General features: G+C 37.0%; 402 protein-coding genes, 3 tRNA genes, 1 pseudogene and 2 riboswitches (2 of these 408 cut by a window edge). Of the genes and pseudogenes, 238 read left to right on the forward strand and 168 right to left on the reverse strand.

Annotated elements, in window-relative coordinates; all coding sequences use genetic code 11:
• The 6 genes from PZ898_RS01025 to PZ898_RS01050 all read right to left on the reverse strand — a co-directional run.
• On the reverse strand, nt 1–203 hold the beginning of the coding sequence (locus PZ898_RS01025) for a TonB-dependent receptor (protein ID WP_277694565.1). The gene continues 2,608 nt to the left of window position 1, outside the view; 203 of the gene's 2,811 nt are visible here — the first part of the coding sequence; its start codon is at nt 201–203; its stop codon lies off the left edge, out of view.
• Nucleotides 204–336: 133 nt separating this feature from the next.
• A complete protein-coding gene (locus PZ898_RS01030; RefSeq protein ID WP_277694566.1) occupies nt 337–720 on the reverse strand; it encodes a hypothetical protein in 384 nt (127 codons plus the stop codon).
• 67 nt (nt 721–787) lie between these two features.
• Nucleotides 788–1,321 carry a Crp/Fnr family transcriptional regulator gene (locus PZ898_RS01035; RefSeq protein ID WP_277694567.1) on the reverse strand — a complete coding sequence of 178 codons (534 nt, stop codon included), beginning with the start codon at nt 1,319–1,321 and terminating at the stop codon, nt 788–790.
• Nucleotides 1,322–1,331: 10 nt separating this feature from the next.
• Nucleotides 1,332–1,868, reverse strand: a complete 537-nt coding sequence (locus PZ898_RS01040) for a TetR/AcrR family transcriptional regulator (RefSeq protein ID WP_062670429.1) — start codon at nt 1,866–1,868, stop codon at nt 1,332–1,334.
• Nucleotides 1,869–1,925: 57 nt separating this feature from the next.
• Nucleotides 1,926–2,639, reverse strand: coding sequence for a hypothetical protein (locus PZ898_RS01045; RefSeq protein ID WP_062670427.1), 714 nt, complete (start codon nt 2,637–2,639; stop codon nt 1,926–1,928).
• 124 nt (nt 2,640–2,763) lie between these two features.
• A complete protein-coding gene (locus tag PZ898_RS01050; RefSeq protein WP_062670425.1) occupies nt 2,764–3,645 on the reverse strand; it encodes a cupin-like domain-containing protein in 882 nt (293 codons plus the stop codon).
• 236 nt (nt 3,646–3,881) lie between these two features.
• Between PZ898_RS01050 and PZ898_RS01055 the strand changes: the two genes are divergently transcribed.
• Nucleotides 3,882–5,177 carry an Ig-like domain-containing protein gene (locus PZ898_RS01055; RefSeq protein ID WP_277694568.1) on the forward strand — a complete coding sequence of 432 codons (1,296 nt, stop codon included), beginning with the start codon at nt 3,882–3,884 and terminating at the stop codon, nt 5,175–5,177.
• Nucleotides 5,178–5,431: 254 nt separating this feature from the next.
• On the forward strand, nt 5,432–6,928 hold the full coding sequence (gene putP, locus PZ898_RS01060) for a sodium/proline symporter PutP (RefSeq protein ID WP_277694569.1): 1,497 nt from the start codon (nt 5,432–5,434) through the stop codon (nt 6,926–6,928).
• 127 nt (nt 6,929–7,055) lie between these two features.
• Here putP and PZ898_RS01065 read toward each other — a convergent pair whose 3' ends face one another.
• Nucleotides 7,056–8,189: an MFS transporter gene (locus PZ898_RS01065; RefSeq protein ID WP_228436607.1), complete on the reverse strand. Its 1,134-nt coding sequence runs from the start codon at nt 8,187–8,189 to the stop codon at nt 7,056–7,058.
• Nucleotides 8,190–8,296: 107 nt separating this feature from the next.
• Here PZ898_RS01065 and PZ898_RS01070 point away from each other — a divergent pair, with 107 nt between their 5' ends.
• The 4 genes from PZ898_RS01070 (at nt 8,297) to PZ898_RS01085 (ending at nt 10,927) form a co-directional block, all read left to right on the forward strand.
• The gene (locus tag PZ898_RS01070) at nt 8,297–8,653 is read left to right on the forward strand and encodes a helix-turn-helix domain-containing protein (RefSeq protein ID WP_277694570.1); all 357 of its coding nucleotides are present in this window, start codon (nt 8,297–8,299) and stop codon (nt 8,651–8,653) included.
• A gap of 65 nt (nt 8,654–8,718) precedes the next feature.
• Nucleotides 8,719–9,714 carry an MsnO8 family LLM class oxidoreductase gene (locus PZ898_RS01075; protein WP_277694571.1) on the forward strand — a complete coding sequence of 332 codons (996 nt, stop codon included), beginning with the start codon at nt 8,719–8,721 and terminating at the stop codon, nt 9,712–9,714.
• Between the two features lie 61 nt (nt 9,715–9,775).
• Nucleotides 9,776–10,327, forward strand: a complete 552-nt coding sequence (locus tag PZ898_RS01080; protein ID WP_277694572.1) for an AAA family ATPase — start codon at nt 9,776–9,778, stop codon at nt 10,325–10,327.
• 36 nt (nt 10,328–10,363) lie between these two features.
• On the forward strand, nt 10,364–10,927 hold the full coding sequence (locus PZ898_RS01085) for a DUF6624 domain-containing protein (protein WP_120230801.1): 564 nt from the start codon (nt 10,364–10,366) through the stop codon (nt 10,925–10,927).
• Here the strand turns inward: PZ898_RS01085 and PZ898_RS01090 are convergent.
• The gene (locus tag PZ898_RS01090; protein ID WP_062670411.1) at nt 10,924–11,262 is read right to left on the reverse strand and encodes a nuclear transport factor 2 family protein; all 339 of its coding nucleotides are present in this window, start codon (nt 11,260–11,262) and stop codon (nt 10,924–10,926) included. The genes PZ898_RS01085 and PZ898_RS01090 overlap by 4 nt on opposite strands.
• A gap of 93 nt (nt 11,263–11,355) precedes the next feature.
• On the reverse strand, nt 11,356–12,492 hold the full coding sequence (locus PZ898_RS01095) for a tetratricopeptide repeat protein (protein ID WP_082798689.1): 1,137 nt from the start codon (nt 12,490–12,492) through the stop codon (nt 11,356–11,358).
• A gap of 158 nt (nt 12,493–12,650) precedes the next feature.
• Between PZ898_RS01095 and PZ898_RS01100 the strand changes: the two genes are divergently transcribed.
• The 7 genes from PZ898_RS01100 to PZ898_RS01130 all read left to right on the forward strand — a co-directional run bounded on the left by PZ898_RS01100 (nt 12,651) and on the right by PZ898_RS01130 (nt 23,489).
• Entirely contained in the window at nt 12,651–13,154 is a 504-nt protein-coding gene (locus tag PZ898_RS01100; RefSeq protein WP_123277826.1) for a DinB family protein, read from the forward strand.
• 544 nt (nt 13,155–13,698) lie between these two features.
• Nucleotides 13,699–15,861 (forward strand): phage baseplate assembly protein V, encoded by a 2,163-nt coding sequence (locus tag PZ898_RS01105; protein WP_241279389.1) that lies wholly within the window; start codon nt 13,699–13,701, stop codon nt 15,859–15,861.
• Nucleotides 15,861–17,120, forward strand: coding sequence for a hypothetical protein (locus tag PZ898_RS01110; protein ID WP_277694573.1), 1,260 nt, complete (start codon nt 15,861–15,863; stop codon nt 17,118–17,120). Before PZ898_RS01105 ends, PZ898_RS01110 begins: the two co-directional genes overlap by 1 nt.
• Before the next feature lie 19 nt (nt 17,121–17,139).
• On the forward strand, nt 17,140–21,942 hold the full coding sequence (locus PZ898_RS01115) for an RHS repeat-associated core domain-containing protein (protein WP_277694574.1): 4,803 nt from the start codon (nt 17,140–17,142) through the stop codon (nt 21,940–21,942).
• Nucleotides 21,943–21,944: 2 nt separating this feature from the next.
• The gene (locus PZ898_RS01120) at nt 21,945–22,610 is read left to right on the forward strand and encodes a hypothetical protein (protein WP_277694575.1); all 666 of its coding nucleotides are present in this window, start codon (nt 21,945–21,947) and stop codon (nt 22,608–22,610) included.
• Nucleotides 22,611–22,696: 86 nt separating this feature from the next.
• Entirely contained in the window at nt 22,697–23,191 is a 495-nt protein-coding gene (locus PZ898_RS01125) for a hypothetical protein (RefSeq protein WP_277694576.1), read from the forward strand.
• A 213-nt stretch (nt 23,192–23,404) separates the two neighbouring features.
• A tRNA-Ser gene (locus PZ898_RS01130) sits at nt 23,405–23,489 on the forward strand.
• Between the two features lie 153 nt (nt 23,490–23,642).
• Here the strand turns inward: PZ898_RS01130 and PZ898_RS01135 are convergent.
• Nucleotides 23,643–23,789 carry a hypothetical protein gene (locus PZ898_RS01135; RefSeq protein WP_165835290.1) on the reverse strand — a complete coding sequence of 49 codons (147 nt, stop codon included), beginning with the start codon at nt 23,787–23,789 and terminating at the stop codon, nt 23,643–23,645.
• 26 nt (nt 23,790–23,815) lie between these two features.
• Nucleotides 23,816–23,959, reverse strand: coding sequence for a hypothetical protein (locus PZ898_RS01140; RefSeq protein WP_002980068.1), 144 nt, complete (start codon nt 23,957–23,959; stop codon nt 23,816–23,818).
• Nucleotides 23,960–24,233: 274 nt separating this feature from the next.
• Here PZ898_RS01140 and PZ898_RS01145 point away from each other — a divergent pair, with 274 nt between their 5' ends.
• The 3 genes from PZ898_RS01145 to PZ898_RS01155 all read left to right on the forward strand — a co-directional run bounded on the left by PZ898_RS01145 (nt 24,234) and on the right by PZ898_RS01155 (nt 26,118).
• Nucleotides 24,234–25,094, forward strand: a complete 861-nt coding sequence (locus PZ898_RS01145; RefSeq protein ID WP_277694577.1) for an alpha/beta hydrolase — start codon at nt 24,234–24,236, stop codon at nt 25,092–25,094.
• Between the two features lie 7 nt (nt 25,095–25,101).
• A complete protein-coding gene (locus PZ898_RS01150; RefSeq protein ID WP_277694578.1) occupies nt 25,102–25,470 on the forward strand; it encodes a VOC family protein in 369 nt (122 codons plus the stop codon).
• A gap of 105 nt (nt 25,471–25,575) precedes the next feature.
• A complete protein-coding gene (locus PZ898_RS01155; protein ID WP_277694579.1) occupies nt 25,576–26,118 on the forward strand; it encodes a hypothetical protein in 543 nt (180 codons plus the stop codon).
• Between the two features lie 84 nt (nt 26,119–26,202).
• On the opposite strand, the gene PZ898_RS01160 is transcribed toward PZ898_RS01155, so the two are convergent.
• Nucleotides 26,203–26,664, reverse strand: a complete 462-nt coding sequence (locus PZ898_RS01160; protein WP_079241360.1) for an Lrp/AsnC family transcriptional regulator — start codon at nt 26,662–26,664, stop codon at nt 26,203–26,205.
• A 195-nt stretch (nt 26,665–26,859) separates the two neighbouring features.
• A riboswitch (cobalamin riboswitch) is annotated at nt 26,860–27,046 on the forward strand.
• A gap of 178 nt (nt 27,047–27,224) precedes the next feature.
• Here PZ898_RS01160 and metE point away from each other — a divergent pair.
• Nucleotides 27,225–29,528 (forward strand): 5-methyltetrahydropteroyltriglutamate--homocysteine S-methyltransferase, encoded by a 2,304-nt coding sequence (metE, locus tag PZ898_RS01165; protein ID WP_277694580.1) that lies wholly within the window; start codon nt 27,225–27,227, stop codon nt 29,526–29,528.
• A 138-nt stretch (nt 29,529–29,666) separates the two neighbouring features.
• On the opposite strand, the gene PZ898_RS01170 is transcribed toward metE, so the two are convergent.
• Complete coding sequence (locus PZ898_RS01170) at nt 29,667–30,464, reverse strand: AraC family transcriptional regulator (protein ID WP_277694581.1); 798 nt, start codon at nt 30,462–30,464, stop codon at nt 29,667–29,669.
• Between the two features lie 116 nt (nt 30,465–30,580).
• Nucleotides 30,581–31,996: an aldehyde dehydrogenase family protein gene (locus PZ898_RS01175; protein ID WP_277694582.1), complete on the reverse strand. Its 1,416-nt coding sequence runs from the start codon at nt 31,994–31,996 to the stop codon at nt 30,581–30,583.
• Between the two features lie 498 nt (nt 31,997–32,494).
• Between PZ898_RS01175 and PZ898_RS01180 the strand changes: the two genes are divergently transcribed.
• Nucleotides 32,495–33,130 (forward strand): DUF1062 domain-containing protein, encoded by a 636-nt coding sequence (locus PZ898_RS01180; protein WP_277694583.1) that lies wholly within the window; start codon nt 32,495–32,497, stop codon nt 33,128–33,130.
• A 79-nt stretch (nt 33,131–33,209) separates the two neighbouring features.
• Here PZ898_RS01180 and PZ898_RS01185 read toward each other — a convergent pair whose 3' ends face one another.
• From PZ898_RS01185 to PZ898_RS01210, 6 genes are all read right to left on the reverse strand, one after another.
• Nucleotides 33,210–33,611: a DoxX family protein gene (locus PZ898_RS01185; RefSeq protein ID WP_062670394.1), complete on the reverse strand. Its 402-nt coding sequence runs from the start codon at nt 33,609–33,611 to the stop codon at nt 33,210–33,212.
• A gap of 13 nt (nt 33,612–33,624) precedes the next feature.
• Nucleotides 33,625–34,245: a hypothetical protein gene (locus tag PZ898_RS01190; RefSeq protein WP_277694584.1), complete on the reverse strand. Its 621-nt coding sequence runs from the start codon at nt 34,243–34,245 to the stop codon at nt 33,625–33,627.
• 65 nt (nt 34,246–34,310) lie between these two features.
• Nucleotides 34,311–34,913, reverse strand: a complete 603-nt coding sequence (locus PZ898_RS01195) for a Crp/Fnr family transcriptional regulator (protein WP_277694585.1) — start codon at nt 34,911–34,913, stop codon at nt 34,311–34,313.
• A 129-nt stretch (nt 34,914–35,042) separates the two neighbouring features.
• Complete coding sequence (locus tag PZ898_RS01200; RefSeq protein ID WP_062670388.1) at nt 35,043–35,456, reverse strand: hypothetical protein; 414 nt, start codon at nt 35,454–35,456, stop codon at nt 35,043–35,045.
• 196 nt (nt 35,457–35,652) lie between these two features.
• Nucleotides 35,653–36,855: an MFS transporter gene (locus PZ898_RS01205; RefSeq protein WP_062670386.1), complete on the reverse strand. Its 1,203-nt coding sequence runs from the start codon at nt 36,853–36,855 to the stop codon at nt 35,653–35,655.
• 115 nt (nt 36,856–36,970) lie between these two features.
• Nucleotides 36,971–37,927: a helix-turn-helix domain-containing protein gene (locus tag PZ898_RS01210; RefSeq protein WP_277694586.1), complete on the reverse strand. Its 957-nt coding sequence runs from the start codon at nt 37,925–37,927 to the stop codon at nt 36,971–36,973.
• A gap of 271 nt (nt 37,928–38,198) precedes the next feature.
• Here PZ898_RS01210 and PZ898_RS01215 point away from each other — a divergent pair, with 271 nt between their 5' ends.
• Nucleotides 38,199–39,044 (forward strand): hypothetical protein, encoded by an 846-nt coding sequence (locus tag PZ898_RS01215; protein WP_062670381.1) that lies wholly within the window; start codon nt 38,199–38,201, stop codon nt 39,042–39,044.
• Between the two features lie 131 nt (nt 39,045–39,175).
• Here PZ898_RS01215 and PZ898_RS01220 read toward each other — a convergent pair whose 3' ends face one another.
• The 3 genes from PZ898_RS01220 to PZ898_RS01230 all read right to left on the reverse strand — a co-directional run bounded on the left by PZ898_RS01220 (nt 39,176) and on the right by PZ898_RS01230 (nt 44,173).
• Nucleotides 39,176–39,787: a response regulator transcription factor gene (locus tag PZ898_RS01220; RefSeq protein WP_062670379.1), complete on the reverse strand. Its 612-nt coding sequence runs from the start codon at nt 39,785–39,787 to the stop codon at nt 39,176–39,178.
• A 5-nt stretch (nt 39,788–39,792) separates the two neighbouring features.
• On the reverse strand, nt 39,793–42,783 hold the full coding sequence (locus tag PZ898_RS01225; RefSeq protein WP_277694587.1) for a sensor histidine kinase: 2,991 nt from the start codon (nt 42,781–42,783) through the stop codon (nt 39,793–39,795).
• Nucleotides 42,784–43,525: 742 nt separating this feature from the next.
• A complete protein-coding gene (locus tag PZ898_RS01230) occupies nt 43,526–44,173 on the reverse strand; it encodes a DUF1349 domain-containing protein (protein WP_123278459.1) in 648 nt (215 codons plus the stop codon).
• A gap of 89 nt (nt 44,174–44,262) precedes the next feature.
• On the opposite strand from PZ898_RS01230, the gene PZ898_RS01235 reads away from it, so the two are divergent.
• The 9 genes from PZ898_RS01235 to PZ898_RS01275 all read left to right on the forward strand — a co-directional run bounded on the left by PZ898_RS01235 (nt 44,263) and on the right by PZ898_RS01275 (nt 53,202).
• Nucleotides 44,263–45,000, forward strand: a complete 738-nt coding sequence (locus PZ898_RS01235; RefSeq protein WP_062670372.1) for a LuxR C-terminal-related transcriptional regulator — start codon at nt 44,263–44,265, stop codon at nt 44,998–45,000.
• Nucleotides 45,001–45,097: 97 nt separating this feature from the next.
• Nucleotides 45,098–45,451 (forward strand): AraC family transcriptional regulator, encoded by a 354-nt coding sequence (locus tag PZ898_RS01240; protein ID WP_062670370.1) that lies wholly within the window; start codon nt 45,098–45,100, stop codon nt 45,449–45,451.
• Between the two features lie 428 nt (nt 45,452–45,879).
• Nucleotides 45,880–47,136 (forward strand): aminotransferase class I/II-fold pyridoxal phosphate-dependent enzyme, encoded by a 1,257-nt coding sequence (locus PZ898_RS01245; protein WP_062670368.1) that lies wholly within the window; start codon nt 45,880–45,882, stop codon nt 47,134–47,136.
• A 5-nt stretch (nt 47,137–47,141) separates the two neighbouring features.
• A complete protein-coding gene (locus tag PZ898_RS01250) occupies nt 47,142–47,774 on the forward strand; it encodes a TetR/AcrR family transcriptional regulator (RefSeq protein ID WP_034698548.1) in 633 nt (210 codons plus the stop codon).
• 98 nt (nt 47,775–47,872) lie between these two features.
• On the forward strand, nt 47,873–48,958 hold the full coding sequence (gene dnaX / locus PZ898_RS01255; protein ID WP_120230828.1) for a DNA polymerase III subunit gamma/tau: 1,086 nt from the start codon (nt 47,873–47,875) through the stop codon (nt 48,956–48,958).
• 38 nt (nt 48,959–48,996) lie between these two features.
• A complete protein-coding gene (locus tag PZ898_RS01260; protein WP_228432311.1) occupies nt 48,997–49,572 on the forward strand; it encodes a hypothetical protein in 576 nt (191 codons plus the stop codon).
• Between the two features lie 400 nt (nt 49,573–49,972).
• Nucleotides 49,973–51,052, forward strand: coding sequence for a chorismate mutase (locus tag PZ898_RS01265; protein ID WP_047431451.1), 1,080 nt, complete (start codon nt 49,973–49,975; stop codon nt 51,050–51,052).
• 161 nt (nt 51,053–51,213) lie between these two features.
• Nucleotides 51,214–52,140 carry a ribosome small subunit-dependent GTPase A gene (rsgA, locus tag PZ898_RS01270; protein WP_277694588.1) on the forward strand — a complete coding sequence of 309 codons (927 nt, stop codon included), beginning with the start codon at nt 51,214–51,216 and terminating at the stop codon, nt 52,138–52,140.
• Nucleotides 52,141–52,785: 645 nt separating this feature from the next.
• On the forward strand, nt 52,786–53,202 hold the full coding sequence (locus PZ898_RS01275) for a nucleoside-diphosphate kinase (protein WP_034687444.1): 417 nt from the start codon (nt 52,786–52,788) through the stop codon (nt 53,200–53,202).
• 76 nt (nt 53,203–53,278) lie between these two features.
• Here the strand turns inward: PZ898_RS01275 and PZ898_RS01280 are convergent, their stop codons facing one another.
• A complete protein-coding gene (locus tag PZ898_RS01280; protein WP_277694589.1) occupies nt 53,279–55,126 on the reverse strand; it encodes an alpha-L-fucosidase in 1,848 nt (615 codons plus the stop codon).
• 145 nt (nt 55,127–55,271) lie between these two features.
• On the opposite strand from PZ898_RS01280, the gene PZ898_RS01285 reads away from it, so the two are divergent.
• The 3 genes from PZ898_RS01285 to PZ898_RS01295 are packed head-to-tail and all read left to right on the forward strand — an operon-like array spanning nt 55,272 to nt 57,117.
• Entirely contained in the window at nt 55,272–55,493 is a 222-nt protein-coding gene (locus PZ898_RS01285; protein ID WP_277694590.1) for a hypothetical protein, read from the forward strand.
• Nucleotides 55,494–55,496: 3 nt separating this feature from the next.
• A complete protein-coding gene (locus PZ898_RS01290; RefSeq protein ID WP_277694591.1) occupies nt 55,497–56,594 on the forward strand; it encodes a DUF692 family multinuclear iron-containing protein in 1,098 nt (365 codons plus the stop codon).
• A gap of 37 nt (nt 56,595–56,631) precedes the next feature.
• Nucleotides 56,632–57,117: an anthrone oxygenase family protein gene (locus PZ898_RS01295; RefSeq protein ID WP_277694592.1), complete on the forward strand. Its 486-nt coding sequence runs from the start codon at nt 56,632–56,634 to the stop codon at nt 57,115–57,117.
• Nucleotides 57,118–57,322: 205 nt separating this feature from the next.
• Here the strand turns inward: PZ898_RS01295 and rpe are convergent, their stop codons facing one another.
• Together rpe and PZ898_RS01305 are read right to left on the reverse strand one after the other, a co-directional pair.
• Entirely contained in the window at nt 57,323–57,973 is a 651-nt protein-coding gene (gene rpe, locus PZ898_RS01300; protein WP_034698534.1) for a ribulose-phosphate 3-epimerase, read from the reverse strand.
• Nucleotides 57,974–58,313: 340 nt separating this feature from the next.
• A complete protein-coding gene (locus PZ898_RS01305) occupies nt 58,314–59,387 on the reverse strand; it encodes a M42 family peptidase (RefSeq protein ID WP_062670358.1) in 1,074 nt (357 codons plus the stop codon).
• 51 nt (nt 59,388–59,438) lie between these two features.
• Here PZ898_RS01305 and PZ898_RS01310 point away from each other — a divergent pair, with 51 nt between their 5' ends.
• Entirely contained in the window at nt 59,439–60,143 is a 705-nt protein-coding gene (locus PZ898_RS01310) for a DUF4294 domain-containing protein (protein ID WP_062670356.1), read from the forward strand.
• Between the two features lie 19 nt (nt 60,144–60,162).
• Here PZ898_RS01310 and PZ898_RS01315 read toward each other — a convergent pair whose 3' ends face one another.
• Entirely contained in the window at nt 60,163–60,579 is a 417-nt protein-coding gene (locus PZ898_RS01315) for an NUDIX hydrolase (protein ID WP_110011642.1), read from the reverse strand.
• Between the two features lie 203 nt (nt 60,580–60,782).
• On the reverse strand, nt 60,783–61,457 hold the full coding sequence (gene mnmD / locus PZ898_RS01320) for a tRNA (5-methylaminomethyl-2-thiouridine)(34)-methyltransferase MnmD (RefSeq protein WP_062670352.1): 675 nt from the start codon (nt 61,455–61,457) through the stop codon (nt 60,783–60,785).
• Between the two features lie 85 nt (nt 61,458–61,542).
• Here mnmD and PZ898_RS01325 point away from each other — a divergent pair, with 85 nt between their 5' ends.
• The 5 genes from PZ898_RS01325 (at nt 61,543) to PZ898_RS01345 (ending at nt 65,530) form a co-directional block, all read left to right on the forward strand.
• Nucleotides 61,543–62,613 carry a branched-chain amino acid aminotransferase gene (locus tag PZ898_RS01325; RefSeq protein WP_277694593.1) on the forward strand — a complete coding sequence of 357 codons (1,071 nt, stop codon included), beginning with the start codon at nt 61,543–61,545 and terminating at the stop codon, nt 62,611–62,613.
• A gap of 172 nt (nt 62,614–62,785) precedes the next feature.
• On the forward strand, nt 62,786–63,298 hold the full coding sequence (locus tag PZ898_RS01330; protein WP_062670348.1) for an FKBP-type peptidyl-prolyl cis-trans isomerase: 513 nt from the start codon (nt 62,786–62,788) through the stop codon (nt 63,296–63,298).
• An 82-nt stretch (nt 63,299–63,380) separates the two neighbouring features.
• Entirely contained in the window at nt 63,381–64,418 is a 1,038-nt protein-coding gene (locus tag PZ898_RS01335) for a peptidylprolyl isomerase (protein ID WP_228436759.1), read from the forward strand.
• A 168-nt stretch (nt 64,419–64,586) separates the two neighbouring features.
• A complete protein-coding gene (locus tag PZ898_RS01340; protein WP_110011646.1) occupies nt 64,587–65,162 on the forward strand; it encodes a hypothetical protein in 576 nt (191 codons plus the stop codon).
• A gap of 146 nt (nt 65,163–65,308) precedes the next feature.
• Complete coding sequence (locus PZ898_RS01345; protein ID WP_123278453.1) at nt 65,309–65,530, forward strand: hypothetical protein; 222 nt, start codon at nt 65,309–65,311, stop codon at nt 65,528–65,530.
• Nucleotides 65,531–65,698: 168 nt separating this feature from the next.
• On the opposite strand, the gene PZ898_RS01350 is transcribed toward PZ898_RS01345, so the two are convergent.
• The 8 genes from PZ898_RS01350 to PZ898_RS01385 form a co-directional block, all read right to left on the reverse strand.
• Entirely contained in the window at nt 65,699–65,929 is a 231-nt protein-coding gene (locus tag PZ898_RS01350; protein WP_277694594.1) for a hypothetical protein, read from the reverse strand.
• Nucleotides 65,930–66,625: 696 nt separating this feature from the next.
• Nucleotides 66,626–67,984, reverse strand: a complete 1,359-nt coding sequence (locus PZ898_RS01355) for a M20/M25/M40 family metallo-hydrolase (RefSeq protein ID WP_277694595.1) — start codon at nt 67,982–67,984, stop codon at nt 66,626–66,628.
• 3 nt (nt 67,985–67,987) lie between these two features.
• Nucleotides 67,988–69,346, reverse strand: coding sequence for a M20/M25/M40 family metallo-hydrolase (locus PZ898_RS01360; RefSeq protein WP_277694596.1), 1,359 nt, complete (start codon nt 69,344–69,346; stop codon nt 67,988–67,990).
• A gap of 2 nt (nt 69,347–69,348) precedes the next feature.
• On the reverse strand, nt 69,349–70,752 hold the full coding sequence (locus PZ898_RS01365) for a M28 family peptidase (RefSeq protein WP_277694597.1): 1,404 nt from the start codon (nt 70,750–70,752) through the stop codon (nt 69,349–69,351).
• Between the two features lie 54 nt (nt 70,753–70,806).
• On the reverse strand, nt 70,807–72,051 hold the full coding sequence (locus PZ898_RS01370) for a DUF1015 domain-containing protein (protein ID WP_123278449.1): 1,245 nt from the start codon (nt 72,049–72,051) through the stop codon (nt 70,807–70,809).
• A gap of 2 nt (nt 72,052–72,053) precedes the next feature.
• Entirely contained in the window at nt 72,054–73,019 is a 966-nt protein-coding gene (locus tag PZ898_RS01375; protein WP_120230843.1) for a D-2-hydroxyacid dehydrogenase, read from the reverse strand.
• Between the two features lie 108 nt (nt 73,020–73,127).
• Nucleotides 73,128–74,192, reverse strand: coding sequence for a 3-phosphoserine/phosphohydroxythreonine transaminase (serC, locus tag PZ898_RS01380; protein WP_062670328.1), 1,065 nt, complete (start codon nt 74,190–74,192; stop codon nt 73,128–73,130).
• 108 nt (nt 74,193–74,300) lie between these two features.
• Entirely contained in the window at nt 74,301–74,651 is a 351-nt protein-coding gene (locus PZ898_RS01385; protein ID WP_034698512.1) for a 4Fe-4S dicluster domain-containing protein, read from the reverse strand.
• A gap of 59 nt (nt 74,652–74,710) precedes the next feature.
• Between PZ898_RS01385 and PZ898_RS01390 the strand changes: the two genes are divergently transcribed.
• Genes PZ898_RS01390 through PZ898_RS01400 form a run of 3 tightly spaced genes read left to right on the forward strand, consistent with a single transcriptional unit; the run spans nt 74,711 to nt 76,955 of the window.
• Nucleotides 74,711–75,745 carry an acyl-CoA reductase gene (locus PZ898_RS01390; RefSeq protein ID WP_062670326.1) on the forward strand — a complete coding sequence of 345 codons (1,035 nt, stop codon included), beginning with the start codon at nt 74,711–74,713 and terminating at the stop codon, nt 75,743–75,745.
• Nucleotides 75,746–75,792: 47 nt separating this feature from the next.
• Complete coding sequence (locus tag PZ898_RS01395; protein ID WP_228432307.1) at nt 75,793–76,227, forward strand: peptidylprolyl isomerase; 435 nt, start codon at nt 75,793–75,795, stop codon at nt 76,225–76,227.
• Between the two features lie 38 nt (nt 76,228–76,265).
• Entirely contained in the window at nt 76,266–76,955 is a 690-nt protein-coding gene (locus PZ898_RS01400) for a Bax inhibitor-1 family protein (protein ID WP_277694598.1), read from the forward strand.
• 539 nt (nt 76,956–77,494) lie between these two features.
• Here PZ898_RS01400 and PZ898_RS01405 read toward each other — a convergent pair.
• From PZ898_RS01405 to PZ898_RS01425, 5 genes are all read right to left on the reverse strand, one after another.
• Complete coding sequence (locus tag PZ898_RS01405; protein WP_002980002.1) at nt 77,495–77,743, reverse strand: hypothetical protein; 249 nt, start codon at nt 77,741–77,743, stop codon at nt 77,495–77,497.
• Nucleotides 77,743–78,051: a thioredoxin family protein gene (locus PZ898_RS01410; protein WP_062670320.1), complete on the reverse strand. Its 309-nt coding sequence runs from the start codon at nt 78,049–78,051 to the stop codon at nt 77,743–77,745. The genes PZ898_RS01405 and PZ898_RS01410 overlap by 1 nt, the downstream gene beginning before the upstream one ends.
• 125 nt (nt 78,052–78,176) lie before the next feature.
• Nucleotides 78,177–78,809: a peroxiredoxin gene (locus PZ898_RS01415; RefSeq protein WP_002980000.1), complete on the reverse strand. Its 633-nt coding sequence runs from the start codon at nt 78,807–78,809 to the stop codon at nt 78,177–78,179.
• Between the two features lie 148 nt (nt 78,810–78,957).
• Nucleotides 78,958–81,897, reverse strand: coding sequence for a M16 family metallopeptidase (locus PZ898_RS01420; RefSeq protein ID WP_216444816.1), 2,940 nt, complete (start codon nt 81,895–81,897; stop codon nt 78,958–78,960).
• Nucleotides 81,898–81,930: 33 nt separating this feature from the next.
• Entirely contained in the window at nt 81,931–83,124 is a 1,194-nt protein-coding gene (locus PZ898_RS01425) for a pyridoxal phosphate-dependent aminotransferase (RefSeq protein WP_277694599.1), read from the reverse strand.
• 297 nt (nt 83,125–83,421) lie between these two features.
• Between PZ898_RS01425 and PZ898_RS01430 the strand changes: the two genes are divergently transcribed.
• The 6 genes from PZ898_RS01430 (at nt 83,422) to PZ898_RS01455 (ending at nt 91,711) form a co-directional block, all read left to right on the forward strand.
• Entirely contained in the window at nt 83,422–84,759 is a 1,338-nt protein-coding gene (locus PZ898_RS01430; RefSeq protein WP_277694600.1) for a M20/M25/M40 family metallo-hydrolase, read from the forward strand.
• A gap of 98 nt (nt 84,760–84,857) precedes the next feature.
• Complete coding sequence (gene rsmG / locus PZ898_RS01435; protein WP_062670312.1) at nt 84,858–85,493, forward strand: 16S rRNA (guanine(527)-N(7))-methyltransferase RsmG; 636 nt, start codon at nt 84,858–84,860, stop codon at nt 85,491–85,493.
• A gap of 62 nt (nt 85,494–85,555) precedes the next feature.
• Nucleotides 85,556–85,960: a hypothetical protein gene (locus tag PZ898_RS01440; protein WP_120230850.1), complete on the forward strand. Its 405-nt coding sequence runs from the start codon at nt 85,556–85,558 to the stop codon at nt 85,958–85,960.
• Nucleotides 85,960–86,496 carry a DUF922 domain-containing protein gene (locus PZ898_RS01445; RefSeq protein ID WP_277694601.1) on the forward strand — a complete coding sequence of 179 codons (537 nt, stop codon included), beginning with the start codon at nt 85,960–85,962 and terminating at the stop codon, nt 86,494–86,496. Before PZ898_RS01440 ends, PZ898_RS01445 begins: the two co-directional genes overlap by 1 nt.
• Complete coding sequence (locus PZ898_RS01450) at nt 86,493–89,180, forward strand: PD-(D/E)XK nuclease family protein (protein WP_277694602.1); 2,688 nt, start codon at nt 86,493–86,495, stop codon at nt 89,178–89,180. The genes PZ898_RS01445 and PZ898_RS01450 overlap by 4 nt, the downstream gene beginning before the upstream one ends.
• A gap of 167 nt (nt 89,181–89,347) precedes the next feature.
• The gene (locus tag PZ898_RS01455) at nt 89,348–91,711 is read left to right on the forward strand and encodes a patatin-like phospholipase family protein (protein ID WP_062670305.1); all 2,364 of its coding nucleotides are present in this window, start codon (nt 89,348–89,350) and stop codon (nt 91,709–91,711) included.
• Between the two features lie 102 nt (nt 91,712–91,813).
• Here the strand turns inward: PZ898_RS01455 and PZ898_RS01460 are convergent, their stop codons facing one another.
• The 4 genes from PZ898_RS01460 to PZ898_RS01475 form a co-directional block, all read right to left on the reverse strand.
• On the reverse strand, nt 91,814–93,760 hold the full coding sequence (locus tag PZ898_RS01460) for a T9SS type A sorting domain-containing protein (protein ID WP_277694603.1): 1,947 nt from the start codon (nt 93,758–93,760) through the stop codon (nt 91,814–91,816).
• A 158-nt stretch (nt 93,761–93,918) separates the two neighbouring features.
• A complete protein-coding gene (locus tag PZ898_RS01465) occupies nt 93,919–95,097 on the reverse strand; it encodes an acyl-CoA dehydrogenase family protein (protein WP_114821912.1) in 1,179 nt (392 codons plus the stop codon).
• A gap of 128 nt (nt 95,098–95,225) precedes the next feature.
• Complete coding sequence (locus PZ898_RS01470) at nt 95,226–96,014, reverse strand: NUDIX domain-containing protein (RefSeq protein ID WP_062670299.1); 789 nt, start codon at nt 96,012–96,014, stop codon at nt 95,226–95,228.
• Between the two features lie 16 nt (nt 96,015–96,030).
• Entirely contained in the window at nt 96,031–97,215 is a 1,185-nt protein-coding gene (locus tag PZ898_RS01475) for an MFS transporter (protein ID WP_123278442.1), read from the reverse strand.
• A 176-nt stretch (nt 97,216–97,391) separates the two neighbouring features.
• On the opposite strand from PZ898_RS01475, the gene PZ898_RS01480 reads away from it, so the two are divergent.
• The 6 genes from PZ898_RS01480 (at nt 97,392) to PZ898_RS01505 (ending at nt 107,874) form a co-directional block, all read left to right on the forward strand.
• Nucleotides 97,392–100,310, forward strand: a complete 2,919-nt coding sequence (locus tag PZ898_RS01480) for a TonB-dependent receptor (protein WP_277694604.1) — start codon at nt 97,392–97,394, stop codon at nt 100,308–100,310.
• A gap of 10 nt (nt 100,311–100,320) precedes the next feature.
• The gene (locus PZ898_RS01485) at nt 100,321–101,850 is read left to right on the forward strand and encodes a RagB/SusD family nutrient uptake outer membrane protein (protein WP_062670293.1); all 1,530 of its coding nucleotides are present in this window, start codon (nt 100,321–100,323) and stop codon (nt 101,848–101,850) included.
• Nucleotides 101,851–101,853: 3 nt separating this feature from the next.
• Nucleotides 101,854–103,278: a glycoside hydrolase family 30 beta sandwich domain-containing protein gene (locus PZ898_RS01490; protein ID WP_277694605.1), complete on the forward strand. Its 1,425-nt coding sequence runs from the start codon at nt 101,854–101,856 to the stop codon at nt 103,276–103,278.
• Between the two features lie 9 nt (nt 103,279–103,287).
• Entirely contained in the window at nt 103,288–105,510 is a 2,223-nt protein-coding gene (gene bglX / locus PZ898_RS01495; RefSeq protein WP_277694606.1) for a beta-glucosidase BglX, read from the forward strand.
• A 74-nt stretch (nt 105,511–105,584) separates the two neighbouring features.
• Nucleotides 105,585–106,394 carry a glycoside hydrolase family 16 protein gene (locus PZ898_RS01500; RefSeq protein ID WP_123278438.1) on the forward strand — a complete coding sequence of 270 codons (810 nt, stop codon included), beginning with the start codon at nt 105,585–105,587 and terminating at the stop codon, nt 106,392–106,394.
• 40 nt (nt 106,395–106,434) lie between these two features.
• Nucleotides 106,435–107,874: a glycoside hydrolase family 30 protein gene (locus PZ898_RS01505; RefSeq protein WP_062671558.1), complete on the forward strand. Its 1,440-nt coding sequence runs from the start codon at nt 106,435–106,437 to the stop codon at nt 107,872–107,874.
• A gap of 91 nt (nt 107,875–107,965) precedes the next feature.
• Here PZ898_RS01505 and PZ898_RS01510 read toward each other — a convergent pair whose 3' ends face one another.
• The 3 genes from PZ898_RS01510 to PZ898_RS01520 form a co-directional block, all read right to left on the reverse strand.
• Complete coding sequence (locus PZ898_RS01510) at nt 107,966–109,828, reverse strand: RICIN domain-containing protein (RefSeq protein WP_123278437.1); 1,863 nt, start codon at nt 109,826–109,828, stop codon at nt 107,966–107,968.
• 451 nt (nt 109,829–110,279) lie between these two features.
• Complete coding sequence (locus tag PZ898_RS01515) at nt 110,280–111,089, reverse strand: SDR family oxidoreductase (protein ID WP_062670284.1); 810 nt, start codon at nt 111,087–111,089, stop codon at nt 110,280–110,282.
• Nucleotides 111,090–111,209: 120 nt separating this feature from the next.
• Nucleotides 111,210–111,509, reverse strand: a complete 300-nt coding sequence (locus PZ898_RS01520) for a hypothetical protein (protein ID WP_034697596.1) — start codon at nt 111,507–111,509, stop codon at nt 111,210–111,212.
• Between the two features lie 138 nt (nt 111,510–111,647).
• Here PZ898_RS01520 and PZ898_RS01525 point away from each other — a divergent pair, with 138 nt between their 5' ends.
• Nucleotides 111,648–112,205, forward strand: a complete 558-nt coding sequence (locus PZ898_RS01525) for a DNA-3-methyladenine glycosylase I (RefSeq protein ID WP_277694607.1) — start codon at nt 111,648–111,650, stop codon at nt 112,203–112,205.
• A gap of 254 nt (nt 112,206–112,459) precedes the next feature.
• Nucleotides 112,460–113,737, forward strand: a complete 1,278-nt coding sequence (locus tag PZ898_RS01530; RefSeq protein WP_277694608.1) for a hypothetical protein — start codon at nt 112,460–112,462, stop codon at nt 113,735–113,737.
• 71 nt (nt 113,738–113,808) lie between these two features.
• Here the strand turns inward: PZ898_RS01530 and PZ898_RS01535 are convergent, their stop codons facing one another.
• The gene (locus PZ898_RS01535) at nt 113,809–114,081 is read right to left on the reverse strand and encodes a hypothetical protein (RefSeq protein ID WP_277694609.1); all 273 of its coding nucleotides are present in this window, start codon (nt 114,079–114,081) and stop codon (nt 113,809–113,811) included.
• A 168-nt stretch (nt 114,082–114,249) separates the two neighbouring features.
• On the opposite strand from PZ898_RS01535, the gene PZ898_RS01540 reads away from it, so the two are divergent.
• Nucleotides 114,250–114,678, forward strand: a complete 429-nt coding sequence (locus PZ898_RS01540) for a MarR family transcriptional regulator (protein WP_277694610.1) — start codon at nt 114,250–114,252, stop codon at nt 114,676–114,678.
• Nucleotides 114,675–115,436, forward strand: a complete 762-nt coding sequence (locus PZ898_RS01545; RefSeq protein ID WP_277694611.1) for a hypothetical protein — start codon at nt 114,675–114,677, stop codon at nt 115,434–115,436. Before PZ898_RS01540 ends, PZ898_RS01545 begins: the two co-directional genes overlap by 4 nt.
• Before the next feature lie 313 nt (nt 115,437–115,749).
• Here PZ898_RS01545 and PZ898_RS01550 read toward each other — a convergent pair whose 3' ends face one another.
• Entirely contained in the window at nt 115,750–116,604 is an 855-nt protein-coding gene (locus PZ898_RS01550) for a nucleoside phosphorylase (RefSeq protein WP_277694612.1), read from the reverse strand.
• A gap of 22 nt (nt 116,605–116,626) precedes the next feature.
• A complete protein-coding gene (locus PZ898_RS01555) occupies nt 116,627–117,112 on the reverse strand; it encodes a hypothetical protein (protein WP_062670271.1) in 486 nt (161 codons plus the stop codon).
• 228 nt (nt 117,113–117,340) lie between these two features.
• Between PZ898_RS01555 and PZ898_RS01560 the strand changes: the two genes are divergently transcribed.
• The 4 genes from PZ898_RS01560 (at nt 117,341) to PZ898_RS01575 (ending at nt 127,014) form a co-directional block, all read left to right on the forward strand.
• Entirely contained in the window at nt 117,341–119,170 is a 1,830-nt protein-coding gene (locus PZ898_RS01560) for a cytochrome c peroxidase (protein ID WP_277694613.1), read from the forward strand.
• A gap of 399 nt (nt 119,171–119,569) precedes the next feature.
• Complete coding sequence (locus tag PZ898_RS01565) at nt 119,570–123,628, forward strand: LamG-like jellyroll fold domain-containing protein (RefSeq protein ID WP_277694614.1); 4,059 nt, start codon at nt 119,570–119,572, stop codon at nt 123,626–123,628.
• 275 nt (nt 123,629–123,903) lie between these two features.
• Nucleotides 123,904–126,057: an alkaline phosphatase PhoX gene (locus PZ898_RS01570; protein ID WP_277694615.1), complete on the forward strand. Its 2,154-nt coding sequence runs from the start codon at nt 123,904–123,906 to the stop codon at nt 126,055–126,057.
• A 57-nt stretch (nt 126,058–126,114) separates the two neighbouring features.
• The gene (locus tag PZ898_RS01575) at nt 126,115–127,014 is read left to right on the forward strand and encodes a leucine-rich repeat domain-containing protein (RefSeq protein WP_120230872.1); all 900 of its coding nucleotides are present in this window, start codon (nt 126,115–126,117) and stop codon (nt 127,012–127,014) included.
• Nucleotides 127,015–127,016: 2 nt separating this feature from the next.
• Here PZ898_RS01575 and PZ898_RS01580 read toward each other — a convergent pair whose 3' ends face one another.
• Nucleotides 127,017–127,340 carry a translation initiation factor gene (locus PZ898_RS01580; RefSeq protein WP_277694616.1) on the reverse strand — a complete coding sequence of 108 codons (324 nt, stop codon included), beginning with the start codon at nt 127,338–127,340 and terminating at the stop codon, nt 127,017–127,019.
• 159 nt (nt 127,341–127,499) lie between these two features.
• Here PZ898_RS01580 and PZ898_RS01585 point away from each other — a divergent pair, with 159 nt between their 5' ends.
• The 6 genes from PZ898_RS01585 (at nt 127,500) to PZ898_RS01610 (ending at nt 133,474) form a co-directional block, all read left to right on the forward strand.
• Nucleotides 127,500–128,429, forward strand: a complete 930-nt coding sequence (locus PZ898_RS01585; protein WP_216444802.1) for a DUF2268 domain-containing putative Zn-dependent protease — start codon at nt 127,500–127,502, stop codon at nt 128,427–128,429.
• Nucleotides 128,430–128,612: 183 nt separating this feature from the next.
• Nucleotides 128,613–130,154, forward strand: a complete 1,542-nt coding sequence (gene gpmI / locus PZ898_RS01590; protein ID WP_277694617.1) for a 2,3-bisphosphoglycerate-independent phosphoglycerate mutase — start codon at nt 128,613–128,615, stop codon at nt 130,152–130,154.
• Between the two features lie 150 nt (nt 130,155–130,304).
• Nucleotides 130,305–131,282, forward strand: coding sequence for an acyl-ACP desaturase (locus tag PZ898_RS01595; protein WP_047431293.1), 978 nt, complete (start codon nt 130,305–130,307; stop codon nt 131,280–131,282).
• A 97-nt stretch (nt 131,283–131,379) separates the two neighbouring features.
• The gene (locus PZ898_RS01600; protein WP_062670258.1) at nt 131,380–131,811 is read left to right on the forward strand and encodes a hypothetical protein; all 432 of its coding nucleotides are present in this window, start codon (nt 131,380–131,382) and stop codon (nt 131,809–131,811) included.
• 86 nt (nt 131,812–131,897) lie between these two features.
• Nucleotides 131,898–132,707: a type I methionyl aminopeptidase gene (gene map / locus PZ898_RS01605; protein ID WP_062670256.1), complete on the forward strand. Its 810-nt coding sequence runs from the start codon at nt 131,898–131,900 to the stop codon at nt 132,705–132,707.
• Nucleotides 132,707–133,474, forward strand: a complete 768-nt coding sequence (locus tag PZ898_RS01610) for a class I SAM-dependent methyltransferase (protein ID WP_120230875.1) — start codon at nt 132,707–132,709, stop codon at nt 133,472–133,474. The genes map and PZ898_RS01610 overlap by 1 nt, the downstream gene beginning before the upstream one ends.
• Nucleotides 133,475–133,532: 58 nt before the next feature.
• Here PZ898_RS01610 and PZ898_RS01615 read toward each other — a convergent pair whose 3' ends face one another.
• The 3 genes from PZ898_RS01615 to PZ898_RS01625 form a co-directional block, all read right to left on the reverse strand.
• Entirely contained in the window at nt 133,533–134,243 is a 711-nt protein-coding gene (locus PZ898_RS01615) for a T9SS type A sorting domain-containing protein (protein ID WP_123278425.1), read from the reverse strand.
• Between the two features lie 141 nt (nt 134,244–134,384).
• Nucleotides 134,385–134,717 carry a multidrug efflux SMR transporter gene (locus PZ898_RS01620; protein ID WP_034696733.1) on the reverse strand — a complete coding sequence of 111 codons (333 nt, stop codon included), beginning with the start codon at nt 134,715–134,717 and terminating at the stop codon, nt 134,385–134,387.
• A gap of 225 nt (nt 134,718–134,942) precedes the next feature.
• Nucleotides 134,943–135,506: a Crp/Fnr family transcriptional regulator gene (locus PZ898_RS01625; RefSeq protein ID WP_123278424.1), complete on the reverse strand. Its 564-nt coding sequence runs from the start codon at nt 135,504–135,506 to the stop codon at nt 134,943–134,945.
• A gap of 351 nt (nt 135,507–135,857) precedes the next feature.
• On the opposite strand from PZ898_RS01625, the gene era reads away from it, so the two are divergent.
• Together era and PZ898_RS01635 are read left to right on the forward strand one after the other, a co-directional pair.
• The gene (gene era / locus PZ898_RS01630; RefSeq protein WP_277694618.1) at nt 135,858–136,733 is read left to right on the forward strand and encodes a GTPase Era; all 876 of its coding nucleotides are present in this window, start codon (nt 135,858–135,860) and stop codon (nt 136,731–136,733) included.
• A 68-nt stretch (nt 136,734–136,801) separates the two neighbouring features.
• Nucleotides 136,802–137,230 (forward strand): DoxX family protein, encoded by a 429-nt coding sequence (locus tag PZ898_RS01635; RefSeq protein WP_034696730.1) that lies wholly within the window; start codon nt 136,802–136,804, stop codon nt 137,228–137,230.
• A 58-nt stretch (nt 137,231–137,288) separates the two neighbouring features.
• Here the strand turns inward: PZ898_RS01635 and PZ898_RS01640 are convergent, their stop codons facing one another.
• Nucleotides 137,289–137,438 carry a hypothetical protein gene (locus tag PZ898_RS01640; RefSeq protein WP_157885743.1) on the reverse strand — a complete coding sequence of 50 codons (150 nt, stop codon included), beginning with the start codon at nt 137,436–137,438 and terminating at the stop codon, nt 137,289–137,291.
• A 118-nt stretch (nt 137,439–137,556) separates the two neighbouring features.
• Between PZ898_RS01640 and PZ898_RS01645 the strand changes: the two genes are divergently transcribed.
• Nucleotides 137,557–139,959: a prolyl oligopeptidase family serine peptidase gene (locus PZ898_RS01645; RefSeq protein WP_277694619.1), complete on the forward strand. Its 2,403-nt coding sequence runs from the start codon at nt 137,557–137,559 to the stop codon at nt 139,957–139,959.
• 84 nt (nt 139,960–140,043) lie between these two features.
• Here PZ898_RS01645 and PZ898_RS01650 read toward each other — a convergent pair whose 3' ends face one another.
• Nucleotides 140,044–140,733, reverse strand: a complete 690-nt coding sequence (locus tag PZ898_RS01650; protein WP_277694620.1) for an HAD family hydrolase — start codon at nt 140,731–140,733, stop codon at nt 140,044–140,046.
• Between the two features lie 76 nt (nt 140,734–140,809).
• Here PZ898_RS01650 and PZ898_RS01655 point away from each other — a divergent pair, with 76 nt between their 5' ends.
• Nucleotides 140,810–141,373 carry a Crp/Fnr family transcriptional regulator gene (locus tag PZ898_RS01655; protein WP_277694621.1) on the forward strand — a complete coding sequence of 188 codons (564 nt, stop codon included), beginning with the start codon at nt 140,810–140,812 and terminating at the stop codon, nt 141,371–141,373.
• Nucleotides 141,374–141,555: 182 nt separating this feature from the next.
• Nucleotides 141,556–142,059 carry a GNAT family N-acetyltransferase gene (locus PZ898_RS01660; protein ID WP_277694622.1) on the forward strand — a complete coding sequence of 168 codons (504 nt, stop codon included), beginning with the start codon at nt 141,556–141,558 and terminating at the stop codon, nt 142,057–142,059.
• Between the two features lie 169 nt (nt 142,060–142,228).
• On the opposite strand, the gene PZ898_RS01665 is transcribed toward PZ898_RS01660, so the two are convergent.
• The 9 genes from PZ898_RS01665 to PZ898_RS01705 all read right to left on the reverse strand — a co-directional run bounded on the left by PZ898_RS01665 (nt 142,229) and on the right by PZ898_RS01705 (nt 152,088).
• A complete protein-coding gene (locus tag PZ898_RS01665; RefSeq protein WP_062670239.1) occupies nt 142,229–143,590 on the reverse strand; it encodes an MATE family efflux transporter in 1,362 nt (453 codons plus the stop codon).
• Between the two features lie 100 nt (nt 143,591–143,690).
• Nucleotides 143,691–144,875: a sigma-54 dependent transcriptional regulator gene (locus PZ898_RS01670; RefSeq protein ID WP_120230883.1), complete on the reverse strand. Its 1,185-nt coding sequence runs from the start codon at nt 144,873–144,875 to the stop codon at nt 143,691–143,693.
• A gap of 56 nt (nt 144,876–144,931) precedes the next feature.
• A complete protein-coding gene (locus PZ898_RS01675) occupies nt 144,932–145,591 on the reverse strand; it encodes a YggS family pyridoxal phosphate-dependent enzyme (RefSeq protein ID WP_277694623.1) in 660 nt (219 codons plus the stop codon).
• Between the two features lie 74 nt (nt 145,592–145,665).
• Nucleotides 145,666–146,535 (reverse strand): polysaccharide deacetylase family protein, encoded by an 870-nt coding sequence (locus tag PZ898_RS01680; protein ID WP_123278419.1) that lies wholly within the window; start codon nt 146,533–146,535, stop codon nt 145,666–145,668.
• A gap of 294 nt (nt 146,536–146,829) precedes the next feature.
• Nucleotides 146,830–147,558, reverse strand: coding sequence for a DUF72 domain-containing protein (locus PZ898_RS01685; protein ID WP_277694624.1), 729 nt, complete (start codon nt 147,556–147,558; stop codon nt 146,830–146,832).
• A 4-nt stretch (nt 147,559–147,562) separates the two neighbouring features.
• Nucleotides 147,563–150,430, reverse strand: coding sequence for a heavy metal translocating P-type ATPase (locus tag PZ898_RS01690; protein WP_277694625.1), 2,868 nt, complete (start codon nt 150,428–150,430; stop codon nt 147,563–147,565).
• Nucleotides 150,431–150,624: 194 nt separating this feature from the next.
• Nucleotides 150,625–151,185, reverse strand: coding sequence for an AraC family transcriptional regulator (locus PZ898_RS01695; protein WP_062670227.1), 561 nt, complete (start codon nt 151,183–151,185; stop codon nt 150,625–150,627).
• The gene (locus tag PZ898_RS01700) at nt 151,182–151,577 is read right to left on the reverse strand and encodes a hotdog domain-containing protein (RefSeq protein WP_062670225.1); all 396 of its coding nucleotides are present in this window, start codon (nt 151,575–151,577) and stop codon (nt 151,182–151,184) included. The genes PZ898_RS01695 and PZ898_RS01700 overlap by 4 nt, the downstream gene beginning before the upstream one ends.
• A 97-nt stretch (nt 151,578–151,674) precedes the next feature.
• On the reverse strand, nt 151,675–152,088 hold the full coding sequence (locus PZ898_RS01705) for a DUF6157 family protein (protein WP_277694626.1): 414 nt from the start codon (nt 152,086–152,088) through the stop codon (nt 151,675–151,677).
• 367 nt (nt 152,089–152,455) lie between these two features.
• Between PZ898_RS01705 and PZ898_RS01710 the strand changes: the two genes are divergently transcribed.
• Both PZ898_RS01710 and PZ898_RS01715 read left to right on the forward strand, forming a co-directional pair.
• Nucleotides 152,456–152,806 carry an RNA-binding protein gene (locus tag PZ898_RS01710; RefSeq protein WP_034696719.1) on the forward strand — a complete coding sequence of 117 codons (351 nt, stop codon included), beginning with the start codon at nt 152,456–152,458 and terminating at the stop codon, nt 152,804–152,806.
• Between the two features lie 137 nt (nt 152,807–152,943).
• Nucleotides 152,944–153,696 (forward strand): hypothetical protein, encoded by a 753-nt coding sequence (locus tag PZ898_RS01715; protein ID WP_062670220.1) that lies wholly within the window; start codon nt 152,944–152,946, stop codon nt 153,694–153,696.
• 55 nt (nt 153,697–153,751) lie between these two features.
• Here the strand turns inward: PZ898_RS01715 and PZ898_RS01720 are convergent, their stop codons facing one another.
• Genes PZ898_RS01720 through PZ898_RS01730 form a run of 3 tightly spaced genes read right to left on the reverse strand, consistent with a single transcriptional unit; the run spans nt 153,752 to nt 156,657 of the window.
• A complete protein-coding gene (locus PZ898_RS01720) occupies nt 153,752–155,536 on the reverse strand; it encodes a DUF4153 domain-containing protein (protein ID WP_277694627.1) in 1,785 nt (594 codons plus the stop codon).
• A gap of 24 nt (nt 155,537–155,560) precedes the next feature.
• Nucleotides 155,561–156,046: a BlaI/MecI/CopY family transcriptional regulator gene (locus PZ898_RS01725; RefSeq protein WP_277694628.1), complete on the reverse strand. Its 486-nt coding sequence runs from the start codon at nt 156,044–156,046 to the stop codon at nt 155,561–155,563.
• Nucleotides 156,047–156,054: 8 nt separating this feature from the next.
• A complete protein-coding gene (locus tag PZ898_RS01730; protein ID WP_120230891.1) occupies nt 156,055–156,657 on the reverse strand; it encodes a phosphatase PAP2 family protein in 603 nt (200 codons plus the stop codon).
• An 843-nt stretch (nt 156,658–157,500) separates the two neighbouring features.
• On the opposite strand from PZ898_RS01730, the gene pdhA reads away from it, so the two are divergent.
• The 12 genes from pdhA (at nt 157,501) to PZ898_RS01790 (ending at nt 168,913) form a co-directional block, all read left to right on the forward strand.
• Nucleotides 157,501–158,502: a pyruvate dehydrogenase (acetyl-transferring) E1 component subunit alpha gene (gene pdhA / locus PZ898_RS01735; RefSeq protein WP_277694629.1), complete on the forward strand. Its 1,002-nt coding sequence runs from the start codon at nt 157,501–157,503 to the stop codon at nt 158,500–158,502.
• An 84-nt stretch (nt 158,503–158,586) separates the two neighbouring features.
• On the forward strand, nt 158,587–160,182 hold the full coding sequence (locus PZ898_RS01740) for a 2-oxo acid dehydrogenase subunit E2 (RefSeq protein ID WP_123278412.1): 1,596 nt from the start codon (nt 158,587–158,589) through the stop codon (nt 160,180–160,182).
• A 239-nt stretch (nt 160,183–160,421) separates the two neighbouring features.
• The gene (locus tag PZ898_RS01745; protein WP_131797463.1) at nt 160,422–161,729 is read left to right on the forward strand and encodes a hypothetical protein; all 1,308 of its coding nucleotides are present in this window, start codon (nt 160,422–160,424) and stop codon (nt 161,727–161,729) included.
• An 18-nt stretch (nt 161,730–161,747) separates the two neighbouring features.
• Nucleotides 161,748–162,344: a DUF6705 family protein gene (locus PZ898_RS01750; protein ID WP_062670202.1), complete on the forward strand. Its 597-nt coding sequence runs from the start codon at nt 161,748–161,750 to the stop codon at nt 162,342–162,344.
• A gap of 256 nt (nt 162,345–162,600) precedes the next feature.
• On the forward strand, nt 162,601–163,269 hold the full coding sequence (locus PZ898_RS01755) for an ABC transporter ATP-binding protein (protein WP_062670198.1): 669 nt from the start codon (nt 162,601–162,603) through the stop codon (nt 163,267–163,269).
• A 13-nt stretch (nt 163,270–163,282) separates the two neighbouring features.
• Nucleotides 163,283–163,861 carry a murein L,D-transpeptidase catalytic domain-containing protein gene (locus PZ898_RS01760; protein WP_277694630.1) on the forward strand — a complete coding sequence of 193 codons (579 nt, stop codon included), beginning with the start codon at nt 163,283–163,285 and terminating at the stop codon, nt 163,859–163,861.
• Nucleotides 163,862–163,890: 29 nt separating this feature from the next.
• Nucleotides 163,891–164,568 carry a DNA repair protein RadC gene (gene radC, locus PZ898_RS01765; protein ID WP_120230895.1) on the forward strand — a complete coding sequence of 226 codons (678 nt, stop codon included), beginning with the start codon at nt 163,891–163,893 and terminating at the stop codon, nt 164,566–164,568.
• Entirely contained in the window at nt 164,565–165,479 is a 915-nt protein-coding gene (locus tag PZ898_RS01770; protein WP_277694631.1) for a hypothetical protein, read from the forward strand. The genes radC and PZ898_RS01770 overlap by 4 nt, the downstream gene beginning before the upstream one ends.
• A 109-nt stretch (nt 165,480–165,588) precedes the next feature.
• Nucleotides 165,589–166,485: a phytanoyl-CoA dioxygenase family protein gene (locus tag PZ898_RS01775; RefSeq protein ID WP_228432304.1), complete on the forward strand. Its 897-nt coding sequence runs from the start codon at nt 165,589–165,591 to the stop codon at nt 166,483–166,485.
• Between the two features lie 86 nt (nt 166,486–166,571).
• A complete protein-coding gene (locus PZ898_RS01780) occupies nt 166,572–167,747 on the forward strand; it encodes a hypothetical protein (RefSeq protein WP_277694632.1) in 1,176 nt (391 codons plus the stop codon).
• Between the two features lie 24 nt (nt 167,748–167,771).
• Nucleotides 167,772–168,284, forward strand: a complete 513-nt coding sequence (locus PZ898_RS01785) for a hypothetical protein (protein ID WP_062670185.1) — start codon at nt 167,772–167,774, stop codon at nt 168,282–168,284.
• 17 nt (nt 168,285–168,301) lie between these two features.
• Complete coding sequence (locus PZ898_RS01790; RefSeq protein ID WP_062670183.1) at nt 168,302–168,913, forward strand: inorganic pyrophosphatase; 612 nt, start codon at nt 168,302–168,304, stop codon at nt 168,911–168,913.
• A gap of 78 nt (nt 168,914–168,991) precedes the next feature.
• On the opposite strand, the gene PZ898_RS01795 is transcribed toward PZ898_RS01790, so the two are convergent.
• The gene (locus PZ898_RS01795) at nt 168,992–170,713 is read right to left on the reverse strand and encodes an amidohydrolase (protein WP_277694633.1); all 1,722 of its coding nucleotides are present in this window, start codon (nt 170,711–170,713) and stop codon (nt 168,992–168,994) included.
• 135 nt (nt 170,714–170,848) lie between these two features.
• Here PZ898_RS01795 and PZ898_RS01800 point away from each other — a divergent pair, with 135 nt between their 5' ends.
• Nucleotides 170,849–173,581: a sodium-translocating pyrophosphatase gene (locus tag PZ898_RS01800; protein WP_277694634.1), complete on the forward strand. Its 2,733-nt coding sequence runs from the start codon at nt 170,849–170,851 to the stop codon at nt 173,579–173,581.
• A 142-nt stretch (nt 173,582–173,723) separates the two neighbouring features.
• On the opposite strand, the gene PZ898_RS01805 is transcribed toward PZ898_RS01800, so the two are convergent.
• The gene (locus PZ898_RS01805) at nt 173,724–174,863 is read right to left on the reverse strand and encodes an aminotransferase class I/II-fold pyridoxal phosphate-dependent enzyme (RefSeq protein ID WP_277694635.1); all 1,140 of its coding nucleotides are present in this window, start codon (nt 174,861–174,863) and stop codon (nt 173,724–173,726) included.
• 160 nt (nt 174,864–175,023) lie between these two features.
• Here PZ898_RS01805 and PZ898_RS01810 point away from each other — a divergent pair, with 160 nt between their 5' ends.
• The 6 genes from PZ898_RS01810 to PZ898_RS01835 all read left to right on the forward strand — a co-directional run bounded on the left by PZ898_RS01810 (nt 175,024) and on the right by PZ898_RS01835 (nt 180,352).
• A complete protein-coding gene (locus PZ898_RS01810) occupies nt 175,024–176,064 on the forward strand; it encodes a M28 family metallopeptidase (RefSeq protein ID WP_277694636.1) in 1,041 nt (346 codons plus the stop codon).
• An 89-nt stretch (nt 176,065–176,153) separates the two neighbouring features.
• Nucleotides 176,154–176,603 carry a GNAT family N-acetyltransferase gene (locus PZ898_RS01815; protein WP_216444788.1) on the forward strand — a complete coding sequence of 150 codons (450 nt, stop codon included), beginning with the start codon at nt 176,154–176,156 and terminating at the stop codon, nt 176,601–176,603.
• On the forward strand, nt 176,600–176,968 hold the full coding sequence (locus PZ898_RS01820) for a glyoxalase (RefSeq protein WP_123278404.1): 369 nt from the start codon (nt 176,600–176,602) through the stop codon (nt 176,966–176,968). The genes PZ898_RS01815 and PZ898_RS01820 overlap by 4 nt, the downstream gene beginning before the upstream one ends.
• 2 nt (nt 176,969–176,970) lie before the next feature.
• Complete coding sequence (locus tag PZ898_RS01825) at nt 176,971–177,471, forward strand: endonuclease V (protein WP_277694637.1); 501 nt, start codon at nt 176,971–176,973, stop codon at nt 177,469–177,471.
• A gap of 154 nt (nt 177,472–177,625) precedes the next feature.
• Complete coding sequence (locus PZ898_RS01830) at nt 177,626–178,801, forward strand: acetyl-CoA C-acyltransferase (protein WP_277694638.1); 1,176 nt, start codon at nt 177,626–177,628, stop codon at nt 178,799–178,801.
• Between the two features lie 240 nt (nt 178,802–179,041).
• The gene (locus PZ898_RS01835) at nt 179,042–180,352 is read left to right on the forward strand and encodes a GEVED domain-containing protein (RefSeq protein ID WP_277694639.1); all 1,311 of its coding nucleotides are present in this window, start codon (nt 179,042–179,044) and stop codon (nt 180,350–180,352) included.
• Nucleotides 180,353–180,450: 98 nt separating this feature from the next.
• On the opposite strand, the gene PZ898_RS01840 is transcribed toward PZ898_RS01835, so the two are convergent.
• On the reverse strand, nt 180,451–183,792 hold the full coding sequence (locus tag PZ898_RS01840; protein WP_277694640.1) for a DEAD/DEAH box helicase: 3,342 nt from the start codon (nt 183,790–183,792) through the stop codon (nt 180,451–180,453).
• A 134-nt stretch (nt 183,793–183,926) separates the two neighbouring features.
• On the opposite strand from PZ898_RS01840, the gene PZ898_RS01845 reads away from it, so the two are divergent.
• Complete coding sequence (locus PZ898_RS01845) at nt 183,927–184,724, forward strand: SDR family oxidoreductase (RefSeq protein WP_062670162.1); 798 nt, start codon at nt 183,927–183,929, stop codon at nt 184,722–184,724.
• 77 nt (nt 184,725–184,801) lie between these two features.
• A complete protein-coding gene (locus PZ898_RS01850; RefSeq protein ID WP_120230910.1) occupies nt 184,802–185,716 on the forward strand; it encodes a helix-turn-helix transcriptional regulator in 915 nt (304 codons plus the stop codon).
• Between the two features lie 53 nt (nt 185,717–185,769).
• Here PZ898_RS01850 and PZ898_RS01855 read toward each other — a convergent pair whose 3' ends face one another.
• On the reverse strand, nt 185,770–186,381 hold the full coding sequence (locus tag PZ898_RS01855) for a GNAT family protein (RefSeq protein ID WP_062670158.1): 612 nt from the start codon (nt 186,379–186,381) through the stop codon (nt 185,770–185,772).
• A gap of 193 nt (nt 186,382–186,574) precedes the next feature.
• Between PZ898_RS01855 and PZ898_RS01860 the strand changes: the two genes are divergently transcribed.
• From PZ898_RS01860 to PZ898_RS01870, 3 genes are all read left to right on the forward strand, one after another.
• Nucleotides 186,575–187,732, forward strand: a complete 1,158-nt coding sequence (locus tag PZ898_RS01860) for an MFS transporter (protein WP_123278398.1) — start codon at nt 186,575–186,577, stop codon at nt 187,730–187,732.
• 121 nt (nt 187,733–187,853) lie between these two features.
• Entirely contained in the window at nt 187,854–188,711 is an 858-nt protein-coding gene (locus tag PZ898_RS01865) for a helix-turn-helix transcriptional regulator (protein ID WP_277694641.1), read from the forward strand.
• Nucleotides 188,712–188,802: 91 nt separating this feature from the next.
• Nucleotides 188,803–189,453: an HD domain-containing protein gene (locus PZ898_RS01870; RefSeq protein ID WP_277694642.1), complete on the forward strand. Its 651-nt coding sequence runs from the start codon at nt 188,803–188,805 to the stop codon at nt 189,451–189,453.
• Nucleotides 189,454–189,517: 64 nt separating this feature from the next.
• Here PZ898_RS01870 and PZ898_RS01875 read toward each other — a convergent pair whose 3' ends face one another.
• Nucleotides 189,518–189,907, reverse strand: a complete 390-nt coding sequence (locus tag PZ898_RS01875) for a hypothetical protein (RefSeq protein WP_123278395.1) — start codon at nt 189,905–189,907, stop codon at nt 189,518–189,520.
• A gap of 38 nt (nt 189,908–189,945) precedes the next feature.
• Nucleotides 189,946–191,322 (reverse strand): MFS transporter, encoded by a 1,377-nt coding sequence (locus tag PZ898_RS01880; protein ID WP_277694643.1) that lies wholly within the window; start codon nt 191,320–191,322, stop codon nt 189,946–189,948.
• A 72-nt stretch (nt 191,323–191,394) separates the two neighbouring features.
• Between PZ898_RS01880 and PZ898_RS01885 the strand changes: the two genes are divergently transcribed.
• From PZ898_RS01885 to PZ898_RS01895, 3 genes are all read left to right on the forward strand, one after another.
• Nucleotides 191,395–192,240 (forward strand): AraC family transcriptional regulator, encoded by an 846-nt coding sequence (locus tag PZ898_RS01885; protein ID WP_277694644.1) that lies wholly within the window; start codon nt 191,395–191,397, stop codon nt 192,238–192,240.
• 115 nt (nt 192,241–192,355) lie between these two features.
• Nucleotides 192,356–192,850, forward strand: coding sequence for a MarR family winged helix-turn-helix transcriptional regulator (locus tag PZ898_RS01890; protein ID WP_277694645.1), 495 nt, complete (start codon nt 192,356–192,358; stop codon nt 192,848–192,850).
• On the forward strand, nt 192,847–193,611 hold the full coding sequence (locus PZ898_RS01895; RefSeq protein ID WP_277694646.1) for a hypothetical protein: 765 nt from the start codon (nt 192,847–192,849) through the stop codon (nt 193,609–193,611). The genes PZ898_RS01890 and PZ898_RS01895 overlap by 4 nt, the downstream gene beginning before the upstream one ends.
• A gap of 65 nt (nt 193,612–193,676) precedes the next feature.
• Here the strand turns inward: PZ898_RS01895 and PZ898_RS01900 are convergent, their stop codons facing one another.
• Entirely contained in the window at nt 193,677–193,919 is a 243-nt protein-coding gene (locus tag PZ898_RS01900; protein ID WP_110008709.1) for a hypothetical protein, read from the reverse strand.
• 187 nt (nt 193,920–194,106) lie between these two features.
• Here PZ898_RS01900 and PZ898_RS01905 point away from each other — a divergent pair, with 187 nt between their 5' ends.
• Nucleotides 194,107–195,402: a deoxyribodipyrimidine photo-lyase gene (locus PZ898_RS01905; RefSeq protein WP_277694647.1), complete on the forward strand. Its 1,296-nt coding sequence runs from the start codon at nt 194,107–194,109 to the stop codon at nt 195,400–195,402.
• A gap of 97 nt (nt 195,403–195,499) precedes the next feature.
• On the opposite strand, the gene PZ898_RS01910 is transcribed toward PZ898_RS01905, so the two are convergent.
• The 6 genes from PZ898_RS01910 to PZ898_RS01935 all read right to left on the reverse strand — a co-directional run bounded on the left by PZ898_RS01910 (nt 195,500) and on the right by PZ898_RS01935 (nt 203,209).
• Nucleotides 195,500–196,195, reverse strand: coding sequence for an ABC transporter ATP-binding protein (locus tag PZ898_RS01910; protein WP_062670135.1), 696 nt, complete (start codon nt 196,193–196,195; stop codon nt 195,500–195,502).
• Nucleotides 196,189–197,535 (reverse strand): DUF3526 domain-containing protein, encoded by a 1,347-nt coding sequence (locus tag PZ898_RS01915; RefSeq protein WP_277694648.1) that lies wholly within the window; start codon nt 197,533–197,535, stop codon nt 196,189–196,191. The genes PZ898_RS01910 and PZ898_RS01915 overlap by 7 nt, the downstream gene beginning before the upstream one ends.
• Nucleotides 197,536–198,981, reverse strand: coding sequence for a DUF3526 domain-containing protein (locus tag PZ898_RS01920; protein ID WP_277694649.1), 1,446 nt, complete (start codon nt 198,979–198,981; stop codon nt 197,536–197,538). It lies immediately after the preceding gene.
• Nucleotides 198,982–198,984: 3 nt separating this feature from the next.
• Complete coding sequence (locus tag PZ898_RS01925; protein WP_277694650.1) at nt 198,985–201,237, reverse strand: TonB-dependent siderophore receptor; 2,253 nt, start codon at nt 201,235–201,237, stop codon at nt 198,985–198,987.
• Nucleotides 201,238–201,426: 189 nt separating this feature from the next.
• On the reverse strand, nt 201,427–201,780 hold the full coding sequence (locus PZ898_RS01930; RefSeq protein WP_123278385.1) for a hypothetical protein: 354 nt from the start codon (nt 201,778–201,780) through the stop codon (nt 201,427–201,429).
• A 403-nt stretch (nt 201,781–202,183) separates the two neighbouring features.
• Nucleotides 202,184–203,209 (reverse strand): NAD(P)-dependent alcohol dehydrogenase, encoded by a 1,026-nt coding sequence (locus PZ898_RS01935; RefSeq protein ID WP_277694651.1) that lies wholly within the window; start codon nt 203,207–203,209, stop codon nt 202,184–202,186.
• A gap of 632 nt (nt 203,210–203,841) precedes the next feature.
• Here PZ898_RS01935 and PZ898_RS01940 point away from each other — a divergent pair.
• Entirely contained in the window at nt 203,842–206,805 is a 2,964-nt protein-coding gene (locus tag PZ898_RS01940; RefSeq protein ID WP_277694652.1) for a response regulator, read from the forward strand.
• A 243-nt stretch (nt 206,806–207,048) separates the two neighbouring features.
• On the opposite strand, the gene PZ898_RS01945 is transcribed toward PZ898_RS01940, so the two are convergent.
• A tRNA-Arg gene (locus PZ898_RS01945) sits at nt 207,049–207,120 on the reverse strand.
• Nucleotides 207,121–207,429: 309 nt separating this feature from the next.
• Here PZ898_RS01945 and PZ898_RS01950 point away from each other — a divergent pair.
• The 6 genes from PZ898_RS01950 to PZ898_RS01975 are packed head-to-tail and all read left to right on the forward strand — an operon-like array spanning nt 207,430 to nt 214,702.
• Nucleotides 207,430–208,905: a response regulator gene (locus tag PZ898_RS01950; protein ID WP_120230925.1), complete on the forward strand. Its 1,476-nt coding sequence runs from the start codon at nt 207,430–207,432 to the stop codon at nt 208,903–208,905.
• A 5-nt stretch (nt 208,906–208,910) separates the two neighbouring features.
• Nucleotides 208,911–212,519, forward strand: coding sequence for a response regulator (locus PZ898_RS01955; protein WP_277694653.1), 3,609 nt, complete (start codon nt 208,911–208,913; stop codon nt 212,517–212,519).
• 15 nt (nt 212,520–212,534) lie between these two features.
• A complete protein-coding gene (locus PZ898_RS01960) occupies nt 212,535–212,900 on the forward strand; it encodes a response regulator (RefSeq protein WP_062670121.1) in 366 nt (121 codons plus the stop codon).
• Nucleotides 212,901–213,731: a protein-glutamate O-methyltransferase CheR gene (locus PZ898_RS01965; RefSeq protein ID WP_277694654.1), complete on the forward strand. Its 831-nt coding sequence runs from the start codon at nt 212,901–212,903 to the stop codon at nt 213,729–213,731.
• Between the two features lie 11 nt (nt 213,732–213,742).
• The gene (locus tag PZ898_RS01970) at nt 213,743–214,312 is read left to right on the forward strand and encodes a chemotaxis protein CheB (protein ID WP_120230927.1); all 570 of its coding nucleotides are present in this window, start codon (nt 213,743–213,745) and stop codon (nt 214,310–214,312) included.
• 18 nt (nt 214,313–214,330) lie between these two features.
• On the forward strand, nt 214,331–214,702 hold the full coding sequence (locus PZ898_RS01975) for a response regulator (protein ID WP_062670114.1): 372 nt from the start codon (nt 214,331–214,333) through the stop codon (nt 214,700–214,702).
• A gap of 50 nt (nt 214,703–214,752) precedes the next feature.
• Here the strand turns inward: PZ898_RS01975 and PZ898_RS01980 are convergent, their stop codons facing one another.
• From PZ898_RS01980 to PZ898_RS01990, 3 genes are all read right to left on the reverse strand, one after another.
• Entirely contained in the window at nt 214,753–215,040 is a 288-nt protein-coding gene (locus PZ898_RS01980; RefSeq protein WP_277694655.1) for a hypothetical protein, read from the reverse strand.
• Between the two features lie 486 nt (nt 215,041–215,526).
• Nucleotides 215,527–216,297: an alpha/beta hydrolase gene (locus PZ898_RS01985; RefSeq protein WP_277694656.1), complete on the reverse strand. Its 771-nt coding sequence runs from the start codon at nt 216,295–216,297 to the stop codon at nt 215,527–215,529.
• Between the two features lie 9 nt (nt 216,298–216,306).
• A complete protein-coding gene (locus tag PZ898_RS01990) occupies nt 216,307–217,416 on the reverse strand; it encodes an epoxide hydrolase family protein (protein WP_062670108.1) in 1,110 nt (369 codons plus the stop codon).
• A 343-nt stretch (nt 217,417–217,759) separates the two neighbouring features.
• Between PZ898_RS01990 and PZ898_RS01995 the strand changes: the two genes are divergently transcribed.
• Nucleotides 217,760–218,398, forward strand: a complete 639-nt coding sequence (locus tag PZ898_RS01995) for an NAD(P)H-binding protein (protein WP_062670107.1) — start codon at nt 217,760–217,762, stop codon at nt 218,396–218,398.
• Nucleotides 218,399–218,484: 86 nt separating this feature from the next.
• On the opposite strand, the gene PZ898_RS02000 is transcribed toward PZ898_RS01995, so the two are convergent.
• Both PZ898_RS02000 and uvrA read right to left on the reverse strand, forming a co-directional pair.
• Nucleotides 218,485–219,252 (reverse strand): methyltransferase domain-containing protein, encoded by a 768-nt coding sequence (locus PZ898_RS02000; RefSeq protein ID WP_277694657.1) that lies wholly within the window; start codon nt 219,250–219,252, stop codon nt 218,485–218,487.
• An 88-nt stretch (nt 219,253–219,340) separates the two neighbouring features.
• Nucleotides 219,341–222,133, reverse strand: a complete 2,793-nt coding sequence (gene uvrA / locus PZ898_RS02005) for an excinuclease ABC subunit UvrA (protein WP_277694658.1) — start codon at nt 222,131–222,133, stop codon at nt 219,341–219,343.
• Between the two features lie 638 nt (nt 222,134–222,771).
• Between uvrA and PZ898_RS02010 the strand changes: the two genes are divergently transcribed.
• Together PZ898_RS02010 and PZ898_RS02015 are read left to right on the forward strand one after the other, a co-directional pair.
• A complete protein-coding gene (locus PZ898_RS02010) occupies nt 222,772–224,583 on the forward strand; it encodes a TonB-dependent receptor (protein ID WP_120230932.1) in 1,812 nt (603 codons plus the stop codon).
• Between the two features lie 71 nt (nt 224,584–224,654).
• Entirely contained in the window at nt 224,655–225,371 is a 717-nt protein-coding gene (locus PZ898_RS02015; protein ID WP_062670101.1) for a DUF2490 domain-containing protein, read from the forward strand.
• Here the strand turns inward: PZ898_RS02015 and PZ898_RS02020 are convergent.
• From PZ898_RS02020 to PZ898_RS02075, 12 genes are all read right to left on the reverse strand, one after another.
• Nucleotides 225,368–225,814: a phosphohydrolase gene (locus PZ898_RS02020; RefSeq protein ID WP_041461800.1), complete on the reverse strand. Its 447-nt coding sequence runs from the start codon at nt 225,812–225,814 to the stop codon at nt 225,368–225,370. The genes PZ898_RS02015 and PZ898_RS02020 overlap by 4 nt on opposite strands.
• 79 nt (nt 225,815–225,893) lie before the next feature.
• On the reverse strand, nt 225,894–226,229 hold the full coding sequence (locus tag PZ898_RS02025) for a YegP family protein (protein ID WP_062670100.1): 336 nt from the start codon (nt 226,227–226,229) through the stop codon (nt 225,894–225,896).
• Nucleotides 226,230–226,255: 26 nt separating this feature from the next.
• A complete protein-coding gene (locus tag PZ898_RS02030) occupies nt 226,256–226,570 on the reverse strand; it encodes a hypothetical protein (RefSeq protein ID WP_120230934.1) in 315 nt (104 codons plus the stop codon).
• Nucleotides 226,571–226,714: 144 nt separating this feature from the next.
• Nucleotides 226,715–228,490 carry an acyl-CoA dehydrogenase family protein gene (locus PZ898_RS02035; RefSeq protein WP_123278369.1) on the reverse strand — a complete coding sequence of 592 codons (1,776 nt, stop codon included), beginning with the start codon at nt 228,488–228,490 and terminating at the stop codon, nt 226,715–226,717.
• 233 nt (nt 228,491–228,723) lie between these two features.
• Nucleotides 228,724–228,924, reverse strand: a complete 201-nt coding sequence (locus PZ898_RS24335; RefSeq protein WP_347176653.1) for a four helix bundle protein — start codon at nt 228,922–228,924, stop codon at nt 228,724–228,726.
• Between the two features lie 102 nt (nt 228,925–229,026).
• Nucleotides 229,027–230,205: an acetyl-CoA C-acyltransferase gene (locus PZ898_RS02045; protein WP_114822156.1), complete on the reverse strand. Its 1,179-nt coding sequence runs from the start codon at nt 230,203–230,205 to the stop codon at nt 229,027–229,029.
• Between the two features lie 85 nt (nt 230,206–230,290).
• Entirely contained in the window at nt 230,291–230,644 is a 354-nt protein-coding gene (locus tag PZ898_RS02050) for a four helix bundle protein (protein ID WP_123278367.1), read from the reverse strand.
• Between the two features lie 39 nt (nt 230,645–230,683).
• Nucleotides 230,684–233,077: a 3-hydroxyacyl-CoA dehydrogenase/enoyl-CoA hydratase family protein gene (locus PZ898_RS02055; protein ID WP_123278366.1), complete on the reverse strand. Its 2,394-nt coding sequence runs from the start codon at nt 233,075–233,077 to the stop codon at nt 230,684–230,686.
• Between the two features lie 53 nt (nt 233,078–233,130).
• Nucleotides 233,131–233,583 carry a MarR family transcriptional regulator gene (locus PZ898_RS02060; protein WP_062671553.1) on the reverse strand — a complete coding sequence of 151 codons (453 nt, stop codon included), beginning with the start codon at nt 233,581–233,583 and terminating at the stop codon, nt 233,131–233,133.
• Nucleotides 233,584–233,748: 165 nt separating this feature from the next.
• Entirely contained in the window at nt 233,749–234,672 is a 924-nt protein-coding gene (locus PZ898_RS02065; RefSeq protein ID WP_277694659.1) for an ABC transporter ATP-binding protein, read from the reverse strand.
• Nucleotides 234,673–235,174: 502 nt separating this feature from the next.
• Nucleotides 235,175–236,146: an iron ABC transporter permease gene (locus PZ898_RS02070; RefSeq protein ID WP_277694660.1), complete on the reverse strand. Its 972-nt coding sequence runs from the start codon at nt 236,144–236,146 to the stop codon at nt 235,175–235,177.
• A gap of 23 nt (nt 236,147–236,169) precedes the next feature.
• Complete coding sequence (locus PZ898_RS02075; protein WP_062670082.1) at nt 236,170–236,730, reverse strand: TlpA disulfide reductase family protein; 561 nt, start codon at nt 236,728–236,730, stop codon at nt 236,170–236,172.
• A 33-nt stretch (nt 236,731–236,763) separates the two neighbouring features.
• On the opposite strand from PZ898_RS02075, the gene PZ898_RS02080 reads away from it, so the two are divergent.
• Nucleotides 236,764–237,888, forward strand: coding sequence for a ferredoxin--NADP reductase (locus PZ898_RS02080; protein WP_277694661.1), 1,125 nt, complete (start codon nt 236,764–236,766; stop codon nt 237,886–237,888).
• Nucleotides 237,885–238,502, forward strand: a complete 618-nt coding sequence (locus tag PZ898_RS02085; protein ID WP_062670079.1) for an ElyC/SanA/YdcF family protein — start codon at nt 237,885–237,887, stop codon at nt 238,500–238,502. The genes PZ898_RS02080 and PZ898_RS02085 overlap by 4 nt, the downstream gene beginning before the upstream one ends.
• On the opposite strand, the gene PZ898_RS02090 is transcribed toward PZ898_RS02085, so the two are convergent.
• Nucleotides 238,499–241,108 (reverse strand): BamA/TamA family outer membrane protein, encoded by a 2,610-nt coding sequence (locus PZ898_RS02090; protein WP_062670078.1) that lies wholly within the window; start codon nt 241,106–241,108, stop codon nt 238,499–238,501. The genes PZ898_RS02085 and PZ898_RS02090 overlap by 4 nt on opposite strands.
• Between PZ898_RS02090 and PZ898_RS02095 the strand changes: the two genes are divergently transcribed.
• Complete coding sequence (locus tag PZ898_RS02095; protein ID WP_277694662.1) at nt 241,094–241,819, forward strand: RNA methyltransferase; 726 nt, start codon at nt 241,094–241,096, stop codon at nt 241,817–241,819. The genes PZ898_RS02090 and PZ898_RS02095 overlap by 15 nt on opposite strands.
• A gap of 80 nt (nt 241,820–241,899) precedes the next feature.
• On the opposite strand, the gene PZ898_RS02100 is transcribed toward PZ898_RS02095, so the two are convergent.
• The 5 genes from PZ898_RS02100 to porQ all read right to left on the reverse strand — a co-directional run bounded on the left by PZ898_RS02100 (nt 241,900) and on the right by porQ (nt 244,990).
• Complete coding sequence (locus PZ898_RS02100) at nt 241,900–242,400, reverse strand: hypothetical protein (protein ID WP_034694329.1); 501 nt, start codon at nt 242,398–242,400, stop codon at nt 241,900–241,902.
• A gap of 3 nt (nt 242,401–242,403) precedes the next feature.
• Nucleotides 242,404–242,712 carry a phage holin family protein gene (locus tag PZ898_RS02105; protein ID WP_034694332.1) on the reverse strand — a complete coding sequence of 103 codons (309 nt, stop codon included), beginning with the start codon at nt 242,710–242,712 and terminating at the stop codon, nt 242,404–242,406.
• A gap of 80 nt (nt 242,713–242,792) precedes the next feature.
• On the reverse strand, nt 242,793–243,143 hold the full coding sequence (locus tag PZ898_RS02110) for a YtxH domain-containing protein (RefSeq protein ID WP_047431084.1): 351 nt from the start codon (nt 243,141–243,143) through the stop codon (nt 242,793–242,795).
• Between the two features lie 95 nt (nt 243,144–243,238).
• A complete protein-coding gene (gene cmk / locus PZ898_RS02115; RefSeq protein ID WP_123278360.1) occupies nt 243,239–243,913 on the reverse strand; it encodes a (d)CMP kinase in 675 nt (224 codons plus the stop codon).
• Between the two features lie 84 nt (nt 243,914–243,997).
• Nucleotides 243,998–244,990 (reverse strand): type IX secretion system protein PorQ, encoded by a 993-nt coding sequence (gene porQ, locus PZ898_RS02120; protein WP_062670073.1) that lies wholly within the window; start codon nt 244,988–244,990, stop codon nt 243,998–244,000.
• A gap of 168 nt (nt 244,991–245,158) precedes the next feature.
• On the opposite strand from porQ, the gene pyrH reads away from it, so the two are divergent.
• Entirely contained in the window at nt 245,159–245,866 is a 708-nt protein-coding gene (gene pyrH, locus PZ898_RS02125; protein ID WP_062670071.1) for a UMP kinase, read from the forward strand.
• Nucleotides 245,867–245,948: 82 nt separating this feature from the next.
• Here pyrH and PZ898_RS02130 read toward each other — a convergent pair whose 3' ends face one another.
• Nucleotides 245,949–247,304 carry a hypothetical protein gene (locus tag PZ898_RS02130; protein ID WP_277694663.1) on the reverse strand — a complete coding sequence of 452 codons (1,356 nt, stop codon included), beginning with the start codon at nt 247,302–247,304 and terminating at the stop codon, nt 245,949–245,951.
• Nucleotides 247,305–247,739: 435 nt separating this feature from the next.
• On the opposite strand from PZ898_RS02130, the gene PZ898_RS02135 reads away from it, so the two are divergent.
• Nucleotides 247,740–248,531 (forward strand): hypothetical protein, encoded by a 792-nt coding sequence (locus PZ898_RS02135; RefSeq protein ID WP_277694664.1) that lies wholly within the window; start codon nt 247,740–247,742, stop codon nt 248,529–248,531.
• A gap of 22 nt (nt 248,532–248,553) precedes the next feature.
• On the opposite strand, the gene PZ898_RS02140 is transcribed toward PZ898_RS02135, so the two are convergent.
• Nucleotides 248,554–248,715 (reverse strand): DUF2158 domain-containing protein, encoded by a 162-nt coding sequence (locus tag PZ898_RS02140; protein ID WP_277694665.1) that lies wholly within the window; start codon nt 248,713–248,715, stop codon nt 248,554–248,556.
• 324 nt (nt 248,716–249,039) lie between these two features.
• Between PZ898_RS02140 and PZ898_RS02145 the strand changes: the two genes are divergently transcribed.
• The 3 genes from PZ898_RS02145 to PZ898_RS02155 all read left to right on the forward strand — a co-directional run bounded on the left by PZ898_RS02145 (nt 249,040) and on the right by PZ898_RS02155 (nt 251,315).
• On the forward strand, nt 249,040–249,231 hold the full coding sequence (locus tag PZ898_RS02145) for a hypothetical protein (protein ID WP_277694666.1): 192 nt from the start codon (nt 249,040–249,042) through the stop codon (nt 249,229–249,231).
• A gap of 272 nt (nt 249,232–249,503) precedes the next feature.
• A complete protein-coding gene (gene frr / locus PZ898_RS02150) occupies nt 249,504–250,058 on the forward strand; it encodes a ribosome recycling factor (protein WP_034694343.1) in 555 nt (184 codons plus the stop codon).
• A 195-nt stretch (nt 250,059–250,253) separates the two neighbouring features.
• Nucleotides 250,254–251,315 carry a ketoacyl-ACP synthase III gene (locus PZ898_RS02155; protein WP_062670066.1) on the forward strand — a complete coding sequence of 354 codons (1,062 nt, stop codon included), beginning with the start codon at nt 250,254–250,256 and terminating at the stop codon, nt 251,313–251,315.
• Nucleotides 251,316–251,357: 42 nt separating this feature from the next.
• Here PZ898_RS02155 and PZ898_RS02160 read toward each other — a convergent pair whose 3' ends face one another.
• The 5 genes from PZ898_RS02160 to PZ898_RS02180 all read right to left on the reverse strand — a co-directional run bounded on the left by PZ898_RS02160 (nt 251,358) and on the right by PZ898_RS02180 (nt 257,869).
• Nucleotides 251,358–252,002, reverse strand: a complete 645-nt coding sequence (locus tag PZ898_RS02160; protein WP_062670063.1) for a hypothetical protein — start codon at nt 252,000–252,002, stop codon at nt 251,358–251,360.
• A gap of 84 nt (nt 252,003–252,086) precedes the next feature.
• Nucleotides 252,087–252,878 carry a hypothetical protein gene (locus PZ898_RS02165; protein WP_277694667.1) on the reverse strand — a complete coding sequence of 264 codons (792 nt, stop codon included), beginning with the start codon at nt 252,876–252,878 and terminating at the stop codon, nt 252,087–252,089.
• A 131-nt stretch (nt 252,879–253,009) separates the two neighbouring features.
• Entirely contained in the window at nt 253,010–254,467 is a 1,458-nt protein-coding gene (locus PZ898_RS02170) for an LptF/LptG family permease (protein ID WP_120230946.1), read from the reverse strand.
• A gap of 110 nt (nt 254,468–254,577) precedes the next feature.
• Entirely contained in the window at nt 254,578–255,225 is a 648-nt protein-coding gene (locus PZ898_RS02175; protein WP_277694668.1) for an outer membrane lipoprotein carrier protein LolA, read from the reverse strand.
• A 64-nt stretch (nt 255,226–255,289) separates the two neighbouring features.
• On the reverse strand, nt 255,290–257,869 hold the full coding sequence (locus tag PZ898_RS02180; protein WP_277694669.1) for a DNA translocase FtsK: 2,580 nt from the start codon (nt 257,867–257,869) through the stop codon (nt 255,290–255,292).
• 361 nt (nt 257,870–258,230) lie between these two features.
• Between PZ898_RS02180 and PZ898_RS02185 the strand changes: the two genes are divergently transcribed.
• The 16 genes from PZ898_RS02185 (at nt 258,231) to PZ898_RS02260 (ending at nt 276,844) form a co-directional block, all read left to right on the forward strand.
• Entirely contained in the window at nt 258,231–258,869 is a 639-nt protein-coding gene (locus PZ898_RS02185; protein WP_277694670.1) for a cysteine hydrolase family protein, read from the forward strand.
• Between the two features lie 260 nt (nt 258,870–259,129).
• Nucleotides 259,130–259,711 (forward strand): Crp/Fnr family transcriptional regulator, encoded by a 582-nt coding sequence (locus PZ898_RS02190; RefSeq protein ID WP_120230949.1) that lies wholly within the window; start codon nt 259,130–259,132, stop codon nt 259,709–259,711.
• Between the two features lie 136 nt (nt 259,712–259,847).
• Entirely contained in the window at nt 259,848–260,546 is a 699-nt protein-coding gene (locus PZ898_RS02195; protein WP_277694671.1) for a M50 family metallopeptidase, read from the forward strand.
• A 9-nt stretch (nt 260,547–260,555) separates the two neighbouring features.
• Nucleotides 260,556–260,984: a tetratricopeptide repeat protein gene (locus tag PZ898_RS02200; RefSeq protein ID WP_277694672.1), complete on the forward strand. Its 429-nt coding sequence runs from the start codon at nt 260,556–260,558 to the stop codon at nt 260,982–260,984.
• Between the two features lie 244 nt (nt 260,985–261,228).
• Nucleotides 261,229–264,498: a cytochrome c biogenesis protein CcsA gene (gene ccsA / locus PZ898_RS02205; RefSeq protein WP_277694673.1), complete on the forward strand. Its 3,270-nt coding sequence runs from the start codon at nt 261,229–261,231 to the stop codon at nt 264,496–264,498.
• A 353-nt stretch (nt 264,499–264,851) separates the two neighbouring features.
• Entirely contained in the window at nt 264,852–265,718 is an 867-nt protein-coding gene (locus PZ898_RS02210) for an SPFH domain-containing protein (RefSeq protein WP_062670051.1), read from the forward strand.
• An 83-nt stretch (nt 265,719–265,801) separates the two neighbouring features.
• Nucleotides 265,802–265,990: a hypothetical protein gene (locus PZ898_RS02215; protein ID WP_034694367.1), complete on the forward strand. Its 189-nt coding sequence runs from the start codon at nt 265,802–265,804 to the stop codon at nt 265,988–265,990.
• A gap of 232 nt (nt 265,991–266,222) precedes the next feature.
• Nucleotides 266,223–266,408: a hypothetical protein gene (locus PZ898_RS02220; RefSeq protein ID WP_157885742.1), complete on the forward strand. Its 186-nt coding sequence runs from the start codon at nt 266,223–266,225 to the stop codon at nt 266,406–266,408.
• A gap of 56 nt (nt 266,409–266,464) precedes the next feature.
• A complete protein-coding gene (locus tag PZ898_RS02225; protein WP_120230952.1) occupies nt 266,465–268,015 on the forward strand; it encodes an aldehyde dehydrogenase family protein in 1,551 nt (516 codons plus the stop codon).
• A 111-nt stretch (nt 268,016–268,126) separates the two neighbouring features.
• Complete coding sequence (gene lat / locus PZ898_RS02230) at nt 268,127–269,452, forward strand: L-lysine 6-transaminase (protein ID WP_277694674.1); 1,326 nt, start codon at nt 268,127–268,129, stop codon at nt 269,450–269,452.
• Between the two features lie 61 nt (nt 269,453–269,513).
• The gene (locus tag PZ898_RS02235; RefSeq protein ID WP_062670045.1) at nt 269,514–269,744 is read left to right on the forward strand and encodes a DUF2007 domain-containing protein; all 231 of its coding nucleotides are present in this window, start codon (nt 269,514–269,516) and stop codon (nt 269,742–269,744) included.
• 173 nt (nt 269,745–269,917) lie between these two features.
• Nucleotides 269,918–270,430 (forward strand): GNAT family N-acetyltransferase, encoded by a 513-nt coding sequence (locus PZ898_RS02240; RefSeq protein WP_062670043.1) that lies wholly within the window; start codon nt 269,918–269,920, stop codon nt 270,428–270,430.
• A 116-nt stretch (nt 270,431–270,546) separates the two neighbouring features.
• On the forward strand, nt 270,547–271,002 hold the full coding sequence (locus PZ898_RS02245) for a hypothetical protein (RefSeq protein WP_034694378.1): 456 nt from the start codon (nt 270,547–270,549) through the stop codon (nt 271,000–271,002).
• Nucleotide 271,003: 1 nt separating this feature from the next.
• Entirely contained in the window at nt 271,004–272,191 is a 1,188-nt protein-coding gene (locus PZ898_RS02250; RefSeq protein ID WP_062670040.1) for an efflux RND transporter periplasmic adaptor subunit, read from the forward strand.
• A complete protein-coding gene (locus PZ898_RS02255) occupies nt 272,191–275,337 on the forward strand; it encodes an efflux RND transporter permease subunit (protein ID WP_062670038.1) in 3,147 nt (1,048 codons plus the stop codon). The genes PZ898_RS02250 and PZ898_RS02255 overlap by 1 nt, the downstream gene beginning before the upstream one ends.
• A gap of 91 nt (nt 275,338–275,428) precedes the next feature.
• Nucleotides 275,429–276,844 (forward strand): efflux transporter outer membrane subunit, encoded by a 1,416-nt coding sequence (locus PZ898_RS02260; protein ID WP_062670036.1) that lies wholly within the window; start codon nt 275,429–275,431, stop codon nt 276,842–276,844.
• A gap of 88 nt (nt 276,845–276,932) precedes the next feature.
• On the opposite strand, the gene PZ898_RS02265 is transcribed toward PZ898_RS02260, so the two are convergent.
• Nucleotides 276,933–277,913 (reverse strand): BtrH N-terminal domain-containing protein, encoded by a 981-nt coding sequence (locus PZ898_RS02265; protein WP_277694675.1) that lies wholly within the window; start codon nt 277,911–277,913, stop codon nt 276,933–276,935.
• A 161-nt stretch (nt 277,914–278,074) separates the two neighbouring features.
• Here PZ898_RS02265 and PZ898_RS02270 point away from each other — a divergent pair, with 161 nt between their 5' ends.
• Both PZ898_RS02270 and PZ898_RS02275 read left to right on the forward strand, forming a co-directional pair.
• Nucleotides 278,075–278,563, forward strand: coding sequence for a GNAT family N-acetyltransferase (locus PZ898_RS02270; protein WP_277694676.1), 489 nt, complete (start codon nt 278,075–278,077; stop codon nt 278,561–278,563).
• A gap of 2 nt (nt 278,564–278,565) precedes the next feature.
• Nucleotides 278,566–279,048, forward strand: a complete 483-nt coding sequence (locus PZ898_RS02275; protein ID WP_062670029.1) for a MarR family transcriptional regulator — start codon at nt 278,566–278,568, stop codon at nt 279,046–279,048.
• Nucleotide 279,049: 1 nt separating this feature from the next.
• On the opposite strand, the gene PZ898_RS02280 is transcribed toward PZ898_RS02275, so the two are convergent.
• Nucleotides 279,050–279,679 carry a hypothetical protein gene (locus tag PZ898_RS02280; protein ID WP_120230955.1) on the reverse strand — a complete coding sequence of 210 codons (630 nt, stop codon included), beginning with the start codon at nt 279,677–279,679 and terminating at the stop codon, nt 279,050–279,052.
• A gap of 169 nt (nt 279,680–279,848) precedes the next feature.
• On the opposite strand from PZ898_RS02280, the gene PZ898_RS02285 reads away from it, so the two are divergent.
• Nucleotides 279,849–280,430 carry a YdeI/OmpD-associated family protein gene (locus PZ898_RS02285; RefSeq protein WP_216444739.1) on the forward strand — a complete coding sequence of 194 codons (582 nt, stop codon included), beginning with the start codon at nt 279,849–279,851 and terminating at the stop codon, nt 280,428–280,430.
• A gap of 101 nt (nt 280,431–280,531) precedes the next feature.
• Here the strand turns inward: PZ898_RS02285 and PZ898_RS02290 are convergent, their stop codons facing one another.
• Complete coding sequence (locus PZ898_RS02290) at nt 280,532–283,141, reverse strand: TonB-dependent receptor plug domain-containing protein (RefSeq protein ID WP_062670024.1); 2,610 nt, start codon at nt 283,139–283,141, stop codon at nt 280,532–280,534.
• 374 nt (nt 283,142–283,515) lie between these two features.
• On the opposite strand from PZ898_RS02290, the gene PZ898_RS02295 reads away from it, so the two are divergent.
• The 7 genes from PZ898_RS02295 to PZ898_RS02325 all read left to right on the forward strand — a co-directional run bounded on the left by PZ898_RS02295 (nt 283,516) and on the right by PZ898_RS02325 (nt 289,094).
• Nucleotides 283,516–283,911 carry a low affinity iron permease family protein gene (locus PZ898_RS02295; RefSeq protein WP_216444738.1) on the forward strand — a complete coding sequence of 132 codons (396 nt, stop codon included), beginning with the start codon at nt 283,516–283,518 and terminating at the stop codon, nt 283,909–283,911.
• 27 nt (nt 283,912–283,938) lie between these two features.
• Nucleotides 283,939–284,508: a nicotinamide-nucleotide amidohydrolase family protein gene (locus PZ898_RS02300; RefSeq protein WP_082798684.1), complete on the forward strand. Its 570-nt coding sequence runs from the start codon at nt 283,939–283,941 to the stop codon at nt 284,506–284,508.
• A 37-nt stretch (nt 284,509–284,545) separates the two neighbouring features.
• A complete protein-coding gene (locus PZ898_RS02305) occupies nt 284,546–285,298 on the forward strand; it encodes an SDR family oxidoreductase (protein WP_277694677.1) in 753 nt (250 codons plus the stop codon).
• Between the two features lie 11 nt (nt 285,299–285,309).
• Nucleotides 285,310–286,788, forward strand: a complete 1,479-nt coding sequence (locus PZ898_RS02310) for an alpha-amylase (protein ID WP_277694678.1) — start codon at nt 285,310–285,312, stop codon at nt 286,786–286,788.
• Nucleotides 286,789–286,951: 163 nt separating this feature from the next.
• Complete coding sequence (locus PZ898_RS02315) at nt 286,952–287,518, forward strand: ferritin-like domain-containing protein (protein ID WP_062670015.1); 567 nt, start codon at nt 286,952–286,954, stop codon at nt 287,516–287,518.
• A gap of 226 nt (nt 287,519–287,744) precedes the next feature.
• Nucleotides 287,745–288,353 (forward strand): alpha-ketoglutarate-dependent dioxygenase AlkB, encoded by a 609-nt coding sequence (locus tag PZ898_RS02320; protein ID WP_062670013.1) that lies wholly within the window; start codon nt 287,745–287,747, stop codon nt 288,351–288,353.
• Between the two features lie 129 nt (nt 288,354–288,482).
• Complete coding sequence (locus PZ898_RS02325; RefSeq protein ID WP_277694679.1) at nt 288,483–289,094, forward strand: DUF4142 domain-containing protein; 612 nt, start codon at nt 288,483–288,485, stop codon at nt 289,092–289,094.
• 122 nt (nt 289,095–289,216) lie between these two features.
• Here the strand turns inward: PZ898_RS02325 and PZ898_RS02330 are convergent, their stop codons facing one another.
• Nucleotides 289,217–289,675, reverse strand: a complete 459-nt coding sequence (locus PZ898_RS02330; RefSeq protein WP_062670008.1) for a PA2169 family four-helix-bundle protein — start codon at nt 289,673–289,675, stop codon at nt 289,217–289,219.
• A 121-nt stretch (nt 289,676–289,796) separates the two neighbouring features.
• A riboswitch (TPP riboswitch) is annotated at nt 289,797–289,903 on the forward strand.
• Nucleotides 289,904–289,928: 25 nt separating this feature from the next.
• Here PZ898_RS02330 and pnuC point away from each other — a divergent pair.
• Nucleotides 289,929–290,525 carry a nicotinamide riboside transporter PnuC gene (gene pnuC, locus PZ898_RS02335; protein ID WP_062670006.1) on the forward strand — a complete coding sequence of 199 codons (597 nt, stop codon included), beginning with the start codon at nt 289,929–289,931 and terminating at the stop codon, nt 290,523–290,525.
• On the forward strand, nt 290,512–291,543 hold the full coding sequence (locus tag PZ898_RS02340; RefSeq protein WP_277694680.1) for a hypothetical protein: 1,032 nt from the start codon (nt 290,512–290,514) through the stop codon (nt 291,541–291,543). Before pnuC ends, PZ898_RS02340 begins: the two co-directional genes overlap by 14 nt.
• 463 nt (nt 291,544–292,006) lie before the next feature.
• On the opposite strand, the gene PZ898_RS02345 is transcribed toward PZ898_RS02340, so the two are convergent.
• A tRNA-Ala gene (locus tag PZ898_RS02345) sits at nt 292,007–292,080 on the reverse strand.
• A 172-nt stretch (nt 292,081–292,252) separates the two neighbouring features.
• Between PZ898_RS02345 and PZ898_RS02350 the strand changes: the two genes are divergently transcribed.
• Nucleotides 292,253–292,789, forward strand: a complete 537-nt coding sequence (locus tag PZ898_RS02350; RefSeq protein WP_123278339.1) for a GNAT family N-acetyltransferase — start codon at nt 292,253–292,255, stop codon at nt 292,787–292,789.
• A 7-nt stretch (nt 292,790–292,796) separates the two neighbouring features.
• Here the strand turns inward: PZ898_RS02350 and PZ898_RS02355 are convergent, their stop codons facing one another.
• Entirely contained in the window at nt 292,797–293,156 is a 360-nt protein-coding gene (locus tag PZ898_RS02355; protein ID WP_062669996.1) for a VOC family protein, read from the reverse strand.
• A 65-nt stretch (nt 293,157–293,221) separates the two neighbouring features.
• Entirely contained in the window at nt 293,222–293,446 is a 225-nt protein-coding gene (locus PZ898_RS02360) for a hypothetical protein (RefSeq protein WP_277694681.1), read from the reverse strand.
• A gap of 342 nt (nt 293,447–293,788) precedes the next feature.
• Here PZ898_RS02360 and PZ898_RS02365 point away from each other — a divergent pair, with 342 nt between their 5' ends.
• The gene (locus tag PZ898_RS02365; protein ID WP_277694682.1) at nt 293,789–295,369 is read left to right on the forward strand and encodes a hypothetical protein; all 1,581 of its coding nucleotides are present in this window, start codon (nt 293,789–293,791) and stop codon (nt 295,367–295,369) included.
• A gap of 643 nt (nt 295,370–296,012) precedes the next feature.
• Here the strand turns inward: PZ898_RS02365 and PZ898_RS02370 are convergent.
• The 20 genes from PZ898_RS02370 to PZ898_RS02465 form a co-directional block, all read right to left on the reverse strand.
• A complete protein-coding gene (locus PZ898_RS02370) occupies nt 296,013–297,080 on the reverse strand; it encodes an MraY family glycosyltransferase (RefSeq protein WP_277694683.1) in 1,068 nt (355 codons plus the stop codon).
• Nucleotides 297,081–297,091: 11 nt separating this feature from the next.
• Entirely contained in the window at nt 297,092–298,312 is a 1,221-nt protein-coding gene (locus PZ898_RS02375; protein WP_277694684.1) for a DUF1972 domain-containing protein, read from the reverse strand.
• Nucleotides 298,313–298,438: 126 nt separating this feature from the next.
• Complete coding sequence (locus tag PZ898_RS02380) at nt 298,439–298,948, reverse strand: glycosyltransferase (RefSeq protein ID WP_277695594.1); 510 nt, start codon at nt 298,946–298,948, stop codon at nt 298,439–298,441.
• Between the two features lie 87 nt (nt 298,949–299,035).
• Nucleotides 299,036–299,515 (reverse strand): glycosyltransferase, encoded by a 480-nt coding sequence (locus tag PZ898_RS02385; RefSeq protein WP_277694685.1) that lies wholly within the window; start codon nt 299,513–299,515, stop codon nt 299,036–299,038.
• Nucleotide 299,516: 1 nt separating this feature from the next.
• Nucleotides 299,517–300,752, reverse strand: a complete 1,236-nt coding sequence (locus PZ898_RS02390; protein WP_277694686.1) for a glycosyltransferase family 4 protein — start codon at nt 300,750–300,752, stop codon at nt 299,517–299,519.
• Complete coding sequence (locus PZ898_RS02395) at nt 300,697–301,440, reverse strand: acyltransferase (RefSeq protein WP_062669982.1); 744 nt, start codon at nt 301,438–301,440, stop codon at nt 300,697–300,699. Before PZ898_RS02395 ends, PZ898_RS02390 begins: the two co-directional genes overlap by 56 nt.
• Nucleotides 301,437–303,746: a hypothetical protein gene (locus PZ898_RS02400; protein WP_062669981.1), complete on the reverse strand. Its 2,310-nt coding sequence runs from the start codon at nt 303,744–303,746 to the stop codon at nt 301,437–301,439. The genes PZ898_RS02395 and PZ898_RS02400 overlap by 4 nt, the downstream gene beginning before the upstream one ends.
• A gap of 119 nt (nt 303,747–303,865) precedes the next feature.
• Nucleotides 303,866–305,170, reverse strand: coding sequence for an O-antigen ligase family protein (locus tag PZ898_RS02405; protein WP_277694687.1), 1,305 nt, complete (start codon nt 305,168–305,170; stop codon nt 303,866–303,868).
• Nucleotide 305,171: 1 nt separating this feature from the next.
• Nucleotides 305,172–306,287, reverse strand: a complete 1,116-nt coding sequence (locus tag PZ898_RS02410; RefSeq protein WP_120230971.1) for a glycosyltransferase family 4 protein — start codon at nt 306,285–306,287, stop codon at nt 305,172–305,174.
• A complete protein-coding gene (locus tag PZ898_RS02415; RefSeq protein ID WP_277694688.1) occupies nt 306,278–307,504 on the reverse strand; it encodes a hypothetical protein in 1,227 nt (408 codons plus the stop codon). The genes PZ898_RS02410 and PZ898_RS02415 overlap by 10 nt, the downstream gene beginning before the upstream one ends.
• Nucleotides 307,501–309,648, reverse strand: coding sequence for a hypothetical protein (locus tag PZ898_RS02420; protein WP_277694689.1), 2,148 nt, complete (start codon nt 309,646–309,648; stop codon nt 307,501–307,503). The genes PZ898_RS02415 and PZ898_RS02420 overlap by 4 nt, the downstream gene beginning before the upstream one ends.
• A 10-nt stretch (nt 309,649–309,658) precedes the next feature.
• Nucleotides 309,659–310,390: a polysaccharide biosynthesis/export family protein gene (locus PZ898_RS02425; RefSeq protein WP_062669970.1), complete on the reverse strand. Its 732-nt coding sequence runs from the start codon at nt 310,388–310,390 to the stop codon at nt 309,659–309,661.
• 6 nt (nt 310,391–310,396) lie between these two features.
• On the reverse strand, nt 310,397–310,837 hold the full coding sequence (locus PZ898_RS02430; RefSeq protein ID WP_062669968.1) for a response regulator: 441 nt from the start codon (nt 310,835–310,837) through the stop codon (nt 310,397–310,399).
• A gap of 114 nt (nt 310,838–310,951) precedes the next feature.
• Nucleotides 310,952–313,219 (reverse strand): response regulator, encoded by a 2,268-nt coding sequence (locus PZ898_RS02435; protein WP_277694690.1) that lies wholly within the window; start codon nt 313,217–313,219, stop codon nt 310,952–310,954.
• Nucleotides 313,220–313,221: 2 nt separating this feature from the next.
• Nucleotides 313,222–314,358, reverse strand: coding sequence for an FIST N-terminal domain-containing protein (locus tag PZ898_RS02440; RefSeq protein WP_277694691.1), 1,137 nt, complete (start codon nt 314,356–314,358; stop codon nt 313,222–313,224).
• Nucleotides 314,359–315,708, reverse strand: a complete 1,350-nt coding sequence (locus tag PZ898_RS02445; protein WP_062669961.1) for a sigma-54 dependent transcriptional regulator — start codon at nt 315,706–315,708, stop codon at nt 314,359–314,361.
• A gap of 200 nt (nt 315,709–315,908) precedes the next feature.
• Entirely contained in the window at nt 315,909–316,952 is a 1,044-nt protein-coding gene (locus PZ898_RS02450; protein WP_277694692.1) for an MlaD family protein, read from the reverse strand.
• Between the two features lie 12 nt (nt 316,953–316,964).
• Complete coding sequence (locus PZ898_RS02455; RefSeq protein WP_277694693.1) at nt 316,965–317,744, reverse strand: ATP-binding cassette domain-containing protein; 780 nt, start codon at nt 317,742–317,744, stop codon at nt 316,965–316,967.
• Nucleotides 317,744–318,508 carry an ABC transporter permease gene (locus tag PZ898_RS02460; protein WP_277694694.1) on the reverse strand — a complete coding sequence of 255 codons (765 nt, stop codon included), beginning with the start codon at nt 318,506–318,508 and terminating at the stop codon, nt 317,744–317,746. The genes PZ898_RS02455 and PZ898_RS02460 overlap by 1 nt, the downstream gene beginning before the upstream one ends.
• 38 nt (nt 318,509–318,546) lie before the next feature.
• The gene (locus PZ898_RS02465; protein ID WP_216444716.1) at nt 318,547–319,209 is read right to left on the reverse strand and encodes a BON domain-containing protein; all 663 of its coding nucleotides are present in this window, start codon (nt 319,207–319,209) and stop codon (nt 318,547–318,549) included.
• Between the two features lie 250 nt (nt 319,210–319,459).
• Here PZ898_RS02465 and PZ898_RS02470 point away from each other — a divergent pair, with 250 nt between their 5' ends.
• The 7 genes from PZ898_RS02470 to PZ898_RS02500 all read left to right on the forward strand — a co-directional run bounded on the left by PZ898_RS02470 (nt 319,460) and on the right by PZ898_RS02500 (nt 326,426).
• Nucleotides 319,460–320,833 carry a L,D-transpeptidase family protein gene (locus PZ898_RS02470; protein WP_228432298.1) on the forward strand — a complete coding sequence of 458 codons (1,374 nt, stop codon included), beginning with the start codon at nt 319,460–319,462 and terminating at the stop codon, nt 320,831–320,833.
• Nucleotides 320,834–320,841: 8 nt separating this feature from the next.
• Nucleotides 320,842–321,717: a universal stress protein gene (locus tag PZ898_RS02475; protein ID WP_277694695.1), complete on the forward strand. Its 876-nt coding sequence runs from the start codon at nt 320,842–320,844 to the stop codon at nt 321,715–321,717.
• A 140-nt stretch (nt 321,718–321,857) separates the two neighbouring features.
• A complete protein-coding gene (locus tag PZ898_RS02480; RefSeq protein WP_253297196.1) occupies nt 321,858–323,027 on the forward strand; it encodes a PAS domain-containing sensor histidine kinase in 1,170 nt (389 codons plus the stop codon).
• Nucleotides 323,028–323,042: 15 nt separating this feature from the next.
• Nucleotides 323,043–324,095 carry a response regulator gene (locus PZ898_RS02485; RefSeq protein ID WP_062669948.1) on the forward strand — a complete coding sequence of 351 codons (1,053 nt, stop codon included), beginning with the start codon at nt 323,043–323,045 and terminating at the stop codon, nt 324,093–324,095.
• Nucleotides 324,096–324,176: 81 nt separating this feature from the next.
• Entirely contained in the window at nt 324,177–324,548 is a 372-nt protein-coding gene (locus PZ898_RS02490) for a hypothetical protein (RefSeq protein ID WP_277694696.1), read from the forward strand.
• A 69-nt stretch (nt 324,549–324,617) separates the two neighbouring features.
• On the forward strand, nt 324,618–325,034 hold the full coding sequence (locus PZ898_RS02495; RefSeq protein ID WP_062669944.1) for an Hsp20/alpha crystallin family protein: 417 nt from the start codon (nt 324,618–324,620) through the stop codon (nt 325,032–325,034).
• Between the two features lie 12 nt (nt 325,035–325,046).
• Nucleotides 325,047–326,426: an MBL fold metallo-hydrolase gene (locus PZ898_RS02500; protein ID WP_277694697.1), complete on the forward strand. Its 1,380-nt coding sequence runs from the start codon at nt 325,047–325,049 to the stop codon at nt 326,424–326,426.
• A 10-nt stretch (nt 326,427–326,436) separates the two neighbouring features.
• Here PZ898_RS02500 and PZ898_RS02505 read toward each other — a convergent pair whose 3' ends face one another.
• Nucleotides 326,437–327,732: a divalent metal cation transporter gene (locus tag PZ898_RS02505; RefSeq protein WP_277694698.1), complete on the reverse strand. Its 1,296-nt coding sequence runs from the start codon at nt 327,730–327,732 to the stop codon at nt 326,437–326,439.
• A 416-nt stretch (nt 327,733–328,148) separates the two neighbouring features.
• Here PZ898_RS02505 and PZ898_RS02510 point away from each other — a divergent pair, with 416 nt between their 5' ends.
• The 53 genes and pseudogenes from PZ898_RS02510 (at nt 328,149) to PZ898_RS02770 (ending at nt 402,818) form a co-directional block, all read left to right on the forward strand.
• Entirely contained in the window at nt 328,149–328,805 is a 657-nt protein-coding gene (locus PZ898_RS02510) for a winged helix DNA-binding protein (RefSeq protein ID WP_216444710.1), read from the forward strand.
• 42 nt (nt 328,806–328,847) lie between these two features.
• Nucleotides 328,848–330,338, forward strand: a complete 1,491-nt coding sequence (locus PZ898_RS02515; RefSeq protein ID WP_123278319.1) for an oleate hydratase — start codon at nt 328,848–328,850, stop codon at nt 330,336–330,338.
• Between the two features lies 1 nt (nt 330,339).
• On the forward strand, nt 330,340–331,176 hold the full coding sequence (locus PZ898_RS02520) for a phytoene/squalene synthase family protein (RefSeq protein ID WP_277694699.1): 837 nt from the start codon (nt 330,340–330,342) through the stop codon (nt 331,174–331,176).
• Nucleotides 331,177–331,233: 57 nt separating this feature from the next.
• Nucleotides 331,234–331,701, forward strand: a complete 468-nt coding sequence (locus PZ898_RS02525; protein WP_120230990.1) for an SRPBCC family protein — start codon at nt 331,234–331,236, stop codon at nt 331,699–331,701.
• A 1-nt stretch (nt 331,702) separates the two neighbouring features.
• A complete protein-coding gene (locus tag PZ898_RS02530) occupies nt 331,703–332,155 on the forward strand; it encodes a sterol desaturase family protein (protein WP_062669930.1) in 453 nt (150 codons plus the stop codon).
• Nucleotides 332,152–332,841, forward strand: coding sequence for a lycopene cyclase domain-containing protein (locus tag PZ898_RS02535; protein ID WP_062669928.1), 690 nt, complete (start codon nt 332,152–332,154; stop codon nt 332,839–332,841). The genes PZ898_RS02530 and PZ898_RS02535 overlap by 4 nt, the downstream gene beginning before the upstream one ends.
• Nucleotides 332,831–333,379, forward strand: a complete 549-nt coding sequence (locus PZ898_RS02540; protein ID WP_062669926.1) for a lipocalin family protein — start codon at nt 332,831–332,833, stop codon at nt 333,377–333,379. Before PZ898_RS02535 ends, PZ898_RS02540 begins: the two co-directional genes overlap by 11 nt.
• A gap of 26 nt (nt 333,380–333,405) precedes the next feature.
• Complete coding sequence (gene ribA / locus PZ898_RS02545) at nt 333,406–333,996, forward strand: GTP cyclohydrolase II (RefSeq protein ID WP_062669924.1); 591 nt, start codon at nt 333,406–333,408, stop codon at nt 333,994–333,996.
• A gap of 317 nt (nt 333,997–334,313) precedes the next feature.
• Nucleotides 334,314–334,613 carry a hypothetical protein gene (locus tag PZ898_RS02550; protein WP_062669922.1) on the forward strand — a complete coding sequence of 100 codons (300 nt, stop codon included), beginning with the start codon at nt 334,314–334,316 and terminating at the stop codon, nt 334,611–334,613.
• Nucleotides 334,614–334,846: 233 nt separating this feature from the next.
• Nucleotides 334,847–335,521, forward strand: a complete 675-nt coding sequence (locus tag PZ898_RS02555) for a MarR family transcriptional regulator (RefSeq protein WP_123278314.1) — start codon at nt 334,847–334,849, stop codon at nt 335,519–335,521.
• A 209-nt stretch (nt 335,522–335,730) separates the two neighbouring features.
• Nucleotides 335,731–335,991 carry a hypothetical protein gene (locus PZ898_RS02560; RefSeq protein WP_238590563.1) on the forward strand — a complete coding sequence of 87 codons (261 nt, stop codon included), beginning with the start codon at nt 335,731–335,733 and terminating at the stop codon, nt 335,989–335,991.
• A 137-nt stretch (nt 335,992–336,128) separates the two neighbouring features.
• A pseudogene (locus PZ898_RS02565) lies at nt 336,129–340,476 on the forward strand (CusA/CzcA family heavy metal efflux RND transporter).
• A 2-nt stretch (nt 340,477–340,478) separates the two neighbouring features.
• Nucleotides 340,479–341,633, forward strand: coding sequence for an efflux RND transporter periplasmic adaptor subunit (locus PZ898_RS02570; protein WP_120230994.1), 1,155 nt, complete (start codon nt 340,479–340,481; stop codon nt 341,631–341,633).
• Between the two features lie 41 nt (nt 341,634–341,674).
• Nucleotides 341,675–342,139, forward strand: coding sequence for a heme-binding domain-containing protein (locus PZ898_RS02575; protein ID WP_277694700.1), 465 nt, complete (start codon nt 341,675–341,677; stop codon nt 342,137–342,139).
• A gap of 75 nt (nt 342,140–342,214) precedes the next feature.
• Entirely contained in the window at nt 342,215–344,722 is a 2,508-nt protein-coding gene (locus PZ898_RS02580; RefSeq protein WP_277694701.1) for a cation-translocating P-type ATPase, read from the forward strand.
• Nucleotides 344,723–344,759: 37 nt separating this feature from the next.
• Nucleotides 344,760–345,149 (forward strand): hypothetical protein, encoded by a 390-nt coding sequence (locus PZ898_RS02585; protein ID WP_062669911.1) that lies wholly within the window; start codon nt 344,760–344,762, stop codon nt 345,147–345,149.
• A 70-nt stretch (nt 345,150–345,219) separates the two neighbouring features.
• On the forward strand, nt 345,220–345,663 hold the full coding sequence (locus PZ898_RS02590; protein WP_120230997.1) for a thioredoxin family protein: 444 nt from the start codon (nt 345,220–345,222) through the stop codon (nt 345,661–345,663).
• 5 nt (nt 345,664–345,668) lie between these two features.
• Nucleotides 345,669–346,595, forward strand: a complete 927-nt coding sequence (locus tag PZ898_RS02595) for an FAD:protein FMN transferase (RefSeq protein WP_216444703.1) — start codon at nt 345,669–345,671, stop codon at nt 346,593–346,595.
• Nucleotides 346,592–346,813, forward strand: coding sequence for a DUF4266 domain-containing protein (locus PZ898_RS02600; protein ID WP_062669905.1), 222 nt, complete (start codon nt 346,592–346,594; stop codon nt 346,811–346,813). The genes PZ898_RS02595 and PZ898_RS02600 overlap by 4 nt, the downstream gene beginning before the upstream one ends.
• A 35-nt stretch (nt 346,814–346,848) precedes the next feature.
• Nucleotides 346,849–348,039 (forward strand): DUF3570 domain-containing protein, encoded by a 1,191-nt coding sequence (locus PZ898_RS02605; RefSeq protein ID WP_062669903.1) that lies wholly within the window; start codon nt 346,849–346,851, stop codon nt 348,037–348,039.
• Nucleotides 348,040–348,608: 569 nt separating this feature from the next.
• Nucleotides 348,609–349,196 carry a Crp/Fnr family transcriptional regulator gene (locus PZ898_RS02610; protein ID WP_277694702.1) on the forward strand — a complete coding sequence of 196 codons (588 nt, stop codon included), beginning with the start codon at nt 348,609–348,611 and terminating at the stop codon, nt 349,194–349,196.
• Nucleotides 349,197–349,250: 54 nt separating this feature from the next.
• Complete coding sequence (locus PZ898_RS02615) at nt 349,251–349,934, forward strand: MBL fold metallo-hydrolase (protein ID WP_062669899.1); 684 nt, start codon at nt 349,251–349,253, stop codon at nt 349,932–349,934.
• A 288-nt stretch (nt 349,935–350,222) separates the two neighbouring features.
• On the forward strand, nt 350,223–351,542 hold the full coding sequence (locus PZ898_RS02620; RefSeq protein WP_062669897.1) for an aspartate kinase: 1,320 nt from the start codon (nt 350,223–350,225) through the stop codon (nt 351,540–351,542).
• Between the two features lie 925 nt (nt 351,543–352,467).
• Complete coding sequence (locus tag PZ898_RS02625; protein WP_062669895.1) at nt 352,468–353,193, forward strand: NUDIX domain-containing protein; 726 nt, start codon at nt 352,468–352,470, stop codon at nt 353,191–353,193.
• 15 nt (nt 353,194–353,208) lie between these two features.
• Nucleotides 353,209–354,693: an FGGY family carbohydrate kinase gene (locus PZ898_RS02630; protein ID WP_110009769.1), complete on the forward strand. Its 1,485-nt coding sequence runs from the start codon at nt 353,209–353,211 to the stop codon at nt 354,691–354,693.
• Nucleotides 354,694–354,799: 106 nt separating this feature from the next.
• Nucleotides 354,800–356,128 (forward strand): xylose isomerase, encoded by a 1,329-nt coding sequence (gene xylA / locus PZ898_RS02635; RefSeq protein ID WP_277694703.1) that lies wholly within the window; start codon nt 354,800–354,802, stop codon nt 356,126–356,128.
• Between the two features lie 93 nt (nt 356,129–356,221).
• The gene (locus tag PZ898_RS02640; protein WP_277694704.1) at nt 356,222–359,116 is read left to right on the forward strand and encodes a SusC/RagA family TonB-linked outer membrane protein; all 2,895 of its coding nucleotides are present in this window, start codon (nt 356,222–356,224) and stop codon (nt 359,114–359,116) included.
• Between the two features lie 12 nt (nt 359,117–359,128).
• On the forward strand, nt 359,129–361,087 hold the full coding sequence (locus tag PZ898_RS02645; protein ID WP_277694705.1) for a RagB/SusD family nutrient uptake outer membrane protein: 1,959 nt from the start codon (nt 359,129–359,131) through the stop codon (nt 361,085–361,087).
• Between the two features lie 79 nt (nt 361,088–361,166).
• Entirely contained in the window at nt 361,167–362,342 is a 1,176-nt protein-coding gene (gene uxuA, locus PZ898_RS02650; RefSeq protein ID WP_277694706.1) for a mannonate dehydratase, read from the forward strand.
• A 32-nt stretch (nt 362,343–362,374) separates the two neighbouring features.
• The gene (locus tag PZ898_RS02655) at nt 362,375–363,190 is read left to right on the forward strand and encodes an SDR family oxidoreductase (protein ID WP_277694707.1); all 816 of its coding nucleotides are present in this window, start codon (nt 362,375–362,377) and stop codon (nt 363,188–363,190) included.
• A gap of 128 nt (nt 363,191–363,318) precedes the next feature.
• Nucleotides 363,319–364,737, forward strand: a complete 1,419-nt coding sequence (gene uxaC / locus PZ898_RS02660) for a glucuronate isomerase (protein ID WP_277694708.1) — start codon at nt 363,319–363,321, stop codon at nt 364,735–364,737.
• Nucleotides 364,738–364,741: 4 nt separating this feature from the next.
• Complete coding sequence (locus tag PZ898_RS02665) at nt 364,742–365,740, forward strand: sugar kinase (RefSeq protein ID WP_277694709.1); 999 nt, start codon at nt 364,742–364,744, stop codon at nt 365,738–365,740.
• The gene (locus PZ898_RS02670) at nt 365,737–366,369 is read left to right on the forward strand and encodes a bifunctional 4-hydroxy-2-oxoglutarate aldolase/2-dehydro-3-deoxy-phosphogluconate aldolase (RefSeq protein ID WP_277694710.1); all 633 of its coding nucleotides are present in this window, start codon (nt 365,737–365,739) and stop codon (nt 366,367–366,369) included. Before PZ898_RS02665 ends, PZ898_RS02670 begins: the two co-directional genes overlap by 4 nt.
• Before the next feature lie 4 nt (nt 366,370–366,373).
• On the forward strand, nt 366,374–367,648 hold the full coding sequence (locus PZ898_RS02675; protein ID WP_123278300.1) for an MFS transporter: 1,275 nt from the start codon (nt 366,374–366,376) through the stop codon (nt 367,646–367,648).
• Nucleotides 367,649–367,822: 174 nt separating this feature from the next.
• Nucleotides 367,823–369,541 (forward strand): glycoside hydrolase family 43 protein, encoded by a 1,719-nt coding sequence (locus PZ898_RS02680; protein WP_277694711.1) that lies wholly within the window; start codon nt 367,823–367,825, stop codon nt 369,539–369,541.
• A gap of 86 nt (nt 369,542–369,627) precedes the next feature.
• Nucleotides 369,628–371,235 (forward strand): glycoside hydrolase 43 family protein, encoded by a 1,608-nt coding sequence (locus PZ898_RS02685; protein ID WP_277694712.1) that lies wholly within the window; start codon nt 369,628–369,630, stop codon nt 371,233–371,235.
• A gap of 100 nt (nt 371,236–371,335) precedes the next feature.
• Entirely contained in the window at nt 371,336–373,261 is a 1,926-nt protein-coding gene (locus PZ898_RS02690; RefSeq protein WP_277694713.1) for an alpha/beta hydrolase-fold protein, read from the forward strand.
• 48 nt (nt 373,262–373,309) lie between these two features.
• On the forward strand, nt 373,310–375,757 hold the full coding sequence (locus PZ898_RS02695) for a TIM-barrel domain-containing protein (protein ID WP_277694714.1): 2,448 nt from the start codon (nt 373,310–373,312) through the stop codon (nt 375,755–375,757).
• Between the two features lie 16 nt (nt 375,758–375,773).
• Nucleotides 375,774–377,147: a glycoside hydrolase family 43 protein gene (locus PZ898_RS02700; RefSeq protein ID WP_277694715.1), complete on the forward strand. Its 1,374-nt coding sequence runs from the start codon at nt 375,774–375,776 to the stop codon at nt 377,145–377,147.
• Between the two features lie 122 nt (nt 377,148–377,269).
• The gene (locus PZ898_RS02705) at nt 377,270–379,288 is read left to right on the forward strand and encodes an NPCBM/NEW2 domain-containing protein (protein ID WP_277694716.1); all 2,019 of its coding nucleotides are present in this window, start codon (nt 377,270–377,272) and stop codon (nt 379,286–379,288) included.
• Nucleotides 379,289–379,300: 12 nt separating this feature from the next.
• The gene (locus tag PZ898_RS02710) at nt 379,301–380,707 is read left to right on the forward strand and encodes a glycoside hydrolase family 43 protein (RefSeq protein WP_277694717.1); all 1,407 of its coding nucleotides are present in this window, start codon (nt 379,301–379,303) and stop codon (nt 380,705–380,707) included.
• Between the two features lie 8 nt (nt 380,708–380,715).
• Nucleotides 380,716–382,092 (forward strand): glycoside hydrolase family 43 protein, encoded by a 1,377-nt coding sequence (locus PZ898_RS02715; RefSeq protein WP_277694718.1) that lies wholly within the window; start codon nt 380,716–380,718, stop codon nt 382,090–382,092.
• Between the two features lie 2 nt (nt 382,093–382,094).
• Nucleotides 382,095–384,032, forward strand: a complete 1,938-nt coding sequence (locus tag PZ898_RS02720; RefSeq protein WP_277694719.1) for a glycoside hydrolase family 97 protein — start codon at nt 382,095–382,097, stop codon at nt 384,030–384,032.
• A gap of 26 nt (nt 384,033–384,058) precedes the next feature.
• Nucleotides 384,059–385,279, forward strand: a complete 1,221-nt coding sequence (locus tag PZ898_RS02725; protein WP_277694720.1) for an SGNH/GDSL hydrolase family protein — start codon at nt 384,059–384,061, stop codon at nt 385,277–385,279.
• Between the two features lie 17 nt (nt 385,280–385,296).
• Nucleotides 385,297–387,819, forward strand: coding sequence for a glycosyl hydrolase 115 family protein (locus PZ898_RS02730; RefSeq protein WP_277694721.1), 2,523 nt, complete (start codon nt 385,297–385,299; stop codon nt 387,817–387,819).
• Nucleotides 387,820–388,088: 269 nt separating this feature from the next.
• Nucleotides 388,089–390,827, forward strand: a complete 2,739-nt coding sequence (locus PZ898_RS02735) for a T9SS type A sorting domain-containing protein (RefSeq protein WP_277694722.1) — start codon at nt 388,089–388,091, stop codon at nt 390,825–390,827.
• 291 nt (nt 390,828–391,118) lie between these two features.
• On the forward strand, nt 391,119–393,752 hold the full coding sequence (locus tag PZ898_RS02740; protein ID WP_277694723.1) for a glycoside hydrolase family 3 C-terminal domain-containing protein: 2,634 nt from the start codon (nt 391,119–391,121) through the stop codon (nt 393,750–393,752).
• A gap of 52 nt (nt 393,753–393,804) precedes the next feature.
• Nucleotides 393,805–395,793: an alpha-L-arabinofuranosidase C-terminal domain-containing protein gene (locus tag PZ898_RS02745; RefSeq protein WP_277694724.1), complete on the forward strand. Its 1,989-nt coding sequence runs from the start codon at nt 393,805–393,807 to the stop codon at nt 395,791–395,793.
• 128 nt (nt 395,794–395,921) lie between these two features.
• Entirely contained in the window at nt 395,922–397,622 is a 1,701-nt protein-coding gene (locus PZ898_RS02750; RefSeq protein WP_277694725.1) for a ribulokinase, read from the forward strand.
• Nucleotides 397,623–397,655: 33 nt separating this feature from the next.
• A complete protein-coding gene (locus PZ898_RS02755) occupies nt 397,656–398,366 on the forward strand; it encodes an L-ribulose-5-phosphate 4-epimerase (protein ID WP_040994545.1) in 711 nt (236 codons plus the stop codon).
• Nucleotides 398,367–398,405: 39 nt separating this feature from the next.
• Nucleotides 398,406–399,902: an L-arabinose isomerase gene (gene araA, locus PZ898_RS02760; RefSeq protein WP_277694726.1), complete on the forward strand. Its 1,497-nt coding sequence runs from the start codon at nt 398,406–398,408 to the stop codon at nt 399,900–399,902.
• A 27-nt stretch (nt 399,903–399,929) separates the two neighbouring features.
• On the forward strand, nt 399,930–401,087 hold the full coding sequence (locus PZ898_RS02765; protein WP_277694727.1) for an aldose epimerase family protein: 1,158 nt from the start codon (nt 399,930–399,932) through the stop codon (nt 401,085–401,087).
• Nucleotides 401,088–401,090: 3 nt separating this feature from the next.
• Nucleotides 401,091–402,818, forward strand: coding sequence for a sodium/solute symporter (locus PZ898_RS02770; protein ID WP_277694728.1), 1,728 nt, complete (start codon nt 401,091–401,093; stop codon nt 402,816–402,818).
• Between the two features lie 693 nt (nt 402,819–403,511).
• Here the strand turns inward: PZ898_RS02770 and PZ898_RS02775 are convergent.
• Nucleotides 403,512–405,233 (reverse strand): RICIN domain-containing protein, encoded by a 1,722-nt coding sequence (locus PZ898_RS02775; RefSeq protein WP_123278286.1) that lies wholly within the window; start codon nt 405,231–405,233, stop codon nt 403,512–403,514.
• Nucleotides 405,234–405,890: 657 nt separating this feature from the next.
• Nucleotides 405,891–406,577 (reverse strand): NUDIX domain-containing protein, encoded by a 687-nt coding sequence (locus tag PZ898_RS02780; protein ID WP_216444682.1) that lies wholly within the window; start codon nt 406,575–406,577, stop codon nt 405,891–405,893.
• A 514-nt stretch (nt 406,578–407,091) separates the two neighbouring features.
• Between PZ898_RS02780 and PZ898_RS02785 the strand changes: the two genes are divergently transcribed.
• The 6 genes from PZ898_RS02785 to PZ898_RS02810 are packed head-to-tail and all read left to right on the forward strand — an operon-like array spanning nt 407,092 to nt 417,053.
• Nucleotides 407,092–409,467 carry a glycoside hydrolase family 127 protein gene (locus tag PZ898_RS02785; protein ID WP_277694729.1) on the forward strand — a complete coding sequence of 792 codons (2,376 nt, stop codon included), beginning with the start codon at nt 407,092–407,094 and terminating at the stop codon, nt 409,465–409,467.
• A gap of 31 nt (nt 409,468–409,498) precedes the next feature.
• A complete protein-coding gene (locus tag PZ898_RS02790) occupies nt 409,499–411,403 on the forward strand; it encodes a sialate O-acetylesterase (RefSeq protein ID WP_277694730.1) in 1,905 nt (634 codons plus the stop codon).
• A 27-nt stretch (nt 411,404–411,430) separates the two neighbouring features.
• A complete protein-coding gene (locus PZ898_RS02795; protein WP_277694731.1) occupies nt 411,431–412,876 on the forward strand; it encodes an MFS transporter in 1,446 nt (481 codons plus the stop codon).
• Nucleotides 412,877–412,886: 10 nt separating this feature from the next.
• Nucleotides 412,887–413,996, forward strand: a complete 1,110-nt coding sequence (locus PZ898_RS02800; RefSeq protein ID WP_277694732.1) for an endo-1,4-beta-xylanase — start codon at nt 412,887–412,889, stop codon at nt 413,994–413,996.
• A 21-nt stretch (nt 413,997–414,017) separates the two neighbouring features.
• Entirely contained in the window at nt 414,018–414,992 is a 975-nt protein-coding gene (locus PZ898_RS02805) for a glycoside hydrolase family 43 protein (RefSeq protein WP_062669834.1), read from the forward strand.
• Between the two features lie 27 nt (nt 414,993–415,019).
• Nucleotides 415,020–417,053: an alpha-glucuronidase gene (locus PZ898_RS02810; protein WP_062669832.1), complete on the forward strand. Its 2,034-nt coding sequence runs from the start codon at nt 415,020–415,022 to the stop codon at nt 417,051–417,053.
• A 122-nt stretch (nt 417,054–417,175) separates the two neighbouring features.
• On the opposite strand, the gene PZ898_RS02815 is transcribed toward PZ898_RS02810, so the two are convergent.
• Nucleotides 417,176–417,772, reverse strand: coding sequence for a hypothetical protein (locus tag PZ898_RS02815; RefSeq protein ID WP_062669830.1), 597 nt, complete (start codon nt 417,770–417,772; stop codon nt 417,176–417,178).
• A gap of 156 nt (nt 417,773–417,928) precedes the next feature.
• On the opposite strand from PZ898_RS02815, the gene PZ898_RS02820 reads away from it, so the two are divergent.
• The 3 genes from PZ898_RS02820 to PZ898_RS02830 all read left to right on the forward strand — a co-directional run bounded on the left by PZ898_RS02820 (nt 417,929) and on the right by PZ898_RS02830 (nt 420,031).
• Nucleotides 417,929–418,801 carry an AraC family transcriptional regulator gene (locus tag PZ898_RS02820; protein ID WP_277694733.1) on the forward strand — a complete coding sequence of 291 codons (873 nt, stop codon included), beginning with the start codon at nt 417,929–417,931 and terminating at the stop codon, nt 418,799–418,801.
• Nucleotides 418,802–418,977: 176 nt separating this feature from the next.
• On the forward strand, nt 418,978–419,778 hold the full coding sequence (locus tag PZ898_RS02825; protein ID WP_062669826.1) for an HAD family hydrolase: 801 nt from the start codon (nt 418,978–418,980) through the stop codon (nt 419,776–419,778).
• A gap of 46 nt (nt 419,779–419,824) precedes the next feature.
• On the forward strand, nt 419,825–420,031 hold the full coding sequence (locus PZ898_RS02830; protein WP_062669825.1) for a hypothetical protein: 207 nt from the start codon (nt 419,825–419,827) through the stop codon (nt 420,029–420,031).
• A gap of 117 nt (nt 420,032–420,148) precedes the next feature.
• Here the strand turns inward: PZ898_RS02830 and PZ898_RS02835 are convergent, their stop codons facing one another.
• The 16 genes from PZ898_RS02835 to PZ898_RS02910 form a co-directional block, all read right to left on the reverse strand.
• The gene (locus PZ898_RS02835; protein WP_120231029.1) at nt 420,149–420,970 is read right to left on the reverse strand and encodes an alpha/beta hydrolase; all 822 of its coding nucleotides are present in this window, start codon (nt 420,968–420,970) and stop codon (nt 420,149–420,151) included.
• 49 nt (nt 420,971–421,019) lie between these two features.
• Nucleotides 421,020–421,538: a thioredoxin domain-containing protein gene (locus tag PZ898_RS02840; RefSeq protein WP_277694734.1), complete on the reverse strand. Its 519-nt coding sequence runs from the start codon at nt 421,536–421,538 to the stop codon at nt 421,020–421,022.
• Between the two features lie 2 nt (nt 421,539–421,540).
• Nucleotides 421,541–422,002 (reverse strand): redoxin domain-containing protein, encoded by a 462-nt coding sequence (locus tag PZ898_RS02845; protein ID WP_277694735.1) that lies wholly within the window; start codon nt 422,000–422,002, stop codon nt 421,541–421,543.
• A gap of 4 nt (nt 422,003–422,006) precedes the next feature.
• Nucleotides 422,007–422,699, reverse strand: a complete 693-nt coding sequence (locus PZ898_RS02850; RefSeq protein ID WP_277694736.1) for a YoaK family protein — start codon at nt 422,697–422,699, stop codon at nt 422,007–422,009.
• A gap of 5 nt (nt 422,700–422,704) precedes the next feature.
• Nucleotides 422,705–423,751, reverse strand: a complete 1,047-nt coding sequence (locus tag PZ898_RS02855; protein WP_277694737.1) for a cupin domain-containing protein — start codon at nt 423,749–423,751, stop codon at nt 422,705–422,707.
• A 133-nt stretch (nt 423,752–423,884) separates the two neighbouring features.
• On the reverse strand, nt 423,885–424,442 hold the full coding sequence (locus PZ898_RS02860) for a hypothetical protein (protein WP_040994577.1): 558 nt from the start codon (nt 424,440–424,442) through the stop codon (nt 423,885–423,887).
• A gap of 199 nt (nt 424,443–424,641) precedes the next feature.
• Nucleotides 424,642–425,193, reverse strand: coding sequence for an antibiotic biosynthesis monooxygenase (locus PZ898_RS02865; protein ID WP_062671539.1), 552 nt, complete (start codon nt 425,191–425,193; stop codon nt 424,642–424,644).
• Between the two features lie 21 nt (nt 425,194–425,214).
• Nucleotides 425,215–426,273, reverse strand: a complete 1,059-nt coding sequence (locus PZ898_RS02870) for an NADH:flavin oxidoreductase/NADH oxidase (protein ID WP_277694738.1) — start codon at nt 426,271–426,273, stop codon at nt 425,215–425,217.
• Between the two features lie 12 nt (nt 426,274–426,285).
• Nucleotides 426,286–428,493, reverse strand: coding sequence for a hybrid sensor histidine kinase/response regulator (locus PZ898_RS02875; protein ID WP_277694739.1), 2,208 nt, complete (start codon nt 428,491–428,493; stop codon nt 426,286–426,288).
• A 110-nt stretch (nt 428,494–428,603) separates the two neighbouring features.
• The gene (locus tag PZ898_RS02880; protein ID WP_002978774.1) at nt 428,604–429,299 is read right to left on the reverse strand and encodes a LytTR family DNA-binding domain-containing protein; all 696 of its coding nucleotides are present in this window, start codon (nt 429,297–429,299) and stop codon (nt 428,604–428,606) included.
• 54 nt (nt 429,300–429,353) lie between these two features.
• The gene (locus PZ898_RS02885; RefSeq protein WP_277694740.1) at nt 429,354–429,827 is read right to left on the reverse strand and encodes a DNA starvation/stationary phase protection protein; all 474 of its coding nucleotides are present in this window, start codon (nt 429,825–429,827) and stop codon (nt 429,354–429,356) included.
• 164 nt (nt 429,828–429,991) lie between these two features.
• Nucleotides 429,992–430,834, reverse strand: coding sequence for a sugar phosphate isomerase/epimerase family protein (locus PZ898_RS02890; RefSeq protein WP_277694741.1), 843 nt, complete (start codon nt 430,832–430,834; stop codon nt 429,992–429,994).
• A gap of 16 nt (nt 430,835–430,850) precedes the next feature.
• Nucleotides 430,851–432,260 carry a carbohydrate porin gene (locus PZ898_RS02895; protein ID WP_277694742.1) on the reverse strand — a complete coding sequence of 470 codons (1,410 nt, stop codon included), beginning with the start codon at nt 432,258–432,260 and terminating at the stop codon, nt 430,851–430,853.
• A gap of 5 nt (nt 432,261–432,265) precedes the next feature.
• Nucleotides 432,266–433,510 (reverse strand): sugar MFS transporter, encoded by a 1,245-nt coding sequence (locus PZ898_RS02900; RefSeq protein ID WP_277694743.1) that lies wholly within the window; start codon nt 433,508–433,510, stop codon nt 432,266–432,268.
• Between the two features lie 11 nt (nt 433,511–433,521).
• Nucleotides 433,522–434,436: a carbohydrate kinase gene (locus PZ898_RS02905; RefSeq protein WP_277694744.1), complete on the reverse strand. Its 915-nt coding sequence runs from the start codon at nt 434,434–434,436 to the stop codon at nt 433,522–433,524.
• Between the two features lie 53 nt (nt 434,437–434,489).
• Nucleotides 434,490–435,497: a LacI family DNA-binding transcriptional regulator gene (locus PZ898_RS02910; protein WP_123278270.1), complete on the reverse strand. Its 1,008-nt coding sequence runs from the start codon at nt 435,495–435,497 to the stop codon at nt 434,490–434,492.
• A 1,407-nt stretch (nt 435,498–436,904) separates the two neighbouring features.
• On the opposite strand from PZ898_RS02910, the gene arr reads away from it, so the two are divergent.
• Nucleotides 436,905–437,318, forward strand: coding sequence for an NAD(+)--rifampin ADP-ribosyltransferase (arr, locus tag PZ898_RS24340; RefSeq protein ID WP_347176657.1), 414 nt, complete (start codon nt 436,905–436,907; stop codon nt 437,316–437,318).
• Between the two features lie 207 nt (nt 437,319–437,525).
• A complete protein-coding gene (locus tag PZ898_RS02920; protein WP_062669797.1) occupies nt 437,526–437,711 on the forward strand; it encodes a hypothetical protein in 186 nt (61 codons plus the stop codon).
• 92 nt (nt 437,712–437,803) lie between these two features.
• On the opposite strand, the gene PZ898_RS02925 is transcribed toward PZ898_RS02920, so the two are convergent.
• The gene (locus tag PZ898_RS02925; protein WP_062669796.1) at nt 437,804–438,487 is read right to left on the reverse strand and encodes a hypothetical protein; all 684 of its coding nucleotides are present in this window, start codon (nt 438,485–438,487) and stop codon (nt 437,804–437,806) included.
• A 385-nt stretch (nt 438,488–438,872) separates the two neighbouring features.
• Between PZ898_RS02925 and PZ898_RS02930 the strand changes: the two genes are divergently transcribed.
• Nucleotides 438,873–439,241 (forward strand): hypothetical protein, encoded by a 369-nt coding sequence (locus PZ898_RS02930; RefSeq protein ID WP_034694405.1) that lies wholly within the window; start codon nt 438,873–438,875, stop codon nt 439,239–439,241.
• Nucleotides 439,242–439,279: 38 nt separating this feature from the next.
• On the opposite strand, the gene PZ898_RS02935 is transcribed toward PZ898_RS02930, so the two are convergent.
• A complete protein-coding gene (locus PZ898_RS02935) occupies nt 439,280–439,915 on the reverse strand; it encodes a hypothetical protein (protein WP_277694746.1) in 636 nt (211 codons plus the stop codon).
• 154 nt (nt 439,916–440,069) lie between these two features.
• Between PZ898_RS02935 and PZ898_RS02940 the strand changes: the two genes are divergently transcribed.
• From PZ898_RS02940 to PZ898_RS03015, 16 genes are all read left to right on the forward strand, one after another.
• Nucleotides 440,070–440,642: a C40 family peptidase gene (locus PZ898_RS02940; protein WP_277694747.1), complete on the forward strand. Its 573-nt coding sequence runs from the start codon at nt 440,070–440,072 to the stop codon at nt 440,640–440,642.
• Nucleotides 440,643–440,855: 213 nt separating this feature from the next.
• Nucleotides 440,856–441,467 (forward strand): isoprenylcysteine carboxylmethyltransferase family protein, encoded by a 612-nt coding sequence (locus PZ898_RS02945; RefSeq protein WP_228432288.1) that lies wholly within the window; start codon nt 440,856–440,858, stop codon nt 441,465–441,467.
• 71 nt (nt 441,468–441,538) lie between these two features.
• The gene (locus tag PZ898_RS02950; RefSeq protein WP_062669791.1) at nt 441,539–442,351 is read left to right on the forward strand and encodes a 2,3,4,5-tetrahydropyridine-2,6-dicarboxylate N-succinyltransferase; all 813 of its coding nucleotides are present in this window, start codon (nt 441,539–441,541) and stop codon (nt 442,349–442,351) included.
• A 29-nt stretch (nt 442,352–442,380) separates the two neighbouring features.
• Nucleotides 442,381–443,550 carry a glycosyltransferase family 87 protein gene (locus PZ898_RS02955; RefSeq protein ID WP_120231045.1) on the forward strand — a complete coding sequence of 390 codons (1,170 nt, stop codon included), beginning with the start codon at nt 442,381–442,383 and terminating at the stop codon, nt 443,548–443,550.
• A gap of 5 nt (nt 443,551–443,555) precedes the next feature.
• A complete protein-coding gene (locus PZ898_RS02960) occupies nt 443,556–444,485 on the forward strand; it encodes a glycosyltransferase family 2 protein (RefSeq protein ID WP_062669786.1) in 930 nt (309 codons plus the stop codon).
• A 1-nt stretch (nt 444,486) separates the two neighbouring features.
• Nucleotides 444,487–445,263 carry a polysaccharide deacetylase family protein gene (locus tag PZ898_RS02965; protein WP_062669784.1) on the forward strand — a complete coding sequence of 259 codons (777 nt, stop codon included), beginning with the start codon at nt 444,487–444,489 and terminating at the stop codon, nt 445,261–445,263.
• Nucleotides 445,260–446,357: a glycosyltransferase family 1 protein gene (locus tag PZ898_RS02970; protein WP_277694748.1), complete on the forward strand. Its 1,098-nt coding sequence runs from the start codon at nt 445,260–445,262 to the stop codon at nt 446,355–446,357. The genes PZ898_RS02965 and PZ898_RS02970 overlap by 4 nt, the downstream gene beginning before the upstream one ends.
• Before the next feature lie 247 nt (nt 446,358–446,604).
• Nucleotides 446,605–447,462 (forward strand): ATP phosphoribosyltransferase, encoded by an 858-nt coding sequence (gene hisG, locus PZ898_RS02975; protein ID WP_062669782.1) that lies wholly within the window; start codon nt 446,605–446,607, stop codon nt 447,460–447,462.
• Between the two features lie 324 nt (nt 447,463–447,786).
• On the forward strand, nt 447,787–449,061 hold the full coding sequence (gene hisD, locus PZ898_RS02980; protein ID WP_277694749.1) for a histidinol dehydrogenase: 1,275 nt from the start codon (nt 447,787–447,789) through the stop codon (nt 449,059–449,061).
• Between the two features lie 89 nt (nt 449,062–449,150).
• Nucleotides 449,151–450,176: a histidinol-phosphate transaminase gene (gene hisC, locus PZ898_RS02985; protein ID WP_277694750.1), complete on the forward strand. Its 1,026-nt coding sequence runs from the start codon at nt 449,151–449,153 to the stop codon at nt 450,174–450,176.
• Nucleotides 450,177–450,178: 2 nt separating this feature from the next.
• On the forward strand, nt 450,179–451,273 hold the full coding sequence (gene hisB, locus PZ898_RS02990; protein WP_277694751.1) for a bifunctional histidinol-phosphatase/imidazoleglycerol-phosphate dehydratase HisB: 1,095 nt from the start codon (nt 450,179–450,181) through the stop codon (nt 451,271–451,273).
• A gap of 2 nt (nt 451,274–451,275) precedes the next feature.
• Nucleotides 451,276–451,854 carry an imidazole glycerol phosphate synthase subunit HisH gene (gene hisH / locus PZ898_RS02995; protein ID WP_277694752.1) on the forward strand — a complete coding sequence of 193 codons (579 nt, stop codon included), beginning with the start codon at nt 451,276–451,278 and terminating at the stop codon, nt 451,852–451,854.
• A gap of 2 nt (nt 451,855–451,856) precedes the next feature.
• Nucleotides 451,857–452,576 carry a 1-(5-phosphoribosyl)-5-[(5-phosphoribosylamino)methylideneamino]imidazole-4-carboxamide isomerase gene (hisA, locus tag PZ898_RS03000; RefSeq protein ID WP_277695595.1) on the forward strand — a complete coding sequence of 240 codons (720 nt, stop codon included), beginning with the start codon at nt 451,857–451,859 and terminating at the stop codon, nt 452,574–452,576.
• The gene (gene hisF / locus PZ898_RS03005) at nt 452,569–453,321 is read left to right on the forward strand and encodes an imidazole glycerol phosphate synthase subunit HisF (protein ID WP_120231053.1); all 753 of its coding nucleotides are present in this window, start codon (nt 452,569–452,571) and stop codon (nt 453,319–453,321) included. The genes hisA and hisF overlap by 8 nt, the downstream gene beginning before the upstream one ends.
• Nucleotides 453,318–453,905: a bifunctional phosphoribosyl-AMP cyclohydrolase/phosphoribosyl-ATP diphosphatase HisIE gene (gene hisIE / locus PZ898_RS03010; protein WP_277694753.1), complete on the forward strand. Its 588-nt coding sequence runs from the start codon at nt 453,318–453,320 to the stop codon at nt 453,903–453,905. The genes hisF and hisIE overlap by 4 nt, the downstream gene beginning before the upstream one ends.
• A complete protein-coding gene (locus tag PZ898_RS03015) occupies nt 453,874–454,359 on the forward strand; it encodes a hypothetical protein (protein WP_277694754.1) in 486 nt (161 codons plus the stop codon). The genes hisIE and PZ898_RS03015 overlap by 32 nt, the downstream gene beginning before the upstream one ends.
• Nucleotides 454,360–454,503: 144 nt before the next feature.
• Here the strand turns inward: PZ898_RS03015 and PZ898_RS03020 are convergent, their stop codons facing one another.
• The 6 genes from PZ898_RS03020 to PZ898_RS03045 all read right to left on the reverse strand — a co-directional run bounded on the left by PZ898_RS03020 (nt 454,504) and on the right by PZ898_RS03045 (nt 460,360).
• On the reverse strand, nt 454,504–455,673 hold the full coding sequence (locus tag PZ898_RS03020) for a M20/M25/M40 family metallo-hydrolase (RefSeq protein ID WP_277694755.1): 1,170 nt from the start codon (nt 455,671–455,673) through the stop codon (nt 454,504–454,506).
• 207 nt (nt 455,674–455,880) lie between these two features.
• Nucleotides 455,881–457,056 carry a M28 family peptidase gene (locus tag PZ898_RS03025; RefSeq protein ID WP_277694756.1) on the reverse strand — a complete coding sequence of 392 codons (1,176 nt, stop codon included), beginning with the start codon at nt 457,054–457,056 and terminating at the stop codon, nt 455,881–455,883.
• A gap of 62 nt (nt 457,057–457,118) precedes the next feature.
• Nucleotides 457,119–458,297, reverse strand: coding sequence for a M28 family peptidase (locus PZ898_RS03030; RefSeq protein WP_277694757.1), 1,179 nt, complete (start codon nt 458,295–458,297; stop codon nt 457,119–457,121).
• Nucleotides 458,298–458,648: 351 nt separating this feature from the next.
• Nucleotides 458,649–458,993, reverse strand: coding sequence for a 50S ribosomal protein L20 (gene rplT / locus PZ898_RS03035; RefSeq protein WP_002979659.1), 345 nt, complete (start codon nt 458,991–458,993; stop codon nt 458,649–458,651).
• A gap of 117 nt (nt 458,994–459,110) precedes the next feature.
• Nucleotides 459,111–459,308, reverse strand: a complete 198-nt coding sequence (gene rpmI / locus PZ898_RS03040; RefSeq protein ID WP_034694453.1) for a 50S ribosomal protein L35 — start codon at nt 459,306–459,308, stop codon at nt 459,111–459,113.
• Between the two features lie 230 nt (nt 459,309–459,538).
• Nucleotides 459,539–460,360 carry an alpha/beta hydrolase gene (locus PZ898_RS03045; protein WP_062669756.1) on the reverse strand — a complete coding sequence of 274 codons (822 nt, stop codon included), beginning with the start codon at nt 460,358–460,360 and terminating at the stop codon, nt 459,539–459,541.
• Nucleotides 460,361–461,330: 970 nt separating this feature from the next.
• Between PZ898_RS03045 and PZ898_RS03050 the strand changes: the two genes are divergently transcribed.
• On the forward strand, nt 461,331–461,373 hold the 5' portion of the coding sequence (locus PZ898_RS03050) for a tetratricopeptide repeat protein (RefSeq protein ID WP_277694758.1). Its footprint extends 2,426 nt past the window's final position; 43 of the gene's 2,469 nt are visible here — the first part of the coding sequence; the start codon lies at nt 461,331–461,333; its stop codon lies off the right edge, out of view.

Consider the following 461,373-nt stretch of genomic DNA (forward strand, 5'->3'; position numbering starts at 1 on the left):
GTATAGCTTCCAGGAGGAACATTCAGAAATACAAAGTTTCCGTGCTCATCCGAAGTGGTATATATATTTCCCGGGCTTAAAGAGATCTTGGCTCCAGGCAGGGCTATTTTTGAATCATCATTGATATTTCCGGACAAAGAACCGGTTTGTGCATAGAAAAAAATAGAGGCACAAAATAAAACAGACGTAAAAATTTTCTTCACTTTTAATATTTTAGATAAAAATAACAGCAAAATTAAACGTCTGTTTGGCAAAGGAGTTGAAGAGAAAATTAAGGTTTTCTTAAGAATTGTTAATATAGAAACTGTTTTTTGAAAGGAAATACGCAGTGATTGTCTACCTTTCAGATCCTAAATTCTTTTCAACAGTATTACCCTCTAGAAGCAAAGTCAATTCATTACATCGTATAATCTGATGATTCTGGATGGTAAATTCTGCCAATACTTTATGTACCACCTTACTTCCATCTTTTAGGGTGGATTTTACTATGTGGTGGGTAAATATGATATTACCATTTTCAGCGTAACTGATGATGTCAAGCTTTTGTTCAGCTACTTTTTCTTTCAGTTTTCTGATGTGAAGAACAAATTCATCATAATTAAGCTGAGAATGATCTACAATCTGAATGTATTCTTTTGAAAAATATTTCTCAATTAATAATTCGTCAAATGCCGTATTTTCCAGTATATCGTTGAATACCTGCCGGATAAAATGCTTCATAACTTTATTATTTTGAAGCAAAATTACTCGCCAGCTTATTGACCGGACGATAACAATTGTAAAGAAATTACCTGCGGCTGCGTATTCTGCTTAACGAAACACTGGTAATCCCAAGATAAGAGGCAATATAATGCTGCGGAAAGCGCAGAAGGAGCTCCGGTCTGTTTTTGAGAAGCTGCTGATACCTTTCCTGAGGTGAATCTCTGATAAAAGAAATCAGCCGTTTATTAATTTCACTGAAACGTTTGTAAAAAAGTGGCAGGAAAATATGCTGGAATTCCTCATTTTCCATGAGCCTGTGAAAAGTTTCAGCCTGTAATTCATAAACGGTAGTTGATTCCAGAGTTTCAATAACAAAATCGCTGGGATTGCCATTCAGGAAGCTGTCAAAAGATGAAACTGCCTGATTTTCTGTTATAAACTCCAGGGTAAGTTCTTTTCCGTCCTGATAGAAGAATATTCTTAAGGCTCCTTTTTTTACAAGGAACATCTTATCTGAAATCTTTCCTTCCTCAAGCAGGATAGTTTTAGCAGGATAAGTAATTTCAGTTGATAAATGAAGGTCTGTTTTCAAAAAAGAATGAAGATCAGGAATGTGCATATCTGAAGGATTAATGGGAGGCGTTCAGTATATCCTGTACGATCACTTTAGATTTTTCAATCAGTTCATTGGATCTGTAAAGCTGGCTGGTCAGTATTGAACTTTCAAAAAGAAGATAGATATGGGCTGAAATCATATCGTTTTGAATATCTTCATTGAAGGATTCTCTCAACTTTATTTTATGATCACGGATTACTTTATGAATTTCTTCCTTATCTGCAGGAATTTCCGACAGAATATTCAGAAAACTGCATCCTCTGAAATCTTCTCTTTCATTCATGTCGATCAGGAAATCGAAGGATTTCCGGAACTTTTCTTGTAGTGTTTCTGCTTCTGCTGTGAATTTTTCAAGTTCAGACACCCAGTAATCATATCTTTTATTAAGAAATTCTATGCAAAGATCATCTTTAGACTTAAAATGCTGGTAAAAGCTTGCTTTAGATACATTAGCTTCATCAATGATTTGATTGATGCCCGTATTGTTGTAACCTTGCCGATGGAAGAGAACCATTGCAGTGCTTATTATTCTTTCGCGAGGTTTGGGCATAATGTAAAATTTTTACAAATGTAAATAAAATATGAACAGACTGGTAGGTGTTGGTTTTTAAATAAATCCTTTTGTATAATATAGCTGAATAACAAAGAAAAGTAAGGTAAAAAACCATACGATATAAGGATGATAAGTGAAGTTATTCTTCAGAATATAATGCAACGCTTTGAAAAGCTTGAAAATTCCGATAATTCCAATGATAATAAAAACCAGAAAGACCAGAAAGAACAGGTATTCTCTTGTACCATAGTTGCTTATCTTTCCCAGGCTTTCTATATAAGCATCTACATTCAAAGTTTCTCCAAGAAACATAGCCGAGCTGATTAATATAAAAAAAGGCGTAGAGGTGTATACGGTTGTATAAATAAAAGAAAATAATAAGGTCCGGAAGGTGACGGTATTCACTTTTTCTTTTTTGTACCATAATATCGCAACGGTGAATACTACCGCAGTAATATTATTCATCAAAAATATAAAGAGCGCTTTTTCTACCATACTGAGCCCTTTGATCTTTGAAATAATATTATGCTCACCACCATAATCCATTAAAAGAACAGAGACAATCACAGAGGTATACACAGACAATTTGATAGGTGAGAGGTAGTCGTGAAAACGTTCAGCCTCTTCTTTTTCCATCTCATGAACAGACAGATCATAACAGCGTCGCGGATCCTGAAACAATTTGAAGATCGTTACAGGAACCAGTAAAATTTCAATAATAATCTGCAGGCACAGCTTTTCAAAGCTATCGATTAATTTTTCAAACATGTATGTGTATTTTTGTATTTAGGGAACGTTTGCAATTTAATTATTTTTTGCAATACATCTCAAAAGTGAATAAAAAAAGTGGATGATTCTGAGCGAATCATCCACTTTTTTATCTAAAAGGTTTTTATTTTGGCAGCCCTTTTTTCAAAGCGATATGGGCTTTTTCTACTGCTTTTCTTTCTTTCCAGTCCATATACCTTTTTTTGTATCGGCCTTTCATGAAATTATCAAAATTACGCTGCACAGCAAGATTCCATAGGGAATGTGCTTTTACAGCCCAGCTTTTATCCCATGCACGCAGTGAAATAGAGAAAGATCCGTCCAGATATTTCATCCAGTGCCACCAACCTGTAGGCATAAATAATGTATCTCCATGTTCCAGAAAACACTCAATTCCTTCAATACCATCCAAAGCCGGAAATTTTTCAAAATCAGGATTGGCAATATCATAATCTTCCAGTGCATAGGTAGCATAAGGAAGCTTATACAGACGTGTTTTCCATTTGTATTCAAACAGAAGGACATGTTTTCTTCCATTGAAGTGAGTATGGAAAATATGCGGCATGTCGATATCATAATGAAGGAAAGTCACAGAACCTTTACCTCCGAAAAACATACTTGGATATTTATCTAAAAATCCACCCATAAGATTCTTTGGCGGAACATAGTCGTCCAACAGTTTGGGCGCAAATTTTATAGGGTCAAAGAAGAAAATTCTCAGATCTGTAGGCTCTCTCTGAATAAGGTCCACATAATCACGAAAAGGCATTTTCGTAGTCGGTGTATTGATAGGAGCGGCAGGATCTGCTTTGGAACTGTCATAAAGGGGAACTTCAACGTCGCCCACTACTTCCTTCATGTAATCCATCGTCCATTTTTGATAGGCGGGCCACTTTCTTGCCATATTTCTGATTACCACTGGCTTACATGGCTTTAGATATTTTTCACGGAAATCTTCCTGTGAAATGTCATCTACAATATCAATTGGTTTAAGGATTATTCCCATTTGTTCAAATTATTAAGCTAAAGTATTAAATATTTGTGACAATAAAATAGAAAGAATTAAAATTATTTGGAATTAATATAAATAAATAATAAAGCACCTGTTTTTGCTTTGCTTTTTTTGGAGTTATTATAATATGATGTTACCTGCTGTTCTTTTAAAATTTATAGTGTTTATACGGTAAAAGATAGTTGTGAAATACAATAATTGTATGTATAATTGCCGTATTAAAAATGACCATGAAACGTTTTACTACTCTTATTTTTTCACTTGTATTTGCCACTGCTTTTTCACAGAAATCAACCAGAATTTTCACTTCAGATATTGATAACTTTTGGGTGGCATATGACAGCATTCAAAAAACAAATGATTATTCCGGAAAGCTGGATCTCATCAAAAGACTATATACTGATAAAGCAACAAAAGGCTTAAAAGCTTTTATGAATGCCAGAGATTATAACGATAGTGTATATGTGAAAGTCATAGAAAAATACCCTAAATTCTGGAATTCAGTAAGGCCAAATACCTTAACGATAAAAACCAAGACCAAAGAGCTGGAAGCTGGTGTTGTCAGGCTGAAGCAATTGTATCCTGAACTTAAAGACGCTGAAATGTATTTTACCATCGGTGGGCTTAACGCCGGAGGAACTGTGAGCGGAAATATGGTATTGGTAGGAGCAGAACTTGCCACCGGAATTGGGTCTACAGATGTTTCAGAATTTAAAGATGAATGGTTGAAGGGTATGTTTGCCAATCAGTCTCTGGATAATATCGTTTCCCTGAATATTCACGAGTATATCCATACCCAGCAGACGGGGTATCAAAACAGGGTTTTAAATCAGGCCATAAAGGAAGGATCATGCGATCTGATTGCCGGACTTGTGATGAATGAATCTCCGCAAAGAAAATATATTTCTTACGGAATGGTTCATGAAGCTGAAATTAAAGCCAGGTTTAAAAAAGAAATGTTTACCGGTAATCTTGCTGAATGGTTTTATAATGGAAGACAAAAAGGACAGGGTGCGGATTTAGGATATTATGTAGGCTATGTGATCAGTAAAATGTATTACCAGAATGCCAAAGATAAAAAACAGGCTATAAAAGATATTATTGAACTGAACTATAGTGATAATAAAGCAGTGGAAGACTTTTTGGACAAATCAAAGTTTTTCAAAGAAAAAGCCAGTATGCTTGTTAAAGAATATCAAAATCAATTACCGTATGTAGTGAAAATAGAACCAGTCAATGGTTCTGTAGATGTAAATGCCGATACCAAAGAGCTCAGAATTACTTTTTCACAGGAAATGGTTCCCGGCTACTATTCTTTCAATCTTTCTGATAAAGGAAAAGAATATATGCCGATGACCAAAGTGAAAGGAATGGAAAATAATGATAAAACGTTGGTCTTGGGAGTAGATGTAAAGCCCGGCAAAGAGTATGAATTTATACTTACCAATAAAAGTTTCAGGTCTAAAGAAGGGTACCCTCTGAAAGATGAAAACTTGGTTATAAAATTTAAAACGAGGGAAAAATAGTTTGATTACAAACGATTGATAACCAGCTTTTATATACAGTTTCACTAGTTTGCTTTTTGATTGTTATTGGATCTTTCAGTATTACAGAAAGTTTGGGGTAAATATATTCCTGTTCTGTTTATGGGGCTCGGTTTTATATTATCACTTGTTGTTTGGCAGAGTTCGAAAAAAGCTGCAATAGTAAAAGCTTAGTTTGCTTTGCGTAATTCCATTCATTAGAAAATCATTATATTCGGCTTCGTAAAAATAATGATATGCAAGTATATGAAGGGATTTCTGTGGGGTTGTACCTGTTATTAATGATAGGTATAGGCATATATTCTTATAGAAAATCAACAAGTAATTCAGAAGAATTTTTAATTGGCGGCCGGAAAATGGGAGCTGCCGTAACAGCATTGTCTGCAGGAGCAGCCGATATGAGCGGATGGCTTTTGATGGGGGTTCCGGGAGCAATGTATCTGTCCGGAATTTCAAGCTCCTGGATTGCCATAGGATTAACCATTGGTGCTTATCTCAATTATATTATTGTAGCCCCAAGGCTCAGAATTTATACAGAAGTGGCACAGAATGCCATTACGTTACCTGTATTTTTTGAAAACAGGTTTAAAAATAAAAATCAGCTTCTGAAGATCACGTCGTCTATCTTCATTCTGGTATTTTTTACCCTGTACACTTCTGCAGGAATGGTATCGGGAGGAAAATTATTCGAATCTGCTTTCGGAATGGATTATACGGCGGGCTTACTCCTGACAAGTCTGGTGGTAGTGCTGTATACATTTTTAGGTGGTTTTCTGGCTGTAAGTCTTACTGATTTTGTACAGGGCACCATTATGGTATTAGCATTGGTGATTGTTCCGATTGTAGCGATTTCCCAAATCGGAAGTGTGGGCGAGACGTTTTCCCTGATTGAAGCAAAAAATCCAAAATATCTGGATCTGTTCAGAGGAACCACAACCGTAAGTATTGTGTCTTTATTGGCATGGGGATTAGGATATTGCGGTCAGCCTCATATTCTGGTACGTTTTATGGCCATTGACAAACCTAAAGATCTGATCAAAGCGAGACGCATCGGGATTACATGGATGATCTTTACTGTTGCCGGAGCTCTGGCCATAGGATTGATAGGAATCGCTTATCTGCAAAAGTTCGATATGAATACCATGATGAAGTTTGACGGATCAAAGACGGAAGCAGAAACTATTTTCATTTATTTCTCCCGTATATTATTCCATCCGTTCATTGCAGGATTTTTACTTACAGCTATTCTGGCAGCGGTAATGAGTACGATTTCCTCTCAGTTATTGGTGACTTCTAGTTCATTAACAGAAGATATTTACAAAGCTTTTCTGAATAAAAAAGCAACTTCTAAGCAATTATTAATAGCAAGCAGACTTTCTGTTTTACTGGTAGCTGTCATTGCGGTACTTTTATCCCTGGATCCAAAGGATAGTATTCTCAATCTGGTGGGAAATGCATGGGCAGGTTTTGGTTCTGCATTCGGGCCCCTGATCCTGCTGTCGCTTTTATGGAAAAAGGCAACATGGCAGGGAGGCTTTGCCGGGATGATGGTAGGGGGAATCACAGTTTTAGCCTGGGTTTATCTACAACATCCGCTGAAAGACTGGTACGAAATCATTCCTGGGTTTACGCTTTCCCTGTTGACTAACGTGATTGTTTCATTATCAACATATAAGCCTGATCCTGTCATTGAAAGCGAATTCAATGAAGTTCAGAAGATCATGCACGAATAGCATCCGGCACTAAAATATTACAGTTATAAAGAATCTCCTCTTGCACAAGTAAGGGGAGATTCTTTATTTTACATTTAAAATAAAATCGAAAATTTATTATTATTTAACAGTCTGTGCTACAGGTGTTTTACTGTTTTTTGCCATTAATGATTAGCATAATAAGTGCAAGGATAAAGCCTATAATGCTCGACCATATTATATTTTCAATACCATAATGGGCAATCCAGCTCCCTCCAAGCAGAGTTCCGGCTGTAACGGCAAAGTTTCCACAGGAAGTAAAAATACTGTTGATGAACTCTGAAGAATCGGAAACAGATGAGGTCACATTCACATTACTGATTAGAAATCCTCCGGAATGAACTAATCCCCAGCATCCTATTATCCAGATCATGGGTTTAAAATAACTTCCATAATATCCAATCAGGAGATGAATGCCTGATAATAAGATTAAAAACACCAGAGTCGTTTGAAACGGAAATTGGCTCATATATCGTCCCGCAATTTTATTTCCTGCAATTCCTACTGTTCCAAACAGGAGGAGCATGATGCTGATTTGTAGGCCGTTCATTCGGGTAACACTCCTTAAAAATTCGGCCATATAACCATAAGTTGAATACATGGCTGTAATGATAAAAAATGCAAGGAAAATTCCGATCCACAAATGTTTATTCCGAAATATTTCCATGGAGAATTTATTTGATGATATTCCTGTATTTTGAATCGATGGTAAATAGATCCATACAGCTAACAGAGCGACTCCGTTAATAAAAGCAGTAAGTAAAAAAGAAGCCTGCCAAGAGAAAAGGTCAGACATAAAAGTTGCCAACGGAACTCCTAAAACAGTTGCCAATGTAAGCCCTGAAAAAATAATGCTCACAGCCTTTGACTTTTCTTTAGGATCTGAGGTTTGACCGGCAACAGATAAGGCAATAGACCAGTACACAGGATGGAAAAACGCAGGAAGCATTCTGATAATAAGAAGCAAATGGAAATTTGAGATATAGGCTGACAGAATATTGGTGGCAACAAAAATAAGCAAGGAAAATACCAATAGATTTTTTCTTTTGAATGAAGATAATAAGAGAAGCATGAAAGGACCAAAGACAGCTACAATCATTGCAAATATACTGAGTAACCATCCTGCTTTTTCAATGGAGATCCGGAATGTAGAAGCAATTTCCGGCAATACGCCAATCACTCCGAATTCTGTGGTTGTAATTCCGAAAACACCTAGCGCCAGTACATAAAGATTTCTGTTCATATTCATTTTTTTTTGCAAATTTGCAGAATAGACTATCAGAAAACTATATACTTACCTTTTAGTTCTATACTTACCTTTTTGAAAGTACTAATCTAAAAAACGTTGTTATGCCTGAATTTTTCCATGATAAAAGACTGTATTATACTCCTATTGAATTTGCGTTAAGTCATATTGGAGGAACCTGGAAAATGCCTATTTTGTGGAGGTTACAGGAGAAACCTCTTCGCTTTAGTGAGCTTAAAAAGGATATTCCTCATATTACAGATAAGATGTTGACGAGCCAGTTGCGTGAACTGGAAGGCAAAGAGATGATTCACAGAGAAGTTTTCCCTGTAGTTCCACCGAAAGTGGAGTACAGTCTTACAGAAAAAGGAAAGAAATCGATCCCGGTTATTGAAATCATTATGACATTGGGCTACGACTTCATGAAAGGTGAAGGAATTGTTTTCCCTCCCAAAGAATAATAAGGTTATATTTCCTATTACATAACGCTTTTTTCATACCTTCACCATAAAATTGATTCTATAGCATGAAGCTGAAATTAGGGATATTAGATCAGTCACCCGCCACCATGGGCGGCAGTGCGGCATCTGCATTGAAAAACAGTCTTAATCTTGCTTTAATGGCTGAAGAAACAGGGTTTCACAGTATCATGTATTCCGAACATCATGGTGTAGAAGCGTATGCCAGTTCCAGCCCTGAACTTTTAGCTGCTATTGTTCTCAGTAAAACAAACCGGATCAAAATAGGAACTGCAGGAATCATGATGAGAAACTATTCTGCCTATAAGATTGCAGAATGGACCAAAATGTTGTCAACCTTATATCCTGAGCGTTTTATTCTCGGTCTGGGAAAAGCTCCCGGAGGATTAAAAGATGCTGTCATGGCACTGAACAATCATAAACCAGTTATTTTATCCAATATGGAAACCAAACTGGAAGAGATTATTCAATTCATAAAAGATAAAGAAGGGATATATGATGGACTTATAGCACAGCCGACTCATGTACAGCATATTCCGGAAATTATGTGGCTGGGCTCAGGAATGACTTCTGCCAGAGAAGCAGCCAGACACGGAGTCGGATATTCGTTCGCCGCTTTTATGAATAGTGAAAATGGAAAGGAAAATACAGATACTTACCTCAAAGAATTTGATAGCACACAATATTTTCCCCGGCCCTCATTACAGGTTGCTGTGGCAGTATCAGTAGCGGACAAAATTGAAGATGCCAGACGCAATGCTTATGGAATGGCCTATCAGTTTTTGCAATCCAGACAATTGGCAAGTCCCAATGCGGTTTTTTCTCCGGAAGCAGTAGAACAGAAAATTTTGGGAACAAAGGAGGAAGAAGAATTCTTTACTACATTAAACAGAATTATTATAGAAACCCCGCAATCTGTAGATCAGAGTTTAGATGAGATTTCCCAAAAGTACCATACAGATGATCTTCTGATCCTGTGTAATATGTACCGGGAAGAAGATCGTATAAACACTTATAAAAGTATCATTAAAAATAATAGATAAACTCCACAGTATAAAATTTCTGTTGTGCTATGGAGCTTTATTTATATTATAATTCAAATCCATGAAACAGAATATATCAACATTATATATCATTACAGGAGGCCCGGGAGCAGGAAAAACAACGTTGCTGCATGAATTAAGCCGCCATGAACTGGTAACTGTACCTGAAGAAGGAAGAAGAATCATTAAAGAACAGATAAATTCCGGTGGTGAAGGGCTTCCATGGCTTAACAAAGAACTTTTTGCAGAGATGATGTTCGAAGAATCTGTAAAAACCTACCTGAGAATAAGTCAGACAACTTCTGCAGAACCTGTTTTCTTTGACCGTGGAATACTGGATACACTTGGTTATATGAAACTTGAAAATATTCCTGTTCCGGAATCTATGGAGGTTAAAGCAAGAGAAATGATTTATCATAACAATGTTTTCATTCTGCCGCCATGGAAAGATATTTACGAAAATGACCCTGAAAGAAAACAAACCTTTGAGAAATCTATGCTTACCTTTGAATGTATGAACGAAATTTATCAGGAATATGGTTACAATATCATAGAAGTCCCGAAAATTTCAGTAGAAAACAGAGCCCGTTTTATCCTTGATAGGCTCATATAAGGAATTTCATCACTCATCAATTATCACTCATCAATTATGAACCATTTTCCTTTTGAAAAAGAACTGATCGAAATGGCTGACCAGGATCTGTCCGTCAGAGAAAAACTATTGCTGGCTGGAGAATTATCCGGAGGTTATCATCCTGAAATGAAAAATATTCATAGAGCTAATGCCAAACGGCTGCGGGAAATTATAGCAGAAATAGGCTATCCCACAATCTCAAAAGTCGGCGGGAAAGCTAATGATGCAAGCTGGCTGATTATCCAGCATGCCATCGGGGAACCTGAATTTATGAAAACATGTTATGCTATGATGGAAGAACATTCCAATGATATTAACCCTTTGCATAAAGCCTATTTATACGACCGGATTCAGGTTTTTCAGAGTAAACCTCAAAAGTATGGGACACAGTTGACCCCTGAAGGAGTAATTTATCCCGTAGAAAATAAAGAAAACCTAAATACAGAACGCGAAAAGGTAAATCTGCGGGCTCTTTCCGAATCAGATATCAATAAAATTCCGGATGCTGAAGACATTCCGGAAATTGATAGCAAAGACGCTGAATATACCATCTGGAGGAAAAAAGCAGGATGGATTTAAGACTCTTTTAATAAAGGTCTCGGATCAAACAGAACCTTTAAAGTACGGATCTTTCCATCCTTTATGTGATACCATCCCGAAGATTCTATTGTTTTTTCTCCCATATCAATATTGTACCAGAAACAAACATCTTCACCGGAAGTAAAAGTCTTAAGAATTTCATACTTAAACTTCATCTGCTTCATATCCTTGATGTACACAGATGCGCCTTCTCTCTTTCCCATTACCCCTATAAATTTAAAATCAGGATCGAGACAGCTTTCCGCCTTGTCAAAATTTTCTTCATTTAAATAGTGGATAAACTGTTCTGCAACGTTTTGAATGGTATTACTCATAAAGATTGTTTTTATTGGTGAATACAAAATTAAAGGTTCACTGACCATTCCCTTGTGACTATAATCACAAAATGCTTTTATCTCTTTTTGAACTTATTTTAAAACAGGAATTCTTCCTTTTGCATAAGCAATCTGTTCTTTTTCTTTGTTCTGATCAGGATTGTTTTTAAGATACAGCTGATAGTAGGTTACTGCATTCTTAGGCTGCTTCAGATTGAGATCATAAAGAAGTCCCAAACGGTAATAAATAATATTGCTGGTCCCAAAAGTCAATCCTCTTTTGTAAGCGGTCACCGCCTCGTTATACTGATTTTGAGCTTCATAAATGCCTGCCAGTGCAGCATAATAAAGGTTGGTGTGGTCTGAAATAGCTTCATCAATAGTCTTTTGAGCATAGAGGGCAGCGTTGTTATAATCTTTCAGTTCACGATAGCTCAGTGCCATAAAATATAATGTGCCTTCATTTTGTACTCCCATGTCTTCCAGCATTTTGTAAAGCATAATGCATTTTTGATAATCCTTTACATAAAAATAAGCCTGTCCCACATCGTTCATTACATTGACATCAGCATGGTTTTTCAGAAGTTTTTCACCAGTTTCAATCACTTCCGGATATTTGGTGAGCTGATTGGCAACCGGCAATAGAGCTTGTTGTAAAGTAAAGTTTTCAGTATCAGCCGCGATCGCTGTTTTCAATACATCATAAGCGGGTTGATATTGTTTGAGACCGTTATAAGTTATCGAAAGATCATAAGCCACATCAGGATCGGTAGCATTCAGTGTATTGGCTTTTTTAAGATAATTAAGTCTGGATTCCGGTGTTTCTGCATAAGCAGCAAGTTGTTTATAAGCACTGAAATTAAGACTGTCAAGCTGAATGATCTGTTGAAGAAAGGTTTTGGCATTAGAAACATTTCCACGTCTGGAGTTAATACTTGCTAAACTGAATAGAGTAGGCAGGTTGTTGGGTTGAATAGTGTTGATTTTCAGATAACTTTTCTCTGCATCAGGCAGTTTTCCAGCCATCATATTACAGTAAGCAATTTGTGAAAGGGCTTTTATATCCTGTGTATCTCCGGGATATATGCTCTGAAGATAAGTAGCTGCATCAGCATAACGTTGTGTTTCATAATACTCAAGAAGTTTTTCAGTATCAATTTTTGCAGACTGGGCAGTAAGATTTTTAAAGCTTAATAGAATAATACACAGGCAAATTCCTCTTTTCATCATGGTTATTTTTTAACTAAAATATTGGTTATTTATTGAGCTTCCAAATTTTGGACTCACTTATTGGGGATTTTTTTAATCTTATGAATGATTTAAACAAAACCTTAACTCCAATATCATTAGATTTCTTATATTCACTGTACGGAAAAAAAGCAAAAGATATGGAAATAAAAACTGTGCAGTCATTCCTTGAGTATTACGGGAAAATAAGAGAAAGAACAAACCGTATTATTGAAGTTGTTCCTCCTGAGCATATTGATTTTTCCTACAAACCAGGGAAGTTTACCATTGGTGATCAGATAAGGCACATTGCTGCCATTGAACGGTATATGTATGGAGAGACCATTGCAGGAAGGAGAAGTGCTTATCCTGGATGTGGTAAAGACCTTGCTGACGGCCATGAAAATACAGTTCAGTTTTTCAATGAAATGCACAGGCAGACTCTTGAAATCATTGAAGGATTATCAGACGAAGATCTTACCAGGAAATGTCTTACTCCTGCCAATAGTGAAATTTCCGTATGGAAATGGCTTCGCGCCATGATAGAACATGAAATCCACCACAGGGCAGAATTATACATCTACCTGAACCTTCTGGATGTAAAAACACCTCAAATTTATGGGCTTTCTGCAGAGGAAGTGCAGGAGATCAGTGTGAAATTATAAGTGATCATCAGACTATTAACAACAAAAACCAGCTGCCAATGTACCGCTGGTTTTTTTGTTAAAAGATCTTATATTTTGATTTATTTCTATCTTAAGTGAAAAATTATTTGTTTTCGTTTATTAAAAATTGTTAAATATTTATTTGATATATAGGTGTTTATTCCTTTTTTTAATCATTTACTTTAGAATTATTTATAAAAAGTCGTAGAACTACGACAAAATTTCAGATTACATGATGAAAATTTTCTGAATAACGATTACCGTTTTATCTTTGTAATACCACCAATCGAATTACAAAAAAATTAATAATGATTAAAACCCACATATTACAAGAATAACATCAAGAGAAATCTTGAAATTCAACAGGGTTATAAAGTAAACTTACACTTATACTTTTCCTTTTTAAGACCCTGTTCTGATCTCAATATCTGGATTTCACCATTACCATGGAGTACGGATAACGAAAAATGTATCTGAACTTTGTTGTTCAGATCAAGTTCAGGCTTAAAAAAACTGACACCCAATCAATCAAAATATTACAATTATGTTTCAGGACGATCATTCACCCAAAATGCCTGTTTCCAAAGATAAAATTTCAGCTGTAAAGAATATTAAAGAGACATTGACAGATCAGGCAGTCAACAAAGCTGCTCAGGAAATACAGGAAAAATCGAGCGGAACTATTAAGAAAGCTACAGAAAAAATGGCTCAGGTTCAGGCGTATACAGGTGTGGTTCAAAACGGTTCTCAAATGTTTATGAATCAGGTTAAACAACCGAACCCTCCCACACTGATAGAAGATAAAGTATGGGCTAAACAGCCTACTTCAGGGATTTATAATGCCAGTACAATACCCGGAAATCAAGTTGCTGGGATCAATCGTGTAGTAAAACTTGAAATTGTAATTGACGGAAAAGTGATAAAACATTTCAAGCATTTTCAGTTAAAACAAAGTGCTGTAAAACATCATGAATTCGATCTGATGCTGGCCCACGATACGTTAGGGAGTTCAGAAAACCACAATCTTGAAGAAGCTCAAAACTTTCTTGGAAAAAGAATTACCGTAATTTTCAGATATAAAGATGTTGAAGACGGCCCCGAAAGAAACTTTGTAGGAGTGATCACAGAAGTAGGTTTCAGCCAGGAAAAAGGAAGCCTGGGAAATATTGTTCTTACAGGATCAAGTCCTACGGTTCTTTTGGATGCAGCTCCTCATATTCAAAGTTTTGGCGGAGCACAGGAAATTAGTCTGAACAGTATTGCAGATCAGGTAATCAAAGAAGGGCTCGGGCAAAGCAGTTTTGATTTCAGGGTGGATGCTGCCCATGGAAATGTTTCTTACAGCTCACAATATGAGGAGACCCATTATAACTATCTGGCCAGAATTGCAGAAGCCTACGGTGAACAGTTCTATTACGATGGTGAAGTATTGCATTTCGGAAAACTTCCGCCTCAGGAAAAACCTGTGAAGCTTACGTATGGAAGCAGTGTGAGTGATATCAAGATAAAAATGAAAGCTCAGCATGTGAATCCTTCATTTTATGGCTATAACAGTAGTAAAAATGAAAAATTAACAGCAGGAAGTTCAAAAATTAATCATACTTCAGATATTGCCAAAAGAGCGTATGAAATTTCAGAAAAAACTTTTACGACTCCTTCATTAAGAGTGGCTCCCATAAAAGCGGTGTCTTTCATGGACGTGGAAACTTCCCAGAAAGGAACTGCTGGTAGTAAGGCTGTTGAAGTCTTTGTTATTTCAGGAATTACCACAGTGCCATTTCTTTATCCCGGCTGTATCGCGGATATAGAAATGAGAAAAGCTGAAAGCAGTGAAACGACCTATTTTACCAAACTGATGATTACTGATATGTATCATGAGGTAGATGCCAGAGGATATTATACCGGAACTTTTGAGGCAATAGCTTCTGATACGGGATTTATTCCACGTCCGGAGTTTCATACCCCAAAAGCAGATGCACAATTTGCCAAAGTAATTTCCAATGTAGATCCTTTGAATCAGGGTAGAGTTAAAGTACAGTTCGACTGGCAAAATGGTTCTACCACAACAGAATATATCAGGGTAATGACTCCAGATGGTGGAGGAAGCGAAAAAGTGAGTAAAAATCGTGGTTTCATGGCGATTCCGGAAGAAGGTGACCAGGTGGTGGTTAATTTCGCGCACCAGCATCCTGACCGTCCGTTCGTGATGGGAGGAATGTTCCATGGAGGCGTTGGCGGCGGCGGTGGTGCCGGAAATAATATTAAAAGCTTAAGCAGTAAAAGCGGGCATACAATGAGCCTGGATGATGCTGGTGGGATTACCGTAAAAGATAAAGATCAAAATTCTGTTTTTCTGGACGGAGCAGGAAATATAAGCATAGACAGCAAAATTTCCATTACGCTGAATTGTGGAAGCAGCTCAATCTATATGGATAAAGATGGCAATATTCAGATTAAAGGAAAAGAAATATTTGTACAGGGAGTCAATATTGGAGTTGGTGGAACAACGAGTATCGGAGTTGGAGTAGGACCTGAAAATGGTGAACCTACTTCCGGTGTTGGAATCAAATCTGATACCCTTGATATCGGAACCAATACGCTTTCCATGAGAGGTGATACTGAAGCCAATCTTAGCAGTGGAGGAAAAATTAATGTTGGCGGCGGAAGTGAAACAAATATTGTAAGTGGAACTGTAAAACTGAATTAATGAATCCTGTAGATTTGGAGTTGGTGAAGTTAAAAAGACAATGGCAGAAAGTTGTTTCAAAAAACGAAGAAAAACCTATGCTGATCTGTATAGGCGAAAAACATGAAACGGATCTTTTTGACGGATTTATCAAATCGAAACTTTCTGAAGATGAAGAAAGTGATGATGTTTTTTTACTCCATTATCAGGAATTTAACGGAATGAACTCTTTCGGGCAAACCTTATTGGATGAATGGACTGAGTTCTATGAGATGTTGAAAAAAAGCGAAGAGAATATTCCTCAATGGGATTTGAAAAACCCGGAAGAAAACTTTAAAACAGATGCATATAAGGCATTTTATCCTTTGATGGAATTAAAGAAGAACTTCCCTAATATTCAGGATTCTAAAATTTACATCTACATTGCTCCACTCAGGATCAGTGATACCGGGGAACTTTCTTTATGGGTGAAAGAGTGGTGCAGGATCTGTGAAATGTCAGAGAATAAAGATATTAAACTGGTATGGGCAGAACATCATACCTACAGAACTTTGCCCAATATCTCTTCTGCGCATAGCTTCAGAGTGGAAGTAGACATTCATCAGTTAATGCAGAATACTGCGGCTCACACTAACCGCAAGAAGAACAGCCCGGATACGGATTTTCAACAACAGATTCTTATCGCAAGCAATCACTTAAGCAAAGAAAGATTCAAAGAAGCAGAGCATGCATTGAAAACAGCTGTGAAACTTGCCAAAGAACAAAAGAATAAACAGGGAGAGATTTCTGCTTATTTTATGCTTACCCAGGCTTATACTGCAGACAGGAAGAAAGAAAAGGCAGAAGATACCTACCGCACCATATTAGAAGAAGTAGAACCGGATAGCCCTTTAGCAGTTCAGATGTATATGAATTATGGTAGTTATCTGCTGGGAAACTCTAAAAAATCCAAAGCAGAAATAATATTTGAAAAAGCTGCAGAAACTGCTCAGAAAATAGGAGAATATGCAATGGCGATTGAGTGTTACAGAATCATCGCTACATTGAATGATACGGTTCTGACAAAAGATAAAATGATCAGATATTTTGAAAAATGTCTGGATATAGCAAAATTGATGGATTCTTCAGCCAGAGAACAGAGCAGCCTTAGGTTTGTAGCCTCAATGCTTATTCTCAAATATGAAGGTGATACCGATAAAAAAACAAAACTGGATAGTGAAATGAAGACTTATTTTGGTGATGACTGGAAGGTGAGTGTAGAAAAACCAAAAGCAGGGTAATCTCAAATTAAAAGAAATCATGGCAGATCTGAATAAAAAAACAGTAAAACCCATCAAGGTAGCAAAGCCGGATATGAACCCGGACCGCTCCTGGAAGGTCAAAGCAGACGTTACTTCGGTAAGTTGGGATAAAACGACACAGGGCTGGAAAAACGGAATGAAAAATAATTTCGATTCCCTGAATCCTGTTTCTATGGCTAAATCCTTATTGGGAGGAGATGCCGGCCAGCCGGAGAAAAGCAGTGGAGGCGGAGGTGGCGACAGTGCTGTGACAACAGAAAGAGCAGCACCGGAAAGCAAAGTGAAACTGATTAAGGTCAATAATCCTGCAATGCCTTCCACAGCTATTCAGCATACAAGTAAGCATTTTGATATCGTACTGGCCATTGATATTCACTGGACGCTCATTCCGCCGCCACCTTCATTTATGTTTATTCCTTTGCCATTGCCTCATCCGTTTATCGGGATTGTTTTTGATATTATGGATTATATTACCATCAAGATTCCGGTTCCGCAATTTGCAAGAAATCTGATGCCTTCTCTTCCGGAAAGTATTCCGATGGGAGGCTCAATATATGTTCACGGAAGGCATAAAGCTACCACTACAACCAGTGTGATGGGAGTGGTGATTCCATTCAGACATGTTACATCGCTTATTCCGGTGTATCTCATTCCTTTTCCTCAGGAAGCTCCCCATGAAGGAGAAGTGTATTACGGCTCACAGACCGTTCTGGCACAGGGAAGTAAAATGAGCGGAAATCAGCCTCAACAGGTATTAACGTGTATGGGATTTCCTTTCGGAATGACCATGCTGCCTGCAATGCCGGATAAACCCAAGAAAAATCCATTGGCTTATTTTGCTTTCTACAATAACTTTTCAAGCATGTATATCCAGATCAATACGGGAGGCCCTGTATTGGTGGGAGGAGCCTTTGTTCCTCATACTTATACACCCGGAGAAATGCTGATGCGTCTTGCCGGGATGTTCTTAATGAGAAGTTTAACAAAGAAAATAGGAAAACTGGGAGCAAATGGTTTAAAAAAGCTTAATAACAGTGTTCTTAAAAAAGCTCCTTTCAATAAGTTTAAATTTTCAAATGCTCTTTCTAAGAAATTATGTCATTGGGGGCTGGAACCTGTTAATTTTGCAACGGGTGCTATGTTTTTTGAATGGGAGGATTTCGAAATTCTAGGGAATACTCCTTTAACCTGGAAAAATAAATGGCACAGCGATAGACCTTATGATTTTGGGCCTTTAGGAAATGGCGTTTTTAATAATCACGATCTGTTTATCCTTCCTGAAGAGAATAACAAATTTGCCGGATGGATGCATCCTGAAGAAAATATAGCCATGCTTGTTCCCGTACCTGAAATTGGAAAAGAAATGACCTATTTCAGAGATCAGAAAATCTGGCAATACAGACCAAATAACAGTATTTGGGTTGTTCGCAAAGGTACAGACATCTACACTTATACCCGCTTTCATCATGTTACAGAAGGAGTGATATATAAAATTGCAAGGATCGAATATGGTGACGGAACTGTTCGTGAATATGAGTATGAAGGCCGCAATATTGTTCTAAAAAGGATAAAAGATGTTAATACAGAAACAAGTATAGAAACCACTATTCACCCTGAATATAAAAAGATAACAGAAGTCTGTTATTGCTATAAAAACCAAAAAGATCTGTTGGTCCGTTATAGTTATGATGAGCGTGGAAATCTTACCCATGTCTGGGATATTCACAAAAAAGCGATCGTCTTTGAATATAATGGGAAAAATCAAATTGTAAGAAGAGTCAACCGAAATGGGATGAGCTATATCTGGAAATATGATAAAAAAGGTAGGGTAGTATATACTAAAGGTTTGGATGGATATATGGAAGGAAGTTTTCATTATGATGAAGAAGAAGGCTTCACAGAAGTAATATACCCTAAACAAGATAATAAAACAGAACGTTATTATTATGATGATCATTTTCTTGTATATAAAAAAGTAGATGGAGAAGGTGGGGAAACCTGGTATGACTTTACAGCATACAATGAACTGAAAATGATAGGAAGCCCGGAAGGACGTGTTCAGGGGTATACGTATGATGAAATGGGAAATATCAAGACTTTTCACAGTCCTGATGGAGAAGAATATCATTATCAGTATAATGAGTTTGGACAGGTTATTGCCCGTTTTTCACCTTCGGGAGCTTCTGAAACATGGAATTATGATGAGCATGGAAGATTAATCAGTCATACAGATGCGGCAGAAGAAAATGTTTATTATGAATATGCTGATGGAAAAAGGCTTCCGGAAAGATGCATAAGAGAAAAAGTTACGGCATCTTACGAATATAATGAGAGAGGGCAGCTTATTCAGCTTACCAATACTATCGGAACTGAGCAATTTTGGAAATTTGATGACTATGGAAGGCTGTTGATCTTTAGTCCGAAACCTTTAAGCAGAACTGTTTGGAACAGAGATAAAATGGGAAGGGTGGTTGAAGTGAATGAACAGGGGCAATTACCATTGAAACTTCGCTACGATGCGTATGATCTTCCGGTGTATGCTACAGATGGCCATGCAGAATGGTTGATGAGTTATACTCCAATGGGAAGCTTAAAGCGGCAGGTTCGAAGGAATGCACTCACCAGTAAGAAAGAAGAAACACTAGCCTTTGGCTATGATGCTTACGAAAATTTAGTAAGTATGACCAATGAAAAAGGAGAGGTCTATATTTTTGAAAGAGATAATAATAACAAAATTATTGGTGAAACCGGCTTTGAGGGACGTAAAACAATCTTTATCCGTGATAAGGATGGCTTGATAACCCAAAGAAGAAACCCTCATGGAAATACAATCTTTTATGAATATGATCTTGCAGGAAGAATAACGCAGGTGGATTATCCGGACGGAACCTGGGAGGCATATCAATATGATACTTCAGGTTTGCTTATCAAAGCAGATAACGAAGATAGCAGTGTTAGCTTTCAGAGAAACCAGTTGGGGCAGATTATCAATGAAAAACAAGGGGAACATTTAGTTCAATATAAATATGATCAGCAAGCTAATCTTATCGGTCTGGAAAGCAGCTTAGGAGCGAAAATTGATTATTCCTATACTGATCTGGGACAGCTTAGAAATATTTCCGCCAGCACTACAGAGGTAATTTTACCCTGGCAGATGAATGTTGAAACCCGCAGAAATGAGCAAATCCTTTCCCGTGAAATGACCGGGAATGTGGAAAGTACTTTTGAATTCGATCATACCGGAATGCCTATAAGCCAGAAAGTAATTACTCATAAAGCAAATACTACTTTTCATAAAGACTATATATGGGGAGAAGGAAACCGGTTGTTGACTATTCTTGACAAAGTAAAAGGTGGTAGAACAAGATTTGATTATGATGCATTTGGAAGTCTTGCTGCTGCAGAATATGCCAATGGAAAAGTTCAGCATAAAAATCCTGATGAAACGGGCTGCTTATATGAAAGTATAAAACGTACCGACCGTATTTATGATAAAGGTGGAAAGCTGATGCGCGACAAAAACTGGTTTTATCATTATGATGAAGAAGGAAATTTGTTATTAAAGAGTAAAAGGGTGATCAATAATGCGAGGCCAGAACATCAGGAAAAATCAAACAGCGCTCATCCTTATTACAAAGCCATTGCCTCGGATTGGCTTAGCCGCCCGAAAATGCCGGAAGGTGTTATTTTACCTGATGTGAACGATAATTCCTCAGCAGAAATTCAAAAAACTGAATGGGAATCCGGTGACTGGGCTTATTCCTGGAGGGCTAATGGAATGCTGGCTAAAGTAAAGCGTCCTGATGGTAAAGAAGTGAGTTTTGAGTATGATGCACTGGGAAGAAGAATTTCTAAAATTGGCTGGCAGAAAATAACTCGTTATATTTGGGATGGTAATGTTCTTTTACATGAATGGAATTATAATATTGAGGCAAGACCTGCCAATGAAATTGATGATGAAGGAAATATTATAAATAAGCAAGAGCCTGTAGAGAATTTAATAACATGGGTTTATGAAACAGGGAGCCATGTGCCGTCTGCAAAGATTGAAGGAAACAGAAGGACTTCAATTATTTCAGATTATATAGGGAGACCTGTGCAGGCTTATAATGAGGATGGAAATCTGGTCTGGAGTGCCGACTATGATATTTTCGGAAGAATTGAAAATGTAAATGGTGATGAATCATTTATTCCTTTCCGACAGCAAGGGCAGTATGAAGATGAGGAGACGGGACTTTGTTATAATAGATTCCGTTATTATGATGGGAAAAGCGGTACTTATCTTTCTCAGGATCCAATAGGTCCGCTTGGAGATAATCCCAATCTGTATGCGTATACCCATGATAGTAATTCGGAAATTGATCCGCTGGGATTAATAGAGGTTGACGGGGGATGGTCACGAAGAAAAGCAGAACGAGGTTCAATTATAAAAGCAAAAAGACCTACACCTCCTTCTATACATGCTACCAAACATATTCAGGCCACTTCGATGGAAGATGCTAAAGCCAGAAGTATTAAAGGAGTAGGCGGTAAACCAGAAGGATCATATTTCCCGGATGTAGTAAAAGATAATTTCAAAAATTTTGAGAAAAAAGCCGCATTTGATGCCATGAGAAAGGGTAATGTAGTACCTAATGGTGGAGTTACTTACTATATTTATGAACATCCTACCGATATTGGATATAATATGGGAGAAAAAACAAGATTTATGAGAGTGGAAGTGGCTTCCGGTACCATACACAGCCATCCGATATCAGAGGCAGATGCCAATAATTATATAAAAAAAGCAAATTATCCATAACGATGAAAGATAAAGGAATACTAAACACTGGAATTCAGGTTGAAGGCGGATGGAGTATTGATGCAAACGTTTTTATAGACAAAAATTATAATATAGAGGATATCCCTTTTGATGATACCTTATTGTTTAGTGCTGTAAATCACATTACAGGAAAAAATATTTCAGTTACCTATGAAAACAGTAACGTAGGATATTCTTTTGATTTCTGCATGCTATCCAGAAGGTTAGGGGAATGGCATCATGATGGTGCAGCTATTTATAAAACAATAGAGACAGGTCATCAAATTGATAAATTATACAATACATTATCAGAATACCTGAATCCTTCAAAAAAAGAGCTTATCCCTTTAAAAATTTCAAGCTGGACCATTGTTTATAATAATCTGATAAGAAATGAAGGTTTGTATGATGATATAGAATTGATTTTTTCAGCAGTAAGAGGAAAACTTTTTATAGACATTACCTACAATCGGAATTCTGAAAAACCTTACTATATCTATATCGGATTATCAAAATATGAATATTCCCAAATTATTTATAGTTTGAATAAACCGGCAAGAGAATACCAGGAATTATTTTTAAAAAATATAGATGAAGTTGTTGTCATAATTAATGATTTTCTCATAGAACAAGACAATTATTTATCTGAAATTTCAAGAAAAACCTGAGTGCTGTACTGATGTGAAATGGACAGTAAGTCAAAAGCACAGCAATAGAGTTTAAATATTTAATCCAAATCCAATTCAAATATATTATGAAAAAAATATTCTCAGAACTTAAAGGTTTTGTGGTGTTTAGTCCACAACTTTTAGCAAAATATCTGGAAGAAAATCACCTTTCCGGTAATAATATTTTAAAATATTTTGTAGAAAACGAACATGGGGATGAAATAACAAAATCAGGAATCGCTATTCCAATTATAGGGGTAGAGGAAGACTATTATGCATTCCGGGTTTCTGTAAATGAGGAAAAAATCCTGAATGATGATGAAGTAGAGGTAGAGTCAAGAGGCTGGGTTTTTCAGACGGCTAATAATGAAGTAAAAATTGTAGGAATTGGCTATTTAAAAGATATTACTACCATTAATGAGGAAAACAGTATTACGTTATCCTTGGAAAACGGATGGCATACTTTGAAAATACGGGGAGGAAGTCAAAATGGCGAAAGACTATTTGAGTTGCACATGGAAAAACAGGATGCATACCCGGCTTTCAGCGGAGACGTGACTACCGAGTATTACTATGGTTAAAAAACTAGTGAAAAAATATTGAACCGTAAATATTTCATCCCTGAGTTTAAATATCTGATGTTGAGATCTTAATATTCAAATTTTATTTGGCTAAGGACATTGCTGTCTCTTTAAAACATCAGAAATACGATTTTTATTGTAAAAATATTTTGTCAGTAATAAAAAACTTTCTATATTTGCACCACTGAAAACAACGGTACTACCGGAGTTAAAGGAGAGTTGGCAGAGTGGTCGATTGCGGCAGTCTTGAAAACTGTTGACTGTAACAGGTCCGGGGGTTCGAATCCCTCACTCTCCGCAAAGAAAACCTTGAATCAATTGATTTAAGGTTTTTTATTTTTAGAGTATATCTTAGATTGAAATCAGTATAAATAAGAATACATTATATAGTTTAAATAAAAAGCCCTGCAATTCAAAATCACAGGGTTTATTGTTGAGAATAGGGTCTTCTTTAACTTAAAATCTCACATGGTGCTATACAGATCACCCACGGACATCTTTTGATTCCCGGAGGTGGACAGCATGCTTCAGAACAGCTTACCGCTCCGCCATTAATACTCTTTAATTGGTCTCTTGAAATTTTTTTAGAATTTTTCATAGTCAAGTAATTGTGTTAAACGTAAATTAAGGCTGGTTTCCTCCACCACATCCGTCGTAAGGCATACATTGCCACTTACCACCGATTAAACATAGCTGTCCACCTCTGCAATCAATTCCACCCTTAATTGTTTTCAATTCCTGTCTTTCGATTTTCTTTAAATTTTTCATAATAATTTTTAAGTTTAGTTCTATTCGAAATTAATCAAATTTTATCAACTATTGTAGAATTATTGTAAAAATATTTATTTTTTAATTGTTTACTTGTAGGATGTTTTGTAATTATTTTATGGAATTAAGTAAAATTGGTTTATGGGATAAGCCTTGAAATCTGTACTTAAAGAGTTGATTTCATTTCAGTAAAATCTTGCCCTGTGGCAAGTCCGTTTTCAGATTGACTTGGTAATTTTGATTAAAAGTTTAATCCACCAAATCTGATAATATTATGAAAAATTTATTCAAATTCTCTGCATTATTAATCCTAACTGTTTTTCTGACAGCATCCAAGGTATACGGACAAAAAGTAAAACCTTCTGAAAGCGGCTATGCGCCTGCCAACGGAATCAAAGTGTATTATGAAGTTTATGGTAAAGGAAAGCCTGTTGTACTGTTACATGGAGCCTTTATGACGATTGACCTGAATTGGGGCGAGCTGATCCCGGAATTGTCTAAAAACAGAAAAGTAATTGCACTTGAATTACAGGGCCATGGGCATACCCCGTTTTCAGAAAGGAAATTATCACACACTACTTTAGCCAGTGATGTTACAAAGGTGATGGACTATCTGAAAATTGATAAAGCAGATGTTGTAGGCTACAGTTTTGGTGGGGAAGTGGCTTATCAATTAGCGATACAGAGTCCGGAAAGACTGAACAAACTGGTTATTATTTCGTCAACATATAAAACTAATGGCTGGCTGCCCGAAGTCAATAAAGCATTGGAAGGAATGAAACCAGACCTCTTTACAAACAGTCCTATGCATACTGCCTATAATGCTGTAGCACCAGATAAAACAAAATGGACTCCATTTCTGCAGCAGATGATAGCTTCTGCGGGACAACCTTTTGATCTTGGCGATAATAACATTTCTAAAATTCGGGTACCGGTTTTAATCATAGCTGGTGATAATGATGGATTGGACAAAACAGAACTTTCAAAAACCTATAAATTATTGGGAGGTGATGTCTTTGCGGACATGGGAGAAATGCCCAAATCGCAATTGGCTATTGCTCCGGGACAAACCCATGTGAGTCTGATGATGCAGACAGCAATGATTCTGAACTATCTGAATAATTTTTTAAAATAGTTTGAGTATGAATCCAAAATTTGAAGCAGGAATTAATATCGCTATAAAAATTCCCAAAAGTAAATATGAAAAAACAGTTGCCTTCTACAGAGAAATTCTAAAATTAGAAGTGGAGGAAAAACCCATTAATAATCCTACTGTTTCCAGAACTCACGAAGTAAAATTCGGGAATAATATTATTTGGCTGGATTGTGTCGACAATTATACCCATTCCGAAACCTGGTTACAACTCACGGTCCCTGATGTAGAAACAGCAACAGAATACTTGCTGTCAAATGGTGTGGAAACCTGTGACGAGATTGAAGAACTTCCTGACAACATGCACTGGATTACTGATCCTGCTGGGACGGTGTTCAATTTGCAGCAAAAGAAGTAAAATCGGGAATTTTACAGATAAGGTTTCACCATAGAATTATATCACACAAATTGTGTAATTTTAATACCTTTAATCATCAAATTATTAAAATTTTAAAATATTCTCATGCAGACGAAACCATTCAATTTCATTGTAACCCTCTTTTTTCTGGTATTAAGTGTGACTGCATTTTCACAAAAAACAGCCGCTTTGAATTCTTTATTGGACAAAAATTCAGAATTTATCTTCCCACAGACACCCGATAAAATATCAAAAGCACTGAATGTAAAAACTGTTTTTTATGAAGATGCCAACGAAGAAAAATATGCAAAATGGCCAATGAAAACAGGGCTGGAACTTTATTGTGGTCTTGGAAAAGATAATGCTGTCAATGAGATGTTTTTCGCAGCTTCAGACAATAAATCTTTAGTGGTGGAAGGACTTCCTTTTGGCCTTGTGCTGAATAAAAGTACCTTACAGGATAGTAAAACCAGGTTCACTAAATACAATGCTAAAACGCAAAAATTAGGAGCTGCCAGTGAATTTCCAGGTGGATCAAAACTTGTTTTTAAAAAAGGAAAACATTATGCAACATTGTTTTTTGACAATAAAAACCTGTTGAAATCATTAGGTTTAACACCAACACTTGTTGATCCGGCAGCCAATTAATTACTGGAAAATTAGAATAATAACAACATCCGTCATTATCGACGGATTTTTTTATATCTGAAGCAGATTAACGTAAAGCGAAAGCTATATCGTCAGCCCATGGTTATTCTTTACCTCAGCCATCACAAACGTACTGTGGGTACTCCCTATGGAATCCACAGATCCAAGCTTATTGAATACAAAATCCTGATAATGCTTCATATCCCGTACCTGAACTTTCAGAAGGAAATCAAAATCCCCGGAAATATTGTAACATTCGGCAACTTCTTCGATTTCTAAAATCTCTTTTACAAAATCATAGCCTACAGACCTGTCATGAATTTTGAGTTTGATCTGGCAGAAAACCGTAAATCCACGGTTCAGTTTTTCAGCATCAAGAACCGCTGCATATCTTTTAACAAAACCATCCTGTTCCAGTCTTTTTACCCTTTCAAAAACAGGGGAGGTAGAAAGGTTTACTTCTTTTGCAAGTTCCTTAACGGTCAGTTTAGCATTTTTCTGGAGCAGCCTGAGCAGCTGTAAATCCTTATCATCGAGTTGTTCCACAGAATATTATTCTTTTAAATGATTAAAACAGTCAAATGTACAGAATTTTATGCTTTTATTTTTGTTTTTAAAAGTTTAATTTGCTTAATTATTTGATAATAATTGTATTTTTATTCTGTATTGCTAATTTTACACAAAATTAAAAACTTTTACTGATGACCATAGTTAAAGGTAAAAGTACAGTTCTTTACAGATACTTCATCAAACAGAAAAGGTTTTACTTAACGTAGATTAATAGGGAATCGTGTGCAAATCACGAGCTGTCGCGCAACTGTAAGTAACACACCAAAGGTTTCTGTCCTTGCAGATCCACTGCCAAAAGCGGGAAGGATGACGGAAACTGTTACAAGTCAGGAGACCTGCCTTTACTGAATTGACAATGCTTTCGCGGTCTGAAGCTTTGGGGTCATACAGATGATATATCGGATTCGGGTATTTTCTTTTGTAAAGGAAATTACGCTGTCTGCTATGTCATGACTTTCCTGAAACTTCTTCCGATAAAACATTACGAAGCCTTTTAAAGAACTTTCCCAATAAGTTTAATTAAAAAGTTTAAAAAAATGCAAACTCACATCCTTGGCTATCCGCGTATTGGTAGCAAAAGAGAACTCAAAAAAGCCTGCGAACAGTATTGGTCAGGTAAAATCCTTTTGGAAGAACTTCTGAATACCGGAAGAACTATCTGTAACCAAAACTGGAATATCCAGAAAGAAGCAGGGATAGACCTTATCCCGTGTAATGATTTTTCATACTATGATCAGGTATTGGATATGAGCCTTGTAGTAGGAGCCATTCCAACACGTTACCATGAAGTGGTGCTTAAAAAGAACAATACTGAATTGGATCTTTATTTTGCAATGGCAAGAGGATATCAGAAAGATGGATTGGATATCACTGCCATGGAAATGACCAAGTGGTTCGATACCAACTATCACTATATCGTTCCGGAATTTTATAAAAATCAACAGTTTAAACTGAGCTCAGATAAGATTTTCAATGAATTTGCCGGAGCAAAACAAGCGGGAATCAATGCAAAACCGGTGATTATCGGACTGGTTTCTTATCTGTTATTAGGAAAAGAAAAAGAAGAAGGCTTCGATAAATTGGATCTGGCTGGAAATCTTCTTCCAGTCTATACAGAGATTTTAACCAAACTTCAGGATCAGGGTGCGGAATGGATTCAGTTTGATGAACCTTTTCTGGCGTTGGATTTAACAGAAAAAGCCAAAGAAACGTATCTTTCTGTGTATGCCGAAATCAGAAAACGTTTTCCGAAACTGAAATTTATCGTTGCCACTTATTTTGACGGATTAAAAGATAATGCATCAATTGCTGTTTCCCTTCCGGTGAATACATTGCATATTGATCTGGTGAGAAATCCTGAACAGTTAGATGATATTCTGAATGTTATTCCGGAAAGCTTAAGCCTTTCATTAGGAGTAACCGACGGTAGAAATATCTGGAAAAATGATTACGAAAAATCATTGTCTTTCATCAGAAAAGCTGTTGAGAAATTAGGATCTGAAAGAATTCTGATTGCACCATCATGTTCATTGCTTCATTCACCTTGTGACCTTGATTTTGAAACCAGTCTTAATCCTGAAATTAAAAAATGGCTGGCTTTTGCAAAACAAAAAGTAAAGGAAGTCGTGACGCTTAAACAACTGGCATCCGGAACGGAAAATGAACAGGTTCTTGAAGCATTTGAAGAAAATAAAAAAGCCATTGAAAGCAGAAGAACTTCTTCTCTTATCCATAATGATCAGGTAAAACAGAGAGTAAATTCAGTTACTGAAAAAGATGCTCAGAGAATAAATACTTTCAAAATCCGTAAAGAAGAACAGCAGGAAGTATTGCAGCTACCTTTATTTCCAACCACTACAATCGGATCATTCCCGCAAACCACAGAAGTAAGAAGCTGGAGAGCAAAATTTAAAAAAGGAGAGCTTACTGCAGAACAATATGATACCTTATTGAAACAGGAAACGCAGAGAACAATCCGCTGGCAGGAAGACATCGGAATTGATGTATTGGTTCATGGAGAATTTGAGCGAAACGACATGGTGGAATATTTCGGGGAACAGTTGGAAGGATTTGTATTCACTAAAAACGGTTGGGTACAAAGCTACGGAAGCCGTTGTGTGAAACCTCCTGTCATCTTCGGTGATGTTTCCCGCCCGACTCCGATGACGGTGTATTGGTCTGAATATGCACAATCCCAGACTGAAAAATGGGTGAAAGGTATGTTGACAGGTCCGGTTACGATTTTACAGTGGTCTTTTGTACGTGATGATCAGCCTCGTTCAGAAACTTGTAAGCAGATTGCTTTGGCAATCCGTGATGAGGTAGTGGACCTGGAAAAAGCAGGGATCAGAATTATTCAGATTGATGAACCTGCCATCAGAGAAGGACTACCATTAAGAAAAACAGACTGGCAGAATTATCTGAAATGGGCAGTGGAAGCTTTCAGAATTTCAGCAAGCGGAGTGGAAGATGCTACCCAAATTCACACTCACATGTGTTATTCTGAGTTCAATGATATTATTGAAAACATTGCCGATATGGATGCAGATGTCATTACCATAGAATGTTCACGTTCTCAGATGGAACTGCTGAATGCTTTCGCCGATTTCAAATATCCGAATGAAATTGGTCCTGGAGTATACGATATTCACTCACCAAGAGTTCCTTCAAAAGAAGAAATGATTGAATTGCTGAGAAAGGCTCAGAATGTCATTCCTGCCAACCAACTTTGGGTAAACCCTGATTGCGGACTGAAGACAAGACATTGGGAAGAAACTGAAAAAGCTTTAATCGCAATGGTTGCCGCTGCTAAAGAAGCTTCAATAGAATATGCACTTTAAAAAACTTTAGAAATAATTAGATTCAATTATTCAGATCGTGCCATGATATTCATGGCACGATTTATTATGGTAATCCGGTGAAATGTTGATGAAGTAAAGTTTTACTATTGTGTTTTATAATAAACATGTGTTTCTGAACTATTTTGCCTGTAAAGCACTTGGCGGATAACCAAACTGTTTTTTAAACGCAAACGAGAAATGGGATAGATTTTCAAACCCAAGATCCAGATAAATATCAGAAACTGATCTTCCTTTTTGGGTAAGCAGAAAATGGGCTTCCTTTAATCTCCGAAGCTGCAGCCACTGTCTTGGCGGAATTCCGAATATCTTTTGAAAATCCCTTTTAAATGCAGAGAGACTTCTCCCTGTTAAATAAGCAAAACGCTCTACATTGACATTGAAATGAAAGTTTTTATTCATAAAAGATTCAATATCTATTTTATAGGGTTCGGAAAAATCAAACAAAATATCCTTAAGGCCGGGATCGTAATTCAACAGTAAGAGGAGAGCTTCTTTTTGTTTAAGCTTCAGTATTTCTTCAGAAGCAGGAAGATCTTCATACGGTAATAATGAGTACATAAAAGAATGTAATGCCTTTTGCTCCGGTTTTATATAGGCCTGGACATTGTCCTTTTTTTCTGCCTGATATCCATACTCACGGCTGAAGTCATGAAGCATGGTATCGTCAAAATAGATGGATATGGTTCTGATTTCCCCGTTTTTGGGTGGATATTTTGCGAATTTCAATAAACTGTTTTTCCTTGCAGAATAGAGTTCTCCTTCTTTAAATATCGTTTTTGTGATGCCATCATTAAGTTCCATTTCCCCGGAGAGCACCAGGCCGAGGCTGTGAATTCGTGCAAATTGTTCTCCTTCCCTGAATTCTGAAAAATGACAGGAGTAATTGATGGGAAAAGGAATATTATTTTCGCTCATAGCTCAGAAAGTTATTTCTTGATCAATTCTTATTCAAACTTACAAAACTTTTCAGGATCATAGAATCTCCACAGCAAAGCAATCCTGAGAATATTTTTGCTGTGAAGAAGATCATATTAAGCCAGAATCGTTTTGGGTTCCAGGTAAGCTTCCAATCCGAATACACCAAACTCACGTCCGATACCGCTTTGTTTGAAACCTCCGAAAGGCGCATAAGGATCGTGGGCAAACCCATTAATGCAGATTCTTCCGGCATCAATCTGTGCGGCTACACGTTCTGCATGTTCTTGGTTGGCAGAACTGATATAAGCTGCAAGACCATATGTAGTATCATTGGCAATAGCAATGGCTTCCTCTTCATTGGCATAAGGAATAATAGACAGTACAGGTCCGAAAATTTCCTCTTGCGCAATACGCATATCATTACGGACATTGGTAAAGATGGTCGCTTTCACGAAATTACCACTTTCAAGACCTTCCGGTTTGCCTTCACCACCTGCAAGCAGAACAGCACCTTCTTCCTGTCCCAGACGGATATAACTTTGTACTCTTTCAAATTGTTTTACACTCACCATAGGTCCTACAAGAGTGTCTTCTTCGTCAGGATTTCCTACTTTTACTTGTCCTGCGGCTTTTTTAGCAAGTTCATTTACCTCCTCCAGCCTGTTTTGAGGAACCAGCAATCGGGTAGGGGCGATGCAAGCCTGGCCATTGTTCATATAAGCCCCGAAAACGGCCGTAGGAATTGCTTTTTCAAAATCGGCATCTTCCAGGATAATATTAGGAGACTTCCCTCCAAGTTCTAAGGTTACTCTTTTCATCGTATCTACAGCTCCTTTAGCAATCGCTTTTCCCGTTAATGTAGATCCTGTGAAAGATATTTTAGCGATATCAGGATGCTGGGTAATTTCATTTCCCACTACATTTCCTAATCCGTTAACGATGTTGAAAACTCCTTCCGGTAAACCTGCTTCATGAAAACATTCGGTAAGCAGCTGGGTTTGTGCCGCACTCATCTCACTGGGTTTGATCACAGCTGTACATCCTGCAGCGATGGCAGTGGCCAGTTTATTACAGATAAAGCTGTTGCTGGCATTCCATGGGGTAATGATTCCAACTACACCTAAAGATTCAAAACGTACTTTAGAATGTCCCACCGTTCTTTCGAAATCATAAGATTCCAAGGTATTGATGGTGGCTGTAAAGGCTGAGATTGCATTTTGGACACTCATTCTGCTGAACTGTAAAGTTCCTCCATATTCATTCACCATAACAGCAACCAACTCATCTTCTCTTTTGCTTACAGCATCGTGTAGTTTTCTGAGAAAATGGATCCTTTCTTCCTTTGTTGTTTTTGAAAAAGTTGAAAAAGCTTTCTTTGCTGCTGCAATGGCCATTCTGGTATCTTCTTCATTTCCCAGAACCACTTCTCCGGTTTTTTGGTTAGTAACGGGATTGATAAGATCAAAAGTTTCTGTTCCTCTTGGCGTAACAAATTCGCCATTGATGTAAATTTTATTAATCTGATTCATTTTTGATGATTTTAATACCACAAAGTTCGGCAGAAACGGAAAAGACGGGTTTGTTGTAAAGTTCAATTTTTCTTTGTTGTATGGTCCATTTTAGAGATTGTCCATTTGGTTTTTTGAATTTACCTGTGAGAAATGCTCTGTTCTTCGATAAAATTGACTACTTTTATCATAACCAAGTAAATAAAACGTTTTGAGAACCACTCTTAAACTTATTTTCGCTTAGTATCAGTCTCAGTAACCACAGGCTGATCGTTCTTTCGTTTGGGTAATTCTGCCCGAACAGGTTTTTATTTCATCATATTATTTATCGTATTCACTGTTAAAGGTGACTTTATCTCTGCTATTCCGGCTTTGACCAATGCTATTGATCAAAACTTTACTACAGAGAAAAACTATAGCTTACCTGATCTTTGAATAATACTACAGAGGTATACCTTTCTGTATGCGTGAATAATATGGAAAAAATCCAACAAAGAATATTAAGCACGATTATAAGTAATGAATACCCAATATATCTGGGAGGTAAAAGCGAAAAATACTCCCTTACTCAAAAAGAAATGCAATCAATGTAACAGCGACAGATTTCAATGCAGCGATAAATTCAGACTGAATGCCCAGAAAAAGAATATTGATATATGGCTGATTTACCGGTGTGTAAAATGCAGCAATACCTATAATATGACCGTATTTTCAAGAATCAGAACAGAATCAATCAGTAAAGAAATATTCCGTAAATTCTCAGAAAACAATGTGGAAACTGCCTGGCAATACGCTTTCTCACAGGAAATGAGAAGAAAAAATAATCTGGAAGCCGACTGGGAAAGTGTGGAATATGAAATTCTGTACCCAAATCTTCCCGTAGAAGATCTTATGAATAGGGAAGATGAGTTCATTTCTTTTCAAATACAGTCTTCTTTTGATTTTAATATGAGAGTCTCAACAGTCATGCGAATCTGTTTAGGGCTTTCATCATCTAAACTGAACCTCTTGCTTGCTTCAGGTAAGGTTTACTTTAATGAGAAGCCTCTTCAAAAGAAATATAAGTTCAAGAATGGAGATATTGTTGATATCAACAGGCAGGAGCTGATCAATATTTATCTTATCGGAAAAGAAAATTTTTTCTCAACACAGTAAATGATCAATCATTATAAAAGCCTTCCGGTTGTTGATCGGGAGGCTTTTTATTGAGTTCACTTTATGTATTTCATTTGGATTAATCCCACGTATTTTGGGTTGAAACTGCGTATTTTCCGGCACCGGTAAAGAAAAAACTTAGACTTACGAGCATATAAATCACAAGCAGTTCCAACGCCCAGCCTCCAAAGTCATTAAGCTTGAAAATATTGGCTGTTTGCGCCAGTAGAGTAGCCGTGAAGCAATTGGCAGCAAAGATTAATCCTGCCAGACGGGCCCGGAATCCTAAGATCAACAGTACAGGAGCTATAATTTCTCCCACAAATACACCATAGGCAAAGAATGATGGTAAGCCGTACATGATCATCATGTCCTCAATAAACCCAATTCCGTGAATCAACTTACTGATTCCATAAACAGACATGGGAAATCCGATTGCTATTCTTATAATCAGCATTCCTAAATCAATGTTCTTTTTCATTTCTTATCATTATTTAAAAGTTATATTTTACAAATGCCCCGATATTTTCCAGGGTCTTTTTTCCGTTATTAAACTGATCAAAATTGGAAGCCACTCCGTACATCATTTTATTCTGTTTTACTCCTAATCTGACAAACTGTAACCCTCTGGGGTATCCGCTGTCATCAAGATTCCCAATAGCGAGTACACTGAAGTATCCTTTGAAATTTTCTGTCAGATATGGGGTGTATTCAAATGATACAGACTGTTCAAGAGAAAATCCTTTCTGATACGTAGTTCCTATAGAGTAGGAAAGTGAATAGGAGGACTGGATGATTTTATATTGCAGGTAAATACTGAGAAATGCGCCGGGATTTTTCATTCCCAATGCCGCATTGGCACTCAGTCTTTTGGTAAGATTATACGAGAGGGTATTTCTGATGAAGAATATGTTTTCTTTATCTTTGGTATATTCTGTATCAAATAGGGTAAGATTGTTCAGTTTCAACCGTTCATTCAGCTGATAATTGATATTGTGCATATAAGTATAGGAGCGATGTCCTAAAACAAGATCCGGGGTATAGGAAAGCTGCTGTGCATTCAGGCTCAGGGAAGCTGATGCAAGAGCTGTTATAGCGATAATTTTTGCCTTCATATTTCACTCATTAAATTTCTGTGAGCAAAATTATTCAGGCCGGAACGGAATAAACTTAAGAAATCTTAAGAAACGTCAGACTGGTGTTTTTTTCTCAGATAGCTAAGGTATTCTACGGTGATTCCGAGGTAGGAAGCGATCATGTATTGAGGAAAACGCTGTTCGATATTACGGTAAGTAGTGACAAATGTTCTGTATTTGGTGTAGGCATCAACACGGGAATGTTCAAAGGTTCTTTCCTGTAAAGTAACATAGGCAGATTGCATTTTCAGGCGCCAGAATTCTGAGACAGCCGGAACTTCTTTGTACAATAATTCCAGATTATTTTTACTGATCTGGATGATGCTGGTATCTTCATTAGCCTGAATAAACATTCTTGAAGGTAGCTCACTCAGATAGCTGTAAAGATCATTCACCCACCAGTTTTCAATGCCCAGCTGAGTGGTATTTTCTTTTCCTTTTTCATCAATGTGGTACGCATAGAGGCTTCCTTGTGCAATGAAACGCATATGTCTGGAAACCTGTCCTTCGCGAAGCAGATAATCTTTCTTTTTAAGTTGTATAATTTCTAATTTGGAACTAATACAGTCAATATCATTATCTTTTAAAGAGACAATTTCTCTAAAGTGTTCTATGAGTTGTGAAACTATTGTATCTGTATCCATCATTAGATTTTGTACGTATAGGCACAAATTTACGCAAATATTAAATTACGGAAGTAAGATGAAACGATTATACATAAGAAGACCACAATTTATCATGTAAATTGTGGTCTTCCTCAACTAAGAACTATTTAACTACGATTCTGTTTTCAAATAACCATAATGTAAAACAGTTTCCTTTCCGAATAAGCTTGAGAAAATATTCTGAAACTCATGGATATATTTACACTTTATGGCGTTCCCGTATATTTTCAGCCCTTCCAGTATTTTTCTGGAACTCAGGTCTATATCATATTTTATAAAAGCTTCCGGTCTTTCATACCGTATACTCTGATCTGAACTGTCTGTTCGTGAAAAGCCGAGCTTTTCAAGCCATTCTTCCGTTATTTTAATCGGTTTAATGGATGCTGCCGGGACCGAAATACTTTGAATATCATTTTCAATTTTAACAAAATAAGCCTGTTCGACATTTTGAAAGATCTCAGCAATGGTATAAATCTGATTTTTATACTCAACCAAGTTCTTGATTTTTAGATCTGCTACGTTCATAATATTTTGATTTTAAATGGTGATATGGTCTTTAGTAAAATAGCAAATAGTATGCCCGACATTGCATTGTTAAATCTTGTTTTGAAGGATATTAGGTTAAATTTTTGATATAAAAAATTAATAATACGTTAAAATAGTACATTATACGTGAATTGTCCCATAATCATGAAATATTGGATGTGGTATCTATGTGGTATTAGTTTTTTATTCCCGCTTTTGGATTGGTATTAATAGTGGTAAGAAGAAGAGCGGTTATAACACTTATCATAAGAACTCCTATAAAAACATTCCAGGAATAAGCATGAAGCAGGTAGCCGGTACCACTTCCCAGAATACTTGAACCAAAATAATAAAAAAGCCAGTAAATAGAAGTAGCAGAAGATTTTCCTCGTTTGGCATACAGTGCGGTCATCTGGCTGGCCATAGTATGAGCAGCGAAGAATGAAAGGGTGAAAAGCCCGAGTCCGAAAATAAGGATATAAATGTTTTCAGACAGCAATAAAGCAGCTCCGATAATCATAGTCAGAATGGATGCTTTAAGGATATTATTCATGGGAAACCTCCTTGAAAGACGGCCTACGATCATCGTTCCAAAGACGCCAAAAATATACATCAGAAAGATAAAAGCAATGATAAAGTGGCTTAATGAAAATGGTTTAGCCTCTAGTCTGAATGTCAGGTAATTATAAACACTCACGAAAACACCCATTAATAATGCTGCAGTACAATATAAACGCAGCATGTAAGGATTTGTAAGGAAAAATTTCATCTGTTTTACCTTAAGATGATAATCTGTTTTCTGAGAATTGAAAAATTTTGATTCCGGAAACAGTTTCCAGAATACGGCACCAAGAATAAAACTTTCTATACCGATCAGAAGAACAGCATTACGCCATCCGAATTCCCCTGCAAAAAGAGTCGCCATTATCCTTCCGCTCATTCCACCGATTGTATTTCCGCTAAGATACATACTGATGGCTGCAGGTACTGCCAGAGCATCCACTTCTTCTGTAAGGTAGGCAAGGGCAACTGCTGAGACGCCTGAAACAACAAATCCTTTCAATACTCCGATAGCAATGAGCAGACTTAAACTTGGAATCCAGGTAGAAATAATAGTCAGAATGGCAGATGAAATCAGCGAAAAAACCATAAGACTTTTTCTGGAATAGCTGTCTGCTTTAAAAGCAAAAAACAGTAATCCCAATGCCATACCTATTGTGGATGATGAAACCAGCAGGGAAGTATCACCTACAGACACTCCGAACTGCTCTGCAACCATAGGCAGCATCGGCTGGAAAAGATAAAGCTGTGCAAAAACCGAAAGTCCTGAAAAGAAAATACAAAGTTTTATATATCGGAAACGTGAGCTTCCCTGAAGTGCTTTTTCAGATGAATTCATGATTTTTTTGCATTAAAATGCAGTGGTTTGATGGAAAAATTAAGTGATGTAAATTTCCTGATTATTTTCCGAATTTAAAAATCATTATCTCAATGATATTGATTGGCGAAACAAATCAATGAAGCTGCAGACTGTTGATGTACTCTGAAGGAGTAATATTCTCCATCTGTTTGAAAACTCTGTTGAAGGTGGACTGATTAGAAAATCCTGCTTCTGTGTAAATATACATGAGGGTTACCTTTTCAAGGTCATTTTCATTAAGCAGTTTTTTTACACATTCAATTCTGTGCATATTCAGGTAATTATTGAAGTTGGGATATCCTTTTGTACGAATTGATTTTGAGATATAACTGCTGTTAATATCCATTTCTGTAGAAAGCTTTGAAATATTAAAATTAACATCTTTATACAGCTGTTTCTCTCTCATCACTGATTCAATTTTTTCAAACAGTTCATCCGCAAAAGGAGCTTTGTCTGCTGTAGGAACCGGCTGTATTGCTGTACTCTGGGCTTTCTCCTCAATTTCAAGGTAAATTTCAACCCGTTTTATTTTATCCTTAAAATAGAGCAGGAGTGCAATGACTGCTACATTGGAAATCATAAGGATGGTATCGGTAATTCTTACATCTTCTGGTTGGTGTATCGGGAATTTAAAGCTGAAAGATTTAGAAATAAGGTATCCCGCTATAATATTCAGCAAAACATATATGCTGTAAATAAAAACATACTTTCTTTGAAAGAAAACATAGGCTGCCAGCGGAATCGGAATAAGCCAGACAAAACTCGCTATAGAATTGTTCCAGAATGCCAGCATAATGTAAAAATTATAAAGTGTCGCAATAATAATGTAGGAATGCACCATGACATTCACCGAGTAGGATTTGCGTACAATCAGATATGTATAGACCATTAAAAAAAGTCCTCCGAAAAGATACCAGGCCATTATTTTATCGGGAATAATAAAAGTAAATATTAAACCAAATAGGGCAAGAATAACAGACATCAGAATATTATAATAATACACCAGCTGTCTTTTGTACTGTTCAATTTTTATGTCTTTTTCGGTGGTCATTTGTGGCAGAAGGTAATTTTAAATCATTCCAATATTTTCTCTTAACAGTCAGATTTCAGAAAATGACTGGTTTAACTTTCTGGTTATTAGAAATTTGTGTTTTATGAGCTGTTTCCTGTTTTTCATTGATTATTCATGGATTTGATTTGTCAGTCCGGATAACTTTGCACCAGCTAGCTCAACAAAGGCTGATTGATGATCTTTCAATTAACCCTAAACGATTTATTCAATTTTTAAATAAATCAAATAATTTTTAAACAAATATACTAAAATGAAAAAAATAAAATTACCTCTTGCCAGCATTATGATGTGTTTTTCAATAGCGGCATTTTCCCAGGTTGGGATCAATACAGATTCCCCTAAAGTAACTTTGCATGTAGAAGGAAAGCCCGATGTGGCTACTGCGGCTGACGGAGTGATGGCTCCCCGAATGACAGGAGATCAGTTAAGAGCTAAAGATAATGTTTATCTGGCAGCTCAGACTGGAGCTTTGGTGTATGTAACACAGGCTGTAACTGTTCCTTCTGTAAAAACAGCAAAAGTAGATAAAGCCGGCTATTATATGTTCAACGGAACTACCTGGAAATTTGCTTTTGGGGGACAAGATAATGATATTCCCATTGGAGATTTAATCTATTATCACGGAAGCATTCCTGCAGGTACTTCGGGAGCCAATACATTGGCCAGCACCTATCTTACTGATCTTCCGGTTTTGGGAGGTTTTCTAAGACTTGATGCACAATTCAACAGCAGTTCGGCAGGTACGGGAGCGGCTACCACTTTTAATCCGAGACTTTACAATGTAGGAACTTCAGATGTGAAAATCTGGGTTTCGGAAATGTCTACCCATACCGGTGATTCTGATAATGGAAATATTAAATTATCACCGGGAGCTTACAGACAATTTGATGATGGTGTTTATCTTACCCAGACCCATAATGAGACGGTAACATTTGATATTACAGTACAGGAACCGGAGCCAAGATGGTACAGAGTGTATTATGCATTCCGTGTAGATAATAAATCTACAACAGGAAGCAGCGATGCTACAACCACAGATTCCAATACTTCTGATAATACAAGGGAGTTATTTCTCTCTGTACAGAGACTGTACTAGTACACCGACAGATGATTCTAAAAATACAATGATAAAAAATAACGCATAAAAAATCAATGGGTTAGCTGTTAAAATCTCATGAGATTTGTGTTTTTTCTGGGGTTGGAATACTATGGATTTCCGGCCCCGTTTTAATGCATCATTTCATAGACTTTGATCAGTTCAGCAATATTTCCAACATTAAGCTTTTGAAAAATTCTTTTTTTATAAGTGCTTACTGTAGACATTTGAATATTGAGCCTGTTGGCGATTTCCAGATTGCCATTACCGTCCGCCAGAAGTTTGAAGATTTCGTATTCCCTGGATGATAACTTCTCTACGGGATTATTTCTTTTGTTTTGAATAATAAGACCAATCAGCTCTGCGGGGTAGAAATATCCCTTTTCAATGACCGTTTTCACCGCATTTTTAATTTCCTCTTCACTGCTTTGTTTATTCAGATAGCCTTCAGCCCCTTCCCTGATATATTGGATGGCTACATCTTTATCATATCCTGAGAATATGAGAATTTTAAGGTCATTCTGTATATCTTTAAGCTCCGGAACCATTTTTTTATATTGGGTTCCTGGCATATCAATGTCTAAAATAATTAGGTCATACCGCTGATCTTCAAGTTTCTTTTTCACCTGGTCATAATTTTCAGCAAAATCTATATTCAGACCCGGATAAGCAGTTTCAAGAACCAGACAGGTTCCTGCTCTTACTACATAATGATCATCAGCAATTAAAATTTTTTCATTCATAAAGATTAGTTTTTTTTGAGCGTTACTTCCACAACAGTTCCCTTAGGATGGTTTTGCCTGAAATTCATTTCAGCATTGATCTTTTTTACCAGATGGATAACCATATGCAGACCCAATCCTTTTCCTTTAAAACTGGGGGTTTCCAGTTTTGGATTTCTGAACAGATTCATATAGATAGCAATCTGTTCCTCAGACATTCCTGTTCCTGTGTCACTAATTATTATTGTGGATTTTTGTAGATTTTCGGTAATCCTAAGGGTAATGTTTCCCTGAGAGGTATTCTTAACAGCATTATCAAGGAGGTTATGAATAATGGCTGTTAAAATACTTTCATTTACCCTGGAATAGATGACGCCCTCAGTAAGATTGGTGATCGTAGTTCCTTTTTCTTTGGCAATTTCACAGAACAGTTTATTCTTGGTCTCCAGGATTCTGTTGATGGGATATTCCTTTTCTTCGAAAATATTTTCAGCCTTATAGAGCTCAGTGTATTCTTTCAAATTCAGGGTAAACTGATACAGCTGTTCGGAAGATTTATAAATACTGTCAAAGTATTTTTTCTGAAGTTCTACATCATCAGATTCATGTAATTTCTGAGAAAGCATAGCAATAAATCTGATGGGAGTGGTAATGTCATGACTGATAGTTTCCACCAGTTTCTTCTGATATTCTGTTTCTTTCTGCAGGTTGTTTTTTACGAGCTCCAGGTGAAGAGAGGTTTCCTTCAGTTCAGAGTTTTTATTATGAACAATCTGTTTTAAAGCTTTATTTTTTATCCTGAGAAAATTCGTGGTTAACTGAACGATAATGATGATGATAATAAGGATAATAATGGACGCAGACACTCTGAAAAGCAAGGTCTGATAAAAAAGAGGCTGAATTTTAAAATGTATTACCTTTTCTTCATATTTCCCGTCAGCAGAAATCAATACTCTTACCCTCAGGGTGTAATCTCCGGGAGAAAGGTTGCTGATGGTGTATTTTAATTCTTTTCCTGTGGCAATCTTTTCCCATTCGGTATTTTCTTTTCCTGATATTTTTGCTTCAATGTAAAGGTTTTCAGGATTGGAAAAATAAGGAATATCAATAAAGACATCCGCTGTTTTGTAATCATTTTTCAAATCAAGGATCTGATGAAAATACTGAGGCTCAGAATTTCCGATTTTTACCCGTTCAATATAAATGTTATTTCTTCCCGGATAATAAGTCTGAATACTTTCCGGATTGAAAAATACAAAGCCGTCCATTGAAGGAAATACAAAATCTCCGTTCGGAAGAGCGTAGGCGTTAGGCTCCGAGCTTCCATTAAATTCATTGGTCAGGAAACCGTCTTTTTTGGTGAAACGATAATAAAAAACAGGAGTTTTTTTGCCTTCCGCATACTGCAGTAATTGTTTTTTAGCGACCTTAAACATCCCGTTATTCGACGAAATCCAATAATATCCCTTCTGGTCTTCAAGAATATAATGAGCCGACTGGAGATAATTGTTCATATCGTTTGGCATCTTGATCAGCTTATGATTTCTGAATAGATAGAAGCCGTTTTTCTCTGTTGTAATCCATATCAGATTATCTTTTGTCCTGATAATACTTTTGACATGAATATTTTTGATCAAAGGAGTTATGGTATTGCTTCGTAGTGCTATGGAATAAAGGCCGTCGCTGTTTCCGGTCAGAATTTCATTCTCATTATATTGATGAAAAATATTGACAAAACTTTTAAAAGTATAGGTGTAATCCGGCTGGCTGAATATATCCTTTTTGTACAGATGGAGTTGAGTGCCTGAAAGATCTGTGAAGGTAGTGCCGTAAAGGCTTCCGCTTTTCATAAATGTTTCAAGTCCCTTTTTAACAAAAGTGGAATCCTTTTTTTTATATCCCGAATTTTTATAAAACCTGACGATATGGTTTCTCTTTTTGATCAGAATATTTCCGGAATTGTCATACATCATCAGATAATTGTCATTGTTTCCGAAAAGATGGCTGTTTACAATTCCGTTTCTTCCGAATTCTGTTCCGTCCTCAGCAATAATTGTACTTTGGCTGAAAGGAAGAGATGCGAAATATACATTGCTGGAAAAATCAGCTTCTTTTCTCGATACATAGAAATTGGAAAGCTGAAGAACATTCAGACCATTATTCAGCGTTCCCAGGTACAATTTGTTGAACGCTTTATCATAGAACATCGAGCAGTAGGAATGATTTCCGATTTCTTCAAAATTGACAAGAAATTTTAAACGGAGATCCTTTTCGTTACCTTCTAAAAGATAAATATTGTCGTGGTTGATAATAAAAGTCTGATTGGTAATCTGCTGCCAGTATATTTTCGTATCAGGGTGGTTAAAAAGTGTAGGTTGATCAGAAACAGAAAGCTGCCCCTTGTAGATGGAGTAGGTCTTTCTTTTTTTCAGATCATTGACGAAAAGGTGATTATTCAGTACAAAGATGTAATTCAGGTCTTTATTGGTAAAAGGGAAAGCAATTTTTATTTCCTTTTTTCCTTCCTTATAGATGATGGCATTCTTTTCTGTAAAATGATAAACAGAATTTCTAAGCTGAATAAAATACTGGACGTCATTATAGAAATCCGATGTAATGATATTATTGGCAATACGGTGCAGGATATCGGTACCATTGCAATAGGTCATTTTATCACCCTTAGTAAGGCTTGCCAGTTTAGGAAACCTGTTTCTGATAATAATTTTATTTTCCTGGAAATTATTAAGAACGGTGATGCTGTCAAGGCACGGATCTCCTATAAATTCGCCAAAATGAAGATTATTTACCCTGAAATTATTAAAGGTAATAAAAGAACTCCCGTCATACCTTACCAGTCCGTTTTCAGTAGAAATCCAGATGAAGCCATATTTGTCTTTGACAATGGCCTTTGCACTGCTTTGGGGAAGCCCGTTATCTATGTTATACCACGTAGATGTATAGTGCTGCCCGAAAATGTTTAGATAGATACAAGCAAAAATTAATGCCCAAACTCTCATATATGTGCAAAACTGATCTATATCTGCTGCTAATGCAATAGACGGTTAATAATAGTATTTGTACAAGTCAAAGTTTTTTTAAAAGGCAGGAACGATTGAGAATAAATTTTTATCATTGAAGTTTTCTGGTCTTTTGTGTTTTATATTTTTTGATCGTGTAAAAATAGTGAAATTATGGCGATAAATTAGTATTGCATATTTTGTTTTCTATAAGTTTTATCATGTATTGCAGACAATAAGCCATTCAATTTTTTTTGACACATTGTTGTATTTCAATAATAAGTGATAAATTTATATCACATTCATTTTAAATTATCTTTTATAGACCTCTGTATTGTGCTGGATTTCTGAATTGTTTTAGAATTTTATAAATGAGAAATATTATCATGTCTGAATAATTTTATTAGTTTTTATATTAATGGTTAAAGTTTAATTTAATTTGTTTTGTAGTAAAACTTCGACAAAAAAAAGATGGTTTATTCTACATGATAACTTTGTCAGGGCTTATGGATATTCATATTTTTGCAAAAATATTCTCACAACAATTAAGAAGCTTTATTGTCTAAATAATGATTCTAAGAACACAAACGGTTTTTATCTCAACAACAAAAGAGACTGTTTACTTTTAGTACAGTCTCTTTTTTATTTTAAAATATTCAGAATCCCTTTTTAAATCAAAAAACCTCCCGGAAATGGTGGGAGGTAAATAAAATTGACTGTATATTGAAGTGTAATTCAATCGTTATTGATGGGTTTCAAGCCACTTGAGTCTGCGCTGATCCGGCAGGTGTTTTACTCTGAAGTTTTCAAAAACAGCATTGAATCCTTCTCCGTCAGGACAGGCTGCCATTAATCCAACCATTACAGGAATGTTATCCTGAAAAGGCGCATTCCGCATCATGATATAATTTTTATCATCAAAAGAATACAATATCTCAACAGCATCCAGTCTTCTCACCGCTTTTATCCATATGGCAGGAGGTGCTTTTTCTAATGTAATGACACTCCAGTCACTTTTATTGTGGGTGACTACAGTGCTGAGATTGTACTTGCCATCTACAAATTCTACTCCGGCTTTGATATAATGTTCCTGATCTGTTCTCAGCATAAGACCCATCTGGTCAAATCTTGCTTTATAACTGCCGGCTATTTTTACTTTTGCCTCAAATTCGCCGCCATATGTGGTGTAGTAGAAAGGAGCGTCATCTACAGTAAATCCATAATGTGAAACCCTCCAGTAATCGCTCTGTGGTGTTACAAACATAGAAAGGCTGTTGTTTTTGATTTCCCATTTTTCAGGTTCATTAAACCAGGTCATTTTCTCAAGACTCTGGGCGGAAAACTTTTGAATCAGGGATAAGGCGCAAAAGCAGAAAATCAGTTTCTTCATTCTCTTTGGGATAAGTTCTAAGGGTAAATTATTATTTTAGCAAAAGTATTATTAAACTTCATTTGCGTCAATACTGATAAATAACCATTATGGAAATCCGTGAACAGCTTAGTGATCAATTACTGGATAGCGCCTTGAAAAAATGCCAGCTTGATCTAGAGATCTATAAACAGAGAGCGTTAGCATACTCTCAGATGGAAGGTGCAATATGTGTACTGAGCGATATGCAGGAGAATAAAAGCTTTATTTATAAATCTGCGGCAGCAGATGAACTTGGGCTAAAGATGGAGGAAAACCCTGCGGAAATAGACTCCATCTGGGAAGAAGATATGCTGAAAAAGATACACCCTGATGACCGCCTGAAAAAATACATCCATGAACTCCGTTTTTTCAAATTGCTGGAGACCATGGAAATAGAAGAACGTACGGCATATAGTGTGGTTTCAAAAATAAGGATGAAGGATAAAAATGAAGACTACAGATGGGTGAAACACCGTATGTTTTATATTTATTCGCCCGATAACGGCAGACTTAGGCTTGCTCTTTGTCTTTATAATATTGCATTGACTTCATCCGGTGCTCCTGATTTTATGATTGTCAATATAATCAAAGGGGAAGTGGTTGTAAAAGATAAGCTCGATTATAAAAATATTTTAAGCCCCAGAGAATTAGAAGTTTTAAAATGTGTAGGAGAGGGATATGCAAGCAAAGAAATTGCAGGCCTGCTTTCTATAAGCGTCAATACGGTAAACAGACACCGTCAGAATATCCTGGAAAAGCTGAAAGTAAAAAATTCTATACAAGCTTTTAAAGACAGTTTTTCTTAAATATCCAGCTTGAAATATCCGAAAAGCTTACCTTTTTACTTTGTATCTTAATGATTAAATTTATATCTTGAATACACATTAGCAAGAAACATATACGATGAAAAGAAGCGAAGAAATTACCAGGCAGTATTTTACTTTTTTAGACAAGCATATTCAGGACGTTATTTCCGGTGCTGCTTCTGAATTTATGGAGCTGAATGAGATCGCCAGAGAGCTTGCGGTTTCCCATAAGCATCTTACCGATACCGTTAAAAAAGAAACCGGACAGCACCCTTGTTTCTTTTATGATGAAAAAATTATTCTTCAGATCAAGCAAATGCTCGTGGGGTCCGATCGATCTGTGGCAGAAATTGCCCGTATCTTTACTTATGATCCTTCCAATTTTTCAAAATTTTTCAAAAAAATGACCGGCTTTACTCCCGGAAATTTCAGAAATTCCCAAAAAGTTTAAATTGACTACTTTTTTTGTTTAATATTGCTATTGCAAGAGATTTGCGCTGTTTTTTATCTCAGGATAGGGATTTGAACGCTCGAATTGTTGTATTTTTAATGCTGTTTAGTGAATTAAAATGTTAAAATAATAGAAAAATAATCTTTTATAAATGAGCTGTTTGTAAAAAATAATTACATTTTTTTATTATTTATATATTAATATTTCTTTATTGTTTGATTTTTTTATTAAATTTAGGTAAGAAAAAACTAATTAATTCAAAAGCGAAAAACGTTAAAAAAGATAGATGTCTATTTAAATACTTTGGTTTCCAGATAATAAGATAAAAATATTGTGTCTTTAATAATATTTAATCTTAACAGAGGCGCTTAAGCCTTTTAAATAGTTATATATTTGTTTCTTTTAAACCACAACAAACAAGATTAAGGATGAGCATCAATTTCACAACAGCAACTATTAAAGACTTTGAGAATATACCAGATAATGATATGGCTCAAAGGGCTGAGATTTTTTATGAATATTTAGACTTTGTAAAGTCTAACGGACACATGAACTACAGACTGAAGAACACTTCAGGAACCAATGCAATACTAAATGTAAATATTGCAGACCAAAACAGAGAATTTGTTAGTTTTGTATCAAGTGATTATTTAGGATTTACACAACACCCGAAAGTAAAGCAGGCCGCTATCGAAGGAATAGAGAAATATGGAACGGGAACAGGAGCTACACCTCTTATCGGTGGCTACTTTGATTATCACAATGCTTTAGAAAAAAGAATTTCAAGTTTTTTTAAAAGAACAGAAGATGAAGCCGTAGTGTTTACTACCGGATATACTGCTAACAGCGCTAGTTTACAGTGCTTAATGCAGAAAGAAGATCTTGCTATTTTAGACATGGCAGTGCATGCCAGTGTACATGAAGGATGTGCTTTTACCAATAAAAAAACATTTCCGCACAATAATTTGGAATCTTTGGAACACATTTTGAAGGTATCTGAAAATCTGTACCGTACGAAACTCGTTATTGTGGACGGAGTATATTCCCAAGATGGTGATACCTCCCGAATTAATGAGATCTATGACCTTGTGAAAAAGTACAATGCCTTTCTAATGGTAGACGACGTGCATGGTGTCGGCATCCTTGGGGAAACCGGAAGAGGTACTTTGGAACAGGCTGGGTTATTGGATAAAGTAGACATCATTACAGGTACATTCAGCAAAACATTTGGAAATCTGGGAGGTTATGTCATTGCAGATAAAAAAATAGCTGCATTCATCAGATTCCATTCACGCCAGCAGATCTTCTCAGCTACAGCTCCACCATCATCCGCAGGAATTGTTAAAGCCATTGATTTAATTGACGAAGAACCTATCTGGAGAGAAAAACTCTGGGATAACATCAATTATTTCAAAAAAGGACTTGACGATTTAGGATTAGATACAGGAGTAACCTGCTCTGCGATCGTTCCCGTAAAAATTGGAGATCCTTATGTAACAGGAGATGTTGGAAAACTACTAATAGAAATGGGAATCTATACCAACCCGATTCTTTATCCGGCTGTACCAAGAAAGGACGCACGTATCAGGATGAGTGTTACGGCAAGACACGAAAAAGAACATCTCGACAAAACGCTTAATGCGTTTGATGATATTAATAAAAAATTGCATATTGCGAAAAAATAATAATTATGCCTAGAAAAGTAGTGCAGGGCCCCATTAGGGACAAAGAAAAAACAAAGCAGAAACTGCTTGCTGCAGTTGGTAAAATTTTAAGAGTAAAAGGATATTCCGGATTAAAAGTAAGCAAGATAGCTGCTGTTGCCGGATTTGATAAAAAATTGATCTATGAGTATTTTGGAAGTACTGATAAGCTGATCGATGAATATATCAAATCTCAGGATTACTGGAGCCAGGTCAACCAGGATGTTGATATGGATTTCTCAGACGGTGGTCACGAACTTACTAAAATGGTTGTATTGAACCAGTTCGAAAACCTGAAGAAAAATAAAGAACTTCAGAAGATCATCCTTTGGGAACTTTCAGAAAGTAAACCTATCCTTAAGAAATTGGTTGAACAACGTGAAGAAGTTGGAGAAGTTTTATTTGGAAACATCTCAGATCCTTACTTTGGTGAAGGAGTAGCAACAAGACACAGAGCAATTATGGCTTTGATTGTTTCCGGAGCTTACTATCTCAACCTCTATACAGGGTACAACGCCAATAAGTTTTGTGGTATCGATCTGAAAACTGAAGAAGGAAGAAAAGAGGTTGAAGCCGCTATTGTTGAGTTGATCGACTTTGCATACAGCAAAAAGAAGTAGAAATTGAAAGTTTTCCGATTTGAGCAGAAATACGTTTTTGTTAATAATTTGAAAACTTTTAATTTTCAAATTAAAACTATATTTCTTACTTTTGGCCAATGGAAAATTTTATAGTATCTGCAAGAAAATATCGTCCTCAGGAGTTTGATACGGTTGTAGGGCAATCCCATATTACGGATACTTTAGAACATGCAATTGAAGAAAGTCAATTAGCTCAGGCATTACTTTTTTGCGGTCCTCGTGGTGTGGGTAAAACTACCTGTGCCAGAATTCTTGCAAGAAAAATCAATGAGAAAGATGGCTCGGTTTCAGAAGATGGCTTTGCTTACAATATCTATGAATTGGATGCTGCATCCAATAACTCTGTAGATGATATCAGAGAACTTATAGATCAGGTACGTTTTGCACCTCAGGTTGGTAAATACAAAGTATATATCATTGATGAGGTTCATATGCTGTCTTCTGCCGCTTTCAATGCTTTCCTTAAAACGCTGGAAGAGCCGCCTGCTCATGCTATTTTTATTTTGGCTACAACGGAGAAACATAAAATTATTCCAACAATTTTATCCCGTTGTCAGATTTATGACTTCAAGAGAATTACCATTGAAGACATTCAGAGTCATCTGAAAAATATTGCCCAAAAAGAAAATATCCAGTATGAAGATGACGCTCTGTACCTGATTGCTCAGAAAGCGGATGGTGCATTAAGAGATGCACTTTCTATCTTCGACAGACTTTCTACCTTCTCCCAGAAAAATATTACCCTGGCAAAAGCCGCCGAAGTACTCAACATTCTGGATTATGATCAATATCTGAATATTGTGGATCTCGCCAAGGAAAACAAAATTCCTGAAGTGCTTTTTGCATTCAATGAGATTGTAAAGAAAGGTTTTGATCCCCATATTTTCATTGCCGGATTAGGAAATCATTTCAGAGATCTGATGATGGCACAGAATGCTTCCACCATGGAACTCATTGAAGTAGGAGAGAAAACCAAGGCTAAATTTGTAGAACAAGGACAGAAATGGGCCGCCCAGCAGCTTATTGATGGTATTGAGATCTGTAACCATGCAGATATTAATTATAAGAATTCCAAAAACCCAAGACTTACGGTTGAAATTGCTTTAATGCAGCTGGCTTCACTGACAGCTAATTTGGGTGATACTAAAAAAAAAAGTTCCTGATACTGGCTCCGTTTCTCAGTGAGAAGCAGGAAGTGAAGATGCCGGAAAATGCCCAGGAGAAAAAAGAAGTTAAAGCAGAACAGCTACCTGCAGCTTCTCAGGCAGTTCAGGAAGTTTCGGTAACAAAAACCACCAGACCATTATCAAGACCTGGAATCTCTTCCGGTTTCAGCATCAATTCCTTTTTGAATAAAGAAGATAAAGTCGAAACAACAGAAGATGTTGTGATAAAATCGGATAATCTTCCTCAGAACCATTTTACAGATACAGATCTGCAGATGGAATGGAAAATTATGCTTAAACAGCTTCAGGTAAAAAATAATTTTGTATTTAATGCTGTCAAGACCTTCAAACTGGTAAAAGCAGATGAGCATAAAATCAAAGTTTTGTTCCCTTCAGATTCTGCAAAAGTAGAATTTGATAAAATAAGTGGAGAATTTTTTAACCATTTTAAAAGAAAAATTCAGAATCATATTATTGAGGTAGAATACGTCAGAGACGTTGAAAATCTGAAGATTGAAGTGGTGACGAAAAGAAAAATGTTTGAAAAATTTATAGAAAAAAATCCACTTTTGAAAGATCTTGATGATTTAATGAAGTTTGATTTGACATAATTTTTATATATTTGTCAAATATTTCTGTCGAAAATAATTTTTTGACAAAAACAAATTACAACCAGAAACGCTAAATAAAGACATTTCCAGAATAAAATGGAAAATTTGACTAACACATATCAGTCTTTTTTTGCACCCGCTAATTACTTTTTTAGCGGTTATTTTAGTTTTTCTGCTTCTTATTATAGAAATTTCAGAACGTATTACCGATTTTATTGGTACTGGTAACTGAATTTCTTTCCAAAAAATACAGGAGAAGTAGAGCCCTATTATTTTCCTGATTCCTTTAAACAATTTTGAACGGCATTTTTTGAAAAGAATTATAAATTAAATTTTATAATCCAAAGGGCTATTGCTGTTAACGAAAAAATTATATAAAAAAACAATAAAATTTAGAAGAATGAATTTAAATGATTTAAAAAATGAATGGATCGATGGGCTTACACAGCCTCTAATGATTGCAGGACCATGTAGCGCAGAAAGTGAAGCTCAAATGCTTGAAACGGCAAGGAGAATTAAAGAATCTAATGCCAATGTGTCAGTTTTCCGTGCAGGAATCTGGAAACCCCGTACCAAACCAAACGGTTTTGAAGGAGTAGGAGTGATCGGTTTGAACTGGCTGAAAAAAGTAAAAGAAGAGTATGGTTTTAAAACAGCGACTGAAGTAGCCAACGCACACCACGTTTTCGCAGCCCTTGAAGCAGATGTAGATGTTCTTTGGATTGGAGCACGTTCTACAGTGAACCCGTTTACGGTACAGGAAATTGCAATGGCATTAAGAGGAACTGATAAGCCGGTATTTGTGAAAAACCCTGTAAATCCGGATCTTGCTTTATGGATCGGAGCTTTGGAAAGACTTTTAGGACAGGACATTAAAAACCTTGGAGTTATTCACAGAGGGTTTTCAACATACCAGAAAACTAAATACAGAAACAACCCGAACTGGCAGATTGCCCTTGATTTCAAGAGCCAGTTTCCAAATATTCCAATGTTAATTGACCCTTCTCACATCTGCGGAAACAGAACTGGTCTTGCTGATATTACTCAGGAAGCACTTAACGTAGGATACCAAGGAGCGATCATTGAATCACACTGCAATCCTGATGAGGCGTGGAGTGATGCTTCTCAGCAGATTACTCCGGAAGTTCTTGCAGATCTTATCGGAAATCTGAAAGTGAGAAGTTCTAATCTTGCTGGTTTTGAAGGAGAGATGGGAAGACACAGAACTTTGATCTCTGATCTTGACTTCCAGTTAATTGAACTTCTTTCTCAAAGAATGAAAATTTCTGAAAAGATCGGTAAACTTAAAAAGGAAAATGACATTGCAATCTTCCAGCCTGAACGTTGGAAAGTCATTACAGAATACGCTACTCAAAAAGCAAAAGAAACTGGAATGTCTCAGGAATTTATTGAAAAAGTATTCAAAGCGATTCACGAAGAGTCTATTGAAGTTCAGAATAATATTATGATTGAAAGATAAATTAAGGATAATAGGAAGAGAAGTATAATTTTTACTATATATTCAGTAAAAAAATAAATCAGGGCTTAGTCATCAGTATTTAGGGCAATTGAAACATGTGTTTTTAAACCTATTTCCTGAATACTAAGCCCTAATTGCGTATATTTGTACCAGTATTATCTATGAAAGGAAAAATCATTAAATCTACAGGCAGTTGGTACCAGGTTTTGGAATTGGAAACAAATAAAATTTTCGAGGCCAGAATCCGGGGGAAATTCAAATTAATAAAAACCAGACTTACCAATCCACTTGCTGTAGGAGATTTTGTTGAGTTCCAATTGGAACAGGATGATATAGCCTGGATCACGAAAATTGAACCTCGCTCCAATTATCTGATCAGAAAATCGGTAAATCTTTCAAAAGAAGCCCATATTATAGCTTCCAATATTGATTTGGCATGCTTTATCTTTACCCTGAAACATCCTGAAACATCTTTAGGATTTCTGGACAGGTTTCTGGCATGCTGTGAAGCCTATAACATCACCCCGTTGATTCTTTTTAATAAAATCGATGTTTTACACGAAGAAGAAATTGAAATTGTAAAAGATATTGAATTCCTATATCAGGAGATTGGATATGATACCCTGGAAATTTCTTCCTATTCTAAATTGAATCTGGACCAGCTTCAGGAGATTCTTAAAGATAAAACTTCCCTATTCTTTGGCCACTCAGGTTGTGGAAAATCTACCTTAGTGAATGCTTTACAGCCGGGATTGAATTTAAAAACTTCTGAAATTTCAGATACCCACCTGAAAGGTAAGCACACCACAACTTTCGCCCAGATGCATTTCTGGGATTTTGGAGGAAATGTTATCGATACTCCCGGAGTTCGTGAATTTGCAATGATTGATATTGAAAAAGAAGAAGTACAGCATTACTTTCCTGAAATTTTCAAAAAGAGAGAAGAATGTAAATTTCACAACTGCCTTCACATCAATGAACCTAAATGTGCTGTTATCGATGCTCTTGAAACAGGAGAAATTCAGCATTCGCGCTATGCTACTTACATTAAATTGATGGACGAGGCAGAAGAAGCTTCTCAGAAATAATCAATAAAATTTATTTAACAGAACAAATTTTGTTAGAAATAATATAGAGACTATCATTGGATGGTCTCTTTTTCTGTTTAAAACTATTTTACCGAAATGACACCGTTGTCAAGGGTAGTACTTTCTTTTGTTAAAGAATAATATTTACCGCTATTATTTTTTTAAGATTAGTTTAATGTATTTGATGGATTTTATTTTTTGTAATTTATTTTTTTGATTTTTAAATGAAAAAAATATTCGTTTTTAAATAACTCTACTTTTCAATTTTACAATTTTGGCAGATAACTCCACTTTTGTCATATTTCTGACCACCATGAGATTGGATTTTCAAAAAATAAAATTATTTCACCAATTGCACTTTAAAGAAGAAAATCGTCAAATATGATTAAATATTAATTAAAAAATTACATAATTAATAAAAAATACCTTCATTTTTTGCAAATAAAAAACCCAGCCGAAGCTGGGTAAAAACTAATAACCATGAAAACTCAAATTAAACATGAGAATCGCAATAGAATAAACAATTACTGTGCCAAAGTTTGTGTTACAATTTCTTAATAAAAGTTATTTTTATGTTAAAAAAAAATTAAAATAAAAATCAAAGATATTTTTTGTAATTTTGCGCCATTAAAAAAATATACATTTATGTCTAACATTACATTCACTATGATTAAGCCTGATGCAGTTGCTGACGGACATATCGGTGCTATATTGGGTAAGATTGCTGAAGGAGGTTTTAAGATCAAAGCTTTAAAATTAACTCAGCTTACAGTTGCTGATGCAAAAAAATTCTATGAAGTACATGCTGAGAGACCATTTTATGGAGAATTAGTAGAATTCATGAGCTCTGGTCCTATCGTTGCAGCAGTTTTAGAAAAAGACAATGCAGTTGAAGACTTCAGAACATTAATCGGTGCTACTAACCCTGCAGAAGCTGCAGAAGGTACAATCAGAAAAATGTTTGCAAGAAGCATCGGAGAAAATGCTGTTCACGGTTCAGATTCTGACGAGAATGCATTAATCGAAGCTCAGTTCCATTTTTCAGGAAGAGAGATTTTCTAAGAAAATCATCTTACAAAATAAAAAATCCGGAGAATTTCTCCGGATTTTGTTTTTATATAAATCGATCTTTCAGGTACTAAAGATTGTTTTCAATTGCTCCCACATTTTCTCTATAGAGTTCCAGAGGTTTATTCAGCAAAACAGCAATGACGGTCATTTGCTTGTCAAGTTTTTCCTTTGGAACGTCAATATAAATAATTCCCGGTCTGTCACTCCAGTACAGTTTATTATAGATCGTATGAGGAAGAATAGTGCCTTCACCCACAACTCTTATTCTGGCAATCTCGTTTTTTATCCCTTTCAGAGCAATAGATCCCGTAGGAACTCCTTCCACAAAAAGATATAGTGTCTGCTTGTCTTTTGATAAAGCGCTCATTCCTGGGTAGTGACCAACAGGAAGGCCTTTTCCTGTTTCAAACAAAGCTTCAGCATGCTTGCTTATCCATTCTATGGTTTCCGGATTTGTTTTAGACGTTTTTTTTATTTTCATGTCAAGGCCATCTTGAGTAAGGTCTTCATGGGTAACTAAATTCTGATCATAGTTTAAAGCATTGGCGATATCATAAACAGCTTCCTGAGTATTTTTGTTTTCCAGAATTTCGGGAAGAGAATGTTTTTCCTTCTTAAAATCGTTCAAAAATGCTGGAGGAGTTTCAAAAGTAAGTTCTGCCACAGTGACATCCTTGTCAAATTTTACTTTGGAGAAATTCAGTGTCAGTGTTTTTTCAGCGTTATAGTCCATTGTAACAACAGCGGATGGATCTCCGATGATCTTTACTGAAAGAGGTTTTGTTGGCACTCCATAAATTTTTGTCAGGTTTTTAGCCTCTTCAAGATAGAGGAATAAAGACTTCTTTGATGTAGACAGTGAAGATTTTCCTTTATAGTTTTCAAACGGAATTCCGCGGGTTGTTTCATAAATGGCATGTTGATTTTTGGAAGTCCATCGACCAAGATTTTTAAGAATCTCAATTTGTTCCTCAGGAATTGTACCATCTGATCTCGGACCAATGTCAAGCAGAAGATTTCCGCCCATGCTGATCACATCTGCCAGGGTTCTGACAATCATATTGGAGGTTTTATAATTTTTATCAAAAGGCTGATATCCCCATGAATCATTCATGGTGTAACAAAGCTCCCAGTATGGATTTTGGGGTGGAATAACAGGAATGCCTTGCTCAGGAGTATCATAGTCTCCGTGATGATTAAGCCTTGAATTAATGATAATATTAGAATTGTATTTTTTAAGTAAATCCAGGGTCTGAGCGGCTTCCCATTCTTCGGAAGTATGTTCCCAGTCTCCATCGAACCAAAGAAGATCCGGTAAATATAGGGTAGAAAGCTCATTGAGCTGACCTTGGTAATAGCTGATAAAATTCTGCCAGCGCTTTGGATCATTTTTGAGTTCGTAGCGTTTTTTTGTCCGGGTATTGATATCATAATACGGATGGCTCCAATCCGGTAACGAAAAATAGAGTCCTGTTTTTAATCCTGATTTTTTCAGAGCAGAAACAAAAGGACTTAGAACATCTTTTTTAGCCAAAGAATTTTGAGGGATAGTTGTTGCTTTTTCCGCTCCCGAATTCCATAGTGAAACTCCGTCATGATGTTTTGTGGTAATGATCGCATATTTTGCCCCGGATTCCTTAATGAGGTTTACCCATTGCTCGGGCTGGTATTTTGAAGCTGAAAAACCATTCAGCTGTTTCATATAATTTTCATGGTTAATATAATTATTGAAGAATGACCAGGACTCTGAGATTCCGTTGACAGAATAAATTCCCCAATGAATAAAAATACCCAGTTTTGCATTGCTGAACCATTCCATTTTTTTGCTGTTATCAACTGTCTGAACCTGTGCATCGATACTATGTGCAGATAGTATCAATCCAAGGAAAACAGCTTTAATCAGACTGCTTTTCATATATAGATTTATTTTAACATTAAATATAGATAAAGAAAACATTATAGTATAGCATAGTTTCTGATAATTGTTGTCAAAACGTTTCTTATTATTGTATTTTTATAAATGGAACGTTTATTGTAAAATTTATCTGAAAAAAGAAATTATGAAAATTCCAGCATTATTGATGGCGAGTTTATTAGCGGTAGGATTATCTGCACAGACGACTAAACCTGAAGCTAAAACAAAAAAGCCTGTTAAAAAAGTAAAGAAAGCGACTTCTACGGATACGGTTGAAAAGAAAAAACCGGGAACACCCAAACCGGTTGTTAAAAAAGATACACTTGTACTTCGTGGACATGGCTGTCCGGCTTGTGGAATGGGATAGAAAATGAGAAAGCCAATATTAGGAGTATCCATGATGGCGGAACCGGATTTTGTTTCTGCTATTTTGCCATTGTTGCACAACAATTCCATTGAAGTGATGGAATGGTCTTTTGATACTCTTTATCATACCAATGAGCCGGACTGGCTTCGGGATCTGTTGAATTTTTACGCGGAAAATAACCGTTTAATAGGGCATGGAGTATATTATTCTTTATTTGATGCGAGATGGACGGCAAGGCAGGAAGAATGGCTGAAGAAATTAAAAGAAGAAGTCAGCCTGCGGAAATACAATCATATCACGGAACATTTTGGTTTCATGAATACTGAGAATTTTCATCAGGGAGTACCATTACCGGTATCTTTACATTCCAAAATTTTACAAATAGGAAAAGACAGATTATACAGACTTCAGGATGCTGTAAATATTCCTGTAGGGATAGAAAATCTGGCATTTTCATTTTCTATTGAAGATGTTAAAGAACAAGGCGTTTTTCTTGACAAACTCACGGAAGATACTAATGGTTTTCTGATTCTTGATCTTCATAATATTTACTGCCAATCCTGTAATTTCGAATTAGAGATGCAGCAGATCATTGATTTGTATCCCCTGGATAAGGTAAAAGAAATTCATCTTTCCGGAGGAAGCTGGCAGGATAGTGTTTATAGAAAAAAGCAGGTGAGAAGGGATACCCATGATGATGTTATTCCTAAAGATATCCTTTCTGTGTTGCCCTCTGTGATGAAAAAATGTCCAAATCTTGAATACATTATTATTGAAAGATTGGGACATACCTTGAAAACCGAAGAAGAAAGAAATTATTTTCTGGCTGATTTTAATAAAGTCAGAACAATCATTGAAACTTCAGACCTGAAATTAAAGCAACAAAACGGTTGGTGTAAAGAAGAAATTAAACTTCCCGCTAAACCTCTGGAAGATTTGCTTTTATATGAAGAGCAGTCAAGGCTTACCCGACTTCTTTATGAGAATGCAAATGTTGAAAACATTAAGCATCTGGATTTTCACTATTTTAAAACTGAAAACTGGGACGCTGAAATGATCCTTACCGCTCAGAATATCATTAAAAAATGGAATCCTTACTAATTCTATTCTCTGATAACCAAAATCAAAATATATGAAAATGACAACATTAGTATTGATCATTACCGCTGTCCTCACTGCTCTGATAGGAGGACTTTTCTATGCTTATTCGTGCTCAGTTGTGCTTGGATTAGGAAAGCTTTCCGACACCGAATACCTAAAGGCGATGCAGAGCATTAACCGCGAAATTCTTAACCCTGTATTCTTTATGAGTTTTATGGGAACGGTGGTTCTTCTTCCCCTATCTACATTTTTGCTCCGCGGACAGCAGCCTGTTTTTATGTTTCTTCTTCTTGCTACACTTGCCTATCTGATTGGCGTTTTTGGAGTCACTGTTGCCGGAAATGTTCCTATGAATGATGCCTTAGATAAGTTTGATATCTCTAATTCTACAGCAGAAACGATCAGGCAGATGCGGGAAAATTTTGAAAACAGATGGAATTTTCTGAATAATATCAGAACGGTCTTTTCAGTTATTTCGATCATTTTTGTGGTCTGTGCCTGTGTCTGGAATAAAGAATTATAATGGATTAAGTGAAAATACCTACTATTAAATTACGTATTTCTACCGATGTGTATGTCTGGTTTTATTCAGATCTTTGTGTTGTTAGCAAGATAGTTTTAAACATTTTCAAATAAGTTGAAAAAAAGATTATAACCAAGACGACTTAAATTTCCAAACAAGAGAAAAGGCAGCCAATGGCTGCCTTTTGTTTATTATTTTGATTCTTTTATATCTTTAAAAGTTCAATGGTTCTTTCCGGACTTTCCGCTGAGAAAACAGCATTTCCTGCCACAAGAACATCAGCTCCGGCTTCAAATAATTTAGAAGCGTTGTCAAGATTTACTCCTCCGTCTACCTCGATAAGTGCTGTAGAGTTGTTACTTAAGATCAGATCCTTGGTTTCTGCAATCTTTTTGTAAGTATTTTCGATGAACTTCTGCCCTCCGAATCCCGGATTTACGCTCATTAACAATACAAGATCTACATCTGCAATAATATCTTCAAGCATTAATACCGGAGTAGAAGGATTTAAAACAACACCTGCTTTTGCTCCTTTGCTTTGAATATGGTGAATGGTTCTGTGAAGGTGGGTACATGCTTCATAATGAACAGAAACAAGATCAGCACCATGATTGATGAATTCATCAACATATTTTTCAGGTTCCACGATCATCAGGTGAACATCCACAAATTTTTTAGCATGCTGCTGAACGGTTTTCATTACCGGGAAACCAAAAGAAATGTTAGGAACAAATCTTCCGTCCATGACATCAATGTGGAACCAGTCGGCCTGAGAATTATTCAGCATTTCAATGTCTCTTTGCAGATTCCCAAAGTCTGCCGATAATAGGGATGGAGCAATAAGCTTCGTTTTCATTTTTACTTTTTATACTTTTACTTAGATTTCTTTCTTTAAAATGGATTAACAACTAAAAAATAATACAGGGAAAAACACCCGAATATAAAAGTTTCTATGATTGTTAATTTGATATGATTAATTTTAATAACCAATAACCTGTCAATTATAAATAATCCTAAAGGTACAACGCTCACAATTAACAACATCTCAAGAATCATATTGTATGCCGACCCTGTTTTGGGAGGATCAAATATTTTATATACAGTTAAAAAGATGATGTAACTAAAAAAGACAGCTGTTAAAACCGATATAAAAGTTGGTTTCCGGATCAGATGATAAAAGACGTTTTTCATGTATATTAATGATACTTCAGTTTCATTTCCGGCTTGATCTTAAGAACTGTTTCATAGATAAGTTTGATGACATTACCTACATCTTCCTTAGATACCATTTCTACCGTAGTATGCATATAACGCAAAGGTAAGGAAATTAAAGCACTTGGTACGCCGCCGTTAGAGTGGGCGAAGGCATCTGTGTCAGTTCCGGTTGCTCTGCTGGCTGCAGCTCTCTGGAATGGTATTTTCTTGGTCTTTGCGGTGTCAATAATTAATTCTCTGATGGTGTGGTGAACACTTGGTGCGAAGAATACTACCGGCCCGGCACCACATTTCTGATCTCCTTCTTTTTTCTTTTCAATCATTGGAGTGGTAGTATCATGGGTGACGTCAGTAACGATAGCAATATTCGGTTTGATGGTGTCCGCAATCATGTCTGCTCCGTATAAACCTACTTCTTCCTGTACAGAATTGGTAATATAAAGTCCAAATGGAATTGATTTCTTATTTTCTTTTAAAAGTCTGGCTACTTCAGCAATCATAAAACCGCCGATTCTGTTATCCAGGGCTCTGCAGACAAAATATCTGTCATTCATTTCAAAGAATTCATCCGGGTAGGTGATCATACAACCTACAAAAATTCCCATTTCTTCCACTTCTTTTTTAGAAGTCGCACCACAGTCGATGAAGATATTTTCAATTTTAGGCGTAGGCTCGTTCTGATTGGTTCTTGTATGAATAGCCGGCCATCCGAATACCCCTTTTACAATTCCGTTTTCACCATGGATATGGACAACTTTTGAAGGAGCAATCGTCTGATCAGAACCTCCGTTTCGGATGACGTAGATCAATCCGTCATCTGTAATATAATTGACATACCATGATATCTCATCAGCGTGTGCTTCAATCACTACTTTGAATTCAGCTTCCGGATTGATTATCCCATAGCAGGTTCCGTAATGGTCTACTTCAATTTTATCTACGTAAGGTCTGATGTAGTCCATCCAGACTTCCTGACCTTTATGTTCGTAACCTGTTGGAGATGATGTGTTTAAATATTTCTCTAAAAATTTCAAAGATTTCTTTTCAAATTTCATAAAAAGGAATGATTTTTGCGTTTAATTTTTCTTCTTATAAGTGTAAAAATAATGAATTTTAGTAAGATTATCTGCCTTTTTATTCTCTTTTTTGGAGTAAGTGTTTTCGGTCAGAAGGATGGGATAGTGGCGAAACCACTCAATCAGTACCCGCCTGAATCTCTGAAAGTGGATGAATTTGGTAATAAATATTATTATGATGAACAGCAGAAGATTAAGGTGTATGAAATCAATGGAGAGCCTGTAGTCGTATTGGATGAGTTGGTTTTAGTGAATAAACCGAGATTTAATAACCAGCTGGATAAGAATTACTATTATTTTCTCAACAAAAAGCTGTACAGGGTATATCCGTTATTTGTGACTGCATTGCAGCAGTACAGAGATATCCAGAAAGATATGAATGATCTGGACAGCAAAGCCAAAAGAAAGTTTGTAAGAGAAAGACAGAATATACTGGCTGACCAATATGAAAAACAATTGAGAGATCTTACGACAACCGAAGGACAGGTTTTTGCAAAGCTGATGAACAGGGCAACCGGAAAAAATGTATTTGAGATTATCAAAGAATTAAGAGGTGGATGGAGTGCTTTCTGGTGGAATGTAAAAGGAAAAATGGCTGATATTGATTTGAAAGAGCGTTATGATCCTCACACCAACAGAAGTGATGAATTTATAGAGTCATTACTGCAGTCCAACTGGAACTCAGGTTATCTGCAGCCTTATCCCGGAGCTAATGATTTTAAAGTAAAGAAATAATAAATTCCTGTAAGAATGCTTACAGGAATTTTTCTTTTAATTTGTCAAATACAATTTTATCTATTGGAAGAGGAAAAGGATTGTCCGGTCTGTCGATATCAATCCATTCTGTTTTTTCAATACAGGGATCCAGAATAATAAAGTCTTCCTCGTTAACGATATCTACTATATAATATATGGTAAGAAGCTGTTCGTTTTCTCTGAAACGCGATACCAGAAAATTTTCCTGAGTATAGAAATGTTCCAGCACATTGATTTTCACATTTAGTTCTTCATCAAACTCACGGTGCAGACATTCAAGAACTCCTTCACCGTATTCCAATCCACCACCCGGAAATTTCATTAAAGGTTCGCCGGCATATTCTTCAAATAAAGTCAGAACTTGTTTATCTTTTACTGCACATGCATACACTCTAATGTTGATCTTATCTATCATATATATAATGTATAATATTTGTATAGCTAATGTAAGGGATTTTGTTGGAAAAAGCCGGAAGTTGGAAGCTTGAAGCTGGAAGTTTAATACTATCTGTTTCCAATAATATTGAATCAACGTATTTTATATATTGATTATTATTTTAAAGTAAAAAATCAAGCATTCGGCTGTAAACGTTCAGCTTCCTTTCTCAAGCTTCCATTCTACAATTTAATTGCATTAATCATCTCTCTTTTTCCCGGAGGTCCCTGTTTTTTCTCCACCTTGAAATTCAGTTCCTGAAGGATTCTTCTTACACTGCCTTTAGAAGAGTAGGTGGTTAATAATCCGTTAATGGCCATTTTGTCAGCTACGAGTTCAAATAATGGCTTTTCCCAAAGGTCTGGCTGTACTCTGGCTCCAAAACAGTCAAAGTAAACAAGATTAATTTTAGGCAGATCAATGTCTTTCAGGTCGAAAAAGTCACATTCTATCTTTTTTAAATTGAATCCACTAATGATTTCTACTGATTTTTCCCAATCTGCCAGATGAATTTTCTGATAAATATTTTTAAACTCTGGGTTATCAAAAAGTTCAAAGTAAGCCAAATCCTTAACTTCGGATTCATTTATGGGGTATTTTTCGAGCGAAAAATAATTGATGACATGATTTTTGTCAGTTTTTAAATATTCATTAATTGTTACCAAAACATTCAAACCTGTTCCAAAACCGAGTTCTAAAATATTAATTTCGCAATCATTTATTAAATTCAGTCCATTTTTGATAAACACGTGTTCGGCTTCCTGCAGGGCTCCGTGATGAGAATGGTAGTTTTCATTTAAATCATTGATAAACAATGTTTTACTTCCGTCGTTTGTGGTCTTAATCTCTCTTTTCAAGCTAATTTTTTGTCAAATTTACTCTAAAATTTTTATATTTAGAAAATTATGTTAAATTTGTAGAACATCGTAAAAATTTTAAAAAATGATAATTCAAAAAACTGAAAACTCCAGAATTTCTACATTTGACCCTAACAATTTTTCATTTGGTAGTACTTTCATCGATCATATGATCATTTGTGAGTATGAAAACGGAAAATGGGGTGATGTAAAATTAGTTCCTTACGGTCCGATTCCATTTACGCCTGCTATGATGGGAGTAAACTATGGACAAGCTTGTTTTGAAGGTATGAAAGCCTATAAAGACAAAGACGGGCAGGTTTTCCTTTTCAGGCCTGAAAAGAATTTTGAACGTATCAACAAGTCAGCGAAACGTCTTGCTATGCCGGAAGTGACTGAAGAAATGTTTTTAGACGGATTGAAAGCTTTGGTAGATATTGACAGAGAGTGGATTCCACAGGGGGAAGGAATGTCGCTTTATATCAGACCTTTGATTTTTGCTACAGAGGAAGCTTTGAAAGCAAGAGTTGCTAATAAATATATGTTTGCCATCGTTGCAACACCGGCACAGAGTTATTATTCAGAACCGGTATCTGTAAAGATCTCTGATCACTATTCAAGAGCGGCAAACGGAGGGGTAGGTTCTGCAAAGGCTGCAGGTAACTATGCGGCTTCTTTCTATCCTACACAGTTGGCCATTGAAGAAGGGTATGAGCAAATCATCTGGACGGATGATGCTACACACGAATATTTCGAAGAGAGTGGTACAATGAACGTGTTTGTCAGAATCAACGATACGATCTATACACCGCCAACATCTGAGAAAATCCTTGACGGAGTAACAAGAGACAGCTTCATCCAGTTAGCGAAGAAAAGAGGTATCGAAGTGAAAATTGAACCGATTGCGGTAAAAACTGTAATCGAAGCTTTAAAGAACGGTGAACTTAAAGAAGTATGGGGAGTAGGTACAGCAGTAGTAACCACTCAATTCCAGGCTTTAGGATATCAGGGAGAAAAACTTGCGCTTCCGAGATTATCTGATGAAGAAAGCTATGCGGCTATCCTTAAAAAAGATTTGGTAGATTTACAAACCAACTTGTCTGAAGATCCGTTCGGATGGAGAGTAATGGTAGATCACGTATTGGAAACAGTATAATACTATTGATATAACGATATGAAAGCCGGGTTTTTCCCGGCTTTTTCATATATGCCTATTCACGTAAAATGGACGAAGAGTTTTTGGCTAAGATCAATGCGTTACAACATTCACATATTTCTGTGTCAAGTTTTGTAATTGATTCCCGAAATGTGTATTTTCGCAAAAGTTTATGAAAAAAATACTCTTCATATCAGCCATAAGCCTGTTGAGCTGTAACAGAAACGCACAGACGGCACATCCCCCTGTAGGTGGGGTTTTAAGCCAGAAAGATCTGGATGTTTCTAAGAACAGGATGAAAAATCTAAATGTCATAGAAAGAGGGCAGATTCAGGATTGGATCAGCAGTCAGTCTGTGAAGTATTATCCAACGCAGCTTAATTATTGGGTAACGGTAGAAGGCTATGATCAAAGAGAAAGAAGGAAAGATGAAACTACAATTTCCTATTCTTATGATCTGTATGATTTTGATCAGACGAAAATCTACGATCAGCCTTTTGAAAGAAGAGATGCCAGATTCGGACACTTTGATGAACTGAGAGCAGTGGAGAACGCTTTGCGTTTTATACATGATGGAGAGGAAGTAACACTTTTGGTACCGTCTTCTTTGGCCTACGGAACTTACGGAGACGAAAAGAAAATAGACAACGACATTCCATTAATCATAAAATTAAAAGCTTTATAAATACATGAAATTGTTTAACAAGAATATAATTCTGGCAGCGGCAAGTATTTCGCTGATGAGTTGTACCCCAATTTATAAAAAAATGAACGTAGACAAAGAAACTTACGAAGGTCTTAATGACGGACTTTATGCCAATCTTCAAACCACAAAAGGTAACATGATTGTGAAGTTTGAGGACAAGAAAGCACCAGTAACTGTAGCCAACTTTATCGGTCTTGCAGAAGGGAAAATCGACAACAAAGCTAAGGCTAAAGGAGTTCCTTACTATGACGGAACTATTTTCCACAGAGTAATCAAAGATTTCATGATCCAGGGAGGTGATCCTCAGGGAACAGGAATGGGAGATCCTGGGTATAAATTCGAAGACGAAAGAAACGACCTTAAACACACAGGGAAAGGTATTCTTTCTATGGCGAATTCAGGACCAAATACCAACGGTTCTCAATTCTTTATTACTGAAGTAGCTACACCTTGGTTAGATGGAAGACATACGATCTTCGGAAAAGTGGTAAAAGGAAATGAGGTAATTGATGCGATTGCGAACGTTGAAAAAGGAGCTCAGGACAAACCTAAAACAGATATCGTTTTAGAAAAAGTTTCTGTTTTCAGCAAAGGTGATGAGTACAAGCACTATGATGCAGCTAAAACTTTCAATGAAGGAAAGGCTAAAATCGCAGAAAACAATAAAGCTTTCATCGCTAAAGAAGAAGCTGAAAAGAAAAAAAGAGAAGAAGAATTCAAAGCTAACCAGGAGAAATTGGTTGAAAACCTGAAAGCTGGTATGCAAAAAACTGAATCAGGCCTTTACTATAAAATTACAAAAACAGCTGACGGTAAAGCTCCAAAAGCTGGTGACAATGTATCTGTACACTATGCAGGTAAACTGGTAGACGGAACTGAGTTTGATTCTTCATTCAAGAGAAACGAACCTATCGAAATTCCAATCGGAATGGGAAGAGTAATCAAAGGATGGGATGAAGGTATCCTGTTATTGAAAGAAGGTGAAACTGCTACATTACTGATCCCGCCTGCAATGGCTTACGGAGAAAGAGGAGCAGGAGGAGTGATCCCGCCAAACTCATGGTTGGTTTTCGATGTTGAGCTTGTAAAAGTAAAATAATTGAATCTTCAAAATAGTATCAAAAGCTGTCCGAAAGGATGGCTTTTTTATTGGCCTCAAATACATTCTGTAACGATTGGCATACAGGTTACGACACATTTTACGATATGGAAAGATTAACCGTTTTCCAGTAAAAGTAATTTTAAACTTTATAATAACCATTCAGCCATGAAAACCCAATCACTTTTGTTTCTGTTCGTTCTGCTGTCAATGAAGACTTTTTCACAGACTAAGACTAATCCTGACGATCCAGCGATAAAAAAATCACTTACTTATTTTGTCAACAGCATTCAATCCAAACAGATAGATCAGGCGGTAAGCGGCATATATCCAAAATTCTTCACCATAGTGTCAAAAGAGCAAATGACCCAGATTTTGAATATGACTTACAATAATCCATTTATGAAAATTGAAGTAGAAGATCTGAAGTTTGGAAATATTGAAAAGCCTGAACTCATAACCGGGGAATATTTTTCTATTACCCCTTATTTTTTGAAACTGAAATGCAATGTCAGTTCGTTAAATGATGATATGAAAAAGAGAATGAACGGTGCTTTGACAGCCAAATACGGAGCAAATAATGTGAAATATGTCGCCAGCGAAGGTTCATATCTCATCAACGCTGCTATGAAAGCCTGTGCGATTTCAAAAGATAAAAAGGCATGGAAATTTGTTATTCTTGAAAAGGAATATAAGAAAGAACTGGTGAAGATCTTACCCAAGAAAATTCTGGATAAGTTCTAAAGAATAAACATTAATTTTTACATTGAATCGTACCGTCCCGAAAAAGACGGTTTTTTGTTTTTGTAAATACCGTAGAAATACGGATTTCGGCAAGGCTTTATTACCTCTATCTTTATCATGCACTTAAAAGAACAAAATAAAAAAATATGTTTGACCTGAATTACGACCAGATAAAGAAGGAAATAGAATCTGAAGTATGCAAAGAACACAATAGGCATCCGGAATTTGTAAAAACAGATGAAGGTTTTGGAATAAAAGCCTGCTGTGAACCATTCAGAGAAGAACTCGTTGAAAAGTCAGGGAAAATGATTGAAGAAGAAACAAAGAAGATCCTTGAAGAAATGATGGAGGATCTGTTTAAAGAATAAGTTTTTACGATGTTAAGATAACTTTGTTATCGCCAGAGCTGCTCCGGATGGAGTGGCTTTTTTTGGAAATACTGAAAGATATAATATGGTGTAGGACACGGTAACAAAAAACCACCCCAAAACAGGGCGGTTTTTTCAGTAAAAATAAATTGAAAGTTATATGTTCTGTTATCTTTTCTTCATACCCGTTCCGGCTAAGGAACTGATGAATACAAGGCCAAACCCGATATAAGCGGCAAATGCCGTCAGGTATATAATTAAGCTGTTAAAGCTTGGTTCTAAGGCGTATACCAACACAGAAAATGCAGCAAAACTTAACACCAGCATTAGGCTCCATATATGCAATTTTGCAGCATCTTCATTTCTCTTAAAAATCATTTCAAAAAAGGCTCTCATCATTACTAACATTTTAAGGGTTATACATTAATTTATAGCATAAAGGCGCACTCATCACGGTAAAAAGAATATATTCCTTTACTGGGCTAAGGTTCACGATGACTTTGCCATTTATTTATATCGCAATACCGGGCTGAAAGTCCGGGATATTTTTGTTTTTTTTGAATCAATCAATGATTCCTGGTTATTGTGATACCAGTCAGATACGGGTGCAAAACTGCTGTGAAAAACTAACGGGGGTTAATTAATCACGAGCCCGTATCTTTTACGGCATCGTAGAAAAAAAAGGATTCATATACTAGATATGAACTTGAATCAGTGGAAAAACTGAAAATCCACATAAAACCTTTTTTCTCATCCTTAGTGTTTTTTTAATTTTTTCTCAATATTTTACATGCTAATATCATGCCAAAGTTCTGTTTTTGCGATCAACACTTTGTTTCACGGGATTGATGAGAGCAGTGGTGAAGCTTTTTTTCTTCTGTTATTTCCTTAAACATAGAAAAATTTTCTGTTTTTTAAAGCTAATGCTAATGAACGAAGAAAATATTACGGGCGAGAAGTATTTTTATGTATTTAAAATAAACAACGAATAATCCAAATGTTTTTTTCACAAATTTCACTAATGGAATACTGTGAAATTTATTATGCATTACTATTAAAATAAAAAAACCGCCTTTAGAAAGACGGTTTCATATTTTACCAGTTTTTATCAATCATATAAATAATCTGAGTCAAAGCGGTGGCTCCTAATAAAAGCTCTCTTCGGTTTACCTTTTCAAAAGTATCTTCTTCCGTGTGGTGAATATCGAAATATCGCTGAGAATCAGGCATCAGCTCAGCAGCTGGAATTCCCATGTCGTGAAGCGGATAAAGATCTGTTCCTGAAAACCGCTCTTCAAAATTATAAACTCCGTAAGGAAGGAATAAATTCGACCAGCTTTTAATCTGATTTCTTTTCGCATCATCCATATCCAGGGCAATACCCCTCGGTGCAAAACCTCCGGCATCTGTTTCAATGGCAAAAAGATGTTTTTCGTTTTTCTCTTTTACCGTTTTGCCGTACTGGATTCCGCCTTTTACTCCGTTTTCTTCATTGGCGAAACAGACAACCCTGATGGTGTGGTTATTCTGAATACCCAACTTTTTAAAGGTTCTTAAAACCTCAATGCTTTGTACAATTCCGGCTCCGTCATCGTGGGCTCCTTCACCTACATCCCAGGAATCAAGGTGTCCGCCGACAACAATAACACTCTGGTCTTTTTTACCTGTGATTTCTCCAATAACAGAGTGGGAGAGCTTTTCTCCTTTCATTCCGCAGTTGGAGTTTAGTTTTGCATTAACTTTCTGTTTTTTCAGTAAAGCTTCCAGTTCATCTGCAGTCGTGCTTCCAATGGCTACCGCAGGGATTTTGGAAACTTTGTCTTCATAACGCATTGCTCCGGTGTGAGGTATATCATCAAAAGCAGAGGACAGAGATCTTACGATGGCAAATTTGCCTCCTTTTTTAGCGGTTAAAGAAGCGGCGGTAGTTCTGTATTTGGCAGCATCACCATAGGCTTTGAAAGTCTCTACAAATGACTGGCTGAAAGGGTAGTTGAAGAACACGATTTTATCTTTCACTTTTTCAGCAGGAAGTCTGTCATATTCTTCCATAGATTTTACCATGATGATTTCTCCCGAAACATCTTTGCCTCCGGTTCCTTCGGAATTTCCAAGGGAAAGCATTTTAAGGCTTTTCCATTTTCCGTTGGAAGTCTGGATGTTCAGAGATTCTTTTCCTCTTACCCAAACCGGGATCATCACTTCCTGAAGCCATACTTTATCAGCTCCGGCATCACGAAGTTTCTGTTCTGCCCATTTTACAGACTTTCCATAGGCTTCGGATCCGCTTAAGCGGTGGCCTATATTTTTTGTAAGCTCTCTAAGCTCTGTATATCCTTTTCCGTTGTTCAGGATTTCTGTAGAGATTTTTCTGAACTGTACAGAATCTTCTTTAGACTGGCCAAATGCAGCCATTCCAAAAAGTAATAATGAAGTTCCTAATATCTTTTTCATTGTTTACCAATTTTTGTCAATCATATAAATAAGTTGTGTCATTACCGTAGAACCTAATAATAATTCTCTCCGGCTGACTTTTTCAAAAGTGTCTTCTTCGGTATGGTGAATATCAAAATAGCGTTGCGGATCCGGTACCAGTTCAGCTGTGGGAACTCCCATTTCGTGAAGCGGGGCAATATCTGACCCTGAATATTTTCCTTCAAAGTTGTAAACGCCATAAGGTAAAAACAGATTCACCCAGCTTTTGATCTGGTTTCTTTGGGGTTCATCCATTTCGAGGGAAATTCCGCGTGGCGAAAAACCTCCGGCATCGGATTCAATAGCGAAAATATGTTTCTCGTTCTTCTCTTTGGCGGCTTTACCATATTGTTTTCCGCCTTTTGTTCCATTTTCTTCGTTGGCAAAACAAACTGCGCGGATCGTATGATTATTCTGAATCCCTAATTTTTTAAAGGTTCTTAATACCTCAATGCTCTGCACAATTCCGGCTCCGTCATCATGGGCTCCTTCGCCTACATCCCAGGAATCAAGATGTCCGCCGACAACAATAATATTTTGGTCTTTTTTACCTGTAATTTCACCAATAACAGAGTGGGAAAGCTTTTCTCCTTTCATGCCACAGCTGGAATTGAGTTTAGCAGTAACCTGATGATTCTTTAATAATGCTTCAAGTTCATCAGCTGATGTATTTCCGATTGTTATAGCTGGTATTTTGGAAATACTTTCGTCATAGCGCATGTTACCTGTGTGCGGAACATCATCGAAAGCAGAGGAAAGAGACCTTACGATGGCAAATTTCCCTCCTTTTTTAGCCGTTAATGAAGCGGCAGTTCTTCTGTAGGGGTTTGCATCACGATAAGAAATGAATGTCTGTACATTTTCCTGACTAAAAGGATAGTTGAAAAACACAATTTTATCTTTCACTTTTTCAGCAGGAAGTCTGTCATATTCTTCCAGTGATTTTACCATGATGATTTCTCCGGAAAGATCTTTTCCTCCGGTTCCTTCAGAATTTCCAAGGGAAAGCATTTTTACACTTTTCCATTTTCCATTAGAAGTTTTAATCTGTAATGATTCTTTTCCTCTTACCCAAACCGGAATCATCACTTCCTGAAGCCATACTTTGTCAGCTCCGGCATCACGAAGTTTCTGGGCTGCCCACTGTACGGATTTCTCATAGGCTTCTGAACCACTTAAACGGTTACCTATAGTTTTGGTAAGTTCTCTCAGTTCATTGTATCCTTTTCCGTTGTTCAGAATTTCTGTGGAGATTTTTCTGAACTGGACAGAATCTTCTTTAGACTGACCAAATGCGGACATTCCAAAAAGAAGTAATAAAGTTCCTGCTATCTTTTTCATTGTTACCAGTTTTTATCAACCATAAAAATCATCTGTGTTATGGCGACAGCTCCAAGAAGAAGCTCTCTTTTATTTACTTTGTCAAAAGTATCCTGTTCGGAGTGGTGATAATCAAAATATCTCTGGGTGTCTACCACAAGCTCTGCTAAAGGAATATCGAGTTTTTTTAAAGGCGAAATATCCTGAATGGCTTCTGTCTGGTCAAAATCATAGACGCCATAAGGCAGAAAATATTCTTTCCAGGGATACACCAGTCTTCGTCTTTGAGGTGACATGTCTAAAGAGAATCCTCGTGGAGAATATCCTCCGGCATCAGTTCCTAAGGCAAATACGTGTTTTTCGTCTTTCTTTTTTACATATGCTGCATACATCTCACGACCTTGCCCTCCGTTTTCACTGTTGGCATATAAAACTACGCGGATGGTGTGGTTATTTTCATATCCAAGTGCTTTGAGTGTTCTTAACACTTCGATGCACTGCACAACGCCAGTTCCATCATCTACTGCACCTTCACCAATATCCCACGAATCCAGCTGAGCACCTAAAACAATTACTTTAGAATCTTTTTTACCTCCAATTTCAGCAATGATATTGGGATTTGTAGTGTCACCTTTTGATTCGGCGGTCATATTGATTTTAGCTGTGACTTTTTGTTTCTTTAAGGTTTTCTCCAATTCGTCTGCAGATCTTACACCAATTGATAAAGCTGGAATTTTAACTTTATCATCTGGTTCGTAATAGATCATTTTGGCATGAGGAGTATCATCATTGGCGGTGGTCAGTGACCTTATAATTAATGCTTTTGCACCTGTTTTAGCAATTACCGATGCAGAAATTAATTTTGATTTTGCAGCCTGTAAATAGGAATCACTTGTATTAATAATTTTCGGGTCCATGGGAACATTCACAAAAACTATTTTATCTTTTAACTGGCCTATTGACATGGTATTCAGCTCTGATGTGGAATTGATTAAAACGATTTCGCCTACCAGATCTTTTCCGCCTGTTCCTTCAGAATTTCCGAAAGAAAGCATTCTGATGTTTTTCCAGTCTCCATTTCCGGCTTTGATTTGTAAAGATTCTTTTCCTCTGATCCAGACTGGTGCTTTAGCTTCCTGTCTCCAGATCATATTAATCCCGATTTCCTTGAATTTTTTTTCTGCCCATTCTACAGCTTTTGCATACCCGGGAGTGGCGCTGAAGCGGGGACCGATTCTTTTGGTAAGTTCTCCGAGATTATCATAAGCGGTACCGTTGGTCATAATTTCATCTGAAATTTTTCTGAACTCATCATGATAGTTGAATTTGGCAACAGTACCTTTTTTTGTCGGGTTTTTAAGTGGTTTTTTCTGAGAAAATAAAAATCCACTCAAAAAGAGTGGAAGTATAATGAATATTTTTTTCATTTTTTATTTACTTATCTTTTCCGTTGATAAAAGTAGGGAAAAAATAGTAATTTATTAAGGTTTCATGTCGTACATTAATAAAGCAGTAATTAATTTTGGCTCAATAAATGTACATTTCGGAGGCATACTTAATTTTAAGTCTGAAATTTTAATCATGTCATTAAAACTTACAGGATAAATTCCAAAACCAACTTTACCTTCACCATTGTCTACCTTTTCTTTTAAAAGATTGATTCCATTGATATTGGATGTTCCTTTCACATAAGAAATAAGCTCAGAACTGTCCGGATCTTCAATTTTCAGAATGTTTTTGAAAATATACTTATCTAAAAGATGGTGATCCAGATTATCCAGAGACATTTCTTTGGAACGAAGATCATGCTTCACGTGAAGAGAATAGAACTTCCCATCCATATACATTGAAATATGGAATTTTTGAGAAGGGTAGTATGATGCTTCTCCTTTTTCGTGAATCAGGAAATATTTCTCAAGTTCTTTGAGGAAATCTGCCGGAGAAATACCATTCAGGTCATGTAAGATTCTATTGTAATCATGAATCTTTATTGACTGGTTGGAAACAATGAAACTGTATACAAAGTTGTAATGCTCTGTACCATTATGTTTCTTGTTTTTCTCCTTATGGTATTTTGCATTGATTGCTGTGGAACCAATTCTGTGGTGTCCGTCGGCAATATAAAACGAATCAATCTGATCAATCACTTCTTTAAATTGCTGTAGCTTCAGACGGTTATCTATTCTCCAGATTTTATGTCTGATACCCATTGAATCTACATGATTGAAGATGGGAACATTCTTTTCCTCATGATTCATCAGCAATTCAATTTTTGAATTGGCAGGGTAGGTAAGAAGCACAGGTTCAGCCTGCAGATTTACTTTTTCAAGGTAGTGAGCCAGTTTTTCTTTTTTCTGCGGGATGGTACTTTCATGTCTTTTGATTTTTCCATTCCAGAAATCTTCGATACTTGCCAATCCCAGAAGTCCTCTGAACATCTGTTTGTTGGGATAGATCTGCTCATAAAGATAGTAGGATGAATTGTCCTGGACCAATTTCTTTTCTTCCAGAAGTTCTTCAAAGGTGGAACGGATCTTTCGCAGGTTCCGGTCAATATCTTTAGATTTACTTACAACATAGGGTTTAATCATATTGATGTAAGTATTTTCAACTTGAGCTTTCTCCGCAATCTCTTCCTGGGTGAAATTATCCAGTGGATGGGTAGGGAAAGTACTCTCAAAGTCTCTATGAGGTCTTATTCCACGGAAAGGTTTAAAAACAGGCATATTTATCTTATAGTTTCTTTTTGTAGCTTAATAATTTGTTCTGCAAGTTCGATACCGATTTTCTCTTGCGCATCCACCGTACTGCCGCCTACGTGAGGGGAAAGTGATAATGCGGGGTTCATCAGTAAAGGCAGTTCCGGGTTGGGTTCGTTTTCAAAAACATCCAGTGCCGCTCCGGCTACTTTTCCTGACTCGATAAAATCGATAAGGGTCACTTCGTTGATGACACCTCCTCTTGCAGTATTTACAATATAGACTCCATCTTTCATTTTTTCAAACTGAGGGGTGTCTATAATATACTCATTCGTTTTCGGCGTATTGATACTGATGAAATCTGCATCTTTAAGGAATGCATCCATATCATTGGTGGAAGTGATTTCAAAGTTCACAGACTGTCCGTTGAAGAAGTTCAGTGTAAGAACTTCTGTTTTCGGGCTTCTTGTCAGAACGGTTACTTTCATTCCTAAAGCAATTCCTATTTTTATAACTTCCTGGCCAATGCTTCCAAAGCCGATTACTCCTAATGTTTTTCCTGAAAGTTCATACGCATTACTGAATGACTTTTTCATGGCGTTGAAATGAGTTTCTCCTTCCAATGGCATCAGTCTGTTGGACTCGTGAAGGAATCTCGCCAGTGAAATAAAGTGGCCAAAAACCAGTTCTGCCACTGATTTTGAAGATGCTGTAGGTGTATTGATTACTTTGATGCCTTTACTTTTGGCATATTCTACATCAATATTGTCCATTCCGATACCGCCTCTTCCGATAATCTTAAGGCCCGGACATGCATCAATCAGATCTTGTCTTACTTTCGTTGCACTTCTTACCAGAAGAACATCCACATTATTATCGTTGATAAAATTAATAACGTGATCCTGAGCCACTCTATTGTCCAGAATTTCAATTCCGGCTTCTTTTAGAGTATTTTCTCCTGCTTTTGAAATTCCGTCGTTTGCTAAAACTTTCATGAGTTATTGTATGATGTTAGATTGAAGATGTCAGAAGTTAGATTTTGAGGTCTGTTATCTGACATCCTTTGTCTGATATCCTTTTATTTTTCGGTCGCCTAATATAAGCTATTTTATTGACTTCATTACATCCACCAAAACCTGTACACTTTCGATAGGTAAGGCATTGTATAAACTAGCTCTGTATCCGCCCAGGCTTCTGTGTCCGTTTAACCCGCTGATCCCTGCTGCTTTCCATGCATTGTCAAATTCTTCTTTCTTGCTTTCGTCTGTAATTTTGAAGGAAACATTCATGAGTGAACGGTCTTCTTTTACGCAGAAAGTTTCGAATAACGGATTGTTGTCGATTTCATCATATAAAAGTTTGGCTTTAGCTTCGTTTCTTTGTTCTGCAGCAGCAATTCCTCCGTTTCTTTCAAGGTACTGAAGGGTAAGTAAAGAAGCGTATACAGGGAATACCGGTGGAGTATTGTACATAGATTCTTTAGCAATGTGCTGAGAATAATCCAGGATAGAGAACATGTTTTCTCTTCCTGTTTTACCAAGAATTTCTTTTTTGATAACCACCAGAGTAACTCCGGCAGGTCCCATATTTTTCTGAGCTCCGGCATAGATAAGGTCAAATTTAGAGAAATCCAGTTGTCTTGAGAAAATATCAGAACTCATATCACATACCATCAGTGTATCCACTTGAGGGAAAGATTTCATTTGAGTTCCATAAATGGTATTGTTGGAAGTACAGTGGAAATAATCGTATTCTGCACCTACCGTATAATCTTTAGGAATAAAAGAATAGTTTTCTTCTTTTGAAGAACCTACTACATCCACTGTTCCTACTTTTTTTGCTTCCTTAATGGCTCCGGCTGCCCATGTTCCTGTATCCAGGTAAGCTGCTTTTCCTCCTACTTTCATCAGGTTGTAAGGAACCATTGCAAACTGCAGGCTGGCACCACCTCCTAAATAAAGTACTTCATAATCATCACCAAGATTCATCAATCTTTTTACAATGGCACGCGCTTCATCCATTACCGCAACGAAATCCTTGCTTCTGTGAGAAATTTCAAGGAGAGACAATCCAATACCGTTAAAGTCAAGGATAGCCTGTGCTGATTTTTCAAATACCTCTTGTGGTAAAATACATGGTCCTGCGCTGAAATTGTGTTTTTTGTTCATATTTTTATTTTTTGGGTGCTTCGGGACTTGGATATCCTTCTGCTTTATTTTGATTTAATTGGATTTTGGGTTAAAAAAACCGCCTCACAGATGATGAGACGGAATTTTTTATTCGCCGTGTAAGAATGCTTTTTTATTAAGAAGAGCTTCTTCAGACTCTACATGATCTTCATCAGGCACACAGCAGTCTACAGGGCATACCGCTGCACACTGAGGTTCTTCATGGAATCCTTTACACTCTGTACATTTGTCTGTTACAATAAAGTATACATCATCACTTACAGGTTCCTGCGGTGAATTGGCATCTACCGTAAGTCCCGACGGCATCGTAATCGTACCTTGAAGAGCCGTACCGTCAGAAGCTTTCCAATCTACAGCTCCTTCATATATTGCATTATTTGGACATTCCGGTTCGCAAGCCCCGCAGTTAATGCATTCATCAGTTATTTTAATAGCCATCGCTAATTTTTTTTAAATTTGCACAAAATTACAAAATTTTACCCAATTTTAAAGTAATTATGAATACCGAAAATCAAGTTTTAGGACTTATTAAATTAAGTAGTTATATAAAAGCGTTTTTAGCTAAGAAACAGGAAGATCACAATGAAGATGATGCTGATATCGAATTATTGTTAAAAAGATCTGAAATAGAGAATCCGTGGTTTACCATTGATAATCAGAAATTTGCTTTACAGCAATGGACAGATCTTCTGACTGAAGAAAATATCAAAAACTGGCTTGGAAATTATTCAATCTCTAAAATTTCTAAAAGAGTTGGACTCATTTTAGCCGGAAATATCCCTTTGGTAGGGTTTCATGATGTAATGTCTGTTGTTTTAAGCAATCACATCCCTGTCATTAAGCTGTCTTCAAAGGATAAGTACATGATTCCGTTTTTATTAAAGAAGTGGAATGAATTTTCCAATGAAAATGTAGTTTTTGAATTTGTCGAAAAATTAGAGAATTTTGATGCCGTTATTGCTACCGGAAGTAATAATACAGCAAGATATCTGGAATATTATTTTAAAAATCACTTAAATATTATCCGTAAGAACAGAACTTCTGTGGCGGTGTTGAAGGGAGATGAAACGGATGAAGAACTGCAGCTTCTGGCGAAAGATATTTTCCAGTATTTTGGATTGGGATGCAGAAATGTAACGAGAATTTTTATTCCGCAGGATTTTGTGATTGACAGGCTGTTTGAGAACTTCTTAGGATTCCAGGATATTATCAATCATAACAAATATGCCAACAATTATGATTATAACAGAGCGGTTTATCTTTTAAATCAGGATAAATTCTGGGATAATAATTTTGTAATGCTGAAAGAGGATGATAAGCTTTTCAGTCCGCTTTCTGTAATCAACTTCAGCAGATATGAATCCTTGGATGATGTGAAAAGCTTTATTGCAGAAAATGAAGAAAATATTCAGTGTGTAGTGGCGAAAGGAGAGCTGGAACTGAATGCTATTCCGTTTGGTGAAGCTCAAAATCCAGGCCTTGATACCTATGCAGATAATGTAGATACAATGAAATTTTTAGAACTGGTCTGATTTTCGTATCTTCCATCACTTATTTCACCAGAACAAAAATGAATACTATGAAAAAATTATTGTTGGGACTTGCTCTTGTGGGCGGACAGCTGGTTTTTGCACAGAAAGTAACAGGTGCAAAGGTTGGAAACAGTCCTGAAAAGGAAGTGCAGGCCACTATAAGTAAGGAAAAGGTCAGTTTGTATAATGATAACTTCCAGAAGTTCATTGTTGCTTTACAGGCTTCAGACCGTACGGCTATTGATGGATTGATTTCTGAGAAGGTAAAGGAAATTGTGACGGATGATGTGCTTAAGAAAGTCAAAGACGGTATTGATCCCAACAAAAAACTTGAAGTCTTAAAGGCCGGATATTATAAAACAATGGACGGAATCAATCACCCGAGTATTAAATACAAATATGCAGGAGAATCTTCCAGGGAAGTTATTACCGCTGTATTTGAGGATGACGGAAAAATTCTTGGGGTATTGCCTTCAAAATAAGACTTAATTTATTTTCGATTAACAAAAAAATATTAACTATGATGACAGATGTTTTAGTCGCTCATTCTTCGGATGTGGAGAAGGCGAATTTTTACAAGAAGACCTATTTGCATGTTGCTTTATCTATTCTTGCATTTATTGGAGTTGAAACGATATTACTAAAAACGGTTCCGAAGGAAATTATATTTATGATGTTTGGTCAGAGATACATCTGGCTGCTGGTTATCGGAGTTTTCTGGTTAGCGTCTGTTCTGGCTTCTAAATGGTCTCTTTCACAGAGTAAATCTACCCAATATTTAGGGTTAGGATTTTACATTCTGCTGGAAGCCATTATCTTTATGCCTCTGCTATTTATTGCTACTAATATTGAAGGTGGAGCGAATGTGATCTTCCAGGCTGCGACGTTAACTGTTGCTATGTTTGCAGGTATTTCTGCAGTAGCATTCACTTCTAAAAGAGATTTTTCTTTCTTAAGAAATATCATTATAATCGGTGGATTTATTTCCATTGGATTAATTGTAGGAGGGATGATCTTCGGATTTAACCTTGGGTTGTGGTTTTCTGTTGGAATGGTGATTTTAGCGTCAGCTACCATTCTATATCAGACAAGCAAATTAAAAGATTCCTATGGAACGAATCAGTATGTAGGTGCAGCATTGCAGCTTTTTGCTTCGATTATGCTTTTATTCTGGTATATCCTAAGCATTCTGATGAGCAGAAGAAACTAATTGATAAGTTGTCCTAGCTTTAAAAATATAGTCCCGGTGATTTTTCATCGGGATTTCTTTTTTTTATTTAAACACAAAATTTAAACACAAAGTTTACAAATGTTTTCACGAATAAACACAATTTAATAATATCAATAGAAATGGGCTTTAGCCCGTTTTACTTTAAATAAATCTTTTCCAACGGCTTCAGCCGAAACTTATAATAATATTTAAATATATTTTGCCCACAGATTCCACAGATTAACACGGATGCTTGCGTATATTTATTTGTGTTATTTGTGAAACCGCTCGTGTTATTCGTGTTTTAAACCAAAACCCAAAAAATCCTGATGAAAAATATCACCGGGATTTTAATTGGTTATTCTTTACAATATTGATGCAACTATCAGCCTCATGTGACCGGTTAAAGTCCTCTGAAGTACATTTTACAGTTGAAAAAAAATTCTAAAGAATAGAAAAAAGTATAGTAATGAGGAGAACCTCAGGTATTGTATAGTTTGTGTTTTTACAGTCTTTAGATTAAAAATAATCGAAAGAAGTTATTTGTCAATTGATCCTAAAACCTTCTGAGCAAACGAGTTTAAAGCATCTTTCTCGCTCATTCCGTTTTGTACATTAGCGTGAACTTCCAGCGCTCCGCAGATGTTGGTAATCAATTCTCCTGCAACATTCAGATCTTCTTCACTTGTTCCTCTGAACTCGCAGAAACTTTCCAGTACTTCTAATGTTTTTTCAAGGTTTTCAGGAGTCTGATTTTGATAAAACTGTCTGATTACGGGTAATTTCATTATGCTAATTCGTTAAAAAGATTAATTAAACTTTCTGCCTGGTTAGACTGAACCTGGTTCACCAGTTCTCCGTTTTTAAAGATGGCGAAAGTAGGTAAGTTGTCTACTTTTGCTAATTTTCTGCTTTCAGGAAGCTTTTCAGCATCTACATATAAAAATGGAATAGAGTCATTTTCAGATGCTAATTTTTTGAATTTCGGCTTCATGATTCTGCAGTTTCCGCACCATGTTGCGCCATATTGAACCACTACTTTTTCGTTTTCGTTAACTATATTCTGTAATGTATCTTCGGTTAATTCTGTGTACATAAGTTTATTTTTAAAAAATAAACAATGTAACAATCTAAAAAATTGACCAATCTAACAATTCAAGAAATGACTTTTCAAATTGTTATACTGTTAGATTGTTACATTGTTATATTTAAATTAAGATATTAATTTTTTGCTAAGTATTCTGCTGTAGAAGTTCTGTCAGCTTTCATAGCTTCTTTTCCTTCTTCCCAGTTTGCAGGGCATACTTCGCCATGTTTCTGTACGTGAGTGTAAGCGTCGATTAATCTTAAGAATTCTTTTACGTTTCTTCCCAAAGGCATATCGTTTACCGCTTCGTGGAAAATTTTTCCGGTTTCGTCGATAAGGTAAGTTGCTCTGTAAGTTACGTTAGAACCTGTGAAAACTTCATTTCCATCTTCATCATATTCGAAGTCCTGATCAACAATTCCCAAAGTGTTAGCCAATTGTCTGTGAGTATCAGCTAAAAGTGGGTAAGTTACTCCTTCAATTCCTCCGTTATCTTTTGGTGTGTTCAACCAAGCGAAGTGTACTTCGTTAGTATCACAAGATGCACCGATTACTTTAGTGTTTCTTTTTTCGAATTCACCTAACGCCTCCTGGAAAGCGTGAAGTTCAGTAGGGCATACGAAAGTGAAATCTTTAGGATACCAGAATAAAAGAACTTTTTGCTGGTTGTTTACTGCTTCATCAAGGATGTTGATTCTTAAATCGTCACCCATTTCAGACATTGCGTCAATTGTTAAGTTTGGGAATTTTTTTCCTACTAAAGACATAATTTTTCTGTTTTTATATTTAAATTTCTAATGCAAATATATGAAAGATTCATCTATCGAACAAACTAAAGTTGATAAATAAAATCTATAATTGTTTTTGGCGTGTTGTTAAATAAAAAAGCCCTGATATCAGGGCTTTTTGTTTATTTTAATAACCAAATATTTCAGTTAAATTAAGTTTTTTTACTTCGCCTAATTTCTGCATATCGGCCTCATTCACTTTGTCTTGGGAAGCGACAAGGCAGTAGGTGTAGTTCTTATTTTTCATTTCCTTATCATGGAATGAGTTGATGTCTGTGAAAGACAGTTTGGGTGCCTGTTCGTAAACATTTTTTCTCATATCAAAGTTGTTTCCAAGCTTTTGAGATTTCAGATAAGAGAAGATGATTCCATCCTGAGTAATTCTTTCAGAAGCGATTGATTTTTTCAATCCACTTTTCGCTGTTTCGAATAACTGCTCAGACTTTGGAAGGGTAGTCAGAAGCTCATTCATAGCCGTTGTAGACTCATTGAATTTGTCTGCCTGCGTTCCTACATACGCCATCACCATATCTTTGTCTGTCTTCTTACTTGGAAGTGCAAAATAAGAATAGGTAGAATAAGCAAGAGCTTTTGATTCTCTGATCGTCTGGAATACAATAGATCCCATTCCGCCTCCGAAATAGTTGTTGAATAAGCTTACCGTTGGAGTAGTGGATGCATTGTATGGGTCAGAATTTCTTACCCAGAATACTTCTGCTTGTACCATATCATAATGAGCAAACAATACTTTGTTCTTGTCTGTCGGGATCTGCGCAAAAGTTTTAGACTTAGGAAGATCTTTCAGGGTGGCAGGAAGTTTGTGGACAGGTTTCAAAGCTGCTACCACATCATTTCCTGATTTTGGACCGTAATACAGTACTTTGTGCTTGAAATTGAACAGTTCATGAAGAACATTAATTAAGTCTTCTGCTTTTAATGCATCAAGTTCAGCATCGCTTAATACATTGTTGAAAGGGTTTTGAGGTCCGTATTGTGCATAGCTTCTTAATCCGGCCATAATTACTCCTTTATTCTGTTTTGCGTTCGCTCTGGCTTTCTTCAACCTAACTTTGTAAGCATCAAGAGCAGCCTGGTCTGCCTGACAGTTTTTGATTAAATCTTCAAATAAAGAAATGGTTTTATCAAAGTTTTCATTTAAACCTTCCAGTGATACGTAAGTTTCCTCGTTTCCTGCACTCACATTGAAGCTTGAGGCAAGTTTGTAGAATTCTTTACTGATGACTTCAGAAGACTTGTCTTTCGTTCCTAAATACTGAAGATATTCCGCGGCCAATGGAAGGATTTTGTTGTTCCATTTTCCTGAATCAAAGTGATAATACATTCTGAATAAAGCATTATCAGTATTTTTTACAGAAAGTACCTCTACATCAGCTAATTTGTTTTTAGCGATGTCTTTGTCATAATTCAACCATACCGGAGCGATAGGGTTTTCAGGCATTTCATCAATCTTCTTAAGGAAAGGAGACTGGTCTTCTCTGTTAACGGAAACCGGTGTAATGGTTGGTTTGTCAACTTTTACAATACTCTTGTCTTCACCTTTTCTTTTGTAAACAGCAACGTAGTTATTGTTCTGAAGATATTTGGACACAAAATCCATGATATCTTTTTTCGTCAGTTTTGAAATCTCATCAACATACTCAAGCGATGCTTTGTGATCAACCTCAGAAGTGAATTCATCCATCAGGATGCTGGCTCTTGAAGAATATTTTTCATCCTTCTGAATAATACCTTTCTTCTCGTTGTTGACGATAGACTGGATAAGGTCGTCAGAAAACTCGCCCTTTCTCAGTTTATCAATTTCCTGAAGAAGAAGATTCTTTACTTCATCCAGAGACTGTCCTTCAGTAGGTTTTCCCTGTAAAAGTAAAACGGAATAATCTTTCAAAGCATAGGCTCCGGCATAAGCTCCCAGTAGTTTCTGTTTTTTTACCAGATCAAGATCGATCAATCCTGCTTGTCCATTAGTAAGCATGTTTCCAACAAGATTCAGCATTCTGGCATCTTTGGTAGAAGCTCCAGGAAATCTGAAACCAAGCATTACGTTTTCAGGATTCGGTCCTACCACTTCTTTTACAATCGGAGCAGTGATCGGTTTTTCCTGTCCAACTTTATATTCAGGGATTGCTTTAGGCTTCATATAAGAGAAAGCCTTGTCAATTTTTGCAATCACCTCATCCGGATTAAAATCTCCGGACATGATGATTCCCATGTTATTAGGCACATAATAATTGTTATAATATTCTCTGATCGCATGCAGAGAAGGGTTTTTCAGGTGTTCAATGGTTCCGATGGTGGTTTGCTTTCCGTAATTGTTGTTAGGGAAAAGGTTGGCAAACATTGTATCAAAAACTTTATCTCCGTCATCATCAAGAGATCTGTTTTTTTCTTCATATACTGCTTCAAGCTCAGTATGGAAAAGTCTTAGAACCGGTTCTCTGAATCTTTCTGCCTGTACAGCAAGGAATTTGTCAAGAACATTCGCAGGTACATCTTCCGTGTACACCGTTTGTTCAAAAGAAGTGAAGGCATTGGTGCCGTCAGCTCCCATACCAGCCATCATTTTATCGTATTCATTTGCGATTGCAAATTTTGCAGCCTCTCCGGAAACCCTGTCAATTTCTTTGTAGATTTCTTTTCTTTTGGCTTCATCCTTGGTCTGGTTGTACTTTTCGTAAAGAGCGTCAATCTGATCTAAAAGAGGTTTTTCTTTTGCCCAGTCTTTAGATCCAAACTGATTTGTCCCTTTGAAAAGCATATGCTCAAGATAATGAGCAAGACCTGTGTGGTCTGCAGGATCGGTTTTGCTTCCGGCTTTTGTTGCAATATACGTTTGTATTCTCGGATCCTTATTGGTGGGACTCAAAATAACCGTTAATCCGTTTTTCAAAGTGTAATACCTTGCAGAAGTAGGGTCGTTGGTCACGTATTTGTACTTGTAGCCATTGGAAGTCGCTTCTTTCCATTGGAAATCCTGGCCAAAAGCATATCCTGCGAAACTTGCAGCGGCAATACTTGTAGCGATGGTTAGTTTTTTTAACAGATTCATTGCTGTCGTGTTTTATTTTGGGTTATTAATTTGTTAATTGAATTTTTCCAATAAGTTTTTAATACGTTTCATAGCCTCTCTTAATTCCTCCTCAGAAGCAGCATAAGAGAATCTGATACATTCAGGACTTCCAAAAGAGAATCCGCCTACACATCCAACATGTGCATTTTCCAGAAGGAACATGGCAAAGTCGTCCGAGTTTTTAATTTCTGTTCCATCAAGGGTTTTTCCAATATAGTACGAAATATCCGGGAAGAAATAGAAGGCAGCCTTTGGAAGAACCACTTTGAATCCTGGGATTTCTTTGATCAGTTCATAGACAAGATCTCTTCTTTTTTTGAAAGCGTCAATCATGTATCTGTATTCGGAAGGATCTGCTTTCAGCGCAACAATAGAAGCTCTTTGTGCTACCGTATTAGCACCGCTGGTCATCTGTCCCTGTACTTTTTCACAAGCTTTTGCCAGCCATTCCGGACATGCAGAATACCCGATTCTCCATCCGGTCATAGCAAATGCTTTTGACATCCCATTGATTACAGCTGTCTGTTCATATACTTCCGGAAACTGAGCAATTGAAGTGGTATTCGTTTCATAATTGATATATTCGTAAATCTCGTCAGAAATTATCGTTATCTGAGGATATTTGGCAATTACTTTGGCAATCGATTTTAATTCGTCATAAGTATAATATCCACCTGACGGATTACATGGCGAACTGAAAAGTACAGCTTTGGTTTTCTCTGTGATAGCTTCTTCAAGTTGTTCTGCAGTCACTTTGAAGTCGGTAACATAAGATGTAGGAAGCATTACGGAATTTCCGCCCATCATTTTTACCATTTCATCATAGCTTACCCAGTAAGGTGCAGGAAGCAGAACATCATCACCATCATTGATGATAGCAGCCAAAACATTGATAATAGCCTGCTTAGCTCCATTGGAAACACAAATCTGGGTAGGTTTGTATTCCAGATTATTATCTCTTTTTAATTTATATGCAATAGCCTCACGCAGTTCCAGAAATCCCGGAACAGGAGAATAGTGGCTGTAATTTTGATTGATGGCATCGAATGCTGCCTGTTTGATATTGTCCGGAACATCGAAATCCGGCTCACCAAGAGTTAAACTGATCACATCTATTCCGCTGGCTTTCATTTCTCTGGCTTTGTTTGACATGACAAATGTCTGGGAGTATCCTAATCTTTTTACTCTATCTGAAAGTTTATCCATTGTATTTTTTTGAATTTTAACAAATATATAATAAAAACGTGTTGTGGCGGTAATAAAAGTAAGGGTACTTTAAAGATTTTTGTCAGGTTTTAGTCAAATCTTCTGTTAGGTTATAAAAATCTTTTCTTTTGATGTGTGAGACTGATTTTAATCTTAATTTTAGTAAAAAAACTTAATTCCAGGAAGAAGATATTCAAAGTGGGAACTAGTCCTATTGAAAGAGATTAAAATAAATTCTCATAAGGAATGATTTTGCAGCGTAGGGTTTTGTATCTTTAACAACCTAAGATCTGTCCTATGAAATATTCCGTTTTTTTATTACTGATTTCCTGTAGTGTTTTCTCGCAGAGATATTCAAAAGATGATGAAGTGAAAAAATATGTCTCGCAGGTGAATGAAGATTCATTAAAATCATATATCGGAAAGTTGGTAAGCTTCGAAACCCGGCATACCTTGAGTTCGATCGATGATCCAAAGAAGGGAATAGGTGCGGCAAGGAACTGGGTGATCAGGAAATTCAATGATTATGCTAAAAATTCAGATGGAAGAATGGAGGTGTATCTACAGCAGGAAGATATTCAGCCGGATGGAAAGCGAGTTGATAAAATAGTAAACCTTGGAAATGCTGTTGCCTTTCTGAAAGGAACAGATCCGAATGATAAGAGAATTTTCCTGATCGGAGGGCATCTTGATTCAAGAGTTACTGATGTGATGAACAGAACTTCCAAAGCGCCTGGTGCCAATGATGACGGCAGTGGAGTAAGTGCTGTGATAGAATCTGCAAGAATACTGAGCAAATCTTCATTTCCGGCATCTATCATTTTTGTGGCTTTTTCAGGAGAAGAACAATCTTTGTTAGGTTCAAAGCAATTAGCTGAGAAAATTAAAAGAGAAAATGGGCAACTGGAAGCTGTTTTGAATAATGATATGATCGGTAATCCCAAAGCAGGAGAAACAGGAGAGATCAATACCCGTATCCTTCGTGTATTCAGCGAAGGTCTGCCTTACAAAGATCTGGATAAAAAAGCAATGGCAATCAGAAATATGGGTTTTGAAAATGATAGTGAATCCAGACAGTTGGCTCGTTATATCAAAGAAATTACAGAACAATATGTGAAAGGATTGGAAATTAAACTGATCTATAGGAATGACAGATTTTTACGTGGAGGAGATCATACCAGCTTTGTGAATAACGGATTCCCCTCTGTAAGACTGACGGAATATTACGAAAACTACGATCATCAGCATCAGGACATAAGAATTGAAAACAATAAGCAGTATGGTGATCTTCCAGAGTTTATAGATTTCAAATATCTGAAAAAGAATGTCGCAGCCAATGTTGCCGTATTGGCAAGCCTTGCAAAGTCTACCTCGAAACCGGAGAAAGTGGAAATGGATGTGAAAGAGCTGACAAATTCAACAACTTTACATTGGGAAAAACCAAAATTTGGAATCCCCACAGGATATTATGTGCTGGCAAGAGAAACACACAGTCCGGTATGGCAGAAAAAAATATTCACCACTGAACTTTCTATGAAGATTCCACTTTCGAAAGACAATTATATTTTTGCTGTACAGAGCGTAAGCCCGTCAGGAAACCTGAGTGTTCCTGTTATACCAGGAATTGCAAAGTGATGAATTTTGCTGAAAAGCTGAGTTTGCAGCAGGATCAGGAAAAGTAGATTTGAATACAAGAGAAATAAAACTTATTTTTGCGGTTTATAATAATTCACATGTCTGCATCGTTACTATTAAAATATTTCCCGGATCTTACTGAAAAACAGAAAGAACAGTTCTCAAAACTGGAAAATCTGTACAATGAATGGAATGAAAAGATCAATGTAATTTCCAGAAAAGATATGGAATCCCTATATGAAAAGCACATTCTGCACTCTTTGGGAATTGCAAAAGTGATGGAATTTGCACCGGGAACCAAAGTTTTGGATATCGGAACCGGAGGTGGTTTTCCGGGGATTCCTCTGGCGATCCTTTTTCCTGAAGTAGAATTTACCCTGATTGATTCTATTGGGAAGAAAATCAGTGTAGTACAGGCTGTGGCAGACGGAGTTGGATTAACTAATGTTACCGCTATTCATGGAAGAGCAGAGAAGCTGAAAGAAAAATTCCATTTTGTAGTCAGCAGAGCAGTAACCCAGATGCCGGAATTTTTAAGATGGCTGAAGGGGAAATTTGAAAAAGAACAGTTTAACCCTAAACATAACGGAATTTTATATTTGAAAGGCGGTGATCTTGCTGAAGAGCTTGCCGGACTTAAATGTGAAATTTTCAATCTTAAACACTATTTTGATGAAGAATTTTTTGATACTAAAAAAGTAGTTTATGTATCAAAAGGTAATTTTAATTCCTGATTTTGATGTGAATAAGGAATAATTTTTGCTAACATTTGTTAATAATCAGAAAAGTAAAGGTTATGAAAAAACTTTTAAATATTGGATTTTCAGTATTCGTTTTAGGCGTGCTTCTGGTTTCGTGTGATGATGATAATTATCAAACGATTGAATCTATTGGTAAAATTAAAATAGACAGCGTAAAAATTGTCAATGATACCATGGATGTTTTTGCAATACAGAGCATCAAAACATATTCCACTTATCCATCTCATTGTGAGGGTTTTTATGGATATGATTATGTTTACAATACCAATCTGGAAAGAACGGTTACTTCCTATAAATATATTACCAACGGACCTTGTACACAAGGGAATTACGTTGGAGCGAATCAAATCAATTTCAGTCCTCAAAGAAAAGGTAATTATACTTTTAAATTCTGGAATGGAGGAAATAACTGGATCACAAAAACAATTGTAGTGGAATAATGAGATTGACTTTTGTACTATGTTTATTAGCAGCGCAAGCTGTAACCGGACAGAAAATTATCTGGGAAGAAGGCAAAAAATTAACATGGGATAACTTTAAAAGCCCGGTTAGCAAGAAAAAGAATCCTGATGTAGCAGCATATACCCATTGTGGCTGGGAGTTTTATTCTGAAAAATCTTCTGATCCGAAGGCTCCGGTTACGATTACCATCAAAACCCTTTTTCATGAGGATAAATCCTGGAAAGATGTCAAAAGAATGGATGATTATATTCTTCTTCATGAGCAAAAGCATTTTGATATTGCAGAATTATTTGTGAGAAAATTTAGAAAGGCTGTTGCTGAAAAAATTAAAAATTCTGGAGATTATAATAAATATTTCAAAGCCATTTATGAAGGAATCGCTATTGATTATAAAAACTTCCAGATGTCCTATGACGGCGAAACCCGTCATGGAATTGATAAAGAAAAACAAACCGAATATAATCAGTTGATTTCTGAACAACTAGATAACTTAAAAAGCTATAAAACCCTTTGAAATTCCTCAATAAGATCATCCACGAACTGCTGGCACAAAACACTGACCTTTCTGCGTTTAATATCATTCTGCCCGGAAAACGTCCCATTGTGTTTATCAGACAAATTCTGGAGGAAAATAACTATTCAGGGTTTCTTCCCAATTTTTTTACGATTGAGGAACTCATCAATAAAATAGCAGATCATCAGACTATTCAGGGGATTCCGTTGTGGCTTTTCTCTTTTGATGTGTACCGAAGCCTGAATCTTATTCCCAGAGATGATTTTTCCGATTTTCTAAAATGGTTTCCCACCTTACAGAAGGATTGGGATGATATTCTCAAATTCTCAGATAGCGATCAGGCAGTTCTGCAGTATATGTTTGATGAGGAAAGGATTAAAGAATGGGCTCAGGATCTTGGAGAGGATGATGATGTCCCGAGAAAGAAGTTTCTTAATTTCTGGCAGAATATGAACGTTTTTCTCCCTGTTTTAAAGGAGAGACTGCAGGAGAGAAACTGGGCTACTTCCGGAATGATTCATGAGGCGGCTAAAGCCAGGATTGCCGACTTTGCAAAAAATACCAAAGAAGAATTTGTTTTTTGCGGCTTCAATGCCTTTACTCCGGTAGAAGAAAAGCTTGTAAGAAGCCTTTTGCAATGGAATAAAGCGCAGTGTTTCTTTCAGGCTGACCGTTATTATTTCGATGACGAGAGACAGGAAGCAGGAAAATTTCTGAGAAATCATAAAACCTGGAAAGAATTTGATGATAACAGATCTTTTCAGTGGATAGAAGACGATTTTAACCAACCTAAAAAAATTAAGGTATACGAAGTGTCCGGGAATGTAACCCAGACCAAAGTATTGCCTGAAATCTTTAAAGAGATCAATAATAAAACCTACTCCAATACAGCAGTAGTACTGCTGGATGAAAATCTTCTTCCGGCCAGTCTTGATGTAATGCATGGTGTTGATAATTTGAATATTACAATGGGATTCCCGTTGAAAAACTTATCTTTCTCCAATGCAGTGAAACGTCTTTTCTATCTGCAGAAACAATTGGAAAAAAATAAACTGTCTTATTATTACAGAGATGTTTTCCCCATTTTGGAAGAACTGCCAAAATCTGTAGAAGATGAACAGATTATCAATGATTTTAAAGCCAAAGTAGAAGAACGGAATATTGTTTATATTTCCAGGAAACTTTTACATGAACTGCTCAGCGGGCTGTCTTATTATGGACTTCTTCAAAAAGCAACAGGAACCAACGGTTATCTGGATATGCTTATTGAGTTCTGCCAGCAGGTAAAATGGCTTGAAATAGACGATATTCAGTATGAAAATGTCTCTCACTTTGAAAATGCATTCAGAATCATCAAAAACCAGCTGACTCCTTACAATATTGAGATCAAAATGGAAACGCTGGAAATCCTGATCAACCAGCATATCAATTCTGAAAGTATCGATTTTCAGGGAGAACCTCTGAGAGGACTTCAGATCATGGGATTACTGGAAACGCGTCTCCTGAACTTTGAAAATGTTATTCTGCTTTCCGTCAACGAAGGAAAACTTCCCCTTGGAAACTCTCAGAATACCTATATTCCTTTTGATATCCGAAGGTTCTTCGATCTTCATACTTTTCTTGAAAATGACAGCATTTATGCCTATCACTTTTACAGACTGATTCAGGATGCGAAGAATGTACATTTACTATACAATGCTTTAAGTTCCGGAGTCAATACGGGAGAGAAGAGCCGTTTCATTACACAGATCGAAATGGAAAGTTCTCATGAGATCGAACATCTCATTATTGAAAATTCCTCTGAACCTATTGCCACCAAACCGATAGAAATTTCCAAGACACAAATTGTACAGGAACGTCTTCAAAAATGGAAGGAAAAAGTATCTGCTTCCCACCTGACGAGTTATCTTTACAATCCGATTGATTTCTACCTTTCCAAGATTTTAAATACTTCGGAAACGGATGAAATTGAAGAAGAACTATCGATAAAAAATTACGGAAATCTGGTTCATTATTCACTTCAAGAAGTGTATGAGGTGTTAAAGGGTAAGATTTTAAAAGAAAGTGATTTAAAGAATTCAGTTAAAGCAGTAGATGAATATATAAATATTGCTATTGAAAAACTGAAACACCAGCCGGAATTTTATGAAAAAGGGATGAATTATATCCATAAGGCCATTGCTAAAAAGGTCATTGAAAATGTGCTGAATCATGATCTTGAACTCATAAAGCAAGGTAATAAACTGGAGATTATTGATATCGAAAGAAGGTTTGAAAACATCGATTTTCCTCTTGATGGAAATGATAAAATTTCTTTTTTTGGATTCATTGACCGGATTGATAAACTGAACGGTACTCTGAGAATTATTGATTATAAAACCGCCAGGACTAAAAATCTTACTGTAAAGATTGATCAGGATAACGTAGATGAATATTTCCATAACAGCGACAGGAAACAGGCCCTTCAGCTTTGTATTTACCATTACGTAGTACAGCACCTTCCTGAGTTTTGGGGTTTCCCGATTGAAACCGGAATCTGGAGTTTTGCAGATGCTAAAAAGGGAATGGTTGCCCTGCAGTTTGATAAAGGAAATATTGATGATGCCATGAAATCTGTGAAAAGCCTTATCCTGGAAATCCTGAATCCGGATATCAATTTCGTGGAAACGATAAAAACATATTAAAAATTTTAGTCTTAGTATATTTTTTCTCTCTGTTTATTCTTAATAAATAAGCTGGCTTAGAATCGTTTACTTCACGAAATGTTGTGATAAAGCAGGTAACTTTTTGTGTATCTTTACTACTTATTAAAAACTTATAAAGTTTAAATCAGATACATTAAGCAGCACCAATGAAAAAGATCCTGATATTTTTAGCCATTGCTTTTTCTCTCATTATCAAATCTCAGCAAAAGAATGATTCCCTGAATATTGCGCTTCAGAATGTAACCAAAGATACTAAGTTTGGCCTTGCGCTCAGTGGCGGCGGGGCAAAGGGATTTGCACACATCGGGATTTTAAAAATGATCGATTCATTGGGAATCAAAGTCGATTATATCACAGGAACCAGTATGGGAGGGATTCTGGGAGGCTTATATGCAATGGGATATAATGCTGACCAGTTGAAGCATACCATTTATAAAATGGACTGGAACAGAATTCTGAGTAATAAAATTCCTTACAATAAAGTTAATATCAGTGAAAAAGACGAATATGATAAGTATATCCTTGAATTTCCGGTAGTCAAAGGATTTCCCACACTTCCAAGTTCTTATATTGAAGGGCAGTACATGGGAGAAGTTCTTAATACGCTTACTTTCAACGCAAAGCATATCAACGATTTCAGTAAACTGAGGATTCCTGTGCAGCTTACATCTTCCGATATTGAAAACGGAGGTCTGGTGATGCAGAAAGAAGGATCATTACCACTGGCTATTCGATCTACGCTGGCTATTCCTGCCGCTTTTGCTCCTGTTTATATTGATGGAAAGCTTTTGGTTGATGGCGGTCTGGATCGTAATTATCCGGCCAATGAAGTTCGTGAGATGGGTGCCGGTTTTGTGATCGGAGGCTACACCGGATTCAGACTTTTTACGAAAAAAGAGATTGAAAATCCGATGAAGATGATCTATCAGACTCATGCCATCCGCTCTGTAGAAGATTTTAAACATCAGAAAGAATTATCAGATATTCTGGTCGACTTTGTAGATCCACTGGGAGAAATTACAACGAAAGATTTTGCCAAATTCAGAAGGATCATAAAAATAGGAGAGACTGAAGCGAGAAAACATCTTCCTGAGTTTGTAGCTCTGGCAGAAGCTCAGCGAAAAGCCGGAATTACGTATGAACATACGATGATTGAAGAAGTGAAACTGCCTACCACCAAATTTACTTTTAACGAAGAAGACGGAACACCCATTACAGATGCGGCTGAAATTGAAGTACTGAAAAAGCAGATGGGACTTACGGAAGGGAAGTATTACGATGCAAAAACGGTTAATGAAGCCATAGACCGTGTATTTGGAATGCGCCAGTACGTTAAAGTGTACTATACCTACACGAATGTAAATGATGGTCTTGTGATGAATGTATTTGTGAAAAGAGCGAAAAAAGGGGCATTTAAACTCGCGCTGCACTATGATACGGAACAGTCCGTAGGAATTATTGTCAATTATACATACAGAAATATTCTTCTCAACCGATCAAGATTTCTGGCAACAGTGGATATTTCGGAACGTTTCAAAGCTAAACTTGCTTACCAGCAGTTCCTGGATAGTGGAGAACGTTTATGGTTGGATCTGGAAGCCAAGATGGTTCACCTGAAAAGTAATGATCTGAACTTCAGACTGTATGATATCAGTGAAGATGGCGGTGACCGTTTTCCTAACCATATGTACCGTAATATAACCGGAAAAATTGCACTGAATTATAACATCAATCCTAATGCTTATCTATCTCTGGGAACGGAATTCAGTACGGAAAGAATGTACAGTTTACTGGATAAGGTGGATCAGTCGAAAGTAGATAATTACAGTAAAAAGCTCTATAATCACAGCAATTTCAATACTTTCCTGAAATTTGAACAGAATAATCTCAATAAAAGATATTTCACTACAAAAGGGAATCATCTGCAGGTGAGTACGAGATTTTATTACGGAGATCGGTATGAGCTTTATGATCTGAACACTGTGCAGCCTCTCCTGTATCTGATCCTTAACCCGAAAGAATCTTACTATTCTGAGCCTAAAAACCTTGTTTCATTTACATTGAATGAGAACTTTTTCTATCCCATCACAAGAAGACTGACAGTAAAAGCGAATGTGTTTCTAGGAACGAGTTTCGGTTCCAAGAAAGAAGATAAAGTTCCGTATTTGTTTTTGAATCAAAAGTATAACCTGGGTGGGAGTGAATATAATTATGATCTGCTAAGCCCTGAATTCAACGGGCTTCGTCAAAAAGAACTTCCGATGACTTCTGTGGCTAAGGCTGCTGTGTCATTCCAGTACAGAATTATGAAAAAACTCTATCTTACTCCTTCATTCAGTTATGGAAAGGTGAGTGAAGAGTTTTCTCCTTTTAATGACAGTTTTGATATGTTTGGGTACGGATTGAACCTGGGCTACGAATCCCTTATCGGTCCTATCAGCATGAATATTTCCCGAAACAGTCAGCTTGATTTTTCAAGGATCTATTTTAGTGTCGGATTTAAGTTTTAAGGATATACTCCTTTATAATGCTTTTAAATGATCGAAGCAAAAAGCACTTCATTGCTGAAGTGCCAAAATTAACTTGAAATGAGATATGAAGAGTGATTGTTTTTACAGTTTTACTTTCTTATTAATGGTTTTTCCATTAGAAAGGGTGATTTGTACGAGATATACACCCGGTTCAAGATTTCGGGATTCAAACAACGTTTTGTTTACTTCCTGCTGAATAATCAGAGCGCCGGAAATGTTATAAACGCTGATGTTTTTAATATCATTGCCGGATTTAGCTACAATTTGTTGTCTCTGCGTATAGATATCAGTGTTATTTTCTGATGATATTGTTCCTCCCACCGCTTTACTGAACTGAAGATTGTAGTAAGTAGTAACAACTTCAAACGTATAGTTTTTGCTTTCCAGATCATGAATATTGATTCCTCCGGTTTCCCGATACTGTTTTTGGGAAATACTTTTGATCATGGTTTTATTTTCATCAAAAATATGTACAGCAGTAAGTTCCTCCTGATCTACTTTTAATTGCAAAAGGGATGCATTCACAGATTGTACAATTTCGTTTTCGGTAACTTCCTGAGGTGTGTTTTTGATGTATGGAATTATTTTATTTTCATTGTTTTCTGATACTTTCAATAAATAAACTCCATCTTTTAAAGTTGATAAATTTTGATTGCTGGCTGTCCTGCTCTGGGCTTTTTCTTTATTGAAATCTGTAATTTCTACCAGTTGCATATTGCCCAGATCCGGTTTGATCTGTGAAGACAGAAGGGAAGGTTTTTCAGCTGATTGTTTACCGAAAATTGATCCTGCAATCGCCCATTCATTAAGAAGGCCGCCGCTTCTCAGGGTATTGAATTTCGCATTGGAAGCTAGTGTAAAGGGAAGAATTCCTCCCACATGTCCCAGTGGTCCCCAGTAAAAAGAATCCAGTTTATACTTATTAAGATCCCACCATGGATAATAGCCACGCTGAACATCAATAGTTTTAGAAGTATTTTCAGGCGGAATCGCTAGATCGACAGTTGAATGCCCCAATGTCATAGGCGTTTTATTATACCAGTCATATACATCCTTAGGTTTCATGCATAGCCTTAGCTTGTTATTGGGATTGTTGGTAACATCATTGACGAAACTGGTGGTAAAGAGCTTTCTCCATATAACAGGCCCCCACAAAAGTCCGCCGTTATCCTGAACAACATGATAGTTGTATTTATCGAGGTATTCTGCAGAAATAACTTCTGAAATGTCATTATTATAGGTTTTATAACCTGTATTGTTACAGGTATGAAGTACATTCGCCAGGAATGAAGTGAACGGATAAATATCTTTTTCAAGGACTCCCTTATTTAAAGTTACTCCTGAGAAATCATACGGTCCGTCACCCATGTAGGCATATTTGAATTTTATATTATTGGGATTTGAAATGCTTAATCTTTTTAATGTAGACATCGCAGCATGGGCGCCCTGAGAATATCCGGCTAAGAAATATTCGTCATAACGTTTAATATTGAGTTGTGCCAGTACTTTATTCGCTGCGGTTATAAAATCTATGGTAGCACCCGCTTCTGTGGCGTAATCTACATAAGGGTGAGTACCATCTCCAGTTCCCATCCCTACGTAGTCGGGCGCCATCAAAATATATCCGTTGAGTACATAGGATAATTCAACAACAAATCCTGCTGTTAAAGCCCCTTTGAAATTAGACGGAACATTATTTCTGCTGTCTGTTGTTCCGTGATCGGATACTACTGTTGAGAGTTTGAAAGGTACGTTAGGGTACATCAATAGTCCTGTAGCTTTTACAAGAACATTGTTTTCATTTTTGGTGTAATAGGTAATTTTGTAACCCTTCAGTCCAAGATTGAAACTGTTCAGATAGTTGGCAAATTCCGGAGCATTCTGATCACCAAGATTATTGGCGATAAAATTGATAACTCCTTGTGGTGTTAAATCCAGTTTCTGTTCGGCACTTACAACATCACCAGCCTGCTGTGCAAAGTAAAATGATGCGGTAAGACTTAATAAAAAAGTTGTAATTTTTCTCATATTGTTTGTTTTTGTATGGTATTAAAGTAATAATTTTAATAAAATCACAAAAACTTTATGATATCAACAATTATTCATTGAATATAAGATCTCTGCAAAGTGAGTAAACAAAAGAGTCTGACCATTGGCCAGACTCTCTATTTATATTTTTATCTTTTTTAGAAAGCGTTGATTCCTGTAATATCCAGTCCGGTGATCAGTAAATGAACATCATGCGTTCCTTCGTAAGTAATTACAGACTCAAGATTTGCAGCATGTCTCATCATTGGGAATTCACCCATGATTCCCATACCTCCAAGGATCTGTCTGGATTCTCTGGCTATTTCAATAGCCATATGTACATTGTTACGTTTAGCCATAGAGATCTGAGCAGGAGTTGCTTTGTGAGCATTTTTAAGATTTCCTAATTGAAGACATAATAACTGAGCTTTTGTAATCTCTGTTAAGAATTCAGCTAATTTTTTCTGCTGAAGCTGATAAGAACCGATTGGTTTTCCAAACTGTTTTCTTTCTTTGGAATATTGAACTGCAGTACAGTAACAGTCAATCGCAGCACCTATTACTCCCCAGGAAATTCCATATCTTGCAGAGTTCAGACAAGATAGAGGTCCTTTCAGTCCTGTTACTCCAGGAAGCAGGTTTTCTTTCGGAACCTTTACATCATTAAATACCAGTTCTCCGGTTTTGGAAGCTCTTAAGCTCCATTTATTGTGAGTTTCAGGAGTGGTAAAACCTTCCATACCTCTTTCCACAATTAATCCCTGTACTTTTCCTTCCTCATTTTTTGCCCATACTACAGCGATGTCGCATAAAGGAGAGTTCGTGATCCACATTTTAGCACCATTTAAAAGATAATGATCACCCATATCTTTAAAATAAGTTTCCATTGAACCCGGATCAGAACCGTGGTTTGGCTCTGTCAATCCAAAAGAACCAATCATTTCTCCGGCAGCAAGTTTAGGAAGATATTTCTTTTTCTGTTCCTCAGAACCGAATTCGTTGATAGGGAACATCACCAATGAACTCTGTACCGAAGCAGCAGAACGTACTGCAGAATCTCCTCTTTCCAACTCCTGCATAATCAGACCATAAGAAATCTGGTCTAATCCTGAACCGCCATACTCAACAGGGATATAAGGTCCCAGCGCTCCGATTTTACCCAATTCTCTCATAAGATTAGGAATATCTGTATGATTTTGAGCGGCCTGATCTATCTGCGGCATTACAAAACTTTCAACCCAGTCTCTTACGGATTGGCGGATGAGTTTATGTTCTTCAGTAAGTAAAGCATCAATTCCATAATAATCAGGGATGCTTGTAAGAGGATAATATGACATGATTTTTTGATTTGGTTAAAAGTAACATTTTTCGTGATGTCTAGAAAATTTTTTTAAAAACTTGTTTTACTATTGATTCTCAGAGGGCTACTGTTACTTTGTTTATGTTTTTAGTTAAATTTATATTTTTATGACTCCTCATCATTAGAGATAGGATACTGATTGGTAGAGTTATGAACTTTAGTTTTAAATTTATACAGATAAGGAGCTTTATTGGCCGAGCCGTCATAGAGTTTTTCCATTCTGTCCAGAATATTTAAACTTAAAATTTTCCGCTGAAAATTATTTCTTCTGAATTTCTGTCCTAAAATAGTTTCATAAAGAGCCTGAAGGTCTTTCATTGTAAATTTTTCAGGAAGCAGGTTACTTGCTGCAACCTCTGTATTGATATTCATTCTCAGGTATTCAAGACCTGTCTCAATAATTCTGTCATGGTCGAATGCCATTTTAGGCAGGTTGTTGACTTCAAACCATTCACAGCTTTCATTGAAAGCGTCAGGGAAAGTATCAGCCAGAGAAAAATCAATAAGGCTGCAGTAGCCTACTGTGATAAAACGCTGGAAGATCCAGTGATCTTCAGGAACGGTTATTCCTTTATTTTTAAGGAGAATCTGATGTACATTGTTCTCTGTACGGTCTATTCTTCCGAAGGTGTGAAACTGTTTCAGAAATAACCCTTTAAGATGTGTTCTTTCAAACAAAACCCTTTCAGCAGCTTCTCTCAGGTCTTCATCATTAAAAACAAAACCACCCGGAAGTGACCATAGATCCAGATCATGATATTTTAAAAGCAAAACTTTCAGAATGTTATTATGAAAGCCGAATATGGTGCAGTCAACGGAAATATGCGCTACGAAATCTTTCGTGTCAATGAGTTCCTGTAGCGTTTCTTTACTTTTTGTGTCTTTAATTTTCATGGCAGTAAAAATAAAACTATTTTCTATTTGTGACAGTAAAATATATAAAACTAATCACAAAAAGCAGAATTACAGAAGATAAGATGTATAATGGATAATAATTCAACAATTGTTTTTCAAACAAAACAGCCATAATAATAGAGCTTACAGAGCTACCAAGAGAGGAGAAAATAACAATAAGAGAGGTGAAAAGATTAATCTTATTTTTATCCACCTGCGCAATCATTCTTGAATTGATCACAGGGTAGAGAGGTGAAAGAAACAAGCCAATAACCGGAAATAAAAAAAGTAAGAATCTCGAATCTTCGGAATCAAAATACTGTATTCCCAGTATAATGATCAGTAAGGTGATAATAAGAGTCATACAAGTAATATAATACCTTGGTAATGTAAACCTTTTGATGATATTGGCAGTAATCGTTCGTCCGGCATAAGAAAAGACGGATAGAAAAGAAGTGGCCTGAAGTGCAAAAAATGAATTGACTTTCAGATGATTTTTATAAAAAGAAGGAAGCCATGAATTGAATCCTTGTTCTACGAAAACAATAAAAAAGACCACTCCTAAAAACAAAGCTACTGCAGGTGAGGTAAACCCTGATAATTCTGAGAGAATACTTTTACTTTCCATAGGTTTTGACTCTACTATTTCTATCTTCGAAAGCAGAAAAATAGTCAACACAGATAATAAAGCAATCAGCAAGAAACCAAACTTCCAGAATTCAGAATACTGGCTGGAAATCACCCATCCAAAACCAGTATTCACAACGAAAATCCCGATCATAAAAGAAGCTTCTACGCTATTCATGGTCTTTGCAAGGGATTTTTCATCCGAAATATTATTCCTTATAATCCCAAAAACACAGATTTTACCAATAGCAAAGCAGGCTCCTATAATCGCAAACCACAATTTATAAAACCAGAAAACCTTTACAAAAGGAAGCAGGCAGGAACAGAATCCAACAATAGCCAGGGCAAGGATCAATGCCTTTTTAGGTCCTGTCTTGTTGATAAAGCTCACTGCAAAAAGCGAAATAAAAGCAATAGGTAGATCTTTAAAAGATTCTAAAAGTCCCAGTTCTCCATAGGTGATTTTCTCTTCTGACAACTGCAGAATCACCAGTCCCATACAGTTTAGAACCATTGAAAAAATAAGAAAGGTAAGTTTTAACGGAAGAGAAATTTTTGAAGGCTTGACGATCATTTTGGGAGATAACTTTATTAATTTTTTATGAAATTTTATGAAATATTGATGCTAAGATAGGGCTTCTAACCCTGAAAAATAAAAGAAAAATTAAAATATTTATGAATAGAATGTTAATTAATTAAAAAAAAATATATTTTTATTGTCTCAATTTGAGAATTAAACAATAACTGTATATGAATGTAAGAATATCAAGAAGCGTAGGAGTGGTTGCCGTCCTCTATTTTACGGCCAACTTCAGTGCCCAGACCACCAAGTTGAAGGACACACTTGCGAAAGAAAACAAAATAGACGAAGTGGTAGTCATCGGTTACGGTACCCAGAAAAAGAGTAACGTAACAGGAGCTATTTCCAGTGTAAGGGCGAAGGATATTGAGGATATTCCTTCAGGAAAGCCTGAACAGGTCCTTCAGGGAAGGGCGGCAGGTGTTTCTGTGGTGACCAATTCCGGACAACCTGGGTCTGCAGCTACAGTAAGGGTTCGTGGTGTAACAAGTTTTGGTGCAGGAAGTAATGATCCTTTGTGGGTTGTGGATGGAATTGTTGTGGATAATATCGCATGGCTCAACCAGTCTGATATAGAAAATATGGAAATTCTGAAAGATGGTGCCTCCGCAGCGATCTATGGGGTTTCTGCAGCTAAAGGTGTTATTCTTGTAACGACAAAGAAAGGGAGAAAGGGAAAGATGAATTTAACCTATAATGGTTTTTACGGGGTGGGATCGGCGTCAAAAAAATTGGATCTTTTGAATGCCAGCCAGTATGGAACTATTATTAATGAAGCTCTGACTAATGCTGGAAAGGCCCCGCGTTTTACTAATCCTCAATCTTTTGGAGCCGGTACAGACTGGCAGGATGTAGTTTTCAACACTGCTGAAAGAAAGTCTCATGAATTCAGTCTGAGTGGAGGAAATGACAGATCTACTTTTTATTCTTCTTTTGGATATTATGAACAGGACGGAATTGTCCTGAAGGATATTTCAAATTACAAAAGGATGAATGTAAGGCTGAATTCTACCCATAAAGTTTTTGATTTCCTTACCATTGGACAAACATTCTCCTATACCCACCAAAAGACGAAAGGAGTTAATGCCAATGACGAATTCGGAGGTCCTTTAAGTTCAGCGATCAATTTAGATCCTATAACACAGGTAGTGGTTACAGATCCTGCCTTATTGAATACAAGCCCATATAATAATGCAGGTATTTCTCCTTATCTGATTAGAGACGCTTTCGGAAATCCGTATGGTGTATCAACTATTGTAGAGAATGAAATGACAAATCCATTGGCATTCAGACAAACTCAGCTTGGAAGATACAACTGGTCTGATGATTTTGTGGCGAATATATTTGCAGAGTTAAAGTTTTTACAACATTTTACTTTCAAAACTACTCTTAACGGAAAGTTATCTTATTGGGGAAAAGAACAGTTTACACCCAAATTTTATCTTAATACCAATTCAAGAAACACAGTATTTAATAGCTTCTTAAGGGAAAGCAATAGAAAGCTGGAATGGAATACGGAAAATACATTGACGTATCAGAATAAGTGGGGAAATCATAATTTGAGTGTATTAATTGGACAGGGAGCTTACTTTTATAATATAGGTTCCGGAAATAATACCACCTATATCAACCTGCCGGTTAATAACTGGGAGGACGCGTCCTTTAATTTTGATGTTCCTCAGGAAAATCGTTCAACGTCAGCTTATGACGGGGTTGAAACCCATAAGGCCTCTTATTTTGCCAGAGTGATTTACGATTATGAAGATAAATACCTGTTTACCGGTACTATCCGTAGAGATGGTTCTTCTAAATTTGCAAAAAACAGACATTGGGGGAACTTTCCTGCTTTCTCTTTGGGATGGAATATCTCCAACGAAAATTTCTGGCCGGAGAATAAGATCGTTAATACCTTGAAGTTCAGAGGAGGATATGGTGTTTTAGGTAATGATGCTATTGAAAACTTCAGGTTTGCCAACTTCCTTAAATCAGGAAGCAATTATACCTATGGTGATAATAATATCATTATCGGATACGCTCCAACTACTCTTGAAAACCCGGATCTTCGCTGGGAAGAGACTTCTCAGTTGAATATTGCTGCCGATTTGAAATTCTTAAATGATTTTACTTTGACAGTGGATTGGTTTAAGAAGAAAACAACGGATATTCTTCGCCAGGTAGATATTCCTGGATATGTAGGTGCTCCGGACAGACCTTGGAGAAATGTGGGGGATATGAACAATACTGGAGTTGAAGTTAATCTGGGATATAAAAAGACCTGGTCTGATTTCGGAATTTCAGTAAATGGTAACTTCTCCTATTTAAAGAATGAAGTAACAAGACTTGAAGATGATAAAATCTACGAAAACTTTGCATCTTTCCAGTCTATGGGACCAGTAACAAGATTCCAGGTGGGCTCACCTTATGGAGCTTTTTATGGATATCAGAATCTGGGTATCTTCCAGACACAGGCAGAAATTGATGCCTATAGAAATGCCAGTGGTGGCCTGATACAGCCTAATGCCAAGCCTGGTGATTTCAAAAGACTTGATGTAAATGGCGATGGTAAAATCAATCAGGATGATTATGCATATCTGGGAAGTTCTGTCCCTAAGTTTACCTATGGTTTAACATTAAACCTTAATTATAAGAACGTAGATCTGATGGTGTTTTTACAAGGTCAGGGCGGAAATAAGATTTTCCAGGGTCTAAGAAGACTTGATCTGTTCTACAGTAATTACCAAACTACAATTCTTGATCGATGGACAGGACCAGGCACTTCAAATACGGTGGCAAGATTGGATGCTGATGATAAAAATGAAAATTACACCAAAATGTCCGACTATTATCTTCAAAAAGGAGATTTTATGAGAATTAAACTGGTTCAGCTGGGATATACGCTGCCGGTAGAAATTTCCAAACGCTTTGGTGCCAGTAAGGTAAGGTTCTATGTAACAGGAGAGAATCTTTTCACTTTTACAAAATATACAGGATATGATCCTGAAATTGCAGTTAATGATTCCTATGGTATAGATAGGGCATATTATCCACAGGCCAGAACATTCATATTTGGTGCTAACATTCAATTTTAAAAAAACAAACATGAAAAATAGATTCTATAAAGCAATAGTACTGATCGCACTTACATCAGGTATTGGATTCAGTTCCGTATCTTGTGGTGATGAGTTCATTGAAGATGTACAGAATAAAGGAGCTTTTGACTCCAATAACTACTTCCAGAATGAAGAGCAGTCTTTTAGTGCGCTGGTATCAGTGTATGACCTGCTAAGAAAATATTCTGGGGGGTTTGAAAATACGGTTACTTTCTTTAACGCAGCTTCCGATGATTTCTATTCCGGTGGCGGAAGTCCTACAGATGGTACCGGAATACAAAGTTTTTCCAACTATTCTATTGATCAGATCACTGTTCCCAAAACCTACTGGAATGATTTCTATCAGGGAATTGCCAGAGCAAATCTCCTTATTCAGAGAATTCCGGGTGCTAAAATGAATGATCAGGTACGCAAAAGATTTATTGCTGAAGCTAAAACGCTGAGAGCACTTTATTATTTTGAGCTGCTGAAAATGTTTGGAAATATTCCTCTCATCTTACAGCCTATTACAGCAACCGATGATTATTATAATATCCCTCAGACAGAGCCTCAGAAAGTGTATGAGCAGATTGAATCAGATATTGTAGCATCCATCAATGATCTTCCACTATCTATTGCACCTACTAACAAAGCAGAGGTAGGAAGGATAAGCCAGGGGACAGCCAGAGCTATCCTGGGAAAAATTTATCTGTATAACAATAAGAAAGATCTTGCTGCAGCCCAATTTGCAGAAGTGAACGGAACACCGGGACAAGTCAGCCAGTACGGATATAAATTAATTGCTAATTATAATGACCTGTGGAGACAGGACAACAAATTCACCACAGAATCTATTCTGGAAGTGATGCATACCAATAAAGGAAATTCAGACTGGGGCTTCTGGGGGCAAGGTAAGGATGAAGGAAATTCTATCTGTATAATGATAGGACCGAGAGGATACGATAGATTAAAGACTACAGCACCGGATATTGTTTCAGGATGGGCATTTAATACTGCAACAGAAGATCTTTATAATTTCCTGAAGGACGATCCGAGAGTGAATGCCACGATCCTGAACGCAAAACAACTGACTGCAAGCGGAGAGATCAAATATTCACCCGCTCATAATGATACCGGTTATTTTTTGAATAAATATCTTCCCAGAAGAGATGAGGTATCCAATCTTCCCGGAGCTCCGGAGCTAAACTACAGCAGGAATTATATCGTAATCAGACTGGCAGATACTTACTTAATGGAAGCCGAAGCATTAAACGGCTCAGGTGCAAGAGCCCAGGCTTTATTGGATGCAGTAAGAGCCAGAGTTGGACTGCCTTCAGTACCAGTAACACTGCAAGCTGTTAAAGATGAACGCAGACGTGAACTGGCTGGTGAAGGGCACCGATGGTTTGACCTCGTAAGATGGGGAGAAGCACCTTCCAAATTAGCATCTAGAGGATTTAAACCCAATAAGAATGAACTTTTACCGATTCCTTATAATGAACTTCTTAATACGAAGATCAAACAAAATCCTGGTTACTAAAATATGAAGTTTCACAACTTATATAGTTTCTTTAGAGGTGCCGCACTACTTAGTGGTGTGGCCCTTTTTCCTTTATCATGTACCTCAGTGGCATCCAATAAAGGAAACGAAGTTCAATACTGGCTTACAAAAGGAGATGAAAGTGTAAAATTACAGCAGCAGACTCCCCTTAAATTTGTAAATAACACCAACCGCTTTCAGAATATTGAAATTGATGACACTCAAAAATTTCAATATGTTGATGGCTTTGGCTATACATTAACAGGAGGAAGTGTTGAGGTAATCAACCGGTTGTCGCCTTCCAAAAGAAAAGCACTGCTTAACGAACTTTTTGGAAATAATAAAAATTCAATATCCGTCAGCTATTTAAGACTGAGCATAGGTGCATCTGATCTTGATGGTGAAGTCTTTTCATATGATGATCTTCCAGAGGGACAAACTGATCCTTCGCTTTCAAAATTCAGTCTGGCAAAAGACGACGCTTTGATTAGTATGCTGAAAGAGATTCTGACAATCAATCCTTCTATTAAAATTATTGCTGCTCCATGGTCTCCTCCGGTTTGGATGAAAGACAACGGTAAATCAAAAGGAGGAAGTTTAAAACCTGAATTCTATGGAACGTATGCTCAATATTTTGTAAAATATATTCAGGGAATGAAAAAAGAAGGGATTATCATTGATGCTGTAACTCCGCAAAATGAACCCCTGCATCCTGGAAATAACCCAAGTTTGTATATGCCGTCTGAACAACAGAGAGATTTTATTAAAAACCATCTGGGGCCTGTTTTTAAAACAAATAGCATTACTACTAAAATTGTTGTGTATGATCACAATTGCAACAAACCCGAATACGCGATTGATATTTTAAAAGATTCTGAAGCTGGCAAATATATAGACGGATCTGCTTTTCACCTTTACGAAGGCGATATTTCTGCATTAAGTACGGTACATAATGCTTTTCCGGATAAGAATTTATACTTTACTGAACAATGGACAGGTTCAAAAGGCACTTTTACCGAAGATCTGAACTGGCATACAAAAAACGTGATCATCGGATCTATGAGAAACTGGAGTAAAATTGCGCTGGAATGGAATCTTGCCAACGATCCGAAATTTGCCCCTCATACAGATGGCGGATGTACAGAATGTAAAGGAGCTATAACCGTTTCCGACAGTGAAAATTTCACCAGAAATGTTTCCTATTATATTATTGCACATGCTTCAAAATTTATTCCTGCAGGCTCTCAGCGCATCGCTTCCACGCAGACGGATAAACTTTCAACGGCCGCTTTTAAGACTCAATTTGGGAAAATAGTTTTAATTGTACAGAACGATAATCAGGCAGATGAGAATTTTAATATTAAATTTGCCGGGAAAACCGCTGCAGTAACAATTTCAGGACGTTCTACAGCAACCTATATTTTTTAATTTGATACTATGAAAAGAGTTTATTTCTTACTGGCATTTTCTGCATTTGGATTGAATGCTTACGGACAAAAGACCATTGATCAGAAAGTAGCAGAGCTATTGTCTAAAATGACTTTGGAAGAAAAAGTAGGGCAGATGGTTCAGTACAGTGGTTTTGAATATGCCACAGGACCGCAGCATTCCAATTCAGCTGCTGTTTTAGAAGAAATTAAAAAAGGAAAAGTAGGTTCCATGTTGAATGTAGCAGGTTCTGAAGAAACCAGAGCTTTTCAGAAACTGGCCATGCAGTCCAGGCTGAAAATTCCTTTATTGTTCGGGCAGGACGTTATCCATGGCTATCGTACCACATTCCCTGTCAATCTTGGACAGGCTGCAAGTTGGGATCTGGCCATGATTGAAAAATCAGAAAGAATTGCCGCAACAGAAGCTGCTGCTTATGGTATTCACTGGACGTTTGCGCCAATGGTGGATATTGCCAGAGATCCGAGATGGGGAAGAGTAATGGAAGGTTCAGGAGAAGATACCTATCTTGGAACAAAAATAGGACTGGCAAGAATTAAAGGATTTCAGGGTAGAGGCTTGGGAAGTCTTGATGCGGTAATGGCATGTGCAAAACACTTTGCAGCCTACGGAGCCGCTGTAGGCGGAAGAGATTACAATTCTGTAGATATGAGTCTCAGACAATTGAATGAAACTTATCTTCCACCATTTAAAGCTGCGGCAGAAGCAGGAGTGGCCACTTTCATGAATTCTTTCAATGATATTAACGGAATTCCTGCAACAGCCAATCAATATATTCAGAGAAACCTTTTAAAAGGAAAATGGAATTATAAAGGTTTTGTCGTATCAGACTGGGGAAGCATTGGGGAAATGGTTCCTCACGGTTATGCTAAAGATGGTGCCGAAGCCGCTGAAAAAGCAATACAGGGTGGAAGCGATATGGATATGGAAAGCCGTGTCTATATGGCAGAGCTTCCAAAACTGGTGAAAGAAGGAAAAGTAGATGCAAAACTGGTAGATGAAGCAGCAGGTAGAATTTTAACCAAGAAATTCGAAATGGGGCTTTTCGATGATCCTTACAGGTTCAGTAATGAGAAAAGACAAAAAGAGCAGACTGATAATCAGGAAAACAGAAAATTCGGAAGAGAATTCGGTTCAAAAAGTATCGTTCTTCTTAAAAACCAGGGAAATATTCTTCCGCTTTCAAAAACTACAAAAACAGTGGCTCTGATTGGCCCTTTCGGTAAAGAAACAGTAGCTAATCATGGTTTCTGGTCTGTTGCGTTCAAAGATGATAATCAAAGAATCGTTTCACAATTTGACGGAATTAAAAACCAGCTGGATAAAAACTCTACTTTATTATATGCAAAAGGCTGCAATATCGATGATCAGGATAAAAGTCAGTTTGCTGAAGCCATAGAAACTGCAAAAAAAGCAGAGGTTGTCATCATGACGCTGGGAGAAGGCCATGCGATGAGCGGAGAAGCCAAAAGCAGAAGTAATATAGGATTTACAGGTGTTCAGGAAGATTTGTTAAAAGAAATTGCCAAAACAGGTAAACCCATCATTCTGATGATCAATGCCGGGCGACCTCTGATTTTCAACTGGGCATCAGACTATATTCCTGCCATTATGTACACATGGTGGCTGGGAACAGAAGCAGGAAATTCAATTGCTGATGTTATGTTCGGAACTGTAAATCCAGGTGGCAAACTACCAATGACTTTTCCAAGAACTGTTGGTCAGATTCCTGTGTATTACAATCATTATAATACAGGAAGGCCGGCAAAAAATAATACAGACAGAAACTATGTTTCAGCCTATATAGACCTGGATAATGACCCGAAATATCCGTTTGGATACGGTTTAAGCTATACCGATTTCAAATATTCTGATATGGTTCTAAGTTCCACAAATCTTACGGGAAATCAGACACTGAATATCAGTGTGACTGTTTCCAATATAGGAAAATATGACGGAGAAGAAGTGGTACAGCTTTATATCAGAGATCTTTTCGGGAAAGTTGTAAGACCCGTAAAAGAACTGAAAGGCTTTCAGAAAGTATTCATCAAAAAAGGAGAAAGTAAAAAAGTAGATTTTAAATTGACACCAGAAGATTTGAAATTCTTTGATGATAACCTGAATTTTGATTGGGAAAGCGGAGAATTTGACATTATGATAGGTACGGATTCTCAAAATGTTCAGGCCAAAAGAATCACCTGGACGAAATAAATTCAATTCAAGAGGAGCGGATTAAAACCTGCTCGTTAAAACGGCTTTAGCCAAAACTTAAAACCTACATACATATGAATCTCAAAGTTAAAAATCTCATCAGAATTTGTGCAGCAGGAGCACTCGTCCTTTCTGTATTCAATTGTGCTTCAAACAAACCAGATACTGGAAGAAAACTGATTTGGAGTGATGAGTTTAACGGCAAAGGCCTTCCGGATTCATTAAAATGGAATTATGATACCGGAGGAAGCGGTTTTGGAAATGAAGAAGCTCAGTTTTATACCAAAAACAGGCTTGAGAATGCCAGAATGGAAAAAGGAAATCTCATCATTGAAGCCAGAAAAGAAAATCGGGAAAACAGTAAGTATACTTCTGCAAGACTTTTAACTAAAGGAAAATTTGCTTTTCAATATGGTACAGTAGAAGTTAGGGCAAAACTTCCTAAAGGCCGTGGAACCTGGCCTGCCATCTGGATGATGAGTGAAAATATGAAGAAATGGCCGGATGATGGTGAACTGGATATCATGGAACATGTGGGCTATAACCAAGGATATATCCATGCTTCCGTTCATACCAAAAAATATAATCATATCCAGGGAACACAGAAAACAGATACTTTGTTTGTAAAGGATGCAAGCGAAAAGTTCCATGTCTATAAAGCAGACTGGACACCGGAAAAGATTGATGTCTATATAGATGATAAGAAATTTTTCACCTACGAAAATAAAGAGAAAAACAATGAAGCATGGCCTTTTAACAGACCTTACTTTATCATTCTAAATCTCGCTGTAGGAGGATTTTGGGGTGGAAAGGAAGGTATTGATGATACCATTTTTCCACAGAAGTACTATATAGATTACGTAAGAGTTTATCAAAATAAATAATGAAAATGAGGACCGGATGGGTCCGGAAACAGAAAAAATCATGAGAAAACTAATTGTAAGTTGTTTTGTAGTAGGCGTTGTCATGAATGTCAATGCTCAGAATTATTGGAAAAAAAATGCAGGAAAAACAGCTAAAGTGGTTCTTACCAACTCAAAAGCAAATGAGAAGATGGTGGATAAGGGAGTAGTTACATTTGAGCAGTTCGGGCAGCCTAAAGAAACGGATGCCTGTATTTTTGTAGCTCCCCATTTTAAATATCAGAAACTGATAGGAATTGGAGGTGCCATTACAGATGCCTCAGCAGAGACTTTTTATAAAATGCCAAAGAATAAGCAAAAAGAAATTCTGGATGCTTATTTCGGAAAAAATGGATTGGGATACACTGTTGTTCGTACCAATATGAATTCCTGTGACTTTTCCAGTGATTCTTATACATATGTAGAAGATAATGATACTTCGTTAAAGACCTTTAATGTGGCTCATGATGAAAAGTATAAAATCCCAATGATTAAAGAAGCTCAGAAAGCTATTGGTAATAATTTTACATTTTATTTCTCACCATGGAGCCCACCAGCATGGATGAAATCAAACCAAAGCTTGTATAAAGGCGGCAGATTGGAAAATCAATACTATCAGACATGGGCAGATTATTATATCAAATTCATCAAAGAGTATGAAAAGAGAGGAATTAATATCTGGGGATTAACTGTTCAGAACGAACCCATGGCTACCCAAAGCTGGGAATCATGTATTTATACCGCTGAAGAAGAAGGAGAATTCCTGAAAAAGAACCTTGGACCAACGCTTTGGAAAAACGGATATAAAGACAAAAAAGTAATGATCTGGGACCACAACAGAGACCTTATCTATCAAAGAGCAACGACTACTTTAAGTGATCCGGAAACCTCAAAATATGCCCATGGTATCGGTTATCATTGGTATGAAACGTGGAACAACAAAACTCAGCTTTTTGACAATTTAGCAGAAACACACAGAGCTTTTCCTGATAAATTCCTGGCTTTTACGGAAGGATGTAAAGAACAGTTCAATATGGATAAAATCTATGATGTAAGCCTGGGAGAGCTGTACAGCAAAAATATGCTGAACGATTTCAACAAAGGAAATGCTTTATGGACTGACTGGAATATTTTATTGGATGAAACCGGAGGACCTAATCATAAAGGAAACTTCTGCTTTGCCCCGATTATTGCTGATACCAAAACAGGAGAGGTATTCTATACGTATGAATACTATTATATAGGGCATGTTTCAAAATATATCAGACCGAATGCGCAGAGAATAGGAAGTTCTTCCAACAGAGCAGCCCTTACATCTTCTGCTTTTATGAATGAAAACGGACAGCTGGTAACCGTTATCATGAATGATTCGGACAATGATATTGAAACCAATCTATGGATAGAAGGAATGGCTGCTAAGCTGAATGCTCCTGCACATTCTATACAAACCGTAATTTTATAATTTCATATTAATTTAATATTATTTTTGACAGAACGGGCGGCCTTTATTGAGGTCGCCCGTTTAGATTATATCATGTTACAATCTTATACTATCATTGTACAGAGAATTTTCCTGAAATAGTACCATTTATGCTTTTAGCAATATAGAAATATACACCGTTTTTTATATTTGAGGTTGAAATTGTAGTTTTTCCCCCTTTTACTGTCTGGTGTTGTATTGTTAGTCCATCTGTGTTTACAATTTGTAATTCATAATTTCCATTTTCAGGAAGGTTTATGGTAAGATTTTCCCCTTGTTTTACAGGATTAGGATAAACGGCAGAAGTTATTTCCTGTTTTGCAGACATGCTTGACGTTGTGGTTGTTACCTGTTCAAGTATCCACTGATGATTTATTCCTGCCGTACCATTCATATCCTGATCCCAAATGTTAATATTAGTACCTGTTGTTTGGGAATTGGCAGGATTATCCATCGATTTCATATTTGATAAAGCGGTGCCTATAAGTATGGTATTGGGTGTATAGGATTTTAGTACCCATTGCTGATTGTTATTCCCGGTTTTGGAATACTGTATCAATGTAGTTCCGTTAGTAATATTAGAACCGGGAACATCAATTGCCAATCCGGAAGCATGGTTAATAATAATGTAGTTTTTTCCCGTTTTTTCAAGCTTCCATTGCTGTGCAGGATTAGTACTAAACGGATATTGTACCATCTTAACATTTGATGCAGAACTATAATTTGCCGGGCTTATATAAAGGTTACTTCCTGCATTTTTTATTCTGTAATAGGCATTCGGGTCAATGACCGGAGGTGCTATGATATTAATATTGTTATATCCGAAATTGGAAGTTTGCTTAAATATATCGTCCAATACTACACTTACATAATATTTTCCGGATTGAGAATTAGCAGGAAGAGGAATACTTACATTTCGGAGATCAGGACGGATACCGGAAACTACTGCAACCGGAGTATAATTATTCCCCCAGCTGGCTTCAGTATACAAAGCTACTTTATAAGAAAGCTGCGGACTTGTTGTTTCTGAACTTGCCCAAGTTACATTGACCGAATTAGTGGATGAATTATATGTAGGGGTAACGGTAGTGACATTAATAGGAATAGTTGAGGCAGGTTTTGTACCTTCCTGAGTAATACTGTTAAAAGTTACTGAACCACCTGCTGGAGCAGGTGTTGTTCCACACGATGTTATTTTAATGGCAGTATTGTTAAATGCTGTTTGTGCTCCCCAAGATCCGGTTCCTGCTGAAGCGGTATATCTTAATGGTTTTGACCAGTTTCCCTGTGCATTCATACTCCAGAAATTTCTGTAATATCCACAACGGGAATCTTTATTCAAGCTAGAATTCCAGTTCTCTACGAAACCTCCCAGTTTTGTTCCGGTAAATGAAGCATTATTTTCCGGCGTTATAATAGTCACATAATGTTTCCATTTTCCTACACCGTAATCATACATAAAGAACCCTATTCTTGTCTTTCCATCACCGGTAGACCACCTTCTGGCAACTGTTGCGTACCATACTCCCGGTACCCATGGCATGGGATTATCTGTATGAAGACCTGTTCCTTCTCCTCCGAAACCATCTATCAAAGTATTGGGCGCTGCATATTCCGTTTTACACTGTGGAAGGCTGGAGTCCTGTATGTCCCACATAGAGAAGATGTTATTATACACTTCATTCGGTTTGTATTGAATTCCTCCATATCCTCCTCGCGGACCTAAAGAAAAGTTCAGCGTTGAATAATAGGTGTTGATTTTTTTACAGGTATTGTCTACCATTACTTCCGAGTACCAAAGTTCCCCGGTATTAGCCATATCAAATCCTTCTATATAAGGCCCCCAGCTTGGGCAGGTCTGTGCCTTTATAGGATTAAAAAATGCAATTGCGGCAATAAAGTGTATTGAGGCAAAAAAAATTAAATGTTTTTTCATAAAACTTGTTTTTAGTTGATGATGTTAAATTATAAATTATTTTGTTTTATGATTTATATTATAGAAAATTAATATTGTTTTATGGGAAATTAATATTTTTGTTGTTAATTGAAAAAGATATTTTTAAGAAAATAATAATATTTTAATGTTGGGTTTTTACTTTTTCTTTTTCTTAAAATAGAGTTGTTGTTGACTTTCTTAACTAATAATTATTTCACACATCCGATATATATTATAGATGGTATGTATTTTAATGATGAACAGATATCTTTATTTATTTTGGATAATGTAGCAGAATGCAACACTTTTGACTGTCGGTAATAGTGGCCTGGAAGAATTCGCCAAATGAGGAGTATCCGGATGATACAAACAGAAAACCCATGAAAAAATTTTCATGGGCTTTACTTATTTTGAACGGAACTTTATTAGTCCGCTATTGTTTTATGAATGATTATTCAGCGTCATATTTACTGATTACTCTCTGAGTAACTCCTGAGCTGCTGAAACCTCCATCATGGAAAAGATTCTGCATGGTTACTTTTTTAGTAAGATCAGAGAATAAAGTTACACAATAATCTGCACATTCAAGAGCTGTAGCATTTCCTAGCGGAGACATATCTTCTGCATATCCAAGGAATCCTCCGAAACCTTTCACACCGCTACCGGCAGTAGTCATTGTTGGAGACTGAGAAACCGTATTGACACGTACTTTTCTTTCTCCCCAATAGTTTCCGAAAGTTCTTGCGATGCTTTCCAGATACGCTTTGTTATCAGACATATCATTATAATCAGGGAATGTTCTCTGAGCTGCAATATAAGTAAGGGCCAAAATACTTCCCCATTCGTTCATACAGTCTTTTTCCCAAGCTACACGCATTACTTTATGGAAAGAAACAGCGGAAATATCCCAGCCTTTTTCCAACCAGTCGTAATTCATTTCTGTATAATGTTTTCCTTTTCTTACGTTGATAGACATTCCGATAGAGTGAAGGATAAAGTCGATTTTTCCAAATTTTGCAACAGCGGCATCAAAAAGTTTTTCAAGATCTTCTATAGAAGTAGCATCAGCACCTATTACTTCAGAACCTGTTTTTTCTGCTAAACCATTAAGTTCTCCCATTCTCAAAGCAATAGGAGCGTTTGATAAAATGAATTCAGCACCTTCCTCATGGCATCTTTCAGCAACTTTCCATGCGATAGATTGTTCATTAAGGGCTCCAAAAATAATTCCCTTTTTGCCTTTAAGTAAACCGTATGACATAATTTTTTAATGTTTATTATAATACAAATGTAACAATAATTGTGCTTATGGCATAATAAAAAATGGAGCCTTATCAATTTAAGACTCCATTTTATTGAAAATATTTATATGACTGAAATACTAATTGGTTTTCTTATTCCATTCTGCCTTTACATCCTCTGCCGCATCTTTGGTTTTTTCCCATGCCTCATCTGCCTTATCCTTGATATCTTCCCATGCATCGGATACATTAGCTTTTACCCTGTCTAGCCAGTCTTCCTGGCTGGCTTCCTGATCATTATTCCTCTTTTCATTGATATAATCTTTAGCCTTGTCTGCCAATTCATTGATTTTCCACTTGGCTTTGTCCGTTGCATTCTGTAAAGAATTTTCTACATTGTTTACTGCATTTTCCGCTTTATTGTACTCTGAATTGTTCATAATAGTATAAATTTTAATTTGGTATGAGTAATTAAACAATAACCATTCCTAAAATAGAACCTCTCTGTTAAACTTTTCATAATATTTTGTTATATTTTACTAAATCAATAGTAAATTTAAAGTATAAAATTGATAATTATGGAAAAAATACGTTGTGGCTGGTGTGAAAAAGATGATCTCTACAGAAAATACCATGATGAAGAGTGGGGAAGGCCTGTGTATGATGATGAAACAATATTTGAATTCCTGATTCTTGAGAGTTTTCAAGCCGGCTTGAGCTGGTATACCATTTTGTCTAAAAGGGAAAATTTCAGAACAGCTTTTGATGATTTTGATTATAAAAAAGTGGCAGCTTATTCTGAAAAAAAGATTGAGGAATTGATGAATAACCCCGGAATTATCAGAAATAGGCTTAAAATTCTGTCAGCTGTCACCAATGCACAGAAATTTATAGAAGTTCAGGAGGAATTTGGAAGCTTTTCCCACTATATCTGGGATTTTATTGATGGAAAACCAATCGACAACTGTCCCGAAACATTATCCGACATTCCTGCCACAACAGAGGTTTCAGATCTTATTTCCAAAGAACTTAAAAAGAGAGGATTCAAATTCGTAGGCTCTACAGTCATTTATGCTCATATGCAAGCTGCCGGAATGGTCAATGATCATTTAAAAAAATGTTTTCTTAGAAAATAGCCGTTGATTTTTATTCAATATTTAGTGAAGTTTATTGTTGATTTTGTAATTTAAAAAATTAAACGCAGAATGGGATATATCAGAAAGACCTAATGAATGCCGTATTGGTTAATTGCTTGATATTAAACATTTTTCATTATTTTGTGATTAAAATTTATATTAATCACTTTAATGTGTTTTTAATTGTGATATTTTTAATTTAATTATGATTTTATTAAAAATTTGTATATTTGCACCTGCAAAAAATGCAAGTAATGCAAAAAGACTATAAACTCCTGTATACACTTCTCTTATTTTTAATAAGTATTTTTACATATGCGCAAGTTGGGATTGGATTACCGAATCCGGATTCGTCAGCGATGCTTCAGATTAATGCCAATAATAAAGGAGTACTCCTTCCAAGTGTTGCCCTTACCACGACAACGGACAATATTACCATACCTTCTCCGGCAGAAGGTCTTATCATATGGAATAACGGAAATTCTACTCTGAAAGAAATTGGTTTCTATTACTGGTTCGAATCAAAATGGAATAAAATTTTAGCAAACGGTGGGAATACCACTAAAACAGAGGATGGAAACAACTGGAATCTTACAGGCACGAATGTAGGAAATTATGGAGGAGCGAGTACAACGCTTGCTTTAGGAACAAAAACATATGATGATCTGATCTTTAAAGTAAATGCATTAACAGCAGGAAGACTTGGAGTTGACAATTCTGTAAGCCTCGGGATAGGTTCAAATGCAGGTCAGAATGGTATTGCTTTGGGAAGCGCAAGCTCAGCATTTATGGGAATTGCTATTGGGAGTGCCACTTCAGTTTCTGGTAATGAAGCTTTAGCTGTAGGAAATAAAACGACTGCAGCAGGATTCAGATCTACAGCAATAGGTTTTCATGCCCAAACCGGCAGCAATGAATCTGTAGCTGTTGGAAATAACTCATCAGCAGATGGATTTCAGTCCATTGCATTAGGATATAATGCCAAAACAAATAGCAATAGTGAAACTGCCTTAGGATATAATGCAGTAACCAATAGTCAGAATTCTACTGCTTTAGGCTCGGGAGCCAATGCGTCAGGACAATTTTCAACCGCTGTAGGATATGGAGCTGCTACTTCACAGGCCAATGCTATTGTTCTGGGGAATAACAATGCAAATGTAGGTATTGGTACAAATACTCCGAATATCTCTGCAAAACTGGATGTAAGCGGACAGTTTAAATTGGGAGAAAAAGGCAGTGTTCAGAAAAGTCAGATCAGTTTTGAAGCATGGCCTGGAATTTCAATTAATAATTTGCCTCCGGGAAAATCTACAACCATCGATATTCCCGTTCCGGCAGAATATCAGCCTGGTTCCACAAGAGCTGTAGTGGTAGTTTCTCCGGCAGGAGATTTTGTAGGAAATTCTTCATTTTCCATCTCGAATCCAAGAATGACTTCTGCTTCCTCTATTACAATTAATCTCACTAATATTTCAGGAACAGCTAACAGTTTGTATTCCGGACATTTTTACGTGATGATCAATGAATTTTAAATAATAGGTTTTTTTATTATAGTTGATATGGTGTGAAGGACTTCCGGACTGGAAGTCCTTTTTATGGATTGTCAATTTTTATTTAGCTTGCGGGATTGAAGTTCCTTGCAGGCATTTTGCCAGCTTTTTCTAATAATAAGATATAAAGGGAAAAAAGCCAGAGGAAGCGGAGTGATACCGTTGAACCCTTTCTTAGCGGTAACATAAATGCAGACGCCTACCAGCATTCCCATAATTATACAAAAGGAAATATGAGCTGCAGAGCGTTTTTTTTCTTCCTTTGTTAGTTCTTCTGTAGAGAGTTCTGAAAGCTTATTGTTTTCTGTCTGATGTGTGTGTTTCATGTTCAATCAGTAATTAGTTTTTGCTAAAATAATAAATAAGAAGAGGCTAAAAGAAAATTTTCTGCAAAAATAGAATTCGGCTTATAAAAGATTTTAATTAATAAATATTTTAAACAAAAATATTGTGCACAAAGTAAATAGGTTATCTTTGTTTCTTAAAATAGAACGATGATGCCTTTATCAGAACATTTATGTTTTAAAACATATGCCGTTTCCAGATATATTACGGGTTTATATAAGCCTTACCTGGAGGAAGTTTCACTTACATATCCTCAATATCTTGTCATGACTGTTTTATGGGAATATGGCGGAATGAATATAGGAAAGATTGGTGAACATCTTCATCTGGACAACGGAACGCTTACCCCGCTTTTGAAACGTATGGAAAAAAACGGACTGATCATCAGAACCCGTAGCTCAGAAGATGAAAGAGTTGTATTGATCAACCTTACAGAGCAGGGAACAAAACTCGAAGAAAAAGCAAAATATATTCCTGAAGCTGTTCAGAATTGTATGCATCTGAGTGATGAAGTAAAAACTCAACTGATGGCTTCTTTAGACGAAATATTATCCATTCAAACCGTGTCCGAACAATGAAGAAAATAGGAATTATAGGCTATGGCTGGCTGGGAGAAAGACTCGCATCTTCCTTATCCGGAAAATATACAGTGGCAACTACAACTACAACAGAAAGCAAAGTAAATTTACTCAATAATAAAGGAATTCATGCTGTAATGGCTTCTTTCCCGGATTATCAGCTGACAGAACCTCTTTCCCAATGGGGAGAAGTTAAAAATATGGAAGTTTTGATTATTACAATTCCTGTTTCTGAAAAAAGTTGTTGTGTAAGCTCTTTGTATAACAGGATTCAGAATTTGTCAGCTTTTATAGGAGACTTTAAAGGGCAGATGTTTCTGATGAGTTCTACAGGTGTTTATCCCGATATTGCTAAAGAATTTACAGAAGAAGATGTCCCTTTGGAGAAAATATCAGGCGAAAGAATGTTGAGAAATAAATATCCCCAACTTAATATTCTGAGACTTGGCGGTCTGATGGGAGACAACAGACTGCTGAAAAATTATAATGTAGGTAATCTGGATCATGCTGTAAATCATATTCATTATGCTGATATCAGCAGGATTATCTCAGAAATGATTAAACAGAAAAGTGAATCAAAACTTTATAATGTTACGGCTCCTGTACATCCTGCGAAAAGTCAGGTGATTAACGCACAGAAAAATCTACTTGATGAAGAAGAGTTTGAAGTGAAAGGGAAGAAGGTTCTGTCATCAAAGCTGGTTTCAGAGCTGAATTATACATTTCAATATCCGGATCCGAGAAGTTTTCATTTGTAATCATGGCATTTGTATTAATGATTATCGACCTTTAACTATTTTACTTACAAGATTTCTATTGACAACTCTGTAATTCCGCAGGAATCTCTACGCTGTTTTTAAAGTTTTGTATTTAGATTCCTAGGGAATGATAAGGTGAGTGGTAAGCTTTGTTCATCGTGAAAGAATCAATATTTTCAGCAAGATACAATTCATTAGGAACGGGCTTTAGCCCGTTAAAAAATAGATAAAAATTCCATTGGCTTTAGCTCAAACCTCATAAAAAAACCTCCGGAATCTTTTTCCGGAGGTTTTAATTTTATCAATAAAATAATTACTTAATAATCCTTTCCAGTACCCATTCAATAAGGTTTTTTTCAGAAGCATGGTGGTTTGCGGAGAATTCTCCACGTCTTCTGTTGGCAATAACGTTATTTACGGTAATGGCTTTGTGGCCTAATAATTTTGAAAGAGCATAGATCGCAGAGGTCTCCATCTCAAAATTGGTAATTCCAAGATCATTCAATGTTTCCAGGAATTGATCATCTACCGCTTTCAAACGAAGCTGTCTTCCCTGTGGAGCATAGAATCCCGGGAATGTTGCTGTATTTCCGTGGTATTTGGCATCTTTGTAGTATGCTCCCATTTCTTCTGCCCAGTCTGAGAAATAAAGCATTGGCTTGATTCTTTCGTAAGGGAATTTTTCTAAGAAGCTTTTAGAAAACTCATTTTCGAAGTTGTAATCCTGATAGAAGTGCATCAATCCGTCCAAACCTACAACGTTCTGCGTTACCAGCATATTGTCTACCTGTACATCAGGGTTTACACTTCCGCAAGTTCCCATACGGAATAATTCAAGAGCCTTGTGCTCAGTCTTGAATTCTTTGTTTTGAAGATCAATGTTTACCAAAGCATCCAGTTCGTTCATCACGATATCGATGTTTTCGGTTCCGATCCCTGTAGACATTACGGTGATTCTTTCTCCACGAAGCGTTCCTGTATGCGTATAGAATTCTCTTTTATTTTTTTTGATTTCTACGGTATCGAAGTATTTTGAAACTTTTGCCACTCTGTCAGGATCACCTACAAGGATGATTTTGTCAGCAATATCTTCAGGTAAAAGATTCAGGTGGTATACACTTCCGTCTTCATTCAGAACAAGTTCTGAGGCAGCAAGTTTGTTTAGCATAATATGTATATTTTTTGTTTTTTTAATTAATCATAATGGCTTCTTTATAAGGAGATGCCATAACCTCGTAGATGTCATTGTATTCTTCTACAATCCTTTTCTGTCCGTTCATAACCTCATATACAGTAATGACCGTCTTTTCAATGTTTTTAGGATCTTTCCTCTGTGAAGTGATTTCGTAGAAGTGATCATCTTTTTTAAGAATAGAAATCAGTTCTTCCTTTGTTGAGTTGTTGGAAGTCATCATTCCGGGGAACTCTGTAACAATATCTTTCAGGTCAGAATAATTTTTATAAGGCTTGGTTATACCATTGGAATGTACATAGACATTGGGAATGTTTTTATCTTTTTCCAGGCGGACCAAATAATAATCAGCCCCTCTTTTCTCTGCATATACAGCCATTTCTTGTGGCTTTCCGGATATCTTTTCCGGTTGCTTTTTTTTCTGGGAAAATGCCGTCATAGAAAGGAAACTTGCCATAACAGCAAACCATAGTTTTGTTTTCATACTCCTATTTAGTTTTTTTGATGTGTTGAATTTAATTTAAAAAATCCTCTCCCAATAATCTCCCGCCATTATTTTCCGGTATTTCGAAGAACCGTTCTCTTTAGAATAATGAATTTGATTTCGGGGTTTAAAATTAGTGAAAAATATTGTACCGGAAATATAAACATTATTTAATCTGTTATTAAAACTGAGATAACATCAGATGAATACTTTTGCCGCTAAAAATTCATGAGATCTTATCCACTGCTTGTAATCGTCCTTCTGATAGGATTTGCAGTAATGTCTTTTAATCCTGTTTATAAAGGAAAAGAAAGCGAAAATACATTTGTCAATAAAGGGTTGTCCGACTTTAAAACCAATCTTGAACAGCTGAAATCAGATGTTGATAAGTTCTCTGAAGACCGTATTTCCCTGGAAGAGCTGCAAAAATCACTAAGCAGAACAAGAAATTCATTTAAAGAAGTTGAATTCTATATCGCTTATCATTATCCTGAATTTACCAAAACCCATCTTAATGCAGCGCCATTGTTTCACATCGAAGCTGCAGGAACTTCCGCCTATACACTTCCTCCCGAAGGATTGCAGGTACTGGATGAACTGATATTTTCCGACGAAGCAATACATGAAAAAGAAAAGATCAAAACCATCACTACCTTTTTGTATAACAGCTATTCCGGGTTTTATTTAAGTGCTTTAAAAAATGGGTTGAGCAAAGGAAATAACAAAACACTGCCTTTGCGAATAGAGTTGATCAGGATTTATTCACTGGGTGTTTCAGGTTTTGATACACCGGGATCTTTGAATATTTCTGAAGAAACCAGACATGCTTTTGCAGGAATACAGCAGTACATCAATGATGATCCTTATTTTAAAAACTATAATACTCAGAAAGCTAATCTGATATTAACAGAAGCTATTGGCTATCTTTCAAAAAATACCGACTTTGAAACTTTTGATCGTATTGAATTTTATAAAAAATACGTTCAGCCTTTGTATGAAGAGCTGGGAAAATGGGACGGAAGACCTGATGATCTTAAAGAGTTTTCCGGATGGAATGTGGGAAACAAAAACTTTTTCAGCAGTGATTTTTTGGATCCTTATTTTTATACTTTATTAAAATCTTCAGAAGATAGTCCGGAACTCCGTAACCTTGGAAAATCCATTTTCTACGATCAGAATTTAAGTGGTAACGGAAAAATGAGCTGTGCGACTTGCCATCTTCAGGAAAATGCTTTTACAGATCTGAAGGCAAAATCACAAAGTAATGTGGAAGGGAAAACGGTTTTGAGGAATTCCCCATCTTTATATAATGCTGTTTTTGCCAAGAGGTTTTTCTATGATCTTCGTGCTTTCTATCTTGAACAGCAGGCAGAGCACGTTATTTATAATGAGCAGGAATTTAATACCAGCTATGAAAGCATTATCCAGAAATTAAAAACAAAACCTGAGTATAAAAAAGCGTTCCGAAATGCCTTCAAGGACGGGAAAATCAGTAAAGAAAATTTTTCAAAAGCATTAAGTTCTTATGTGGCTTCATTGTACTCATTTGACAGCGATTTTGACCGTTTTATGAGGGATGAAAAAGAGGTTTCCAATGATGTGAAAAAAGGATTCAACCTCTTTATGGGAAAAGCCAATTGTGCAACCTGCCATTTTACCCCCACCTTTTCAGGATTGGTACCTCCATTTTTTTATGAAAATGAATCTGAAGTCTTGGGAATAACAACCAGACCGATCAAACAGCTTCCGGTAGAGCTTGATCAGGATTTAGGGCGAGGAAACAGCCCTGTGAAAAAGGAAAAATCATGGATTTATGATTATTCATTCAAAACAGTAACGGTGAGAAATATTGCCCTTACCAAACCTTATTTCCATAACGGAGCTTTCAATACCTTGGAAGAAGTCCTGGATTTTTATAACGAAGGTGGAGGAGAAGGTTTAGGATTAAAAATGAAAAACCAGACGCTGGCATCCGATAAACTGAACCTCACCGAAACAGAAATAAAGCAGATCATCGCCTTTCTGAATGCTCTTACGGATGTGAGTAAATCAAAATAGACGGTTTTCTTGGTATGAGATTCGGAGTGGGAGTTGCAAGGTATGGTTTTGCTTTGAACCATTAACCTCTTGGGCAAAGGCAAGTATTCAGGGCAATAAAAAAATGGTCTTACATCACATATCCGTACTCTTAAAGCCAGAGTATTTGTTCATTTTCCTTACCACGATCAAAAATTTTTTTCTTTAATTGCTTTGTTTTACATAAAATGTTTTCAGGCTTTTCAGTACATTAAATCTATTGAAGTTTGTGTAGGTATATGATAAACACTGAATCATTATAATTTTATTAAATTAATTAAAAATGTAAAATATTAGTAAAATATTCGCATGTTGTTTAAGTATTATTGGTATTGTTTAAATTTACTTCATTGATAATGATTTAATAATTAAATAATAATAATGATGAAAATAAAGCGACTTCTTTTACCTACTTTGCTGATCTCAGCAATTTATCATGCTCAAACTCTTCCGGCAGCAAGAAATGAAACTGAAGAGGATGAAGACATCGAATACGAATTAAGGCACAAGTCCCAACCCTGGTTTTCTGAAATGAAGGACAATGTCGATTACTTCAAAGTAAAAGCCAGTTTCGACAAGTATTTTGGCAGTCACAGGTGGGAAAAAAGCAAGCCAAGAAGTATTGGCGAAGACTGGTTAAGAAAAAAGTTGTTTTATCTGGATAATCAGGGGAAAGTTACCCCTGAACCTTTATTGTTCAATCAACCTAAAGTAAAAAATGTAGCCTTATTATCTACACAAACACAAGTTGGTGACTGGACAATAATAGGACCGGTAAATAGTGCAAGTACAAATTATTCCAATAAATATAATCATGGAGGGTATGTGTTTTTAACTAGGATAGATCCTACCAATGCTCAAAAGATGTTTGTATCCTTCGTAACCGGAGGGCTATGGCGTACTATAGATGGAGGAACGTCCTGGAATCTGGTAGACAACGGTTTTCCTGATTCTAAGTATAATGACATTGACGTATGTATTGCTAATCCGCAAACAGTGTATGCATTAAGCGATACCCAGGTCATTAAATCTATAGATGGCGGACTTAACTGGACTGCCACCACGATGACTTCCGCAAACTATTCCGGAAAAGCTTATGATATTGCAGTTTCTCCTTCAAATGCTAATATTGCTGTTGTTCACTGGGGAACTTCATTGTACAGAACGAGTGATGGCGGAAATACCTGGAGTGCCGTTCAAACCGGTCTTCCTGCAGATTATCAGATTGGAGATTCTTCAACGCAGAGTGAATCTTTGGAATGGGATCCGAATGATGGGAATTCGGTTTATTTTGCCAGCTCATCAAACAATAATATTTTTAAAGTTTATAAATCAACTAATCAGGGAGTAAGCTTTACCCAATTAAATTCTACAACCCTGGATACTTCTGCCAACGGGCAAATTATAGGCTGGGTTAAAGTTTTTTTACCAACAAATAATACTTCTTCGTTCTATGTAGCAGCAGGCAGTGGTGCTAATGCCTATGGGCATCAGGCGGTTAACCTTTATAAATTTAATAAAGCTACCGGAGCCGTTGAAAATTCAAGAATCAACATGGTTCCTGGTTCCGGAGGAATTAACAGTCTGCATCATGGCGACATACAAATGGATCGTAATGATGAAAATAAGATTGTATATGGAACTTATGGAGTTGATCAAATCAGGATTTCCACAGATAATGGAGTTACCTTTACTACTCCTGCGTCATACACCCATTCTGATATCAGATCCATGGATTTCGTGAACGGAAAATTTGTAACAGGAAGTGATGGGGAAATGGCAGCATCCGGCAATTTGGGAGTCACAATGACTACTTTAACCAATAGTATTGGTAATCATGAGCTTTGGGGTTTCGGAAGTGCTTTCAAAACCAATCTGGTTGCATCGGGGAATAATCACGGCCCGGTAATGATTAAGGAAAGTGCCAATGGTTTTGATTGGTATAACGGAACAGGGGCAGATCAGGGGAATACGGACGTTAATCCCTTGGATGACCGGTATATTTACAGCCAGGGATATAGTAATTACCGGTATTTCAGGACCGGCGTGAATACACTGATTAATGAACCTAATTTCCTGGATTTAGGAGGAATTTATGCTTATTTTAATTCCATAGAATTCCATCCCAATAAATACTATACCATGATTACCCATCATGCAGGTCAATATCCGACAGGTAATCCGAATTTGGCAACATGGAAAAATTCTCTTATTAAAACCGAAGACAACGGAAATAGTATATCTATTGTAAAAACCTTTGGCAATCAGGTATTCAGAGAAAAAATTTCTGCTAAAAATCCCAATGTAATGATTGTTGTTGAAGGTTTAACCAATAATAAACTTTGGAAAACGACAGACGCTGGGCTTACGTGGACTGATATTACCCCTAATACGACAGTAACTTCCGGGCAAACCAATATATCGGATATTGCCATAGGAGATGATGATCCTGACAAAATATGGATAACTTACAGCGGCGTTCAGTCTGTATGCAAAGTATTAAAGTCGGGTAACGGAGGAGCAACCTGGACTAATCTCAGTTCTTCTGTACTCACGACTTCTCCTATTACGAAAATTATTTTCCAGAGAGGATCAAACGGTGGCGTGTATGTAGGTAATAAAGCAGGGATATTTTACAGAAATAATGTGATGCAGAATTGGGTAATGCTGGGTAATGGCTTGCCCATGTGTGATGTACGTTTTATGTTCATCAATTACAATGAAAATAAATTAAAAATAGGAACATCCAGAGGTGCATTTGAGCATGCTTTATATGAGATAAGTCCTCCCAGTGCTTTAATATCAGTTGGAAATAATAAAATTGGCTGTCCGGTTGCAGAAAAAGTCCAGTTTAAAGATTATTCCGTTGTACGTAATGCCAGTGCTACATGGCAATGGAGCTTTCCGGGAGGAACGCCCTCTACTTCCACATTAGAAAACCCATTGGTTTCTTATGCGGGAGCCGCGAACGGAACCTATCCCGTAACTTTAACGGTGACAGATCAATATGGAACAAGCACGCAGACACTCAATAATTTTATTGAAATCAATAATCAGTGTGGAACAAGCCAGCCTGACAAAGTTCCTGGAAACAGTATAAAACTTACAGGTCAAACCACAGGTGATTATATTAAAATAGATAACGCTAACCTTAATAAAAATTCTTTTACATTCTCTTGCTGGATAAAACCCAACGGTATCCAGACCGATTACAGTGGTGTTTTTATGTCTCAGGATGGCAGCAATCCATTTGGAATGAATTTCAGAGAAGGCAACAACACAATCGGCTTTCACCCGGGCTGGAGCTGGTCATCCGGTTTGCAGGCTCCTGTAGGGCAATGGTCACACATCGCATTGGTAAGCAACGGAACGAATGTAAAAATATATGTTAACGGAAAAGAAAGTATAAATAATACAGCATTACCGTCTGAAGTTTTCAACCTCTTGTTTTTAGGAAGCTATGGAAGAGGATATACGAACAGATTTACCCAATTGGAAATGGATGAAGTTGCAATCTGGAACAGACCATTATCTATTGATGAAATCAGACAATGGAGACATTTGACAAAAAGTATTGCCGGAGATTCTATTTTAAATGGATTGGTGTATTATCTTCAGTTCAATGAATCGACCGGGAATATTACGGTTAATAAAAACAACTCAGGAACTTTTGCATCCTATCAGGGAACAGGATATACAAGATTAACTTCAAATGCTCCGGTTTTTGAAGGAGTAAGTGAAAAAATGAATGTTACGTCTTCTGGTGTGAAAGACTTTACAACTGCCGGAGTTGCTATGGAGTTTAATTCAGGTACTTATCCGAATGGAGATGTATGGATATCAAGAGGTACAATTAATCCTGACCAATTACCAAATACGGATACTAATTTTGAGTTCTATACGATTATAAACAATTATGGGACAAATCTTACATTTTCACCGCTTACATCGTTATCATTTTATAAAAATGCAGGATTTGGCAATTATCTGAATCCATCTTCTTACAGTCTCTTCAAAAGAGGGAGTAATGACTTTGGAAGCACCTGGGGAACAAGCGTCGATAATGCAGATCAGGTTTCCGGTACAGGTCTTAATACAAGGGTTACTTTTAACACAAATTTAAATGTAAATTCTTTCAGTCAGTTTTTCCTTACCAATTCATCTTCTGCATTATCCAGAGTTAATTCCGAGGTTGCGAAAAGTCAGTTGCCAAGAATTGTTCCCAACCCGTCTGCTCAGGGCTCTCCAATCTCAGTGCGCGTGCCAAAATCTTGGGTAGGCTCACAATTAATTATTTATGATATGTCCGGTAAAAAAGTAGCAGAAATATTCAGTTTAAAATCTGAAGAAAACATTATACTGAACCTTCCAAAAGGAGCATATATCGCATCCTACATATCTAAAAGCAATACATCTCAGGAAAAATTCATCATTAAATAAATTAAAAAAACAATATTTGATTTATAAGGTATGTCAGTTGACATACCTTATTTTTTGATTGTCCTGCTTCTAAAATTTTATAACTTTAATAAGGATTTCAGATACTTGTGTTCCGAAAAGAAGGTTGGGACCTTATGCTTTTGTAACAAAAAATTAATCCACTTAACATTAGGTTTTTGATAAGTTAATATTCGACGATTTAGATTTAAAATCCTATTAACAGAGAAAAACCTCTAAAAAAATAGTTTTGCAAGGTCTAATAAATCAAATAAAAAATGAAGAAAAAACTACTAGCAGTGGGAGCTTTGGCTATACTGGCCGGTTCTGGTCTTCAGGCGCAGACCTTGATATTCAATAAGAATGCGTCATGGAGCTATAAAGATAACAACCAGGCGCAGCCAGCCGGTTGGAATGCCCAAACCTATGATATTTCAACATGGGCAGTAGGAAACGGCCCGTTAGGATATGGAGATCCTGTAACTACCACAATCAATTCAGGGCTTACTACAGCCTATTTTGCTAAAGATTTTACGGTAGATCTTTCAACGCTTTCCGATACTATGGAGTTTGGTGTGATGAGAGACGACGGTATTATTGTATACCTTAACGGAGAAGAAGTTGTAAGAGATAATATGCCTGCAGGTGCTGTTACATTCAATACTTTCTCCAGTACTACTATTGATGGGGCAGCAGAGAGTGTTTATAACATTTTTTCAATTCCAAAATCAAAATTTGTAAACGGTGTTAACAGATTTTCTATTGAATTACATAACAGAAGTACAACCAGTTCAGACTTAAGAATTGATGCTTATCTGAAAACGACTACCAATACAACTATTCCTGTAGCTTGTAACGGAACGCATATCAGCTGTTTTACTTCAATTGTTCCTACAGCACAAACCAATAAGTTAATTATTCCGGCTGAACACAAATACCAGCTTATTTTAAAAGAAGGAGACAGCTATACCGAAGGCGGAGGATTGGTAGGAGGTCAGAATGACTTTACCGGTTATGTCCCAAAAACAGGAAGCAGTACGAACGGATATCTTTCTGTCAACCATGAAACGAATCCCGGAGGAGTTACCATGGCAGAAATCAACTATAACGCGACTTCAAAACTTTGGCAGCTGACAAAATCAAGAGCGGTAAGTTTCTCAGATCCAAGTTTGGTACAGACGATCAGGAACTGTTCCGGAGGAATTACGCCGTGGGGAACTATAGTCACTGCAGAAGAATCTGTAACTTCCAATGATGTGAACAATGACGGTTATAAAGATTATGGCTGGCTGGTAGAGATTGATCCTGCTACTGCTCAGGTTATATCTAAAAACCCTAACGGGACAAAAGGTAAGCTTTGGCAGATGGGAATCATGAACCACGAGAATGTGGTGATCAATAATGCGGGAACTATAGCGTATTATGGAGAAGACGGTGGAACTCACTTGGTGTACAAATATGTAATGGATACTCCTAATGATCTCTCTTCAGGAAACCTTTATGTATTAAAACTGGATCAGGGATTAACGGCTGAAGGAGATCCGGTAGGAACTACAGCGACATGGATTCAGGTTCCGAATAAAGAAAAAGTAGATCAGAATAATACCAATACCAACGCCCTGTCATTAGGTGGAACAAAATTCAACGGGGTAGAAGATGTTGATATCAGCCCGCTGGATGGTAAAATCTACTTTACGGCAAAAGGATTAGACAGAGTATACCGTTTACAGGATAACGGAACTACTGCTTCTCAGGTAGAAACATTTGTAGGTGGAAGTTCTTCTGTATATTCTTTCAATACAGCTCAGGGAATGAAATCTGAAGCCTGGGGAGACGGAAATGACAACCTTACTTTCGATGAACTTGGAAACCTTTGGGTACTTCAGGATGGTGGTAAAAACTATATCTGGGTCATTGCTCCGGATCATACACAGGCCAATCCGAAAGTAAGACTATTTGCTTCTATGCCGGCTGGTTCGGAACCTACAGGATTGACATTTACACCTGATCATAAATTTGGTTTCTTCTCTATTCAACACCCGGATTCAACAATTTCTACAGATGTAGATGCTACAGGAAATACAATTGATTACAGAGGAAAATCAGCAACGATCGTTATTGCCCTTAAAAATAACCTTGGAACTGAAGGAACTTTAGGAACTATTGATACCAAAATTGAAGAGAATACAGTAACATTAGCACCGAACCCAACTTCAGGAGTCGTAAAAATCAATTCAGCAAAAGGATTGAAAGATATTTCTGTAACAGCTTACAGCATGGACGGGAAAATCGTTTACACGAAGAAATTCAACGGAACCAATAAAGTATTGGATCTTGATTTCACACAACAGTTAGAAGGATCACGAGTTTTAGTTTTAAATATTGAAGCTGAAGGAGGATTCCAGAAAACAGTTAAACTTGTAAAGAAATAAATTATTTATAATTCTTGTCTGTCGGCAGCTTTGGTTGCTGGCAGACCTTTTATTTTTATGAAAAAGCTTTTCTTATTGATTTCCATCATCTCACTTTCTCAGATCAAAGCACAGATTGATCCGGTGAAATATCCTACATTTACCAATATTGAAGATGCTTTAAAAAGTAAAAAAGCGGTTTACAGTATAAGTTTCAGAGAAAAAGGTCTTTTCAATATTCCTCCTCAGATTGTAAAACTGGATTCATTATTCTTTTTGAATATCATGGCGAATAAGCTTGAGAAAATGGATCAGGAACTTTTTGCTTTAAAAGAACTGGAAATTTTAAATGTGAATGAAAACAGCATTAAATTTATTCCTGATGAGGTAAGCAATCTGAAGAAACTGACTACTTTTTCTATGAATCTGAACAGCTTGACAAGCATTAATCCTAATCTTGCAAAGCTTCAGAACTTAAAAGTGGTACATTTTGATGCTAATAATCTAAATACATTTCCCGAAGCCCTTATGGAAATTCCCGCGTTGGAAGAAATCAACCTTCAGGGAAACCAGATAAGCTTTATTGCAGACAAACTGGATCAGATCAAAAATCTGAGATTCCTGAACCTTTCAGATAACCAGATCAATGATCTTGGAAATCTGTCTTTTCCGGAAAATTTAAAATATCTTGAACTGCAGCAGAATGCTATTATCAGGCTTCCAGAAAACCTTTTTAAAGCAAAGAAGCTTGAATTTCTGAATGTAAGCGGAAATCATATCACAGAAATATCGCCCAAAGTAAAAGGGCTGAAAAATATCGTCAGCATGAATCTGGCCAATAATGATCTGAAAGATATTCCTGTAGAAATCAAACAGCTTAAAAATCTGAAAACATTGATTCTTACAGGAAATCCTATAGAAAAATCTAAAATTGAAAACTTAAAAACCTTACTGCCGGAAACCCAGATCTATTTCTAGAACTATCCGCCAACACGTTTGGTTTTATATCCCATTTCTTTAAGGATATTCATTATTTTATCACGGTTATCTCCTTGAATGATAATCGTTCCATCCTTCTCAGAGCCGCCTATACCCAAGGTGGTTTTTATTTTCTTTGAGATTTTTTTCAGGTCTTCCTCGCTGCCTTCCCAGCCTTCAACAATCGTTACAGGCTTACCGTTTCTTCCTTTTTTCTCAAATTTGCATACCAATGGCTCTTTCTGCTTGAATTCTTCTTTAGGCATCTCAAAATCCTGCTCTTCATGATCAGGAAAAAGATTCTTCAATTGATCTCGTAAATCCATACCGCAAAATTAAAAAGAATTAGCGATTAATGAACTGAAATAATCAACGAAATTTCAATTTTTCAAGCCTGTCAGGTTCAAACCTTGACAGCGTTTATTTCTATTCTGTATAAATTTTTATATTTTTAACCGTTTGATAAGATATCTTTAAAAACTAATATGAAAACCAGATATATTTTTACATGTCTTCTTTTAGCCTCCGGAATTGCAAAAGCACAGACAGGTTTCTCCACTGATCCATTGAACGCTGTATTTGAAACCAGAGATACAGACCGGTTCTGGAAAGCATTCGATAAAATGGATGCTTCAAAAGAAAATCCTTTTAAAGATTATATCAGCAACGGATCTCAGGGCGTAAAAGGTTTTATGGAATACCGCATAATCAATGCTGATTCGTTATATACAATGGTAAAAAAGAGAAAAGAAGATTATCTTAAAAGCCGGAATGTTCTGCTCGGAATCAACCAAAAAGAAAAAAAAATCAGGGCTGTTTACAGTGCATTGAAATACTGGTATCCACAGGCAAAATTTCCTCCTATATATTTTGTATACGGAAGGTTTAATACAGGAGGAACATTTACTAAAGACGGCATTATGATCGGTACCGAAACTCTTCAGAATCTGGATGGCATTGCAGGACTTGTTTCACATGAGACGATTCACTTTCAACAGGATATCAAAGGAACTGATAACCTGTTAAAATATACTTTAAGTGAAGGGAGTGCCGATTTTATCAGTGAATTGGTGTCTGGAGAAACCAACAATAGTCCGTTTTATCAATATGGAGAAGCAAATTTTGTTCAATTGTGTAAAGAATTTGTAACGGTACTTAAGAAGAATGATCCTACAGACTGGCTGTACGGAACCAGTAAAAAAGATAACAGGCCTAACGATCTGGGCTATTGGATGGGATATAAGATTTCTGAGGCGTATTTTAATAAACAGTCAGATAAGCATAAAGCTATTGACGACATCTTACATATTCAGAATCCTCTTCTGTTTCTTAAGGAGAGTGGCTTTCTGGATCAGTATATCAGAGAATATGCAAAGCAAAAAAACATAAAATTCGAAGATTTTTTTAAAGAATAATACGGAATGCTGCGGGTAATTTAAAAGTTCATCATTATACGAACCGTGTCAAGGTTTAAAACCTTGACATGGTTAAAATTTCAAAAGCAATCAATTGATCATTAGCAATCCATAAAATTCAAGACTTCAAATTCTTCTATTCATAGGAAATTAGGTAAATTTGTCTAACAAAAGTTTTACAAAATGTCGAAAAAAGCAATACTGGCCATTCTTGACGGATGGGGATTGGGAACAAACCCTAACGTTTCTGCAATAGATAAAGCAAATACACCATTCATAGACAGCTGTTACCAGAAATTTCCACATACAACGCTTGAAGCGAGTGGGCTGGCGGTAGGCTTACCAGCCGGACAGATGGGAAATTCTGAAGTAGGACACATGAACCTGGGAGCCGGAAGAGTAGTATACCAAAACCTGGTGAAGCTGAACATGGCCGTTGAAAACGGAACATTGGGCCAGGAAAAAGTGATTCAGGACGCCTTTGAATACGCCAAAAAAGAAAATAAAAAAGTACATTTCATCGGACTGGTTTCCAACGGAGGAGTACACTCACATATCAATCACTTAAAAGGATTACTGACCGCTGCAAAAGAGTTCGGTTTAAATGAGAATGTTTTTGTTCACGCATTTACCGATGGCAGAGACTGTGATCCGCATTCCGGATTAGGGTTTATCGATGAACTTCAGAAGCATATGGAAGCAACTACCGGAAAGCTGGCAACAGTGGTAGGAAGATACTATGCCATGGACAGAGATAAAAGATGGGAGCGTGTAAAATTAGCTTACGGTGCCCTTGTGGAAGGAATAGGAGAACAGACAACGGATGCTTTGGCAACAATCAAGATTTATTATGATAATAATGTAACCGATGAGTTCCTGAAGCCTATTATTTTAATGAATACCACTGCTACAGGAAATGTAGTGCCGGTAGCAAGAATCATTGAAGATGATGTGGTGATCTGCTTCAATTTCCGTACAGACAGAGGACGAGAGATTACAGAAGTTCTTTCCCAGAAAGATTTCCCGGAATTTGGAATGAAGAAGCTGAACCTGTATTATATCACATTGACAAACTATGATAAAACATTCCAGAATGTGCAGGTTGTTTTTGATGAAAATGTTCTGACGGAAACCATGGGTGAAATTCTTGAGAAAAATGGAAAAACCCAGATCAGAATTGCAGAAACAGAAAAATATCCTCACGTTACTTTCTTCTTCTCAGGAGGAAGGGAAGAGGAATTTAAAGGGGAGAGAAGACTGCTTTGCCCAAGCCCGAAAGATGTTCCTACTTACGATCTGAAACCGGAAATGTCGGCCTACGATATCACCAATGCTATCGTGCCGGAACTGGAGCAGGGAACTGCTGATTTTGTCTGCTTAAATTTCGCCAATACAGATATGGTAGGCCATACAGGTGTTTTTGAAGCAGCAGTGAAGGCAGCAGAAGTGGTAGATCAATGTATAGAAAAAGTGGCTACAGCTGCCTATGAAAACGGATATGCTGTTTTCATTCTTGCCGATCACGGAAACTCAGATGTAATGATCAATCCGGACGGAACTCCAAATACTCAGCACTCTACAAACCTGGTTCCTTTTATCGTGATGGATAAAGACCATACATGGAACCTGAAGCCTGGAAAACTGGGCGATGTAGCCCCTACAATCCTTAAAGTAATGGGTGTTGAAATACCAGATGCAATGACTGGAGAAGTTTTGTTTAATTAATATTCAATAATATTGTTAAAAAAATGCCGTTATGCTTTAGTAGCGGTATTTTTTTTATGATTTATGTCAGATAAAGTATGCAAGTCATACTTTATTATGCGTTAAATAATAAATAAATCATATCTTTGTAAATTAAAACTGAATAGTAAAATGTATCAAAAGCTTGTTAGGAAAGAAGTAATGGGATTATTGGAAAAGGAAGTAGGTTCTTTTCTTGATAAATTTTTAACGCCAATTGAAAAAATATGGCAGCCTTCCGATTATTTACCAGATCCTTCAAGTGAAGAATTTAAACACGATTTAGAAGAAATTCAGACTTTTGCCCGTGAAATGCCTTATGATCTTTTTGTAACATTGATTGGGGACTGTATCACAGAAGAAGCTCTTCCTTCCTATGAGTCTTGGTTAATGGGAGTTGATGGAATCAATCAGGAAGAAAAATTAGGCTGGGCCAATTGGGTAAGAGCATGGACTGCTGAAGAAAACAGACACGGAGATTTATTAAACAAATATCTTTATCTGTGTGGAAGAGTAAACATGAGAGAAGTGGAAATTACCACTCAATACCTGATTAATGATGGCTTCGATTTAGGAACCAGCATGGATCCATACAGAAACTTTATTTATACAAGCTTCCAGGAAACAGCTACCAATATTTCTCACAGAAGAGTTGGTACATTGGCTAAACAATCAGGAAACGGAAAATTAGCAAAAATGTGTGGTGTGATTGCTGCAGACGAAGCAAGACATGCTAAAGCATACAAACATTTCGTAGCAAAAATCCTTGAAGTAGACCCTTCAGAAATGATTCTGGCATTTGAAGATATGATGCGTAAGAAAATTGTAATGCCTGCTCACTTAATGAGACAGTCCGGACAAAAAGCTGGTGAACTTTGGGGACATTTCTCAGATGCTGCACAAAGATGTATGGTCTATACAGGTCAGGATTATATCAATATTATGAAAGACCTTTTAGATGAATGGAAAATTGAGCATGTAAAAGGACTTACAGAAAAGGCAGAAAAAGCTCAGGAATACCTGATGAAACTTCCTGCAAGGCTACAGAAGATTACAGACAGAGTTTCTACTCCGGATCTTCAGTTCCAGTTTAGCTGGGTAAAAAGCTAATTAGATCTATTATTATTTAAAATATAAAAGTATTGAGTGCCTTTCTTTTTGGCACTCTTTTTATTTCTTATCTTTGCAAAGCTAAAAAAAGAACAAAATGTTAAATAATAAAAAGATTGCTGTTGACTTTGACGGGACTATTGTTGACGATGCTTACCCGGCAATTGGAAAACCGAAAACTTTTGCATTCGAAACTTTGAAAAGACTTCAGTCTGAAGGATTCAGATTGATACTTTGGACATACAGACACGGAAAAACATTAGATGAAGCGGTAGAATTCTGTAAAAAAAACGGAATAGAATTTTATGCTGTGAACTCAAGCTTTGAAGGAGAAGTTTTTGATCCTGAAAATCAGTCCAGAAAATTAGATGCAGATTGGTTTATCGATGACAGAAATTTAGGTGGATTTCCGGGATGGGGTGAGATCTACAATATTATTCAGGAAAGAATAGAATTCCGCGTTGAAGGAAAAGAAGTTCTTGCCTATTCAAAACTTAAAAAAGAAAAGAAAAAAGGACTTTTCTGGTAGAATAAAACAATTTAAATTTAACAGTGTACCAATTTACCAATCCATATTGTTACACTGATCTATTAATACATTGGTAAATTAATACAATGATTCAATTAAAAACAATAGACGAATTACGTCTGATGAAGGAGAGTGCCCGACTGGTTTCTAAAACATTGGGAATGTTGGCAAAAGAAATTAAACCGGGGATTACTACCTTATATTTAGATAAACTGGCTCATGATTTTATTAAAGATCATGGTGCTGAACCCGCATTCTTAGGCTACGGAGGATTTCCAAACTCTTTATGTATCTCTCCGAATGAGCAGGTTGTTCACGGTTTCCCAAACAATGATGTAGTAAAAGAAGGAGATGTTCTTTCTGTAGATTGTGGCGTTATTTTGAATGGTTTCGTAGGAGATCATGCTTATACTTTTGAAATCGGGGAAGTGAAACCTGAGGTTAAAAAATTATTGCAGGTTACCAAGGAATCTTTATACAAAGGAATTGAGCAGGTTGTCAGAGGAAAAAGAATAGGAGATATCTCCCATGCCATCCAGACACATTGTGAAAAGGAAGGGTATGGAGTAGTAAGAGAGCTTGTAGGACACGGATTAGGAAGAAAAATGCACGAAGATCCGCAAGTTCCTAACTATGGAAGACAAGGAAGCGGAAAAGTAATTAAAGACGGTTTAGCCATTGCAATCGAGCCGATGGTTAACATGGGAACTGAAAAAGTAAAATTCCATAATGACGGTTGGACAGTAACTACTTTAGATAATTTACCTTCTGCTCATTTCGAGCATGATGTAGCTGTGATCAATGGTAAGCCGGTATTGCTTTCTACATTTGATTATGTATACGAAGCTTTAGGGATTGTAAGTGATGAAGAAAAGCAGTTCCAACTGGATTTTTAATGAAAAAGGTAACTAAGCTTTTACTGAATAAAATTCCACGTCCTATGCTTATTAAAATGAGCATCTGGGCTAGACCGCTTATTTATCAGTTTTTCAAAGGAGATCAGTTCTTTGATCCTATTGATGGAAGATCTTATAGAAAATTCCTTCCGTATGGATATGGAAAACAAAGAGAAAATGCTCTTTCTCCCGGAACGTTAAGTTTGGAAAGGCATCGCCAGATGTGGCTGTATCTTCAGAATGAAACCGATTTTTTCATTAAGAATTATAAAGTACTCCATATTGCGCCCGAACAGGAATTTTTAAGGAAATTCAAGAGAATGAGCAACTTGAATTATATCTCTGCAGACCTATATTCTCCTATTGTAGATGTGAAGGCTGATATTCTGGATTTACCTTTTGAAAATGATAGTTTTGATATCATTTTCTGTAACCACGTTCTGGAACATATTGAAGACGATGCAAAAGCAATGAGCGAGCTATACAGGGTAATGAAACCCGGCGGGTGGGGAATTCTTCAGGTTCCGATGAAAAATTCATTAGAGAAAACCTATGAAGACTTCACGATTAAAGATCCAAAAGAACGTCAGAAACATTTCGGACAGTACGATCATGTTCGTTGGTACGGAATGGATTATTTTGACCGTTTAAGAAAGGCAGGCTTCGAAGTAGAACAGAACTTCTATTCACAGACATTCTCTGAAGAAGAAATAAAAAAATTCGGATTAAGACATAATGAAATCTTACCTGTAGTTTATAAAAAATAAAATAAAAACCGTTTCAGCTAGTGAAACGGTTTTTTTATTTACATGAAACGTTCTGTTTTTATTCTTTGACAAAAGGGTAGGACTTATAATTTTCTATCGTTACAATATATTGCCCTTTCTGTAAATTGCTTGTATCAACTGATGTTTTGTTGCTGTTGGTTGTAGTCTCAAATACCAGTTTTCCTGACAAATCGTAGATCTTAAGAGGAAGGTTTTTCTCAATATTTTCGAGATGCAAAACTTCTTTTGCAGGATTTGGATATGCTTTAAACATTTTCGTTACTGCAGCAGTCTCTTTAGTGCTCAATTGGTCAGTATTGTTATAGTAAATTTTGTTTCCTGAAGGATCTGTAATCACCAAAGTTTTTACAATTCCGTTGGTTGTTATTTGGTAACTGTAAATTGAGGCATATGCTCCTAAGCCATAAATATCACAGTTTTTCTGATCATAAGCACGAACAGGTGCTGCATTTCCGCCATTATAAAATAAAAGAGTACATGCACTTGATGTTTTGATCAGATTGTTGCTTCCGGGCATAATACCAAAACCCATCATAGAGGTGTTATAATATCTGGAATTAATAACATAGCTCGTTCCTCCCGCGGAATTAAATGTAGTTGCGGGAACTCCATTATCTATTAAAGGTGTATTGGTAGTCTGGCCACTGCTTGTTACCATTTTAGAAATATACCAGTTATTGGAAATTAATTCAGAGGTTTGCTGGGCAGTGAGTAAGCCACCTGCTAAAAGGAATAGAATTTTTTTCATAGGTTAAAAGTTTCCGATAAAGATATAAAAGAATTTCTTTTTCTTGTCAAATAAATTAAAACCTGAAAATGATTAAAAAAAACCGCCTTCAATACGAAAACGGTTCCCACTTTTAAATATAGATAGAAATTTATGCGCTTTTTAATGTGATGAGGATACAGCCTTTAATCCTACCACAGAACCTATAAGTGTTACAATAAAAAATACTCTCCAGAAACTTACAGGATCCTTAAAGAATATGATTCCCATTAAGGCAGTTCCTACTGCTCCAATTCCCGTCCATACCGCATAAGCAGTACCGATAGGTAAGGTTTGAGTAGCCTTGATGAGTAAAAGCATACTGATTGTCATTGTTACCAGGAAACCCGCGTACCACAGGTACATTTCAGTTCCTGATGTTTCTTTTGCCTTTCCCAGACATGATGCGAAGGCAACTTCAAATAATCCTGCGATAACTAATATTAACCAATTCATTTTTTAAAATTTTACTACTGCAAATTTCAGAATTTGACAGGAGAAAAAATTTTACAATTGTTAAAAAATGAAATTAAAGAAAGAAAGATGGGAGCTGGAAGAATGAAGATAGAAATGAAAGAGTTGTCATATCAATAGGAGCGGACTTTAGTCCGCTTATAATATAAAAGATCATTCCGTTGGCTTTAGCCCAAACATAAACTAAGGATCAAAGAATTTTTTAATCTACTTGATTTCGGCCCGTATTCTACTCAAACTTACCTGAGTAATCCCAAGATACGACGCAATATACCCCAGCTGAACCCTTTTTAACAGTTCAGGTTGATACGCCATAATATCTTTATAACGTTCCAGAGAAGTTTTGAACTGTCTGGAAATAATCAGTTCTTCAGATTTTATCATTTCTGCTTCTGCCAGCTTTCGTCCCCAGTTGGCAATATGGATATCTTCATTGAACAGTTTTCTTAGGTTTTCTGTTTCCATTCTGTACAGATCACAGTCTTCCAGAAGTTCAATGCTTTCATAGCCGGGTTTGTCCTCCACATAGCTTTTCATAGAGAGAATACATTGTCCCTCGCTTCCGAACCAGAAAGTAATATCATTGTCAGCTGTTGAAGAATAAGCACGTGCGATCCCCTTTCTTATAAAATAAAGATAAGGAATCACTTTATCAGCTTCCATCAGACAAAAACCTTTAGGATGGGAAACTTCTGTGATATGCTCTTTTAAACTGTTTTTTGAGGTCTCAGGAAGGAGGTAAACCTTATCAAGAATCTGGTCTATATTCATAAAGATGAATTCTAATAGTCAAAAATATCAGTTTTAAGTAATGCAATACAAAATTATCAGATATTTTTTATCAGAAATATTACAATACGTATAATCAAAAATTTTTCTGATTTCAATTTATTTATTGTCAATACTACAAAGGAAAAGAGCAAAATTTTCCTCCATTGGAGAGGTGTCAAAAATTCAAAGAATTTTTGACGGCTTGGTGAGCCCGGCAATTGTGATCCAGGGTAAATTTCCTTTTCTCACACTGTATTTAGGCATATAACTCTCTTTTTTCTTTTAATTGTTAAGATTAACCGTAAAGACCAATTTTGTTTTACTAACTTTGCAGTTCGTAATATTATTTTTATGCACAAAGCTGGATTTGTAAATATAGTTGGAAAGCCCAATGCTGGAAAATCGACCTTGCTTAACCAATTGATGGGAGAGAAGTTGGCGATTGTAACGCAGAAAGCTCAGACAACCCGCCACAGAATTTTTGGTATTTATAATGAAGATGATCTTCAGATTGTATTTTCTGATACTCCGGGAGTATTGGACCCAAAATACGGACTGCAGGAGAAAATGATGGATTTTGTAAAGGACTCTTTGCAGGATGCTGACGTTTTCCTGTTTATTGTAGATGTTACCGATAAAGCAGAACCATCAGAATTTTTAATTGATAAACTGAATAAAATTCCTGTTCCTGTACTTCTTCTCTTAAATAAGGTAGATCAGACGGACCAGGCAGGTCTTGAAAAATTGGTAGAAGATTGGCATGCAAGAATTCCAAAGGCTGAGATTTTACCTATCTCTGCATTGAATGCCTTCAATACAGAAGTTATTTTACCTAAAATAAAATCTTTGCTTCCTGAGAATCCGCCTTACTATGATAAAGACCAATACACGGATAAACCTGAAAGGTTCTTTGTTAGTGAGGCTATTCGTGAGAAAATCCTTTTGAACTACGATAAAGAAATTCCATACTCTGTAGAAGTAGTGACTGAACAGTTCAAAGAGAAAGAAGGAATTATCTTTATAGACTCTATTATTTATGTAGAAAGAGATACTCAAAAAGGAATTATTATCGGGCATAAAGGAGAAGCGATTAAAAAAGTTGGAACTGAAGCCAGATTGGACCTTGAGAAGTTTTTCACCAAAAAAATTCATTTAAACCTTTTTGTAAAGGTGAAAAAAGACTGGAGAAAGAACGATAGGGATCTTAAAAATTTCGGTTACAGATAGACTAAAATAGCCTGTAATCCCGTTGTATTAAAAGATTTTTTACTACCTTAGTATAAATTTTTTAGTACATGAACTATAATAATTCAAATTTCAGCTCAATACCTAAAGATATTATTTTACTGGCAGTAAGAGTGTTTGTTGGTTTTGCCATGCTTTCTCATGGTTTTCCAAAGCTTCAGATGCTATTGGCTGGTGGTAAAATCGAATTTTTTGATTTTATGGGATTGGGACCACAGGTGTCATTGATTCTTACGGTTTTTGCTGAATTTGTATGTTCAATACTCCTGATATTAGGGCTTTTTACAAGAGTTGCTCTGGGATTTTTAATCTTTACAATGATCATTGCAGGTTTTGTGGTACATGGAGCAGATCCATTCGAAAAAAGAGAAATGAGCCTTATTTATCTTTCTGTTTATCTTTTGCTTATGGTAATTGGAGCTGGAAAAGTTTCAGTAGATCATATGATTGAAAGAAGAAAAAGAGCTTCAGACTGGTAATCTTACAACCATACAAAATAAGGAAGGCACTTCAGAAAATGAAGTGCCTTTTCTGTTATTAATAATTACAGTTAGGTAAGCATTCCCAGATCAGGGCTCCGTTTTCATCTCTTACTCTGCAAGCCATAAAGCCTGCATCACATAGTGGAGCATTTCCTCCGTTAATCAATTTTAAATTTCCTTTTGATAATTTTTTTAAATTTTTCATATTATTTTAATTTGTAAGATAAATGTAATAAAAAAATAAATATGACACTAAAAGGAGTCTTATTTTAAGTGTTAAAATTCTTTTAAAATTCACTACATTCGTAAAAAATGAATTTATAATGAAGATAAAACTGACTATTTGCCTCTTGGCATTTCTCAATTTTTATGATGCACAGGAAAATATTAGCTATCAGAAACCCTCTGCCGAGATTTTAAAACTTGCAGATTATGAAAGACCTCCGAGTGTTCTGATGAACAGCAAAAAAGACTGGGTAGTGTTTACGTATCGCCCTACATATAAAACATTGGAAGACCTCAGTCAGAATGAAATGAAGCTTGGCGGACTTAGAATCAATCCTGTTACCAATATTTCAAGCAGCATGATCTACTCCAATAATCTGAAGATCAGAAAGCTCAATGATAAAAATGAAATTCAGGTAAAAAATTTACCTTCCCATTCAAAAATTGCCTACGTTTCGTTTTCACCGGATGAAAAGAAGCTGGCTTTTACCAATACAACCGCTAAAGGAGTAGAACTTTGGATAGTGGATATGGAAACAGCATCTGCCAAAAAGATTACAGCAGATAATCTGAATGCTAATTTAGGAATGCCTTATATATGGTATAATGACTCTCAAAGCTTCCTGATCAGAACGCTTCCACAAAACAGAGCTGCTCTTTTAAATGCAGACGAAGACCTTCCGACAGGCCCGATTGTTTCAACAGCAGATGGTAAGGTTTCCCAGAACAGGACTTATCAGGATCTTTTGAAGAACCCTCAGGACGAAAAAAACTTTGAGACCCTTACTGCTTCTGAAATTTATAATGTAGATCTTACAGGAAATCTTAAGAAACTGAAAGATCAGGATATGTATGCCGGCTTAAGTTTTTCTCCGGACGGAAGCTATCTGCTGGCTACAATTATTAAAAAACCATTCTCTTATATTGTGCCACTGAGCAGATTTCCATCAACAACGATGGTGTATGATATGAAAGGAAATACTGTAAAAACAGTAAATGACGTTCCTTTGAATGAAATCATGCCAAAAGGATTTTCATCCGTAAGAACCGGAAAAAGAGAAATGGAATGGAGAAGCGATGCTCCGGCTACTCTTACCTATGCGGAAGCTCTGGATGGAGGAGATCAGTCTAAAACAGCAGAGTACAGAGACGAGATATTTACCTGGGAAGCTCCGTTTACAGCGGCTCCGAAATCTTTCTTCAAAACAAAGCAGAGATATAAGGACGTGGTGTGGACTAATGATCATTATGCTATTGTTTCTGAAGGCTGGTATGATACAAGAAATACAAAATCTTACCTGTTGGATCTTAACAGTGGAGAATCAAAAGTTTTCGATGACAGAAATTACCAGGATGTTTACAGCGATCCCGGACATTTTAATACAACGAAAAACCAATACGGAAGATCTGTAGTCGATATGAAAGGTGGAAAAGCCTATCTTATCGGAGATGGATTTACCAAAGATGGACAGCATCCGTTTATCGACGAAATGGATATTAAATCTTTGAAAAAGAAAAGACTTTATACCTCTAATCTTAAAAACGCTAAAGAAGGGATTGTAGATATTTTAAATCCTTCAAAAGGAGAAATTCTGACCACTCAGCAGTCACCAAGCCAATATCCGAATTATTTTAAAAAGAATATTAAATCTAATAAAGCAGAAGCCGTAACCAATTTTGCAAATCCTTTTGAAAGTATCAAAGACGTTTACAAAGAAGTGATTACTTACAAGAGAAATGATGGTGTTACCCTGACAGGGACCCTTTATTTACCTGCAAACTATGATAGAAAGACAAAGAAAGAAAAATTACCTTTATTAATCTGGGCTTACCCTAGAGAATATAAAGATAAGGATACTGCAGGACAGAGTACTCAAAATGATAATGACTTTACATTCCCAACGTATGGCTCTTTTGTATATTGGACAGCTAAAGGGTATGCTGTTTTAGATAATGCTGCTTTCCCAATTGTTGGGGAAGGGAAAACAGAACCTAATGATACCTTTATTCCTCAGTTGGTAGCCAATGCTGCTGCTGCCATTGATGCAGTAGATCATTTAGGATATATCGACAGAAAGAAAGTGGCTGTAGGAGGGCATTCTTACGGTGCATTTATGACGGCAAACCTTCTGACTCATTCTAACCTTTTTGCCTGTGGAATTGCAAGAAGTGGTGCTTATAACAGGACTTTGACACCATTCGGGTTTCAGAGTGAGCAGAGAAACTATTGGGATGTTCCGGAAATCTACAACACGATGTCTCCGTTTATGCATGCGGACAAAATGAAGACACCGCTTCTTCTGATTCACGGGGATGCAGATAATAATCCGGGTACATTTACATTGCAGACGGAAAGATACTTCCAGGCACTGAAAAATTTAGGTGCTCCAGTGAAAATGGTTCTTCTTCCAAAAGAAGCCCACAGTTACCAAGCGAAAGAAAATATCTTACACGTTTTATGGGAACAGGATCAGTTCCTTGAAAAGTGCTTGAAGAAATAAATAAAGAAAGAGACTGTTTATCAAAAACAGTCTCTTTTTTGATTAAAAATATATTAAGGAAGTTGGGGCGTTGTTATATCGTATTTAAAAGCGCTTCAAAATCTCATCAATACTCTTAAGCTCTATAAAATTAGGATGCTCAAGATTTACATCATGCTGTTCATGACTCCAGGTGACGTGATAAGGAATATGAGCGGCATAACCACCGATTTCTAGTACCGGCAGAATATCTGATTTGATAGAATTTCCAAGCATCAGAAAGTTTTCAGGTTGGCAGTCCAGATGTTTCAAAAGCTTTTTATAATCGTGTTCTTTTTTGTCACTCATGATTTCAATGTGATGAAAATAATCCTGTAATCCCGAATTTTTCAGTTTACGCTCCTGATCCAGCAAATCGCCTTTTGTGGCAACAACCAGTCTGTATTTTCCTTTTAAACTTTCAAGGGTTTCGGTAACTCCATCCAATAATTCTATAGGTTTCTGAAGAAGCTCCTGACCAAGAATAATAGCTTTATTAACTAATTCCAATGAAGCTGTATTATTAGAAACTCTAGTGATGGTTTCAATCATACACAGCATAAATCCTTTTACTCCATAGCCATACAGATGGAGATTCTGCATTTCTGTTGTAAACAATTCCTGTGATACCGAATGTTGTGGAAGATAATCTTCAAGAAGTACACAGAATTCTTTTTCTGCTTCCTGAAAATAAGGTTCGTTGATCCAAAGTGTATCATCCGCATCAAAAGCAATGGTTGTAATATGATTATTCATTTTTGTTTTGTAATTTTCTGTCCGTAAAATTCAGTATAAAAACTCAATAAGAAAAGGACATTTGTCCCGGGAGAATATGTTAAGGACGAATCAGACATTTTTAAACTATCTTGATGAACTGCACAAAAAGCAGAACACGAGTGACGATATTCTAGTAAAATCTTTTTCTGCAGGAGATCAAATACTGGTACAGGATCATCAGCTTTCTCATGTCATGATGATTAAAGAAGGGATTGTCAAATGCTTTCTGGCTGAAGAAAACGGAAAAGAATATATTGTTGAGTTTCTGGGAAGTGGTGAAATCATCGGGGAAGTGGAATTAATCAAAAATATAAACTGTCTGTGCAGTATTGAAGCCCTCAATGAAGTGACAGTATATGCAGTAAAGATTCCGTTTTTTAAAGCTTTGATTAAAAATGATCTTGCCCTGAACCACCTTCTTTTAGAGTCTTTTGCGGAGCGAATTATCAATACTTCCAGCAGAGCATCCTATCAACAGTTATATACGATAGAACATACTTTAAAACAATTGTTACAAATGCAGGCTAAGCAGAATATTCATATCTCCAAAGAAGATATGGCGGCTTATTTAGGAATTACAGTAAGAAGTTTAAATAGAATTTTAAAAGATTTAAAATAATTTTCTTTGCTCCTTAAAAATATTCAAAGTTTAAATTTATTACGTCTTTGTGTAAAGAATGATTGTATTGTTAGGGGTGTATTTGCTTCAATTATTAAAAATAAAATAAATTGAGTGTATTTTTACAGGGGTGATTTTAAAATGTAGTATTTTTGCGTTACAATAATTTGACTTCAATATTCATGGAAAAACTAAAGTTCAGAAATGCTGAATTAGCCGATTTGAATAAAATCGTAGCCATCTACAACTCAACCATTGCTTCAAGAATGGTCACTGCAGACATGGAAGAAGTTTCTGTGGAAAGTAGGCTAAAATGGTTTGAAGAGCATAATCCCCAGACAAGGCCGCTTTGGGTAGTTGAAGATGACCAGAATCAAACCGTTGGTTGGGTCAGTTTCAGTTCATTCCATGAAAGGGCAGCATATAACGGTACGGTAGAAGTAAGTATTTATCTGGATGAATCCTGCAGAGGAAAAGGATACGGAAAAGCCATTCTTCAATATTGCATTGATAACGCCGGAAAATTTGGAGTAAAAAACCTTGTAGCGCTTATTTTCCTTCATAATGAACCAAGTTTGAAGTTATTCAGACACTTTGGATTTGAAGATTGGGGAAGTCTTCCTAATGTAGCGATTCTGGATGGTGTGGAAAGAAGTTTGAAGATCTTAGGGAAGAGGATAGATTAAACTGAGCAGAAAGGCGGATAAGCTAGTGTCTATTTGTGAATTTAATTTATACTGTTTGTGTTTAGAAAATATGCATAATTATATATATAGAAAGGATATAGCGCACTGTTCTGTTGTAAATTAACGAATATAAAAAAGGCTGTCTCACATTGAAACAGCCTTTTTGTTTTTATGAATTCTGCTTAATTCTTTTCGCAGACATATTCAGGAATCGTTTTACCAGGAAAACAGCGGAAACCGTTAATCCCAGTCCAAGTGCGATCCACATTCCGAATGCGCCCATTTCTAAAGTAACACAGAAGAAATATCCCAAAGGAATGGTAATCACCCAGTATGCAATAAAGGTATAAATAGAAGGAATTTTCACATCCTGCAAACCTCTCAGCATTCCCAAAGCGGTCACCTGAATTCCATCAGAAAGCTGGAATAAAGCAGCGATGATCATCAGTTTTGCAGCCAGGGTGATGACTTCCACTTCTTCTTTTTTCGTGAAGAAGGTAGGAAGGATATTTCTGCCTAAAATAAACACCAATCCGCAGATGCACATGAAAATAAAGGCGATTTTCAGGTTGTTGATTCCTACCTTTCTCAGTTCCACAAAATTCTGTTCACCCAGTTTTCTCCCAATCATTACCGTAGAGGCAACACTGAATCCAACACATAAGTTGAAGGTAAATGAAGCCATGCTTAATGCGATCTGGTGAGAAGCAATATCGTGTGCTGAGATCAGCCCGCAAATAAATGCAGCTCCGGCAAAAGCAGTTACTTCAAAGAACATCTGTAAAGCTGTAGGTAATCCAAGTCTCACCATTTTATCAAACATCTGCTTTGAAAAAACCTGAATTTTTAAAGAGAAATCTTTGATATAGCGTCTTGTTCTTTCTTCTTTTACCAAAACAAAATAAAGAAAAACCACCATAAAAATTCTGGAAATCAGAGTAGCCAGTGCAGATCCCTGTACACCCATTGCCGGAATTCCCCAAAGTCCTTTGATAAAGACATAGTTTAAGGCAATATTGATGATATTGGCAATAATGGTCGCTTTGGTAACTCCAATGGTATAAGATAAACCTTCAGAAACTTCACGAAGGGTCTGAAAGGCCATGAATGGTATCATACTGATCACCATGATACTTAAAAAGCTTACCGTATCAGGAATGATCTTGGCGGGCTGTCCGGAATGATAGAGGAGAGGCATTCCCAAAAGGAGAATGACCATCAGGATAATTCCGACCGACATATTGATAATAAAGCCGTGGCTGAATACAGAATTGATCGTAGCGTGATCCTGTTTGGAGTGCGCTTCCGAAACCAATGGTGGAATGGCAAATGAAAAGCCCAGGGCTAGCACAAATATGGAGAAAAACACAGCATTCCCCAATGAAACAGATGCCAGAGCATCGGCACCCAATAATTTTCCGACAATAATATTATCGAATAAGTTTACTGAAACTTGCCCCACCTGAGTAAGCATTACAGGCAGAGCCAAAGTCAGGCATTCTTTTGTATAGTTTTTGTTTAAAAAGTTCATAATATTTTAAGATTCATATAGTTTATCATTCAAATTAGGTCAAAAAAAAATTTGCAGTGGTAACACTGCAAATTTTTATAATATGGTAAATAATAGCCTATTATTTCCTTACAAAACTTGCAACGTCACCTTCAGAAACAGTGTTTCCACCAAGAATAATCAATCTTTCAACAACATTCCTTAATTCTCGGATATTTCCAGTCCACGAAAGCGCTTTTAAAGCGTCAATAGCTTTATCATCAAACTTTTTCGCAGCAGTACCATGCTCATCAGCAATCATTCCTGAAAAGTGCTCAACCAATAATTTGATATCTTCTTTTCTTTCATCCAACGGTGGTACATAAATTTCAATAACAGAAAGTCTGTGGTAAAGGTCTTCTCTGAATTTTCCTTCCTCAATTTCTTTCTGCATATTTTTATTGGTTGCCGCAATTACTCTTACGTCAACTTTGATTTCTTTATCACTTCCTACAGGAGAAACTTTGCTTTCCTGAAGTGCTCTCAATACCTTAGCCTGAGCAATAAGGCTCATATCTCCAATCTCGTCAAGGAAGATCGTTCCCCCATTGGCCTGTTCAAATTTTCCCTGCTTATCTTTAATAGCACCTGTAAAAGATCCTTTTACGTGTCCGAAAAGTTCAGATTCAATAAGTTCAGATGGGATAGCAGCACAGTTTACCTCTACCATAGGGCCTCTTGCACGCTCACTTTGATTGTGGATTGCATGAGCTACCAGCTCTTTTCCTGCACCGTTAGGTCCTGTGATCAGAACTCTGGCATCAGAAGCAGCTACCTTTTCAATCATATCCTGAATCTTTTGAAGAGCAGGAGAAGTACCAATCATCTGGTATTTCTTACTTACTTTTCTTTTTAGAGTTTTATTTTCAGTCTGGAGATTTTTGTTTTCTTTCTTCAGGGTTTCTTTCACCAATGCATTTTTCACACTTGTAATAAGTCTGTTGATATCAATGGGTTTGGAAATAAAATCATATGCGCCCTCTTTCAAACAGGAAACAGCGGAATCAATGTCTGCGTGTCCTGAGATCATGATAAAAGTAGTTTCTGGTTTTAAGGCAAGACTTTGTTTCAAAAGCTCGGTTCCTGAAAGCTTAGGCATTTTAATATCAGAAATCACTAGGGCGAAATCTTCTTTTTCTACCTGCTTGTAACCTTCAAGGCCATCTTCGGCGATAACAAATTCATAATCGGTGAGTTCATCCGAAAGAATACTATGAAGTACTCCCGAGATTGCTTTTTCGTCTTCTACTATAAGGATTTTTTGCATAGTTGCAAATTTAAATTTTTTGTTTCAATTATTAGCAAAAACTGTACCTAAATATTCTATTTGGAGTAGTCTCTTCTTCCAAAAATAGCAGATCCAACCCTCACAGAGTTAGCCCCACACTCGATTGCTATCGGGAAATCATCACTCATTCCCATTGATAAAGTATTTAATGCTTTTGATTGATTTAATTCATCAAAAAGCTTCTTCAGTGTTAAAAATTCATTTCTAACCTGCTGCTCATCATCGGTGAATGTTGCCATTCCCATTAAACCAGTTATTTCCACATTGGGAAAATTGCCTTCAATAGATTGTTGAAAAAGAGCTTTCGCTTCAGAAATTTCAAGTCCGAACTTACTTTCTTCTGCTGCAATTTTTACCTGCAGAAGAACTTTAATCTTCCTGTTGTGTTTTCCTGCTTCTTTATTGATTTCTGTTAATAATTTTTCAGAATCCACACTTTGTATGGTATCTATGAAAGGAGCAATGTACTTCACTTTGTTGGTCTGTAAGTGACCAATCAAATGCCATTGGATATCCTGAGGAAGAAGAGGAGCTTTTTCCATCAGTTCCTGAACCTTGTTTTCTCCGAAAACTTTCTGTCCCAGGTCATATACTTCCTGAACAGCCGATGCAGGATGTGTTTTTGAAACAGCAACCAGCTGAACATTTGATGGCAGCTGGTCTTTTATAGCTATATAATTTTCTTTAATACTCATAGATGCAAATTTCCGAAAATTCCCTGACAGTTGCCAGTTATCAATACATTTTACACGGTACTTTTATTGTAAAATTAATTCAGAACCTCATTGATTTTAGGATATTGAGATATTTTTCTGAACACAAACCTGTTGCTTTTCTGCAATTTTTCAATAAACATATCCAGTTCATTGATAGAGTCTGCATCTCTCAGATACTGGTCGTGAGTAAGGAATACAAGGTGTCTGGATGTTTTCTCAAGGTCGTTCATGAAAATACTGTCTACTTTCTTAATCATGGCTTCATGACTTCCTTTTAAAGTCATTTTCTGAGAAGGTCTCCATTCAAGATCCCAGCCAATTACTTTATAACCTGCTTTTTTAAGGCCATCTGCTGCTAAAGTGGAACTTTTAATATCTGTTACATTAATATTGTTGAGCCTCCAGATATTTCTTCCGGGAGTTCTTGCTATTTTATCGGTAAGCTTCAGACTGTCTTTGGCGATGTCAAAATCGTGAACTACAGCATCAGCATTTTTATAAAAATCTGTGTATTTGTTGTGAGCATGAGAAAAACTGTGATTGGCCAGCTCTACCAAAGGGTTTTGCTTAAGCAATAGCAGATCATCCTTCTGTTTTTTGCTTCCATAAGCATGCTTCCCCACCAGAAAGGCAGTGGCGCAGACATTTCTCTTGTCCAGAATTTTTAAAAGATTTTCTGTCCCCTGATTGGGTCCGTCATCAAAGGTAAGGTAGATCACTCTTTTATCCGGGTCTACGCTTTCATCATCCATATTACTGGAGACTATTTCTGCGGAAGGATGTTCCTGTGAACTGACGACGGGGTCATTATTCACTTCATTCTTGAAATTACAGCTGTTCAATAAAGCCGAAGTTGTACTCATCAATACAACCATCCCGAGAAAAGTCATATTTTTTGACTTTCCCGCAAAAATTTTTCTCATAAAAATAATGGAATTTAAATTGTTAAAAATCGTTAAAAATAACAGGTGAAAATTAACAAATTATATGCCAAGCTGTGCAGTTGTTTTTCTTTTTAAGTTTATTTTAAGAACTTTGTTTTAAGGGAGATTTCCATTACCTGACAAGTTGTAAATTTATGATTTTCTTTTCTTTAAAATTTAACATTTATAAATATGAAAACGATAGTGTTTTTCTATATTTGTTAAGATTTCAATATTCTTCAATTGACGGAGAATTATTTTATTTTAACAAAATCAAATCATTCTGCCGGAGTGTTATTCCAAAATATGTTTTAGATACAGCGAATTTTTAATAGCTGCCGTTCCCCAGGTATTATTGAAGAAAATAAATGATGTTTGGGTTGTATTTTTAATCTTTTCAGCTAATGCATCCATGAAATCATTACTATATACTGATTTGTAAAGAACAGGTTTTCCATGAAGCCTGTAATAGAGTATTTCCGGATGATTAATAATAAGGTCTTCAGGAAGATTGCCTGGAAAACTTACGCCTGAGAAGACAATATCGTGTTGTTTTAAAAGATCAAATATCTCTTTTTGCCACCATGAACTGTGACGGAATTCAATGACGTTGAGAAATCTGGAATCGATATTGTTGATAATCCGTTCTGTGTTCTCAACTGTATTTGTAAAGGAAGGAGGAAGCTGATATAGAAATCCGGAAAGTTTATCCTTCAGGCTGTTTTGAATATGATTGCAGAATAGAACGATCTCATCTTTGGAATTTTCAAGCCGGTTTTGATGGGTGATGGCTTTTGGAATTTTAATGAAGAATCTGAAATTATCAGGTGTTTCAGCATGCCACTTCAATAATGTTTTTGAGGTCGGTTTTCTATAAAAAGTAGAATTGATTTCTACGGCATTGAATGTTTTTGAGTATAAAGAAAGAAAATCTTTACTTTGGGCATTTTCGGGATATAAAGACCCTTTCCAGTCGTTATTGTAAAATCCCGAGCACCCTATGTAAAGATTTTCTTTTGTCATGTTATTATTTTATATCCAGATCTACAGAGTTTAATCTTAATGAATTCAGTATCACAGACAGGGAACTGAAGCTCATGGCTGCAGCTGCAATCATTGGTGATAAAAGAATTCCAAAGAATGGATACAATAATCCTGCCGCAACCGGAACGCCCAGTACATTATAGATGAATGCGAAGAACAGATTCTCTTTAATGTTTTTGAGAAGTTTTTCACTAAGTAATTTAGCTTTTGCAACGCCTAAGATATCTCCTTTCAATAAAGTAATTTCAGCACTTTCAATCGCAACATCTGTTCCTGTTCCCATAGCAATGCCCACATCAGACTGTGCAAGGGCAGGAGAGTCGTTGATTCCGTCTCCCGTCATCGCTACAATTTTACCCTGCTGCTGTAGTTTTTTTACCTCATTGAGTTTATCTTCAGGAAGACAGTGGGCTTTGAAATGTTTGATTCCTAGTTCATCAGCAACAGCTTTGGCAGTATGTTCATTATCTCCGGTCATCATGATGACGTCTATACCTTCACTCATCAGCTGTTTTACGGCTTTCTTAGAGCTTTCTTTGATTTTATCTGTAAAGCTTACGAATCCCAGCACCTGCTGTTCCTGTGCGATATAAGAAATAGTATGAGCTTTAGACTGAACTTCTACTGCTTTCTGTTTTAAGCTCTCCGGAATCATAATCTGATGCGAGGTCAATAGACTTTCATTTCCAAGATAAGCGGTCTTGCCATTGATATTTCCTTTCACTCCTTTTCCTGAGATATTCTCAAACTGATCTACTTTTTCCACAGTCAGATTTTCTTCTTTTGCTCTTTTTATTATGGCATTGGAAAGTGGGTGTTCAGAATTTTGATTCAAAGAAAAAGCCAGTTTTAAAATCTGATTCTGATCTCCGTTTACTGTTTCAATATGTTCTACGGAGGGTTTCCCTTCTGTTAAAGTTCCTGTTTTATCAGTAATCAAAACATTTACTTTATTCATCTGTTCCAGAGCTTCTGCATTTTTGATAAGGATTCCGTTTTTAGCACCTTTTCCGATTCCAACCATTAAAGACATGGGAGTGGCCAGTCCAAGTGCACAGGGACATGCTACAATAAGAACTGCAACAGCATTCACAAAAGCAAATAAGGTTCTTTTCCCTTCCGGACCGAAAAACTGCCACAGAATAAAAGTAAGTACTGCAATAAGAATGACTACAGGGACAAATACTTTTGAAACTTTATCCGTAAGCTTCTGGATAGGTGCTTTGCTGCGGCTGGCTTCATTCACCATTTTGATGATCTGGGAAAGCAGTGTTTCATCACCTACTTTTTCTGCCTTCATAATGAATACCTGGTTACCGTTGATGGTTCCGGAAGATACTTTATCGTCAACATTTTTTTCAACAGGAACAGGTTCTCCGGTAATCATGCTTTCGTCCACAATAGAATTTCCCTCAATGATTTTTCCGTCTACGGGAATTTTTTCACCCGGTTTTACCTTTAATAAATCTCCTATTTTTACTTGGGAAAGCAGTACTTTTTTTTCTTCACCGTTTATCATAAGATTGGCTTCATCAGGTGAAAGATTCATTAATTCTTTAATGGCATTTCCTGTTTTTTTATGAGCTGCTGCTTCCATCAGCTGACCTAAAATAACAAGGGTTAAAATCACACAGACTGCCTCAAAATACAATGGGATTTCATGATTATGTCCACGAATTTCATGTGGAATAATGTCTGGAAATATCAGAGCAACAATACTGAAAATAAATGCAGCAGCAACTCCCAGAGCAATCAGACTGAACATATTGAGGTTCCATGTTTTGAAGGAAACCCAGCCTCTTTTCAACAGAAACCATCCTGAATAAAACATTACAGGAAGAGTCAATGCAAGCTCAATAAATCCCTGGATCTGATGAGAGAAAGGGAAGTTGATCAACATTCCTCCCATAGAAAGAATGAAAACCGGGATGGTAAATGCCAGTGAAATAAAAAATTTTCTTTTTAATATAGTATAGGTTTCATCTTCGTCATCATCACCGCTGTCCGGCATTCTCACAAGATCCATTCCGCAGATCGGGCAGTCTCCCGGTTCGTCACGAATGATTTCCGGATGCATAGGACAGGTGTATTTTGCGGTTTTCTTTTCCGGATATTTTACAAGATCCATTCCGCAAACCGGACATCCCACATTAGAATCATAGGTTTTGTCGCCTTCACAATACATTGGGCAGTAGTACCTACCTGCCATTTCATCAGTCACTTTAGGAGCCTCATGATGATGGTCATGATTATGATGATGGTGAGAATGAGAATGGGAATGAGCGTGATGCTGATGTGAGGTTGCTTTTTGGGCGAGTTCTTCAGTAATTGGCTCTAAATCCATATGACAAACAGGGCAGCTGCCTTTTTCATCATATACTTTATCCCCTTCACAAAACATCGGACAATAATGCTTCCCGATACTATCTTTAAAATTTTCAGGAAGGTTGGTTGATGAATAAGTTGGTTTATAATTAGGATCTTTGGCAAGCTTTTCTTCAATAGGAACCAGATACATTTTGCAGACAGGACATCTTTCCCCTTGTTTGAAATATACTTTATCTCCTTCACATTCCATTGGACAATAGTATACCGAAGACGGAGATACACGGTCCTGAGGTTTTACAAAGGCTGTCTCGGGATGATTGGGATCTTCAAGTCTGTATTTCCCTATTTCTGCCAGGGCATCATTTAATACCGAAAGTTTCACTCCATGATCAGAAGTGATGGTGGCGGTATGGGTTTCCAGATTTACATCGGCTTTAACACCATCAACACTGTTCAGTTGATTTGAAATTTTTTTCTGGCAGCCAGAACAGGTCATTCCGAGTATTTTATACTGTTGTTCCATGATTCTTAAATTTATAGTACAAATTTCCAAAATGGAAAACTAAGGTTGTTATAAATTTAAGGATAATAGTTATAAAATTAGGTGGAGTGGGAGAGTTTAAGGGTAGGAGAGTATAAGAGTAAGAGTGTTTGAGAGTTTGTAAGTTTGAATAGGAATGTTTAACTCCTTCACCCTAAGCGCTCAAACACTTAAACTTATAGATTGTCGAGTGCTTTGCGATTGTGTTCTTTGAGTTTTTTGAATTCAGTAGGAGTGAATCCTGTTGTATTCCTGAACTGGGAAGAAAGATGCTGTACACTTTTATACCCAAGTTTTCCTGCAATTTCAGTAAGGTTGAATTCGTTGTATAAAAGAAGCTCTTTTACCTTTTCTATTTTCTGAAGAATGAAGAATTGCTCTAATGTGATATTTTCGTTTTGAGAAAATGTTTTGGAAAGAGCACTGTAATCCTTGTGAAGTTTTGAACTTAAAAATTCGGAAAGCAGAAAATCTTCCGAGATATCGAGCTCGCTTATTTTTACAATGATCAGGTTTTTGATTTTTTCTACAGTCTGATGAGCTGAATCCATAATTCTTTCAAAACCTGTATCAAGCAGTTCTTTTTCTATGATCTGCATTTTTTCAGGAGAAAGATCAGCTTCCGTTTCTACTTCTCCCAGTAAGATATTAGCTGTCTTTACATCTGCATTACGGAAAATATTTTCTACTGCCGAAATGCATCTGTTGCAGACCATATTCTTTATGAAAATCTTCATAGGCTGTTGTTTAACCTGTCTTTTACGAATTCTATCTGGGTTTTGCCATGAGGAACAGGATTGCCTTCTTCGTTAAGGTTTACCATGACAATTCTTTCTACCGTAATAATGGTTTGATGAGTCATTTTGTTTCTTACATCACATCTCAAAGTAATAGAAGAAGACCCGAAATGGGTAGCTTCAATTCCAATTTCTATAATATCTCCCTGTTTGGCTGAGCTGACAAAGTTGATTTCAGAAATAAATTTGGTTACTACTTTTGTGTTTTCCAACTGAATGATAGCATAAAGTGCAGCTTCTTCATCAATCCATTGAAGGAGTCTTCCTCCAAAAAGTGAATGATTGGGGTTTAAGTCTTCGGGTTTCACCCATTTTCTGGTATGGTAGTTCATATCTTGTAATAATTTGCAGTACAAATTTAGTGTTAAAAGCTGATCTTTTCAAAACAATAGTATTTATTGATCTGAAAAGAATCATTCATTTTCTCAATCATTTTCTTTTGGAACGCATGGCTTTCGTTTTTGCTATAGCAGGATCATTCAGTAATGTTTGATATTCTTCGCTTTCTATGGCAATCAGAGCTACTTTCCCTTCTGTATTATGATGGAATCCAAACCCATATTTTTTTGCTAAAGGAGAACACCGTAGACAAGGCTGGCCTCTGGAAAAGAATTTTTCTCTTTCATTCTCTTTCTCATTTTTTGAAATTTCATTTTTAATGGCATAGCATTCAAAAATTAGATCATCGGAAGAATATTGATAAGGACTTTTTATAAGTTGCTCATATTGGAGATTGGCGAGTGTTTTTTCCTTTTTTTCAGGAGGAACCTGTGAACGGAAAACAGGACAATCTTCGGCGGCTTCAATGAGTGTGTTGGTATAATTTGTGGTGTAAAATTTCATATTCTGGTGCAGTATTTAAAATTTTATGAAGAATAGGACAATAAGGAAGTTGATAAATGAAATGTTGTGCGTTATACCAACTTGATTTTGAGGACTCAGCGTTGGCATTTGTTTTAAATCTTTAACTAATTTTATAACAAAATGTATTTCTAATTAACTGTTTGGTAATCAGTTTTTTAAACTGTTTTTATGCGTTTTTTTTGTTTTTAGATTCAACATAATGTGAGAAATATTTAAAAAAAGCTTTGATTTGAAATTTTTAATTGTATCTTGCATACGTTTATATTTGGAATCAATATTTGTTCATTAATTTATGTTGTTTTTCTTTTATATACCAAATTTTTATTAATTTTTTAATTTATTTAAAATGAACATTTTTGTTTCAAACATCAATTACGCAACTAAAGAGTATGAGTTGCACGATCTATTCGCAGAATTTGGTGATGTATCATCAGCTAAAATCGTTACAGACAGAGAAACTGGTCGTTCCAGAGGTTTCGGTTTTGTAGAAATGGGTGATGAAGAAGGAAAGCAAGCTATTGAAGCTCTTAACCAAAAAGAATTTAACGGAAAAACTCTAAACGTATCTGAGGCTAAGCCAAGAGAAGAGAAGCCAAGAAGAAGCTTCGATAACAACAGAGGTGGAGGTTATGGTAACAACAATAATAGAGGCGGAGGCTATGGTAACAACCGTGGCGGAGGCGGAAATCGTTGGTAAAAATATGAAGCGGCTTTTAAGCCGCTTTTTTTATGGAATTTAATTTCCAGTAAATCATTTAATTATAACTTGGGTTGGAAAATGATGATGTTTTGGCATAATTTTAGAAATTATCAATCAATCAAAAAATAATTATAATGAAAAAACATTTATTAGCATTAATGATGGTGTTTGGTGGATTATTAATTAATGCACAGAACATTTACACAGGGCAGAACTTAGAGCAAAATAGAAAATACTGGGCAAGTAACAACCGATACTATTTGATATTTCAGAATGATGGTAACCTTGTTTTGTATAACAGAGCCGGAGTTGCCATGTGGGATGCAGGAACTAATAACAAGGGAGTAAGAGCTGTTTTTCAGGATGATGGGAACTTAGTGGTTTATACTCCTGGAAATGGGGTGGCTTTTAGTTCTAATACTAATGGTAGAAGAGCGGAAAGATTAACTATTCAGGATGACGGAAATCTTGTTATTTATAATGGCTCAAACCCGTTATGGGCTTCAAAAAGCGATTTAAAAAATAGTGGAAGAGATAATGGCTTTGGCCGCGGAAATGGAAATATAAGTACTGGATACAAATTCCGTAAAGGAGGAAAAGTTTTCTCTCCTAATGGCAGTTATTATCTGACTTTCCAAAATGACGGAAATCTTGTTTTATCATATGATAACGGAGATGCAATCTGGGCATCCGGAACAGATAATAAAGGAAGCAGAGCGGAGTTCCAGTCAGATGGAAACCTAGTTGTTTATGATTCTTATAATAAAGCAGTATGGAGTTCAAATACTTCTCGCAGAGGAGCGAACAAGCTTTCTGTACAAAATGACGGGAATTTAGTCGTTTATAACGATTATACTCCATTGTGGAGTTCTGGAACTAATAGATAACAGACTATTTAGATAAAATAAAAAAGAGACTATCCATATGGTAGTCTCTTTTTATTTATTTTAATTTTACAAGGATATAAACGTTTTCGTAATAAATACTGGCAGTGTCGTTTTCAGAGTACTTTTCTCTTGTAATTTCACTGAAAATAAGCTTAACGTGATACTTTCCTAAATCAGATTCCATAGCAATTTCTGGGATTAATACATTTCCTTTCTTGTTTTTATTTTTCTCAAATAGTTTAATAATCTGTGGCCCGAAATCTATTTCCTCCTGAGAATTTAAACTGAGTTTTAATGAGGATTTTTCTGTCAGTTGGTCCGTAAGCTCAAACTGATCATTATTCAGTTGTTGGGGATCCCTGCTATACCGATGGAAAAAAAATAAATATTGATAATTCCCGATTTCTACAGCCTGTTCTTTACGAATAAGAACGAGTCTGTTCATTTCGTATGCTCTGTTTTTTACTGTTACATTCACATCCGAGAACTTATTCTGAATATCGTAATTGATACTATAAAATGTACCATTTTTAATATTGTCGGTTAATTCAGCCTGATCTTTTTCATTCAGTAGCGTTGATAGAAATTCACTTTGCTTTCTTTCAGCCAGAAATTCAAATTTATCAGCAATTTCATTACGGACAGTATCAGTAACTTTTTTCTGAAAATTAATCTTGCCTGCACTCATTAGCTGATGCTGGTTTAAAATATTCATCAATTCTGTTTTCTGACTTCTCTTAGCCACACTAAATGCATTAAGATAAGGGAAAACCAATGCAAAAGCACCAAATAAAAATAAGCTGACAGGAATGAACTTTATTGTAGCTTTTTTGTTGAAAATAAAGTAGACAACAATGCTTAACAACCATAGAGCAAGCAGCAGAACGAAATACCTTGGTTCTGTATAACCATATTCTAAAATTCTGGTAAAAATAGCAGTGAAAAGCAGAACGATCAAAGGAACAATGGTATAATAAAATGCTCTTGAAAATATTCTGACCCAGGATTTTGCGTTTTCTTCTTTCAACGGATGAACCAGAAGTAATGCAAGGATGCCAACAATGCTATAGGCTAAAACAAGGTAAGAAACCCAGCCTCTTGGAAGCTGCCAGTTGATTAATATTTTAACAGAATAAAAATAAAGAATTGTTACATAGATAAGGAGTAACGGAATTAATATAAACTGAGTAAAAAACTTCAGAACAACGGGATAAGTTCCGTCTTTTTCAAGGTTATTTAAGCCTTTGTCATTAAATAAAAGGAAAATAAAACTGCTTCCCAAAATAGCGAGAACAAAGAATGTATCTCTGTAAATTCTGTCATGAAAATTAAAGTCAAAAAGTTTATCAACCGCTAAGATGGCTAATTCCACACCGCCTGTCAGAACTCCTGTAAATACGGCAGTGAGAAAGATATTGATAAAAAGGTTTTTGTTATACTGCCAGAATCTGAGCTCTCTGTCTTTCTCCAGAAACGGAACAAATGATACCAATAAGTGAGAGAGAAGAGCCGTAACAGCAATGATATAAGCGTATACTTCTGTAAAACTGTTTTTTTTATCAGGCAGGATATAATAGAAACCTATAAGGAAAACTATACCGCATACTTGTAGTAGTAATTCTTTCCCGATTCTCTGTGACAACATTTTTAATGCAAACATCAGAGAAATTCCGAGACAGGAACAAATGGTGAACTTAATATAAGAAGTAATTTCACTACGTTCCGTTTCCACAATGTATATGGCACCAATAGCAGCTAATAAAGCCATTACCAAAATCATTGGATATCGGAAAATGACTTCATTGGCCCGGCTTAGAGTTTCCTGGAATTTTGTTTTCATGATTTGGTGTTTTTAAGGTTTAGATTAATCTTTTTTCTTTTTTTTCTTTTTATCCTTGTCTTTTTCTTTTCCTTTGGTTTTCTTTTCTTTTTTTGGATTCAGGATTTCTTCAGCTACTTCGAACTTAGGTTCTTCCACCTTTGCTGGCTTTATTTCGATTTTTAGATCAAAATAACCCTTCATATCTTCCTGGGAAATTAATTTTTCACTTAATAAAAGCTCCAGGATTTCCTTCCCTGAATGATTAAAAAAGTTGTGTGAAAGTTCTTTTAATAGAAATTTTTTATACCCATCTAAAGGAACAAGTACGCTGTATTTAAAGATTCTTCCTTCTTTTACAGTAGATAGATAGCCTTTTTCAACTAATATTTTCAAATAAGTGGAAACCGTGTTCTGGTGTGGTTTCGGTTCCGGATGCTGCTCCATAACGTCCTTCAGATAAAAAGATTCCATTTTCCAAAACAGCTTCATAAAGTTTTCTTCTGCGGCAGTAAGATGATTTATTTTCATAGAGTATTCTAATGTTGAAATTGAATATTGCAATAAAGATAGATAAAAGATACCAGAAAAGCTATTCCAGCCCCCATAAATACTTCTTTTACGGTATGTCTTTTTAAAATGATACGTGTGATTCCGACTAAAATAGCGATTCCCAGCCATGCAAAACCCATTTTCCAGTTCAGGGAGAAAAAGAGTGCTGCCACAAATACATTGAATGCTGTATGCATCGAGCTTTTGATAAAAAGATTGCTGATCTGAAGAGCGAAAAGTAGTACCAGAATAAATAGCATGACAAAATCAATGTATCCGTTTCTGATATAATTAAAAAGAAGATAGGCGATCACACAAACTGCAATAAATATATATAAGGTTTTCCTTTGGACACGGTTGGAAACATCCATATTGGTGTACCTTCCAGTCTTTACATTCCATACCAGCCATATCACAACCGGAATAATGATCATTAATAATACAGGAAGGAAATAAAGCATAGAATTTTTAAGGGAATATTCTCTGATGCTCATGTAGATAAAGAAAATGATCAGAGAGACCAAAGGATTAAAAAAATCAGAGATGACTTTTGAAATTTTATGTAATAATGAAGATTGTTTTTCTTCCATAGTTGAGATTAAAAACCAAATATACTATTATAACCTCAAAAATCAAATGGAAACCATGAGACGGAATAGGTGGTTTAATGGGTAAGTTATCTGATTACTAAATGTTTTGATGAAGTGAAATGTTTTTTTGCTTCTTTAAATGAATACTGAATTTTGCAGGAAATGCTTAATATTAATTGATCAGTCTTACTCAGCATTATCATGTAACCTGTATTCATATTATTTATATTTTCAGGTTGTTTAGCCTTTATTCAAAAAGTTTCCCGGGAAAATATTGTTACACTACAACCTATCCATCAATTGTGTCAATCCTGAAATCGGGATTCAATGAAAAACAGAGGTTGTTTACCTGCTTGAGTGAAAAGGTGAGTATACAATGAAAATGGCAGGGAAGGATTTATAGCAGACAAAGATTGGAAGGAAATTAAAGCAGAACGGTAAAACAATAGGGTAATTTCGTTAATGAAATTGAAGACAGAACTCTGAAACTTACAGATTTTTCCCGGAAAAGAAGCTGTTGAAATAACCAAAATATATATTAACAATAATTAAAGAGGAATAAAATAGGAGAACAAAATATAAAGAATTCCAATGTCTCCTAATTATATGTTGTTTCGGGAAATACTTATGAATAGGGCGATTTCTGAAATATTACGGAAAGAATGTAATGGATAAAACTTAGCTTTATCAAGCTTCCAAGGGGTCGGAAATTAAGAATAATCCATACAGCCCGCAAATAGATTTTGCAGAAAAATCGAAAAGTTATCTATGTATAGAATAAAAACAAAGTTTTTTTCATAATTTTGCTCAACTATTTCATCATAAAAAAGCAAGAGCTAACACATGAAAGAATTTTCTAAAGAGGTATACCTGAAGTGGTATGAAGATATGACAATGTGGAGAAGGTTTGAAGACAAATGCCGTTCTCTTTACCTAAAACAAAAGATCAGAGGATTTTTACATTTGTATAACGGTCAGGAAGCTATCCCTGCCGGTTTTACACATGCAATGGATCTTACAAAGGATAGTATGATTACTGCTTACAGATGTCACATCCATCCAATGGCGATGGGAGTAGATCCTAAAAGAATCATGGCTGAACTTTGTGGTAAAGCTACCGGAACATCCGGAGGTATGGGTGGATCTATGCACATTTTCAGTAAAGAACACCGTTTTTACGGAGGACATGGTATCGTTGGAGGACAAATTCCATTAGGTGCAGGTATTGCTTTTGCAGATAAATATTTCGACAGAAAAGCAGTAAATATCTGTTTCTTTGGTGATGGTGCTGCAAGACAAGGTTCTTTACATGAGACCTTCAACATGGCAATGAACTGGAAACTTCCTGTAGTATTTGTTGTAGAAAACAACCAGTATGCAATGGGAACTTCTGTAAAAAGAACAGCCAACCACGAAGATATCTATAAATTAGGATTAGGATACGAAATGCCTTGCCTTGCTGTAGATGCAATGGATCCTGAAAAAGTGGCAGAAGCTGCTTACGAAGCTATTGAAAGAGCAAGAAGAGGAGACGGACCTACTTTCATTGAAGCAAGAACTTACCGTTACAGAGGACACTCTATGTCTGATGCCGAGCCATATAGATCTAAAGAAGAAGTAGCTCTTCATAAAAATGATGACCCAATCGAATTGATAAAACATAGAATTTTAGAAAACGGATGGGCTACAGATGCAGAATTGGAAGTTATGGATAACAAATCCAGAGACTTTGTTGAAGAGTGTATCGAATTTATGGAAAACTCCCCGTATCCGGATGCAGAAAAAGTCTATGAGTATGTATATGCTCAGGAAGATTATCCATTCTTAGACAAATTAGAAAACTAAAAAATAAAAATTTATTTGAAATTTGAAGTTTGAAATTTCTGAAATCTCAAATCTCAAATCTCGAATCTCAAATCAATATAGATTATGGCAGAAGTAATTACGATGCCCCGCCTGTCCGACACAATGACGGAGGGTAAGGTGGCCAAATGGCATAAAAAAGTAGGAGATAAAGTAAAAGAAGGAGATATTTTAGCTGAAATTGAAACTGATAAAGCAGTTCAGGATTTCGAATCTGAAATAGAAGGAACCCTTTTATACGTAGGTGTAGAAGAAGGATCTGCTGCTGCTGTAGACTCTGTTTTAGCTATTATCGGGAATGAAGGAGAAGATATTTCAGGATTGACAGGTGGGGCTGCTGCTCCCGCTGCTGCAACTGAAGAAAAAAAATCAGAAGAACAGCCTAAAGTAGAAACTGCTGCGCCTGCTGCTGCAGAAGTTCCGGCAGGAGTTGAAATTATTACAATGCCAAGACTTTCTGATACAATGACAGAAGGTAAAGTGGCTAAATGGCACAAAAACGTAGGAGATACAGTAAAAGAAGGAGACCTTCTTGCTGAGATCGAAACAGATAAAGCAGTACAGGATTTCGAATCTGAATTCAATGGAGTATTATTGAAGCAAGGTGTAGAAGAAGGAGGTGCTGCTCCGGTTGATTCCGTATTAGCAATCATTGGTCCTGCAGGAACAGATGTTTCCGCTGTAGGAGCTCCAAAAGCTGCCGGTCAGTCAACTGAAAAACCAGCTGAACAAAAAGCAGAAGCTAAAACAGAAGAAAAAGCTGCTCCGGTTGCGAACTCTTCATCTTCTGACAGAGTAGCAATCTCTCCACTGGCTAAGAAAATGGCTCAGGATAAGGGAGTTGATATCAACAGTGTTCAGGGTTCTGGTGAAAACGGAAGAATCGTTAAAAAAGATATTGAAAACTATCAGCCAGCTGCAAAACCAGCTGCTTCAGCTCCTGCAGCAAGCGCTGCTCCTGTTGCAGTAAGCTTTGTACAAGGTGAAGATACAGAGACTCCAAATTCACAAGTAAGAAATATTATTGCAAAACGTCTTTCTGAAAGTAAATTCTCTGCCCCTCACTATTATCTGATGGTTGAGATCAATATGGATAAAGCAATTGAGGCTAGAAAAGAAATCAATTCTTTACCTGATACTAAGATCTCTTTCAATGATATGATTATTAAAGCAACTGCAATTGCTTTAAGAAAACATCCTCAGGTTAATTCAAGCTGGGCAGGTGATAAGATCATTCACAGAGGAAATATCAACATCGGCGTAGCAGTAGCTATTCCAGACGGATTGGTAGTTCCGGTATTGAAAAATACAGATCAGATGACGTATACTCAGATTTCTGCATCTGTAAAAGATATGGCTTCAAGAGCTAAGAATAAAGGTCTTAAAGCTAATGAAATGGAAGGATCCACATTCTCTATTTCAAACTTAGGAATGTTCGGAATCGAAACGTTTACAAGTATCATCAATCAGCCAAACTCTGCAATCCTTTCAGTAGGAGCCATTATTGAGAAACCAATCGTTAAAGATGGTCAGATCGTAGTTGGAAACACCATGAAACTTTCATTGGCGTGTGACCACAGAGTAGTAGACGGTGCCACAGGGGCTCAGTTCCTACAGACATTAAGAACCTATTTAGAAAGTCCATTAACTTTGTTACTGTAATTTTCTGAACTGAAAATAGTAAAACCTCCCAAATCGGGAGGTTTTTTGGTTTTTAATATATTTGAAAAATTACTTTTTCAGGATCTTTATTTATTCCTAAAGCTCCTTTACTTATGATTTCAATTCCGCTATTCTTTCTAAATACCGGGTAGAATTATGAAAAAAAGATTTTGAATAATAATTTATTTCTCTCAAGTTTGAAAAATAATTATATTTAACAAAATAAAAACCAAATGTCTATGAAAAAAACTATTTTTCGATTATTCTTTCTGTTTACTATTCTGTCCACCTTATGGTGTTGCCGGAACGAAGAATTCTCAACAGAAGACTCTGCGCAACAAGACTCTTATAGTTCTTCTACCAGATTTGCTTCAAAAAGCTTCTGGAAGGAAGACGAAGTATACATCCATAAAGTACTGCAGGTATTTATGAAAGTAGCCAATGCTGAGCATGTAAAAAGCAGATATGGTGAGCTGTACTGGGATTATGCTATGACCTTCGGCCAGTTCGGAGAAAAATATCTGCTTGTTCCTGTAGTAAAAGATAATAGAGTAATTCTCCTTATGGAAGCCGTAAGGGAAGGAAATAAAGTCTATTTCTTTGAAAAAGATGACAAAAAAATGATTGATTTCTTCCATGCTATTATCTTTTCCAATATCACCGATTATGGGGAGAAAACAGAGCCTCAAACCGGAATTTCATCAAGAAATACGCCGACTTTTGTGTGTAGTACAAGATGGATTACCATAGGATGTACCAACAACGAGCCTAATTGTACTCCATATACAACTTCGGAAACAATTTGTAAATGGACTCCCGGCACAAACCCCAAGACATTTGATCCTATAGGAATGGATGACGGAGGCGGAGGTGGTGATGGCTATGAATATCCGGATCCGCCGGAAACAGAAGATCCTTGTACAAAGTTGAAGGCTCAGAATATAAATGCTAATTTTAAAGTTAAAGTGGATCTTTTAGCTACAAAAGTAGGCCTCAAAAAAGAAACAGGATATGCTGAAAGTAAAAGCGGAGTATTTACAGAGTTATCACCAGCTGTTTCTACAGCAAGTTCGGACGGAATGACAGTTACAGTAACCCCAGATCTTAAAGGATACATCCACACTCATTTGAATGATTATGAAACAGGCAAGACTAATGAAAATGGAGAAATAGAAATAAATCAGCCTATCAGAATGTTTTCTCCGGCAGATGTTAATACATTGATGACCATGGCAGGAATGGTGACTGATGATAATTACAGTGAGCTTTATGGAGCTATGGTTTCCAGTTATGGGAATTATACCATTATGTTTACAGGTGCTCCAACGGATATCAAAACAGGATTCGACACTCAGCGGTGGAGGGATGAATATGCTGCATTTCGAACAAGAAATCCTTATTGGTCTTTTGAAAAATTATTTCTTAACTTTTTGAGATACAATATGGACGTACAGGGAGTAGAATTATATAAAATAAAATCTAATGGTACTGTACAGAAAAAAACATTAAATTCGAATAATAACGTACAATCTAATGATTGTCCTTAAAAATTAAAATTTATAACAATGAAAAATAAATTATTTATACTGGCATTGCTATCTTTGTTTGTTTCTTGTAAAGCACAAGTGATAGGAACTTTGGAACAATTTGAAGAATGCGCAATGCGTCCTAATCATGATGAAGGCTGCCCTGATTTAGAGAACATCACATATGTAAAGGACACTAACAATAGACTTGACAAGTTGATAGGGATATGGAAAGGCGTTGCTAATAGTAAACAATATGAGATTAAATTAGATAAAAAGATAAACTATAAAAATAATCCTAATGATGCGCTTTCATGGGATATGATTATCGGACGTATGCTAATCAAAGATAACCAAGGAAATGTTATTTATAATTCTTTGAACAAATCTGATAATGATACGTATTTTTGGGGATATAATTTTCAAAAAAGATCATATTTAATGCATTTTGTTGGCAACTATGATTGTTTAGAATCCGGTAATGTATTTATAGAAACTAGAAAAAACAATCCTAATGAAATGACATTGTATTACTCTCAGGATAAAGATGGACTTTTAAATCCTTCAAAATGTCCAAACTTCAGCAGCTTTGTACCTCTATTACCCCAAGAAAAAATGGTATTAACAAAACAATAAAATAAAACCTCCAAGGAGGTTTTTCTGTTTTTTGGTAAATGGAAATGGAGACACCTAACAAAACCTTATGGGTTAAGAAGAAAGTTTATATTACAAAAATTTTTGCAAAAAAATAAGACAGGAATAATTAAAAAAATTAATATAAAAGACTTCTATAAATGAATTAGCAAAATCTAATAATATTAAATCTAAAATAAAATACAAACCGCTTCAAAAAGCGGTTTTTTATTTGCAGGCAATTCACTACTTTTGAATCATGATTAAAGCAAGAAATATCCATAAATCTTATGGGAATTTAGAGGTACTGAAAGGTGTTGATATTCAGATCAAAACGGGGGAAGTGGTTTCTATTGTAGGAGAATCAGGAGCTGGTAAATCTACATTGCTGCAGATTCTGGGAACTTTGGATCATCCTAGTCAATCTAATAAATATGATACTGAAATTGAAATTGCAGGAGAATCATTTATTAATATGAATGATAAACAGCTGTCAAAATTTAGAAATCAGAATATCGGTTTCGTATTTCAGTTTCATCAGCTTCTTCCGGAGTTTACCGCATTGGAAAATGTATTGCTTCCGACAAAAATAGCTGGAGCTAACGAAAGAGAAGCTATCGAAAAAGCTTATGCTTTATTTGAAGATCTAAAGATAGAGCAAAGACTGAATCATAAACCCAACCAGCTTTCAGGTGGAGAGGCGCAAAGGGTAGCTGTAGCAAGAGCTTTAATCAATTCCCCGAAAATTATTTTTGCAGATGAGCCTACAGGTAACCTTGATTCCAAGAACGCCGATGATCTTCATAGATTGTTTTTTGATCTTAGAGACAAATACAACCAAACTTTTGTCATTGTAACGCATAACCCGAATCTGGCAGAAATCACAGACCGCAAGCTCGTTATGAAAGACGGAATGATCATAGAGTAGTATATAAAACCGGATGATGAAGCACTTTATTTTTCTTTTTTTAATTGTAATTTCCTGTTCAAAAGCTGAATCCCAGCAGTTGAACCCATCAGGTATTCCTCAAACAAGAATTTTGGAGATTAAAAATTATATAAAAGGAAAAGAGTACAATCAGGAACTGGCTGTTTTTATCAACTTTAAAATCCCATCCGGGAAGTATCGTTATTTTATTTATAACCTGAAAAATAATACGATTCTACAGCGGGCTGTAGTTTCTCATGGATCAGGCTCTGTCATTCCAAAATCAGATGCTTTGAAATTCAGTAATGTTGAAGGCTCTTATCAGTCATCACTTGGAAAATATGTCATTGGAGAAAGCTATATAGGGAAGTTTGGGAAAGCTTATCGTCTGGCAGGACTGGATGCTACCAATAGCAATGCCATGCAAAGAGCTATTGTTCTTCATTCCTACGGATGCATTCCTGACACAGAATCTCAGACTCCTGCATGTCTGAGTTTAGGATGCCCGATGCTTTCCGTCAATGCACTTAAAGAAACAGCAAAATATATTGATAGGTCTCCAAAACCTGTTATTTTATATGCTTTCTATTAATTGATAATATTCATCTATAATTTTTTTCCATGGCCATAAAACTCCTTGCCGAAGATGACAGACCCAGAGAAAAGTTTTTGCAGAAAGGCAAAGGCTCACTTTCTGATTCTGAACTTCTGGCAATTATTATGGGAAGTGGAAATAGAGAGGAAGATGCTTTGGAATTAGCAAGGAAAATTTTAGCCTCTGTCAACAACAGTTGGAATGAATTGAGCTTACTTTCTGCCAAAGATCTGATGAAATTTAAAGGTATTGGAGAATCAAAAGCCATTTCAATTATTTCAGCTTTGGAAATCGGCAGAAGAAGAGCAGTACAGGATATTCCTGAAAAAACAATTATTGGAAACAGTCATGATGCTTATGCGATTCTCAGAAACCAGCTCTCCGATCTGAGAACAGAAGAGTTCTGGACAATTTTCCTTAATAACAGCAATAAAGTAATTCATGTTTCTCAACTCACACAGGGAGGGATCAGTCAGTCTATTGTAGATGTAAGAACACTTTATAAGTCAGCTTTGGATCATTTTTCAACAGGTATTATCATTGCGCACAATCATCCTTCCGGAAGTTTAAAACCAAGCCGGGAAGATATCAATATCACACAGAAAATAAAAGAAGCGGGAAATACATTAAGCATTCAGCTTTTAGACCATATTATTGTCACGCAGGACTCTTATTTTAGCTTCTCAGACGCAGGATTATTATGATTAGAAGATTGAAATACCATGAAATTGATTTTGTAAAATATGCTCAATGTTTAGAAAATTCCGAACAAAGAAAATATTCTGCAACAAAAGATTTTTTAGATACAACTTCTACAATGCCATGGGAAATTCTTGTTTATAAAGATTATGAAGCTGTAATGCCCATACCTTTTGTAAGAAAATATGGACTGAAAATAGTGCATAATCCTAAGCTTTGTCAACAGCTTGGGGTTTTTTCCAGCAAAGATGATGTGGATCTTAATGAGACATTTTTAGAATACCTGGAAAAAAATTACATGATAAGGGCGTATCCTTTTAATGATGTCAATCAGCTTCGCACAAAAATCAGAATCAAGAAAAACTTTTTATTATATCCTGAGGCTTATGAGAAAGTATATTCGAAATATTCACCCAAAAGAAAAAGAAAACTTCGGTTAGATAAAGCTGTTTTACAAGAATCAGAAATCAAAACGATCCCTTATGAGAAAGCAAAAGCTTTTATTGAATCCAATACAATAGGATTGAATAAAGATCATGATTTGTTTGAATTCATGAGAATTTTTGAAAGCTTTTATAAGTCCGGATATCTGAAATTCACAGCTTTTTACTATAAGCATAAGATTGTTAACATGATTGCTACGTATTCGGATAGTAATATGGTAGCGCTTTTAGGAAATTTTAATGATAAAGATTATGTCAAATTATCAGGAGCATCCGTATTGATTGATCATCTCATTAAAGAAAATATAGAAACTCATATTTTTGATTTTGAAGGGGGAGAACTACCTAATATTGAAGAGTTTTTCAGAGGGTTTCGTCCCGAATTAAGACCGTACGGAATTATTGAGAATTCAAAAAAGAACCTTTTTAAAAAATTAGGATATCTTGTATTAAGAGGAAAGTCTTTTTTATGATGAAAAGCATTGTTTAGATTGGTTCTAATTAGGTAATATTCCGTAACTTTATAAAATCCTTAGTAAAACAGTTATGTTACAACAGATTCGTCAGTACAAATTATCATACATGCTTTATAACATATTTAAAAAGAATAAATTAAAGCATAATATTCCATTATATAAAAAATACGGAATCAATAAGAACTATTTTTCAAGTATTTCAAGTAAAGATTTTGCACATCTTCCGGCTAGCGAAAGAAGACTGGATGATTCAAAACTTAGGGAAACTCCTTTTTTTAAGAAACTTTCCGACGAAAATAAAGAAAGTGCTCTTCAGTATGATGAAAATGGCTATATGATTCTTAGAAATTTCCTTACTCCTGAAACGGCCGATCAGATCAATGCTGAAATTGATAAACTAATGAAGGATGGGACTTTGAAATTTATATACGGAGGAAAACTGATGTTTGCGATCCACCATTCAGAAATCATTAAAAATATTGGAAGTGATAAAGAACTGTTAGAATTTTTATCTGTTTTGCTTGACGGAAAATCCAAACTTTTCCAAAGTATCAATTTTATCAACGGCAGCCAGCAGAAAACCCATTCTGACAGTATTCATATGACCACTTATCCATTAGGTGGTTTATTAGGTGTATGGATTGCCCTGGAAGATGTAGATGAGAATAACGGAGCGCTTCATTATATTCCTAAAAGCCATAAACTCCCTTATTTCCTGAATTCTGATTATGATAATGAAGGGACAGCTTTGAAAATTGGTAAGAAAAGCTACAGAGCTTATGAAACTTTCCTGGAGGATAAAGTAAAAGAATTAGGCTTGAAGAAAGAAATCTTTAAAGCCAAAAAAGGTGATCTATTAATCTGGCATGCCAATATTCTTCACGGCGGAGAACCTCACACGGATAAAAACAGAACGAGAAAAAGTCTTGTTTACCATTTCTTTGATGAAAATAGTGTCTGTTATCATGAAGTGACACAGAGGCCGGCACTGTTTGAACTTTAATACAGAAAAATCCTCTTCGTAAAGCTTTTTAGGAATACGGGTTTAAAAAGATAGTTTTTTTACATTTGTATCCTTAATATCAGTGTATGGAAAAAAAGAAGAATATTCTTGTTTTTATATTTTCAATCTATGTATGCATGATGTCATACTACCTGTATACCCATCATTATTACAACACTGATATGGAGGCCTATATGGGGCTGATTTATAAAACGGAATATCCTGAAATGAAAATTGAAGAAATTCATCAGAAGGTATATGACGAACTGAGGGAAAAGAATCCCGACTTTGCAGGACTTGGGCCTGTTAATCCCATGGTTGAGGAAGTGGCAAAAGGAGAGAGTACTTACTATAAAATAATCTCACAAAATCCCAAAGCCTACGAAGAAGAGTTACAGCTTTTTGTGGTAAAACCTTTTTATAATTTTATCGGCTGGTCATTGTTTAAGCTTGGTTTCAGTGCTTCTGCTTCCATCTCTTTGATTTCAGTTATCTCTTATGCATTGATTCTGGTTCTGATTTTCAGCTTTTTGATAAAAATTCTGAGAAATTATCCTCTTGCCTTCATCCTTACTGTTTTGATTTCACTGTTCAAGCCATTGCCGGAATCGGCTCGGCATGTATCAGCAGATTCCTTATCATGCTTGCTACTTCTTTTGAGCTTTTATGTGTTTTTAGTGAGAAAAAATTTCTTTTTTGCAGGCATATGGGCTATGCTTTGTGTGCTTACAAGACCTGAATATTTTATTTTTTATTCATTCCTGTATTCCCTTATTTATTTTTATAGAAATAGCTTTCAGATTAAAACAGGTTTATTACTGGTATCATACGGCTATATATTTCTTTCCTTCTTTTTAATACAGGTTTTCAATCAGGTTTCTTGGTCTACACTTTTTATGAATCAGTTTACGAAAGTTCAGATTTATCCTGTGTCGCAGCCTGATCCATTTTCCTTTGCAGATTATTTTCGTTTTATTCAAAGTACTATCATGCTGGAGTTCAATACTTCCTATTTTCCAGTCCTGTTGATTTTTATAGTAGTCATTCTGGCGAATCGTTTTTCATTTTATAATAAAAAGAACCAGTCTCAGGTCTTGTTTTTTGCAATTATTTATGGAACTGTTATGCTGAGATTTTTGGTTTTTCCGTCTCTGGTAAACAGGATGATGCTTGGCTTTTATCTTATAATTATCCTTGCATTGGTCTATATACAAATTTCTAAAGTGGATATCTTTAAAAACTCTTTAGAAGACGGAAAATAATTAGTAATTTTGCAGTCTAAAATTATGACGAGTCTATCAGGATATTTACCCTATGCATTTGCATTGATTATTGCAATTCCTTTTCTGGTTTTGCTCAGACAATTTGTACACTCATACATTACTCTTAAGAACCAGGAAATCAAACTGCTTACCGTGAAATCAAATTCAGAGAACAAAGCACATTCCTACGAAAGAATGACATTGTTTCTGGACAGAATGAAACCATCCAACCTTATCCAGAGGTTTGATAGAGGACTGGCGGTTCATGAGTTTATTTTCCTGACAGAAAAAGCAATCAACGAAGAATTTGAGTATAACTCTTCACAACAGTTGTACATTACGAAAAATTCATGGAAGAATATTGTTGACTCAAAGAATGCGATTATAGAACTGCTTCACAAAACCTATGATGGATTAAAAGGAGAAGTTCAGCTGGATGAATTCAAAACGATTTTCATCATGAATTATATGGAAAGCAACGATTATATTGCTGAAACTATAGAAGATTTAAGAAAAGAAATTTTAATAATAACTTAAAAAATAACAGATAAATAATGATTCCAAATTTTAAAGCACATCCATGGCACGGAATTTCTGCAGGAGAAGATGCGCCAAATGTTGTCAACGTATTTGTGGAAATTGTTCCTTCAGATACTATTAAATATGAAGTAGATAAAGAAACAGGATACTTAAAGGTAGACAGGCCACAGAAATTCTCTAACATTATCCCGGCTTTATATGGTTTTGTACCAAGAACATACTGTGATAAAGAGGTAATGAAACTTGCTGTAGAATCAGGTGCTACTGACGTTACTATGGGTGATCATGACCCACTTGATATCTGTGTTTTAAGTTCTCACAATATCCATGCAGGAGGTTTATTGATGGAAGCTATTCCAATCGGAGGTTTCAAAATGATCGACGGAGGTGAAGCAGATGATAAAATTGTTGCAGTAATGATTAATGACCACGCTTTCGGGCACTTCAGAGATATTTCTGAATTACCGGAAGCTGAAGTAAAAAGATTGATGCACTACTTCCTTACTTATAAAAATTTACCGGATGAGCCTGCAAAATGCAGAATCCAGGAAGTTTACGGAGCTGAACACGCAAGAAAAGTGATCAAAGCTTCTCAAACAGACTATGCAGATAAATTCGGAGGATAAGATTTTTTCCCTAGAATAAAAAAGCAGATGATTTTTCATCTGCTTTTTTTGTGAATATTTTATTATGTATCAATAGGTTTAATTTCTTTTGTATACAGAATTTCCTTCTTTTATCGTTTCCAGAACCTTAATGTTTCTGAGATTTTCAGGAGTTGTGGTTAAAGGATTCTGATCAAGAATAACAAAATCAGCTAGTTTACCAGGTTTAATAGACCCTTTTCTGTTTTCTTCCTGCAATTGATAAGCTCCGTTAATGGTAATCGCTTTTAACGCTTCAAGGGTGGAGATTTTTTCATTAGGACCTAAAATCATTCCAGACCGTGTCTTTCTATTCACTGCTGCGTATACTGCTGTAATCAGATCGGGTGGTGTAACCGGAGCATCATGATGAATGGTAAAAATAATTCCTGCTTTTAATGCTGAATTTGCCGGGCTTATAAAAGAAGCTCTTTCAGGGCCGAAAACACTCGAATAATGCCAATCTCCCCATAAATAAGCATGCGTAGAAAAGTAAGAAGGGATTACTCCTAATTCTTTTATTTTTTGAATATGATCAGGTCTGCTGTTCTGTACATGAATTAATGTTGCCCGCAATTCCGGCTTGTAAATGTTTTCATCTTTTAATCTTTGAATAACACGGATGGCCTGATCAATTGCAGCATCTCCATTTACATGAAGCTGGGCAGTGATGTGATTTTGAAAAAGGACTTTCAGATCGTTGTATAAGGTTTCATCCGTAAAAATAGGGAATCCTTTATAATCCTTAGACTGACCTTCAGGAGGAACTAAATAAGGCTGGGTAAGCCAGGCCGTTTTACCTTGTGGAGAACCGTCGTCAGAAAATTTGAATCCGGCTAATTTCAGGTGATTTTCATATTTCATATACTTTGGTTTGAAACTGTTGAAATCCTTTTTGAAATATTCGTAATCCGGAAAGTAAACAACATCAGCTTTAAGAAGATGTTGGGATGCTGCTTTTTCTAACAGCGCAACACTTTCTCCCATCGTTCTCCCATCACAAATAGTAGTCTGTCCATAGCTGAGCCATTCATTCTGGGCTTTCATCAGATTTTCCATTGCATGAGCCTCTGTGTTTTTGCCTTTACCCATTTTTTCTGTGATGACCAGTAACGCGTTGAAACTTGCATTTTCTTCTAATTTTCCGTTCAGTTTTCCTGTTTTTTTATCCCTGCCAATGTGCCCTCCTTCAGGATCTTTTGATGATTCCGTTATTCCCAAAAGCTTTAGCATGGCACTGTTAGCTACACTGGCATGGCCTGAAGCATGAATAACAATGATAGGATTGGTCTTACTGATAACATCCAGTTCAGCTTTTGTAGGATGACGATGCTCTGTCATAATTGCATCATCATAACCATTTCCGATAATCGGCTGTTGATCTGTAATTTTTTTTTCTTTGATGTAGTTTTTAATGGTAATCTGTAAATCTTCAATTGAATTTACAGTGCCATAGGGTTCAGGAGATAAATCTACAACATCCATCATCCCGGCTCTTGAAGTAAGATGCCCATGAACATCTATAAAACCAGGAAGTAGAGTTTTTCCATTAAGATTAATCATTTTGGTTGCTGGCTCTGAAAAACGTTCTGCATCTGACTTTGTTCCCGCAAAAAGTATTTTCCCGTCTTTTATTGCTACAGCTTCAACCTGAAGAGGGGTGTCTTCCATTGTTATAATAGGACCACCGAAATAAAGTATTTCAGCGTTTTGTTGTGGAATCTTATTTTGACAGCTGCTTATGCTTGCAGATAAAAAAATAGTGTACAATATCCTTTTCATAAATAATTAATTCAAATCATAGTGATAAACAAATTTACAAAATAATATATTATTGTTAGTGAATTTTATTATGTGTTTATAATTTCATTATATTTATAAGACTAATCTCAATTTTTTAATATAAAATAATAAACTATGGATCTATTTGTGTTAGTGCCAATTTTTGGTGTCATAGCTTTGCTTTATACATTTCTTCAGAGCAACTGGGTCAATAAACAGAATGCTGGAAATGAAAAAATGAAAACAATCAGCGGCCATATTGCAGACGGTGCAATGGCTTTTCTAAAGGCTGAATACAAAATCTTAACGTACTTTGTTGTTGTTGTCGCCATTCTATTGGCAGTAATGGGGTCAAGTAATACCAACTCACATTGGAGTATCGGAATTGCTTTTGCCGTAGGAGCTATATTCTCTGCATCAGCAGGGTTTATCGGGATGAAAATCGCTACTAAAGCGAATGTGAGAACGGCAGAAGCTGCAAGAACTTCACTTTCAAAAGCCCTTAAAGTATCTTTTACAGGAGGCTCTGTAATGGGAATGGGAGTTGCCGGACTGGCTGTTTTAGGGTTGGGAGCTTTATTTCTGATTATTAAACAGATTTTTGCCCCTGAAGCTACAGTAGATTCTCATGAAATGGAAAAAACCATTGAAATTCTTACCGGATTTTCTCTTGGAGCTGAGTCTATTGCGCTTTTTGCAAGAGTAGGAGGTGGTATTTATACTAAGGCTGCAGACGTAGGTGCCGACCTTGTAGGAAAAGTGGAAGCCGGAATTCCTGAAGATGATCCCCGAAATCCAGCTACCATTGCAGATAATGTGGGAGACAATGTAGGAGACGTTGCTGGAATGGGAGCAGACCTTTTCGGATCGTATGTGGCGACAGTTCTTGCCACAATGGTATTAGGTAGAGAAACTGTTTCTGATGATGCTTTCGGAGGTTTTGCCCCGATTCTTTTGCCGATGCTGATTGCAGGAACAGGAATTATATTTTCAATGATCGGAACTTTATTTGTGAAAATTAATGACAATGAAGGGGCATCCACTTCCAGCGTACAAAATGCATTAAATCTTGGAAACTGGGGAAGTATTGTGATTACGGCTATTGCTTCCTATTTCCTGGTAACGTATATCCTTCCTGAAAAAATGGTTCTCAGAGGTCATGAGTTTACTAAAATGGGTGTATTCGGAGCTATCATGGTAGGTCTGGTAGTGGGAACTTTAATGAGCATTATTACAGAATATTACACTGCCATGGGGAAAAGACCCGTTTCCAGTATTGTGAGACAATCTTCTACAGGGCATGCAACCAATATTATCGGTGGGCTTTCCGTGGGAATGGAATCTACTTTGCTTCCTATTATTGTATTGGCGGGAGGAATTTATGGTTCTTATCTGTGTGCCGGGCTTTATGGAGTGGCAATTGCCGCAGCTGGAATGATGGCTACCACAGCCATGCAGCTTGCTATTGATGCTTTTGGACCTATCGCAGATAATGCCGGAGGTATTGCTGAGATGAGTGAACTTCCCAAAGAAGTACGTGAAAAAACAGATATTCTGGATGCCGTAGGAAATACAACGGCTGCTACAGGAAAAGGATTTGCCATTGCTTCAGCTGCCTTAACAGCATTGGCCTTATTTGCTGCTTTTGTAGGAATTGCAGGAATTGATGGTATTGATATTTACAGAGCAGATGTTCTTGCCGGACTTTTTGTAGGTGGGATGATTCCGTTTATCTTCTCCTCATTGGCGATTACCGCAGTAGGACAGGCTGCCATGGCAATGGTAGAAGAAGTAAGAAGACAATTCCGTGAAATTCCGGGAATTCTGGAAGGGAAAGCGCAACCGGAATATGAAAAATGTGTAGCCATTTCTACAGATGCATCCATCAGAAAAATGATGCTGCCTGGTGCGATTGCTATCGTTTCTCCTTTATTAATCGGTTTTATTTTCGGACCTGAAGTATTAGGAGGATTCCTGGCGGGAGCTACAGTATGTGGTGTGTTAATGGGAATGTTTCAGAATAACGCAGGAGGCGCGTGGGACAATGCAAAAAAATCCTTCGAAAAAGGAGTTGATATTAATGGACAGACGTATTATAAAGGTTCAGAACCACACAAAGCATCTGTAACAGGCGATACGGTGGGAGATCCGTTTAAAGATACATCAGGACCATCGATGAACATCCTGATCAAATTAATGTCAATCGTTTCTCTGGTGATTGCACCTACTTTGGCTGTTTTGCATAAAGATAAAATTGAAGCTAACAGAAAAGCAAAAATTGAAAGCCTTACAGGAATTTCCAGTAGTGCAGTAACTGTAAATGGAGATTCTAAAATAATTACGGTCATTCCGGGAGAAATTAAAGGACACCTTAATGAAAACGGAGACTTTGTATATGAAACAGGTAATATTCAGAAAATAAAACTGGACGGAGGAAAAACAATTGCTATTGGTGACGGAAGCCAGCTTTACCAACTTTACAATGTGGTGAAACAAAAAGATAAGTCTGCATTAGATCCAAATAAGTGGTATACCATTGAAAACCTTTATTTTGAAACAGGTTCAAGTGATCTGAAAGCAGAATCCGTGCTTCAATTGAATACTTTGTCAGAAATTTTAAATGCTTATCCGGATCTGAAAATAAAACTGGGCGGATATACAGATAACAGCGGTAATGAAGATAGTAACATCAAATTATCCAATCTGAGAGCACAGACAGCCAAACTTAAACTGCTCGAACTAGGTATTTCCGGAGACAGAATAGAAGCAGAAGGATATGGTTCACAGCATCCTGTTTGTGAAGCTAATGACACTGATGAATGCAAAGCAAAAAACAGAAGAATTGATGTAAGAGTATTGGCTCTTTAAAATCAATGTGAAAATAGTACAAAAGCATCGCTATGGCGGTGCTTTTTCACGTCTATCCATGTCATAAAAAATCCAGGCAAAAAATATCAGCCATCATCTGTGAAAATTTGTGTGATCTTTGGGAAAAGCAAATCCAGAAAAATCAAAGACTTCTTTTCAAATGCTCCAAAGCCTGAATAATCAATTCATCTTTTTTAGCAAAACTAAACCTGATATAATCAGAATTATCTCTGGAATTGTAAAAAGCAGAAAGTGGAAGGCAGGAAACCTTCTTATCAATGGTAAGCCATTTTGAAAACTCTACATCTGTCATGCTTTTAGAAATAGTCCTGAAATTGACAACCTGAAAAACACTTCCTTCCGCTTGTTGTTCGATCTGAAGCGGTGTTTCTTTAATCATTTCATTAAAAATATCTCTTTTTTTCTGCATGTGTTTTTTATTGAGATCCGGATCAAATACGTCGAGATATTTTGCGATAGCATATTGTGCAGGAGCATTGGCACTGTAAGAAATATACTGCTGATGACATTGAAATTTTGTTGTTAAAACTTCTGAAGCAAGCATATAGCTCACTTTCCAGCCGGAAGTATGAAACATTTTGCCAAAAGAAAAAATACAGAAAGTCTTTTCCCTAAGTTCAGGATGAACAAAAGAACTGTAATGTTCAGTTTCATCATAACAATAAGTATCATATATTTCTTCTGAAATCAAATAAATATCACGGTCTTTGATCAGTTCATAGAGCTGATTCCAGTCTTCTTTTTTCCATATTTTTCCGGTTGGATTCTGGGGAGAGTTGACAATGACTGCTCTTGTCTTTTCAGTAATACAGTCTTTAAACAGATTCCAATCTATGGTAAAATCACCATCAAGATCATAATAAACAGGAATTCCGCCATTCATTACAACAGCGGGTCCGTACGTATAGTAGGAGGGTTGAATAATAATAACTTCATCACCCTGATTAATAATTGATTTAAGAGAAGTATATAAAGCAAAGGTTGCACAGGGTACAATCGTGATTTCCTTTGTGGTAACCGTTATTTGATGAGCTCGTTTTGCATTGAATCTGATAATGCTCTCCATCAGCACAGGATTGCCTGCAAGAGGTTCATAGTGATGCGTGTTGTGTTCAGCAGCTTCCTTTAAAAATACTTTCAGGCGTTCATCAATATCAAAATCGGGAAGCCCCAGAGAAAGATCAAAGCTTCCGTGCCTGGCTGCCAGCTCGGACATTTCTGTAAAAAAGGAATAATGATTAAATCCGTAAATTTCTTTCACTTATTTTGTATTTTTATCAAATATAATAAAATTTTAATATCAAAATTACACTTAAGCTTGTATGTTGGTAGATTTGTAATGAACTGCATATTATTTTGTCCTATTGATTATTAATACTGGGATTCAATAAAAATTGTTATTTTTAAGAAATTTATCTTTTATGAGAAAAATACTTATTCCGTTGTTGGCAATGGCTGTAGTAACCAGTTGTGGAACGGCAAAAATATCTGACGGGAATGCTTCACATCCTGTTTCAACAAAACATAACAAAGCGTTTAACAATGCCTATAAAGAGATTAATGCAGAGGATTTAAAGAAAAACCTTTACGTCATTGCAGCAGACGATATGGAAGGGCGGGATACCGGAAGCAAAGGACAGAAAAAAGCGGGTGAGTATATGATTAATTACTATAAGAATCTGGATATTTCAGCTCCTAAAGCACTAGGCTCTTACTATCAGAAAGTACCGTCTGAATTCATGAAGAAAAGAGGAGGAGGTAACCTTCCGGATTCTGAAAATATTTTAGCTTTTATTGAAGGAAGTGAAAAACCGGACGAGATTGTGGTGGTTTCTGCTCATTATGATCACGTAGGTACCAAAAATGGAGTTGTGTACAATGGAGCAGACGATGACGGAAGTGGAACTGTAGCTGTAATGGAAATTGCAAAAGCATTCCAACAGGCTAAAAAAGCAGGAAAAGGGCCTAAAAGATCTATTCTGTTTCTTCATGTTACAGGAGAGGAACATGGACTTTTCGGTTCAGAATATTATTCCGAAAATCCTGTTTTCCCGTTAGCCAATACCGTGGTTGATCTTAATATTGATATGATCGGACGTGATGATCCTGCCAACAGAGGAAAACAATATGTCTATGTGATTGGTTCTGAAATGTTGAGCTCCCAACTTAAAGTAATCAACGAAGCGGCGAACAAAAGAACCAACAACCTGGAACTGAATTACAAATACGATGACTTGAATGACCCTGAACAATTGTATTACCGTTCGGACCACTATAATTTTGCCAAGCATAATATTCCTGTAGCATTTTTCTTTGATGGTATTCATGAAGATTATCACAAACCAGGTGATGATCCTGAAAAAATTGATTATCAGTTGCTGGAGAAAAGAACCCAGCTTATTTTTACCACTGCATGGGATATTGCCAACAGAGAAGAAAGAATTGTGGTTGACAGAAAATAATTATTAATTTTAATTGGAATGATATTTTTTTAAACCTTGATAAGGTTAAAAAAATATCATTCCTGTAAACTGCCAGCAAAAACATTACCATGAAAACAATAATCCGGGAAGCAAAGCCAGAAGATATCCCACAAATACAGATTGTGAGAAACTCCGTGAAAGAAAACACGCTGTCAGATCCTGGATTGGTTACCGATAAAGATTGTGAGGAATTTCTATTCCAAAGAGGAAAAGGTTGGGTTTGTGAGATGGAAGATCAGATCGTTGGTTTTTCCATTGCAGATCTGAAAGAAAACAATATCTGGGCACTCTTTGTGCATCCGGATTTTGAAAACCTTGGAATAGGCAGGAAACTCCATGATATTATGCTGGACTGGTATTTTGAACAAAATAAAGATTCCGTATGGCTGGGTACTTCACCTGGAACAAGGGCTGAAATCTTTTACAGAAAATCTGGATGGAAGGAAGCTGGAACCCATGGAAAAGGAGAAATCAAGTTTCAAATGATCTCTGAAAACTGGAAAAATAAAAAATTATGATACCAAAACTGAAATCCATCAGACCTTTTATCGGAGCGCAAAACTTTGAGATCAGCAGAAATTTTTACAGAGATATGGGATTTCAAGAAGTGGTTCTGGAATCTAAATTGTCTTTATTTACAAGAGAAGAAATCGGTTTTTATCTCCAGGATTATTATGCAAAAGACTGGGTGGATAATACCATGATCTTTATGGAAGTTGCCAATACTGATGAATTCTGGAAAGAACTTTTGTCTCTGGAGCTTACAAAAAAATATGAAAATGTGAGGCTTACTCCTGTAAGAACAATGGATTGGGGGAAAGAGTGCTTTGTACATGATCCGTCAGGAATATTGTGGCACTTCGGTGAGTTTTTTAAGAAATAAATATGATTTACGCATTTGATACCTATTATTATGAGGATTATGCCAATACCGTGTGTATTGCATTTGAAGACTGGACCTCTGAAAAAGAAGTGGAAGTCTTTATAGAACAGATTCCCGTAAGTTCAGAATATGAAAGCGGGGCTTTTTACAAAAGAGAATTACCCTGTATTTTGAGCCTGCTAAAAAAAATAACATTAAGACCAGAAGACATTATCATTGTTGATGGATATGTCACTTTGGATAATGATGGGAAAATTGGCTTAGGCGGCCATCTTTATGAAGAACTGAAAGAAAAATATCCTATTGTTGGGATTGCAAAGAATGAATTTAGAACTCCTGATTCCCAACGAAGAAATGCAGTTCGTGGAGAAAGTAAAACCCCACTTTTTGTAACAGCGAAAGGAATAGATGTAGATGAAGTTCAATTAAAAGTACAACAGATGCATGGCGATTACAGAATGCCTACGCTGTTGAAAAGATTAGACCAACTAAGCAGAGCATAAATAATAAAGTCTTACAAAAAGTAAGATTTTTTTTGTCTATGAATATACCGATTGGTATATTTTAATTATCTTTGTTATATTCCTTTGTCAATATAAAAAAGGATTTTTTTTAATCAAAAATATACTGATCGGTATGTTGTAAAAAATAAATTCTATGAAAGAAGTATTTATAGTCGCCGCAAAACGAACCCCGGTGGGTGGTTTTATGGGAAGCCTCTCTGGATTTACAGCACCACAGTTGGGAGCTATTGCCATTCAGAACGCTTATGAAGGTATCAATCTATCACCAGAGCATATAGACAGTGTATATATGGGAAATGTGCTAAGCGCAGGACTCGGACAGTCGCCAGCCAGACAGGCTGCGATTTTTGCTAAAATTCCCGTTGATAAAGATGCTACGACAATCAACAAAGTCTGTGCATCCGGAATGAAAGCGGCAATGATCGGGGCTCAGCAGATCCAGCTTGGAATGGAGCATATTGTTATGACGGGAGGAATGGAAAGCATGAGCAACGTTCCGCATTATGTCAAAATCCGTCAGGGGACAAAACTGGGAGATACGAATCTTACTGATGGATTGATTAAAGACGGGCTATGGGATGTCTACAATGATTTCCACATGGGAAGTGCAGCGGAATTAGGCGTGAAAAAATATGGACTTACCAGACAGGAACTTGATGATTATGCCCTTCTCTCATACCAGAGAGCTCAGGAAGCGGCAAAAAACGACAAGATTGGCAACGAATTGATCCCAATATCGATTGAAAGTAAAAAAGGAACTACAATCGTTAGTAAAGACGAAGATATTGATAAACTGATCCCAGAGAAAATTTCCCTTTTGAAACCTGCATTTGAAGCCGACGGAACACTTACAGCAGCCAATTCCAGCAATCTGAATGATGGTGCTGCAGCCCTTTTACTAGCGTCTTCTGAAGCAATAGAGCAACATAATTTAAAACCACTGGCAAAAATAATAGCCTATGCAGATGCCGCTCAGGCACCGGAATGGTTTACCACTTCACCTTCCATCGCTATTCAGAAATTGTTGAAACAAACAGGTCTCAATCTGTCAGATATCGACTTTTTTGAAATTAATGAAGCGTATTCTTCAGTAATTCTATCCAATCAAAAAATTCTGGATTATGATATCAGCAAGGTAAATGTATACGGAGGAGCAGTTGCATTGGGACATCCGATCGGTGCTTCGGGAGCAAGAATTATAACCACTTTAGTGAATGTTTTAAACCAGGAAAAAGGGAAGTATGGAATTGCTGCCATCTGTAATGGAGGAGGAGGCGCTTCCGCAGTTCTTATCGAAAATATAGACTAAAAGGGATAAATTACCTTAGATTTCAATTATTATATTAAAAAAGATCTTTCTTAAAGTTAAATTTGAGAAGGATCTTTTGCGTTGGTAACAGATTGATTATCCATTGGTAAAGCAGAATATTCAATGAGTTCAGACGAAATTTAAGACTCTATTTTTATTAAGCTGACAAATATCATTACATTGTTATTTTTATTCATTCTAAATAAATATAAATTTGTCCCAAGAAATTGAACAAAGAAAATGAAAAAAATAACTACTCTTTCTGGTATTGTACTTGCATCCCTGACGAATGCGCAGCTGCAATATTGTATGCCAACCTTTCAGTACGGAGCTGACAGCAACATGATCAGTAATGTAACTTTCGGAACGATTAATAATTCCTCATCCATTCAATCCTCCAATGCACAAATTTATGAGAACTTTACAGCAATATCTACAGACCTGCAGCTGGGAAATTCCTATCCGATATCTGTGAAAGGGCCATCCAGTACATTTCCAAGTGATGTAGTTGTTTTTATAGACTTTAATCAGAACGGAAATTTTGATGATGCAGGAGAGAGCTTTTATATCGGAAGACTTGATGCCGCTAATCCGGCCAATGCTTTTACAGTCAATAATACCATAGTAATCCCGGTCAATGCTGCCATCGGAAGTACAAGAATGAGAGTTCTTAAAAATACCAATGTTCAGGCCTATTCAAATCCTGCTGCTCCGAACTCTATCAGTTCAGCTTGTGACAGTAGCTTAAGAGCAGGGCAGACGGAAGATTATACGGTTAATATCATAGGAAATACGGCCAGTTTCCCGGCTCCTTACTGTGGTACTGAAAATATTACAAGCCTGACCGTGAGTGAGATAAGTACAGTAGAATTTGCCGGAGTTGTTAGAAACAGTGCACTTGACGGCAATTCTGATGTTCTTGAAAACTTTACAGCAACAGTGTTCAATGTGAACCGTGGAAATACTTATCCTATAAGTGTGACAGGTGGTACCCATGGCCAGACTACCGTATCTGCCTATGCTTATATTGATTTTAACCATAATAATCAGTTTGATGCTGATGAACAATTTAATCTGGGCTATCTGGATAATTCCAATCCGGTTTCCGGTCATGAGTCCGGGGTGATAACAGGTAATATCACCATACCGGCAGGAGCGCAGTTGGGAGAAACCCGTTTCAGACTGGTAAAAGCCTATGAATCCAATTCCTGGATGGGAGCTTTGAAGAATCTTCCGTGTCCTTCAGATTGGTTTATCGGTCAGGCAGAGGATTATACTTTAAATATTCAGCCTGAAAGTCTTTCAACATCAGAAGTTTCCAAAGAGTTACTAGCCCAGATGAACATATATCCGAACCCTACATCAGGTTCAGTGGCAATCAAGATGAAGGAAGGATTGGAGAAATACGAGATTTACAATATGTCCGGACAAAAGATGCTGGAAGGGAATTCGATGACGATTTCAATGGACCGGTTTGTTCCAGGAACTTACTTGATCAAAATTCATACAAAAAATCAGAAAACAGCTACAGAAAAGATTATTAAAAAATAGACACATCATATCTAAATCATATCCATATCAATTTTTGTTTTTTAATCGACAGGTCTTTTACCTGTCGGTTTTTTATTTGCTGTTTTTAAGCTTTTATATTACGATTCAGATCCCAGTAAATCCATCAAATCCTGCTTAGACAATCCCTGAAGTTTTTTTCCGTCAGTGGCAAGCAGATTCTGAGCCAGCTGTTTTTTCTTTTTCTGCAGCGTAAGAATTTTTTCTTCTACAGTATTGGAGCATATCATCCTTACCGCAATTACATTTTTGGTTTGTCCTATACGGTAACTTCGGTCAATAGCCTGGTTTTCAGCTGCAGGATTCCACCATGGATCTACAAGGTAAATATAATCTGCCTTCGTAAGATTGAGGCCCACGCCTCCAGCTTTTAAGCTAATCAAAAATACACGAATGTCTTCATTGTTTTGAAAATGAGTGACCTTTTCCCCTCTGTCTTTCGTTTGACCTGTTAAATATTCAAACTGAATATTGTGGCGTTCCAGTTCTGTCTTTATGAGGTCCAGCATACCCACAAACTGTGAGAAAACAAGGATTTTATGATCTTTGGATTTTCCGAGGATCTGTTCCATCAGAATTTCGATTTTAACGGCATTTTCACCGGAGTATCCCTCTTTCATCAGAACAGGGGAATTACAGATCTGTCTCAGCCTCGTAAGGCCTGTAAGAACATGCATACTTTTCTTGTTCAGATCATCGTCATCATTGGCGGCAATAAATTCTCGAAGTTCCTTTTCATAAGCATCATAAATTTTGCGCTGTTCCGTATTCATTTCACAGTAGATTACTGTTTCAGTTTTCTGCGGAAGTTCTTTGGCAACCTGTTTCTTAGTTCTTCTGAGGATAAATGGCTTTATCTTTTGCTGAAGCTCTATGGCACGTTTGCTGTACTCAAATTTATCAATAGGGATAGCATAAATGTCTTTAAAATACTGTTTGCTTCCCAACAATCCGGGACAGGCAAAAGAAAGCTGACTGTAAAGATCAAAAGTGCTGTTTTCAACGGGCGTCCCCGTTAGTACGATTCTGTTTCTTGATTGAAGCAGACGTGCCGCTTTATACCTTTCTGAATTAGGATTTTTAATCACCTGTGATTCATCCAGAAACACATAATTGAAATTAAGCTTTTTCAAAAATTGAATGTCCGAAAGTAGCATTCCGTAAGTGGTAAGAACTACTTCGTAATCAGGCATATGAGCGGTTGTTTTTGGACGGTCTGCACCATAATGAAGCAGAACTTTTATGGAAGGTGCAAATCTGCTGATCTCTTCCTGCCAGTTGAAAATCAGGGAAGTAGGAACGACAATAAGATTCGTGGCGTGTCCCCGTTTTTCCCTCTGCGAAAGGATAAAAGCAATGATCTGAATGGTTTTTCCAAGCCCCATATCATCTGCCAGACATCCTCCGAAGTTGAAACTGTCAAGAAAATTAAGCCAGTTGAGTCCGTCATGCTGATAATCTCTCAGCTCAGCATTCAGCTCAGCAGGAACAGTCGTTTCCGGGATGTCTTTTACTTTTGAAAACTTTGTAGAATAGGAGGTGAGTTCTTCCTGAATCTCCTTGCTCAGAATTTCTTTTTCAAACAGTGACGTTACCTCCGAAAAATTGATTTTCGGAATCTTTAAAAGCTCTTCATCAATTTCTCCTGCTCTGAAATAAGCAGCTATCTTTTCCATCCATTCTTCGGGAAGAATTCCCATGCTGCCATCATCCAGCTGGACAAATTTACTCTTATTCCGGATGGCCCGGTGAAGCTGTTTCAGAGAAGCTTCTTTGGGACCAAATCCTACTTTCAGTTTAGCGTTAAACCAATCCAGTCCGCTGGTAATCTGAATATTGATTTTTGCCCGGTGAGGGTTTAATTTATTGTTTTTTAATTCGTTAAAACCAAGTATGATGATTCCTTCATTTCTCCAGGTCTCAAATGCTTCAAGAAACCAGTTGTTATCCAGGAACTTATCCCTGTGGAGATAAAAATACTGATAGCCGTCCATCTGGTCTTCAAAATCAGGGTGCTGCTGCATCACCAAAGAAGTAAAGCGGGCTTCGGCTGATTCATTTCTTTCTATTTTAAATGGATTTCCATTCTGATCGGTATCAAAAATCTGCTTCCTGGAATAGACCGGGACTTCCACATCACCATATTTCATAACGGGAGTAATTCCTATATAATTTTCCTGCTGACGGAGATAAATGACTTTTTCAGTCTGATAATTCTTGTCTTCAAGTTGTACTTTTGTTGCAGGTCGTATATAATTGTAATTGATATTAATACGTTCTTCTAAAGAAGAGAGAATGTCCTGCATAAATGCTTCATATTTTGAAGAATGAACCAGTAATATTTCATTATGAGCCCTAAAGAACCGGATGATTCTGAGCATGTCAGGATCGTCTACAAAGTTGAAAACGTTACGGTTATAAACAAAATAATCATTTCTGAGAACAATATTTTTAAAGGGAAGAGCAATGTCATTAAACAACAGTTCTCCGGTGATTTCAAAAAACGGATCTTTCTTAAATACAAATAATTGAACCTCTGCATCTAAAGTGTTTAATTCAATATGGGAAAGTGACTTTGCGGAAACGGTTTCTGCGATTTCCCGGTCATGATAATAGACTTCCAGCTCCAGAGGATTCTTTACAATGAGCTTTAAAGCTTCCAGTTCTGAAGGATTATAATCTTCATTGTAATTATTCTGAAAAGAAGAGATAGCAGTGTAAAATTTAATATCTGCAGGTTTCTCCGCTTTCCATATGAGCTGCATGGCATCTACGGGAGTGACCGGATTTTTGATTTTTCCTGATTGCGTTATCTCTGCCTCCATAAGAGAGAAGGTCATGTGATTGTAATAACGGTGTTTACCGATAACCATTATTTGCTTTTTACCCGATTCCAATACTGCCAACTCATCCAGTTTAGAAGGAAGCTGAGGAAGTAGATCTCCTGTCAGCATTACATCATCTACAGGAAGTATTTCCTTGATTTTGGGCAATATCTGAATTTGGCCATCTTTGTATTCCAATTCAAAATACTGATCCAGATCCGGCTCGTTTTCCAGACCATATCCTCTGGCTTTAGGGAGAAATATTTTCTTGCGTAGTGTTTCATCAAAAAACAATCGATAATTTTTATCTTCAATAATGCAGTGAATAATCTCTGCCTGATGAGTACAAAGCTGTTTTTTTTCATGGTCACAGGTGCAGGAACAGAGTAATGAACTGTTGATTTTGCTGATACTGACCACCGGAAAATCCTGCAGTGAAGATTGTTTTGTAAATATTCCTGTATTGTTTTCAATAGCAACAGGATAGATTTCACGAAAATCCCTGATCCCGATAAATGCACTGTCTGAGGTATGTTTCAGCAGGTCATATACGGAAAGTGTACTGATATTGATGTTGTCAAGAATATATTCTGCCATAAAAATAGATCGGGACAAACTTACAAAAAACAAATATATTGAAGAATCCGTTTTGGCTACACCTTACCCCATTTTGGCAACTCGGGCGTTTGTTGTAATGCAGAACTTTGTCCTGTAATTTTAAACCAAGAAAAATGAAAACAATTTTTATAACAGGTGCTTCTACAGGATTAGGAAAAGCAGCTGCCCAATTATTTCAAAACAACGGATGGAAAGTAATCGCCACTATGAGAAACCCTGAAGCAGCAGCTGATCTTGCCGCTTTGGAGAATGTAACTCTACTTCCGCTGGATGTTACCAATCCGGAACAGATTAAGTCTACTGTAAAGCAGGCTCTTGAACTTGGAGACATCGATGTGGTGTATAATAACGCAGGATATGGCCTTATAGGACCTTTGGAAGCGCTTTCTGATGATCAGATCGTCAAACAGCTTGACACGAATTTATTAGGGGTTATACGCGTTACACAGGCATTTATTCCTTACTTCAGAGAACAGAAAAGAGGAATGTTCATTTCTACAACGTCTATAGGAGGACTGGTAGCATTCCCATTGGGTTCTACTTATCACGCGACCAAGTGGGCGCTTGAAGGGTGGAGTGAAAGCTTAGCTTTTGAGCTTAATACTTTGGGAATTGATATTAAAACGGTGTCTCCCGGAGGAATCAAGACGGATTTTGTAAGCCGTTCTCTGGACTCAGCATCCAGTCCTGCTTATGAAGACATGACGAATTCTCTGTTTTCTAAAATGGAAGGGATGATGGAAGCGGCTTCTACACCGGAACAGATTGCAGCAGTAGTCTATGAGGCTGCAACAGATGGTAAAAAACAACTGAGATATGTGGCCGGAGAAGATGCTAAAGCCATCTATGCACAGCGTCTTGAACTAGGTGATGAAGCATTCAGAGAGCAGTTCGGAAAACAGTTTATGTAATCAGATTTTTGAAAGACAGTATAAAGTAAATTACATTTGTACTGTCTTTTTACTCCAATAATTTATAATTTTATATCATGGAAAAGAAAGATAATATTCCACTGAAGATCTCATCCATATCAGAATTACACGATATGTTGCAGCTGCCCAAGCCACTTCATCCGTTGGTAAGCCTTGTGGATAATACGAAAATGAGCATCAGAAAAGATATGCTGAAGAGAAGCTTTATCCTGAATTTTTATAAGATCTCATATAAATATTCCACGGTCGGGAAAATGGGTTACGGACAGGGATATTATGACTTCAATGAGGGAGGAATGATGTTTACGGCTCCCGGTCAGGTTCTTTCTACTGATGAGAATGCAGAATACTGCGGGTATACTTTGCTGGTACATCCGGATTTCATCAGAAGTTATCCTTTGGCAAAGAATATCAAAAACTTCGGTTTCTTTTCTTATGATACGAATGAAGCACTGCACTTGTCTGATCAGGAAAAGACAACGATAACAGGCTTGTTGGATAATATTGGAAATGAATTAAATACAGCTATTGATGAAGTGAGTCAGGACGTTATTGTTTCTTATATTGATGTGCTTCTCAATTACAGCAACCGTTTTTATAAAAGACAGTTTATCACCAGAAAGGCGGTTAATAATGATGTACTGGCTAAAATGGATATAGTGCTGGAAAAGTATTTTAACGAGCAGGAAACCTTAAATAAGGGGCTTCCTACGGTAGAATTTCTGGCCTCCACACTCAATCTGTCACCCCATTATCTGAGTGATATGCTTCGTAACCTTACCGGATTAAATGCCCAGCAGCATATTCACGAAAAACTGATTGAAAAGGCGAAAGAATATCTTACTACCACAGGTTTTTCTGTATCTGAAGTAGCGTATGCTCTTGGATTTGAACATCCGCAGTCTTTCAATAAGCTGTTTAAAAAGAAAACCGATAAAACACCTCTGAGTTACAGACAGTCTTTCAACTAAATAAATAAAAAACACCTGGTTCAAATATCAGGTGTTTTTTTATTGTATACTTTTTAGCCAACACGTTGCTTTTCTTTGATCAAAGCTTCAATTTTGCTTTTTGCAGCTGCCCATTCATCATTCAAAATACTGTAATAAGCGGCATTTCTTGTAGTACCATCGCTGAGAACTTTGTCTTTACGTAAAATACCTTCAAATACACCACCGATTTTTTCGATCGCTTTTCGTGATCTGAAATTATCGTCTTTCGTTTTCAACTGTACCCTGTTTGTTTTCAGTACATTAAAGCAGAAGGTGAGGAGCAGTAATTTGCATTCAAGATTGATGGCTGTTCCCCAGAACTCTTTGGTGATCCATGTCCATCCGATTTCCAGTTTTCTGTCTGCCGGATATATTTCAAAAAAGCGTGTGGAACCAATCAGTTTTCCGGTTTCTTTATGTCGTATTACAAATGGATATTGATTTCCGGTTTCTCTTTCTGATAAGGCGAATTCATACGTTTTATAAAACCGGGTTTCTTCAGAACAATCGGTAGGAATCAGTTCCCAGAGTTCTTTATCTGAAGCAGCAGCATATAATTCTTCAAAATGCTCTTTTTCAAGGGGAATTAATTCAACAGTTTCTCCTTCCAAAATAGTTGGATAGACGATCCATTTTTCTTTCATGGCTCATTTTTTATACAACGAAATTAATAAAAAATGAAAATCTGTATTCAAAAAACAAAGTGATTTTCCATCATAAGGAGATCCACATTTCCATTATTGGTTAAAATGGAACATAAAAATGACAAAAATGAGCTACATTTTAATAGCGCAGCGTGTCTAAATTTGCAAAAAGGATTTTTATTACCCTGTTATAATGAACGAGACTCAATCTTTTAATGCAAAAATGCCGACCGCCTGTTTTTTACTATTCTTTGCCCACGGGCTTGTTTTTTCTTCCTGGGCGAGCCGGATTCCTATCATTAAAACTGCTCTTTCCATTACTGAAGCCCAGTTGGGAACACTTTTGCTTCTGATGCCGATAGGACAGCTGTCGACGATGGTTCTGGCCGGAAAACTGATCAGTATTTACGGAAGCAGCGGTATTATTAAAAGATGCTTTATGCTGTATCCTTTTTTTCTTCTCTTAATTGGTTTATCACCTTCTTACTGGACTTTAGGGGCCGTTCTGTTTTTTTTCGGTGTGTCCGGGAATATATGCAATATTGCCATCAATACACAGGCAATTGAGATAGAATCTATCACGAAAAGAACTCTTCTTTCTTCCTATCACGGTGCATGGTGTTTTGCAGGGCTTACGGGGGCAGTCATAGGTTTACTGATGATTAATCTCCATGTAGGAACTTTTTACCATTTTGCTGTTATTTTCATTCTGGTAGGAATACTTTGGTTTTACAGTACAAAAAATCTGACCAATATTATTCATAAAGCAGAACCGCAGACCCGTTCAATTTTCAAAGCAGTGAATCCTACACTGATTGGTTTGGGAATTATAGGCTTTCTGAGTATGGCGATTGAAGGAGCGATGTTCGACTGGAGCGGGGTTTATTTTCAAACTATAGTTAAAGCACCTGAAAACCTTGTCATACTGGGGTATACGAGTTTTATCTTAATGATGACTTTAGGTCGTTTTATCGGGAATAAAATCATTGAAAAGTATGGGAAAAAGATCGTTTTGCAGTGTTGTGGACTGCTGATGAGCAGCGGACTTTTTCTAAGTGTTTTCTTTCCGGAACTGTGGATCTGCATCATTGCTTTTATGATCATTGGCCTCGGAAGTTCCCTGAGTGTGCCTTCCGTTTACAGTACAGTAGGAAAAGTGAGTACAGTAGCTCCTAGTATTGCTTTATCATTTGTTTCCAGCATATCATTTTTAGGATTTCTGATGGGGCCGCCTCTTATCGGATATATTGCAGAAAGTTTTGATCTCAGGTACTCATATGGTCTTTTTGCCTGCTTTGGGATTTTACTGGCGATTATGGCGGGTCAGATGAAAGTCTTCAGGAAATCATAATCAATTTCTTTTTAAGGGGTTTTTGACATCTTTTAAGCATTTTTTGACATGTTCTGGCTCATGATTGTTACCTAATCTTGCATTGTAAAATACTTTTTATCTTTATTAAAAATTTCCTTTTATGAAGCCGGTCTCAGGAATTGTATCAGAATCTGTTATTGACCATTCTTTTTCCGTAAAACGATTGGAAGATGATCTTCCGTATTTCGTGGATTTTGTGAGGCTTAATTATCATCACATTGTAATGATTGAAAAAGGTAAAGGAGTACTGGTGATAGATGAGCGCTCTTTTGATATCACAGATCAGAAAATTTTTTTACTCTCAAAAGGCCAGATCTGCAGATTTGAAAATGATGCTGAAGTCTGTGGCTATCATATTTCCTTTGGCGATTGTTTCTGGGAAAGAGTTCCTTCCAGTGCCAGCAATTGCAAGGCTGTTCTGTTTAATAATGCTGCTGCGAATCAAAAACTTATACCGGACCAAGTTGAAACAGATGAATTTTTAAACTTATGTAAAAACTTATTGACGGAATACAAAGCAACATCTTATACCAATCAAATGGATGTACTGGCGGCCTATTTAAAAATCATGATGATCAAGCTGGCGAATGTAAAAATGGTAAAAGAGGATACTTTTGACAGTCAGGATTATATCATTTACCGCAAGTTTATGGAATTGCTGAGCAGTCAGTATCATAGCCTTCACGCCGTGAATGATTATTCGGAAAGATTGAATATTACGCCAAGAAGGTTAAGTGAATTGTGTAAACGGTGTTCTGATAAAAGTGCTAAAGAAATCATCAACGGACAGATTATAGCAGAGGCAAAAAGACTTCTTCAGTTCAGTTCCCATTCTGTAAAAGAGATTGCTTATCAGCTTCATTTCGGTACATCGGAACAGTTCAGCCACTTCTTTAAAAAAAATACGGAAATATCTCCGGCAAACTATCGCAGTAAGTTCATTCATATCGGAATATAATTTCGACGGAAATTTTGACATCTTATCGGCATTTATTGATATTCCGAAGCATTTCTAATCAGGATATCTTTGGATAAAATTATATAAAGATATGTCAGTACATCGTATGAAAGAAGTTGCGGGAATCATCATCCCGGACAGTAAAATTGCAACAGAAGCCACAGAACTTCTATTGGAACACGGAACAGAATTTATCTACAATCACTCTATGCGTGTTTTTCTATTTTCTTCCTTAAATGCAAAACGTGAAAACAAAACGCATGACTCGGAACTATTGTATGTAGCATCCGTATTTCACGATCTGGGGCTTGTTTCTCATTACAGCAGCCCGGATCTGAGATTTGAAGTAGACGGAGCCAATGCAGCCAGAGACTTTTTGAAGGGTCATGGTATTGCTCAGGATAAACTTCAGCTCGTTTGGGACACCATTGCCCTTCACACTACCATTGGAATTGCGGAACATAAAGAAAATGAGGTTGCTTTAATGTATTCGGGAGTGGGATTGGATGTGATGGGCGAAGGCTATGAAAACCTGAGTGCGGAACATCGGGAAGAGATTATCAGAGCTTTTCCGAGAAAGGATTTCAAAAAGAAGATCATTCCTACATTTTTCGGTGGTTTTGAACATAAAACCGAAACTACTTTCGGAAATATAAAAGCAGATGTATGTGCCTTCATGATCCCAAATTTTGAAAGGAAAAACTTCTGCGACTGTATTTTACATTCTCCATGGTCTGAATAGGAAAATAGCTCTTTCAAAAAATAAACAGCCCCGGACATTCTTAGATGATCAGGGCTGTTATGGTTTATATCCAGTTTTCTATAAGATGAAGCCAGAGTGCTTTTTCTTTATCAAGCAGAAATACCGCAGATGATTTTCTCTTAGTCAGGACTTCTCCAGTGACCTGTGTTTCAATATAGGTAGCAAGTCCGTGATGCGCAGAATGATTCACTTCAATATTTTCAACCTGAAGACTTCGCCCAGGAAATTTTCCAAATACAGTCGGAAGCCATTCTTCAAGCATAGATAGGGTAACAGTATCTCCGTTTCCATTAATCATTTTAAAATCTTGTGAAAATCCGGCTAATAATTCTTGATAAAGACTTTCCTGATTTTCGGCTTTCCCCTGAAACCATTTTTCGATATTCCCGTGGAATTCTTCTATTTCGCAAATGATCTTTTCTGTATTATTCATAATTAAATGTATTATATCTTTTGATTTAAACTTATCTTTTAATTAATAATTTTGCTTAATCTGTTTCGTGCCCAGAGCCCAGCCAGCTGAAAAATACCTATTATTCCTACAGCGGCTGCAAAGGCTTCTGTAAACCCCAGAATTGGGATCAGATTAAAGAACAGCGTACCAATAACAGCTCCTCCGGTAACGCTCCCAATCTGAATACCAATACTTACCAAGCCTGAAGCCTGCCCGGCTTTATCTTTTGAAACCAGGGAAATGGCCGTCCGCATCATGACCGGCATAATCGTACCATGTCCAAATCCGGCAATAAACAATGTCAGATGAGTCACAAATGAGGGTTTGTGCTGAAAATAAAAAACAGCTGCACTTATCAGAAATCCTGTCATTAACAATCCTAATCCTATATAGATCATTTTGGATGCGTTTAATTGTACTCTGGAAGTAACCAAAGGTGCCAGAAAAAAAGCGAGACCATAAGGAATGATGGCAAATCCTGTCTGCATTGAATTTTGATGAAGAAACTGCTGAAGATAATAAGGATAGCAAATAAATAAACCAGCTGTGAAATTATAAAAGAAAATAATCAGAAGACTTAATGCGAAAGGTTTCTGCTGCAATAAAGCCGGCTCTATAAGTATGGGGCGATTATCTTTGAGCTGTTTCTTCTCGTGTTTTAAAAATAAAATTATTAATACGATTCCGGTGACAAATATTCCGAAAATCCACCATGCCCATTCGAATTTCTGGCCGAAAATAAGAGGGCAGATGAGAAAAAGTAAGGCAATAACTAATAATAAAGCTCCCACAAAATCAATACCTGTTTGTTCTTTCGGGTTACTGTTGCCCATAGTAAAATGAATGCCCAGAATACAGATAATGGTAATTGGCACATTGACAAGAAACACCATTTCCCAGGAAAAATTTCCCCAATGCATGCTTAAAAGAATTCCGCCAAATAACTGTCCGATCACCGAAGCAAGACCAAATACCGAGCTGAAAATACTTACGGCCTTAGGCTGTTCCTGACTGTTGAAAAGGTCTTTTATAGAAGCCAGTACCTGTGGAGCAAGCAATGATGCACCAACACCCTGAAACAATCTGAAAATAATTAACCATGTAACATCCGGAGAAAAAGCGCAGGCAAGAGAGGAAAACAGAAAAGTATACAATCCTGCTATAAATATCTTTTTACGTCCGTAAATATCACCCAGGCGTCCGCCACACACGACAAGTGCGGCATAGGTGAGTCCATAAATGGCGATAACCATCTGAAGCTGATGATCACTGGCGTTCAGTGATTTTTTGATGGAAGGCAGAGCCATATTAACAATAAAATAATCCAGTGGTGATAGAAAAGCACCTGCAATCAGAAAGTTGAGTGCCTGCCACCGTTTCGGATGTACGTTCATATTTTTTTTAAGCAAAATTACCTCCTTTGTGTTCTGTTAAAATTGTACTTTTGGAGGAAAATACAGTGTGTCATGAAAGGATTGCCTCTTGAAGAGATTGATGTGAGAAAATTAGAACTGAAAGAAGAGATTGTACTTAAAACAAACACTTTTCTCTCATTCGTTTATATTGTGAAGGGAAAAGGATCGCTTACTTATGATGGGCGAAACATTAATTTTTCGCAGGGCAAGCTCTTTATTATTCCACAAAAGGAGGTCTATCGTTTTGAAAGTGAGTCTGCCCAGCTTATTACAATTCAATGCCCGGTGGAGTTTATTGATAAAATCCGTTTGGAAGCGGACCGTATTGAAAGCTGTGAGAATTTACATAAACTACAATACATCAGCCATAATTATCATGCAAGAGCAGGCTGTGTCTTCAGAGATAAAAATGATGAGCACTTTGCAGAAACCCTTATTCTGCAAATTGCAAATGAATTCAAAAATAAGGCGGAAGATTATCTAATTATCCGCAACTGCATGTCGATCCTTCTGAATCTGATTGCCCGAAATATCATTCAGAGTGAAACTTCAGATCTGCAGGAAAACCGGAAAGCTTTCTCCATCATGAAAATCATTGCATATATTCAGCAACATATAAAAGACCGTGAGAAAACCGGAATTCAGACTATTGCCGGTCATTTTGGGATTTCCGGGAATTATTTCGGAGAATATTTTAAACAGCAGACAGGAATTTCTTATCAGGATTATCTGCTGGACTATAGATTAAAACTGGTGGAAACCTATTTAAAATACAGTAGTGTCAGACTAAGTGAGATTGCCTACGAGCTCCAGTTCAGCGATGAAAGCCACCTTTCCAAACTGTTCAAGAAATACAGAGGAGTAACTCCCGGAGAATACAGGAAAAGTTTCAAGTAAATATCTTTTTATAAGAAGGCTTTTTTTATTAGGTTAAGATTTGATTTTAAAAAATATAAAGTTAACTATATAGTTGACTTTATATTTTTATATATTTACTGCAAATATATTTCAGATGGATTTTGACTTTATTAAAGAATTAGGGTATAAAGCGTTGGATAGCAGACTGAAGAGGATCAGTGACCGCATGTCTCATGATGTGCGGAAGTTTTATAAAGAATTCGGAATTGATGTGGAACCCAATTGGTATCTGGTTTTTATGTTGCTGCAAAAAAAAGGCGAAATTTCTATTACCGATATCGCTGAGCCTTTGGGCTATTCACATCCATCCGTTGTGGCTATCGTCAAAAAAATGAGCGAAAGCGGTTATCTCATCATCAAAAAAGATAGTGTAGATAAGCGAAAGCAGATCGTTTCATTATCTCCCAAAGCCATTGATATGCTTCCTCAGCTGAAGCAGATCTGGGACAGTTGTGAAAAAGCAATTCTGAAGGTATTATCAGAAGATCTGTCGATTTTAACGTATCTGGATGATATTGATCAGGAATTAAAAAATGAATCTTTTCATCACAGATTTAAACAGGAATATTTAAAATCAATTCAATCATGAAAGCATTACTTCTCATTACAGCATTTCTTTTTTCCACGAATTTGATTTCGGCAACAGAAACGAAAATCATGATCAGAGCCAAAGCAAGAGATGCAAAGTTTATCGGAACTTCATTGGGCGGCGCTCATATTATCATCAGAAACAAGCTTAATCAAAGGATTCTGGCAGAAGGAAACACTACCGGAAGCACGGGAAACACAGATCTGATTATGAAAACGCCCAAAGTAAGAGGAAACTCCATTGCAGATGAACAGACAGGAGGTTTTATGGCTGCCATAGATATTGATGAACCTACATTTGTGAATATAGAAGTAATTTCTCCTTTGAACAGCAAGCAGACTCAGGCGGTAGTAAGTACAGAGCTATGGCTGATTCCCGGGAAACATATTCTGGGAGAGGGAATTATCCTTGAGATTCCGGGGTATATTATTGATATTCTGAAACCCAGAACCCATCAGTATATTGCACTGAAAAGTATTAAAGATAAACCTTTCCTGTTTCAGGCCAATATTGTGATGATGTGCGGATGTGTTATTGATAAAGGAGGCGTATGGAATTCTGATGAAATAGAAGTGAAAGGAATCCTGAAGAAAGACGGAAAATTTGTGAAAAATGTAGAGATGTCTTTAGTTTCAACCAATCTGTTTGAAGGAGATCATATCATCAGTTCGCCGGGAAACTATGAGCTTGTTCTGTATGCCTATCATGAAAAAACAGGAAATACAGGCGTGGATAAGGTCAATTATGTAGTTTTCGAATAAATGAAACTCAATATATGGGAATGAAAAGAGACTTCCGAAAAGTCTCTTTTTTTATGCAGAACAAATTATAAAACCTGAAGCTCTTTAAATACTTCTATAATGGCTTCAATAAGTCCTTTATCTACATTTTTTTCGGAAGCAGCATCGGGGAGAAGAGCTCTTAAGTCACCGTGATCATCACGCTCGATAACGACTTCAGTTCCATCTACGTCTACATACAGTTTATATCCGTAAGAGAATGTAGCCAGCTTTCCATTGAAAAGCAGTTCTTTGCCCTTATAAGTTACCGGTACTTCAAATTCTTCCATGCGTAAGCTTCTATTATAATTGGAGCAAATGTCGGAAAATTTTAATTCATATCATCATATAAACTGTAATGATAAAGCCAGATCATGCAAATTATTAAAAATATTAATGGAGTAAATCTGTATATTTATCCTTAGTTATGGAGTCATTCCCAAGCAGGAATGATCAATGAATTTGAATTAAGCAATTATGAAAGATACAATCACCATTTTCTGGTTCAGGCGTGACCTGAGATTGGAAGACAATATCGGACTTCACCACGCTCTGCAGTCTGATGCACCGGTACTACCCATTTTTATATTTGATACTGATATTCTCGGCAAGCTGGAAGATAAAGAAGACCGCAGGGTTGATTATATCCATCAGGCTTTGGCGGATCTCAATGTTTCATTAAAAAAGTATCATTCAAAAATCAATACCTATCATGGTAAGCCTATCGAAATATTCAGGAAATTGTCTGAAGAATACACTATCAGAAGTGTTTTCTGCAACAGAGATTATGAACCTCAGGCGATTGAAAGAGATAAGGAAATCTATTATTTTTTCAAAGAAAAGAATATTCCTTTTAAGGCCAGTAAAGATCAGGTGATTTTTGATAAGGATCAGATTGTTAAAAAAGACGGTTCGCCTTACACGGTTTACACTCCTTTTGCCAAAAAGTGGCGGGAAGCCTTAACTCCTGAGCATTATCAATCTGTTGAATTGGATTTTAAGAACCTCTTTCAACAGAAATATTCTGAGATTGTGGCATTAAAGGAAATAGGTTTCAAAAAAACAGATTTTGATTTTAAAAAACCGGTTCTGGAGGCGTCTATTATTGATGATTACGATAAGTACCGTGATTTTCCGGCATTACAGCATACCACACAGCTCGGAATAGCTCTACGATTCGGAACTATCAGTATCAGGAAATGTGTGGAATTTGCACTGAAACATAATGATGTATGGCTTTCAGAGCTGATCTGGCGTGAATTTTTTATGCAGATTTTATATCATTTCCCGCAGGTGGTTCATCAGTCTTTTAAAAAGCAGTATGATAATATCCACTGGCGGAATAATGAAAAAGAGTTTAAGCACTGGTGTGAAGGAACCACAGGGTATCCGATTGTAGATGCCGGAATGAGGGAACTGAATGAGACAGGCTATATGCATAACCGGGTAAGAATGATTGTAGCGAGCTTTTTATGCAAACATCTGTTGATCGACTGGCGTTGGGGGGAAGCGTATTTTGCATTAAAACTGAATGATTATGACCTGTCTGCCAACAATGGAAACTGGCAGTGGGCTGCAGGCTCGGGATGTGATGCAGCACCTTATTTCAGGGTTTTTAATCCAACGGCTCAGACAGAAAAATTTGATAAAGACTTAGTGTACATCAAAAAGTGGCTCCCTGAATGGAATACACCAGCATATCCATCACCCATTGTAGAACACACCTTTGCCCGCGAAAGAGCTTTATCAGAATATAAGAAAGCATTAACATAAATAATGTGATATGAAAAATGCCCGGTAACAAAATGTCACCGGGCATCAACCAATTGATATTTAATATGAAAAGTTACTTGCTAAAGTAACAGGATCATCAGATTGTTTTCAGATACAGCTCCTGTAATTCCTGCGCTGTAAATGCTTTGGAAGGTAAATTCTGGACAAGTTCTCCCTGTTTCATAATACCGATATTGGTAGCAACACTTACCGCATTGAAAATATCATGAGTTGCCATTAAAACCGTTCTGCCTTCTTTACCCAGCTGTCTTACAATTTCTGTAAATTCTGCAGTAGCAATCGGATCCAGCCCGCTGGTAGGCTCATCCAGTAGCAGTACTTTTGCATCTTTGGCCAGAGCAATGGCAATTCCAACTTTCTGGCGCATCCCTTTGGAATAACCGCCCAATGCTTTATGATGGGCGGTTTCCTGCAAACCGGTACGTTTAAGGAGCGCAGACAGTTCATCTTTCTGGTAATCAAAACCTGCGATTTTGGAGAAAAAATCAAGGTTTTCTATTCCTGTAAGGTTAGGATATAAAAGAACGGTTTCAGGAATGTAAGCCAGGTGTTTTTTTATCTTTTGCGGTTCTTCTTTTACAGAAATGTCATTAATAAAAGCATCTCCGGAAGTTGCTTTAATGAGTCCCAGAAGAATATTGATGGTTGTACTTTTTCCTGCTCCGTTTTGTCCGAGCAGCGCAAAAATTTCTCCTTTTTTTACTTCCAGATTAAGAGAATGAAGTGCGGTGAAATCGTTGTATTTTTTATGCAGGTTGACTGTTTTTAACATAGTTTTCTGTATTTGTATTGTGAAAGAATGATGAATAAAGCAATGAAGATGAGGTAGGGAAGAAGTATCTGTATCCATTTGATAGAGGAAGAGAATTTGAAAACCTCTATCGTTTGTTGTGCCCAGTTGACAGATTCCGCACTCTTACCTGAGAAAATAAGAGGGTAGAAGAACAATCTTTTTTTCTCATGGAATTTTTTGAGCGATGAAGCATACTGTAAGTGATTCTGCAGATCAGATTTTGCCAGATGACTTTCTACAAGCTGAGTATGTAGATTGGGAAGGAAATAACCTAAATAGGTTGCTGCTTTATTCCGTTTTTGCATTTTTTCTGTATACTGTTCTGATGATTTTGCAGATTCAAGATCTCCCATATGCTGCATGGCATAATACCAGGTCCAGGTGAATGCATCATTTTCTTCTACAGTGAAATTGCTGTATTGTGGATAGGCTTTGTAAAACTTTTCCATGGTAGGACGTTTGGCTTCATCCCATTTGTTGTGATAGCCTTCTCTCTGTTCCATCACAGCTTTAAGGGACTCATGAACCGGATAAAGCTTCTGTATCAGAATATTACTGCTCATCGGGATAATAAAATTGATGCCCACCCATACAATCAGAAGAATTAATGCGTTTTGAGCCGATGATTTCCGAAAAGACACAATCCATCTGCACAGGGAAAACCAGATCAGAATATACAACCAACCACTGACCATAAAAGCAATATAGTACGAGTCTAAAGGTATTTTTATCCAGACCGAAGCGATGATAATTAATACAAAATATACAACTGTAACAGCCAAAAGACGGATGAACATCTTATGATCCAGAAGCTTTTGTAAATTACCGCTCTGAACCGACAGCAGCTTCCAGGTTCCTCTTTCTTCTTCCTCAGAAATCAGATTATAGCAGAATGCAACAATCACCAGTGGAAACAGGAAAACAACAACGAAACTAAAGTCAAAATTTCCAACTGCGGCATTGGCTGGATTATAAAAATCAGCATTGTAGCGCTGTTCCTCCAGATTTCGGATGGTTACTCCCTGAATAGAAGGATTCAGGTCACGCATTCCGATATTTAAAGCGGCAAGTCTGGGTGTTTCATTCACCATATTGAATTTAATATAATAAAGAACCAGCCCCAGATCATCTTTGTGAAATTTTGTATTTCTTTCTATACTTTCTTTTTGAAATGCTCCGCTTCGGGAGATGATGTCTTCGTTTCTGTCTAAAAATTTTTTCCCTGTATAAATAGCCATCAGCCCGGCTATCAATAAAAACAGCAGTGCAATGATATAGGCTTTGGTACGGTAAAATTGGGTGTATAAATAACGATTCATTTAGATTAATTTTAATTTTCTTGCACTTATTTCGATCGCAATAATGCAGATAGCCATCCAGAGAATTAATGCAGCAGCAGGTATTGGCTGTTGTTTCATGCTGTCCGGAACAGAAGTATACCGATATTGGAAATCCGGGAACTTTTCCCAGTTGTGTTTGTCGATGACGGCAGGCGGTCCGCCATTTTCCGGTTTAATATTACTGATCTTCTCAATCTGCAAATCATTTAAATGTTGAGCCATCTGATAACGATATTCTTCTGCCTGTTTTTGAAACTGGTTATAAGAGAAGAAATCTGTGCCCGTTGCAATCATTGAAAAATTTTTGATCGCAATGGCAGGATTAATCAGTCCTGAAATATCAGTCAGATTTTGCTGTTTACTGTAAATGTTCTGCAGTTCTTTCTGATGTCTGATATAGATATGTGAACTTATTTTTTCCCCTTCCTTCATAACGAATCCGCCATAGTTGAAAGGAAGTTCATTGGTTGTTTTTACCTGATACTTTGCCAGCAGAGAGTCTTTGATTTTTTTGAAATGCGGATCATCAGGATTATGGCTGTCTCCAGACTTTAAAATATCCTTTTCCAGGCTCGTTTCAAAAGCAATCCGGGAAGGGGCAGGATATAAATTCTGCGCCGCAAACTGAATTCCTTTAGGCAAAACAATGATGAAAAGAAGCCAGAAACCAATAAGGCTGATCAACGCAGATGAGGTACTTTTACTATTTGCAGAAACCACTACGGTCAACGTGCAGATAAAAAAGTAATAGATCATATAAGCAGGTAACAGAAATGATAAGCGTAATGCAATATCCGCTGTATTAGTAGCCTCCGACATGAATGCAGCCATGAAAACAATGGGAATGACCGGAATCAGGAAACATAAAGAAAACAGCCAGAGTCCCAGGATTTTACCCCAGATAATATCTCTTCCGGAAGTTCCCTGCACACTGATGATCTTTAAAGTAGCATTCTCACGCTCCTGAACAATTAATCCAAATCCTAGAAAAAGAATAATCAATGGAACAATACTCTGCAGAATAAATGCACTGCTAAATGCCCCAAATCTGACTAAAGTTCCGGAACTTCCTGCTTCCGAAAGGTTGGCAGTATTTTGTTTATGCGCCTCCAGAAATATGACATTTCCAAGGTAATCATCCAGTCCGTTGTCAAAAATATTTAGTGGATGCCCGATTCTGAAAACCAGATAACCATAATGAGCCATACGGTGCGGATGTTTGTCTGGTCTGTGCTCCCAGTTTTCCCGGACTTCTTTCCGGTATTCTTTTATTTTCGAAAAAGAATCCGTGTATTTTGTATATCCTATACCAATACTCAGCATACAGAAAAGGAGTACGGCAATCGTGGTGAGCAGATTTTGTTTTCCTTTAAACAAATCCTGCCAGGTTTTTCTCACCATCAGTTGTAAGTTTGAAATAGCCATAATTTAAAATTTATAAGTAGCAGTTAGTAAATAATTTCTTGGAGTTCCCGGAAACAGTCTTAAATAGTTCTGAGCTCCTATCCAGTAGACTTTGTTGGTGATGTTATTCAGATTAAAAGAGAGCTGGACAGTCTTTGCAGGAGTATAATACAATGCTGCATCTATTGTTGTATAGGCGGGAAGCTCAAAACTCCTTGTAAACCACGGAACTTTAGAACTCTGATAAAGTATTCCGGCACCAATCCCAAAGTCTTTGAGGAATTCAATAGTTGAAAAATTGTAGCGTGTCCAGATATTCACCGAATTCTTAGACGTGTTTTCCTTTCTTTTACCTATGACATCGGGGTTACTGTCATCCATTATTTTAGCATCAATATAGCTGTAGCCTCCGTAAATATGCCATTGTGGAAGAATATGACCGGAAAACTCAGCTTCAAATCCCCGGCTTCGGTCTGCACCACGCTGCACAAGTTCGTCAGGTTCTGAAGGATTATTGGCATTGATTAAAATATTTTTCTGGTTGATTTCATACACAGCAAGATTCAGAGAAATTCTTCCAAAAAGCTGTGCTTTGATTCCCAGCTCTTTAAGATCAGAAGTCAAAGGTTTGAATCTTGCTGCAGATCCTGTAAGACTCGAGGTATTGGGCATCAACGTTACCGTATTGGACTGAGGTTGATAGCCAGTTAAATAAGTTCCATATACATTGATATAATCCGTTATGCTATAGGTAATACCGAATCTGTACAGCAGTTTATTATTGTTAAAAAAGGTCTCATTAGCTTCTTTGAAGTTGGTAATATCCTGAAACCATTCCTGGCGGATTCCCGTTAATATTTTAAACTTTTTCCAGGTAAAAAGATGCTGGATATAAGCTGCATGCGTTGTGGTAAGAGCAGAAGGTAAGGGCGTGATCACATTAAGCGTATTAAAATCCGCACCCTGATAATTTACAGCTTCCGGATTCAGATCAAATGGCGTGACATTAGGCTTAGGAATAATTGTTCCATTATAATTAACGGTCTGATAATCCGAAGCTTTTGAAGGATTGTAAGAAGAAGCTACCGAACCGTTCTTCAGCAGAAAACCTCTTGCTGCATTCTGTTGCCCGCCTTTACGTTTCTCCCAAATTTGACTGTCATAGCCTATCAAAGCCTGGTGCTGAACAGCCCCGGTTTTGAATTTAAAATTAAAATAAGCATTAATGTTATCTGTTGCCCAGTTTTGCTTTCTTTGTACAAACTGCATCATGGCAAGGCTGGAAACCGATTTGTTATCCATATCAGGCACAAAAGAGTTGGTTGTTCTATGCTCCTGCAGGTTTTCTCTCCAATATTGCTTCATATAGGAAGCATTAAAACTGATGGATTGGTTAAAATGATGGGCAACCGTTCCCATTACTATGAGTTCTCTGGTTTTAAAAAAATCATCCGGAGCTCCTAAATTCAGACTTCTAGGAGTGCTGTATAAATCTGTTTTTCCTGCTACGGCTCCGAAAATCGGCTGTCCTCTGTCAAGGTTTCCATAGAGATCATTGAAAATCATTTCTATATTCACGGATGTTTTTTCATTCGGAACAAAGGTGATAGAAGGAGAGATCAGAATACCACTGTTTTTAACATGCTCCCTGAATGAATGAGCATTTTGATACGCTCCGTTAAAACGGAATAATAAAGTTTTGCTCTTATTTAAAGGACCTGTAAGATCTGTAGTGACACGGTAAGTTTCAAAGCTTCCACCTGATAAACTGATTTCGTGGCGAGGGTTTGATAATGGCTTTTTGGTAACCATATTGATCGTTCCTCCGGGATCTACACTGGACATGGTAATACTTGCCGGCCCTTTGAAAACCTCCACACGTTCTATATTGGAAGTCATCGGCTGTAAAAAATAATACTGTCTTGTCCTCATTCCATTGATGATCTGGCCTTCTTCATTCTGGCTGATGCCACGGATGTTGTATTGGTTATAATAGCTGGAAGGAGAAACTCCGTTCACATTTTTCATGACATCTCCAAGCTGGAAAGCCTGACGGTCGGTGATCAGTTCTTTGGTAACGGTATTGAGTGTTAAGGGTAGATCTTTGTTTTTCATCGCAACCTTGGTGGCGGCAAAAGAATAGTCGGAAGTATAATCTTTAGACTTTCTTCCGATGACCTCTACGGTTTGAACCACAGTAGATAGTGAATCTTCAGAACGGGATTGAGCATACAGAAATGATGATGCGGTGATGAAACTTAGACTGAAAAGTTTCACAGAATTTGGGGAAATACAATGAATTATTCCCGAATAATTAAAATTACTGGTAGTCATGAACAGGGGTGTACGGGCATTGAATTTGCCCATTAATAAAAGGATATCCTTATAGGTGTGAAGACACAGGTATCCACGGAATCACAGTACAGACTAAAAAATCTGTAAACGAAAATATTAGGGCAGCATAGATTAAGCTACTGCAGAAAATAGATATGGGGGAGCTCTGGAACTGAAAAAGTCCAGAAGACAACGATAAGAAATGGCTTTTGGTTGTGGCATCTCGTTATCATTGGTAGTGTCGATAGCAAAATCCAAATTCAAAGGTTCAGGGAGAAGAACATTACTCATGTGTAAATGAAGTGCACACTGACATTCGTCGTCCTGAGAAAAAGTAGGAATTTTCTCTTCTTTTGAACCTTTTTTATAAGTCACTTTACTTTTGGAGTGCCTGGCATGGTCAAGACATGTTGTAACCCCGCTGACATTTGAAACAAATATCAGAAGTAAAGAAAAAACAAAAAAGACTCTGAGAAATTTTTGCATAATAGAAAAACAAATGTACAATTTAATTTGATAAAAATTGAATGATGAATAAAAAGTAGCAGATATTTTTAGCTTTTACTTGGAATTAATAGATTTGAATTTACTTTATGGAGTAAGGTTGTTCATATGAATCTAATCTTAAAAACTTAAGACTGACTTATGTGGTTCCTGATCGTAATGATATTGAAGGAATAGCACATGACTGCGATGGCACTTGTGGATTCCTTATAATAATTGTGTTGCCATTTTAAAATCTATGAAAGCTGAACGGATAAAGGTGAATGATGTTAAATTAACAAGCCGGGTATATCAATACAAAGGTTATTCTGAACATTTCATGGTGTATAGATAATAAAAAGCCGAAAGCAAAACTACTTCCGGCTTTATATTCTATTTCATTTTGTTATGGAATCAAAACAGCTCTACCTCTGATCTTTCCATTTCTCATCCGATCATAAACTTCATTGGCCTCATCCAGTTTATATTTTTCAACTTCAATATGAATTTTTTTCTGTCTTGCCAATCCTACCACTTCCATAAGCTCAACTCTTGATCCCCAATAAGGATTCGTCATGCTCACCCCAAATGGCAGTCCGGACATGCTGTACTGATAATGACCTCCGCCCAATCCGACAATGGTAAGATCACCATCCAGACTTACAATTTTAGTTCCGAGCTCTATGGTTGACGTTGCCCCTACAAAATCAATAACCACTTTAGCTTTTTTGATTCCTGTAATTCTCTGAATCTGTTCTGCTGCATTGGCATCTTTTGAGTTCACAGTAAATGTCGCACCCAGTTCTTTGGCGAAGGCTAGTTTTTCGTCCGCTACATCACAGGCAATGATTGTACTGCCGCTAACTTCTCTAAGGATCTGCAGAGCAACGTGCCCAAGTCCTCCAACGCCAATCACTACAACATACTCATCGGGTGTTAGTTTAGACAATGATCTTTTAATTGCGGAATAAGGAGTCAAAGCTGCATCAGTAAGCGGAGCGGCAATCACAGGATCCAGATCATAGATAGGAACTAATAATCTTGAAGAAGGAACAAGCATATACTCAGCCATCCCTCCATCTAGTCCCAAACCACCTCCATAAGCCATTTCGGACTGATGGTCACAATAATTTTCTTTGGATTGCTGACAGGGTTTACAATGGCCACATCCCCAAGGACCATAGACCAGAAAGGCATCTCCTTTTTTATAGCCTTTCACGTCAGGCCCTACTTCTTCAATCCAGCCGGCATTTTCATGGCCTAATGTGAATACTGAACCTCCTACAGTTCCCTCGTCAATAATATGAAGATCAGAGTGGCATACACCTGCTCCTCCAATTTTTAGCAAGACTTCATCTCCTTTAGGAGTGGGTTTTTCCATATCATTGACAACACGGACATCTTTGTGCCCGAAAAAACGTACTGCTTTCATAACTTAATATTTTAAAACTTATACCTTAAATGTACGAAAATTGATTTTGAATAACGGGTGATTTAATTGATGTTAAACTAATATATGTCAGTAAATTATGGAGAGAATTCCATGGTGATGTGCTTGTAAATTATTACATTAAAATAGGTGTCAAAAGGTTTTTTGGAACGGTATGATTCAGATCATATTCGATCGTGTAAACACTTAATTATATTTGAGCATTGAAAATTTCATATTTCTGACAAATTACAGTATAACCTCTCAGTGATTCGGGAGGTTTTTTTGTGGAGAAATTTCAATATACAATTAGAACTATTGATTTATAGGTTAGATGTAGCCCAGCAGATGATTCCTCTATATTTTTAATACAATTCTAAACAACCATCTATATCTGATGTAAGGTTTTTATTGTCAATTTGTTATAAAAAAACAGTTCCTTTTTTAAATAAGCAAATTAGATAGCAACTAGCAATCAGGAAAACATACAAAATAAACTTTTAAATTGGGCAACTCTATCTTTAAACGGCTTAAATTATACTCATGTTCCAATATCTGCTGACAAATTTCTAAATTAATTTGTTAATATTATAAAATGATCTATTTTTAGTATTTTATTACAAAAATACTATTTAATGCCAAAAAAAATTATAAGAAATCTTCAAATTGGAGTAGTGATTTCTTTGATACTTCTGATTGCTAGTTCCATAGCATCTTATATAAGCATACATAAGCAGATGGAGAATAGGAAAGACTTATTAAAAAATAAGGAATCTATAAGCTTAGCAAAAGATATCTTAAATACTCTTTTAAATGCCGAAACAGGAAATCGGGGATATCAGCTTACCGGAAGGGAAAGTTTTCTTGAACCTTTCAATAAAAGTAAGAGTGAATATCCGTTGCTTGTTTCTAACAAAGGTAGACTTCATCTGAGAGATAAAGATCAGATTAATATCCTAAATGAATTGCTGCATACTTCAGAGATGATGATGAAGGAATATGTATTGCTTATTGAGAATCGTAAAAAAGGAATATTAATGAGTCCGGACGAACTTGTCCAAAACAAGGAGGCTATGGACAGATGCCGCATGCTCGTTCAGAAATTTGTAAAAAAGGAGGAAGTTCAACTTGCTATAAAAAATGAAGATCTGAACAAGTCTTCCCAGTGGACCGTTTTGTTCATCGTTTTTTCTGCCATGGCAGCCATTGGGGTAACTATTTTTGTTTATATACAACTAAAATCTGACCTTATCCGACGCGGGAAGTTGGAAAAAGATCTGTTTAACACTAAGGAAATGCTTGAGGAAACAAGCTTAGTAGCCCAAGTAGGAGGTTGGGAAGCCAATATGAAGACCGGAAAGCTCTTTTGGTCTCAAAGTACAAGAGAAATTCACAAACTGAAAGATGATCTCCAGCCTACTTTCGAAACTGCCTTTGATTTTTACAAAGGAAAAAGCAAGGAGAGAATAAAATACCTTTTTAACAGAGCAATACAACAAGGAATTACTTTTGATGAGGAGTTTCAGCTTTTGCGTAATGATGGAGTTACGATATGGGTAAGAGTAAAAGGGATTCCCGAATTTGAAGGTAATAGCTGCAAAAGGGTTTTCGGAATCATTCAGGACATTGATGCCTTCAAAAAGATGTTTCTGGAGGTTACCCGCAAGGAGGCTATAATGCAGTCTTTTGCCACTGATGTTCCTGTTCCTTTGGCCATGTTTGATAAAGACCTTAATTATGTTGCCGTAAGCAACAGATGGAAGGAGGAATTTAGTATGAATAATATAGATCTTATTGGTAATAATCTTTTCACTATATCACCTAGTATACCCAAAGAAAGAAAAGAGATTTATGACAATGCGCTGTTGGGAAAAACCTACATCAACAGTGACTATACACTAAAGGTAGAAGGAAAAGAACAAATTCAGCATTACGACCTTAAAGTCGGACCTTGGTATCTTACAAAAGATGAAGTAGGAGGAGTAATTATTTCCATACAGAATATTACAAATGCTGTAAAGATAAATGAAGAACTAAAAAATGCCAAGGAAACAGCAGATATTGCCAGCAAAGCAAAATCCGAATTTCTTGCCAATATGAGTCATGAGATCAGAACTCCTTTAAACGGAGTTATTGGCTTTTCAGACCTTCTCCTCACAACACCGCTGAATGAAACACAGATGCAATATCTGAATTACATCAATGAGTCAGGTGAAAACCTGCTTAGCATTATCAATGATATATTGGATTTTTCTAAAATAGAATCCGGAAAAATGGAGCTTTTGATTGAAAAATGTGATGTTTATGACATGTTGAGCCAGGTTATCAATGTTATTATTTATCAATCCCAGAAAAAAAATATCGAACTTCTTCTCAATATTGAACCGGGTCTTCCAAAAATACTTTTTATGGATGAAGCAAGGTTAAAGCAGATCTTGATCAATCTTCTTGGGAATGCCGTGAAATTCACAGAAAAAGGAGAGATCGAGCTAAAAGTAGAGAAATTACGTATGGATGATCGTACTATTGCTTTGCGTTTCTCGGTTAGAGATACGGGAATCGGCATCCCTGTTGAAAAACAGAAATACATTTTTGATGCCTTTACTCAGGAAAACAGTTCCATCAGTAAACAATATGGTGGCACGGGTCTAGGGCTTACTATTTCGAACAATATCCTGGGATATATGGGAAGCCATTTGTCGCTGAGCAGCGCAAAGGAAAGCGGTTCTGTATTTTTCTTTGACATTGAGATTCCTTACGAGATCTCTCAATTGAGAGAGGAGGATGAAATAACGATCAAAACGGCCCTGGTGGTTGATGATAATGAAACCAACAGGATCATTCTTGAGCACATGCTTAGCTATAAGAATATCAAATCTACCCTGGCTTCTAATGGGATGGAAGCATTAGATATCTTGTTGAAAGGTGAGCGGTTCGATGTGATCCTGATGGATTATCATATGCCTCTTATGTCCGGATTGGAAACGATTGATAAAATGACAGGGCTGTTCAACCAGCGAAAAGAGACTTCTCCATTTATAATACTTTCTTCTTCTTCAGAAGAATTGAGCATATTTACCTCGGTTAGGAAAATACAAAATGCACATTTGTTGTTGAAGCCTATCAAATCACATGAACTATACAAAACCTTAAAAAAAGTAGATCGAAGTTATACAGTGGAAACCGGGAAGGACCAGTCTGAAAAAGTTTCCCATTTATTTGCCCCGGAATTAGATGTGCTTTTGGTTGATGATAATGTTGTGAATATGGTCCTGAATAATAGAATGATGAAATCTCTTGCTCCCAGTATACATCTAACGGAAGCAGTCAATGGGCTGCAGGCTCTGGAGGAATGCAGGAAAAAGCAGTTTTCCATTATCCTGATGGATGTACAGATGCCAATAATGAGCGGTATTGAGGCAACACAAAATATCAGAATGCTGCCGGGATATGAACACATACCTATCATAGGCGTTACAGCCGGAAATGTGCTGGGCGAAAAAGAAAAGTGCCTTGAAGCCGGAATGAATGATTTCCTTCCCAAACCTGTAAGAAAGGCAGATCTTCTTGAGGTGCTCAAAAAATATATTAGTGTTTAGAATTTATAAAAAAATGGTGCTCGATTTCTTCTACTAAGTTACTTTTTACTTAGAAATACTTTTACAAAAAAGATTTTATACAATTTATAAAGCAGAAGAGGCTGTCTTAAATCTTAGAAGAGATAGCCTCTTTTAAGATTGTTATTATCTTGTAATTATTCAAAATTTAATTGTCAAATTAGACGATTTATCATCAAGAGCATTCATTTTTCTTAGATGCTTAAGCAAAGAGTTCACGTTTTGTAGCCTCACCAGGGATCGAACCTGGATCTAAAGTTTAGGAAACTTCTATTCTATCCATTGAACTATGAGGCCTGGCTAAGATTATAAAATTACAAATTATTTGCCTTAGTAGCGTAATGATCAAGATGTTGATTCAAGAGAAAAACATTAACAACAAATGCTCAAGTAGGTTTTAGGAGTTTTATAATCTGGTTTTCTCTGAAATGATAGAAATTTTTTTTAGATGGGATGAGCTCCCTTAATCTCATTTTATTCCTATTTAAAGCATAAAATGTGGTATGAATTAGTTATTCATAATACTTTAAAAATTGCTACGTTTTGAAATATTGTAAGTATTTTTGAGGTTTAAATATCTGTAACTAATTATTGATTTTAACTTCTATGATTTTAATTGTTGATGACAATCAAAGTAATCTTTATTCACTGCAAAAATTACTAGAGTCCAAAGATTTTCAGGTGGAAACAGCCAATTCCGGTGAAGAGGCGCTTGCTAAAGCCCTTAAAAACGACTATGCCCTCATTATTCTGGATGTTCAGATGCCTGATATGGACGGTTTTGAAGTAGCAGAAACATTGGCAGATTACAGTAAAACAAAAGAAGTTCCCATTATATTTTTATCTGCTGTTAATACAGATAAGAAATTTATAACGAAAGGCTATGCTTCCGGTGCTAAAGACTATGTCACGAAACCAGTAGATCCTGAAATTCTTTTACTGAAAGTAAAAACATTCTATAATCTTCAGGAGCAGAATATAGCAATGAAGAAGGCCCAGCAGAATCTTGAGCTGGAGGTTAAAGGAAGACGTGAATCACAAGTGACAATGAAGTCTCAGATTGACCATTTTCACTTAATGCTGGAGTCACTTCCACAAATTGCATTTACCCTTAATGAAGCCGGAACTGTGGATTTCGTGAACGGTAAATGGTATGAATATTCAGATTCTGAACAGAATTTTCCTGAAATATATCCGGATGATCCTGATATAACAGAAGAATTTGAGAGATGCAGAAAAAAAGGAAAAGCTCTTGAGCTGGAGGTCAGAATTAAAAATGTGGTTTCTGGTAATTACCGTTATCATTTGCTTAGAGTAACGCCGGTATATGATGAAGGCCGTATTAAAAACTGGGTGGGAACTTTTACCGATATTGATGATCAGAAGAAAGTTGAAAAAGAAAAAGATGAATTTTTAAGCATCGCCAGCCATGAGCTAAAGACTCCTTTAACGAGTATTAAAGCCTATGTTCAGTTGTTGGAAAGAAAATTAAAACTCGATAAAGAAAGCTCTGAAGCAGGATTTGTAGCGAAAGTTCAGGGACAGATTGAAAAGCTGAATACCTTGATCACTGATCTGCTGGATGTTTCTAAAATAGAAAATGGCAAGCTGAAAATTAATAAAAAACCCGTTAATCTGGAAAATTTGATCAATAATGCCATTGAAACAATCATACAAACTCATGATCAGCGTGAAGTGAAAATTGAGCGTCACGGAACAAAACCGGATATTTTAATTCCTTTAGACGAAATCCGTATAGAACAGGTGCTCATCAACTTTCTGACCAATGCTATAAAATATTCACCAGATAATAATCAGGTGATTGTTACCACTTTTGTAGATGAAGAAGCTGAAGAAGTAAGAGTGAACGTAACAGACTTTGGAATTGGTATCCCGGATTTTAAACAGGATGCGGTTTTCAAAAAATTCTATCGTGTAGAAGAATCCTCACTGCAGTTTCAGGGAATGGGAATCGGGTTGTTTATCTGTTCCGAGATCATCAAACAGCACCATGGAAGTGTTGGGGTTTCCAGTATAGTAGATGAAGGCTCTACTTTTTATTTCACATTACCACTAAACTAATTTTAATGCCGAAAAAAATAATAAGAAATCTTCAGTTCGGAGTAGGTCTTTCACTTTTGATTTTAATAGCCAGCTCGTTGGCTTCTTATTGGAGTATCCAAAATCAGATGAACCACCGTGAAAATCTTTCCAAAAGCAGACGTTCTGTAACAGCGGTGAAAGACGTTCTCGTTGCTTTACTGGATGCAGAAACAGGAAACAGAGGGTATCAGCTTACCGGAAGGGAAGATTTTCTTGAACCTTATAAACGGGGATTAAGAGAATATCCTAAAGCTTTGGTACGCGCTGAATCTTTGGATATCGATGATCAGAATCAAATTCAAAGACTTGCAGGCTTAAAAGCAGCAGTTGATAAGGTAATGCAGAACCTGAAACATTTGGTTGAGAACAGACGAAGAGGCATTATCATGACGCAACAGGAAATTACTGAGGGTAAAATCTATATGGATCAGTGCCGGAAAATTGTCAATGATTTTGTACAATATGAAGAAAACCAGGTTGAAATTAAAAATAATGATCTCAACCGTTCGTCTGGCACAACTGTTCTTTTTATCCTTTTTTCCGCCGTTGCTGCAGTGGTTGTCACTGTATTTTTCTATATAAAAATGCGCGCAGATCTTATCCGAAGAGATAAGCTTGAGAAAATGCTTAAGGCAAAAGATGAAGAAATGACGCGCCGTGTAAGTGCTATTCAAAGAATTGCCAACAGAGTAGCGAATGGGGATTACAGTGAAAAAGCGGTGGATAATGCTCAGGATGATCTTGGAGATCTGGTAGAATCTCTTAATCACATGACGGAGTCTCTCAAAACCTCTTTTGATAAGATTAATAAGAGCGACTGGCGTCAGAAAGGGCTTGCGCTACTGAATGAATCCCTGGTAGGGAATAAGACTGTACAGGAAGTTTCCAATAAATCTTTAATGCAGTTGATTGAATACGGAAAATGTATTAATGGTTCTGTGTATTTATATGATGAAGGAATTTTAAAACTTAATAAAGCATTTGGACTGGAATCCAATATGAAAAAAGCTTTTGAACCCGGAGAAGGAATGGTGGGACAGGCTTTTGTTAATGCTAAGACACAGGTTTATAATAACCTTCATGAAGAAGATTTTGTGGTTACTTTTGCCAGCAGTACGATTAAAATTTACGGAATTATATTGTTGCCGCTATTTGCAGACGGCCATATAATAGGAGTATTAGAGCTTGGTTCTACTTCTAATTTTGAGGAAGACAGAATACACTATTTTGAAGAATGCTGTACCAATATAGGAATCGCCCTGAGTGCTGCAAAAAGCAGAGAAAAAGAGCAGCAATTATTGGAAGAAACGCAGGCTCAATCTGAGGAATTACAGGTTCAGCACTCTGAGCTTGAAAATCTGAATACGGAGCTGGAAGCACAAACCCAGAAGCTTCAGGCATCTGAAGAAGAGCTTAAAGTACAGCAGGAAGAGCTGATGCAGGCTAATGCAGAACTGGAAGAGCGCTCCAGATTGCTGGAAGAAAAAAATCATTTAATTGCTGAACGTAATAATGAAATTCAGAAAAAAGTAGAAGAGCTGGCATTAAGTACTAAATACAAATCTGAGTTTTTAGCCAATATGTCTCATGAATTGCGTACTCCGCTGAATTCTATTCTTCTTTTATCCCGATTAATGACGGAAAATCCTGACGAAAATCTTAACGAAGATCAAATGGAATCTGCCAAAGTAATTCATAGTTCAGGCACAAGCTTATTAACCCTTATTGATGAAATTCTGGATCTTGCCAAAATAGAATCTGGTAAAATGACGCTTGAATATCAGGACGTAAACCTTGAAGAAGTGGTAAAAGACCTTAAGAGTCTTTTCAATCCTGTATTTCAGGAGAAAGCACTCCCGTTTAATATCGAAATCGATGCAAATGTACAGAAAGTGATCGAAAGTGACCGTCTGAGAATTGACCAGGTATTGAGAAATTTATTGTCGAATGCCCTAAAATTTACCACAAAAGGAAGCATCGGTTTACACATCAAGAAACATTCTGAAAAACCTGATTTTATCATATTCTCAGTGAAAGATACAGGCGTTGGAATAGCAGAAGATAAGCAAAAAATTATCTTTGAAGCATTCCAGCAGGCTGACGGATCTACCAAAAGAAAGTTCGGAGGAACAGGTTTAGGTCTGTCCATAAGCCGTGAAATAGCAAGACTTCTTGGAGGTGAATTGGTTCTGAAAAGTGAGATAGACAAAGGAAGTGAATTCAGCTTTATTATTCCTGCACACGCGGTGACAGAGATTATACATTCTGAGACAGATCAGGATCTTGTAGAGGTAATTCGTGAAGATGTGGAAGAAATTCAGAATATTCTTGATGAAGGAGAACCAAAAGTAATTCCGGTAAATACCCTTGAAATTCCTGAAGATGTAGCAGACGACAGAGAAAATATTCAGGAAGGAGATAAAGTCATTCTGATTATTGAAGATGATATCAATTTTGCAAAAGCTTTATTGAAATATGCCCGCCTGCAGAGCTATAAAGGAGTGGTTGTGGTAAGAGGAGATTATGCTCTTTCAGCGGCTCAGAAGTACCATCCGCATGCTATTTTACTGGACGTTCAGCTTCCTGTGAAAGATGGCTGGGAGGTCATGGATGAACTGAAATCTGATCCTTATATCAAACATATTCCGGTTCATATGATGTCTGTTCTTCATCTTAAAAAAGAAAGTCTGATGAAAGGTGCCGTTGACTTTATTAACAAACCGGTAGCACTGGATAAAATGACTGACGTTTTCAGAAAGATTGAAGAAGCCTTAAAAAAAGGATCTCAAAAAGTGCTGATTGTTGAAGAAAATGCCAAACATGCCAGTGCATTGTCTTATTTTCTGAGCAATTTTAATATCTCTTTATCTGTAGAACATACGGTAGAAGATAGTGTAAAAGCTCTGACTTCTGATCTTGTAGACTGCGTTATTCTGGATATTGCGAGCGCAAAAGGAAATGATTATCACGTCATAGAATCTATCAAAAGCCATGAAGGACTGGAAAACCTTCCCATTATCATCTTTACAGAACACCATTTATCTAAAGAAGAAGAGCTTAAAATAAAGCAATACGCAGATTCAATTGTTGTAAAAACAGCGCATTCGTACCAAAGGATTTTGGATGAAGTAGGATTGTTCCTGCATCTGGTGGAAGAAAAAAATAATTCCGTAGAAAGTACTGCAGGCAGAATGCTGGGATCCCTAACAGAGGTTCTGAGTGGTAAAAAGGTTCTGATTACCGATGATGATGTCCGCAATATTTTTTCTTTAACCAAAGCACTGGAAAAATATAAAGTAGAGGTTATTGTAGCCATGGACGGAAAGCATGCTCTGGAACAAATTCACCACAACCCTGATATAGATGTGATCTTAATGGATATGATGATGCCGGAAATGGATGGTTATGAAACCATAAAGCAGATCAGAAAAATGCCGGCATTTAAAAAACTGCCTATTATAGCGGTAACCGCAAAATCAATGATTGGAGACCGTGAGAAATGCATTACAGCAGGTGCTTCGGATTATATCTCAAAACCAGTAGATATTGATCAGCTGTTATCGCTGCTTCGCGTTTGGTTGTATGAAAGTTAAACAGATAAAATTCTGATGAAAAAGAAAATTTTAATTGTGGATGATGATCCACGTAATATATTCGCATTGAAACTCACCCTTAAGGCCCGCGGATATGCAGTAGAAACCAGTACGATGGCTCAGCAAGCTTTAGATATGCTAAAAGCTGATCCTGATTTTTCAATGGTGCTTATGGATATGATGATGCCGGGAATAGACGGATATGAAGCCGTAAGAATCATAAGAAATACGCCTGAAATTAAAGATATACCAGTTATTGCAGTAACCGCACAGGCTATGCCTGAAGACCGTGAGAAATGTATTGAGGTAGGCGCTGATGATTATGTTTCAAAGCCTATTGATGTAGACCTTTTACTAATGGCAATAGAAAAACTTTCATAGATGCTGGAACCAAGTATCGTAAAAGATGGAGAAATAGAATATCTGATCAATGATGTCTATGAGATGTATGGCTATGACTTTTCAGGTTATAGCAGGGCTTCGTTTAAAAGAAGGGTAAACAGGATATGTCTTTTGGATAGGTTTACCAGCTTCGCGGAACTTAGGTATACCCTTATGAATGATGTGGAATATCTAAAACGTTTTGTAGAAGAAGTTACAGTAAATGTTACAGAAATGTTTCGGGATCCTTCTTTTTTCAAAGCATTACGTGAGAAAGTTCTGCCCCAATTAGGTACTTATCCGCTGATTAGGATCTGGATTGCGGGTTGCTCTACGGGAGAAGAAGCCTATTCTATTGCTATTTTATTGAAAGAGGCAGGGTTGTATGATAAATCCCTGATTTATGGTACAGATTTAAATCCCGCAGTTCTTGAAACAGCCAGAGCCGGTGTTTTCCCGTTATATCAGATGAAATTATATTCTGAAAATTATATGCTTTCAGGAGGAAAACGTGATTTTTCAGATTACTATACGGCCAATTATGATAGTGTGAAATTTGATAAAAGCTTACAGGAAAAACTTATTTTATCTACGCACAACCTGGTTTCAGACAGTTCTTTCAATAGCTTTCAGCTGATTATATGCAGAAATGTTCTGATCTATTTTGATAGAGAACTGCAGGAAAGAGTTTTTAAACTTTTCGATAATAGTCTGGAAAATTTAGGTTTTCTGGCTTTGGGAGCAAAAGAAACACTCAGGTTTTCCACTATTGAAAGGAATTACCATCAGATTGAAGACCAGAAAATCTGGAAAAAGCTTGATCATCATTAATAACCAATGCTATGGAATCACAGAAAAACATTGAATTAATTGTTATAGGAGGATCAGCAGGCAGTTTACAGGTCATTATTGAAATGATCAAAAACCTGAATGATATTCTGAAAATCCCAATCGTAGTGGTGGTTCACCGTAAAGCCCAATCCGGAGACATTCTGAGAACCTTATTACAGCAGTTCACGAAAATACCGGTGATAGAAGTAGAAGATAAAACTGAAATAGACAATAATGCGATTTATATTGTTCCGGCAGATTATCATTTGCTGTTTGAGAATAAGAAAAATATGTCATTGGACAGCTCAGAAAAAATGAATTATTCCCGTCCTTCAATAGATGTTACCTTCAGGTCTGCAGCAGAAATTTATGGAGAGAATATGATTGGAGTTCTTTTGTCCGGAGCCAATGCTGATGGAGTAGAAGGACTTTGTTATATTAAAAAAAATAACGGACAGGTATGGATCCAGGATCCTGAAACGGCAGAAGTGGAATATATGCCCAAACATGCCGTAGAAGAAATAGATTATGACCAAATTATCAAACCGGATAATCTGGCAGATTATATCAATCAGTTGTAATAGAATAACCTAAATAATATGAGCAAAAAGAAAATTTTAATTTTTGATGATGACGCTGCTATTTTGGAAGTGATTACCATCATATTTGAAGAGAATGGCTACGAGGTCAGAATCTCAGAAACTTCACATGATATTCTGGAGAAAGTAGCCGAATATCATCCCGATGTTATTCTGATGGATAACTGGATTCCGAAAATTGGAGGAGTGGAAGCCACAAAACTTCTGAAAAACAGTGAAGAATTCAATCACATTCCTGTCATTTATGTTACGGCAAACAATGATATTGCTGCTTTAGCTTCCGAAGCAAAGGCAGATGATTATGTTTCAAAACCTTTTAATCTGGATGATCTTGAAGAAATGGTGGCAAAGCATATAAAAGAGCAGGTGTAAATCTTTCGATTTTCCAAATAAAAAATCTCTCAAATTTTGAGAGATTTTTTTTATGTATTATTCAGAGCAGAAATCATTTGACTTTTTGTTACGTGATAACTGTTGACGTTATGAATTAAAGAGCGTAATAAAAGATAGAGCTGCGGGTTTTCCATAATGGTATGAGAAAATGTCTGCACAAGAATTAATTTTTTTGAAACTATATTATGTGCAGTGATATATTCAGAGCTAAGATCAATGTCAATATTTAATTCCTTACTCACCTTAAGTTTAAAATATTCATCTATTAAATACTTATCATTAATCAGGTCTAAAGATTCTATTTTCGTTTCGTCCATATTGTTGATAATTAAACTGTAAAATACAAATGTTATACCGTACGGGGAAAAATATGAGGAGATTATAACATTATAAAGAGCAATCTGATTAAAATGAATTTTGCATTGATGATAGGTTTTCTGACCGGCTCTTTAATACAGTTTGGAATAAATAGATGTTCTGGGATTCAAAAACTCTAAAAATCTTTATTTGAAAGGATATATGGATAAAAGAATCTACCCTTTAGGGGTAGATCCAGTAGATAAATACATCTCATTTTTTTAATTAGACAACAATAAAAAGCACAGCCGACAATGCTGTGCTTAAATTTTTATTTCAAATTTAATTGCAATTTCAAGAGTAGTAAGAAAAGCAAATAAAGTTTCCACTTCGATGTTTATTACATAGTAAATGTAGTAATTATTTTAATACGAAATATGAATTAAATGTTAAAATTCACAAGTTATCCACAAAAAAATGTGGATAACTTGTGGAGCTTTTTGAAATTACTGCTCAGAAAGATATTTTAAAACAAAATCATTTAAGACTCTTTTTTCTTCATCACTGCCTTTATTATCCATATGGCTATGATTAATGGAGGTTTTTTGTACTGTCATAGAATACTTGTTTTGTTCTACCTCATTTGGAAGTACGCCTTCATCAGCCGGATAATCATTAGAACGCAGAGTATATACTTTAGGAACAGAAGTTCTGGGCAGAAACATTCTGCGGTTGTCGATTGTAATCAGTTTATATACTAGGTTAGGATGCTGATTTGCGAATAATGCTGTCATATCACCACCATTGGAATGGCCTATTAAGGAAAGATGTTTATAATCCAGTTCTGGTTTCATCTTTTTAAGTTTATTCAGTACAAAAAGAATATTATCCGAACCATTCTGCCAGAAAGGCCTTCTCATCATTTGTAAATTTCCTTCAGTGGGCAACAGATGGTCTGTTGTAAGTTCATGCTGGATACTGACCGTAAAATAACCTTTTGAAGCCAGTTTTTCAGTCAAATAAGAGTAGACAAAATGATCGCCACCCTTATTAAAACCATATCCGTGATTAAAGATAATAACCTGTTGATTGGGAATCTTTTTATCCGTTTTGGGGTGATAAAAGGCTACAGGAATCTTCCGGTTTCTGCTCTGGTCAAAGAAGGTTAAAGTATCCAGTCTTACTTCATAATCATTACTTTCAGTATTTTTCTTTTGTGTAGTACAGCTCATCATCAAAACAGAAACTGTAAGAAGGGCAGATATATTATATTTCATACATTGTTTTTATGGGACAGAATAAAAGAATGACCTTAGCTCATCTGCAAATAGATGAGGTAATTCTAGGGCGGCAAAATGGCCACCTTCATTCATCTTTTTAAAACTGGTGACATTCACAAAACGTTCTGCCCATTCTTTTGGAAACTGGGCTTCGCGTGGAAATACAAGTACTCCTGCAGGAACGCTGCTTTTTTGATGAACCTGTGTTCCGCTCCATAAAGCCGCTGCATCTTCCTTATACATTCTGGCAGAAGAACCAATGGTTTGTGTGACCCAATAAATCATAATATTAGTAAGTAATTCGTCTCTGCCCCCAAATGCTGCTTCAATCAGCTCCGGAGAAGCTCCTGCATTGGTAAAGCTAATGATCCAGGCTGCCAATCCGACAGGAGAATCATTGAGACCATAGGCCAGAGATTGAGGTTTGGTAGACTGTACCATGGCATAAGCTCCTTCGCTGTACCACCACTGCTGAACAAACTGCGCGAATTCCTGTTCTTCTTTACTCATTGTGGTGAAATCTTCCTGACCGGTAGGGTATCCCACATCGGTAAGATGAACAGCTTCCAGGACTTCAGGGTATTTTGAAGTCAGTGCTTTTACTACGCCCATGCCGATATCTCCTCCTGCAGCATAAAATTTTTTGTAGCCAAGTACTTCTGTCATTAATTTTTTCCAAAGATCAGCGACTCTTTCGCTGCTGACTGCTGTTTTATCAGAAAAACCAAATCCCGGAATGGAAGGGATAACCAGATCAAAACTCTTTTCGCCTTCTGTAAGCAATGGGATAATTTTATGAAAACGGTAATAGCTATCCGGCCAGCCATGAGTAAGAATCAATGGTTTTGGGTTAGGACCTTTTCCCCTTATGTATTGAAAATGAATTAGAATTCCGTCTATCAGTACGATATACTGAGGATGCTGATTCAATTGCTGTTCGCGCATTCTCCAGTTATAATCATTGATCCAGTAATGGGTAAGTTCTTTTAGGTAAGTTTCATTGGTTCCGTAGTTCCAGCCTGAGCCTTCAGGTTCTCCGGGCCAGCGGGTATTTTGCAGGCGATTTTTAAGATCGGTGATCACCGATTCAGGGATGTTTACTGTAAAGGGTTCCATATTATTATATTTTATTAGTGTAGATGTTTTTGATGGAATGTGCTGGTAGTAAGTTTGTTATCAAAGTTAAAAACTTTCTCTTTTAATATATGTTGTCAAAATCATAATTTTTTGATTTTTTTAATAAGGAAAATAAGTAACTTTAATTCATTAAAATCTCGTAATACATATTACTATGAGTCAGGTGTTACTTTTAAGCCTGAACATCTTAGGTTCAATTTTCTGAACCCTATATACCTATTATTCTTATCTAAAGAAAAGACAATTCATCTTTTATAATACTAATGGTCATTAGCGGTGAATCAGCTGCTGATTATTGATATTTAATATTAAAAAAATCATTATGAAAATCCATAAAATTGCCGTCATCGGCGGAACCGGAAAATCCGGGCAATATCTGGTACAAAACCTTCTTGAGAAAGGATATCATCTTAAACTTTTATTAAGGCATCCCAAGAATTTCACCCTTCAAAATCCATTAATTGAAGTGGTAAAAGGAGATGCAAGGGATACAACAGCGATCGATAAATTGATTCTAGGAACTGATCTTGTCATGAGTACTTTAGGGCAGCCAAAAGGAGAGAAGTCTATTTTTAGTGATGCTACAAAAAATATCATTTCTGCAATGAGTCATCATGGAATCGGTCGCTATATTGTAACTACAGGCTTGAGTGTAAATACACCGTCCGATCATAAAAATGAAAAGGTAAAAATGGCGACAGACTGGATGTATCAGAATTACCGTGAGACTACAACTGATAAACAAAAAGAATATGAACTTCTTCTGGAGAGCAACCTGGATTGGACCTTGGTAAGACTACCTCTGATTCATCTTACAGAGGACCGTTTTCCAACGGAAATAAGCCTTACAGACTGCAAAGGAGAAAGTATCAGTGCTGCAGATCTTGCTGATTTTTTAGCTTCTCAGATTGAAAATTCTGAGTATATCAGGGAAAGTCCGTTCTTGTATAATATAAAATAGTAAAGAATCTATAAAGACGAAGCTGCCACAAAAGCCAAATTATTTGGCTTTTGTGGCAGCTTTCTTTTATGGGGGATCAAGATTTTCTATTTCTTACGGCCATACATCAGGATGCGCTTGAATGCATAGATAGCCGGATATTTCGTAAACCTTTTGGCGATACGAGATTTAAATTCGGAGATGAATTGTTCTTTCTGTTCTCCTTCCAGACGTTCTAAATAAGGTAACAATGCCGTTCCTGAAATAAAGGTGTATAAAGCCTCGTGATCATTCGCAATGATGGGATATACTTTCTGAAATATTTCAATATCCTGAATTCCGTTATCAAATAATATCTGGGCATAATCATCCATTGAAAGCACCGGAGAATCGCGGTTAAAATGATTTAATTGGGATGCATAAGGCTCCTCATCTGCCATTTCCGTTAGAATCTGGTTCAGAATATTTTCTTTCTGGACGGGCATTTGTATGGCTAACTGTCCATTCTCTGAAAGTAATCCAATGATTTTAGGAAATAAAGTTTCGTGATCATCAGCCCACTGTAAAGCGGCATTACTGAAGACAAGATCCCATTTCTGATCAGACAGTGCTGCTTCTTCAATGCTCTGAAGCTTAAAATGTAGATGATCGTTTTCAAATTTCTTTGATTTTTCAAGCATTTCTGCTGATGAATCAATTCCTAAGAATGTAGAACCTGTGAGTTTTTCCGTTAGAATAGAGGTTTGTTCTCCGGTTCCACAGCCTAAATCAATAGCTTTTATATTATTTTCAGGCTTAATTAATGCTGCTAAATCATAAAAGGGTTTGTAACGTACATCTTTGTATTGATCGTATAATTCGGGATTCCAAGGCATAAAGAATAATTTTGTAATGGGTTAATAAGTTGAATAAAGATAAAGAATCTAAATAAAAATCGGCTGTTTTTAAAACAGCCGATTGTATTTATTGTTCCAATTTTTCTTTGATGTATTTTGCCGTATAGGACTTTTTATTTTTAGTCAGATCTTCAGGTGTTCCTGCAAATACAACTTCGCCACCATGTTTTCCGGCTTCCGGACCGATATCGATAATATAATCGGCACATTTGATGATATCAGGCTGATGCTCAATAACAATCACTGAATGTCCAAGATCAATCAAAGCCTGTAATGACTTCAGTAATTTCTGAATATCATGGAAGTGAAGCCCTGTAGAAGGTTCGTCAAAGATGAATAATGTTTTATCTGTGGTTACTCCTTTTACAAGGAAAGAAGCCAGTTTCACACGTTGTGCCTCACCACCTGAAAGGGTAGAAGAGCTTTGTCCCAGCTGCAGGTAGCCTAATCCTACTTCCTGCAAAGGTCTCAGCTTTGTTACAATCTTTTCTTCATTATTATCTTTAAAGAATTCCAATGCTTCATCTACGGTCATATGAAGAATATCAGAGATGTTTTTTTCATCAAATCTTACTTCAAGGATTTCATTTTTGAATCGGGTTCCTTTACAAACTTCGCATTCAAGCTCGATGTCTGCCATAAACTGCATAGACACATTGATTACTCCTTCTCCTTTACATTCATCACATCTACCTCCATCCACGTTGAAAGAGAAATGCTTAGGCTTGTAACCCATCATTTTGGCCACTTTCTGCTTGGCAAAAAGATCACGGATATCATCGTAAGCTTTTAGATAGGTGACAGGGTTTGAACGGGATGATTTTCCAATCGGGTTCTGATCAATCAATTCAATATTTTTGATCAGTTTTTTCGGGAATTCTACAGAATCATAGTCTCCTTTTTTACCACCCATTCCAAGTTGGATCTGGATGTCATTGGTGAGGATCTCTTTCATCAAAGTAGACTTTCCACTTCCTGAAACTCCGGAAATAACTACCAGACTTTCCAAAGGAACGTCTACATCTATATTTTTAAGGTTATTCTGACGCGCACCTTTAATATGAATCCATTCTTTTCCTTTTCTTCTTTTTTTCGGAACTTCAATTTCAAGTCTTCCCGTAAGATATTCTGAAGTAAGGGTATTGGCTTTTTTCAAGTCTTTATAATCACCGGCAAATACCAGTTCGCCACCAAGATAACCTGCTTCCGGACCAATATCAATAATATAGTCTGCCGCTCTCATCACATCCTCGTCGTGTTCTACTACAATAACGGTATTTCCAAGGTCACGAAGATTTTTCAATACTTCGATCAGGTTTTCGGTGTCTTTAGAGTGCAGTCCGATAGAAGGTTCATCCAATATGTAAATAGAACCCACCAGAGAACTTCCTAAACTGGTTGCTAAGTTAATTCTCTGGCTTTCTCCTCCTGAAAGGGTATTGGACGTTCTGTTTAAGGTTAAATATCCTAATCCTACCTTTAATAAAAATTCCAGGCGGGTGGTGATTTCATAGATCAGTCTTTTGGCTACTTCTTTGTCATGATCAGAAAGCTTTAATCCATTAATAACAGGAGCCAGCTCATCCAAAGGAAGCTCAATCATCGATTGAATATTGTGTCCGTCTACTTTTACCCAGCTTGTTTCTTCACGAAGTCTCAACCCTTCACATGTCGGGCAAAGGGTTTTTCCTCTGTAACGGGAAAGCATTACTCTGTACTGGATTTTATAAAGGTTTTCTTCAAGCATCTTGAAGAAATTATTGATGCAAGGGAAACTGCTCCTTCCGTCACCTTTCCAAAGGAAGTTTTTCTGTTCTTTTGTTAATTGATGATAAGGTTTGTGGATAGGAAAATCACCTGCTTTTTTGATGAAATCCTTTTTCCATTCGCTCATCGTTTCTCCTCTCCAGCAGACAACGGCATCTTCGTAGATGGATAATGTTTTATTAGGAACTACAAGATCCTCATCAATTCCGATTACTTTTCCGTATCCTTCACATGCCGGACATGCTCCGTATGGGTTATTAAAACTGAAAAAATGAACGTTGGGTTCAAGGAACTCCATGCCGTCCAACTCGAATTTATTGGAGAATTCTTTTACTTTTTCTGTATCGATGTTCTTTAGTGAACAATATCCGCGTCCTTCATAGAACGCCATTTGTATAGAGTCTGCAAGTCTCTGTAAAAAACTTTCGTCTTCTTCGTATGAGAAACGGTCGATGACAAGATTAATAGTCATTCCATTCTCAGGAGTAAAACCAAAACTTTCAAGGTCTTCAATTCCTGCAACATTTCCATTGATTTCAAGCCTTGTGAAACCTGCCAGTTTTAAAATATTTAAGGTTTCTTTGAAATTGTCAACATCATATTCCAAAGGAGCAGTTAATAGAAAGGAAGTATCTTTTTTTGAAGCCTTGATGAAGTCGACTACATCAGAAACCGAATCTTTCTTCACTTCTTCTCCGGAAACCGGTGAAAAGGTTTTCCCGATCCTTGCAAATAAAAGCTTCATATAATCGTAGATCTCTGTAGAAGTTCCCACAGTAGAACGCGGATTGGAAGAAATTACTTTCTGCTGGATGGCAATAGAAGGTGCAAGTCCTTTGATATCGTCCACTTTTGGTTTTTCTAATTTTCCCAAAAACTGACGGGCATAAGAGCTTAAACTTTCTACATATCTTCTCTGTCCTTCTGCATAAATAGTATCAAAGGCCAAAGAGGATTTTCCACTTCCTGAAACACCTGTAATAACAATAAGTTTATTTTTCGGAATCAGGACGTCTATATGTTTCAGATTGTTAAGATGTGCATTCTTAACGAAAATCTGTTTCTTTATGTCTATTTCTGTTGTGTTAGCCATATTTTGTTTATTCATAAAAGTAACTGTAAAGCATTAAAACTTTCAGTATAATGGTGTTTTGCCTTAGAATTTTCCCAGGCTGTCATCAATTGAACTTTTGCCGGTATTCCCAAATTCATCTGATATTCTGCAGCTGTAATTTTTTAGATTGCCGATAGAATTACCGTTGAAAAAGAATGCTTTCATCGTAAAATTAAGACCCACAAAATTACGAAATTTTAGCGAAAAATTTACGCTTATCTTATTGTTAAAAATTGTTATTATCAACATGAAATAAGAAGGCGAAAAAGGAAATAAATCTGTTGATGAATGATAAAAATGAATATTTTTTGTGGACTTAATGTTGTTTTACGGTTTATTTTACAGTGTTTTATATAATTTTTAAAAATATATTGTGTTTTTTTGTTTAACTATTGTTTTATGTTGTAAAATTATTTAAAATTGTAGCCGTAAATATGTAATATAGAAATGAGAAAATTATTCAGAGATCTAGTTACACATTTAATGAGAAAAAGATAGAATTACTCCCTCACACAGATGCAGCATTACGTTGCATCTTTTTTTATGACAACTATCATTTGCCTGTCTTGGTGAACTCTCTTACTTTTGGACTCTGTTAAAAAACTACGGAAACGATTATGATCAAAAAGATAGGAAGTGCTTTTTTTCTGGGATCTTTACTTTGGGTAAATGCACAGGAAAAGACAACAGATATTGAAAGCATCGAATTTCAGGGAAAATTTATCTCTACACCTTATAAAAGCGCTAACCAGAACATCAGTGTTATCACCAGAGAAGACATTGTAAATTCTCCGGCTAAAAGTATAGACGAAATCCTTCAACAGGTGCCAGGAATGGATATCAGAAGGAGAGGAGCTAATGGTGTGCAGAGCGATATCGGTTTTCGTGGTAGTTCTTTTGAGCAGGTTCTTCTGTTGTTGAACGGAATCAGGATGAATGATTCCCAGACCGGACATAATAATATGAATATTCCGGTAGATCTGGATGAGGTAGAAAAGATAGAAATCATAAAAGGTCCGGCTGCAAGACGTTTCGGACAGAATGCTTATGCCGGTGTTATCAATATCGTTACCAAAACTACCCCAGGGAAAAAAGTAAAAATCAGTGCAGAGGGTGGAGATTACGGCAGCTATGGTCTGGGATTTAACGCGCAGATCGGAAATGAAAAATTTACCAACTCCCTTCAGGCAAATTCTGCTTCTTCAGAAGGATATATGTTCAATACGGATTATGAGATCAGGAATGTATTTTATCAGGGAAAGCTGAATATCAAAAACGGAGATGTAAGAGTACAGGCCGGGTTTTCGGAAAAGAAATTCGGAGCCAATGGTTTTTATGCTTCCAGTGCTGCTACCAAACAGTATGAGGAAACACAGGCCTCTATTGTAAGTGTAGCTCATCAGCAGACTTTTGGAAAGCTGAAGCTTAACTCTAATGTGTATTGGAGAAGAGGGCAGGATATGTATCTTTATGACAGATGGAATCCGGATTTTTACCGAAATATGCACATCGGAAATAACGTAGGTGGAGAAGTGAATTCCAGCTATCAGTGGGGGTTGGGAATAACCGGAATTGGTGTTGAACTGAGAAAAGAATTTTTAATAAGCAGTAATTTGGGTGACCGAAACCGTTTTGTATCTCAGGTTTTCTTTGAACATCATTTTTCATTACTGGATAAAAAACTGAACATCAGTCCGGGAATTTCATGGGCTAATTATTCTAAAGAAGGAAATTTCTTTTATCCGGGGCTTGACGTAGGTTATAACTTTAATACTAATTCTAAAATCTACGGAAATATCGCAAAAGTACACCGTGTACCCACTTTTACCGAACTTTATTATGTGAGTAAAACGGAACAGGGAAATCCGGATTTACAGCCTGAAAATGCTTTGTCATCAGAGATAGGTTATCAATATCAAAATAACAGAATTTTAGCAAAAATAAGTGGATTTCTTAGGAATTCCAGCAACTCTATTGACTGGGTAAAAAAAGATCTTAGTGATAAAGTATGGTATGCCCAGAATGTAGGAGATATCAAAACAAAAGGAGTCGAAGCCGAGTGGAGCCACAGACCGACAGACTGGTTAAAATATACAGTAGGATATACTTATATTGATAGTAAATATGAAGAAAAAGCTGGTGTGATTTCAAGATATATTCTGGACAATCTGAAGCATCAGTTTGTGTCCAAGTTAGAGGTGAAATTCCTGAAAAACTTTACCAATGAGCTTGTTTACCGTTACAACGAAAGAGTCAATCTGGGAACCTATAATCTTGTAGATGAGAAGCTGAGTTTTGCTAAGAAAGATTATTCAGTGTATGTGTTGATTAACAATTTGACCAACACAAAATATACCGAAGCATTTGGGGTGGGAATGCCGCAAAGGTGGTTCCACATTGGGTTTTCTTATACAATTAATATTAAGTAGGTGTTAATTTAATATTAACGAAAGTTAATATTAACAAATTGTTAAAAAATATACATTTGCAAAAATTTTTTATGAAACGTCTTATAGGCTTAGGTTTATTACTTGGAATATCTTTTTTTAAAGCGCAGGAACACATTTCCAGCTTCAATGCAGTGACTCTGACCTATAAGTTTCATCCGAAATTTTTCCTTTATGCTGAAGGGCAGATGCGTGGTAACGAAGATTATACCTACCCTGATTATTATGAAATAAAAGGGGGGCTAGGGTATAATCTTACCAAAAACCACAAACCTTTTGTAGGACTGGGAAGATATGTTAACTATAAAGAACATAGCCTGAGCAGAGAGGAGTTCAGGGTATGGCTTCAGGACGTTATTGATATCAAGAAAGGTATCGTAAAGTTTGAAAACCGTTTCCGTGCTGAAAAGAGCTGGTTTTACGAGCCAAAAACAGATCAGACTTCCCAGAGAATGCGTTACAGATACCGTCTGAACGTTAGTGTTCCTTTGAACGCTAAAACCATTAAGAAAGGAACTGTTTTCGCTAATGCTTATGACGAGGTTTTCTTTGTCTCTCCGATGAAGCCTACTTTCGCCAGAAACAGAGTCTATGGCGGTTTCGGCTATCAGATCGATGATTATTTCGGAATCGTGAGCGGATATCTGTGGCAGCGTGAATTTGAAGCAAAAGGAAACAAAAATTTACATTTCGTTTACCTTGCGTTAAATATCAATATCGATGGAACAGATCATCACACGAAGAGTTACGATTTCCCGGGTGCGGATTAATATTTCTCTATCAGATAGCGATAGGCTTTCAGGTATTTATTGAATCTTTTGATATCCTTAGGAGTAAGCTCTCTGTTTACTCTTCTGAGATCCATATTATCACGAAGATCATTTAGTTTTACAGCTACAGAAAGGAGAGATCGTTCCGTTCTTTTAATGAATTCATCATAGTCTTCTTCCGGATCAAGCTTTGTAAGGCAGCTGATGGCAAAAATAATATATTCAGGAAATCCTTCCGACCTTAAATAGTCCAGACTAAACTCCTGTGGATGGTCTTCTACAACATCGTGAAGTACTCCAACGATTTTTTCATCCAGTGTTTTACCATAGTTCATCACCCGCATTACGTGGGCAATGTAGGGAGCATGGTATTTATCGGTTTGTCCTTTATGAGCCTTATCGGCGATTTTGATTGCTTTATTCAGTAATTCTTCTTTTGTCATTTCTAATGAAAAATAGAGTACAAAAATAAAAAATGCCTTAAAAAAATAAGACATTTTATGAAGAATATTTTATATGATTTTAAAAGTCTGTTTCGTCCTCTATATGAGCATGAGGAGCATTGTTTTTTACAGATTCTATTCCGTTTTCCATACCATTGTCAGATTCATACATCTGGCTGGTTCCGATGATCTGTCCGTTTCCGGCTTTTAGATTAAAATAGCATCTGCCGTCATTGGCTGTATTTCTTTCAAATTTTGCATCTTCCTGTGCATTGAGTTTTACGGATCCGATTCCGCTTTCACAGGAAGGTTTGGTACTGTATCCCTGGCTGGTTAAAATAACCTGCCCGTTTCCAGCTTTGAGGTTGAACTGAAAGTCTCCGTTTGTTCTTTTAGAGATAATAAATTTTCCCATGGTAATAGTTTTTAGTTTGTGTTATGTTATTTGGACGGTAGTATTTTTTTCCGATTGACCTGAAGCTTATCTGGAGTAATCGAATTTAAAATTTTATATTGTGAATAATCCTTTGAAGATTCTTTTAAAGCCAGATAAAGAATTGTATCATTGGGCTTAACCGTTAATATTTTGTAAAGTTCTTTTTGAGGTTGATCGGGTTTCAGAGCAAAATATCCCGGGAATTTCCCTTTAGCAACAATTTTTGTGGTATCCATCTTGGGAACAGGAAGTAAATTATCTTTTTTTTGTGCTGAAAAAGTAACGGAAATAAGGAGTATTGGAAATAATAAAATTTTCATGTGTTAGTTATTTTAAAATAAAAATAATAATTTTTTTTGAATAACCTTGCTAAATACCATTAATTTCAATGGATGTCATAACTGATAAAGATCAAAAAAGCGCCCCAAAATTGGGACGCTGAATCAAATTTATGTTATTAAAGATTAATAAGATCCTTTCTCGATATAGTGAGCGGCTACTTTTTCAGTAAGCGCTACTACATTCGGATGGTTGGTATATTTAGTGAATCTTCTTAATCCAGAAAGCATCATTCTCTGTTCATCTCCTTCAGCAAAAGAAACAATTCCTTCTTTAGCTGCAGTGATGATTTTCTCAACAGCTTTGTAAAGATTTAACTGAGCCATAGCTGCTTCTACAGATTCAGGAGAGAAGTGTTTCTCTGCTCTTAGTACTGCAGATTCTGCCATGTAGATCTGGTTAAGGATTTCAGATGCATTCAATAATAAATGCTGTTGTTTTTCAATATCCATCATATATTTCTGAAGAGCTGCTCCGGAAACCATTAGGAATACTTTCTTAAGGTTTGCGATAATTGCTTTTTCTTCGCTCATGAATTCTGAATAATCAGGAACTTCAAATGAAGGGATACCCATCAATTCTTTGCTGATGGCCATAGCAGGTGATAAAAGATCCAATTCACCTTTCATCGCTCTTTTAATAAGCATTCCTACGGCTAATAATCTGTTGATTTCGTTGGTACCTTCATAGATTCTTGAAATTCTTGAATCTCTCCAAGCCGCTTCCATAGGAGTATCTTCAGAGAATCCCATCCCTCCGTACACCTGGATTCCTTCGTCTGCTGTGTGCTGGGCAAGGTCAGAAACGAATACTTTAAGGATTGAGCATTCTACCGCGAATTCTTCAACACCTTTCAGTTCTGCTTCCTGATGGCTTAATCCACCTGCTACTAATTCGTCAATTTTATCCTGAACGTTTTTAGCTGCTCTGTAAGAACCTGCTTCACTTACGAAAACTCCGGTTGCCATTTCAGCAATTTTCTTTCTGATCGCTCCGAAAGTAGCGATTGAAACACCAAACTGTTTTCTTTCGTTAGAGTACTGGATAGAGTGGTTTAAAATTCTTCTCTGTGCATCAAGACATGCTGCAGCCAATTTGATACGGCCTACGTTCAATGCATTCAAAGCGATTTTGAAACCATTATTTCTTTCTCCTAAAAGATTTTCCACAGGAATTTTCATATCATTGAAGAAAACCTGACGGGTAGAAGAAGCACGGATACCTAATTTATGTTCTTCTTCTCCGAAAGTTAAGCTTTCAGGGTTTTCAAGTTCCGATCTGTTGATGACAAATCCTGTGATATTTTTATCATCATCAATTTTAGCGAATAATGTAAATGTATCTGCAAATCCTGCATTGGAGATCCACATTTTCTGACCGTTGATGATATAATGTTTTCCGTCTTCGGAAAGTTTTGCTTTTGTTTTTCCTGAATTGGCATCAGAACCAGCATCTGGCTCTGTCAGACAGTAAGCTCCGAATTTTGTTCCCGTTGCTAAATCCGGAAGGTATTTTTTCTTCTGCTCTTCAGTTCCGTAAAGAACGATTGGCAGGGTTCCAATTCCGGTGTGTGCACCATAAGCTGTAGCCAATGAACCTGTAGTTCCTGATAGATAATCACAGGCAAGCATTGTAGTCACAAAGCCCATTCCAAGACCTCCGTATTCTTCAGGAACCGCGATTCCCAACATTCCCATTTCTCCCAGTTTACGCATGGTCTCTTCAGTAAATGCGTAATCTTTCTTCTCAAAACGTTCTCTTTGAGGAACTACTTCTCTATCTATAAATTCCTTCGCAGAATCACGAAGCATCTTTTGTTCTTCATTCAGTTCTTCAATACTGAAAATTTCATTTGCAGGAATCTGTTTGATCAGGAATTCCCCGCCTTTTAATGTAGCCATATATTATTTTGTTTTTTAAATTTTTTGAGACCTTCAGATAATAGACGGATAGATGATAGACTTTTATACTGTCTATTTTCTTTCGGTCCATTATCTCCTAGTCTTTTGTTTTCTTAGTCCCTGTTTAAAGTATTCTGAAATACCATTGTTGCTTTTTGAAATTCTTCAATCTTAATTTCAAAGATTTCAGTTTTTTCATCAGATAAATATTTTCTATGATTTGCTAACAATATTTATGTTTGCAATTCAAATGAAGAACCTAAAGAAATATCCAAAAAATGACTAAAAGACTTATTTGTCCTGCTTGAACCTTCAGCTATATTTGATGGAATTGAAATTGCACATCTGTCCATTTGATTTTTCAAACCATACTTTTCATAAGTCGGAAAAGTATCTGTAAAATCTAAAGTTAATCTTGATAATTCCATACTCATTTGCCAGATTTTAAGCTTCTTAAAATTGTGCCTCTTAAAATCATTCGTACATTTTTGGTATCTTTAAGTCTATTATCTATCCGTCTATTCTCTATTTGTCTATTAAAGAAGTTCAAAAATAGAAGCTGCTCCTTGACCTGTTCCCACGCACATAGAAACCATTCCGTACTTGTTGCCTCTTCTTCTCATTTCGTCAAGAAGTTGTACCGTTAGTTTTGTTCCTGTACATCCAAGCGGGTGTCCAAGGGCGATTGCTCCTCCGTTTACGTTTAAGATATCAGGATTTAAGCCTAATTCTTTTTTGATTGCAACAGATTGAGAAGCGAATGCTTCGTTAAGCTCGATCAAATCGATATCTTTTAATTCTAAACCAGCCTGTTTCAATGCTTTTGGAATAGCATAAATTGGACCCATTCCCATGATTCTTGGTTCTAATCCGGCTGCAGCATAAGCCACTAATCTTGCCTCAGGCTCCAGTCCTAATTCTTTTACCATTTCCTCACTCATTACCATTACGAAAGCCGCTCCGTCACTCATTTGAGAAGAGTTTCCGGCAGTTACGCTTCCTCCGTTGGCAAATACAGGTCTTAGTTTTGCTAAACCAGCTAAAGAAGTATCTGCTCTAGGCCCCTCATCTACAGAGAAATCAAACTTTTTAGTCTGCAGTTTCTGATTTTCGTCCAGGAAATTATACTCTACAGGAATCGGAACAATCTGGTTGGCAAATTTACCTTCCTGATTAGCTTTTAAAGCCTTCATATGAGATTCAAAAGCAAACTGATCCTGTTCTTCTCTTGTAATATTATATTGTTTTGCAACTTCTTCCGCTGTGTAACCCATTCCCCAGTAATAATCAGGGTTTGTTTTTGCGATATCCGTTTCAGGAACCGGCTTATAACCTCCCATAGGAATATATGACATAGATTCTGTACCACCCGCGATGATACAATCTGCCATACCAGCCTGAATTTTCGCAGAAGCAATAGCAATTGCCTCACTTCCTGATGCACAGTATCTGTTCACGGTAACTCCCGGAACTTTATCGGTATTTAACCCCATCAAAGAGATCAGACGCGCCACATTAAGCCCTTGTTCAGCTTCCGGCATTGCGTTTCCTACGATAAGGTCATCAATTCTATTTTTATCTAATTGTGGTAGCTCAGCCATTAATTTTTCAATAACGGTAGCCGCCATGACATCAGGTCTTGTAAATCTTAAACTTCCTTTTGGAGCTTTTCCAACGGCAGTTCTGAAACCTTTTACTATGTATGCTGTTTTCATTTTGTTTGTAAATTTTTGTAAAATGTATAATGTAAAATGTCAGTTGTACTATATTCAGTATGGCTGCATAATACCTTGTACAATTCTATTTTGAATAATTTTGTTTTAATTTAATTATCATATTTTGAATATGCCTGATTTCAGTCATTAGTAAATCAAAATCATTTTTCTTTATAAATTCCAAATCATTAGCAATGATGATTTGAGTTTCAAATTCAAATGAAGAACCTAATGCAATGTTTAAGAATTGACAAAACTGAGGATTGGTATCTCTTCCTGCTCCTTCAGCAATATTAGATGGAATAGAATATAAACTTCTCCTTGATTGTGAGGTTAAACCAAATAACTCATCTTTAGGGAAATTTTTAGAAACAATATAATAATGCTTGCAAAGCAGAATTGATTTCTTCCAAACTTCTAAATCTCTAAAATTATGCATGCCAATACTTTTTACATTTTACATCCGACATTGTACAAATTAGTTTCTTAATGGTTTTCCGTTCTGTAACATGTACTGGATTCTCTCCAGAGTTTTTCTTTCTCCACAAAGCTGAAGGAAAGTTTCCCTTTCAAGGTTCAATAGATACTGTTCCGTTACAACTGTTGGCTCTGATAGATTTCCACCTACCATCACGTTGGCTAGTTTATCAGCAATTTTCTTATCGTGTGCAGAAATAAAGTTTCCGGTTAACATCTGGTCAGTTCCTACGTAGAACATTCCTAATGCGTCTTTACCCAAAACTTTTACTTTCTGTTCGATGGGCTGGGTATAGCCTTGTTCTGCTAATAGTTTCGCTACTTTTTTCGCTTCAGCAATCTGTCTGTTTTTGCTTACGGAAACGATGTCTTTCCCTTTTTCAAGGATTCCCATATCGTAAGCTTCATAAGCAGAAGTAGCTACTTTACCCATAGCGATGTTCATAAATGCATCACGAAGTCTGTTATTTTTAACATCATCATTGTGGAATTCTCTGGAAGTTCTTAAAGTCAATTCTTTAGTACCGCCACCACCAGGAATGACTCCAACTCCGGTTTCTACAAGTCCTATATACGTTTCTGCCGCTGCAACCACTCGGTCTGCATGCATGGTCATTTCGCATCCTCCACCTAAGGTCATTCCGTGAGGAGCAACTACTACAGGAATAGAAGAGTAGCGTACTCTCATCATTGATTTCTGGAAGTAAGCGATTGCCATATTCAAATCATCCCAATCCTGCTCAATAGCCATCATAAGAATCATCGCAAGGTTGGCTCCTACAGAGAAGTTAGCTCCCTGATTTCCTACAACCAATCCATCATATTCTTTTTCTGCCAAATCAATCGCTCTGTTTAATCCGTCAAGAACTTCACCTCCAAGAGAGTTCATTTTTGAACGGATCTCAAAGTTGATAATTCCGTCTCCCAAATCTTGGATAGCAGCCCCTGAATTGCTCCAAAGCGTTTTATTTTTTCTGATATTATCTAAGATGATGAATGCATCCTGACCAGGGATCTTGTTGTATTCTCCTGAATTTTGATCAACGTAAATGCTTTGACCCTCGTCATTAACTTTATAGAAAGTTTCTACATTTTTCACCCAGTCAGAAACTTCGTATCCTGCATCTTTTGCCAGTTCAATACCTTTCTGAACACCTACAGCATCCCAGATTTCAAATGGACCGTTTTCCCATCCGAAACCGGCTCTCATCGCATCGTCAATTTTATAGACCTCGTCAGAGATTTCAGGTACTTTGTGCGAAACGTAAGCAAATAATGCTCCTAAAGACTTTCTGTACAATTCACCAGCTTTATCTTTACCACCAATTAATACTTTAAATCTGTCAATCGGTTTATCTATAGATTTTGTTAATTCCAGAGTAGGGAAGGATGATTTTCCTTGAAGTTCATACTCCAAAGTATCAAGATTTAATCCGTGAATTTCAGATTTTCCTTCTGCATTTTTCACTTTTTTATAGAAACCTTGTTCTGTTTTTGAACCTAGCCATTTATTATCCATCATCTTCTGGATATAAGGAGGAAGGGCAAATACATCATTGAAGTCATTCGCTTCAGCACCGCTTTGACGAACTCCGTTGGCTACCATTACCAAAGTATCAAGACCTACAACGTCAGCCGTTCTGAATGTTGCAGATTTTGGACGTCCGATTACGGGACCTGTTAATTTATCAACATCAGAAACAGTAAGTCCTAATTTCTGTACATTGTGAAGAAGATCCATCATGGAGAATACTCCGATTCTGTTGGCGATGAAAGCTGGTGTATCTTTGGCTAAGACAGTCGTCTTACCCAGGAATTTCGCTCCGTAATTCATATAGAAATCGATGATTTCAGGAGCTGTATCGTTGGTTGGGATAATCTCTAAAAGGGGAAGATATCTTACCGGGTTGAAGAAGTGTGTTCCGGCAAAGTACTTCTTGAAATCCTCGCTTCTCCCTTCTGTAAGGAGATGAATAGGAATACCGGATGTATTGGAAGAAATTAATGTTCCCGGTTTTCTGAACTGTTCAATTTTTTCGTACACAGACTTCTTGATATCAAGTCTTTCAACGACTACTTCAATGATCCAGTCGGTATTTTTTATTTTCGGCAAATCATCATCGAAATTTCCGATTTTGATTCTGTCTGCAAACTTTGGTGAATAAAGAAGTGCAGGACTTGCTTTTTTAAGTTTTTCAAAGTTTTCGGAAGCAATTCTGTTTCTTACTGCTTTGTCATCTTTGGTCAAACCTTTTTTCTGTTCAGCTTCAGTAAGTTCAAAAGGAACAATATCCAAAAGTGATACTTCAACGCCGATGTTGGCGAAGTGAGCAGCGATTCCGCTTCCCATAATTCCTGAACCAAGAACCGTTACATGTTTGATTCTTCTTTTCATATGTAAATTTTTATTTGTATAAGATGATATGAACCCGAAGGCTTCATCATAATTTATTTTCTGTTATTTAATAATTCGTTGGCTATTTTCATGATTTCACCCATCACATCTTTGAAAGCCTCCAGTTTTTCCGGAGAAATTTTTTCCATCACCTTCTTGTTGAAATTCACAACGACTTCCTTAGACATATTTCTGGAGTTTAATCCTTTATCTGTAAGTTTGATGATCACCTCTCTTTTATCAGTGGTGGTCTTCTCCTTATAGATGTATCCGTTATCTTCAAGAAGTTTGATGATTCTCGTTAATGAAGTGGGTTCAATAGCCATCTTCGGTCCAAGATTGGTACTTCGAGTTCCTTCTTTAGGATCTATTTTTAAAAGTGTGAGTGCCTGTACCGCTGTGGAATCATGTTCCTGGGCTAATTCTGTGTACATTTTAGAAACAGCCAGCCAGGTCTGCTTTAAAATTAAATCTACGTTTTCTATTTTTTCCTTATTATGATCCATCATTTTTGCGCCAATGGTTTTACCCAAATTTAATAAATATTATGCATGCATAATATTTATTAACGTTAAATTTTGTTAATAGGCTGTAAATAAACGGATTAAATTGTATGATTAGCATAATACTATGCATGCATAGTATGTGGATAAATCAAATAAAATCAAGTATTAATGAATGTTTGAGACTAAAATGATGATTTCTTCAAAAGATTCACATTGATAGGTGAAGGAATCCTTAGCAATTACCCAAAATGTGTTCTGAAATTCGAAATTCAGGTCAGACAGGTCTTTTTGGAAGTTTTTTTGAAGCAGAGAATACAGCATTTCCTTGTGAAACTGTGGTGCAGAGATCACCGGCGGAATAAAGGTCTCATTGATTTGAAATAAGGAAGCATTCGTAAGTTCATTATGCTGAAGCAAAATGTCCTCAACAATTCCGGAATACAAATGATTTTCCTTTACATACCATATTTTGTCTGCGAATTCTTTGGCCAGTCGCCAGTCATGAGAAGAAAACAGAATAAGCTTGTTCTGTTCCTTAGCCAGCTTTCTCAGGGTTTTTAGAATGATGATTTTATTTTTTTCATCCAAATGGGTAGTAGGCTCATCCAGAATGATAATAGGCGAATTTTGGGTAATAGCACGGCCAATAAACGCTTTCTGAAGATTGCCATCTGATAGGTTTTTCAAAAGAGTATATCGGTACTGATTAAGATCCAGTTCTTCAATAATATGTGCAACTTCATCGCGGTCTTCTTTTTTTAATTCAAAATAAAAAGGGTAGTAGATATACTTTCCCAGAGAAATAAGATCTTCAACGGTATAATGCTGTGGAATAACTGACTTTGAAAAGACAATGGCAATATTCTCCGCAATCTCTTTTACCGAAAGATTTTTTACATTTTTTCCGTTAATAGAAATTTCCCCATTCAGTAAAGGGAGCTGATGCAGGATAGATTTGATTAATGTTGTTTTCCCTACACCGTTATTACCAATCAACAGGCATACATCACCAAGCCTTAAATCTGCATTGGCATTGGAGATTAAAGTTGTATTGTAGCCGATATCAGCATGTTTGATTTGTAGGTGCATGTTTAAAAGAAGAATAGTATTAGAAATAAAAGGATAGGGAGAAAACTTAAAAATAGATATAAGAATTTATTTTTTTTAACTTTCCATAAGGTATAACCACCTAAAATAAGAGAGCCCCAGAATGATGTAGGTAACGCAAACATAATCCACCAATTATGACCCCAAGAATAAATCCAATGTAATTTCTGATTCATCCGAAACATTTTTGAATACTCCAGAAATACAAAACTTACTACAAACAAAATGATGTGTGCAGAAATTAGTTGTTTTTGTGTTATTTCAATTTTCATTGTTTCGTTTATAACTATATAAGTTTTACTTAATAAATCATGCTGAAGGCATCTCGACAAAGTAATTTAGATTCCTTCGGAATGACACAGTATGATTGATTTCCTTTTTTATCCACTGAAGTAAGTTATAAAATTATTCTCAAATTCTATGGGTTATTTTCCTGACCCCGTATTAATTTTGAAACTGGTTGTCCGGTTTGTGTATATCACGATCACACTTTATTCTGTTTCAACAGCATCATCAGAATCACAGGAATCCCGAATACAGAGCTTATTACATTCAGAGGAATCTGTGTTTTTTCGGCAATAACAGAGAAAAATAACATAATCAGCATTCCCAGAAACATATTAAGAATCCATTGCTGCCATAATCTGGATGGATTATAAACAAGTCTGCAAAAGTGTGGCACAATGATTCCAATAAACAGAATAGGTCCTAAAAATGCAGTAACAGAAGCAGATATGAGAGAAGATGCTACTATGATTAAGAGTTTCAGCTGTTTCAGATTGACCCCTAAACTTTGTGCATAGGAATTGCCCAGAGAATTTCCAATGAGTGGTTTTATCGCTCTGAAGCAGATCAACATTCCGATTAAAACCAGAACGGAAAGTACATAGATCTGATTCCTCGTTACCATATTATTCGCTCCGAAAGACCATAAAATATAGTTTTTAAGACTCTGATTTTCTGCATAAAACTGAAGCAGAGAAACAATAGCTCCGGCAAAAGCAGATACCAAAAACCCGAAAATAATAAGATATGATTTGTCCTGAAATCTATTGGACATAGAGAGGAGTACCAACATCAACAGTAAGCTTCCTACAATAGCTGATAAACTGAGAAAACTATTCTGTAAAAATTCAGGAAGGGAAATAGTATGGGAAAAGAAAATATAAAAAGCAACTGATAAACTGGCGACTGATGTTATCCCCAATATATCAGGTCCTGCCAGTGGATTTTGAAAATATTCCTGCATCAGGAAACCAGAAGTAGGAATAGAAATCCCAGCCAGCATCATTACTAGGACACGGTTGATACGGATTTCAGCAATCTGGCTGTGCGCAGAATCCTGAAAGAAGTCCTGGAAGCTTAAACTTAAAAATCCTGTGTTCAGATTAATAATTGCGCTTGCAATAATGGCAATCACGAATAATAAACACAGGATTTTAAATCTTTTTGACATGATTCAGAAAGAGTTCAGTCTATTTATTTTAGGAAAGAATCGATTTTAGAATTCAAAACATCTTCCGTCATCATTCCCAGATATTCGTCAGTTTTATCACCTTTTCTCATGAAAGTAAAGGGAATAGAACCTCCGTCCCATTGTTTGAAGTTGTTGTGAAAGAAGTTTGGATCTAATTTTTGTCCATCCAGTAGGATAATGCTGCCTCCTAATTTATTTTCTGCAGCAAAATTCTTAACAGCACCAGCCCAATCTGCCTTATCATCAAGGTTCACGAAAGTGAATTTTACAGGTTTGCCTTTCAATTCCTCCATTTTACTTTTAAAACTTGGAATTTCTCTGATACATGGGCCGCACCAGGTTGCAAAAAAATTGGTTACATATAAAGTATCATTATTTTTTGCCAAATGCTGGCTTACATTTTCAGGGGAAAGTTCTTGGGGGATAGCTGTACTTCCTTCAGGTTCTGTAGTTTGAGATACAGAAACAGGGTCTGCGCCAGCTGTGTCTTCAGTTTTCTGACCTTCTTTTTTACAGCTGTACAGTGCAGTAAGAAGTAACGTGGATAAAATTATCTTCTTCATAAATTATTTTTTATCTATTTTTGAATTGAAGTTATGGAACAACAAATCTATAAGGGGAAACTGATAAAGTTTCATCCGTTAAAAATAGCGAAAAAGGAAGAGCTGACCAAAAATACTTTTTCTCTGAAATTCGAAATTCCTGAGAATTTAAGAGAAAATTTCAGGTTTGAAGCCGGGCAGTTCGTCAGTATAAGATTTCAATCACATGGGAAAGAAGTTATTAATGATTATTCAATGACTTCAGCTCCTTATGAAGAGAAAATATGTCTGGGGATAAAGGTGAATTCCTCTGAAGGAGCTACTTCGCAGTTATTTCAAAATTATAATGCTGGTGATGAACTTTGGGTAAGTGAACCTTCCGGGAGATTTACTATTGTATCCAAACCCAGTGAATTCAGAACTATTGTTGCTTTTGCAGCAGGCATTGGAATTACCCCTATTTTAAGTCATTTCAAAAATATTCTTCACAATGAACCCAGAACGCGGTTGTTTTTATTTTTTGGAAATAAAAGTTCAGAAGATTTAGTCTATCGCGAACAGTTGGACAACCTTGCCAGAACATATGGTGACAGGCTTCAGATATTTTATTTCTTTTCTCAGGAGAAAACAGCAGATCAGTTTTTCTATGGCAGACTGGATGAGAAGAAGTTACATTTGATCATCAATCAGATCCTTCATTTGGATGATACAGATGAAGAATCCACCATTTGGGATGCCGTGGATGAAGTATTAATATGCGGAAAAGGAGAAATGATCAAGACATTGGCCAATGCATGTTATCATCACGGAATTCCGAAAAAGAATATTCATTTTGAACTTTTTGAAGAATTTAATGATGATATTTATCCTGTAGAAAAAGAATTTCCTCTGATTGAAAATATTGAGGTCGAATTTACCATGCTAGGGAAAAAATATACGACCCAGCTTCCTGATAACAAGGATAAAATCCTTCAGCAGCTTCTGATGAAAAAGTTTCCTGTCCCTTATTCCTGCAAATCCGGAATCTGCGGAAGTTGTGAATGTTCTTTAGATGAAGGAGAAGTAGAACTGTTAGAAAATGAGTATCTTACCGAAAAAGAGGAAGAGCAGGGACATATTTTAGCCTGTATGTCTATTGTGAAAAGTAAAAAAATAAAGCTTAACTTTGATCTTAGTTGAGAGTTATTAGGAACATATTTAACCTTGGGTTTATATCACTGGAATTGGGAGTTCTGATGATATGCTTCTGTAATGTGTGGGTTTTCGGGCTTACCAATGGGAGAACTTATACCAAAATCTCAAAAATTCCACCTCGTGAAATTGCTTTGGTTCTGGGAACATCTCCAAAAATGAGATCCGGAAAATCCAATCCTTATTTCACCAAAAGAATGGATGCCACAGCCCTTCTTTACCATCATGGGAAAATCAAGAAAATTATAGTAAGCGGGGAAAAAAGCAAAGGTTATAACGAACCGGGAGCAATGAAAAACTATCTGATCAATCAGGAAGGTGTGCCTGAAGATATTATTGTGGAAGATCCTAAAGGTTTTAATACCTATAAAAGTATTCTTCGTTGTAAGGATGTTTATAAGAAGAAGAATGTCATCATTGTATCTCAGGGATATCACAACCTGAGAGCATTGTTTTTTGCAAGAAATAATGATATGAATGCTTTGGGATTTGATGCGCAGGATGTCACAAAACCCGAGAGTTTCTACAGAAACCAGACGAGGGAAATCCTCGCCCGTGTGATTGCTGTAGTCTATTTTATTTTAGGCGTTTCTCCGGATTAGAAAGGATATCCGAACGCGATATTAACTGTTGGTTTGAAAGGCTGGATGAATTTGAATCTCCATCGGTCGCCTTCAGGTTTATTCGGGTCATAGATCTTATACGCAAGGTCAATTCTCGCCGTTACGTAGGCAATATTTAATCTTAATCCGAATCCACTTCCGATACCCACCTGTTTCCAGAACTTACCGAACTTAAATTCATCTCCATATCCATCGTTATAGTTACGAAGACTCCATGTATTTCCGATATCGGTAAATAAAGCGCCTTCATAAGTTTTATTGAAAGGAATTCGATATTCAATATTAGTGGTAAGCTTTAGATTGTCTGTCATATAGGTACGAACTCTTTCATCCACCTGGGAATCTGCAGGACCTAATCCTCCAAAGGCTACCCAGGCTCTGATATCGTTGGAACCTCCGTTGAAATAAGACTTGATGATGGGCATATCCTGAGAGTTTCCGTAAGGTATTCCAACTCCGATAAACTGGCGCAGCACCAATGTCTGGTTTCCGTTAAATTTGAAATATTTTCTTGTATCAATATCAAATTTTACAAACTGTGCGTAAGGCAGTCCGAAAATAGTTCCTTGCGGGCCGGTAACAATACCTCCGCCGTTATCTTTTTTATTGAATATACTTAATATATTTCCCGCAAGCTCCACTTTTCCGTTAAAATAAAAGGCATTTGGATATTCTTTCTTTCCAATTTCACTATAGACAAAATTGTAGATCATGGAAGAAATAAGGACATCCTGAGTTTGTCTGTCTTTGTTCACCAATGTTCCGGTAAAGGCTGTTAAAAGGTCTCTTCCCTGCTGATTAAGGCTTCCACGGTAAGCATCGTTCTCAATAATCATTTTGGAAACTTCATCTACACTGAGTTTTCCATCTTTATAATCTTGTCCGGTCTGCGCAGTTTCCGGGTTAAACATAAAATAATTCCCGAATACTTCATCTTTTACCCTTCCGTCATTCACAAAGTAGTCATAGTACGCATCTTTATTTTTTGTCAGACTGACCTGAGTATTGAATAAAGTAAGCTTGTGATACACCTGATCATTAACACTTGCCTGATAGTTCAGTCCCGTATTGAAAATCAACCTTCCCAAACCGATGTTGTTCTGTATCGACGCCCCTAGCAAAATAGATGATGTAGGTGTGTATCGTTTTGGAATGAATTTATAATAATTAAAAGGAAGCAGCAGTCTTGGGAAGTTCAGGGATGCCTGAGCTGATATTTCGTAGGCTGCAACTCTTTTACTGATATCTTTTGTACTTCTGATAGAACCAAATGTTCCTGAAAGACTGGTAGAAAGGTTTTCCGCTCCTCTAAAAACATTTCGGGTGGTAAGGTCCACAGAAGGAGAGATCCCCAGGTTTAAAACCTGAGAATAGTTGATATCTGTTCCCACTTTAAGTTCGTATTTCGGAAGTGGTTTCAGTACATATAAAACATCAACAATACTGTCGTTTGGAGAGGTCATTCCGCCTTGTCTCAGTGAGTCTCTCGCTTTAACGATGCTGAAGTTATTCATCGATAAAAGATTTCTCTTGGTTACGTCCAGTTTCGTTTGGTCAAAAACCTTTTTACTGTCCGGAATAATAGCTCTCCACACCGATGAAAGTTTATATTTATCATTCATCGTATGGAATCTTATTCTCCTTAAGCTATCTTTTTTGGTGTTTTTAGGATAGTCACCGGGTTCATCCACAATGGCAACATCAATATTTCCAAAAGTGGCTATTTTATAAGGGGTATCCAGAGAGTCTTTATGAATTTCCAGGGTTAAAGGAACCTGTTTTCTGCTTTTAAGGGAATCTGCAACGAAATAAACTTCATCATTGGAAGCATTGAACCTGTAGAAACCAAACTCTCTCATCAGATCGGTGATTCTGGTAACCTCTCTTTCCAGAACGGTCTGGTCAAGGATCTGTCCGGATCTTACAAGACTTCTGTTCAGATTATAGTTGTAATACCCTTTGATCCCCTGATCCGGAATATTATAGAAGTAATCCTTGATACGTGTAGGATCATTATGTTTGATGGAATAATTAACCGATGCTTTTTTGGAAGCGGAATCCAGTGTATGTTTAAAATTGACATCAGCATCCCAATATCCCCTGTAGGTAAGTCTTTTCTTTATAGATTCAGCACTTTTTTCACTTCTTGTCTGATCAAGAATAACCGGCGGTGTTCCCCAGTTGTGCAGTAAACGGTCGAAAAGAAGACTTTTTCCGACACTGCTTTTCATATTATATTTAAGGAATAAAGAATCTCTCAGCTTCTGATTTCTCATCTCACCGGGATAGGTCATATATTCATTAAGTATGGTGTCGTATTTCGGATCCGCCATATTGTACAGAAGGAGACTTAATGGCATGAAAAGAAACTGCTTTTTATTGGGCTTCTGCTGAATATAATCTTTAAGTTCCTCATCGAAAAATACTTTCTTATCCTCGAACTCTAAACTGTTCTTGGTAAGCAGATATTCGCCCTCAGGAACTTTTTTTGTCGTACTACAAGCATAAAGGAGACCAACAAATGTTGCAAATGAGATAATTTTATAATATTTTTGAGGAGAATTCTTATAATGCTTACAGCTCATACAATAAAAGTTTTACAATCTTTAGATAAAAAGAAGTTCAGACAAAAATACAATTTGTTTTTGGTTGAAGGTAATAAAATCATTTGTGAACTTTCTAATTCTAACTTTAAAGTTAAAGAAATATTGTCAACCGATCCACAAAAATTGGACCGTAGTGATATCCCTGTTACCCATATCTCTGAAAATGAATTAAAAAAAATAAGTTTTCTTAAAACTCCAAAAGATTCCGTGGCGGTATGTTATCTTGCCGAGGAAGAAAAATGGGAAGATAAGAATATACAATTGGTTTTGGATGGACTCCAGGATCCCGGAAACCTTGGAACTATTATACGGTTAGCAGACTGGTTCGGGATAGAACAGATCATCTGTAGTGAAGATACCGTAGATGTGTACAATCCGAAAGTCATTCAGGCAACGATGGGATCTTTTACCAGAGTGAATGTGGTGTATACTGATCTGGTGGAATATCTTTCCAAAACAGAGAATGTAAATATCGGAACGGATATGGAAGGGGAGAATATTTATACTTTCCAGAAACCCGAAAAGCTAAACCTTATTTTAGGAAATGAAGGAAACGGAATGAGACCGGAGACGGAAAAACTGGTACAAAAAAGCATCAGTATTCCTAGATTTGGAAAATCCCAGTCTACAGAAAGCCTCAATGTGTCAATGGCTGCCGGGATTATTTTAGGACAGTTATTTTCAAAATAGAAAATCAGAAACCAGAGGTTAAAAATTATTGTAAAATATTACTGAATAATATCCGGCGTCTGGTTTCTGATATCTGATTTTTATATCAATTGCTCCATACTTGAAACACTTTTATTTTTCTGATAAACCTCCATCTTTTTTCTGACATATTTCAGAGCAATAGGAGCAAGGTAAATCAATGCTGCACCAATCAGTTTTTTCTTCCAGTTGGAACTTTTCATGTTCTTTTTGGCGTAGTTTCCAACGATAGCAGTAACTCCCAGTTTAACAAGACCATCGGTAATGTTTCCTCCTTTGAATGCGGAGCTGGCAATACCTACAGCTGTATTTTTGCTGATCAGAAGATCTTTTACTTCTGAAGTAAGCTGTTTGGCAATGACATCTTTTCTTAAAACTACTTTTTCATCACCGTCTTCATCAATCTTTTCCTGAAGATACTGATCACTTAAACCATTGGTAAATGCACTTAAGCTTTCTTTTGTATTTTTGAAGGTAAGAAGATTTTCCAGATCACTTATTTCACCCTGAAGCAGTTTTTTCTTTCTTCTTAATTCTTCTATGCTCTCGTATTTTCTGCCCATAGTTTAATGATTTAAAAATTTAATAACCTGATCTGCAACAGTATTCACAATTTTTGTTTTGAAGGCAACAACAAACGCCATTACCAGTGCGTAAAATGCAGCAACAATTAAGAATCCATAGGAATAATTATCCAGTGCTTTTCCGATAAGGAAAGCGATTCCAAAGTTGAAAAGGATAATAAAAAAAGCAAAAGCAACAAGCAGTACTACAAAGTAAGTAATGAGCCCGGCAGAAAGTGACGACTTTTCAGTCGCTTCAATTTTCAGAAGATCTATTCTCTTGGAGGCGTATTCTTTAATAGTTTCTATCATTGTTTTTTTTTAAAGTTACAAAAAAAGGAACTTTCGCACAAAAGTTCCTTTCTGTAATTTACTTAAAAAAGATAAATTACTTATTTTTTCAGATCATTCAGTTCCGCTTCTACATCTTTTGCCAAATCTGCAGTTTTAGAAACAATCTGATCTTTGTATTTGTCATATCCGTCTTTCACTGTATGTGCTACGCTGTTAGCTGTTTCCTTGAAAGTAGAAGAAATATTGCTGTACTGGTCTTTCACCTTTTCAGAAACCTCACCGTATTTGTTCTTTGCCTGATCTTTAAGATCATTTGCCTTCGTTTTAATTTTTTTTCTGGTTTCTTTACCTTCTTCCGGTGCGTATAACATTCCTAAGATTACACCTGCCGCAGCACCTGCAAGAAGTCCTGCCAATATACCTGCTGTATTATTTCCTTTTCTAGACATTTTAAGTTTTTTAATAATTAATAATAGATTAGTTTTTACAGTAATAAAACTTACAATTTGTATACCAAAGGAGGCCTGAAGCCTATTAAAAATTGTTAAATCTTTTTGATGTGAGATAAAATAAGCTGTATGGTTTCTTCTTTGGTGAGTGTCGAATTATCAATAACAATAGCGTCGTCAGCCTGCTTCAATGGGGCTATTTCACGCTCACTATCGATCTTGTCACGTTCTATCAGGTTTTGTTTTACCTGTTCTTTATCTGCTTCTATACCCAGTCCTTTCAGTTCCAGAAACCTTCTGTTGGTTCTTTCATCAATACTGGCAGTAAGAAAGAATTTATAGTCTGCATTTGGCAGAACTACTGTCCCGATGTCACGTCCGTCCATAATAACGCCACCTTTTTCTGCCAAAGTGCGCTGTGACTGCAGGAGGAAATCTCTCACCTCTTTTTGCTTGGCAACAAGGCTCACATTATCAGATACGATATTGGTACGGATTTCCGTAGAGATATCTGTGTCATTCAGGAAAAGAATAAGGGTGCCGTCGTTATTTTTAAATTCAAGTTTGATCTGATTAAAAGAAGAGAACAATGTATTCAGATCAATCTCACCGTTTTCATTCAGACAATGCTGCAAAGCATACCAGGTAACTCCTCTGTAAAGTGCTCCTGTATCCATATGAATAAGTCCCAGTTGATCAGCAATGATTTTTGAGATAGAACTTTTTCCGGTAGACGAGTACCCATCGATAGCAATTACAGGTTTTTTCATACTGCAAATTTCAAGATTTTTTTTAGAAAATCAAGAAGAAGTAAGAAAATTTCAGAATAATTAAGAAATTTCCGGCCAGGAAGATTATTCTCCTCTGTGGCTGGAAAGGTCCATGGAAATTCCTATCTGATTGACGTTCGAAGAGTTGTGATATCTCACGTGGGCATAATCAATACGGAATCTGGAAACTTTAACTCCAAATCCAGCAGAAAGTCCCGAGAAGTTTCTTTGATCTGCAACAGCCAGTTCATTTCCTCTTTTTACATTATATCCCAGTCTGATATTGAAATTCTTTTCCGGAAACAATTCTGCTCCCAAAGAAAAGTGGTCTGCGATCTTTCTGCCGGCACCCACTTTTTGCCCGTCCAGGTTTTCTTCTGAAGAAATATCAAACTTCTGAAGATCATGTGCGGTAATGGTGATGGCAAGAGGAAAATTCTTGATGATTTTGGTATATCCCAGATCAACCCTGAACGGAAGATTCTCTCTTGTTCCGTTAAAGGATTTCAGCTGGAAACCAAAATTTCTCATCACAAGTGATAGTACTTCTTTATTCTTTTTATTATGATAGGTAATTCCCGCTGTTCCTGAGATGGCGGAAGAAGTATAGTTGTCAATTTTTGAGGTAATGAAATTAAGCCCTCCACCAATCGTCCAGTCTTCCTCAAACTGGTAGGCATAGCCTGCGCCAATCGCTACATCTGAAGCTTTAAATTCTCCGTTTTCAAAACCGCTTTCATCTGTCCTCGGAATACTTCCATAGCTCATATACCTTGCATTGATGGTAGCCATGTGGCCATTTTCAAAGTCTTTGGCATAAGCAATCGTTCCGTATTTCGAGTCGGCAAGGTAAGCCGTTGCGTTTACAGAAAGCTGTTTGTCAGAATCTTTATTTAAAAGGGCAGGGTTTGCAATAGCAAAGGAAACATCATAATCTCTTACCGAAATTGCATCGCCACCCAGAGCAGCCTGTCTTGCAGATACAGGTACATTTAAGAACGGATAGACATTTGTTCCCGTTTGCGCATAAGAAACAATTCCTGATAGAAATAATGAAAAAATGATAATTTTCTTCAACTCAATTTATAATTAATGCAAAAATAATCCTTTTTCGTACTTTTCAAAATATTTCTTACATTATTTCTATTTAAATATTTTTCTTTTATCAATATCATTAATGATTATATTTGCAAAATCAAATTCCGGGGAAACCCGTACTAATAAAAAGTTACTTAAAAATAAAAGATGAAATATAAAAGAATCCTTCTGAAACTGAGCGGTGAGGCCTTAATGGGAAACAGACAATACGGTATTGACAACGAAAGACTGCAGGAATATGCATCTGAGATCAAAAAGGTAGTTGAAAAAGGCTGTGAAGTAGCGATCGTGATTGGAGGAGGAAATATCTTCCGTGGGGTAGCAGGAGCTGCAAAAGGTATGGACAGAGTGCAGGGAGATTATATGGGAATGCTTGCTACTGTTATCAATGGTATGGCTTTACAGGGCGCATTAGAAGATGCAGGAATCAAAACAAGACTTCAGTCGGCTATCGAAATGGATAAAGTAGCTGAACCTTTCATCAAAAGAAGAGCAGTAAGACACCTTGAGAAAGGAAGAGTAGTGATCTTCGGAGCCGGAACAGGAAATCCTTATTTTACCACTGATACAGCGGCTACCTTAAGAGCGATCGAAATCGGGGCTGATGTAATCTTAAAAGGAACAAGAGTAGACGGAATCTATGACAGCGATCCTGAAAAGAATGCAAATGCTGTAAAATACAATTCATTATCTTTTGATGAAGTATTTGAGAAAAACCTTAAAGTAATGGATATGACTGCATTTACTTTGAGCCACGAAAATAAATTGCCAATCATTGTATTCGATATGAACAAAGATGGAAATTTAGAAAAAATCGTAGACGGAGAAAATGTAGGTACTTTGGTTAATTTATAATCAATATAAGTTCTAAAAAATATAAAAACACCTGTTACAGTAATTGTGACAGGTGTTTTTTATTAATGATTGTTTTAAGTATTTATTTGTCTGCTTCAACATTCTGTTTGGCATTTTCCTTTTCAACCAAAACATAACGGGAAGAAATCCATCCGATGATCTGATCGATTATTTTTAGAATCATCTCCAATTCGGTGACAGCAGTTACTCCCGGTACCAGCTTCAGATCGGGTTTTGGTAATGGCTGTGATAAAATAAGTCCTTCTACCTGTGGATTAGGCCCTTCCGCAGGAATACCATTATACATCCCCACATGCTGTACTGATAACTGAAGCATGTAGTCCTGCAAAGACTCAGGAGGTGTCTTGATGCTCACCGAGGAGGCGCTTGAGTGTTGGAGCTGACCTGGCAGCGATTGGTTCTGTATTCTTGTATAACTGGCTCCTGAATTTGAAGAATCAGCAATCGCCATCTTTTGTAAAGCGTTTAATAAGGCTGCCGTCATATAGGTAGGAGCCTGACCATAAATAGTTGCTATTTTTCCCAGTTCCGATACCGGCCATGCATGAGGAACAACGTCCAGATCATTCCAGTGCATGGTGTTCCAGCTTTGATAAGTACCTGTCTGCTGTTGCCATCCCGGAGGTAATGGCGGGAATTTACTGTTGAACAGGTTGGCAAATGCAGCCTCACCCGGCGTTGGTCCGGCGGTAGGATATACAAGCGTTACTCCGAAGGCATCCAGATCCTTATTCTCTTTCAGATAAAGGGCCAGGGTAGGAGATAATGCTCCGGCTAGGCTATGTCCACAGAATATGATGGCAGTATCCGGATCCGGACTTAAGCTGGCAAGAAACTGTTGAAGCGTGGTATTGGGTGCGGCGGCATCACCCGGACTTATAAGTCCCAGAAGTATACCGACCCCGGTAGCCGTTCCTTTTGAAATATAAGGGTCAATGCCGTTAAAGGCTGATGGAGCAAAGTTGGAAGGATTATAAGTCGTCCAGTTGACCACTTCGGCTACCGAAAAATCTTCTGTTTCCCAATCGTAAAGAGAGGAAGGATTAGTGGCAGCAATAGCCACAACGTACGTTGGCAATGTAGGACCTCCCGGAAATGCGACAGCATCAGATTTAACGACATATAATGCATTATCTGCAACTCCGGTAGGAACTCCTTTTTCATTTTTTTCTTCGATCAGGGCAGGTCCCCAGACCAGATCCCAGTTTCCTAATTCCGATACGGCTGAAGGATTAGCTATGGAAGGTGTTTTCTGATCCATTATTTTAACCGGAGGAACATTGTTAAAATAATAAGATAAATCATACTGAAGCTGTTGCTGCAGTTGGATACCAAGACCGTTGTAGCCTCCGGCACGGTTGGCAAGACCTGCCATACCAAAAACTTGTTGATAGGCATCTAAAGATGGATTTGTCATGATGTGATTGGTTTAAATTAGTTTATAATTGTTCATTTCTGCAAAATGTCTTCTCCAGGACTTTCCGTTTGTTAGGGCAAGTTTTCCGTTTGAAATACCTGCCGACGTTTCGTTTAAAAGAATAGAGTAAAGGACGTTATAAAAAATGATATCACACTAAGTAGAAATAACCAAAATATTCGGTAGGTATTTGTACCTGAAGTTTTTGCTAGAAGTTGGATTTTAGACGAAAAATAACTTTCTTTTTTTCAAAGAGGAGGCAGGTACGTAAAATCCATGTTGGAAATAGCTATTATTCAAAAACAATCCTGATTGTGAAATATTGATCTGGGGGAAATTAAGAAAGAAAATCAAGTATTGCCAAAAGCAGTATCTCCCAATAATACACAAGCTTTTTTTAAGATGGCTTTTTCTTATATTTGAAAAAAATAAGAAGTGGATTTTGGGAATAAATTATATAGGACTGTAAAAGATTTAAAACTACTAATATTTGATATTGGTGAAAAAATAGCATTGTCAAAAACGGCATTTTCATTTTATCGAGACAATATTAAAGCCACTGAAAAAGGGATTGTTACAATTACAACACCTTTAGGTCTTGATTATGAAGATGAGGTTATAGAGCATGAATATGAATATTCGTACAGTGAACTAAAATTACGTATAAATGAACTTTGTATTGACCAATTAGCTATAGATGGGATTTATAAAATGGTTACATCAGTAGAAAGTGTTATGGTTGCTGTATTAGATGTAATTTTGCAAAAGTATCCTGCAAAGATTAGTAACAAAATAAAAATAGATTCAAATCTTATTTTTGAAGTACAATCTTTAGAAGAGTTAAAAACTCAATTATTTAAAAGGATAATTAATGAACTTACATACAAATCACCAGAGGACTTTGCAAAGGATTTTAAGGATTATACAAGTGTAGATTTAAATAAGTGTGATGATTATGAACGTTATATAGAATTGAAAGCTACTAGAGATTTGTATATGCATAATGACGGAATTGTAAATGAAATATATTTACGTAAGGCAAAAAAATTAGCAAGAGCTAAGGAGAAAAGTAAAATAATATGTGATTACAACTATTTCTTAAAGTCTTATGAGGTGTGTTTTAAAGTTGTGGAATACATTATTGAAGAATTAAATAAGAAATGGAAAAGTAGTGAATATGAAGAATGGAAAAATAGAGTTGACAATAAAGTGAAAATTAATAAATAGCCCCTTAATTGGGGCTATATTTTTACAATGGATCTAATTGATCTTCAGAAAATGTTGCTTCGTTAAGTTGGTCACCGGCAAACCAATTGCATACCCAAAGACCTTCTGCAAGTTCGCTTTCAAATTTAACTGTCATTGTTGGTCCCCCTGATTTTAATTTTACTAAAATTCCTTCTTTAATCATAATCTAAATTTTAATGGTTTTGTTAATTTATTGCAAAGCTAACTCTTTTCCTGAAAATTTATTACGGTTATCCGTAATGCTGTGTTTTTAACTCTTTTCCTTTGAGTGAGAAGAAAATATTTTGCATATTGTAACAATTATTTTGCCATTCCTCTGATTGCATTGATATTTGAAATAATTGACCCTCTTTAGATTCTAGTATTACTGCAGTTGATGTTCCTTGTCCATAATCTGCAGCAAAGTTTTTTATTTGTTAGGTTTTTTAATTATTTTTTCCGATATTAGAGATTAAGCATTAAGGAACAATTTAAAAAATGCGTAGTAATGAAAATAGAGATGTTAGAGGATTTTATTTTGTATCTAAAAATGAGAACAGATTCTCTCGCTGTTGAATGTTTATCAAAAATGCATGAATTAGCTGATGGATTTCATTCTAAGGAGTTTTCTTATTCTGTTGACATTAGAATTCCTAGGGAATTGATTATCGATTATTTAAATTTTAAAGACGGTTTATAGTCGTCTTTTCTTTTTCCGTTGAGTTCAACGCCGTATTTACAACAAAACAAATAATTTTGCACAGTATCCTATTCAAAAATATCAACGTTTTCACAAAATACAGAATGCAGTCTTACCAGAATATGGAAATAATCATTATTTTTGCAGCACTGAATAGTAAAAAATAATTTAAAATAGTAAGAAAATACTGGTGTTTACAGCGTTTTTAGTTTTAATTAATTGATATTCAGATGGATTAATAGATGTGTAATTTATCAAACTATACTATAATAATGGAAGAATTAGATCTTATATTAGAATCTGTAAAACAGGACATGGATGCAGCGGTAAAGCACCTGGATCACGCATTTCAAAGAATTAGAGCAGGACGTGCTTCTACGACAATGGTTCAGGATGTAATGGTAGAATACTACGGAGCAATGACTCCTATCAACCAGGTTGCGAATGTTTCTGTTCCGGATGCAATGACAATCTCTATTCAACCTTGGGACAGAACGGCAATCAACGCGATTGAAAAAGCAATCATCAATTCCAACTTAGGTTTTGCACCTTCTAACAACGGGGAAAACATTATCCTTAATGTTCCGCCTTTAACAGAGGAAAGAAGAAAAGAGCTTGCAAAACAGGCTAAAGTGGAAACTGAGAACACTAAAGTAACGGTAAGAAATGCAAGACAGGACGGTTTGAAAGAACTTAAAAAGCTGGAAGGAGTTTCTGAAGATGTAGTAAAAGGCGTGGAAGAAGAAATCCAGGCTTATACTGATAAATACGTTAAACTTTGCGATGAGCATCTTAAGACAAAAGAAGCTGAAATTATGAAAGTATAATTTTCAGTTTTGAAAAATAATAAAGAGATTTCCTATAGGAGATCTCTTTTTTTTTGTTTTTTTGCTGTTTTATTTAACTTTTTATAATGCAATGCATTCTTATTCTATACTATATTGTGAAGTATTTACGTTCATTCATTATATTTAATGAATTATTCCTGACGTTCAATTAAAAAACAGGAAACAGATACTATAATGATGACAAAAATAATCGGGGTAGGAAATTATATCCCATCGGAAACAATAACCAATTTATTTTTTGATAAACATATTTTTCTTAATGAAGAAGGGATTTTATTAAAGGAGAATAACGCTTCCATTACGGATAAGCTTAAAAAGATTACAGGTATTGAAGAAAGGAGATATGCACATAGTACACAGGTCACTTCAGATCTGGGCGTCATTGCGGCGCGTGCAGCTATAGAAAATGCAGGAATCGATCCTGAAACATTAGACTATATTATATTTGCCCATAATTTTGGGGATGTTCGCTTCGGAACGGTTCAGTCTGATACGGTGCCCAGCCTTGCTGCAAGGGTGAAGCATGTATTGGGAATCAGAAATAATTTCTGTGTGGCCTATGATGTTCTTTTCGGATGTCCGGGATGGATTGAAGGGGTAATTCAGGCTCACGCGTTTATCAAATCCGGTATAGCGAAGCGATGCCTGGTTATTGGAGCAGAAACACTTTCCCGTGTGGTAGATATCCACGACAGAGACAGTATGATCTATGCGGATGGAGCAGGAGCAGCTGTTCTGGAAGTAAATCAGGATGATGATGCCGGGATCAAATCCCATTTGTCAGCTTCTTATACCCTTGAAGAAAAAGACTATCTGTATTTTGGAAAATCTTACAACAACGAAAGATGCCCGGATACCCGATACATTAAGATGGATGGTCGTAAAATATATGAATTTGCTCTCGTGAATGTTCCGGATGCGATGAAAAAATGTCTGGACAACAGTGGATATTCTATTGATCAGCTCAATAAAATTATCATTCATCAGGCGAATGAAAAAATGGATGAAGCCATCGTTAACAGGTTTTATCAGCTGTATGGAAAACCGGTTCCGGAAAATATCATGCCTATGGTTATTCATAAATTAGGTAACAGCAGTGTGGCTACGATTCCTTCTTTGCTGACGATGATTTTGCAGGATGAACTGGAACATCATAAAATCAAAAAAAATGATATTGTGTTATTTGCTTCAGTAGGAGCCGGAATGAATATCAATGCTTTCGTTTATCAGTTTTAAAATATAAAAAAGAGATTGGCTTAAAGGTCAATCTCTTTAGTTTTATAAACATTGTTTGGAGCCTTTCTGGTCTTTATGCTTTAATAGAGATTGGTAGCTCTGAAGAATTTCATTCACATTACACCTGATTTCTTTTCCTGGAATCGTATCCGGAGCTGTTTTTTCTTTCTGATCCGATTTGATGCTGTATTTCTTTTCAAGGCATTTCAGCGGCTGGTTATTCTGCAGATAAATGCGGGTTTCTGTAATATCATCTTTGGTAACAGGTTTCTCAGGGGTGCCACCATCAAAATTCCATACGGTTTCCTGTCTGAAAATAAAAAATGGTTTTCCGTCTTTGATAAAATACTTTTCAGATGCCGAAAAATGACTGTGTTCTGCATAAAAATGCTCTATCACTTTAATTCCATCCTTGTCAGAATAAAAAAATACTTCTCCTGAAGGTTCATCATTACAATCATAATTGAATTTTGAAGAACTCAGCTTTTTAGTTTCCAACTGAGCCTGAAGGACAGCATATTCTTTTTTAATCTGATCAATAGGTTTTTCTGTTGTATTTGTTTTAACTGAATCCTTTTTTGCAGTAGAACTATCTCTGGAAATGGATTTCTTTAGGATGATTTTATCTTTTTCATTTTTACAGGAAACAAAAAGAAGCAAGCCCGCTGTCAGAACTAGGATTTTCATAGAATGAATGGTTTGGTGGTGAATAAAAATACAAAAATTTTAATGACATAAAAAAAGGCCTTCAACTGAAAGCCTTATATTGTTTTATTTGCAATTTTCGTTATAATCGTAGATCACTTCATTGATAATTGAAAGTTTATCCACCGTTGAATTGTTGATTTCATCCCGGATGAATTTTCCAAGACCGCTTCTTTTTTTCTCTTCATTTTTCAGGGAACCATATTCTCCCTTTGTCATTTTTGCTTTTACGTAAGGGCAGTCTGCCAGGATAATTTTGGCTTTTGCGGGCGTTAATTCTTCAGCTTTTCCTCCTTTCTTTGAAAAGATATAATTGGGATTCTCTCTTAACCGGTCTGTTTCTCTCTGCGTGATGGCCTGAGTACTGTTTGCAGAAAGAGCCGTAGGATAGCCATAAAGCTTATAAACTGTAATTTTACCTTCTGCTACTACTTCAGCAAACTGTTCCGTTCTTGACAGGTTGTTAAGCGCCTTAAAGCCGGCTGATAATCCTGTTGAACTTTCAGAGCTGTTCAGAGCCTCTCTCATGTTTGAGTATTTTACCGACTTGAAAACCCTTGGAGTGTCACCTTCGTATAACATGTATTCTTTGATATCGTCTGTGTCGTAGGTTTTGAATTTTATCTTATTCTTTACTTTGTCAATATCAGCAATGGCCGCAAATTTTACTTTTAACTGATTTTGCCACGGACTTGAATAGCCGCCGTGGAGATGTACAACACCTTCAATTTTCTTTCCGGATTTGTCAATGATGTAGCCGTATTTTTCACCGTTGTAGGTTCCGGTTTCATCCTGATCCTGAGCATGGGCATTGAGCGATACAAGACCGAACAGGCCAATAAGTAGTAATTTCTTCATGGTTTTGTTTTAAATTCCCACAAATATAAATTTTTAAATTCAAAATCATTATCAATTAAATATTGTAATAATAATCAACAAAAAAGCTCCGGAATTTCTCCGGAGCTTTTAATTTTATTTTAAAATCAGAATTATTGGTATCTCTGATGTTCCTTACTTTTGGTAAACCTTTTGGTGATAGGTTTGAACAATGCTTTGTATTTTTCTGCATCAAACAGTTGCGAATCTGTAAGTGCTTTATACGTCATCCAGACTCCAAAAGGAAGAAGGATCAGGTTGGGAAGCCATGCTGCCAGATAAGGATTCATTTTCCCGCTCCATGACATATTTTCCACCCCGACATTCATGACATAAAAGATGATGAAAATAACGATAGCGATGATGACCGGAAGCCCCATTCCACCTTTTCTGATGATAGAACCTAAGCTGGATCCGATCAAAAAGAAGATGATACAGGTCACAGAATAGGCAACAATTCTCTGCTGGTAAATAACGACTTTACTGAAGTATTTTACGTTAGAACTGTATTCATTCTTTTTAGATTCCAGTGTTGATTTCAGGTTGTCTAATCTGTTATAGGAATTGTAAATGATTTCCAGTTTTTTTTCACCTTTTACGGTGTCCAGTTTAATCTGGGTCTTCGGAGCTACTTTATGTTTATTCCCTTTATCCATGTAGGTAATCACAGAATTGGTCTGGTTAAGAACCTCAGAACCGATGTTATCAAAGAACTGTTTATTGTCTTTTTTGGTTTTTGTAATCGTTCCGTCAAGCTGGTTATAGGTCTGGAAACGGTAGTCATCCGTAATCTGTTCTTTTTCGATCGCTTTATTGATGATTTCACTAATGTCAAAGTGGGATACCAATGTATCAAATTTAATAGCCTGGTCCGGTTGTTTCAGCCTTACGTTATCACCTTTTCCGGCAAAAGCATCTTCAAATACATAGCCGTTATAAAGGACAAGCTTTAGAAAATTCTTGTTAACAGCCGGAACAAATTTTCCTTTTTCAGCCACTACAGATTGTTGGTTTTCATAAGCATTGGCTTTTTTATGAACAAAAACGCCTTCAATATTTTCACCGTTTTCCCCATAGATCTTGTCAAACTTTACCATATAACCTGGAATCTGATCAATAAACTGTCCTGGAGTAAAGTTGATAGCCGGTTTGGTTTGGGCAATATTGAAAAGCATGTTCTTGGCTTTCTTCTGAAAGTCCGGAATAATATTATTAGAGAAGAAAAACAGCATGATGGCAAGTGCCGTGGAAATCCCAAGAAGAGGAGTCATTACTCGAGTCAAAGGAATTCCTGCCGCTTTCATTGCTGCAAGTTCGTAACGTTCTCCAAATTCACCAAAAGACATAATACTCGCCAGAAGGATCGTAAGCGGGAGAACCATACTGATGACGTTCACCCCAAGATAAAAAAGAAGTTTAAGGATTTGCCAGTAGCTTAATCCTTTTCCCATAAACTGTCCCAACTGTACCCAGATAATGTTTACAATAAAAATGAAAAACAATACGCTGAATATAAAGAAAAACGGTCCAAAGAAGGTTTTTATAATGTATCGGTCTAGTATTTTTAACATGCGCCAAAATTAATCAAAAAGCCACAAAGTTTACTTGTGGCTTTTTATATTTTGTTATTTTTTTAACGTTAAAAGTAAATTTACATAGTTGCGAATTCACTTTCAGCTTTTTAAAGTTCTGTAACGATGTAGTTTTTAAACTTATTTTTGTCAAAAACAAACATATTAGGATCCAGCTCCTGGTTTTCTTTATACTCTTTAATAGCAATTACAGCAACATCTTTGTTGTTTCCATGCTGTTCCAGTTTTACCATTTGTTTTTTCGCTGAATCTACAAAAAGGTATACGTATTTTATTCCGTTCGCTTTTACCGGGGTCAGTTTAATAAAGTCAGCATTCACGCCATTGACCACTTTCTTACCGTTGTATGTTACGTTATAATCGTTTCTATAGGTTGTAAGGTAGTTGATAGGGGAGAACATGGTACTGCTTCCGTTAGGTTTAGCAATAGTTACTTCCATATCATCGGCGTTGATATTGTAAATTTTAGTTCCGTCGAAGATCTGCTCTGTATCCATGATCTTCAGTTTGTATTTTTCTCCTGCTACGTAATAAATACCAGGTTCTGTTTTTGTTACCTGCCCGTTAAGACCGCTTCCAAAAGAAAATTTGAAGTAAGAATTCTTTTTAGAATTGTAGTTGGCTGTAATATCATCCAATATCTTTTTAGCTTTAGCATCAATCTTCTGAGCGTTGGCCATACCTACTGAACCTACAACAAAACTTCCCAATATAACTTTTGAAATAATATTTTTCATTTTCTTAATTTAATAATCGTTAGATTTTCTTTAATTCTTAAGGTTAAAACGATGTGTTTTTCCTTTAACTACGCAGATCTTCCAAAAACTGTTCCAAAGAATGAAGGTCACTGATCAGAACCTCTCTTGCTTTTGCTCCGTTAAAGCCTCCAACGATACCACTTGCTTCCAGCTGATCCATAATTCTTCCGGCTCTGTTATAACCCAGTTTCAATTGTCTCTGAAGCATTGAGGTAGATCCCTGTTGCGTAGAAACAATGATTCTTGCTGCTTCTTCAAATAAAGCATCTTTTTCGTTCGGGTCAAAAGCACCTACTGTACTTGTTGAATCTTCAGATACGTATTCAGGAAGTAATAATGCTGAAGAATATCCTTTCTGTTCTCCGATAAACTCTGCCAGTCTTTCCACTTCCGGAGTATCTACAAAAGCACACTGAAGTCTCAGGATCTCATTTCCGTTGAAATAAAGCATATCTCCTTTACCAATGAGCTGATCTGCTCCCGGAGAATCAAGGATGGTTCTGGAGTCAACACTGGAAATTACTCTGAAGGCAGCTCTTGCAGGGAAGTTGGCTTTGATCATCCCTGTAATTACGTTTACGGATGGTCTCTGTGTAGCTACAATAAGGTGGATTCCTACGGCTCTGGCAAGCTGTGCAAGTCTGGCAATCGGTAATTCAACCTCTTTTCCTGCCGTCATGATCAAATCTGCAAACTCATCTACTACCAATACGATATACGGTAAATAACGGTGCCCGTTTTCAGGATTTAATTTTCTTTCCGTAAACTTCTTATTGTATTCTTTTAAGTTTTTACAGAAAGCATTTTTCAGAAGATCATAACGGGTATCCATTTCAATACAAAGAGAGTTCAGTGTATTGATTACTTTATTGGTGTCTGTGATGATGGCTTCTTCTGCATCCGGTAGTTTTGCCAGGTAATGTCTTTCAATTTTAGAATATAATGAAAGTTCCACTTTTTTAGGGTCTACCATGACGAATTTCAGTTCGCTCGGATGTTTTTTATAAAGAAGGGAAGTAAGGATAGCGTTAATACCAACAGATTTACCCTGACCTGTTGCTCCTGCCATCAATAAGTGAGGCATTTTTGAAAGGTCAGCCATGAAGATTTCGTTGGAAATGGTCTTTCCGAAAACTACCGGAAGGTCCATATCTGTATTCTGGAATTTCTGAGAAGCGATGACAGAACGCATAGAAACCATGGTAGGATTCTTTCTTGGTACTTCAATACCGATTGTTCCCTTTCCTGGCATTGGCGCGATAATTCTGATTCCTAATGCAGAAAGGTTCAATGCAATATCATCCTGCAGTTTTTTAATCGCTGCTACTCTGATTCCTGCTTCAGGAACAATTTCATACAGTGTAACTGTAGGCCCGATTGTAGCTTTAATCTCTGCGATTCCAACGTTGAAATTCTTCAGAAGTCCAACAATCTTATTTTTATTTTCTTCTAATTCTTCTTTATTGATAGAAATTTCTTCATTTCCGTAATCTTTCAGCAGGTCTACAGGCGGCATCTGGAAGTTGGCAAGATCTAGCTTGTGGTCATATAAACCATGCTTTTCTACCAGTTCCTGAGACTTTTTATCAGAATCATCCAGAACATCAACCACCTGTGCCACTTCTACATTGAATTTAATGTTTTCCTGTGCCGGAGCTGTTGTTACTGGCGGAGACGGAGCAGAAGGTCTGATATCAAATGCTTCCTCCGGGCTGGAAACCGGAACAATGGGCTTGGTAGAAAGGTTTAAGCTTACCTGTTGAGAAACATCTCTTGGCTCTGCTTCAAAAGAAGTATGGTTGGGTGTTGTAATAGTTTCTATCTCGTTTGAAACCGGAACTTCAGGGAATCCTTTCGGAGCACTTACAGGTTCTGGTTCTTTCATTGTATTGACAGGAGTTGTAACGGGCTTGTTGGCAACATCACTCACCGTAACTCTTGAAAGCGTCTCTTCTTCCGCTTCCTCTGCTTCCTCTTTCAATTCCTCATCAGCTTCGAAATCATCATTGGAGTCCGGCATCATAGATTTTACTTTTCCAATCGTATTTTCATTGATCTTATCCAGTTTCGCTTTGATAGAACTTGGACGAAGATTGAATTCAAGAATAAAATAGAGCAGAATGCTTGCTGCTAATACCGTCCACAGGCCTACTGCTCCGATGATGGAGTTAAGATAGTCCATGATCTGATATCCATAAACACCGCCTAAAACACCCTGGCCTTTTGTAAGTGCCCCCATAAAAATAGGAAGCCAGCAGATGAAAAATAAAGAGTGGCCGATCGTTTTCCACGGTTTGAAGATTTTCTTCTTAAGGATCAGTGTTCCCACTACAAGGAACAAAAATGCAATGATAAATGAAGCAATACCAATACTTTCAAAAATGAAAATATTTCCAAGCCAGTCACCTACCTTGCCAAAGATATTGGACGATTTTATGCTTTTGTCCAGCATGGTTCCGGCCTGGCTTTGATCTGCTTTCCAGTTCATCAGATAAGAGACGAATGAGAATGCAAGAACAGCCGATAAAAGTATAAAAGTAAGCCCGAAAAAAATACGTGGCTTAGATAAGATTCTGCCTTTTTCAGGCGATTCAGTCGGTTTTTTTTGTGTCTTTTTATCCATAATATCAATGTCGCAAATTTAATGTTTTATTCAACACTAAATGAATCTTTTTTATCCAAAAAACATTTTGGTAATCCCGCTTTTATAAAGGTTATTTAAAATTTTTACTTTAAAAATATTTTCTTTTATGACAGAATAAAATAAGGCTATTTTTTTTGCTTATCCAAATCTGATACCGTTAAATTATATTAACTGTTTGTCAATAGTTTTTCTTTAAAAAGATAATAAAATTTTCGTTCTAAACCGATGAGTACGAAAAAAATTAACAATATTAAGTTTTTAGATGTCAGTAGTGTTTTTTGAACTAGTTCAAAGGCCAGGCCATGAGACCTCTGTAATTTTGACCTATACAATTTTACTCATGAAAAATAAATTTAAAACTATTCTGACCTCTTGTCTGATATTAATTTCAATGATTACAATGAATGCACAACAACAAAAAACGGAACACACGGCACTATTAATTATCGACGTACAAAATGATTATTTCCCGGGCGGAAAAATGACGCTGGAAAAAAGTGTACAGGCCGCTGAAAACACCAGAAGGATTTTAGAATATTTCAGAAACAATCATCTTCCTGTTATTCACATCCAGCATATTTCTACCAATGATGGTGCAGTATTTTTTATTCCAGGTACAGATGGAGCTAAAATCAATCATCTGGTTTTGCCGGAGAAAGATGAAAAAGTGATTGTGAAGCACTTTCCCAACAGCTTCAGAGAGACTGATCTTCTGAATTATCTTCAGTCAAAGACCATTAAAAATCTGGTGATTACAGGAATGATGACAGATGTCTGCGTGGAATCTACCACCAGAGCTGCTTTCGATTTCGGGTTTACCAATATCATTATCGGTGATGCCACAGCCACCGGAAACCGTGAACTGAATGGGGAAGTGATAAAGGCTGAAGAAGTTCAAAGATCCTTTTTGGCGGGGATTTCTGCTCTTGGAAACCTGTATGCCCTCGTAATGAATACAAATGAATTTTTAAGCAGGTAGGCTTCTTTGGATACGCAAGGGCACAAAATGATAGTAAAAATTGTTTATCTCCGATAAAAATTTAAAACAGGTTATCTTGCTGAAAATCTTCAATTTTCTTGCGTCTTAAAATAAATAATATGTATGGTAAAACTTTGCGTCTTTACGTTTACCCAACAAAAATTGAAGTTCTATTGCTTATATATAAAAACGACTTAACATCACTTAATTCAATAAAGGTGTCAATAATTTTGATACCTTTATTTTGTTTAAATTACAGAATGCCCGATCTGCTCTATAAAAATATCAGTAACTATGTAAATCTTTCCCAGGAGGATTTCAACCAGTTTACAAAACCTTTTGAATACAGAAAGTTTAAAAAGAAAGAAATCGTTCTCAAAGAAGGCGACTATTGTAATTTTGAAGGATTTGTTTTGACTGGCTGTTTCAAGGTCTATTACCTGAATGAAAATGGATTGGAACAAACCCTTTATTTTGCGGTAGAAGGATGGTGGATCACCGATATTGACAGTCTTATCAATACCGTTCCCAGTATTCTCAATATTGAAGCCCTTGAAGACAGTGAAGTTTTGATGATTTCTAGAAAAGATAAAGAAAATCTGTATAAAACAATGCCACAGATAGAAAAGCTTTTCAGAATCATGAACCAGAAATCTTCGGTAGCGTTGCAGAGAAGAATTCTTTCCTTAACGGGCAAAACAGCGGACAAACGATATCTTGAATTCCTTGAAAAGTATCCTGGATTGGAACAACGGATTACCCAGCAGCAGGTAGCATCCTATCTGGGAATTACCCATGAGTTTTTAAGCAAAATCAGGAGGAAAATGTCATTGGAAAAATAAGTATATTGCAACAGTTTTCTTTATCATATTAGGATTTGTATCCGATAGGATAAAGAATGATAATTAATAACCGATTGAAGACTTTTTAATGGAATTTTTTGGTGTCCCCGGAATTTTTATTTTCATCTTTTTAATATTGGTCAGACCTTTAACAGTCTTTTTTCATGAAATGGGACATGCCGTTACCGCTTGGCTGGTGACAAGAAAGAAAGTACATGTCTTTATGGGTTCTTACGGAGATAAGGATAACAGTTTTCTCATCAATTTCAAAGATTTTTCTTTTTATATTTTTAAAAATCCCCTTAAATGGGGAAGAGGACTCTGTGAAAGTGAAGAAAAAAGATTTTCTGTCAATAAGCATATTTTATATGTATTTGGAGGGCCGGCTGCATCATTATTACTGGCTTTACTCTCTTATTTAATCATTTCAAATACTCAATTTCTTACTTTATTTTTCATCATCTTAATGGTTTCTTCAGCCATTGATTTTTTAATCAATATTTTTCCGAGCCACAAACCTATTTATATGAGTGATGGAAGATTAATATTTAACGATGGAAAAGCTATTGTCAATCTTATCCGTCAGAAGAAACTGCCTAAAGAATATACAGAAGGAATCTATAAATTTAACGAAAAGAAGTATTGTGAAGCGGCATCAATCTTTGACAGTTTAATGCAGGAATCAAAAGATCTTGATATCTACAGGATGGCAATAGTATCTCATATTAATGCTAAGAACTTTGAAAAAGCAAAAGAGACAGCCATTACATTCAAAGAAAATAATTCTTCCATGACTACGGATGACTGGACGAATTTTGCATTGACCTTTACTTAAACAGGATCGTTGGAAGAATCTCTTGAATATTATGATAAAGCCTTAAAAATAAATCCGGACAACAAATTTGCTTTAAATAATAAAGGGTATACACTAATTCTCCTCGAAAAATATGAAGAGTCTATCCCTTTATTAAACAAAGCTATTTCAGTGGATAAAAAATTTTCATATTCCTATAATAACCGCGGACTGGCAAAAATTAAATTAAACCTTTGTGAAGAAGGACGCAAAGATATTGAAGATTCATTAAAGCTTGATTCGCAAAATGCTGATGCCTATAAAAATTTAGGAATTTACCATATGAAAAAAATGGAGTATCAGGAAGCAATGGATTTGTTTTTAAAAGCTAAGAAAATGGATGGATCACTCACCGGAATTGATACTTTAATCAATAAGCTGAAATTAAAAATGGAGGTGAATCATACTTTGGATACGTAAAATGTTTTATATGAGTTGATTATGTTTAGAATATGGAATTGGTTATAGAGTTTCTCAATCAGTCGGATAGGCAATATAAATCCAGATATTTACATTTTTAAAAATTGAATTTTTCCTAATGTTTTCGCGCTTATTAAGAACGTTTCAAAATAAGCAAAACCAAGGCCAAAGTGATAAAAAACAGCTTTTTTTAAGCTCTTTGTGGTTTATCATGCTTATTTTTGCATGTCAAGTACAATAAATCATGAAGAAGCTCCAAGATATTCTTATCTCAACCAGGACAATGGCTGTATTGTTGCTGGTTTACGCATTCGCGATGGCTTATGCAACGTTCTTAGAAAACGACTACGGAACTCCTACAGCAAAAGCATTAATTTATGAGGCTAAATGGTTCGAACTGATCATGGTCTTACTGATTCTCAATTTCATAGGAAATATCGGAAGATACAGACTGTGGAAAAAAGATAAGTGGCCGGTTCTTGTTTTCCACCTTGCCTTTGTTTTTATCTTTATCGGTGGTGCCATCACCAGATACATCAGTTTTGAAGGACAAATGCACATCAGAGAAGGTGAGACATCCAACGAAATCGTAACTGATAAAAATTTCTTTAAAATCCAGATTGAGGAAAAAGGTGATGTGCTGAATTATCAGGATGTTCCTTATCTGATGTCTCCGTTACACAAAGATTTCAAAGCAACTTATGACTTCCACGGAAAAGAAGTGAAAGTGTTTGCCAAGGAATACATCCAAAGAAAAAAAGACAGTCTTGTAGCTGAGCCAAATGGTGCTGAGTATCTTCATCTGGTTTCTACCGGAAATACCGGAAGACAGAACATTTACATCAAACCGGGAGAAACAAAATCCATCAACGGTACTTTGGTGACATTCAACAGAGCTATTGAAGGTGCTGTTGAATTCAAAAATGAAGGCGGAAAATTATTCATCAAAACTCCTGTAGATGCAAGCTATATGACCATGGCTACTCAGGCAACAGGAACTACAGTGAAAGATGAATTCCAACCTTTGGCATTAAGGAGTTTATATACCATTAACGAACTGAAGCTGGTAGTACCTGAAGGTCTTAAAAAAGGAAGACTGATGGCTATTGAAGGCGACAGAAAGAAAGATGCCAATGTTCCTGATATGCTTCAGATTGAGCTTCAGGGTCCAAAAACAAAACAAATTGTAGATCTTTCTGTTGAAAAAGGAAACCCGAATGCTTACAAGCAGGTGACGATGGATGGTTTAAACATCATGGTAGGTTTCGGACCTAAAGTGTACAACACCCCTTTCGCATTGAAACTGGATGATTTCGTGATGGAAACATATCCTGGAAGTTCATCTCCGAGTGCTTATGAAAGCCACGTAAAAATCATTGACGAAGGTAAAGAAACTCCTTATAAAATCTATATGAACCACGTTCTTAACCATAAAGGATACCGTTTCTTCCAGTCGAGTTTTGATCCGGACAGAATGGGAACCGTTCTTTCCGTAAATCACGATTACTGGGGAACATTGATTTCTTATATCGGCTACGGACTTTTATTCCTTGGAATGTTTGTCATTTTCTTCTGGAAAGGAACTCATTTCTGGAAATTAAATAAAATGCTGGCTGACGTGAATAAAAAGAAAGCAGCAGGTATACTTTTATTGTTCTTAAGTTTAGGTTTACATGCACAAAAAATCGAAACTCACGGAACTACCGACGGAAGCAGAGAACATATTCATGTGGAAGGAGACAATCATTCTCATGCTCCGGCACCGTCTGCCCAGCCGCTTGATGGCGCTGCTCCAAAGCAGAACTCTCTGGCAACTCCAATGGGGAAAATGAGATCTATTTCTCCCGATGAAATCATTGCAAGAAACAAAATCAGCAAAGAACATGCTGATAAATTCGGATATCTTTTGGTTCAGAACTTTGAAGGAAGAATTGTTCCTATCAATACAGAGGCAATCGATATTTTAAGAAAATTATACAAGAAAGACGAATTTAAAGGAACAGACGGAAAATCTCTTACAGCCAACCAATGGTTCCTTTCTATCAATACAGATACTCCGAGCTGGACAATGGTTCCTATTATTAAAGTAGGAACTAAAGGAGGTGATGAACTGAAGAATAAAACAAAAGCAGATGAAGATGGTTATACTTCATTGATGAACCTTTTCCCTGCAGATGCAAACGGTAATCTTACTTATATTCTTGAGCATGATTACAACACCGCATTCCGTAAAAAACCGGCTGAACAAACGAACTACGATAAAGAAGTAATTGCTGTAAACGAAAGAGTACAGATTTTCAATGAGTTTTTCAGCGGTCAGTTTATGAGAATTGTTCCTGTGAAAAATGATGCCAACCATACATGGCATTCATGGCTGGATCAGAAATTCGAACCGGATATGGAATCTCAGCAGGTAATGGGACCTTATTTTGCAGAAGCGCTTACGGCACAAAAAACCGGTGACTGGAGCAAAGCAGATGCAGAATTGAAAAAGCTTTCAGACTATCAGCAGAAATGGGGTAAAGCAGTTGTTCCTGCTAAATCCAAAGTAGATCTTGAAGTATTTATGAATAAGGTAGATATTAACTTCAAATTATTGATCTTCTACACGCTTATCGGCGGTCTTCTTCTTATATTAGGTTTTGTTGAATTATTCAAATCAAATAAAGTATTAAATAAAGCAATTAAAGTAATCATTGCGATTGGTTTAATTGGATATCTGTGTCATTTCTTAGGACTTGTTGCAAGATGGTATATCTCAGGACACGCTCCTTGGAGTAACGGATACGAAGCAATTATCTTTATCTCCTGGGTAGGTATTACGGCAGGTTTAATCCTGTACAGAAATGCCAATGCATTGATTCCTGCAGCAGGATTTATGGTAGCTGTTATCATGATGGGATTTGCCCACGGAGGTTCAGCACTTGATCCGCAGATTACACCACTTGTTCCGGTATTGAAATCTTACTGGTTAATTGTTCACGTAGCTATTATTACATCAAGTTACGGATTCTTCGCACTCTCGATGATTATTGCGGTGATCTCATTAGTATTCTATATTATCTCCAATAAAGAAACGTATAAAATTCACCACGATACGACATTGAAGGAATTGGTAATTGTTTCTGAAATGTCATTAACCATCGGATTATTTGCTTTAACGGTAGGAAACTTCTTAGGAGGAATCTGGGCGAACGAATCATGGGGAAGATACTGGAGCTGGGATCCGAAAGAAACATGGGCTTTCATCTCCATCATGGTATATGCATTTGTACTGCACATGCGATTAGTACCGGGATTGAGAAGCAGATGGGCATTCCACGTAGCAACAATGTTTGCATTCTGCTCAATGGTAATGACTTATTTTGGAGTAAACTATTACCTGAGCGGACTTCACTCATACGCAGCGGGAGATCCGGTACCTGTACCAGCCTGGGTATACATCGGAATCTCAACAATGATTATTTTATCAGCTGTTTCTTATATAAAGTTTAAAGCTTTAACAAAGAAATAACGATCTGAACATATAAATTTAAATCCCGGAATTCACTTTCCGGGATTTTTTTATTTCTATTGTTGCTGGATTTGGGATGAGTTGTTAACCTAAGGTTCGCAATGATTTTGGGATAAAATATCGTTCGAAAAGGCGTTTCACTCAGCAAAGAACTAGCGGTCTTAGCTAAACGAATTGGCTTTGCGAACAAAAATATAAGACATCCTAATAAATCAACCTTCCGAACTTTGCATTAGTTAAAAATTCCCGGATCCCAAAACTCGCACCTCAAAAAAATCAAAATTTATCATTCATAATTCAAAATTCATTACTATCTTTATGATATCAAAATAATATCAAATTAAAATTCAATCATGGAAAAAACATTAAAACCCATGTCGGGTTATCTTACATTGGTCATTTGCCTGGCCTTGTTTATTGCAGCAGTATACTTCTTTGTGAGTGGAGTAGATCAAAGTATAGCCTATGTGGTTATCTCTATGCTTTGCTTTCTTCTTTCGTGCTTTTTCTTAAAAGGGTTAATGATTATTCAGCCTAACCATTCGAGAGTATTAAACTTCTTTGGAAAATATGTGGGAAGTGTAAAAGAGAACGGATTATTCTTTATCAATCCTTTATATTCATCACAAAAAATTTCTTTACGTTCCGAAAATCTGCAAGGTCAGACTTTGAAGGTCAATGATAAAATGGGTAACCCTATTGAAATTGCAGTTGTAATTGTATGGAAAGTAGGAGATACTTATAAAGCGGCTTTTGATGTGGAGCGTTATTCAGACTTTGTAAAAATGCAGAGTGAGGCTGCCGTAAGACATTTGGCGATGAGCTTTCCTTATGATAATTTAGAAGATGATCATGCTCCGATTACATTAAGAGAAGGAGGAGATAAAATCAATTCTATTTTGGAGCAGGAACTTACAGACCGTCTTTCAAAGGCAGGAATCGTGATTCAGGAGGCAAGGATTTCTCACCTGGCTTATGCTTCGGAAATTGCGGGAGCAATGCTTCAGAGACAGCAGGCAACGGCTATTGTTGCTGCAAGAACAAAGATTGTGGAAGGAGCTGTAGGAATGGTAGACCTTGCATTGAAAAAGCTTTCGGAAGAAAATATCGTAGATCTTGATGATGAAAGAAAAGCGGCAATGGTAAGCAATTTAATGGTGGTTCTTTGCGGTGAAAAAGCAGCAACTCCCATATTAAATGCGGGAACACTTTACAATTAAGAAGTGAACAATTAATAGTTAGATTTTAGTGCAGATAGCTTTTACACTAAAATAGTCAGAAATAATGTTAGAGAATTTAGAAAATGAAATCAGAAAAAGCTCAGAACTCTTCGGAAAGCAAAGGCAAAAAATCCTTTGTGATAAGGATAGATGAGTCTACTTATAAACTTCTTGAAAAGTGGGCCAATGATGAATTCAGAAGTGTGAACGGACAGATAGAATACCTGCTGCATCAGAGCCTGGTCAACGCAGGGAGGAAGAAGAAAGAGTAAATGAAAGGAAAGAATTGAGGAAGAAGAGTAATCTTTTTGGGAGGCAGATCCATAGAAAATTATGATAACCTCCTTTTTTTAAATTACAGAAAATATAAAAAAGACCTCTTTTTTTAGCTTTACAATAAAGAAATAATAATTTGATTAAGCTTATGTCAAAAAGAAAGCAGAGAAAATTTCTCTGCTTTTTTATTGTATACAACTCTGGAGACTATCTGCTCCAACGTAGAATATGACCAGCCAAATCAAGCCTTTTATGGTAAAGAAAGCTAATCCAGCCCATCCCACACGCTTGAACCACTTTTTAAGCTTTGAGTTGTTTTCTTGTGAATTTTCCATTGGTGATTATCAAAAAGATTACCCTACAAAGATAAGCATGTTTGTAATTAGTCCAAATAAAAAGCCTGTTAAAAATTAAAGTTTTGAGGTTCACATAATATTTTTATCTTTAGAGAGAACGAAAAGTAAGATTTTATGTCAAAAAAAGTAAAGGATTTCGGAATTGAAAAAACACTTAGAAATCTTGGTATCAAAGAAGAGAACAAAGGGACTTCAGTGGGCGGAAAATATTTCGCTTCAGGAAAGGTGATAGAAAGCATTTCTCCTGTAGACGGAAAGTTGATCGCTAAAGTAAAAACTTCCGGAGAAAGTGATTATGACAAAGTAATTGAAACTGCTCAAAAGGCATTTCAGGAATTCAGGCTGATTCCGGCTCCCAAAAGAGGAGAGATGGTAAGACAGCTGGGCTTAAAATTAAGAGAATATAAAGACGACCTTGGTAAACTTGTTTCTTATGAAATGGGGAAATCATTACAGGAAGGTCTTGGTGAAGTTCAGGAGATGATCGATATCTGTGACTTTGCAGTTGGACTTTCAAGACAGCTTCAGGGGTACACTATGCACTCTGAAAGACCTGGACACAGAATGTATGAGCAATACCATCCGCTGGGAGTTGTTGGGATTATCACTGCATTCAACTTCCCGGTAGCCGTATGGTCCTGGAACACTGCATTAGCATGGATCTGTGGTAACGTTACCATCTGGAAGCCATCTGAGAAAACACCGCTTTGTGCTATTGCATGCCAGAATATCATGATGGAAGTCTTGAAGGAAAATAATCTTCCTGAAGGAATTTCAAGTGTATTGGTATCGGACCACGAAATCGGGCAGAAACTGGTAGATGATAAAAGAGTAGCGCTGGTATCTTTCACTGGATCTACAAGAGTTGGAAGAATGGTTTCTTCTAAAGTAGCTGAAAGATTCGGAAAGTCTATCCTTGAATTGGGTGGAAACAATGCGATCATTATTACAAAAGAAGCTGATATTGATATGTCAATTATCGGAGCTGTTTTCGGAGCTGTAGGAACTGCGGGCCAAAGATGTACTTCGACAAGAAGACTGATTATCCACGAAAGTGTGTATGATGAAGTGAAAACAAGATTGGCAAAAGCTTATGGTCAGCTGAAAATCGGAAACCCATTGGATGAGAAAAACCATGTAGGACCGCTTATTGATACTGATGCTGTAAACCAATACGAAGAAGCCATCAAAAAATGTAAAAAAGAAGGTGGAAAATTCGTTGTTGAAGGCGGAGTTTTATCTGGTAAAGATTACGAATCCGGATGCTATGTGAAACCTTGCGTAGCGGAAGTGAAAAATTCTTATGAAATTGTTCAGCACGAAACTTTTGCACCAATCCTATATCTGATCAAATACAAAACATTAGAAGAAGCGATCGCTATTCAGAATGATGTTCCTCAGGGATTATCTTCTGCAATCATGACCCAGAATCTAAGAGAGGCAGAATTGTTCCTTTCTCATGCTGGTTCAGACTGTGGTATTGCCAACGTCAATATCGGAACATCCGGTGCTGAAATTGGTGGAGCTTTCGGTGGTGAAAAAGAAACCGGTGGTGGAAGAGAGTCAGGATCTGATGCCTGGAAGTATTATATGAGAAGACAAACCAATACTATCAATTATACCGCACAACTTCCTTTAGCACAGGGAATTAAATTTGATTTATAAAAGCTTTACTTAAAGCACTCAAAAAACATAAAACTTAATAACCTGAATGATTAAAGGCTTCATTTTTGGATCATTTAATCGTTCATTTATTAAATCACACTACAATTTATTATGGAACACACATTAGATATAAAAGCAAATAAAGTAAAAGAAACAGTAGGAAAACATGTGTTGGCAGACGGTTTCGATTTTGTGATGGATATTGAAAAGTCACACGGATCATGGCTTTATGATAAACTGACAGACAGAGAATACCTGGATATGTTCTCTATGTTTGCATCTGCATCCATCGGATACAACCACCCTTATCTTGTTGAAAAATCAGAATGGTTAGGAAGAATGGCTGTTAATAAACCTACTTTGGCTGACGTTTACTCGGAAGAATACGCTCATTTCCTTGAGGTATTCGAAAGAGTGGTTATCCCTGAAGAATTACAATATGCTTTCTTTATTGAAGGCGGAACAATGGGGGTTGAAAATGCAATGAAAGCATGCTTCGATTGGAAAACCCGCAAAAACTTTGAAAAAGGATTAGACACTGAAGCTGGAATCTGTATCCACTTCAAACAGGCTTTCCATGGAAGAAGTGGTTATACTTTGAGCCTAACCAATACTTCTGACCCAAGAAAGTATCAATATTTTCCAATGTTTAACTGGCCGAGAATTTTAAATCCAAAATTAAAGTTTCCGATCACAGAAGAGAACCTTGAAGAAACAATCAAAAACGAAAATCTTGCTTTACTTCAGATTGAAGAGGCTATTTTGATGCACCCTGATAAAGTGGCTTGCATTATCATTGAACCTATTCAGGCTGAAGGAGGTGACAATCATTTCAGAGACGAATTCTTATTAGGATTAAGAAGAATCTGTGATGATAACGAAATCTTACTTATTTTTGATGAAGTTCAGACAGGGATTGCCATTACAGGGAAAATGTGGGCTTTCCAGCATTTCACAGCAAAACCGGACATTATTTCTTTCGGGAAAAAAGCTCAGGTTTGTGGTGTGCTGGCTAATAAGGAAAAATTTGATCAGGTTCCGAACAATGTTTTCAGGGAAAGTTCAAGAATCAACTCAACATTTGGAGGGAACTTTATCGATATGCTTCGTTTCCAGTTGGTAATGGAAGTGATTGAGAAAGAAAATCTTGTTGAGAACGCAAGAGTAGTTGGAGATTTCTTACTGGAAAACTTAAAAGCTCTTGCTGAAAAATATCCTGAAAAAATTTCCAATGCAAGAGGAAGAGGCTTGATGTGTGCTATTGATCTTCCTACTGCAGAGCAGAGAAACCACCTGATGAACGAGCTTTTCAATGACGGATTGATTATTCTTCCTTGCGGGGATCAGTCTCTTCGTTTCAGACCTCACTTGAATGTTACTAAAGAAGAAATCCAGCTTGCTTTAGACAAAATTGAAAACAATATTAATAAAATTTAAAATCCGGAATTTGTAATTTTAAAAAAAACATTGTATATTTAGATACTCAAACAATTAGAATATGGAAAGAAGTACGAGAGTATCAGTTTATGAAAGTGATAACCCTTCAGAAATTCAGTTGGTTAAGTCTAAATTGGATGACGCGCAAATTGCAAATACCGTTGAAAATAATTATCTTACGTTTACCACTACGCCAACAGCCACCTCGCTGAAGGTAATGGTAGATCTGGAAGAAGAAAAAAGAGCATTTGAAATTATTGATGCTTACCTTCAACAAAGTGAAAATCAATAAACAATTTCATAATTTTAAATTTTACTACTTCGAACCGAAAATTAATTTTAATTAATTTTCGGTTTTTTAATTGCAAACCATCAAAAAATAAATATTTCAAAGATTGAACGAAAAGCAACAACTCTGATTTTAAATTCTTAAATCATTCAATCTTTTAATCAAATTTTTATAACATGAATCCAGAGATTAAACTAAGACAAGCGGAAATTGAAGACAGAAACATTATTTGGGAAATCATTCAGCAATCCATCGAAAGAAGAAGACAGGATGGAAGTACCCAATGGCAGAACGGGTACCCTAATCTCGGGACAGTGGAAAGCGATATTGCGAAAGGATTTGGTCACGTTATGACAGTGGATGGAGAGATTGCAGTATATGCAGCACTTATTCTGAATGATGAACCTGCTTACAGCACCATTGAAGGAGCGTGGTTAAGTGATGGTGAATTTGTTGTAGTTCACAGAGTGGCTGTAGATGAAAAATTTGCAGGACAGGGAATGGTAAAGAAGCTTTTTGATCAGATCGAAGAATTTACTAAATCCCATGGAATTCAGAGTATTAAAGTTGATACCAATCATGACAATATTGCCATGTTGAAAATCCTTGAAGGCAGAGGTTATTCTTATTGCGGAGAAGTTCTTTTGAAAGACGGAATGAGAAAAGCTTTTGAGAAGATTATAATTTAATCAAAAAGTTAAATCAACTTTCATTGAATTTTTAAAACGCCCTGTATTTATAAACTCTATCAGGTTTGTTCGTTTGGTTCTGAACTAATTTCTACTTTTGTTCAAATTTTTATATTATGCACCAAAGTATAGAAATTGATGAAAAAATTTTTCAGGATGCCGTAAAATTCTATGGCACCGTGTTTAGCTTACCCCCTTTAGCTTCAAAAATTTATTCCTACCTTCTTTTCGACTATGAGAAAGTAGGAATTACTTTTGACGAGTTTGTTGAAGTGCTCTCTGCGAGCAAAAGTTCTGTTTCTACCAGTATTTCATTACTGCTCAATGCTCAGCTTATCGTAGATCATAACAAAATGGATGAGCGGAAACGGTATTTTTTCATCAATGATGAATACAAGAAAATACGATTCGAAAAAATTGTCCAGAAAATGCAGGACGAACTAAGACTATTAGATGATTTAAACAATTTTAAAAAAAGTAAAGACGATGGATACAACGAAAGAATAGAAGTTTACAAAGCACTCTTAAATAAAAACATAGAAAATATTCAGGAATCTCTTAATAAACTATAAAATGAATAATAAGCTAGTTATACTTTCCATTGCAGCGCTTTCACTGACTGCCTGCAAAAAAGAAGCTCCGAAACAGGATGGTGCCAAGCCATATCCTGTTATCTCAGTGGAGTCAAAAAATATAGTGGGTTATCAGACGTTTCCGGCTACCATCCAGGGTAGGGTAAACAATGATGTACGTGCAAAGATACAAGGGTATATTACCCAGGTATTGGTAGATGAAGGACAATATGTTACCAAAGGACAGCCTTTGTTCCGTCTGGAAACCAATATCCTGAACGAAAATGCAGCAGCTTCCAAAGCAGGAATTGGTGCAGCGGCATCCAGTGTTGCGGCGGCTCAGGCTTCTGTAAATGCAGCTCAGGTTGAAGTAAACAAACTAAAACCTCTTGTTCAGAAAAATATCATCAGCAACGTACAGTTACAGACAGCCCAGGCTCAGTTGGCTCAGGCTCAGGCACAGTTACAGCAGGCCAATGCAGCCAAAAGACAGGCTGAAGCCAATTATAAAGGGGTGGAAGCCAACATCGAATATTCTATCATTCGTGCTCCTATTTCTGGGGTGATCGGAAGACTGCCATTGAAAGTAGGAAGTTTGGTAGGGCCGTCTGACCAGACTCCTCTGACAACGATTTCTGATACCTCTGAGATCTACGCTTACTTTGCGATGAATGAAAAGGAATATTTTGATTTCCTTGAAAAATCTCCGGGCGCATCGATGCCTGAAAAAATTAAAAACTTACCTATGGTGGAACTTCAGTTGGCCAATGGAAGTCTTTATCCTGAAAAAGGGAGAATTGAAGCCATTACCGGTCAGATTGATCCTACAACCGGAACTATCCAGTTTAGAGTTGCTTTCTCGAATGCTCAGAAATTATTAAGTAATGGGAACAGTGGAACCATCAGATTCCCTCAGCATTATGATAATGTTCTTGTTGTCCCTGAAAGTGCTACTTATGAGCAACAAGGTATCGTTTACGTATACAAAGTAGAAAAAGGAGATACTGCCAGAAACGTTGTTGTGAATGTTATCGACAGAATCGACAATATGGCTCTTATCAAATCAGGAGTTAATAAAGGTGAAAGAGTTATTGCAGCTGGTATCGGAGGTCTGAAACCGGGAACAGCCGTGAAACCGCAGCCAATTAAAATGGATAGTCTTGTTCAATCAATAAAACCGAAATTCTAATGATAAAAAACTTTATTAACAGACCGGTTTTATCCACCGTAATCTCAATCCTGATTGTGATTCTCGGTGTGCTGGGACTGATCTCGTTACCGGTTACACAGTATCCGGACATTGCACCGCCTACGGTGAGTGTTTCCGCAAACTATACGGGAGCCAATGCCGAGACGGTAATGAAAAGTGTAGTAGTACCTTTGGAAGAACAGATCAATGGGGTGGAAGGTATGGATTATATCACTTCCAGTGCCGGAAACGACGGTTCTGCCCAGATCCAGGTTTTCTTCAAACAGGGAATAGATCCGGATATTGCAGCGGTAAACGTACAGAACCGTGTAGCGAGAGCTACGCCGCTTTTACCTGCCGAAGTAACGCGTTCAGGGGTAGTAACCCAGAAGCAGCAGACCAGTGCCCTGATGTATATGTCCTTCTATTCTGAAAATAAAGACCTGGATGACGTATACCTTCAGAACTTTTTGAATATCAATATTATTCCTAACCTGAAAAGGGTAAATGGTGTTGGAGATGCGAACGTTTTCGGTGGTAAAAACTACTCGATGAGAATCTGGCTTGATCCTGCAAAAATGGCTGCCTACAGTGTAACTCCTACCGACGTTACCAATGCCATCAATGAGCAGAGTAGAGAAGCAGCAGCGGGTTCTATCGGCCAGAACAGCGGTAGTTCTTTTGAGTATATCATCAAATACGTAGGGAAATTCAACGATAAGGAACAGTACGATAATATCATCATCAAATCTTTGGCAAACGGACAAAATCTGATGCTGAAAGACGTTGCCAAAGTGGAACTGGCAGGACAGTCTTATACAGGAATCGGGGAGAACGGGAACAATCCTTCCATCAGTATGGGAATCTTCCAGACTCCGGGATCCAACGCACAGGAGATTATTAAAAATATTAAAGCTTATCTGAAATCGGCTGAAGGAACTTTCCCGCAGGGAATCAAGTATACTTTCAACTTCGATACCAATGAATTCCTGGAAGCTTCTATTGAAAAGGTAGTTCATACCCTTATCGAAGCCTTCATTCTGGTATTTATTGTAGTATATATTTTCCTTCAGGACTTCAGATCTACGCTGATCCCGGCCATTGCGGTTCCGGTATCTATTGTGGGGGCATTCTTCTTCCTGAATTTATTCGGATATTCATTAAACCTCTTAACCTTATTTGCATTGGTACTGGCGATTGGTATTGTAGTGGATGATGCCATCGTCGTCGTCGAGGCCGTTCACGCCAAGATGGAGCATGGTATTTCCGATGCTAAAAAAGCAACAGTAGAGGCGATGGATGAGATTACGGGAGCTATTATCTCGATTACTCTGGTAATGGCAGCGGTATTTATTCCGGTGACGTTCATTACAGGTCCTACTGGGGTATTCTACCAACAGTTTGGTATTACGTTGATTATAGCCATCATCATTTCTGCGATTAACGCATTAACGTTGAGTCCGGTTTTATGTTCATTATTCTTAAAACCTCACGAAGCGCATCATGCAGAATATAAAAATCTGAACCTGTTACAAAAGTTTTTCTATAAGTTTAATATTGCTTTTAAAACAACTACTGAGCGTTACGGAAGAGGATTTGTATTCCTGTTGAGACATAAATGGGTAACCCTGATAATTTTCGCTGTTACCGGAGGTATTCTGTTCTGGGCAAGCAGCAGCATGAAGAAAGGGTTTGTACCTACAGAAGACAGAGGGATTATCTTTACCGATGTTCAGCTTCCTCCGGGAGCTTCTATGGAAAGAACTTACAACGCATTGAAAACTCTTCAGGCTAAGGCATTGAAAGTTCCGGGCGTACAGAACGTAACGATCTCGACAGGTAGAGGATTCTTATCCGGGAACGGAAGTAACAACGGTCTTGCCTTTGTGAAACTGAAACCATTCGAAGAAAGAAAAAAAGACGGACAGACTTCTGAAGATATCACCAAAAAACTATTCGGAATTGTAGGATCTGTTCCTGACGCTAAAGTCGTATTCTTCCAGCCGCCAAGTGTACCGGGATTTGGTAACAGTGCAGGTTTTGAAATGGTATTGCTTGATAAATCAGGCGGAGAATATGCTGATCTGGATGCTAAAACCAATGAATTCATCGGTAAGCTGATGCAGAGACCGGAAATTCAGTTTGCACAGACTTCATTCAATACCAAATATCCTCAGTATCAGATGGAAATTAATGTTCCTCTGAGTAAGCAGCTTGGGGTTTCTGTAAACGAGATTCTGGCTACGATGCAGGGGTATATCGGAGGTATTTATACTGCAGACTTTACCAAGTATGGAAAGCAGTTCAGAGTAATGGTTCAGGCTCTTCCTGAAAACAGAAAGAATATTGAAAATCTGAATCAGCTTTATGTGAGAACAGGATCAGGGATTATGACGCCGATCTCACAGTTTGTAACATTAACAAAAGCCTATGGACCACAATCCGTAAGCCGTTACAACCTCTTTACTTCAGTGAAGGTAACGGGAGCGAACTCTGACGGATACAGTTCCGGGGATGCAATTGCCGCAGTACAGCAGGTAGCGGATGAAACCCTGAATCAAAACTATGCCGTAGAATTTACCGGATTAACGAGAGAAGAATTAAATTCAGGATCTCAAACGCTTTTGATTTTCGGACTGAGTTTGATCTTCGTTTACTTTATCCTTTCTGCACAGTATGAAAGTTATATCCTTCCGCTGATCGTCATTATTTCTCTTCCTCTTGGGGTAATGGGAGCTTATTTCGGCCAGAAGATCATGGGACTTGAAAATAATATTTACTTCCAGATTGCCCTGATCATGCTCGTGGGATTGCTCGCGAAGAATGCAATTCTTATTGTTGAATTCGCGGTTCAGAGAAGGCATCATGGAGAAACCATTGTAATGTCAGCCATCAATGCAGCGAAAGCCAGAGTGAGACCTATTCTGATGACATCATTCGCCTTTATTTTCGGTTTATTGCCGTTAGTGCTGGCAAGTGGAATTGGAGCAGTAGGTAACAGATCTATCGCTACGGGTGCCGCCATCGGACTATTGATAGGAACTGTTTTGGGATTATTTGTAATTCCGGTTCTGTATGTGATTTTTGAAACACTACAGGAAAAAATTAAACCTATCAAAAAAGAAGATATCAATTTAGCAGAATAAAATTAAGATTTAAGAAATTAGAAGTTAGCAATTAGAGATAAGTCTAAAAACTAACTTCTAACTTCTAAACTCTAACTTCTAATTAAAAATAATGAAGAGTTTATTAAACATCATAAAAGGAATCACTTTTTCAGTTTTCATACTCGGAGCCATTTCATCCTGTATGGCAAGAAAAGAATATGAAAGACCGAAGAATGTTGTAGACGAAAAGCTGTTCCGTACAGATATGCTTCCTTCGGACAGTACGAATATTGCAGATATTTCCTGGAAAGAGATATTCACTGATCCGATATTGCAGGGGCATATTTCTAAGGCACTGGAGAACAATCTTGATATCAGAATTGCTTTGGAAAGTATTAATTCTGCGGAAGCGTATCTTAAACAGAGTAAAGCAGCGTATCAGCCGACACTTTCTATCGGACCCAACTATACCTTTCAAACTCAGTCTATCAATACACAGTTTGGACAGATCATCGGATCAAGACGTTATGTGAACCAGTTTGACATTACGGCAAGTATCGGATGGGAAGCTGATATCTGGGGTAAATTGAAGGCACAGGAGAAAGCACAGCTGGCCACTTATTTAGGAACTGTTGCAGCACATAAAGCGGTTAAAAGTAGTTTGGTGTCTTCCATTGCTTCTGCATATTATCAATTGTTGACATTTGATGCACAGAAGAGAATTATTACGGAAACCATTGCGGTAAGAGAGAAAAACCTTGAAGCTACTAAGGCTTTAAAAACTTCCGGAACAGTTACTGAAGTAGCAGTACAGCAAAGTGAGGCTCTGGTTTTCAATGCCAAATCATTACTGATTGATATTGATACACAGATACAGTTGCTGGAAAATACCATGAGTCTTTTGATGGGAGAACCTTCTCACGCTATCGAAAGATCTACATTGGAAGGGCAAAAGCTTCCCATCGATTTGAAATTAGGTTATCCTACTCAACTTCTGGCCAACCGTCCGGATGTTATGAGAGCAGAATATAATTTAATGAATGCTTTTGAGTTGACCAATGCTGCTAAAGCTCAGTTTTATCCAACTTTAAAACTGACAGGAAGCGGAGGTGTACAGTCAGTAGATATTGATCACCTGTTTAGTGTGAACTCTTTATTTGCCAATGTAGTTGCAGGACTGGCTCAGCCGATTTTAAATAAGAGACAGATTCAGACCAACTATGACGTAAGTCTTGCCAATAAAGAAACTGCCTATTTAAACTTCAGAAAAACAGTTTTGACTGCCGGGAAGGAAGTTTCGGATGCTATCAGGGTTTTCTCTGTTCAGGATTCATTCATTGAATTGAAACAAAAAGAGCTGGATGCCTACAAAAAATCGGTTGACTATTCCCAGGAATTAGTGAACTATGGTATGGCGAACTATCTTGAAGTATTGAATGCAAGTGTGAATTCATTGAATGCAGAACTTAACATTTCCAATGCAAGATACAGTAAAATGAAAGCAGCCGTAGAGCTTTATCAGGCTTTAGGCGGAGGCTGGAAATAACTGTTTTCAGCAATGTAATATCATAAAAACGTATGTCAGGAATGGCATACGTTTTTTATTTCAAACTTAAAGAGTTTGCAAAAAATAGCTAGAGTGTTGCCAATATTTCCATCGCTTTTTTCTCTTTTTCAGATATCGTTTTTAAAATATCCGAAGCCTGTTGAATATATTTTATTTCCTTTGTCTGGCTCACTTTTTCAAACAGCTGAGATACATTTGTCCAGAGTCCGGCAATTTCAGTGAAGGCTTCATAGCCTGTGTTCAGCGGATCAAGTTGAATCAGTTCATAACTTTCTTTCAAAAAATCACGGTATAAATTCCTGAACAGTGCACCTCCGGTTCCTGCTTTTTCCATTAGTAAAGCCGCTTGCTTAAATTCTCCTTCAATATCTTTACTTGTATTGAACCATTTGATAATTTCAGCACTTGTTTTTAAAATCCCTTTGTAAGAAATATTGGTAATGGGTGGATTCAGATATTCAGATGCATTATTTTTGATTGCAGTAATGATGACTTTTTTCAGATCAAATTTTCTGTCTGTATTCCTGAGGGTATAATACAGATTTTTGGAAGCCATCGGACCTTTTTCAGAACGGGCCATAGCCAGACTTTTTAAAGATGTTTGTACTTGTCCGCCTTGTTGTCTGGTATCAATCAGAAAAGCATTTTCATCATCATAACCATAAATAGCAGCATAATGTCCGGCAAAATGGAAAGGATTTGAGAAATATTCAAGATGATAGCAATCCATTTTCAATCCTACTGCCTGTCCGTCATTGAGAAGTTCTTTAACCTTATCCCAGGCCTTTTGTTGTGAAGAAGTTTCCTTTACAGTTAATTCCAGATTCAGATTTCTGGCTAAATTTTGAGTGAGCAGATCAGGTTTTATCCGTCCTCCTATGAAAGGAAAGTCCATCGTTTTCATATTCCAATAAATAAAACAGAGACCTTCACCCAACCCGAAAAGCATGGGTTCGGAAAGTTCAATTCCAATGTGTTGTAATAATGTTCCTGTGGCAGTAGTTTCACAATGTTGTCCGCTAAAAGGCTTCAGGTTTTCTATTTTCATTTTGGCGTGGGTTATTAATTTTTGGGCAAAGAAAATTACATAAATATCGTTATATATAAATTCCCTTTTTTGAAATTCAGTGTTAAAATCTTTTAAAAAGTAGAATTGATTTGCACATATGTATTCAACTACGTAGTTTTGTACTTTAAAATATAAACACTATGAAATTAGAAATACAACCCATAGGAAATTCTTATTCGGAACAAGCCATTGATTTGATTTTGACGATCCAGCAGAAAGAGTTTAATATTCCGATTACTATAGAAGATCAGCCTGATCTTTTGCAGATAGAAAGTTTTTACATGGAAGCCGGAGGTAACTTTTGGGGTGCTTTTGTAGATAATCAGCTGGTAGGTTCTATAGCATTGGTTAAATTTGATGAAAAGACGGGAGCCATCAGAAAAATGTTTGTTAAAAAGGAATTCAGAGGAAAAGAACTGAATATTGCGCAAGAATTACTGGAAGTTTTAATTTCTTTCTGCCGCGAAAACAGAATTGATGATTTATATTTGGGAACCATAACGGTACTGAAAGCAGCCCAGCGTTTCTATGAAAGGAATCTTTTTGTAAAGATTGAAAAAAGCGATCTTCCCGCGAAGTTTCCTCTAATGAGTGCCGATGATGTTTTTTACCACTTAAATCTTGACTGAATATGAATGTAATCAACGAAGCAGGAATTCTTGCCATATCCACCAGACTGCACCGCCTAAGCGAACAACTGAGGAAAGACGGAGCGCTCATCTATAAAGCATTCGGAATTGATTTTGAACTGAAGTGGTTTCCGGTTATTTTCACCATTTATAAAAAAGAAATGGCAAGTGTTGTTGAAATAGCCAATGAAATAGGATATACCCATCCATCCACCATAACACTGCTCAAAGAACTTGAAAAGCAGGAGTTGATCCAATGGGAAAAAGATAAACAGGACGAGCGCAAAAGGCTTTTTAAACTCACTTCAAAAGGGCAGGAGCTCATTGAAAAAATGAAACCCGTTTGGGAACTGATGTCCCAGATTTTAGGTGATATTGCAGACAATAAAAATAATCTGCTGACTGCCATTGATGAAGCCGAAGAGAAAATTGCCAATCAGTCCTTTTATCAGAGAGCACTGCAGGTGAAGAACTCGAAAAAATAATTTATTCTATTATGATGTCAAGTGGATCTCTGACAGGCATGATACTTTTTAAATATTCTTTATCTTCTGCAGTTAGCTCGTCTATGCCCAGTGCAATATCTTCCCACGCTTTTCCGTCGTGCCGTGTAAGGGCAAATTCAATGGATTGAATTTTAGGCTTTTTATTAAGACCCAATATTCTTAAATCTATTCTTTGTCCTTCTTTTATTTTACCTTCTTCAATTTTTCCTATTAAGAAAAAATTTCTTCCTGTAATCTGAAATGTATTATTGAGCTTAAAGTGAGCAACAGTTAAATGATGCCAGTGATATCCACAATATCTGCATTGCTTAGCATGTGGAGTACGGGCGAGTTTGTGGCATTCAGGACAATTGTTGAAAAAAACTTTTTCGGGAGTTTCTGCCATTATCCGGGTCACAACATTTTGTTCAAAAGTTTGATATCCATGTTCTAATAGTTGTATAACTTCAGGATCAGAATTTATCCAGCCTCGTTCTATCATTAGATTTCTCATATGTACACTTTCAGAACTCTTCAAAGTATACATATGATGATTCAGTGCTAATGATTCATCCTTTGTCATTAATTTGCTAAAGTATCTAATAATATAATCTATAGTTTCTCTGTCCATATTCGATTGATAAGGTAGAATATTTTTAATGATTTATTTTGACTAATTTATCATTTATTTCTTTAATAGGCTTATATTATGGGATGTCATAATTAATTATTTGAAATTTTAATACTGACAAACTATTGTCACTAAAGTATTTTAATTTTACAGTAATAAAAAAAAAGCTATGCGTAAAATTGCAGAGAAACAGACCTTTCATGTCAGGACAAAGACAGAATGGCGGCAATGGCTTGAAGAGAATCATCATATAGAACAGTCTGTATGGCTTATTTGCAATACCACAAAATCAAATTTGCCCATTGTTCAGTGGACGGATCTGGTAGATGAAGCCCTTTGTTTTGGTTGGATTGACAGTACAAGGAAGACGATTGATGAAGGTTCGTTTATGCAGCTATTCAGCAGACGGAAACCGAAAAGTACCTGGTCAAAAATTAATAAGGATAAGGTTCAGAAACTGATCGAAAATAAGCTGATGACAAAAGCAGGATTTGAAACTATCCGAATTGCAAAAGAGAATGGTTCTTGGAATATTTTGGATTCTGTAGAAGATCTTACTATTCCTGAAGATCTGAATGAAACATTTAAACTACATGAAGGTTCCGAAACCTATTTTCTAAGTTTAAGCAAATCCATGAAAAAAATGCTGCTGCAATGGATTGTGTTGGCCAAAAGACCCGAAACCAGAAAAAACCGTATTGACGAAATCGCAAAACAAGCTGCTCAACATAAGAAACCTAAAAATTTTTAAGCTGTAAAAGATAGAACCTAATTTTTAATGCTTATTATGAAAATAGGCTGTCCCAAAAATGGGACAGCCTATTCAATTGATTCATTATTGAAATATATTACTTAAAATCTCAAAGTGGCTGCAACAGACCACGTTCTTCCAAAACCAAGGAATCCTGTATTACCGTCTGCAACTCCCTGGTACACTCTTCCAGCTTCCTGATACGTTTTTCCTGCATCCGGACCATTCGCAATTTTATCGCCTGCAAAGATGTTGGAGCTTAATTCAGAAATATAATATTTGTTGAATAAGTTGTATACGTTCGCTCTCAATGTTAAAGACTTTTTCGCATCCAATGTAAACTTGTAAGAAGCCCCTACATCAAATAAATGATAGCTTGGCAATTTTACAATTCCTTTTTCTCTTGCGGCTTCCGTAAGGAAGTTGATCGGGTTGAACTGAGCATAGAGCTTGTCATAATATTCCCAGTTGGCATCAATACTGAATGCTTTGGTGATATTATAATCTGCACCGATGCTTGCAGTTGTTTGAGCAGCATCTCCAACCTTCAGGTCTTTGATATTGATGGTTCCGGTTGCACCAGCTATTTCCTGATTGTTCTGAACATCAAGGATGTTGAAGTTAGCATTTCCTTTATATTTCCAGTTACCCATTGATACCATTCCTCTTAATCTTAGATTCGTAAAAGGTCTGGCTTTTGCTTCCAATTCGATTCCCTGGTGGAGCTGACCTACGTTCAGAGCATTGTAGAAATATGCACTTCCAAGGTTAAGCTGAGGGAATTTAGCAACATCTGCCGCTGTAGCATTGAATGTTCTTGAGATAAATCTGTCATCCCACTGCGTTCTGTAAGCATTGATGTTCACATCTATATAACGCGATTTGAAACCATATCCTAATTCCACAGAGAAGATTCTTTCATTCTTAGCATCATTATAGATATTCTGGTTGGACGGGAATAATGCATTGAATAAAGGCTGTCTTGAGATAACTCCTGTATTGAAAAATACATTGTGGTGGTCGTCAATATTATAGTTGGCACCTCCTTTTACAATATAACCTGTTTTATGATACCATTTTGTCTCCTGATTTCCAGGAGTATATAGCATATAGTCTCTTCTCTTATAATATTGCTCGGAAACAGATCCCTGGACAGATGCACTTAGCTTCTCAGAACTGTACTCCACCATTCCATAAATACCAGCCCATTTTACCAAACCTTCATTATGGATAGATACTTTCTGAGCATCTTTAAGCTTTGTAAGAGGTTCCGGTTTTACCGTTTGATTGATATAATATCCTTTTGGAGCATTTGCTGTACCAGGAACAAATACAGCATCAGATCCCAACATATCCGTTACAATGTCATATAGAGCTCCTTTGTAAGTTTTAAGATCAATCCCTCCGTTGAAAGTCCAGTTATTTTTTTTGTAATTAAGGTCTGCGATTACTCCATACCAGTCGTGAGCATTGATACTTTGCTTTCTCACAATACCAGTGGTTCCGTTCAGAGTAGATACATATTGTCCGTTATAATCACCAGGAGAGCCTGCAGGAGCCGTAAAAGTAGATTTCTGGAAGCTATTTCCATTATAATCCGTTACCATACCGCCTCTGTTATAACGATAAATCATATCCCAGTTGATTGTACCGTCACCACCTGCTCCATAATTCATGAAGTTCATAGTTTGTCCGGCTGCGTTTTTGATAGAACCGTTAAGTCCGGTACCACCGCCACCGCGTCCCCATGAACCATAAAGAACTGTGGATAATTTAAGATTGTCATTCATTGTCCAGTCCCAGTTCAATGATGCGATAGGCTTGTGATAGAAGTTAGGAGCAAGGTTGAATTGAGAACCATTCAACATTCCTGTCTGTGGGTTGTATCTTCTTCCGTAAGTTTCAAACTGTTGCAATGTTGCCACATTGGCTCCGGTTGCAGAAGATCTTCTAGTATCGTGTACCTGAGGAGCTCCGGTAGCAATTAAATTGAAAGCATGCTTTTCATTAGGTTTAAATCCTGTAGAGAAAAACCATGAGTAACCTTCTCCTTTTGTTCCATTGATGTATCCGTCACCTTGCCAACGGGAAAGCAATACAGTTGTTCCCCATTTGTTTTTTAATCCGGAAGAATACATAGCAGATATTCTGGAGTAGTTGTCATTTCCAACTTCTCCTTTCACCATTGCTTTCTGTTCAGAATCGGTAGCTTTGGTAACAATATTGATGGTTCCTCCCACGGAAGGAACAACAAATTTAGATGCTCCCAAACCTCTTTGAATCTGAATATTGCTCGCAATGTCAGCCAAACCGGTCCAGTTGGACCAGTAAACGGTACCTCCCTGCATATCATTCACAGGCTGTCCGTTGATGATCACAGCAATGTTAGCTCCGTCAAAACCTCTCATGTTGATTCTGCTGTCTCCGAAACCACCACCTACTTTGGTCACGTAAACGGATGGAGTAGACTTCATAATTTCAGGGAATTCTCTGTTTCCCAGTTTCTCCTGAATTTCTGCAGCCTTAATGTTGGAAACCGCAACAGGTGTTTTTCTCTCTTTGGCTGTTTGGGAAAGGTTTCTACCCACCAACATAACCTCATCAATAGATTTGGATTTCTCTAAAGAATCCTTCGTACTCTGCCCATAATAGATGGCGGCCGTAGGTAATACAAGCGCTATAATTAGTCGCTTTTTAAAAGTAATGCTCATGAAATAAACTAGCGTGTTTGATTTTTAAGGCTGCAAAGATGGATAATTATTTTTTAATTAAGTATTAAATCTTAACGAAGTGATTTTATTCAGTTTTTGGAATATGCTTTATTTCTCTCTTTTTTGAATATGTTAACTATTCCACATCTTTCGTTTACAATTTGTTATAAAAGAGATTGATCAAAAAAATGGCTTGTTTTTAACGGGTAAAAATAATTATGCGGTTCTCCACATTTTTAAACAAAACTCAATATTGTTGGAAAATATACTATAATAATAGCTAAGTCATAAAAGGCATAGGTGACTTGAGTCATAATTTTTATACTGTTGTTTTGATAACTTGTATTACCATTTTATTCAAAATCGTGTTATTTATGAAAAAAAAATTTTTTGAAAGGTTTTCAGATCGTGTTGTCTGTATAACCGGAAGTCCGGGTGCTTTTATTACAGCAAGTCTACTGGTTATTGTCTGGGCTGTATGTGGACCTCTTTTCAATTATTCTGAAACCTGGCAGCTTGTTATCAATACGGGAACCACAATTGTAACTTTTCTAATGGTATTTCTGATTCAGAAAACTCAGAATAAAGACTCTAAGGCTATTCAGATAAAACTCAACGAATTGATAGCCTCCTATGAAAAAGCCAGTAACAGACTGGTGGATATTGAAGATCTGACGGAAGAAGAACTGGACAAACTTCACAAATATTATGAGAAACTTGGACAACTATCCCAAGAAAAAGAACATTCACAGGATCCCGTGCAACAATAGTCTTAATACTGTTATAATATATACAGCATGATTTTAAAATCTTCTCAAATTGCCCACGCTGATTCATTGTCAGTGAAATCCCTGGTGCATTTCGTCATAGAACTCGAGAAACTGTTTAAGCGTATCGGAGAGTATCTTCTGTCAGGAGATGAAACCGTTTCAACAGCTGAAAGTGTTACAGCCGGATTTTTACAGTTTTCGTTTTCCCAGATGAAGGATGCCTCCCAATTTTTTAAAGGCGGCATGACAGCGTATACTTTAGAAGAAAAGGTAAATCTTCTTGATGTAGATGCTCTGGAAGCCAGACAATATAACTCTGTATCTCCTCATATTGCTGAAACAATGGCGTTGCAGGTAGGTAAACTCTACAAAACCGACTGGTCTATTGGAGTTACAGGATATGCCACTCCGGTGGAAGAATCAGAAGGGAAGCTCTTCGCTTACTTTGCCATTGCGCACAAAGGAAAAGTGGTTCTTTCAGAGAAATTATATCTGCACTCCAGAACCAAACCTGTTAATGCCCAGCTCTATTACAGTGAATTCATTCTGGGATGCTTTAAGCTGGAACTGGATAAACACCGTGAAAATAAGGAGTAAAAATCATCACAATAATAAGCTGTTAATACAATCAATTATGGAAAAATTACAATTGCAGAATAAATCTGTCCTTATTACAGGAGCAGACAGCGGAATTGGTAAAGCCATCGCTCTTTTATTTGCTAAGGAAGGAGCAGATATTGCCTTCATCCACTATCATGATGCCAAAGATGCCATGAAAACAGTGGAGGAATTAAAAAAAACAGGAAGAAAAGTCCTTTCGTTTGAAGGTGATATTAATGATAGTGAATTTTGTAAATCTGTTGTTAATGAGGTAGTTTCTAAATTCGGAGGAATAGATATACTGATTAATAATGCAGGAACCCAGGTTCCTTGTGAAAGTATAGAAAATCTTAAAGAAGAGGATATCCGCAAAACTTTCGATTCCAACATTATCGGAATGATCCTGCTGACAAAGATTGTATTTCCTTATTTAAAACAAGGGGATTCTATTATCAATACTACTTCAGCTACTGCCTATCTTGGACATGAAGAATTACTGGATTATTCAGCAACCAAAGGCGCTATTGTTTCGTTCACCCGTTCACTGGCATTACAGGCTAAACCTAAAGGAATAAGGGTGAATGCTGTGGCACCCGGACCGGTGGCCACGCCGCTTACGGAAAAAACATTCGGAGAAGAAGATGAAGATCAGAATAAACCGCCGCTAGAACGTAATGCTTCTACCGAAGAAGTGGCAGCAAGTTTTCTATTTCTTGCCACAGATGCTTCATCACAGATAACGGGACAGGTTCTTCATCCTAATGGAGGTTTAATTGTTAACGGTTAATCTTAACGGATATGAATGGAGTTATTATTCAGTTTTTCCATTGGTACCATCCCGGGAACCTATGGAATGAGTTTGCTGAAAAAGCAGAATATTTAAGAGATTTGGGGTTTACTGCCGTCTGGTTTCCTCCTGCCAATAAATGCAGTCTCAATATGGAAGGGCGTGGCTATGATGTATATGATCTTTATGATTTGGGAGAATTTGATCAGAAAGGCAGTATACCAACCCGGTACGGGACAAAAGCCGAATATTTAATGGCAATAGAGAAAGCGCATGAAGCGGGAATGTCTGTATATGCAGATATTGTTTTAAACCATAGGATGGGAGGAGATGAAGAAGAAAAGATTATGGTGCATCAGCTGAATGAAGAAAACCGTAATGAAAGAATCTCTGAAAATATGGAGGTTTCAGCCTATACGAAATTTACTTTTCCGGGAAGAAAGGGAGTGTATTCGGACTTTATATGGGATCATCACTGTTTCAGCGGTATTGATTATGTGATCAGAGAAGGAGAGGAGATGAATGGTGTTTTTAAAATCCATAATGAATATGGTGAGGAGTGGACAGATGCCGTAAGTCATCAGTTCGGTAATTATGATTATCTGATGGGAGCTGACATAGAGTACCGTAATCCTTATGTTGTGGAGGAAATGAAAAACTGGATCAGATGGTATATGGAAACAACGAAAGTAGACGGAATCAGATTGGATGCCTTAAAACATATCTCCTCCAACTTTTTGAAAGACTGGGTCTCCTATATTAAAACAGAAGTAAATCCTGAATGTTTTGTTTTGGGCGAATTCTGGAAAGACGAGGCAGAAAAAATTGAGTATTTTTCCGATAAAATGTCTGATCTTATCTCTTGTTTTGATACTCCGCTGCATTATAATTTCTTTAAAGCATCACAGGATGGTAAAGATTATGATATGAGCCGGATTTTAAAAGGAAGCTTCTTGGAGAAGAAACCGGTATTCTCAGTTTCTTTTGTTGAAAACCACGATACACAGCAGCTTCAGGCTCTTGAATCTGCGGTGAAAGACTGGTTCAAACCCTTGGCTTATGCTATTATTCTTCTTACCGATGAAGCTTATCCCTGCATATTTTATCCCGATCTTTTTGGTGCAGATTATATCGATATAAAGGATGAGCAGGAAGTGCATATCATCATGCCGAAGGTTGAAGAACTTCCTGGTCTGCTTGAAGCGAGAAAGCTTTTTGCATATGGTGAGCAGATCGATTATTTTGATCATCCCAACTGCGTGGCTTTTGTACGGAAAGGAGATGAAAAGCATCCGGGTTGCATTGTAATCATGTCTAATAGCGAAGAAGGCTACAAAGAAATAGAATTGGGAAAAGAACATGCGGATTCGGTTTATACCGATTTTTTAAAGAACCGTCATGAAGAAATTTATACAGATAAAAACGGGAAAGCGGTGTTTACTGTAAATTCTGGTTCGGTAAGTATATGGGTAAAAAAACAAACACCGTAATGATTGGCAAATTTTCAGGCCTTTTATTCTCTGCGAACAGCTATTCTAATTTTAACTTACCATATAAGCTCCTGTAATTTTAGATACCACATCTCAGTATTTTGGACAAAAATGGTCTTATAGTTGCAGATTTACCACCAATCAATCACTAAATTATTATAATATGGAAACTAAAACGGCAACCAAAAAAACACCAGCCAAAAAAGCAACAACAGCAAAAGCAAAAACTCCGGCTAAAAAAAATGCAGCCAAAAGTTTGGAAGATCTTTTTGAAGATGCGCTGAAAGATATTTACTGGGCTGAAAAAGCACTGCTGAAAGCGCTGCCGGCAATGATGAAAAATGCAACCAGTGAAAAGCTTAAACAAGGCATTGATAAGCACATCACGGAAACAGAAGGCCATGTGGAAAGATTGGAAGAATGTTTTAAAGCATTAGGAAAAAAAGCCCAGGCAAAAAAATGTGATGCTATGCAGGGATTGCTGGATGAAGGAAAGAGCATTATGGAAGAGACAGAACCGGGAGCAGTAAGAGATGCGGGCATTATTGCAGCAGCGCAAAAAGTTGAACATTATGAAATTGCTACTTATGGAACACTGGCAGCATTCGCAAAAGTATTGAAGGAAGAAGAGTGTCTTAAAAACTTTTTAAGCACATTGGAAGAAGAAAAAAAATGTGATGAACTGCTTACAAAAGTTGCTGATACCAATCTTAACAGCAAAGCCATGTAAATACAATCTTTAAAAAGGAGACCTGAAAAAATCAGGTCTCCTTTTTATTGAAATCCGGAAAGGTTTAAAATGCAACATTTTTATCTTGGTTGATTTTGTATCAGTTGTAGTATATTTGTGGATATAATTTTTATCAATTTAGTTTTTTTAAAATGAACTGTAATTGAATAACAAAACTCTTATACTGTAAAAGAAAACTGTATTCTACCATTTATAAAGTTTAAAAATGACCCAACTTAGCCTGTTCGACTCAGCAGATCTGTACGAATTTCCAAAAGACCTTCTGGAATACAGAGAACATTTCCTGAATCAGGAAGAAGCTGACCGCCTTAAAATTCATCTGCTTGAAACAGCTCCCTGGAAACAACGTACCCAGAAAATGTATGATAAGATGGTTCTCACACCTCGCTTAACCGCCTGGTATGGAGATGAGAAAAATGCCTATCCTTCAGACAATGAACTGGATGCCCATCATTGGACACCGGAACTGTTTTCTTTAAAACAAAGAATAGAAGAAACATTTGGCTATCAATTCAATTCCGTATTGTTGAACCTTTACAGAGATCATAACGATTCTGTTGCCTGGCATCGGGATAAGGAAAGCAGATATGGGAAACGTCCGGTGATTGCGTCAGTAAGTCTGGGGCAGACCAGAAATTTTGATTTCAGGAAAAAAGACCATCATCAGAGTAAATACAGCCTGCCTCTTCCTCACGGATCATTATTGATTATGAAAGGAGACCTTCAGGAAAACTGGGAACATCGTATTGCCAAGTCTCTAACCGCTATGAAGGAGCGTATTAATCTTACATTCCGGTTGGTTAATAAGTTGTAAGGTATTTATTCATAATGTTTTATGATTAGGTTAGAAGTGTTGTAATCGGTTTTTGGCAGATAAATTGTTGCATTTATAAACAAAGTCATTGTTTGACTTCATTAATATCACCACTTAAAATTTATTATTATGAAAAATCTTGTAGTAACAATTTTTGCATTAGCTGCTTTAACGGCCTGCAAAAAAAACGAACCGACAACCACGAGTCAATCTGAGGAAAGTACCACAATGTCTGCCCCTGCAGAATCCGGGATGACGGTAAGCGACTCCACCAAAATGTCAGACACCAAAGATCAGAAAAGTACTCTCAGTGATCAGGACAAAAAGTTTGCAGATGCTGCAGCCATAGGAGGACTGATGGAGGTAATGATGGGAAAACTGGCCGCAACAAACGCTGAAAACTCAGTGGTAAAATCTTTGGGAGCAATGATGGTAACCGATCATTCCAAAGCGAACGACGAGCTTAAGAATTGGGCATCAGGAATAGGGTATACCTTACCCACAAGTCTGGATGTCGAAAAGCAGAAGATGTATGATGACCTGAAAGCTAAGAAAGGTAAAGACTTTGACAAAAAATATACAGATTTAATGGTCAGTGACCACAAGGAAGATGTAGAAGCATTCAAAAAAGAGGTGTCAGAAGGAACAGAAGCCTCATTAAAATCTTTCGCAGCGAAAACCCTTCCGACACTTGAACATCATTTGCAGGAATCGGAAAAAGCTAAAAATGCGGTCAAATAATATTGAGTTTTTATGACCTGCATCATAAGTATGAGCATACAATATTTAATAATTTTGAATTGATTAAATATTATTTTGTTCTTGATTATAGTAAGCTCCTCTTTTTAAGAGGAGTTTTTTGATTATTCTTTCTTTTTATATTCTTCAATTTTCTTGAATTGTCTGTAAGAATCTTTAAGGATACGAAGCTGTTCAGACACAATCTCAGTACTTTTTGGGCTGAGCTCACCTGTGTCCAGGGCATTTTGATAAGCTTCAATAGCTGCTTTTTCGCCAAATACCACATTTTCTAATGTAGATTCTATGAGATTTCCCATGGTAAAAGAATTTTTAATGTCAATCCAAGTTCTGTGAACAGCTCCTGCCATGGACGTTGAGTCCTCCGGAGTGCCTTGCTTTTCTGTGATGAGGTTGATCAGTTCATTTTTCATGATTTTCGACTGCGAAATCATATGTTCGTACTCATCTTTTACATCCGGATACATTTCCCATACTTTTCCCTCAACTTTTTCAAAGCCTTCCTTTCTGTCGTTGGTAATGTGAAGTAAGTCATTAAGTACTGATATTTCTTGATTGTCCATAATATAAATTTTTAGTTATCCATAAAATTATAATTTACCTCATCGACTCTTTATAATCGTGATCATATCCTGTAAATAAAAAACCAAAGTCCTTTCTTTTTTCAACAAAAAGCTGCACCTTTGCCGAACAATGGGGTGCTACAAAACAGTGGCTGAGATGATACCCAGGAATGTATTTCCACACCTGATCCGGATAATGCCGGTGTAGGGATTGCTTACTGATCATCTCATCATTTGATTTCTAATAATTAATATGATGCAGGACATTTTAAAACAAATTACCTTACCGGAATGGTTCGGAGTCTTATTTTCAGTCATTCAGGTTTTACTGGCCCGTAAAAACAATGTCAACAACTATCTTTTCGGAATTGCAGGGATTCTGCTTACGCTGTATGTGATGCTTACTTCCAAGCTGTACGCTGAATTTACCTTAAATCTTTATTATCTGATCATGAGCATCTATGGATGGTTATATTGGAAATTCGGAAAGCAGAAATCAGAAATGGAAATCTCTGTTACCACTACCACAGAAAAATGGATTACGGGAGGAATTGTTCTGGGAACTTTTATCTTATTCTGGTCTTTTCTGACCCATTTTACAGACTCGGATGTTCCGATCTGGGATTCTCTGGTGAGTGCTTTTGCCTGGGCGGGAATGTGGCTGATGGCGAGACGGAAAATTGAAAACTGGGTGATACTCAATGTCAGTAATATCATTTCTATTCCTTTAATGATTCATAAAGAATTGTATCTCTATGCTGTTTTGACGTCATTCTTATTTTTAGTAGCCATTTCCGGATATATAGAGTGGCAAAAAATTATTAAATCGAAAGCTAATGCTGAGTACTAAAGAGATCAGACGGGAACTTCATGGAGCCCCTGTAATTTCTGATAAAGTAATGCAGCATATTCATGAAGAAAAACTGCTTAAAATATGGGTTCCCAAAAAATATGGAGGACTCGGCTATCGTTTTGAAGAAGGACTTAACGCTTTATTTGGCTGTGCAGAAACCGATGGAAGCTTTGGCTGGATGCTGACACTTTGTTCCGGAGCCAATTATTTTTCCAGAAATATCAAGCCTGAAATTGCTCAATTACTGTTCGCCCATTCTGAAACCTGCTTTGGTGGCAGCGGAATGGTGGGAGGAACTGCAGAAAAAATAGACAACAGCCACTATCTGATCAACGGTTCATGGAATTTTGCAACAGGAGCACCTCATCTTACCCATTTTACATTGAATGCAAAAATTACAGAAAACGGAAAACCTTTAATGGATGGTCATGGCAATGGAATAATTCGATCATTTATTATTTCGAAAGAACACGCTGAGGTTATTCCCAACTGGAAATCTATGGGAATGAAGGCTAGTGGCACCTATTCATTCATTGTTGAAAATGTGCTCGTTAATGAAGACTATAGTTTTGTTTACGATACTTTTTTCACCAATGATATTCTGGACACTATTCCTTTTCGGATTTTTGCAGATTTGACACTGTTGGTCAACTATTTGGGAATGGCTTCTCATTTTATTGAAGAAGCAGAATATATTCGTCCTGAGATCCATTTCAAAAGTTTCGCAGAGGCTGTTGAAAAGCATTTGGAAAAAGTATTGCAAATTGCCGGAGAAGTAGAAAATATACTCGGTGATCACAAAGATATTTCTGAAGGATATCAAAACGAAATCCACCAATATGGAGTAGAGCTGGTTCAAAGATTATCCCATCAGATACTTACTAGTTATACACAGCTGGGAATCCGGGCTACGGATATTAATTCTGAAGTTTATCAGGTGTTCTGTGATTATTTTACAGCTGCGATGCATTCTAATTTCAGACCTTCTGCTGATGATTTGGACTTTTCTTTTTGAGTAGAAAATTCTTTGTTAATAAACTTTTTATCTAATACTGATCTATTTCAGATCAAAATATTTTAAATACAATTTTGGAGAAAAAGAATAAAAATTTATGGGTATTGAGATTATTTGGTATTTCGTATATATCTGCGATTTCTTTTAATTAAAAAAAATTCAATAACCTTCGGTAACAGAGAAATATCCATTTGTGAATTAGATTTATGTCTACTGTTCATAATCCATAGACCTTCATCATGACCTTCCTTTATATCTTTCCACTTTAATTGATAAGCATCTCTATAGAAAAGAGTCCATAACTTTGCTCTAACACAATGCAACATTTAAAGGTTATTAAAAGTGGAACTAAAAATCTTTGAAAACTATACCATTCCTTTTTACAAAAAAAACCTACAAAAATCAATTTTTGTAGGGTTTATCATATTTTCGTGCATTATATACATTTTATAATTGCACTAAGTGGAGAATACGGGATTCGAACCCGTGACCTTTTGACTGCCAGTCAAACGCGCTAGCCAACTGCGCCAATCCCCCGTTTTTTTGTAAGGCGATACAAAAGTAAGTATTTAAATGATATTTGCAACTATTTTATAATTTTTATTGAATTAAAATTAATGGAAATAGGCTCAATGACCATAAAAATCCATCATTATCCCTAGAATAAATTCCTAATTAACCTATTTTTGTCTGAAATTATAATACAATCATGCAACTCTATACAAAAAGATTAGTTCTTCGGGATATTACGATTGATGACAAACAGGATATTTTCGATTACCGCTCAGATGCCGAAGCCAATAAATTTCAAGGCTGGATTCCTGAAACCCTGGAAGAAGTGGAAAGTTTTATCCAAAGAAACACAACTGAATTCAACCAACCTGAAAGCTGGTATCAGCTGTTGATTACTGATCAAGAAACAAAAGCAGTCATTGGAGATATCGGAATTCATTTTATTGGAGATGAAAATGTACAGGTAGAACTTGGAATTACCTTAAACACCTCATTTCAGGGTAAAGGGTATGCTTCTGAGGCTTTAAAAGGTACCATTGATTTTCTTTTTAATGATTTACAAAAACACAGAATTACAGCTTCCGTAGATCCTGACAACACTGCTTCTCTTCAACTGATGGAAAGAATTGGTTTAAGAAAAGAAGGGCATTTTGTGAAAAGTCTGTTCTGGAAAAATAAATGGGTTGATGATATTATTTATGCAGTTCTTCGTGAAGAATGGGTTACAGAATAGATGCCTTTCAGATATCATTGTTTTGCTGTACTACGCAAAATGAATTTCCTTCGGGATCAAGAAGAACTACATAGTCAGCATCATCTTCGTAATTCCAGCCTGGCATCTTTCCAGCCCCAATACTAAGAAGCCGCTCTACTTCCTGCCGCTGATTATCAGTTATCAGGTCCATATGATGTCTCTTTGGCTGTTCCGAACTGGTTAATTTTAATGATAACTGCATTCCATCTCCTTCCTTTGGTATCAGAATGGCAAAGTCAACATCAGGCTCATTCTTTATTTTGTAGTGCAAAGCTTCACACCAAAATGCAATTGCTCTGTTCAAATCCGCAACGCCCCAAACGATGGATAATATTTTTAATTTCATTTCAGTGTTGTTTTTAAATAATAAAGAATTTAAGATCTTATAACTCTATTCTCAAAAAGAAATAATTACAAAACGGTATATTTTTCGTAAAATGGAGTGAATTTTGTTCTTACAATCGTTAAAGTAACTAAACCATTGCAAATCAAATAGGATACGATCATTGTATGAAACCACTTTTTAATCGTAACTGTAATCCAGTTATCATTTTCGATCAATGAATACATCTCTTTTTTTAAGTGCGTAATCACATGATCCTTTTTCTTTCCGTTTAATGAAAATAAGTCTTTCATAATCTTTGGTAATCTTTAATCATTTTTAGTTTAACAAGTCTTTATGTTGGCTTATTTCATGGGGTTAGTTTTATTATTCCAAATATAGTGAAATAATAAAAAATTACTTTATGACGCCAGTCATAAAAGAATACCAGTTACAAGTCCAGAATAACGGACTTTAGTTTTTAAGGTTGTATGATTTTGTTATATGATACAGCCTATTCTTTGATATTAATATTTGTGGATATTTTTCCACAAGCCTGTACATGTATTTCCACGGCATTCGAAGAATTTTTACATCTCTATTAGCATACCTTTACCCCGTAATAATATCAATTATGATATGTAAAACAATAATGAATGGTTAAAATTTATACAAAATTATTTATAGCAGTATTAGCTTTAAGCTCTACTTTTGCTTTTGCCCAGGCAGGAAATGTTGGTATTAATACTGCAAATCCAGGTTCCACTATGGATATTAATGGATCATTAGCAGCAAATTATAATGCTGTTATTACAAATTCTTATAATTTGAACTCATCAGATTTCCATGTTTCTTATAATGGTGTTTCCAATGCGGTTTTTAATCTCCCTTCCGCAGTCAGTGGGGCTGGGAATTATAAAGGGCGTATTTATAGGATTAAAAATAATACAAACTTTAGTATTACAGTAAATTCTGCATCTCCCGAGACTATTAATGGAAATCCCAATGTTCTTGTACCAGCAAATCAAAGTGTAGAATTAATCAATACCGGGCTTACAGGAGCTTCTTCTACATGGGAAATCCTTTCAAAAGGAAGTTCTTCTACAGGAGATTATATTATTGTAAAACCAAACGCTATTCAAACAGTATCTACAGGGTCGGACGTTACATTTGGGTCTGTAATTGCAGCCAATAATATTACTTATAATGCCGGTGTTTTTAATTTGAAAGCCGGGAAAACCTATGTTCTCCGTTGCCAACTGCATGCTACAGAGTTCTCACTAGCTGGAGGTTTCTTTGTCTATGAGTGGGTTGATGCTTCAAATAATTCTGTTCTTCCCTCCAGTACCACCGGTGTTGTTGATGCGATAAATAATTATCCTGCCACTTCAATAGGAGGCCAGCCAGAAGCCTATGCTATTTACAGACCTACAGTGGATACCTCTGTAAAAGTACGATTAGGAGGAGCAGGAACAGCTCAGTTGAATCCTCAGATAGGATTTATGACTGTTACAGAGCTTGCTGGAGGGAATGGAAACGGAGGAACAACGATTATTAATAACAATATTACCGCAAGCAATGGTCTTACATTATCAGGTACAGATGTAAAACTGGGAGGAACCCTCTCACAAGCTACAGATATAACAATGGCGGGAAACAATTTAAGTATTAATGGTACAGGAAAAGTCCTGATGGGGACCAATACGGTGCCCGCGGGTGCATCAAATGCAAAAGTTATTATTGATAATGGGACTACCAACGGTGCTCTTCAAATTAAAGATGGTACTCAGCAGTTGGGGTATGTCCTCACAAGTGATGCCAATGGTTTGGCAACATGGTCATCCACTGTTACTACAGCGTTCGCCAATAATTGGACACCATATACCGGGACATTAATAAATCCTTATACAGGCGGAACTGGAGCTGCAGGATTAAATACGGGAGTTCAGGTAACTATCCCTGCAAAAGGATGGTATTTTTTCCGATGTGGAGTTGCGATCAATTCTGATTGTAATGATTACTTTTTTTATATTAACGGTATTGGTGATGTCTGGAGAAGCTACTGTGGCTCAAACACTGCTGCATTCATGTTTCCAAGAGATCAGAACCGTGTATTATATTTTGCTACACCAGGAACCTACACTGTGTTAGCTGGTAAAACAAATGGAGTAGTTCCGACCTCATTCAATGCTGGAAACCCTTCTTTTTATCTGGATTTTGTAAAATTCCAAAATTAAATAGCGGCTTTTATGTTAAGGTTCAGCGATTCTAAAAACACAGAAAAACTACAAGGATTATTTCTTTGTAGTTTTTTTATGGATTAAAATCACTATTTTTCCCTACAAAGGAAAAAATAGTGATTTGATGTGATTTGTATTGATAAATTTTATGTCTTTTATTTTTAGAGATAATTTGTATTGTTTTTTATTCTAAATTTATAAGGTCTTTAAAAGTATTCTACTCTTATTATAAGTGTTGAATTACTATACAAAAGCAATGTAGAACTACATCATATCCAATCACTTTATTGATGATTGGACTCTAAAAAGCTCATTTTTATAAGTAATTCTCTACAATAAAATTTTGCGCAATTTTATTGTAAGATTTTAAATATGTATAACAACAGTTAGTTTTCAATTGACTTTTTAGCTTTTACTGCTTTTAAAAGATGTTAGAAGTTTTATAAATCATGATGAAGCCAATTACTTTTTGCTCATCCGGAGAAACAGAGCATCCTTGCTTTCTTTGTTTATTACTTGCCCTTAGTTATTCTCATGAAGGGTTTCTACTAAAGTGCTCGCAGCATCTTATTTTATAATTAGTGATAGAGCAGTTTATACAAGAGATTCCAAAAAATGACAGTGAATAAATGAAACAATCTTAGTTGTACTCTAATTCTTTTATCCTTTTTTTCCAGCTCAGGAAATGATTAATGCTTTTAATGATTTTGAAAACAGCTATAAATATAAAAAAGGAGATTAATGAAGAATAAATAGAGTAGCTTTTAAAAAAAACATATTGAACGAGAAATGTCAGAACATTAATCAAAATAAAAGTAATACTTATTTTTTTATGAGAAAAACCTAATAAAAGAAGAAGATGATGGATATGGGTTTTATCTGCTTTGAAAGGTGATTTTCCTCTTAATATTCTATCAGTATACACTCGTATAGAATCAATTACGGGAATAGTAAATACAAAAAGTATAAAAAATACTCCATAAGGAAAAGTTGTTGTATTGTTATCAAACTTTGTGATGAAAATTCCCAGACATATCAATAAATATCCTAAAAATAGCGAGCCTGAATTTCCTAAGAAAATTTTATTTTTCTGAGAAAGATTATATTTTAGAAAAGCTATAATACTTCCAACAAAAAGTATAGCTACTCTTGCCAGCCCTAAGTTGCCTTCTATTAACATGATAATAAAGAACAAAACAAATCCTATTCCTGCTACACTACCTGCAAGCCCATCCACACCATCTATAAGATTAAAAGCATTAACTGCTGTTACGATAACCAAAACAGTGAGCAGATACTGGAAGTATGTATTAATTTCATAGATTCCGAACAATCCGTATAAAGATGAAATTCTTATTCCGGAAGTCGCTATAATGATACTTACACAAACTTGAATGATTAGTTTATAAATGGCTTTAATATCAGTTTTATCATCTAGAGTTCCCACCAGAAGTAAAATATAAGAGGTTACAATAATTGGAAGTATTATTCTCCAGCCTTTATCTGCGGAAATTTCAATTAATAGTAAAATAATCATTCCAATAGCCAGACCTCCAATTAATGGAATAGGAGTGTAATGTATTTTTCTTGTATTGGGAACGTCTACCAATCTAAATTTTTGGGCAATGATTCTCATTACGGGGATTATACAGATTGATAAAATGAAGGCAAGGGTTCCCGATATTAATAGTTCTATAAAATTTTTCATGGTACTTTGTTTTAAATGGGTTCATTGGGATTATTGAATAACTGTATGTTTTTCAGATGTTCTAAGTTGTACTTTTCAAGGATTTTTTTCTCCAGGTTACAAATTACAGGATATACTTTTGCTTTGTTTTTTGCAGTAAATGTTTCTTCAATAAGATTATGGTATTTTTTTGCGATTTTTTTCCAGATATATCTTCTTTCCGCTATCTGCTTCATCCTGATTGCACAATTTTGAAGATCTTCATTTTTCAGTTGAGCCAAAATATTTTTTAATTCTTCTGCATTTGAAAAATAGAATGCCTGATTTTCTGTAGTTGTTCTGTTGTAAGAAACACCATTGCTGATAACCGGTAGTCCTAAAAACATAGCTTCCACTAAAGAAGGATTGGTACCTCCTGCAGAATGACCGTGAATATAAAGCGAAGCATTTCCGCGAATAAGATCTATTGTCTCTTGCTCATAAATTGGATCTAAAAGATGAATATTTTCGAAATCTGAATATTGCTGTTTCAATTCCACACCATATTGACTATTCTTCCAGTTACCAACCATTACGAGCTTGCGGCCAGGAAATTCGCTGAATACTTTTAAAATAGTGTGAACGTGATTCTCTGGTTCTATTCTGCACACTTTTACGGCGTACTCACCCAGTAAAAAAGGATATTCTTCAATATTTTTTGATGTGGGAACCAAATTTACTTTTGTGTGGTCTGCACCATATTCTATTACCCTGCTGATTGTTTTATATCTTAAAGAAGTATAATCCTGAATAGATTCATTATCAGAAATATCAATATCAGAAAACTGTACTGCCAGTTTTTCTGCCCACCATAAATATAACTTGGCTGCTAATGACCATTTATCTCTCTTCCATTCGATACCATCTATGGAAATAATGATTTTTTTACTGGTAAACAGTTTTACAAATGGAAGAAGCCAGGCTCCGGCTACCCCTAAAATCAGTAAAACATCACAGTAAAATAATGAATGAATAATAGACCATGTATCATATGCAATACTCTGAACTCCATTGGCGTCTAGAGGAATATATTTTAGTCTGGCTCCTTTCCAGCTTTCGCTCCTTTCTTTTTCTGGGTATTTTTTTGAGGAACAGTATACTGTAAAATCATAGGTATCTGAGAGCTCTTCTACAAGATGAGCAGCTAAAGTTTCAAATCCTCCATAATTGGCAGGTAAGCCAACGGTTCCGATAATTGCTACTTTTGTTTTCATAATTAGTTATATTTAAAAAGAGTATAACTATTCATGTTCCAAAAGTAAACTTAATTGTAATTTATTGATAATCAGTATTTTATTTTTATAAATACTTGCGCATAATTCCAAAAAATGGAAAATCTGTTATAAACTGGAAATAATATGGATTGATTCTTTCTCAAAATACTCCTCCGAGAACATCAGACTTTTAGCATAAGCTGCATCACTGAAAGATTGATAAATAATTCTATCTTTTAATATATAGTTTATTTTTTCAGATAGCTCATTTATATTTTTAGAATTAACCCAAAAACCATTTTCACCATTTTTCACAAGCTCCGTAACGCCGCCAATTGGCGGAACAATAGCAGGAAGACGATATCGCATTCCTTCCAGAATAGTTAATCCAAATGTTTCAACCCAAAGATCGGGATGAGATAGATTGACCACTAAATCAGCCTCACGGTAAAAAATATGAGTGTCAACCTGAGTAGGATAGATTTTCAGATTTTTTGGAATTTCTTTCATCCTGAAATAATCTAAAATTTCCTGCTCTGAAGCATTGACTACCAGTTTGAAAATATATTGTGAATTTTGTTGTGCCAGCTGCAAAAACTCGTTTACCCCTTTGTATATTTTTAAAGAGCATATCATTAAAACCACTGGAACTGTATTTTGATGATTTTGAAATTGGTCTGCTTTTTCAACAAAATCATGTTCCAATACATTGTAAAGAAGAACCTAGTTGTTGATAAGAGATTCCTGCCTCAAAAGAAATTCTGAAACAAAAACAATCTTATGGGCTGTAAATTTTGCTATTCCAAAAAGCAAATTCTTAAAAATAGCAGGCTTGATTGAAGTTTCGTGGATATGATAGATTACTTTGCAGCCTTTTATTTTTCCGGCAATAGCCGCTCCAAAAGGAAGCACAGTATTGATATAGAGAATATCTTTTCTTTTCAGGAAAAACAAAAGCTTTATCATTAATAGAAACTGACAGAGAAAGAAATTACATATTCTTGTGACAGGATTGGGTGAAAAGCGATACCAGAAATAATGATTTCTCACTTTAGAAATATCAGAAAGAAAACCTTTTCTTCCACCTGAAGTAAAAAGATGGGTTTCCATACTATTTTTTGTCCAGGCTTTTAATAACTGCATCAGTACCTTTGGACTTCCGCTATAATCATTTAATAAATGGATGGCAACAATTCTTTTCATTTCAGATTTGATTATAAATTGTATTCAGATATTCACCTCTTTTTTCCCAGGAAAATCTTTCCAGATAATGTTTTCTTGCCCCGGTACTCATTTCTTTCCTTAGATTTTTTTCCAGAAAAAGCCTTAGTAATGCATAGCTGAGCTTCTCAATGGTTTCATTGTATTCCTGCTGTGGAATTGCAAAGCCACAGGTACGATTGATGAACTCTCCAGGGCCTTCATTTTCAAGACATACCACAGGTAATCCAAATGAGAGTGCTTCCGGAACTACCATTCCTGCCCCTTCATGTGACGGAAATAAAAATACTGATGATTGTTCATAGATTTTCATGAGTTCTTTCCGGTCAATCCATTCTATTATTTCAATGAAATTATTCATTTCAAGACTGCTGATAAGGGACTGGTAAGATTTTTTCTGTTCCCCCGTTCCAATAAGAGTAAGTTTGCATAATGCTTTATCTTTTTCTGAAATTTGATTAATGAATTGGGCAAAAGATTTTATTGTTAAATCAAACCCTTTTAAGGGAACGAACCTTCCTACGCTGATTATCTTAAAGTCTGATTTTGGAAGTAGTTCTTTTTTCTGGAAAAAGTCTTCTGATGCTACTGAAGGATAAAGTGAGTATTGGCCTTTACCTTGCTTCAGTTTTTCCGGAACACTGCTATTCATACACCAAATATGATCTGAATGCTCAATTGTATTTCTTAGTGATACGGAAAATTTCCAAAAGCAATTTTTGATCAGCCAGATAAGACGGTCTTTAATTAAATATTGTATTGAATAATCTTTCAGATATTGTTTTGGAATCAGAGGATGATGTCCTACCGGTCCCCAAACCATAGGCTTATTAAGTTTCCATAAAAAGCTTGGCGTCCAATCATTATGAAAGTTGACATTATGAACAATATCAAAATCCAGTTTTTGTTTTTTGATAAAAGAGACAACTTTCTTTTGCCACAGATAGTAATAAAGCATGGCACCGAGATTTCCTTTTTTCCAGAAGCGCATCCAGTAAGGAAGATCAAAATAAAGGAATTGGATATTCATATATACAGGATCAGGATTTTCTGCCATATATTTTTCAATATGGATTTTATTATTTTCTCTTGTAATGGCAATCACTTTTCGGAACCGGGCAATCTGATATACAAAATTCCAGCCCATGGCATCTTCCGAACCTTTATAGGGATTTACGGCATAGCAAGTCGCCAGTATAATCTGATTGGTAGTCATCATAAGTTCTCATTTTTATTAGTTTTGCAGGTACACCTCCTATAATACTGTTGTCTGGAAATGATTTTGTAATAACACTTCCTGCTGCTAAAATACAGCCGGAGCCAATTTCTACGCTGTCCAAAATTGTAACTTTACTGCCAATCCAACAGTTTTTGCCTATTTTAATTCCTTTTCGATTCACGCCCTGATGTCTTATGGAAATATCAGGATCTTCATAATTGTGATTTTCCGGATGGCAGCTAAGGTATTGTCCTACAATACAGTCGTCACCAATTTCAAGACCTCCGGAACCTCCGAGATAAGCAAATTCTCCAATTCCTACGTTATTTCCAATTTTTATTTTTTCTCCAATATTATTTAATGAAGTAGAAACTATAATTCTGCTGAAAGCTCCTATAGAAACATTATTTCCAAATTCTATCCCCTGTTTAGCCAGTGCAGAAATATAAACGTCATTCCCTAATCTCAGAAATTTTCCCCATTGTATTTTTGAAACATTGAAGAATCCTACACGTTTTCCCAAAAGCATTCCTTTTGGATTTCTTAAAAAGAATATCGTCTTCAGTCCTCTGATGAGACTCCAGAACTGAACCCAAATCAGCAGGAATACGGCTCCGGAGTTTAATGCCTTATCTAAAGTAAAGTCCGGATTTCTGAGCTTTATGATTTTTTCAACAATTGTTTTCATTTTGCAGCAATTATAGTGTTCATTATAGTACCTAAAGTGGTGTCCAAATCATTATTTTCGATGGAAAGATATTTGATCTTCGGATCTTTTTTTTCCAGTTTTGAGAATAATCTGCCGTATGATGCTGTCAAAGCACATATTGAATGATAGGAAAGTTCTTTTTTTCTGCCCAGAATTTTTTCGGGAGCAGCATACAGAAAAAAATTAAATTTGGGTTTTAATAGCAGATGATATCCGTTTTCTGTGATGCCTTCCGGAAGTTTGATATTGCTTCTTTTACTATCTGCAATAAAATCAAAATAATATCTGTCATACAATACAATTTTTCCTCTTAACACATATTTCAGATAAATAATAAATTGTCCAATAATATAATCTGCATAGTAATATGTAAATCTTAACAATGAGGAGAAAAAATGATCATTCTTACCTTGTCTTGGCAGAGAATTTACAATATCCTGATGCGCTTTTTCTTTTCCCTTTGTAAATACACTCAATATCGGAAGGAGAGAAGGTCTGTGTCTGAGAACTTTTACAGGTCTTCGGTAGCGTTTTTCAATGAGCTCCGAAACTTCAGAAATAACCGTTGATTTTCCAACACCATCTACACCACTGAAAGTAATAATGAATCCTCTTTCTGAAAAAATATCTTTTAAATAGCCGCCGAGATTCTTAAGGAATAAAAATCCTCTGTTGCATTCTTTGTTTTTCAGCATTGTAATACATTCTGTTTTACTTTTCATTATTGTTTCTGAGGTATTCTCATATACAAAACTTTTATATGAATCCGGAATTTTACTATTATTTAGGGTATAAAAATAATACAGGTATTTTGCCGTATCTTGTGGAGATGATATTTTAATTCCATATCTGTTCTGCTCCGCATGATCTATCATTCTGTGTGTTTCCATAAATTCAAGATGTTTCCACTTCAGCTGATAAATAAGATCCAGATTAAGAATCTTAAGATCATGAGTAATAAGCCTTATGTTGTACATGAATGATTTTTTGACAATTTTTATTCTGTTGACCAAACTGTTCTGTTTTAGAAATACAGCCATTTTTGAAGCATCCTGGAAGGAGATAACAAGATCAATATCAGAGTTGAGAGGGAGGTTTTCCGGTTCTTTATCATGGAATTTCAGTGCAGCATATTTCTGAGGATATAAGTAATCAAAAATATCCATGATAAGAAGCTCTCGTTCGGTTTTGATTTCAGTAAGATACATATTCAAGGCCTCCGACCATACTTTTAAAAGCCAATGAATCTGAAGATGCCATTGTTCTTGTTCAGAATACAATTTCAGGTAATAAAGCACATTGGTCAGCAGATAGAATTTCAGATATTTTTTAAGTTCATTATCATTAAAATTAAATGCAGTTTTATTGTGCTTTCTGATTTGTGTCCAGGTTTCTTTCCATGGCATATGCTGTACAAGGATACTGTTCTGTATGATAAAGTGAAAGAAATCAAATCCTTTAGGTTTTTCAAATGAAGCCAGTTCCCAATCGTATATTCCAAGGATATCATCTTTTACACAGCAGTTCCAGGGAGTAAAATCCCCATGAGAAAAGGATAAGTGTATCATTTCATCTTTATCAATATTTTCCAGAATCATTTTAAGTTTTCGCATCAGATTTGGAGGGATCCGGTTATCATCAATTGTGGTGAAGTTTTCTATCAATGTGCCGAAATGTTTCCAATTGGATATTTTAATGGCAGTCTGATATTTTTCTTTGATTCCCTGAAGAGCTTTAGCATGAATTCCACTGAATTTCTTTTGTCTCTTTCCGTTATTTGAAATATCAGAAAGCCTTAATACATAATCATTAATTAAAGATGCAGAAGGTGTTGAATACAATCTGTTGGTTCCGGAGTAGGTGATGATTTTATATTCTTTATTGATAAGATTTTTTGCATTTTTTGTCGCAGCAATTTTGAAGAAGCATTTGTCTGCAAATAAAACGGCTTTGTTATTAGGGCCTGGAGTTCCGGTAAATATGGCCCAATCATTCATGATGTCAAATAAAGGGTTTTCTTCTGAGGTATAATATAAAGTCTCTTTTTTGAATACTACTTTCTGCAGATTCAGAAAGAATATGAGATGCACAACGAAGGCAAATAATTTTCCCTTAATCGTTGTTATATTATAGAACTTCAGGAATAAAGGCTTTTTTGATCGCGAATTCCAAAACCATCGTACACTTCCATCCTGGTTGGGAATATAAGAAAATGAGATTCTTTTACTTCCTGTCTGCTGTTTCAGATACAGTTTATATCCTATGTTTTTAAATAAGTTTCTCATGATGTTCTATTTTATATTAACATAGGATATAAACATCTTGCCAATTATTTAAGTTATTGAATTTGTGTTGTTTGTGTTGTTTTTTAGTGAGATGTGTTTTCCAAAAAATGGAAAAAAAACTATAGAATGGAATTTTTTTCTATAAGATCAGGTCTTTTTCTTTTAAGAACAATTTTTTGCAGCCTGGTAAGATGGTTGCTGTTTTTAATAGCCACGGAAAAGATTATAATTTGGTAAAATAAAATTCCGTAATTGCTTTCTCCAAATATTCCAAACTCAGTAAAAGAATTGATGATAATAGGAATAAGGATTCCAATGAGCATAAGTTTTGTTTCTTTGGGTTGGGACATTATTGATTTTAGAGTAAAAAAGACCTGAAAAAAAACAATGGTGAGCCCAATAAAACCAAGATTCATAAGAACCTGCATGAATGTATTATGAGTCATTTTTCCCGGATAGGTGTGGGCGCTCTGAAAAAACTCTTTATAGTCTATTCTCATAAATCCAAAGCCAAAAAGTGGTTCCCTTGGTAATCCTTCATTAATTAAAGCTTTCCAGAAAGGAAGTCGCCCTGTAAGGCTCATTACTTCTTCCAGACGAGACTGATCGCCACCCTTTAAAATGATACTGTAAACCGCAAAGGGAGCTATTATCGCTACCACTCCGATAATGGCAAATTTTAAAGTTTTTTTCTTGGTCTGATTAACGTGGAAAAATATAATGAGTAAAATTCCGATAAGTGAAGATCTTGATCCCGTCATATAAAGTGCATACATAATGATGATGATCTTTATAATAGTCCAAATTTTATTTTTAAAACGGTAAAGGTCAAAAATAAGACAGGCACAACCCACACCGGCAAGCATTCCAAGCTCATTGGGATTCATTAATGTACCGCCAAGTCTGGCCTCTTCACCTCCGTCAGTAAGACGGAAAAAGATATCAGGAGCAATCCATAGTCCGATAACAAAGACAAGTTGCAATACAAATACAGTGTTTCCTAAAAGATGATAAAGGCGGATGCTATGGCCTTCAAAATAAATATCCAGTATTTTTAAACTTTTTACAAAGAAATAAGCAAAGACAAAACTCTGAAAAGTCATAAACCATTGCAGTGCACTGAATCCCGGATTGGTACTCCAGGAGAATGATATAAATCCTAAAGTCAGATAGCCCATGTACAGGATAGGGGAGAAAATATTTTTATAGGACAATGAATTTAATCCGCCATAATTGATGATTTTTTGATAAACAAGAATAGAAGAAATCATAACCCCCATTCTTCCCACTATCTTTATTCCCCTTGTGATAGCAACATTTTCACTCCACGTAAAAAAGCAGGCTACCATTAGCAGCAGAATAATAAACAATTGATTATTTGTTTTTTTTAGAAAGAGGTGATGTTTAGGGGATAAGGTTTCCATATCAGATATTGTAGAGTTGAGTATTCATATCGTCAAGAATTTTTTTCCAGTCAAAAGCTTCTTCCACCATTTGTATAGCATTTTCCGACATGGCGATATACTTTTTCTGATGTTCCCATACTTCAGAAATTGTTATAAAAGAGTGCGTAAGTAGAGTAGGATCAGGGGTTGGAATACAAATGCCGGCGTCATATTTTTCTACAAGGTGGCCGATGTTCGTATTTCTGGTGACAATACAGGGCTTTCCAAAGTCGGCGGCTTCAATAACTGAGACAGGCAGGCCTTCATTTCTGGAAGGATGCACGAAAATATGCATTCTTTTGATTAGATTATTTTTTTCTTCTCCGAACTTACTTCCCAGCAATTCTACTTTGTCACTTATATTATATGATTTTATGGTATGGATAAGATCATTTTTTTCAGCCCCGTCTCCTACAATCCAAAGTTTGGAATTAGGCTTTTTTCTGGAAAAAGCAGCGAAACTTTCAATGAGAATGTCCAGACCTTTTGTATGAATATCCAGTCTGCCAACAAACCCGAAAATAATAGGTTCTTTGAGATTACTGCAATAATTGCTGGTATTTATTCTATCATAGCCATAGGTGATCAGAACACCTTTTGAGGTTGGAAAAACAGAATTGAGACCTTCTATTTCACTTTCTCCTATACAATGGATTTTAGAAGCGTTTTCAATGACTTTTTTTTCAAATATTTTAAAGTAAATTTTTTTTACATATTTGCTTTTCTTCATGGCAATACTATTATATGCACCATGAGGAGTTATTACATATCGGTAGTTATTTTTCTTTAAAAATTTACTTAAAGAAGCAAATATGGGAATCCATCCTCCATGAAAATGAAAAACTGTTGCCTGATCAGCGGCCAGAATTTCTTTTTTAAGATCTTCGGGAATAGAAAAAGGATTTCTTTTTTTCTTAAAAATCTTTGTTATGAATGTCCTTTCTGGATAGTTGATTTCTGTGTTTTCAGAAACACCCCATACTTCTACATTCCCTTTGTTTTCGGCCTGTTTTGTAGCGATATTATATACCACTTTATTAACGCCGTTCATTTTTTCGGGGTTCGCTTTTCCTAATATTAAATGTACTATGCCCATACCGAAATTTGTTTTTTGTTTAGAATTATTTTCCAGTAAACAATCATTACAATCTGATTAACTGCTAATCCGGCTACAGCGCCATAGAGCTGCCCGTATTTTAGTAAAAAATGGAAACTCAGAACCGAGAAAACAAAGGATATACAATATCCGATAAAGAACGCCTTATTTTGCTCTAAAATTCTGATAGAAATCCGGGTTGGATAACTGTACAGGATTACAATATATAAAGCTGAGATCAGCTTAATGACAAATCCATATTGATGGTATTTTTCACCTCCGAGAATAATAATCAACGAATCTGAAAAGGTGAAAAAGCAAACGATTATAATAGTTAAAAGGGCTATAGCCTTCCTTATCTTGAGAAGAAGCTCTTTTTTTTCCTGATTTTTATTTTGATAATAAAGCTGAGCTGTTTTAGGAAGGTAATAATTTTCAATGGTTTGTAAGATAATATTGATAATTCCGAAGAAGGATTGAACAAGCCTTAATGCTCCCAAAGCATTGATTCCTAGGTATACACCTGCCGCAAGGGTGAAGAAATTACCTGAAAGCCATTGAAGAACAGAAGCGCTTAAAAGCCACTTACCCTCTGTAAAGTAATAGCGCAAAAGTGAGGTGTTTTTCAGATTGAAATCTGCATTTTTTATAAGGTATCCTATGCCGGGAACAGATGCTGCAATGTTTACAATACCGATAATATATAAGCTTTTCCATAAAGTAAGGGACGCCTCAAATCCAAGTAGAGGGAAAATAATAATAAAGATAGTATCGATAAAAAGGACAATTTTAATATGATCTATGGTCAGTAATATTTTTCTGAGAAAGTCCTGTAAAATATAGGCTGAAACAAAAACTATTAAGGCAGAAAGATTGTTTTTCACAAATGCTATTGCCGGAACAGGAAGAAGAGTAATAAAAAAAACAAGAAGGCTGAACATGGAAATCAAAACCAATGAAGCCATAAATGCAAAGCCCAGTGATTTTTTACTGAAATTCTTTGCTGATAAAATCTGAAAAGGCTGAACAATAAAGGCATTAGAAATGCCTACCAGAAAATAGGTTATTAAAAGGATGGATGAAAATATTCCAAATTCAGAAATACTTAGTTTTCTCACCAGTAAAAAGGTCAGAAGAAAATTGCTCCCGCTGAATATGAGCTGATCTGTAAAAACCAACACAGAGGCGCTTTTAAATATTTCATGGATTCTTTTCACGATTTATATTTGTTTATAATACGTTTAATAGTCGTTATCAGACTAGGGTTGTATCCTTCTTTATTCAAAACGAACCAAAGATTGGAAAGTTTGTATTCGTCTTTTAAAAGTTCAATGTTTGTTATGTTTTTGGCTGCGGTTTTTCTGCTGTCAAGTATGAACAGGTTCTGATCTGCAATATTCATAAAAAGTAAAGGTAGCTTGCCTTGTTTTATAGACTGATTATTGATAATGCAGATATTGCTTTCCTTCATTTTTTCACGAATAAGATTCCTGATATCCTGAGCTGTAAGCTTAAGGTTTTCCTCGGCTGATAAATTGATGTAATGATCTGCTTCTGAATTGCTTAAGGTTCCGGCTGCATCTACTAACAGAACTATTCTGGATTGCAGTTGTAATGCTTTGATGATATTTTTTGCATGAAATGTATGCTGCTGTGCTTTATCATATGAAGTAATACAAATCTGACTTTTATCTTTTATTATTTCTTTAAGCTCCATTTCCAAAACATTTTCCAGAAAATGATGCATTATTTTTTCTTTCTTTTTGATAAATGGAGTAGTGAATGCTATGGGTATGGAACTGTTTTTTTCAATAGTGAAAATATCATTCACCTTGGCTTTGGCAAAATGTACTGCATAAATCAGGAAAATAGAAGCAACCATACTCATAATAGCAGCAACGATAATAATGATGGAACGCATAGGTGAAACAGGCTCCTGTGGCAGTTCTCCCCGGGAAATAATTTTATGAAATGAGATCTTTGCAGCTTTTGCGATCTCGGCATCTATTCTTTTTTCATTGAGAAAATTATAGTTTTTTTCATAGAGATTAAATTCTCTATTCATGATATTCAATAGTTTTTCCTTTTCAGGAAGACCTATGAAAGCTCTTTCTGCAGTCTGAATATCATGTTCTATATCATTGTATTTTATCTGTAAATTTTTCTGGGTATTTTGTATGCTTTCAGTTTGATAATCAGTGAGGTCTTTAATTTTTGTGTCAATGATCTTTACTTTTTCATGTTCAGGAGTGTAGGTAAGTAATAATTCCTTTTTTTCAGCCTGTAGCTGTTTCATGTTTTTTACCATTTCGGTAGAAAGAAGATCATTGAATGCCTCAAAGTTTGTGGCCAGATCAAGATAATTATCTTTTCCTTCCGTAATATAGCTGTTAAGACTTTTGATGGCGTCAAGATTCATTTTGAGATTACTCTGTTGAATTTTTAGCTGGGCTATTTTTCTCAAATCCGTTTCAGTCTCCTGTGGGATATTGATAATATTTTCTTTGTTTCTATAATTTTCAATACGGTTTTCTGTTTCAGATAATTTATTGTTAGCCTGTCCGATTTCTCCTTTTAGAAAATCAACAGTAGTATTGGCTGCCCGGTATTTATTTTCAATATAATCTTCAATATATGTTTCAGCCAGTGTATTTACAAAAAGACTTGCTTTGGCTGGGACATTACTTTTAAAGTTGATTCTGATAACGGGAACATCTTTGTCAACGGCAACAATGTCGAGACTTTTATTAATCTTTTCTAAAAGTTTCTCTCTGCTTAAAAATACAAAATCGTAAAAATCAATAATTTGTGCATTAGGTTTGGACAGAAGATAATCATCATTTTTTGTGATCAGTATCCTTCCTCCTGGAATGCTGACGGGAATTCCGAAAGTACCTTTTAACTCCTTTTTGGAATCTGAAGTAAACAGCAGATAGTTCTTTGATGATATGATATGTAAAGAAAATGTCTTATCATAGTTTTTTTTATCACTTAATGTAGCTTCTATTTTTATTGGAGAGTCGGTAAACAGCTCTACAGAGTGCATTTTTCCTTTACGGTATATTTCTGTGGAAAAGGATAATTTTTTTAAAGTTTTTTCAATGAGTGAAGAAGACTTGAGAACTTCAATTTCTGTACTGATTTTGTTGGAAGATGCGAATACATCAAAATCTTTAAAAAGATTTGCACTGGGCACACCTTGCTGGGTATCGGCAAGTTTTAGTTTTGCTGTGCTTTCAAACATGGGTGTAACGTAATTCAGATATTTTTTTACGGCCAAAACAGAAAATATCATTGCAAGAACTACTATGGGCAGCCCTCTTAACAGAGGTTTGAGAAACCGAACATTTTCGTTATTCATGGTGTAAGTTTTATAACAGACCTATTAAAATTGCAGCAGCAGAGGTTACGGTTGCAAATGGAATAATTGTGGAGATTCGTTTATCAAAATCTTTACTTTTCTTAGAGGGTACAATTACATAGTCTCCCGGATGAAGTATGATATTCTGATTGGGAACATCTTTCATTTTACTAAGATCAATATTGGTAATCCTCACATTTTCGCCCTCCTGTCTTAAAATTTTTATTAACCTGAGATTGGCGTACATTTCAAAACCTCCTGCTTTTGAAACCAATTCCAGTAATGTATTCTGATCTTTATCTACCTGGATAACAGCTGGATTTCTTACTTCCCCCATTACCGTTATTTCTTTATTCAGGACTTTGACATCAATCACGGGGTTTACCAGCCATTTTTTTAGCTTGGTTTTAATTTCTTCTTTCAATTCAGGAACCGATTTTCCAACAACAAAGGTGGTTCCCAGTCTGGGAATTTCAATATTTCCATGTTTATCAACCAGAAGCCATTTGCCATAAACCTCGTTAGAATTATAAATTCCATATACAGAACCTACACTTAGATCATCCTGGCCCCATACAGAAAGCGTAATTTTATCATCTTTTCGGATTTTGTATTCATAATCCGGATCAAAACTGAAATCCTGCATATTTCTGGATGCCTGCTCTTCTTCCAGAACATTATAGGTCTTACAAGAGCTGAGAAGAAAGAGAAAAATAACTGATATGATGAGTTTTTTTACCATAGATTATTAGAATATCATTGAAAAAAATTTGCGAAAACCTTTAAGTTTGCCTTGAGACATTTCTTCTTTAATTTTTAAAATTTTTTCTATCGTTTTTACCATTTTCTCACAGACATTTATATTTTTCGTTAAATAATCAAATGCTCCATATTTAAGTGCATTTACTGCTGTATCTATATTTTCCTGCCCGGAAACCATGATGACGTAAATATTAGGATCAAAACGTTTTATTTTTTTTAGAACTTCAAATCCATTCAGGTCTTCCATATTATGGTCCAGAAAAATAATGTCCGGTTTCTGATAAAGTTCGTCCAGACAATCTTCGCCGCAGCTAAAAGAGGTAATGTCTTCATAATGATGGTTTTTCAGATACTGCTGATAAACATTTGAACAAAAACTGTCATCATCCACAATAAAGAGTTTTAAATTTTGATTATTTGTTTCCATTTTGTTTAATTTAAAAACAATATTTCTACTTCCATGCCTTTTGTTAAGTGGTTGTTTGTTAGTTGTTTACATTTGTGTTTTTTCCATAATATGGAATGATGTCTAGATTTTGGATTAAATAGATTGGTTTATTTCATCTTTCAATTGAGTGACCACAATTTCAAGGGTCTGTTTTATTTTCTCGAACAAGGAATATAAATCAGGCAATTCTTTATTTTGTTCTATAGTAATTAGTTCAAGCTGCTTTACTTCACTTTCAATAGAAGTGATTCCTATAGCTTGTATACTAGGTTTGATTTTATGGATCAGCTTTGCAATTTCAGCATAGTTTTTCTCATCAAACGCCTTTTGAATTAATGGAATTGTTGTTTCAGTCTGTCGAATAAATATTGACAGCATTTTCCGCATAAAATCTTTATCTCCTCTGCTGAGTATCTGTATGTTTTTAAGGTTGTAGAAATTTTCGCCTGCCTCCGGCACTGTCTTTATAGTATTTTCAGGGATTTTAACGTACTTGTAAATTACTTTGAGTAAATTTTCTTCATTAAAGGGTTTTGTGATATAGTCATTCATTCCTGCATTAATACAGGTGTCTATTTCTGTTTTAAAAGCATTAGCACTTAGTGCTATCACAGGGACTTTAATCCCAAGTTCGTTTCGCAGTATTTTAGTTGTTTCAATACCATCCAATTCTGGCATTTGTAAATCCATCAGAATAATATCAAATTGTTCCTTGCTTAATATTTCTAATGCTATTTTACCATTTTCAGCTTTGACAACGAAACATTCAAAATGTTTCAAAGATCTTTCTGCAACCAGCTGATTGAGCGGATTATCTTCTACCAGGAGCACTTTTGTACCCGCAATAGAAATATTTTGATTTTTCCAATTACTTTCTTTTAAAGCTTTTTCATCACCCTTGTCTAAAATCAGAACTATTGTAATACATGTTCCTGAGTTTTTTTCGCTTTTTACATTAATTTCTCCTTTCATAAGGTGAACAAGTTCCCGGGTAATAGACATTCCCAGACCTGTACCTCCATACTTTCTTGAAATTGAACTGTCTTCCTGATTAAATTTTTTGAATATATTGCGTACATATTCTTCACTCATTCCAATACCGGTATCCGTAATGCTGATCGAAATGGTCTGTTGGTTTAAAAAACTTTTCAGCACATTAGCTTCAACTTTGATATACCCTTCGTTGGTGAATTTCAAAGAATTACCAATGATATTATAGAGCACCTGTTCAAGTCTTAAAGAATCTCCTTTTAAAACCGGGAAAATATCTGAAGAGAAATCTGTAATAAGTTTAAGCTTTTTTTCTTCTGCTTTTGGCTTGAGAACGGAAGTGACTTTTTGAATACTGTCTTTTAAAGAAAAGCTTTTAATTTCCAAAGACATTTCTCCGGATTCAATTTTAGAAATATCGAGTATGTTATTAATAATGGATAATAAGTGCTGTGAAGCGTTATAGCTGTTTTCTACAAATTGTTTCGGTTCATCAGCAAGGTTGCTTCTTTTGAGTTCTCTCAGAAAACCAATGATACCGTTAAGGGGTGTTCGGATTTCATGGCTCATATTGGCAAGAAAAACCTCTTTAGCCTTGGACGCTTCCAGTGCTTTTGCTTTTTCAAGTTTTAACTCTTCTTCCAATTTTTTTTGGTCAGTAATATCAAGGTGGATTCCAATGGAGCCTAACAGATTTCCCTGATCATCATAATTAGGAGCACCGCTTACTGCCCACCATCTTATTTCTCCTCTCTTGTTTCTTACAGGAAGCTGATATACACTGGAAATTCCCTTTTTTCTCAGTTCTATCTGTTCTTGTAAAAACCGGACGTTATTTTCTCCGTACAAAAAGAGTGTACTTGGATTTTTACCCATTACTTCATCCAGTTCAAACCCTGACACATTACAAAAGCATTGGTTAGCATAGCGAATAATTTCATCATTATCTACTTCAATGAGTCCTAAGTTCATATTTGCAATAATATTCCGGTATTTTTCCTCTTGCTGCTTGATATAATCTTCTGCTCTTTTTCTTTTTCTCAGCTGTTCAGAGAGATACAGTGAAAGTTCTTTAAGATCTTCCGATTTTTTTATTTCAATATCAGAATCAATAATTTTTAATGATTCATAGAGGTTACTGATAGACTCATGTTTGAGTGTATTTTCATTTTTAAGACTTTGATATAGCTCCTGATATTCTTCTTCACTTTGTTTGAAAGCATAGTCCATCAGCTCTTTATCTCTTTCAAAGGATTTGTAAGATTCATTAACTGCATGAATGAAATTTTTAAATTGCGGATGATTTTTGCAATCTTCCGTAAGATATTTATTGATCTGTCTTTCGAGTAAATTGTGAAATTTGGTTTCCATAGCTATTCAATTTCATTAACTGTGGTGATGGTAATAGTCTGATTGTGCAGAGCACAGTTGCCGAACGGGCTTAAAGGAGATAACTCTCCGTAGGAGTAAAATCCGGTTAGTACAGTACTTGATTTAAAAACATCACGTACGATGTCCACTTCTTCATAGATTCTGTCTCCCAATACTATTTTTCTTCCTACACAGCTTATAATAATTCCCAGTTTAGGAGTATGTGTATTCATTTTAAGACATTGATTGGCTGCATCATTGGCTGCATCAATAAGTCTGTCCATGTTGGCTTTCATAAACCTTACTTTACTTCCTTCCGGCAAATCTCCGGCAAAAATCATCGTGTTATCTTTAATGGAAAGAATTGTTCTCACTACTGATAAAGAATCTTGGTGCATTGTAAGAGACAATGGAAAAAGAAGAGCAGAGGCGGGAAGGTCTTCGGCGTATTTCCCCAAATATTTTTTATAAAGATCTAATGCATTTTTATTATCAATTTCATAAAGAACATTATCATGTGACTTGGTCACCACTCTTTCAAGCCCAAAGCTTTCCCAGCCCCCAATTGAAGAATGAGATAATTCCAGGTTTGCGCCATAAAATCCAATGGCCAGAATCTTATTGGGTTCAGGAACCTGATTGAGTCCAACTACAGTTTTTTCAAATTTATCTCCATCCCCGGCCAGCCCACCAGAAATCAAAACTTCCTCGGGGCGGCTGGCATTAAGTCCGCGAACCAATTGACTGCCATTAACCTTACTGCCATCGGACAAAATAAAAACCCATTTAAGATCCTGAGAAGGAAGGTTTTCAATTAATTTTTTTCCTGCATCATAGCTGCATGAAAAGTCTTCAATATCAATCTGTGATGTTTTTATGTAAGCTGTTGAAAAGCTGATTATGGTTAAAGCTACCGTATCATCATAGACTTCATTACAGAAAATTTCTCCCGAAGAAGAAGACAGGGCTATCTCTGCATTGGGAAACTTTTCCTTTAAAAGAAGATAAAAGTTATCCTCTTCAATAATACTTCTGGCTCCATATCCTATAATGATTTGAGCTTCATGATAGTTAAGCTTTTCATCATTTCTTTCATATTTGAATTCTCCGTCCGTAAAAAGTAATTTAGCAACTTTCATCTAGTTATTTTCGATTTCAAGGTTATTAATAAGATTATATATAGTTGATTTGCCTATATCTAATAATTTTGCAGTTTTAATGACATCATTATTATTTTTTTTTAGAAAATGCAAAATAATATCGGTGGTATATTGTTTTAGCGTTTTTTGTTCATTGAGAAAAGATTCTGAGTCTTTTTCTAGATTGTAGAAATTAATGTCTTCTGCTGTAATTTCGTGATGGTCACACATCACACAGGCCAAATCAACAACGGATTTTAGCTCTCTTACATTTCCTGGGAAATGATAATCCAGAAGCTTCTTCCTTGCATCTGAAGATAAGCTTAAAGGTTTACTCTTATTTTCCTTTGCGAAAAGATCTATAAAGTGTTTGGCCAAAATCAAAACATCCTGATCTCTTTCACGTAAAGGAGGAAGTTCAATGGGAAGGCCAATAATCCGGTAATAGAGATCCTCACGAAAATTTCCTTTTTTAACTTCTTGTGCAAGATTCTTATGTGTAGCTGTGATGATCCTTACGTTCAGTTCAATTTTCTGTTTTCCACCTACTCTTGTGATCTCTCGTTCCTGTAAGGCACGAAGAAGTTTGCTTTGAATGTTAAGATCAAGTTCTGCAATTTCATCTAAAAAAATAGTTCCTCCATTGGCCTGTTCAAATTTTCCGCTGGCTCTTTCTGTTGCACCTGTAAAAGCTCCTTTTTCGTGACCAAAAAACTCACTTTCTACAAGTTCTTTAGGAATCGCAGCCATATTGACAGCGATAAAAGGCTTGTTCTTTCTTGATGAATTATAATGGATGGCCTTCGCAACAACTTCTTTTCCGGTGCCGGTTTCTCCGGTAATGGAAACATTGATATTGGAAGTAAGTGCTTTATTAATTTTAGAAAATATACTTTTTATGGGATGGCTTTGTCCAATGATTGTTTTTTCAAACGTATATTTTTTTTCGAGCTCGTCTTTAAGATCTTCGACCTCTTGTTTTAAACTGATGTTTTCTTTCAATCTCATGATAGAATTCCACAAAAGTTCTTTTGTATGGTCATTCTTTACAATATAATCCTTGGCTCCCAGCTTTAGAAAATTGATGGCAACTTCAATATTTTCCTGTCCGCTGATAACAATAATCGGGAGATCAGGATATATGTTTTTAATCTGTATAAAAAGTTCATCGCCTTGAATGTCTGGTAGCCCAAAATCAATACAAATGATATCTGGATTAAGATAAAGATTGGAAAGGCAGTCCTTTGCATTGTTGAATAACAGAACTTCATAATCAGGATTTAGCTGGAGATGATATTTTAGCATTTCTCCAAAAAAAATGTCATCATCAACAATAAAAATTTTACACATTTGCGTTGGTTTTAGTTTTTAAGTTTACTACTAAAATAATGAATTTTCATTATCTAATGAATTATTTTGTTGTAAAGATTAATAATTTGAAGTAATAATTAATTATTGTTGAATATCTGATGTGGAGTTGTGTAAGCAAAATCTCTATATTAATTACAGGATTAAGTACGTGTGGGTTTAAATTTTCACTGGGTAGGCTTTTATTTATTTGCCGCTTTTTTTTTGAAATATCCTTTTAATAAGAAATTATTTCTTGCTGCCGCCTCCAATTCTCTGAGTTCATCGACTCCTTTACCGATATTATTAATTGTGGAATCTACTGATCTGCCTAATCTGGGGTTATCAACCAATTTGGAAACAACGTTTTCTTCATTGTTGATTTTTGAGGTGAATTTTTTTAGATCATCAGAAGATTTCTCCAGATTATCCAGTGTTTTTTCCAATGAAGCAGCCAAAGTATCGTTTGTAGTGATTTTGGAAAGTATATTGTTTTTATCATTGAGCTTTTCGGCAAAAATTCTGATCTGCCTTGAGCTGTTTTTTAAGTCAAGAACACTGCTTTCTACATTATCGCTCCAATTTTTATCAGTAAATATTTTATTAATGATTCCATCTTTGTTGCGAAGGGTAGGAGTAAATGATGCGAAATCATTCACGCTCGTCTGAATATTTTGTACTGTTTTATCTATCTGATTGGCAAAATCTTTACTGGTCATTACTTTTACCAATAAACCATCCTTATTATTCATTTTGGCTGTGAAATCAACCAAGCCGGTGGTAACGGTCTGAATATTGTCTGCACTTTTTTTGATACTGAAAAGTACATCTTCAATTTCTGTAGTTTTATATGAAGCAATTACTGCGTTATTACCAACCACTTTGGAAGAACCTGTTCCCGGAGAAATAACTAGTACTTTATCACCAACCAAACCGTCTGAAGCGATGCTTGCCACCGCATCTGTTTTGATATATCGCTGAACATTCTTTTTGATGCTCATTTTTACCATTACCAATGAATCAGAAATAAAGTCTATTTTACTGACAGTTCCGATGTTAATTCCTGAAAGGCGTACATTGCTGCCTTGTTTTAATCCGCTTACATTTTCGAATTCTGAACGCAAAATAAAGTTTGTACCGAATATATTTCTGTTAAGGCCAATAAAATAAATGGTCAATATAAAAAGAATAATTCCAGCTATAACGAAGACTCCTAATTTCAGATTGTTTGATGATTCATTTTTCATGACATGTTCTCTTTATTTTTCAAAAAATGACTTTACCCAAGCGTCTTTACTGTGCTCAATCAATTGATAGGTTCCTTCAATATTGACTTTCCCATCTTTCAGTACAATAATCCGGTCACTGGTATACTTTGCACATACGAGATCATGGGTGATGATAATTGAGGTTGTATTAAACTTTTGCTTAATGCTGCAGATAAGCTCTATAATTTCTTTGGCAGTAATTGTATCCAATCCTCCGGTAGGTTCGTCATAGATTATAATTTCAGGCTTTATAATCAGAGCTCTTGCAAGGCCTATTCTTTTTCGCATCCCTCCTGAAAGCTCTGAAGGCATTTTATCAATCGCTTCTTCAAGCCCAACATTGTATAATGCTTCAGTAATAGCCTTATTTATTTCTTCTTCACTTAGTTTTTTATTATGATGCTGTAAAGTGAACGCTAAATTTTGTCTCACCGTCATAGAATCATATAAAGCTCCGTTTTGAAACAGAAAACCAATTTTTTTCCTCACCTTGTTAAGCTCTTCTTCATTAAGATTGGTTATGGCTTTTCCGTCAATATAGATGTCTCCTTCATCTATTTTGGTAAGACCTACAAGGCATTTTACCGTAACGGACTTTCCTGAACCTGATCTACCTAGTATCACCAGATTTTCTCCTTTTTTTACCTGAAAACTTATCCCGTCCAAAACCTTATTATTACCATAGGATTTATATACATTTTTAAACTCGATAAGAGGCCCGTTAGCTACAGGCATGGTAAATTCAGCATTCATTTTTTCATATGTTTCCATTACAGTTCAAAAAATAAATCCGCAATCTGTACTGCTATCAGATCAATAATAAAGATCATCAGGGAAGCTGAAACTACGGCTGTGTTGGCCGCTTTTCCTACACTTTTTGTTCCTCCTTCAGCAGTAAACCCATGATAACAGCCGATAATTCCGATAAAAAAACCGAAAAAAAATGTTTTTAGGGTTGCGGGAAGAAGATCGGCATATTCCAGAGAGTCAAAAACATGGGAAAAATAATGGCTGATACTATTATCTCCATGAATATTGATCCCTATAAAACCTCCTATGATTCCTACCAAATCTGCAAAAACAACTAAGATGGGTATCATTAATGTTGTGGCGAGAGTTCTTGTTACCACAAGATAGCGGTAAGGATTAATGGCAGAAACCTCCATGGCATCAATCTGTTCGGTAACCTTCATTGAGCCAAGCTCGGCACCTATTCCGGAGGATACTCTTCCTGCACAGATTAAAGCAGTAATAACCGGGGCAATTTCTCTTATTAATGAAAGTGAAACCATCCCAGGTATCCAGGATTCAGCCCCAAATTTTGACATCGCCGGACGGGATTGAATGGTAAGTACCAACCCCATGATAAAAGCGGTTACGGTTACCAGAGGCAATGACTGATATCCCACAACAAAACATTGTCTGGTAAACTCTTTATATTCAAAACCGGGTTTCAACATCTCTCTGAAAAACCGAGCAGAAAAGGAGGCAATATTGCCTGCAAGAGCAAAGCTTTTTGTAAGAAAAGATTTCACAATATTATGTTTAATTTCTGATAACCGGAATCGTTTACTTATACATTGTATTCATAATCGACTTCCAGTTTGTTTTTTAAATGTTTAATACCAGGCGTTTTCCAGGCAATCCGGCCTGCTTCTTCCTTTTGCTGCCATGAATGGACAGTTCCTGTCAGGGTTACTGTTGTACCAGATACAGAGACCGTTATTTCTCTTTCATCAACAGCACTTCTTTTCAATGCTTCCTCTACTTTTTTCTTGCTGACGGCATCTTTAGTATCAGGATTGATGGTGATATTATTAAAGATACCTTTTATTCCAGGGAGGAATTGTATTGCATTTTCAGTAATCTCTCTCTGATAATCCCAGGGAAGCTCACCATCCAGATCTACCCATCCGTTTTCTACCTTAACCTTTATCTTATCCTGGGGAATAATAACATTGGAAGTAAAAGCACTGATGATTTCAGCGCCAATTTCGATATCAGTTTTTACTTTTGAATCCGGAAGTTTTACCTGGATGTTTTCGACCAGTACTTTTACTCCGCTTACATTTCTGGCTGCATTCTCAGCCTGTTTTTTTTTCACGATACTATCAACAGTACCTGTTAATGAGACAACACCATCTGATGCAGTAACTCCTATTTCTGCAGGATGCAGCATAGGTTCCCATTTGATGGCTTCCTGAACATCCTGTTGTAATTGTTCATTTGTTTTCATTTGTAGTTAATTTTATGCCTCAAAGTTCAGAAAGACTTACTGTAAAAGGAATGATGGCAGTCATTCTGAAAAATGATGTTCATCATAGTGAAATTAATGTTTCGGTTTTTAAGCTGATCTTTCAAAGACAACTTATGATCACATTTATAAAAGAAAGATGCAGTAAAGGGCAATATCATTTTTTTATGTGATAAGGGTCATTATTCATAATGTTTTGAATTTGGAATTTTACATGATTAAATTCGGGATTATGAAAAATTTATTGAATTGGATAGCGGTCATTTTCGGTATTACATTTTTCTCTGGACAAGATGTCAGCTCTGTAAATCAAATAGAACTTGTATTGAGTAATAAAACTGAACTTTCAGAATTGAACTTTCCAAAATCTGTTAATCAGTTTTATAAACAGCACCAGTTTGAATATGTGTGGACTCATTCAACTATAAAACAAGACCTGCTTCAGGACGCGATTCTTTTACTTAAGGATGCAGGTAAGAAGGGATTGTCGGCAAAAGATTACCATCAGGAGAATCTTACTAATGAAAGATTGAATACTTTAAGAAATCAACCTGAACAGACAAATACTAAGGACAATGCAGTAACGGATATTTTAATGACAGATGCACTAATTACCTTTATCAACGATCTGCATTTTGGAAAATACAATCCTTTTTTTAGTTCGTCTTTTATTGATAGTAATGATGATATAGAGGGCTTTCAAGCTGGAGAGATATTGTATCAGGCAGTTAAGAAAGGTGATTTGTCAAAAGCAGTTCTTGATGTTGAACCTAAAATTAAGGAATATATTGATCTTCAGAATTACCTGAATATGATCTTTAAAGGTAATAGTGTCTCCAACCAGGAATCAGAAATTAAAAAGATAGCCATTAATATGGAGCGTTTACGCTGGATGGATGTTAGTAGAGATGTCTATCTGTTGGTAAATATTCCTTCTTATTCTCTGGATTTTGTTCAAAAAGATAAGATACTCACGTATAATGTGATTGTAGGAAAGCCTTCTACTCCTAGTCCTGTTTTAAAAAGCACAGTTGATTATTTTACAACAGGCCCTGATTGGAAAGTTCCTCAAAATATATTCATAAAAGAGATGCTTCCTAAAATAGTAAAGAACAGTCAGTATCTGGAAGAACATCATTATTCACTGTATAACAGATCAGGAAAAGCAATACCTGTTACATCATCGAATTTGAAACAAGTTTATAAAAATCCATATCAATACAGTATAAGGCAGTCTTCAGGCTGTGATAATGCACTTGGAGCAGTCGTTTTCAGATTTTCAAATTCCTATGGAGTGTATCTTCACGATACCTCTCAGAAACAATTATTTGGCAAAAGCCAACGGGCTTTAAGCCATGGTTGCATCCGTGTAGAAAAGGCTGGCGAGCTGGCTGGTGAGCTGCTGAAATATGATGGTGCTGCAAATGAAATTCCGCTTATGAAATCTTTGATGGATCGTTATGAAAGAAAAGATTTCGTTTTAAGGCAGCCCGTTCCAATCATGATCACATACCTTACCTGCCGTATAAAAAATGGACAGCTTGTGTTTTATAATGACATTTATAATCTTGATCCTATTTTGGAAAGTAAACTTCAATTTAAATAACTGAAATAATGAGAACAATTGTAGTACCCACTGATTTTTCGGAGCCCGCCAGAACTGCCGCAGAATATGCTCTTCATCTGGCACATGCATTAAAAAGTAATCTAGAACTATGTCACGCCTTCAATATTCCTATTGAGGAACCAATGTTCGGACAGACCGCATGGGCCTTGTATGAATATCCTGTATTAAAAAAAGAATATGAGGACGAACTAAAGAAAGAAGTTAAAAACATTGAATCCGAAGGAAAAAAAATCTGGGGTGAGGATGCTTTTCCCTTTCATCCTTCTATCTATTATGCATGTGAAACAGGAGATCCGATCCGACTGATTAACGACACAGCGGCGAGAAACAGAACATTACTGGTGGTAATGGGAATGAAGGGAGCGAGTAATCTTGCACGATTCCTTCTGGGAAGTAACAGTATCAAAATGATTGAACATACGGAATATCCGCTACTTCTCATCCCATCAGGATATCAGTATAAAGATCTGAAAAAAATTGCATTTGCAACAGATCTGAATGTACAGGATATAAAAATATCACATGCACTCATCAAATTTGCGGACTATTTCAATGCTGAGCTTCTTATTACCCATATTACAGACACCGCTGTTGATCTCATAGAAAATATCTCCTATCAGCAGAAGAAAGATACTTTTTTTAAAGATCTTGAGGGAAAAATCTGTTATAACTATATTGAAAGCGACAGTATTGATACAGGATTGAATATTTTAAAAGATAAAAATATAGATATGCTGGTTATGGGACATCAACAAAAAGGTTTTATAAGAAGGCTTATTGCCGGTAGCCATGCAGCCAGACAAGCTCAGGATTTACAGATTCCTTTATTGATTATTCCGGAAGGAGGTCATATCTATTTTTAGATTCTAAAAATATGGACGAAAATAATAATTAAGAAATATGTATTTTGTTGACATATTAAAGTGTTTTACAGGAAATTGATTTAAAATACTTATCTTTAATAAGGGTAAGTATTTATTTTTTTATGGAAAGCGCCAGGCTCTTGCAAGCAATTATAGAAACAGCAATAGACGGAATTATTACTATTGACAGTCAGGGGAGGATTGAAAATTTAAATCCCTCTGCATTAAAGATATTTGGGTATACAGAAGAAGAATTAATCGGCAAAAATATTTCTGTATTAATGCCGGAACCCCATCACAGCAGACATGACGGGTATCTGTTGCGCTATCAGCAGACAGGAGAAAAAAAAATAATTGGTAAAGGCAGAGAGGTAAAAGGTCTTAGAAAGGATGGCTCCCAATTTCCGTTCAGACTTGCTGTAAGCGAAGTCCAGCTTCAAAACAGGGTTATTTATACTGGGTTTATACACGATCTCTCTAAGGAGAAAGAAGCTGAGGAATTTCTTAAAAAATATACAACTGAGCTGGAAGAGCTGGTTGAGAAGAGAACAAAATCTCTTCAACAAATGTTAAGTGCCTTGGAAAAGGCAAAAGAAGAAGCAAATCTTTCTCTTGAGAAAGAAAAAGAGCTTAACCGCATGAAAAGTCGTTTTGTATCTATGGCTTCGCATGAATTTCGTACCCCTTTAAGCTCGATGCAACTTTCTGTAGTTCTCATTGAAAAGTATCTTCAGCTTGCTGATCATTCTCAGATCCTAAAACACCTTCATAAAATAAAAAATGCAATCACTGGTCTCAATGGAATTCTTAACGATTTTCTTTCTCTGGAGAAGTTGGAAGCTGGTATTGTAACCCCGGATTATCACGAGTTTGATATAATAAAATTCTCGGAAGAACTTGTAGAAGAAATGCAGTTGATAACCAAAGACAATCAAATTGTAATTTATCAACATACCGGAGTAGAAAATATTGTAAATCTGGATCAGAATTTATTAAGGAACTGTCTTATGAACCTCATCAGCAATGCGATCAAATACTCCGGAGAAGATACGCTTATTGAGTTTTGTACAGAAATAAATAAAGAATATTATCAGATGACGGTAAAAGATAACGGAATTGGAATACCTGAAGATGACCAGGCAGGGCTTTTTCAGCCTTTTTTCAGAGCTCATAATATTGGTAATATTCCGGGAACCGGCCTGGGATTAAATATTGTTCTACGGTATGTTAATCTGATGAATGGAAAAATTGATTTTAACAGCGGACCTGGTAATGGAACTCAGTTTACGTTGTCTTTTAATAGAAAATAACAGTTTTATTATTTCATGGAAAAGATAAAGATATTGATCATTGAAGATAATGATGACATCCGGGAAAGCACTTCCGAAATTCTGATGCTGGCTGGATATGAAGTTTTGCAGGCAAAAAATGGTAAACAGGGAGTAGAGCTGGCCATCAAATATATACCTGACATCATATTGTGTGATATTATGATGCCGGAACTCGATGGGTATGGGGTACTGTATCTCTTAAGCAAGAGAGAAGAAACTTCACTGATTCCCTTTATCTTTATTACTGCTAAAGCGGATAGGGCAGAAATACGCAGAGGAATTGAAATGGGAGCAGATGATTATCTGACAAAACCTTTTGATGATATTGAACTTTTAAATGCAATTGAGGGCAGACTTAAGAAAAAAGAACATCAGAAAAAGTTTTATAGCAGTAACTCTGAACAGATGGATCATCTGTTTCAACCTGTAAATGGTCTGGATGAGCTGAAAAAATCTTTTGATGATCGCAAAATCAAAATCCTTAAAAAGAAACAGATTATATACGCGGAAGGTGATACAGCAAATACAGTATACCTTATACTTTCCGGGTCGGTGAAAACTACAAAAATGACAGAAGATGGAAAAGAGCTGATGACCTGTGTATATTACCCTGACGAATATTTTGGAATTACCTCATTGTTTACAGGAAGAGAGTATAAAGAAACGGCCGAAGTACTTGAAGATGCTGCCTTGCGCTCTATTCCCAGAGAGGAGCTGGATCAGTTGGTATGTAAATATCCTGATGTGGCAGAAAAGTTTATTAAAATTCTGGCGCAAAGTGTTGTTAACCATGAACAGCAGCTTTTACACCTTGCTTATTTTTCAGTAAGAAAAAGAATGGCGGAAATCCTCAGCAAATTATACCAGGCCCATTCAGAGACAGGAAATTTTGAAATTTCCAGAGAGAATCTTGCTTCTATGGCCGGTATGGCTATCGAAACAGTGAGCAGGATACTTGGAGATTTTAAAGAAGAAGGTCTTATTGACAGAAATGCAGGTAGAATTACAATTTTGGACATTACACGATTACAGAAAATGAAAAATTGAAATACAGATCATTTTTAATAATGATTTTGAACACGGTTGGCTTTTTTATTCTTCAATACATTTGATGAATGAAAAAAAGCTATGAAAGTGATCGCGTACAATACAAGTCAGATTGACAAACAATTTCTTGCTTTAGCCAATCATAAAAGGCATAAAATTACCATCATCAGCGTTCCGTTGGATGAGGCAACAGTATATTTTGCCGAGGCAAAAGATGTTGTTATCATTAACGGTAACGACTGTTCTGTTTCATCCGTTATTCTTAAAATTCTTATTTCTTTAGGAGTCAGATATATTATAGCATGGCTTAAAGATCCATTTAAAGATGATGTACCCGAAATAAGAAATGATAGATTACGATGGGCGTCTGTCAGAAATGTAGATCCGTCCGATGCCTATGAAGTTATCGATATTATTAATAGGTGGCAGAAGGGTGATGACGGTCACAATTAAATGCAATGACTGTCACTGTTTCTGAATATGTCTTATGGTACCTTTGATCTCTAATCAAATACGATTATTATGAAAACTTTAGCCCAAAAACAATCTGCAGCAAAACTATTAACAGAAGAGTTCTGGAGTACAAATGAGATTCTTAACCAGCCTGTTAAAATAGAACATTCAGTCAATATTATTGATAAAAACGGGAATTATAAGATATTGGTCAATGCTCCCGGTTTTAAGAAAGCCGATTTTAAGGTAAGGGTGGAAAACGGCATTTTGAATATTCAGGCTTATACATCAGGTAAAAAAGAGGAAATTAAGAAAAATTATGTTAGGAAAGAATTTTTAACCTCTTCTCTTGCAAGGAGTTTCAGACTTCCGGAAGGTATTGATGTCAGTAATATTAAAGCCCACTATAGAAATGGCCGTCTGTACATCAAAATGGGCAAAGCAAATACTGTAAAGCAAATGAATAAAAAAGTAAAAGTCCAATAAAATTGTATTACCATGAACGCTATAACTCTAAAATCACTCGGCGGTGCAGAAACTGTTACCGGATCGAAGCATTTATTAAAAACTCCTGAACTTACAATCTTAATTGATTGTGGCTTGTTTCAGGGAGTAAAATACCTTAGAGAGCAAAACTGGATGCCACTGAATACCGATGTTTCGGAAATAGATGCCATTATTCTTACCCATGCTCACCTTGATCATTGCGGATATATTCCACTTATCGTAAAGAATGGATTTAAAGGTAAAATTTACATGAGTGGCCCTACTAAGGAACTTACAAAGCTAATATTACTTGATAGTGCCAAACTTCAGGAGGAAGATGCTGAAAAAGCCAACCGTCATCATTATACAAGACATAATCCAGCAAAACCTTTGTATACGATAAATGATGCAGAAAGATCTTTTAAACAGTTTTATGTGATTGATGAAAATGAGGAAATTAGACTAAGCGATCATATAAGCTGTATGTTTAAACCCTGTGGACATATTATAGGAGCGTGCTCTGTAAAAATTACCTGCTTTGGGAAAATAATAGTTTTTTCTGGAGATATTGGAAGAAATCACAGTGCAGTTTTAGCTCCTCCCGATTTTTTTTCCCAAGCTGATTTTTTGGTTATGGAATCAACTTATGGGGACAGACTTCACGAAAATAAAGACTTGTCTGATCAGTTGGAGTATTGGATTAATAAAACCATAAAAGACCGGGGAAATATAATTATTCCCTGCTTTGCGGTTGGACGGGCACAAGAAATCATGTATATCCTTCAGGAACTTAAAAACGAAAATAAAATCCCAGTCAGTATTCCAGTGGTTCTGGATAGCCCTATGGCAGCTTTAGCCACCGAAATCATGGTCAGGTACTCTGGATACACTTTGGTTGATACCCAGAAATGGAATGATATTATTGAAAAGATTTATATCACAAAAGATTATACTGAAACTCAGGAAATCATCGCAGAAAAAAAATCAAAAATTATCATTGCGGGAAGTGGTATGATTACTGGCGGAAGAGTGCTGGAATATCTGAAACACTATATTGGGGACAGTAGAAATACGGTCCTCATTGTTGGATTTCAGGCTGAAGGTACAAGGGGGAGAGCACTGCTCAACCGGTCTCACGAGCTGAAAATGCACGGGAAATTCTATGAGGTCAGAGCCCATATTGCAGAAATCACGGGACTATCTGCTCATGCAGACCAGTCTGAATTAATAGAGTGGGTTAAAAAATATGAAATTCCTCCCAAGCAGATTATGCTTGTTCACGGAGAATCTTCTGCATTGGAGGCACTTAGGGTGAAAATTCAGACAGATCTTCAGGTTCCGGTTAAAATTCTTAAAAAAGATGAAGAAATTATTTTAACACAAGTGGAATAGGAATTATTATTTAAATAGTAAACAACATTGCCACAGAAGCGGTGGCCATAAAGAAAAATGTCGCCCATAATAAAATTTTTGAAAGCCATCTGCTTTTAAATTCTCCCATAATACTTTCACTTGCTGATATCCGGATAATCAGAAACAAAAGAGGTACCGCTGCTATGCCATTGAGAACTGCGGTATAAACAAGAGCTTTTACTGGGTTTATACCGATAAAATTCATACAAAGGCCAATAAGGGTAGAAATAATAATAACCATATAAAATCCTTTTGCTTTTGTAAATTTCATATCTAAACTGGCTTTCCAGTTAAGAGCTTCTGAAACGGCATAAGATGCTGATCCTGAGAGGACGGGGATAGCAAGCAAACCCAGGCCGATGATGCCAATGGCAAATATAATTTTGGATATCAATCCAGAATTTGGAAATGACTGCACTAAAGGTTCCAAAGCTTTTGCCGCATCAGCTGCGGTATTAATATCTGTTATATTAGCGCTATGCAAAACGGTTCCTCCGACCAAAATAATACACCATGTGGTAAATTCGGAAATGATCATGCCTATATTATTATCTTTTCTCATCGCATGAATATGACGCCATCCGATTTGGGGTTTCCCATCTTGTATTAACCCCTTTTTATTTTCTTCTTCCACTTCCTGTGAAGCCTGCCAAAAGAACATATAAGGGGTAATAGTTGTTCCAAACACTCCGGTTATTATGAAAAGAAAATTAAATGAAAATTCAAAATGAGGAATAACAGAGGCTTTTAGTATTTCTTTCCAGGGTTGATCAATGATGAATACAGTAAGAGGGTAGGCAAGAAGAGATAATGCCAGCCACTTTAGAAATTTTGAATACACCTGGTAGCTGGTGAATATCTCCAAGACCAATATACTGATAGTAAAAACAAGCATCAGTATGATAATATCAACAGGGATAATTAATTGTGCGGCAGCGGCCATTGCTCCAATATCCGCCCCGATATTAATCGTATTGGCAATCACCACAAGCCCTACTGAACTGTACAATATTCTCTTACTGTAATGCATTTTGATTACTCCCGTAAGCCCCTTACCGGTAACCATTCCTATTCTTGCACAAGCTTCCTGTACCGCAATCATAAAGGGAAGCATATAAAGTGCTGTCCATAGCTGTCCATAACCAAATTGAGCTCCTGTCTGAGAGTATGTTGCAATTCCAGACGGATCATCATCGGCAGCACCAGTCGTTAATCCCGGACCTAATAACCCAAAGAATTTTCTTATCCTCCTGGTGTGGGTTTGAACGTAACGTTTGGCAGACATATCGTAATAAAGATTTGTTTTCTACAAGATACTATTAAAATGACTAATAATCAATATGTTTTTTCAATTCCATTATACATAATATATTGCAATACATACATTAATAATTAAAAAAGCCCGGGATTTATATTGTAAAATAGCGACCAAGTCAACAGGGTAATCTTATTAAAGCGTTTGATATTTATAAATATTAAGTTTATAAATATACTATATGTTTTTAATTTCTTTCTTATGATTTCATTTTTTTTAATCTAATTGATGATATGTAAAATATTGTTTATTAGTGTTTTATTGTTTTATTTCCTTTTGTTTAAAACCCAATCTTTGTATTTCTTTAATTAATAATTTTTAAATAAAACAATTTAAAGTATATTTATATACATATTTTAGTATATTTGTATACTAATTTGATTGATATGAATTTTGATCTTTTAAAATCAGTTTTGGAACTTGTTCATCAATTCATTCAGCAAAATGAAAATAAGGCATTATATAATAATGATCTTCAAGGGTTTATACATTGGATTAATGATTGCCATAAAAATCCTTCTGAATCAGAAAATCCTTGGTGGGTAGGGAAGGAATTAGGAAGAAGTTCCGAGAGTATTATTAATACCTTACTTATAAGAATAGGACGGTTTGCGAAAATGTATTCCCGTTCAATTGGGAATTCTGTTTTTTCAAGCCAGGATGATTTTATTTATCTGATCAGTTTAAGGACAAGGGGAGCAATGTCTAAAATGGAACTTATCGGCCATAATGTAAGTGAAAAATCTTCAGGGATACTAATTATTAACCGTTTGATTCATAATGGTTGGGTTGAACAGACAAAATCTCAGGAAGATAAAAGAAAAAAATATATTCAGATAACAGAAAAAGGAATTTCGGTGCTTGAGGAGCATATGCAGGAGATTCGTAAAGTTTCAAAGATAGTGGTGGGGAATTTGACCCGTTCTGAACAAATGTTACTCATTACCATACTTTCTAAATTGGACAAATTCCATGATTCTTTTTACAAAATGAATTTGACAAATGCCAGTTTACTGGATATGGTGAATAAGGAACTCAATTGATACGATATAAGATTATCTGTTAAAACTATTAGATAAATACCAATGAATACTGGAAACTTAAGAAAGAGAATTGCAGTGATAGGTTCTGGATTTTCAGGACTCTCAGCAGCTGCTTATGCCGCAAAATCCGGCAATGAAGTGCATGTATTTGAAAAGCATAACCAACCTGGTGGTCGTGCAAGGCAATTTAAAACAGATAAAGGCTATGTTTTTGATATGGGCCCTAGCTGGTACTGGATGCCTGATATTATTGAGAGATTTTTCAATGATTTTGATTGCAAAGTGTCTGATTTTTTTACACTTGTTTCCTTAGACCCACAGTTTGAAATGGTTTTCTCAGGAGAAAAAGTTTCTGTTCCTGGAGATAATGATGCTATAAGAGATCTTTTTGAAGCAACAGAAAGTGGAGCAGGTAATCAGTATGACAGATTTATGGAGTCTGCTAGATTTAAGTATGAAATCGGAATGAAGGAATTTGTTACCAAGCCCTGCTACAGCTGGCGTGAATTTGCTTCTTTAAAAATAGCAAACAGTGCTCTCAAGCTTGATCTTCTCAGTAATTTCCGAAAGTATGTATCAGGATACTTTTCTGATGAAAAATTAAAATCTCTGATGGAGTTTCCGGTTATATTCCTCGGAGCTTCTCCCCAGCAGATTCCTGCCCTGTACAGTCTTATGAATTACGGAGGCTATGTTTTGGGCACAAAATATCCTATGGGAGGCTTTTATCAACTTGTTCTTGCTATGAAAGAGGTAGGAGAAAAACAGGGTGTAACGTTTCATTTTAATCATGAAGTACAAAAAATAAATACGGAAAAAGGAAAGGTATCTTCCATACTAGTGGATGGTAAAACATATGAATTTGATGCGGTCATTGCTTCATCAGATTATCATCATACAGAAAGATTGCTTCCCAAATCGCTCAGAAACTATAAAGATGAATATTGGAAAACGAGAACCTTCGCCCCCTCTTGTCTTATTTATTATTTGGGAATAAGAGGAAGAATACCCCATTTAAAACATCATACTTTGTTTTTTGAAAATGAACTTGATAATCATATAGATTGTATTTATAAAAATAAAAAATGGCCCAAAAAGCCTCTCTTTTATACATGTTGCCCTTCCAAGACAGATCCGGATGTAGCTCCTGAAGGTTGTGAGAATCTTTTTTTACTGCTACCCCTTGCCCCTGGAATACATGATGAGGAACCTGTTAGGGAAAAATATTTGATGGAAATGCTTGAAAGAATTGAAAAACATACCGGTGAAACCGATCTTATTTCCAGAATTGAATATAAAAGAAGCTATTGTGTAAGCGATTTTATCTCTGATTATAATGCTTATGAGGGTAATGCCTACGGGTTATCTAATACTTTATCACAGACGGCAGTTTTAAAACCCAAGATAAGGAACAGAAAGATCGGGAATCTGTTCTATACAGGACAGTTGACGGTTCCTGGTCCCGGAGTTCCTCCCTCGGTAATTTCAGGGAAAATTGTGGCGGCTGAAGTTAGTAAACTAAAAATAAAATAATATGAAAAAGCTGTTTGATGAATTGTCTTACGAAGTAAGTAAGTACACTACACAAAAATACAGTACCAGTTTTTCGTTGGGAATACTTGCCCTCAAGCCTGCTATCAGGCCTGCTATTTATGCTATTTATGGTTACGTGCGCCTTGCAGATGAAATTGTAGATAGTTTTCATGGCTATGATAAAGAAAAGCTTCTGAAGAGATTAAAAGCGGAAACCTATGAAGCGCTTGAAGATAGAATATCACTCAATCCTATTTTGCATTCATTTCAGGAAACGGTTCGGAAGTATGATATTGATATAAAGCTGATCAATCAGTTTTTACATAGTATGGAAATGGATCTTCATAAAATTGATTATAATTCTGACCTGTACAAAGAGTATATATACGGATCTGCAGAAGTTGTAGGATTAATGTGTCTGCAGATATTTACAGAAGGTGATAAGCAGCAATATGATAAGCTTAAACCCTTTGCAATGAAATTAGGATCTGCTTTTCAGAAAGTAAATTTTTTGCGGGATCTTAAAGATGATTATCAGCTTTTAGGAAGAACTTATTTCCCATCTCTGAATATGTCAGTCTTTGATAATATAGTAAAAACGCAGATTGAAAATGAAATTGAAGAAGAATTCAAAGAAGCATTGCAGGGAATTAAGAAACTGCCAGGATCATCCATTTTCGGAGTATACCTTGCCTACAGATACTATCTTTCCCTGTTTGAGAAAATAAAAAGAACAAGCTCCCAGAATATGTTGCAGCAAAGAATCAGAATTGCCAATTCACAAAAGTTGCTGGTTGCGTTAAAAAGTTATATCCGTTACAAATCTGCTTATTTCTGACCGTAGAATACAGGATTAAAATGATTGTTGAAGTGTTTAACAATTGATAAAAAATAAATGATGTACAGATTATACAGAGAGCAACAGCTGAGTTGCAGCATTGAAACGGCATGGAGTTTTTTTTCATCGCCTCATAATTTATCAGAAATAACCCCTGAGAGCATGGGCTTTGTTGTTCTTTCCGATGTTAAGGATAAGCCTATTTTTAAAGGAATGGAAATAGATTACACAGTTTCTCCAGTGCTGGGAATTCCGATGAAATGGAAAACCGTTATAAGCCAAGTAAAAGATCATGAAAGTTTTACAGACTTTCAGAAAGAAGGTCCATACAAGTACTGGAATCATTTTCATGAATTTATCCCTAATGAGAATGGAGTACTCATGAAAGACACAGTAGATTATGAACTGCCGATGGGAATTTTAGGTAAAATAGCCCATCAGTTATTTGTAAAAGAAAAACTCAGAAGTATTTTCGATTTCAGATACAGAGTTCTGGATGATCTTTTTAACGATAAACATAATTAAAATGAATATTCTGATCGTTTTGGGAGTATTTATTTCAATGGAAGGAGCTACATGGCTGATCCATCGGTATATTATGCATGGCTTTTTGTGGTTCCTGCACAGGGATCATCATGATCACAGTCATGATGGCAAGCTTGAAAGGAATGATTGGTTCTTTTTCATTTTTGCAAGCCCGGCTATTGCTTTATTATATCTGGGAGTACAGCAGAATTTCAGTTATTGGTTTTTTATCGGTCTGGGAATAAGCCTCTACGGAATGGCCTATTTCTTTGTGCATGATATTTTTATTCACCAGAGAGCAAAAATTTTTACAAAAGCAAAAAACCCTTACTTCCTTGCCATAAGACGGGCCCATAAGCAACATCACAAACATTTGGGTAAAGAAAAAGGAGAATGTTTTGGCTTTTTGTGGGTTCCTGTTAAATATTTTAAAATGTATTTCAATAAAAAATGATGCCTTATACTTACATACTGATTAATTTTTTCACGATCATTATTTGCTTTATTGCATCTTTTGACAGAAGAATACAGTTTAGCAGATTTTTTGGAAAGTTTCTTCTGTCATCGACCATTGTGGGAGTTCCTTTTATTGTCTGGGATATATGGTTTACCGCAAATGGAGTATGGTGGTTTGATCTCAATTATACCTTAGGATTTAAAATAGCAGGACTTCCTGTTGAAGAATGGCTGTTTTTTTACTGTATTCCTTTTGCATGCGTTTTCACTTATTACTGCATTGAGAAATTCTATCGTCTTGATTGGGCTGGTGCTTTTAATAATCTCATCGTATTCACGTCATTTATTATCCTTGGTGTGGTTGGTTTTCTTTATTATGAGAAAATATACACGCTTCTTACCGTAATTGTAACACTGCTTACCCTATTTTATCTTCATTTTATTGCTCAAAAAGAATGGATAGGAAAGGTTAGTCTCGTATATCTGATATTGATGCCCGGTTTTTTTGCAGTGAATGGAATCCTGACAGGTTCTTTTATTCCTTCGCCGGTTGTTAATTATAATCCCGATGACTTTTTAGGGATTAGAATGGGAACTATCCCTGTAGAAGATGCCGTTTATGGTTACAGTCAGTTTTTACTTAATATTTATTTCTTTAAAAAAGTAACTAAAAATGAAAAATAAATTCATTCTTACATTATTATCAAGTTTCACATTGTTAATCATTTTGTTTTCTTGTTCTTCTATGCCCGAAAAAGCACAGCCTATTGATCGATTTGATGTCAATAGATATTTAGGAACATGGTATGAGATAGCCCGATTCGATTATCGCTTTGAAAAAGATCTTGATAATGCAATCGCTCAGTACAGTCTTAATGAGGAAGGAAATGTAAAAGTAGTCAACAGCGGGTATAATTTTAAAAAGAATAAATGGGTGTCTGTTAATGGAACAGCTAAATTTAGAGGAGACAAGAACACTGCAGCTCTGAAAGTGAGCTTTTTCGGCCCTTTTTACAGCGGATATAACGTCGTAGCCCTGGAAGATTACAAATACGCCTTGATTGCTGGAAAAAACTTAGATTATTTGTGGATTCTATCCCGTGAAAAGACCGTTCCCGAAAACATAAAACAAAATTTTCTCAGTAAAGCTCAGGAGATCGGTTATGATACTTCAAAATTGATATGGGTAAAACAAGACAGAAAAAGTCCGTTTGAAAAATAGATTATATTAACTTAAAATCAGAAAAAATGCTCAAAATACAAGCTCGATCAAAAATACCTACAGAATATGGGATGTTCATGGTGTATGCATTTTCGGAGAATGAAGAAGACTGGAGTCCCCATCTGGTTTGGGTAGCAGACAATACAGATTTTAATACAACTGTCAATGTTCGTTTTCATTCAGAATGTATTACAGGAGAAGTTTTTCATTCCAAAAAATGTGAATGTGGACAACAACTTGATGCTGCTATGAAATATATGTCGGAAAATGGAGGAGTGATCATTTACCTTCGTCAGGAAGGAAGAAATATCGGAATCATTAATAAACTCAGGGCATATGAACTTCAGGAGAAAGGATTGGATACTGTTGAAGCCAATTTGAAACTAGGGCTCCCGGCAGACGGAAGAAACTTTGACATAGCCGTTGAAATGTTGAATATTTTAGAGGTCGGGAATATTAATCTGTTGACCAACAATCCGGATAAGATCAGATCAATAGAGAACAGTGGGATTATTCTCAACAACAGAATTCCTTTGGAAATTGATTCCAATGAAGTGAATGAAAGTTATCTTGTGAAAAAGAAAAAATACTTTGGCCATCTTTTAGAGAAGATTTAATGCCTTTTGGGGATAATGTTTTAGGATACATTTAAATTCAGATGTCATGGGAGAAAATTCTGCTAACCGGTGATACCGGATAAATTGGCAAAAGAATGATCAGCGTCATAGTAGCATAAGGACATAAAGTGATATACTGCTGCAGAGAATATTGTAGGATGCATGAAAGATTATGTCATTGGTTATGAGACGCATAATTAAATGAAGTGTGGTTTTTAAAATGATGATTTAATATTTTAAGATATTTTTAACATATTAACGGACGTTTTAGGCATGGACATTGTTTATTTATATACCAATTACTAAAATATTATATTATGAATAATTCAGATTATAACAAAGCGGAAAATGCAGTTAATGAAACAGAAAACTCTTTAAAAAATGCGGCTGATAATGCAAAATGGAAGATCAGTGAATTAGCGGATAAAGCAAAAGATTATATCAATGAAAAAAGAGATAATGATCAGGAAGCGACGCAGGAAGACTGGTTAGATAAGGTAAAATCAAATGTGTCCGAGGCATGGGAAGATATTAAAGATAAAGCCGATGAAGCTTGGGAAAGTACAAAAGATGCCGCTGAAGATGTGAAGGCTGAATGGAGAAAAAGAACAAATTAATTCAAAGACCTCATACGACAAGCTGTCCGAAACTTTATCAGTTTCGGACAGCTTTCTTAATTTTTAATTTGGTTTATTTATATTCTTTTTTGCTTGTTGAGAGATTTACATAAATGTTTCAAAAATAGTAATTGGTTCCTCTTTTTATTATTCCTTGAATAGACACGATATGCAGTGAGCAAAGAATTGATATTAAATTAAAAGCAGGTATATTTGCATAGTATTTAATTGAAATGAATTTTACCCTTATCAAAGAATTTATGACTCTTCTTGAGCAATTTGAGTCAGAGAATAAAACATCTTCACATTCTTATCCACCTACTATTGAAGGCTTTAAATCATGGATTTCCGGTGGAGAGAACCTTGTTGATGAGCCGTATTGGGAAGGAAAAGAGAATGGCAGGAGTGCTGAAAGTGCAATTAGTACCTTACTGGTCCATATAAACCGATACGCTAAAACCTATTCAAAGTCAGCTATTATTAATTCTGAATTTTCTACTCAGGAAGACTTTATTTACCTTATCAACTTAAAAGCTTTTGGCGAAATGACCAAAATGGCACTTATCAAAAAAAATATACATGATAAGCCAGTTGGCATGCTTGTTATTGCAAGGCTGCTTCGTCAGAAACTTGTGGAGCAGACAGAGTCTGATATGGACAAACGAAGCAAGCTCATCCGTATTTCAGAAAAAGGATTGATTGTTCTCGAAAGACAAATGGAAAAAATTCGTCAGGCAACGAATATTGTTGCCGGAAATCTTACCTATAAAGAAAAGATGGATCTCATTCGTATTCTTAACAAGCTTGATGCTTTCCATTATCCTATTTTTTCGCGAAATATTAACTCTGATGAACTCATTAATATTGTCTATGACGAATACGCTATCAACAAAAATATTATGGAGTAGTTTTTAGTAAAACTAAATATAAATATGTAATGATTAGCTTATTTAAAATTATTCTTAACTAAAAATTTGATAATTTTGATAGCGTGAGAAAGTTGATTTCCATATTGTTGCTATCATTGTTTTTAGTTTCTACAACTGAATTGTATCAGTTTTTGAAAATACCGCTCCTTATAGAGCATTATATAACGCATAAAAATCTCAATCCTGAAATGTCACTTGCTGCATTTCTGAAAACCCATTACGACCACCCTGTGAAAGACAGTGACCATGATCAGGACCAGAGATTACCTTTTGTATCACATGCAAACCTGTTGTCTGTGGTTTTCACTATTAATCCTTCCTTAGATTTTCATTGTGTAGAGAAGGTGTTTACTCCTATTGAAATCAAGAAGACCTTTTACAAAAGTGCGCTTTACAATAAGGAAATTCTTAATTCTATCTGGCAGCCGCCAAGATTTCGTCAATCTTAATCTGTTTTTCTCAGTCATTTTTTGATTGGGAAGGTATTCTCTTTCCTTATAGGTGTTTGCATGATATGTAGATGCTTGGGGCTACGTTTCAGGATACCAGAATTTCATTACAATAATTAAGATAATCAATCATTTTTATGCTTACAAAAATCATTGAGTTTTCTGTAAAGAATAAACTCATTATTGCATTGTTGGTATTGGGACTTATTGGTGTAGGCACCTATCAGGTTACCAAATTGCCAATAGATGCTGTTCCGGATATCACCAATAATCAGGTACAGGTCATTACGATGGCACCCTCTTTTGGTGCAACAGATATAGAACGGCTTATTACCTTTCCTATAGAACAGGCCAACAATAATATTTCAGGATTAAAGGAGATCAGGAGTTTCTCCAGGTTTGGACTTTCTCTGGTTACCATTGTCTTTGAAGATGATGTAGACATCTATTGGGCAAGGCAGCAGGTCTCCGAAAGGCTCCAACAGATACAGTCCGTTATTCCACAGGGAATAGGAAATCCGCAGCTTGGACCTATTTCGACAGGACTTGGCGAAATTTTCCAGTATGTAGTGAGGCCTGAAAAAGGATATGAAAAAAAATACAATATCACAGAACTCCGCACCATTCAGGACTGGATTGTAAGAAGACAGCTTTTGGGAGTAAAAGGAGTGGCAGAGGTGAGCAGCTTCGGAGGCAAGCTGAAACAATATGAAATTGCTGTAAATCCAGACAGGCTTAATGCCTATGGAATAACAATCAATGACGTATTTGATGCATTGCAGGCCAACAATCAGAATACAGGAGGTGCCTATATTGAGAAAGGACCTACTGTTCTATATATCAGGAGTGAAGGGTTAGTAGGAAGTATTGAAGAAATCAACAATATTTCTATTGCGACAAAAACAAATGATGTTCCGTTGTTTATACGGGATATTGCTGAGGTAAAGCAGGGGTTTGCAACCCGTTATGGGGCCATGACCTTTAATGATGAGGGAGAAGTCTCTGGAGCTGTAGTAATGATGCTCAAAGGCGAGAACAGTAATCAGGTCATAAAAAATGTAAAGGAAAAAATTGCCCAGGTTCAGAAATCGCTTCCGAAGGGAGTGGTGATAGAGCCATTTCTGGACAGAACCAAAATGGTGAACAATGCCATTGGAACAGTAGAAAAAAACCTTACGGAAGGAGCATTGATTGTAGTCTTCGTACTCGTTTTATTTCTTGGGAATATAAGAGCAGGCTTGCTGGTTGCCTCTGTTATTCCTTTGGCGATGCTTTTTGCAATATGTATGATGAACCTCTTTGGAGTCAGCGGAAATCTGATGAGTCTTGGGGCCTTGGATTTCGGGCTGATTATTGATGGAGCAGTGATTATTGTGGAATCTGTTTTACATCAGTTCAGTCATAATTCAAAGTTTAAAAAGATTTTCTCTGTCGGAAAATCAGAAATGGATACCGTCGTTATAGAATCTGCAGGAAAAATGATGAACAGCGCCGTTTTCGGACAGATTATCATTCTGATTGTCTATCTCCCGATCCTTACCCTGCAGGGAATTGAAGGCAAAATGTTTAAGCCTATGGCCCAGACCGTAGCTTTTGCACTGCTAGGAGCATTTTTGCTCTCACTGACCTATATTCCAATGATGAGCGCGTTATTGCTTAGAAAAAGAAGCGGTAAGCCTACATTATCAGACAGAATGATGAAAAAGGTAGAGAAGGTATATCTGGCAGTTTTGCTCAAACTTCTCAGAGTGCCCAAAATAGTTTTTGGGATAGTGGCAGTCTTATTTATAACTGCTGTTTTCATTTTGTCCAAAATGGGTGGTGAATTTATTCCTTCCCTTGAAGAAGGTGATTTTGCCGTAGATACCAGGGTTTTAACTGGAAGTAATCTGACGACAACTATCGAAAGTACCCAGAAAGCAGCACACATTCTCAAATCCAGATTTCCCGAAGTGGAAAAAGTGGTCACAAAAATTGGAAGCGGGGAAGTTCCTACAGACCCGATGCCGATGGATGCTTCTGATATGATGGTTATTCTAAAAGATAAAAAAGAATGGACTTCAGCGTCCACTTTTCCGGAGCTGGCTGATAAAATGGGGAAACAACTGCAGGATGTACCAGGAATTACTGCCAGCTTCCAATATCCTGTTCAGATGCGTTTTAATGAACTGATGACCGGGGCAAGACAGGACGTCGTGATCAAAATTTTTGGGGAAGACCTTGATGTACTTTCCCAAAATGCCCAGAAGCTCGGGAAAATTATAGAAACAGTGGAAGGAACCCAGAATCTCTATATAGAACCTGTTTCGGGAATGCCGCAGGTAATCATTGAATACAACCGTCCTCTGATCGCTCAGTACCATTTATCTGTTTCAGATATCAACCGTGTGGTTAATACCGCATTTGCGGGGCAAAGTACCGGATTGGTTTTTGAAGGTGAAAAACGCTTTGATATGGTCGTACGTCTGGATAACAAAGACCGGAAAAATGTTACCGATATTAAAAATCTTTTGGTTCCTACACCATTTGGAAATCAGATTCCGCTGTCCCAGCTTGCTAAAGTGGAAGTGAAGAATGGTCCCAATCAGATTCAGAGGGAAAATGCCCAACGAAGAATTGTAGTAGGTTTTAATATCAAAGGCAGGGATGTTCAGAGTATTGTAGAAGAACTTCAGCAGAAGGTAGATCAGAAAATGAAACTTCCTACAGGATATTATATGACGTATGGAGGTTCGTTTGAAAACCTCAATAATGCCAAACAGCGTCTCATGATAGCAGTTCCCATTGCTCTGGCTCTTATTTTCGTAATGCTTTTCCTTGCCTTTAATTCCGTTAAAGAAAGCTTGTTAATTTACACCGCGATTCCACTTTCTATTATTGGTGGTGTATTTCTGATGGCACTTAGAGGAATGCCTTTCAGCATTAGTGCGGGTGTGGGATTTATTGCTCTATTCGGAGTGGCAGTACTCAATGGAATTGTGCTGATCTCAGAGTTTAACCGTCTTCAAAAGAGAGGAATTAAAAATATTGTAAGAATCATTACAGATGGTGGAGAGTCGAGGCTTCGACCGGTGCTGATGACAGCATTCGTTGCTTCACTGGGGTTTATTCCGATGGCTGTCAGCAACGGAGCAGGAGCAGAAGTACAAAGACCTTTGGCCACAGTGGTCATTGGAGGACTGATGGTCGCAACTTTTCTTACTCTGTTCGTCTTACCATTATTGTATGTAACTATTGAAAAAGGATTTAAAAATGAAAAAAATAAAAAATAAAAAAAAGATTTCCGTTCTCGTCTTTATTATATGTTTCGGTTTTGCGGGGCAGGTAAACTCCCAGACTTCCGTTACATTGCAGGATGCTGTTGATATTGCTTTGAAAAATAACAGAAATCTTAAAAATGAAAAATTAAAATCAGAATATACAAAAGCCCTTATCAGGTCATCATCTGATATTCCTCAAACGGGAGTAACAGTAGATTATGGTCAGATCAACAGTGCACTGACGGATATGAAATTCGGAATTTCACAGAATATCGCATTTCCGACTGTGTATAAAAAGCAGAAGAATGTATACACGGAAGAATGGAAAAAGTCTCTGCTGAATGTTTCTCTTAAGGAATATGAACTGAAGAAAGCGGTGAGTCTTACTTTTTATAATATCCTGTATGCGAAACAAAAAGAAAAGCTGCTTCAGGAAACATTAAAGCTGTACACTGATTTTCTCGATAAGGCAAATATCCGTCTGAAAGCAGGAGAAAGCAATATTCTGGAAAAAACTACGGCTTCCAATCAGAAATCTTCTATTGAAATTCAGCTGAAGCAATTGCGACAGGAGCTTACTGTGTTGGGATATCAGCTTCAGTGGCTTTTAAATACAGAAACAGATTTCCTTCCTGAAGATCAGAAAATTTACCATGGAGGTCTTAAAGAGGAGCTTAGCTTGCATCCGGCTATTAAAGTATTACAGCAACAGAAAAATATTTCTGAACAGCAGATTGCCCTTGAAAAAGCAAAAATGCTTCCCGGACTTCAGCTGGCCTACAACCTCAACAGCTTTAGAGGGACGGGTGCTGATGAAAAAGTCTACAACGGTGCACCACAGTTTCATTCTGTACAGCTTGGGGTTTCGGTTCCTGTTTTTTCAGGCGGACAGAAAGCCAGAATTCAGGCCGCAAAAATTGCTGAATCTGTTGTGGACAGTGATATTGCCAACATGGAATTCAACCTGCAGAATCAATACAGAAAGGCATCCGGAATTTATCAGGCTAACCTTGATATTGTTTCGCAATACGAAAACTCGGAACTGAAAAATGCCGATATCATCACTGAAACAGCTAAAAAACAGTTTCTTGCCGGCGAAATCAATTATCTGGAATTTGTCATCCTGATCAATCAGGCGGTTACTTTAAAAAACAGCTATACCGATGCAGTCTGGAAACTGAATCAGAGTGCTATAGAGCTGGAATATCTCACTTTAAATCCATAACAATGAAACGTACATTTAAAATTATATCATATTCCCTGTCAATAATAGGATTGCTCATGTTTTATGAGTGTCGAGACCATGGAAAAGCCAAGCCGGCACCAGCCGCAGTATCTTCTAAAGATGAAAATGTTGTAACGCTTACGGATGCTCAACTGAAAAATGCACCTGTAGTAACAACGGTACTTTCTTTACAGAAGATTTCCTCTGTTTTAAAACTTAACGGAATGATAGATGTACCACCGCAAAATCTGGTTTCTGTCAGTATTCCTTTAGGCGGATACCTGAAATCGAGCAGCCTGCTTCCGGGAAAGCCGGTATCAAAAGGGCAGGTAATTGCAGTGATAGAAAATCCACAGTTTATTCAGCTTCAGCAGGATTATTTAATGGCAAAATCTAAAAATCATTTTGCCCAATTGGATTATAACCGCCAGAAAACCCTTAACCAAAGTCAGGCCACCAGCGATAAGGTAATGCAGCAGGCTCAGTCTGAAATGAACAGTCAGAAAATCCTGATGAACTCCCTGGCTCAGCAGCTCCGCCTTATCAATATCAATCCTGAATCTCTCAATTCGGGAAGTATTCAAAAAAGTGTACCGGTTTACAGCAGTATCAATGGCTTTGTAAGCAAGGTCAACGTGAATATTGGTAAATATGTGAATCCCTCCGATGTCCTTTTTGAACTTATTAATCCGGATGATATTCATCTAAATCTCAAAGTATATGAAAAAGATCTGGTAAATCTGAAGAAAGGGCAGAGGTTTGCTGCCTATACCAATGCCGAACCTGATAAAAAATACTATGGTGAAATTCTGCTGATCAGCAAAGATGTAAACCCGGGCGGATGGGCTGAAGTACACTGTCATTTTGAAAAATATGACCAGAGTCTTGTACCGGGAATGTATATGAATGCCGAGATCGAGACCAGTACTTCTTTTTCCAATGCTGTTCCCGAGCAGAGTATTGTCAATTTTGAAGGAAAAGACTTTGTCTTCGTTGAAGAAAAAAAACAGACCTACCGATTGACTGCTGTAACATTAGGCGAAACAGAAAACGGATTCGTACAGATTATGAATACTGACGATTTTAAGAATAAAAAAATAGTCATCAAAAATGCATATACACTTCTTATGAAACTTAAGAACACTGCAGATGAATAAAATTATAGTAAAATAAAAGAACTTATCAATAAATACAAATTATGAAAACATCATCTTTAATAAAAACAGGAGCAGGTTTTATAGCCTTGTTTCTGATTGTGATTCAGTTTTTTGATACTGATAAAAATATTGCAACAGTTCCTTCGGATAATGCCATTGAAAAACATTATCAGGTTCCGGTTCATGTACTGGGATTATTAAAAATAAGCTGTTATGACTGCCATTCCAACACCACGGCTTATCCGTGGTACAATAACATACAGCCTGTAAAATGGTGGCTGGCAGATCATGTGAACTCAGGAAAACGGCATCTCAATTTTGATGAATTTAACAGTTATTCAAAAGAGAAAAAAATAAAGAAACTTGACGAGGTTGCAGAAACCATCAGAGAGGGCGAAATGCCCCTTACATCCTATACCGTTGTTCATCAGAATGCAAAGCTGACTGATACCCAAAAGTCAGAAATTGAACAATGGGTAAATGAGGTGAAAAAGCAGATTGAATAGGAGGCTGTAAAAAAACAGAAATAGTACCCTGATATAACAAAACAATCAGTAAATTTAATATCATATCCATTTCGTATGAATTACAATATACCGGAAAATTTGAAAGGGCTTACAGAATCTGAAGTAGCCGCTTCCAGAAAAAAATACGGATATAACCGTCTCGAAGCGGTTAAGAAAGAATCATGGGCAGATCTTCTTCTCAACATCCTTAAAGAACCGATGCTGATTCTTCTTATATGTGTTTCCTTCATTTATGTGCTTACAGGAGATTATGGCGAGGCTTTATTTATGTTTGCTGCTATTGTTGGAGTTACTGCAATTTCTTTTTATCAGGATAACCGGAGCAAAAAGGCACTGGAAGAACTTGAAAAATTGAATGAACCTTTAAGTAAAGTAATCAGGGATTCAAAGATTTTAGATATTCCTACTTTTGAAATAGCAGTTGGTGATCTGTGTATTACCGAAGAAGGAAACCTCATCAATGCGGACGGAAGAATTGTTCATAGCAACGATTTTTCTGTCAACGAATCTTCCCTTACCGGAGAGAGCTTTTCTGTTTTCAAGGACAGCAAATCTGAAGATAATAAAGTCTACAGCGGAACAATTACAGTTTCCGGACTTGCGGTTTTTGAGGTTGAAAATATTGGAAAGGAAACAAGAGTAGGAAAAATAGGACAGTCCATACTCAATATAAAAACAGAAATATCTCCTTTACAGCTTCAGATCAGGAACTTTGTAAAGGGGATGGCTGTTATCGGGCTCATCATCTTCCTGGCAGTATGCATCTTCAGCTTTGTCAAAACAGGAGATTTTGTGACCAGTTTATTGAGTGGGCTTACATTAGCAATGTCTGTTCTTCCTGAAGAAATTCCTGTAGCCTTTACGACCTTTATGGCCTTGGGCGCATGGAAACTGATGCGGGAAGGAATTATTATTAAACGAAGCAGTATTGTAGAAACGCTGGGAAGCGTTTCTGTAATCTGTACTGATAAGACAGGAACGATTACGGAAAACTCCATGCAATTGAAACATCTATATGATTACCGTTCTGACAGAACTTATGAAGAAACAGAGTTTGAGACAACAGTGCTGCATGAACTCATTGATTATGCGATGTGGAGTAGTGAACCTGTACCTTTTGACCCCATGGAAATAACACTACATAAGGTCTATGAACAGAATCGTAAGCCTGATCAAAGAAAAGACTATCAGCTGTTTCATGAGTACCCGTTGGAAGGTAAACCGCCGATGATGACCCATCTTTTTGAAAATGAGCAAAAAGACAGAATTATAGCAGCTAAAGGAGCTCCGGAAGCCATTATAAGTGTTTCCAGTCTTTCAGAAGAAGAAAAAAATAAAATAAGAACGTTAATAAAGAATTTCGGAGAACAGGGATACAGAGTTCTCGGTGTTGCCAGATCTCATTTTGAAGGAAATGATTTCCCTGACAAGCAGCAGGATTTTAAATTTGACTTTTTAGGTCTGACCGTATTTTATGATCCTCCCAAAAAAGGAATAAAAGAAGTATTTAAACATATCTACGATGCCGGTATTAAAGTAAAAGTCATTACAGGAGATAATGCGGATACTACCAAAGCCATTGCATTGCAGGCAGGAATAGAAAACAATACTCCGCCAGTTAATGGAAGTGAAATAGCAGCATGTTCAGAATTGGACCTTATAAAACTTTCTGAAGAGACTACTTTGTTTACAAGAATGTTTCCCGAAGCAAAGCTGGAAGTGGTCTCTGCCTTGAAAGCTCAAGGCCACGTAGTGGCAATGCTGGGAGATGGTGTGAATGACGGGCCAGCTTTAAAGGCAGCTCATATTGGAGTGGCCATGGGAAATAAAGGGACTGAAATTGCCAAATCAGCCGCAGCACTGGTCATCACCAATGATGATCTGGATAAACTCGTAATTGGGGTTGCTGCAGGAAGAAGAATTTATGCCAATATAAAAAAAGCGGTCCAGTATATTATTTCTATTCATATTCCTATTATACTCACTGTTTCTTTACCTTTATTTCTGGGTTGGGTATTTCCACATATATTCACTCCGGTACATGTTATTTTTCTCGAATTGGTTATGGGGCCAACCTGTTCCATTGTTTATGAAAATGAGCCAATGGAAAAAAATGCAATGAAAAGACCTCCAAGAGCACTGACAGATACTTTTCTGAACTGGAGAGAACTCACAATAAGCATTATTCAGGGACTCATCATTACGGCAGGAATACTGTGGATATATCAGTATTCTCTTGGTCTGGGGAATGATGAATATAAAACTAGATCATTGGTTTTCAGTGTTTTAATATTTTCTAATATATTACTCAGTCTGGTAAACCGGTCTTTCTATTATAGTATTTTTGAAAGTTTTAAAAATCGTAACTTTTTATTGACAGGAATTTCCGTGTTGGTTCTTGTATTATTGCTTTTTATTCTTTACGTAAAGCCGGTATCAGCATTCTTTAGTGTAACTCCGCTTGAAGCAAAAGAATTGGGAATGACATTGATTGTTGCTGCTATTTCAGTTTTGTGGTTTGAGCTTTATAAGTTGATGAAAAGATATTTGGGAAGAAGATAAAAAATATTTGTAATAAAATATTTCATAATTTTGAATAGTGAAAAAGTTGATTTCCATATTGTTGTTATTTTTATATTTGGTTTCCACAACCGAATTGTATCAGCTTTTGAAAATCCCGGAATTGGTCGAGCATTATTTCGAACATAAAGAATTGAATCCGGATATGACACTTACCGCATTTCTAAAAACACATTATGATCATCCTGTGAAAGATGGAGATTACGGTAAAGATCAGAAACTTCCGTTTATCATACATTCTGCCCCTTTGTCATTGGTTTTTACGATAAATCAGGGATTCAGTTTTGAAACGGGACCATATCATTTCAGTTCTTTAGAATGTCATAAAATCCCATCAAAAGATGAAGATCTTTGTTATAAAGGATTTCTGAATTCCGTATGGGAACCACCAAGGGTTTCTTTTATATAATTCAGTCTCAATTTGGTTTGTGCTCACAGACCAACATCATCAATTATTTTATATCATTAATTTTATAATAATGAAAACACTATTTTCAGCCATATTAATGGTTGTATTCGCTATTGGCATTCATGCGCAAAGCCGTTTGGAAAATGCCAAAAAACAAGCTTCCCAAAATAAAGAACTTATCTTATTGAATTTTTCAGGTTCAGACTGGTGTATTCCGTGCATCAAACTTCACAAAAATATCATAGAAACTGATGAATTTAAAAAGCTGGAGTCGGAAAATTTCATCGTTTATATCAATGCAGATTTTCCAAGAAATAAAAAGAATCAGCTTTCCTCTGAACTGAAAAAAGAAAATGCTTCGCTTGCCGATCAATACAATCAAAAAGGATTATTTCCTTATACATTGTTATTGAATTCTGAAGGAAAAGTCCTGAAAAGCTGGGAAGGACTGCCTTCGGAAGATGCGCTGGCTTTCAGCAAAGAGATAAAAAGTATAAAAGAAAATCAAAAATAAAAAGTATGGTAAGAGAATTCAAAAGACCTCAGAAACTAATGGGGAACGCTTTTGAAATTACTGTTGTAAGCGATGATGAAAAGTTGGCAAATCAGCATATCGATGCAGCGATTAACGAGATTCGGAGAATTGAAAAGCTCTTGACGACATTCAGTGAGGAAAGCCAGACCAATCTCATCAATAGAAATGCCGGAATCACGCCTGTAAAAGTGGATTGGGAGATTTTTGATCTGATTGAAAGAAGCCTTAGAATCAGCAGAATAACAGACGGATATTTCGATATTTCCTATGGTGGAATCGATAAAAGTTTCTGGAATTTCGACAAGGAAATGAGAGAGCTTCCGAATCCTGAACTGATTAAAGATCATCTGAAACTAGTAAATTATCAGAATATTATTCTTAACCGCGAAGAGCAAACTGTTCTGCTAAAAGAAAAAGGCATGCGGATTGGATTTGGAGGAATCGGTAAGGGGTATGCTGCTGAAATGGCAAAACAGATGCTTCAAAACAGAGGTGTCACTTCCGGAATTGTAAATGCTTCAGGAGATTTAACGACCTGGGGAAATCAGGCAGACGGAAAGCCCTGGACTGTGGGAATTGCCGATCCCGATAACGCAAAACAGCCGTTTTCTTATATGAATATTACAGATATGGCGGTTGCAACTTCGGGAAATTATGAAAAATTCGTCGTTATCAACGGTAAAAAATATTCTCATACCATCAATCCCAAAACGGGAATGCCTGTTTCGGGCGTAAAAAGTGTTACGATCTTTTGTCCTAACGCAGAAATTGCAGATGCAATGGCAACTCCGGTAAGTATTATGGGAATTGATGCGGCCCTCCATATGATCAACCAGATCAACCATCTGGAATGCATCATTATTGATGATCAGGACAAAATTTATTCATCTCAAAACATTAATCTAAAATGAAAAACCTTATAAAAATATTCGGCTTCTTACTAATCACAGTTGCTTCAGTACAGTCTTGTACAACGGTAAAAGAGTACGAGAAAAACAAATTAAACGATGCCGAAATGGCTCTTGGAAACAGAAAAATTGAAAAAACCGAACTGAGCTTTCAATCGTACAGAGAAGGATCTTCAGGTGCGAATGCAGGAAAAGTAGGTGGCGGTTGCGGATGTAATTAAAAAGAGTAATCGTAAAATTTAATTGTGATTCAAGAATGAAAAAAATAATCGTAAGTGTTATTGCTCTTTTCGGAATTTTCAATGCAAAAGCACAGGAAAATACAAACAATGAGCAGCCTAAAAAGCTGACTTTTGATGAAGCTAATTTAGTTTCAAGCTATTATAAACAAAACGGCAATAACTCTGCTGTTACGGGAGGAATTGGTACAGAAAAACTAACCGATATTTCCAATACCATCGATGTAACCATGGTAAAATATGACAAGAAAGACAGAAAAAATAAATTCGATCTCAGTGTCGGGATCGATCATTATACTTCTGCTTCGTCGGATATGATAGATTTGAAAGCCAATTCATCCGCTTCCCATGCAGACAACAGAATTTATCCTGCATTGAGCTGGAGCCGTGAAAATACGGATAAAGGAACCACTTTAATGGCGGGTATTTCTACTTCCTTCGAGTTTGATTACACATCGTACGGAGCAAACATTGGGTTTTCACAAAAGACAAAGAACAGAATGGGAGAGTTTACGGCGAAATTCCAGGCTTATCTGGATCAGGTAAAACTGATTGCACCGATTGAACTGAGAACCAATGGAAGTACAGGAGGAGAACATGATAACTATGGAACAAGCGGAAGAAATACTTATGCTTTGTCACTATCATATTCACAAATTATCAATCAGAACTTTCAGGTTGAATTGTTGGCGGATGGTGTTCAGCAGACAGGATATTTGAGTTTACCTTTCCATAGGGTTTATTTCAATGATAATTCCGTCCATCAGGAAACTTTGCCGGATAAACGGTTTAAAATTCCTTTGGGAGTAAGAGCAAATTATTTCCTCGGCGACAAAGTCATTTTGAGAACTTATTATCGTTATTACACTGATGATTGGGGCTTGAAATCAAATACATTCAGTTTAGAAACGCCTGTGAAAATTTCACCTTTTGTTTCGGTAACTCCATTTTACAGGTATTATTCTCAGACTGCAGCCAAATATTTTGCACCATATCAGCAACACACGGCTTTTGATGACTTTTATACCAGTAATTATGATATGTCAAAATTCAGCAGTAATTTTTACGGAGCGGGAATAAGAATCAGTCCGAAGAATGGTTTATTTGGTGTTGAAAGGCTGAATATGTTAGAAATCAGATACGGACATTATACAAAATCCGTAGGAATGAAATCTGATATCATCTCTCTGAATTTGAGATTTAAGTAAAATTTTTTTTTAGTTAGAATTTTGAAGATTAACATTCAATTAAGATCTATTTATTAAAAAACTGCGCCAGCTGTCTTTAGTTGGCGCAATTTGGTTTTTTGTGACCAAAACGAGTACTCAAAAACTTTAATGCAGAAACAAGAAATAGGTTCAGACTCACTTCGATAGTTTAAGTATTATTTCCTTATTAATTACTGACTTACCATTATCGTTATAATGATATTTTAACATTAGGACGGACGTCTATGGTCTGTTTTTTTAAATTAAAAGAAGTGTATCTTTATAAAATAAACTGAGATTTCTGTACGATTGGAACGAGAGGAGAGAAAAATCTCAAAAAAATCATAGATATCAGCAATGGAAATACATATGGCATCTAATGGTGAGTTCAATTACCGGATTAGTATTTTTATGAGTCAACACTTTAGCTTTCATTTATTTTCCATGACTACTAAATTTCAGGAAGGTATAAAAGCCAATTTTAATAATACCGGACGTAATACTTGCCCAATGGATTGGACATGTAATTTATAGAATTTTAATAACAATAGTAAATATAAATAATAGAAATGAGTAATGTATTGGAAAATTACTTATCGTCAACAGGACAATTATCAACTGAGGAAGTCAACTTTTCTTTACAGTTTTTTAAACCGATTCGTTTAAAAAAAGGAGACTTTTTTATTCGTGAGGACGAATCATGCCGTTATATTGGATTTATTGTTTGTGGTGCAGTAAAAGCATATGCTCTTGATAAGGATGGTAAAGAAAATGTAACCTGTTTCAAATTTGAGAATGAGTTTGTTACCTCTTTTCAGGAGTTTGTACAACAGAAGAAATCAATAAGGAGCATCAGGGCTATAGAAGATAGTATAATTTATAGAATTAATTTCCCGGATTATCAACAGTTGCTTACCCACGTGACTGCTTGGAACGAAGTTATAAAATCAGTGATGGAAAGTGAGTATAGCCAAAAAGAAAGCTATATGATTAATTATAATAATAGGTCGGCTTTGGATAAATATAGTTATATTCTCACTAACGAACCTATACTCGTAAAACGAGTTGCAACCCAGGATCTGGCATCTTACCTGGGCATCACCCAGAGATCGCTTACACGGGCGAAGGGACAAATACACAGACCCAATATATTATAGGACAAATGTCCTTATGTTATCTTAGGTAGCACTGTAGATTTGTACAAAAAAAATATGTTACGTCAAATTGCTCCCGAAGTATTTCAGATTTCATTAATGCCACGAAATAGCATCAATTGCTATATTATTGAGGGTGTATTGGTAGATTCCGGAATACGGAGTTCATATCGCTCTGTAAAGAAAGCTGTCCAGAAAATTCCCGTTTATCAGCATATACTGACTCACGCCCATGCAGATCATCAGGGTTGTAGTGATCAGATTTGTGCTGAGTTTGAAATACCATTACTCTGTCATCCTAACGAAGTTTTTAGAACTGAAACAGGTATGGTAACCAACGACTATCCAACTCCACAGCATTGGATAGCAAAGCTACAGCAAAAGTACTGGGCAGGTCAGGGACATAAAGTAAAGCAGACAATTGTTGAAAATGATATCATTGGAGATTTTCGGGTAATAGAGACCCCTGGCCATTCTGCAGGTCATATTTCTTTATTCCGTGAGCGGGATGGAGTATTGATCATCGGAGATGTGGCCACAAATATGAATTTGCTTACCACAGCAGTTGGTTTGAGGCTCCCACCCAATATATTTACATCAGATCAAAGGCGAAATGTCCAATCGCTCAAGAAATTGGCAACACTTAACCCTGCTATCATCTGTTTTGGTCATGGCCCCGTAATGAGAAATACCGATCGGAAGTTTGAAAAATTTGTAGAGAATTGCAGCGTTTCTGGTTAAAAATAGAATACAATGAAATTGCTTGCGTTTTATTGTTCCTATCTGAAAACTCATGATAAGAATTTTAAATTTAACTCGTACTTTTTTTATAAAGATTAACAAAAAAGTGTATATTTGCCCAGCAAAAAAAGAAAATGATATTATCTAACTTAAAAAAAGGAAAGAAACAGTACTTACGTCCAACGTCGTGAGTCATTTTCCTATTGGTTAGAAATTAAATAAAAAAGGAGCTTGTCATCACGACAGGCTCCTTTTTTTTATTGATAAAAATTAACAATTAATCTTATTATGAAAGTATTGAAATTTGGAGGGACGTCAGTAGGAAGTCCGGAACGTATCGAACAGTTATTACCAATAATCAGATCTCAGCAATCAGATAAACATTTGGTGGTTTTGTCAGCTGTTTCAGGTACAACAAATGATTTGGTGAAATTATCTGAGCTCTATGAAAACAAAGATATTGAAGCGGCCTACAAGCATATTGATGGCCTACAGCAGAAATATATAAAATTTGTAAATGAATTATTTAAAACTGAAAAAGGAATTTTGGAAGCTTTAGCTTTTATTGACAAGATTTTTGATCTTTTTTATCAGTTCAAACATAAAAATTTTTCTTCTACGGCAGAACGTATTATTCTTGCGCAAGGTGAGATTATTTCAACGACCCTTTTTCATTTATACTTAAAAGAAAAAGAAGTTTCTTCTGTATTATTATCAGCATTAGATTTTATGGTAATTGATGAAGACAAAGAACCTAATATTGATGAAATAAGAAAACAGGCAGCTGTTGAAATTGCAAAATATCCGGAAGATACTTTATTCATTACCCAAGGGTATATATGCAGAAATGCTCAGGGCGAAATTGATAATCTGCAAAGGGGAGGTTCTGATTATACCGCTTCCTTGCTGGGAGCAGCATTACAGACAGAAGAAATTCAAATCTGGACAGATATTGATGGTTTTCATAATAATGACCCGAGATATGTACAAAATACAAAATCTATAGCGAGACTTAGTTTTGATGAAGCAGCCGAACTTTCGTATTTTGGCGCTAAAATCCTTCATCCCCAAAGTGTATTTCCTGCCAGAAAATATAATGTTCCTGTAAGGTTATTAGATACCATGAATCCATCTGCCGTCGGAACATTGATTTCTGGAGAGGCTACCAATCAAAATCAAATTGTGGCAATAGCTGCTAAAGATGGAATCACGGCTATCCGTATTCAATCTTCACGTATGCTGATGGCCTATGGTTTTTTGAGAAAGGTTTTCGAAATTTTTGAACGATACAAAACACCTATAGATATGATTACAACTTCTGAAGTAGCTGTTTCTCTAACCATTGACCAAACGGAAAATCTTTCTGAAATTATAAGAGAACTAAACACCTTTTCAGCTGTTGAAATTGACAGTGAGCAATCTATTATATGTATTGTGGGGGATTTCAGGAAAAATAATCACGGATATGCAACTATTGTCTCTGAAGCAGTAAAACATATTCCAATAAGAATGATCTCCTACGGAGGAAGTGAAAATAATATTTCATTATTAGTTCCTTCAGCTTTTAAGGTAGAAGCTTTGAGATCATTGCATAACAGACTGTTTTAGAAAAATAGATAAGTACTGAAGAAAAATGATATAAAATTTGATTTAAGTTAATGATATCAAAATGTACCACAAAAATAGAGATTTCTTTAAACGGTGATGTATATGGCACAGGCATTGTTAATACTAAAGGAAGTTTTGAAGAGAAAACTTGTTTAACACCACATCACTTTACTTATAATTCATTTTGAACTTTAACCTCCCTATTGACACGGGAGGTTTTTTTATATTATAAGAATATCCAAGACCATCTCTAACCTTTTTATCTGCTATCATATGAAAGAAATTGCTTATATGGTTGGATAGAGACATTGCCATGTTTTCAGGATTACAACAGATCTTTGGTTTATCTGATCCAGAAATGAGCTTGGAATTTATCCCTAAAACCCTGGAAAAACATTGAAGGAAGCTTTTCGTAAGAAAACTGGACAAGTTAAACATGTACAGTTTTTTTACCTGTATTCATGAAATTTTCAAATAAACACGTTGCTTATATACCACTTTTTCATGTTTGCATTATGATATTAAATTGTTGTTTAAGTTAATTGTTTCGTAATTATTTGTAGTTAGAGTGTAAAAAATGGTAATCCAAAATGAAGATTTACCTCTTTTTTAATAATGAAAAGTGTGCTTTTTACATTTTTTTTTCGTCTAAAATGAAAAAAAAATTAACTCTTCTTATCATAATATTTATTCGGAAAAAAATAATCTTTTTAAGAGTATTGTAAAATTGCAATTGATTGTGAATTCATATCTTATGAAATAAGTAAGTGTAAAAACAATGATAACCTTATCATATTTTTTATACAATTCATATCATAAAAATTCGATATGTAAATCATTGATAAGCAGTAGATAATAGCGGATTTATTTTTTTTATTCAGATGAATTTTTATATTTGTAATGTTACCAAAATGTTAACGAACTAATGAATCAGAACTTTATCCATACCTATGTCTCTGTAGATTGTGTTGTATTTGGATTTGACCATGAAAACCGGTTGAATATATTACTAGTACAACGCCATGTTGATGATGTACCGTTGGAAAAACAGATCAAACTTCCAGGAAGCTTAATTTTCAGTGATGAAGATGTAGACGATGCTGCACAAAGAGTACTTCATGAACTTACAGGGATAAAAAAAATGGTTCTCAAGCAGTTTAAATGCTTTGCCGATCCTATGAGAGCAAGCAATGCGCATGATATCAAATGGATGGATCAGGAATATAAACATCATATAGACAGGATTATTACAGTTGCTTACCTTTCTCTTTGTAAAATAGATCACAAGATCAACAGTACAAAATATGAAACCGTAGACTGGTATCCTGTTGATGAGGTTCCTTTACTGCCTTTTGATCATAACAAGATTATCAATGAATCTTTAATGGAGATCAGAAAATGGATTGAATCTGACTTCTCCATTATTTTCGAACTGCTGCCAAAAAGATTCACCATAAGACAGCTCTATCAGCTCTATAGCGCTTTAAATGAAAAGAATATTGATATCAAAAATTTCCATAAAAAAATATCTTCATTCCCCTATATTGTTCCCTTGGATGAAATTCAAAAAGATGTATCACACCGTGCAGCAAGATATTACAGGTTTGATGCAAAGATTTACAAGAAAAACAATACAAAACTTATAAAATAATTCCTTTAAAAAATTATGTACTTACTAGGCTATGACATTGGCAGTTCTTCTGTGAAAGTGTGTCTCATTGAGGCGTCCAGCGGAAAAGTGATTGCTTCTGAATTTTCTCCCAAAAAAGAGATGAAAATCACTGCTATAAATCCCGGATGGGCAGAGCAAAATCCGGTAGACTGGTGGATCAATCTGAAGTTGGCACACGAAGCTGTCATGCATGAATCCGGAGTACATGCAGAAGATATTAAAGGAATCGGGATTACCTGGCAGATGCATGGGTTGATCCTTGTAGACAAAGATCAGAACCTTTTAAGACCATCCATTATCTGGTGCGACAGCCGTGCTGTACCTTATGGTGAAAAGGCTTTCAAAACCATAGGAGAAGAAAAATGTCTTTCACATCTGTTGAATTCACCGGGAAACTTTACAGCATCAAAGCTTGCCTGGGTAAAAGAAAACGAACCTGAGATCTTTGAAAAGATAGATAAAATAATGCTTCCCGGAGACTATATTGCCATGAGACTTTCAGGGCAGATAGGAATGACCATTGAAGGTTTATCAGAAGGAATATTCTGGGATTTTAAGAATAACTGCATTTCAGAAGATATTATTAACCACTATGGAATTCCTGAAAGTTTCTTCCCGGAAATTGTACCTACATTTGGTATTCAGGCAACAGTTTCAAAGGCAGCATCAGAAGAATTAGGCTTAAAGGAAGGTACACCTATTTCTTACAGAGCAGGAGACCAGCCCAACAATGCGCTTTCCCTGAATGTCTTTAACCCTGGAGAAATTGCCTCTACAGCAGGAACTTCAGGAGTGGTTTATGGAGTGCTGGACCAGCTGGAATATGATAAATTATCAAGGGTTAATACATTTGCCCATGTCAATTACACACCGGAACAGATCAGGCTTGGGGTTTTACTGTGTATCAACGGAACCGGAATTTTAAATTCCTGGCTGAAGCACAATTTTGCAACTTCGCTTTCTTCGTATGGTGATATGAATGATATGGCTTCACTTTCACCCATCGGATCTAAAGGATTAAGCATTATTCCTTTTGGAAACGGAGCTGAAAGAGTGCTGGAAAATAAGGATACAAGCTGTTCAATTCACGGAATAAACTTTAATATCCATTCAAAAGGCGATATTCTTCGGGCAGCACAGGAAGGTATTGTATTCTCTTACGAATATGGAATGGATATCATGAGAAATATAGGCATGGATATCCAGGTGATCCGTGCCGGAAATGCCAATATGTTTTTAAGTTCGATTTTTCGCCAGTCGCTATCCAGTGTCAGCAACGCGGTTATCGAACTTTATGATACCGATGGAGCGGTAGGAGCAGCAAGAGCTGCCGGAATGGGAATAGGATTTTATTCAGATTCCAGAGAAGCATTCTCTTCACTCGAAAAAATAGCGGTGATAGAGCCCGAACACGAAAAACAGGAACAATATTTAGAAGCCTATGCCAGATGGAAACATCATCTTAACGAAATAATCTAGGACCATTACACAGCATTTTTCATCCTCTTACTGACTTTTCAGAATCAGTGAGAAGGGAATTTCTACGCAAAAAATTAAAAACAGAAATAAAAATAATCAAATAAATATGAACACTTTAACAGGTACAAAAGAGTTTTTTACAGGTATTGAAAAAATTAAGTTTGAAGGGAAAGAAAGTAAGAACCCTTTGGCATTCCGCTATTATGATGCGGAAAAGATCGTGATGGGAAAACCAATGAAAGACTGGACAAGATTTGCGATGGCATGGTGGCATACCTTATGTGCCAACGGAAGTGATCCTTTCGGAGGTCCTACCATTCACCACCCATGGGATATCGGAAACGATCCGGTAACCAGAGCAATGCACAAAATGGATGCAGGTTTCGAATTCATGTCTAAAATGGGATTCAATTATTACTGCTTCCATGATATCGATCTTGTAGACCCTGCCAGCAACTGGAAGGACTACGAGAAAAATATGCAGACTATCGTGGAATACGCCAAACAAAAGCAGCAGGAAACAGGAATTAAGCTTTTATGGGGGACAGCCAATGTTTTCACTCATGAAAGATACATGAACGGTGCTTCTACCAATCCAAATTTTGATGTAGTAGCCTGTGCAGGAACTCAGGTGAAAAACTCAATAGATGCAACGATAGCGCTTGGTGGTGAAAATTATGTCTTCTGGGGTGGAAGAGAAGGATATATGAGCCTTTTGAACACAGACATGAAGCGTGAAAAAGATCACCTTGCGCGTTTCCTTTCCATGTCAAGAGACTATGCCCGCCAGCAGGGCTTTAAAGGAACTTTCCTGATTGAGCCAAAACCGATGGAGCCTACCAAACATCAGTACGATTATGATTCTGAAACAGTAATCGGATTCCTTAGACATTACGGATTAGACAAAGATTTCAAATTGAATATCGAAGTAAATCACGCTACATTGGCAGGCCATACATTCGAACATGAGCTTCAGGTTGCAGTTGATGCAGGACTTTTAGGAAGTATTGATGCCAACAGGGGAGATTATCAGAACGGATGGGATACAGACCAATTCCCGATCGATTATTATGATATGGTTCAGGCATGGCTTGTTCTGCTTCCGGCAGGAGGTCTGGGAACCGGAGGGGTGAATTTTGATGCCAAAATCAGAAGAAATTCTATTGATGCTGAAGATTTATTCATTTCTCACATTTCAGGAATGGATGTTTTTGCTAAAGGTCTTCTGGCAGCGGCTGATATCCTTGAAAATTCAGATTATAAAAAGCTGAGAACAGACCGCTACGCTTCTTTTGATAAAGGAAACGGAAAAGCATTCGAGGAAGGTACTCTTACGTTGGAAGATCTGCAGAGAATAGCTCACGAAATCGGCGAACCACAGCCAAAAAGCGGAAAACAGGAATTGTTTGAAGCCATCGTGAATATGTATATATAATTAAAAATAAAAGGCTTATAAACACTAAGGATTTTTATACACAATAATTATTAAAGAGCCTTTTATTCAACAACTAATATTAAAATAATAATTATGAACCGATTTTATTTCAATAAAAGCAATAGAGCAGCACTGTTTTTTGCAATGACTCTGTTGCCTTGCGGCATAGCATATTCACAGGTTAAGAAAGATACAGTAGCTAAAGAAAATAAAATAGATGAAGTTGTTGTGATAGGATATGGAACCCAGAGAAAAGAAGCTGTGACAGGTTCTGTAGCCACTGTAAAAGGAGATGCCTTGCGTGAAGTACCTTCTGCCAACATTACCCAGGCATTACAGGGAAGGACAGCTGGGGTAGATATCTCGCAAACATCTACAAAACCGGGTGCTGCCATGCAGATTCGTATCAGGGGAACACGATCTCTTACAGGAGATAATAACCCGTTGATTGTATTGGATGGTATTCCTTTCGTAGGATCACTGGGAGATATAAGCTCTAGTGACATCAAAAGTATTGATATTCTCAAAGATGCTTCTGCTACAGCCATTTATGGATCAAGAGGAGCAAACGGTGTTATCCTTGTTACCACCAACAGAGGGGCAAAAGGACAGAGACCTAAATTCAGTTATAACACCTTTACAGGAGTTCAGACCTTATTTTCAAAATATCCGATGATGGATGGCCCTAAATTTGCGCAGTTGCGTGCTTATGCCATTCCAGCAGGAAATACAACACCTTTGTATTCCAACGGGGCGGATGAAAATAGCAGTGTTAATACAGACTGGCAAAGTTTGTATTATAAACCTGCCATGATGACCAGTCATGATATTGGCGTATCTGGAGGAACAGAAGGTGGAAATTATAATGTAGGCTTGTCATACTTCAAGCAAAACGCATTAATCCCTATTCAAAGTTATGAAAGATTTGCTCTTCGTATGGCGATTGATCAGCAGGTGGGATCTATCTTTAAGTTCGGTTTCACTACCAATACAAACTATTCCGTTTCTGAAGGAAATGGGGTAAACCCGGGAGCTGTTTTAGGATATTCTCCTATTGCTAATCCTTACAATGCGGACGGAACTCCGAAAAGAGTAATGAGTACAGCTGGCGGTATCGATCAGACATGGATTTATACAAGAGGAAGCCTGGGGAATCTGGGAGATAAATATATCGATGAGACCAAGGCCTTCGCATCCTATAACAATCTTTACGGGGAAGCCAGCCTTCCGATCAAAGGATTAAAGTACAGATTAAATGTAGGGTTGGATTACCGTACTTCAAACAGCGGAAATTACTCCGGTGTAGGAGTCTTTAATACGAATCCTCTAGGTCCTTCCGCCGCCGGAAGAGGGAATAACCAGACCTACCACTGGGTGTTGGAAAACCTTTTAACGTATGACCGTACATTTGGTAAGCATAAAGTAAATGCTGTAGCACTTTATTCAGCAGAACAGAATAAGTATACAAGCTCATACATGAGTGCAAAGAATGTTCCGGCAGACTTTTTCCAGTATTATAACTTAGGGCAGTCGCCTCAGGCTGATATTACCGTAAGACCTGAAGACCAGGTGTACTGGAAAACAGGCCTGCTTTCAGCGATGGGAAGAATCATGTATACGTATGATAACAGGTATATGCTTACAGCGACACTTCGTGCTGACGGGTCTTCAAGGCTTGCTCCGGGAAACAAGTGGCACACCTATCCCGCATTATCACTAGGATGGAATGTTACCAATGAATCTTTCATGCAGAATATCAAAGTGATTAATCTCCTTAAATTCAGAGCCGGATGGGGACAGACCTCCAATCAGGCAGTGGATCCATATTCTACGATGGGAAGATTTAACGTTGCTCCTTATAACTACGGAAGTGCAGGAAGTACAGGGATATATGGAAATCAGCCGCCTAACCCAAGCCTGGGATGGGAATATTCAAAAACACAAAACTACGGAGTAGATTTCGGGATTTTGAACAACCGCCTTACGGGGAGTATGGAGTATTACAAAACCCATACCTATGACCTGTTAACACAGAAAAGCCTTCCGGCATCAAGCGGATGGTCTTCCATTGTTTCGAATGTAGCAGAAACAGAAAATAAAGGAGTTGAAGTTTCTTTAAACGGGGTTATTTTCGATAATCCGGATGGATTTACATGGGAAGCAGGAGTTAATTTCTATACCAATAAAAACAAAATTTTATCGCTTGCATCAGGAACAGAACGTGACATCAATAACTCATGGTTTGTAGGGCATAATATCAATTCATTATACGATTATCAGTACATCGGTCTTTGGCAGGCAGGCGATCCTTACCAGAATATTCTGGAACCGGGTACTGCTGCAGATGTTGTAGGATCTATCAAAGTTCTTTACACCGGAGGTTATAATGCTGACGGAACACCGGTAAGAGCAATTGGACCGGATGACAGACAGATTTTTGATACGGCTCCGAAATTCCAGGGAGGATTTAATATGCGCTTTGCTTACAAAAATTTTGAACTGAGCACAGTCGGAGCTTTCCAGCATGGGGGAATTTTGGTAAGTACCATTTATGGATCTGCAAGTTATCTTAACCGATTAACGGGAAGAGGGAATAACGTAGATGTAGACTACTGGACAGAAGACAATACAGGAGCTTATTTTCCACGTCCGGGGCGCCATCTGAGTGGTGATAATCCGAAGTATTCTTCTACTTTAGCTATGTTTGATGCTTCTTATCTTAAGCTTCGTACCATTACCTTAGGATATAATGTTAACAAAGATTTTTTAAAGGACCTGAAAATTACCAGCTTAAGAATTTACTTCACCGTAACCAATCCTGTTGTACTATTCTCACCGTATCATAAGTTCTCAGGGATGGATCCGGAACCGAACTCTTTCGGAAATGAAAATCAGGCGGTAAGCGGATATCAGAGCCGCCAGCTTGTTATAGGAACCAATAACCCTTCCACAAGAAATTACTTAATGGGACTTAACTTAACCTTTTAAAACTGTATTGTCATGATAAATTTTAATAAAAAACTGTTATTAGGAGCAATCTTTTTATCCTTAACATTTACAGGTTGTAATGAAATTCTTGATGAACAGCCAAGATCAATATATACCGCTGATTATTTTAATACACCGGATGGTGTTAATCAGGGATTTACGGCTTTATACAGGCAGATGAGATTACTGTACGGCAATGGCTACTTTATGAGCAATTGTCAGAACGGAACTGACGAATCTACCTGGGCACAGAGTGCGGACGGTAACTTTAAGGAATTAGATATGTCCGGAAACGGGATTATCAATTCCAATACCTTTCCTACAAGTATGGTCTGGAACTCTGTATTCCCGTATATCAATACTGCCAACGGAATTATTGAAAAAGGACCAGGATTCGGAATCGCAGAATCTATGATCTCTGAAGCCCGTTTCTTCCGCGGTTTTTACTATTTCATGCTTGTACAAACGTATGGAGGAGTTCCACTGGATTTAGGAACAGGAGAACTGAAATATAACACTTTACCTTCCACCTCTTCCGTAAGAAATACCGTACCGGAAGTATACACAAAAACTGTTTTTGCTGACCTTAAAAAAGCAATAGAAAATCTGCCGGCATCACCAAGGGTAACCGGAGGTGTCACTAAAAATGTAGCAAGACTAATGCTTGCCAAAGCCTATCTTACTTACGGATGGTGGCTGCAGAATCCAAACGGAATTCCAACGTATCCTGAAGCAGCAAGAACTGACCCGGACGGACACAATGCCCAATGGTATTTTCAGCAGGCTTATGATATTGCCTTGGAAGGAATCAACAATCCCGGTCCTTATGCGCTTCAGCCTACCTTCTATGATGTGAATGTAGGTTCAAATGACAGAAATACCGAATCGATGTTGTATGCAGATCATACTCAATCGAGCACATACTATAACGAAAGTGATCCTGTAGGATTCGGATCAGGCTGGGCTCCGGACAATTTTGCAGCATGGATGCAGACCTGGAACTATACTGCCATCAAAAGTAGTAAAACAACAGCATGGTTAGGGGCAGACATTGTTAGCCCCGTACAGAGAGAAGCATCACAGCCTTTGGGACGTCCTTGGGTTCGTATGTGTCCTACCTTGGGAGTTATTAAAAATACTTTTGCAGATAAAACCAACGATTCCCGTTATGACGGAACTTTTGTAACCACTTACAGAGGAAACTGGAACAAGAATGGAACGGGATTAACTACAGTTCCCGTACTTTATAATGCCAATAATCTGCCTGTACAGCCAGGAGGTGCTATTTTAAGCTTCCTTAATGATGACAGCCAGACTCCTTCTTATCCTACGGGAGCAGGGCAAAGTGGTGTGGGAGCAGGAACTCTGTCAGGAAGAGCAGACTGGGTCATTGCACCGAACGGAATCAGCAGAATTGTATATCCTGGTCTTTGGAAAATAGGAACTTACCGTACCGATGATCCAAACGGCTTAGGATATCCGAATGCAGGATTAACACGTCCTTTCAGCGTTGCCAAATTCTCAGAATTCTATTTTATTGCCGCAGAAGCATCTGTAAAAGGGGCTTCAGGAGCTATGACAGCCAGAGATCTTATCAACGTCATCCGTGCCCGTGCCGGCAAATGGAAGTTCAATAATGCACAGAATACCGCTTATGTAGCAGATAACAGTGCCGCAATGACTGCTGCTACGCCATCTGTAATTACCATTGATTATATCCTTGCAGAAAGATCCCGTGAATATTACGGAGAATTCTACAGATGGTATGATCTGGTACGTACACAGAAGTGGGGAGATTATGCGGCAAGTTATCAGATTGGAGGAGCTTCTTATGGAGATCATGCTCCGCAAACGGTTACTAGAACGATAAAACCATTTCATTATCTGAGACCGATTCCTCAGAACCAGATCGATGCCATGGAAGTATCGGCAGATATTAAAGCAAAATATCAGAATCCGGGATACAATTAATTTCATTCTACATTCATATCAGTAACAGAGTAGGTGTGAAAAGCACCTGCTTTGTTTATCTGAATTAAATTTTAAAACTATGGAAAAAACCTGGCGTTGGTTTGGCAAAAAAGACAAAATAGCACTCAGCACACTTCGTCAAATAGGAGTAGAAGGAATTGTTTCTGCCCTGCACGATATCCCAAACGGAGAAATCTGGAATTCAGAGTCCATCAATGATTATAAAAACTATATAGAAAGCCACGGACTTCGCTGGTCTGTTGTGGAAAGTCTTCCCGTAAGCGAAGCCATCAAATACGGAGGTGAGGACCGTGACTCTTTAATAGAAAATTATATCACAAGCCTTGAAAATCTGGGTAAAGCAGGAGTTACAACAGTTTGCTACAACTTTATGCCTGTTCTCGACTGGGCAAGGACCGATCTTTTTCACGAATGGGAAGATGGTTCATCCTCACTTTATTTTGACAAAGCCAAGTTTGCGTACTTCGAAATTCATATCCTTAAAAGGGAAGGTGCAGAAAACGATTACAGTCCGGAAACCCTTCAAAAAGTAGAAGAATTAAAAAATACATTAACAGAAAAAGATAATCATGACCTGATAGACTCAGTCATTGTAAAAACACAGGGATTCGTGAATGGAAATATCAAAGAAGGTGAATTGAATCCTGTAGAAAAGTTCAAAAGTCTGCTGGCTTTGTACGATGGTATAGATAAGCATCAGCTTCGTCAGAACATGAAATATTTCCTTGAAAAAATAATGCCTGTCTGTGAAAAATGGAGTATCCAGATGTGTGTACATCCTGATGATCCGCCTTTTTCATTACTGGGATTACCAAGAATAGTGACCAATGAAGAAGATATTGACTGGCTGCTGCAGGCTGTTGATAACCCTCACAACGGAGTAACCTTCTGTGCCGGATCTCTCAGTGCCAACCTTCAGAATGATGTTCCAAAGCTTGCGCAAAAATTTGCTCACCGTACCAAATTCGTTCACCTGAGAAGTACAAATGTCTTTGAAAACGGCGATTTCATCGAGGCTTATCATCTGGGAGGAAGAGGAAAGCTCATTGAAGTGATCCGTGTATTCGAAAAAGAAAATCCTGATCTTCCTATGAGGATTGACCATGGTAGACTTTTAACGGAAGATATTGACAAAGGATATAATCCCGGTTACTCATTTTTAGGAAGAATGCTGGCATTGGGCCAGATAGAAGGAGTAATGGCTGCCGTTCAGTCAGAATTACAGAAAAATTAATCTGCGTTTGTAATAAAATAGTAAAAAGTAAAATGAAAGACCTGTTTAGTATTAAAAACAAAGTAGCAGTCATCACAGGGGCTTCAGGCGTTTTGGGAGGCAGCCTTGCCAAAAGTTTTATAGAGGCCGGAGCAAAAGTTGTCGCACTGGGAAGAAACCAGGAAACACTGGATGCCCGGGTAAAAGAACTGACAGATTTGGGCGGGGATGCACTTGCTGTAGAAGCCAATGTGATGGATATTGAAAGCCTTGAAGCCGCTTCCTTGAAAATAAAAGAAAAGTATGGCAGCATTGATATTCTACTCAATATAGCGGGTGGAAACATTCCGTCAGCAACCTTATCACCCGAACAGTCATTTTTTGATATGGATATGAAAGGATGGGCTGAGGTTACCGATCTCAATATCAACGGGACAGTTTACCCCAGCTATGTTTTCGGAAAAGTAATGGCGGAGCAGGGAAGCGGAAACATTATTAATATTTCTTCCATGGCCACCTATTCAGCAATTACAAGAGTAGCCGGATATTCTGCCGCCAAATCCGCAATCACCAATTTTACCCAATGGCTGGCCTCTGATCTGGCATTGAAATTCGGAGATAAAATACGCGTTAATGCTGTAGCACCAGGATTTTTCATTGGTGATCAGAACCGTGCTATTCTGTTGAATCCGGACGGAAGCTTAACCGAAAGAAGTAAAAAAGTAATGGCCAAAACACCCATGCAGAGATTTGGAGAAGTAGAAGAACTGAATGGGGTTGTACAGTTTCTGTGTTCAGATGCTGCAAGTTTCATCACAGGAGCACTGATTCCTGTTGACGGAGGTTTCAGCGCATTCAGCGGAGTATAAAAAGCTAATTTCTTCATATCATCAAACAGGACCTTAGTGGTTTCATTAAGGGTTCTGTTTTTAAAATGCCGGCTTTCATGAAGTCAGAAATAAACGACAATTAAAATCCAGGATTGTAACAACAAATAATGAGTAATTCCACTAAAAATAAAGACGTTTTCGGAGAATTGTTTTTGCTTGAATCAGCAAAAGCAGAAAATCTGTATTTCGGTTATGCTAAAGATATGCCGGTTATTGATTATCACAATCATCTTGAGCCGGATGTTATTGCTGCCAATCAAAACTTCCGTTCTCCAGCAGCTATCTGGCTGGATGGTGACCATTACAAATGGAGAGCCATGAGAAATTTTGGTATTGATGAACAGTTTATTTCAGGAAATGCTTCAGATCAGGAAAAATTCATGAAATGGGCAGAAGTGTTACCGTATACTCTTCGTAATCCTTTGTTTCACTGGACGCATCTGGAGCTCAAAAATCCTTTTGGTATCAACGAGTATTTATCACCCAATAATGCAGATACGGTGTATCATCAGATGAATGAAAGTCTGCAGACAAACGGCTTTTTACCACAATCCATCATTCAGAATTTTAAGGTAGAAGCGTTGTGCACTACAGATGATCCTGCTGATGATCTGGTTCATCACAAGGCTTTAAAAAACAGTGGATTTAACACAGCTGTTCTTCCGGCTTTCCGCCCTGATGCCTATATCAATATGATTAATCCTGAACAGTATCTTTCAGGAATTAAAAAGCTTGAAAAAGTATGTGGATTTTCCATCGTGTCAGCTTATGATCTGTTGAATGCACTTCAGTCCAGAATCAATTATTTTGTGGAAGCAGGAGCAAAAGTAGCTGATCACGGTTTTGAATATTTCCCGGATACCACAAAGTGGAATCAAAACCTTGAAAAAGAATTTTCCGGATTCCTGAAAGGGAATATTTCAACATTTTCCGATCCGGATGCCTTATGCGGCTATATGCTGAAAGAGCTTTGCAAAATGTATGCAGAAAAAGGCTGGGTACAGCAGTTTCATGTAGGGGCAACCCGAAACAACAATTCAGAAATGTTCAGAAAAATGGGAGCCAATGCAGGATATGATGCCATTGGAGAACCATATTATGCACAGCGATTGAGCGTTTTGCTGGATGCATTGAATTCAGAAGAAAAACTGGCCAAAACCATTATATACAATCTGAATCCGGCATTTAATGAAGTTCTGGCATCCCTTGCCGGAAACTTCAATGAAGGAGGAATCAAATCCAAGGTACAGTTTGGAGCAGCCTGGTGGTTTCTTGATCAGCTCGACGGGATGACCAAACAGATGAACACACTTTCCAATATCGGTTTGATAAGCACTTTTGTCGGCATGTTGACCGATTCCCGAAGCCTGCTGTCATTCTCAAGACATGATTATTTCAGAAGGCTTTTGTGCAATCTGTTCGGAAGTGAAATGGAAAGAGGTCTTCTTCCCGATGATGAAAAATGGGTAGGAAAGATCATTCAGGATATCTGTTATCACAATACAAAAAATTATTTTGAAATCTAATACCATGCAGGACTCGACGAAAATACTATGTTTCGGGGAACTGCTTCTCCACTTTGCCCCGGATTCCGAAGGAAACTGGTTGAACGAGCAGTCTCTGAAAATGTATGTGGGCGGTGCCGAATACAATGTAGCGGCAGCACTTTCCCAGTGGAAGAATTCTGTGAAATTATTATCAGCTTTACCTGAGAATTTTGTTGGAAATCACTTAGAATTTCAGCTTAACAATAAAGGAATAGAAGTTCTTGCAGAAAAAACTCAAGGGAGAATAGGAACATTTTACCTTTCTTCTGATGGAGATATGCAGAACACTTCAGTAGTATACGACCGCTTTCCGTCTGTTTTTACCCAATCGGATTTTGAAAATTTCAGTGATGATGAGATATTTTCAGAGGTAAAATGGCTGCATATCAGTACCATCACACCGGCTTTGAGTGACAATGCATTCCGCAAATGTTTACAGATCATGAAAGAAGCCAGAACAAGAAATATTACGGTTTCTCTTGATCTGAATTACAGAGCGTTGCTTTGGCAAAACCAGAATCCTCACAAAATTAAAGAGCTGATGCCTTTTGTGAACGTTCTTATGGGAAATATCTGGTCTGTTGGGCAGTTCCTGGATATTCCGGTTAAATATGAGCTTAACGGAAATTTCGATGATGAAAACCTTCTGAAACAGGCTGAAAAAACAGCATTGGAAATCAGGAAGCAATTTCCGGATGTGGAAAAAATTGCGAATACCTTCCGCTTTACAAACGGGGAACAGGTGAATTACTTTGCCACCTTATTTGCTGATGAACAGCTTTTGATTTCAGAAAAATATAATTCAGATACCATTAAAGAAAGAGTAGGAAGCGGTGATTCTTTCATGGCCGCTTTAATTCATGGAATTTTAAAAGGAAATCCTGATCAGCAGATCCTGGAAGATGCGACAAAAGTTGCTTTTAAAAAGCTTTTTGTAAAAGGAGATACCATTGATGAAAGCATTAATTTCGAAACATTATGAGTGAAATAGTACAAAAAATAAAAGAACAGAAAATCGTTCCGTTGTTTTATAACGAATCGTTTGAGGTCTCAAAAAATATCGTAAAAGCTTTATACGAAGCAGGAATCCGTGTGATAGAATATACCAACCGCGGTCATCAGGCATTGGAAAATTTCACTAAGCTGAAAGAAATTTCCCATACAGAATTTCCTGATCTTCTGTTAGGAATCGGGACGGTAAAAAACATACAGGAAATGGATGATTATGCTAACGCAAAAGCAGATTTCATCATTACACCGGTTATCAGTGAAGCATTGGTAAACCATGCTCTCGAAAAAAATCTCCTTCTGATTCCGGGCTGCTTTACCCCTTCTGATATCAATATCGCGCATCAGAATGGGTTAACACTGGTTAAAATATTTCCGGCTGATGCCTTAGGAAAGAACTACATCAAATCGGTACAGCCTGTTTTTCCGGGAATGAATTTTATGCCCACCGGAGGAATCCATGCTGAAACTGAAGATATCAGTGAATGGCTCAATGGAGGTGCCATAGCAGCAGGGCTGGGAAGCTCTCTAATCGGAAAAGATATTAATGAAGAAGAACTGACTCTGAAAACAAAAAAATTATTACAACAACTTAATCAATAACTCAATGCAGGCTCCTCAAAACCGCAATATAAGATGGTGGATGCTGTCCCTTGTCTTTCTCGCCACTACGATCAATTATCTTGACCGTCAGGTAATGGGTTTGCTGAAACCTGTGCTGGAAAAAGAATTCAGCTGGGATGAAAAAGATTACAGCTATATCGTTATGGCTTTTACCACGACATATGCCATCGGTTATATGGCGATGGGAAGGTTTATAGACAAGGTCGGAACCAAAATCGGGTATGCGGTTTCCCTTATTGTATGGAGTTTGGCCTCGATAGGACATGGTCTTGTCAAAAGTACCATCGGGTTTATCATTGCGAGAAGCACGTTGGGAATCAGTGAAGCAGGAAACTTTCCTGCTGCCATCAAATCAGTGGCTGAATGGTTTCCCAAAAAAGAAAGAGCACTGGCAACGGGAATTTTTAACTCAGGAGCAACGGTGGGAGCTATTTTGGCGCCGCTATTGGTTCCGTTCATTCTTGGGCATTACGGCTGGAGGCAGACTTTTGTGTGGATTGGAGCTTTGGGCATGATTTGGATTATCCTTTGGTGGAAATTTTATGCCGTACCGGAAAAAACAAAAAATCTCAGCAAGGAAGAACTGCAGTACATTAAAAGTGATCAGGCTGAAAAAGCAGAAGAGAAAACCAAAATTCCTTTATCGGAATTACTGAAATATAAAGTAACATGGTCATTTGCCATCGGTAAGATATTAACCGATCCTATCTGGTATTTCTTCATGTTCTGGCTGCCGGCCTATTTCTCGGATGTATTTAAAATGGATTTAACCAAACCATCGCTTCCGTTAATTATTATTTACAGCGGAACCACGATCGGAAGTATTGGTGGAGGATATCTCTCATCATTTCTGATCAAAAAAGGCTGGGACATCGGAAGAGCCAGAAGCATTACCATGTTATTGTTTGCTTTGATGGTAGTTCCGGTCATGTTCTCAAAATATGTAGATAATATGTGGATGATCACAATCATCATTGCCTTTGCAACAGCTGCACATCAAGGATGGGGAGCCAATCTTATGACTACGGTCGGAGATCAGTTACCCAACAATTATGTCAGTTCTGTCATTGGTTTTGGCGGAATGCTGGGCTCAGCGGCAGGAATCATTTTTCCCCTTTTTATCGGAATTGTTCTCGATGCCTTTAAAAAATCAGGAAATATCAACGGAGGCTACAATATTATATTTTTCATAGCCGGAATATCCTATGTTACAGCCTGGGGATTAATTAAAATAGTCAACCGGAAGAAAACCGCTTAAAATATATAACGATCGGTAAACGATTATAATGATAAATATAAATGCCATTTGCTGAGTATAACGCCTTGGCGAACCTTAAAAAGATAGTCGTTAAAAAATTTGCGGACTTAGCGTTAAAAAGAACAGCATCTATTCAAAAATATACATTTTAAAAACTATAAAAAAAGAATAACAATGAAACAGAATATAATGAATTTAGCTTTTTTCAGGAATAAAACGAATATCCTTGCAGCAGCAGCTTTGCTCTCGGTGACTACTATTTCTGCCCAGACTTTCTCAGACTTCAATTACCGTGGAAACGATAAAATATACAATGATAACCCTCTTAAACCAGACGAATTTTATTCCCCGATTCTTCAGGGCTGTTATCCCGATCCCAGTATTACCAGAAAAGGCGAAGATTACTATCTCGTAAACTCTTCATTTTCAATGTTTCCGGGAGTTCCTATTTTTACTTCTAAAGATCTTGTGAACTGGAAACAGGTAGGGCACGTTTTGGACAGACCTTCACAGCTTAAGGTTGAAAATTCAGGCGTTTCCCATGGAATTTATGCCCCGGACATCAAATACAATCAGCACAACGATACTTTTTATATGATCACTACCCAGTTTGCAGGTGGTATTGGAAATATGGTCGTAAAAACCAAAGATCCAGCAAAAGGATGGAGCGAAGTGCAGAAACTCAATTTTGAAGGTATTGATCCTGCTATTTTCTTTGATGATGATGGAAAAGCATATATCGTTCATAATGATGCTCCACCACAAGGTAGCGAGCAGTACAACGGCCACCGTGTGATTAAGATGTGGGATTATGATCTCGAAAAAGACCAGGTAGTTCCGGGTTCGGATAAAATTATTGTAAACGGAGGGGTAGACCTTTCCCAAAAACCCATCTGGATTGAAGGGCCTCATATTTACAAAAAGAATGGCAAATATTACCTGATGTGTGCAGAAGGAGGAACCGGTGGTAATCACAGTGAAGTTATTTTTATGTCCGATTCTCCCAAAGGACCTTACGTTCCAGCTGATAATAATCCGATTCTGACGCAGCGCTATTTCCCAAAAGACCGAAAAGAAAAAGTAGACTGGGCAGGTCATGCAGATCTGGTAGAAACACCGGAAGGCCAATATTATGGAGTATTTTTAGCAATTCGTTCGAATGTCAGCAATCGTGTTAACAAAGGCCGTGAAACTTTTATTCTTCCTGTAGACTGGAGCGGAACGTATCCTGTGTTTCAAAATGGCCTGGTTCCGATGAAACCAAAATTGAAAATGCCACAAGGTGTTCAGAATCAAACCGGACAAACCGGATTTTTCCCGAACGGCAACTTTACATACAACGATAAACTAACCGATAAAAACCTCGATTTCCGTTGGATTGCCATGCGTGGTCCTCGTGAAAACTTCATTACTGCAACAAAAAATGGTGTAAAAGTGAATCCAATGGAAACGAACATCAAAGCGTTGGCTCCGATTTCATCTTTGTTCCACAGATTACAGCACGAAGACTTCGAAACTTCCGTAACCCTGGACTATAAACCAAAATCGCAAAAAGAATTGGCTGGAATTACCCTCTACCAAAGCGAAACATTCAATTATGTTTTCGGAATCACGAAAAAAGATAAAGATTTCTACATCGTATTGGAAAGAACAGAAAAAGGCCAATCAAAGCTGATCGCCAGCGAGAAAATTTCATTATCCAAACCGGTTAAACTGCAGGTTGTTGCCGATAAAGATGAACATAGCTTTAATTATTCACTGGATGGCACGAATTATAAAAATTTGGGAGGACCGGTTTCAGGAGATATTCTTTCTACTGATGTAGCGGGAGGCTTTACAGGAAGCCTTATCGGGCTTTACAGTACATCTTCCAATGATATTGTACCGAATTAAGTTAGTATTAGCAATGTCACACTGAGCTTGTCGAAGTGTTCCTTTTAAGATTGTAAAGAATTAAATCGAACCAAAATATCAAAACCTTGAAAATCAAAAAATCTTATATAGTTTCTTTATTGGGATTTATCGGGCTGAATCTTCTTTCAGCCCAGGTAAATCCTTCCGGAAAACAGAGTACTGCATTTACCAATCCCATCATCTGGGCAGATGCACCGGATTTATCCATTACCAGAAACGGAAACGATTTTTACCTGATCAGTACCACCATGCATCTGATGCCGGGAGCTCCGGTAATGCATTCCAGGGATTTGGTACATTGGGAAATGTCTGGTTATGTTTTCGATACTTTGAATGACAACTCGAAATATGATTTATTGAACGGAACCGTTTACGGCAGAGGTCAATGGGCTTCTTCAATCCGTTATCATAAAGGGAAATATTATGTTTTGTTTTCTCCGAATGATGAACCTTTCAAATCTTATTTCTATGTAACTGATCATCCTGAAAAAGGAAAATGGAAGCTGATCACCAGAACACGGCATTTTCATGATGCTTCACTGTTTTTTGATGACGATAACAGAATATATGTTTTCACTTCCAACAAAGTTTTTGAGCTGAGCCCCGATTTTAAAGAAGTGATCGGAAATCCGGATGGAACTGAGGTATTTCAGAAAGATGCCTCGGAAACCGGGCTTCTGGAGGGAAACCAGATCATCAAAAGAAACGGGAAATATTATATGATGATGATATCCTGGCCCAAAAACGGAAAACGCCGCCAGGTCGTCTACAGAGCTGATAAAGTGACAGGTCCTTACGAGAAAAAAGTCGTTTTGGAAGACAATTTTTTAGGGTTCTCTTACGCAGGTCAGGGCGCTTTGATTGATGATAAAAACGGAAACTGGTATTCTCTTATTTTTCAGGACAGAAATGGAGTAGGACGTGTTCCGTTGCTGCTTCCCGTACAATGGGAAAACGACTGGCCGGTATTGGGAGATAACGGAAAAGTTCCTTTGAAAGGAGAAGTTCCGCTTCCGCTATTCAAAGCAAAAAATCATTTGGTGGAAAGCGATGAGTTCTCTGATAAAACAATGAAAATCCAGTGGCAATGGAATCATAATCCGGTGAATGAAGCCTGGTCTTTATCTGAAAGAAAAGGCTTTCTGAGGCTGAAAACCAGCAGGGTGGTAGACAATCTATACGCGGCACCCAATACCTTGACCCAGAGAATGGAAGGCCCAACTTCTTCAGCAGTTGTCGCAATGGATCTTAAAGGAATGAAAGATGGAGATGTAGCAGGTTTTAGTGCCTTCAACGGGGATTCCGGGATTTTGTCAGTAGTGAAGGAAGGTGAAGAAAAATTCATTGTTTTTTCAACCAACGAAGTGAGCCTGGACAATAAAACAAAAGCCATTACTGGAGTTAAAAAAGAAGAAAAAAAACGGATTCCTCTTAATTCTGATAAGATTTTCCTCCGTATCGATGCTGATTTTAACCTCGGGAAAGATCTTGCAGACTTTTATTACAGTACTGATCAGAAGAACTGGACGGAAATGGCAAAAGATTACAAAATGATCTTTGATTACCGTAGATTTTTTATGGGATCAAAATTCGCAATTTTCAATTATGCCACTAAAAATACCGGAGGCTTCGTAGATGTGGATTTTTTCAGAGTCACTGAAGCCGGAAAATAAGAATCAAAAGCAGAGAAAAATCTGTTGTAAACAGTAAGTAAAATATACGCTATTATTTTTTTATCTGAAATAATAAGTGTGAAAAATACAAATAAAAATCATGAATAAATCAGTTATATGGGCTTTAGGATTTGTTTTGTCGGGAATGTTTGTTTCCGCACAAACTTTTGATCAACAGGCGCCGCAGGGTTTCGATGTGGAAAATGCTGCTATTTCTCACGGAAAAATTGACACGATTCAATATCCGTCAAAAACCGTTGGAACAACAAGAAAAGCTTTGATTTACACACCACCGGGTTTCAAAAAAAGTGAAAAATATCCCGTTCTTTATCTTCTCCACGGAATTGGCGGGGATGAAAAAGAGTGGTTCAATCAGGGAAAACCCAATATTATTCTCGATAATCTGTATGCACAGGGAAAACTGCAGCCGATGATTGTTGTACTTCCCAACGGCCGTGCAATGAAGGATGACAGAGCGACAGGAAATATAATGGCTCAGGATAAAGTGGAAGCTTTTGCAACTTTTGAAAAAGATTTACTGAATGACCTGATCCCGTTTGTAGAGAAAAAATATCCGGTTAAAAAAGACCGTGAAAACCGTGCTTTGGCAGGGTTGTCAATGGGGGGCGGACAGACACAGAATTTTGCTTTCGGAAACATTGATAAGTTTGCCTGGCTGGGTGCATTTTCTTCTGCACCCAATACAAAAGAGCCCAATAAGCTTTTACCCAATCCACAGGATGCGTTAAAGATGAAGCTGATTTTTATTTCCTGCGGTGATGCAGACGGGCTGATGCCTTTCAGCAAGAGAACCAGTGATTATCTGAGAAAAAATAAAATCTCTCATATCTTTTATATAGAACCAGGCGGCCATGATTTTAAGGTTTGGAAAAATGATTTGTACATCTTTTCACAGCTGTTGTTCAAGCCTGTTGACAAAACTAAGTTTGAAGGATTTACCGTTTTCGGAACTCCTGCAGCAACCAATATCAGAAATGCCCAGTATCCTCAGATCCTTCCCGACGGAAGAGTGATGTTCAAAGTGAAGGCACCGGAAGCGCAAAAAGTTCAGATCGATTTAGGAAAAAAATACGATCTGAAAAAAGATGCTGACGGCTTCTGGACAGGTACAACTGATCCGCAAAGCGGAAGCTTCCATTATTATTCACTTCTGATTGACGGGGTTGCGGTTGCTGACCCATCCAGCGAAACATTCTACGGAATGGGAAGGTATGCCAGTGGAATAGATATTCCTTTCGAAGGAGATGATTTCTATGCATTAAAAGACGTCCCTCATGGAGATATCCGTATTAAAAATTTCTATTCCAAAGTCACCAATTCCTGGAGAAGAGTTTTTATTTACACGCCACCGGGTTACGACCAGAATCCTGCTGAATCTTATCCTGCACTGTATATGTTACATGGCGGAGGTGAGGATGAAAGCGGCTGGGCTAACCAGGGCAAAACCAATCTGATTCTGGATAATCTGATCGCAGAAGGAAAAGCAAAAAAAATGGTCATCATTATGCCGGATGCGAATATCGGGCAGGGCGGAATCCGGAACTTTGGAGAACGTAATCTTCAGATGTTTGAAAAAGAGCTGAAAGAATCCATCATTCCGTTTGCCGAATCTAATTACAGGATAAAAAAAGGTAAAGAAAACCGTGCTTTGGCAGGACTTTCCATGGGTGGAATTTATACGCTGTATGCCGGAATTCAGAATTCTGAGATGTTTTCCGGTTTGGGAGTTTTCAGCTCAGGATATATGTTGCCGATGCTTCAGGATGTTGCCGATAAACAGTACAAATTTTTAAATGAAAATAAATCTGCTTTTTCATCCAACATCAGAAATTTCTGGATTTCAATGGGTGGAAAAGATGATATTGCTTATGAAAACGGTCAGAAAATGCTGAAAGAACTGGATAAAACCGGAATTAAATATACGTACACAGATTATCCGGGAGGCCACACATGGTCGGTTTGGAGAAATAGTCTGCATCAGTTTGCCCAGGTACTTTTTAAATAAAGATTTTAAGTTAATGACATAAAGAAAATAATTCAAATCTGAAATAAAATGAGCTTTACAAAGATGAACATCAAAACTTCCATTATTACGATCATCATGTTTTCCGGAATGGTAAATGTCAGTGCACAGTCTTATCAGAAAACAGATTCAGGATTGAAGTTTTCTGCTGATCATATGAATGTTGAAGTGAAATTTTATGGAGAAAATACGATCAGGATTATTAAATATCCCGCAGGCAGATTATTTGTCAAAAATAGTTTGTCGGTCATTAAGCAGGAGCAGAAAATCAAATTCTCAGTTTCAGAAAAAAATAATGTTATTTCATTAAAAACAAATGACCTCCTGCTTTCTATTAATACTAAAAATGGAGTGATCACTTATACATTACCATCCGGAAAGGAGCTTTTGAAAGAAACCGCAAATGACTTCAAGCCATTCAATGATGCCGGAACGCAGACTTATTCTGTAAGACAGGATTTTCAGCTTGAAAAGGACGAGCCGATCTACGGTCTGGGAATTCTGCAAAATGAAAAAATGTCCCAGCGGAATACCGATGTAAAAATGATTCAGAATAATACCTGGGATTTTGTGCCTTTTTTCCAGTCTATAAAAGGATATGGTGTTTTTTGGGATAATTATTCACCAACACAATTTACCGATACACCTCAGAAAACCTCTTTCTCATCAGAAGTGGGAGATGGTATAGATTATTATTTTATCTATGGTAAAAATGCCGATGGAGTCGTTGCCGGAATGCGTGACCTTACAGGAAATGTACCCATGCTTCCTTTATGGACATATGGCTACTGGCAAAGCAAAGAACGTTACAAAAGCCAGGATGAACTGACAGAGCTGGTTAAAAAATACCGTGATCTGAAAGTTCCTTTAGACGGAATCATACAGGATTGGCAATACTGGGGAAACAATTATCAGTGGAACGCGATGGACTTCATCAGTCCCGATTTTCCGGATGCTAAAAAAATGGTACAGGAGATCCATGATATGAATGCCCATCTTTCGGTTTCCATCTGGTCATCATTCGGACCAATGACCAAACAGTACCGTGAAATGGATCCAAAGGGGATGCTTTTCAACATAAGTACCTGGCCGGAATCAGGCCGTGATGTCTGGCCTCCGGATATGAATTATCCTTCCGGTGTCCGTGTTTATGATGCGTATAATCCTGAAGCCAGAAATATATACTGGAAATACCTGAACAAAGGTATTTTCAGCCTGGGAGTGGATTCTTGGTGGATGGACTCAACAGAACCCGATCATCTCAGCCAGAAAGCGGAAGATCTGGATACTAAAACCTATCTTGGCTCATTCAGAAAAGTAAGAAACGCTTACCCGCTGATGACGGTAGGTGGTGTTTACGATCATCAGCGTGAAACCACCAGTGATAAAAGGGTTTTTATTTTAACAAGATCAGCGTTTGCAGGCCAGCAGAGATATGCGGCCAATACCTGGTCCGGCGATGTCAATTCTTCTTGGGAAACATTGCGCAAACAGGTACCGGCAGGATTGAATTTCAGTCTTACAGGAAATCCGAATTTCAACTCTGACATCGGCGGTTTCTTTGCTGGTACTTACAAAAGAAATGGAGGTTCAAAAAATCCAATGTTCCAGGAACTGTATGTCCGATGGCTGCAATATGGAACCTTTACACCAATGATGCGCTCTCATGGAACCGATGTTGCGAGGGAGATTTATCAGTTTGGAAATAAAGGAGATATTGTGTATGATGCGATAGAAAAATTCATCAGACTGCGTTACAGTATGTTACCGTATATCTATTCTGTTTCCCATGATGTTTCAAAAAACGGGTCAAGCTTTATGAGAGCCCTTTCCATGGACTTTCCTTCAGACAGAAAAACGTGGGATATGAATAACGAATATCTTTTTGGAAAATCATTGCTGGTGGCGCCGGTTCTCAATGCCCAATATACTCCTGAAAAGACAGTTAAAACCGATGAAAATGAAGGCTGGAATAAAACCGACAGCAATAAGGATAATTCCGTTTCAAATATAGATTTTACTCAAAACAAAAGCGTGAAAGTTTATCTTCCGAAAGGAACAGATTGGTTTGATTTCTGGACCAATGAAAAATACAGTGGAGGGAAAGAAATTCAGAAATCTGTTAATCTTCAGACTATTCCTTTGTATGTAAAAGCAGGAAGCATCATTCCGTTGGGGCCAGATGTACAATATGCAACGGAGAAAAAATGGGATCATCTTACGGTAAAAATCTATCCGGGAGCAGATGCAGATTTCGTTTTATATGAAGATGAGTTCGATAACTATAATTACGAAAAAGGATTCTATACAGAAATACCTTTTCACTGGAACGAAAAATCAAAAATACTCACGATAGGTGAGCGGAAAGGTAAATACAAAGGAATGATTGAGACAAGGAGTTTTAACCTGATTCTTCCTGATGGCCAGCAGAAATCGGTGAATTATGCTGGGAAAAAGATAAATGTAAGTTTGAAATAATATTAAAGTATTAATTATGAAGTTTTTAATTTTAATAATGATTTTAGGGTTTTTTCAGATTTCCTTCGCTCAAAATCCGATTATCCAAACCAAGTATACTGCAGATCCGGCCCCGATGGTTTACAACGATACGGTTTATCTTTATACGAGCCATGATGAGGACGATGCTTTCGGATTCAAAATGAAGGACTGGTTACTCTACACTTCTACAGATATGGTCAACTGGACAGACCACGGTGTAGTGGCTTCGCTCAAAGATTTTAAATGGGTAAATACCGACAACGGTGCCTGGGCACCACAGGTTGTCGAAAGAAACGGTAAATTCTATATGTATTGTCCAATGCCGAACAATATGGGGATTGGTGTTTTAGTGGCGGACAGTCCGTATGGTCCTTTTACCGATCCTATTGGCAAGCCTTTGATCAAAAATTCTCTGGATGATATCGATCCCACAGTTTTAATTGATGACGAGGGGCAGGCTTATCTGTACTGGGGAAATCCCAATCTTTGGTATGCTAAACTGAATGAAAATATGATATCTCTTGCAGGACCAATCACCAAAGACCCTTCGTTTGCGAAGGTAAAAGACCAGCCAGATCCTTTCAAGTATCAGGAAGGACCTTGGGTTTGGAAAAAAAATAACCATAATTATATGGCTTACGCATCAAAATGTTGCACGGAAGGGATTGGTTACGCCATGGCAAAATCACCTACCGGACCCTGGAATTATGGAGGCGTGATTATGGATGGCGACCAGAGATCCAGTGGAAATCATCCCGGTATTATAGATTTCAAAGGCAGATCTTATGTTTTCGGATTCAACCATATGCTTAGGATGCAGACCATGAGCAAGCATTACGAACGCCGGTCTGTCAGTGTCACAGAAATTACCTACAATGCAGATGGAACCATTCAGAAACTCCCTTTCTGGACTGCGGATGGCGCAAAAAGAGTGGGTACTTTGAATCCTTATAAAAAAGTTGAAGCAGAAACTATGGCTTACAGCGAAGGCCTGAAAACAGAAATGGTCACAGAATGGGAACGCAATCAACCCTATAACAGAGGCAAAAAAATCACAGACCGTATCATCGTTACCTCAATTAACAATGGTGATTATATTAAAATCCAGGGAGTAGATTTTTCCAAAGGCGTAAAATCTTTAGATGTGAATGTTGCATCTCTCTATGGAGGAAAAATAGAAGTACATTCAGATGCTCTTAATGGACCTGTGCTTGGCGTTGTTAACGTTACAGGAAAAGGAGAGGGCGACTTATATAAGACTATTAATACACCTCTGAAAAGTGTAAGGGGAATCCACGATTTATATTTTGTTTTTAAAGGAGAAAAAGACCTTTTCTATTTCGATTGGTGGAAATTTAATGAAAATTAAAGTTAAAATTCAGGAATATCAATAGAAATGGGCTTTAGCCCATTTTATACAGAAGTAGGTGATTGGTTTTAACCAAAACTTATTGTTATGAGTTACATTAATTATGAGTTAAAATTTTAAAAATGTTCAGATTTAAACTTTTTGTTCTCAGCTTTCTCATTGTAGGATGCTATTTAAATGCACAATCGACCGTTTGGTTAGACCAGTTGGATTTGAGCGTTGTAACACAGGGGCACGGAAAACCGGGCATCAATACTTCGGTGGACGGAAAACCTATAACCATTGCCGGCGAAGTTTTCAAAAGAGGCTTTGGAACCCACGCTGAAAGTTCTTTGTTGATTAGATTAAATGGCAAAGCAAAAAGCTTTACCGCAATGGTGGGAATGGATGATGAAATCAAAGGCCAGAATCCCGCTGCCGAATTTGAAATTTACGGCGACAACAAAAAACTTTGGTCAAGCGGGGTTATGAAATTAGGCGATAAAGCAAAGCCTGTTTCCGTTTTGCTAGAAGGTGTAAAACAATTAGAATTAGTCGTAACAGACGGTGGAAACGGACCTTATTATGACCACGCTGATTGGGCAGATGCTAAGTTTGAAACAGCAGATAGTGCAAAGCTGATAACATTTAACCCGATTTCATCAGTACCTTATATTTTGACGCCAAAACCTGCGGCTATTCCAAAAATTAATTCAGCAGGCGTTTACGGAGTTCGTCCTGGCTCACCTTTTTTGTTCAGGGTTGCAGCAACGGGTGACAGACCAATGACTTTTACGGCAAAAAATCTTCCGAAAGGTTTAACAATAGATTCACAGACCGGAATCATCACTGGAAAAATAGATTCTAAAGGAAGTTATGAAGTGACTTTGAATGCTAAAAATGCGAAAGGTTCAGTTTCAAAAAAATTAAAAATAGAAAGCGGAGACAGAATCGCTCTCACGCCAACAATGGGCTGGAATAGTTGGAACTGCTTCGGACATGAAGTTTCTGCCGATAAAGTGAAACGTGCAGCAGATGCTCTTATAAAGTCAGGACTAATCAATCACGGATGGAATTATATCAATATTGATGATTCCTGGCAGTATAACAGAGATGGAAAAGACCCTTCATTCCAGGGAAAAATGCGTGATGAAAACGGTTATATCCTAACCAATTCCAAATTTCCGGATATGAAAGGCCTTGCAGACTACGTGCATAACAATGGCTTGAAAATGGGAATTTATTCTTCCCCCGGTCCATGGACCTGTGGCGGATGTGCCGGAAGCTACGGTTACGAAAAACAGGATGCTGAAAGCTATACCAAATGGGGCGTTGATTACCTGAAATACGACTGGTGCAGTTATGGCGGAGTGATTGACGGGCTGCCGGATAATGATCCCAATAAAGTTCCTTCTCTTGCTTTTGAAGGTGGTGGGGATTTGGATAAAGGCGTTAAACCATTCAAACTGATGGGAAACCTTTTGAAACAGCAGCCGAGAGACATCGTGTACAACCTCTGCCAATACGGAATGGGTGATGTATGGAAGTGGGGTGATGAGGTCAATGCACAATCCTGGCGTACTACCAACGATATTACAGATACCTGGTCAAGCGTAAAGAATATTGCCCTTGCTCAGGACAAGGCAGCTCCTTTTGCGAAACCCGAAAACCGGAACGATCCGGATATGCTGGTTGTTGGCGTTGTCGGTTGGGGAAATCCACATCAGAGCCGGTTGAAGCCTGATGAACAGTATCTTCATATGAGTCTGTGGAGCATTTTTTCAGCCCCGTTGCTGATTGGCTGTGACCTTGAGAAACTTGATGATTTTACCTTAAACCTTCTGACGAATGACGAAGTTATTGCCGTCAATCAGGATGCTTTGGGAAAACAGGGTGTTTGTTTACAGACCATTGGTGAGCTCAGAATTTATGTCAAAGAGCTGGAAGACGGAGGAAAGGCAGTAGCTTTTGCCAATTTTGGAAGAGAAAAAGTGACGCTGCCATATAGAGATTTCAAAAAATTAGGGATTTCCGGTGTTCAGACGGTTCGTGACCTTTGGAGACAGAAGGATATTACAGAAATCAATACGGGCAAAAAAGGTCTTTCATTGGACATTCCGGCACATGGTGTTGCCTATTATAAATTCATTTCACTCAAATAATAAGATTAAGATATGAATTCACGAAACTTAAAATATATCACACTTTCTTTTCTGTTGGCAGGGATTGGTATTGCTGCACAGAATCCGGTTATTCAGACCCATTTTACACCAGATCCGGCTCCCATGGTCTATAAAGGGAAAATGTATGTTTATACAGGGGATGATCAGCCGGGATTTGATTTTTATACGATGACCAAATGGCGGGTGTATTCCACGGAAGATATGGTCAATTATACAGACCATGGTTCACCTATTTCTTTAGAGTCTTTCAGCTGGGCGCGAGACAGGGCCTGGGCAGCACAGTGTATTGAAAGAAACGGTAAATTCTACTGGTATATCTGTGTACAGACCGTTGACAACAATATGGCTATTGGGGTTGCGGTGTCTGACAGTCCTACCGGGCCTTTCAGAGATGCTTTGGGAAAACCTCTGATTTCAACCGGAACCTGGGATAATATTGACCCGACGGTTTTTACAGATGATGACGGACAAGCTTATCTGTATTGGGGAAACAGTAAATTATTCTATGTGAAGCTCAATAAAGATATGACTTCTTATCAGGGACAAATCACAGAAATTCCACAATCGGTGGAAGCTTTTGGTGGGCTGAGACGTCCCGGGAAAAGTGATGAAGTTCTACAAAAGCAGGAAAAATTTGATGATGTATATGTAGAAGGACCATGGCTTTACAAGCGAAACAATCAATATTATATGATGTACGCTGGAATGACCGGAAGAACAGAATGTTTATCCTATTCAACCAGCCCATCGCCAACCGGGCCGTGGAAATATCAGGGTAAAATAATGACCGACCAGCCTACTAACAGCTTTACCAACCATGGCGGAATTATCGATTTTAAGGGAAAGTCCTATTTGTTTTACCATACCGGATTATTGCCGGCCGGAGGAAGCTACGGACGCTCAACTGCTGTAGAAGAATTCAGATATAATGCTGACGGGACTGTTCCGAAGATCACAATGACCAAAGAAGGTGTAGCTCCGGCTGGAACCTTAAATCCATATCAGAGAACCGAAGCCGAAACTATGGCATGGTCGGAAAAATGCAGCACTTCCGAAAAGAGAAAAACCGGAGTGTATGTCTCCGATGCCAGAGCAGGAGGATATATCAGGGTCCGTTCGGTAGATTTTGGAAAAGGGGCTTCTGCATTTTCAGCTTCCGTTGCCGCAGGAATTGATGGCGGTATCCTGGAAGTACATCTGGATGATGTTAAAGGACCCAAAATAGCCCAGATTGAGGTTCCGAGAACCGGTGGCTGGGAAGAATTTAAAACGCTGACAACAAAAATTTCAGAATCCGTTTCCGGTGTTCACGATCTGTATTTTGTGTTCCAGGGAAAAAATATTACGGCAGGGAGAAAGCTGTTTAATTTCGATTACTGGAGCTTCCAGAAAAAATAAAACTGACTATGAAAAATACAATACAATATATACTGGGGCTTTGTCTGATAGGTTTTTCCGAAATTTTATCAGCGCAGAACCCTATTATTCAGACCAATTATACTGCAGACCCGGCACCAATGGTGTACAATGACAGGCTGTATGTATATACCACACACGATGAAGACGATTCTACCTGGTTTACCATGAACGAATGGAAAGTATATTCCACCAACGATATGGTGAACTGGACTGACCACGGGACAATTCTCTCGTATAAAGATTTCGACTGGGCGAAACGCGATGCCTGGGCCGCACAATGTGTAGAAAGAAACGGAAAGTTTTTTTTATACGTTCCGATGTGGTCCAAAACCAATAACAAAGGCGCTATAGGGGTTGCTGTTGGCGACAGTCCGTTGGGGCCTTTTCATGATCCGCTGGGAAAACCTCTTGTTCAGAGCGAATGGGGAGATATTGATCCAACCGTTTTTGTGGATGATGACGGACAGGCCCATATGTACTGGGGAAATCCTAAGCTTAAATACGTAAAGCTGAATGAAGATATGATCTCCTATTCCGGGAATATTACAGAAGTTCCGATGACCGAAGAATCATTTGGAAAAAGGGATGGCAAACCTAACCCGGAAAGACCTACAAAATACGAAGAAGGCCCATGGCTGTACAAAAGAAAAAACCTGTATTATCTTTTCTGGCCGGGCGGTCCGCTTCCTGAATTCATAGGATATTCTACAGGTAAAACAGCACAGGGCCCCTGGAAATATGGAGGAATTGTGATGCCTACAGAAGGGAAGTCATTCACCAATCATCCCGGTGTTATTGATTTCCGCGGGAAAACGTATTTCTTTTATCACAATGGGGCATTGCCGGGCGGAAGCGGGTTTACAAGATCGGTAAGTCTGGAAGAGCTTACATTCAATAAAGACGGTTCTATTTCGCCATTTAAAATGACTAATGGAATTACAAAAGCTATCGCAGCAGTTAATCCTTATTCATTCAATCAGGCAGAAATGATTGCTTGGTCAGAAAATGTAAAATCATATCAGAATAAAGAGGCTGGTGTTTTCATCAAAGCAAAGAAAAATGGAGCGTATACCAGTGTAAAGAATGTGGATTTCCGGAAAAAAGGAGCTAGTGCTTTCTCTGCAAGAGTAGGAACTACCCATAACAGTGAAGTAACAATGACCATTCATCTGGATGCTGTGAACGGACCGGTTGCCGCAACGGTAAAGGTTCCGATGACTGGTGGATATGACCGCTGGGAAACCGTAAAAGTTCAGATGGCTGAAAAAATTACCGGTATTCATGATCTGTACTTTGTATTCAATGGAAAAGCCTCAACAGATATTATGTATTTCGATTACTGGACCTTTCTTGAAAATAATTAATTATGAGAAAAAAAGTTTTATATATCGTATTCAGCCTGTTTCTGATCAGCAAAAGCTTTGCGCAGGTAGCAGAGATTTCAAGTCCGGATGGACACCTGAAGCTTCAGGTTTTTTCAGAAGAGGGAAAAGCCTTGTATAATGTTATCCTTCAGGGAAAAACAATGCTTGAAAAATCCCCGCTGGGTTTGGTAACCAATGAGTCCGACTTTTCAAAGAATCTGAAATTTTTGGACAGCAAAAAAGATATCATTTCTAAGAAATATACGAACGAAAAAATCAAAAAATCTGAGATTGATTACAAAGCCAATACTTTATCGGTTAATTTCATCAATGCAGACCAGCATCAGATCAGTATCGAATTTCAGGTCAGCAACAACAATATTGCTTTCCGTTACAATATTCCACCGATGAAAGAACGGCTGAGTGTTGTGATACAGTCAGAATCCACAGGATACAGATTTCCGTCACAGACCACTACTTTTCTTTCACCTATGATGAAGCCGATGACGGGATTTGCCCGCACAGCACCAAGTTATGAAAGTGGTTATAAAGCTGATGCTGAGCTGGGAATGCCATCCGATTATGGATACGTTTTCCCTGGCCTGTTCCATATTGGAAATGAGGGCTGGGTACTGATTTCCGAGACAGGAGTGAACAGTTCGTATTGTGCCTCACACCTTGAAACCACAGCAGAAAAAAGCCTTTACAAAGTCGCTTATCCGAACATTGCTGAAAATAACGGCTTCGGAAGTACCGGAGCTGCTGTTTCTCTTCCCGGAAAAACACCGTGGAGAACAATTACAGTAGGCAGCTCCCTGAAACCCATCGTAGAAACTACCATTCCTTTTGATGTGGTAGATCTGATGTATGAGCCGTCACAGGATTACCAGTTCGGAAAATCTACCTGGAGCTGGATTCTTTGGCAGGATAACAGTATGAACTACGATGATCAGGTGAAATTCATAGACCTTGCTGCTGCACTGAATTATCAGTTTATTCTTATGGATGCGCTTTGGGATAAAAATATTGGAAAAGAACGAATGAAAAACCTTATTCAATATGCAAAATCGAAAAACGTGGGAGTATTACTTTGGTACAATTCCAATGGGGCAGCCAATGACGCACCGATGGGACCGAGAAACAAAATGAGCTCATCCGTTGAACGGAAAAAAGAAATGAAATGGCTGAAAGAGACGGGCGTAAAAGGACTGAAAGTGGATTTCTTCGGAGGAGACAAACAGGAAACCATGCGTCTGTACGAAGATATTCTTTCCGACGCCAATGATTTTGGATTAACCATTATTTTCCATGGAGCTACTTTACCGAGAGGCTGGGAAGTAATGTACCCGAATTATGCAGGAAGTGAGGCCGTTCTTGCCTCAGAAATGCTCTATTTCTCAGAAGATGTACGGAAACAGGAAGCTTTTTTTGCCACACTTCATCCTTTCATCAGAAATACAGTGGGAAGTATGGAGTTTGGCGGAACTTTCCTCAACAAATATTTAACGAAATCCAACAAGGATAAAAATAAAAGACATACTACGGACGGCTTTCAACTTGCTACAGCAGTCCTGTTTCAGAATCCCGTTCAGATGTTTGGCATCATGCCGAATAATCTGACCGATGCTCCGGAATTTCAGCTCAGCTTCATGAAAGAAGTTCCGACACTTTGGGATGAGACAGTTTTCATAGACGGTTATCCCGGGAAATATGCTGTGGTTGCGAGAAGACATGCGGATCGATGGTATGTGGCAGGGGTAAATGCCGAAAAGCGATCCCAAAAACTGAAAATAAAACTTCCGATGTTCGCCGGGAAAAACTTGCAACTTATCAATGATGATGCAAAAGGAAATACATCAGAGAAAGAAGTGAAAGTAAATGCAAAAGGCGATTTTACGATTGAAATTCAGCCGAACGGAGGATTTGTAATAAGAAATTAGAGATTAATATAATAAAAACAGGAAAAATGCGCTTCAAAAACTTATATATCTTTATCATTTCGGGATTTTTGGTTTCCTGCTCTTCCTCACAGAGTCTGGAAAAGCAGTCTTCCAAAGACCAGTGGCTCACTACCTGGGCAACGGCTCCCCAATTGGTGGAACCTAAAAACCTTGCGCCGGAACCAGGGCTTTCGGGGAACACCCTGCGTCAGATTGTGCGTGTATCTGTAGGTGGGAAAAAACTGCGGTTACGTTTCTCCAACAAATATTCCATGGATAGCCTGGAGGTAAAAGCCGTTTCTATTGCCGTGCCGTCCGATAGCAGTAATGTGGATGCAACCAGCATCAGATCATTAACGTTTGAGAAGAAAAACAGTTTTAAAATTGCTCCCGGATCCGATATTTATTCTGATGAAGTGAACTTTAACCTGAAGCCTAATTCGCTGCTGGCCATTACCATTTCCTATACAAAAGTAACCCAATCTGTCACCGGACATCCGGGTTCAAGAACAACTTCTTTTATTGTAAAAGGTGAACAGGCCAATGCTGCAGTATTTAAAAATCCTTTAAAAACAGATCATTGGTATTCGCTTTTTAACATCGATGTAAAGACCGGTGAACCTTCGTATGCGGTGGCTATTATGGGGAATTCCATTACCGACGGAAGAGGATCAGGAACCAACAGGCAGAATCGCTGGCCGGATATTTTTTCTCAGCGGTTACTGGCAAATCCTTCAACCGGGAATGTAAGTGTCCTTAATTTCGGGATTGGTGGGAATTGTGTGGTGCGTGGCGGTTTGGGTCCTACAGCATTAGACCGTTTCGATTATAACATCCTCAATCAGCAGGGCGTAAAATGGCTGATCATTCTGGAAGGAGTGAATGATCTGGGAGGAACAAGAGATGCTGATGATGCCTCCAAAAGAATAGAAGAACTGATTGCCGCTTACCAGGTGATGATCAATAAGGCACATGCTAACGGAATCAAAGTGTACGGAGCAACAATTCTTCCTTTTGGAAAGTCGTTCTATGACAAACCTTTCCGTATCGAGGCCTGGAAAAAAGTAAATGACTGGATAAGAAACAGCGGAAAATTTGATGCCGTCATCGATTTTGCAAAACAAATGCAAAGTGAAAATCCGGAAGTCATCTTAAACGATATGCACGATCATGATTTTCTTCATCCCAATGAGGCCGGCTACAGGAGAATGGGAGAATTTGTGGATCTGAACTTATTTAAAAATTAAAATCAAAAAGATATAGTATGAATTTTACAAAAAACATTTCGCTGTTTCTTACGTTGTTGTTTATATTTTTTGTAAAAGCAACCGAACCATTTATTTCTTTTGCTAAGACAGAAAATTCGATGGTATTGAAAGAACGCAATTCAGGTTTGATGCTTTTTTCAGACAGTGATTCGGATAAAGGAATTCTGCGTGCCGTTGCGAATCTTCAATCTGATTTTCAAAAAGTAACCGGTGTCCAGCCAAATCTGGTTTCCCAAAACCCTGGAGTGAACGGAATGATCATCATTATTGGTGAAGCAGGTAAAAGCAAAACCATTGATAATTTAATTCGTCAAAAAAAGCTGGATGGAAAAGCATTAACAGGGAAAAGAGAAAAATATATCATTCAGAATGTCAGTAATCCATTTCCGGGCGTTTCTGAAGCCATTGTGATTGCAGGAAGTGATAAAAGAGGCACGATTTACGGGGTTTATGAAATGTCTCAGCAGATAGGTGTTTCACCATGGTATTATTGGGCAGATGTTCCGGTTGAGAAAAAAGAAAATGTATACTTTAAAAAAGGAATATATACTGATGGTGAGCCTGCTGTAGAGTATCGCGGTATTTTCCTTAACGATGAAGAACCTTCGTTGGGAGGCTGGGCAAGAGCAACTTTTGGCGGAATTAATTCTAAATTTTACGAAAAAGTTTTTGAGCTGATCCTGCGTCTTAAAGGAAATTACATCTGGCCGGCAATGTGGGGAAAAGCATTCTATGACGATGATGCTCTGAGCGGCCCTTTAGCAAATGAAATGGGTATTGTCATGGGAACTTCCCACCATGAACCTATGGCTTTGGCACAAACCGACTGGCACAGGTATATCAAAAAAAATAACCTCCCGAATGTCTGGGATTATGCTAAAAATGCAGAAGTTTTACAGAAATTCTGGAGATCCGGAATGGAGAGAAGCAAAAACTGGGAAAAACTCGTAACAGTAGGAATGCGCGGTGATGGTGATGAAGCGATGGGAGAGGGAACCAATATTTCCCTGCTGGAGAAAATTGTAAAAGATCAGCGTAAAATCATCGCAGATGTTACCGGAAAGAAAGCGGAGAAAACACCTCAAGTCTGGGCATTGTATAAAGAAGTTCAGGACTATTATGATAAAGGAATGCGGGTTCCGGATGATGTGATCCTGCTGTTCTGTGATGATAACTGGGGAAATGTAAGAAAGCTTCCGGACCTTTCAAAACCTTTGCATAAAGGAGGCTATGGAATCTATTACCATTTTGATTATGTAGGCGGCCCGAGAAATTCCAAATGGATCAACATAAGCCCCATCCAGAGAGTCTGGGAACAGATGAATCTTTCCTATGAACATAAAGTAGATAAGCTTTGGGTCGTGAATGTAGGAGATTTAAAACCGATGGAGTTTCCGATCGGTTTTTTCCTGGAAATGGCCTGGAATCCAAAGCAGTTTAATGCTAAAAACCTTTTGGAATATACTGAGAAATGGGCTGCTCAGCAGTTTGGTGAAAAACATGCCGGGGAAATTGCCCGGATGATTAACCTGTATTCCAAATACAACAGAAGAGTAACTCCTGAAACGCTTGACAGCAAAACATACAGCCTAGAGAATTACCATGAATTTGAAACGGTTTTAAATGATTACAGAGCATTGACCGTAGAAGCTTTACGGTTAAAAGAGCAGATTCCTGCAGAATATCAGGATGCGTATTATCAGTTGGTTCTGTATCCGATTGATGCATGCAGTAATTTATACGAAATGTACTATGCGGTGGCAAAAAACAGGGAACTGGCAGCAAAAAAAGATCCTGAAGCCAATTTCTACGCAGATAAAGTGAAGACATGTTTTGAAAGAAACGCTTATCTGGATAATCAATACAATAATGTGATTGCCGGAGGAAAATGGAAGCATATGATGGATCAGATGAGGATAGGATATAAAAGTTGGGCAGACGGAAAAGAAAATATAATGCCTGAAGTCACCTATATTTCTGAAGCTGAGGTTCCCAAAGAAAAAATATTTCAGGAGAAAAACGGCTATGTTTCCATTGAAGCAGAAAATTTTGCAAGAATGAGCAATTCTGAACGAATCCATTGGGGAGTGATTCCTGATTTTGGAAAAACAAAGTCGGGAGTGACAACCTTTCCGCAGAATGCATATCCTAAAAGCGATGAAAATATCTGGCTTGAATATGATATCAATTTTGAATCAAAAGGTGAGTTTGAAGTCCAGCTATTATTAGCCCCGACTTTAAATTTTAATCATAATAAAGGACTTCGCTATGAAATTTCTTTTGACAATGAAACTCCGCAAATTGTCAACTTCAATGGCCATTACAAAGGAGAATTGGGAAGATGGCAGTCAGAACATATTATTAAATCTGTTACAAAACATTCGGTTCAGCAGGCTGGAAAACATACATTACGTTTCAGAGTGCTGGAACCCGGTATTGTCCTTGAAAAACTCCTGATCAACACCGGAGGATTAAAACCCTCTTACCTGGGCGCTCCCGAAAGCGAAATGCTTTACTGAGTGGCCCAATACTCATCACAAACAACACTTTAATTATGAAACATTAATCTTAATTCACATTCCAATCTGAAATACAGTTCCCTCACAGAGAATGAAGAGAAAGAACAGCGAATGATTTTGTAAGCAACTTTATTTAACAGATCGCTGCCTGATATCATTCAGGGTATTTTCCTGACGGTTTTTGAAAATGAACCGTCTTGATGGGGAATCTATTGCCCTTACATTAATTGTCTTCAATCAAAATCACGACTATCTAAAACTAAACCATTATGAAAAAAATTTTAAAACTTCTCAGCATTCATTCTATATGTTTGCTTTTCAGCTGTCTGTTGCATGGGCAGCTTACTACGGTAAAAATTGATAAGAATACTGCTTATCAGAAAATAAGAGGATTCGGAGGATTTGTCTGCAGTCCCCAGTTTGCGTATAACCATATGTCTACATCAGAGATTCAGACGCTTTGGGGGGCTTCCAGTGAAGGCGGGTATAATATTATGAGATTATATATTCCCGAGAACAGCAGCAACTGGAGTTCTGTATTAACTACAGCACAACTCGCCAAATCTATGGGACTTACCATTTTTGCTTCGCCCTGGACCATGCCCGCAGCCTGGAAAACCAATAACCATGTAAATGCTGTTTATACTGACGCTAACGGAGTACAACAGATCGGATATTTAAAGCCGGAAAATTATCAGGATTATGCGCTTTATCTTAACAGCTTTGTTACCTATCTCCAGAACAATGGAGTAGATCTTGATTATATCTCCATTCAAAATGAACCGGATGAGATGGCACAGTATCAAGGATGCATCTGGACTCCTGCACAGATTACTAATTTTATCAAAAATTACGGACAGCTTATCAACTGTAAAGTGATTGCCCCGGAAAGTGTGGGATTTACGGATAATTTTGCCAGTGCTTTGCTGGATCCTACAGCAATGGCTAATTTTGAAGTGTATGGCGGGCATCAATATGGGCTTATGCAGTCTACTTACAAACAATTTCAGAATTATAACAAAGAAATCTGGCAGACAGAATATCTGATCAACTGGAACTCATCATCTACCCAGCCGGCAAGAGATTTCAGCTGGAATACCGATGCATTTACCTTTGCCAGCAGCGTCAACAATGCATTATTGGGTAATGTCAATGCTTGGATTCATTATTCTGCCAAACGTTATTATGGCTTAATGGGTGATGGAACTTACGGAACCCCTTCAGGTGTAATGACCAAAAGAGGCTATATTCTTTCTCATTATGCCAAATATACAACAGGCAAGACGAGAATAGAAGCCAAATGGGAAGACAAAACCGGAGCTTTACAAGGGTCTTCCTATATTTCCCAGGATGGGAATCAGATTGTTCTTATGGTCATCAATCCTTCTCAGAACACGTATAGCTTGAAGGTTGACTTGCCTTTTTACACAACTTCAGGAACAAAAGTATTGACCAATACACAATCCAATATGGTTACCACGCCTATTTCTTTGAGTACAGCAACATTCCGACCAACGGCTGATATCAGCCCTTCCAGTGTCATGACATTTGTTTTTAATAAAAGCGGCGACAGACCTGCTTCTCTGATGACAGGCGGAGATATTCATTATAATAAAATTGAAACACAAACTGCTACCAGTACAGCTTTTGGGACAGGATTCAATATCAGCAATACAACGGTGACGTTCTCTAATCCAAGCCCTCTTATCAGTAATAATATGACTGCGGCTAACGGATATCTTCAGCTTAATGACAGGTACAATAAACTGATCCTGCATGTAAACAGCTATACAACAGCGGGACAAAGCTATTCAGACAATACGACTTTATACTATATCAACAGTCAGGGCGTAACGAAATCATATAATTACGGCAAGATTAATTTTCCGCAGGGAGGAAACTTCGATATCACCTTAGATATTTCAAGACAGGTGCTTACAGACGGATGCAAAGGAATTTTAGGATTGAGAAATTCCAATTACAGCTCTGTGCTTACGATTAATCTGGGAGATGTTTATTTCAATGTAGGTAATGAAATTGCTTCTAAATTCGGAGGAACCTATTCTGCAAGCGACAGCTATCTGATGGATGCCCTGGAAAATGGCTACTACACTTCTGTAGACTTCAGAAATGCTGCAGGAGTTACTTCTTCCAATAACTGGCAGCCTATGAGTGCCAACTCTAACAGCATTTATTATGTGAATTCAAACGTAAGTTCATCTGCCAATAATGTGATCTCTGGTACTACATGCTCAAATCTTGTCCTTTCCGGTCAGGGTATGGATTTTCAGGTGCCGTTTAACTTCACAGCCAATACAGCTTCTTACAGCCGTACCTTTAATGGCTATGACGTCCTGATCTTACCATTCCAGGCTAATATACCTTCCGGAGTTACTGCTTATCTGATATCTCCGGATGCCAATAATATCAGTTGTACTGCAATTTCAAACGGAATCATTCCTGCAAACACTCCGGTAATCGTCAATGCGACAGGGAATATTACTTTCAGCGGCACAGGAAATGTTTCCACACCCAAAGCAATCACGATCAATCAGATGAACGGAGTTTACCAGGGCATCAAAGTTCCGGCGAATGCTTATGTACTGAAAACAGAAAACGGAGTAACAGGCTTCTATAAAGTAACTGCCGGAAGTGAGCCTGTAATAGGATCTTTCAAAGCATATCTTACAGAAGAAAATGCCTATTCAGCCAATGTTCTTCCTTTAAACTTCGGATCGTTAAGTGCCAGAAATATCTCTGCTGAAGCTAAAAAAGATGTTGTGAAAATATATCCTAATCCGGTAAAAGCAGACCTTTTCATTGATTCTGATTTGTCAGAAGGAGCTGCCACCATTTTTGATGCTAGAGGAAGTGTTATCAGAACCGGGTTGAAAATAAATACAGGGAAAAACCAAATTAATGTGGGAGATTTCCCGGCCGGTATTTACTTTATTGAGGTTACTCAAAAAAATAATACAATCGTAAAACAAAAATTCATCAAAGAGTAAATTGAATCCAAAGCCATCATGAGCATTGCTTATGGTGGCTTTATTTCAACAATTTGGTATGAAAACCAAAAGTAAGTAGGATTTATTCTTAATTTAAGTGTATTATTTACATTTATTTAAAATAGAACGTTATATTTGTTTTTCATTGCATTGTTGCTGAATAATACTGGCAATTTGTATAAAATAAGAATGAAAACATAATTATCCGTGAAAATCTGTAAATCAGTGGCTAAGAATTGTTAATCACAAAATCAACAGCCTTTTCCGGACTTTATTGAAACCATACTACCTATGAAAAGAATTGTATTAATCCTATGTGCAACACTGGCAGCCCCTTTATTTTTTGCCCAGAGCCATTATAAATACCCATTCAGAAACCCGGATCTTCCGGTTAATGAGAGAATAGAGAACCTTCTTTCTTTATTGACCACAGAAGAAAAGATAGGAATGATGATGGATAATTCCCAGGCAGTTCCCCGTCTGGAAATTCCTGCCTACGGATGGTGGAATGAAGCACTTCACGGAGTGGCAAGAGCAGGAACAGCCACAGTTTTTCCTCAGGCAATCGGGATGGCGGCCACATGGGATGTTCCGGAGCATTTGAAAACTTTTGAAATGATTTCTGATGAAGCACGGGCAAAATACAACAGATCTTTTGATGAAGCTCTGAAAACAGGACGATACGAAGGACTGACCTTCTGGACACCCAATATCAATATTTTCCGTGACCCAAGATGGGGAAGAGGCCAGGAAACCTACGGTGAAGACCCTTATCTGACCTCTGTTCTGGGGGTTGCAGCAGTAAAAGGTCTACAGGGAAACGACCCGAAATTTTTTAAAACCCACGCCTGCGCCAAACATTTTGCAGTACATAGCGGACCGGAATGGAACCGCCATTCCTACAATGCAGAAATTTCAAAAAGAGATCTGTATGAGACGTATCTTCCCGCTTTTAAAGCATTGGTTCAGGAAGGGAATGTAAGAGAAGTAATGTGTGGCTACAATGCTTTTGATGGGCAGCCATGTTGTGCTAACAATACTTTACTTACTGAAATTCTCCGTGGAAAATGGAAGTATGACGGAATGGTGGTCTCAGATTGCTGGGCACTGGCAGATTTCTTTCAGAAAAAATATCATGGTACCCATCCTGATGAGAAGACCACTGCAGCAGATGCCTTGAAACATTCCACGGATCTGGAATGCGGAGATACTTATAACAATCTGAATAAATCTCTTGCAAGCGGACTGATTACCGAAAAAGATATTGATGCGTCGATGCGCAGAATCCTGAAAGGGTGGTTTGAGCTGGGAATGCTTGATCCGAAATCTTCTGTTCACTGGAATACAATTCCGTATTCTGTAGTCGATTCTGAAGAACATAAAAAGCAGGCATTGAAAATGGCACAAAAATCAATTGTGCTGATGAAAAACGAAAAGAATGTGCTGCCTCTAAGCAGAAATATTAAAAAAATTGCCATTGTAGGCCCGAATGCTGATGACGGATTGATGCAGTTAGGAAACTATAACGGAACGCCTTCTTCCATTGTAACGATTTTAGACGGAATCAAAAGCAAATTTCCAAATACTGAAATTATCTACGAAAAAGGAAGCGAAGTCACAGATCCTTCTTCCAGAACGTCATTATACCAGAATTTTATCAGTCAGAAAAATGGTGCGAAAGGAATGAAAGTAGAGTTCTTCAATAACAATGAATTCAAAGGGCAGCCGGCCAATGTTTCCGTAAATCCCACCGCCATCAGCTACAACAGTTTTGGAGGAACCCAGCTTGCACCCAATGTAGGAAGAGAAAATACCTCAGCCATCATTTCAGGGATTTTTAAAAGTACCTATACAGGAGAGGTTGTGTTTTCTGCTTCCACTTCCGATGTCTATACCCTTTTCGTGGACGGAAAAGAAATTGCAACAAGAAAAGGTCCTGACGCAAGACATCCTTCAGAGTTTCCTGTAAAAATGGAGAAAGGAAAAGAATACCAGATAGAACTGCGTCATACACAAAAAGGAAAATATGTAAGCATCAGTTTTGAAGTGTATAGAAAAGACCCTGTTAATTTTGCTTCAGTAAGAGAAAAAGTGAAAAGTGCAGATGTCATTGTCTTTGCAGGTGGACTTTCTCCAAGTCTGGAAGGTGAAGAAATGATGGTGAATGCAGAAGGCTTCAGAGGAGGTGACAAAACTTCAATTGCCCTTCCTATAGTCCAGCGGGACCTGTTGGCGGAGCTTAGAAAAACAGGAAAACCTGTTGTTTTTGTTCTTTGTACCGGAAGTGCTCTGGGATTGGAACAGGATGAAAAAAATTATGATGTTTTGCTGAACGCCTGGTATGGTGGACAATCCGGAGGAACTGCTGTGGCAGATGTTTTGGCAGGAGATTATAACCCTTCCGGAAAATTACCCATTACTTTTTACAAAAACCTTGAACAGCTGGACAACGCCCTTTCAAAAACAAGCAAGCACGAAGGATTTGAAAATTATGATATGCAGGGAAGAACCTACCGTTATATGACGGAAAAACCTCTTTATCCGTTCGGGCATGGCCTGAGCTATTCAAAATTTGTTTATGGAGATTCAAAACTCAGCAAAAATACTATCAATACCAACGAAAATGTGACGATCACAATTCCGGTAACCAATGTTTCAGAAAGGGATGGCGAAGAAGTCGCTCAGGTCTATATCAAAAGAAATAATGATACCCAGGCACCGGTAAAAACGTTAAGGGCTTTTGAGAGGACTTTAATCAGATCTAAAGAAACAAAAAATATTCAGCTGACCCTCTCCAAAGATTCATTTGCCTTCTATGATGAAAAAGCAGATGATCTGGTTTCAAAACCCGGCGATTATACCATTTTTTATGGCGGAACTTCTGATGATGCCGTGTTGAAAAGCATTCCATTAACAGTAAAATAAAAATTGATTCAAGACAAATTGAGACATGCTTTAGTTTTCAAAATAACGATCTATGACAACCAAAAATAAAATATTTTCCATCGCGATTTCCCTCAGTGCTGCTTTTTTTTCGGCTCAGAATAATACGGTCCGTACTTTTAATCTGGATCTGAAAGAAACTCCGGCACCTGTTAAAATACAGCCCACCATGTACGGGATTTTCTTTGAAGACATCAATTTTGCCGCAGACGGCGGATTGTATGCTGAACTGATTAAAAACCGCAGCTTTGAATTTGACGAACCATTTACAGGCTGGAAACAGCCCAATACAAAAACACTTTCTCCTAATCTGGATTCGGGGTTTCTGACCATTTATTCCGACCCTGCCAAAACCAATAAAAATTATGCACGAATTACTGTTCTGAATGATAAAAATTATATTCTGGAAAATGAAGGATTCAGGGGAATAGGCCTTCATCAGGGAGAACAATATGATTTCAGCTTTGATCTGGAGAATGTTTCGGGAAATATTGCTGCGGTCAATGCAAGTCTTGTTGATGAAAATGGGAAGGAAATTTCTTCAGTTTCCACACTTATAAAAAGAAACGGATGGCAGAAGTATACAACAGTTTTCAAAGCACCACAAACTGTAGAAAAAGCAAAACTGCGGATTACATTTACCGGAAACGGCATCGTGAACATGGATATGATCTCACTTTTCCCACAAGACACCTGGAAAGGCAGAAAAGGAGGCTTACGAAAAGATCTGGTTCAGAAATTATATGATTTACAACCCGGTTTTTTGAGATTCCCAGGGGGCTGTATTGTAGAGGGAAGAACTTTGGCAGAAAGATATCAGTGGAAAAAAACAATTGGAAATGTGGCAGACCGCGAATATCTCATCAATAAATGGAGCACAGGATTTCCGCATCGTCTTACACCGGATTACGGACAGTCTTTCGGATTAGGTTTTTATGAATATTTCCAGCTTTCCGAAGATCTGGGCGCAGAACCTGTTCCTATTCTGAGCTGCGGAATGGCTTGCCAGTTCAATACCGCAGAACTGGTGAAAATGGAAGACCTTGATCCCTACGTTCAGGATGCCCTGGACCTGATTGAATTTGCCAACGGAGATTCCGGAACAAAATGGGGGAGAATCCGTACTGAAATGGGGCATCCAAAGCCTTTTAATTTAAAATTTATCGGAGTGGGAAATGAACAGTGGGGAGCGGATTATATTGAACGCTATAAAGTTTTTGAAAAAGTAATTCATACAAAATATCCTGACATAAAGATCATTTCCGGAAGCGGACCGTCACCTGACGGCGAATTCTTCGAGTATGGATGGAAAGAGTTGAAGCAGCTTAATGCGCAGATTGTAGATGAACATTATTACAATTCTCCCGAATGGTTCATGCAAAATGCAGGCAGATACGATAAGTATGACCGCTCCGGGCCAAAAGTTTTTGCCGGGGAGTATGCAGCCCAGTCTGTAGGCGTGGTAAAGCCTGATAATAAGAATAACTGGTTAACAGCCCTTTCAGAAGCTGCTTTTATGACCGGACTTGAAAGAAACGCAGATGTGGTCTATATGACTTCCTACGCACCGCTTTTTGCCCATGCTGACGGCTGGCAGTGGACGCCCGATCTCATCTGGTTCAATAATCTGAAATCCTACGCGACCCCGAATTATTATGTTCAGAAATTATTTTCCAACAATAAAGGAACGGATGTATTAAAAATAGAACATAACGGAAAAGCGGTATCCGGCCAGGAAAAATTATATGCTACAGCTGTCAAAGATGCCAAAAATAATGAGATCATTATTAAAATGGTCAATACTGATACTCAGGCTAAAACGGTAAATATCAAACCAGAAACTCTGAAAATCGGTAAAAAAGTAACCAAAATTCTTCTGTCTGCCCCGCAGTTTTCCAGTGAAAATAATTTCGATGCTGAACCTGTGAAACCCAAAGAGGAGAATTCAGAAGCTAAAAAAGGTAAAATTTCAACAGAAATTCCGGCCAATTCTTTGGTTGTTTTAAAGGTAAAAACAATTTAAAAAACTGTTTTATAGTATGTTATAAAAAATAAGTGTGTTTTTTACATTTATTTAAAATAGAATCTTATATTTGTTTTTATCTCATCAGGAGAATTTAAAATCTCAATAATCAAAAACGTTTCACCACCATGAAAAAATATGTTATCGGGCTGGACTACGGTACAGATTCCGTACGGGCCGTCCTTATTGATACTGAAAACGGTTCCGAAATAACTTCTTCAGTCAGCTACTACCAGAGATGGAAGGAAGGCCGATTTTGTAATCCATCAGCCAACAGTTTCAGACAGCATCCTTCAGATCATATTGAAGGTCTGGAAAAAACGATTTCAGAAATAGTAAAAGAAAGCGGGATACCGGCAGAGCAGATCGTCAGTATTTGTATTGATACTACAGGCTCTTCACCGTTACCAGTAACAAGCGACGGAATTGCCTTGGCACTGGTTCCGGGATTTGAGGAAAACCCCAATGCCATGATGATTTTATGGAAAGACCACACTGCCATTCGTGAAGCCGAAGAAATCAATACCCTTGCGAGAAACTGGGGTGGTGAAGATTATACAAAATATGAAGGCGGTATTTACTCTTCAGAATGGTTCTGGGCCAAAATACTGCACATCAGCAGAGAAGATGCAAAAGTAAAAAATGCTGCGTACACCTGGATGGAGCACTGTGATTATCTGACCTATCTTTTATCAGATCATAAAGACCTGGCCACGTTCAAAAGAAGCCGTTGTGCTGCCGGTCACAAAGCCATGTGGCATGAATCATGGGACGGTCTGCCTTCCGAAGAATTCCTCAACAGGCTTGATCCTTCTCTCGGAACCCTCAGAGGAAGATTATACAGGGAAACCTATACTTCAGATGAAATTGCCGGCTATCTGAATGAAGAATGGGCCGCAAAAACAGGTCTTACCACCAAAACTATTATTACCGTAGGAACTTTTGATGCCCATTCAGGCGCTGTGGGAGCAAAGGTGGAAGAAAATACCCTGATCAGGATTATGGGAACTTCTACCTGCGATATTATGGTTGCCTCACAGGAAGCTATCGGGAATACAACCGTTAAAGGAATCTGCGGACAGGTTGACGGCTCCGTAATTCCAGGACTGATAGGACTTGAAGCAGGGCAGTCTGCCTTTGGAGATGTGCTGGCATGGTATAAAGATATCCTGATGTGGCCGGTTCACCAGGTGATGATGCAATCTGAAAGTATTTCCGATGAGCAGAAAACAAAGCTTGCAGAAGAAATGGAGGCAGGACTTATCAGAAAATTAACCCTTGAAGCAGAAAAAATTCCTCTTTCAGATACTGTTCCGGTTGCATTGGACTGGGTAAACGGAAGGAGAACACCGGATGCAGACCAGGAACTTAAGGCAGCAATTAGTCAGCTTTCTCTGGGAACAAAAGCTCCTCATATTTTCAAAGCTTTGGTGAATGCCATTTGTTTCGGAGCTAAGAAGATCGTTGACCGTTTTGAGGAGGAAGGGGTGAAAATCAATAAAGTGATCGGAATCGGAGGAGTAGCAAGGAAATCACCGTTTATCATGCAGACACTCGCTAATGTTCTGGATATGCCAATTGTGGTTGCCGCTTCGGACCAGACTCCCGCATTAGGGGCTGCTGTTTATGCAGCTGTATCAGCAGGAATTTATCCGACCGTACAGGAAGCAAGCATGAAAATGGGCTCCGCATTTGAAGCGGAATATCAGCCGAAAGCGGAAGAAGTACAGCACTACAGAGAATTAATGCAGCAATACCAGAAGCTCGCTGATTTTGTAGAATACAATACCCAACTGAAAAACAACAGGAAAGAACTTCAGAACTCCTGATTTTCCATTTTAACCTTTTGAATGATACTCAAAATGAATACCTATAAAGAACTCCAAAGAGAATGTTATGAAGCGAATATGCAGCTGGATGCCCTGAAGCTGGTGGTCTATACTTTCGGGAATGTAAGTGCTGTAGACCGTGATAAAGGCATTTTTGCCATTAAACCAAGCGGTGTCCCTTATGACATTTTAAAGCCGGAAGATATGGTGATTCTGGACTTTGATGCCAATGTCATTGAAGGCAGGCTCAGACCTTCTTCCGATACCAAGACCCATGCTTACCTGTACAAAAACTGGGAAAATATCGGTGGAATTTCCCACACGCATGCCATCTATTCCGTGGCGTGGGCACAGGCACAATTGGATATCCCTGTTTTCGGGACAACCCATGCAGATCATCTTACGACGGATATTCCCTGCGCTCCGCCTATGCGGGATGAACTGATTGAAGGAAACTACGAATACAATACAGGAATACAGATTCTGGAATGCTTTAAAGAAAAACAGCTCTCTCCGGAAGAAGTAGAAATGGTTCTTATCGGCAATCACGGTCCGTTTACCTGGGGTAAGAATGCTGAGAAAGCGGTCTACAACAGCAAAGTACTGGAAACCATTGCCGAAATGGCTTATCTCACCAGACAGATCAATCCTGATGCAGAACGTCTGAAAGACTCACTCATCAAAAAACATTATGAACGTAAACACGGCAAGAATGCTTATTACGGACAGGAATTTAAACACTAAACATTTCAAGATAAACAACTATTAACGATCAACAAAACTATGTTAACACCTCTCAATACCAAAGAAGTCTGGTTCATCACAGGAAGTCAGCATTTATACGGACCAGAAACACTGGCACAGGTAGCAGAACACTCACAGAAAATTGTGGCAGAACTTGAAAAATCTTCTTTCATCCCGGTAAAAGTTATTGTAAAGCCAACGGTAAAAACTACCGAAGAGATATTTGAAACCATTGTAGCAGCCAATCATGCAGAAAACTGTATAGGAGTAATTACGTGGATGCATACTTTTTCACCCGCTAAAATGTGGATCAGAGGGCTAAAAATTTTACAAAAGCCTCTTCTGCATCTGCATACCCAATTCAACAGAGATATTCCGTGGTCTACCATGGACATGGACTTTATGAACCTTAACCAGGCGGCTCATGGAGACCGTGAATTTGGTTTTATGGTAAGCAGGCTCCGAAAGAACAGAAAAGTCGTGGTAGGGCACTGGTCAGAAGAAAGAGTTCAGAAGCAAATTGGTGACTGGAGCCGTGTTGCTGCAGGCTGGGACGACTGGCAGGGAGCTAAATTTGCACGCTTTGGAGATAATATGAGATTTGTAGCCGTTACAGATGGAGATAAAGTGGAAGCTGAAACCCAGTTCGGCTTTTCAGTGAATACCTGGGGAATCGGTGATCTTGTAGGCGTTATCAATTCTGTAAGTGAGGGAGAAATAAAAAGCCTGATGGAAGAATATGAATCTTCTTATCACATGGCAGCATCTCTTTTGGAGGGAGGAGCCAACAGAAGTTCGCTGCACACCGCTGCAAAAATTGAATTAGGACTTGAGAAGTTTTTAAAAGACGGTGGATTTAAAGGATTCTCTGATACTTTTGAAGACCTTCACGGGCTGGAGCAGCTGCCGGGAATTGCCGTACAGAGACTGATGCAGAAAGGATACGGATTTGCAGGCGAAGGAGACTGGAAAACCGCAGCGCTCGTACGTGCCATGAAAACAATGGGGCAGGGCCTTGAAGGTGGAAATGCCTTTATGGAAGATTATACCTATCATTTAGACCCTTCCAATCCTTCTATTTTAGGCTCCCATATGCTGGAAGTAGATCCTGTGCTGGCCGCCGGAAAACCTTCGTGTGAGATCCATCCGTTGGGAATCGGAGGGAAAGCAGATCCCGTTCGTCTTGTTTTTAACTCCAGAGGAAATATTGATTCTCTTAATGCTGCCCTGATGGACTTTGGAAACCATTTCAGACTGCTAATCAACAAGACAAGAGCATTGGAAATTACAGAAGAGCTGCCAAAGCTTCCGGTAGCAAGAGTTTTATGGAAACCTCTTCCTGATTTATATACGGCCGCAGAAGCCTGGATACTGGCAGGAGGGGCACACCATACATGTTACAGTGAAAATATTTCGGCAGAACAGCTGGAAGATTTTGCTGAGATAGCAGGAATTGAATCATTAGTTATTGATGAAGATACCAGAATGCGTGATTTCAAAAATACACTTCGTTGGAATGAAATGTATTATCGTTAATTAATTGTAAAAAATATGTAAATAATTATGAAAAAAGCAACACATAATAGCATTTTTATTTTATTATTTTTAATTATTTTCGGCTGCGGAAAAGAAAATAACAAACAGGATATTTCAGGGAAAATGGAGAATGTTTATACTTCAGACTATGGAGTTACGCCTAAGGGCGATTCTATTAAAAAATACACATTAAGCAATAAAAACGGGATGAAAGTTGAGGTTATCAACTTCGGCGGAATTATCACTTCCTTAACCGCTCCGGACAGAAACGGGAAATATGAGGATGTAGTCCTTGGCTTTACAAAACCTGAAGGATATTTCGATGGTAATCCTTATTATTTCGGGGCTTTGATCGGAAGATACGGCAACAGAATTGCCAATGCAAAATTTACACTAGATGGCAAAACCTATGAAATCAACAAAAATGATGGTCCCAACAGCCTTCACGGAGGAAAAGAAGGGTTCCACACCAGATTCTGGAATATTGAAGTGGTAAAGGATGCAAAATTTCCAACATTGAAATTATCTTACACCAGTGCAGACGGTGAAGAAGGATATCCGGGGAAATTAACAACAACCGTTTTTTACACGCTTACAGACGATAATGCATTGGAAATTTCGTATGAAGCTGAAACAGATAAGCCTACTGTAGTGAATCTTACCCAGCATTCCTATTTTAACCTGTCAGGAAATTTTACTAAAACGATTACCGATCATGAACTACAGATTAATGCAGATCATTTTCTTCCGGTGAACGAAACCTTAATTCCTACGGGTGAGCAGAAAGCTGTAAAAGGAACTCCTTTTGATTTCACGGTTTCAAAACCGATTGGAAAAGATATCAGTGCAGACGATGATCAGCTGAAAAAAGGAAAAGGATATGACCATAACTGGATTTTGAATGGAAAAGGTTTGAGAAGTATCGCCAAAGTGTATCACCAGGGAACAGGAAGATTAATGGAAGTCTTCACAGATGAACCCGGTGTGCAGTTTTATTCCGGAAATTTTCTTGACGGAAAGTTTGATACCAAAACCGGAGGTAAAAATGAATTCAGAACAGGATTCTGCTTAGAGACACAACACTTCCCGGATTCACCGAACCAGCCTTCTTTTCCTTCTACAGAATTGAAGCCCGGACAGAAATACCAGTCGAAAACCATCTATAAATTCTCCGTAAAAAAGTAAACTATGGGAAAATTAGCAACTATTGATATCATCATATTCCTGATCTATTTTGTAGTGGTAGCTTCTTACGGATTATGGATCTATAAAAAGAAAAAGTCTGAATCTACAGGAAGTAAGGATTATTTCCTTGCGGAAGGATCTTTGACCTGGTGGGCGATCGGAGCCAGCTTAATTGCCTCCAATATCTCTGCTGAGCAGTTTATCGGAATGAGCGGTGAAGGTTTCTTTGTCGGAATCGCTGTTGCCGCTTACGAATGGATTGCTGCCGTTGCGCTGATCATCATTGCGGTCTGGTTTATTCCGATCTATCTTAAAAATAAGATCTATACCATGCCCCAGTTTCTGGAAAGAAGGTATAACAAATCTGTTTCACTCATCATGGCAGTATTCTGGCTGTTTCTGTATGTTATTGTGAATCTTACTTCCATCCTTTATCTTGGTGCTCTTGCCATCGATACTTTGCTGGGAGGAGAACATCTTCACGGCATTATGATCGGTCTTTTGCTTATGGCTCTTCTGATCGGTCTTGGAGGAATGAAAGTAATTGGATATACAGACGTTATACAGGTGGCAGTCCTTATTATCGGAGGTTTTGCAACAGTTTATATGGCGTTGCAGATTGTGGACCAGAGAATCAACGGAGCCGCTGTAGGAAATGCGTTGGCAGGATTCAATACCCTGATCAATGAGGCTCCGCAGCACTTTAAGCTGATTCTTCAAAAACCAACAACTACAACCACTACTTTGGCAATGCCTCAGAACCTTGAGGTACAGAAATATGTGGTATTACCGGGCCTGGCAATGTATTTTGCCGGTCAGTGGATTGTTAACCTGAACTATTGGGGATGCAATCAGTATATTACACAGAGAGCTTTGGGAGCAGATCTCAAAACGGCAAGAACAGGGATTCTGTTTGCAGGTTTTCTGAAATTATTCATGCCTGTAATTGTTATGCTTCCGGGAATTGCTGCTTATGTTTTATATTCCAAAGGACACCTTCCGGGATTCAACGGAGTGAAAGATGGGGCATACTCTGCAATATTAGGATTCTTACCAGTAGGATTAAAAGGATTGGCCATTGCAGCGTTGACAGCAGCGATTGTAGCTTCACTGGCAGGAAAAGTGAACAGTATCTCAACCATTTTTACCCTGGATATCTATAAGAAATACCTTAAAACAGATGCCACCGAAATTCAGATGGTGAGAACAGGCCGCTGGGTTATCATTATCGCAATGATGGCAGCACTGGCCTTTACCTGGACAGATGTTTTGGGAATTGGTGGTGAAGGAGGTTTCACATTTATCCAGAAATATACAGGCTTTATCAGTCCTGGAGTTTTTGCCATGTTCCTTTTGGGAATGTTCTGGAAAAGAACAACTGGTACAGCCGCTTTGGTAGGAGTGATTTTAGGGTTTGTCCTGGCCATTTTCTTCAACAGCTTTGCCGTTGAAATTTTCGGGAAAGAGACGTGGATGTATACAGCATTCACTTATGAAAAGCTGGAAAATGGGATGGTTCATACCATTACCGAAATTCCTTTCCTGATCAATATGGGATGGTCGTTTTTTATCACCATCATCGCCATGATCCTGATCAGTCTTGCAGGTCCGAAAATTAATCCTAAAGCCTTTGCCGTTGATGTAGCAATGTTTAAAGTAGACAACAGGACATTAGTTTTGATTGTGATGACACTGCTTTTACTGACCGCCTTGTATGTAAGGTTTTGGTAAGTGAATGGTCAATAGTGAATTCGTTTCACTTGTCAATTTTAAATTCATCATTGACTGCGAATCAAAATTGACTTTTTAAAAGTGAATGGTCAATAGTGAATTCGTTTCACTTGTCAATTTTAAATTCATCATTGACTGCGAATCAAAATTGACTTTTTAAAAGTGAATGGTCAATAGTGAATTCGTTTCACTTGTCAATTTTAAATTCATCATTGACTGCGAATCAAAATTGACTTTTTAAAAGTGAATGGTCAATAGTGAATTCGTTTCACTTGTCAATTTTAAATTCATCATTGACTGCGAATCAAAATTGACTTTTTAAAAGTGAATGGTCAATAGTGAATTCGTTTCACTGTCAATTTTAGAAATTCATCATTGACTGCGAAGCAAATTGACTTTTCACATAAAAATAGGATGCTGGAAAAAGCATCCTATTTTTTTATTTCAGAATTAATTATATGCACTTTATGCATCTGTATGGCACTTAGTTTAATCGTTTGATATTGTTTTTAAGACTATTCTATACGTAAGTTTTTGTAAACGTTGATTATATGAAAAAAGTGAAAGGTCAATAGTGAATTCGCTTTATTGTCAATTTTTAAAAATTCACCATTGACTTGCGAAGCAAAATTGACTTTTCACATACAATAAAAAAACAGGATGCTTAAAAAGCACCCTGTTTTTTTATTGATATCAGTTCATCCCAATATATTTGAACTTGAACAACTGACAGGACGTACCATAATAATCCCAAAGGTGTAAGTTTGAATTGCCATCCATGGTACAGTTGGGAATATCCCAGCCACGTGTAGGGTCCACCTTGGACAGGATTTTATAATAACCATTGGAGACAGCAACTACCTGCCAGGCTTGTGCATCATTACCATAGTTCTGCCAAAGTCTGATCGAAGTTCCCAGTGTATTGCTGTTACTGGCTAAGTCAATGCAGCGATTGGTTGCACTCGCTTTGGATACAAAACGCCAGTAACCATTGCCGGCGTCAATGGCAACCCAGCGCTGTGCAGCAGCACCATTCCTTGTCCATGGTCTTAACACTGCGCCATTGGCATCCTCTCCGGATTTTAGATCAACTACTTTATTGGCATCGGTCTGAAACTCGATTTCGTAAATGCCATTATTAACCAGGCTGCTGGTTGTATTACAGTTTCCAACAGGATAATTGGAGGATGCATATTGCTGGAACCACTGTTTAACTGGTGCGGCGCAGGCTTCCCAATCGTTGTTGTAGGCTGTTCCTGCATTAGGATCGCCTTTGTGGAGGAGATTATCCGGGGCAAGAACATTCCAGCTTACATTGCCTGACTGATCCACGATATATTTTAAATTGGCGCCAAATCCGCTTCCGCCTGCGATACCTGTTGTACCGATGCCGAAGGTACCATATCCCTGAGGTGCCCAGTCGGTCTCGGTAATGGCAATTGGTGCAATGTCTGCGATTGGTTTAACATTGATATTCCATGCATTCTGAAAGGCTTGATAGTTGCTGAGACCGCCCCAGTAAGCTGGATAGATATGAACAGCATAACCAATATTACCACCTGTAATCTGGTTATTGACATAGCCTTGGTAATGGGATTGCCATCCTGTGCCCGGTATCCAGCAAACATTATTGGCTCCATTGTTGCGAATAATGTTAACCAATGGCTGGAAGAAGTTTTTAAGTGCTGCAAAGTGCTCGTTTCCTGTCGATCCCCATGTGCCATTTGTACCCAGAATCTCAACAGGTTCGTTGGCTAATTCGAACATCACATTGTCAGCGTTCTTTAGCCCCGGATGTTGCGACAAAAAGGTCCATACGGTTTTAAGATAGCTATGATAGGCATCGTTCACAGCAATACGATTTGGACATACGCCTGGCGGACGTAGGATGACATACATTCCCAGGCTGCGGGCATGGTTGATCAGTGGGATTATCACCTGATCTGTATAAGTTACCAGGCGGTTATAATTGAATCTTGAGATATCGTTCTCTGGGATAGCCGGTCCGGGATCATTGGTCCAATACGGATCAATATGGAGGCGGATGTAATTGAGATACCAGCCATCAGCAGCACTGGTGAGCTTGTTCATGACAGCCTTATTATAGTTCAGTGCGCCCTGTACATTGTAATTATCCCAGGTACAGTAGCCGGAATTGGCGCCATACTGACAGCCATTGAACCAGGGGCTTGGAGTTATGGCGACACCATGTAAGACAACATTATTGTCACAGGGATCTTTAAGGTATCTGCCTCCGACATGCAGCATTGGTGTTGCTGCCAACGCTCTTGCACTAGTGCTGGCACTTAAGTTGGAGTCAGGGTCTTCTAGTAAATTTTTTTCATCCATCGTAGAACAGCTGGAAAGAATGATTAACAGAAAGGCCAGAAAAAGCCACATTTTGTTTGTTCTCATAATTTGATATATTTAAAGTTTGGTCTTATTTTTTAGCCGTCAATATTCTGATTCTTTATACTGCGCAGGAGTATTACGCAGATAAGTAAAACTTCTTAATTTTTATTAACGGTGGATTTGAATAAGGATTGATTTCAGATTACTAAACCGTTTAACCTGTTTGACCCTATATTTCCTTACCTAATTTTTCAATACTGGTTTCAGGTGGAATACTGGAATCATTTCTATTCAGTTTGCAATTGGAAAATCTTTTTCTCTCTTTTTTCTGGTTCCCACGAAGTTAAGTTCGGGGTTTGTGAAAATTTGAGTTGTTGTTAAATATGGTTATTAGTTTTGCATAAAAATACATATAACATTAAATATAAATCAATATTTTATTAAAAATTAACAAAAAATTACATATCATAAATAAGATTATAAGCCATATAATTATAATGCATTGTGTGGTAGGAGAAAAGAAAAAACCTTATCATAAATTTTTATTACGATCATTCTGAAAAAAGACAAAATAACTGTTTGTCCTGCTGGAAATTTCCGCCAGAAACACAAAAAAAATCTCACAAAAGTGAGATTTTAATAAGAGTATGCTGAATTTTCTATCATTCTAAATTGTTAATTTTCTGGAATACTTTTTCCAAAATTAAACAGGTTGGTCTATCAGATTTTAAACATAAATCCCTGTGAGATTTTTTTATTGTATTTTTTTTCGTCAAACCGGTAAAGAAAAGACCCTTTTCTGGATGAAGTCATATCCTTTTTATTCGTATTCACAAGGATATCCATACTGTTGATCTTGCTGGTAAAATTTCGCTTGTCAAATTTTTCATCAAAAATAGCTTCATAAAGATTCTGAAGATCTTTCATTGTGAACTTTTCAGGAAGAAGCTCAAATCCTATAGGTCCTGTGGAAGCTCTTCTCCTCAGCCTGGCTACAGCATCCTTTACCATTTCGTTATGATCGAAGATAAGATCAGGAGCTTTCTGTAGTTCCACCCATTCTGCACTGTACTGCTCATTGATCTGGATGTCTTTCTCAATATTGATCAGTGCATAATACGAGATAGACATGATTCTGGCTGTCGGCTCACGGTTAATTTCCGTATAACATTTGAGCTGTTCAAGATAAATGTTTTCAAGACCGGTCAATGTACACAGAACTCTGTTAGCCGCTTCATCAGAGGTTTCCTCACTGCCAACGAAGCCACCCATCAATGACCATTCGCCCATTTGAGGTTCAAAATTTCTTTTTACCAAAAGGATTTTAAGATTTTCGCCGTCAAAACCGAAAATGATACAGTCAACTGCAACAAGGTGTTTGGGATATTGGGAGTAATCCTCAGTCATCTTTTATATTTTACTACAAAGGTAAAGCTTTTATGAATATGATATTATATAAATGTGATTCATACACTTTTTAATCTGAATGATTTATTTCATTAAAATTATTCCTAACGGATATTTTGGGAGGTAAAACCTGTATCAAAACCGGAAAATATCACTGAAATCAGGTTAATCATACATGAATTGAATGTTAAAATTGTGTTAAAATTAAAAAGAAGATTAATAATAGTCAAGAAAAGGGACTTAACGTTAAAAATACGATAAGGTATTTGCTATATCTTTGAAATTTTTGCCAAAACATATCCTGAATTCATTTTCATAGGGAATCATATGGTTTTAAGGTTTTGTTTTACTGTAAATTAATTATCTTATTTTTTATGATAAGGTAGTGTGTTTTTTGTTGTTTTCAGGGCTTTATTGAAAGTTTTAAATGAAAAAATAAGTCAAACAGACTCAGGAAATGTTTCGTATATAGATTCTTTCTGTTATTTTAGAAATGTTGAATTAACATTTATCCATGACCCCAAAACTTTCGGTTATTTTATTGTGTTTTGCTTCATTTGCCTCAGCGCAGATGAATAAGAAAATTCATTATTTCCCTTTGGAAACTGTAAAGTTATCAGAGAGTGTTTTCAATAAAGCTATGATGGCAGACCGTCAATATCTCATGGCAATGGAACCTGACAGGCTGCTGGCTCCTTATCTTAAAGAAGCCGGGTTGAAACCCAGGGCAGATAATTATCCCAATTGGGAAAATACAGGACTGGACGGGCACATAGGAGGACATTATATTTCCGCATTATCCCTTATGTATGCTTCTACAGGAGATACTGCGATACAACAGAGAATTGATTATATGATCAGTGAGCTGGAACGGTGCCAGAAAACCTCTCCGGACGGATACATTTCAGGGATTCCCAACGGGAAAAAAATCTGGAAAGAAATAAAACAGGGAAATATTCGCGCTTCAGGCTTCGGTTTGAACGACCGATGGGTACCTTTATATAATATTCACAAACTGTACTCAGGGCTGCGCGATGCGTATTGGTATGCCAAAAATGAAAAAGCAAAGGCAATGCTTGTAAGGCTTACAGATTGGATGATGAATGAAGTGTCGGATCTTTCTGATGAACAGATACAGGATATGCTGCGCAGTGAACATGGAGGGCTCAACGAAGTTTTTGCAGATGTTTATGACATTACTCATGATAAAAAGTATCTGAAACTGGCTCACCGTTTTTCCCATCAGGCTATTCTTACACCGCTTTTATCAGGAGAAGATAAACTTACAGGACTGCATGCCAATACACAGATTCCAAAAGTAATCGGCTATAAACGTATTGCCGATCTTGAGAATAATACGTCCTGGAGTAATGCCGCTGATTTTTTCTGGCATAACGTTACAGAGAAAAGATCTTCAGTTATTGGTGGTAACAGTGTCAGTGAGCACTTTAACCCTGTCAATGATTTCAGCAGCATGATAAAAAGTATTGAAGGTCCGGAAACCTGCAATACCTACAATATGCTCAAGCTTACTAAAGAGCTTTATGCAACGCAGCCCGAATCATATTATATAGATTATTACGAAAAAGCATTATACAATCATATTCTTTCCACAGAAAATCATGATCAGGGAGGCTTTGTGTACTTTACGCCAATGCGTCCCGGACATTACCGTGTGTATTCACAGCCCCAGACCAGCTTCTGGTGCTGTGTAGGATCCGGAATGGAAAACCATGCCAAATATGGGGAAATGATTTATGCCTGGTCGGATAAGGATTTATTTGTAAACCTGTTTATTCCTTCCACATTGACATGGAAACAGCAAAAAGTAGTGCTCCGCCAGGTTAATAACTTCCCGGAAGTTCCTGAAACAACATTGATTTTCGATGCTGCAGGAAAATCAGAATTTGATGTAAAACTGAGATGCCCGGAATGGACGACACCTTCAGAAGTAAAAATTCTGATCAACGGAAAGCAGCAGAAAGCACAGCGTGGTTCTGACGGCTATTTTACACTGACCAAAAAATGGAAAAAAGGAGATGTCGTGAAAATGATTTTACCAATGCACCTTTCCGCAGAACAGATGCCTGACCGCTCCAGTTATTATGCATTTAAATACGGACCTGTGGTGCTTGCCGCAAAATACGGGACCGAAAACCAACAGGGACTCCTTGCGGACGATAGCAGAGGCGGCCATATTGCTCATGGTCCGCAGATCCCTTTAAACGAAATTCCCGTTATCCTCGGAAATTCTTCAGAAGTTGTCAGTCATGTTGCGCCTTCGAACAATAAACCGCTCAACTTTACCGTTACAGGTCTTTATCCGTCTGAAAAATTCGGGAAAGGTTTAGATCTTGTACCGTTTTACAGTATTCAGGCAGAAAGGTATATTCTGTACTGGCCACAGTCGGACAAAAATGGAATAGAAAATATACTGAAGCAAAGAGCAAAAGAAGAAGCAGAAACCAGAAAGCTGGATATGATCACCGCAGATAAGATCCAGCTGGGCGAACAGCAGCCAGAATCAGATCATTTTATAGAAAGCAAAGACTCTGGTACAGGATATATGGAAGACCGCCATTTCCGTGATGCCAAAGGCTGGTTCAGTTATCGGATGAAAAATACCGGAAAAAATGCTTCATACCTTTACCTGCTGTACTTTGATGCGAATACCAGCCGTACGCTGAATATTGAGATCAACGGTAAAAAAATCATTACCCAAAATCTGGAAGGAAAGTCAGGAAGTTTACCTCAATATCTGATTGTTCCGATTCCGGATTCAGAAAAGAATAAAGAAAATCTTAGTGTAAAATTCCTTGCAGATGAAAAACTCATGACCGCTAAAGTCATTGAAGTCCGGTTACTGACAGAAAATTACGAAAAGAAATAAAGCTGAACCAACATTAAAAACAGATTTTTCCATGAAGAACAGAACTCTATATTTATTATTTTTTCTTGCAGCTATTTGCAGTTTTCATGCAAAGGTAAGGCTTCCGGCATTGGTTTCAGACGGAATGATCCTTCAGAGAAATCAGGATCTTAAAATCTGGGGATATGCCGATGCAGGAGAAAAAATTACAATTAAGTTTATCAGTAAAACCTATAATGCCACAGCAGACCAAAGGGGAAACTGGTCTCTTATGCTTCCAAAGCTTAATGCCGGAGGTCCATATACCATGATGATTAATGAGATCACCCTTAAAGATATTCTCATTGGTGATGTATGGGTAGCCTCAGGACAATCCAATATGGAACTTCCGATGCGCAGGCTGACCCCTTTGTATGAAAATGAAATTAAAAACGCCAATAATCAGAATATAAGATTCTTCACTGTTCCGCAGAAATATAATTTTAAAGCTCCGCAAAATGATCTTGAAGGAGGGAAGTGGCAAAGTACCAATCCTCAGACTATTCTTGATTTTTCGGGAGTTGCTTATTTTTTTGCGAAAGAACTGAATGACAAAAACAAAGTTCCTGTAGGAATTATTCATACCAGTCTGGGAGGCTCTCCGGTTCAGGCCTGGATGGATGAAAAATCACTGAAAAAATATCCGGAATATCTCGCTGAAGCAGAAAAATGGAAAAACGATGACCTGATACAATCTACAGAATCCCAGGAAAGATTATTAAGCAAAGCATGGTATGCAGAGCTGGATCAGAGTGATATTGGTTTCAACCAGCACTGGGAAAAAGATAACGGAAATGATGCAGGATGGAAAACCATAATGCTGCCTGGATCATGGGAAGATCAGGAAGGCTCGTTTGACGGTTCGGTATGGTTCCGCAAAGAAATTATTCTTCCAAAAGGAGTGGATCAGAAAACGGCGTTTTTGAATCTGGGAAGAATAAAAGATGCCGATATTACTTACATCAACGGAATGAAAGTAGGCAATGTAACCTATGAATATCCGCCACGCTGGTATGACATTCCGAAAGGCGTTTTAAAAGAAGGAAAGAATACCATTACGGTTAGAGTTATCAATGGCAGCGGAAAAGGACAGTTTATTGCTGATAAGCCGTATTACCTGGAAATTGACGGACAAAAAATAGACCTTAAAGGCGAGTGGAAATATAAAATAGGAGCAAAAATGGAAAAAATGGCTCCCGGACAAACATTTATCCGCTGGAAGCCGGTAGGGCTTTACAATGCCATGATTAATCCGCTGATCAATTATAAAATCAAAGGATTTATCTGGTACCAGGGCGAAAGCAATACCGGAAAACCAAAAGAATATGGAGATTTATTGTCAACAATGATCTCAGACTGGCGTTCAAAATGGAATAAGAATGATCTGCCGTTCTTCATTGTGCAGCTGGCCAATTTCATGGAGAAAAAAGATGAACCGATTGAAAGCAACTGGGCTGAGCTGAGAGAACAGCAGAGACAGGTTTCTCTTAATGTTCCTTATTCAGGACTTGCGGTAGCGATTGATGTGGGAGAATGGAACGATATTCATCCGCTCAATAAAAAAACAGTGGGCGACAGGTTGGCTTTACAGGCCCTGAAAATCGGGGAAGGCAAAAAAATCATAGCTGACGGCCCCGTTTATCAGTCGATGAAAACAGAAGGCAATACCATTATTTTATCCTTTAAACCCGGAACAGACGATCTAATACAGGGAGAACTGAAAGGTTTTGCCATACAGCAGACAGACGGCCGCTACCAATGGGCAAAAGCAGAAGCAAAAGGAAATAAAGTTAGGGTATGGAATGATCAGGTCACCAATCCTGTCAATGTACGTTATGATTGGGCAGACAACCCAGACGGTAATCTTAAAAATAAAAGCGGACTTCCGGCTTCACCTTTTACAACAGAAAAAAATTAATTTAACATAGAAACCTTATTACAATCAATGGATCATCAGCCACAAAAAATATCGGTAATAGAAAAAGTAGGGTATAGCCTGGGAGATCTGGCAGCCAACCTTGTTTTTCAGACCTTAGTCACCTACCTGACCTATTTTTATACAGATATTTACGGACTCAAAGCAGAAGATGCTTCTGTTATCACCCTTACGGTAGGATTAATTGCCGGATTTGGTTTTAACCCGCTTATCGGAGCGCTGGCAGACCGTACAAGCTCACGATGGGGGAAATTCCGTCCATGGATTTTATTTACCGCTGTACCGCTTGGTATTGCAGCCCTGTTAGCCTTTAGCACGCCTCACTTTTCCTATCAGGGTAAAATGATTTATGCTGCGGTTACCTATTCATTATTATTGTTATTATACGCTTCCAATAACCTACCTTATGCTGCTCTGAGTGGCGTTATCACAGGAGATATGGGAGAAAGGAACAGTATTTCTTCGTACCGTTTTGTAGCTGTAATGTTTGCCCAGTTCTTTGTACAGGTATTTATGCTGCCTATCATTCTATATGTAGGACATGGAGATAAAGCACAGGGAATTGAGACCGTTATGACATGGTTGGCTGTGATTGGATCCATCATGCTTTTGATTACCTTTTTTACCACCAAAGAAAGAATCATTCCCAAACCGGAGCAGAAATCAAGTCTGAAAGAGGATTTAAAAGATTTATTTCAAAACAGACCATGGATTATTATGCTTACCGTGACCGCATTTATATTCATCACGCTGGCCATGAAAGGAGGATCTTATGTATATTATTTTAACAACTATGTAGATGAGAGTGCCCTGAAGAACTTTATTTCACCTATTACAGCATTTTTTAATTCTGCAGGGATGAATTTCTTTGGGGAAGACCCGAAATCTGCCGGGTTCGGATTATTTAATGCAGGAGGAATTGTCATGATGATTGTAGGCATTACTTTTTCTAAAAAACTGGCAGACAGATTTGGAAAAAGAGATACTTTTATTGCTTCATTATTCATATCTACATTATTCATCCTCGCTTTTATATTTTATCCTCCGAAAGCAGTGGGAATGATGTTCCTGTCACAGATTTTACACGGATTCTTTTATGGAATCAGCACACCGCTTTTGTGGGCAATGATTGCTGATGTGGCCGACTATTCGGAATGGAAGAATAACCGCAGGGCAACGGCTATTATCTTTTCTGCCATGATGGTAGGATTGAAAGTAGGTCTAAGCATTGGAAGCTCTCTGGTAGCTTTGATTATTGGAAAATACGGATACATTTCAGTACACGGGAGCGAGCAGGTGATTCAGCCTGAAACAGTGGCGGCAGGAGCCAAAATGCTTGTGAGCATATTCCCGTCCATTCCGTTTTTCATTGCCTGCGGACTGCTTTTATTTTACAAAATCAATAAAAAAATGGAAGTTCAGATTGAAAAAGATCTGGCTGAAAGAAGAAAATAAAAAAATTACTATGAAACGTATTTTAATTGGTTTGGCGGCTCTTACCGCTTCCGGGCTGTCGGCGCAGAAGTCTGACGGTACTTTAAAAAAAGCATTTCAGGATAAATTCTATATCGGAACTGCCATGAGCCTTCCCCAGATTGACGGGACAGATCAGAAGGCCGCAGTGATTATCAAAAAACAATTCAGCTCTGTTGTTGCGGAAAACTGTATGAAATCTATGTTCCTGCAGCCTCAGGAAGGAAAGTTCTTCTTTGATGACGCCGATAAATTTGTTGATTTCGGGATGAAAAACAATATGTTCATCATCGGACATACGTTAATCTGGCATTCACAGCTTCCAAAATGGTTTTTTTCAGATAAAAATGGAAAAGATGTTTCTCCGGAAGTGTTGAAAAAACGCATGAAAAACCACATAACAACGGTAGTTTCCCGTTACAAAGGGAAAGTAAAAGGATGGGATGTGGTGAATGAAGCCATTCTTGAAGACGGAACCTACAGGAAAAGTAAGTTTTACGAAATTCTGGGTGAAGATTTTATTCCTTTGGCATTTCATTATGCACAGGAAGCTGATCCCAATGCAGAATTATATTACAACGATTATAATGAATGGTATCCTGAAAAGGTAAAAACAGTCATTGCAATGGTTGAGAAACTTAAATCAAGAGGAATCCGTATTGATGGAGTAGGAATGCAGGCCCATGTCGGAATGGATAACCCTTCTATCGATGAATATGGAAAAGCAATTCTGGCCTATTCCAATGCCGGAGTTAAAGTCAATATTACGGAGCTGGAAATTAGTGCGCTGCCTTCTCCATGGGGCAGTTCTGCCAATATTTCAGATACCGTTGCCTACCAGAAAGAAATGAATCCTTACACCAAAGGACTTCCCAGGGAAGTAGAAACGAAATGGGAAAAACGTTATCTTGATTTCTTTGGCTTGTTCTTACAACATAAAGATAAAATAAGAAGGGTAACTTTATGGGGAGTAACCGACAAACAATCCTGGAAAAACGATTTCCCGGTAAAAGGAAGAACAGATTACCCGTTACTATTTGACAGAAAAGACCAGGAGAAACCTGTGGTACAAAAAATAATAAAACTGGCAGAGAAAAATTAAAATCAATAGAATTTTTACTTAATGAAAAAATCAAAATATTTATTTCCGGAAGATTATATGGCAGATCCTTCCGTTCATGTTTTTGAAGATAAAATCTATATCTATCCTTCCCACGACCGCGAAAGCGGAATTGAAGAAAACGATAACGGAGATCACTTCGATATGAATGATTACCATGTTTTCTCAATGGATGATGTGGACAGCGGAGAAATTAAAGATCATGGCGTGGTGCTTTCGGTAAAAGATATTCCATGGGCGGGAAGACAGCTTTGGGATTGTGATGTTGCCTTCAAAGACGGGAAGTATTATATGTACTTTCCCCTGAAAGACCAAAATGATATCTTCAGAATCGGTGTTGCAGTGAGTGATAAACCTTACGGACCTTTCATTCCTGAAAAACATCCGATGATGGGAAGTTACAGCATCGATCCCTGCATTTTTGAAGATAAAGGAAAATATTATATGTATTTTGGAGGGATCTGGGGTGGACAATTGCAGCGATACAGAGATAATAAAGCACTTGAATCTGCTATAATTCCAGAAAATAATGAACCCGCAATCCATTCAAAAGTGGCACTGCTGAGCGATGATATGCTTCAATTTGCGGAAGCTCCTAAAGACGTTGTCATCATCGATGAAAACGGAAAACCATTGCTTCATGGTGATAAGCACCGCTTTTTTGAAGCGTCATGGATGCATCAGTACAATGGCAAATATTATTTTTCTTATTCTACAGGAGACACCCACCTGATTTGCTATGCGACCGGGGATAATCCTTATGGTCCGTTTACGTTTCAGGGTGAAATTCTTACTCCGGTGGTTGGATGGACCACTCATCATAGTATTGTGGAATTCAAAGGGAAATGGTATCTGTTTTTCCATGATTCTGTTCCGAGTGGTGGTAAAACATGGCTGAGGAGTATGAAAGTGATTGAACTGGAATACGATCACGAAGGTAAAATCAAAACGATTGAAGGTCTTGATGACCAGTCATAGTCATCTTTAATAACTTAAAATTTTTCAATGCGATATCTGAGATTCAACATTCTATTTTTGCTGATATTTCCTTTGCTGGTTTTCGCGGAGGACGGAAGTCAGCTATGGCTTCGGTTTCCTGCAAAAAACGGAATATCGGCAGATAAAATTATTTCCAAAGGCAGCAGTCCAACCCTGAATATTGCCAGAAAAGAGCTGGGCAGCCACTGGCAGGGACAGACGGTGGAACTTCGTACCGAAAACAAAGAGAAAAACCTGAAAGACGGTTACAGGATTGTTTCCACGCCTGAAAAAATTGTTATTTCTGCGGGTAAAGAAATAGGACTGTTGTATGGAGTCTATCATATCTTACGATTGCAGCAGACAAAAGCCGATCTGTCCCATTTAAATACGATTGAAAAACCTTCATATGATGTAAGGATTCTGAATCATTGGGATAATCTGGACGGAAGCATTGAAAGAGGATACGCCGGAAGATCACTTTGGAAATGGGAAGATTTACCGGGTAAAATTTCTCCGCGCTACGAAGAATATGCAAGAGCAAATGCTTCCGTAGGAATCAATTCCGTTGTTTTGAATAATGTGAATGCATCGCCCAATATGCTTAGGGAAGATTATCTTAAAAAAGTAAGGGTTCTGGCTGATATTTTCAGGCCTTATGGCATCAGGGTATATCTTTCCGTCAATTTTTCTTCACCTAAAGTGCTGGGCGGATTACAGAACTCAGATCCATTGAATAAAGACGTACAGAAATGGTGGAAAGATAAAGCAGCTGAAATTTACAAGTTGATTCCTGATTTCGGTGGATTTTTGGTGAAAGCCAATTCCGAAGGCCAGCCTGGCCCTCAGGATTACGGAAGAACCCATGCAGACGGAGCCAATATGTTGGCTGATGCCTTAAAACCTTACAACGGAATCGTCATGTGGAGAGCCTTTGTATACAGTCCGAGCAAAGACGACAGAGCCAAACAGGCTTATCTGGAATTTGTACCTCTGGACGGTAAATTCAGGGATAATGTGATTATTCAGATCAAAAACGGACCTGTTGATTTTCAGCCCCGTGAAGCATTTAATCCACTTTTTGGAGCTTTAAGAAAAACTTCTGAAATGGTAGAATTTCAGATTACCCAGGAATATCTGGGCTTTTCAAACCATCTCGTTTTCCTGGCTCCATTATTCAAGGAAACATTGGACAGCGATACTTATTCTGACGGACAGGGATCCACGATTGCAAAAATTACAGACGGCACATTAAGACCTGCAAAATTGACAGCCATTTCAGCCGTTGCCAATATAGGGGAAGATACCAACTGGACCGGACATCATTTTGCACAGGCCAACTGGTATGCATTCGGGAGATTGGCATGGAATCATCAGCTGACCTCACAGCAGATTGCAGAGGAATGGATTAAAATGACATTCACAGACGATCAGAACTTTCTGAATCCGGTAAAAGAAATGATGCTTTCTTCCAGAGAAACTGCTGTGGATTATATGATGCCGTTAGGATTACACCATATCTTTGCAGGAGGCCATCACTACGGCCCTGAACCGTGGGGAGATTATAAAGGCGGAAGACCGGACTGGTCCCCTGTCTATTACCATCAGGCTGATGCTAAAGGGTTAGGTTTTGACAGAACAAAAACAGGAAGTAATGCGGTTTCACAGTATTTTACACCACTGAATGAAAGATACGGGAATATCTCAACCTGCCCGGAAAATCTTATCCTGTGGTTTCATCATGTTCCGTGGGATTATACAATGAAAGATGGAAAATCTTTGTGGGATGAGCTGTGCTATACCTATGATTCCGGGGTGAAGAAGGTAAGGGATTATCAGAAAACCTGGGATAGAATGGAACCTTATATTGATAAACAGAGATTTGCTGATGTTCAGTCAAAGCTTAAAATTCAATCTAAGGATGCGGTATGGTGGAAAGATGCCTGCCTGCTGTATTTCCAGACTTTTTCCAAAAAGCCGATTCCTTACGACACAGAACGTCCTGTTCATGAACTGGAAGATCTGAAAAAGATTAAACTGAACATGGGCCATCACAATTAAAAAATGAGGCAGCTCTTTTTCTGTTAGGAAATGGAGCTGCCTCAAAACAATAAACTGTAAGTAAAATTTTAATCCAAAATAATTGGAATGATCGATAGGTCAATCTATCTGTATATTCCGTTTTATCGGAGAGAAATTATTTTATTAAAAACATTTCCGTTTTCTTCTACCTGGATGATATACTGATCAGCAGTTTTAGGATCAAGATCAAAAGTGATATCTACCTTGCCGTCAGCATATTTTTTATTCGAAGTATAGTACGTTGTATTGGAAAGGTCATATACTGAAATGCTTACAGTACCTTTTACATCAGACATGTGAAGCTTGGCCATATGCCCGGAAATTGTATATTCAGGCTTATTCACAGCGCTTACAGGTGTTTTTTCCACCTCCATTACATTATCAGCATTAATTTTTATCTTGTATTTCTCTATCTTGGCTTCTGATTCTGCTACCAGATAATACGTTCCCGGTGTAAAGTTTTGAAAATCATAAGTCTTCATCACATGATCTCCATCTTTAAGATTTTCGGAAAATAGTTCATCATGTGCAGTGTTATAAACAAAAACAGAAACACTTTTAGCATTTGAAAGCTCAAAGTTCAGGGTTTTGTCTTGTACATTTCCAAAGGAAAGGGAAAAATCTCTATCCTTACTCATTACGTTTGCTGAGAACAATAAGGCTCCTGCAAAAAATACGGCTTTTAATAATGTGCTCATGGGTTAAGGCTTTTAGGATTAATACTGCAAAGCTATTGCAGCAATAATTCTCACGCTATAATTAAATTTTCATATTGATGTACTATATTAACCTTGTTTAATGATATTAATGTATTATTTGTTAATTTTGCATATGAAATTATTTGTATTTGTCCTATGAAACATGTAAATCCTTCTTTTGAGGCGGTAAGACCTACTATAGGAAGCAGTTTTACCAGTCTTAAATTTCTGACTAATGAGAATATAAAATCTCATGTCTGGCATTACCATCCTGAGGTTGAGCTTATTTTTGTATGCAAAGGCTCCGGGAAGAGACAGATCGGAAGCAGTATCACTTATTTTTCAGAAGGAGATCTTGTACTGATAGGAAGCAATCTTCCACATTGTGGACTGACCAATGAAAGTACGCATAATGAGTATGAAATGGTCATCCAGTTTAAGCCTGACTTTCTGGGAGAACCTGTTTGGGATATACCGGAGATGCAAAGGATTTCGGCTCTGCTGGAAAAGTCAAAGGCAGGAATCGTATTCGGGGAAGAGGTGAAGAAAACAATCGGGAAAGAGATTACGGAGATGCATCAAACTTCTTCACTGGACAAGCTGTGCAGGTTTCTGAAAATTTTGGATGAACTGTCTGTGACTCAGGATTACAGGATTTTAAATGCAGGAAAATATTACCTTCAGACGCAGGTTGAAGACAATGAAAGAATCAATCTTATTTTCAATTACGTTAAAGATCATTTTAAAGAAGCTATAACCCTCGAAGAAATGGCTGATCTTGCCAATATGAAAGTGCCGTCTTTCTGCCGTTATTTTAAAAAAATTACCAATAAGACCTTTACGCAGTTTGTTAACGAATACAGAATTACCCATGCCCTTAAGCTTCTGGCGGAACAGCCATTGAGTATCACAGAAGTTTGCTTTGAATCAGGGTTTAATAACTTCAGCTATTTTAACAGGACTTTTAAAGATTACATCCAAAAAAGCCCTTCTCAATACCGGAAAGAATTTAATTACTTTATCCAATAGTTTTATACGAAAATGCTGGCAAAGTCTCAGCGGGACATTACTTCGGAACAAAGTGCAGCTATATTAAGAAACCTTCCCACCATTCATTGCAAGAAAAAATAATAAATCAATATCTTTGAAAAGAATAAGCAAATGACGATTCTGTTGCAAACAGAATATTGTTTTTAAATAAAATTATGGAACAGATTAAATTAATTGTGACGGACATGGATGGGACGTTTCTCAATTCCAGCCATGAAATGAGCCCTGAGTTTGCAGAAGTTTATAAAGAACTGAAAAAAAGAAATATTGTATTTGTACCCGCAAGCGGAAGACAGATGCCGGGAATTACCCATTACTTCGTAGAAATAGAAAGTGAGATTGGTTTTATTGCTGAGAACGGAGGGTATGTTATCTATAAAGATCAGGAGCTTTTTGCCGATACACTGGAATACAAATATATTGTGGAAATCATCAAAGCTGTTCGTGAAATACCAGGCGCCAAAGCTGTATTATCTGCTAAAAAAATGGCTTATTATGAGACCGAAGATCAGCAGTTTGTAGATTTTTTCTCAAAGTATTATACCGAAAATATGAAAACGGATGATCTTACGGAAAAAATTGATGATACAGCTTTTAAAATAGCAGTCTATCATCCTGATGGTTCAGAAAAACACCTGTATCCGGCTCTTAAAAAATTTGAAGAATTCGGTCTTGAGGTAGTTATTTCAGGAGCGCATTGGCTGGATGTTATGAATAAGGATATCAATAAAGGGAATGCTCTGAAAATCTTACAGAAATCTTTGGGTATTTCTCCTGAAAATACAATGGCTTTCGGGGATTATATGAACGATATAGAAATGCTGAAGAATGCAAAATACTCTTACGCCATGAAAAATGCGCATCCCAATGTAAAGCAGATCGCTAATTTTGAAGCATGTACCAATGACAGCTTCGGGGTTCTGAAAACAATTAAAGATTATCTGCATGTGAATTGATATTTCCTAAAACGATACTACCAGAAACACTATTAAATATAAGGATATGAACAAACCAAGCGCAAGAAAACCCGCCAAACCCTGCTATGAGCATATTGGAGGAAAATTAGGGCAGCTTCTGCTGGAACAATTTGTAGAGAAGGGCTGGATTGCCAAGGATAATCCTGCCGAACGGCAATATTACATTACAGATAAAGGAACAGAAGAATTTACAAAACTCGGGATTGACCTTTCAAAAATAAAGGGTGAATAAAAAGTAAAAAATAGTGGAACTATAAAGTTTTGTTTTTCAATGTGTTCTATTGTCTTGAATAATACAAAGATGAACCCTTGAAAGGTTCATCTTTGTTGTTTAGAAAAGTATTGATACTTATGATCTGATAAATTCCAAAAGGTCTTTATTAATGGTTTGATGTTCCGTAGTCGGCATTCCGTGAGGGAATCCCGGATACGTGATCAGTTTTCCGTTCTTTAATAATTTAATTGATTTTAATGCTGCATTGGCAATAGGAACGATCTGGTCATCTTCGCCATGCATCACCAGGACAGGAATATCCACTGCTTTTAAATCTTCGGTTAAATCTGTTTCCGAAAAGGCTTTAATTCCGTCATAATGGGCTACAATTCCGCCCATTAATCCCTGTCTCCACCAGTTTCTCTGTACACCGTCTTTTACGTTCGCTCCTTCTCTGTTGTAGCCGTAGAAAGGAAAAGTCAGATCATAATAAAACTGGTTTCTGTTATTCATAGTCTGTTCCCTGATATTGTCGAAGACTTCCATCGGAACGCCGTCAGGATTGTTCTCACTTTTCACCATTACCGGTGGAATGGCACTGATCAGAACCGCTTTCTTAGCTCTTCCATTCGAGTATTTATTCACATAGCGGATTACTTCACCACCACCAGTTGAGTGCCCGATGTGTACAACATCTTTCAGATCTAAAAATTCAACCAGCTCAGCGGCATCAGAAGCGTATTGTTCAATAGTGTGATTATAGATATTCTGGCTGGAACGCCCGTGACCTCTTCTGTCGTGGGTAACCACCCTGTATCCTCTCTGTAAAAAGAAAATTACCTGTGCATCCCAGTCATCAGATGATAAAGGCCATCCGTGGTGAAACATCAGTACAGGTCCTTCTCCCTGATCTTTGTAAAAAATTTCTGTTCCGTCTTTTAATGTTAATGTGCTCATGTTGTTTATTTTTAATGTTATGAATTGATTTTGTTTAAATATTTTCTGATTAATAGGCTGTGTTTTCACGTACCAACTGGAAAAGATCTTCTGCACCGCCATTGAATTTATTTCCGTTAATGAAAAAAGAAGGAGTTCCGTTCACTCCGCTGACGATACCGCTTTCAAAGTCTGTATCTACTTTTTCTGCTAATTCCTTCTTATGAATATCAGCTTTGAATTGGGGAATATTTAATCCCAGTTTTTCTGCAAGCTTTAACGGAAGATCAGCATTCAGATATTCCTGGTTTTCATAAATAGCATCATGCATTTCCCAGAATTTTCCCTGCAAAGCTGCCGCTTCTGCTGCCAGCGCTGCTGTTCTTGCATACTGATGCATTTCTGACAGAGGAAAATTTCTAAATACAAATCTGATCTGATCTCCAAATTCCTTTAGTAACTCTTTAAGAACCGGATAGGCTGCTCCGCAGTAAGGACACTGATAATCCCCGTATTCTACAATGACTAAGCTGGCATCTGAGCTGCCCTGAGTGTGGTCAGCATTGCTGACTGATGGTTTAAGTGACATAATTATTTTGTGTTAAGGTTTTCTAATGCTTCTAAAATTCCGTCTGCACCAGGATTAATGGCGGTGGGAGAGAGGTAGCTCCATTCGATGATGCCGTCTTTATTGATGACAAAAAGGGCTCTGTTGCATTCTCCTTCTTCGTCATTGTAAACACCATATTTCCTGGCTGTTTCTCCCTTGGCTTCAAAGTCTGCAAGCAGTGGAAAGTGCAGGTTTCTGGATTGTGAAAATGCCAGGTGGCACCATTTGCTGTCTACGGAAATTCCGAAAATCTCCGCATCATATTTTTTGAAATACTTCAGCATTTCGTTGTATAATGCCATCTGGTCACTGCACACCGGGCTCCAGTCTGCCGGGTAAAATGCAATAATGACATTTCGTCCTCTGAATTCGGATAAGGTAATCTTCTGATCCGGGGTTGCAAATAATGTAAAATCAGGGGCAACCGTATTTTTTTGTAGCATAGGATTAGTTTTTAATCGTTGGAATTGGTATTGTGAATGTAGAGATGAGCAGTAAGGCTGCGGGAAAAATCAGCGTCCAGTTTCCTGAATAAAAGAGCAGGAAAGGAGCTGCTGAAGCACCCGAGAGGAAACCCACCCATAAGAATAACAAATGAAAAATATTCACTTTGTATTCCTTCCGCTCGTCTGCCTGATTACTCATGACAAACAGAGCAGCTGTTCTTGCCAGACTGTTTAAAGTACCTGTCACAAAATCGGTATTGATCTTTTGGTTACCTACCGAAGTGACAATGGTGTTCATAAGACTCATTGAGAAACCGATAACAGCTATAGTCACTCCATTGGCAATATGTTCATAGTAATCACTGATGCTGTAAAGGATCATGATTCCGGAAACTGTGTAGAAGATCATCTTTGTGCTTCTGAACTTCTTTGATAATGATAGACACGTTCCTGTGTAAATTCCTGCCAGAAAAAAGCTGATCACTATAACAGAACTGATGATAACACTATATTTTTCACTGAAAACTGCTGCACCTAACTGGGTCGTATTGCCGCTCATAAAAGAAACGTAGGTTTTCCATTGTATCAGTCCTGTGGCATCTGTATATCCTGCGATAAAAGCCAGGAATACTGCCAGTTTCTCCTGCGTTCTGACGGTCTTGTCAGGGAGCAGGATTTTTGTTTCCGGAAGCACAGGCGCTATTTTCCAGGTTTGATGAATACTTTCTTTTCCGGAAATTTCTCTATTTCTCCTTCCTTCAGTCCGAAATTGGTGATGACCACATCTTTAGGGTTTCCTGCCAGCCATTCGCTGATATCAATGGATTCATAGGTGCCGCTATTAAATCCGATCAATACCTTACAGACGGTATCTCCGGTATTTTTGATATAGTGCCCGGCTCCCATAGGTACATAGCCTACATCACCGGCATTGAACTGTTCTGTGACAGAAACTCCTTCCGCCAGGAATACCGACATTTCTGCCTGTCCGGATATAAAATACTGCCACTCATCTGCATTAGGATGCCAGTGCATTTCTCTTAAAGCGCCGGGCTGCAGCTCCAGCACAGAACCTGCCATTGTGGTGCTGATCGGAAAATCCTTACTCGTAACCAATCTTTGGAGACCACCGCCGGGAATGATTCTTGGCTGCTGGGAATGCAGAGGATAGCGGTGCAGGCTTGTCAGTTCAATGTCTGATTCCTCAGGACGGGCTGTGGCATTCACGGACAGTTCATCCGGAACGACTCCCGCTGCGAAGTAAACCTCTTTCTGTGGAAGTTCTGCTACTTCTTCAAGGCTTAGTCCTAAATTCTGTGCAACGATTTCAGGTGGCACACTTGACAGAAAATCTGTAACGCTGAAGGTATGGTCTTCCGAAAAGTTACCATTGTCAAAAATCAGAATGAAATGACATTCCTCTGTTCCGGTAGCCTGGATGGAATGTCCGTAGCCTTTCGGGAAATACCATACGTCACCAGGTTCAAAATTATCAGTATAACTTCGTCCGTCCGGATGAATAATCGTTGTACGTACCGTTCCTGAAATTACATACGCCCATTCTGCGGCATTGGCATGCCAGTGAAGTTCTCTCATGCTTCCGGGCTGTAATCTCATGGAAACTCCGGCAATACCTACAGAAGCAGGGAATTCTTTTACGGAAGCACCTCTTGTTGTACCGCCGTCATTGGTACGCGGTTCTTTTTTTTCTAATTCGTATCTGAAACTTAATGATGATGGATTCATAGTATTATTTTTTCTGTGATTAATGCTCTTTGTTTTTGCTATTGTAAAGCTACTTCTGAATTTTACTTTTTCTTGATGTCATTCGGTGAAAAGGCAAAATGAGTCGTTGAGGATATAGAGGGTTGCTACTTTTTTAAAAAGGCTGGTTATATTGACCTGTCAGTGCTTTATTTTCAATGCTTTTTGCAAAGTTTGGTGTTTCTTCATGATTGTGGGCGTCAGAAGCAGCCTGTCTGGATGCGGCTGCATCTGCAAGGTTGATCCCGTGTTCTTTCAGATATTCAAACATTTCGGGTGTGGCTGTCGCATGAATTTCGTTGGTATAAAGACAGGTGTTTTCATCAATCTTTGTCACTTTCAGTTCCCATAAGACCTGAACTTTTGTACGTCCGTTTTTTGTAATTGAATCAGAGATTGAAAGCATGCGGCAATAGTCAGGACGGTGAACATCTGCAACATAATGCTGTACCATCAGAGCATCCCCAATGGTTTCTACATTTAAAGATACCGGCTTACCATCAAAGGTAACTGAAATAGCAGCTCCAATATGCTGGGTAGAGCAGCGTTGGTATTCGGCATCCGGCAGATTAAGCAGCCAGTCTGCGATATTCACTTTTTCAATGGGTGCATTGATGATGGCACTTACGCTTGAATGAGATAGTGCGTTTTCGGGAGTTTGTAAGATTTCCATAGTTGTTGATTTTGATTTTTATGTTATTGATGATGTAAAGCTACAAACCGGTTGTTTTAATTTTGCCTGCTGTTCGCTCAACAGGCGAAAACAATCGTTGAATAAGCTGATGATGTTCAAACGATAACAGGGAACGCTCCTGAAACAAAAAAATCACTGTAGGTTACAGTGATTGATAAAGGATAGTTTTTAAATGTGGTTATTTATACAGCCATTTTTTGATCAGTCTCGTATAATTGGGCATGACGACAAATACCATCAGAAAAACAATGATACCCGAATTGATGAATCCATCAGAATAATGATTGGGTGGAATATATAAAAATCTTAAAAAAGGAATGATCAAAGCAGGAATAAGAACAGACAGCGGATAAATGGCGGACCAGGTTGCCAGAAACTGTTTCCAGCGTACCGGAACTTTATTCCCTTCATTTTCTGTCGTAAAAAGAAAATCAAGCCCGGATCTGATCTGATAATGGTCATTTTTTCTGAACAGCGGATTGGCTTTCTCAATGAGTTTTTTCCGGTTATCCGACTCCATCCAGCTTTTAAGATGATTAATCGTATCAAAACGGATAATGACAGTGTACACAAAAGTCAGATCAGGAATAGGACGAACAATCTGAAGATCAATAAAGCCTTCCGAATGCCTGGTGACAGGAATAATTTCGTCCAGCCATTTTTCATACTGTGATTGTTTTCCATCCAGAATATGATGGGTAATGACTACTGAAGCACCCTGATTTTCCATAACTGATTTTTATGGGTTAATTTAATACGCTCTTTTATACTGCCACGGAATTTCTGTTTCAATACCTAATGTCTTGGCAGAATGAATAGCAAAATAAGGATCTCTCAGATGTTCCCGGGCAATGATTACCAGATCTGCATCTCCATTGACAATAATATCATTAGCCTGTTCTGCTTCCGTAATCATTCCAACTGCTCCTGTTAAAATCCCGGTCTGTTCTTTAATCTCTTTTGCAAAAGGAACCTGATATCCGGGAAATACCTTATCCTTGCTTACATTGGTAAATCCGCCGCCGGAAGCAGTAATGAAATCTACACCATTTTCTTTAAGGATCTCTGAAAGTTTAATGCTGTCTTCCAGAGTCCAGGCTTCCTCGGATTCTATATAGTCAACTGAAGAAATTCGTACGAACAGAGGCATCTCAGCAGGAATAACTTTCCTGATTTCCTGAACGGTTTCTACAAGGAAACGGATCCTGTTTTCAAAACTTCCGCCATATTCATCCTGTCTTTTGTTGATCACTGCGGAATAAAACTGATGGAACAGGTAACCATGTGCCGCATGAAGTTCAATGGTATCAAACCCTGCTTCAAGAGCACGAAGGGCTGCTTTAACGAATTTAGTCTTCAGTTCCTGGATCTCATCAATGGTGAGTTCTTCAGCAAAAACTCCGTTGAATTCCTGGGCAGAAGATGATTTTACCGTCCAGCCTCCTTCTTTCGGAGTGAGAGATTTCATTCTTTCATTGGGATGTTTCAGGCTGCCTTTTCCTCCTGCATGCCATAGTTGAATTCCTATTTTAGCATCCTGTTCATGCACAAAATTTACGAGGTTTTTCCAGGCATTTTTCTGTTCATCGTTCCAGATTCCTACATCGGATAATGTAGCCAGACCTTCTTCTGAAACGGCTGTACATTCGGTAAGAATCAATCCTGCACCGCCAACAGCCCTGCTTCCAAGGTGAACGAGATGCCAGTTGCCGGGAACTCCGTTTTTAGCGCTGTATTGCTGCATAGGAGATAGTGCAATCCTGTTCTTTAAGGTAAGACTGCGAATGTGTATGGGTGAAAATAAATTCATTTTTTCTTATTTTTAAATTGTTTTTGAGAATGCTTCAGCTTCGGAAACTGCTTCTGCCAGAACTTTCTGTACTTCTGTCAGTATTTTTTGCAGATCAGTATTTTCTGCTGATGCTGTTTCAAGAATATCAAGTCTTTCCTTTAACAGAGGATGTAATCCCATGATGGCAATGCTGGATTTCAGATCATGAGCCCACAGTTTCATCCCTGAAAAATCCCGGTTTTCATAAGCTGTTGTCAATTTCTGTAGATGATTGGGAATATTCTCAATAAACTGTTGAGTGACCATTTGTTCGAAGCTTTTATCGCCGCCGCTCACCGTGTGCATATAAGTGAGATCAATATACTGATAGTCAGATGATGGATTTTCGGTTTTCTTTTCGTTTTTATTATTTTCTTTAAACCCGAGTTTCGAAATAAGCATAAACAGTTCTTCTTCATTGACAGGCTTAGGAATATATTCGTTCATCCCACGGCTCAGGCATCTTTCTCTTTCTCCTGCCAGCGCATGGGCGGTCATTGCGATGATCGGAATATCCAGTCTGAGTTCTTCCCGTATTTTTTGGGTGGCAGCATAGCCGTCCATCTGCGGCATCTGTATATCCATTAAAACCAGGTCGCATGCATTGCTTTTGAGATAACTTACGGCTTCAAGGCCGTTCGATGCAATATGAAAATCAATATTCCACTGGGAGAGCAAATGTTTCATCAGGCTTTGATTGATCACATTATCATCAACCACCAATACTTTCAGGGGCGTATTGGACTTATCTTTAAAATAGTGGGGATCAACAGCTGGAATGACAGTAAGCTGTTCCTCAGCAATTCCGTAAGGAATATAGAAATGAAATGTAGTTCCTTTGCCTTGTTCACTGCTTACTTCGATGTTTCCGTTTTGCAGTACAATCAGGCTTTTCACTATGGATAAACCTAATCCTGTTCCACCGTAATTTCTTGTCGTTGAATCTTCTCCCTGATTGAATCTTTCGAATATTTCAGTAAGCTTTTCTTTGTCAATTCCTATTCCCGTATCTGAAATTTTAAATCCCAGAACAGCTTCGTTCTCTGTTTGCTGTTTACTGTAGATTTCAACAGAAATATTTCCCTGATGAGTAAATTTTATGGCATTTCCGATCAGGTTCACTAAAATCTGCGTCAGTCTTGTGGCATCTCCCACCAATGTGTCAGGAATTGAAGGATCAATCGTACTGGAAATGGTAAGTCCTTTTTCTTTGGCCCGTTCTGTAAAAAATGTTTCTACGGAATTAACGAGACCGTTAATGCTGAAAATTCCAGGGGTAATGCGCATCATCCCGGCTTCTATTTTAGATAAATCCAGAATGTCATTGATGATCGCCATCAGGTTTTCTCCGGAACGCTGTATTGAAGAGACAAATTCTGCTGAGGTTTCATCCAGTGGGCGTTTTTGCAGCAGATTGGTAAACCCGAGAATTCCGCTTAAAGGAGTTCTGATTTCGTGGCTCATATTGGCAAGGAAATTTTCTTTGGTCTGTGCTGCTACCAACGCTTTTTTCTCGGCAATATCAAGTTCGCTTATAAGTAACCTCTGGCGTTTGAACTGTCTGAGAATGTGATATCCAACGACAGAACCGCTCAAAATCAGTAAGATCAGTAAAGAAATATCATAGAATCTTGCTTTTTGCCCCATTTCTTCACTTTTCTGGCTGAGTTCAACCATATTCAGCTTTCTGCTTTCATATATTTTAGCCGTGATGCTGGTGATTTCATTAGAAATTTTTCTTGCACGCGGATTGGCAATGGAGGTATTATCATCCATGTTTCCAACAGAAAGATAACGGTGCAGGAGTTTATCTTTGGTTGTTTTCTTTTCCATGGCAAGAACGCTTAATCTGTGAATCAGCTTTTCTTCCTCAGCATTTACATTGTCCTTGGAAAGAGAATCCAGGAAATTTTCAATCTGACTGATTTTTTGGTCAATGCCTTCAAGATGGGTGGTATCATTCGTTGCAATAGACGCCCTGATTCTGCTTTCCACTCCAAGAATATCACGGTCAATCTCCCGTAAATGATTGCTTGAACGCAATTCGCTCAGCAAGGTATTGTTATTCTGAATCAGCGCTTTGGTATTTCCTGCAGAATTGAGCTGAACAGCTATCAATAGGAGTGAGCCCGCAATAAATGTCAGGATAATAAAATAGCTGAATCGTTTGTTATCCATTACTGAAGATATGTTTTTCATAATTAACGGTCTGATTTTAAGATAAAATACCGGTAAAAAGTCAAGATGGACCCGGAACTGTTCACGGGCTTAAATCAAGCCGAATTTAAATGTTTGATTGCCTGTAACGGCTAAAAGACATTCATTCGTGTATTGAGAGCTTTTCTGTATGCGTCTGCCACAGGAATGAATTTGCCATTGATCATAATACCACCGTCCTGCAGGGTGTCAATTTTGCCTACTGAAACAATATAGGAACGGTGAACTCTTATAAAATGATCCTTGGGAAGACGTTCTTCAGCCGTTTTCATTTTACCGTGAATGGCAAACATCTTTTCCTTGGTGTAAAATTTTACATAATCACCCATGGCTTCTGCGTAGAAAATATCATCCAGCTTTAGGCGCCTCGTAATATTGGAATCCCTTACAAAAAGAAACTCATCCCTTGTGATTTCCACATTTTCTTTTCTGCTTTCAAGAATCGTCTGTGCCTTGCTTACAGCCTGCAGAAATCTTACCGGCATAATAGGTTTCAGAAGGTAATCTGCAATATTAAGTTCAAACGCTTCCAGTGCATATTCTTTTTTTGAGGTCGTAAAAATGATGATGGTCTCTTTACCGGAAAGCGTTTTCGTGAGCTCAATCCCTGTCATTTCCGGCATTTCTATATCGAGAAATATCAGATCGACGGAATTGGACTGAAGATAATGATAAGCTTCTATAGCATTGGAAAACTCGCTGACGATGGAAAGATCCGGAACCTGTTTGGCGAGGTGTGCTAATGTTGTTCTTGCAATATCATTATCATCCACGATTAAGGCTTTCATAGGTATAGTTATTTATGGTTTACACAAAGATAATTATAACTTTTTTATTTTGTGTTATCTGAAATAGGAACGGATCATCCATGCCATTTCTTCATGGGTTTCCATCAGACCTGTAATGAAATCACTGGTGCCATAATCTTTGTACTTTTCTGCAAATGGAGTGATGTTTCCGCGGAGAAATTCAATGATGCTTTCATGGTCACTTAATAAATCTTTCATGTATCCAAGGCCATCGTTTGTTCTTTCACTGTATTCCGTTAAATGAGTCAGTTCCATGTAGATTTTCATAGTCGCCGGTGCATAATGTCCGATTTTACGCATTCTTTCTGCAACACTGTCAATAAGTTCATCCAGTTGTTTGTATTGTTCTTCAAAGAAAATGTGATTGGCATGGAAGTTATCTCCGGTTACGTTCCAGTGGGCATTTCTTGTTTTAATGTAAAGCAGTGTTTCATCTGCCAATAATTTTGCTAATTGTTCTGCAACAGCTTCTGTGTTTTTTTCTGTAATTCCGATTTTTGTTTTCATAATAATAAGATTTTAGTTGAGCATTATTGCCTTTTTCTGATGTAAAGGTCAGCCATAATCCTGGAAAACGATCTGTATTTTCGGCGAACGGGCAGAATCAATCGGTGAAAAGCGGACAATCTCAGCTTTCCATAAGTTTCAGAATAATATAACAGATAATTTTATCAGCTGAGATGCTTCTTTAAAAAGGCAAGACTTCCTTCTGCCAATGTTTGAGCATCATAAGGTGATTTCTGCCATAATGAAACCTTTTCCTGCATTTCCGGAATTGAGGAACTGAAATTTTCAAGAACGAGATTCCCTTCAAAATTAATTTTTTTCAATGCCGCGAAAAACTCTTCCCAGTTGACAGTTCCTTCTCCCAGCATACCCCGGTGAGACTCTGTCACATGAATGTGCTTCAGCATTTTTCCGGATTTGATAATCGGGTCATAAAAATTATTTTCTTCGATATTCATATGGAAGGTATCAAGGTGAAGGAAGAGATTATTTCGGCCCGTTTTCTTAATAAGTTCAAGTACATTTTCTGCTGTATTGCAGACATAGGATTCATAGCGGTTAATAGGTTCTATGGCGATATCTATACTTTTGGCCTGGGCGTAATCCGCCACATTGCACCACACATCAGCAATGATTTCTTTTTCGTTTTCTGTGAGTGGTTTTCCGGTAAAAACACCGATTCCGCCATGCAGGACACCAGCCAGAAGATGGGTTTCCAGTTCATATACTTTATCGATGGCTTTTTTGATAAGCTTTTCCGCAGCTTCAGGCTCAAACGCAATATGAGCATCTTTGGGAAGATTCAGCGAACATACTGCTTCCAGATGATTGTCTTTCAATTGTTTTTTTACGGTGACAGCGTCAAAATCCATTGATGCGGGTAACAGTATTTCAATCAGATCAAACCCGGCCTGAGCGGTTTTTTCTATTGCATATTTTCCTGATTCTGCATTCCATAATGGCGTGATCCAGGAGAGTAGGGAAGCCCCTAATTTTATATTCATCATATTTCTTTATTTTAATTTAAAAAATCCACCATTCTGTCCGTACTCCGAAATAAGTCCCGAATCTTTTGGCTCCTGACTGCTGTAAAAACGGTGAGTAAAGACTGTTCATAGCCTCATCATTATACCTTGATACTTCTGCAATAAAACGGATGTGAGGTCTTGCCCAGACACTTCTTTCCGCAGTAGGTACGATGGTAGGAGCTAAAACCAGCTTCATCATCGATGCAGCATCCTGCGTTCCGTTTTTTCGGGTGGCATAATGGAACTCAGAAAGGATATGAAACCAGTTGTTGAAATAATAGGTCGCTCTTATACCGGTATTAAACTCTGTTTTTTTGTTGAAAATTTCACGGTTATAATAGTCCATCGCTTTATCAGTACTGGTTGATCCTCCTTTACTTTTGGTGAAAACTGCATAGGGATTAAGTGACCAGCGGTTTGAGATATTCCAGAGGAAATGTTCAACAACCGTAAAAGAGTAAGCTCCTTTATACGTTTTTGCGACCTCATCAGGAGCTCCGTAGGTTCGCCAGGTCTGCGTATTACCATTATCACCTCCATTGGCAATTCCGGTCCCGTATCTTACAGAAAACTGATTGAATGAACCCGGAATTGTCGTTGCAATATCTGTATTTAATTTAGCTCCAAAAACCCAGCCTTGATCCGATGGGTATTGCTCTACAGAATTTTCTCCTGATTTTTCTACATGATGAAATTCCGCCATCAGTTTCAGCTTGTGTTTTGTATTTTTAAATGGCAGCGTCTGCTCAAGGACAAAAACTTCTCTTTGTCTGTAGATCAGGTTTTTTGATCCGCTGATCACATTGGTGTAAGAATAAGGAGTGGAGTTGCTGGCCGCGGTATCAATAGCTGCCGGGAAAAACATTGAAAACCTTGTGTTTTTATGTCTTAGTCCCCAACCGGTTGCCGAATGGTCATCAAAATAAAAATAATCTGCAATATGAATATCATCATATCTCAGCCATCTTGATCCCGCCCAGACATCCCAGTCACTTCCCATAATATTTCTGGCCTCAACAAAGGCTTCCGGCAAGGCAATAATCATCCCCTGATTGGATTTTGAATCTACATTTCCCAGAAAAGTTCCTCCTGAATAAAAGCTCAGTCTTGCCTGCATATCGATCTTTGTACTTTTGGTACTGTCACCGTTTACCACTGGGCTAAAATGGAAGGCTGGTAAGAAATCTACGTAATCTCCCTGATCCATTCTGCCACCTAAGGATCCTTGATTGTTCAGATTCAGCTGTCTTCCTGTTTTTCCATCGGCATTTGGAGAATAACCAGCTCCGATTCTTCCTGTTGTCCCAAAGGAAAATTTTTTGTTGGTTATTGTGATCTGGGCATTGATTCCCCTTCCGGCGCATATAAGTAAAGTGCACCAGGCTAATAAAAGCTTTGTTTTCATAGGGATTATTTAAATGTTTTGGGCTTGTAGAATTTTAATGCAAATAATAAAATAACGACATAGCAGAGAATAGGAAGGAGATAGGCATGGGCAATGTCTTTTTCTGCAATTCTACCCATAATCGGAGGGAAAACAGCACCTCCAAACATCGCCATAACCAGAAATGAGGAAGCCTGCTGAACTTTTGACCCTAATCTTTTAAGTCCAAGACTGAAAATAGTAGGATACATCACACTCAGGAAAAAGTTAAGCAAAATAAGGCTGATAAATGATATCCATCCGAAACTCTGGGAAATAATAAGGCACAGAATGATGTTACATGCGGTAAAAATAGCCAGCAGTTTGTTGGGAGCAATGAATCTCATCAGGAAAGTCCCGATAAATCTTCCGATCATCATCATCGCCATACTTAAAGAAAAATAATAGGAAGCCTGTATCTCCGGAAGGTGCATTTTTTCTACCCCGTAATTGATAAAATAGGCCCATGTCCCGCCCTGTGCGGCAATATTAAAAAACTGGGCAATAACGGCAAATATAAAATGTCTCTGCTTGTAGAGCGGTGCGTGCGGATCTGATACAGATTGGTCTTCTCCTTTTTCATTGTCTGAAGTGATGATATCTTCAGCATGAGGGTCTTTAAGGTCCGGTACTCTGATAAAGCTGAAAATTATGGTAATCACGAGAATGACAATCCCAATCCATGTATAAAGATTTTTAACTGAATCCAGGGATCCTGATTCTGAATCAGGCGTCCCGAAAATGAAATATCCTCCCAACAAAGGACCGATAATGGCTCCCAATCCATTAAAAGACTGTGCAAAATTAACCCTCTGATCACTCGTTCTTTCATCACCAAGAGCTGCTACAAAAGGATGGGCTACTGTTTCAAGGGTTGCCATCCCCATCGCAAGGACAAAAAGAGCTAGTCTGAAAAAATTAAATGAGGAAGTTTCGGCTGCTGGAATAAACAGAAAGGCTCCCAGTGCGAAAAGCGAAAGCCCTAGTATAACGCCTAATTTATAACCAAATCTTTTCATAAAAAGACCCGCCGGAATTCCCATGAGTGCATAAGCCCCGAAGATGGAAAGCTGTACCAAGCCAGATTTGGATTTCGAAATATGGAGGACATTCTGAAAATGCTTATTCAGTACATCACCCATGGTAAGCGCAATGGCCCAGAAGAAGAATAAAGACGTAACAAATGACAGGATGATGTAATATTTCTTATCTGTAAATTTTGGAGTATTCATATCGTATGTTTTTAAGAGGTTTTACAGCTGTTTTTTTCTCTGAATGACTTGAATTCTTCATAGGTGTAATCAGGGCATGCCCCCGATTTCGAAGTGATAAAAGCACCCAGCGATGTGGCCTGTTTCATGATCTCTTCCGGAGATCTTCGCTGAATTCTTTTAGACAGGAACCCGGCCAGAAAAGAATCTCCACTGCCCACAGTATCTGCAATTTCAATATGAACTGCCGGGAAATCATACGCAATATTCCCCACAAAGTATCTGGCACCTTTACTTCCTTTGGTAAGGACAATTTCATTTAAATCAAAATAAGCCTGTAGATGTCTGATGCTTGTATCTTCGTCAATATACTCTTCACCTAGATATTCAAGAATGGTTCTGAGTTCTGCCTTATTCATTTTAACAAGATCAGCTTTATGCAATAATTTTTTAATGAATTCAAAATCAATAAAAGGAGGTCGGAAGTTAACATCAAAAACTTTGAATTTTGAATATTCCAAAAGTTCCAGCAGAGTATTCTGAGATGCTTCACTTCTTGTGATCAGACTTCCAAAAACAAATGCTTCTGAATTTTGTATCAGTTCCTTATGCTCCGGCAGTGGCTGAATATAATCCCAGGCAATATCCTGCATAATGTCATATGCAGCCTCTCCATGCTCATCAAAATCGGCAATGACAGTTCCTGTGGCCTTTTCCTGGTCGATCTGTATGAAATCTGTTGTTATTCCCCAATCCTGGATCTGATTAAGAAGTCGATGTCCTAAATCATCATTTCCTATACGGCTTAGCATTTTGGTATCGATTCCCATTTTGAAAAGATTGTAGGCAACGTTAAATGGCGCACCACCAGCTCTGGAACCGGTAGGGAAGATGTCCCACAGAACTTCTCCGAAGCACACCACATAGTTTGATTTATTTGTTATCATATTAGGTTAAACGTTTAAGTTATTGTTTAAAAAAATGTTTTATATCAGATTAATTATTTTAAAGAGGCTTTAGCAACCAGCTTTGCGGATAATGTTATTCTCTTTCCGGTAGCTGTATAATCATTGATTTGCCCGTCCAGAAGCTTAATTGCTTCTTCTGCCATTTCTTCAATCGGCTGTTGGATGTAGGTGATTTCCGTAGGGAAGAGGTCATAAGCATCGGTTTCATCAAATGCGATTACAGAGACCTGTTCCGGAACTTTTATATCGTTTTTAACGAGATAGGAAAGTCCTGCTACCGCAAGCTTATTACTGGAAAAATATAACGCGGTATTTTCAGGTTGTTTTCCCAGGTTATTTTCAAGCTGAGCACGTACCTCTTGTGCTATATTTTCTAATCCCACCAGAAGATATTGTATATCAGCTGTTTTGCTGGAAGAGCTTATTGCCTTTTCAAAACCATGCTGTCGGTCCAGCAGATGCGGAAGTTCAGTTTCGTAACCAATGTAGATCATTTTATCAAAACCCTTATTAAGAAGCAGGCTGGTTGTTCTCTCGGCTATCTCCTGATTATCAATGGTAATTCCCGGAACAGAAACACCTTTAAGATACCTGTCGATCGTTACAACAGGATATTTAAGCTGAATAAGGTTTTCAAGCGTCTTTTCTGATCCTGCTACAGGAGCAACGATCATTCCATCTACCTGCTGTTGTGAAAAAAGCTGGGTAAGTTTTTCAAATTTTTCTGCATTTTCGTCAGAACTACCAATAATCAGGGTATAACCTAATTGTAAAGCTTTATCTTCCAGATTCCTTGCTATATGAGAATAGAAGTCATTGGAAATGTCTGCAACGATGAGCCCCAGCAGCTTGGTCTTATTCGTTTTAAGACTTTTTGCAATCTTATTGGGAGTATAGTTAATCGTTTCAGCAATTTCAAAAATTTTTTTACGGGTCTCCTCGCTGATACGTTGCCCTTCCTTTCTGTTGAGAACATAAGATACTGTGGCTACGGAAACTCCTGCCAGTTTAGCAATATCTTTTATAGAAGACCTTTTCATTTTATTTTTTTAATAGGCAAAAATATTTCATAAAATAGTAAAAAAACAATAGTGTAATTTATTTGGTAGTTAAAAAAAATAGTGTAATTTGGCAAATTTTATCATTCTGATTAAAACATTGATTTACAATTGTTTACATTTTGTTGACTGTTGTAATATTAACCATTTGTTAAATTATCTTATGGTAATTATTAATTTTGGTTAAACGTTTATTCTATGAATTTCAAAAATTATATATAATTTTCATTTCTGCCTGGCCAGTTAAGACTTAAAATTAAAAATATTTAATAGGATTGGAAAGTAATTTCCGGCTATATAATTTAGATTTCCTGTTTCTCAAGAAATCGTGGCGATTTGTATTTCGGGTTAATTAAAATCTTTTAAATGCAGGTTTACAATAGGGAGTTCTAGTCTGGTATTATCCACGACAATAAAGCCCTTTTTATAAAGGTTTTTTATATATTCAGCTTTTTTGGTAATTGTATTAATCTTTATCAAAAACAATAACGGTTAACACAGAAGAAAGATTTTAACTTTGGATCAGCAAGGCCTATTTCTTATTGATAAAGAATCGTAAAGAAAAATTTTCAATTGTTTTGTGATTAATTTTATTTAGTTATATTTGAAGGTACTAAAAACTAATACATTAATAAATAACTATGAAAAATCTAAAGAAAATTACAAGAGATCAAATGAAAAATGTTCAGGGAGCAGGGACTCCAATTACATGTCCTGCAAAATACTATCTTAAATGCGAATCGATCTATGTTTGTGATCCAGACCAGGGTATTTATGATTGTGTTTGCTCTTGCGTTCCAATAGGATCTTAATAAAAACCTTTATATAGCAGAAGCCTTCTCTTTGAGAGGGCTTTTTTGTTATATTTGCAGGAAACTTCTAGTCATATCCATCTCAAAGATTCTAGGTAAACTTATACTAGGCATTCTCATATTATTCCTGTTCTTAGGCATGTTTTTAAACTACAAAAAGGATCTTTTATTTTCTCAATTTTCCAACTATACATTTTTAAATAAAGAATTCCAATAGAATAAACTAGATTTGGAAAAAAAATAAAACATGGAATTTTCTCCTTTTAATCCTGTGATCAAGCTTTGTCTGCAAGGGATGAGCTTTGAAGACAAGGGAATGCCTGAAGAAGCAGCTCAATTATTTTTAAAAGCCTGGGAAGATGCATCAGACGATCATGAAAAGTTTCTGGCAGCTTATTATCTGTCACATCACCAGAAAACCACCGCTGATCAGTTGAAATGGTTTGAAACTTCCTTAAAGTTTGCCTTAAAAATAAATGATGATACTGTTAAAAGTGCATTACCTTCTCTTTACCTGAATATTTCCAGATGCTATAATGAGTTAGGAGATCATGAAAAATCAAAAAACAATGCTGAATTGTCAGAGTTACTTCAAAAACATCCGTCTGATAAAGGTCCTTTTTACCACGGAACAAAAGCCGACTTACAGATCGGAGAACTGTTGACAGCGGGAGGAAATTCTAATTACAAATCAGAATTCAAAATGAATCATATTTATTTCACTGCTTTAATCAATGGAGCAGGGCTTGCTGCTGCACTGGCAAAAGGCGATGGAGCAGAGCGTGTTTATATTGTAGAACCCACAGGGAATTTCGAAAATGATCCCAATGTAACAGATAAGAAGTTTCCGGGAAATCCAACCCGATCTTATCGCTCCGAAATGCCTTTGAAAATTATCGGAGAAATTACAGAGTGGAGTAGGCCCACTCCGGAAGATCTTCAGAAATTCCGTGAAAAACTGGACAACAGTCAAGGAGAAATTATTAATTAGGAATTATGGAAAACAGCTGATTTATGACTGTACTCATAAAAGCTGGGATGGATATTTCATACATTTGGGATAAGTTTTTCATTCATTCAATAATAGTTTTTAGCCTCTTTTTAGAGGCTTTTTGTTTGAAAAGTTAAATTTTTCACAAATTAAATTACCGTTTAATGAATATTCTTATATTTGGAATGAACTAAAACATTTTAAACCATGAAAAATTTAAAGAAAATCTCGAGAGAAGAATTAAAAACAGTTAAAGGAGCAGGACCTAATGTTCCACAATGTCCTCCAGGTGCTTTATGGAGATGTGAAGCCATTGGTGTTTGTTCAGAAGATTTTGATCAATGGGACTGTCTTTGTGGTTGCTATCCGGTAACGCTTCCTTTTCCAAGATAAATCAAAGCCCTCTTTTCAGAGGGTTTTTCATTTAATAAAAACAGCCACAATGAAAATATTGTGGCTGCCTTTTTGAAATCAAATATCAACTATTATAAAGATCTGGAGCGGGCAATATTAATAAGGTACACAAGGTGTGCGTACATGCTTCGCTTTACAGACTCTACTTTTATATCTCCGGTGGCCTGATTGATGGTAGTAACCAAATCTGTATTACATTGACCCGCAAAATTTCCACTTCCTAAATAGTTCACTGTATTGGTACTTGGATAAGAGATTCTGGGATAGTCAGGTGCTGTCTGATTAGCCACAGCAGTTGCATTGGCAAACCCTTTATTATCAACATATCGGGCTGTCCATGTTCCTAGAAATTGTCCGTTTCCTGTATTAATTCCCTGTCCTACAATAATTTGAGTGTCAACAGGATTACTGAATCCCGCACAAGAAGAGTAATGGTTTACAGAAACGGTACAGGAAGAAGCATTGTCGCCAGGTTGGAAGCATTTTCCTTCGTATACAGTCGATCTTTGTTCACTGGAAGAGGTAGATGTGTTCAGTATAGCCTTTGGCGCAAAAATTTCTTCTGGAGAAATAAGCGTTAAAACTCCTTGTGCATCTGCCGCAACAATCTTTTTTTCAGCATTTGAAAGTCCTCTTACTCTTACCAGACCATTCACATCCAAAGTATGACTTGGAGTGGCGGTATTGATCCCAACCTGCGCTGTTGAACTTCCACAAATAGCAAGTGCTGCCAAAAATAATGTTTTTGTTTTCATGTTATTTTTTGAAAAAGGTTAAATTTTTCACTAAGGTAAGAAATATCTTTAAAATAGAATGCAAACGACATGAAATCTAATATAAACTAATTGTAAATGGATATTAAACATATTAATATTAAGTTTAACGTATAAATTTTAAAATAACTCAAAATTTATAGACACTCTATTTGTTTGAAAAATATTTGTATTTTAGCCGAAATATGTCGTTTTTTAATAAACATATTGGGTGCTAATTAAAATTCAGATAATTTGAATGAAAAAATTAGTAGATTTGCACGAAACAAAAAAATAATAAATATTAAGCAATATTCTCTCTGACTGGGTCTCTAGAAGGAAAGTACAGAAGAATAACAGGATTTTAGGTTATAAAACTACTGAAACTATGAAGAAACTTTTTTTACTTTTATTAACGGCGTTTTTATTTATCGGTTGCAGCTCTGATGATGATACTATTTATGATTATGTAGGAACATGGTCTGGTTCTTATGAAGGAGCAGACAAAGGAGTTTGGAACTTTGTGGTAGATGAAAGTGGTAAAGTGGTAGGAACAATGCATTCTGATGTTAATAATGAAAACTACAGCATTACCGGAAATTTAAGTGAGACAGGAGATCTTAACGCCAGAGTGGGGCTTCCTTCACAAGGAGATTTCAAAGGAACGTTAACCACAGAAAAAAAAGGAAACGGAAACTGGTCCAACTCACTTCCAACACCTGCCGTATCAGGAAGCTGGAAAGGAGAAAAGAAATAAAACAAGAAGTCTGCAGAATATACTGCAGACTTTTTTATTTAAACAAATCCCATATGGGTAATTTTATCGTTTTCATCCTTTAATGCTATAAAATAGAGAAGACCATCCTCAGAAAAATACTTTTTAAAAGATGGATTCTGTTGTGTGTTCCAGCTGATTATTTCTTCATTGCTTTCTATATTATAATTTTCAGAATCTAATTTCATCGTCATAATCACGGTATATTCTGATGTACAATGGTCATTTTTATACAGAACCTGATCTTCCATTCTTACACAATCTGAAACCTTCCTGACCGTTCCCCATTGAAAATCTCTCAGGAGTTTTCTTCCTTCTTCAGTCTTTAAGCCGTTTTCAACCGTTCTTTTTCCTCTTTCAGAAGTGTTATCTAAATCTTTGATAGCAGTCATCACCTTTGCAAATTTCTGGTAGAGTAGAGGATCACCTGTTTCTTTAACATATACTTCCAGACTTTTCCGGATCATTTTCCCCATTTTGGAACAGTGTCCGAATTCAGAACTGTTCTGTCTTACTTTCTCATAGGATGGATTTTTTTTAAATGCAGATTTATTGAACCCGCTTTTCTTCCGAACCACATTTTTGCCATTCAGAGTATAAAATACCAGATCGCCCACTGCTCCTGTGATCTTGATTACACTTTCATAGGTTGCCATATCTTTAAAATAGAAATCAAATATACCAATAAATAATGAAAATCAAAATTTTAACATATATTTATAATATAGTTGTAGTATAGTTATACTATAATTAAATTATAAAATGTATATTTGTGGTAAATTTTGTTAATTAATTATAAATCAGAAGAATATGGGAGCGGAATTATTTCAACAAAAAATAAAAGTAAAGCAGTTGGTGGTTACCCTGGCAGTTGCTGTTTTTATGGTTTCCTGTGGATCCTCGAAAAGTGCTTCTGCGAGCAAAAAGTCAAATACAAAAGCCGTAGCGAAGGCTGAAAATCTCAGAAAACTGGATTCAAAATTTAATGGCAGTGTTTCCAGGTCCATCAATGATATTTTGAAAGATGCAGAAAAGTATATCGGAACACCATATAAATTTGGAGGAAATACTTCTTCAGGATTTGACTGTTCGGGATTTACGGTAAAAGTATTTGAAGAAAATAATTTTAATCTTCCCAGAAGATCTTCTGATCAGGCCGATGCCGGAAAGAATATTGATATCAAAGACGTAAAACCGGGTGATCTGTTGTTTTTTGCGACAGCCGGAGGAAGCAGAGTATCCCATGTGGGAATTGTTCATGATATTGGCCCTGATGGAGAAGTGAAATTCATTCATGCTTCTACCTCAAAAGGCGTAATCATTTCATCCCTGAATGAAAAATACTGGAATAAGGCCTATCTTCATGCTCAAAGAGTGTTGTAAATATTCTATCAATAGAAATGGGCTTTAGCCAAAACTTACATAATCTTCTTCTTTAACCACCCCGTCAAAAATTATCTGAATTTTTGCCACACCTCCGGTGGAGGGGAATTGCCAGGTTTTACAATTGCGCATTTCTGCAAATCAATAATATTCTTGTCATTGCAATAGCATTGCATCCCAAAACCTATGAAATTTGTCCAAAACTATTATCATATGGCAGATTTCATCAGATTCTTTATTCCTTTATATTTCATACTCTTCTTTATCATTTCCTTTGTTGGAATTAGTTATAAAGTAGCCAGACAGATTGGCAAAAATCCTAATGTTCTTCCCAAAGATGATTCTGCATATGGACTTGTGGGATTGTATTTTAAACTGGTTTTATTTGCTTTGTTTATCTATACAATACTTCTTTTATTTTTTCCGAAAGACATTTTCCCTGCTTTTAAAATCAATGTGCTGGAATATGATCTCATTCAATACATAGGGTTGGGTTTAATGATGATGGCATTGATTTGGGTTGTTATTGCCCAGTTACAAATGAAAAACTCATGGAGGATTGGAATTGATAACTCAGCAAAAACAGAACTGATAACTCGCGGATTATTCAGGTTTTCAAGAAATCCCATATTCCTGGGTATGATTATCAGTCTTATAGGATTTTTCCTTGCTTTCCCTACCGTAATTGCTTTTGCTCTTCTACTGACGGGAAGTATGTTGATGCAGATCCAGATCAGGCTTGAAGAAGAGTATCTCTTAAAAGAACATGGAGAAATTTACATCGCCTACAAAAAGAAGGTGAGGCGCATGTTGAGTCTTTATTAAATGCATGATGTTACAACCTGTTTTGCTGAACTTTTTTGTATCTTTGGGCGGTATAATTTTAAATAAGAAACATGTCGTTACAACAAACTATTGAAAATATCTGGGACAACAGAGAATTATTGCAGAATGAAGACAGCCAGAAGGCGATCAGAGAAGTCATTTCTTTAGTTGATAAAGGGGAACTTCGTACTGCAGAACCTACAGAAAACGGATGGCAGGTAAATGAATGGGTGAAAAAAGCTGTAGTAATGTATTTTCCGATCCAGAAAATGGAAACTATTGAAGTAGGCCCGTTTGAATTTCATGACAAAATGCCTTTGAAGAAAGGTTATGCTGAAAAAGGGGTGAGAGTTGTTCCACATGCAGTAGCGAGAGAAGGTGCTTATATTGCTCCAGGAGTTATTATGATGCCATCTTACGTTAACATTGGTGCTTATGTAGATTCCGGAACAATGGTAGATACCTGGGCAACAGTAGGAAGTTGTGCACAGATCGGTAAAAACGTTCACTTGAGCGGTGGCGTTGGTATCGGTGGGGTATTGGAACCATTACAAGCTGCTCCCGTAATCATTGAAGATGACTGCTTTATCGGTTCAAGATGTATCGTTGTAGAAGGAGTTCACGTGGAAAAAGAAGCTGTACTGGGTGCTAACGTGGTATTGACTGCTTCTACAAAAATTATCGATGTTACTGGAGATACACCTATTGAAATCAAAGGAAGAGTTCCTGCACGTTCAGTAGTAATCCCTGGAAGCTATACAAAACAGTATCCTGCAGGAGAATATCAGGTTCCATGTGCACTGATCATTGGTCAGAGAAAAGAATCTACAGACAAGAAAACATCTCTGAATGATGCATTGAGAGAGAATAATGTAGCCGTTTAAGATTAATATTTTAATCTAATACCACAATCTTGAAAGAAAAATTTCTTAAAATACTATTAAACCCTAAATATATATTTGGGGTTTATCTTATTATATCCGTTGTTACTGCAATTTCCAAATATCTGAGAGGAGATTATGCGATCAATAACTATCTGATTTTTAAAAACGTATTCTTTAATACCATTCATCAGAAAAACTTATTTATCCATTATCCCGATCTCTATTTTGATCTGAACCATTATGGTGTATTTTTCAGTGCTTTGATTGCGCCGTTTGCCATGATGCCGGATTGGCTGGGAATCTCACTTTGGAATATTGCCAATACTTTCATCTTTATCTACGGAATTTATAAACTGCCTTTTTCAGACAGTAAGAAAGCCATTTTCGGATTGCTTTGCCTTCAGGAATACATCACAGCAGCTTTAAGTCTGCAGTTCAATGTGGCGCTGACCGGTCTTTTGTTGTTGTCTGCAGTGTATATTTACGAAAGAAAAGAAGTAAAATCCGTAACTGCAATTTTAATAGGAATATTTGTAAAAATCTACGGAATTGTAGGATTAACTCAGTTTTTCTTTATTAAAAGCAAAACTAAATTTATACTTTCAGGAATTGGCATTGCTATATTATTTTTCGTACTTCCGATGGCCTATTCAAGTCCGCAGTTTGTCATTCAGTGTTACTCGGACTGGTTTCAGTCTATTGTAGAAAAGAATAGCGAAAATCAGGTTCTTGGAAATATGCAGGATATCTCTTTAATGGGCTTTGTGAGAAGAATTTTAGGTGATGCATCCATTTCAAACCTTGTGTTTTTAGCAGGCGGATTGCCTCTCTTTGCTTTACCTTACATCAGAATAAAGCAATATAAGCATTATGCTTTTCAATTGATGATTTTGGCTTCAACATTACTATTTTTGGTATTATTCAGTTCAAGTTCAGAATCTCCTACGTATATTATTGCGGTGGTAGGAGTGCTGATCTGGTTTTTCCTTCAGAAAGAAAGAACACCATTGATCATTGGATTGTTGATTTTTGTTATTATTTTTACCTGTTTCTCAACTTCGGACCTTTTCCCGAAATTTGTAAAAGAGAATTATATTATCAAATATTCGTTAAAAGCCGTACCTTGTATTGTAATCTGGTTGAGAGTGACTTATGAACTTCTGACTAAAGATTTTGAGACAAATTACAGCCTGAATTAATACATATGAAGAAAATTTCAATTGTAATTCCCGCTTATAACGAAGAAGGAAACGTGGCCATGATCCATCAGAAAATTAAAGAAGTTTTTGATGGGTTGAACAATTATGACTTTGAAATCATATTTGTGAATGATGGCAGCAGGGATAATACTCAACAAAAATTAGAAGAACTTTCCAGTCAGTATGATGAAGTAAAATTCATCGAATTTTCCCGTAATTTTGGACATCAGCCGGCTGTAAAGGCAGGAATGGACAATGCCCACGGAAATGCAGTCATTTCTATGGATGGGGATCTTCAGCATCCTCCGGCTCTTATTCCTGAAATGATTCAGAAATGGGAAGAAGGTTATGACGTCGTTTTTACCTTTAGAACTTATCCCAAAGAGATTTCATTTTTTAAAAGAAAAACATCAGACCTATTTTACAAGCTTTTATCAAGTTTATCAGATGTTAACTTAACAAAAGGTGGTGGCTCAGATTTCAGATTGTTGGATGCGGGCGCTGTTGAAGTCATGAGAAACTTTAATGAAGACGATCTCTTCCTGAGAGGATTAACAAGTTGGATGGGTTTCAAGCAAACAGGAATCGACTTTACTGCAGCAGAAAGACTCTCAGGAAAAAGCAGTTACAATATCAAAAAGATGTTTACTTTTGCTTTCACCGGAATTACGGCTTTTAGCGTGAAGCCTCTTTATCTGGCAGCTTATCTGGGATTTTTATTCTCAGCACTTTCAGTAATCGGATATGGAGCCTACGTAATTCATTCATTTATTGCCAAAACAGAGATTTCCGGTTGGGCATCTTTGATCATGACCATTGTTTTCTTTGGAGGACTTCAGTTGATCATCCTCGGAATCATGGGAATTTATTTAGGTAAAATATTCAAACAGGTGAAAGACAGACCAAATTATATTATTAAAAACAAAAATTTTTAGAATGGTTTTATTGAGTTTTGACATTGAAGAATTTGATATGCCATTGGAATATAAGGGTGAAATTCCCTTTGAAAAGCAGATTTCAATTTCACAGACAGGATTAGAGAGAATTCTCGATATTCTTAAAAAACATAATGCTAAAGCTACTTTTTTTTCCACAGTAGTTTTTGCAGAAAATAGCAAACACCTTATCGAAAGGTTATTGAATGAGGGGCATGAGCTGGCCTCTCACACGTGGTTTCATTCAGAATTTGAAGACAAACACCTGAAAGAATCAAGAGAAAGGCTGGAAGAATTATTTTCCACAAAAGTGACAGGATTAAGAATGCCGAGAATGATGCCGGTAGATGAAAAAGCAGTGGAAGAAGCAGGATACGCATACAATTCCTCCATCAACCCTACATTTTTGCCGGGAAGATATAATAATTTAAAAGTATCCAGAACCTATTTCAAAGAAGGAAATGTGACTCAGATTCCGGCTTCGGTTTCTCCTAACTTCAGGATTCCTTTGTTTTGGTTAAGCTTTCACAATTTCCCTTTGTTTTTCTACAAAAAACTGGCTTCGGATTGTTTGAAAAAAGATCAATATCTGAACATTTATTTCCATCCTTGGGAATTTGCAGAAATTAAAGATGATACCTTTAAACTTCCTGGATTTACGGTAAAAAACTCAGGAAAAGATATGGTGGAAAGATTTGACTCGTTTGTAGGATGGTTGAAAGAAAAAGGACATACATTCGGAACATTTCAGGAATTTCAAAAACAGATCCAACGATGAAGATTGCCTTTGATGCCAAACGGTTTTTCCACAATACATCCGGCCTGGGAAACTATTCGAGAGATCTTGTAAGAATCCTTTCCGAATATGAACCGGAGAATGAATATCTGTTATTAAACAAAAATAAGTCCGAGAGAGGGAAAGATATTCTGGAACGCCCGAATGTTCACTTTATTGAAACCTCAAAAGGAAACTTTTCACGTCAGCTGAAAATGGGTAAAGATGCCCAGAAGCAGGGCGCAGATATTTTTCATGGATTATCAGGTGAACTTCCACTCAAATGGGATCCAAAGCCTATTAAAAAGGTGGTTACCATCCATGATCTGATTTTTGTAAGATATCCGCAGTATTATTCTTTTTTTGACAGGAAAATTCATTTCTGGAAATTCAAAAAAGCCGCTGATACGGCTGACAAAATCATTGCGATTTCAGAACAGACAAAAAAAGATATTATTCAGTATTTAAAAGTTCCTGAGACTAAGATTGAAGTTATTTATCAGGGATGTCATCATGCTTTTAAAGAACAGCAGTCTCCGGAATTAATGAAGGCTGTCAAAGAGAAATTTAAGCTTCCCGAAAGATTTGTACTGAATGTAGGCACTATCGAAGACCGTAAAAACCTTTTGAATGTTGTAAAAGCGATCAACGGTACAGAAATTCCATTGGTTGTGGTGGGACGAAAAACCGGATACTATCAGAAAATAGAACGCTTTCTGAAAAGAAACAAAATGGAAAAACAGGTGCTTTTCCTTGAAGGCGTTTCTATGGATGAGCTGGCCTGTCTCTATAAACTGGCAGATATTTTTGTTTATCCTAGCTTCTTTGAAGGCTTTGGAATCCCTGTCATTGAGGCACTTTTCTCGAAAACTGTTGTTGTTACCAGCAATACCAGTTGTCTGCCTGAAGCAGGTGGAAAAGACTCTGTGTATGTGAATCCTGAGAACGATCTTGATATCCGAGCCAAATTAAAATTTCTCTGGGAAAATGAATCCGAGCGAAAACGCCGTGAGGAAAAGGGTTTCGAGTTTGTTCAGAAGTTTAATGACGAATCCATTGCAAAAGAGTTGATGAGTTTTTATCAAAAAATTATTTGAAAAAACTTTGCATTTTAAAAATAAATCCTACATTTGCATCATAATTCAATACAATGAAACCAACATTTTTAGCATTACATCATTATCATCATCATCTCTGCTAGACGGAATTGATTGATATAAGTATGTGCTAAAATCAAAAATAATTAAAACCGTCTGAGTAAATAGACGGTTTTTTTGTTTCCTGAATTCTCATCAGAAATTTCAACAGATCAGTTTTTATTTGCTCGGACCCAAAAAAGGCAAAATGAGTAAATTAAAAATTGCAATCCAAAAAAGCGGCCGGCTTTACGAAGAATCTCTTCAGCTTCTCAAAGACTGCGGAATCTTCGTCAACAACGGTAAAGACCAACTCAAAGTTTCAGTAGATAACTTTCCGATGGAAATCATGTATCTCCGGAACTCAGACATCCCGCAATACCTCGAAGACGGAGTGGTGGATGTAGCCATTCTTGGCGAAAATCTTCTGGTTGAAAAAGGTAAAAACATTAAAACGATCCAGCAACTTGGCTTTTCAAAATGCCGTGTTTCATTAGCTGTTCCCAAAGAAGTAGAAAGCGATGAAATCTCTTATTTCCAGGGTAAAAAAATTGCTACCTCTTATCCTAACACTCTGAAAAACTTTTTAGAAAACCAGGGAATTGTATCAGATATTCACGTGATTTCCGGTTCTGTAGAAATAGCACCTAATATCGGTCTGGCAGACGGAATATGTGATATTGTAAGCTCAGGAAGCACCTTATTCAAAAACGGATTAAGAGAAACGGTTACTTTGCTGAAATCGGAGGCAGTTTTGGCTCAAACGCCTCAATTATCAGCTGAAAAAGAAGCCATTCTTGAAAAATTTGTATTCAGAATCAAAGCAGTTTTAAAAGCAAAAAATTCAAAATACATTCTGATGAATGTTCCCAACGAAAAAATACAGAAAGTTGCCGGCGTTCTTCCCGTATTGAAAAGTCCTACGGTGATTCCGCTTGCAGAAGAAGGCTGGAGTAGTATTCATTCTGTGATTGATGAAGAGCGTTTCTGGGATGTCATTGACGAACTCAAAGAAAATGGGGCTCAGGATATTTTAATCATTCCAATTGATAAAATGGTTATTTAAAAAAATCATAATGATAGATGTTGGTTAACGCAAAGGCGCAATAAAAATGAAGTTGATACTATTTTAAGACGCAAAGATTTTATCTCCGATAAAATTGAATACCATTTTAAGTCACAAAATTATACTCACGCACTTGCTGAAAATCTTAGATTTTCTTGCGCCTTAAAAAATTAAAGATTTAAAAAACTTGCGCCTTTGCGTTCATAAAAAAATTGAATTATTAAGGTACCAGGCAGCTGAATAAAATAGCTTCAGCTATGGTCTTAATGACAATTAACAACTTAAAAGAATCTTAATGGTTCAAAAACAATTAAAAATAATACAATGAAAATATATAGATATCCCACAAAAGACAGCTGGAAAGACTTAGTAAAACGTCCTGTTTTGGAACAGAAAGAAATCTCAGGACTTATCACAGACATTTTTGCAGAAGTTGAAAAAAACGGAGATAAAGCTTTAAGAGAATTCAATAAAAAATTTGATAAATCAGACACTCAAATCATTTCTGTGACCGAAGAAGAAATTGAAAACGCAGAAAAACAGATTAGTAATGAACTGAAACAGGCTATCCAACAGGCTAAAGAAAATATTTCTAAATTTCACGCTTCTCAAAAGCAGGAAATTCAGAAAGTTGAGACAGTGAAAGGAGTGGTTTGCTGGCGTGAAAATCGTGCAGTAGAAAGAGTAGGGATTTATATTCCGGGAGGAACAGCTCCGTTATTTTCTACCGTATTGATGCTTGCGGTTCCTGCCAATCTTGCAGGTTGTAAAGAGATTGTTCTTTGCACACCACCGGATAAAAACGGAAATATCAATCCCGCAATTTTGTATGCCGCAAAACTTTGTGGAGTTTCGAAAATCTTTAAAACAGGTGGGGCGCAGGCTGTTGCAGCGATGACTTTTGGGACAGAGACTATTCCTGCAGTTAATAAAATTTTTGGTCCTGGAAATCAGTTCGTGGTAGCGGCAAAAGAATATGCACAACGGTATGGAGTTGCCATTGATATGCCAGCCGGTCCGAGTGAAGTTCTTGTCATAGCTGATGAGCAGGCTGTTCCTGATTTTTGCGCTGCCGATCTTCTTTCACAGGCAGAACACGGCAGTGACAGTCAGGTGGTTTTTATCTCTACAGATCTTAAAGTATTTGAAGAGACGGTTAAGGCTATTGGGCAGCAGATCATAGACTTGCCGAGAAATGAATTTGCGGCTCAGGCTTTGGAAAACAGCTCTTTTATTTTGATCAATACGCTGAAAGAGGCTCTTGAGTTCAGCAACCTTTATGCTCCTGAACACCTTATTTTGGCTATCGCTGATTTTGAAAAATACATTCCGCTGATTGAGAATGCAGGTTCGGTTTTTCTTGGAAACTACTCTTGCGAGAGTGCGGGCGACTACGCCAGTGGAACCAACCACACGCTTCCTACCAATGGTTATGCAAAAAACTACAGCGGAGTATCCCTGGATAGCTTTGTGAAGAAAATAACATTCCAGCAACTTTCAAAAGAAGGACTTCAGAATTTGGGAAAAACCATAGAACTCATGGCAGAAGCAGAAGGTTTGTTTGCTCACAAAAATGCAGTATCAATAAGATTAAAATGATAAATGTTGAAAAATCCAAAACCATAAAACCATTTGAAAATAAAGGTCCTGGACTTAACGGTTTAAAATAGATTTAGATAAACAATACAATGAAAAATAACAGTATCAAACCACTCGTAAGAGAAAATATATTACAATTACAGCCATACATCAGTTTCAGGGATCACAATGAATTTAATGCTCCGGTAATGCTGGATGCGAATGAAAGCCCTTTTGGAGAATGCAACCGTTACCCTGATTCTATCCAGAAAAAGCTTAAAAGCAAGCTTGCAGGGATTAAAAAAGTTGCGCCTTCACAGATCGCCATAGGAAACGGAAGTGATGAGCTGATAGATCTTATCATTAAAATTTTTTGCGAGCCTAAAAAAGATGCCATTCTGATGATGAATCCGTCCTTTGCGATGTACGGTTTCTATGCAGCCATCAACGAAAATAAAATTCTGAAACTGGATCTGGATGAAAACTTTGAAATCGTTAAAAATGATTTTTTAAAAACAGCAGAAGATCCTTCACTGAAGATTTTCTTTTTATGCTCGCCCAATAATCCTACGGGAAACAGTGTGGATGATATTGAATTTTATATTCAGAATTTCAGCGGAATTGTAGTGGTAGATGAAGCGTATATCGAATTCTCTGGTAAAAAATCAAGTCTTGAGTTGTTGGAAAAATATTCTAACCTGATTGTGCTGCAAACCTTCTCTAAAGCATGGGGAATTGCCGGAGCAAGAGTAGGTATGGCATATGCATCTGAAGAAATTATCAGTCTTATTAATACGGTAAAAGCACCTTATAATGTGAATGTTTTGAGCCAGGAATTGATTTTAAAGACTCTGTCGGAAGAAAACAGACTTCAGGAGAACGTAAGCCGTATTCTGGAAGAAAGAACATGGCTGAAACAGCAGTTTGAAGGAATTCAATGTATTTCCGAAGTCTTTTCAACAGATGCCAATTTCTTTCTGATCAGAATGGAAAATGTTGATAATGTCTATGCAAAAATGCTGGAAGAGGAAGTTTTAACCAGCAGAAGAGATCCGGCCATTCCGGGATGTATCAGGATTAATGTGGGAAACCGTGCCGAAAATGAAAAATTAATTAATCTTTTAAAAAGTATCTAACAATGAAAAAAGTACTCTTTATAGACCGCGACGGAACGCTTATTATCGAACCGCCTGCAGATTTTCAGGTTGATTCTCTGGAAAAGCTTGAGTTTTATCCGGGAGTTTTTCAAAATCTTGCAAAAATTGTCAATGAATTAGATTATGAATTGGTAATGGTCACCAATCAGGATGGATTGGGAACTGAGAGTTTTCCTGAAGACGATTTCATAAAACCTCATGAGAAAATGTTGCAGGCATTTGAAAATGAAGGGATAACTTTCAGTGATATTTTGATTGACAGAAGCTTTGAATCCCAAAATCTTCCCACCAGAAAACCCGGAGTTGGAATGCTCGGAAAATATATTTATGGGAATTACGACCTTGAAAATTCCTATGTAATTGGTGATCGAAATACCGATGTTCAACTTGCTAAAAATCTAGGTACTAAAGCTATTTATCTTAACAAAAACTTAAATAGCGAAGCGGAGCTATCTACTTTAAAATGGTCTGAGATCTATCAGTTTTTAAAATCAGGAATGAGAATGGCTAAAGTATCCAGAAAAACCAATGAAACAGATATAGAAATTACGGTCAATCTTGATGGAAACGGAAAATCAGATATTTCAACCGGGCTTCACTTTTTTGATCACATGCTGGACCAGATTGCCAGACACGGAAATATGGATCTTACGATTAAAGTGAACGGAGATCTTGCCGTAGATGAACACCACACGATAGAAGATACCGGAATTGTGCTGGGAGAAGCTATTTTAAAAGCCTTAGGAAAGAAAAAAGGTATTGAACGATATGGTTTCCTGCTTCCGATGGATGACTGTCTTTCTCAGGTGGCTATCGATTTCGGCGGAAGACCGTGGCTGGTATGGGATGCTCCGTTTAAAAGAGAAAAAATTGGAGACATGCCTACGGAAATGTTTTTTCACTTCTTTAAATCCTTCACCGATGCTTCAAAGTCCAATCTGAATATCAAAGCAGAAGGAGATAACGAACACCACAAAATTGAATCCATTTTTAAAGCATTTGCAAAAGCCGTTAAAATGGCAGTGAACCAATCGGATGCTAACTACAGTTTACCTTCTACAAAAGGAAGTTTATAAATATGATCGCTATAATAAAATACAACGGAGGAAATGTAAATTCCGTTCAGAATGCCCTCAACAGACTGAATGTTGATTCCGTGGTCACCGATGATCCCGAACAGATTTTAAAAGCTGACAAAGTGATCTTTCCGGGCGTGGGAGAAGCTTCATCAACCATGAAACTGCTGAAGGAAAAAGAGCTTGATCTGTTGATTCCTGGTCTTATACAGCCGGTTTTAGGAATATGTCTGGGAATGCAGCTGATGTGTAAAGGAAATGAAGAAGGACATACCGAAGGAATGGGGATTTTTGATATCAATGTCAGAAAGTTTCCAGCAAAGGATATTGTTCCGCATATGGGCTGGAATACCGTTTCCGGGCAGACTTCGCCACTGTTTTCAGGAATAGAAAAGAGTAGTGATATGTATTTTGTTCACAGCTATTATTGTGAACTGTCAGACTATACAACATCGGTTTGTGATTATATCCTGCCATTCAGTGCTTCATTGCAGAAAGACAATTTCTATGCAGTACAGTTTCACCCGGAAAAATCGGGAATGGTAGGGAACCAGATCGTTAAGAACTTTATAAATTTATAATGATGAAGATAATTCCGGCTATTGATATTATCGACGGTAAATGTGTCCGTTTATCAAAAGGAGATTACAATACAAAGAAAATATACAATGAAGACCCTGTAGAAGTGGCCAAAGAGTTTGAAAGTTTTGGTATTCAGTTTCTTCACCTGGTAGATCTTGACGGGGCAAAATCAAAGCATATCGTGAATCAGAAGGTTCTGGAAAATATTGCTCATGCCACTTCGTTGCATATCGACTTTGGAGGAGGATTAAAGACTCAGGAGGATATTGAAACAGCCTTTAATTCCGGTGCAAAACAGATCACTTTAGGAAGTATTGCAGTGCAAAATCCTGAATTCTGCTATGAAATGATTCAAAAGTATGGTGAGAAAATTATTCTGGGAGCAGACTGTGATAACAGAAAGATTAAAACCTCGGGATGGCTCGAAGAAAGTGACAATGATATCATCGATTTCATCCTTCAGTATCAGGAAAAAGGAATACAGACCACTATTTGTACTGATATTGCAAAAGACGGTATGCTGGAAGGCCCCTCAACAGGGCTTTATATTGAGATTTTATATAAAACATCTGTTCAGCTGGTAGCAAGCGGCGGTATTTCAGGTATTGCTGATGTCTATAAGATGAAGGATGTCGGCTGTTCGGGAACAATCATTGGAAAAGCAATTTATGAGGGAAAAATAAGTTTACAACAACTTCAAAATTTTATTGAAAATGCTTAAGAAAAGAATTATTCCATGTCTGGATATCAAAGATGGAGCAACTGTAAAGGGAGTCAACTTTGAAGATCTTAAAAATGCAGGGGATCCTGTAGAACTTGCCAAAAAATATGAGCGGGAAGGAGCTGATGAGCTTGTTTTCCTTGATATTACGGCAACTATTGAAAACAGGAAGACTTTTGTAGAACTTGTAAAAGAAATTGCCAAAGAGCTCAGTATTCCATTTACGGTAGGAGGCGGAATTTCGTCTGTGGAAGATGTAAGAAAGCTTTTGGAAGCCGGGGCAGACAAAATCAGTATCAATTCTTCCGCGGTTAAAAATCCGTCCCTTATCTCTGATCTGGCTAAAGAATTTGGGAGCCAGTGTATAGTGGTTGCTATTGATACAAGGCAAGTAGGCGATAAAGATCTGGTGCATATCAAAGGAGGAAGAGAAGCTACTGAACTTTCTACACTGGAATGGGCAAAACAAGCAGAATCCCTTGGAGCAGGAGAAATTCTGCTAACTTCAATGGATGGAGATGGTACAAAAAATGGCTTTGATCTTCGCATTACAAAACTGGTTTCAGATAGTATTACCATTCCCGTGATTGCTTCTGGAGGAGCTGGTGCTGTAGATCATTTTGTTAAAGTATTTAATGAAACAAAAGCTACAGGAGGATTGGCAGCCAGTATTTTCCACTTTAATGAAATAGGAATTCAGGATTTGAAACAACAGTTAAAAACTCAAAAAATTGAAGTACGATGAAAATAGATTTTAGTAAAGATAACGGGCTTGTTCCGGTAGTCATTCAGGATAACAGAACGCTGCAGGTTTTGATGTTGGGCTACATGAATGAGGAAGCTTTTGAGAAAACAAAAAAAGAAGGAATTGTTACTTTTTTCAGCCGTTCCAAAAACAGACTCTGGACAAAAGGTGAGGAATCGGGTAATTTTTTAACGGTAAAAAGTATTGATATCGACTGCGATCAGGACACCATTTTAATTAAAGCCGTTCCGAAAAATGTGGTTTGCCATACAGGCAGTTTTAGTTGTTTCGGGGAAAAGAGTACTAAAGGATTTCTGTATGAACTGGAAGAAAAAATATCTCAGAGAATAGATACGAAGGCTGAAGACTCATATACTTACTCATTATATCAGAGAGGAATCAATAAAATGGCTCAAAAAGTAGGCGAGGAAGCCGTAGAACTAGTTATAGAAGCAAAAGACAGTAATGATGATCTCTTTAAAAATGAAGCTGCAGATCTGTTGTATCACTTTTTAATTTTATTGAAAGCCAAAGGATTTTCAATGGAGGAGATTGAAGAGATTCTTAAAGGCAGAGATCAATAAAATTGACTCGCTTTTTGATTGTAAGACAAGAATTCTTTCGGTAAATGAAAAGCGTTATTTTAAGATCATAGAAAATAAACTTTCAGATATGATTGATGGGTTACAGAAAGCTAAGAATTTAATGGATAACGGGCAATATATGCCCGCTGTAGAAATTTTGCAGAATATCAGCAAGTTATCTACAAAATCTGAAAGCTACAGACTATTATTCATGTCAAACTGCTGGTATAAACTAGGAGAATATCAATGGGCTATTGATATTGCGGATAATTTATTACAAAGAGACAAGCACAATGAATTAGCATCTCAGATAAAATATCTGTCCTATTGTGGACTTAAAGATTTTGATAAAGCCTTAGAAGAAATTATACGGTTTTTGTCATTTAATGAAGCGGATGTATATAAAATAACCCCTGGAAGAATTATTAGCAGATATCAAAAATGGTTTTATTAATGAACAAGCTATTATTTCTAAAATAAAAGGACTCGCATTAAAAAATAACTGTTTGAAGTAAAAATATTTAAACACGCTCTTCTAAAACAAAACAGCAGGAATAGAATAACCCTGCTGTTTTTTTATTATCAATGAATTGATTTCTTATCTTTCAATCATAATATTCTTGACAAGGGTTTCTTCGCCCACTTTCAAAACTCCAACATAGACTCCGTTCTGAAGGGATGAAACATTAACCTTTCTTTCGTTATTGACTTTCAAAAGTGACCTTCCCAAAGAATTGCTGATTTCAAAGCTGAAATCCACTCCCTTAGAATCCGGTAAGTCAATATTAATCATATTATTGGCTGGATTAGGGTAGATCTTTACAGCTTCCAGTGAATTTTTTGAAGCAGGTTTGCTCATGGTAGTTGATGCTGCTGCAAAATGTTGTAAGGCACCCACGGTTGCTTTTCCGATCTTGTATACATAAACAGGATCCATATTGGTGAAAGTATCCTTAGAGCTGTGAGGGTAAGTGCTTCTTATCCTTTCAAAAAATCCGGTAATCACTTCACCTTTCTGTTCGAAAGGAATATAATCCGTATCAGCTGCCGGATCTACAGCAGTCAGAAGAGGAGAGTAGAGTGCTGTACAATTTCTTAGTTGTTGAGTGACAGCAGCAGAAGCTGCATTGTTACTGGAAATACCTCCCTGATCTTCATCACAATATACGGTTGTATTGTTGTTTCCTTTCACTCCGCCTACCTGATCCAGATTGAAGACCAGTTTGATATCCAATTTGCGGACACCTCCCTGATATACTACGTTGTTCACATAATGGCTGCTTCCTTTTAATCCCTGTTCTTCACCTGAAAAATGGATGAACTTTATAGAATATTCAGTAGGAACGTTTTTCAGAATCCTTGCTGCTTCAAGAATAATAGACGTTCCGCTGCCGTTATCATTCACTCCAGGGCCATAAATGGTATCGAAATGCCCACATATAATGACATACTTGTTAGGATACAGCGTTCCTGTTTTGGTGATGATTAAATTTTTGGAACTGGTACTTCCAAAGGTAAAAGGACTTTCTTCTATCTGGCTCGCAGTATAGCCGTAAGAAAGATACTTGTTTTTAATCCAGTTCAGGGTATTCGTATTCGCTACTGAACCTGTGGTTTTTACACCTAAATTACTGAATTCCTGGAGATTGTTGGTGATGTTGGTTTGTGTTACCAGGTCAGCTCTGTCTTTGTAAGCCTGAATAAAAGTTTGAGCCGCAACACTCTGCATCATCAATGCAGAGCATAAAAGTGTTGTGATTTTTTTCATATAAATAATATTATTTTGGTAACACGAATGTAGTAAATAAATCACAATAAAGTGTTTAATATTTTAAAATAAAAGAATATTTACTATGAATATCATATTGATTATTGCGAATGTTTTGTAAATACTGTAATGTGGATCTGGTATAAAAATAAAAACCTTTGAAACTATTCAAAGGTTTTATTTACAAATAGAGGCTTGCATATTGTATTATCTTTCAATCATCACTTTTCTGACAACCTTTTGATCCCCAATTTTTAAAATTCCGATATAAGCTCCGTTCTTAAGTCCTGAAGCATTAATTCTTGTTTCATTGTTTCTTCTGAAAATGGAACGCCCCTGAAAATCCGTGATTTCAAAAGTGAAATTTTTAATTCCGGAATCCGGAAGTTCAATATTGATGACATCTTTGGCAGGATTTGGATAGATTTTTACACTTTCCAGTGTGTTTTTTACAGCGGTTTCATGCGTTCCCAATGTTCCGGTAGCAACGGCGAAATGCTGCAGTGCTCCCACAGACGCTTTTCCTATCTTGTAAATGTATACAGGATCTGTATTGGCAAAAGTATCATTCACTGTATGCGGATAGGTGCTTCTTATTCTTTCAAAGAAACCTGTAATCACTTCACCTTTCTGTTCAAAAGGGATGTAATCTGTATCAGCAGCGGGATCTACAGCAGTCAGAAGAGGAGAGTAGAGTGCTGTGCAGTTTCTCAGTTCCTGAGTTACAGCAGCCGAAGCAGCATTATTGGAAGAAAGTCCGCCTTGATCTTCATCACAGTAAACAGTATTGTTGTTATTTCCCATCACACCGCCTACCTGGTCGAGATTAAAAACAAGTTTAATATCCAGAACACGAGTGCCGCTCTGATACGCTACATTGTTGACATAATGCTTACTTCCCAGAAGTCCTTGCTCTTCCCCGGAAAAATGAATGAATTTTATAGAATATTCAGTCGGAACATCTTTCAGAATCCTTGCTGCTTCAAGAATAATAGAAGTTCCGCTTCCGTTATCATTGATTCCCAGGCCGGTAATACTGTCGAAATGTCCGCAAATAATTACGTATTTATTGGGGTATACAGTTCCTGTCTTGGTAATAACAAGGTTTTTAGAATTATAGCTCCCTGCTGTAAAAGGGTCTTCTACAATCTGGCTGGCTGTATATCCGTAAGAAAGATATTTGTTTTTGAGCCACGTCAGGGCGTTGGCATTAGCAGCTGACCCAGTAGTTTTTACCCCTAAATTAGCAAATTCCTGAAGGTAAGTTGTAATATTGGTTTGATTTACCATATCCGCCCTGTCCTGATAAGCCTGAATGAAACTTTGAGCTCCAATACTTTGAAAAGCAACAGAAGCCAATAAAAAAGTAGTGATTTTCTTCATTCTATGAAAGTAATGCTGAATATTCCTGAATGTAAAACAGATTTAGAATATTCCACCTGACATTATTTATTAATGATTATTTTTTTTGTAGTATTTCCTTTATCGGTTTTAATGGTAAAGGTGTAGACTCCGTTTGTTAATCCTGAAGTATTTATTTTGTCCTGGTTTTCAAGCGATAACACAGTATTTCCTGACATGTCGTTGACTTCAACTTTGAATTGTTTTACTTTTTCCTGAAATTCCACAGTCACAAGATCTTTAGCCGGATTAGGATAAAACCTGATGGCTTCTGTTGAGTGTTGTGCTGTATCTTTAGTGCTTAAAAGATTGTTGGTTGTAGAGGCAACGGCAAAGTGCTGTAAAGCTCCCACAGCTGCTTTTCCTACATTGAAGACATATACAGGATCCAGGTTGGCAAAAGTATCACTTACCGTATGTTCGTTTTCACTTCTCAGATATTCGTAGAATCCGGTAATGGTGTATCCTTTCGCCTCAAAAGGCATATAATCGGAGCTGTAAGCATACGAAAGATTCGTCTGAAGAGGAGAGTAAAGGGTAGTGCAGTTCATCAGTTCCTGTGTTACAGCAGTAGAGGCTGCATTGTTGGAAGACACTCCACCAGTATCTCTTTCGCAGGTAATCGTATTGTTGTTATTTCCAATAAGCCCACCTACCTGGTCAATATTTAAAACCAGTTTTATATCCAAAACCTGACTACCATTCTGATAAGCTACATTATTTACATAATGGTTACTTCCCACAAGCCCCTGTTCTTCCCCGGAAAAATGAATAAACTTGATAGAGTATTCTGTTGGAACATTTTTCAATATTCTTGCTGCTTCAAGAATAATGGAAGTTCCGCTTCCGTTGTCGCTTACTCCAGGGCCTACAATTGTATCATAATGTCCACAGATAATAACATATTTGTTAGGGTAGACTGTTCCCGTTTTGGTAATAATTAAATTTTTTGAAGTGTTGCTTCCGTAAGTAAAAGAATCTTCGGACATGTTAGTTGCTGTATATCCGTAGGACAGATATTTGTTTTTAAGCCAGTCAAAAGCATTGTTATTGGCTGTTGTGCCAGTTTTTTTAATTCCAAAACCTGCAAATTCCTGAAGGTTTGTACTAATATTGGTTTGGGTAACCATATCTGCTCTGTCCTTATAAGCTTGAATAAAACTTTGTGCACTTATATTCTGCAGTGCAATGGATGTGAGCAAAAAAGCTGCAACTTTTTTCATTTTTGATACTTTCTTTAGAGATTGCTAATATAGCAATAAATCATCATTTATTGTTAATTATTAACTGGAATAGTGTTAATTTGTTTGATTTATCAATAATAATTTAACTTTTTATTAAATTTATTATTGTGTTAGATTAAAATTCGCTAAATAAATAAAATTTAGGTAAATTTTTCTTTATTATTGAATATGTTTAATGATAAATTCATCTTTTGTGAATTCTAACTCATAAAGTTTACTGTTGTTATGGTAATTAGAATGGAATTTACCATATAAGAAATTGAAAAGTATATAACCAAAAAAATCCCGGGAAAACCCGGGACTTATATTGATAACAAAATCTATTCTACATTATTTTACTTGATCTACAACAGCTTTGAAAGCTTCAGGGTGATTCATTGCTAAATCTGCTAAAACTTTTCTGTTAAGTTCGATGTTGTTCTTTTTAAGAGCTCCCATAAATTGAGAGTAAGACATTCCGTGCTCTCTAGTTCCCGCGTTGATACGAGTGATCCAAAGTGCTCTGAAATTTCTCTTTTTCTCTTTTCTACCACGGTAAGCATATTGCATTGCTTTTTCTACCGCGTTTTTAGCTACAGTCCAAACGTTCTTTCTTCTTCCGAAATAACCTTTAGCGTGCTTAAAAATTTTCTTTCTGCGAGCTCTTGAAGCTACGGCATTTACTGATCTTGGCATAATTTAAATTGTTTTTTTGAAAAGGGCGGCAGTGTTATTGCTCTTATTTGCACCGTTTCAGGGTTAAAATTGTGAATTTGTTTGAATTCTTATAAACCGAATATAGATTTATAAAAACTACTTAATTGCTAATTGACGTTGAACGCTTTTCTCATCCACTTTAGCTACGTAAGAAGTAGACGTAAGATTTCTCTTCTGCTTAGTTTCTTTCTTAGTTAAGATGTGGCTTTTGTAAGCGTTTTTTCTTTTGATCTTACCTGTTCCGGTAAGAGCAAAACGTTTCTTAGCACCTGATTTCGTTTTTAATTTTGGCATTGTTTTGCTTTTTTATTGTTTTTGTTATCAATATCTGTTTTGGCTACTCCTAAAGACATTAGGAATAATAGTGTGCAAAATTACGAAAAAAAAGTGATACACGAAAGGAATTTTTAATGTATATCAACAGGAAGGTCTTTTGGGTTGAATTATAAAGGCAAACCCATATCAATACGGATTTGCCTACAATGCTATACGTTCATAAAAACGTAATGATGTTCTTATTCTTATTATGATTTAAAAAACTCCAGAAGATCTCTGTTGATGGTTTCAGCCTCTGTAGTTGGCATTCCGTGTGGAAAACCGGGATAGGAAATCAGTTTCCCGTTTTTAAGAAGGGTAGCAGCTACCTTGCCTGTGGTTTCAAAAGGTACAATCTGATCATCTTCACCGTGCATTACCAATACAGGAACATCTACACTTTTAAGATCTTCAGTGAAATCTGTCTCAGAGAATGCTTTCACACAGTCATAATGTGCTTTGATAGAACCATTCATACCTTGTCTCCACCAGTTTCTCTGGATTCCTTCTGAAACTTTGGCTCCTTCTCTGTTGTACCCATAAAAAGGGAAGGTAATATCAATGAAAAACTGCTGTCTGTGTTTTGCCGTATTGTTTCGGATATCATCAAAAACGGAAATAGGAACTCCATTCGGGTTATTCTCATTCTGAACCATAATAGGTGTTACTGCACTTACCAGAACGGCTTTTGCCACTCTTCCGTTACCATGCTTTGCTACATATCGGATTACTTCACCACCGCCTGTAGAATGTCCTACGTGGATTACATCCTTCAAATCCAAAGCTTTAACAATTTCTGCTACGTCAGATGCATAAGTATCCATATCATGTCCGTAAGGTGTCTGTTCAGATCTTCCGTGTCCTCTTCTGTCATGAGCAATTACTCTGTAGCCCTGTTCTAAAAAGAAGAACATTTGTGCATCCCAGTCATCACTCGATAATGGCCATCCGTGGTGAAAGAAAACCGGCTGTCCTTTCCCCCAATCTTTGTAATAAATTTCTGTTCCGTCTTTTAATGTAAGTGTGCTCATTGTTTCTTTTTTTAATATTAATAAATAGTGTGTTTGATTTTTTATATCACAAATTTAGATAGAAAATCTTTAGAATATCTTGATCTAAGATAATAATTGTTTAAAAATTTGTTAACAATAATAATGTATAGGTAATACTCTTCAAAGAGTAAATAGGTTGAAAATGTTTTTGTTACGAAGAAAACACTCAAAAAAGTAAGGCAGCACAAAATATACCTGATAATCGGGATTGCAGTATTTGACGGTTCTCTCTAATATTGACGATGAATATGAAACATACAATTCAGGTAGGCTTGATCATTACTATTTTCAGTCAAACCTGCTGAACTTATTGTTAACCTGTAAATTTAAACTGTTATGCTTTCATCCGCAGACCTACACCTGGAAAGAGCTTTATTTTTTGCTGTCTTAATTATATTTTTTGGAGCAGGATTCCTGTGCACGCTGATTACTTTCATTATCAATTTTATACAAAAGAAAGATAAAAAAGTGGTGTATTACCTTCTTATATTTCTTATTTCCGGCCTTATTGGAGTAGTTTTAACTGCATTTTATTGTTACATGATCTTATTTGAACAGGCCGAAACCTATAGGCCATAAGAAGATGTGATGCATTATATTATGAAATAGACTAAACTAAAAACCACTGATATCAGGGATGTTTTTATACTGTCTCTATTTTTATCTTTGACCTAAAATATAATAAAGATAAAAAGGTTAAATATCTTCCGGATAAACAATAATTTATAACTTTTATAGCTTTCTTTTTCACACCCGATTCAACGATAAATTCTTATTTCGAATAAACACTAAAAAACTATGGGTAAAAACACTAGCCAGATACAATGGAGTGAGGAAGAAGCTGTAAAAGTAATAATGCTGCGTATATTTGTAATTTGCAGCTACTCGGGAGGCAACCTCAGGTAACAGGGAATGCTGTAATGCTTTCCGACATTATAAAATTTGACGAATGGCGCACCGGATTTATTTATACAACTACGATCAGAAATCAA

This window comes from Chryseobacterium sp. WX (assembly GCF_029542485.1).
GTDB classification, from domain to species: domain Bacteria; phylum Bacteroidota; class Bacteroidia; order Flavobacteriales; family Weeksellaceae; genus Chryseobacterium; species Chryseobacterium cucumeris.

What these genes read in the sequence shown, in the direction of transcription:
- PZ898_RS02180 (WP_277694669.1), bottom strand. Translation starts at nt 257,869, where the DNA reads ATGGATAAAAAGACACAAAAAAAACCGACTGAATCGCCTGAAAAAGGC.
- PZ898_RS01540 (WP_277694610.1), top strand. Translation starts at nt 114,250, where the DNA reads ATGATGCCTTTATCAGAACATTTATGTTTTAAAACATATGCCGTTTCC.
- PZ898_RS02805 (WP_062669834.1), top strand. Translation starts at nt 414,018, where the DNA reads ATGAAAAAATCAAAATATTTATTTCCGGAAGATTATATGGCAGATCCT.
- PZ898_RS01830 (WP_277694638.1), top strand. Translation starts at nt 177,626, where the DNA reads ATGAAAGAAGTATTTATAGTCGCCGCAAAACGAACCCCGGTGGGTGGT.
- PZ898_RS01350 (WP_277694594.1), bottom strand. Translation starts at nt 65,929, where the DNA reads ATGATGAGAGCCTTTTTTGAAATGATTTTTAAGAGAAATGAAGATGCT.
- PZ898_RS02410 (WP_120230971.1), bottom strand. Translation starts at nt 306,287, where the DNA reads ATGGGCATAGTACATTTAATATTAGGAAAAGCGAACCCCGAAAAAATG.
- PZ898_RS02620 (WP_062669897.1), top strand. Translation starts at nt 350,223, where the DNA reads ATGAAAGTATTGAAATTTGGAGGGACGTCAGTAGGAAGTCCGGAACGT.
- PZ898_RS02820 (WP_277694733.1), top strand. Translation starts at nt 417,929, where the DNA reads ATGAAACATGTAAATCCTTCTTTTGAGGCGGTAAGACCTACTATAGGA.
- PZ898_RS01240 (WP_062670370.1), top strand. Translation starts at nt 45,098, where the DNA reads ATGAAAAGAAGCGAAGAAATTACCAGGCAGTATTTTACTTTTTTAGAC.
- PZ898_RS01400 (WP_277694598.1), top strand. Translation starts at nt 76,266, where the DNA reads ATGATGACAGATGTTTTAGTCGCTCATTCTTCGGATGTGGAGAAGGCG.
- PZ898_RS02300 (WP_082798684.1), top strand. Translation starts at nt 283,939, where the DNA reads ATGATTTTAAAATCTTCTCAAATTGCCCACGCTGATTCATTGTCAGTG.
- PZ898_RS02495 (WP_062669944.1), top strand. Translation starts at nt 324,618, where the DNA reads ATGAAAACTTTAGCCCAAAAACAATCTGCAGCAAAACTATTAACAGAA.
- PZ898_RS01420 (WP_216444816.1), bottom strand. Translation starts at nt 81,897, where the DNA reads ATGAATCTGTTAAAAAAACTAACCATCGCTACAAGTATTGCCGCTGCA.
- PZ898_RS01490 (WP_277694605.1), top strand. Translation starts at nt 101,854, where the DNA reads ATGAAGTTTCACAACTTATATAGTTTCTTTAGAGGTGCCGCACTACTT.
- PZ898_RS01810 (WP_277694636.1), top strand. Translation starts at nt 175,024, where the DNA reads ATGAGAAAAATACTTATTCCGTTGTTGGCAATGGCTGTAGTAACCAGT.
- PZ898_RS02815 (WP_062669830.1), bottom strand. Translation starts at nt 417,772, where the DNA reads ATGAGCACATTATTAAAAGCCGTATTTTTTGCAGGAGCCTTATTGTTC.
- PZ898_RS02080 (WP_277694661.1), top strand. Translation starts at nt 236,764, where the DNA reads ATGGAACAACAAATCTATAAGGGGAAACTGATAAAGTTTCATCCGTTA.
- PZ898_RS01520 (WP_034697596.1), bottom strand. Translation starts at nt 111,509, where the DNA reads ATGAACAATTCAGAGTACAATAAAGCGGAAAATGCAGTAAACAATGTA.
- PZ898_RS01800 (WP_277694634.1), top strand. Translation starts at nt 170,849, where the DNA reads ATGGATCTATTTGTGTTAGTGCCAATTTTTGGTGTCATAGCTTTGCTT.
- PZ898_RS02590 (WP_120230997.1), top strand. Translation starts at nt 345,220, where the DNA reads ATGAAAACACTATTTTCAGCCATATTAATGGTTGTATTCGCTATTGGC.
- PZ898_RS02095 (WP_277694662.1), top strand. Translation starts at nt 241,094, where the DNA reads ATGCTTACAGCTCATACAATAAAAGTTTTACAATCTTTAGATAAAAAG.
- PZ898_RS01960 (WP_062670121.1), top strand. Translation starts at nt 212,535, where the DNA reads ATGAAAAAGAAAATTTTAATTGTGGATGATGATCCACGTAATATATTC.
- PZ898_RS02740 (WP_277694723.1), top strand. Translation starts at nt 391,119, where the DNA reads ATGAAAAGAATTGTATTAATCCTATGTGCAACACTGGCAGCCCCTTTA.
- bglX (WP_277694606.1), top strand. Translation starts at nt 103,288, where the DNA reads ATGAAAAGAGTTTATTTCTTACTGGCATTTTCTGCATTTGGATTGAAT.
- PZ898_RS01515 (WP_062670284.1), bottom strand. Translation starts at nt 111,089, where the DNA reads ATGTCATACGGTTTACTTAAAGGCAAAAAGGGAATTATTTTTGGAGCC.
- PZ898_RS01050 (WP_062670425.1), bottom strand. Translation starts at nt 3,645, where the DNA reads ATGGGAATAATCCTTAAACCAATTGATATTGTAGATGACATTTCACAG.
- PZ898_RS01175 (WP_277694582.1), bottom strand. Translation starts at nt 31,996, where the DNA reads ATGAATCAGATTAATAAAATTTACATCAATGGCGAATTTGTTACGCCA.
- PZ898_RS01215 (WP_062670381.1), top strand. Translation starts at nt 38,199, where the DNA reads ATGAAAAAAATAAAATTACCTCTTGCCAGCATTATGATGTGTTTTTCA.
- PZ898_RS01930 (WP_123278385.1), bottom strand. Translation starts at nt 201,780, where the DNA reads ATGCAAAAATTTCTCAGAGTCTTTTTTGTTTTTTCTTTACTTCTGATA.
- PZ898_RS02525 (WP_120230990.1), top strand. Translation starts at nt 331,234, where the DNA reads ATGATGTACAGATTATACAGAGAGCAACAGCTGAGTTGCAGCATTGAA.
- PZ898_RS01410 (WP_062670320.1), bottom strand. Translation starts at nt 78,051, where the DNA reads ATGTACACAGAATTAACCGAAGATACATTACAGAATATAGTTAACGAA.
- PZ898_RS01525 (WP_277694607.1), top strand. Translation starts at nt 111,648, where the DNA reads ATGGAAAAAATACGTTGTGGCTGGTGTGAAAAAGATGATCTCTACAGA.
- PZ898_RS02745 (WP_277694724.1), top strand. Translation starts at nt 393,805, where the DNA reads ATGACAACCAAAAATAAAATATTTTCCATCGCGATTTCCCTCAGTGCT.
- PZ898_RS02825 (WP_062669826.1), top strand. Translation starts at nt 418,978, where the DNA reads ATGGAACAGATTAAATTAATTGTGACGGACATGGATGGGACGTTTCTC.
- pyrH (WP_062670071.1), top strand. Translation starts at nt 245,159, where the DNA reads ATGAAATATAAAAGAATCCTTCTGAAACTGAGCGGTGAGGCCTTAATG.
- lat (WP_277694674.1), top strand. Translation starts at nt 268,127, where the DNA reads ATGGAACACACATTAGATATAAAAGCAAATAAAGTAAAAGAAACAGTA.
- PZ898_RS01330 (WP_062670348.1), top strand. Translation starts at nt 62,786, where the DNA reads ATGAAAAAAATACTCTTCATATCAGCCATAAGCCTGTTGAGCTGTAAC.
- PZ898_RS01095 (WP_082798689.1), bottom strand. Translation starts at nt 12,492, where the DNA reads ATGATGAAAAGAGGAATTTGCCTGTGTATTATTCTATTAAGCTTTAAA.
- PZ898_RS01085 (WP_120230801.1), top strand. Translation starts at nt 10,364, where the DNA reads ATGAACCATTTTCCTTTTGAAAAAGAACTGATCGAAATGGCTGACCAG.
- PZ898_RS01415 (WP_002980000.1), bottom strand. Translation starts at nt 78,809, where the DNA reads ATGTCTTTAGTAGGAAAAAAATTCCCAAACTTAACAATTGACGCAATG.
- PZ898_RS01615 (WP_123278425.1), bottom strand. Translation starts at nt 134,243, where the DNA reads ATGAAAAAAATTCTATTCCTTTTAGCAGGTGGCTTACTCACTGCCCAG.
- PZ898_RS02885 (WP_277694740.1), bottom strand. Translation starts at nt 429,827, where the DNA reads ATGAAAACAAAAATCGGAATTACAGAAAAAAACACAGAAGCTGTTGCA.
- PZ898_RS02770 (WP_277694728.1), top strand. Translation starts at nt 401,091, where the DNA reads ATGGGAAAATTAGCAACTATTGATATCATCATATTCCTGATCTATTTT.
- PZ898_RS02065 (WP_277694659.1), bottom strand. Translation starts at nt 234,672, where the DNA reads ATGCACCTACAAATCAAACATGCTGATATCGGCTACAATACAACTTTA.
- PZ898_RS01660 (WP_277694622.1), top strand. Translation starts at nt 141,556, where the DNA reads ATGGAAAAACTAAAGTTCAGAAATGCTGAATTAGCCGATTTGAATAAA.
- PZ898_RS01950 (WP_120230925.1), top strand. Translation starts at nt 207,430, where the DNA reads ATGATTTTAATTGTTGATGACAATCAAAGTAATCTTTATTCACTGCAA.
- PZ898_RS02500 (WP_277694697.1), top strand. Translation starts at nt 325,047, where the DNA reads ATGAACGCTATAACTCTAAAATCACTCGGCGGTGCAGAAACTGTTACC.
- PZ898_RS02790 (WP_277694730.1), top strand. Translation starts at nt 409,499, where the DNA reads ATGAAGAACAGAACTCTATATTTATTATTTTTTCTTGCAGCTATTTGC.
- PZ898_RS02945 (WP_228432288.1), top strand. Translation starts at nt 440,856, where the DNA reads ATGGCAGATTTCATCAGATTCTTTATTCCTTTATATTTCATACTCTTC.
- PZ898_RS01690 (WP_277694625.1), bottom strand. Translation starts at nt 150,430, where the DNA reads ATGGAACAACAGTATAAAATACTCGGAATGACCTGTTCTGGCTGCCAG.
- PZ898_RS01115 (WP_277694574.1), top strand. Translation starts at nt 17,140, where the DNA reads ATGGCAGATCTGAATAAAAAAACAGTAAAACCCATCAAGGTAGCAAAG.
- PZ898_RS03030 (WP_277694757.1), bottom strand. Translation starts at nt 458,297, where the DNA reads ATGAAAAAAGTTGCAGCTTTTTTGCTCACATCCATTGCACTGCAGAAT.
- PZ898_RS02930 (WP_034694405.1), top strand. Translation starts at nt 438,873, where the DNA reads ATGAAGAAACTTTTTTTACTTTTATTAACGGCGTTTTTATTTATCGGT.
- PZ898_RS02490 (WP_277694696.1), top strand. Translation starts at nt 324,177, where the DNA reads ATGAAAGTGATCGCGTACAATACAAGTCAGATTGACAAACAATTTCTT.
- PZ898_RS02730 (WP_277694721.1), top strand. Translation starts at nt 385,297, where the DNA reads ATGAATTTTACAAAAAACATTTCGCTGTTTCTTACGTTGTTGTTTATA.
- dnaX (WP_120230828.1), top strand. Translation starts at nt 47,873, where the DNA reads ATGGAAAATTTTATAGTATCTGCAAGAAAATATCGTCCTCAGGAGTTT.
- PZ898_RS02670 (WP_277694710.1), top strand. Translation starts at nt 365,737, where the DNA reads ATGAGTGAAATAGTACAAAAAATAAAAGAACAGAAAATCGTTCCGTTG.
- PZ898_RS01730 (WP_120230891.1), bottom strand. Translation starts at nt 156,657, where the DNA reads ATGGAAGAAAAACAATCTTCATTATTACATAAAATTTCAAAAGTCATC.
- PZ898_RS01890 (WP_277694645.1), top strand. Translation starts at nt 192,356, where the DNA reads ATGGATTTTGACTTTATTAAAGAATTAGGGTATAAAGCGTTGGATAGC.
- PZ898_RS02510 (WP_216444710.1), top strand. Translation starts at nt 328,149, where the DNA reads ATGAATTTTGATCTTTTAAAATCAGTTTTGGAACTTGTTCATCAATTC.
- PZ898_RS02020 (WP_041461800.1), bottom strand. Translation starts at nt 225,814, where the DNA reads ATGACAAAAGAAGAATTACTGAATAAAGCAATCAAAATCGCCGATAAG.
- PZ898_RS01105 (WP_241279389.1), top strand. Translation starts at nt 13,699, where the DNA reads ATGTTTCAGGACGATCATTCACCCAAAATGCCTGTTTCCAAAGATAAA.
- PZ898_RS01935 (WP_277694651.1), bottom strand. Translation starts at nt 203,209, where the DNA reads ATGAAAGCAGTACGTTTTTTCGGGCACAAAGATGTCCGTGTTGTCAAT.
- PZ898_RS01120 (WP_277694575.1), top strand. Translation starts at nt 21,945, where the DNA reads ATGAAAGATAAAGGAATACTAAACACTGGAATTCAGGTTGAAGGCGGA.
- PZ898_RS01820 (WP_123278404.1), top strand. Translation starts at nt 176,600, where the DNA reads ATGATACCAAAACTGAAATCCATCAGACCTTTTATCGGAGCGCAAAAC.
- PZ898_RS02370 (WP_277694683.1), bottom strand. Translation starts at nt 297,080, where the DNA reads ATGAAAAATTTTATAGAACTATTAATATCGGGAACCCTTGCCTTCATT.
- rsmG (WP_062670312.1), top strand. Translation starts at nt 84,858, where the DNA reads ATGTCTGCATCGTTACTATTAAAATATTTCCCGGATCTTACTGAAAAA.
- PZ898_RS01780 (WP_277694632.1), top strand. Translation starts at nt 166,572, where the DNA reads ATGGAAAAAAAGAAGAATATTCTTGTTTTTATATTTTCAATCTATGTA.
- PZ898_RS02735 (WP_277694722.1), top strand. Translation starts at nt 388,089, where the DNA reads ATGAAAAAAATTTTAAAACTTCTCAGCATTCATTCTATATGTTTGCTT.
- PZ898_RS01250 (WP_034698548.1), top strand. Translation starts at nt 47,142, where the DNA reads ATGCCTAGAAAAGTAGTGCAGGGCCCCATTAGGGACAAAGAAAAAACA.
- PZ898_RS02015 (WP_062670101.1), top strand. Translation starts at nt 224,655, where the DNA reads ATGAAACGTCTTATAGGCTTAGGTTTATTACTTGGAATATCTTTTTTT.
- PZ898_RS01090 (WP_062670411.1), bottom strand. Translation starts at nt 11,262, where the DNA reads ATGAGTAATACCATTCAAAACGTTGCAGAACAGTTTATCCACTATTTA.
- PZ898_RS02165 (WP_277694667.1), bottom strand. Translation starts at nt 252,878, where the DNA reads ATGAAGAAATTACTACTTATTGGCCTGTTCGGTCTTGTATCGCTCAAT.
- PZ898_RS01900 (WP_110008709.1), bottom strand. Translation starts at nt 193,919, where the DNA reads ATGGAAGAATTTGAAGTACCGGTAACTTATAAGGGCAAAGAACTGCTT.
- PZ898_RS02870 (WP_277694738.1), bottom strand. Translation starts at nt 426,273, where the DNA reads ATGAATTTATTTTCACCCATACACATTCGCAGTCTTACCTTAAAGAAC.
- PZ898_RS01510 (WP_123278437.1), bottom strand. Translation starts at nt 109,828, where the DNA reads ATGAAAAAACATTTAATTTTTTTTGCCTCAATACACTTTATTGCCGCA.
- PZ898_RS02385 (WP_277694685.1), bottom strand. Translation starts at nt 299,515, where the DNA reads ATGAAAAGAATTGTTGCCATCCATTTATTAAATGATTATAGCGGAAGT.
- PZ898_RS01425 (WP_277694599.1), bottom strand. Translation starts at nt 83,124, where the DNA reads ATGGATAAACTTTCAGATAGAGTAAAAAGATTAGGATACTCCCAGACA.
- PZ898_RS02705 (WP_277694716.1), top strand. Translation starts at nt 377,270, where the DNA reads ATGTTCAGATTTAAACTTTTTGTTCTCAGCTTTCTCATTGTAGGATGC.
- PZ898_RS01265 (WP_047431451.1), top strand. Translation starts at nt 49,973, where the DNA reads ATGAATTTAAATGATTTAAAAAATGAATGGATCGATGGGCTTACACAG.
- PZ898_RS02680 (WP_277694711.1), top strand. Translation starts at nt 367,823, where the DNA reads ATGAAACAGAATATAATGAATTTAGCTTTTTTCAGGAATAAAACGAAT.
- PZ898_RS01075 (WP_277694571.1), top strand. Translation starts at nt 8,719, where the DNA reads ATGAAGCTGAAATTAGGGATATTAGATCAGTCACCCGCCACCATGGGC.
- PZ898_RS01245 (WP_062670368.1), top strand. Translation starts at nt 45,880, where the DNA reads ATGAGCATCAATTTCACAACAGCAACTATTAAAGACTTTGAGAATATA.
- PZ898_RS24335 (WP_347176653.1), bottom strand. Translation starts at nt 228,924, where the DNA reads ATGAGTATGGAATTATCAAGATTAACTTTAGATTTTACAGATACTTTT.
- hisH (WP_277694752.1), top strand. Translation starts at nt 451,276, where the DNA reads ATGATCGCTATAATAAAATACAACGGAGGAAATGTAAATTCCGTTCAG.
- PZ898_RS01570 (WP_277694615.1), top strand. Translation starts at nt 123,904, where the DNA reads ATGAAGAAAAAACTACTAGCAGTGGGAGCTTTGGCTATACTGGCCGGT.
- PZ898_RS02725 (WP_277694720.1), top strand. Translation starts at nt 384,059, where the DNA reads ATGCGCTTCAAAAACTTATATATCTTTATCATTTCGGGATTTTTGGTT.
- PZ898_RS01305 (WP_062670358.1), bottom strand. Translation starts at nt 59,387, where the DNA reads ATGAAATTTGAAAAGAAATCTTTGAAATTTTTAGAGAAATATTTAAAC.
- PZ898_RS01620 (WP_034696733.1), bottom strand. Translation starts at nt 134,717, where the DNA reads ATGAATTGGTTAATATTAGTTATCGCAGGATTATTTGAAGTTGCCTTC.
- PZ898_RS02245 (WP_034694378.1), top strand. Translation starts at nt 270,547, where the DNA reads ATGCACCAAAGTATAGAAATTGATGAAAAAATTTTTCAGGATGCCGTA.
- PZ898_RS02260 (WP_062670036.1), top strand. Translation starts at nt 275,429, where the DNA reads ATGAAGAGTTTATTAAACATCATAAAAGGAATCACTTTTTCAGTTTTC.
- PZ898_RS02445 (WP_062669961.1), bottom strand. Translation starts at nt 315,708, where the DNA reads ATGTGTAAAATTTTTATTGTTGATGATGACATTTTTTTTGGAGAAATG.
- PZ898_RS02965 (WP_062669784.1), top strand. Translation starts at nt 444,487, where the DNA reads ATGGTTTTATTGAGTTTTGACATTGAAGAATTTGATATGCCATTGGAA.
- PZ898_RS02920 (WP_062669797.1), top strand. Translation starts at nt 437,526, where the DNA reads ATGAAAAATTTAAAGAAAATCTCGAGAGAAGAATTAAAAACAGTTAAA.
- PZ898_RS02310 (WP_277694678.1), top strand. Translation starts at nt 285,310, where the DNA reads ATGAATGGAGTTATTATTCAGTTTTTCCATTGGTACCATCCCGGGAAC.
- PZ898_RS02690 (WP_277694713.1), top strand. Translation starts at nt 371,336, where the DNA reads ATGAATAAATCAGTTATATGGGCTTTAGGATTTGTTTTGTCGGGAATG.
- PZ898_RS02250 (WP_062670040.1), top strand. Translation starts at nt 271,004, where the DNA reads ATGAATAATAAGCTAGTTATACTTTCCATTGCAGCGCTTTCACTGACT.
- xylA (WP_277694703.1), top strand. Translation starts at nt 354,800, where the DNA reads ATGAACACTTTAACAGGTACAAAAGAGTTTTTTACAGGTATTGAAAAA.
- PZ898_RS01790 (WP_062670183.1), top strand. Translation starts at nt 168,302, where the DNA reads ATGATTCCAAATTTTAAAGCACATCCATGGCACGGAATTTCTGCAGGA.
- PZ898_RS02895 (WP_277694742.1), bottom strand. Translation starts at nt 432,260, where the DNA reads ATGAAAACAAAGCTTTTATTAGCCTGGTGCACTTTACTTATATGCGCC.
- hisF (WP_120231053.1), top strand. Translation starts at nt 452,569, where the DNA reads ATGCTTAAGAAAAGAATTATTCCATGTCTGGATATCAAAGATGGAGCA.
- PZ898_RS02045 (WP_114822156.1), bottom strand. Translation starts at nt 230,205, where the DNA reads ATGAAAACAGCATACATAGTAAAAGGTTTCAGAACTGCCGTTGGAAAA.
- PZ898_RS02375 (WP_277694684.1), bottom strand. Translation starts at nt 298,312, where the DNA reads ATGAAAACAAAAGTAGCAATTATCGGAACCGTTGGCTTACCTGCCAAT.
- PZ898_RS01850 (WP_120230910.1), top strand. Translation starts at nt 184,802, where the DNA reads ATGGAAAAGAAAGATAATATTCCACTGAAGATCTCATCCATATCAGAA.
- PZ898_RS02535 (WP_062669928.1), top strand. Translation starts at nt 332,152, where the DNA reads ATGATGCCTTATACTTACATACTGATTAATTTTTTCACGATCATTATT.
- PZ898_RS02765 (WP_277694727.1), top strand. Translation starts at nt 399,930, where the DNA reads ATGAAAAAAGCAACACATAATAGCATTTTTATTTTATTATTTTTAATT.
- PZ898_RS02050 (WP_123278367.1), bottom strand. Translation starts at nt 230,644, where the DNA reads ATGCATAATTTTAGAGATTTAGAAGTTTGGAAGAAATCAATTCTGCTT.
- PZ898_RS01035 (WP_277694567.1), bottom strand. Translation starts at nt 1,321, where the DNA reads ATGCACATTCCTGATCTTCATTCTTTTTTGAAAACAGACCTTCATTTA.
- PZ898_RS02840 (WP_277694734.1), bottom strand. Translation starts at nt 421,538, where the DNA reads ATGTCACTTAAACCATCAGTCAGCAATGCTGACCACACTCAGGGCAGC.
- PZ898_RS02940 (WP_277694747.1), top strand. Translation starts at nt 440,070, where the DNA reads ATGGGAGCGGAATTATTTCAACAAAAAATAAAAGTAAAGCAGTTGGTG.
- PZ898_RS01815 (WP_216444788.1), top strand. Translation starts at nt 176,154, where the DNA reads ATGAAAACAATAATCCGGGAAGCAAAGCCAGAAGATATCCCACAAATA.
- serC (WP_062670328.1), bottom strand. Translation starts at nt 74,192, where the DNA reads ATGAACAAAAAACACAATTTCAGCGCAGGACCATGTATTTTACCACAA.
- PZ898_RS01600 (WP_062670258.1), top strand. Translation starts at nt 131,380, where the DNA reads ATGTTAAATAATAAAAAGATTGCTGTTGACTTTGACGGGACTATTGTT.
- PZ898_RS02550 (WP_062669922.1), top strand. Translation starts at nt 334,314, where the DNA reads ATGAATAATTCAGATTATAACAAAGCGGAAAATGCAGTTAATGAAACA.
- hisIE (WP_277694753.1), top strand. Translation starts at nt 453,318, where the DNA reads ATGAAAATAGATTTTAGTAAAGATAACGGGCTTGTTCCGGTAGTCATT.
- PZ898_RS01585 (WP_216444802.1), top strand. Translation starts at nt 127,500, where the DNA reads ATGAAAACCAGATATATTTTTACATGTCTTCTTTTAGCCTCCGGAATT.
- PZ898_RS02270 (WP_277694676.1), top strand. Translation starts at nt 278,075, where the DNA reads ATGAAATTAGAAATACAACCCATAGGAAATTCTTATTCGGAACAAGCC.
- PZ898_RS01180 (WP_277694583.1), top strand. Translation starts at nt 32,495, where the DNA reads ATGAATACCCAATATATCTGGGAGGTAAAAGCGAAAAATACTCCCTTA.
- PZ898_RS02075 (WP_062670082.1), bottom strand. Translation starts at nt 236,730, where the DNA reads ATGAAGAAGATAATTTTATCCACGTTACTTCTTACTGCACTGTACAGC.
- cmk (WP_123278360.1), bottom strand. Translation starts at nt 243,913, where the DNA reads ATGAAAAAACCTGTAATTGCTATCGATGGGTACTCGTCTACCGGAAAA.
- PZ898_RS01230 (WP_123278459.1), bottom strand. Translation starts at nt 44,173, where the DNA reads ATGAAGAAACTGATTTTCTGCTTTTGCGCCTTATCCCTGATTCAAAAG.
- PZ898_RS01225 (WP_277694587.1), bottom strand. Translation starts at nt 42,783, where the DNA reads ATGAGAGTTTGGGCATTAATTTTTGCTTGTATCTATCTAAACATTTTC.
- PZ898_RS01625 (WP_123278424.1), bottom strand. Translation starts at nt 135,506, where the DNA reads ATGAATATAGACCAGATTCTTGATAAGGTTTACCTCCTTCCTGAGACC.
- PZ898_RS02170 (WP_120230946.1), bottom strand. Translation starts at nt 254,467, where the DNA reads ATGTTAAAAATACTAGACCGATACATTATAAAAACCTTCTTTGGACCG.
- PZ898_RS02390 (WP_277694686.1), bottom strand. Translation starts at nt 300,752, where the DNA reads ATGATGACTACCAATCAGATTATACTGGCGACTTGCTATGCCGTAAAT.
- PZ898_RS02835 (WP_120231029.1), bottom strand. Translation starts at nt 420,970, where the DNA reads ATGAGCACATTAACATTAAAAGACGGAACAGAAATTTTTTACAAAGAT.
- PZ898_RS01460 (WP_277694603.1), bottom strand. Translation starts at nt 93,760, where the DNA reads ATGAGAAAAATTACAACTTTTTTATTAAGTCTTACCGCATCATTTTAC.
- PZ898_RS02140 (WP_277694665.1), bottom strand. Translation starts at nt 248,715, where the DNA reads ATGATTAAAGAAGGAATTTTAGTAAAATTAAAATCAGGGGGACCAACA.
- pdhA (WP_277694629.1), top strand. Translation starts at nt 157,501, where the DNA reads ATGAAAGAATTTTCTAAAGAGGTATACCTGAAGTGGTATGAAGATATG.
- PZ898_RS01740 (WP_123278412.1), top strand. Translation starts at nt 158,587, where the DNA reads ATGGCAGAAGTAATTACGATGCCCCGCCTGTCCGACACAATGACGGAG.
- PZ898_RS01595 (WP_047431293.1), top strand. Translation starts at nt 130,305, where the DNA reads ATGTATCAAAAGCTTGTTAGGAAAGAAGTAATGGGATTATTGGAAAAG.
- PZ898_RS02575 (WP_277694700.1), top strand. Translation starts at nt 341,675, where the DNA reads ATGAAAACATCATCTTTAATAAAAACAGGAGCAGGTTTTATAGCCTTG.
- PZ898_RS01440 (WP_120230850.1), top strand. Translation starts at nt 85,556, where the DNA reads ATGAAAAAACTTTTAAATATTGGATTTTCAGTATTCGTTTTAGGCGTG.
- gpmI (WP_277694617.1), top strand. Translation starts at nt 128,613, where the DNA reads ATGTCGAAAAAAGCAATACTGGCCATTCTTGACGGATGGGGATTGGGA.
- PZ898_RS02505 (WP_277694698.1), bottom strand. Translation starts at nt 327,732, where the DNA reads ATGTCTGCCAAACGTTACGTTCAAACCCACACCAGGAGGATAAGAAAA.
- PZ898_RS02630 (WP_110009769.1), top strand. Translation starts at nt 353,209, where the DNA reads ATGTACTTACTAGGCTATGACATTGGCAGTTCTTCTGTGAAAGTGTGT.
- PZ898_RS01140 (WP_002980068.1), bottom strand. Translation starts at nt 23,959, where the DNA reads ATGAAAAATTTAAAGAAAATCGAAAGACAGGAATTGAAAACAATTAAG.
- PZ898_RS01965 (WP_277694654.1), top strand. Translation starts at nt 212,901, where the DNA reads ATGCTGGAACCAAGTATCGTAAAAGATGGAGAAATAGAATATCTGATC.
- PZ898_RS01445 (WP_277694601.1), top strand. Translation starts at nt 85,960, where the DNA reads ATGAGATTGACTTTTGTACTATGTTTATTAGCAGCGCAAGCTGTAACC.
- PZ898_RS02210 (WP_062670051.1), top strand. Translation starts at nt 264,852, where the DNA reads ATGGAAAAAACATTAAAACCCATGTCGGGTTATCTTACATTGGTCATT.
- PZ898_RS01170 (WP_277694581.1), bottom strand. Translation starts at nt 30,464, where the DNA reads ATGAGCGAAAATAATATTCCTTTTCCCATCAATTACTCCTGTCATTTT.
- PZ898_RS01695 (WP_062670227.1), bottom strand. Translation starts at nt 151,185, where the DNA reads ATGAAGATTTTCATAAAGAATATGGTCTGCAACAGATGCATTTCGGCA.
- PZ898_RS02775 (WP_123278286.1), bottom strand. Translation starts at nt 405,233, where the DNA reads ATGAGAACAAACAAAATGTGGCTTTTTCTGGCCTTTCTGTTAATCATT.
- PZ898_RS02100 (WP_034694329.1), bottom strand. Translation starts at nt 242,400, where the DNA reads ATGGGCAGAAAATACGAGAGCATAGAAGAATTAAGAAGAAAGAAAAAA.
- ribA (WP_062669924.1), top strand. Translation starts at nt 333,406, where the DNA reads ATGCTCAAAATACAAGCTCGATCAAAAATACCTACAGAATATGGGATG.
- PZ898_RS02865 (WP_062671539.1), bottom strand. Translation starts at nt 425,193, where the DNA reads ATGGAAAATCAGGGTGCTTCAGTAGTCATTACCCATCATATTCTGGAT.
- PZ898_RS01280 (WP_277694589.1), bottom strand. Translation starts at nt 55,126, where the DNA reads ATGAAAAGCAGTCTGATTAAAGCTGTTTTCCTTGGATTGATACTATCT.
- PZ898_RS02405 (WP_277694687.1), bottom strand. Translation starts at nt 305,170, where the DNA reads ATGGAAACCTTATCCCCTAAACATCACCTCTTTCTAAAAAAAACAAAT.
- PZ898_RS02950 (WP_062669791.1), top strand. Translation starts at nt 441,539, where the DNA reads ATGTCGTTACAACAAACTATTGAAAATATCTGGGACAACAGAGAATTA.
- PZ898_RS01150 (WP_277694578.1), top strand. Translation starts at nt 25,102, where the DNA reads ATGAATCCAAAATTTGAAGCAGGAATTAATATCGCTATAAAAATTCCC.
- PZ898_RS01640 (WP_157885743.1), bottom strand. Translation starts at nt 137,438, where the DNA reads ATGAAAAATTTAAAAAAATTATCAAAAGGAAATTTAAAATTGATTAAC.
- PZ898_RS01560 (WP_277694613.1), top strand. Translation starts at nt 117,341, where the DNA reads ATGAGATCTTATCCACTGCTTGTAATCGTCCTTCTGATAGGATTTGCA.
- PZ898_RS01155 (WP_277694579.1), top strand. Translation starts at nt 25,576, where the DNA reads ATGCAGACGAAACCATTCAATTTCATTGTAACCCTCTTTTTTCTGGTA.
- PZ898_RS01915 (WP_277694648.1), bottom strand. Translation starts at nt 197,535, where the DNA reads ATGAATCGTTATTTATACACCCAATTTTACCGTACCAAAGCCTATATC.
- PZ898_RS01775 (WP_228432304.1), top strand. Translation starts at nt 165,589, where the DNA reads ATGCTTTATAACATATTTAAAAAGAATAAATTAAAGCATAATATTCCA.
- PZ898_RS02450 (WP_277694692.1), bottom strand. Translation starts at nt 316,952, where the DNA reads ATGAAAAATGAATCATCAAACAATCTGAAATTAGGAGTCTTCGTTATA.
- PZ898_RS01365 (WP_277694597.1), bottom strand. Translation starts at nt 70,752, where the DNA reads ATGAAAAAAATATTCATTATACTTCCACTCTTTTTGAGTGGATTTTTA.
- ccsA (WP_277694673.1), top strand. Translation starts at nt 261,229, where the DNA reads ATGAAGAAGCTCCAAGATATTCTTATCTCAACCAGGACAATGGCTGTA.
- PZ898_RS01545 (WP_277694611.1), top strand. Translation starts at nt 114,675, where the DNA reads ATGAAGAAAATAGGAATTATAGGCTATGGCTGGCTGGGAGAAAGACTC.
- PZ898_RS02910 (WP_123278270.1), bottom strand. Translation starts at nt 435,497, where the DNA reads ATGAAAAGGTCTTCTATAAAAGATATTGCTAAACTGGCAGGAGTTTCC.
- PZ898_RS01100 (WP_123277826.1), top strand. Translation starts at nt 12,651, where the DNA reads ATGGAAATAAAAACTGTGCAGTCATTCCTTGAGTATTACGGGAAAATA.
- PZ898_RS02025 (WP_062670100.1), bottom strand. Translation starts at nt 226,229, where the DNA reads ATGGGAAAATTTATTATCTCTAAAAGAACAAACGGAGACTTTCAGTTC.
- PZ898_RS01845 (WP_062670162.1), top strand. Translation starts at nt 183,927, where the DNA reads ATGAAAACAATTTTTATAACAGGTGCTTCTACAGGATTAGGAAAAGCA.
- PZ898_RS01860 (WP_123278398.1), top strand. Translation starts at nt 186,575, where the DNA reads ATGAACGAGACTCAATCTTTTAATGCAAAAATGCCGACCGCCTGTTTT.
- PZ898_RS01700 (WP_062670225.1), bottom strand. Translation starts at nt 151,577, where the DNA reads ATGAACTACCATACCAGAAAATGGGTGAAACCCGAAGACTTAAACCCC.
- PZ898_RS01205 (WP_062670386.1), bottom strand. Translation starts at nt 36,855, where the DNA reads ATGAATTCATCTGAAAAAGCACTTCAGGGAAGCTCACGTTTCCGATAT.
- PZ898_RS02155 (WP_062670066.1), top strand. Translation starts at nt 250,254, where the DNA reads ATGATGACAAAAATAATCGGGGTAGGAAATTATATCCCATCGGAAACA.
- rsgA (WP_277694588.1), top strand. Translation starts at nt 51,214, where the DNA reads ATGAAAGGAAAAATCATTAAATCTACAGGCAGTTGGTACCAGGTTTTG.
- PZ898_RS03020 (WP_277694755.1), bottom strand. Translation starts at nt 455,673, where the DNA reads ATGAAAAAAATCACAACACTTTTATGCTCTGCATTGATGATGCAGAGT.
- PZ898_RS02800 (WP_277694732.1), top strand. Translation starts at nt 412,887, where the DNA reads ATGAAACGTATTTTAATTGGTTTGGCGGCTCTTACCGCTTCCGGGCTG.
- PZ898_RS02435 (WP_277694690.1), bottom strand. Translation starts at nt 313,219, where the DNA reads ATGGAAACCAAATTTCACAATTTACTCGAAAGACAGATCAATAAATAT.
- PZ898_RS02365 (WP_277694682.1), top strand. Translation starts at nt 293,789, where the DNA reads ATGGTTAAAATTTATACAAAATTATTTATAGCAGTATTAGCTTTAAGC.
- putP (WP_277694569.1), top strand. Translation starts at nt 5,432, where the DNA reads ATGCAAGTATATGAAGGGATTTCTGTGGGGTTGTACCTGTTATTAATG.
- PZ898_RS01430 (WP_277694600.1), top strand. Translation starts at nt 83,422, where the DNA reads ATGAAATATTCCGTTTTTTTATTACTGATTTCCTGTAGTGTTTTCTCG.
- PZ898_RS01885 (WP_277694644.1), top strand. Translation starts at nt 191,395, where the DNA reads ATGAAAGGATTGCCTCTTGAAGAGATTGATGTGAGAAAATTAGAACTG.
- PZ898_RS01145 (WP_277694577.1), top strand. Translation starts at nt 24,234, where the DNA reads ATGAAAAATTTATTCAAATTCTCTGCATTATTAATCCTAACTGTTTTT.
- uvrA (WP_277694658.1), bottom strand. Translation starts at nt 222,133, where the DNA reads ATGGCTAACACAACAGAAATAGACATAAAGAAACAGATTTTCGTTAAG.
- PZ898_RS01135 (WP_165835290.1), bottom strand. Translation starts at nt 23,789, where the DNA reads ATGAAAAATTCTAAAAAAATTTCAAGAGACCAATTAAAGAGTATTAAT.
- PZ898_RS01835 (WP_277694639.1), top strand. Translation starts at nt 179,042, where the DNA reads ATGAAAAAAATAACTACTCTTTCTGGTATTGTACTTGCATCCCTGACG.
- PZ898_RS01670 (WP_120230883.1), bottom strand. Translation starts at nt 144,875, where the DNA reads ATGCAAAAAATCCTTATAGTAGAAGACGAAAAAGCAATCTCGGGAGTA.
- PZ898_RS02070 (WP_277694660.1), bottom strand. Translation starts at nt 236,146, where the DNA reads ATGTCAAAAAGATTTAAAATCCTGTGTTTATTATTCGTGATTGCCATT.
- PZ898_RS01555 (WP_062670271.1), bottom strand. Translation starts at nt 117,112, where the DNA reads ATGAAAACAAAACTATGGTTTGCTGTTATGGCAAGTTTCCTTTCTATG.
- PZ898_RS02285 (WP_216444739.1), top strand. Translation starts at nt 279,849, where the DNA reads ATGCGTAAAATTGCAGAGAAACAGACCTTTCATGTCAGGACAAAGACA.
- PZ898_RS01665 (WP_062670239.1), bottom strand. Translation starts at nt 143,590, where the DNA reads ATGAACTTTTTAAACAAAAACTATACAAAAGAATGCCTGACTTTGGCT.
- PZ898_RS01910 (WP_062670135.1), bottom strand. Translation starts at nt 196,195, where the DNA reads ATGTTAAAAACAGTCAACCTGCATAAAAAATACAACGATTTCACCGCA.
- PZ898_RS01755 (WP_062670198.1), top strand. Translation starts at nt 162,601, where the DNA reads ATGATTAAAGCAAGAAATATCCATAAATCTTATGGGAATTTAGAGGTA.
- PZ898_RS02265 (WP_277694675.1), bottom strand. Translation starts at nt 277,913, where the DNA reads ATGAAAATAGAAAACCTGAAGCCTTTTAGCGGACAACATTGTGAAACT.
- PZ898_RS01485 (WP_062670293.1), top strand. Translation starts at nt 100,321, where the DNA reads ATGAAAAATAGATTCTATAAAGCAATAGTACTGATCGCACTTACATCA.
- PZ898_RS02145 (WP_277694666.1), top strand. Translation starts at nt 249,040, where the DNA reads ATGAAAATAGAGATGTTAGAGGATTTTATTTTGTATCTAAAAATGAGA.
- PZ898_RS01970 (WP_120230927.1), top strand. Translation starts at nt 213,743, where the DNA reads ATGGAATCACAGAAAAACATTGAATTAATTGTTATAGGAGGATCAGCA.
- PZ898_RS02750 (WP_277694725.1), top strand. Translation starts at nt 395,922, where the DNA reads ATGAAAAAATATGTTATCGGGCTGGACTACGGTACAGATTCCGTACGG.
- PZ898_RS01045 (WP_062670427.1), bottom strand. Translation starts at nt 2,639, where the DNA reads ATGTTTGAAAAATTAATCGATAGCTTTGAAAAGCTGTGCCTGCAGATT.
- PZ898_RS02855 (WP_277694737.1), bottom strand. Translation starts at nt 423,751, where the DNA reads ATGAATCCATCATCATTAAGTTTCAGATACGAATTAGAAAAAAAAGAA.
- PZ898_RS01345 (WP_123278453.1), top strand. Translation starts at nt 65,309, where the DNA reads ATGTTTGACCTGAATTACGACCAGATAAAGAAGGAAATAGAATCTGAA.
- PZ898_RS01685 (WP_277694624.1), bottom strand. Translation starts at nt 147,558, where the DNA reads ATGACAAAAGAAAATCTTTACATAGGGTGCTCGGGATTTTACAATAAC.
- PZ898_RS02960 (WP_062669786.1), top strand. Translation starts at nt 443,556, where the DNA reads ATGAAGAAAATTTCAATTGTAATTCCCGCTTATAACGAAGAAGGAAAC.
- PZ898_RS02905 (WP_277694744.1), bottom strand. Translation starts at nt 434,436, where the DNA reads ATGATAACAAATAAATCAAACTATGTGGTGTGCTTCGGAGAAGTTCTG.
- PZ898_RS01110 (WP_277694573.1), top strand. Translation starts at nt 15,861, where the DNA reads ATGAATCCTGTAGATTTGGAGTTGGTGAAGTTAAAAAGACAATGGCAG.
- hisB (WP_277694751.1), top strand. Translation starts at nt 450,179, where the DNA reads ATGAAAAAAGTACTCTTTATAGACCGCGACGGAACGCTTATTATCGAA.
- rplT (WP_002979659.1), bottom strand. Translation starts at nt 458,993, where the DNA reads ATGCCAAGATCAGTAAATGCCGTAGCTTCAAGAGCTCGCAGAAAGAAA.
- PZ898_RS01285 (WP_277694590.1), top strand. Translation starts at nt 55,272, where the DNA reads ATGAAAATTCCAGCATTATTGATGGCGAGTTTATTAGCGGTAGGATTA.
- PZ898_RS01190 (WP_277694584.1), bottom strand. Translation starts at nt 34,245, where the DNA reads ATGAAGGCAAAAATTATCGCTATAACAGCTCTTGCATCAGCTTCCCTG.
- PZ898_RS02580 (WP_277694701.1), top strand. Translation starts at nt 342,215, where the DNA reads ATGAATTACAATATACCGGAAAATTTGAAAGGGCTTACAGAATCTGAA.
- PZ898_RS01375 (WP_120230843.1), bottom strand. Translation starts at nt 73,019, where the DNA reads ATGAAAGTTTTAGCAAACGACGGAATTTCAAAAGCAGGAGAAAATACT.
- PZ898_RS03025 (WP_277694756.1), bottom strand. Translation starts at nt 457,056, where the DNA reads ATGAAGAAAATCACTACTTTTTTATTGGCTTCTGTTGCTTTTCAAAGT.
- PZ898_RS01940 (WP_277694652.1), top strand. Translation starts at nt 203,842, where the DNA reads ATGCCAAAAAAAATTATAAGAAATCTTCAAATTGGAGTAGTGATTTCT.
- metE (WP_277694580.1), top strand. Translation starts at nt 27,225, where the DNA reads ATGCAAACTCACATCCTTGGCTATCCGCGTATTGGTAGCAAAAGAGAA.
- PZ898_RS02440 (WP_277694691.1), bottom strand. Translation starts at nt 314,358, where the DNA reads ATGAAAGTTGCTAAATTACTTTTTACGGACGGAGAATTCAAATATGAA.
- PZ898_RS01880 (WP_277694643.1), bottom strand. Translation starts at nt 191,322, where the DNA reads ATGAACGTACATCCGAAACGGTGGCAGGCACTCAACTTTCTGATTGCA.
- PZ898_RS02600 (WP_062669905.1), top strand. Translation starts at nt 346,592, where the DNA reads ATGAAAAACCTTATAAAAATATTCGGCTTCTTACTAATCACAGTTGCT.
- PZ898_RS01995 (WP_062670107.1), top strand. Translation starts at nt 217,760, where the DNA reads ATGAAAATCCATAAAATTGCCGTCATCGGCGGAACCGGAAAATCCGGG.
- PZ898_RS01725 (WP_277694628.1), bottom strand. Translation starts at nt 156,046, where the DNA reads ATGAAAATAAATCATCTTACTGCCGCAGAAGAAAACTTTATGAAGCTG.
- PZ898_RS02185 (WP_277694670.1), top strand. Translation starts at nt 258,231, where the DNA reads ATGAAAAATAAATTTAAAACTATTCTGACCTCTTGTCTGATATTAATT.
- PZ898_RS02325 (WP_277694679.1), top strand. Translation starts at nt 288,483, where the DNA reads ATGAAAAATCTTGTAGTAACAATTTTTGCATTAGCTGCTTTAACGGCC.
- PZ898_RS02420 (WP_277694689.1), bottom strand. Translation starts at nt 309,648, where the DNA reads ATGAATAACGAAAATGTTCGGTTTCTCAAACCTCTGTTAAGAGGGCTG.
- PZ898_RS02625 (WP_062669895.1), top strand. Translation starts at nt 352,468, where the DNA reads ATGAATCAGAACTTTATCCATACCTATGTCTCTGTAGATTGTGTTGTA.
- araA (WP_277694726.1), top strand. Translation starts at nt 398,406, where the DNA reads ATGTTAACACCTCTCAATACCAAAGAAGTCTGGTTCATCACAGGAAGT.
- PZ898_RS01680 (WP_123278419.1), bottom strand. Translation starts at nt 146,535, where the DNA reads ATGAGAAAAATTTTTGCGGGAAAGTCAAAAAATATGACTTTTCTCGGG.
- PZ898_RS01080 (WP_277694572.1), top strand. Translation starts at nt 9,776, where the DNA reads ATGAAACAGAATATATCAACATTATATATCATTACAGGAGGCCCGGGA.
- PZ898_RS01470 (WP_062670299.1), bottom strand. Translation starts at nt 96,014, where the DNA reads ATGAAAATTAAAGACACAAAAAGTAAAGAAACGCTACAGGAACTCATT.
- PZ898_RS02290 (WP_062670024.1), bottom strand. Translation starts at nt 283,141, where the DNA reads ATGAGCATTACTTTTAAAAAGCGACTAATTATAGCGCTTGTATTACCT.
- PZ898_RS02355 (WP_062669996.1), bottom strand. Translation starts at nt 293,156, where the DNA reads ATGAAATTAAAAATATTATCCATCGTTTGGGGCGTTGCGGATTTGAAC.
- PZ898_RS01990 (WP_062670108.1), bottom strand. Translation starts at nt 217,416, where the DNA reads ATGGAACCCTTTACAGTAAACATCCCTGAATCGGTGATCACCGATCTT.
- hisD (WP_277694749.1), top strand. Translation starts at nt 447,787, where the DNA reads ATGAAAATATATAGATATCCCACAAAAGACAGCTGGAAAGACTTAGTA.
- PZ898_RS02360 (WP_277694681.1), bottom strand. Translation starts at nt 293,446, where the DNA reads ATGAAAGACTTATTTTCATTAAACGGAAAGAAAAAGGATCATGTGATT.
- PZ898_RS02215 (WP_034694367.1), top strand. Translation starts at nt 265,802, where the DNA reads ATGAAATCAGAAAAAGCTCAGAACTCTTCGGAAAGCAAAGGCAAAAAA.
- PZ898_RS02665 (WP_277694709.1), top strand. Translation starts at nt 364,742, where the DNA reads ATGCAGGACTCGACGAAAATACTATGTTTCGGGGAACTGCTTCTCCAC.
- PZ898_RS02320 (WP_062670013.1), top strand. Translation starts at nt 287,745, where the DNA reads ATGACCCAACTTAGCCTGTTCGACTCAGCAGATCTGTACGAATTTCCA.
- radC (WP_120230895.1), top strand. Translation starts at nt 163,891, where the DNA reads ATGGCCATAAAACTCCTTGCCGAAGATGACAGACCCAGAGAAAAGTTT.
- PZ898_RS02755 (WP_040994545.1), top strand. Translation starts at nt 397,656, where the DNA reads ATGAATACCTATAAAGAACTCCAAAGAGAATGTTATGAAGCGAATATG.
- PZ898_RS02220 (WP_157885742.1), top strand. Translation starts at nt 266,223, where the DNA reads ATGACCAGCCAAATCAAGCCTTTTATGGTAAAGAAAGCTAATCCAGCC.
- PZ898_RS02255 (WP_062670038.1), top strand. Translation starts at nt 272,191, where the DNA reads ATGATAAAAAACTTTATTAACAGACCGGTTTTATCCACCGTAATCTCA.
- PZ898_RS01395 (WP_228432307.1), top strand. Translation starts at nt 75,793, where the DNA reads ATGAAAAAATTATTGTTGGGACTTGCTCTTGTGGGCGGACAGCTGGTT.
- PZ898_RS01310 (WP_062670356.1), top strand. Translation starts at nt 59,439, where the DNA reads ATGAATTTTAGTAAGATTATCTGCCTTTTTATTCTCTTTTTTGGAGTA.
- PZ898_RS01030 (WP_277694566.1), bottom strand. Translation starts at nt 720, where the DNA reads ATGAAGCATTTTATCCGGCAGGTATTCAACGATATACTGGAAAATACG.
- PZ898_RS02710 (WP_277694717.1), top strand. Translation starts at nt 379,301, where the DNA reads ATGAATTCACGAAACTTAAAATATATCACACTTTCTTTTCTGTTGGCA.
- PZ898_RS02090 (WP_062670078.1), bottom strand. Translation starts at nt 241,108, where the DNA reads ATGAGCTGTAAGCATTATAAGAATTCTCCTCAAAAATATTATAAAATT.
- PZ898_RS01655 (WP_277694621.1), top strand. Translation starts at nt 140,810, where the DNA reads ATGTTAAGGACGAATCAGACATTTTTAAACTATCTTGATGAACTGCAC.
- PZ898_RS01210 (WP_277694586.1), bottom strand. Translation starts at nt 37,927, where the DNA reads ATGACCACCGAAAAAGACATAAAAATTGAACAGTACAAAAGACAGCTG.
- PZ898_RS02340 (WP_277694680.1), top strand. Translation starts at nt 290,512, where the DNA reads ATGCTGAGTACTAAAGAGATCAGACGGGAACTTCATGGAGCCCCTGTA.
- PZ898_RS01795 (WP_277694633.1), bottom strand. Translation starts at nt 170,713, where the DNA reads ATGAAAAGGATATTGTACACTATTTTTTTATCTGCAAGCATAAGCAGC.
- PZ898_RS02615 (WP_062669899.1), top strand. Translation starts at nt 349,251, where the DNA reads ATGTTACGTCAAATTGCTCCCGAAGTATTTCAGATTTCATTAATGCCA.
- PZ898_RS02560 (WP_238590563.1), top strand. Translation starts at nt 335,731, where the DNA reads ATGTCACTTGCTGCATTTCTGAAAACCCATTACGACCACCCTGTGAAA.
- PZ898_RS01870 (WP_277694642.1), top strand. Translation starts at nt 188,803, where the DNA reads ATGTCAGTACATCGTATGAAAGAAGTTGCGGGAATCATCATCCCGGAC.
- PZ898_RS02715 (WP_277694718.1), top strand. Translation starts at nt 380,716, where the DNA reads ATGAAAAATACAATACAATATATACTGGGGCTTTGTCTGATAGGTTTT.
- PZ898_RS01325 (WP_277694593.1), top strand. Translation starts at nt 61,543, where the DNA reads ATGATAATTCAAAAAACTGAAAACTCCAGAATTTCTACATTTGACCCT.
- PZ898_RS02455 (WP_277694693.1), bottom strand. Translation starts at nt 317,744, where the DNA reads ATGGAAACATATGAAAAAATGAATGCTGAATTTACCATGCCTGTAGCT.
- PZ898_RS02655 (WP_277694707.1), top strand. Translation starts at nt 362,375, where the DNA reads ATGAAAGACCTGTTTAGTATTAAAAACAAAGTAGCAGTCATCACAGGG.
- PZ898_RS01675 (WP_277694623.1), bottom strand. Translation starts at nt 145,591, where the DNA reads ATGAGTATTAAAGAAAATTATATAGCTATAAAAGACCAGCTGCCATCA.
- PZ898_RS01405 (WP_002980002.1), bottom strand. Translation starts at nt 77,743, where the DNA reads ATGAAATTACCCGTAATCAGACAGTTTTATCAAAATCAGACTCCTGAA.
- PZ898_RS01235 (WP_062670372.1), top strand. Translation starts at nt 44,263, where the DNA reads ATGGAAATCCGTGAACAGCTTAGTGATCAATTACTGGATAGCGCCTTG.
- PZ898_RS02570 (WP_120230994.1), top strand. Translation starts at nt 340,479, where the DNA reads ATGAAACGTACATTTAAAATTATATCATATTCCCTGTCAATAATAGGA.
- PZ898_RS02430 (WP_062669968.1), bottom strand. Translation starts at nt 310,837, where the DNA reads ATGGAAACAAATAATCAAAATTTAAAACTCTTTATTGTGGATGATGAC.
- PZ898_RS02555 (WP_123278314.1), top strand. Translation starts at nt 334,847, where the DNA reads ATGAATTTTACCCTTATCAAAGAATTTATGACTCTTCTTGAGCAATTT.
- PZ898_RS01975 (WP_062670114.1), top strand. Translation starts at nt 214,331, where the DNA reads ATGAGCAAAAAGAAAATTTTAATTTTTGATGATGACGCTGCTATTTTG.
- PZ898_RS02475 (WP_277694695.1), top strand. Translation starts at nt 320,842, where the DNA reads ATGAGAACAATTGTAGTACCCACTGATTTTTCGGAGCCCGCCAGAACT.
- uxuA (WP_277694706.1), top strand. Translation starts at nt 361,167, where the DNA reads ATGGAAAAAACCTGGCGTTGGTTTGGCAAAAAAGACAAAATAGCACTC.
- PZ898_RS02720 (WP_277694719.1), top strand. Translation starts at nt 382,095, where the DNA reads ATGAGAAAAAAAGTTTTATATATCGTATTCAGCCTGTTTCTGATCAGC.
- PZ898_RS02240 (WP_062670043.1), top strand. Translation starts at nt 269,918, where the DNA reads ATGAATCCAGAGATTAAACTAAGACAAGCGGAAATTGAAGACAGAAAC.
- PZ898_RS01290 (WP_277694591.1), top strand. Translation starts at nt 55,497, where the DNA reads ATGAGAAAGCCAATATTAGGAGTATCCATGATGGCGGAACCGGATTTT.
- PZ898_RS01955 (WP_277694653.1), top strand. Translation starts at nt 208,911, where the DNA reads ATGCCGAAAAAAATAATAAGAAATCTTCAGTTCGGAGTAGGTCTTTCA.
- PZ898_RS01715 (WP_062670220.1), top strand. Translation starts at nt 152,944, where the DNA reads ATGAAAAAACATTTATTAGCATTAATGATGGTGTTTGGTGGATTATTA.
- PZ898_RS02160 (WP_062670063.1), bottom strand. Translation starts at nt 252,002, where the DNA reads ATGAAAATCCTAGTTCTGACAGCGGGCTTGCTTCTTTTTGTTTCCTGT.
- PZ898_RS02315 (WP_062670015.1), top strand. Translation starts at nt 286,952, where the DNA reads ATGGAAACTAAAACGGCAACCAAAAAAACACCAGCCAAAAAAGCAACA.
- PZ898_RS01195 (WP_277694585.1), bottom strand. Translation starts at nt 34,913, where the DNA reads ATGATGGATACAGATACAATAGTTTCACAACTCATAGAACACTTTAGA.
- PZ898_RS02645 (WP_277694705.1), top strand. Translation starts at nt 359,129, where the DNA reads ATGATAAATTTTAATAAAAAACTGTTATTAGGAGCAATCTTTTTATCC.
- PZ898_RS01760 (WP_277694630.1), top strand. Translation starts at nt 163,283, where the DNA reads ATGATGAAGCACTTTATTTTTCTTTTTTTAATTGTAATTTCCTGTTCA.
- PZ898_RS02010 (WP_120230932.1), top strand. Translation starts at nt 222,772, where the DNA reads ATGATCAAAAAGATAGGAAGTGCTTTTTTTCTGGGATCTTTACTTTGG.
- PZ898_RS01480 (WP_277694604.1), top strand. Translation starts at nt 97,392, where the DNA reads ATGAATGTAAGAATATCAAGAAGCGTAGGAGTGGTTGCCGTCCTCTAT.
- PZ898_RS01065 (WP_228436607.1), bottom strand. Translation starts at nt 8,189, where the DNA reads ATGAACAGAAATCTTTATGTACTGGCGCTAGGTGTTTTCGGAATTACA.
- PZ898_RS02785 (WP_277694729.1), top strand. Translation starts at nt 407,092, where the DNA reads ATGACCCCAAAACTTTCGGTTATTTTATTGTGTTTTGCTTCATTTGCC.
- hisA (WP_277695595.1), top strand. Translation starts at nt 451,857, where the DNA reads ATGAAGATAATTCCGGCTATTGATATTATCGACGGTAAATGTGTCCGT.
- PZ898_RS01200 (WP_062670388.1), bottom strand. Translation starts at nt 35,456, where the DNA reads ATGAACGTAGCAGATCTAAAAATCAAGAACTTGGTTGAGTATAAAAAT.
- PZ898_RS01710 (WP_034696719.1), top strand. Translation starts at nt 152,456, where the DNA reads ATGAACATTTTTGTTTCAAACATCAATTACGCAACTAAAGAGTATGAG.
- PZ898_RS02875 (WP_277694739.1), bottom strand. Translation starts at nt 428,493, where the DNA reads ATGAAAAACATATCTTCAGTAATGGATAACAAACGATTCAGCTATTTT.
- PZ898_RS01360 (WP_277694596.1), bottom strand. Translation starts at nt 69,346, where the DNA reads ATGAAAAAGATAGCAGGAACTTTATTACTTCTTTTTGGAATGTCCGCA.
- PZ898_RS01575 (WP_120230872.1), top strand. Translation starts at nt 126,115, where the DNA reads ATGAAAAAGCTTTTCTTATTGATTTCCATCATCTCACTTTCTCAGATC.
- hisC (WP_277694750.1), top strand. Translation starts at nt 449,151, where the DNA reads ATGAAAAATAACAGTATCAAACCACTCGTAAGAGAAAATATATTACAA.
- PZ898_RS02395 (WP_062669982.1), bottom strand. Translation starts at nt 301,440, where the DNA reads ATGAAAACAATTGTTGAAAAAATCATAAAGCTCAGAAATCCGGACTTT.
- PZ898_RS01840 (WP_277694640.1), bottom strand. Translation starts at nt 183,792, where the DNA reads ATGGCAGAATATATTCTTGACAACATCAATATCAGTACACTTTCCGTA.
- PZ898_RS02130 (WP_277694663.1), bottom strand. Translation starts at nt 247,304, where the DNA reads ATGACAAATCCATCTTTAGATGCCTATCAACAAGTTTTTGGTATGGCA.
- PZ898_RS01455 (WP_062670305.1), top strand. Translation starts at nt 89,348, where the DNA reads ATGAAAAAGATCCTGATATTTTTAGCCATTGCTTTTTCTCTCATTATC.
- PZ898_RS02380 (WP_277695594.1), bottom strand. Translation starts at nt 298,948, where the DNA reads ATGATATGCTCTTTAAAAATATACAAAGGGGTAAACGAGTTTTTGCAG.
- PZ898_RS01040 (WP_062670429.1), bottom strand. Translation starts at nt 1,868, where the DNA reads ATGCCCAAACCTCGCGAAAGAATAATAAGCACTGCAATGGTTCTCTTC.
- PZ898_RS02830 (WP_062669825.1), top strand. Translation starts at nt 419,825, where the DNA reads ATGAACAAACCAAGCGCAAGAAAACCCGCCAAACCCTGCTATGAGCAT.
- PZ898_RS02810 (WP_062669832.1), top strand. Translation starts at nt 415,020, where the DNA reads ATGCGATATCTGAGATTCAACATTCTATTTTTGCTGATATTTCCTTTG.
- PZ898_RS02900 (WP_277694743.1), bottom strand. Translation starts at nt 433,510, where the DNA reads ATGAATACTCCAAAATTTACAGATAAGAAATATTACATCATCCTGTCA.
- PZ898_RS02780 (WP_216444682.1), bottom strand. Translation starts at nt 406,577, where the DNA reads ATGACTGAGGATTACTCCCAATATCCCAAACACCTTGTTGCAGTTGAC.
- uxaC (WP_277694708.1), top strand. Translation starts at nt 363,319, where the DNA reads ATGAGTAATTCCACTAAAAATAAAGACGTTTTCGGAGAATTGTTTTTG.
- PZ898_RS02595 (WP_216444703.1), top strand. Translation starts at nt 345,669, where the DNA reads ATGGTAAGAGAATTCAAAAGACCTCAGAAACTAATGGGGAACGCTTTT.
- PZ898_RS01340 (WP_110011646.1), top strand. Translation starts at nt 64,587, where the DNA reads ATGAAAACCCAATCACTTTTGTTTCTGTTCGTTCTGCTGTCAATGAAG.
- PZ898_RS02860 (WP_040994577.1), bottom strand. Translation starts at nt 424,442, where the DNA reads ATGGAAATCTTACAAACTCCCGAAAACGCACTATCTCATTCAAGCGTA.
- PZ898_RS02675 (WP_123278300.1), top strand. Translation starts at nt 366,374, where the DNA reads ATGCAGGCTCCTCAAAACCGCAATATAAGATGGTGGATGCTGTCCCTT.
- PZ898_RS02030 (WP_120230934.1), bottom strand. Translation starts at nt 226,570, where the DNA reads ATGAAAATTTTATTATTTCCAATACTCCTTATTTCCGTTACTTTTTCA.
- PZ898_RS01295 (WP_277694592.1), top strand. Translation starts at nt 56,632, where the DNA reads ATGACAACATTAGTATTGATCATTACCGCTGTCCTCACTGCTCTGATA.
- PZ898_RS02305 (WP_277694677.1), top strand. Translation starts at nt 284,546, where the DNA reads ATGGAAAAATTACAATTGCAGAATAAATCTGTCCTTATTACAGGAGCA.
- PZ898_RS02035 (WP_123278369.1), bottom strand. Translation starts at nt 228,490, where the DNA reads ATGGCTACATTAAAAGGCGGGGAATTCCTGATCAAACAGATTCCTGCA.
- PZ898_RS01220 (WP_062670379.1), bottom strand. Translation starts at nt 39,787, where the DNA reads ATGAATGAAAAAATTTTAATTGCTGATGATCATTATGTAGTAAGAGCA.
- PZ898_RS02520 (WP_277694699.1), top strand. Translation starts at nt 330,340, where the DNA reads ATGAAAAAGCTGTTTGATGAATTGTCTTACGAAGTAAGTAAGTACACT.
- PZ898_RS01770 (WP_277694631.1), top strand. Translation starts at nt 164,565, where the DNA reads ATGATTAGAAGATTGAAATACCATGAAATTGATTTTGTAAAATATGCT.
- PZ898_RS01370 (WP_123278449.1), bottom strand. Translation starts at nt 72,051, where the DNA reads ATGCCTGTTTTTAAACCTTTCCGTGGAATAAGACCTCATAGAGACTTT.
- PZ898_RS01260 (WP_228432311.1), top strand. Translation starts at nt 48,997, where the DNA reads ATGCCGGAAAATGCCCAGGAGAAAAAAGAAGTTAAAGCAGAACAGCTA.
- PZ898_RS01635 (WP_034696730.1), top strand. Translation starts at nt 136,802, where the DNA reads ATGAACTATAATAATTCAAATTTCAGCTCAATACCTAAAGATATTATT.
- PZ898_RS02465 (WP_216444716.1), bottom strand. Translation starts at nt 319,209, where the DNA reads ATGAAAACAAATGAACAATTACAACAGGATGTTCAGGAAGCCATCAAA.
- PZ898_RS01055 (WP_277694568.1), top strand. Translation starts at nt 3,882, where the DNA reads ATGAAACGTTTTACTACTCTTATTTTTTCACTTGTATTTGCCACTGCT.
- PZ898_RS01920 (WP_277694649.1), bottom strand. Translation starts at nt 198,981, where the DNA reads ATGGCTATTTCAAACTTACAACTGATGGTGAGAAAAACCTGGCAGGAT.
- PZ898_RS01645 (WP_277694619.1), top strand. Translation starts at nt 137,557, where the DNA reads ATGAAGATAAAACTGACTATTTGCCTCTTGGCATTTCTCAATTTTTAT.
- PZ898_RS01985 (WP_277694656.1), bottom strand. Translation starts at nt 216,297, where the DNA reads ATGAAATATAATATATCTGCCCTTCTTACAGTTTCTGTTTTGATGATG.
- PZ898_RS02350 (WP_123278339.1), top strand. Translation starts at nt 292,253, where the DNA reads ATGCAACTCTATACAAAAAGATTAGTTCTTCGGGATATTACGATTGAT.
- PZ898_RS02105 (WP_034694332.1), bottom strand. Translation starts at nt 242,712, where the DNA reads ATGATAGAAACTATTAAAGAATACGCCTCCAAGAGAATAGATCTTCTG.
- PZ898_RS01720 (WP_277694627.1), bottom strand. Translation starts at nt 155,536, where the DNA reads ATGAAAACAAAATTCCAGGAAACTCTAAGCCGGGCCAATGAAGTCATT.
- PZ898_RS02845 (WP_277694735.1), bottom strand. Translation starts at nt 422,002, where the DNA reads ATGCTACAAAAAAATACGGTTGCCCCTGATTTTACATTATTTGCAACC.
- PZ898_RS01855 (WP_062670158.1), bottom strand. Translation starts at nt 186,381, where the DNA reads ATGAAAGAAAAATGGATCGTCTATCCAACTATTTTGGAAGGAGAAACT.
- PZ898_RS02275 (WP_062670029.1), top strand. Translation starts at nt 278,566, where the DNA reads ATGAATGTAATCAACGAAGCAGGAATTCTTGCCATATCCACCAGACTG.
- PZ898_RS01385 (WP_034698512.1), bottom strand. Translation starts at nt 74,651, where the DNA reads ATGGCTATTAAAATAACTGATGAATGCATTAACTGCGGGGCTTGCGAA.
- PZ898_RS01705 (WP_277694626.1), bottom strand. Translation starts at nt 152,088, where the DNA reads ATGAAATTTTACACCACAAATTATACCAACACACTCATTGAAGCCGCC.
- PZ898_RS02695 (WP_277694714.1), top strand. Translation starts at nt 373,310, where the DNA reads ATGAGCTTTACAAAGATGAACATCAAAACTTCCATTATTACGATCATC.
- PZ898_RS02330 (WP_062670008.1), bottom strand. Translation starts at nt 289,675, where the DNA reads ATGGACAATCAAGAAATATCAGTACTTAATGACTTACTTCACATTACC.
- PZ898_RS01275 (WP_034687444.1), top strand. Translation starts at nt 52,786, where the DNA reads ATGTCTAACATTACATTCACTATGATTAAGCCTGATGCAGTTGCTGAC.
- era (WP_277694618.1), top strand. Translation starts at nt 135,858, where the DNA reads ATGCACAAAGCTGGATTTGTAAATATAGTTGGAAAGCCCAATGCTGGA.
- PZ898_RS01565 (WP_277694614.1), top strand. Translation starts at nt 119,570, where the DNA reads ATGATGAAAATAAAGCGACTTCTTTTACCTACTTTGCTGATCTCAGCA.
- PZ898_RS01465 (WP_114821912.1), bottom strand. Translation starts at nt 95,097, where the DNA reads ATGTCATATTATCCTCTTACAAGCATCCCTGATTATTATGGAATTGAT.
- PZ898_RS01650 (WP_277694620.1), bottom strand. Translation starts at nt 140,733, where the DNA reads ATGAATAATCATATTACAACCATTGCTTTTGATGCGGATGATACACTT.
- PZ898_RS02110 (WP_047431084.1), bottom strand. Translation starts at nt 243,143, where the DNA reads ATGTCTAGAAAAGGAAATAATACAGCAGGTATATTGGCAGGACTTCTT.
- PZ898_RS02235 (WP_062670045.1), top strand. Translation starts at nt 269,514, where the DNA reads ATGGAAAGAAGTACGAGAGTATCAGTTTATGAAAGTGATAACCCTTCA.
- PZ898_RS01875 (WP_123278395.1), bottom strand. Translation starts at nt 189,907, where the DNA reads ATGAATAATACAGAAAAGATCATTTGCGAAATAGAAGAATTCCACGGG.
- PZ898_RS02890 (WP_277694741.1), bottom strand. Translation starts at nt 430,834, where the DNA reads ATGATGAATATAAAATTAGGGGCTTCCCTACTCTCCTGGATCACGCCA.
- PZ898_RS01745 (WP_131797463.1), top strand. Translation starts at nt 160,422, where the DNA reads ATGAAAAAAACTATTTTTCGATTATTCTTTCTGTTTACTATTCTGTCC.
- PZ898_RS02060 (WP_062671553.1), bottom strand. Translation starts at nt 233,583, where the DNA reads ATGGATCATAATAAGGAAAAAATAGAAAACGTAGATTTAATTTTAAAG.
- PZ898_RS01905 (WP_277694647.1), top strand. Translation starts at nt 194,107, where the DNA reads ATGAAAGATACAATCACCATTTTCTGGTTCAGGCGTGACCTGAGATTG.
- PZ898_RS02640 (WP_277694704.1), top strand. Translation starts at nt 356,222, where the DNA reads ATGAACCGATTTTATTTCAATAAAAGCAATAGAGCAGCACTGTTTTTT.
- PZ898_RS01535 (WP_277694609.1), bottom strand. Translation starts at nt 114,081, where the DNA reads ATGAAACACACACATCAGACAGAAAACAATAAGCTTTCAGAACTCTCT.
- PZ898_RS01070 (WP_277694570.1), top strand. Translation starts at nt 8,297, where the DNA reads ATGCCTGAATTTTTCCATGATAAAAGACTGTATTATACTCCTATTGAA.
- PZ898_RS02515 (WP_123278319.1), top strand. Translation starts at nt 328,848, where the DNA reads ATGAATACTGGAAACTTAAGAAAGAGAATTGCAGTGATAGGTTCTGGA.
- PZ898_RS02605 (WP_062669903.1), top strand. Translation starts at nt 346,849, where the DNA reads ATGAAAAAAATAATCGTAAGTGTTATTGCTCTTTTCGGAATTTTCAAT.
- PZ898_RS01865 (WP_277694641.1), top strand. Translation starts at nt 187,854, where the DNA reads ATGAAGCCGGTCTCAGGAATTGTATCAGAATCTGTTATTGACCATTCT.
- PZ898_RS03045 (WP_062669756.1), bottom strand. Translation starts at nt 460,360, where the DNA reads ATGAGCACACTTACATTAAAAGACGGAACAGAAATTTATTACAAAGAT.
- PZ898_RS01505 (WP_062671558.1), top strand. Translation starts at nt 106,435, where the DNA reads ATGAGAAAACTAATTGTAAGTTGTTTTGTAGTAGGCGTTGTCATGAAT.
- PZ898_RS02880 (WP_002978774.1), bottom strand. Translation starts at nt 429,299, where the DNA reads ATGAAAGCCTTAATCGTGGATGATAATGATATTGCAAGAACAACATTA.
- PZ898_RS01825 (WP_277694637.1), top strand. Translation starts at nt 176,971, where the DNA reads ATGATTTACGCATTTGATACCTATTATTATGAGGATTATGCCAATACC.
- PZ898_RS02470 (WP_228432298.1), top strand. Translation starts at nt 319,460, where the DNA reads ATGAAAAATTTATTGAATTGGATAGCGGTCATTTTCGGTATTACATTT.
- PZ898_RS01475 (WP_123278442.1), bottom strand. Translation starts at nt 97,215, where the DNA reads ATGATCGTCAAGCCTTCAAAAATTTCTCTTCCGTTAAAACTTACCTTT.
- PZ898_RS01185 (WP_062670394.1), bottom strand. Translation starts at nt 33,611, where the DNA reads ATGAAAAAGAACATTGATTTAGGAATGCTGATTATAAGAATAGCAATC.
- PZ898_RS02190 (WP_120230949.1), top strand. Translation starts at nt 259,130, where the DNA reads ATGCCCGATCTGCTCTATAAAAATATCAGTAACTATGTAAATCTTTCC.
- PZ898_RS01390 (WP_062670326.1), top strand. Translation starts at nt 74,711, where the DNA reads ATGAATACCGAAAATCAAGTTTTAGGACTTATTAAATTAAGTAGTTAT.
- PZ898_RS01335 (WP_228436759.1), top strand. Translation starts at nt 63,381, where the DNA reads ATGAACGTAGACAAAGAAACTTACGAAGGTCTTAATGACGGACTTTAT.
- PZ898_RS01785 (WP_062670185.1), top strand. Translation starts at nt 167,772, where the DNA reads ATGACGAGTCTATCAGGATATTTACCCTATGCATTTGCATTGATTATT.
- PZ898_RS01610 (WP_120230875.1), top strand. Translation starts at nt 132,707, where the DNA reads ATGAAAAAGGTAACTAAGCTTTTACTGAATAAAATTCCACGTCCTATG.
- PZ898_RS01125 (WP_277694576.1), top strand. Translation starts at nt 22,697, where the DNA reads ATGAAAAAAATATTCTCAGAACTTAAAGGTTTTGTGGTGTTTAGTCCA.
- PZ898_RS01530 (WP_277694608.1), top strand. Translation starts at nt 112,460, where the DNA reads ATGCAAAAAGACTATAAACTCCTGTATACACTTCTCTTATTTTTAATA.
- PZ898_RS02485 (WP_062669948.1), top strand. Translation starts at nt 323,043, where the DNA reads ATGGAAAAGATAAAGATATTGATCATTGAAGATAATGATGACATCCGG.
- PZ898_RS02295 (WP_216444738.1), top strand. Translation starts at nt 283,516, where the DNA reads ATGAAAAAAAAATTTTTTGAAAGGTTTTCAGATCGTGTTGTCTGTATA.
- PZ898_RS01895 (WP_277694646.1), top strand. Translation starts at nt 192,847, where the DNA reads ATGAAAGCATTACTTCTCATTACAGCATTTCTTTTTTCCACGAATTTG.
- PZ898_RS02795 (WP_277694731.1), top strand. Translation starts at nt 411,431, where the DNA reads ATGGATCATCAGCCACAAAAAATATCGGTAATAGAAAAAGTAGGGTAT.
- PZ898_RS02280 (WP_120230955.1), bottom strand. Translation starts at nt 279,679, where the DNA reads ATGGACAGAGAAACTATAGATTATATTATTAGATACTTTAGCAAATTA.
- PZ898_RS02000 (WP_277694657.1), bottom strand. Translation starts at nt 219,252, where the DNA reads ATGCCTTGGAATCCCGAATTATACGATCAATACAAAGATGTACGTTAC.
- rpmI (WP_034694453.1), bottom strand. Translation starts at nt 459,308, where the DNA reads ATGCCAAAATTAAAAACGAAATCAGGTGCTAAGAAACGTTTTGCTCTT.
- PZ898_RS02970 (WP_277694748.1), top strand. Translation starts at nt 445,260, where the DNA reads ATGAAGATTGCCTTTGATGCCAAACGGTTTTTCCACAATACATCCGGC.
- PZ898_RS02425 (WP_062669970.1), bottom strand. Translation starts at nt 310,390, where the DNA reads ATGGTAAAAAAACTCATCATATCAGTTATTTTTCTCTTTCTTCTCAGC.
- PZ898_RS01580 (WP_277694616.1), bottom strand. Translation starts at nt 127,340, where the DNA reads ATGGATTTACGAGATCAATTGAAGAATCTTTTTCCTGATCATGAAGAG.
- PZ898_RS01355 (WP_277694595.1), bottom strand. Translation starts at nt 67,984, where the DNA reads ATGAAAAAGATATTAGGAACTTCATTATTACTTTTTGGAATGGCTGCA.
- PZ898_RS01980 (WP_277694655.1), bottom strand. Translation starts at nt 215,040, where the DNA reads ATGGACGAAACGAAAATAGAATCTTTAGACCTGATTAATGATAAGTAT.
- PZ898_RS02540 (WP_062669926.1), top strand. Translation starts at nt 332,831, where the DNA reads ATGAAAAATAAATTCATTCTTACATTATTATCAAGTTTCACATTGTTA.
- PZ898_RS02935 (WP_277694746.1), bottom strand. Translation starts at nt 439,915, where the DNA reads ATGGCAACCTATGAAAGTGTAATCAAGATCACAGGAGCAGTGGGCGAT.
- PZ898_RS02055 (WP_123278366.1), bottom strand. Translation starts at nt 233,077, where the DNA reads ATGAAAAGAAGAATCAAACATGTAACGGTTCTTGGTTCAGGAATTATG.
- PZ898_RS02610 (WP_277694702.1), top strand. Translation starts at nt 348,609, where the DNA reads ATGAGTAATGTATTGGAAAATTACTTATCGTCAACAGGACAATTATCA.
- pnuC (WP_062670006.1), top strand. Translation starts at nt 289,929, where the DNA reads ATGATGCAGGACATTTTAAAACAAATTACCTTACCGGAATGGTTCGGA.
- hisG (WP_062669782.1), top strand. Translation starts at nt 446,605, where the DNA reads ATGAGTAAATTAAAAATTGCAATCCAAAAAAGCGGCCGGCTTTACGAA.
- PZ898_RS02530 (WP_062669930.1), top strand. Translation starts at nt 331,703, where the DNA reads ATGAATATTCTGATCGTTTTGGGAGTATTTATTTCAATGGAAGGAGCT.
- PZ898_RS02700 (WP_277694715.1), top strand. Translation starts at nt 375,774, where the DNA reads ATGAAGTTTTTAATTTTAATAATGATTTTAGGGTTTTTTCAGATTTCC.
- PZ898_RS02925 (WP_062669796.1), bottom strand. Translation starts at nt 438,487, where the DNA reads ATGAAAACAAAAACATTATTTTTGGCAGCACTTGCTATTTGTGGAAGT.
- map (WP_062670256.1), top strand. Translation starts at nt 131,898, where the DNA reads ATGATTCAATTAAAAACAATAGACGAATTACGTCTGATGAAGGAGAGT.
- PZ898_RS02225 (WP_120230952.1), top strand. Translation starts at nt 266,465, where the DNA reads ATGTCAAAAAAAGTAAAGGATTTCGGAATTGAAAAAACACTTAGAAAT.
- PZ898_RS01750 (WP_062670202.1), top strand. Translation starts at nt 161,748, where the DNA reads ATGAAAAATAAATTATTTATACTGGCATTGCTATCTTTGTTTGTTTCT.
- frr (WP_034694343.1), top strand. Translation starts at nt 249,504, where the DNA reads ATGGAAGAATTAGATCTTATATTAGAATCTGTAAAACAGGACATGGAT.
- rpe (WP_034698534.1), bottom strand. Translation starts at nt 57,973, where the DNA reads ATGAAAACGAAGCTTATTGCTCCATCCCTATTATCGGCAGACTTTGGG.
- PZ898_RS01315 (WP_110011642.1), bottom strand. Translation starts at nt 60,579, where the DNA reads ATGATAGATAAGATCAACATTAGAGTGTATGCATGTGCAGTAAAAGAT.
- PZ898_RS02400 (WP_062669981.1), bottom strand. Translation starts at nt 303,746, where the DNA reads ATGAGAAACTTATTTAAAAACATAGGATATAAACTGTATCTGAAACAG.
- PZ898_RS01550 (WP_277694612.1), bottom strand. Translation starts at nt 116,604, where the DNA reads ATGCTAAACAAACTTGCTGCCTCAGAACTTGTTCTGAATGAAGACGGA.
- PZ898_RS01500 (WP_123278438.1), top strand. Translation starts at nt 105,585, where the DNA reads ATGAATCTCAAAGTTAAAAATCTCATCAGAATTTGTGCAGCAGGAGCA.
- PZ898_RS02175 (WP_277694668.1), bottom strand. Translation starts at nt 255,225, where the DNA reads ATGAAAAATATTATTTCAAAAGTTATATTGGGAAGTTTTGTTGTAGGT.